The following is a 458,556-nucleotide window of genomic DNA, read 5'->3' on the forward strand; positions in this document are numbered from 1 at the left end:
TCTCCTGTCCGGATCAATGGGGCGGGATGATGATCGCGTGTTGATTGAGCGTGTTCGGTCGTTGTGGGCGGGTTTGACGCGGATTCCGGTGGAGTTTCCTCAACCTGGAGAGACCCGCGTGGTGGTCTCGCCCGAATCGCTGCTGTGCCCACCGGGCTGGATGGGCATCGTGCGACTCGGAGGGGCGACGCTCGCGACCGTCCCGGAGCCCGGGATGGTCGATCGGGTACGGCATGCCCTGCGGCAGCGGGACCCGGTTGCCGTGCTCAAGCCGGCGGGAACGCTTGGCCCGGCCTGGCTGTCCTATCTCGACCGCGCCGACTTCGTCCCGGTCGGCGGTGAGGTGGAGCGGTTACCGGTTGACCATCCGGCGGTCAGGAAGCTCATCGCCGAGGTGGACCGGGCGGAGGCGGACGAGGCCGGGCTGGACGAGATCACGTCGGATGCCTTCGTCGTCAGGGACGCGGCCGAGGTGATCTCCGGCTGCGGTTACCGGCCGTGGTCGGATACGGCGGCGCATCTGTCGGTGTTGACCGCTTCGCATCGGCGCGGCCAGGGGTACGCGCGGATGGCCGCCTCGGCGGCTGCCCTCGACGCGCTCGACCGTGGGCTGATGCCGCAGTGGCGAGCGCGAGTCGATCCGTCGCGACGGGTGGCTCGGGCTCTGGGGTTCCGTGAGCTGGGAACGCAGCTCAGCCTGCGGTTGCCCGCCGAATGAGAGGGAGATCCTCCAGCGGCTCACGATGAACCTCCGGGCGGGCCGTCTCGCAGGACGATGAGGGGGATGAGGATTGAGGCCGCCTGGGGCGGATCGCCGTCCGTGAGAGCCGGGGGCTGATGAGAGCGGGGTCTGGTGGGAGCAGGGCCTGGTGAGAGCGGGGTCTGGTGGGAGCAGGGCCTGGTGAGAGCGGGGTCTGGTGGGAGCAGGGCCTGGTGAGAGCGGGGTCTGATGAGAGCCGGGCCTTGTGAAAGCGGGGTCTGGTGAAAGCGTGACCTGCTGAGAGCGTGGCCTAGTGAGAGCGGGGTCTGATGAGAGCCGAGCCTGCTGAAAGCGTGGCCTCGTGCGAGAAAATGATGGGCGGAATATCACGAATTAAGGCCATTACGGCCTCAGGTGGTGACGCTCCTATCTCGCTCTCGTCGACTGAAAAATGTACGCCATGCCGTTGTGGGTCATCGGCTGGATTCATTGCCGAAGCCGAAATCGTGATCTCTTCCGAGATGTAACCCTCTGCTTTCTTTCTCCCTAATGATCCCGGACCAAGGCTTTGTTCTCTCTGGGGAGACCACTCATATGCCCCTCAACTAGCGTCTTTAGTAAGGACGCCGATTCGGCATATTTCCGGGAAACCGAGACGGTGCCCTGTAAGTCCAGGCGGTACGCCGGGATCAACCACCAGACACGGAGTGATTTTCATGTTGAAGCAGTTTCTCGCCGCCGGTACGTTGGCGGCCGCCGGCCTCGTCGTCGCCATGACGGTGTCGGCCCAGCCCGCCGGTGCGAGCGCGGTGACTCAGGAAGCCACTGTCACGTCGGTGCTCACGAGCGGTGGCAGTGCCTACCACGACCCCTACGACCCCACCTACCCCTGGGGCGGTGGCTACCTCCACCGCAATGCCTACGGCCCGGGTTACCACGTCCACCCGGGCAACCCCTGGGGTAATTACGGATACTACGGCCGCAATTACTAGAAATGGCCCGGTATCAGCAGTAAATAACGACCGGTCGGTGCGGTGATCGAATACGTCCACCGGGTTCGGAGAATCGCGACCTCGGATGGCGGCCTCGGCAAGGCGATGATCGACGAACGCGCCATGCCTCACGGTCACCGCACCGGTGAGCGGCGCCGGCCACGGCTGATCGCGTCCGGTTCCCGCTCGTCGTCCATGGCACCTCGGGTGGGCCCGCCCGAGGTGCCGGCCCGGCGGGGAGAACATGAACGCGACGGACCTCGGATCCGAACCGCTGTGCCCGTGATCTTGGGATCCATGACGGTCGCCGGCGACGCCGCTCCTTCTCGGCGGTGAATCCGCCGCTTCGCGCACATCGAGGAAGAACCGCGGAGGTGACGTGAGACGGAGGCCGGTCCGTGGACTCGAACACATGCGGCCTCGAACACATACGGCCTCGGAAACATGCTGCACTGTCCGGAACCGCGGTGGGATTCACCGCCGGGATTGGATTCGCAACCCTCACTCCGAAGGCGCTCTTCGTCTTTCATTTTCCGTGATGATCCCGGACCAAGCCTTTGTTCTCTCTGGGGAGACCACTCATATGCGCTCAACTAGCGTCTTCAGACAGGACGCCGATTCGGCATATTCCGCGAACTCGGTAGGCGCTAGGTAACTCCAGGCGGCACACCGGGATCAAACATCGGACACGGAGTGATTTTCATGTTGAAGCATGCTCTTGTCACCGGAACATTGGTGGCTTCCAGCCTCATCCTCGCTATGACGATGTCGGCCCAGCCCGCCGGTGCGAGCGGGATGACCCAGAAAACCGCCCCCGTATCTGGATTCCTGAATGATCCCCCTCCCGGCGGCCGCGATTACCACGGCCATCCCGGTGGCCATCCCGGTGGCCCGCCCGACTGGCGTCCCGGCGGTCGGCCTGATTGGCACCACGGGGGCTGGCCCGACTGGCACCACGACCATCACTGGCACGGCAGGCCCGACTGGTACCACGGTCACGGCCACGGTCACGGTCACGGCCACGGCCACGGCCACGGTCACGGCCACCGAGGCCCCTTCAACCAGTAGGGCCGTGGTGACAGGCGGCCCGGCGAGAGCGGTGACCGACCGGTGATTCAGGGCGCGAGCGGCGCCGGACGTGGCAGGCCACGTCCGGCGCCGCTCGTCGCCTCACGGGACCCCGGCGGACCCGCCGGATCTCCGGCCCGGGGCGAGAAGCGCTCCGCGGGCACGTGATCGTACGGGCACCCGCCGGCGTCAGTGCCCCGCATTCAGTGCCCGCATCCGGCGTACTCGTCGAGGCGCCAGAACATGACGGCCAGCATCAGCGGGAACATCGCCACGTGGGCGATGACCATCAGGCCCTCGCCGTCGATGAGGCCCAGCCACAGCAGCGGGAAGAGCGGCAGGACCGGGACGAACATGGAACCGCACATCTCCAGGGTGCGGGCCCAGCCGTGGCCGCGGTAACGCATCCAGACGGCCATGCCGACGGACATGTTGAACGCCATCAGCAGGTAGGCGAGCTCGGGGTCCCGCTCGTGGGAGAAGCCGAGCCCGGCGGCGGACAGAAGCATCCCGAGGACGGCCATCCCGGCGAACATCGCGATGATCATCTCGACGTAGTGCCAGGCGAATCGCCCCCATCGGCGTCGGGTGGCCGGTGCTGTCTGAGTCATGACCCAACTGTGTCGCCGTACCGGCCGCGCGCCCAGGGAGGCGATTGTGCGGGTCTGGAAACTTGGGCACCCTGTCCTTTCTGACATAGATTCGCCTCATGATCGAACGGCGCATCGTCGTCGTCGGGTACGACGCCGCAGAACTGCTCGACATCGCCTGCGTGACCACGAGCCTGGAGAGCGCGAACTGGCACGGCGCCACGCCCGTGTATCGCGTGCGCCTCGCCACCCCGGGGGGCCATCCCATCACCTGCGGCACCGGTCTGACGCTTCAGTCCCAGGAGGCGCTCGAACGGATCACCGGACCGCTCGACACGCTCGTCGTGTCGGGGGGATCGGACACGAGGCGGCGGCGGGCAACCAGCTGATCATCGGTCACGTCCGCCGTCTGGCACGGGAGAGCCGTCGTATCGCGTCGGTGTGCACGGGGGCAGCCGTCCTGGCCGCCGCCGGTCTGCTCGACGGCCGGCGCGCCACCACCCACTGGCAATCGGCGCCCGTCCTCGCCGCCCGCCATCCGAAGGTCGTCGTCGACTCCGACCCGATCTTCATTCGCGACGGGAACACCTACACGGCGGCCGGCGTCACCAGTTCCCTGGACCTCACCCTCGCCTTCGTCGAAGAGGACAACGGCGCCGAGCTGGCACGGCGAGTGGCCAGGCACCTGGTGACCTACCTGCAACGACCCGGCAACCAGGCGCAGATGAGCATGTTCACCGCCGCCAAGCCGTCTGCGAACAGCCTGGTCAAGCACAGCGTCGACCACATCACGGGCCACCTGGACGCCGACCTGACCACGGCCGCGCTGGCGGTCCGCGCGGGCGTGAGCGAACGGCATCTGACCCGGCTGTTCCTCAAACACCTCGGACGGACACCGGGCCGGTTCGTACGGCAGGCCCGCACGGAGGCCGCCGCGCACCTCCTGGTCTCCACCTCCCTGCCCATGGCCCGCGTGGCGGCCCGCTGCGGGTTCGGGACGGCCGAGACCATGCGCCAGGCGTTCGTCAGCCAGTACGGGGTCCCGCCCTCGCGATACCGATCCACGGCGACGTCCACGGTTGGTTCGTGACGCGGGCCGCGTGGCGTCACCGCGGATCCGCTCCCTGACGCCTCTCAGGGGGTGATCGTGTGAACGTGGACGGCGGAGGTGGAGGCGGAGGCGGTCACCGCCGAAGGGTGGGCGGCGCCCACTCCCCAGATCTTCTCCGGCGTCCTGGCCAGCGCGTTCAGGGACACGCGCCCGCCGAAAACAGCCGGGGTGGACACCGACGACGACCCGTCGGCGGCGAGCGACAGGATCGCGGTGGTGGGAGTGACCGCGTCGGGGTCGCCGTCGGCGGGCCGGACGATGACCTGGGCGCCGCCCCGCCCGTCGGACACGGCCTCGCGGAGCGACCACCGGGGAGGGACGGTCACCGCGCGCCACGAACGGCCGTCCCAATGCGCCGCCACGGGGAGGCTCCGCGATTCGCCCTCGCCGGATTCACCGGGACGCTCCGCGCGGGAGCCGAAGATCCAGACGTCGTCCTCGCCGCCGGTGACCAGGTTCTCCAGCCGCAGGTAGTGGCTCTCGTCGTCCGGCGGGAAGATCCCGTCGAGGGAGACGCGCGTCCAGCGGGTTCCGTCCGAGCGGAAGACTCCCGTGGTCTGTCGCGGGCCCTCCCCCGACAGCCCGACCGCCCACAGGGTGCCCGGCGCGGTCGCGCCGATCGCCAGGCCGAGCACCCCGCCGGGCAGGGGAGTCCTCCGCCAGCCGTCCCCGTCGAAGAACCAGGTCACGTTCGCGTCCTCGGCGGGAAGGGCCCAGACATGCGTGCGATCCAGCACCTCGATCTGCCGCATCGCGAGCGGGAACTCCTCGGAGAGCGTCCACCGGACGCCGTCCCAGTGGAAGGCGGACGAGGACCTCTCGGTGCCGGCGAGCATCCAGACGTCGTCCGGCGCGGCGGATCCGGCGTCGACGACCGACCCCTTGAGGCCGTCCGGCAGCGCGCTTCTCACCCACTGCCAGCCGTCCCACCTGAGCGCGAACGGAGCACCTTTCCAGGTCTCGGTCTGCCCGAACGCCCACGCGTCGTCCTCGGCGGGAGCCACCACGCGCGACAGCGAGTCGAAGACGCCGTAGTCCGCGAGGTGGGCGAGCCTCCACGGCTCGCCCACGAGCGGAACGGTCACCGGGTCCTTCCCCGTGGCCGGGCTGTCGGGATAGAGGTAGTCGAACGCGCCCGTCACGTACTTCTCGTCCTCGGAGGGCGAGGACGAGGGACTCGCCCCGGGTGTGCCCGTCGCGGTCGTCGCGGCGCTCGCCGGGCTCTGTCCCGCCGGCGACTGCCGGCCCGCCGAGCCGCAACCGGCGACCGACAGGCCGAAAACGGTGATCAGCACGACGGGTCCCTTGAGTTCACGGAGCATCTCGTGATGATAGGAGCCGATGCCCCGGCACGGTCGCCCGTTCACCGGATCGCCGTCACGCGCGCACGGCCCCCGGCGGGCGGTTCGACGCCGGGTGAGGGGGTCCCGGAAGGTCGTGATCGTGCGCCGTGTGGAATCGGGATGATTTTTTTCACGAGTGTCCGCCAGGATGTCGAGAAGGCGGAGGTGTGCTTCTACCTACGGGTGAGGGCGTCGACGAGGGCGCACGAACGTGAAGGGCAAGGACATGAAATACATGCTGTTGATGCAGTTCAGCGCGCAGAGCGACCTCCAGCCGATGGACACCTGGCCCGCGGAGGACGTCAAGGCCCACATCGAGTTCATGCACACCACGAACGACAGGTTCGTCGAATCCGGTGAGTTCGTGGACGCGCAGGGCCTGGCGAGTCCGGAGCAGGCCAGGATCGTGCGGGCGGCCGGTGAGGGCGTCGCCCCCGTCGTCACGGACGGCCCGTATCCGGAGACGAAGGAGTTCCTGGTCGGCTACTGGATCGTCGACTGCGAGAGCATGGAACGGGCGATCGAGCTCGCCGCGTACGTCTCGGCCGCGCCCGGGCCCGGCGGCAGGCCGTTCAACATGCCGATCGAGGTGCGCCAGGTGATGTCGGCCGCTCCCGAGGGGATGTGACCCGCTGAGCGGTCCGGCCGTGGACGACCTGCTGCGCGAACTCGCGCCGCGGGTCGTCGGCGTGATCACCCGGCGTTTCGGAGATTTCGCCGCCGCCGAGGACGCGGTCCAGGAGGCGCTGCTGGACGCCGCCGCCCAGTGGGCCGAGGAAGGCGTGCCCGGCAACCCGATGGGCTGGCTCGTCCAGGTCGCGTACCGCCGGATGATCGAGCAGGTGCGCAACGAGCAGGCGCGGCGACGCCGTGAGGAACGGGTGGTCACGCAGACGCCCTCGGACCGGCGGGTGGCGCCACCGGCGGACGACGTCCACGAAACGGATCGGGACGACACGCTGATCATGCTGTTCATGTGCTGTCATTCCGAGCTGACCCCGGCCTCGGCGATCGCCCTCACCCTGCGCTCCGTGGGCGGCCTGACCACGGCCGAGATCGCCAAGGCCTTCATGGTGCCCGAGCCGACCATGGCTCAGCGGATCAGCCGGGCCAAGCAGCGCATCAAGGCGTCCGGCGTCCCGTTCCGCCTGCCGGCCCCCGGCGAACGGGCGCGGCGGCTCGCCTCGGTGCTGCACGTGCTGTACCTCATCTTCAACGAGGGCTACGCCGGCAGCGCCGGCCCCGACCTGCACCGCGTGGAGCTGTCCCGCGAGGCGATCCGGCTGGCCAGGATGCTTCACGGCCTCCTCCCCGACGACTGCGAGGTGGCCGGACTGCTCGCGCTGATGCTGCTCACCGACGCCCGGCGTCCCGCGCGGACCGGCGCGGGCGGCGTCCCGATCCCGCTGGCGGAGCAGGACCGGAGCCTGTGGGACGGCGAGGCCGTCGCGGAGGGGGTCGCGCTCGTCACCGCGGCCCTGTCCAGGGGGTCGGTCGGCCCCTACCAGCTCCAGGCGGCGATAGCCGCGGTCCACGACGAGGCGGCGACGGCCGAGGAGACCGACTGGCCGCAGATCCTGGCGCTGTACGGCCTGCTGGAACGGATGTCCGACAATCCCATGGTCTCGCTCAACCGCGCGGTCGCCGCCGCCATGGCGCACGGCGTCGCGGTCGGCCTCGACATGCTCGGCACGCTCGACGACGAGGGACGGCTGGCGGGGCACCACCGCTTCTACGCGGCCAGGGCCCACCTTCTGGAGATGGCGGGCGACCCGCGGGCGGCCGTCGACGACTACCGGGCGGCGGCGAGCCGTACGACGAGCCTCCCGGAACGCGACTACCTCATCACCCGCGCCGCCCGGCTCGCCGCGGCGGATCAGCCGAAGTAGGGCGGTCCGCCGACGGTCCGTCCCGGCCGTGCCGTTCCGGGAGCACGGGGAGACCCGCCCGCGGTCACACGAACCGGCCGGAGCGTCAGCCGGTGACCAGACGCTGGAGCGCGGGCGCGTAGAGGTCGGCCAGGTGTTCGGGGGTGGCATGCGCTCCGGCGCCCGAGGGGTGGAGGCTGAGGGTGGCGCCCAGGCCGAGGAGCTGACCGGCGATCAGCTCGGCCCGCAGGACGGGCTCCGGGCCGGTGAGCAGGGTGGCCAGTCGCGAGGTGACCTGCTCGCGGAAGCGATCCCGCAGGAGGGAGCGCTCGTCGCTGTTGCCCAGGGAGAACACGACGCGCAGCAGCGGATCTCCCCGCTGCTCGCGCCGGCTGCGCACCACCGTCAGCACCAGGTGCCGGCCGAGCGTGCCGAGGGGCGCGGCGAGGAGTTCGTCGGCCGCCGGCTCGAAGTCGGCGACGGTGTTGAACAACTGCTCCTTGCTGCCGAAGTACTTGACGATGAGCGACGCGCTCACCCCCGCGTCGGCGGCGATGCCCCGCAGGGTCACCTCGGCGTACGGGCGCAGGGCGAACGCCCGCCGGGCCGCGCGCACGATGGCGTCGCGGCCCGTGCCGGCGTCCGTGCCGGTGGCGGCTCCGGTGTCCGCCGCCTCGTCGGTGGTATGCCCGGTCATGCGCGCTCCTGGGCGAGTGTCGTCGGCGGGCGCTCCACAGCGTCCGCAGTCCGGTCCTGTCCGACGGTACCCGGATCCCGGGCCGGTCGGCCCGGCAGACACAGCGTGACGACCAGGGCGAGGAGCGCCGCGCCGGCGGCGATGAGGAAGACCAGCAGGTAGGCGTGGAGGGTCGGGGCGGTACGGCCGCCGGCCTGGAAGGTGATGTTGGCCAGGACGGCGGCGACGACCGAGCTGCAGAAGGCCTGCCCGATCGATCGCATCAGCGTGTTGAGGCCGTTGGCCGCGCCGGTCTCGCTGACCGGCACCGCGCGCATCACGAGGGCGGGCAGCGCGGAGTAGGCGATGGCGGTGCCCGCGGCCACCACGGTGGCGCCGAGGATGATCGTCCACAGCTGGTGGCTGGTGAAGAAGCGCACCACGTAGCCCACGGCCATGAAGGCCGCGGCCAGCGCCAGGGTGACCTTGGGGCCGTAGCGCGCCGACAGCCTGGCGGACACCGGCGACAGCGCCACCATCGCGAGGCCGCCGGGCAGCAGGCACAGGCCGCTGACGACGATGGACGCGCCGAGGCCGTAGCCGGTGCTCGTGGGCTCCTGCACCATCTGCGCGGTGACCAGGGAGTTGGCGTAGAAGGCGAAGCCGATCAACAGGGCGGCGAGGTTCGCCAGCAGCACCGCGGGCCGGGCCGACACCCGCAGGTCGACGATGGGGGAGGGGACGCGCAGCTCGTAGACGCCCCAGAGCAGCCCGGTCACCACGGCCGCCGCGAACAGCCCGAGGGTGCGGACGGAGGTCCAGCCCCAGTCACCGCCCTGGGTGACCGCCACCAGCAGGCAGACCAGGGCGGCGGACAGGCCGATGGTGCCCAGGACGTCGAAGCGGCCGCGCGAGCGCAGCGGCGACTCGGGCACGCAGCACAGCACCAGCACGATGTCGAGCAGGCCGATGCCGGCCGACGCCCAGAACATGATGTGCCAGTCGGCGTTCTCGACGACGAGGGCGGCGACGGGCAGCCCGACGGCCGCGCCGATGCCCAGCGTCGCGCTCATCAGCGCGACCGAGGACAGCATCCGGTCGGGCGCGAGTTCGTCCCGCATGATGCTGATGCCCAGCGGCACGACGGCCAGCGCCGCGCCCTGCAGGGCGCGTCCCGCGATGAGCACCCCGATGTGCGAGCTGAGGGCGCACATCGCGGAGCCGACGACCAGCACGCCGAGGGAGACCAGGAGCACCCTGCGCTTGCCGTACATGTCGCCGACCCGTCCGAGGACGGGGGTGCAGACGGCGCCGGTGAGCAGGGTGATGGTGATCAGCCAGCTCGCGGCGGTGGGAGTGCTGCCGGTGAGCCGGGGGATGTGCGGCAGGAGCGGCACGACGAGCGTCTGCATGACGGCCACCACCACCCCGCAGAACGCCAGGACACCGACGAGAAAACGGGGGTGGGGGGCCTCGACGGGCTCGATCGTCGCTTCGGGCACGGTTCTCCGTAGGTCGTTGGACGGGGGTGCACAACTGTTCACCTCTAGGGTAAACGCCCGTACACCCCAGGTGGGACGCGGGTGGAGAAATCTGGACAGAAGACCGGCGGTACGAACCGGTCGCGCCCGCTCCTAAACTGACCTGCCGGATGCATCGCGAGCCGGCGGTACGAGCCGGGTGTGGTCGCTCCTGAGCCGACCTGCCGGATGCGCCGCAAGCAGACGTTACGAACCCGGTCGCGCCCGCTCCTCACCCGAGCCGCGCGAACATACGAGCCTCAGGGAGTCGCGTGGAGTTCCGATCGATCGAGCGCGCTCCCGGCGCGTTCCAGCAGCCGGTGACCGCCGGGCAGATCCACGCGATGTGCCGCCGGGCGTTCGGCGCGAGCGTGAGCGCCGTCTCGGCCGTCGAACTGGGCAACGGGATGTACAACAGCACCTACCGCGTCGACCTCGGCTCGGGCCTGCCCGTCATCCTGCGCGTCGCGCCCGAGCCGGCCCGGCAGTTCCGCATCGAGCGGGAGTTGATGCGCAACGAGCACGCGAGCGTGCCGTACCTCGCCCCGATCGCGCCGCTGATGCCGCGCACGCTCGCGATCGACTTCACACACGAGATCATCGGGCGGGACTACCTGTTCCAGACGATGCTCGACGGCGTACCCGCGCCGGACGGCCTCGGCGCCTACCCCCGCCCGGAGTGGGCGTCGTTCTTCCGCCGGATGGGGACGATCGCGCGCGACATCCACGCGGTACGCGGGAGGCGCTTCGGCCCGGTGAACGGCCCGGCGTTCACCACGTGGAGCGAGGCGGTGATCGCGTCCCTGGACGACACCGCGGCCGACCTCGACGACGTCGGTCTCGACGCGACCGACGTGCGGGAGCTCGCCGCGGCCGCGGACCGGCACCGGGCGGTCCTCGACGAGATCACCGAGCCACGGCTGCTCCACGGCGACCTGTGGACCGTCAACGTGATGATCGAGCCCGGCGCGCCGGAGCCCACGATCAGCGGTGTGTTCGACTGCGACCGGACCTCGTGGGGCGACCCGGAGTCCGACTGGACGATCTTCATGGCGGGCAGGCGCCCGGGCACGGAGCGAGACGCGTTCTGGGAGACGTACGGGTCGCGGTCATCCACACCCGGCGCGGCGTGGCGGGCGCTCCTCTACCGGGCCCGGCACCTCGCCGCGGTCCGGCTGGAGAGACACCGGCTGGGAAACTCCGAGGCCGTACCGGACACCTACGACGACCTGCGCGACGTGCTCGCACTCCTGACGGCCTGATCGGCACCGCGGGCCAGGGAGGTCGCCGCCGATCGCCCATGCGGCTCGAAACGAGATCTCCGGTGGGTTTTCAGGCGGGCGGGGCGAGCCGCTCTCCCCGGTCGCGGGCAGGTCGCCGAGCTCGGTCGACACGCGGTCCCGGCCGGCTCGGGCGGGCCGTCAGACGTCGTCGAGTGCGCTCAGCTCGTCGTCGGTGAACAGCCGGGAACGGACCAGGAAGCGCACGCCTTCGGGGGCCTCCACCGAGAAGCCGCTGCCCCGGCCGGGCACCACGTCGATGGTGAGGTGAGTATGCCTCCAGTACTCGAACTGAGACGCCGACATCCACACCGGGATCGGTTCGTCGATCCCGTCCACCCTGAGGTCGCCGAGGTGGACGTCGGCGTTGCCGGTGCGGAACTCTCCCAGCGGATAGCACATCGGGGAGCTGCCGTCGCAGCACCCCCCGGACTGGTGGAACATCAACGGCCCGTGCTGTCCGGTGAGCCGTCGCAGCAGGCCGGCCGCGGCGTCGGTGAGATCCACCCGCTGTCCCGAAGGGTGCTCCTGAACGGACATGATCAGAAGAAACCCTGGGCGTCCTGCGAGTACGACACCAGCAGGTTCTTCGTCTGCTGGTAGTGGTCGAGCATCATCTTGTGGTTCTCGCGGCCCATCCCGGACTGCTTGTACCCGCCGAACGCGGCGTGTGCCGGGTACACGTGGTAGCAGTTGGTCCAGACCCGGCCGGCCTGGATCTCACGGCCGGCGCGGTAGGCGGTGTTGCCGTCGCGCGACCACACCCCCGCGCCCAGCCCGTACAGGGTGTCGTTGGCGATCTTGATCGCGTCGGCGTAGTCGTCGAACCGGGTCACCGACACCACCGGGCCGAAGATCTCCTCCTGGAAGATCCGCATCTTGTTGTGGCCCTCGAACACCGTCGGCCGGATGTAGTACCCGCCGGACAGCTCGCCGCCGAGGTCGGCCCTCTCGCCGCCGGTGAGGATCTTCGCGCCCTCCTTCTGCCCGATGTCGAGGTAGGAGAGGATCTTCTCGAACTGGTCGTTGGAGGCCTGGGCCCCGACCATGGTGTCGGTGTCCAGGGGGTGGCCCTGCTTGATCTTCTCCACCCGGGCGACGGCGTCGGACATGAACGTCGAGTAGATGGACGACTGGACCAGCGCCCGCGACGGGCAGGTGCACACCTCGCCCTGGTTCAGCGCGAACATCGCGAAGCCCTCCTGCGCCTTGTCGTAGAAGGCGTCCCGGGAGTCCGCGACGTCGGCGAAGAAGATGTTGGGGCTCTTGCCGCCCAGTTCGAGGGTGACCGGGATGATGTTCTCGCTGGCGTACTGCATGATCAGCCGCCCGGTGGTGGTCTCCCCGGTGAACGCCACCTTGCGGACCCGGCTGTTCTGGGCCAGGGGCTTGCCGGCCTCCACCCCGAAGCCGTTGACCACGTTCAGCACGCCCGGCGGGACGAGGTCGGCGATCAGGTCCAGCAGCACGTGGATCGAGGCCGGGGTCTGTTCGGCGGGCTTGAGCACCACCGTGTCACCGGCGGCCAGGGCCGGGGCCAGCTTCCAGGTGGCCATCAGGATCGGGAAGTTCCACGGGATGATCTGCGCGACCACGCCGAGGGGCTCGTGGAAGTGGTAGGCCACGGTGTCGGCGTCGAGCTGCGAGATCGAGCCCTCCTGCGCCCGGATGGCACCGGCGAAGTAGCGGAAGTGGTCGACGGCCAGCGGGATGTCCGCGGCGAGGGTCTCCCGGACCGGCTTGCCGTTCTCCCAGGACTCGGCCACCGCGATGGCCTCCAGGTTCTGCTCGATCCTGTCGGCGATCTTGTTCAGCACCTGGGCGCGCTCGGCGGGCGAGGTACGGCCCCACGCGGCCGCGGCGCCCTCCGCGGCGTCCACCGCCCGGTCGACGTCCTCGGCGGTGCCCCGGGCGATCTCGGTGAACGTCCGGCCGGTCACCGGGGTGGGATTCTCGAAGTACTGTCCCTTCGCCGGAGGCACGTACTCGCCGCCGATGAAGTGGTCGTAGCGCGGTTGGAAGGTCACAACACTGCCCGGCTCGCCCGGCGCCGCATACCTTGCCATGTGCCTGCCCCCTATATCATGAATTGACGGTCATTTATCAACGTAGGAAGGCCGACGTTGCAGCATCGTTGCACGGGGGAGCGCCTGAGGGCAGGATCGGCTGTCCGCCTTCGCCGAGGCAGGCGTCGCGCGGCATGCTGAGGTAAGCCCGGTCACCGGCAGTGACGGCCACCCTGACGCGCCCCGTCAGGGCCGCCGCGGAGCGCATCATGGAAGTCCATCCCTCCGAAGCACCGACAGCGGCACCGACAGCGGCCTCGACGGCCCTGAGCCTGTCGTCGGACCCCGTGGCGCAGTTCCACGCGCTGCAACAGGTACACGAGGCCACGCTCGGTGGTGAGAAGGCGCCGGTGTCGCCCCGCTCGGTGATCTCCGAGTCCTGGCGGCGCTCGCTGGCCGCGCACGTGGATCCGGAGGGCTACCGGCCGCCGGTGGTGTACGGATCGGACGAGGTGGCCGACGTCCGATCGGCTCATCCGCTGCGCGCCGTACTGCCGCTGCTGCGCGACCTGCTGGTCGGCATCGCGGACGAGTCGCGGCACGTCATGATCGTCACCGACGCGGAGGGCACCATCCTCTGGCGCGAGGGGCCGCGTGACATCTGCCTGCGCGCCGACCCGGTCGGGTTGTGCGAGGGCGCCCGCTGGACCGAGGACGCCATCGGGACCAACGCGATGGGCACCGCCCTCGCGATCAACGCCCCGGTGCAGATCTACTCCGCCGAGCACCTCGTACGGACCTACCACACCTGGACCTGCGCGGCGGCGCCCATCCATGACCCCGACACCGGGGACCTGCTCGGCTCGGTCGACGTCAGCGGGCTGCTCCAGGCGCTGCATCCCGCGGTGGTCTGCCTGGTCAACGCCACCGCACAGCTCGCCGAGAGTCACCTGCGCGGGCAGATGGAGCTGAGCGACGAGCGGTTGCGGACCAGGAACATGCCGCACCTGGCCGGGCTGCGCGGTGAGACGGGCGCGCTGCTGACCCCGACCGGGCGGATCATCGCCGCCGAGCCGCACGGCCGGTGGCCCGAGCGGATCAGGATCCGGCCCGGCGATGATCGAGTCCTGCTCGACGACGGCCGTGAGGCGCTGGTCGAGCCGCTGGCCGAGGGATACCTGATCCGCCTTCCCCGCTCGGCGCGGACGGCCCCGCACCGGCCCAGGCTGTCGCTGTCGTTCCTCGGAGACCGGCCGGTGGCGGTGCTGGACGGCCGGGAGCTGCCGCTGACCCTGCGCTGGGCCGAGCTGCTCGCCCTGCTCGCCCTGAATCCCGCCGGGCTGACCGCCGAGCAGCTCGCGCTGCGGCTCTACGGGGACGACGGCAACCCCGCGACGGTGCGGGCCGAGATCCACCGGCTCCGGACCCAGCTCGGCGACGAGGGCCTGCGGGCCAAGCCCTACCGGTTGCGGGCCGAGGTCGAGGCCGACTTCCTCACCGCGCGGGCCGCGCTGAGCTCGGGTGACGTGCGCGCCGCGGCGGCGGCCTGCCACGCGCGGCTGCTCGCCGACTCGGAGGCGCCCGCCATCCGGGCGGAGCGCTACCACCTGGTCGCGGCCCTGCGATCGGCCGTCCTCGACCACCGCGACCTCGACGCCCTGTGGACGTTCGCACAGAGCGAGCCCGGCAACGACGATGTGGAGGTGTTCGAACGCCTCGTCGAGGAGCTGCCCGCGCACGACCCCCGGCGGCCGGTCGCCGCAGCCAGGCTCGCGTGGCTGCTCACCGAGGACGACGAATAGGCGCCGCACGTAAAAGCGATATGGGTGAATTGCAAAATTCACATTAAAAATGAGCGCTACGTTATTGCAACGTGACGTTTCTTAGCATTTACCGCATCTCGGCACCGCGATAACCGTTCGAGCGTCCGGCTCAAGGCGGTGGCGACTCCGGTGACACCGAGCCCGCAGGGCTCGTGATGGAGAAGGCAGGTGCAAGCCGATGAGCCCCTCAGAGCTGGATCCGCAGCGCGATTACCCGTTGGCGTCCCACCGTCCAGAGCTGCTTCGGACCCCGACCGGCAAGCGTCTCGACGAGATCACCATGGAGGCCGTCCTGGCCGGCGAGGTGGCGGCCGAGGACCTCCGCATCGCGCCGGAGACGCTGCGGCTGCAGGCGCAGATCGCGGACTCCGTCGGCAGGCCGCAACTCGGGCAGAACTTCCGCAGGGCCGCCGAGCTGACCGCGTTGCCGGACGAGAAGGTGCTGGGCTTCTACAACGCGCTGCGGCCCCGCGCCTCCACGAAACAGCAGCTGACCGCGATCGCGGACGAACTGGAGCGCGACTACTCCGCCACGCTGTGCGCGCGGCTGATCAGGGAGGCCGCCGACGTCTACGAGCGCCGGGGCATCCTCGCGAACTGAGCACGCCACGCATCCGCCGGTGACGTACGGGCCGAACCCGCCACGCGATCCGCCGGCACCAGAGGCATCAGGAAGGTGAGACCGGAGATGAGCATCAAGCGCGCGGCACGTCCCCAACCGCCGGCGGCCCCCCAGCGGGCCGGCCGTCGGACGCCGGTGACCCCCAAGCGGTCCAAGCGGACGGAGATCCTGGAGAACCGCCCGGTCAACCTCGACGGCTTCGTCGAGGAGTGGCCCGAGGTCGGCATGGTCGCGATGGACAGCCCGTACGACCCGCGGCCGAGCGTGCGGGTGGAGAACGGGACCATCGTGGAGATGGACGGCAGGGACCGGGCGGATTTCGACTTCCTCGACCAGTTCATCGCCGACCACGCGATCGACGCCGAGGCCACCGAGCGGGCGATGGCCCTCTCGGCGACCGAGATCGCGCACCTGCTGCTGGATCCGAGGGTGTCGCGCGCCGAGGTGCTGGCGGTGTCGTCCGGCCTGACGCCGGCCAAGCTGCTCGACGTCGTCAAGACCATGAACGTGGTCGAGATGATGATGGCGCTGCAGAAGATGCGGGCCCGGCGCACCCCGGCCAACCAGGGGCACTCCACGAGCGCGCGGGACAACCCGGTCCAGGTGGCCGCGGACGCCGCCGAGGCAGGGCTGCGCGGGTTCCGCGAGCTGGAGACCACCCTCGGCATCGTGCGATACGCCCCGCTGGTGGCCATCGCGCTGCAGGTCGGCGCCCAGGCGGGGAAGCCCGGCGTGCTCACCCAGTGCGCGCTGGAGGAGGCCACCGAGCTGGAACTGGGCATGCGCGGCATCACCGCCTACGCGGAGACGATCTCGGTCTACGGCACCGAGCAGGTCTTCTGTGACGGTGACGACACCCCGTGGTCGAAGGCGTTCCTCGCCTCCGCCTACGCGTCCCGGGGGATCAAGATGCGCTTCACCTCGGGCACCGGCTCCGAGGTGCAGATGGGCAACGCCGAGGGCAGGTCGATGCTGTATCTGGAGATCCGGTGCATCCTGGTCGCCAAGGGGGCCGGGGTCCAGGGTCTGCAGAACGGCTCGATCAGCTGCATCGGCGTGCCCGGCGCGGTGCCGGCCGGAATCCGCGCCGTGCTGGCCGAGAACCTCATCGCCAGCACCGTCGACCTGGAGTGCGCCTCCGGCAACGACCAGTCCTTCTCGCACTCCGACATGCGCCGCACCGCGCGGATGATGCCCCAGCTGCTGCCCGGCACCGACTTCATCTGCTCGGGCTACTCCGCCGTGCCGAACTACGACAACATGTTCGCCGGTTCCAACATGGATCCCGAGGACTACGACGACTGGAACACCCTCCAGCGGGACCTGCAGGTCGACGGCGCGCTCCGGCACGTCCCCGAGGCGGAGATCCTCGCCGCCCGCAACCGGGCCGCGCGGGCGCTGCAGGGCGTGTTCGCCCACCTCGACCTGGCGCCGATCACCGACAGGGAGATCGAGGCGGTCACCTACTCCCACGGGAGCAAGGAGCTGCCGCCCCGCGACGTGCTGGAGGACCTGAAGTCGGCGCAGGCGGTGATGGACCGGGGCGTCACCGGGCTCGACATCGTCAAGGGGCTGGAGGCCGGCGGCTTCCCGGACGTGGCCGAGGCGCTGCTGGGCGTGCTGAGGCAGCGCGTCTCCGGCGACCTGCTGCACACCTCGGCGATCCTGACCCCCGAGCTGACGACGCTCTCGGCCGTCAACGACGCCAACGACTACGCGGGCCCGGGAAGCGGATACCGCCCGAGCGGCGAGCGGTGGGAGGAGATGAAGCGGCTGCGGCACGTCGTCAGCGCCCGCAACCCGGAACAGGAGGTCGGCGGCGCCTCCCCGGCGGTCGTCGCCGAAGCGGCGGGTGCGACCGGCGGGCGCACGCTGCACCTGGGGGAGAAGGGCCCGGCCCGGCCGGGGCGCCGCTCCGACGAGGTGGTCATCGGCGTCTCGCCGGCGTTCGGCGACTTCTTCTCCAAGACCATCGTCGACGTCCCGCACGCCGAGGTGCTGCGCGAGCTGCTGGCCGGGGTGGAGGAGCAGGGCGTGCACGCCCGCGTCATCCGGCTCCGCTCCAGCGCCGACCTCGCGGTCATCGCCCACACCGCGGCCAGGCTCTCCGGATCGGGCATCGGGATCGGCATCCTCTCGCGCGGCACCACCATGATCCATCAGAAGGACCTGGTCCGCCTGTCCAACCTGGAGCTGTTCCCGCAGGCACCGCTGATGGACCTGGAGACCTTCCGCAAGATCGGCCGCAACGCGGCCCGGTACGCCAAGGGCGAGTCGCCGGAGCCCGTGCCCTCGCGCAACGACTACATGGCCCGCCCGCGCTGGCAGGCCAAGGCCGCGCTGCTGCACATCAAGGAGACCGAGTTCGTACGGTCCGGCGCCGAGCCGGTGGAGCTCGAAGTCCTGATCCGCATGGCAGACGCCGTCTGAGGCCGGGGAAGACCATGACCCTGGTGGCGGGGGTGGACATCGGCAACTCGACCACGGAGGCGTGCGTCACGGACGTCGGCGAGGACGGGAAGGTCACCTACCTTTCCGGTGCCCTGGGCAGGACCTCGGGTGTGAAGGGCACCACGGAGAACGTCTCGGGGGTCGTCGAGATCGTGCGCCTGGCCCTGGCCAGAGCCGGGCGTGATCCGGCCGAACTCCAGACGGTGCTGGTCAACGAGGCGACCCCCGTGATCAGCGGACTGGCCATGGAGACGATCACCGAGACGATCATCACGGAGTCCACGATGATCGGGCACAACCCGGACACCCCGGGCGGCGTCGGGCTGGGGGTCGGCACCACCGTGGCCTTCCCTGAGCTGCCGGGCTGCGCCGCCGGGAGCGCGGTGATCTGCGTGGTCGGCCCCGGGGTCGACTTCGAGGACGCCGCGGCGGGGATCAACGGCGCCACCGCGCGCGGGGTCCGGGTCGCCGGGGTGGTCGTGCACGCCGACGACGCCACCCTGATCGCCAACCGGCTGGGCGAGCCGGTGCCGGTGGTCGACGAGGTCACGCTGGTGGACAGGGTGCCGCTGGGCATGCAGGCCGCCGTCGAGGTCGCGGAGCAGGGCCGTACCATCCGGACCCTGTCCAACCCCTACGGGATCGCCACGGTGTTCGAGCTCGACCCCGAGCAGACCCGCATGATCGCACCGGTGGCGCGGGCGCTGGTGGGCAACCGTTCGGCCGTTGTGGTGCGCACCCCGGCCGGGGACATCACCGACCGCAGGATCCCCGCGGGCACCCTCACCCTGATCGGCGAGAAGAGCAAGCGGTCGGTCGAGATGGACGCCGGGGCCGAGGAGATCATGGAGACCCTGCAACGGGTGCGGCCCCTGGCCGACGCCACCGGCGAGCCCGGCACGCACGTCGGCGGGATGCTCGCCCGCGTCCGCGACACCATGTCCGAGCTGACCGCGATGCCGGTCGACACCGTGCGCATCCAGGATGTGCTCGCCGTGGACACCTTCGTGCCGCAGCGGATCACCGGCGGCCTGGCGGGAGAGTTCGCGCTGGAGAACGCGGTCGCGCTGGCCGCGATGGTCCGTACCAGCAGGGGACCGATGGAACTGCTCGCCGCCCGGCTGCGAACGGCCCTCGACGCGGAGGTGCTGATCGGCGGGGTCGAGGCCGACATGGCGCTGCTGGGCGCGCTCACCACCCCGGGCACCGACAGGCCCGTGACGATCCTCGACCTCGGAGGCGGATCCACCGACGCGGCGGTGTCCACCGAGGGCGCCGAGGTGCACTCGGTGCACCTGGCCGGTGCGGGCGACCTGGTCACCAACCTGATCGACTCCGAGCTCGGGCTGAAGAACCTGGAACTCGCCGAAGAGATCAAGAGGTTCCCGCTGGCGAAGGCGGAGAGCTTCTTCCACGTCCGCATGGAGGACGGCACCGTCCGCTTCTTCGACAGGCCCCTGCCCGCCGACGCCTTCGCCCGCGTCGTCGTGCTCACCGACGCCGGCATGCACCCGATCCCCACCCGGCACGGCGTGGAGAGGATCCGCGAGGTACGAAGATCCGCCAAGCGCCGGGTCTTCGTGGTCAACGCGCTCCGCGCGCTCGAACAGGTGGTCCCGGGAGGCAACATCCGGCGCACGGGTTTTGTGGTGGTCCTGGGCGGTTCCGCGCTGGACTTCGAGATCCCCGACATGATCGCGGAGGCCGTCGCGGAGTTCGGGATCGTCAGCGGGACCGGCAACGTGCGCGGCTCCGAGGGGCCGCGCAACGCCGTGGCCACCGGCCTGGTCGTCAACTACGCGTCGGCGCGGGCGGCCGGGGCCGCGACGGGAGGTTGATCATGCACCACGCGCCCGTCGACGACCGGCGCTCCGATCGCGCGGGGCGAGACCGGCCCGCCGTGACGGTGCTTCACCGCCCGGATCCCGGAACCCGGCGTCTCCTGCGTGAGATCACCGCCGGCATGGAGGAGGAGGGCGTGCCGTACCGGGTCGAGGAGGCGGCGGACGGCGGTGACGGTGCGCGGGAGCTGGCCCTGGCCGCGGCCCAGGCCTCCACCCTCGACGTCGGGATAGGGGTGGACGCCGCGGGGTACATCTGTGTGCACCACGCCAAGCTGCCGCCGGACGCGCCCGCGGCGGCGGGCCCGCCCTCAAGTGCCCGCACCATGGGACACAACGCGGCCCGGCTGGTCGTCGGCATCCCGTTCAAGCAGCAGGAGGGCCCTTCCCATGCCTGATCGCATCGCCACGACCCGATGGACCGGTGAGCTCGCCACCGGATCGGGAACGGTCACCCTCGTCTCCTCCGGGGCGGGCCGGTTCGCTTTCTCGCTGCCCTCCAGAGCCGGCGAACCGAACGGCCAGACCAGCCCGGAGGAACTGGTCGCCGCGGCACATTCCGCCTGCTACAGCATGCAGCTCTCGGCGCTGCTCACCGCGGCCGGTACGCCCCCGGAACGGATCGACACCACGGCGACGGTCTCCCAGAACCAGCGCGGCGAGGCCTATCTGATCACTGAGATCCGGCTGGTCGTACGGGCCGCCGTCCCGGGCGCCGACGAGGAGGGCTTCCGCCGGGCGGCCATGAGGGCCAAGGACACCTGCCCCGTCTCCGTGGCACTCAGCGCCACGGAGATCACTTTGGACGCCGAGCTGGAGGCGGCGCCCACCTAGGAACGTGACGGCACCCGCGATCTCGTCGATCGGTGGGGCGGACGTCGTCCGCGACCGTGTCGACCGGTGAGGGGAGACCTCGTCCGCGACCGTGTCGATCGACGGGAGGGGGCCCCGTCCGGGACCGTACCGATCATCGAAGGGAGACACCATCATGCCCGTACGATTCGGCCTCGCCGAGGCCCGCACCGTGCTGGACGCCGCGCTGGACAAGGCGGACGAGATCGGCCAGCCCATGAACGTCGCCGTGGTCGACGGCGGCGGGCACCTGCTGGCGTTCGCGCGCCAGGACGGGGCGATCCTCGCCAGCATCGACATCGCCACGCGCAAGGCCCGCACCGCCGTGCTGATGGCGATGACCACCGAACAGCTCGGGACCGCCGCGGCGCCCGGTGGCTCGCTCTACGGCATCGAGGTGACCAACGGGGGCCTGGTGATCTTCGGCGGAGGCATCCCGCTGGTCGAGGCGGACGGTGAGGTCGTCGGTGCGGTCGGGGTGAGCGCGGGGACGGTGGAGCAGGACATCACGGTCGCCCAGGCGGGGGTGGACGCCTTCGGCAAGCACGCCGGATAGCCGCCGCGCGACGGGCTTTCCGGGGCCGGGGAGCCGGGCTCTCCACGGCGCACCGGCGCGTCGCGGCGGTCGAGAACCTTCCGGTGGTCCGCGGTGTACGGAGGGTGGGTGGGATCGGGACGGATCCGCCGCGGACAGGGAGATCCCATGCGTGAACACGTTGTGCCGGCCTCCATCGCGCTCATGGCCGCCGTCGTCCTGGCCGCCTGCGGCACCGAGGCGGCCGTCCGGCCCGGCGGGCGCCCATCGTCGGACCCGGCCGTCGCGCCCCGCATCCCCTCGGCGCCGGAGCTGCCGGGCCAGGCCGCCTTCGTGTCCTTCGCCGACGAGCGCAACGGGTTCGTGATCATGGTCGACTGCACGGGTGAGGAGACGGGGGAGGGGCGCCGCTGCCGCCAGCGGGTGGCGGTCCTGGAAGGCGGAAGGTGGTGGCTCCGGCGATCGCCCCTGCCGGAGGTGACCGGTGGCGAGGGCATCACCGCGGACGTCTTCGCGCTGGGCCCCGGCCGGGCGTCGATCACCGAGGGCACGGGCGTCCGGCCGGACCGCACCTGGTACACCGATGACGGCGCCAGAACCTGGCGGCCCGGCACGACCGAGGTCTCCGGCACCGTACAGGCCATCCCGGAGGCGGCCCCGCTCTCCTCGGACTGCCTGCGGATCGCGGAGGGAGCGTGCGCCCGCACCCGGCTCGTCGTGACGATGCCGGACAGCGGGGAGCGCAGGGAGCTGGCCACGCAGCCGCCGCTGGAGGGGGTGGTGTCCCCGGCGGGCTCGTCGCGCGACGGCGGGCAGTGGGTCTCGGGCCTGGACCCGGGGAGCGGGACGCCGGCGGTCGCCGTCTCGCACGACCGGGGGCGCACGTGGCGGACGCACCGGCTGCCCGGCCCGAAACTGGAGAACACCTGGGGATTCCGGGTCGTCGACGGACGGGATGCCCTCTACGCGGCCGAGTTCGGACAGCTTCCCGCCGAGGAACAGGTCAAGAACGGCCTCGGGGCGATCCACCGGAGCACGGACGGAGGCCGCACCTGGGAGCGCGTCTGGGCGTTCCGCTCCGGGCACGAGCCCCGCTCGATGCTCGCCGACCCCGTGGCCGCCGCGGACGGCAGCCTGACGATCTACGGCGAGAGCGGTGTCCACCGCAGCGACGACGGCGGCCGCAGCTTCCGCGAGATCGCCGACGGCGGCCTGCTCGGGGCGGCGAGCCGGACGGAGATCGGCTATCTCTGGAGCCACGGCGGGGAGCAGGGCCGGTACGGGGTCTCCGCCGACGGTGTCCGCTGGCACACCTTCACCCTCGGGTCGTGACGGCCGGCGGCACCGTGATCAACGTGCCGTCCGGCCGGCGGTTCCGCGGCGGCCAGGCCGGCCCCGGCGGCCGTGACATCCACGGGCGCGGTGATCGCATCCAAGCGGTGATCGCTTCTAAGCGGTGATCGCGCCCATGCGGTGATCGGCGGCCGGTCGCCCAGGAGGCCGCGCCCGGGTTGGCACGACCCGAACGAGGCTTCTATGCTCATGCAATTAATGCATGAGCATGGGAGTGGTTTCGTGGATTTCCTTTTCCTGCTGGGCAGCACGCGCCGGAACGGCAACACCGAGGCACTGGCGCGGCAGGCCGCGGCGCATCTCCCCGCGGAGGTGAACCAGAGCTGGCTGCGGCTGAGCGATCTTCCACTGCCGGTGTTCGGCGACATCCGCCACCAGGGGGACGGAAGCTATCCACAGCCGGTGGACAACGAGCGTGTCCTGCTGGAGGCGACCCTCAGGGCGAGTGATCTGGTGATCGCGTCACCGCTCTACTGGTACAGCGTGTCGGCGAGTACCAAGACCTACCTCGACCACTGGTCGGCGTGGCTTCGGGTGCCGGGGGCCGACTTCAAGAACCGGATGCGGGGGAAGACCATGTGGGCGATCACCGCGCACACCTCGGAGGACGCCACCCGGGTGGAGCCCCTGCTCGGCACGCTGCGATTGACCGCCGACTACATGGGCATGCGATGGGGCGGAGAACTCCTCGGATACGGAAACCGTCCGGGACAGGTGCTCGAAGACGCCGATGCCCTGGCCCGCGCGCAGACCCTGTTCACATCCCGGTCAGTGCGGGCGTGACCCGGGAGATCCGCCTTCGAGGGTGGCGGCGCGTCCGATACCGCAGGTCGCCGCACATCCAGATGATCGCTGGCCCGAGTCCCTCCAGGACTTCTCCCATCGGGGGTCTTGCGGACCGAGGGTACGACAGACCCCCTTTCGGGCGGTGCCGCACCGCCGTCCCCGTCCTACCCTGGACACCGTGAACGCATCCTCATCCGGCGCCGAGGGCAACGCGGAGCTCCGTGAGTTCCTGCGCTCACGCCGGGCCCGCATCACCCCGGAGGAAGCCGGACTGCCGTCGCAGCCGGGTTCCCGCCGGGTGCCGGGCCTGCGCCGGGAGGAGGTCGCCCAGCTCGCCGGGGTGAGCATGGACTACTACGTCCGCCTGGAGCGAGGCCGCAACGGCAACGTCTCCGAGGCGGTGCTGGACGCCGTCGCCCGCGCCCTGCGGCTGAACGACACGGAGCGCGGCCACCTGTTCGCCCTGGCCAAGCCCGTCCGCACCAAGCCCCGGCCGATGCCGCCGCAGCGGGTGCGGCCCGGGCTCCGCCGCGTGCTGGAGACCCTGAGCGACACCCCGGCCCTGGTCATCGGCCATCGCCTGGACGTCCTGGCCACCAATCGCCTGGCCCGCGTCCTGTACACCGACTTCGACGCGCTGCCGCACCGCGAGCGCAACATGGCCCGCTATCTCTTCCTCGACGAGGCCGCCCGCGAGCTGTACGTCGACTGGGAGGGGGCCGCCCGCGGCACCGTCGCCTCCCTGCGCCTGTACGCCGGGCGTCACCCCCACGACCTCCGGCTCGCCGAGCTGGTCGGCGAGCTCTCCCTGCGCGACACGGACTTCCGCCGCTGGTGGGCCGACCACAACGTCCTCCGCCGCACCCACGGCACCAAGAGTTACCACCACCCCCTGGTCGGCGGCCTCGTCCTGGACTACGAGGCGTTCGCCCCCTCCGGCGACCCCGAACAGCTCCTCGGCATCTACACCGCCGAACCCGGCTCCCCGTCCGAGCACGCCCTGCGCCTGCTGGCCAGCTGGACCAGCGAACCCGCCACCGGGGTGGCGGCGCGCCCGGATCGAGGCTGACGCCGGACGTAACGGAAGATCGGGCTATTCGCCGGTGACGCCGTCGATCCGCTCGCGCAGCAGGTCGGCGTGGCCGTTGTGCCGGGCGTACTCCTCGATCATGTGGACGAGGATCCAGCGGTGGGAGCAGTCCTGCCCGTGGCGCTGCCGCTTTCCGACGGCGTCCAGCGGCACCTCGGCCGAGAGCCTGCGGGCGTGCTCGATCTCGGCCTGCCAGGTGGCGAAGGCCTCCTCGGCGGAGGCGGTGTCCACGTCGTTGAACTCGGCGTCGGGATCGTCGGTTTTGTAGAGGAGGGGAACGTCCTCGGCGTTGAGCACGCGGCGGAACCAGGCGCGCTCCACATGCGCCATGTGGCGGACCAGGCCGAGCAGCGACAGGGTCGACGGCGGCACGGGGCGTTCGCGGAGCTGCTTCTCCGAGAGCCCCGCGCACTTGACGGCCAGGGTCTCGCGGTGCCAGTCGAGCCAGTTGTTCAGCATGGCGCGCTCGTCACCGAGGAAGGGGGGAGGCACGCGGTTATCGGTCATAGGGCACGATCCTTCCACCCGCGAGGCGGCGTCCGGCCGCGGCCTCGGCGCGCCGGCTCCGCCTCGCGATCCCCGAGAGCGAACGGTTCGGTCGCGGCGAGCCCGCCGCGACCCGACCGGGTGATCCGGGCCGGTGAAAAACGGCTTTCCGGGTGGGCGGACGATGTGCCATGGTTTGCCGATGTCCGCATCCCGTGGTGACGTCCTGCGCTGGCAGTTCGACCTGACCTGGTCGCTGCTGGAACTCCATCTGCCGCGGCTCGAACAGGAGGACTTCCTGTGGGAGCCCGCGGCCCACTACTGGACGGTGCGTCCGGGCGACGGCGGGTGGGTGCCCGACTGGGAGGAGACCGAGCTCGATCCCATTCCGGTTCCCACGATCGGATGGGTCACCTGGCACATAGGCTGGTGGTGGAGTGTGACCATCGACCACGCGCAAGGACGGACGCCGCGGGAGCGGGAAGAGATCAGATGGCCCGGTGACGGGAAGGCGACCGTCGAGTGGTTGCGCGGCCTTCGCGTGGAGTGGCTGGAGGTGCTGGAACGGCTCACCGAGGCCGACCTGGACGCCACCGCGCCCTTCCCATGGCAGGACAGCCCCGAGCTGACCGTCGCCCACATGATCGGCTGGGTGAACGCCGAACTGATGAAGAACACCGCCGAGCTCGGCCAGCTCCGCTTGCTGCGCGCGGCCTCCGCCGGGTGAGACGGGATCGACGGGATCACAGCCGTGACCCCGTCGGAAGGTGAGCGGCGGGCAGGGGCTCCGAAACCCACGCCACCGGCGTCGACCAGGGCGCGGCACTCCCCGCCCCTGGTCGACGCCTCAGGTTCAGGAGCCCGGAACGCGGATGCCCGCGACGATCCTGTCCAGCTCACCGGCCAGTTCGGGACTGACCTTGACGTGAACGGCGACGCCCGGGGCCACCCAGAAGGCTCCCCGCCGGCCGTTCGGGTCGGTGGTCCATATCCCCACGGGCGCTCTTCCCACCGGGGCGGACTGCCGCTTCTCCCCCAGCAAGAACTCGTCGAGCCACTGGCTGGTGTGCAGGACCCCACCCCGGGCCACGGTGACCTCAACGTCGCCTCGACTGCTCGACCAGCGATCGATCGTCGCGCTCCATCCGCTGCCGAACCGCATGTTGCTCCCGGGCGTCGTTCGCTGAGAACCGGGGGGCAGGTAGGTGACGCCGACTCCGTCGACCGGTTCGCCGGGTACGGTCGCCGGTTCGGCGGGAACGATGCCGTCCACGATCCTGTCCAGTTCGGGGGCCAGGGGCCGGCTGACGGCCAGGAGGTACCCGAGCCCCTGCTTCTCCACCCACAGGCGCACGTGCGCCTGACGCTGGTCGGGGTCGTCCAGCGTGGCACTGTATCCAGGTTTCCCCCGGACCTTCTCCGGGGTGCCGCCGGACAGCCGCTGATGGGTTCCGGCCCAGGCGAGCAGCGTCTGCGAGTCCTCGGCGTCCGCTCCGCGCACGGCCAGCAGCCGCATCGAGACGTCGTTCCCGCTCCACCGCATCTGGGTCCAGGAACCGTTGGCGGAGGCGGGCCCGTCCAGGTGCAGGCCGGCGGGGAGGTAGGTGAGGAGCAGGCCCTCGAAGGCACCGCCGGTGCGGCCCTCGGGTTCGAGGCCGTCGGCGACGGCCCGGAGGTCGCTCCGGTGCCGGGTGCCCACGGTGACGCGCAGGACCAGGTCCGGCCGCTCCACCCAGACCAGGTCGTCGTCCGCGAGTGTGGTGAGCCCCGGGCGCCCGCGAACCAGGGCGCCTCCTCGCAGCGCGCCGGAGGACTCCTTGAGCCTGGCCAGCATGACCTCGGGATCTCCGAGCTCCAGGACCGGGGGACGGTAGACCGTGACGAGGACCTCGTCGTCTCCCGAGCCCCAGGTCGCCCTGGTCCCCGGAAGGCCCCCGTCGCGGACCTTCTCCTGTTCGGGCGTGCCGAGGCCGGAGGGGAGGTATCCGACCTGGACGCCGTCGACGACGGCCGGCGGGGTGGGAGCGGCCACATCGCTCGCCTGCCCTCCCAGATAGGCGGGTACGGCCACCGCCACGGCCGCGATCGCGGCGGCCACGGCCAGTGCCGTCAGGTGGGATCTCCTGCGCCGGCGCGCGCGCCGCGTCACCTGGTGGGCGAGGTCGGGCGGGGCGCCCAGGGCGGAGGTCTCCTCGATCATCGCCTGCCGGAGTTCGCTCTCAAGGTTCGACATGGGGCAACGCCTCCTCAAGGAGATCGGCGCCGATCAGGGCGCGCAGACGGGCCAGGGCCTTGGACGTCTGGCTTTTGACCGTTCCGACGGAGCAGCCCAGGATCCCGGCGGCCTGGGCCTCGGTCAGGTCCTCGAAGAAGCGCAGGACCAGGACCGCCCGCTGGCGAGGCGTCAGGGCGCGCAGACCGATCATCAGGATCTGGCGGAGTTCGACGCCGGCCAGGGTGTCGGGCGCCGGGGTGTCGGGTGGCGCGTGGGTGGAAAGGATCTGCAGGATCGCCTGGCGGCGGGCCCGGCTGATCGCGGTGTTGACGATGATGCGGCGGACGTAGGGCTCGGGGTCGCTGCCCTCGCGCAGGCGGCCCCAGTTGCGATAGGCCTTCTCCAGCGCGCTCTGCAGGACGTCCTCGGCCTCGTCGCGAGACCGGCACGTGAGGTGAGCGATCCGGAACAGGCTGGTTCCCCGTGCCGCGACGAATTCGGTGAACTCCTGATGGCTGCTCACGCGGCTGTCTCCGGTCTCATACCCGTCCATACGCCCGGCCCCGGCAAAGGGTTGCCGGTATCACGTCCCGCGCCCGGAAAGCGGACCGCCGGTATCGCGTCCCGCGCCCGGAAAGCGGACCGCCGGTATCGCGTCCCACGCCCGGAGAGCGGACCATCGGTATCGCGTCCCGCGCCCGGAGAGCGGGCCGCCGTGGCACCGCTCACCCACCGCGTCCGCCCCTTCGGGAGCGCCCGGTGAGGTGGCGAGGCCGCAGGTGGGTACGTAGGGGAAGAAGATCTCATACGTGCCTGACCGGGGGAGGGCCGATGCTGGGATTGCCTGACGGGGTTCGCGGGTGCCTGTTCGACATGGACGGGGTGCTCACCCGCACCGCGACGGTGCACGCCGCCGCGTGGAAGTCGGCGTTCGACGAGTTCCTGCGGGGATGGGCCGGCCGGACGGGAAACCCGTTCGTGCCGTTCGACGCGGTGGCCGACTACGACCGCTACGTCGACGGGAAGAAGCGGCTGGACGGGACGAGGAGCTTCCTGGCCGCGCGTGGCATCACCCTGCCCGAGGGGTCGCCGGACGATCCGCCCGACGCGCTGACCCTGCACGGGGTGAGCAACCGGAAGAACACGCTCGTACAGGCGATCCTGGACAGGGACGGCGTGGAGGTGTTCCCGGGCTCGGTCCGGTACGTCCAGGCCGTCCGGGACGCGGGGTTGCACAGGGCCGTCGTGTCGTCGAGCGCCAACACGGCGAAGGTCCTCGCCGCCGCGGGGCTCGCCGAGCTCTTCGAGGCGCGGGTCGACGGCGTGGTGGCCCAGCGGCGGGATCTCGCGGGCAAGCCCGCACCGGACATGTATCTCGCGGGGGCCGAGGCGCTCGGGCTCAAGCCCTCCGAGGCGGCGGTGTTCGAGGACGCGCTGGCGGGGGTGGCGGCCGGCCGCGCGGGGAGGTTCGCCTTTGTCGTCGGCGTCGACCGGGCCGGGCAGGCGGACGCGCTGCGCGAACACGGTGCGGACGTCGTGGTCAACGACCTCGCCGAGCTGCTGGAGCCTCGATGATCTTTAATCCGCCGGTCGTCGTCGACGACCTCGCCGAGCCGTTGGAGGCATGATGATCCGTCATCCCGCCTTCACCGTCGACCCCTGGGCCGTGCGGGAGCACAGCCTCAACCTGGACGTGCTGGCGCAGACCGAATCGGTGTTCGCGCTGTCCAACGGGCACATCGGCCTGCGCGGCAACCTCGACGAGGGCGAGCCGTACGGGCAGCCGGGAACCTACCTCAACTCGGTGTACGAACTGAGGCCGCTGCCGTACGCCGAGGCGGGCTACGGGTATCCCGAGTCAGGGCAGACGGTGGTCAACGTCACCAACGGCAAGCTGATCCGGTTGCTGGTCGACGACGAGCCGTTCGACGTGCGGTACGGCACGCTGCACGAGCACGAGCGGGTCCTCGACCTGCGCGCAGGGACCCTGACCCGCCGGGCGCACTGGAGCTCTCCGACCGGAGGCGAGGTGCGGGTCACCTCCACGCGGCTGGTGTCCTTCACCCACCGCGCGGTGGCCGCGATCCAGTACGAGGTCGAGGCCGTCGGCCGGCCGCGGGGCGTGGTCGTGCAGTCCGAACTCGTCGCCAACGAGACCATGGAGTACGCCGGCGACGACCCGCGCGCGGCCGCCGTTCTGGAGTCGCCGCTGGTTCTGGAGGAGAACGTCTCGACGAAGGACGGAATGGCGATCATGATCCATTCCACCCGGGCCAGCCACCTGCGGGTGGCTGCCGCCATGCGCCACGAGATCGACGGTCCCGAAGGGACGCGGGTCGTGACCGAAGGCTTCGGCGACGTCGGCCGGGTGACCATCGCCACGCGGCTGAAACCCGGCCAGAAGCTGCGGATGGTCAAGTTCTTCTCGTACGGCTGGTCGGCCAAGCGGTCCCGGCCCGCCATGCACGACCAGGTCGTCGCCGCGCTGGCGGCCGCCCAGCTGGTCGGCTGGGAGGGGCTCCGCGCCGACCAGCGGGAGTATCTCGACGAGTTCTGGGCCGGCGCCGACGTGGAGGTCGAGGGCGACGCCGAAGTACAGCAGGCCGTCCGCTTCGGACTGTTCCACGTGCTGCAGTCGGCCGCGCGGCTGGAGGATCGCCCCATTCCCGGTAAGGGGCTGACCGGGTCGGGCTACGACGGACACGCCTTCTGGGACACCGAGATCTTCGTGCTGCCGGTGCTCACCTACACCCACCCCAGGGCCGCCGCCGCCGCGCTGTCGTGGCGGAAGTCGATCCTTCCGATGGCGGAGGACCGGGCCGTCCAGCTCGGGCTGCGCGGGGCCGCCTTCCCCTGGCGGACCATCAACGGTGAGGAGTGCTCCGGCTACTGGCCCGCCGGAACCGCGGCGTTCCACGTCAACGCCGACATCGCCGACGCGGTCACCCGTTACGTCGACGCCACCGAGGACACCCGGTTCGAGTGCGAGATCGGCCTGCCGCTGCTCGTCGCGACGGCCAGGCTGTGGTGCGCTCTCGGCCACTACGACGCCGACGGACGGTATCGCATCGATGGGGTCACCGGCCCCGACGAGTACAGCGCCGTCGCCGACAACAACGTCTACACCAACCTGATGGCCCAGCAGAACCTTCGCGAGGCGGCCGAGGCCGTCACCCGCCACCTCGACCGGGCGGAGGGGCTCGAAGTGACCTTGGAAGAGGCCGCCACGTGGCGTAACGCGGCCACCGCGATGTTCGTCCCCTACGACGAGCGGCTCGGCGTGCATCCCCAGAGCGAGGGGTTCACCGAGCACGCGGTCTGGGACTTCGCCGCCACCAAGCCGGACCAGTACCCCCTGATGCTGCACTTCGCCTACTTCGACCTCTACCGCAGGCAGGTGGTCAAGCAGGCCGACCTCGTGCTGGCCATGCACCTGCGCGGTGACGCGTTCACGCCCGAGCAGAAGGCCCGCGACTTCGCCTACTACGAGGCGCTGACCGTCCGCGACTCGTCGCTGTCCGCGTGCACCCAGGCGGTGCTCGCCGCCGAGGTGGGGCAGCTCGACCTCGCCTACGCCTACCTCGGGGAGGCGGCGCTGATAGACCTGGACGACCTGGAGAAGAACACCGTCGACGGGGTCCACATGGCGTCGCTGGCCGGGACGTGGATCGCGCTGGTGGCCGGATTCGGTGGGATGCGCGCCGGTCGGGGGCAGATGTCCTTCTCCCCCAGACTGCCCTCGGGCCTCACGCGGCTGGCCTTCGGGATGCGGTACCACGGTCGCCTGCTACGGGTCGGCGTCACGCCACGCGCGGCGACCTACCGGCTCCTGGAGGGCTCGCCCCTCACGCTGACCCACTACGGCGAGGAGTTCACGATCGTCGAAAAACCGGTCACCCGCCGGATCCCCAAGGCGTCGGTGCCCACGTTGAGGATCCGCCAGCCACCCGGCCGCGAGATCACCCCTCGCCGCCCGAACCGATAGGGAAGACCACGGCGGGTCGCCGCGGACGGTCAGGGGCCGGTGAGGCGGCGGTCGCCGCGGGTGGTGACCACGAACACCTGCCAGTTGTAGTAGGCGTAGTAGTTCCTGATGTCCTGCTTGATCTGGCGGGCGTGGAGCAGCACCGCGTTGACGTAGGCCTGGGAGTGGTTGTAGGCGTACAGCGCGCGCCGGTAGTCGCGCGGCGCCCCCGAGGCGTGCAGGTAGTTGGCCGCGGCGAGCATGGCGTCGCGGGTGTCGTGGACGTCGCCGCCCATCCCGTAGGCGTCCCACGTTCCCGGCATGAACTGCATGGGCCCCTGGGCGCCGGTGTGGCTCGGTGACCTCACGCGGCCGAACTTGGTCTCGACGAACATCACCGCCGCCAGCACCTCCCACTCGACGCCGAACCGGCGTTCGGCATGCCGGAAGTGGCCGAGCAGGACGTCCGCGGGTTTGGGCGGCTGGACGCGGAACTTCGCCGACCCGCTGATGGGGTGGACGAGGGAGCGCAGATCCCGGGTGGCCGTCACGTTGTCCTTCGCCTGCCCGGCCAGGGCCTTGGGCAGCTTGGCGTAGGTGCGCGAGGCGACCTGCGGATTGCGGGCGAGGTAGCGGTAGATGCGCTGCTGGTGCAGGGCCAGCAGCACCACGGGCTCGGGGGGTTGCCCCTTGGCGGGGTTCCCGTCGCGGATCCAGGCGTCGGTGGCGCGCCGGAGCTCCGCGGTGGTGCCGATCAGGGAGCGGGCCAGCTGGGACGGATCCTTGGGGATCGCCGCGTCCGGGGCGGGCAGGGCGGGCTCCTGGCGGAGGGGCTCCTTCGCCGGCGACGTCGCCGACTGCTCCGGAGCCGATCGCGTCGCCGTCTGGCTGGGGGCGGCGGGTGAGGCGACGCCTTGTGGGGCGGCGCCCTGTGAGGCGGCGCCCTGTGAGGCGGCACAGCCGGAGATCGCGAGGGCCAGGCCGACGAGCGAGGCGGCCATCGGCCTCGCGCGCGACCGGTCCGTGCGCGGGCCCGGCGGCCCGCCACCCGGGGCGTCCTGCTGCGGAGGTGTCGCCGGACCGCTCGGCCGCCTGCCCCGCTCCGGCCGAGCGACCCCCGTGCGCTGATCCTTCATCGGCCCCAACGTACCCCGGACGGCCGCCTCCCCGGCGGTTTTCCCCGGGGACACGGCGGGTCCGCCGTACCGGTTCCGGAATCCGGCCGGCTCGTCCCAGTCGGGCCCGTGGAACACGCGGTCCTCGGACGTCGGCCGCGTTCGCCCGCACCGCCCACCCGGTGCCGCGTCGCCGCCGACGGCACGGACCCGGGCGAGGACCGTCGGGCGGGTGCCCGGACGTGGGCTCAGACCGTGATGACGACCTTTCCCGGGACGTGTCCCTCCTCCTGGTATCCGACGGCCGCCGGGATCTCCTCGAACGGGTAACAGCGGTCGATGATCGGGGTGATCTTTCCGTCCTCGATCAGCGCGGTCAGCGTCATCAGGTTCCGCTTGTTCTCCGTGCATCGGACCACGTCCGCCATGACCATTCTCTGGGACACGAACGGCGACACCGCGAGCGCCGAGAACGCGTGAGCGGCGGGTTGCAGCCATCGGCCGGCCGGCCCGCCGATGACGACGTAGGTCCCCTTGGGGGTCAGCACCCGACGGCACGCCGACGCCGAGTGGCCTCCCGCGTTGTCCAGCAGGAGGTCGTAGCGCCGTCCACTCCGGGTGAAGTCCTCCTTGGTGTAGTCGATGACCTCGTCCGCGCCGGCGGATCGGACCAGGTCCGTGTTCCGCGTGCTGCACACGCCGGTGACCTGCGCGCCGAACGCCCGGGCGAGCTGCACGGCGAACGTTCCCACGCCTCCCGAGGCGCCGTTGACGAGGACCTTCTGTCCCGGCTGAACTCGCCCCTGGTCGCGCAGAGCCAGCAGGGCGGTGTTGGCCGCCATCGGGACCGCCGCCGCCTGCTCGAACGACAGGTTCTTCGGTTTCGGCGCCAGTTCGCTTTCCCGGACGCATACGTACTGGGCGAAGCCGCCCCGCTTGGGCATCGCGAACACCTCGTCGCCGGGGCGGAACTCCGTCACGTCCTTCCCGACGGCCTCGACCTGTCCCGCCACGTCGGCGCCCAGGATGTCGATCTTCGGTTTGCGCAGCCCGACGCCGCCGCCCATCAGGCGCGCGATGTACGGCTCGCCTCTCATGTGGTGCCAGTCGTAGGGCTGGACGGAGGTCGCGCGCACCCGGACCAGCACCTCGTCGTCGCCGGGCACGGGCTTGTCGATGTCGGTGAGCTCCAAGACGTCGGGTGAACCGAACGAGCGCAGGACGAACGCCTTCATCGCACTCTCCTCATCCGTCCGAAGATCCGGTCAGTGGATACATGGGTCTCCCCGCTTCCTCGCGGAGCGCACTCCGCATTCGTACGTTGTAAGTCGTACCTTGTAAGGTAATCGTACGGCGTAAGGCGGTCAATAGAGTCGTTCGCGGTCACAGCCGGGCGACCTTCGCCGGAGCGTCGTCCACACCCGGCTCACCTCGGCGATCCCGGTGACCGGGCGATCGGGGAGTGTCACGCGGGGTTTCTTCAGCCGGTCGATTCCCACGCCGAACAGGGCCGTCGACCCTGGTGACGGCCGAGAGCGCGGGGGATCAGACGGTTTCGCGCATCCTGTCGAGACCGTCGAGGATCAGATCGAGCCCGAACTCGAACTCGGTCTGGTCGTCGCACCAGCCCAGTGTGGAGTCGGGATCGTCGTGGGCGACCTCCGCCAGCATGCCGACGAGATGGGGAAGCCGGTCGGCCATGCTCTCAAGCGCCGCGGGGTCCTGGTCACCGGTTCCGTCGCCCGGATCGAACAGCTCCTGGGTGAACCCCAGGGCCCGGCTCCCCAGGGCGTGCAGCGCGTGGTGGGCCAGGTCGTACGAAAAGCCGCCGTCTCTCATGAGCCCGACCAGGGCGTCGAAGTACTGCACGATGGCCGGACTCGTGGTGGCGCGGCTCGGCAGGACGCCGGGCGCCCAGGGGTGGCGAAGGAGGACCGCGCGGGCGGACAGGATCCTCTGACGCATGGCCTTTTTCCAGTCGGCGCCCTTGGAGGGCACGTCGATCCGGTCGACGACGTCGTTGATCTCCTCGGCGATGACATCGACGATGCCGTCCAGGACCTTGTCCTTGTTGGCCACGTGGTAGTAGAGCGACATCGCCTCGGCCCCGAGCACCTCCGCGAGACGACGCATCGTGAGCGACTCGATGCCGCCTTCGTCCGCGACGTCGACCGCGGCCCGCAGGACCCGCTCTCTGCTCAACGGGATTCGGGGCTCGGTCCTTGGTTCGTTCTGGGCGGCCACCTGTATCAACCCTCCTCCGTACGTGATCGTACAAGGTGAGCCTGTGTCCGGAACCGTCGGCGTGGCTGGGCCGCAACAGGTCTCACCTGCTGTCTCTCCTACCTCGGCCTTTCTCAGGTCAGATCTTCACGGGAGAGGGGGAGAGCCGAATCGCGGCGCTCGGCGGCGGTGTGCCGGATGGGATCGCGAACGTGTCTTGTTGCTCGTACGAGCAGTCGACGGTGCCGGGTCTGCGATACCAGCCTCATATTCGAGGGGGACAGGGGAACACAGGTGGGGACTTTTCAGGAAGCGACGGCGGTCGTCCGGCGTGGAGACGTCTATGAGGCCGACTTGGACCCGCAGTGGAGCGTGGGCGGGAAGTTGCACGGCGGCTATCTGCTCGCCGTGATGGGCCGCGCGGTCTGTCACGGCGGGACCAATGATCACCCGCATCCGAGCGTGGTGAGCGGGGCCTTCGTCACCGCGCCCGCGCCGGGCCCGGCCGAGATCCACGTCGAACCCCTGCGGACCGGGCGGAGCGCCACCCAGGTGCGGGCCCGCCTGACCCAGGGCGGTGCCGTCCGCATCGAGGCGTTGATCACGCTGGAGCGGCTGGACGAGGCCGATTCCTGGTGGTCCGGACTGGAGCCGGTCGACCTTCCCTCGGAGCGGGAATGCCCGCGCACCCCGCCCGAGGCGCCGGGCGGGGCCTTCCCGGTGCCGCTCATGGAGGTGATCGAGCAGCGGCTGGACCCCGGCCGCCTCGGTTTCATGTCCGGTTCGCCGTCTCGCGCAGGCGTCATCGCGGGCTGGCAGCGCCTCGCCGACGGCTCCGACTGGGACCCGCTCTCGCTGCTCGTCGCCCTCGATCCCGTCCCGTCGGTCAACTTCGACCTGGGCCTGACGGGCTGGGCTCCCACCATCCAGCTGAGCGCCTACATCCGCCGCGTCCCCGCCCCCGGACCGGTCCGCGTCCGCATGCACGCCGCCGATGTCACGAACGGGCGGATGGACGAGACCGCGTACGTCTGGGACAGCAAGGACCGCCTGGTCGCACAGGCCACTCAGCTGGCGGCGATCCGCACGCCGGGCTGAGCGGACACCGTCGACGGCGAGGTCACGGCGTCTCGGTCCTGCCGATCAGCATCCTCACACGGACGTGCTCGGTGTACGGCGCGTGCCGCTCGATCGCCTGGCGGATCAGTTCGGTGAAGCGCGGGCGTTCCTCCGGCGTGGGCAGCCTGTCGACGGAAAACGTCGAGTAGAGGCCGCCGACGATCCGGTCGAGGTCGAGGTCGCCGGTGTAGTCGAGGTCGGCCTCGACCGGCTCGAAACCGGCGGCGGCCAGGGCCGCGCCGTACCGCCGCCGGGTCGCGTCGTCGGTGCCGCAGGTCTGGGTGAGCCCGTGGCCGAGCCACTGCTCCAAGCAGCCGCGCAACGCCTGTGACCAGGCGGTGTCCTGCAACCACAACGGGGTTCCGTTGGCCACCACGGCCACGCCGCCGCCCGGCCGGACCAGCGGGACGAGCGTGCGGAACAGCCGGTCGTGATCCATCCAGTGCAGGGCCTGGCCGATGGTCACCGCGCCGACGGCCCGGTGGCCGAGCAGCGCGCCGAGCGCCGGCAGGTCGGTGTCCGTGCCGATCGTCCAGCTCGCGTTGGTGACGCCCTGCTCATCCGCGGCGCGGCGCGCCCGCCGGAGCATGTCCGGTTCCGGGTCGACGCCGGCGACCGCGCGTACCCGCCCGGCGATCGGCAGGGTCAACTGGCCGGTACCGCAGCCGAGATCGACCACCACGTCGTCCTTCGTCAGCCCGAACGCGTCCACCAGCGTGTCGATGACGGCCTCGGGATAACCCCGCCGGTACCGGTGGTAGAAGTCGGCGATCTCGCCGCGGAATCCCAGATCCATGATCGAATTCTGCTACGGAAAGCCTTACCGGGACAGCGATTCAGCCGTCGGCCTCCTGGAGGGTCTGGGTCAGGTTGACCATGTTTCCGTCAGGGTCGTGGATGTGGGCCACGCGTTCTCCCCACGGCATGTCGGTCGACGGGCCGAGCAGCCGGCCGCCGGCCGCCTCGACCAGGCCCAGCAGGCCGTCGACGTCGTCGACCCTCACGCTCAGCAGGATCCGCTGCGGTGCGGACAGGTCGGTCGTCGCCTCGTGGACCAGCCCGACCTCCGAGTCACCCAGCTTCAGGCCCACGAAGAAGGCGGGCCCGTCTTCCGGGAAGCGGCTCGCCTCCACCGCCCCGAGCAGGCGCTCGTAGAAGGCTCGCAGCCGGTCCAGGTCGGATGTGGTGATGATGGGCTGGACAGTCGTCATGCCCGCTCCTCCGGTTCGTTCGAATTGCCGTCCACGGTGATACGCCGTGGCGTCACGAAACTCATCGGTGTGAGGGAAACGGGTGCGGTGTCCGGGGGGAGTCAGCCGGAGCGCCGAACAGCGGGATCAGCCGGTCGGCGTCCAGGTAGGTGGTGATGCCACGGACCAGCCCCTCGAACACGTCGAGGAAGACCAGCCCGAAGGGGGCGTGGACCCCGTCCGGACCGGGTCTGGTCTGCCAGAACGCCGGCGAGCCGTTCGCCGCGACCGGGACGAGGCGCGCGCCCGCACAGGACGCGTCCGGATCCAGCAACGCCTGCCTGATCCGGTCGCGACCGCGAAGCCACCAGGCGAAGGGGGGCATCGACATCGTCGCGTCCTCGTGCAGCAGGGCGACGAGCGCGGTGATGTCGTGACGCTCGAACGCGGCGCAGTAGCGGGTGAGCAGTTCGCGCTGGGCGGGGTCGGACGGCCGGAACGGCTCGCCGGGCATGACGTCGACCGCTTTGAGCGTCGACCTCGCCCGCTGCAACGCGCTGGTCACCGACGCGACGGTGGTCTCCAGGAGGGTCGCGACCTCCCCGGCCTTCCATCGCAACACGTCGCGCAGGATCAGCACCACCCTCTGCCGGGGCGGCAGGTGCTGCAGCGCGGCGACGAACGCCAGGCGGATCGTCTCACGCCGCACGGCCACCTCCTCCGGATCGCCGTCCATCGGCAGCACGAGACCGTCGGGGACCGGCTGGATCCAGACCCGCTCCGGCACCGGCTCCCCGACGCTCGGTCCGGCGTCCGCCGCCCGGCTGAGATCCATGGCCAGGGCCCGGCGTTGCGTGCTGCGCAGCATGTCGAGGCAGATGTTGGTGGCGATGCTGTAGAGCCACGTACGCAGCGACGCCCGCTGCTCGTCGTAACGGTCGAACGACCGCCAGGCCCGCAGCAGCGTTTCCTGCACCGCGTCTTCGGCCTCGAAACCGGAGCCGAGCAACCGGTAGCAGTAACCGGTCAGTTCGGCCCGGAACGGCTCCAGCCGGGAGCCTTCGCCGGTCAGGGTCTCCGCCATCCCCTGACCATAGGCGCCGTCACCGACAGATCCGGGGGAGAGACCGATTCCCGGGGGAGAGACCGATGACTTTCCGGCCCCGCGCCCGTACCCATACGGGGATCACATCGTCGCCGGGCCGGCTCACGGGGGAGGGCGCGGCACGGTTCTCCCGATAGTCCCCGAAGCCGGGCGACCGGTCATGTCCCCGGACGCGCCCGCCCTCGTCCTGTCAGGACCTATCGGGTTTCCCGGTCCGGATCCACGCTGCCGATGATGTCGTGCGCGGGTGCTGTCGTCCCTGGGGAGGAAGCCGTCGGTGAAGGTGCGGGCTCGGCGAGATGGCGGACCCTCAACAGCGGGACGGCCGCGGCGAGCGTGCCCGCTACGCCCAACGCCAGGAGGGGCGGCGGTCCCCACCCCCGGATGAGTGGCCCGGCGAGGGCTCCCAGCAAATCGCCGGCCAATTCGGCCAGGCCGATGAGCAGGAGCAGCGTGCCGCCGGTACGGCCCAGCAGCCGGTCGGGCGTGATCACCTGGCGGTGACTGAGCAGGGCGACCGCGACGATCGCCCATCCGGCCCGCGGGACGATCATGCTGATCTCGTACCAGAGCGCACCCCACGCCGTGTCGGCCAGCGTGGACAGCAGCGCGAACGGCGGGGTCACCAGGGCGGTCAGCCAGGCCAGCCGGAGAACGCCGATCCGACGGTGCAGCAGCACGACCGGCAGGAGCACGGCGAGGGATGCCGCGAAGCCGGCGAGCGCCGGCCATCCCGGATCGATGCGATGGGCAAGGATCGCGGCCTGGGCCGTTTCGCGGATCGCCGCCTCGATCACTTCCTCGAACAGCGCCGGCAGCACCAGGCACAGGGCGATGGCCCGAAGCACCGGATGGGTCAGGGTGAAGCGCACGCCCTCGGCCAGTTCGCGCCGCAGACCCGACCGCGGCCCCGACGGCTCCTCCGGGGCGTCGATCCCGCGCAACAGCAACGCCGAGACCGCGAGCACCACGGCCGCGACGAGCAGGACCGGAGCCGGGGAGTCACCCATAAGGCGGTCGGACGCCAGCATGGCGCCGGGCAGGACGATCATTGGTGCGACGGTCAGCACGGTGTTCGCCGAGACCAGCCGGTCACGTCCGACGACGGTCGGCAGGTAGGCGTCATGGGCGATCGATGTCCCCTGCAGCATCCCGATGATCACTCCGACCAGGGCCACGTGCGGCCAGGTCGCCACACCCAGCCAGGTCGCGACCGGAACCGAGGCGAGCAGCACCGCCCCCAGCAGGCTCATCGCCACCAGCACCGACCGGCGCCTTACCCGGTCGATCAGCACACCGAGAGGCAGAGCCAGAAGTAGCGGCAGCAGATCCCCGCCCATGCTCGTCCAGCCGAACACGGACCCGACACTGCCGAACAGGAAGGGACCTTCGGTCAGTGCGAGGATCAGGAAGGCGTATACGGAACTCTGGACGTACACGGTGGCCCAGGAGCCCGCGCTGCCGCCGACGAAGAGCAGGAAGTGGCGCTGCCGGAACAGGCTGGGGGAGATCATCCCCGCATCCTTCACGTGACCGTCCATCACAACAAATCAGCTACAAGCTGCTGATTTCCTTGCGTCCTCGACGATCAGCGCGGGGATTCCGGTCCACCCCGGACATCAGGGGCCGGGTGGCATGTTGGTATGCCGGGTTACCGGTCGGTGACCGGGTCGTGGGAGGCCAGGCGGAGGTCGGGACGGTACCCGAGGCGGCGGGATCCCTCTTCGGCCGCCTCCATGACCGCGGGCGCGAGCCGGCTCGTGTCGGCGGGAGTCAGCCGTTGCGTCGGAGCGACGATGCCCAGGACCGCCACAAGCTCACCGGTGGCCCCGAAGACGGGCGCGCTGATCGAGGCCGCGCCGATGTCACGTTCTTCGAACGTCGCCGAATAGCCGCTTTCGCGGATCTCCTCCAGTTGCCGGTCCAACTCGTCGATGTCGACGACGGTGTGGGACGTGTGCCGGATGAGACCGTGGCTGACCGCCGCACGGCGCGCCATCGGATCGAAGGCCATGAAGATCTTGCCGGCCGACCCCGCGTGCAGGGGCATCACCATGCCCACCATGAACATCCGCATGATCACGTGGCGGGTCTCGGCCAGGCCCACCACCGTACGGAAGGGACCGTCCCGCACGTGCAGACAGGCCGATTCTCCCGTCTGATCACGCAGTCGCCGGAGCACCGGACGGGTGAGCCGCACGAGGTCCAGGCCGAAGGTTCCGGGAGCCGCCCACCGCACCAGAGCGAGACCGATGCGGTAGGTGTCCTCGTGGCGGTCCAGGAATCCCTCCCGCAGCAGGCTGTTCACCAGCCGCTGGCAGGTGCTGGAGGGCAGGCCCGTGGCCCGGGTGATCTGCTGAAGAGTCAGCTCGGGCCGCTCGACGGCGAAGCACTCCAGGATCTGGCGGATCTTGTGGAGAACCAGCACCGACGCCGTGCCCGCTTCGTCGCTCCTGCTGCTCATCACCCGTGTCTTTCTGACCGTACGGGCCGCCCGCGAAGGCGTGCCGTACGTCAATTCGAGGTGGTCGTACACAGCAAGGCTACCGGCGCGGCCGGCACGGCGGAGAGAGCGGAGTCGAGCCTGCGGCCCAGCAGCGACCGCAGGTCGTTCCGGAGAGCGACGAGTTTCCCGGTGTCGATCCCGGTGGCGACCCCCACGTGATGGAAAAGGTTGACCAGATCGTCGGTGGCGATGTTCCCGGCCGCGCCGGGGGCGAACGGGCAGCCGCCGACTCCGCCCAGCGAGGCGTCGAAGCGGCGGATGCCCAGCAGGAGCGCCTCCCAGGCGTTCGCCGAGGCCATTCCGTAGGTGTTGTGCAGGTGCAACCCGAGGGGCAGCCCCGGAAGCGCCGAGCGCACGGCGGAGACCGTTCGTCGGATGTGCCGGGGACTGGCCGCGCCGATCGTGTCGGCGAGGTGGAGCACCTCGATGCCGAACCCGGTCAGCTCCCGGGCCACGTTCACCACCGTGTCGGGGCTGGTCTCGCCGTCGAAAGGGCACACGAACGCCGTGGCGACGGTGGCTTCGATCCCTACCCGCGCCTGTGTCAGCAGCTCCGCGGCGGGGCGCAGCCGGGCGAGGGCCGCCTGCGTGGACACCCCGGCGTTGGCCTGGCTGTGGCCGTCGCTCGCCGAGACGACGAGCCGGACGTGACGGGCTCCGGCCGCCACCGCACGGCGCGCTCCCCGCTCGTTGAAGACCAGGGTGTGCAGCGCCACCGGCTCTCCGGGCCGCAACTCGCGGACCAGCCGATCGGTGTCCGCCATCTGCGGCACCCTTTCCGGGTGCACGAACGAGCCGATCTCCAGTGAGGTCAGCCCGGCGTCCACCAGCCCGTCGGCCAGCCGGATCTTGTCGTCGGTCGAGATGATCGTCGGCTCTATCTGAAAGCCGTCACGGAGCAGAACCTCGGTGATCAGGGCCTGATCGACCGTCTTCGCCACGTCACTCACTCAGATCACTCCCAGGTTCCGCAGTTTCCCGCGGTGTGCCTCGTCCGTCCCCACTTCGGCCAGTACCTCGTCGGTGTGCTCACCCAGCTCCGGCCCGAGCCACCGGACACGGCCGGGTTCCCGGGTGAACCTGGGCACGACGCCGGGGAAGACCACCTCCCGGTCCTGACCGGCGGCGATGGTCACCCGATGCCGCTCCAGCATGCCGCGAGCCGCGTAGTGCGGATCCTTGGCGATGTCGGCCGCGGTGAAGATGGGGGTGGAGGGAATCTGACCCTCCTCCAACCGCCGCAGCACCTCCTCGTGCGGCAGTTGGAGGGTCCAGGCCGAAACGGCGGCGTCCAGTCGCCCGGCGTGCCGTACCCGGCCGGCGTTGTCGGCGAGCCGTACGTCCTCGGCCAGTTCGGGACGGCCGATCACCCGCATCAGCCGTTTGAAGATGGAGTCCCCGTTGCCGCTGATCACGACGTGGCGCCCGTCGCCGCACAGGTAGGTGTTGGACGGCGCGATCCCCGGCAGCGAGCCGCCGGTCCGCTCCGGCTCGATCTGGAAGGCGCTGTAGTCAGGGGTCAGCGACTCCATCAGTGAGTAGATCGTCTCGTACAGGGCGACGTCCACCACCTCTCCCTGTCCCGTGACGTCACGGCGGTGCAGGGCGGCGAGGGCTCCGATGACGGCGTACAGGCCGGATACGGAGTCGGCGAGACTGATGCCGACCCGGGTGGGGGGCCGATCGGGATAGCCGGTGAGGTTTCTGAGCCCGCCGACGGCCTCCGCCACGCCGCCGAAGCCCGGGCGGTCGCGGTATGGACCGGACTGTCCGTATCCCGAGATGCGGACCAGGATCACGCCCGGGTTCACCTCGCGCATCCGCTCGATCCCGAGCCCCCAGCGTTCGAGGGTGCCGGGCCGGAAGTTCTCCAGCACCACATCCGAACGGCGGATCAGGTCGAGGGCGACCGTACGGCCCTCGGAGCGTTTCAGGTCCAGCGTGACGGACCGCTTGTTGCGGTTCATCACGCGGAACAGCAGGGAGGTCTCACCTTCGTGGAGCCGCCACCGGCGCAGCTCGTCTCCACCGGGAGGGCGTTCCACCTTGACGACATCCGCTCCGAAGTCCGCCATGAGGCGGCCGGCCGAGGGCGCGGCGATGAAGTTGCCCAGCTCAAGCACCCGCAGACCGCTCAGCGGCCCAGAGGCTTCCCGTCCGTTCGGACTCTGTTCGGTCATCACCGACCCCCAGCAACCCACATTGTGGTTTCTTATCCCATTATGAGGGTTGTCGACCGTATGGGTCAAATTAACAGTTGAGGGCAGATTTATGCACAAATCGGGCAAATTGCCCTTAGATTGGTCTGCAGAGGATCCTTGACCGGCCCACTGGTCACCCTCACGATGACTTGGCATCCCACGGTTTGGTTGCGGGCCGGTTCACAGCGGCGGCGACGAGCGATCACCTTCACCGCCGTCTCCATCGAAGGAACGAGATGTCAGATACCGCAGTCCTTGCCGGCACCGCGGTGGCGATCGTCGCCATCGTGGTGCTGATCGTTCGTTTCCGCGTGAACCCGGTGATCTCGCTGGTGCTCGGTTCGCTCTGCCTGGGACTGATGACCCCCCTCGGCCTGGGCAGGACCATCGAGACGATCACCAAGGGCTTCGGCGACATCATGGCCGAGGTCGGGCTTCTGATCGTCTTCGGCGTGCTGACGGGCGCGATACTGCAGGAGATGGGCGCCATCGAGCGGCTGGTCAACCGGCTGCTTCACGTCTTCGGCCCCAAACGGCTGCCGTACTCGATGTCGCTGGCCATCGGCACGCTGCTGCAGTCGATCTACCTGGACGTGCTGCTGGTGATCTCGGCCCCGTTGGCCAGATCCGCCGCGCGCCGGATCGGCCCGCTGGGCACGCCCCGGATGGCCGCCGCCATGGCCATCGGGCTCGAATGCGGCATCGTCCTCATGGTGCCGGGTGTCGGCACGCTGGCCCTGGCGGCGCTGCTGCACGTCCCGCTGGGCACGATGCTGCTCTGGGGGCTGGTACTGATCATCCCGACCGTCGTCATCTCGGTTTCGATCATGACCTTCCTGTTCCGCCGGGGATTCTGGAACAGCGCCACCGACGAGGTCGCCGCCGTCGCCGAGGAGGCCACGGCGGAGACCCTGACCACCGTGCCGGCCACCCAGGGCGCGGGAACGGTCACCCAGACCGCGGGGACGACTGCCCAGGCCGCGGGGGCGGTCACGCAGACCACGGGGACGGCTGTCCAGGGCGCGGGGACGGTCACGCGGGCTGTGGAGGCGGCCACGCAGGCCGCGGGGACGGCGTGCCGGGCGTCCGCATGGCCGGGTGCCGCGCCGGTGAGCGGCCCGGACGTCACCGAAGGACGCGACTCCGACGACACGGCAGGCGGCGAGGCGAGTGGCCCCGGCCTGCTCGTGTGCTTCGCCCCGCTCCTCGTCGCGTTGCTGATGATCGCCGTCGGCGCCGTCACCGAGGCCGTGGGCGACAAGAGCGCGGTGCTGAAGTTTATCTCGAACCCGGTGTTCGCCATGCTGATCGGGCTCATCGGCACCTTGATCGTCGGCCGCGTCGTCGTGGGCGGGAAGCGGGTGGAGACAGCCATCGCCCACGGTTTCAGGGAGAGCGGTCAGATCCTCGCCCTGACCGCGGTCGGCGGCTCCCTGGCGGCGGTGGTCGCGGCCGGCGGCCTGGGCGACATCCTCCGCGGATACTTCACCGCCCACACCTTCCTGCCGCTGCTGCTGGTCTGGCTGGTCGCCGCGGCCCTGCACATAGCGGTCGGCTCGGTCACCATCTCGGCCATCACGGCGGCAGGCATCCTCGCCCCGGTCGCGCCCGCGCTCGGCCTCGACCCGGTGCTGATCGCACTCGCCGCGGGGACCGGCTCGCTGTTCGCCGTCCACGTCACCAGCAACACCTTCTGGCTGCTGCAGTCACTGCTGGGCCAGACCACCCGTGGCACGCTCAAGACCTGCACCCTCGCCGTTTCCGTGGCCTCGATCGTGGGCATCCTCCTGCTCCTGCCGCTCAGCCTGCTGTTCTGAGGCAGGACGTGCGGCCTGTTGGCCGGACGTGGTCGGCGGGGCGCGCTCCGATTTCATAACCTGGGCGACGAGCGACCTCGGGATGGAGTTCTGGATGGCGGACCGTGGTGGAGTTTGATTCGAGCCGCCGGCTGACGGCGGCGGAGCGGCTGGTGTGCTGGACGGTGTCGCTGCTCGCCCCGGACCTGCGGAGTGTCGCGCAGGCGGAGCTACGGGCCGAGGGCCTCGATGTGATCGGACCGCCGGCCGTGACCGCGCCGACCGATGGACTCAGCGGGCGGTTGCGGTCCGCCGCCACGGTGCTCGACGGTGATGCCGTCCTGTCCGAGATGAGGAAGGCGGACTGGGCGGTGCTGGCCGCCGAGCATCGGCGGGAGCCCTTTGGCCGCGTGCAGCGCCGTGCCCTGATCGCGCGGCCCGACTGCCCCGACGCGCTGACCACCGCCCTGCTCACACCGTGGGACTCCTTCGTGGCCGGCCGGCTGGTGGCCCGGGGGCGAGGAGTTCCGCGGTGGACGTGGCAGGCTGCCCTGGCCCGGATCGGTGAGGTGCGCCCCTCTTTCCTGCGCCAGGTGCTCTCGGATGAGACGGTGGAGGAAATGATCCTCACCACGCCGCGTCTGGACCTGCTGGTCCGGGCCGTCGACGGCTACGACCACAACCATCACCGGGAAACGCGGGCATTCTGGGAGTGCGTGGGAGGGCTGCTGCGGCGCCGTCTCGGCGCCGATCGGTCGGGCTGGACGGCAGCCGCCGCGGCGTTGCCGTCCCACCCGGGGACGTTCGCGAACCTGCTCCGCCGGATCGGGAAGACGCCGACCCCGGTGCCGGCGGAGCAGGCGGATCTGCGGATCCTGGCCCAGGCGCCCGATGCGGTGCTGGCCGAGGTGGTCGCGCACCTTCCCGACGTGCTGCTGACCCACATGGAAAGGCGTGACCTGCACCCGCGACGGACCCGAGAGCACCTCATCTCCATGGTCCTGGACCGGTTCGTCGCGGCCGGAATACCCCCTCGCGGGCTCTTCGCCCGATGGGTCTACTACACCGTGTGGCGCACGCCTGCGGCACGGTCGTGGGCGCATGGGCTGGATCCCCTGCTGGATGAGGCCAACAAGCGTTCCGCCGCGTACGACGTGACACTGCGTCGGCTGCTCGCGGCCGGCTCACCGCCTTCAGGAGCGGCATCGGACCTGGTCGGCGCACTTCGGGCGTGCACCGATCCGATCGAGAGCGAAGCGTTGCTGACATCCGTACTCGGTGAGAACGGTTCGCCCCCCTGGCGCGAACTCATCGACACTCACCGCGATGCGGCATTGCCGCCGCATCTCCTGTGCACCCTGGCCGCCCGTGAGGGCTTCCCCGAAACACTCGCCCGGGCGCTACCCGCCGACCTGCTCCCCCTGCTGGCCGGTCAGAGCCCGGCGGCCGCGCGCGTCGCCGTGACCGCACCGCACCGCATCTACGACTCTCAGGGGCTTTTCCACCGAATCCGCGCCGCGCGAGTCGTCACCGACGAAGAACTGCCGGCGATGAGTCGCCCCGCCAGGGAAATCCTCCGGTACGCCTCCACGCTTCCCGCCCCCACGTCCTCGTCCTCGTCCGACGGCGAGCACGGCGATGACCTCATCGATCACTGCGCTCGGCTGTTCGACACGGCCGCGCGGTCGGCGCCTGCGGGGTTCTGGCCGGCACTGCTCAAGCTACTGCCGGCGTTCGAGGGCACGCTCCCGGAACTGCTCGACGCCGCTGCCGCACCTTCTCACCCGTCCCACGCGCAACGACCGGGCGACAACGCCGACGGCTGACGTACTTTCTGGACGTTCGGATACGCCGGTCTGAAATCACCTGGATCCGAACGTGCGGGCCATCGCGTCCCGGTCGTTCATGTTTGTCAGCGATCAGTCCCACCACGTTGCCGAGCTGTAGCACGTTGTTCAGGTCCCGTCCGCGCGCAGTCAAAGATCGCGGCCTAAGGTCCCCTGTTGGCCCTGCTGCGACACCAGGTCATAGCACGCCAGCGATCCATTTGGAGGTGCGGTCTTTGTCTGCGCCGCTTTTCCGGCGAGTCATCATCGCCGCTTTGACGCTGTCCACGGCAGGCGTCGCCTGCTCTTCATATGCCATTCCGGCGTCCGCCGACTCGACCGGGACCGGCCTGGTCATCAGCGAAGCGTACGTCAACGGAGGCTCGTCCGGCGCGAGCTACCTTAACAAATTCGTCGAACTCTACAACCCGACGCCGAACGCCATCTCCCTCACCGGCGACACCCTCCAGTACCGCGCGCCCACGAGCACCGGGGTCCCGGGCGGTTCGCAGGTGTTCGCGCTTTCGGGAACGGTCGCAGGCCATGGCCACCTCCTCATCCAGCTGCCGGGCAACAACGCGAGCACCAACCCCGGGGCACCGCTGCCGACACCCGATCTGAGCACCGGCGGGAGCGTCAACCCGGGCGCGGGGGGCGGCACGCTGTTCATCGCGGCCAGCACCTCGGGCGTGCTTCCCACCGACAGCACGGTGATCGACAAGATCGGCTGGGGAACCAGCAACTCTCCGGAGGCGAACGCTCCGACGGGCAACTCGCTGATTCTGAGCTACCAGCGCGACGCGGCCGGCGCGGACACGGATGACAACGCCGCCGACTTCCACGTCGCCGCTCCGACCCCCCAGAACGCTGCCTCCGACGCCGGCAACCCAGGCGACGGCACCGGGACGATCACGATCACGGACCCCGGCTCGCAGAGCGCCACGTCCGGCACGGCGATCACACCGCTCACCCTGCGCGCCTCCGGCGGCACCGCGCCGTACACCTGGACGGCGACCGGGCTGCCCGCCGGGCTGACGCTCTCCTCGGACGGTACCGTCTCGGGCACTCCCACCTCCGCCGGTACGGCGTCGGTGACGGTGACCGCCACCGACTCGACCGGCGCGACCGGCTCGGCGACCTTCAGGTTCCAGGTCGCCGGGGACGGTTCGACCATCGTCCCGATCGCGTCGATCCAGGGCACGAACACCGACACCTCGCCGTACAAGGGGCAGACGGTGACGACCGAGGGTGTCGTGACCGCGGTCTACGCGACCGGCGGCTTCAACGGCTTCTTCCTCGAAACCGGCGGCGCCGGGAAGCACGACAAGACGCCTGGCGCTTCCGACGCGGTGTTCGTCTTCGGCGCGGGATCGGCCGGCCAGGTCTCGATCGGCGAGAGCGTCCGGGTGACCGGCGAGGTCACGGAGTACCAGGGCGAGACCGAGATCCAGTCCCCGACGGTGACCAAGCTCGCCAAGGCGCTGCCGGCCGTCGTCTCGGGCCAGATTCCGTGGTCGGACCTGACGACCGACGCCGCGAAGGAGGCGCACGAGGGTGAGCTGATCGCGCCGCAGGGCACCTTCACGGTGTCGGACAACTACGACGCGAACTACTACGGCTCCTTCACGCTGGCCGCGGGCGAGAAGCCGCTGCGCCAGCCGACCGACGCCGGAACCGCGGGAAGCGCCGCGGCGAAGGCCGCCGCGGCCGACAACGCCGCCCGGATGGTGACGCTCGACGACGGCTCCAGCGCGAACTACAGCACCAGCGCCTCCCGCGACATTCCGCTGCCGTGGCTGACGACGACCAACCCGGTCACGGTGGGCTCGAAGGTGACCTTCCACGAGCCGGTGATCCTCGAATACCGGTTCTCGCTGTGGAACTTCCAGCCGAGGCAGCAGGTCACCGACAACGGTGCGAAGGTCGCCACCTTCAGCGACCTCCGCACCGGCAACCAGCAGCCGGCCTCCGTCGGCGGCGGCGTCCGTCTGGCCACGTTCAACGTCGAGAACTACTTCCCCATGACCGGCGAGGACTACGTCGCCAAGGGACTGGGCAAGTGCACGTACTACACGGACCGGCAGGGCAACCGGATCGCGGTCAACACGTGCACCGGCACGGACGGCGGCTCCGGCCCGCGCGGCGCGGCCGACCAGGCCAACTTCGCCCGCCAGCAGTCGAAGATCGTCACCGGTATCAACCGGCTCGGCGCGAGCGTCGTGTCGCTGGAGGAGATCGAGAACTCGGTCAAGTTCGGTGAGCCGCGCGACACCGCGCTGGCCGGCCTGGTCGACGCGCTCAACGCGGCCGCCGGCTCGAAGGTCTGGGCCTACGCGCCCTCGCCGTCCGCCGACAAGCTGCCGCCGCTGTCCCAGCAGGACGTCATCCGTACCGCCTTCATCTACAAGCCGGCCGACGTCGCCCTGGTCGGACCGTCGACCGTGCTGACCGGCAGCTCCGGCCCCGGCCAGCCGTTCTCGATCGCCCGTCAGCCGCTGTCCCAGGGGTTCAAGAAGGCCGGCGCCACCGACAAGGACGCGTTCCTCGTCGTGGCCAACCACCTGAAGTCGAAGGGCGCCGGCACCCCGCTCTACGACGGCGACGCCGAGGACACCTCGTCCCCGGACGTCAACCAGGGCGCGTTCAACGCGACCCGGGTCCGCCAGGCGCAGGCCGTCTCCGCGTTCGCGTCGCAGACGGCGGCCGGCCTCGGCACCGACCGGATCTTCCTGCTCGGCGACTTCAACGCCTACACGCACGAGGACCCGATGCAGGTCCTGTACACCGACGGCTACACCGACCTGGGCAGCGCGTTCGACCCGTCGGAGGCGACGTACTCCTTCAACGGCCTGCAGGGCTCGCTCGACCACGTGCTGGCCAACCCCGCCGCGAAGGCGATGGTGACCGGCGCGGACGTGTGGCAGATCAACGCGCAGGAGGCCGGGGCCTACAACTACAGCCGCTACAACTACAACGCCACCCAGCTGTTCAACGGCACCGACCCGTTCGCGGCCTCCGACCACGACCCGGTCATCGTCGGGCTGAACCTTCCGGCCACGCCGGTCACGCCCAGCGCGCCGGCCTGGAACGCCTCGAAGGTGTACAACACCGGTGACACGGTGACCTACCAGGGCTCGACCTGGCGGGCCATGTGGTGGACGCAGAACCAGAAGCCGGGCGACCCCAACGGCTCATGGGAGCAGATCGAGACCGCGGCCGACGGCACCGCCGTCTGGACCGCTTCCCGGGTCTTCAACACCGGCGACGTCGTCACGTACAAGAACAAGAAGTACAAGGCACAGTGGTGGACCCGTAACCAGGTCCCCGGCCAGCCCTTCGGCCCCTGGCAGCCCGTCGACTGACCAGAGACCGAATGAAGATGGGGCCGCCTTCGACACAGATCGAAGGCGGCCCCTTCGCGTACCGGACTGACCGTGAACACCTGCTGTGGAAATCAGGTCGCCCGGGCCAACTCCAGAGTTGGCCCGGGCGGTACCGGTGGACGCGCTTCGCTCAGGTCGTGGCGACGGCACGCGCGCCCTCGGTGGAGTGCGGCGCGGCCGCACCGCGGATATCCCGTCGAGCAACCGGGCGGTCCTTGCGGAAGTAGGCGCGGGCGGACGGGAGCAGGAGCAGGACGATGACCGCGATCGAGACCAGCGGCGTGAAGATGAGACGGCCGTCGGAGACGGCCGGCAGCCAGGCCGGGTAGGCGCGGTCGCCGGCGTCGAGGATGGCCTGGGCGTCGGCGCCGCTGCCGAGTATGGACTGGAGGTACGCCACCTTGGAGGTCTGGCTGATGAAGATGAAGACATCGAGGGCCAGGAAGATCGGCTGGATGATCAGGGTGAGGATCCGGCCGGAGCGCTTGCCCGCGAGGTTGCGCCAGGCCAGGATCGCGGCGATCACGGCGGTGCCGACGGGCAGCACCAGCGCGTAGCCGCCCTCGTCGAAGTGGAGGTTGTTCTCGGCCAGGAGAGAGGGCGACAGGCCCTGCCTGGCGAGCTCGGCCTCGGCCGCGGCTTGGACGTCGGCGCCGAAGATGAGCCCGGCGACCGGAGCGATCAGGAAGGCCAGGGCGAACAGCAGCTGGAGCATGCCGGCGACGGTGACGGTACGGGGGCGGGTCTTGGTGATTTCCATGCCACAGACGATCGCGCCCTCCGCTGACAGGGCGCTTCCACCGGGCTGATCCGGGCTGATCCGCGCTGACAGGGGCGGTGAGCCGTCAGCCGGGCGTCTGGGAAGCTGATCAGGTGCGAATTGTGGTGCTTGGTCCGGTCAAGGCATATTCGGGAGACGCCGAACCCGTCGAGATCAGCGGTACGCGGTTGCGTATGCTGCTGGCCAGGCTCGTCATGGATCCGGGCCGCCCCGTTTCGGCCGAGACCCTGATCGACGACCTTTGGGGCGAGCAGGCACCCGCGGGAGCGGCCAGTGCGCTGCAGGGACTGGTGTCCCGGTTGCGCAAGGTCCTGCGTACGGCGGCGACCTTGGACCTGGTGGCCGGCGGCTACCGGCTGTCGGTGAACGCCGAGGACGTGGACGCCTGCCAGTTCGAGGAGCTGGCCGCCCGAGGGCGGCGGGACCTGGCCGCGGGCAGGCACAAGGAGGCGGCCGCGACGCTCGGCGCGGCGCTCGGCCTGTGGCAGGGCGAGGCCCTGGCCGACGTGCTGGAAGCGCCGTTCGCCGACCACGTCGCCACCAGGCTGAACAACCTGCGCGCCGCGGCCGCCGAAGACCGCCTCGACGCCGAGCTGCACCTGGGCAGGCATGCCGAGGCGCTGACCGACCTGGAGTCGTCGGCCGCCCGCAATCCGCTGAGCGAGCGGCTGGCCGGGCTGCGGATGCGCGCCCTGGCCGCGGCCGGCCGCCAGGGGGACGCCCTGGCGGTGTACGAGGAGATCCGGGGCAGACTCGGCGACGAGCTCGGCGTCGATCCCGCGCCCGCGTTGCAGGAGATCCACCTCGCGCTGCTGCGCGGCGAGATGGAGCGGCCCATGACCCGGGCGGAGGCCGCGCCGAGCCGCCTGCCCGCCCAGCTCACCAGTTTCGTGGGCAGGGAGGCGGAGCTGGCGCGGCTGGCCGGACTGCTGTCCACCGGCCGCCTGGTCACCATCGTCGGCCCCGGCGGCGCGGGCAAGACCCGGCTGTCACTGGAGGCCGTGGCCAGGGATCCGGCCTACCGGCTCGGCCGCGTGTGGTTCGTCTCGCTGGCCGGCGTGAGCGTGCCCGACCAGCTCGCCGACGCGGTGCTGGGAGCACTCAAATCCTCCGACGGCCGCCTGTACGAGGCCGGCAGGTCCGCGCCGCTCGACCGGGTGAGCGAGCTGCTCGACGTCGGCGACGCCGTACTGCTGCTGGACAACTGCGAGCACCTGGTGGAGGCCGCCGCCGAGCTGGCCGACCAGTTGCTGGTACGGCTGCCGCAGCTCAGGGTCCTCGCCACCAGCCGGGAACCGCTGGCGATCACCGGTGAGGCGCTGTGTCACCTGGGTTCGCTGGAGGTGCCGAGAGACTCGGCGGAGGCGGCCGAGGCGGAGGCCGTACGCCTCTTCGTCGACAGGGCGGTGAGTGTCCGGCCGGGATTCGCTTTAGAGGAATCCACGGTCGAGGCCGTGGTGGAGATCTGCTGGCGGCTGGACGGCATGCCGCTGGCGCTGGAGCTGGCGGCGGCCAAGCTGCGCTCGATGAGCGTGGACCAGATCGTCCGCCGCCTGGATGACCGGTTCCGGCTGCTCACCTCGGGCAGCAGGTCCGCGCTGCCGCGCCAGCGCACCCTTCTCGCGATGGTCGAGTGGAGCTGGGACCTGCTGGAGGAGCCGGAACGAGCGCTGTCGAGGCGCCTGGCGGCCTTCCCCGGCGGGGCGACCCTGCCCGCGCTGGAAGCCGTCTGCCCTGATGCGTCGCTGCCGGCCGGCGACATCGTCTACGTGCTCGGTTCTCTGGTCGAGAAGTCCATCGTCCACCAGTCCGGCGACCGGTACCGGATGCTGGAGACGATCCGCGCCTACGCGTCGGGCAGGCTCGCCGAGTCCGATGACGACATCGGCGGGCCGTTCTCCGGCTACTTCCTCGCACTGGCCGAGGAGCACGAGCCGCTGCTGCGGACCAGGGACCAGCTGGCGGCGATCGCCGTCTTCGACGCCGAGTACGACAACCTGGTGCACGCGCTGCGCCAGGCGGTGGACGTCGGCGACGAGGCGACGGCCTCCCGGTTCGTCGGCGCGATGTTCTGGTACTGGGGCGTCAGCGGCATGAGCACCCAGTTCGAAACCTACCTCCGGTACGGCGGAGTGCTACCCGGGCAGGCCAGGGCGGCCTTCGGCGTGGTGAGGGCGAGCATGGACGCCGACTCGGCCGGCGCGCGGGAGTTCCATCCGGCCAGGCCGCTGATGCGGATGGCGCAGCTGGCCTTCCCCGCCGAGGAGTCCAGCCTGGAGGAGGCGCTGGCCTCGCCCGACCCCTGGGTGCGGGCCGGCGCGCACTGGGCCGAGGATTTCCTCCTGACCGAGCAGGGCGATCTGAGCTCCGGGGCCTCCTCCCGGGAGGCGGCACTGCGCGGCTTCGAGGAGGTAGGCGATCGCTGGGGCCTGGTGATCAGTCTGCTGCCGCTGGGCCGCGACCACTCCTTACGCGGCGAGTACGGCCAGGCCATCGCCACCTTCGAGCGTGCCGTGGCTCTCAGCTCCGAGCTGGGCGCCGAGGACTACCTCTACCTCAGCCGGGCCAGACTCGCCCGCGAACGCAGGCGCAGCGGCGACCTGGACGGCGCGCTGCGCGACATCCAGGCGGCGCACCGCCGGGCCAGGGAGCGTGGCCACCGCCGTATGGAGGTGAACATCCTGGTCGGCCTGGCCAACGTCCACCGCCTCTCCGGCGACCTGGTGCGGGCCGACCAGATCCTGGACGACCTGGAGGCCCTGGTCCAGCGCCGCGCCATCCCCGAAGAACTGGCCGGAGACCTGATCGTGAGCACCCGCCTGGAGAACCGGCTCATGGAGGGCGACGCCGTGCAGGCAAGGAAGCTGATGCCGGACGCCGTCGGCTCCCTGATCACCCAGGGCTACAGCGCCGGCCTGGCCTGGGCCGCCGAACTGCTGGCCGGGTTGCGGGCGCTGGAGGACGACCCGTCGGGCGCGGCCACCGCGCTCGGCATGAGCCAGGTGATCCGCGGCGAGTTCGACCACGGCGAGCCCGAGCTGCGCGCCCTGGTCGAGCGGCTCACCGCGCGACTGGGTGAAGACGGCTACGCCCAGGCGTATCACCTGGGCGCGGAGACGCCGCGTAAGGACGCGATCGACCGGCTGGCCGGTCACGTCCTGGCGGGCTAGGCGGCGTTCTTGCGGTAGGCCCGCATGGCCAGGGGGAAGAAGATCACGATCGCACCGGCCATCCAGGCCAGGCCGCCCAGCAGAGGCCCGGCGACCGCGCCGCCGTTCAGCAGACCGCGCATGGCGTCGGACATCAGGCTGACCGGGTTGACGTCGGACCAGACCCGCAGCCAGCCGGGCATGGTCTGGGTCGGGATGAACACATTGCTGGCGAAGGTGAGCGGCAGGATCAGGATGGTCGTCAGGCCGGTCACCGACCCGGGCGTCTTGACCAGCATGCCGATGTAGACCGACAGCCAGGAGAAGCTCAGCCCGAAGGCCAGCAGCAGCCCCACACCCGCCAGAGCGGCGACCGGGCCGGTCTGGATGCGATAGCCCATGACCACCGCCAGGCCCAGGAGGACGGCCAGCGACACCACGTAACGCACGAGGTCGGCCAGTACGGCGCCGATCAGCGGCGCGGAGCGCGCGACCGGCATGCTGCGGAAGCGGTCGAAGACCCCGGTGCTCGTGTCGGCGTTGAGCGAGACGCCGATGCCGACACTGGCCTGCAAGACCGTCATCACCATGATGCCGGGCACGATCGCCTGCACGTAGCCGTCGAGGTCGCCGCCCGCGATCGCGCCGCCGAACAGGTAGACGAACATCAGCAGGAACACCACCGGCGTCAGGATGACGTCCACGAGCTGCACGGGGGACTTGCGCAGCTTGGCGACACCGCGTCCGGCCAGGGCCAGGCTGTGTCGGACGGCCTGCGCAGGGCTCACCTGGATCGGGGCGAAACCGGTCGTGCTCATGCTGCGTTCCTCTCGGTGGCGGCGTTGTGTCCGGTGAGCGCCAGGAAGACCTCGTCCAGGCTGGGCAGGCGCAGGCCCAGCTCGTCGGTGGGGATGCCGGACAGGTCGAGTCTTCTGGCCAGGGCGGAGACCAGCAGGGGATCGGCGGCCGGCGCACTCAGCAGGCCGGTGTTCTCATCGCGGTTCGGTGTGCTGCCGGTGAGCTCGGCCAGGATGCGGCCGACCGCGTCCATGTCGGTGGCCAGGGTCGGGCGTACGTGCATGATCTGCCCGCCGATCTGGCGCTTCAGCTCGCCCGGCCGCCCTTCGGCGACCACCTTGCCGCGGTCGATCACGGTGATCCGGTCGGCGAGCTGGTCGGCCTCCTCCAGGTACTGCGTGGTGAGCAGGACCGTGGTGCCATCGGACACCAGGGCGCGCACCACGTCCCAGAGCCCGTTGCGGGTGTGCGGGTCCAGGCCGGTGGTCGGCTCGTCCAGGAACAGGATCCGTGGACGTCCGACCAGGCTCGCCGCCAGGTCCAGCCTGCGCCGCATGCCGCCGGAGAAGCTGCTGATCGGCCGGCCGGCGGCTTCGGTGAGCTCGAAGCGCTCCAGCAGTTCGGCGGCCCGCGCCTTGGCCTCACGCTTGGACAGGTTGAGCAGGCGGCCCAGCAGGATCAAATTCTCGAGGCCGGACAGGCCCTCGTCCACCGAGGCGTACTGCCCGGTGAGGCCGATGAGGCCGCGTACCCGCACCGGGTCCCGCACCACGTCGTGGCCGCCGACCACGGCCCGGCCGCCGTCGGGCCGCATCAGTGTCGCCAGGATCCGCACGGCGGTGGTCTTGCCGGCCCCGTTCGGTCCGAGCACCGCCACCACCCTGCCCGCCTGGACCTCCAGATCGACCCCGTCCAGCGCAACCATGTCGCCGTACCGTTTGACCAGCCCTTCGGCTCGAATCGCTTCCATAGCCTCTCCTCGTCGCCCTTGTCGCTCCCGATGGGGAAGACGATGCCGGAGGCCGCTGACACGTGGCTCACAGCGCGCTAACACCGGCTGACAGCCGCGCGCGGGTCGGACTCCGGAGCACATGCGCCATCCTGAGACACGCACATCCCATCGCCCGCTGGAGGAGTCACCGATGTCAGTACGTCGAATCGTCCCCAACATTGAGTCCGAAGCCCTGGAGGAGAGCGCGGAGTTCTACGGCCTCCTGGGCCTGGAGGAGGTCATGAACCACGGCTGGATCATGACCCTCGCCTCTCCGTCCGCTCCCACGGTGCAGGTCAGCGTCATGACCGGCGACAAGACGGCACCCGTCACCTCGGACATGAGCATCGAGGTGGATGATGTGGACGCCGCCTATGCGGCCATGTGCGACAGCGGTGCCGAGATCGTGCATCCGTTGCAGGACGAGGAGTGGGGCGTCCGCCGGTTCTTCGTCCGCGACCCGAACGGCCGTGTGGTCAACGTCCTGGGGCACCGCTGACCTCGGAGATTCGATGACGGCGGTAGCGGTCGATGTACGGCACGGACACCGAGAGGCTGTTCGTGCCGCACGAGCTCGGGCTCGGTGACCCCGGGTGAGCCCAGCCGGTTTCAGTCGCGAGGTGTTCGGGGTCGTCCCCGTACGCACGCTCAACGGCTGTCGGGCCCACGTGCCGCAGAAGGCCGAGCCGGGGATGAAGAGCCGCCGGCTCGGCAAGAACAAGCAGGCCGAAGATCAGTCCGCCTTGTGAGAATATGTGGTCATGGAGGCCGTTGACCGCCCAGGGCTGGAAATCATCTGGAAGGCCGATTCGCTCGTGCGCGTGCTCAGCCGCGACGGTGAGTCCACCGTCGCGCAGCTTGCCGAGGCCGTGAACGAGCCGTTGAGCTCCACCTACCGTTTGCTCGCCGACCTCAAGCAGATCGGCTGGGTGGAGCGGGGCTCCAAGCGCGGTCTCTACCGGCTCGGCCTCTTCTTCGTGCGTATCGGCGGGCTGGCGGAGGAGTTCGTCGACGTCCGCGAACGCGCCATCCCCCATCTTCGCGAGCTGCGCGCCGAGATAGGCGCGACGGCATACCTTTGCGTGCGCCGCGGCCTGACAGGGGTGTGTATAGAGCGACTCGAGGGTCCTGATGTCCGCGCCCTCAACTTCCGGGTCGGCGACTCCCTCATGCTCAACGTCGGGGGAGCACCGAAGGCGCTGCTGGCCCACCTGCCGCTTGAGGAGCGGCTTTTTGTCAAAGCCGGACTCGCGGCGTTTCCCGGCGGGCCGCGGGGACCGCTCGGCAGGGATCTCGAGGACGAGATCGAACAGATCCGGGCCCGCGGTTGGGCGGAGTCCGACGGCGACGTGACGGTCGGGATCGCCGCGATCGGCGCGCCGGTCTTCAACCACCGGGGCGAGATCGAGGCCGCGGTGTCCATCGGCGGGCTCCGCTCCCGGGTGCTCGATGTGCCAGAGAACGGGCCTCGCGTCGCCGCCTGTGCGGCAGCGGTCAGTCGATCGCTCGGCTTCGGCAGCGAGGAGGTCGTGTGAGCGGGGCCGCGCCGATGCGTGTGCTGGCGAACGCGACGGAGCTCATCGAGTTGCTGGCCAGCGAGGGCGCCCTCCCGCTCGTCGACGTCGCCACTCAAATCGGGGTGCCGCGATCGAGCATCTACCGCCTCTGCGAAGGGCTCGCCGCCGTCGGGATGGTCGAGCTGCTGCCCGACTCGAGGGTGCGGCTCTCGACGCGGTGGCTCGCCCTCGCCGACGCGGCCCGCGCCGGCATGTCGGAATGGCGTGGCGCACCGGAGGTGCTGGCGCACCTCGTCGAACGCACCGGCCAGACGGCCTTCCTCAGCGTCCCGTACGGCTCGAGCGCCCTGTGCGTCGACTGGTGTCAGGGCCGGGCGATCGACGTGCTCGCCTACCGGCCGGGAAGCACGATGCCGCTGCACGTCGGCGCGGCCGGCCGGACGTTCGCGGCATACGGGGTGTCGCTGCCCGAGGGCGAACGGCGGCGACGCACCGAAAAGACGATCATCGACTCCGACGAGCTCGCGGCCGACCGGGAGCGGATCCGGCGCGACGGCTACGCACTGTCCGAGGAGGACGTCACGGTCGGCATCGGCGCGGTCGGTGTGCCGATCCTGGCGCCCGACGGCACGCTGCGCGGCGCGCTGTCGCTCGGCGGACTCGTCGAGGACGTCCGGAAGCACCGCGACGAGTTCGTCGCGGAGCTGCGCACCGGTGTGGAGCGGCTGTCCGCAGTGTAGGGGGATTCCGGTAGCTGGGCGCAGAAATTCTTGCTTGGCGGACGCCATGTTCATCTGCTAAGACTGTGTCCCACAGCACAACCTTGCCGGAACACCGTGCGCACGTCGGTCGATTGGGGGCGTTCCGGCGGAGCCTCACGGACGAGGTCGGAGGAAGCCCTATGGCTACCGCTACACCAGCAAACACCACCGCAAAAACACGCCCCGGCGCGAAGCGCTCGACCGTCGCGGCCGTCTTCGGCAACTACATCGAGTACGTCGACTTCGGCTCGTACGGCTTCATGGCCGCGATCATCGGCGCGAACTTCTTCCCAGGAGACGCCTCGGCGCAGCTGCTGTCGTCGCTCGCCGTCTTCGGCGTCACCTTCTTCTTCCGGCCCGTCGGCGGCGTCCTCTGGGGCTACGTCGGAGACCGCTACGGCCGGAAGAACGCGCTCGTCTGGGCGATCGTCCTCATGAGCCTCTCGACAGCGCTCATCGGCGTGCTGCCGAACTACACCGCGATCGGCATCGCCGCCCCGATCCTGCTCGTCCTCCTCCGTTCGCTCCAGGGCATCTCGATCGGCGGCGAGTTCGCGGGCGCCGGCACGTTCATCACCGAGACCGCACCGCCCAACCGCCGGGGCGTCTGGTCGAGCTACATCTCGGTGAGCGCCGCCCTCGGCACGCTGACCGCGAGCACGCTTGTGCTCGCCCTCACCGTCACCCTGACGTCGGCGCAGATGTCGTCGTGGGGTTGGCGCATCCCGTTCCTGCTCGCCCTGCCGATCGGCGTCGTAGCGCTCGTCATGCGGGCGAAGGCCGTGGAGACCGAGGTCTTCGTCAAGCTACGTGAGAAGGAGAAGGCGCCGGTCAACCCCTTCAAGGGCTTCGGCAAGGAGGAAGTGAAGAGCATCCTCATCGTCGCCGTCTTCGCGAGTGCGGCCGGCCTCGGCATCTACTACTTCTTCACGTACTTCAACGTTTTTCTCAGCACGACGGTCGGCCTCGGCAGCTCCACGGCGATCGGCCTCACCGCGATCGGCCTGATCCTCTACTCGCTCATGTGCCCGTTCGCCGGCCTGATCGGCGACCTCTGGGGCCGCAAGAGGCCGTTCGTCATCTCGCTCATCGTCTTGGGCCTGGTCGCGGTGCCGGTCTTCATGCTCCTCAGAGCCGGCATCGTCGCGGCCATCGCCGGCCTGATCCTCTTCGGGCTGGCGCAGTCGGTCGTCAACGTGTCGACGTCCGTCGTGCTCGCCGAGATGTTCCGGGCGCGGTCCCGCATGAGCGGTGGCGCGATCGGCCACAACATCGGCCTCGCCCTCGTCGGTGGCACCGGACCGCTCGTCGCCGCCGCCCTCGTCTCGTCGACGGGCAACCCGCTGGCCCCCGGCTTCTACCTCGGCGCGGTGGCCCTCCTGGCCGGCGTGATCACGTGGATCTTCCTGCCCGAGACGGGTAAGCGGTCGATGTTCGCCGACGAGAGTGAGTCGCTCAAGGCGCAGGAGCTCAAGCTGGACGGCTCGACGACGCCGGCTCAGGCCTGAGGTGTTCGCACGCATGGTGCCGGCTCGCCTCTTCCGGCGGGACGGCACCATGCCGTTAGGAGTCAGGGGACGGTTCGTCCCACCGCCGACGACGAAGGACCCGGGAACATGAGTGAGACAACAGGCGGCAGTGCCTTCGAGCGCGGTGCGCGGATGCGCCGTCAGGTGCTCGGGGCGCGCCACGTCGACGCGAACGGAGGCTCCGACCCCGAGGCCATGACCCCGCTCCAGCGGATGGTCACCGAGTTCGGCTGGGGCACGGTGTGGACCCGCGAGGAGCTCGCCCCGCAGCAGCGCAGCCTTGTCACAGTGGCCATGCTCATCGCGCTCAACCGTCCGCACGAGCTGCGCCTCCACGTGAAAGGGGCGCTGCGCAACGGCCTGACGGAGGACGCCGTCCGCGAGATCGCGGTGCACGCGGTCGCGTACTGCGGGTTCCCGGCCGCGATCGACGCGAGCCGGGTGATCGAGGACGTCATCGAGCAGGTGCGCGCGGAAGCGGGCTCCGAACTCGGTGGCTCGGAACCGAGCTGAGACGGAAATCATGACGCGCCCGCATGCCGCACCGGTCGTCCTGCTGCACCCTGTCGCGCTCGACGCGCACGTCGCCGACTGGCTTGACGTGCCCGGTCTCCAGGCCCTCTCGCTCCCCGGCACCGGCGCCCCCGGTGCCGGCGCCGCCCGACCGCCCGGGTCCCTCGTCGAGCTTGCCGACTGGGTTGCCGGACGGCTGACCCAGCCTGTCCATCTCGCCGGCTGTTCGCTCGGCGGGATGGTCGCCATGCACGTCGCGCTGCGACACCCCGGCCTCGTGCTCTCCCTCCTGGCGGCGTTCACCACCGCTCGGACCGACCGGGACGCCGTCCTGGCGAGGGCCGGGCACACGGAGCGGGTCGGCGCGCCGGCGCTCGTGAGCGAGACGCTCGAGCGGTGGTTCACCCATGAGGCACTCACGGCGACGCCACGTCCCGCGCCGATCACGTATGCCGCCGAACGCCTCCGCGCGGCCGACACCGTGGCGCTCGCCGCGACGTGGCGGGCGATCGCGGACCACGACGTGCAGGACGACCTCGGGCGTGTCGGCGTGCCGACGACGTTCGTCGCAGGCCGGCGCGACCGGTCGGTGTCGATCGAGTCCGTGCGAGCGGCGTCCTCGCAGGTGCCGGGATCCCGGCTCGTCGAGACGGACGACGCGCACATGGGCCTGCTCGAACAGCCGGGCCGGTTCTCGTCACTCGTCGGGGCCCATGTCGACTGGGCAAATAATTCTCGCTAAATAGACGCTTGGTCCGGCACATGATAGAATTGTTTTATCGTCAGTGAGCTGCTTCAGTCACTCCCAAGGGAATCCACATGTTCAGCGAAGAACCCTCCGGCCTGGTGGCGGTGACCGGTGCCACCGGCGCCCTCGGATCGCGAGTTGCTGCCCGTCTGGCCCAGCGTGGGGTGCCGATGGCCCTCGTCGCGCGCGACCCGTCCCGCCTGCCGGCGCTCGTCGGCGCGGAGCACCGCGGGCCGGCCGGCTACGGCGACGACGCCGCGATGCGGGGTGCGTTGGAGGGCGTGCGGACCCTTTTCCTCGTGTCCGGCGGCCTCTCTCCACGCCGGTTCGAGGAGCACGCGTGCGCCATCGATGCCGCCGTGGCCTGCGGTGTGCAGTACATCGTGTACGTCTCCCTCGTCGGCGCCGCCGAGCACGCCACCTTCGCCCACTCGCACGACCACTGGCAGACCGAGCAGTACCTCGCCGCGAGCCCCGTGCGCTGGACGGTCCTGCGCCCCTCGATCTACGCGAGCATGCTCACGGCCCGGGCCGACGAGCAGGGCGTGATCCGAGGGCCGGCCGGCGACGGGCGGTTCGCCGCGGTCGACCACGACGACATCGCGGACGTCGCGGCGGAAGTGCTCGCGCCGGGACCGTCCGGCCCGCGCGACGTCGACGCCGCGATCCTCGAGATCACCGGGCCGGAGGCCGTCACCATGGGTGAGGCCGCCGAGCAGCTCACCCGGGCCACGGGGCGGCACTACGTGTACGAGCCCGAATCGGTCGAGGACGCCATCGCGTGGCGCAGCCGCACCGACGACCCGCACGAGGTGGAGCGCTGGATCTCGTGGTTCCAGGCGATCGCGAAGGGCGAGTTCGGCTCGCTCACCGACGTGGTCCCGGCCTTCACCGGCCACCGCGCGTCGACCGTCGCGGAGAGTGTGGCCCGCAGACAGGCACAGCGATGAGCGCGCCAGTGGTCGGGATCGTCGGCGCCGGGAGCATCGGCCTCGCCATGGCGGTCGTCTTCGCCAAGGCGGGGAGCCGCGTTCAGGTCCACGAACCGTCGAGCGAGATGGCCGCCGGCGTGCGGTCCCGGCTCGACGAACGCCTCCGGCTCCTGCTCGAGACCGGCCTCCTGACCGAGTCGCCCGCCGACGTCGCGGCGCGGGTCTCGGTGGGGGCCGACCTCGCGGCGGCGATCGGCGACGTCGACCTCGTCTTCGAGTGCACGCCGGAGGATCTCGAGACCAAGCGCGCGGTGTTCCGGGAGATCGCCGCCGCCGCGCCACCCCACGCGATCCTCGCGTCCACGTCCTCGGCGTTCGGGGCCGGCGAGTTCGCGGACGAGCTCGCCGGGCGCGAACGCTGTCTTGTGCTGCACCCGGCCAACCCGCCCTACCTCATCCGCGTCGTGGAGGTCGTGCCCGCGCCGTTCACGGCGGAGGACGTCGTGTCCCGCGCCACGGAGCTGTTGCGGGCGGCGCACCTCATGCCGGTGGTGCTCGGCGCGGAGGTGACGGGCTTCGTCTACAACCGTCTGCAGGGCGCCGTGCTCCGGGAGGCCTACTGCCTCGTCCGCGACGGCGTCGTCGACGTCGAGGGGCTCGACACGATCGTGCGCGAGGGCCTCGGGCTGCGCTGGACGGTCGTCGGCCCGTTCGAGACCGCCGACCTCAACACCCGCGGCGGCATCGCCGCCCACGCGGCCCGCCTCGGGCCGGCCTACGAGCGGATGGGGGCGGAGCGGGGGCAGCACGACCCGTGGACGCCCGAGCTCGTCGCGGAGGTGACCGCGCAACGCCGGGAAATCCTCCCGCTCGACGAGTGGGAGGCACGCACGATGTGGCGTGACCGGCACCTGGCCGGCTTGCGGCGCCATCTCGACCAACAGGACGAACGGCGCCTGGCGCCGGCGGAGTCGATCGGAAAGGAACTCCCATGAGTGAAGCCACCCTGGAGGCGTCGCCCGGCGTCGGCCGGCGGACGACGCCGATCCACGGGCACGAGGTGCCCACCGGCATACACATCGGGGGCAGGTGGATCGACCTCGACGCGACGTTCGACGTGACGGACCCGGCGACGGGCTCGGCCTTCGCGGCAGTGTCCGACGCGTCCGAGGCCGAAGCCCTTCAGGCGCTTGACGCCGCGGAGAAGGCACAGCGCGCCTGGGGGTCGCTGAACCCGCGCCGGCGGGCGCGTCTGCTGCGCCACGCGCACGACCTCGTGCGCGAGCGCGCCGATGCGTTCATCGACGTCATGGTCGTCGAGAGCGGCAAGCCGCGCGCCGAGGCGGCCGCCGAGTTCGAACTGTCGATGGGCTTCTTCGAGTGGTCGATCGAACAGATCGGCCACCTGCACGGCGACTTCGGGCCCGGCTCCAACCCCGGCTACCGCGTCGTGACGTCGCTGCAGCCCATCGGCCCCAGCCTGCTCATCACGCCCTGGAACTTCCCGATGCTCATGGGCGCCCGTAAGATGAGCGCGGCTCTCGCGGCAGGGTGCACGCTCGTCGTGAAGTCGGCGCAGCAGACCCCGTTCACCATCGCCCTGCTGGTGCAGGCGCTGCAGGACGCCGGGGTGCCGGACGGGGTCGTCAACCTCATCCACACGATGCGTTCGGAAGCCGCCTCCACGACCCTGCTCGCCGACCGGCGCCTCAAGAAGCTGAGCTTCACCGGCTCCACCGCGGTGGGGTCGCACCTGCTCACGCTCGCCGCACGGCACATCACGCACTCGTCGATGGAGCTCGGCGGCAACGCGCCGTTCATCGTGCTCGATGACGCGGACGTCGACCTCGCAGTGCGCGAGGCGGTCGTCTGCAAGTTCCGCAACGCAGGTCAGGCGTGCGTCGCGGCGAACCGCATCATCCTGCATCGCGACATCGCCGACGAGTTCACCGAGAAGTTCACCGCGGCGGCCGAGGCGCTCAAGATCGGCCCGGGCTTCGCCGACGGCGTGCAGATGGGACCGATGATCTCGGCCCAGCAGCGGCAGCGGATCGACCAGCTCGTGCGGGGTGCGGTCGCGGAAGGGGCGGAGCTCCTCACGGGCGGCAAGGCCGTACCCGGTGAGGGGTTCTTCTACGAGCCGACGGTGCTGCGTGGCGCCGGCCGGTCGTCGCGGCTCGCGTGCGACGAGCTGTTCGGCCCCGTCGCGATGCTCTACACGGTCGACTCGGTCGCCGAGGCGATCGACTTCGCCAACGACACCGAGTACGGCCTGTCCGCGTACCTGTTCACGCGCGACATCTCGCGTGCCATCCGCATCGGCGAAGAGCTCGAATGCGGCATGGTCGGGGTGAACCGCGGCATCATGGCGGACCCGGTGGCGCCTTTCGGCGGCACCAAGGCCTCCGGCCTGGGCCGCGAGGGCGGCGACCAGGGCGTCAAGGAATTCCTCGAAGCGCACTACATCGCGCTCACCATCGACGACGAGAGGGCGCAGTGGTGATGTCCCGCAACGTCAACCTCACCGGCTTCGGGGTCGTCCGACAGCCGAAGACGATCCTGTTCGGGCCCGGCGAGCGACGCTCGATCGCCGGAACCGTCGCCGCGATCGGCAGCCGGGCGCTCATCGTCACCGATCGGCGGATGGAGCAGAGCGCCGAGTTCGCCGAAATCCTCCGGTCGCTGGCCGAGCGAGGCGCCGACGTGTCGGTCTACGCCGACGTCGAGGCCGAACTGCCGCGCACCAACGTCGAGGACCTGCTCGCCACGCAGGACGGGCGCACGTTCGACGTCGTCGTCGGAGTCGGCGGCGGGAGCTGCCTCGACATGGCCAAGATCGCGGCGGTCATGCTCGCGCACGGCGGCTCCGTGTCCGACTACTACGGCGAGTTCAAAGTGCCCGGGCCGACCGTGCCGATCGTCACCGTGCCCACCACGGGTGGCACAGGCGCCGAGTCGACCTGCATCTCGGTCGTCTACGACCCCGACCTCGGGATGAAGGTGGGCATCGCGAGCCCGTACCTCGAGGCGACCGCCGCGGTGGTCGACCCCGTCTTCACCCTGACATGCCCGCCCGGCCTCACGGCGGCCACGGGAGCCGACGCCTTTTCGCACCTCGTCGAAGCCTTCACCGCTCGCTCGAAGAACCCCGAGCCCGGCACCCAGGACCGCTACGTCTACGTCGGCAAGAACGTCCTCACCGACGAGCACTGCCGGGTCGGCATCCGGCTGCTCGGCACCTCACTCGAGCGGGTCATGGCGGCTCCGGACGACCTTGAGGCGCGCAGCGACACCATGCGGGCCGCGCTGCACGCGGGGCTCGCCATCAACACAACCGGCACCGCGGCCGCGCACGCACTCCAGTCGCCCATCGGGGCACTCACCCACACTCCGCACGGGTTCGGCGTCGGCGCCCTGCTGCCGTACGTCATGCGGTTCAACCTGCCGGAGCGCATTCCGGAGTTCGCGGAGATCGGGCGGCTGCTCGGTGTGGCCGACGCCACCGCCGACGACCTCGACCAGGCCCACGCCGGCATCGAACGCGTCGACGAGATCCTGCTGGCCATCGGCGTGCCCGGCGACCTCGCGGAGCTCGGCCTCGACGCCGACGCCATTCCGAAGGTCGCAGCCCAGGCGATGCAGGCGACCCGCCTGACCGCGAACAACCCACGCGCGCTCACGACGGAGTCGATGCAGCTGATCCTCGACAAGGCCTTCAAGGGAGATCGGTCGTGGTGGTCATGACCGGGGCGTATGTCGACATCTTCTCCCTCGCGGGCAAGCGCGCGATCGTCACCGGCGCCAGCAGCGGCATCGGACGGGCGATCGCCGTCGGCATCGCCGCTGCGGGCGCGAACGTCGCACTCGTGTCGCGCAGCACGGCGCAGCTAGAGGAGACCCAGACGCTCATCGCCGAGGCCGGGGGAACCTCCCATGTCGTCGCGGCCGACCTCTCGTCGACCGAAGAGGTGGTCCGGCTGACCGACGCCGCGGAGGCAGCCCTCGGCGGGCCGATCGACATCGTCGTGCACTCGGCGGGCACCCAGCACCGCGAGGCGGCCCTTACCTTCCCGCTGGACGCCTGGGAACGGGTCCTCCAGGTCAACCTCACGGCGCCGTTCCTGCTCAGCCAGGAGATCGGCCGCCGGCAGATCGCCGCAAAACGCCCTGGGAACCACGTGTTCGTCGCCTCCCTGACGAGCATCCTCGGCCTGCCGAACCTCGTCGCCTACAACGCCGCCAAGTCGGGACTGATGGGCGTCGTGCGAGCACTCAGCCGCGAATGGGCCAGCCAGGGCATCCGGGTGAACGGCATCTCGCCCGGCTACGTCGAAACGGCGATGACAAAGGACCTCTTCGCCGACCCCGAGCGCCGGCAGAAGCTGCTCGACCGCATCCCGACGGGACGGTTCGGCACAACCGAGGAGCTCGTGGCGCCGACCGTCTTCCTGGCCTCGAACGCGTCGGCCTACATGACCGGTCAGCTGCTCATCATCGACGGGGGATGGGCCGGAGCATGAGCGAGGCCGGCGCGTATGCCTGTGGTGTGCCCATACGCGTCCACGACGGTTGACCTGCGGTTCGTCCTCGCTCCTGCTGTACCTGATCTTCGTCCGGGTTGTGGCAGGGCCGAAGCGTTCTCATGTTGTGAGACCGAGTAGCTGAAGGCCGTCCGTGGGGTGGCTGCGGTAGTGGTCGATGGCGGCGGCGATGTTGGTCCAGCCGATCAAGCGGGCCAGGCCGATGGCCAGGTTACGCAGGCTCGCCATGACCCGTGGGGCGGTGCCGGTCCGAACGCGTGAGGCGTCTTCGCGGTAGGTGACGTCGCGGATGTGGTGCAGGGCCTCGATACTCCAGTGGCCGCGGATCAGTGTGGCGAGGTGGGCGTGGGTGACGCGGCCGGGCGGCAGGCTGGTGATCGCGTAGATCGTGACGATGGTGGTTTTGCCGGTGCGGCGGTCGGTGCGGCGGCGTTTGACCTGGATGGCCTGGGCGGCGTGGGGGAAGGGCAGGCCGGGCCGGACGGTGCAGATCTTCAGGCGGCGGATCTCGCGGCGGCCGTGGCCGCGGGTATCGGTGCGGTCGTTGAGCAGGGCGTGGCGCCAGGGCAGAGCCTTGAGCCGGCGGTGCAAGGTGGGCTGGTTGCCTTTGACGATGAATAGGTAATGGCCGCCGGAGTCGATGATCTGGCGGGCATGGGCGTGCTGGGTATGCAGGGCGTCGGCGGTGACTACCACGTCGGACAGGTCCAGGCCGGACAGCAGGGGCGCAACTGCAGGGATCTCGTTGCTCTTGGCGGTGACCTGGCGTTGGGCGACGACGGTCTGGGTGTCGTGGCGCAAGGCGGCCAGCAGGTGCACCGTGCCGTTGGCGGTGCGACTGCCGCGTAGGGTCTTGCCGTCGATGGCCAGGCCGGTCAGCGGTGGTCGGCTTTCGGGGTGGTCGGTGGCGGGCGGGCCGTCGGCGGCGAGGGTGGCCAGGTAGGTGCCGGTCGCGGTGTCGAAGGCGTCGCCGTCCAGGCGGGCGAGTAGTCGCCGCAGGGTGCTGGCGGCCAGGCGAACGGTGCCGGGGAGCCCGGCACGAGACAGGATGTCCGGGTCGTATCCGTGGATGGATCTGTTGATCGCCGCTATGGAGGTGGCTCCGCTGAGTACGGCGAGCAGGGTTAGGGCCAGCAGTGGGCCGAGTCGGTAGCGACGTCCGCGGTGGCTGCGTGGGTCGGGCAGGGTGCCCAGTACCTCGGCCAGCGCGGGCAGATCGGTCGATGGGTCGAAAGCGGGGACGTGCTCCAAGTGGCGGGCGAGCACGTTGATCGGGAATGATGGCACGCGAACGCGGCCCCTGTTCTTGATCGACTGGCTAGACACCGACGATCATCAGGGGTCGCGTTTGTCATCTCCGCATCGGGGTGGCCTCTACTGCCAGCCCGCTGCAGGGCTGCGACCGTCTCAGCAGCCGAGAACGCCTCAGCCTTGATCGGACATGGCTCTACTCAGGTAATCATTTCAGGCAACATGTCGACGAAGGCGGAGTGCACTAATCCTCGTCGGAGGACGACAACTCGAGTGCCATGGCGGCCAGCGGTAGGTCGGCGGCGGCCGGTAGCAGCTTGGAACTGAAGTTGACCCGAACCGGTGAACAACTGCATCGGCAGGTCAAATCTGCCTGACGACGAAGTTGTCGAACTCCGCCTCCACCGAAGACGTCTGGTCACCAGTCGCGACCAGAAGGGCGACGGTGCCGATTGGGAGCGGGTCATCCCTGTCGGTCGCCTCGAACATCTGACCATTCACCCAGAGAATGAGGCGCACGGCCTGTTGGTCATCGCCGATGCACGCCGCTTGGAGCTTGATCGTTCCGGCCAGGGGCTTGGTGAGCTCACTTTCGGTGAGGACCTTCAGGGTCTTGTAGTAAGGGTCATGGTCAACAAGCTTGCCAATATGGACATATTTACCCCATATCGCGAATGCGTAGCCATTGCTGTTTTTCCGGTCCGCGTGGCACGCGATGCCATAACCGAAGTCGTGACCGCTCGCTGCGACAAAGCGCACATCGACATCGATCCTGAGGCTCGGCGGGGCGTGAGGATACACCTTGGTTTCCTTTACCGGCAAGCTGTATCCATGAGCGTTGGTTGCGTTCAGGGAAAGGCGGTACGCACCGTTCTTATATTCACCAACGCGTTGTCCGGCCTCGTTCTCCCATTCGTGCGCCGATGTCGTGAAGTCGTCTCGGAAGATGGTCTTCCCGGTTGGCGGGGGCGCCGTGACAGACGTTCCCGTCGACGGAGGCGTCGTGTCCCAGTCGGCGGGGAGGGCACTGATCAGGATCAGGATCAGTGCCACGCCGGATCCGATCCCGGTGAAGATCCATGTCCTGGCGGAGAGACGGCGGTCGCGCCGGCGCGGCGGTTCGCCCGGGTCCGGATCGGGTCGAGATCGCCCGGGTACCGATGAACCTCCCGGAGGGAGCCCCGGCGTACGAGGCGCGCCCATGCTCTCACGTCCTCCCTCTGCCTCAGGCGCCCTCATCGTGCGCGGGTCCGAGGTTTTCTCCGGTGGCCTAGTTTCGGAGTCCGTGATCGGCGTGGCGTCGACGGACGCGGACGGCTCCAGCCTGGGCGGCACCGGACCCGCCGGTCGCGCCTCGATGCCAAGCACCGCCCTGGCGGCGGCCGCGACGATGCGGCTGTCGTCGTCGGCGAGGCGTTGTAGGTTCAGTCGGGCAGACAGCGCCAACCCGGGGTGGTCGCCGGCCATCAGGCGCTGCAGCTCCTTGACCACCGCGCCTCGGATGCTGGCGAGCGGGTGGTCGATCGCCTGTCGCAGCTCGGGTGGCAGCTGCACGGGCGTGGTGACGGGACGGCCACGACGGGCGATCCTCAGATCCCCCTGCACGCCGAAGGTCCACTTCCCCGGTGTCTGGTGCGGGGTGGCCTCCCGTACCTTGTCGAAGATGTAGTCGTACAACTCGTCCAGAGTTACCCAGCCGTCCTGGTCACGGTCTGCCTCGCCGCTGGTCAGTCCCTCTACCAGGGCGCCGGTGAACACCGAGGGCGCCACGTCAAAGGCGCCAAGAGGCTGGTCTCCCTCGAAGGCGTACTCCATCGCGCTGGACGCGGTGATCACCGCTCGGCCCCGGCCACCGAACTGCTCCCCAATGCCCACTGTCGTGTCCGCCCGAGCCGTCATGCCACGTTCGAACGCCCCCGCGTAGCAGCAGTCCAGCAACAACACGATGCGCCGGGATCGGCTGCGGTTCATCAACCGATTGACGAAATCCGCCGCGACCGCGGTGGCACTCAGCCGACTCAGTTTGGTGTTGACGGTGGCGAAGTACAGGTCGCCGCTCTCGTCCTTGACCCCGTGACAGGAGAAGTGCACCAACAGCAGATCATTAGGACTACGGTCGGCGAAAAACTCCTCGACCGCCTCGCTGATCACGTATGCGGGCTCGTTGAGCATCGTCCGCACGTCGAACCCGCCGATCTGAGGATCGCGCAGCACTCCGGCGAGCGCCTCGGCATCGTGAGCCGGGGCTCGCAGCCGCCGCAGCCCCGGATCCTGGTAGTCGTAGCCGGCCACGATCAGGGCACTGCGCCGCCCGGTCGCCGGAGGTTCACCGCTGTGCACGGCGACGCAGCCACTCATCGATGAACCGCTGTTGCTGCCGCGACGACAGGCCGGTCAGTTCAAGAACATCGCCGTCGACCTCGACCTTGACCGCCCGCTGTCCACGACTCTCAAGCCAGGCGCCGACGGCGGCCACGACCGATGCGAGCAGCTCCGGCGTCGCGATCGTCGCCACGAGCGCGCCGAGCACCACCAGGTCAGCTCCTTTGGTGCCTGTTGGCGAGTTCCCGGTCCGCAAGGGCGTGACGGAGTCGACATCGAGACTGAGCAGCTCCCGGCGGAGCCCAGCGGTCAGCTCATCCAGCTCTTTCGGGTCGGCCCTCTCGTCACTGACTCGAAGCGTCAGCCGAATTGTCGCGTTTGTCATCAGCCGACCCCTTATCCGGATATGAGCGCTAAATAGCATGACGACGTCAAGAACATGCTAAGACCGCGTCCACATAACTGGAAGGGATTAAGCCCCAATGAGGTCTTCTCGTGCGCCCAGCAGAACTGGAGGTGAAGCCGTGACATAGCGGCTGATCTGCATGTTCGTAAGCTCGCCGTCGCTTGCCGGTGAAAGTCCGGTCCGGGTAGCTGCCAGGAGGCCCGGTAGCAGGCTGGCGGCTTCGTCTGGAAACGGGCGGGGTCGAAGCCCAGCGTCAAAAGCCCTTAAGGGGGAGCGACGATGCGGTCCGTAGCATGACGCGAAGCCTGCGGCGTCGTTACTCATCCGTCCCTCGGGGCGGGATAAGGGAGAGCCGAGCCCCTCGAGATCGGGGTGAAGGCCATGGAAGCGGCGAAGAGCCTGGAAATTGCAGCCGCGAAGAACTCCCCGGCGTATGGGGCGCGGAACGCATCGATAGTGACGGCGGGAACTGGGGAGGCCCTCCCCGGCCCGGTGACCTGCGGAAAGTGTTACCGGAGCGTGGCGTCCTATAACCGGTCAACGCCGGGAAGTGGATTGCTGGCCGGGTGGGCGTCGGAGGCGGCCGTAGTACTGCTTGAGCCGACCGGACAACACAACCGGCGGTGAGGGAAGGGCCGCTACTTCGTCGATGCACATTGAGGTGGAGGAGGGGCTCGGTGAGTGCCGTTTTGGCTATTCCCGCCGCCGTGGGGCCGCGTGTTTGTCCGTGGCCATGTAAAAGTCCCCACAGGTGGCCAGTTCGAGGTCACCACTGATGGCCGATTTAGGTCCCCGCTTCTCGTTCGCGTGTCGTCGGGAGGTGTGTGCCCTGAGCGGTGATCGTGACGGTGTCAGCCAGTCACGAGATCACCGCTCAGGGGGTCTGTTCGGCCATGAAATCTTCGGGGGAAGTCATGGACATCATCGCCGCCTACCGCGAGGTAGGCACCTATCGCGGGGCCGCGCAGATATGCGGCACCACGCACAAGACCGTCAGACGCATCATCGAGCGCTCCCTGACCGGCAACAAGCCGACCTGCCGCAAACGCCGTGAACACAACTTCGACGCGGTCACCGAACTGGTAGCCGGCAAGGTGCAGGCCACCGCGGGGAAGATCTCGGCCAAGCGGCTGCTGCCGCTGGCCCAGGCCGCCGGGTATACCGGATCGGCGCGTAACCTGCGGCGTCTGGTCGCATCAGCGAAGAAGACCTGGCGGCGCGATCACCATCGCGGGCGGCGTCCGGCGATCTGGACGCCGGGCGAGATGCTGGTCATCGACTGGGGGGACGCCGGCGGTGGGTTGCACGTGTTCTGCGCGGTGCTGGCCTGGTCCAGGATCCGGTTCGTGCGCTTCGCCGACAACCAGCGGGCCGCCACCACCCTGGCCATGCTGGCTGAATGCTTCGAAGAACTCGGCGGGGTGCCCAAAGCGGTGCTGGCCGATCGGATGGGCTGCCTGAAGGGCGGCGTGGTCGCCAACAAGGTCATCCCGACCGCCGATTACGTCCGCTTGGCGACGCACTACGCCTTTCGGCCGGACTGGTGCGAGGCCGCTGATCCCGAATCGAAGGGGATCGTGGAGAACCTGGTCGGCTATGCCAAGCGTGACCTGATTGCACCGCACGCCCCGTTCGATGATCTGACGGCGGCCAACGTCGCGGCGCGGCAGTGGTGCGCCGAGGTCAACGCGGTGCCGCACTCGGAGATCTGCGCGATCCCGGTCGAGCGACTGGCCGCTGAGCGCGAGTTGCTGAGCGCGCTGCCGTCGCTGCGGCCCGCGATCGGCAAGGCGCCGGCCACCCGCAAGGTCGACAAACTCTCATGCGTGCGCTTCGGCTCGGCCCGCTACTCGGTGCCGACCCGGCTGATCGGCGCCGCCGTCGCCGTCGTGGAGGCCGACGGGCGGCTGCTGGTCTCGGACCTGGCCACCGGTGAGATCGTCGCCGAGCACGTCCCGGTCGCTCCCGGCGAGGCAGCGGTCACCGACGCACACTACGGCGGTCCCCGGCCCGCACCACGCCGCCCCGCCCGGCCCAGGACCGAGGCGGAGAAGACCTTCCTGGGACTCGGCCCGGTCGCGGAGGCGTTCTTGGCAGCCTCGGCCGCCTCCGGCAACACCCGCCTGGCCGCTGACTTGGAGGAGCTGGCCGCACTGCGTGCCGCGCACGGCGAAGCGGCCCTGCTGTCGGCGCTGGAGCGCGCAGTCGCTTTTCGCCGCTGGCGGGCCGAGGACGTGCGCTCGATCTTGGCCGCTGGAGCCGGAACCGCGCAGCCCTGCCCGGCCGGAGAGGCCCTCGTTTTGGAGCTGCCGCAGGTGCCGACCCGGCCGCTGTCGGCCTATACCCTCGACAAGCTCAACCAGATCGGGCAGGTGTCATGACCGCGCCCGCTCTTCCGCCACTGGCCGCCGACCTCGATGGCGGGCTGCGCCGTCTGAAGCTGTCAACGATCCGGGCTCTGGCACCGGAGCTGCTCCTCACTGCCCGCACGCAACGGTGGAACCCCGAGGAGTTCCTGCGCACGCTCATCGATGCCGAGCTGGCTGCTCGGGATGCCTCCAACGCCCGAATGAGGATGAAGGCCGCCGCGTTCCCGGTCATCAAGACGATCGAGGAGTTCGACGTCGCCGCCTCCTCGATCCCCCGGGCAACGTTCGACTACCTGGCCTCGCTGGAGTGGGTTCGAGCGGCGGAGAACTACTGCGCGGTCGGGCCGGCCGGCACCGGCAAGTCCCACAGCCTCATCGCGTTCGGCGTCGCCGCTATCCAGGCCGGTTACAAGGTCCGTTATTTCACCGCCGCCGAGCTGGTCGAGACGCTCTATCGGGGTCTGGCCGACAACTCCGTCGGCCGCGTGATCGAGAATCTACTGCGCGCCGATCTGGTCGTCATCGACGAGGTGGGATTCGCTCCGCTGGACGATACCGGCACCCAGTTACTGTTTCGGTTCGTCGCCGCCGCCTATGAGCGCCGCGCGCTCGGGATCGGCTCGCACTGGCCTTTCGATCAGTGGGGGCGTTTCCTGCCCGAGCACACCACCGCGGTCAGCCTGCTGGATCGGCTCCTACACCACAGCATCGTCGTGGTCACCGAGGGCGAGTCCTTCCGCATGCGACAGGCCCGCATCCGAGGCCCAGGACGACCCACCATGAAGTAGTCAACTACGAAGAGCTGGGGACTTTTTCTTGGCCACCAGCGGCGACACGCACCTGGCCATTGACAGTGTTCCGCGTGAACCGGTCCGCGCCTTGCAGCATGTGCTCTACCGGGCGGCCAAGGCCGATCCCGGACGTCGGTTCCACGCGCTCATGGACAAGGTCTATCGCAGAGATGTTCTGGAGCGCGGGTGGACCATGGTGCGCAACAACAACGGCGCACCGGGCATCGACGCGACCACGTTGGCCGACATTGAGGAGTACGGGATCATCCGGCTCCTCGATGAGCTGGCCGCCGAACTGAGGGAGGGCCGGTATCGACCATTGCCCGCGCGCCGGGTGATGATCCCCAAGCCTGGGGCGAAGGGCGAATACCGGCCGTTGTCGATTCCCGCTGTTCGGGACCGGGTCGTGCAGGCCGCCGTGAAGATCGTGTTCGAACCGGTCTTCGAGGCGGACATGGCTGATTGCTCGTTCGGGTTTCGCCCGAAGCGCTCAGCGCACGACGCTCTGCAAGTGCTCATTGAGGAGCAGGCGCGGGGCCGCCGGTGGGTGGTCGAGACGGACATCGCCAACTGCTTTTCGGCGATTGGTCACGATGAGTTGATGCGTGCGATCGAGGAACGCGTCTGCGATCAGTCGCTCCTGAAGCTCCTGCGGGTGATCCTGCGCGCCGGGGTGATGGAGGACGGACAGATCCGGCGAGAGGTCACCGGCACGCCACAGGGCGGTGTGGTTTCACCCGTCTTGTGTAACGTCTACCTGCACCGATTGGATCGGGCGTGGGATGAGGCGGACGGCGTGTTGGCCCGCTATGCCGACGATGCGATCGTGATGTGCTGGTCCCGCGGTCAAGCCGAGCGGGCCCTGGCTCGCTTGACGGAGCTGCTGGCGGCACTCGGCTTGGAGCCGAAGGCCGCCAAGACCCGCATCGTGCATCTGGAGGTCGGTGGGGAAGGCCTGGACTTCCTGGGCTTTCACCACCGGCTGGTGCGCTCACGCGGGTTCAACGGGAAACGGCCGTTCGTTTTCCTCGCTCGCTGGCCCTCAGACAGGGCGATGCAACACGCCCGCGACCGGATTCGTGACCTCACGGACGGCCGCAGGCTGTTGCTTCGCACCGAAGCGATCATCGAGGAGGTCAACCTGTTCCTACGGGGGTGGGCTGGCTATTTTCGGTACGGGCATTCTGCCCGGCGCTTCAGCAAGATCAGAGATTTCGCGTGGATGCGTCTGACGCTGTTCCTCAGCCGAAAACACCGGCGCAGCCGGAGCTACGGCCGAGGCGTGCTGAAACGCGCTCCAGGTGATCTCGGCTTGATCAGCCTGTATGGAATCGTCGTCGCGCCCAGGGCGGGCAAGCCCTGGCGGGAGAGACCGAATGCCGGCGGTGAACGACGTCGGTGAGCCGTGTGCGGGAGAACCGCATGCACGGATCGAGGTGGCGGGGGTTGGAAACGGAGCGAAGAACCTGGTCACGGCCACTGGGGTGGCACACCCGTCCGGGAAACCGGCGGAAGGAAGGCCCCAGGTCCTACCGTCAGGAGAAGCCACCGCGCCAGCCCCCGACCCTACAACGACTTTTAAATGAGTCTGCCGTGCTCGAAATGGGTGAGGACAAGTGCGGCGCGGGCGATGTCACCGATCTTGCTGGGGCTGGCGGTGATGCGCTGCAGGGTGCGCCAGCGTTGCGTGAGGAGAGCGAAGCCGCGTTCGCCCAGGCAGCGCAGCGCGCGCAGCAGCATGTTGCGGGTGCGGGTGTCGACATCGAGGACGTTGCCGTCGGTGGGTTGCCGGACGGGGATGCACAAGCCGATGCCGGCGCCGTCGTAGCCAGGGTCGGCCAGGACGGACAGGCCACGGGCGCAGGAGGGATACAGGGTTGGCAGGACGTGGATGCGGGCGGCGGTGATGTCATGGATCGATCCGGGCTCGACGTCGGAGACCCACAACGGCATGCCATCGGGGGCGAACAGCGCTTGGATGTTGCCGCCGTGGTGGTGGGCCTTTCCCGAATACCACAGGTCGATGCTTTCGCCTTTGACGCTGGTGGTCTTCTCGCGGCATCGGTCGGTGGCGATGACGGTGCCGTCCAAGATCAGATGGGGTAGTTCGTGGGCATGGGCGTGGCGCAGGCACTGGTGCAGGTCGGGTGCCTGATCGGCCAGGATCTCGATGGCCTCGTCCAGGTAGCGGTAGGCGGTGGCCCGGGAGACGCGGTGATCGCGGCCGAGTTTGGGGATGTCGCGCTCGCCGCGAAACCAGCGCAGCACCATGACCGCCTGCCGGAACGGGGTCAACGCCCGGCTGCCAGTGGGGGTGTCGCGCAGTCGGCGTTCGTCGTGCAGGAGTCGGGCGAGGTAGCGAACGAGTGCGCGGGAGACGTCGAGCGTGGCACGATGAGCAATCACGTGGAGCCTTCCGGCGGTTGAGAATTCTTGTGGTGAGAGCTCTTCTACCGGGGGCTCCACGTCTGTTTCCGGCCTTCGGCGTCTCCTCCCGAAAGGTCCGGAACGTCGGCATCGGCGTCCAAAAAATCCCAATCGCCCGAACTATTTCGCTGAGATCACCTCAGTATCGTGGCCTGATCAAGAAAGGCGAGGTGGTCGGCGTCAACTACTACAGGATCACCACGAATCAGAACAGCCGCGATTTTACAACCCAACACCACGTGACCATTGTGTCTTCTGAGGGAACTCTGCAGGATGCCGAGGTCTCGGTGAGCACTGTAGTCCAGAATGCCGATGATCCTGATGTAACCAATTGCGTCGGCCTCCCGCCAAGCGGGGACCAAATAACTGGATTTCACCGGCTGAGCGAATGGAAGCAGGTAGCCGGCCGAGAATGGCATAACACCAAGCAGACGAGGAGCTCCAGAAAGGAGGGCGTGGACCAGGAGGGGTCATGCACGATGACCCCCAACGTATGGGTTTATTTCCCTTCCCCTAGCGGAGGGAAATACGCCCTCAGTGTGACGTCCAATCCCCGGACAGTGCGTTGTGACTCCTCGCCTCTCCTTAAATGGTACAAAAACGGCGGATGCGTGGTCATGCGCGGTGTTACAGCCCTCTCCATGGCCTATAGCGACGAGATAATAAATCCAGATACAGGCGTCCGGACGAGCTTCCCGGAAGTGAACGATCATATCTGGCTGGCCCTTGAGCATCCATATCTCACCAAGCCGGGAAGGAAATCCTATTACGACCTCGATCCCGATGCCAAAGACATTCCGGGGAACTGGGGAGACTGGCTGAGTAGAGCCAAGTATCGGCCTACTCCCGGGGGGAGCCGGGGACTCGCTAGCTCGGCGTGCAAAATTGAATACTCTGCCGCTCAGCGAGAGGGTAAGCAATGCGATGAGTTTCCCTTCGCCAGCCTGGAGCAGGGAGCGGATAACGCTAAACCAAAGAACAATTACTCCGTTATGCCGGTCATGCCGGCCCAGAATGAGGCTCATGGGATAGCGATTGCTGCGTGGTGCAAGAACAACCGGATAATTCGGAGCGATAAGTTCTGGATTCAGATGCTCGACTAGACTCACCCGTAATCTCTGGCGCGGGCCGGCGAACGGCCCGCGCCAGATCCGGCTCTTGTCCTGTTCACGGAAAGGCTCGACCGCTGTGGCAATCCTTCTCGCCAGCGCTCTCGACTCAATCACCATCCATATAGGTAATCGCTTCCTTGTGACGGAGGTGACGGATGGTGAACCCACCGGAACGCCCTCACCTGGTGACGTCCTGCCCAGGCAGCAACCGATGATCTCAGCTGGACCGAACGGCGTGGACATCACCAGCGACTCCCCGAGCGACGCTGTAATCCACGTCAGGTTCGAGCTCTGGGACGAGGCACCGGAGCGGTTTACCGCCTGGACCCAGATGTGGGAGGGGGAGCTCTATCTCGGTTCCGGAACCATCGGCCTTGTCCAACATTTTTCCGAAGACTGGGATGAGTACCTTCAGCTCGACACCGGCGTGAAAGAGAGCTCCTGGTCCACTCGCGTGCAGACTAGGAAATTGACAAACACCGAAGAGCCCGACTTCCCTCCCGACATCATCTACGTCGAGCTCTATCGGGTGCAACTGTGGCCGTCGGCAGCTAAAAGCCAGTGAAGCCATAGTGATTCAGTCACCTGGTTCACGCTGCGGACACGGTGGATCTCCTTGGCGATGATCGCCCGAGGGATGATGTCAACGACGTCTGAATCCTGACCCCCTATCGTCGTCTGAAAATTGACCCCTCTCGCGTATTTGATCGTTACTGGTCGTTGCTGGGATCGGCCGCGGGCACGCGGCCAAGGTCACGGTTTTTGAGACGGTAGCTGTCTCCCTTCAAACTGATGACTTCGGCGTGGTGAACCAGCCGGTCGATCATGGCGGCGGCCACAACATCGTCGCCGAACACCTCCCCCCAGCGATCTGGGGCTCGTACTTGTTCGGTTCCCGGGATCTCGGCTGGTTCCTGGGATCTTTCGTTCTTTCTCGTTTCACCGATTGTCAAGGCGTAGACACGTTATGTTAGGTGCTGCCTTAATCCTTTAGGTGCGAGGAAGGTGTGCCGGTGGTGCGGTCGCGATTACAGATCGTCCAGGGCGGTGGCGTCCCGCAGGAGCCGGTCACCACGGACCCGTGGCAGTTCCAGGCCGAGTGCGTCGAGGCGTTCGTGGCCTCGTGGACAGCCCGCGGGTTCAGCCCGGTGACGATCGACAACGACACCGGCCTACTGGAGCGGACCCTGACCGCCCTGGGGCGTCTGGCCTGGGAGGTGGCTCCTGAAGACATCGACCGAATCGTCGGGGACCTGGCGGTGGCGGGCCGGGCGACCTCCACCCGCCGCGATTACGTGCAGATCTTCAAAGGGTTCCATCGGTTCCTGCAGGCTCGTAAGGCGGCCCAGATCGAGGCGGCCTTCGGGGTCCGCTTGGTCTGCCCGGTTGATGAGTTCAACGCCTCCCGCCATGTCGGCGACGATTCCCCGGCCCAGCTGCCGCCGCCGACCCCGGAGCGGGTGACGGAGTTCTTCGACTTCCTCAAGGTTCGGATCGCCTCCGCCCGCAAGTACGCGCCCGCGGCGCGGGACTACGCGCTGTTTCGAACGCTGTATCACGCCGGTCTGCGCTCGGAGGAGTGCGCGCTGCTGGATCGAGCCGATGTGCATTTCGGCCGGGGTCCGTTCGGCAAGCTGCATGTCCGTTTCGGCAAGGGCGCCCGCACCTCTGGGCCCCGGCCTCGCTGGGTGCCGATGCTCGATCACCTGGACCTGGTGCTGCGCTGGTTCCTGGACGATGTGCGCGGCAAGTTTCCCGACTCGCCGGTGCTGTTCGCCGACGAGTCCGGCGGCAGTCTGCATCCGGGAACCATCCGTAACCGGCTGCGTTATCTGATGGAGCTGGAGGGCCGTCCGGCCGCCGAGCGGTTCAGTCCGCATGCGCTGCGGCGGGCGTGCGCGACGCACAACTACGAACGCGGCGTCGACCTGGTGGCCATCCAGCAGTTGCTCGGGCATTGGACGGTCAGCTCGACGATGCGCTATGTCCGGCCCTCGGTCACGTTCATCGAGGACGCCTATCGACGCGCGGTGGCCGGCACGCTGAGCGAACTGACCCGAGAGGACCCCTCGCCATGAAGATTCGCTGGAAGCTGCGGATGGCCGCGGCCCAGCGCGAGGTGTGGACCGGTGCCCAGCTGCGGCGGCTGCTGGCCGAAAAGGCCGGGTTGGAGCTGTCAGCGGCATCGGTATCAGTGTTGCTCACCAAGGAACCCGCCCAGATGAAGCTGTCCACCCTCGCGGCGTTGTGCACCGCGCTGGAGTGCACCCCCAACGACCTGTTCGAGGTGGACACCACACCCGTCGAGCGGCCCGCGCCGACGCCGCGGGTGACGGTCGACCAGCCGAAGAGCGCCTCCTTTGGTGGTCGGTCGATGCCGCCGGTGTGACCGGGGAAAGGCGAACGTGGGCGATGGGCAAACGACAACGAGATTGCATCGGCTGCGGTGGTCCGGTCGGCCTTCACGATCCCGATCGGCAGCACTGCAGCCGGTGCCGGCGCCGACTGACCGAGGAGGCGGCGAAGGACCCCTGCCCGGGATGCGGCAAACAGCGCATCTTGCAGGCCGACACCGGAGTGTGCATCCGCTGCTCACGAGCGTGCACCAGGTGCGGGCATCCGGTGCGGGCCCAAGAGGCGACTCTGTGTCGCGACTGCCGGCGCCGAGCCGATCGGCAGGCCGATCAGTGCCCGTGTCCGCGTTGCGGCCGGCCCGGCTATCTGCGCCAGGACACCGGCTGGTGCGGTCACTGCTCGCGCGTGCGGCAGTCCAAACAGCCGCCGCGCGCCTGCGCCGGATGCGGCCAGGTCCGCCCTCATGCCGGGCTGGGACTGTGTTCGCCCTGCTGGCAACGTCATCCCGACCGGCCCTTCATCGCCGGCGACAACCTCATCGCTCGCCTGACCGAGCCGCCGCCTTGGCTCGGCGACCTCATCGCGCAGCTGGCCGCCCGCTATAGCGTCGGACGTGCCTGCACCATGATCAGCGGCCTCGGTCGACTGCTGGAAGACGAGCACCCCAACTACCCGCAGGCCCTGCTGGAGCGCGCCCGCCGCCCTGGACGCTCCATGGGATCTCTCGCCCGCCTCCTGGAGAACTACTTCACCGAGCACGGGCTGGCGCTGCCAGTCGATCAGGCAGCAAGGCTGGCCGAGGGACGGCGCAGGCGCCGTATCGACGCAACTCCTGCGCCGCTGCGCCCGGCGGTGGAGTCCTTCGCCGCCTTCCTGCTGCGCTCACGCGAACGAGCCCGCAGGGCCGGGACTCTGCCCCGCAGCGACACCACCATCGACGCGGTGCTCTCGACCGTGCGTGATCTGGCCAGATTCCTGAACAACGAGCGGGGCAAGCAGGATTGGGCTCTGGCCGACGTGCACGACATCGACGCGTTCTTGGCCGTGCTGCCCAAAGGCCGGGCGCGACGGCTGACCATCGTCGGGCAGTTCTTCCGCTTCGCCAAAACCCACAAGATCGTGCTCGTCGACCCCGCTCGTGGCCTGTCGGCCAAGGCACCGAAGGGTTTCACCGGCCAGACCCTCACACTGGGCCGGCAGCGTATGCTGTTTCGCCGATGGACCACCGACCCGGCGGTCCACCCGCACGAGGCCCTGATGGGAATCCTCGCCCTACTGCACGGAGCCTCCAGCAACGAGGTCCGCCACCTGCAAATCGCCGCCATCGATTCCGCCGCCCGGACGATCCGCCTTGGACAGCGACCCCACCCGGTGCCGATGGACCCGCCAGCTGGACAATTCTGCAACGCTGCCTGACACACCGCGAGACTCAGCGCACCAATAACCCCCACGTGATGGTCACCAAGGGCACCAAGGCCGGGCGCGCCCCGGCGTCCACCGCCTATGTCAGCCACGTCCTGGACCTGTGCGGTGTCCCGCCCCGGATGCTCCGCAGCACTCGACTGGTCGACCTGGTCAACACGATGGACCCCAAACTCGTGGCGGCCGCCTTTGGCATGAACCCCGAAGGCGCCATGATCTACCTCGCAGATCACATCGACGACGGGAGACTGCCAACCAAGTTGTGGCCTGGGTGAAATCTGACGTCGCCGCTCAGGCTTCGATCGGCTCTCGTCGGCGTTGGTGGTCAGGTTTGTCACATGGCTGATGCGATGGACGAGCGGCGAAAACAGCGCATCCGCTTATCGTTTCTCCTCGGGGTGATAGCCCAGCAGGTCACCTGGTTGGCAGTTGAGGACTTTGCAGATCTTGGTCAGCGTGGTGAACCGGATGGCCTTGGCCCGGTCGTTCTTCAGGATGGACAAATTGACGACGGTCACCCCAACCCGGTTGGCCAGTTCGGTGAGAGTCATGCCGCGTTCTTCCAGGAGCCGGTCGAGGTGGACGGTGATGGCATGGGCGTCCATCTCAGCGGATGACATCAGACGGTTCCTGCCAGGTCCTCACGCATCCGCACTCCATCGCGCAGGATGCCCACCAGCGCCAGCAGCCCAAGCGCGACGAGCGGCACGACCAGCGGGATCTCCCTTATCTGGTAGCTGGCCACCCCCATGGCCATCGTGTCCAGCAGCCTCATCATCGCGAAGTTCTCAATCTGGGGAGCCAGGAGACCACCGACCAGCAGCCACCAGCCCAAGAAACGCACACGACGCGCGACCTGCGGCATGTAGACACCGCCGCGAGCGCGCCACATCAGCCGCCATATCAGGAAAAACGCGCCGACGGCCACCACGAAGCCCGGGAAGGTGGTCAGGGCCTGCCAGAGGTACTGGCCGGCGTCAGGGGAACCGTCGATGTATTCGAGGCCATTCGCCGAGGCCATGACGCCTGGCCGGGCCATCTGCGTGTACGCCGGGTGATCGAGACGGATCCCGTAGCCATTGGGCGACTGGGCCACCACGAGGTCGTAGGTCAAGCCGAAGAAACCGGCCCGGGAGTAGAGCACCATGCCGGTGATCACCCCGGTCACCAGGATGAGGACCGCGAGGACCGTGGGTTGGCGCGCCACTCGTCCGATCGTGCTGTGCTGCGTTGCCATCAGGCCACTCCAAGGCATATCGTTTTTCGATGGTATCGATAAACGTATCCATTGATAGTCGATATGGCAAGCGAGCCCCAGTCGACGGGACGTCCCAGCGAACCCGTGAGGTTTCGGCACTACCTGACGCAGGTTCACGCGAACATGTGCGCTTTCCCGAAAGGTTTGTTGCTGGTGACGATCAGGCTCGCCCGCTCATAGCGGCTGGAGACCAGCTGGAAGAACAGATTGGCCGCCTCCGGTTCGAAGGGGATGTAGCCGACCTCGTCCACGATCAGCACCGGGATCCGCGACAACTTGATGAGTTCGCCCTGCAGCGTGCCGGCGGCATGAGCATCGGCCAGCCGGGCCACCCACTGGGCAGCGGTGGCGAAAGCGACCCGGTGACCGGCCTGACACGCCCGGATCCCCAACCCGATGGACAGATGGGTCTTGCCGGTGCCGGGCGGGCCGAGAAAGACCACGTTGTCCTTGGCGGTGACGAAGTCCAGCGCGCCCAGATGCGCGATGACCTCACGCTTGAGAGAGCGCTGGTGGTCGTAGTCGAAGTCCTCCAACGCCTTGCGGGCCGGAAAGCGGGCGAAGCGGATCCGGGCCTCGCCGCCGTGTGATTCCCGGGCGGCGACCTCGCGTTGCAGGCAGGCGGCCAAGAACTCCTCATGCGTCCAGGACTCGGCCCTGGCCCGCTCGGCCAGCCGATCGATGGAGGCCGCCAGGGATGGGGCCTTGAGCACCCGGGTCAGATAGGCCAGCTCGGCCGCGACGTTGCGACCGCTGGTCGTGGTGGTGGTGTTCGTGCCGGTCGCGGCCATCACGCCACCCCCTCGATGCCGAGCAGCGCGTCGTAGTCACTCAGCCGGCGCTGCTCGACCTCAACCTCAGCCGGGGCCTCGGCTTTGGCCGGGGTCGTGGCGGTGCGCAGGCAGGTGCGGCGCATCGCGGCGGCCACCTGCGCATGTAGCGCATCGGTGATGGTCTGGTGCGGCGCCCAGCACCGCCGGTGGCGGGCCACCACCTGCCCGCCGCAGGTCACCGTGACCTCCTCCAAGTCGGCGACCACCTCCACCAGACGGCCGATCACCGAGGGGTGGACCGAGTAGTCACACGAGGCGATCCGCACATAGTGATCACGTGCCAGCCGGGTTGAGGTGCGCCAGCCCACGGTCGGCGCGATGGGCGGCAACGCCACCATCGCCGCCAGATCGGCGTGCAGCCGATCCAGCGGACGGCACTGGATACGCCGGTGATGGCGGCTGTTGGCCCGGGGCAGCCAGGCGGCCAGCTGGGCGTTGAAGTCCTGCGGCGAAGCAAAATCGCGGCCGGGCAGAAACGAGGTCTCCAGATAGCCGTTGGCCCGCTCGACCAGCCCCTTGGCCTCGGGATCACCCGGACGGCACTGCGCGATGCGCACCCCCAGCGCTCCGCGAAAAGCGTGGGCGTCCGCGGTGAGCTGCGGTTTGCCGCCCCGCCACTGGCCGATCGCGGACTCGTTGTCCCACACCAGCGTCTTGGGCACCGCGCCCAGCTCCGACAACAAAGCCCAGTGCCCGGCGAACAGATCTCCCGCGGTGCGCGAAGGCAGCATCCGGGCCATCATCCACCGTGAGTATCCGCTGACGATGACCAGCACCGGCGGGCTGGCCAGATGTCCGGCTCCCACCGGCACTTTCACCGGCGGGAACCACAGATCGCATTGGGCCAGCTCGCCGGCTTGATAGGTGGTCCGCGACGCCGGATCGACCGGCTGGAACTGCGGCCGCAGCATACGGATCCGGTCTTTGAGGACCGTGAGCGAGCGCTCCCAGCCGATCCGCTCGGCGATCACCGTCGCGGGCATGGTCGGGAACTCCGCCAGCAGAGCCCGGATCCGCGGTTCGGCCGCGTCCACGATCGATCCCTTGCCCACCCGCTCATATGCTGGCGGTGCATCGGCCGCCAGCGCCCGTTTCACGGTGTTCTTCGAGATGCCCATGCGCCGAGCGATCGCCTTGATCGGCATTGCCTCGGCTCGATGCAACCGGCGGATCTCCGCCCAGTCCTCCACCTTGATCACCCTCCAGAGTGACTACAAGGGGGGTCAATTTTCGGCCGTCGCCACGGGGTCAGTTTTCACCCGTCGTCGACAGATGAAGACCTCATAACCTCAGGCGTCTTCGCATTCGGCGATCAGGGCCGCGGCTTCGGTGCTGGAAAGCTCCGCATGAGCCCGCCCATAGTGGCCGACGAACACCGGCTCGTCGTCGGGCACCCGGAAGTCGACGGCGGTCAACGTACGCTGGCCGCTGCGCTTCAGCTCGCGGGCCCACTGGTGGGTGAGCTGGTAGGAGGGCAGGATGGGCAGGCAGAACAATCCCGGCAGGCCTTCATGGTTGCGGCTCTGTGTGCGGATGCCGGCTCGCCGCACCGAGCGGATGTTTTTCGCTGCCGTGAGATGAACGAACAAGGTCATGGGGCGCGACTTCCGGGGTATGACGCCTCGCCTGCCAGGAGCACCCGACCCCTTCCAGGAAGATCAGCCAGAGCGTAACCGGCAGCCTAACCCGGAAGATGAATACGACAAACAGCTTTTCCCAGCAGGAAAGATGCCTCGCTCGATGTGCGGCAGCGCCGTACCGGCTAGGGAGTGCCCAATCCGTAACCGCGTCGATCGATCCATCGGCAGCGAGTCGACCTCGTCACGGGGTAACCAGCAGACTTCGCGGAATTTCGTCGCTCGGTGTCGGCTCACCGCTGACAGGCCGACCACAGGGCACGATAGGGATTTCCTGGCGTGTACAGAGGATCAGACGCCGGGGGATCTCAGCCGGTCGATCACCAACGCGACCCCATGCATCACCGCGGCCGTGCGCACCGTACAAGCCGCGCTGGAACGGTAGGTCTTCCGGCGCGGCTGCGAATCCGGGCGCCGTCTACTTGCTCCCGTGGCGCTGTGCGTCCTTGCCGGCATCGGCAACCCCGGCGGTCATGGGGCAGAAGGATCGTCGTGGCTAGAGTGACCGGCGTGAAGATCGATGTCTGGTGGGACCTCATCGAGCAGGCCCGGGGTGCGGTCGGTGACCGTGCCGACGACCGGGACTCGCCGGACGACCCGTTGGTGGCGGTGCTGACCGACCTGCTGTCCGAGCTGGAGGCCGCCGAGATCATCGCGTTCGAGCAGCTCTTGATCCGGGTGTGTGACTCCGCCTACCTGCGGCCGCTGTGGAATGCGGCGCAGCTCATCGAGGGCGGGTGCGGCGACGATGGCTTCATGGACTTCCGCGGTGGGCTGGCGCTGCTGGGGCGTACGGCGTTCACCCGGGCCGTCGCCGATCCCGACTCGCTTGCCGAGTTGCCCGTCGTCGTGCGGATGGGCTGTGAGGGGAAGGGGTGGATCGGTTGTGAGGGCATGTCGTATGCGCCGCGGGAGGCGTACGAACGAGTGCAGGGGGAGACGGATTCCTTCGATGCGGTGATGGAGGCCACGGTGCCCGGGATGGAGCGGCCCGACCGCCCGACCGGTGAGAACTGGGACGTGGATGATGCGGAGGAGACCCGCCGTCGCCTTCCCCGCCTCGCCGCTCTTTTCCTCGGTCAGGGGAACTGAGGAAGCGGATATGCGGCGTGTGGCGGAATCATCCAGTGCGGTGATCACGTACGTCCGCCGGGTTCGGCGATTGGCGACTTCAGATGGCAACTGAGGCAGGGCAGCGACCGAAAAACCAGTCAAGGGGCAGTGGCTTGTTCTGGTCAGAGAGGGTTATGGCGACGATCGGCGCCATTCGGCTCACCGGGATTTCAGGAAAGGATCCAGCTCACCACCCGAACGGGAACAGGTGATGGCCGGATTCAACGAATGAATAGTCCCGAGATTCGCTGACCAGGCCATCTGGGTTGAATCGCAACATTGTGCAGCCGGAGATGGTCAGCGGGCCGCTGTCATAGCGCGACAGCGCCCAGTACTCGACCGCTGCCTGGCCACCCTCGACCACGGGCTCGGCGAAACGGGCCCGTGTCGGCTCAACCTCCGATGCGAACGCGTCCTGCAGGTATTTTCTGAGCCCGTCACGTCCCCGGTGAGGGGCGCCGAAGGGTGTCGACCAGTGAACGCCGTCTTCGGCCTGACAAGCAACGATGGCTTCGGTGTCCTGTTCTTCCCACGCTGCGGCCCACGTGTGTGCCCAACGTAGCGCGGCTTCGCGAACGTCCATCACAGTCCTCCGAGATTGGTGATCCCCTACGGTCCGATGCGGACATTACAACCCCGCTCGGACATTTCATGGAGGAAGTGGAGAACGTCGGATGCTCACATCCCCGAGATCAGGGCAAAGAAGATGGCGGCCATGGGTGTCGGCGACCTGGAAGTTATGGCTGCTGAAACCAACGACTTCTCGGGAGGGCACAATGACGTCGATTCAGGGCGAAAGCTAACCGATGTACGGCAGCGCCATGCCGTCGAGGACATGTCCGACCCGCAACCGCATCGATCGATCCATCGGTAGGGCGTGGGGCATCCACTGGACTTTCCGGGACTCATCGCTCGGCGTCGGTTCACCAAAGACGGCCTGGCCGGTGAGCACACTGGACTTTCCGGGACTCATCGCTCGGCGTCGGTTCACCAAAGACGGCCTGGCCGGTGAGCACGATGGAGAACTCTTGCCGGGCCTCGCCGTTGGAGGTGTAGAGGATCACGTGCTTGGGGTCGGTGTAGGTGCCGATCAGGCCGGTGATCTCGCACCGGATCCCGGTCTCCTCCAATGTCTCCCGGATCGCCGCCTGCGGCAGGGACTCGCCGGGGTCGATCGCGTCACCGGGGACGGCCCAGTTGTCGTTGTCGGAGCGGCGGATCATCAGGATGTCCCCGGCGTCGTTGGTGACCACGACGTTCACGGAAGGGACGAGGCTGTTGGGCGCGGGCGCCCTGGGGTCGTCGTAGAAGTCGAGCCGGCGGGCCATGGATCAGGACTCTACCGGCGTGGCTGCGGCCCGGACGCCGCTTTCAAGCAGGTCAGAACGTGTCATGGCTAAGTTGCTCTTCCAGAGTTTTGCTACTCATGACGACACCCTCTGGTTCCCACCGAGTATTCAGTGCCTCTTCGAAAAGTCATTCGCCGATGTCGCGCAAGATGTCCATGGCGCAGAGCACGTCGGTGACCACGTGATCCGCGGAGTGCTCATGATCGGGCCAGGTGCCGCGGTCGATCCAGACCGTTCGTAGACCGGCTGTCTGTCCTCCGCCGATGTCCGCAAAGAGGTGGTCGCCGATCATCCAGCCCCCGTCGGCGAGACTCGCGCCGCACTGCTTGGCGGCGATCTCGAACAGACCTGTCTCGGGCTTGCGGATGCCCTCGACCTCGGAGAGCGCATAGGCGTCCACCGCTTCAGCCAACCCCGTGCGCTGGATCGCCTCGCCTTGTCCCGCCCCGACGCGCTGTGACCTGTGGAATCACTCCAAGATCCATCCCACAGTCGCTGACATACGGCTGCATAAGGCTGAATGACAGCGGGACAGCCATGCCCAGGTCAGGGGCATATTGGCTGGTTAGAAGAGTGCCCCCGGCATGATTCGAACATGCGACACCCGCTTTAGGAGAGCGGTGCTCTATCCCCTGAGCTACGGAGGCAGGGACTCCCTGTAAGAGTAGCGAAAGTGAGGAGTAGATGCGCGCTCGGAGGGGCTCTGGGGGAGAACTGCGAGTTATCCGTTCGCTGAGCTGGGGTAAAAGGGGCGGCAAGTGGCCGGGGGCCGAGGATGGGCGTGGCTAACGTCACGCTTCGTGATCCAAAAGCAGCGGAAGCGGATTCGGGGGCGTCACGGTCTGCGGCCGTTGGTGCTGTGCGGGGCCATGCTGGCACCTGCGCTCCTGGCCGGGGGTCTCCTGGTGGCCGATCTTACCGGCTATGAGGCGGCTGTCCGGATGGCTGTCGCCGATGCGGGATCCGATGTGGAATCCTCTGGCGCGAGTTCGGGTGAGAACTCCGGTGTGGAATTCCCCACTGCGGGGCCTGGCGCGAAATCTGAGGTGAGATCTTCCGGCACGGGGCCGGGGACGAACCCCTCCGCTGCGAAGTCCTCCGGTGCGGAGTTCGGTGTGAGTTCTCGAGGGAATCCGGGGCCTCGGGGGAGTGTGGTGGTCATGCTGCCAGTCGTCGCCGAGCCTGCGCGGGGTGTCGTCTTCGAGCCGAGGGTGCTGCCGCCTCCGCCCCGCCCGTATCCGACGTATGAGGGTTGGATACTCCCGGTCGCGACGAATGCGCGTCACTCGACCTCCCGTGCCGTCCCTGTTGAGGGCCGTCCGGTGGTGCGGAAGGCGGTGCCTCGGACTCCCGTGAAACCTCCGGCACCCCCGGTCAGGCGAATGCCTCAGGCGGAGCGGGCCAAAGGCGAGGAGCGGGCGAAGGGTAAGGAGCGGTCGCAGGGCGAGGAACGGGCGAATGACGGGGAGCCGGTGAGGGACGAGGAGCCGTGTGCGGAGGAGTGGCGGGAGACGTGGCTCTGGGAAGTGTGTAAGGAGCATTTACGACAAGAGGCATGAGTCGCCCGTTGTCAAATTGGGGTGTTCGGTGCATACCGGTCGCGAGGAGTCTGGCCCGGACACTCGGAGAGCTGTAGTAGCGTGCGTGCCTGACCCAGGTCACGAGTTCGCAAACGGAGGGGTCGAACGTGCCACCTCGTCGATCAGCGGGTCTGATCGCCGTCGTCGCGACGATGACTTCCCTTTTGCCGGGAGCCGCTGCCGCGCAGCAGGCGCCGGCGAAGGCCCAGGCTGTCGCCGTTCTTGAGTCGGTGAATTTCACGGAGTCGCTCCGTGAGCCGGTGAACCTCACCGAGCTGCGCCGCGACGCGGAAAAGGCATCCAAGGAGCTTGAGTCCGCGACGAGGGCGCTGGAGCAGCGACGAGCCAAGATCGCGGCTTCGCAGAAGGAGCTCAAGGCCAAGCTGAGCCAGTTGCAGGCCGCGGAGAAGGCCTTCGCCCAGGTACGGCAGCCGCTCTCCGACCTGGTTGAGCTGCTCTACCAGCAGCCCGTCGGCGGGGACGTGTCCGGCTTCCTGTCCGGCACCTCCGACGAGGGCACCCTGCAGGCCATAGCCAGCACCACCCAGCTCGTGGCCCAGCGAAACCTGGTCCTTGAGGACAGCAGCCGGCTTCAGGCCGAGCAGGAGCGGCTGGCGGGCGAGGCGCAGGAACTGCGGGCGAACAGCCTCCTCTCGGAGGCGCAGATGGGCGCCGAGATCAAGACGCTCCAGGAGCGTTCTCAGAAGATCGTTAAGTCGCTGTCGCAGGCGCTGGTCAAGCTGGGCGTCAAGATTGACAAGTCGGGCAAGCCCGCGGCCGGGTGTGACCCGACCAGGGCGACGACGATGGAGGAGTTCGCCAACGGGCTGATCCCGAAGGCGTATCTCTGCCCGCTCCAGCAGCGGGGCGAGGAACTGAGGGGGGACGCGGCGCTCGCGTTCATCAGCCTCAACGAGGCTTACCGGAAGCGCTTCGGCAAGCCCATGTGCGTGACGGACAGTTATCGGAGCCTGGCCGAGCAGCAGTCGGTCTACTACACCCGCCCGGGTCTGGCCGCGGTGCCCGGCCGGAGCAATCACGGTCTGGGGCTTGCCGTCGACCTGTGTGGAGGCGTGGAGCGCTTTCGATCGGTCGAGTTCAACTGGCTGGAGGCCAACGGCAAGGCTTTTGGTTGGATTCACCCCGCCTGGGCCTACAGCAGTCCCTTCGAGCCCTGGCACTGGGAGTACGACGTCAAGCTCGGGTCTCTGCTGTAGAGGCGTCCTCAGGGCTGTGAGGGCGGCTCCCTCAGACGAGCGGCATCACCTGGGCGGTGCACTGGAAGCAGCGGGCGGCGGCCTTGGGGATCTCCGAGAGGCACTCCGGGCACTCCCGGTGGGTGATCTCCTCCTGCTTGACGAACCGGGCGGAGAGCTTTTCGTAGGGGGTGAGGACGAAGAAGTAGATGACGGCCGCCACCATCAGAAAAGCGATCACAGCATTGAGGAAGACGCCGTACCTGATCTCGCTGGCGCCGATCGTCAAAGTCAGAGCGGAGAAGTCGGGCTGCCCTCCGATCGCGGCGATCAGCGGGGTGAGGACGTCCTTGACGAACGAGCTCACGATGGCGGTGAACGCCGTGCCGACCACCACCGCGATGGCGAGCTCCAGCACGTTTCCGCGCATCAGAAACTTCTTGAATCCACTCAGCATGTCGGCTCCTTGGCGCATGTTTCCGGCCACCGTTCGGTGTCCGATACGGCGAAGATCTTAGAGCTCTCCGGTGGCCTGGAATCACCGTGCGCGCGACCCGATGGTGACGGAGAGCCGTCCACCGGCCTGGGCGGAGGCCAGTTCGATCGCCTGGTCCGAGGTGGTGGCCAGCACGACGAGCGCGCCCCGGTCCGACTCGTCGTCGGGGGTGGCCAGGACCGTGACGTCTTCGGCCACGATCTTCGCGGGGGCGGAGCCGTCCCAGGTGGAGGGGGCGGCGAGCACGTCCACGACGTCACCGGGGGACAGCAGGCGCGCGGTCTCGGGATCGGCGACACGGACGGGGGTGGCGACCGTTCCCCGGCCGTGGGTGGCGAGCAGGCTCGGACCGAGCAGGCGGACGTCGGTCAGGGGCTCTCCCCGGCGCATGGGACCCGCCAGGACCCTCCCGGCGATCGGCGCACCGGGTTTCAGGGCGCCGTCGGGGACCGTGTCGGGCCGCAGGGCCACCGGTTTCAGGTCCGCCGCGTTCAGCACGCCACCGGGGAGGTCTCTGGCGGCGGCCAGAACGGTCACCGACGCGGTGTCCGGCTGTAGTGCGATCACGGCGCACGCCATGGCCAGGGCGGCGACGGCCGTGGCGATGAGGCGGTGGCGGCGGCCGAGAAGGCGGCGTAGGGCGCGCATGGCTGACTCCAGGGAAGTGGGAGCCGGGCGGCGCGGGGCCCGTGGTGGGACGCCTGCCCTGTGGGGCCGGCGTGGAAGGCGGTGGAAGGCGAAGGCGGACAGAGCGGGCCTGGGGGAGGCACGGTGCAAGGCGCCCTCCGTGCGGGGGAGGGCCCGGCGGGTGCTATTCGGGCAGGTCGAAGGGGAGCGTGAGCCCGTCCAGGGCAGTGGCGCACAGGCAGGTGCGCTCCTGGGGAAGGGCGGTGACGACGTCGGTGACGAGGGAACGCATGCGGGCGACGTTGGTGGCGAAGAAGGCGAGGACCTCTTCGTGGGTGACCCCCTCGCCCGCCTCGACTCCGGCGTCGTGGTCGGTGACCAGGGAGAGCGAGGTGTAGCAGAGGGCGAGCTCGCGGGCGAGGATCGACTCGGGATAGCCCGTCATGCCGACGATCGACCAGCCGTTGGCGGTGAACCAGCGCGATTCGGCGCGAGTGGAGAAGCGAGGGCCCTCGATGACCACCAGGGTGCCGTCGTCGACCAGGTCCCAGCCGGCGGACCGGGCGGTCGAGATGGCCGCCGCGCGGCCGGAGGGGCAGTAGGGGTCGGCGAAGGAGACGTGGACGACCCCTCCGGCGTCGTAGTAGGTCTGCGCGCGGCTGGAGGTGCGGTCGACGATCTGGTCGGGGACGACCAGGGCGCCGGGGCCGATCTCGGGGCGCAGGGAGCCGACCGCGCTGGGGGCGAGGACCTGGCGTACGCCGAGGGAGCGCAGTGCCCACAGATTGGCCCGGTAGGGGATGCGGTGGGGCGGGAAGCGGTGGTCGCGACCGTGGCGGGGCACGAACGCCACCGAGCGCGAGCCGATCCGGCCCACGGTGATGACGTCGCTGGGCGGGCCGTACGGTGTGGTGACCTTGACTTCTTCGGCATCGTCGAGCAGGGAGTACAAGCCCGAGCCGCCGATGACCCCGATATCCGCGCGAGTGACCATGGCGCAGAGGCTATCGTCACGGGCGGGCTTGCCAGGAGTCCGGTGGGCGCCCTGTGGACGACGGGGCGGGCCCTGTGGATAACCGCGTTCCCGGATCCGGCCGTTCGATCCGCCGTACGGAGCCCCGTCGATCCGCCGTACCGAGCCGTGCCGATCCGCCGTACGGGACCGTGCCGATTCGCCGATCCGCCGTACGAAGACCTGTCGTAGGGCGGCCCGCCGTACGGAGATCTGTCGTGGGGGAATCCGGCGTAGGGCGGCCCGCCGTACACCGCTTGGGGTGCGGTCGTGAATGCCGGTACGGCCTTCTGGCCTCGGCCGTACCGTGGATGCCGGGCGCGGTCCCCTGGGGTCTCGACCACGGGGCAGGATCGCTGCCCTCTGAACCTTGCCCATCGGACCACCGAGCTCCCCGGGAATGCAGGCCTGGGCCGCGGAAGGGCCGGCGGTGACCCGTTCGGGGGGCTGGACTCAGGAGGCCGCGGCCGCCGAGCCGCTCGTGGCCTTCGTCTTCGCGGGGGCGGAGTCCTTCGACGACGAACCCGACGAGGACGACGACGAACTCGATGAGTCCGACGAACTCGAAGAGTTCGAGGAGTCCGAGGAACCCGACGTCGACGTCGACGCCGCGGAACTCACCGTGCTGGACGAGGAAGACCGGCTGTCGGTCCGGTAGAAACCCGATCCCTTGAAGACGATGCCGACCGCGGAGAACACCTTGCGCAGCTCGCCCGCACAGCTCGGGCACTCGGTGAGCGCGTCGTCGGAGAATTTCTGGACGATGTCGAACTGGTTACTGCATGCATTGCAGGCGTACTGGTAGGTGGGCACGCGCTCCTCCTCATATGGTTCGCGCCGATTGGCACTCTAGTGGCGCGACTGCTAATGGTACGCAGCCGACAAGCTTAAACGCGAGTCGGAGCCCGCGCATTCCGGATGCGAAGTCCGCACGTTCCGGGGCGGAAGGCGCGAGTTCCGATGCCGAAACCTACGCGTTCCTGGGGCGGAAGCCCGTATGTTCCGTGGAACTCGCGTGTTCCGGCGGCGAGGCCCGCGTGTTCCCGGGGGTGGAGGTTCGCGTGTTCCGGGGGTGAAGTCCGCGCGCTCCCGGGGCGGAATTCCTCCCGGGTGAAACGCGCGCGTTCGGGAGCGGAGCCCGTGCTTTCAGGGGTTCGCGTGCTCCAAGGGGCTCACGTGTTCCAGGGGGCCGCGTGTTCCAAGAGTCCGGACCTTCCAAAAATCCGGACCTTCCAAGGGGCCGAGCGTTCCAAGGGTCCGGGCGTCTCAAGGGCCTGCGTGTCCCAAGGTCCGGGCGTTCCAGGGGCCGGGGCTTTCAGGGGTCCGCGTGCCTCAGGAGTCCGCGTGCTCCAGGGGGTCACGCGTCCGACTCGAAGTCAGGCGCCGACCTCGCCGAACCAGCCCGCGAGCTTGCCCTTGCGGCTGATCGCGCGCATCCGTCGCTCGACGACCTCCCTGCAGGCGGCGGCGGTCACGATCAGGAGCTGGTCGTCGACCCTGATCCTCGTGGAGTCGGAGGGAACGAACGTCCGGCCGTCCCTGACGATCAATGTCACCTGCGCGTCCGCCGGAAGCCTCAGCTCGAAGATCTCCACGCCGTGCAGCTTGGAGGTCGGCGGCACCCTGACCTGCAGCAGGTCGGCGTTGAGCTCTTCCAGCGGGGCCGACTCCACCTCAAGGTCGCGAGCCTCGTCGGGCGTGGTGAGACCGAGTTTCTTCGCCACGAACGGCAGCGTCGGTCCCTGCACCAGGGTGTAGACGACGACGATCACGAAGACCTCGTTGAACACGAACTTGGCGGTGCCGTCGTCGACCGAGGTGGCGGCCCAGGGGATGGTGGCGAGCACGATCGGCACCGCGCCCCGCAGTCCGGCCCACGACAGGAAGGCCTGTTCGCGCCATTTCAGCCGATCGAGCCGCGCCAGCCGTACCAGAAGGGCGGAGATCATGATCGACAGCGGCCGGGCCACCACGACCAGGATCAGCCCGGCCACCAGGCCGGGGACGATCGCGGACGGCATCTCCGAAGGGCTGGCCAGCATCCCGAGCATGACGAACAGGCCGATCTGGGCCAGCCAGGCCACACCTTCGGCGAAGCCCCGGGAGGCCGCCCGGTGCGGCATCCGGGAGTTGCCCATGACCAGGGACGCCAGGTAGATCGCGAGGAAGCCGCTGCCGTGCAGGAGCACGGCTCCCGCGTAGGCGACGAACGCGAGCGCGAGCACGGCGATCGGGTACAGGCCGGAGATCGGCAGTGCGATACGGCGCAGCGCGTAGGCGCCGAGAGGCGCGACCGCCAGGCCGACGACGGTGCCCACGACCAGCTCGGAGAGCACCTCGAACAGCGCGCCTCCCAGACTGGGCGAGGCGCTGGCGCTCAGCAGCACGACGGCGATGACCGTCGGAGCGTCGTTGAGGCCGGACTCGGCCTCCAGGATGCCCGCGAGGCGCGAGGGAAGGGGCAATCGCCGCAGGACGGAGAAGACGGCGGCGGCGTCGGTGGAGGCGAGGACCGCGCCGAGCAGGAGCGAGGTGCGCATGTCCATGCCGAGGATCAGGTGCACCGGGATCGCGACGGCCGCGATGCTCACGCCGACACCGACGGTGGCCAGCACCAGCGCCGTGGGGATGGAGCCCTTGACATGACTCCAGGTGGTGGTCAGACCGCCTTCGGCCAGGATGATCGCCAGCGCGATCAGGCCCGCCTGCTGGGCGAGCTCCGGGTTCTCGAACTGCAGTCCGAGCCCGGACTCGCCGATGAGCACGCCGAGGCCCAGGAAGATCAGAAGGCTCGGAAGGCCGCTCCGATGGGCGACCCGCACCGCGACGATGGCCGCGATGACGACCCCCGCACCGAGAAGTAGCCAGACGTCCAACTTCATCTGGCCCCCCTCTCCGACTCCGGGGACCATTGTGTCGCACTCGGTTGAGCCTTCATGCACACCCGGTGGCGGTCCGGGCCCGGCCTTCCGGGCCGGATCGGCGACCGCTACACGCGCTTCGCGGCGATCTGGATGATCCCTCCGGGCGTGGCCGCGTAGCGGACCGGACGGTCGTGGGGCTCGGCGGGAACGTCGTCGAGCACCTCTCCCTCGTGCAGCAGGGCCACCGTCGGGACGTTCGGCCCGACCCTCGCGAGCGCCCGGTCGTAGGAACCGCCCCCGCGGCCGAGCCGTACCCCGGTGGACCTGTCGACGGCCAGGGCGGGCACGATCACCAGGGCGGCGGTCCTGATCGTGTCGACGCCGCGCCGGGTGTCCACCGGCTCCATGATCCCGTGACGGCCCGCGGCGAGGGTGTCCGGCCCGTCGTACACCGCCCAGTCGAGATCGTTGTCCTCTCTGAGCACCGGCAGGATGACGGTCGCGCCGTGCTTCCACAGGGCGAAGACCAGCCCGTGCGTCGCCGGCTCCGTCCCGATCGACCAGTAGCACGCGACCAGCCCGGCCATCTGGACCCACGGCTGGTCCAGCAGGGACTCCCTGATCCCGACGGAGGCCGCATGCCGTTCCTCCTCGGGGATCGAGGCGCGTGCCGCCTCGATGGCGGAGCGTAACTTCAGCTTGTCCACAGATCCCTCCACTATGGTTTTGGGCATGGCCGACTTCGATGCTGTGACGAAAGCAGTTGTTCCCGCGGCGGGTTTGGGCACCCGCTTTCTTCCGGCGACCAAGGCGACCCCCAAGGAGATGTTGCCGATCGTCGACAAGCCCGCCATCCAGTATGTCGTCGAGGAGGCGGTCTCCGCCGGGCTGCTCGACGTCCTCATGGTCACAGGCAAGAACAAGCGTTCCATAGAAGACCACTTCGACCGCGCGGTCGAGCTTGAGGAGGCCCTGGAGGCCAAGGGGGACGGCGACGGCCTCTCCCAGGTGCGCGAGCCCGCCGACCTGGCGACCCTCCACTACGTACGGCAGGGCGCGCCGCGGGGCCTCGGTCACGCCGTGCTCTGCGCCAAACAGCACGTGGGCGACCACGCGTTCGCCTGCCTGCTCGGCGACGACCTGATCGACCACCGCGACGAGCTCCTCAAGCGCATGATCGAGGTGCGCGGCGCCTACGGCGGCAGCGTGATCGCTCTCATGGAGGTGCCGAGGGAACAGGTCTCCCTGTACGGCTGCGCCGCCATCGAGCCCACCGCCGAGGACGACGTGGTCCGGGTGACCGACCTGGTGGAGAAGCCCTCGCCGGAGGAGGCCCCGTCCAACTGGGCCGTCATCGGCCGCTATGTCATCGACCCGGCCGTGTTCGAGGTCCTGGAGAACACCCCGCCGGGCCGCGGCAACGAGATCCAGCTCACCGACGCGCTGCGCACCCTGGCCGGGCGCGGCACCGACCAGGGCGGTCCCGTCCACGGGGTGCTGTTCCGCGGACGCCGCTACGACACCGGCAACAAGCTCGACTACCTGCGCACGGTGGTCCAGTTCGCTTCGGAGCGCCCCGACCTGGCGCCCGAGTTCATGCCTTGGCTGAAGGAGTTCCTGGCTTCCCGATGAGCCCGACAAGCCGGACGAACCCATTGAGATCGGTCGACGAGCACCTCGCCGGCATCCTGAGCACCGTGCGGGTGCTCGCCCCGCTCGAACTCGAGCTTGAGCAGGCGCTGGGCACCACGCTGGCCGAGGAGGTCCTCTCTCCCATCCCGCTGCCGCCGTTCGACAACTCGGCCATGGACGGCTACGCCGTACGGGCCGAGGACGTGAAGCAGGCCCCGGTGACGCTGCCGGTGATAGACGACGTCGCCGCCGGAGACGGCCGGATGCTCGTCATCGGCCCCGGCATGGTCACGCGGATCATGACCGGTGCCCCGCTGCCGGTGGGCGCCGACGCCGTGGTCCCGGTCGAGTGGACCGACGGAGGCACGGCGCGGGTCACGATCACGCGTCCGGTCGAGGAGGGGAACGCGATCCGCAGGGCGGGGGAGGACGTCCACGCCGGTGACGTCGTGCTGCCCGCCGGGACCTCCATCGGTCCCGCGCAGCTGGGCGTCCTGGCCGGGGTCGGCCGCCGCCGGGTGCTGGTACGGCCCCGGCCCCGGGTCGTGGTGATATCCACGGGGGCCGAGCTCGTCGAGCCCGGCACGCCTCTGGGCACGGGCCAGATCTGGGAGTCCAACAGCTACGCCCTGATCGCCGCCGTCCGTGAGGCCGGGGGCCAGGGATACCGGGCGGGGATCGTGGCCGACGACGCCACCCGGTTCCTCGACCAGCTCGACGCGCAGCTCCTGAGGGCCGACGTCGTGATCACCAGCGGCGGGGTCTCGATGGGGGCCTACGAGCCGGTCAAGGAGGCGCTCGGACCCCTGGGCACGGTCCGTTTCGACCGCGTCGCCATGCAGCCGGGCATGCCCCAGGGCTTCGGGGTGGTGGGCGAGGACCGGATTCCGCTCTTCGCGCTGCCGGGCAACCCCGTGTCGTCCTTCGTGTCGTTCATGGTCTTCGTCCGGCCCGCGCTGCGGAAGATGCGCGGTCTGCCCGCGGAACCCACGCCGACCATACGGGCGGTGACCACGGCCGCGCTCCGCTCGCCCCAGGGCAAGCGGTCGCACCTGCGCGGAGTGCTGTCCGCCGACGGCACCGTCGCCCCGGTGCAGAGGCAGGGCTCCCACCAGTTCGCCGCTCTGGCCGCGGCCAACGCCCTGGTCGTGGTCCCCGAGGAGGTCACCGAACTGCCCGAGGGGACGACCGTGGAGGTCATCCCGCTGTGAGCGAGGGAGATGAGGAAGGAGCCCGCGTGAGCGGATTCACACACATCGACGAGACCGGCGCGGCGCGCATGGTGGACGTCTCGGCCAAGGACGTCTCGGTCCGTACGGCGCGCGCCACCGGCAGGGTGCTGCTGTCCGCCGAGGCCGTGGCCCTGCTGCGGTCGGGGGACATCCCCAAGGGGGACGCGATCGGGACCGCGCGGATCGCCGGCATCATGGGCGCCAAGCGGACCCCCGACCTGATCCCGCTCTGTCACCCCATCGCGCTGCACGGGGTGAAGGTCGAGCTGGTCGTGGTCGACGAAGGCGTGGAGATCGCCGCCCTGGTCAGGACGGCCGATCGGACCGGGGTCGAGATGGAGGCGCTGACCTCCGTCTCGGTCGCCGCGCTCGCGTTGATCGACATGGTCAAGGCGGTGGATCCGGCGGCTGTGATCACTGACGTCAGGGTCGAGGAGAAGACCGGCGGCAAGACGGGGGTCTGGACCCGCCCGTAACCGCCGCAATCAGAAGGATGTCCGTATGAGAGCTTTGGTGATCACCGCGTCCAACCGGGCCTCCGCCGGTGTATACGAAGACAAATCCGGGAAACTGCTGGCCGAACTTCTGGCGAGCGCCGGATGCGAGGTGGAGGGTCCGCGGGTGGTCCCCGACGGGGATCCGGTGGAGACGGCGCTGTGGGCCGGGGTGGCCGAGGGGTACGACGTGATCGTCACCACCGGCGGCACCGGGCTGAGCCCGACGGACCTCACCCCGGAGATGACCGCGCGGGTGATCGACAAGGAGATCCCCGGCATCGCCGAGGCCATTCGCCAGGCGAACCGCGACAAGGTGCCCACCTCGATCCTGTCCCGCGGGCTCGCAGGTCAGACGGGCAACACGCTGATCGTCAACCTGCCGGGTTCCTCGGGAGGGGTACGCGACGGGATGGCCGTGCTCTCGCCCGTCCTCCGGCACGCCGTGGACCAGATCCGCGGGGGAGACCATCCCCGCTGAGACGCCTCGCCGATCCCGTCCCCGGCGAGACGCTGTGCCGGACTCGTCCGGGGGCGAGGACCGCTCCCGCCGATTCCGCCCGGTGCGAGAGGGGTAACACTCGCCGATACGCCTCGCCGACTCCGTGGCACACCGAGGCGACTTGGGGGGATGATGGAGGATGTGGATCGACTTCGTGGCTGGCCGGTGACCCTGACGGAAGGCCCGGTGGGACTTCGGCCGCTGCGGCTGCGAGACGTGCGCGTCTGGCGGGACTCGCGGCTGCGCAACGCAAACTGGCTCCGACCCTGGGAGCCGAGCAACCCCGAGACCCCCCTGTTCAGGACCGGGCTCGGCCCCTACATCTCGATGGCCGGAACCCTTCGCAGGGAGGCCAGGCAGGGGCTCGCGCTGCCCTGGGTCGTCACCTACGAGGGCGCCTTCGCCGGACAGCTCACCGTGGGCGCCATCGTCTGGGGCTCGGCCAGGTCGGCCCAGATCGGTTACTGGGTGGACGGCGCCCTGGCGGGGAGGGGGATCACCCCCACCGCGGTGGCCATGGCGGTCGACCACTGCTTCTTCACCACCGGGCTGCACCGCGTCGAGGCCAACATCCGGCCGGAGAACCACGCGAGCCGCAGAGTCGTCGAGAAACTCGGCTTCCGGGAGGAAGGCATCAGACGCCGGCAGCTGCACATCGACGGCGCCTGGCGCGATCACATCTGCTACGCGCTCACGGTCGAGGACGCCCCACGAGGGCTGCTGGTGCAGTGGCGGAGAGCCCGCGAAGCGGCCTCCCACGGCGGGGCTCCCCACGAAGAGGTTTGAAGATCTGGCGACACACCGCATCGAATGCTCGTCAAATAGTGACACGCGGTCTTACGGTGCGTGACATGAGCACATTGAGGACGCCGGGAGACCATGGGCGTCTTCATGCTGCCCGGAGGTGGCCGTGAGCGGCAGTGTTTTCCTATATCTGGCCATTGTCGTCATGTGGCTGTGCGTGCTCGTGCCCATGTGGCTGCGCCGGGACAAGGCCGTCATGGCCGACGCGCACGAGAGCGCCGAGCCGTACGGGCCCGATGAGCAGGCGGTCGACGACGAGTCCGCCGACGCTATGGCCGACACCGTGTCCGTACCCATGCCCTCCTCTGAGACGGCCCAGGCCGAGTTCCGGTCTGAGTCCTGGTCCGAGCCGGAATCCCGCCCCGAAGCCGAAGGTGAAGCCGAGGCCGGGTCCGACACCCGGTCCGAGCCGCTGCCCGGACGATCCCCGGGCGGGCAGCCTACAGCCAGAAAGTCCGTTGAGCGTCGTCGCGCCATGAACCGCCGCCGGGCGCTGCAGGTGGCCAAGCGCCGGCGGCTGACGTTCTGGTGCACGCTGCTGCTTCTCGCCTCCGTGGTGACGGCCGCTGTCCAGGTGATCCCCTGGTGGGGTGTGGCGCCCTCTGTGGTCCTTCTGGGCGCCTATCTCGCGGTCTTGCGGGTGTCGGTCCAGATCGATGCCGAACGGCGGAGAGCCGCCGCTGAGGCCCGTGCGAAGCAGGCCAAGCGCGCCCGCAGGCGGGCCGTCGAACTGGCCGAGCTGGAGGCCCGTCACCCCGTGGCGGAGATCATCGATCTGGCCGCCCACCGCGACGAGCTGTTCGATCAGTACGCCGAGATGCCCCGCCGCGCGGTCGGGGACTGACGGCAGGTGCCGGATGGCGCGAGCGCCTCCGGAAGTTTGCTAATCTAGTCCTCGTCTTGGGGATGTAGCGCAGTCCGGTAGCGCACTTCGTTCGCATCGAAGGGGTCAGGGGTTCGAATCCCCTCATCTCCACCAGGGGCCGTCCTTGAGTTAGCTCAAGAACGGTTGACGAGATCCCGTCCGATCGCTTGATCGGGCGGGATTTCATCGTTTCCGAGGTCCTGTGGCCGCTGGGCGGGCTGATTTCGGCTCGTGCGGGGCTACGGCGGAGGGCGCTGGTGGTGGTGGACCGCTGTGAGCGCGTGTGGGACCGGCCGGCGGGCGTGCGAAACCCAACGGTCGTCGTGGTGGTGTGCGGTTGGTGGCGGGACGGATCACTCGCGAGGCGACGGTCTGCTGTCGGCCTCGGGCGGGGCAGGGTCGTGCCCGTCAGGCGTTGTCGTGTCCTGGGATGCGGGCTCCTCGGTGTGATCGTGGGCTTGCCGTCAGCTGAGCAGGATGTGCTGGTTGGCCAGACAGACCATGAGCGCGGTCAGCAGCGTTTGGGCCACGCGGCCGTGCGCGAGCCGGTTCATGGGGTCGCCGACATCGATGTGGTGGCCTTTGACCCTGCCGTTGACGCCTTCGGTGTTGGCACGGACGGGCTTGTAGGTTCCGATTCAGGTGGGGCTGAGGTAGGGCATTCGACCACGCGGCCGGTCATCTGGTGAATCTTGACCTTGTGGCGTAGTTCCAGGAACGCAAAGAACGTCTTCACCGCCTGAGCCCGCGCCAGCCGGGTACCCCTCGCGGTGGAGCACAGCACCTTGCCGGAGTACGCATCGGCGTCGGCGGGCTCCATCTCCCACAGCGGCCGGCCGAACCAGGCCCGCGCCTGCTCCAGGTGCAGCACGTCGGAGGAGATCGTCCCGTCCGACAGCCCTGCCGCCGCCCGGGCCGGCACGTCGATCTCCAGCGCCTCCAGGTCCTCAGTGGTGGCCGGGGCACGCGCCACCCGAAGATCCTTCACCACCGCCAGCGCCAACTCAGGCCACCTCGCCTTCACCATCACAGCAAGACGAACGCCCAGGGCGACAGACCTTCAGAATCCCCGAAGTCTCATCAACATCCGAAGAAGCCGGAGTATCAGCAGATAAGCCCCAGATCCTGCGGCTAAGGAGACCTGAGAAGCCAGGAGGAACTCAAGGGTTGTTAGTTACTCATGCCACAACTTCCGCAACGAAGCCAGAGCCATGCCCGGGTTCACGCCCCAGCCGCCTTGCACCGGATCCCCACATCAACGACGCGCCCGGCACATACCGGCGGGCGAGTCAGCCGATCACCACGTCGTCGCCGGTGCCCACGCCGATCCCGGCCAGTCCGTCGCGCATCCATCGCGGGGTGATGTCGTCCTCGAAGCGGTGCCGGTCGACGATGCGTCCCGTGCGGGCGTCGAGCTTGACGAGCGTCGTCGCGTCCTCGGCGACGTAGGCGTCCACGCCGTCCGTCAGCACGGTGTGGTCCCTGGTGCCGCCCAGGGCGCGGCGCCAGGCGACCTGGCCGTCGGCGATACGGTAGGCGGCCACCGCGGTCTTCGAACGTACGGTCACCAGCTCGTCCGACACCCCCATCGCTTCCCCGTAGGAGCTGTCTTTGAGCCCCGCCGACGAGGCGCGCCAGAGGACCTTCCCGTCGTGAACTCTGCGGACGACCAGAGCACCGTTGTTGTCCACCGACGCCAGGCGATCGGCACCGAGCGCACGCGCGTCCCATAGCTCTCCACCGTCGAACCCCCACAGCCGCCTGCCGTCCGCGGCGCTGAGCGCGACGTTCGGCTCCTCGCCCGCGCAGTGCCGGAAGGCGAGCACGGTCTCGCCCGCGCTGCGGACATCGAGGCCGGATTTTTCTGTAGGGCAGGAAGCGGACGAGTCAGGCGGGTTGGACCAGCGGATCGCCCCCGTGCGGCCGTCCAGCACGTCGAGCCGGCCGTCGTGCAGGACCACCACGAGGGGAACGGAGCCGTCCATGGACACGGAGATCTCCCAGGCCGCCGCCCATTCCTCGTCGTAGGCCCGGTTGGCCTCGTGGGCCGGGCCTGGCGGCAGGTCGGCCTGCCAGACGATGCGGCCGTCCGGTACGTCGATGAGGCTGACCCGGCCATCGCGCCAGATGGCCGCGATCCGGCGATCGTCCACCCGGACGGGCTCCAACGAGTCGTCGGCCCAGCCGTTCTCGTACAGCCAGGCCGTGGATCCGTCCGTGATCCGCTCTGCGACCAGTCTCTCGGTACGCAGGCCCCGCCGCCGGTCCACCGCCACGTCACCGTAGACCTCGGCCGCGAAGGGAGCCCTACCGAGGACGTCGATCCCTGGCGTCCCCCACCCCGCCGGACGCCAGGGATAGGAGGAGTTCCCCATTCGCGTCATGGTCTCGCCGGGCCAGCCGACGAGGCCGAGCAGCAGCAGGATGCCGATGACGGCGCATGACATGATCTGGATCAACCGCATAAGGCCTAGCATGGCCCTTCAATGCGATGAATGCGGCAAAAGCGAAGTCCGTTCGAAAACCTGCTGACTTGCGGGAACCTCATTTACACCAAATTCCGTTCCGCATCCCTCTGCCCCCGGAGTCCCTGCTGTGGACCCGCGCCCCCACGGCCATCGGCGTCCTCGTCGGCCGCGGAACCGACGATCGAGCCTGCTGCGTCGAGACGAGCCCCCCATCCAACCTGGGCAACGATCATGTCGGTCTCGGGAAGCGATCTTCAGGCCCCTACTGCATCCCAGGTCACACCCACTCGTGAACATCACCACCAGGGGCCGTTCTTGAAACGGCCGGACTGAGGTTGACGGGATCCCGTCTGATCATCGTGATCGGGCGGGATCTTGTCGTTTCAGGGGTTTCCGAATCGGGTTCGTCCTGGTTTGGGGGCCGCGGAGCAGGTGTCCGGGAAGGCCCGGGTGATGTCAGGCGGGTCTGTCCAGTAAACGGCTCTGTCGCAGATTCGGTGGTGACGGAACGTCTCATTGCGCCACGCTGAGTCATGCATAGTGTCGAGGAACTCGTGAATGTGATGTTTTCGGGGTTATCGCCGCTGATCGTGGAGGACGTGGCGGATAAGGGCGAGCAGCTCCAGGTGCGGGCACGTACCCCGGAGGGACCGGTCTCCTGCTCGAAGTGCGGCGCCGAGACAGCACGGGCGCACGGCTATCACGACAGGACCGTTGCCGATGCCCCGGTCGACGCCCGCCACGTGCTCGTGGTGGTGCGAATTCGCCGCCTGGTCCGCCCGACACGCGGCTGCCGCCAGACCTTCCGCGAACAGCTGCCCGGCGTGCTGGAACGCTACCAACGCCGCACACCCCGCCTGGTCTGCCAGATCGGCGCTGTGGTCCGCGAACTGGCCGGACGTGCCGGCGAGCGGGTCTTATCCGCGCTGGCCGTTCGCCTGTCGCGGCATACCGCCCTGTGCCTCCTGCTGCGCCTGTCCCTGCCACCGCCACGCGTACCTCGGGTGTTGGGGGTGGATGACTTCGCCCTGCGCCGACGCCACCGCTAAGCCACCGTGCTGATCGACGCCGAGACCCGCCGGCGCATCGACGTCCTGCCCGACCGCACCGCCGACACGCTGGAAGCCTGGCTGCGCGCCCATCCCGGAGTGAAGATCGTGTGCCGAGACGGCTCGGGCGCCTACGCCGAAGCCATCCGCCGCGCGCTGCCACACGCCATCCAGGTTGGTGACCGCTGGCACCTATGGCACAACCTCGGCCAGGCCGTCGCCAAGGCGGTCGCCGCGCACAGTGCCTGCTGGGCCAAGGCCGGACCGCTGCTGCAGGACGGCCAGCGCGCGCAGACCATCCGCGAGCGCTGGCACCAGGTCCACGACCTGCTCGGCAAGAACGTCGGCCTGCTGGAATGCGCACGCCGGCGCTGCTCGTCCAGGTGATCGACCCGGCGGGCAAGCCGCTGCGGGCCGAGGCCGAGATCGAGCACGACCCGGCCGCGACCGGGCAGGGCAGTGGCCAGATCTGGGTCGGTGGCGCCGACAACGTCCCGGCCGGCACCCAGGCGAGCATCGCCGTCGCGGCGGACACGCTGACCGACGGCTGGAAGGTGCGCTGGCGGGCCCGCGCGGTCTCGGCCACCGCCGCCTCGGCCTGGTCGGACTGGCAGCAGGTCACCGTGGACGTCACCCAGCCGGGCGAGGAACCCCTGGCCCAAACCACCGGGCCGGTGATCCGCACCGACCAGAGCTTCACCGCCGCCGCCTGGCTGCGCTGGAGCGACAAGGATGGCGACTACACCGTCGTCGAGCAGAAGGGCACCCACCAGGCGCCCTTCCGCCTCGGCAACGAACCTCTGCACGGGTTGGTCTTCACCTTCACCGGCGCCGATGCCGCCGATGCTACGGTCGAGGGAGTGCTCTCCGACGTCGAACCGCCGGTCGGCGAGTGGTTCCACCTGGCCGGCGTTTACGACGCGGCGGCCAAGACCGCCTCGCTGTACCTGAATGGCAACCTGGTCAAGACCTCGCCGGTGAGCTTCGCGACGTGGCACGCGGACGGCGCGATGACGCTGGGCAGCAGGATGCGGGGCGACCTCGATGAGGTGAACCTGTTCCAGCAGCCGCTCGGCGCCGATGAGGTCGCCGCTCTCCTGACGAGCCCAGCGGCCGCGGCGAGCCGGCCGGCGGCGCCCTCCGCGGCGCCCTCGGCCGCGCTTGCCGACGGCGACTTCGATTATGAGCACCCGTCGTTGGAGGAATGCCACGCCACCCAGAGGGCGCCCAGATTCACCGATTCCTACTCGCGCATGCAGGAACGCCCCTACAACGCATGCTGGACCGCGTGGATCGGATACACGGGATGGGAAGAGGAGGATGACGGCGGCATCAAGAAGCGCAAGCCGGCCGCCTGGACCATGCTGTTCCCGCCGCAGCTCCGCATCCCGGCCATGCTGGTGAATCAGTTGCACCCCGGCGACGTGTTCTCCTTCCGTGCGACCTGGGTGGCGCACAGCTATCTGGGCAGCGCCAACGGAAGAGAGGTCTACGAAGGGGGTGACAGCACCAACGGTCTGCGCCCGCAGAACATGAAGTTCTGGCTCAAGTTCTCCGATTTCGGGATCTACAACACCGGCATACGTCGCTCCGCACTGGATGACGAACTGGAGGACATGCAGCTCCAGTTCGGTCTCAAGACGTCGCCATCCTGCAAGATCACACAGGGCACCGCGACTCAGAACAAGACGATCAAGGCCTGGCGCGGAACGTACCTCGAATACCTGATCGAGGCGTCCAAGCCGGAGACCGGCAAGAAGGACAACGTCGTCTGCTCCGTCATGCCGGCGATCACCGCGTACGAGGGCAAGAAAGGCAACCTGCCTCTGTGGGACCAGGAGCTCCTCAGCTCGAAGGGTAAACGGCTGAGCGTGGTTCGATGGGGGCACGGAGTCCCCGCGAACGACCTATACGCGCCCAGCTTCCGCTGCGACTGGCGCCAGCTCATCGGCCACAACTTCGGCGGCTGCATCTACATCAGAGCAGACCGGGTCTTCACGATGTCCAAGACCAAGAATCACAATTTCCGGGACGTCATCGCTCACATCGAGAAGGCTCTGGACCAAGACAGGAACGCGGACACCAATCCGCCGTACCGCCTGGGAGACACGACCGCCGACCGGGACGACGAATATCCGCCGGCGCGGGAGAAGACGGGCACTGAACGGTTCAAGTCCATTCCAGGGAATTACGCGGCGGCGCCGGGAACCACTGCGGGCCTTCCTCTATGGAGAGGGGCCGACGGGAACGAAGACGCCAACCGGAGAGTGTTCTCCGGGCACCGGTTCTGGGTGCACAAGGGCACGGATCGCGAGTTCTACATGGGCAACTCGTGGGGGTCCAACTACTGCAAGTATTACAACGAGGACATGTACGAGGAGCACGGGATCGGAGCGATGCGGTGTGACGAATACCCGTTCGCGTCCACGCAGGAAGGTGCGGCCAAGGACCGGTTGAATTATTCCGTGCAGGCGGTCTGGACCAGCCACAACAGTAGGCACGGAGAGGCGCTCCAAGACTTCTACAGCCAGTATCGTCTGCTCACCTACAACCCGGACCACAGCGTGTCCAGCGAAAGTCCGTTCTGGGTCAAGATCGTGGACTAAGAGTCAGACGGCCTAGATAGAGTTGGCTCAGGCGGGGTTGCCGAGGCGAAGGCCCGACAACCCCGCGCTGCGTCTGGAGGTAGGAGAGATGGCGGACCTGGCTCAGGAGTACCCGCTTGAGGATCAGTGGGGCCTGCTGGTCGAACACCGGATTGAGTATCTCTTTCACGGGCTCTGGGTGGAGAGCGGAAACGTGGACGAGGTAAGCGCGCTTCTTCGGGTTGACCCTGACTCGCGGCAGGAGTGCAGCCTCGAGACGGCGACGGAGGCGTTCCAGACCTCATCCGGGGAAATGGTCTGGATGGGCGCGCACTCGGCCGGATGGACGCACATTCTCGCCCGCGGGCTCTACCCGTACCACCCCGCCATACGGAACCTGGGAAAGCGACGCGTCCTTGAGATCCGCTACAACGACCATCTCAAGGAACTCGAACCGGTGAACCTCTACTACGACGGGGAACAGGTCGGGGACGTCACTCCGCCGTACGAGGAAGGCGGAGACATGGATCTTCCCGACTATCGGCCGTACGCGAGCGGGATCGCGCTCGGCGATTCGCTCGACCTCAGCCGGTGTGTGCACCTCATGTTGTGCATGGTCGGCCGGATCACCGGGCGCTTCCTCGACCGGGAGTGGGTCACTTCCATCAAGGCACTGTACCGAATCCCCGAAGGGACCTGGCAGGAGTCGTGGTGACGGCTCGGGGGCCGAGGACGGGAGTCGCGAAGGCTGGAATGTCGCGGCCCGGCCGGCGATCTCCTGCGTAGGCAAGGTCTCCGGCGACCCGCAGCATGTGCGGAGTCGCCCGGTCGCGCCATCCGCACCGGCAGATCAACGCCGAGGAACAGCTGGTCGTGACCGGGGGGCTCCGTGTCGAGTAGGTCGATCAGCACGTCGGCCGTCTCACCTCGGTCAACACTTGCGGCGGCACTTCTTGAAGATGCTCCGCAGGGTCAGCAGCAGTACGATCGCGACAATCTGGCCGCCGAGAGCCATCCGGTTGTAGTCGAGGGCGGGCCGCCACTGCGCGTCGCCGTCCTTCGGCACGAACACGCCGGCGGGCGTCGCGCCGAAACCGAAGCCGCCGCCGCTGCCTCCTCCCTCTTCGCCCTTGTCGCCCTTGCCCTGGCCTCCGCCACCGCCACCGCCCTGGGGGACTCTGGCCAACCCAGACACCGGCGGAGAGTGCGGCGTGCGGCTCATTGCATGGTGAAGCGCAGCGGATGATCGAACGCGTCCAGACAGGCGAACACATAAAGCGCGTAGCCGCGACTGATGACGATCTTCGTGGGCATGTTCGGTTTGGCCAGGGACTCGAACTCGCCGGTGGGGTGGTCGGGCTCCTCGACGGGACGCCAGCTCCCGCCGTACGGGCTCTCCCATTCGCCGCTGTCGATCGTGAGCAGCGGCTTCATGTCCCGGCCACACTCGCAGACCATCGGTTGCGGGCCGGAGAGGCTCCAGGAGGCGAAACCGCCGACCTTCCACCCGTCAGTGAGCGACAGTTCGCTCTGGTAGTCATGCCCGGTGGCCTGCTCCCAGTCCTCGATCCGCTTTCGCAGATCCTGGGGGAGCAGTTCAACATCTTGATATTCGGTGACCACTTCGGGATGGAGCAGGCACGGCTCCGGCACGTAATCGTCGTACTCCACGGCCGCCGGCTCTGGCTGGTCGGCCAGGACGTCGGTCACGTCGGACGCGCGACGCCAGCGCAGGTGCACGGCGGGCAGGTACAGATCGTGCTCGTCGTGATCGTGAGGACACCACAGGACCTGCAACAGGTCCATCCGCTCCGGACAGCTCAGCCCCGGGACATCGCGAGCGTAAAGCTGTGCCAGCGCCATCAACGGCATCGGATTGGCCTTCGCGTCATCCTCGCCCGTCGGCGTGGCGTCGGCGCGTTTCAGATCGGCTTGTTCCTGCTCGGTGAGCACCAGCTCCTCACCCCGTCTGGTACGGCCCCAAGCCTGCGCGAGGATGCGGCGCCTCAGCCGGACACCTTCGGTCGTCACCTCCCCTTTGTGAAGCGTCTCGCAGGTCGGCCAGGGCTCGTCCGCCGGCCACAGCAGAGGCCCGCCCACCGAACTGTCCCCAGGCTCCGGGTCTCCTGGCCGTGGATGCAGGCGCGTCGCCGTACGACGGTAGGCGGACAGTTCTGGGAACACCGCGGCGATGTCGACGTACCGAGGTGGTGTGGTCCGGGATGGTGTCATCCAGACAACGTACTGATGGCAAGTGACACAGCTCTGCACCGCCTGGGCGCCCGGACTGGGCCTACCCGCCCCGACACGTTCGGGAAACGATCACTTGCCATACGGGAAGCGATCTTCCAGGTCCCTGGTTCGCCCAGGTCACGCACACTCGTGAACACCCCACCAGGAGCCGTTCTTGAGTCAGCTCGAGAACGGCTGACGAGATCCCGTCCGATCGCTTGACCGGGCGGGATTTCATCGTTTCCGAGGCCCTGTGGCCGCCGGGCGGGCGATTTCGGCTCGTGTCCCGCCGATCTTCGCCTCCTGGCGGACGGTGCTCACCGTCAGGTGGGCTGTGTTGGCCGAGATGGCGTATCGGTCAGAAGGAACAGCTCTTCGCGGACGGTCGCGCGAATGTCCTGCGCCGTGAATCTGTGGGGATAGGTCGCCGTCTGCAACGTCAAACCGTCCATGAACACGTGGAGCCGCATGGCCTGCCGTTCCAGGTTGGCGTCCGTGAACTCCTGACCCACGTGTTCCGGAAGCGGTATGTCGTGGCAGGAGGCGACCGCGAGGCGGCAGATGTGACGTTCGCCCGTCCAGCCCGTGTTGCGCAGCTCCGCCAGCGACTCGTCGACATGCGAGCGCACCAGGCACGCCAGCCATACGTCCACCTCAACGCGGCGGTTCTCGTCAAGCGGGAGGAACTCTTCGAGCATGAGCTGGGCGCGCTGCGGGCCCGGCAGGTCGGCGTGCAGGTGACCGGCGATGCGCCTGGCGACGCTTCTCCCGATCGCCTGCGCCGCGAAGTCGAGCAGGCCACGCTGGTTGTCGAAGTAGTGACGCAGTCCGCCGACCGAGACGCCTGCCGCGTCGGCGACCTTGCGGACCGTGGCGCCTTCGATTCCTTCCCGGCTGATGACCGCCCACACGACGCGGACGAGCTCTTCTCGTCGCTGCTCATGGTCGACGATTTTCGGCATACCTCTATTACAGCACGCTTGTACGGTTTCCTATAAAGTACAAGTGTGCGAAATAAGACATTGCAGAGATCGTCGCGTCACCGGGCGCCGGCGCTGGGCGTGCTGGTCGCCGGGTTGGCCGTGATCGCTGGATCGGCGGTGTGGCTGGTGCTGAATGGCGGCATAGACGTCCGGTATTCAGCTGACCACGCCGGCACCGTGCCCATGTGGCACCGCTGGATCCCCGCCCTCGCCGGGCTGGTGCTCCTGCGGCTGGTGCCGCCGAGGGCTGCTCCCGTGGACGACGCGCCGACAGGACGAGGGGTCCACGTCCAAGCAGTCGTCCTCCTGGTGTCGGCCGTGCTCTTCGCTGTGACGCTACGGCTGGCAGGCGGTGGCGAACCTGCGCACACGCTGCTGAAACTCATCCTGCTGCTGGCCGTACCGGCACTGCTGTTCTGGCTGTCGCGCCGCAGCGCCACAGACCGCGAACCGGTACGCGAGCGGCATGCGGCTTGGCATCGCTATGGGCCGGTGGTGCCGGTGGCGGCCTGGCTCGCTCTCACCTACACGGGTCCGCTGGCCGTACCGCCCAGCGACTACGCGGCCGGCGTCGGCCTCGTCACGCTGCTGGTCACCGTCGGCGTGGTGTTCGTCGTCAACAGCCTGCTCGAAGAGGTCTTCTATCGGCGCTGGCTCCAGAGCCGATGGGAGGAAATCCTTGGTCTCTGGCCCGCCATCGTGCTGGCCTCCCTGCTCTGGGCGGCCTGGCATGTCGGCATCCAGGGCACGGGCCACCTCTCTGCGGATCTTTCCTCGGCCTTCGTCAACCAGGGGGTGCAGGGGTTGTTCCTCGGTTATCTGTGGAGCCGGTACCGGCTGATGTGGCCCATCCTCGTTGTCCACGGCGCGATGAACGCCGCCCCCATCCTGCTGGGCATGCTGTAACGCCTGGTGCTGAGGCGCGCCGGCGATTCGCCGTCTTGCCGACCCCGGGAAACGATCTTTCCCACTCCTGCTTCGCCCCGGGGCAGTCCTGTTCGTGAACGCCCCACCAGGAACCGTTCTTGAAACGGCTGGACCGAAGTTGACGGGATCCCGTCCGATCATCGCGATCGGGCGGGATCTTGTCGTTTCAGGGGCGCCTGGGCCAGGTTCCGCTGTGCGGGCTCTCGCCCGCTCGGCCATCGCAACGGGCTGGAACCATGGTCTGGGGAACGATCACGCGTAACCGGGGAAGCGGTCCTGACGTGGTCCCGCACATGCCTGACCGGGCCTACTGGTGAACACCCCTGTCTCGGCCTCGTGGTCAGGCCCGTGACGTGGCCGGCGTACCGTTCGGGTCAGCCTCTGACTGGAGCGGCTGTCCGTCTGACCGATCCTGCCCGCGGTTGTCCCGTCGAGGGCCTTCCGGCGTTCAATCGACATGTCGCGGATGTCGCGGCTGATGGAGCGTCAGGAAGGTACGGCAGATGACCGAGTTCGTGACTCTCGACGGCGGGCGGATCGCCTGCGATGTGATCGGTGATGGCCCATTGGTGGTGCTCTCGCATGGCATGGGTACCGGGCGGCACGACTATCGCCATCTCGTACCGTTGCTGGCCGACGCGGGCTACCGCGTGGTGAACGTGGACATGCGCGGGCACGGAGAGTCCAGCCTCGGCTGGCCGTCGGTGACCGGGAAGGCCGCCATCAGCCGCACCGATGTCGCCGGTGACCTGCTCGGGGTCATCCGGCACCTCGGCGGGCCCGCGGTGATCGTCGGGCACTCGCTGTCCGGCGGCGCCGCCACCGTCGCCGCGGCTCAGGCGCCGGAACTCGTCACCGCGATCGTGGAGATCAACCCGTTCACCAGGGCCCAGCGACTGGACGTCGGCGCGCTGTTCACCGTCCGGCGGTACCGCCGCGGTCTGGCGCGGCTGATGGGGACGACGCTGCTGAAGTCCCCGAGGGTGTGGCGCAGTTACCTCGATATCGCCTATCCCGGCAAGCCGGACGACTACCGCCGGCACGTGGACGGCATCATGGCGACGCTCCGGCAGCCCGGCCGATGGGAGGAGTTCATGAAGACCGGCAAGACCACTCCGGCCGACGCCGAGGCGCATCTGTCCGGGGTACGGTGTCCCGCGCTAGTGATCATGGGCTCCGAGGACCCGGACTTCTCTCTCCCGGTGGCCGAAGGCGAGACGATCGTCGCAGCCATGCCTCCCGGCATCGGCCGGGTCGCCGTCGTCGACGGCGGGCACTACCCGCACTCGCAGTCCGGCGATCAAGTCGCCGAACTGATCATTCCCTTCCTGCGGAATCATGCCGGCAAGCCGGTGCGGCAGGTCGGGTGATCGGCCCGGCCGACCGGTCTGGTGATTCACCGGGAGAGCTGTTCCGCCGCGATCACACGCGTGCGACCGTCATGCCGAATTACGGCAATGCCCTTGATAGCTGCCAAAATAGGGACATGCCGGCGCTTCGCACCGTTGTCCTCGTGGTCTACGACGGCATTCAGCTGATCGAGCTGGCTGGTCCGATGGACATCTTCGGTGCGGCGAACACGGCGACCGGAACCACGCTCTACCGTCTGGTGACGGCGTCGCCGCGTGCCGGCGTCATCACCGTCGACAACGGCCTGACGGTGCAGGTCGAGCACTCGCTGCGGGAGATGGCGTCCGGCGACGACGAGATCGACACGATGATCGTGATCGGCGGCAACGGGGTCTTCGACCCGACGGTGTCCGCCGAGGTGGTCCGGGAGCTTCCGGCACTCGCCCGGCGGTCGCGCCGCGTGGCCTCGGTATGCGCAGGCTCGCTGCTCCTGGCCGCGGCGGGGCTGCTCGACGGCTACCGTGCGACGACACATTGGTGGTCGACCCGGCTGCTCGCCGAGCGTTTCCCGCGCGTGCTCGTCGAACCGGACCGGATCTATGTGCGCGACCGGAACCGGTGGACCTCGGCCGGGGTGACCGCCGGCATCGATCTCGCCCTGGCCCTGGTCGAGGACGACCACGGCACCGAGGTGGCGCAGTTGATCGCCCGCTGGTTCGTCGTCTTCACCCGAAGGCCCGGGGGCCAGGCACAGTTCAGTACCCAACTGCGTGCGCAGCCCGCACGGACCCCGGCGATCCGGGCTGTACAGCAATGGCTGCCCGACCACCTGGGAGAAGATCTGAGCGTGGCCGTGCTGGCACGGCGGGCGGGGATGAGCGAGCGGAGCTTCGCCCGTGCCTTCCGCGCCGAAACCGGCAGCACCCCGGGCGCCTTCGTGGAAAGCCTGCGTGTCGAGGCGGCCCGCCGCCTGCTGGAGACGACGGGCCTGACCGTCGGCGCCATCGCCAGGACGGTCGGCTACAAACACGGCGAGACACTGCACCGGGTCTTCTCCCGGCACCTGACCACGACCCCGGAGCGATACCGGCAACACTTCTCGACCAGCGCCTCAACCTGAACCGCGCCGGGATCGCTGGAGGCTTTGGTGCATCCCGACGCGCCCGGCGCAGCCGTAACGCCTCCGCGGGGCGTTATGGCAAGGCGACTGTTCGCCGCCCGCTCGATTTTCTCAGGGGCCGTATCGAGCATGATCTAGGTCTTCGTCGCGATCTGGGCTGTATGGGGGGTGGACGATGGGGTGCGAGCCGGAGGTCGATCAGGTGTCGTTGACCGGTGCCGTACTGCGCATGCAAGAGCCGGTCGATCTGTTCGGGCAGCACACGGACGCGTTGCTGAAGTCGAAGGACGGTTCATCAAAGGAGCACGTCCCTACGACGCCGCGACGGAGAAATTCGGGGACTGTATGGACAACCCCCACTACCGTCCTTGACTTCTATCATCGGTGCATTGCGAACAGGGAAGCGATCTCCCCGGTGGCTCTTCCATCACAGGCCGGGCCCACTCGTGAACACCTCACCAGGAGCCGTTCCTGAGGTGGCTCAAGAACGGCTGAGGAGATCCCGTCCGATCGAGCGATCGGACGGGACATGGGCGCACCGCGCCGTCGGCGCTCACAGCCAGTCATGCTCACGCGCGTACCGCGCCGCTTCGTGCCGGGTCCGGGTCTGGGTCTTCTGCATCGCGTTCGAGAGATAGTTGCGCACCGTGCCTTCCGCCAGGTGGAGCCGGGTGGCGATGTCGGCGACCGAGTACCCTTCGCGGGTCGCTCGCAGCACGTCGATCTCGCGGTCGGTGAGCGGGCAGTCGTCGACGACGGCGAGGGCGGAGACATCGGGATCGATCCATCGCTTGCCCTCGTGCAGGGTCGCGATGACCGAGACGATGTGCGCCGGTTCCGCGGACTTGCTGACGAAACCCTGGACTCCGAGTTTCAGTGCCTTGCGCAGCACTCCGGGCCTGGCATGGCGGGTCAGCATGAGGATCACCTGCTCCGGCCGCGCACGGCGGATCTCCGCGACGGCATCGAGCCCGTCCATCCCGGGCATCTCCAGGTCGATGACGAGCACGTCGGGCTGGTGCCGCAGCGTGGCCTGGACGGCCGCCGCACCCTCTTGCGCCTCGGCGAGGACGGTGATCTCGCCTTCGAGGGGGAGCAGCGCCGCCAATGCTTTGCGCAGGAGCGCCTCGTCGTCGGCGAGTACCACGGTGGTCATCGGTTGTCCTTCCCGCTTTGGAGGGCGGTGTCCGAGCGGCCGTGCGGGAATGCCGCGGCCGTCAGGAAACGCCCGTCTTTCTGCTCCACCGTCAGTTCGCCTCCGTTGCCCGCGACTCGTTCCCTGAGTGTGGCGAGCCCCCGTAGTTCGGGCGGCGGAGCGTCCTGCGCGCCGTCGTTGACGATGGCGATGCCCGACTCCGACAGGGTGATGCGCACTTGCTCGGCTTGCGCGTGCCGCAGGATGTTGGTCGTCGTCTCCCGCAGGACCTGGCCGAGCAGTTCGCCCGCGTGCGCGTCGACCTCGGCCTCACGCTCGACGAGCACGCGGATGCCCGCGGCCTCGAAGAGGTTCTTCGCGTTCTCCAGCTCCGCGGACAGGTTGAGCCGCCGTTGGGCGTAGGCGAGCTCTTTGGTCTGGGTGATGGTGTCGCTGACCAGGGCATGCACCTCGCGCAGTTCCTGCTCCGCTCGTTCGGCGTCGCTGTGGATCAGCTTCTGGGCCAGCGCGATCTTCAGTTTCACCACGTGCAGCGTGTGGCCCTGGATGTCGTGCAGATCGCTGGCGAAACGCATGCGCTCTCGCATGACGGCCAGCTCGGCTTCGCGCTCTCGTGTCTCCTCCAGTTCCTCCACGAGGCCGTAGAACCTCTGGTTGGGGAACATGAGGCCGGTCAGCACCGCGGTGACACCCACGGGGACGATGACGTATGAGATCAGGGCGCCGGACAGGGGTGCCTGTGTCACCAGCAGCCTCGTCGCGCCTACCGCGGCGATGTAGGCGATCACCCCCAGGGCCACCCGGCCTCGGTGGCGCGGTAGCTGGGAGACGGCCAGGGAGCACACGATCGAGATGCCGTAGAACGCCGTTTCACGGCCCATCACCAGCGCTCCGAGGGCCCATACGGCCGCGGCGACGATCAGGCAGGGGAGGGCGACGCGGGAGATGTCGCGTGCCGCCCATTTCACGAAGGCCACCAGGGCCGCGACCACGCCCAGCCCCAGGACAACGGCCTGCCACCAGGTCTCGGCGTCCGTCGCCACCAGCAGCGCCCCTACGGCGGCGAGCAGCGGGAGGAACATGATGATATTGAGCCTGCTCAGCCGTCCCCGCGTCGTCCTGGCGTACTTGGGCATCAGGTGTGACTCGACCCAGGTCGATCTCACCGGTCCCCGCTCGGCCGCGGAGCCGTCGGGCTGAGCGGCGGGATCGCCGAAGCGCTCGCCACGCCGAGGGTCGCGGTCGTCCACGTCGGTCACCGGTCGTTCTCCGGCCGCGACGTCACACGGTCAGGCGAAAGGCCGACACCGAGGTGGCGGAGGAAGAACGCCGCGCAGGCCACGAGGAAGACGATCATGTTGATCGTCGGCGGAACGCGCGAGGCTTTGGAGTCCATGGGTGGCTCGCCGGGGTTGAATGGCACAGTACGTTCATCATTCTCCTGGCTTCATGGTGACACCAGTGACGCTGCGTCATACATTCGCCCGGGAAATGTCATGGCGAGGTCATGACGTGGTCGCACTGCCCGGCGAGTGCGGCGGCTGCTGAGATCGATGACATGTCCTCGACACCGGTCATCGACGTTGAACGTCTGAACCTCACCTACGGCGACTTCCATGCCGTGAAAGACCTGTCCTTCCAGGTGGAGCGCGGGGAACTCTACGCGCTGCTCGGCACGAACGGGGCGGGCAAGACCTCGACCCTGGAGATCATCGAAGGCCACCGCGCCGCCACCTCGGGCGCCGTGCGGGTCTTCGGGAAGAGCCCGCGCGACCGGCGCGCCGTGCGGCCCAGGATGGGCATCATGCTGCAGGAGAGCGGATTCTCGCCGGACCTGACGGTGAAGGAGTCGGTCCGGCTGATCGGACGACTCACCCGGCGCACGGACACGGTCGAACGCGTGCTCGGCGTTGTGGATCTCACTCGTAAGGCCGGCACCAAGGTGGCCCAGCTCTCCGGTGGCGAGAAACGGCGCCTGGACTTCGCCACCGCCGTGTACGGAACGCCTGAGCTGATCGTCCTGGACGAGCCCACCACCGGTTTGGACATCCAGTCCCGAGACGACCTGTGGGACGTCGTGGACAAGCTGCGCGAGGACGGCTCCACCGTCGTGCTCACCACGCACTACCTGGAAGAGGCGCAGCAGCGCGCCGACCGCATCGGCCTCATGCACAAGGGCGCCTTCTACCGGGAGGGGACCGTCTCCGAGCTGACGCGGACGCTGCCGGCCTCCATCCGCTTCTCCCTCGCGGCGTCCGTACCCGAGCTGCCGCTGCAGGCCACGCGCGAGAGCGACGGGAAGTTCGTCATCGAGACCTTCGGCCTGCAGAAGGACCTGCACACCTTGCTCCGCTGGGCGCAGGACCACGCGGTGGAACTGCGGGAACTCCAGGCCGGACCGACCCGGCTCGACGACGTCTTCCGAGCCCTCGGCAGCGACTAGACCCACTCCCGGAACACCTTCCAAGAAAAAGGCCTTCGCCATGCTCTCAATCGCTCTCAGCGAGCTGGTCCAGCTCTTCCGGAACCGGCTGGTCCTGGTCACCAGTCTCATCATGCCCGTGGCGGTCAGCGCGGTCTTCATCTACCAGCACGAAGGCTTCGCGGCCCTGGGCAGCCTCGGATACATCGCGGCGGTGGTCATGTTCACCGTCGGGGCGTTCGGGCTCTACACCACCGCGGTCACCACCCTGGCCTCACGCCGGCAGAACCTCTTCCTCAAGCGGCTGCGCTCCACCGCGGCGGGCGACAGCGCCATCCTCTGCGGGCTGCTCCTCCCGATCACCGTCATCTCGCTGGTCCAGGTGGCCGTGATCATGACCGTGCTGGCGGTGGTCACCGGCGAGCCGGACAACGTCTTTCTCCTGGCGGCGGCCGTCCTCTCAATGGTGACCATGATGCTCGGCCTGGGACTGGCCACCGCGGGAGTGACGGACTCCCCCGAACACGCCCAGGTGACCACGCTGCCCATCAGCCTCGGTACCATCGCCGTGGTCAGCTGGGTGGGGATCTCCGGCACTGAGGAGCTCACCCTGCTCAAACGGCTGCTTCCGGGCGGCTCGGCCACCGAACTGGTCCTCAACGCCTGGAACGGCGGCGCCTCTCTCGCGGACTCCCTGATTCTCCTGGCGCCCACCCTGAGCTGGGTCGTTGTCGCCGTCGCGCTGGCTTCCCGGATCTTTCGCTGGGAGCCGCGCCGATGACGGCTCCCGGTGCGCGTCATCCGCGGGCGCGAATGACGCGACCAAACGGGTGAGTGTTGTGGATCATGTGCCCCTCGATTCCGGTGTGCCGCGGCGGGGGCCAGCGCCCAGGCGTTGCCGAGTTCGAGCAGGATGACGATGGACAGCGGTACGTCGCGTAGCCGCTGCCGGCGCCCACCAGCGCCGATCCGCCGTGGTTGCCGGTGCCGGCCGAACTCGTCCGACTGCGCACGCCGGTCACCGCAGGTCGCGGAAGAACGTCCGTACGTCGTCGGCGAAGAGTCCGGGCACCTCCATCGCGGCGAAGTGGCCGCCGCGCTCGAACTCCGACCAGTGCCTGATGTCGTACAGCCGCTCGGCCAGCGGTCGCACCGACTGCGTGATGTCGTGCGCGAACACCGCCACCCCGAGCGGCACCCGGCACGGCTGCCGGCTCCCCCGCGGGGTGTCGTGGTGGAACCGGCCCGAGGAGGCCGCAGTCGCGGTCAGCCAGTACAGCGAGATGTCGGTGAGCATCCGATCGTCGCTGACCGGCGTGGCGGGGTCGGTCCACTGTGCGAATCGCTCGGCGATCCAGACCAGCTGGCCGACCGGCGAGTCGGTCAGCGCGTAGCCGATGGTCTGCGGGGTGAGCGCCTGCAGTGCCTGGTACGGCGGCCGGTTCGCCATCAGCTGCCTGATCTTGTCCAGTCGGGCCTCGTCCGCTTCGGACACCTCGACGTCGGGGTCCGGCCGGGTCGGCAGGTAGTTGACGTGCACTCCGACGACGTGCTCGGGCGCGACCGCGCCGAGCCCGATGGAGATGCCCGCGCCGAAGTCGCCACCCTGCGCGCCGTAGCGCTCGTACCCCAGGCGGCGCATCAGCTCGGCCCAGGCCCGGGCGACCCGGACGGTGTCCCAGCCGCGCTCGTGGGTCGGCCCGGAGAACCCGAAGCCGGGGATGGACGGAATCACCAGGTGGAAGTCGCGCGACAGCGGCTCGATCACGTCGAGGAACTCCAGGAACGAGCCGGGCCAGCCGTGGGTGAGGATCAGCGCGAGCGCGTCCGGTTTCGCGGACCGGACGTGGACGAAGTGGATGTTCTGGCCTTCGATCTCGGTGGTGAAGTGCGGAAGCTCGTTGAGCTTGGCCTCGTGCTCGCGCCAGTCGTACTTGGTCCGCCAGTGTTCGGCGAGCTCCTTGAGCCGTGCCAGCGGGAAGCCGTAATCCCACCCGGCGTCGGCGACCTCGTTGGGCCAGCGGGTGCGGGAGAGCCGGTCGGTCAGGTCGTCGAGGTCGGCCTGGGGGATGTCGATCCGGAAGGGCTTAATCATGATCATCTCTTTCGCTCTGAGGGCACCGACGGTAATACGCACCTTCTCAACCGTCAACTATCCAACTATCAGAGAGTTGCTATATCAACTTCCTGACCATAGGCTTGGCCAGGGAGGTGGGACCTGTGTCCGATCGGTGGGAAGGTCGCGTGGACGAGGAATCCGGGCCGTTGCACGCGACCCTCGGTCACCTGCTGCGCAGGGTCTTCACCGGCATCACGGCCGAGGCCGTGCAAGAGGGGGCGCAGTCCCGTGACTTCGTGGTGCTCGACATGCTGGCCGACGAGGACGCGCCCTCACAGCAGGACCTCGCGCACCGCCTCGGGATCAACCGGACGATCATGGTCAAGCTGCTCGACCGGCTCCAGCGGATCGGCTACGTCACCCGGACCCGCAACCCGGCCAACCGCCGCACCTACGTCCTGTCGGTGACCGACGAGGGCCGCGCCGCCCTGAAGGACATGCGCCAGGCCGCCGCCGACCGCGACGCCCGGCTCACCGCCCCGCTGACCCCTCCGGAACGGCATCGCCTCAACGAGCTGCTCGGCAGGCTGGTCGCCCACGACGAGCGATCCACCATCCCGAGCACCGAACACCTCATCGCCCAGGCTCACTACCGCCTGCGCCGGCTCGGTGACCACCGGCTGGAGGACTACGGCCTGCGCACCCGGCACTTCGGCCTGCTGCCCGCCCTGGAGCGGCTCGGTCCCTGCCCCCAGCAGCGACTCGCCCGGTACCTGCACCTCACCGAACCGGCCACCGCGTCGCTGATCGAGGAACTTGTCCAGGCCGGGATCGTGGTCCGCGGCCAGGACCCGCACGACCGGCGCCGCTACGCCCTGGAACTCACCGACCTCGGGCGCGCCCGCATCCCCGCGGTCCGCGACGCGATGCGCGGCGTCGAGCACGACATCGAGGAGATCCTCGGCCCCGACGGCACCCGGGACCTCCGCACCCTGCTCACCGCGCTCCTGCCGTAGGCCGGGCGGATGCCGGCTGTCCGGATACTCGCTCAGGCGGGGACGGGCTCATGGTCGGGATCGTCGAAGGGGGGATAGCTCTCGCCGGCCATGCGATCGGCCGCGTCGATGTAGCCGGCAAGAGCGTCGCGGGACTGAGCGAGCCGGTCCATCTGCTCGTCCAGTCGCCGCAGCCGTAATCGCATCGCGGCCAGCAACTCGGGACACCCGAGCAGCTCCGGGGCCTCTCCGACCGCGCAGGGCAGCAGATACGCGATGTCCTCAGAGGACAGGCCGGCACCGAGCAGGTGCCGGATCTGCTTCACCCGCAGCACGGCGTTCTCGTCGTACTCGCGGTAGCCGTTCGCGCCGCGGTCTGCCTCCAGCAGGCCCTGGGCCTCGTAGTAGCGCAACTGATGGGCGTTGACGCCCGTCCGGCGACTCAGTTCTCCGATCAGCATCGCAACCTCACTTGACCTTCACACCGGTATCAACGTTGACGATGTTGCCATGACCAACAAAACCGATACACCCGTGACGGTCATCGGACTCGGACTGATGGGCCAGGCACTCGCCGGCGCGTTCCTGAAAGCCGGGCATCCCACAACCGTGTGGAACCGCACCACCTCCAAGGCCGACCGGCTGGTGGCCGAGGGTGCACGACCGGCGCCAACGGTCGGCGACGCGCTCAGGGCGGGTTCCCTGACGATCATCTGCGTCACCGACTACCAGGCCGTGCACGAGCTGCTCGGCGCGAGCGATATCGAGCTGGACGGCACGACGCTGGTCAATCTGACCTCGGGTGACTCGGCCCAGGCCCGGGAAGCCGCCCGGTGGGCCGAGCGGCGCGGCGCCCGTTACCTGGACGGCGCCGTCATGGCCGTCCCGCCGGCGATCGGGACCGCCGAGGCGGTGATTCTGCACAGCGGGCCGCGGCCGGACTTCGAGGCGCACCGGTCAACGCTCGACGCGCTCGGCACCGTCACCTACCTTGGCGCGGACCATGGGCTGGCGTCCCTGTACGACGTGGCCGGCCTGGCCATGATGTGGAGCGTTCTGAACGCCTGGCTGCAGGGCACCGCCCTGCTCAGGACCGCCGGTGTCGACGCCGCCACGTACGCGCCGTTCGCGCGGCAGATCGCCGCCGGGGTGGCCGAGTGGCTGCCCGGCTATGCCGAGCAGATCGACAGCGGCTCCTTTCCGGCCGAGGTGTCGGCCCTGGAGACCGACGCGCGGGCGATGGCACACCTGATCAACGAGAGCGAGGCGGTGGGCGTCAACGCCGAACTACCGAGGTTGATCAAGGCGATGGCCGACCGCTCGATCGCCGCCGGACACGGTGGGGAGCAGTATCCCGTGCTGATCGAAGAGTTCGGCAAACCTCGCAACGACTGACGCGTCGACCCGCCGCGGCGGAACACGGCTGTGCCGTGTTCCGCCGTGGCGGAGAGCGTCGCACCAAAAACCGGACCTACTGCACCGACCACACCAGGACGAATGAGAAATCCTGTTTCGTCCTGCGGTTCAGCGGGATATCGATCTTCACTCTGTGAGTGATCTCCTTACGACTGATGCCCAGTCCATGAGCGATGAGCCGTTCGGGACGGACCGGCACGGGATCGTCGAAGGTGACCGTGATCTGAAGGGGCCACGGATCCTCGGGAACGGGAGGTGCGTGGAGTTCCCAGCACCCGTCCCAGGCGAGCGCGAACCGGTTGCGCCGGGCGATCAACGGGTCGAGAAGGGTGTCCACGACGAGGGAAGGAGAGTTGGCCGAGTACCCGGCCAGAAGGCCGGCGGGCAGCGAGCGGACCGGGACGCGATCGTGGACGGTGAGCTTGCCGGTCCGGTCACAGGAAACGCAGTTGACCAGGAGCCAGACATCGAGAAGTTTGCCGTTGGCGTTGACGCGGAACCTGCCGTCGCCGACGGTGGCGTGGCCGGAAGGGCAGACCACGCACTGGAGGGCGAGCAGGGGCAGGCGGGTGCGCCGTACGGCCCAGGGCAGCACGGTATGAGGATGTGAATACATGATCTCTCTGAAGACCTGACGAAGAGCACGGAAAACAGAGCCGACGGCGTCGTCGGCGACCGATGCGCAGGGAAGTGTCAGGTCTAAAGAGCAGGGGGCGTCATGCGCGCGAAGTCCTCACGTTGGGGTGAGAATCCACGCTAGGCGATCACCATCCACGGGATCCATCCGTTTTCGCGACCGCCGTCAGCGGGAGGGTTCGGAGAGCCCGTGTCGGGTGCCCCCCGCCCCCATCGCTTTCGCTGATAATGGGCCGATGTCAGGGTGGGAAGCATCCAAGCGTCGGATGTACGACGTGTTCGGACACGTTCCAAGGCCAGAGCGCATGGACGGCTGTCCGCACTGCGTCGAGCCGGACGAGGAACGGTGCCTTCTGGCCGGCCCGGTGGAATCGGTGCGGGCCGAGGCGCTGGCTCGTTACGCCGCCAAAGCCCTCACCACCTGGGGCGGCGTCGCCGAGCTGCGCTACTTCCTGCCGCGCCTGCTCGAATGCGCGGCAACGGACGCCTTCGGCTATCCCGATCCCGAAATCGTCCTCGGCAAACTCGCCGCTGCCGACTGGCTGGCCTGGCCGGTTGACGAGCGTGATGCCGTGACGGAGTTTCTGCGTGATTGGTGGCAGGAGACGCTGCTCCACTATCCGGCTCATCCCCCGCCCGACACCGTGCTGTGCGCCTTGGCCTCCACCGGCATGGATCTGACGCCCTGTCTCACCGCCTGGGGCAGGCTCGACACCGACGCCACGATCACCCACCTGTACGACTTCGTCCTGACCGGCATGTCGGACCGGCGTCTGACCAACGCCTTCTGGAACCGTGGCGATCCCGCCTACCGGCAGGTCCTCGCCTGGCTCACCGGCGGGCCGGCCGCCGCCGCCGTCGAGGCGGCTTTCGCCAGGCAGACGAGCGAGCCCATGCTCGAACTGCTCGCCGCCGTCCAACCGGCTCTGCTGCCGCCGGACCGAAGGTGACGGGATCCCGGCTGATCACTGCGATCGGGCGGGATCTCGTCGTTTTGAGAGTTTTCGAATCGGGTTCGTTCATGAGCTGGGCCGGAACACAGCTATGTCACTTTTGCGGAAAATATCTTGATGAAGTAGCGTGACCCTCGTGACTGCCGGGTCGGCCTTGGGCCACGCACCAGAGAGCAGCCCGGCTGACGTTTGATCGCCGGGCGGGCACGCGGTCCGCCGTCTTCTTCTCCATTCAGTACGGCACAACAGTGACCACCAATGGAGAAGAATGCATTTCGACAAGCAGATCATCGACGAGTTCCGCGCCAACAACGGCCACGTCGGTGGCCGTTTCGAGGGAGCGAGACCGCTCCTGCTCACGACTACGGGCGCCCGCTCGGGCGAGCCGCGCACGACCCCGCTCGCCTACCTGCCCGACGGCGCCGAGGGCATGCTGGTCGTCGCCTTCGCCGGGGGAGCACCGGACACCCGGGCCTGGTATGACGACCTGAGGGCCGACCCCCGCGCCACCGTGGAGACCGGCGTCCTCATCTTCGACGTCGCGGCGGAGGTCCTGGATGGCGCCGAGCGTGACGCGGCGTTCGCCCGCGCGGTGGAAGACGACCCCGGCTGGGCCGACCGTCAGGCCGAGACGATGCGCACCATCCCGGTCGTCGCACTTCGCGTGACCGGTCCGCCCCGGGACAGCGCGCCGTCGGGCGGTGCGTACCTCAAGCTGGTGCACGACGGCTTCCGCCGCGAACTCGCGCTGATCCGCAAGGAGCTGTCCGATTCAGGACGGCCAGGCCTGGGCGTGCAGCTGAGGATCAACTGCCTGACCGTCTGCCAGGGGCTGCACCATCACCACACGGGCGAGGACACCATGATGTTCCCCGGCCTGGCCGAACGGCATCCCTCACTCGCTCCGGCCTTGGAACGGCTGGCCAAGGAACACGAGCGCATCACCGTACTCCTGGAAGAGCTGAAACAGGCCCTTTCCGGTGAGGATCCGCTGAAGGTACGGGCCGAGGTCGAGCGGCTCGTCGACGAGCTCGAAGCGCATCTGACGTATGAGGAGGAGCAACTGATTCCGATTCTCGACCTCGCCTGACGTCCGAGGAATCGGGAACGATCCCAAACCGGCCGGGAATCGATCCTCTTCGCCCCTCCGAACACACAGCTCAGCCGTACTCGAGGACACCCCACCAGGTCAGAGGCCGTTTCCGGGTGATCGGGAACAGCCTCTCGCGTTGCCGGACGACCAGCCTCGCCACTGAGGGTCGCGTCCTGAGCTCGCCGTCACGGCGGCGCCGCGGATGCCCGTACGAGCGGGCAGGGCCGGTGTGGCGGGTGCCCGTACGAGGAGGAAGGGCCGGTGCGGCGGGACCGTGATCAGTGGCCGGAGAACGGTGTGAAAGCAAAACGCCCCATCGGTTGAGTAAGGGGTGTGACTGCCAATATGACGGCTCCGGATCTCACCGATCCAGCAGAGGGGATCAGCGATGCGGCTCTGCTGGAGCTGTCGCGCCGAAGACCCGAGCGGTTCGGGGACATCTATGACCGGTATGTGAGCGAGATCCATGCGTACCTGGGACGGCGGCTCGGCCGGGAGGCCGCCGACGATCTCACCGCGGAGGTTTTCCTCGCCGCGTTCAGGAAGCGCGAGACATTCGATCCCGAGCGCGGCGAGGTCCGTCCCTGGCTGTACGGCTTCGCCACCAACCTGATCTCGCTGTACCGGCGTACCGAGACCAGGCGGCTGGCCGCTCTGCGGCGCAGCGCCACCACGCACGACGGCGCGGAGCACGGCCACGAGGAAGGCGTGGTCACCCGCATCGACGCCGCGAGCGCACAGGGGCGGCTCGCGGCCGAACTGCACGCCCTGCCCGACGGCGACAGGGACGTGCTGATGCTGAGCGCGCTGGGCGAGCTGAGTCATGCGGAGGTGGCCAAGGCGCTGGACATCCCGTACGGCACCGTCGGATCCCGCCTGTCGCGGGTGCGCAAGAAGCTTCGTGCTGCCCTGGGCGGCGTCAACCCCTTGCTTGGAGGCTCTGATGGATGACTATCGGGCGGTGCGCGAGCTGCTGCCCGCGCCACCGCTGTCGTCCGAGGTCGAGCGGGCCGGGCGCGAGCGGCTGAACGCCGCGTTCGCCCGGGAACGGGTACGGCGGGGTCGCAGGACCGCCAGGTGGAGCGCGCTGGGGCTCGGCCTTGCGGGGGCCGCCGTCGCGGCGACCATCGTGATCGCGCCGACGACGCCCCCGACGGCGCCGGCGACCTCCGGCATCGTCGCCCAGGCGGACGGCAAGCGGTTCCTGCTGATCGCGGCGGCCTCGGTGGCTTCCATGCCCGACGAGGGCGCGTGGTGGGGCAGCACGGAGGTTCGCGGCTCGCAGTTCCACGAGCCCGGCGGCCGATACGTCCTGCGCGAGAGCGAGTCGATCGAGACCTGGATCCCCGCGAATCCCGAAGGACTCACCTGGTACCGCCAGACCCCTCAGGGAACCGGGCCCGCGACGCCCCAGGACGAGGCGGCCTGGCGCGCCGACGGCTCGCCGACGTCATGGACGTATGACAAGCCATCGGAAAAGGGACACGTCGGTGTCGTACAGGCGGAGCCTGACGAGCAGCGGACCTGGTCGACCGAGGACTGGGACTTCCGCATCCTCACGGCGGGCAAGCCGCTGACCAAGACGAGCGAGGTACCCGACACCCCCGAGGGGCTCAAGGCGCTCATCGACGCCGACGACGGCACGACCATCGACACCGCGGCGCGGCTGCTGTTCTTCGCGCCGGTGACGAGCGAGACCAGGGCCGCCGCGTACCGGTTGCTCGCCTCGATGCCCGAGGTCGCCGCCGTCGGGCAGGTGACCGACGCGCTGGGCCGTGCCGGGCAGGCGATCGAGTACAAGTCCGGGGAGTTCACCCCGCCGAACTACACGGGGGCGACCAGGACCCGGCTGGTGATCGACCCCGCCTCCGGCAGACCGCTTTCCATCGAGACCCGTTCCGTCGCGGACGGCCTGCTCCTGACGTACACCGCGATCCAGGACAGCCGCTGGGCGGACGACAACCCGCTGAAGGAGAAGAAATGAGATTCACCCTTGCCATCGCCGCTGGGCTGATCTTCGCTGGTACGACCGTCGTTCCCGCGTCCGCCGACGCGCCGGAGGGGGCGTACTGGAGGGTCGAGACGACCTTCACCACGACCCATCCCCACGCGGTCGGCAGCGGCTACCACCTGACCGAGCGCGAGGTCAGCACCGAGTGGCTGTCGCCCCAGGGCAAGAGCTGGAGCGGCTTCCGGGAGCTGGGCGCCAAGCCCGCGACCAAGAAGGACGAGGCGGCCTGGCGCGCCGACGGTTCGCCGACCGAGTGGGACTACCGCACGGAGGGCATGAAGATCCACCTGTCCACCAAACCGGGCAAGGGCTCCATCGCGGCGGACAAGGGAACGCCTGACGGGTTCCGCCTGGGCGAGAGATACATGACCTACCAGCAGCTCCAGTCGCTGCCCACGGACGCCGAAGCGCTCAGGAAGTATCTCGTCGCGGACGTCAACGCCTGGATCGACAAGGCCGTGGAGGATGCCAAGACCACCAGCCCGAATTCCAAGAAGGACGACTGGCTGTCCAACCTCGACCGTTACGTGGCCGAGCAGGCGAGCGAGCTGCTGTATGTGAACCCGGTGCCTGACAAGGTCAGGGCCGCCGCCTACCAGGTGCTGAAGACGACCAAGGGCGTCAGCGACCTCGGTCAGGCCAAGGATCCGCTGGGCCGCTCCGGCCGGAAGCTGGCCATGCCCGTCCCCTCCGGAGGAGGCTCGGTGCTCAAGCAGCAGTTCCTGGTGGACACCAAGGCCATGACGATGCTGGCCGAATACACCGACCTGAAGGCCGGTGGAAAGGCGGTGCTCGGCAAGTCCGGCGTGACGACGTTCAGGGCCGGTTGGACGAACGACAAGCCCGCCGTTCCGAGCGCGAGCTGACCTTTCGCCGCGGGCCTGACACCGGCGTCACGGTGCCCGCCGCCGAGGCCGCCACCGGCATCGCGGCCCCATCGTTGAGTCTGGCTAAATGTCCCTTCGCCGATCGCACGTTGATCCGGGTCGTTGCCACGCGGGATCGTTTACTTCCAGAAATGTAACGGGAGGCATCGCACGCCGACGATGTGGATCGCCGGCAGCGGTGAGTCACCGGAACAGGACCGGCCGGCGGCCCCGCTCATACAAAACCGTACGGGTGGGAGGCCGCGGCCCGACAGCCCACGATGAACGGAGACATACATGTCGTTCCAGGCGTACTTGGACAACATCGAGGACAAGACCGGCCTCACCCCGCGTGAGTTCATCGCGCTGGCGAAGGAACGCGGGTTCGACGACCCGTCCACGAAAGCGGGTGCGATCGTTGACTGGCTGAAGCAGGACCACGGCCTCGGGCGCGGGCACGCGATGGCGCTGGTGCATGTGATCAAGAACGGGCCGAAGATCGATGCCAAGCACGTCGGTGGCTCCGGTTCCCACCGCGACGAGTCCGACACGCTCTGGCTGGACGGAAAGAACAACCGGCCCTGACGCGGACGCCGGCCGCCGTGACCGGAGACGGTCGACCGTACGGATGCGGACGTCGCGCGGGACCCGCGTCGTCCGAGATCCCAGGTCAGGATGTTCCTCTCTGCGGCCAGGCGGCCCGCTGCAGGCGGGCGGTCAGTGTGCGAAGGTGCTCCACCAGTTCGGGCGGCTCGCGGACGTCGAACTCGAAGCCGAACGCGGCCACCCACACCGCGAGATGGTCGAGGCTGTCCGAACCGATGCGCAGGGTGCAGGTGTGGTCGTCGACGGGTTCCACCACGCCGAGCGTGGGCGGCACCTCCTCGGCCACCTCCGCGGCCGAGCCGTACATGGTGAGCACCGCCCGGTAGCGGTGGCCGCTCGCGGTCGTCCCCATGGCGAAGTGGTCGACCAGGTCCTCGGCGGGCAGTGGCCTCGGGCCGAACCGGGGGCCGCTGGGGACGCGCAACGACAACCTGTCGGCCCGGAACCTCCGCCAGTCCGACGCGCCGGGGTCCCAGGCGAAGAGGTACCAGCGCCGTCCGTTCTGGACCAGCTGGTACGGCTCCACGTCCCGTACGCTCGCGGAGCCGTCATACGAGACGTAGTCGAAGCGCAGTCGTTCGTGGTCGCGCACCGCCGAGGCGATCGCGATCAGCGTCGACGGATCGACCGTCGAACCGGGCATCGGCATGATCACCATGGCCGAGCCGAGCGTTTCGACCTGGTAGCGCAGCCGTGAGGGCAGCACCTGCTCCAGCTTGGCCAGAGCCCGCACCGAGGTCTCGGCGATGTCCGTGATCGCGCCGCCTGCCGCCGTGCGCAACCCGACCGCCACCGCGACCGCCTCCTCGTCGTCGAGCAGCAAGGGGGGCAGTGAGGCGCCGGCGCCCAGCTGGTAGCCGCCGCCGACGCCGCCGATCGCGTTGATCGGATACCCCAGGGCCCGCAGTTTGTCGACATCGCGGCGGACGGTCCGGGGACTCACGTCGAGACGTTCGGCCAGTTCCGGCCCCGACCAGTCGCGGTGGATCTGGAGCAGTGCGAGCAGCCGGAGCAGCCGGGCCGAGGTTTCCAACACACGATGATGCTGGCACCGATCGCGGTCAGTTTCCGACCGCGATCGCCGCCGGCCTCAGGTGAGATCTCCGGATGTCGCCGGCCTCACGTGAGGTTCTCGAAGAACCGCCGCACGTCCATGGCGAACGCCTCGGGCTCTTCCATGGCGAAGAAATGCCCGCCGTCGTCCTTCTGCGACCAGTGCACGATGGTGTGGTCGCGTTCCGCGTAGGGCCGGATGCCGTACTCGTGTGACCCGGCGAGCAGCACGCCCGTGGGCACGGTGCCGCGTGGCTTGGGCACCCACGCCATCGGGTCGTTCATCTGCTCGTAGTAGATCTGGGCCGAGGAGCCCGCGGTGCCCGTCAGCCAGTAGATGCTGACGTTGGTCAGGAACCGGTCCCGGTCGACGGGGGCGCCGGCCCACCGGTGGAAGATCTCGGCGATCCAGGCCAACTGCCCGGCAGGGGAGTCGGTCAGGCCGAACGCGAGCGTCTGCGGCGATCGCGACTGGACGGCGACGTAGCCGGCGGTGGCCTCCTCCAGCTCCGCCGAGCGCTGACGCTCCGTCTCGGACAGCCGCGCGTCCTCTTCCTCGTCCCCCGCCGGGAAGGACAGGATGCCGTTGAGGTGGATGCCGACGACGCGCTCGGGAGCGAGGTGGCCCATCTCCGGGGCGACGAACGCTCCGGTGTCGCCGCCCTGAACCCCGTATCTCTCGTAGCCGAGCACCGCCATGAGCTCGACGAACGCCCCGGCCATGCGGGTGGCCGTCCAGCCGGGTTCGGCCAGCGGGGTCGAGAACGCGAACCCGGGGAGCGACGGGATCACCAGGTGGAACTCCTTGGTCAACGGCTCGATCACGTCGAGGAACTCGACGAACGAGCCGGGCCAGCCGTGCAGGAGCAGCAGTGGCAGCGCGCCGGGATCGTCCGAGCGGATGTGGGCGAAGTGGATGGTCTGCCCGTCGATGACGGTGGTGAACTGCGGCAGCTCGTTCAGCCGGCGCTCCTGCGCCCGCCAGTCGAAGCCCGTGAGCCAGTGCTCGACCAGTTCCCTGGCGTGGGCCACCGGAGTGCCCCGGCTCCAGTCGTCGCCGGGCAGTTCCCCGGGCCAGCGCGTCTGGACCAGACGGTCCCGCAGGGCGTCGAGTTCGGCCTCCGGGATGTCGATGTGGAAGGGGACGACGGATGCGTTCTGTGTCATGGCCGCGACCGTAGGGTCGATCGCGGTCAGGTAGCGTCCGCCGGCGTGGGTGTCGCCGGGCGCCATGCCCCGAAAAGCCCCGGTTGTCGAAAGCCGAAAACGCCCCCTAAGATCCGCTACCAATGTCCGGAGCACCATCGAACCGCCGATCCAAGGACCGCACGTGACGATGCTCAGCAGGCGAAGGCTTCTCCAGGCGGGTACCGCGATGGTCCCCGCGGTCGTGCTGGGCGCGCCGCCCGCGCGGGCGAGCGGAGCCCCGGCGGTGGAGGTGTCCGGGGTCGTGCCCGCCGCGCTCGCCGGGTTCGACCGGGTCCTGAAGACCTACATCACCGAGCGCGACATCTCCTGCGCCCAGCTCGCCATCGCCAAGAACGGCAAGCTCGTCCTGGCGCGTGGTTACCGGTACTCCAGTGACGGCCGGACCGTCCCCGCGGTGTCGCCCACCTCGCTTTTCCGGGTCGCGAGCCTGAGCAAGCACATCACCGCCACCGCCGTCATGCGCCTGGTCCAGGACGGCAAGCTCACCCTGGGCGCCTCGGTGGCGAGCCTGCTCGGCCTGTCCACCGCCGCGGATCCCCGGCTGGCCGATGTCACGGTGTTGCGGCTGCTGCAGCACACCGGAGGCTGGGACCTCGCCCTCTCGCAGGACTACCTGTATCTGGACCACGTGATCGCGGGCAAGCTCGGCGTACCGCTGCCGATCACCCAGGACCACATCATCAAGTACGCGAGCGGCCGGCCGCTCGACTTCGCCCCCGGCAGCCGGTACGCCTACAGCAACTACGGCTACATGCTGCTCGGCCGGATCGTCGAGAAGGTCTCCGGCCAGAGCTACGAGTCCTATGTGAAGCAGAAGCTGCTGGCGCCCGTCGGCATCACCCGGCTGCGGCTCGGCCGTACGCTCCGCGCGGAGGCCGCGCCCGGCGAGGTGTTCTACGAGTCGCGCTTCACCGGTAAGACCGTCACGAACCCCACGAACGCCGTGGTGCCCACCCCGTACGGCGGCTTCAGCATGACCAACCGCGCCCCCGGCGGTGGCTGGCTGGCCTCCGCGGCGGACCTGGTCAGGTTCGCGAGGATCTTCGACGCGGCCGGTCCGGTGCTCAACGCGACCTCCATCGGCAGGATGTTCGCCAAGCCGGAGATCGGCGTCACCGCGAGCGGTTCGTGGTACGGCGCGGGCTGGTGGGTGCGCCAGGTGACCGGGCACCTCAACACCTGGCACGACGGCTCACTGCCCGGCACCTACACCTATCTGGCCCGGCTGCAGAACGGCTTCACCTACGCCGCGCTGTTCAACCGCCGGGAGGAGAGCGGCAGCCTCGACTTCGACGTGCTGAGCCCGCGGATCAACGCCGAGATCGGCAAGGTCACCGCCTGGCCCACCACCGACCTCGGTCCCCGTTACTTCTGAGCGCCTCCCCCTCCTGGCCCGGACGGCGCGCCGGGCGAGCCGTCGGCAGGAGGTCACATGGAGGCGGGGCGGTTCAGGTGTCAGGGGCGAGGCCGGTGGGGAGGCGGGGGTTCAGGCCCGCTCGTCGGTGCCGGGCACCTTGGCGGTGCTGATGGCGATCCGGTTCCAGGTGTTGATGGTGAAGATCAGGGCCAGCAGACGGGCCAGTTCCTGCTCGTCGAAGTGCCGGGCCGCCCGCCGGTAGACCTCGTCCGGCACGCCGTCCCGGGAGATGAGGGTCACGGCCTCGGTCAAAGCCAGTGCCGCCTGCTCCTTGTCGGTGAAGAAACGCGAGGCGTCCCGCCAGACGGCGACCATGTGCAGCCGCTCCTCGCTCTCGCCCGCCTTGCGGGCGTCGGTGGTGTGCATGTGCAGGCAGTAGGCGCACTTGTTGAGCTGCGAGGAGCGGATCTGCACCAGCTCCACCAGGGCCGGGTCCAGGCCCTCACGGGCGGCGGCGTCGAAGCCGATCAAAGCCTTGAAGACCTTCGGAGCGGCCTTGGCGAAGTTGACCCGAGATGCGTTGTCGGGTCGCCCAGCGTTCCCGGACGCAGAGCCCGTACGCGTGCCGGTGAAGGCTCCGGAGGGCCCGTCCGATCCCGAGCACAACCTGCGCCAGGGCCAGCCGGACGCCGCGTCCTTTCCCCGCGCCGCCTGGCTCGCCTCCGCCCGCCGCGCGCTGAACACCGCTCCGAACGAGGCGTTCGGGCCCGGCGATCCACGGGGCCGGCCCGAACTGCGCCGCGCCCTGGCCGACTATCTGGCGCGGGTGCGCGGGGTGCGCACCGACCCCGGCCACATCGTCGTCTGCTCGGGCTTCGCTCACGCCCTGCGGCTGCTGTTCGGCGGCAGGGTGTTGCGCGGCCCGTTGGCCGTGGAGTCCTACGGCCTGGCCTTCCACCGGTCCATCCTCGCCGCGGCCTCGGTCCGCACGCACCCGTTGACCGTCGACGAACACGGTGCCCGCACGGCGGAACTGCCCGCGGCCAGGGGCGTCCGTACCGTGCTGCTCACCCCCGCGCACCAGTTCCCGAGCGGCGGGCCGCTGCGCCCGGAACGGCGCGCGTCCGTCATCGACTGGGCCCGCACCGGCAACGGCCTGATCCTTGAGGACGACTACGACGGGGAGTTCCGTTACGACCGCCAGCCGGTGGGCGCGGTGCAGGGACTGGACCCCGACCGCGTCCTCTACATCGGCTCGGTCAGCAAGAGCCTGTCACCCGCCGTGCGCCTGGGCTGGATGGTCCTGCCCGGCCACCTCGTGGACGAGGTCCTGAGAGCCAAGGGCGAACGGGAGGCCTGGGCAGGCGTGCTGGACCAGCTCACCCTCGCCGACCTCATCGACACCGGCTCCTACGACCGCCACATCCGCCGGATGCGGCAACGTTACCGCCGGCGCCGCGACCAGCTCGTCACCACGCTCGCCGAACGCGCCCCGCACATCGCTCTCACCGGCATCGCGGCCGGTCTGCACGCGGTCCTGCGCCTTCCCGGCGGCGACGGGGCCGACGATCGTGTGGCGGGGCGATCAGGAGATCGCCCCGCCACATGACCTGCCGTCCGTTGGTTCGGTGAGGGGGGTCAGCCCACGCGACAGGAGACGGAGGGCCAGGTCAGGTTGCCGCCGTGCTGGATCGTGAGGCCGAAGGTGTTCCCGTTGCCGTTGGGCCTCATCGTCATGACGTTGCCACTGCTGTCCCAGCTCGGGGTGCCGTTCCAGGTGGCGATGATCCTCTGCGGGCTGCGCACGGTCAGCGTGACGATCCACGAGTTGCTGCCCGAGACCGCGACCGACAGGTTGAACCGGTCACTCCACTGCTGCCCCTGGGAGATCGTGGCCGTGCAGCTGCCGCCGCCGGGCGGGTTCGTCGGAGGGTTCGTGGGAGGGTTGGTGGGAGGGTTGCCGCCGTCGGTCGGTGCGACGGCCCTGCCGGTCGACGGCGAGATCATGCCGGCGCACAGGTTGCGGCTCCTCAGGTTCGCGGCGATCTGCGGAATCGCGGCGAGCGTCGTCGCGTACTGGTCGTGCATGAGGATGGTCTGACCGTTCTGCAGGGTGCCGGCGGCCTGCACGATCTGGGCGGTGCTCGCGCCGTTCCAGTCCTGGGAGTCGACGTCCCAGATGATCTCGGTGAGGCCGAGCTGCTGTGCGATCGACTTGAGCGTGGCGTTGGTCTCGCCGTACGGCGGGCGGAACAACCTCGGGGCGGTTCCCGTGATCTGCTGGAGCGCCTGCTGGGTCTGCTGGAGTTCCGACTGCATCTGTGCGCTGCTCAGCTGGGTCAGGTGGGGGTGGGACCAGCTGTGGTTGCCGATCCACATGCCGGCGCTCTGCTGGGCTCTGACCAGTGCCGCGTTGTTCTGGGCGTTCTGGCCGGTGTTGAACATGGTGGCCCGCAGCCCGTTCGAGGTGAGCGCGTTCAGCAGGGCGGTGGTGTTGCTGGGGTTGGGTCCGTCGTCGTAGGTCAGGCCGACGTATCCGGCGCCGCAGTTGCCGCCGCCGGGAGGATTCGTGGGCGGATTCGTGGGGGGAGTCGTGGTGCCGCTGTTGAGGGCGGTGAGCACCGCGTCGTAGGCCGGCTTCTTGGCATAGCTGCTGTTGAACAGCAGCGGGGTGCCGCCGCTGCGCCAGGAGTAGTGGTCGGGGATGCCCCACACGGTGATGCCCGTGCAGCGGGAGACCGCCAGGCAGGCGTTGACGACCGAGCGGTAGCTGTTGGCCTGGGCGGTGCCGGAGCCCTCGATGTCGAGCTCGGTGATCTGCACGTCGACGCCGAGGGCGGCGAACTGGGCGAGGTTCTGCTGGTAGTTGCCCGGCACCGGGGACTGGCCGTTGAAGTGCGACTGGAAGCCGACGCAGTCGATCGGCACGCCGCGGGCCTTGAAGTCCTGGACCATGGCGTAGACCGCCCGGGTTTTGGCGGCGTTGGCGTCGTCGGTGTTGTAGTCGTTGTAGCAGAGTTTCGCGCCCGGGTCGGCGGCCCTCGCGGCGCGGAACGCGGCCTCGATCCAGTCGTTGCCGGTGCGCTGCAGGTTGGAGTCGCGCCGGGCGCCGCTGCTGCCGTCGGCGAACGCCTCGTTGACCACGTCCCAGGAGTGGATCTTGCCTCTGTAGTAGGTGGCGACCTGCGTGACGTGGTTGAGCATGGCGCTGCGCAGGGTGGAGCCGGACAGGCTCTGCGCCCAGCCGGGCTGCTGGGAGTGCCAGGCGAGCGCGTGGCCGCGGACCTTCATGCCCTGGCTGATCGCGTGGTTGACGATCCGGTCGGCGTTGGCGTAGTTGAACGTGCCGCGAGACGGTTCGGTGGCGTCCCACTTCATCTCGTTCTCGGGCGTGACGGAGTTGAACTCGCGGTTCAGCACGGTGGCGTACTGCGATTCGCCGAGGTGGTTGGCGGCGACGGCGGCCCCGAAGTAGCGGCCCTTCTCGGCGGCCGATGCGCCCAGGGTGCTGGCGGCGCTGGCCGGAGCGGACAGAGCTACGGCGAAGGCCGCGCTGAGGACGCCGACGGTACCGACGACGAGCGCGGTTCGGAGGACCGAGCGGCCTTTCCGGCGTCCGCCGGGCGTGGCGGCATTGTCGATCATGTCTGTTCCTCCAGTGGAACATCGATCGCGAATGGGGGATGTGTACGGTGCCGCGGCTCGCCGTACATAGGTCGCAGAGTCGCCTTGAACCGGCGGTCTGTCGCTGGGCCACCCGGGTGCAGGTATGGAGAGCTCTATTCGGGACTCATTCTGTGAAGGCTCACGAAATGTGTCAATAGATTTCCGTAATGTTTCGAAGAAATGAATATTTCATTGGTCGGATCTATTGCTACACCTGGAAAGACCTCACCGAAAACTTTCGGAATTTGACGAGGCTGCTTCATGGCGAATGCGACTAATGCCCAGGTGGGCAGGGAGATCGGGCCGATGAATGGAGGGCGCCGGAACGGCGGGGCCCGTGGCCGCGGTCAGTCGCCGGGCGGCCGGGCGGAAAGCGCGAGGCCGCCGCCGGGCGAGGAGGGGCCGGACGGGGCCCGCCCGAAGAGCGGGCCCCGTCCGGGTGGTGGCTCAGAGCTCGCCGCTCTCGATCGCCTGCTTGAGGGCCGCCTGCGTCACCTCATGGGAGGAGACGCCGTTCGCGACGACAAAATCGATCAGTGAGGTGTCCGCGTCGAAGGTGAGGTGTTCGGTGACCTCGGTCTTCCCGCCGGACCGCTTCTCGAAGACGATTTTCTGGTGCGTGACGACGTTGGGCAGCGACCAGGTGTCCGTCTCGTAGAAGAACTTGTCGCGGTTGATGCGCTGCTGCGCGTGCGTCTTGTTGACGACGGTCGCGCCTTCGTACGGGATCTCCTCGATCGCGGTGAAGTTGACGGAGCGGGTGCGGCCCTTGGACCAGTCCTTGTGGGTGACGACCCGCTTCAGGAACGAGTGCATGCCGACGTGGTTGTTGATGTTCGAATATTTCGCGAACACGGCCTCGATGGGGGCGTTGATGGTGATCGAGATGCTGCTCTCGGCCCGGCTCTGCCCCGACCCCGGGTGGGGCGGGGGCGTGGAGTCGTAGAACCTGTAGGTGTCCCACGCGGTCTGCCATTCGAGGGCGAGCTGGGCGTCGCTCTCGGGGGTGTCGGCCTGGGCGGGGCTGGAGAGGGCGGAGAGAACGAACGTCGCGGCGAACAGCTGAATCGCGTGACGTCGAAGAATTTTCTTCACGTATACCTCGAGAAGAGACAGTAGATGCAAATGATCTTCTATCGCATATCGCTGTGATGGAGAACTCTTCGCGCCAAAAAGACGATAAATACATTTTCATTCTCTATGTCGTATTTATGCAATTGTGTCGCTTATTTTGACGTGGGGATCGCGCTGGAGTCATTCGTGGAGGGGAGGGGCGCCCGGAGGGGCCGGTCTCAGGGTTCGGTAGCGGGCGGGAGGCTGGCCGGTGACGCGTTTGAAAGCGTTGCTGAAGGCGCTTTCTGAGGCGTACCCCCACTCGGCGGCCACCGACGCGACCGTGCGCTCACCGGCACGCAACGCCTTGGCCGCCGATCGGATGCGCCAGTGCAGCAGGTAGTCCAGCGGCGGCAGCCCGACGAGGGTCCTGAAACGCAGGGCGAAGCCGGAGCGGGACATGCCCACCTCGGCGGCGAGGTCGGCGACGGTCCAGCGACGGACGGCCTGCTGGTGCATCAGCGTGAGCGCGGCGCCGATCTGCGGGTCGTTCAGCGCCCCCAGCCAGCCCGGGACGTCCTCCTCGCCGGCGAGATGGGCGCGAAGGGCCTGGATGAACAGGATCTGGGTCAGGTGCTCGATCATCACCGCCGACCCGAGAGGTTCGGCCGCGGTCTCGTCGGTCAACATGCGCAGCACCGGGCGGAGGAACTCGGCCCGGGGACTGTCGGCGGGGATGCGCGCGGCCGGGGGCAGGCAGTCGAGCAGCAGCTCCGCGGCCATGTCGTCGAGGGTGATGCTTCCGCCGACGATGACGACCTGTTCCGTGTCCGGGGTGGCGGTGCCGTACCGGACGTTCCTGAAGTCGGGGGCCCGGAGGTAGACGTCGTGGCCGTCCTCCGGTTCGAGGTCCGGGTCGCCGGCGACCTCGTACGGCCGGCCGCCCGTGAGCAGGTAGCAGTCACCCGCCGACAGCCGCAGCGAGGGCTCGCCGTCGACGGTGAGCCAGCAGACGCCGGACACGATCGCGCCGATCTTGATGTGCCGGTAGCTCCGGAAGCGCAGAGCCCAGCGGCCACCGGCTTCGAAGCGTGAGGAGGCGGCCTGGCCGATGTTCAGCAAGGTCAGGACATCGGACACGGGATCCACGGCACCTCCGGACGATCGCGCATACATGGTGGACGCTTTCTTATGGATTGTCCCGATTGGCGCTTATAGCGTTCCAACGCCCCCCCTTATTCGGAAGGTGTTGAAGATGAAATACGAGCAGCTCGGGGCCACCGGCGTCTTCGTCTCCCGGATCTCGCTGGGGGCGATGAGCTTCGGCGGGCGCGACTCCCAGCTCTGGGATGCGGTCGGCGCGCTGGACGTCAAGGAGACGGACCGCATGGTGGGCACCGCGCTCGATCACGGGGTGAACCTCATCGACACCGCGAACGTGTACGCCGAGGGCGAGTCGGAGGAACTCCTCGGCGAGGTGCTCGGGGCGCGCCGCCGCGACGTGATACTGGCGACCAAGATGACCGCGCGTACAGCGCCGGGGCCCAACGACGTCGGGCAGTCACGGCTGCACATCATGCGGTCGCTGGAGGACAGCCTGCGGAGGCTCCGCACCGACCACATCGACCTCTACCAGATCCACAACCTGGATCCGCTGACCCCCTTCGAGGAGTCCCTGGCCGCCCTCGACGACGCCGTACACCAGGGCAAGATCCGCTACATCGGCGCCTCGAACCTGGCGGCCTGGGAGATGATGAAGGCCCTGGGCGTCTCCGAGCGGCGGGGATGGGCGCGGTTCAGCTCCCTGCAGTCCTACTACTCGCTCGCGGGGCGCGACATCGAACGGGAAATCCTCCCCGTGGTCCGCGACCAGAGGCTCGGACTGCTGGTCTGGAGTCCGCTGGCCGCCGGTCTGCTGTCCGGCAAGTTCGACCGCACCGGCACGAGCGACGACGGCGCCCGCCGTGCCCGGTTCGCGTTCCCGCCGGTGAACCTGGAGCGCGCCTACGACATCATCGACGTCCTGCGCCAGGTCGCTGCTCGCCACGAGGTCGGCGTGTCTCGCGTCGCGCTCGCCTGGGTGCTCGCGCAACCCGGCGTGACCAGCGCCATCGTCGGTGCCAAGCGTCCGGAGCAGCTTGTCGAGAACCTCGCCGCCGTCGAGCTGGAACTCACCGCCCAGGACCTCGCCGAGCTGGACGCGGTCAGCGCGCTTCCCGCCGAGTATCCCGGCTGGATCATCGAGGGCTTCCGTACCGACGCCCGCCTCCCCCAGACGGCCTGACGGCCGGAGGCATCCGGTGGCGAACGAGTCCGAGCGCCGCTCGGGCTCGTTTCGGGTGCTCCCGTTCCGGCGGAGGTCTCCGGCGGCGGGTCAGGGCAGGTACGGCGGGGCGATGCCCCAGCCCCAGCGGGGGACGGGGGCCTGCTGGATCGGGTCGGCGTCGGGCTGGGAGTTCTGCACCGCCAGACGGGTGCCCCACTCGATGTAGCCGGCGAAGGCCGCGCGGAACTCCGGGTCCCCGGGGAGGCCGACCTCGTCGGCCGCGTCCATCAGCAGGCTCACCCAGCGGCGGCGCTGGGGCTCGCCGATCGCCCTGCCGAGGTGCTGGGAGAGCATGTGCGGGTAACCGCCGCGCTCGTCGGTGTAGCGGGAAGGCCCGCCGAAGACCTCCGACAGCCACATGGCCACGTAGCGCGGGTGGCCGGGATGCATGTGGCCGAAGAGCGCCTTGAGCAGGTCGTCCGTCACGACGCGCTCGTAGAACCGCTCGGTCAGCCGCTCGAAGGCCTCGGCGCCGCCGGCCCATTCGTAGAGCGTCGGGATCGAGCCGCCCTGGCCGTGGACGGCGGTGGGGCGGTAGTGGCGCATCTCCTCGATGTACGGCACGTACGGCCGGATCTCGGCGAAGAAGGCGGTGAAGTTCTCGCTCTTGCGGAACCCCTCCAGGTGGTCGTGCACGGAGGTCCAGGTGATCCGCAGGATGTGGCAGGAGGGCTCCTCCTCGCATCGGGCGAGCTCGTAGTCCACGCACTGCGGGGCGGCGCGAAGACAGGCGGCGGCTCGGGCGTAGGCTGCCTCGAACTCGTCGCACCGGTCTTCGGGAATGCGGTAGCGGATGTATTCGACGGTCACGTGGATCTCCGGCTTCTGGGGCGGCCCAGCCTTCTGGGCTCGATGACGCTCCAATGTAATCTTGTAATCAATGATGGGTAAAGCACGGTTCTCTGGGAAAATCCACGCCGGCGCGGCCTGATCGGGGAGTGACCTGTGCCGATCCCCGGGTGGTGGACGCCGGGGCGAATGCCGGTCGGCCCGATCAGGACCACGTGCTTACGGCCGTGCCGGCCGGCCGCCCGGCCGGAAGGCGGCGGACCGTCGCACGGTGCCGCTACCGGGGCAGGTGCGGGTACTCCGGCGAGCGGTGTTGAAAGGACAGGATGGCGGGGTTCTGGACGACACCCTCGCGGATCTCGATGGCTCGCCGGATGGTGGCGTCCCCGTCCCACGCCTCGGGGCCGGTGAGCACCGTCCGCAGGTGCGGCAGCAGGGCCTCGCTGATCTCCCAGGTGGCGGAGTTCCACAGGTGCGACGGACTGTGGTCGACGCCGTAGTAGTGGACGTTGTCCCCCACGTCGAACATCGGCTCCGCGAACGACGTGGGCCGGGCCCAGCTGAAGCCCATCCCCTCGTCGCAGGACACGTCGACGATGAGGGTGCCCGAGGCGAAGGCGGCGAGGTCGTCGTCGGTGACGAACATCAGCGGATCGTCGGTGTTCTGCAGCACGCAGTTGACGATGATGTCGTGGTCGGCGATGAAGGCCGCCAGCGGTACCCGGCCGTTGTCGGTGAGCGCGTAACTGCGGTTGGGGTCGTCGGCCTCGTGCTCGAAGCGCACGATGCGCGCCGAGTGGATCGGTGAGGCGACGGCGGTGACGTCACGGAACGTAAGAAGATCGATGTTGTTGACACCGTGGGCGTTGAGGGCCGTCACCGCGCCCCGGCCGGTCGCCCCGAAGCTGATGACGACCGCCCGCAGCCGCCGGCCGTAGTCGCCCGTCGTCCCGATGAGCTGCAGGGCGTGCAGCACCGAGCTGTAGCCCGCCAGTTCGTTGTTCTTGTGAAAGACGTGCAGGTTGAACGTGCCCTCGCTGGTCCAGTGGTTCATCGCCTCGAAGGCGATGAGGGTCAGCCGCCGGTCGATCGCGAGCTGGGTCACCTTCTCGTCCTGGACGCAGTGCGGCCAGCCCCAGAGGGTCTGTCCCTCGCGCAACTCCGCGAGGTCCTCGGCCAGCGGTTTGGGGAGCACGATGACATCGCACTCCGCGAGAAGCCGTTCCCGGGGGAGCAACCCGGCGACGTGCGGCTCCAGTTGCTTGTCGGAGAGACCGAAGCGCTCGCCGTAGCCGCGTTCGAGGTAGACACGACCCCGCAGATCGGGATCGATCCGATCGAGGTGCAGCGGGTGGATCGCCAGCCGGCGCTCGTTCTCCTTGCGGGACCGTGAGATGACTCCGAGACTGAGCTGATCCATACGGCTCCCTTGATTGACCTCCTGTCTAGCACAGGCCCTGTCGCCTGCCGTTCCGGCACATGCCCGCGTACGGAGGGCCCGCGCACGCCGCGGGCGACCGTGCCGAGGGGGTCTAAACCGTAGGCCACGTCCCCTTTGCGGGTGGACCTCCGTCCGCGCGGCTCGCACCCGGACGAGGGGATCCCGGTCTCGGCTCCCGAGGTCGATCGTGTCGCTTTTGTGATGAATATTCATTTTTGTGGCGAATATTCATCGGTGATCGCGCCCGCTGTGGTCCTTCGCCGGAGCCAGGGGAGCCGATGGACGCTCAGGGACGGGAGAACCCCGTACCCGCGACGATCAGGCCCGTTCCTGACGGGGGAAGACCACCTCCCGGAGGATGAGCAGGATGGCCGCGACCAGCGGGATGCCCAACAGCGCGCCCAGCACTCCGAGCAGCGCCCCGCCGAGCAGGGCGCCGACGATCGTGGCGAGGGGAGGAACGTCCACCGAGCTCTTCATCACGCTCGGCGCGATCCAGTAGTTCTCGATCTGCTGGTAGATGGTGAAGAAGATGAGGCAGACGACGCCGACGGTGGGCGAGACGAAAAAACCGACCAGGGAGGCGACTCCCGCCCCGATGAAGGCGCCGACCAGCGGGATGAGGTCGGTCAGGGCCACGAGAAGGGCGAGGGCCAGGGCGTAGGGCACCTCCATGAAGGTCAGGAAGAAGAAGGTCGTCACGCCTGCGATCAGCGAGATGATCAGGTTTCCCGCGACGTAGCCGCCGATGCTGTCGATGATCTGGTCGCCCAGCAGGCTGGCGCGGGTCCGGCGGGATCGGGGGACCAGTCGGTAGGCCAGCTTCTTGAGCGAGTTCAGCGAGCCCAGGAAGTAGAGCGTCAGGACCAGGACCGTCAGCGAGTTGAAGACCGCTCCGATGACGACCGAACCGATGCCGAGCACGCCGCCGAACATCTGGGTGCCGAAGTCGCCGCTCGTCACGTACTGCTGGAGCTTGGTCAGCAGCTGGAAACGCTGGTCGAGGTCGCGGATCGTCGGGTTGTTCTGCAACTCCTGGACGTACTGCGGGAGCTTGTCCACGAACTCGGTGGACTGCGTGGTGAGGGGAGGCACCACGGCCAGGCCGAAGGCGACGAAGACCAGGATGACGCAGAGGAAGACGATGATGATCGCGACCACGCGCGGGAGGTGGCGTTTCTGAAGGGCCTCGACGGCGGGGTTCAGGCCGATGGCGAGGAAGAGCGAGACGATGATGAGGATCAGCACCGAACTCGCGCTCATCACGGCCTGCACCAGCCACCAGGCGGTGAGCACGCCGAGGGCGGCGGTGAAGCCGAACATGAAGGGGTTGCCGCTCATCGAGCGCCCGGGGCGGCCGAAGGGGAGCTCGGGCGTGGGCGTGGAGGCGGACGCCGCCGGGGCGGTCAGCGGGAGCACGGGCCCGGCGGAGGTGAGAAGCGGTTCGGGCCCGGCGGGCCCGGTGTCGAGATCGTCGGCGGGGGGCGCCGGTCGGGGTGGTGAGGAAACCCCGGCGGACGACGAGGCGCCGGTCGGAGCCGGCCCGGATGATGAGGCGGTGGAGGCGCCCGTGCCGGCCGATGACGCACCGGTGGAAGGCGGGGACGCTGCCGGAACTCTGGGACGGTCAGCGGATGTGGGCTCGGACACGCTCGATCACTGCCCCCCATGAAACGGAATAGTCGGCCGCACGTCGGCCGTGAGGATTGCCTCGGCCCGCAATTGTACGGCCGCACGGGAAATCGTCTCGGTCCGTGATCGCGTGGCCACACAGGGGCTCCCTGCGGTCCGTGATCACGCGGTCGCACGGGGGATCGGCTCGGCTCGGCTCGCGGGCGCATGACCGCGCGGGAACCGTTCGGGGCCGGGATCGCGCGGGCGCTCGCCCTGCGGATACCCTCCGGAGGAGACGGCGGGACGTGATCGCGCGGGCGAGCGCCTCGGCCCGCGACCGTACGGCCGCGCCGGGCGCTCCTCGTGCGGCACCGCGGTGCCGGACCCGCCGGAGAACGGGGAAGATCCGGAGAGGATCGGGCCTTCAGGCGATGTTGATGTACTGACGTGGCCGCAGGGCGTGGTTTCGCAGCGCGGCCAGGGCGGCCGACCGGCCCGCGGGGGTGAGTTTGCCCGCCACCCGGAGGCCGAAGGCGTCCAGGCGCCTGCCTAACTCGGCCAGCGAGGCGTCGACCTCCAGGGTCTGCCACTCCGCACAGTCGATCACCGCGGTGACGCGGTCGCGGTCGAGGGGGGAGTCGTCGGCGAGGAGCATCAGCGCCACCTCCCTGGCCGACGCCCTGAACCCGTTCTCCCCCGATGCCGGGGCCAGCAGCGCGGCGGCCGCGGCCTCCCAGAGCAGGTCGGGGTCGTCGAGCAGGCGTTTGCCCGCGGGGGTGGTCACCAGCCGTCTCCCGACCTGGGAGAGCGCGTTCAGCTGTCCCTGGGCCACCTCGCGGGCCGCCGCCAGCTCCGTGCCGCTCCAGGTGCTCTCGGCGAGCACGGAGCGGGCGAGGTTGTGCCGCTGGGTCAGCGTGATCCCTCCGGGGCGGCAGCCCATGGCCAGCAGCCAGCGCAGCGCCTCCAGGTGGTCCTCGGCCGGAGCCGGGATGGGGGCGTGCAGGCGCACCTCGAAGGGCTGGGCGAGCTCGCGCCAGGCGGTGCCCCGGCCGAGGACCCAGCGGTTCAGCCGTTCGCCCTGGACCCGGTGGAGCCAGTTGTCACCGCCCAGCTCGGTGCGGGGCGTGGTCAGCCAGTGGCGGGTGAGGGTCTCCCGCTCGGGCGAGTTCGGGGTGAGCTCCCCGGAGACGATGGCCAGCTCCAGAGCGGCCGAGCAGGCGCCGTGGGCGCCCAGCTCCTCGGGGCCCATGATCGAGCTCCACCGCAGCTCCGGCACGTCGGGAGGGAACACCCCCGTGGCGTCGAGGGCGCTCTGGTAGGCGGACATCCCGGCGCTCTCGCCGAGGCGGCCGTAGGTACGGAGGATCTGCGCGGTGGTGGGCGAGGAACAGAGGGCGGCGTAGCGCTCAAGCCCTCCCAGCCGCAGTAGCCGGCCGAGCGCGTGGGCGATCGCGGTGCGGTCACCGCTGATCTTGGTGGGCAGGGTGTACCAGAGGAACTCGCACATGTTGAGCTCGGTGATCGTCTCCAGTGGCTCGCCACCGGTCAGCCAGTCGATCGCGCTTCGGGCGTGCTCAGCGTAGTCGGGCTCGGAACGCTCCAGCTCGGAGAGGAGCGCGGCCACGTCCGGTGCAGGCATATTGCGAAGTCTGCCGTATGCGGGCCTGCCCTGACGATGAACGTGACGTAATGGATCGTGCACGCTGCCTACCCTAAGGAATTTGCTCTAAGTGGCTCATAGGCGGACGGTTAGATCCAACCCTTGAAAAACATGCGCGCGCTCCACTCCGCATAGGGGAGGACCTCCGCGGTGAGCACCGGGTAGAGCCACCAGAAGTTGAGAAGCGCGAGCAGGGTGAAGACTCCCACGGCCGAGGCGCCGACCATCCGCCGGACCGGTGCGGCGTTCGAGGGGCCGATGATCAATCCTGCCGCGAGCACGATCGCCAGGATCATGAACGGGACCATGGGGATCGCGTAGAACAGGAACATCGTCCGGTCGTCGGCGATCGCCCAGTAGAACCAGGGCAGCCAGCCGACGGCGTAACCCATCAGCACCGCTCCGGCCCGCCAGTCGCGGGTGGCCACGTACCAGGCGATCATCGCGATCAGCGCGGCCAGCCCGCCGTACCAGATGACCGGGGTGCCGACCCCGAGCACGGCCTGGGAGCAGCTCTGGCCGGTGCCGCAGCCGGTCGGGGGGCTCTCGTAGAAGAAAGCCACCGGGCGCAGGAGCAGCGGCCAGCTCCACGGTTCCGACTGGTAGTTGTGCGGGGTCGCCAGGCCGGTGTGGAAGCTGAGGACCTGCAGGTGGTAGCTCACCCACGAGCGGATCGAGTCGAAGACGAAATAGGCGGGGCCCTGCGAGGTGGCCTGCGCCCAGTTGCGTCCCCAGCCCATGGGGGAGGCGAACCAGCCGGCCCAGGAGGCCACGTAGGTGAGGGCGGGCAGGAGGCCCATAGCCAGCAGGGCGGGGCTCAAATCCCTGGCCACGGCTCCGCTGTACGGCTTGCGCAGTCCGACGGCTCTGCGGGCTCCGGCGTCCCAGAGCAGGGACATCACCGCGAACCCGATCAGGAAGAAGATGCCCGACCACTTGACCGCGCAGGCCGCGCCCAGGCACAACCCGGCGGCGAGCCGCCAGGGGCGCAGCCCCAGCCCGGGACCCTGGTCGTTCAGCGGTGAGGACTCATACCAGTCGACGAGCCGGCTGCGCGCCCGGTCGCGGTCGACCACCAGGCAGGCGAACCCGGCCAGCACCCAGAACATCAGGAAGATGTCCAGCAGCGCCGTCCGTGACAGCACCAGGTGCAGTCCCTCGATCGACAGCAGCAGACCGGCCAGGCAGCCCAGCAGTGTGGAGCGGGTCATCCGGCGTGCCACCCGGGCCAGGATCAGGATCGACAGCACGCCCACCAGGGCCCCGGCGAAACGCCAGCCGTAGGGGTTCATCCCGAAGATCTGCTCACCGGCGGCGATCATCCACTTGCCCAGCGGCGGGTGGACGACGTAGGCGGCGCACTTCTCCACCTCGGTGGGGGCGCACTGCTGCCAGATGTCGGTGCCGCCCTGCATCAGGATCTTGTCGGCGTCCTTGACCACGTTGTGCTCGGCGCCGAAGTTGAGCAGCGCCCACGCGTCCTTGGCGTAGTACGTCTCGTCGAACATGACCGCGCGCGGCCAGCCCAGGTTCGTGAAGCGCAGGATCGCGCCGAACGCCGTCACCAGCAGCGGGCCGAGCCACCCCCACCAGAAGCTGCCGGGCATCGGAGGCACCAGCCGGTCACGCACGGAACGCACCGGTTTGGTGCTCGGCTGAGACTCCGGCTGCTCGAATGCCTGGTTGGTGAAGTCGGTCACGGCCACCCGGACATCGTACGGGCCTCTCAACCGTGGGAACCCAAGAAACACCACCTACATGCCCAATTAGGGAACTTCGCCCCAGGCTGGGGGGCCCTCCGTAATGAGGGAAGATGGAACGGTGATTGACAACGGCAGGCTGGTGCTGGCAGGGGCTCCGATCGGGCAGACGGGCGACGTTTCCCCCCGGCTGCGGGAGGCGCTGGAGACCGCCGACGTGGTCGCGGCGGAGGACACTCGCCGCCTGCGCCGTCTGGTCAGTGACCTGGGCGCTGAGATCAGGGGCCGGGTGGTCTCCTACTACGACGCCAACGAGATCGCCAGGGCCGCGGAGCTCCTCCAGGTGCTCCAAGAGGGCAAGACCGTTCTGATCATCACCGATGCGGGCATGCCCGGCGTCTCCGACCCCGGATACCGCCTGACCCACCTGGCCGTCGAGGCCGGGATCAAGGTCACCTCGCTGCCGGGGCCGTCCGCGGTCACCACCGCGCTGGCCGTCTCCGGTCTGCCCAGCGACCGGTTCTGTTTCGAGGGCTTCGCGCCGCGCAAGTCCGGCGAGCGGGCCCGCAGACTGTCCGCCCTCGCCGAGGAGGAGCGGACGATGGTGTTCTTCGAGGCGCCGCATCGGCTGCGGGTCGCGCTGTCGGCGATGGCCGAGGCGTTCGGCGAGGACCGCCGGGCGGCGGTCTGCAGGGAGCTCACCAAGACCTACGAGGAAGTACGGCGAGGCGGCCTGGGGGAGCTGGCCGAATGGGCGGCCGACGGGGTCAAGGGCGAGATCACCATCGTCATCGCCGGATACGTCCCGCAGGCCCTGCCGCCGGTCGTCGAGGACCTGGTCGCGGAGGTCGCCCGGCGTGAGGAGACGGGCGTTCCGCGGAAGCAGGCGATCGTGGATGTCGCGAAGGCGGCGGGAATCCCGAAACGCGATCTCTATGACGCTGTCCATCGAGGCTGATTTATCACCATACTTTCCTGAATGGGATCAACACGGGACCGTCTCTTACCGCCCATGCCGGGAAATGTCCTATGGGGCTGGCTGGGACCGCTGCTGGTGGCGGTCTTCGGAGGGATCCTGCGGTTCACCGATCTCGGACGGCCCCATGCGGTCGTGTTCGACGAGACGTACTACATCAAGGACGCGTGGGCGCTGATCCACCACGGCGTGGAGCGGGCCTCGCTCGGGACGAGGGACGACCCGGTCGCCGACCGGATGCTCCTCTCCGGGAACACCGACTTCCTGGTCACGTGCACCCCGCCGGACGCCGATCCCTGCCCGCTGTACGTGGCCCATCCGCCGCTGGGCAAGTGGATGATCGGTATCGGTGAGCAGATCTTCGGGATGAACCCCTACGGCTGGCGTTTCGCCGGGGCCCTGGTGGGCGTGCTGTCGATCCTGATCCTGGCCCGGGTGGCGCGCCGGATGACCCGCTCCACGCTGCTGGGCTGCCTGGCCGGTCTGCTGCTGTCGATCGAGGGACTGCACCTGGTGCTGTCACGGACGGCGCTGCTGGACATCTTCCTGATGTTCTGGGTGCTGGCCGGGTTCGCCTGCCTGGTCGTTGACCGCGACCGGGCGCGCAGCCGGCTCGTCGACTGGTATGAGTCCTCACCGCTGAACGACCAGGGTCCCGGGCTGGGGCTGCGCCCCTGGCGGCTCGCCGCCGGGTTGTGCCTGGGCGCGGCCTGCGCGGTCAAGTGGTCGGGCATCTTCTTCCTGATCGGGTTCGCGGTGATGTCCCTGCTCTGGGACGCCGGAGCCCGCAGAGCCGTCGGATTACGGGAGCCCTACCGGGGGGCGCTCGGCAAGGACCTGACCCCCGTGCTGCTGGCGATGGGTCTTCTCCCGGCGCTGACCTACATGGTCTCGTGGGCCGGCTGGTTCGCCTCCCCGCTGGGCTGGGGGCGCAACTGGGCGCAGGCCACCTCGCAGGGCCCCGCCTATTTCGTCTTCGACTCGATCCGCTCGTGGGTGAGCTACCACCTGCAGGTCCTCGGCTTCCACACCGGCCTGGCGGATCCGCACCCCTACCAGTCGGAGCCGTGGAGCTGGCCGCTGCTCCTGCGCCCGGTGGCGTTCTTCTACGAGACGCCCACCACCACGTGCGGTACGGACAGCTGCGCGCAGGCGGTGCTCGGGGTCGGCACCCCGGTCATCTGGTACGGCGGGCTGGCCGCCCTCCTGGCGATGATCGTCTGGTACGTGGCCACCCGCGACTGGCGGGCCGGGGCGGTGGTGGCGAGCTACGTCATCGGCTGGCTGCCCTGGTTCTACTACGCCGTCTCCGACAACCGGACGATGTATCTGTTCTACGCGATCACCATGACCCCGTTCATGATCCTCGCGCTGACCCTGGCCGCCGGGCTGATCATCGGGCGGGCGGACGCCGCGCCCAACCGCAGGGCGCTCGGCGCCTCGGTGGTCGGGGCCTTCACGCTTCTCGCGCTGATCAACTTCGGCTGGCTCTACCCGGTGCTCGTCGCCGAGGTCATTCCACATTCGCAGTGGTGGATGCGAATGCTGTTTCGGAGCTGGGCCTAGCCGATTCGGGGCCGGGCCCGGCCGAGGGGCCCGGCTTGGAGGGGCCCGGCTTGGCGGACGAACCAGGCGCGGTCACGGAGCCTGCCCCGGTCACGGAGCCCGGCACGGGCAGGAAGCCGGGAGCGGCCACGGAGCCGGGCACGGACGAGAAGCCGGGAGCGGTCATCGAGCCGGTCGTGGGCGCAGGCCCCGTACCGGTCACGGAGCCCGGTGCCGGCAGGGGCTCGGGGGCGGTCACGGAACCGGGTGCCGGGAGGGGCTCGGGAGCGGCGGTCGCGGAGCTGGGCACGGGCAGGGGGCTGTGCACGGGGAGAGGGCTGGGCGCGGGAAAGGAACCGGTGTCGGGCAGGGGGTCGACGCCGACCACGGTGCCGGGGGTGGGCAGGGAGCCGGGGGCGGCCATGGAACGGGATCTGGTGAACCCGCGGTGCAACGTGATCGCGGCGGCCATGCACGCCAGGGGCACGGCGGGCAGCAGGTAGCGGTAGTCGAACTCGGCGGTCGCGGCGGGGGCCAGAATCAGGCCGAAGGAGCCCAGCCACGGCAGGAGCAACGGCCCGCCCAGCTTGCGCCAGCGCACGACCACCCCGGCGAGGCCGATCAGCAGCAGGGCGCCGAGCACGATGCCGGGCAGCCGGATGGCGCGCTGGTAGCCCTGCATGAAGGCGCCCCACGGGTCGTGGACCTCGGTGCCGATCACACTCGACTTGTCCCGGATCAGAGTGGTGCGCAGGCTCGGATCGTATTTGAGCGCGTCGGTGTCGGTGCTGCCCTTGTTTGACGCCCAGGCGGGGAGGATCTTGTTCTCGGGCAGGAACTCGTACTGCCGGTAGGTGTTGGCGTCGGGGAAACGCGGCCTGCCCCAGTGGAAGGCACGGAAGAAGTCACCGGCGACGATGCTGAGATAGTCGAGCGGCTGGGAGAGGATGGCCCGCTTGGCGAACGTCCCGGCCGCCTGGTTCATCTCGGGGGTGAACGTGGTGCCCACCCCGAAGGCGTGGAACCGCTGGCCGTTCTGAGCCCACCAGAGGTATTTCTGGCCGGAGAAGTCACGCTCGCTCGGCGGGGCGCTGATGCACAGCAGCGCGAGTTCGAGCTCCTTGCGGGGGTCGACCCCCATCTTCGTGCAGTCGGCGAACAGTGCGGTCCGCATGTAGAGGATCGCGCCGTCGCTGTTGGTCATCGCGAAGTTCCCGTACGCCGAGGCGAACCAGGCCATGTAGCCGAGCACGGGGAGCGCGCACGCGGTCACCATGGCCGTGATCGTCTTCCAGCCGGTGCGTTTGACCAGCATGTAGACCACGACCAGGGCCAGGATCGGCAGGCCGATCGACCGGGTCAGCGCGGTGAGGGCCAGAAGCAGGCCGACGACCGTGCCGAGCCGCCACGACATCTTCCTGTGCCACAGGACCAGCGTGATCACGCCCACGACCAGCAGCATGAACATCGTGTCGGACATGATCAGGTGTTCGAGCTGGATCTGGTAGGCGTCGAACAGCACCGGCACCGCGGCCAGTGTCGCCCCCCACCCCGGCAGCCCGAACTTCTTGCGGAGCAGGGCGTAGACCAGGACCGCGATGCCCAGGCCCATCAGATGCTGGAGGAAGGCCACCAGGCCGAAACTGTGCAGGGGCCTCAGCAGCAGGAGCCAGAAGGAGTAGCCGTTCGGGCGCAGGGCGCTGGGCCTGTCGGGGTTCACCGCGCCGGAGACGTACTCGTACGAGTCGTTGAACCACAGCGCCGGGCCGTATCCGAGCATGGTGACCACGCGCAGCGCGAACGCCAGCGCGAGGGCGGCCACGAACAGGCGGTGCCTGCGCAGGAACGCCCACAGGCGGGTGATCCTGGCGGTTGAGGGCTCGTCCAGACTCGGAAGTTCGGCGGCGGTCACCATGAATACAGGATGCCAGCCGTTTCATGGAGTTGACCCGGGCAGTAGGCCGTAGAGGGCATCATGGTGGGATTGGCGGGTGCTGTGACTGTGTGCTGTAACTGAAGGGTTGAGATGTGGAACTGACCGTGGTCATGCCTTGTCTAGACGAGGCGGAAACCGTGGAGACCTGCGTGCGCAAGGCCCTGGCCTGCATGCGGGAACACGGGATCGACGGGGAAGTCCTGATCGCCGACAACGGCAGCACGGACGGCTCGCAGCAGCTCGCGAGGGAGGCCGGAGCCCGGGTCGTGCACGTCGACGCCAAGGGATACGGCAATGCGTTGATGGGCGGAATTCGGGCCGCTCGCGGAAAATACGTCATCATGGGTGACGCCGATGATTCTTATGATTTCACCGGCTTGTTGCCATTTGTTGAGCAACTCCGTGACGGTGCCGATCTGGTGATGGGCAACCGGTTCAAGGGCGGCATCGCGCCGGGCGCCATGCCCCCGCTCCACCGCTATCTGGGCAACCCGGTGCTCTCCTTCATCGGCCGCCTGTTCTTCCCCAGCGCGATCGGCGACTTCCACTGCGGCCTGCGCGGCTTCAGGCGTGACTCCATCCTCAAGCTCGGCCTGCAGACCGGCGGCATGGAGTTCGCCAGCGAGATGGTGGTGCGCTCGACGCTGTCCGGGCTGGACGTGCGCGAGGTGCCCACCACGCTGTCGCCCGACGGCCGGTCCCGCCCGCCGCACCTGCGCTCCTGGCGCGACGGCTGGCGCCACCTGCGCTTCCTGATGCTCTACAGCCCGCGCTGGCTGTTCCTGATCCCCGGCATGATCCTGATGACCGTCGGCCTGGTCGCGGGGTGCGTCCTCACCTTCGGCCCCGTGTACATCGGCAAGCTCGCCTTCGACGTCGACACCCTGGTCGGCGCCTCGGCCATGGTGGTGATCGGCTTCCAGGCGGTGCTGTTCGCCGTGTTCGCCAAGGTGTACGCGGCCGAGGAGGGCTTCCTGCCCGAAGACAGACGGGTGCGCAAGCTCGTCGACATCGTGACCCTGGAGAAGGGGCTGATCGTCGGTGGGCTGCTGGCCCTGGGCGGTCTGGGCGGCCTGGTCGCCTCGCTGGTCCACTGGCAGACGCGCAGCTTCGGCCCGTTGATCCCGTCGGAGTCGCTCCGCCTGGTCGTGCCCTCGGCCACCGCGCTGATCGTGAGCTTCCAGACCATCTTCGCCGCGCTGTTCGTCAGCATCCTCGGCATCCGCCGTACGAAGGAGACCTCCATCGACGTGGCCGCCTCCGCCGCGGAGGAGGCCGCCGAGGTCGTCAGCCGCGAAGCCGCCACCGTCTCCGTCGCCACCGCCGGTGACGGAGAGACGAGCATGGACGACGGCGCCGGCAGCGACAGCGGCACCGGCACCGGTAGTCGCGAGAGCACCAAGGCCTGAGCCCGCGTCCCTTAGGCTTGGCATCATGTCCCAGCACATCCTGACCGCGGTCGCCTGGCCCTACGCCAACGGCCCTCGCCATATCGGGCACGTCTCCGGATTCGGCGTGCCATCCGACGTCTTCAGCCGGTACCACCGAATGGCGGGCAACAAGGTCCTGATGGTGAGCGGGACCGACGAGCACGGCACCCCGATCCAGGTGCAGGCCGACAGGGAGGGCGTGAGCGCCCGCGAGCTCGCCGACCGCTACAACAGGGTGATCGTCGAGGACCTCCAGGCCCTCGGGCTCTCCTACGACCTGTTCACCCGGACCACGACGGACAACCACTACGCGGTGGCACAGGAGATCTTCAAGGGTCTCCACGCCAACGGCTACATCTTCCCGCACACCACGATGGGCGCGATCTCACCGTCCAACGGACGCACTCTGCCCGACCGCTACATCGAGGGCACCTGCCCGATCTGCGGCTACGACAGCGCCCGCGGCGACCAGTGCGACAACTGCGGCAACCAGCTCGACCCGGTCCAGCTCATCAACCCGGTCAGCAAGGTCAACGGCGAGACGCCGATCTTCGTGGAGACCGAGCACTTCATGCTCGACCTGCCCTCCTTCGCCGAGGCGCTGGCGTCCTGGCTGCAGTCCAAGGAGGGCGACTGGCGGCCGAACGTGCTGAAGTTCGCGCTCAACATGCTCGGCGACATGCAGCCCCGCGCGATCAGCCGCGACCTCGACTGGGGCGTGCCGATCCCGCTGGAGGGCTGGAGCGACCAGGCCAACAAGCGGCTCTACGTCTGGTTCGACGCGGTCATCGGCTACCTCAGCGCCTCCATCGAATGGGCGCGCCGCTCCGGTGACCCGGAGGCGTGGCGGCAGTGGTGGCAGAACCCCGATGCCCAGGGCTACTACTTCATGGGCAAGGACAACATCGTCTTCCACGCGGAGATCTGGCCGGCGATGCTGCTCGGTTACAACGGCCAGGGCGCCCGGGGCGGCGAGCCGGGTTCGCTCGGCGCGCTGAACCTGCCGTCGGAGGTCGTCTCCAGCGAGTTCCTGACCATGGAAGGGCGCAAGTTCTCCTCCTCGCGCCAGGTCGTGATCTACGTGCGTGACTTCCTGGCCCGCTACGACGCCGACGCGCTGCGCTACTACATCGCGGTGGCGGGCCCCGAGAACCAGGACACCGACTTCACCTGGTCGGAGTTCCTCAACCGCAACAACGGCGAGCTGGTGGCCGCCTGGGGCAACCTGGTGAACCGCTCGATCTCGATGGCCGCCAAGAACTTCGGCGTCATCCCCGAGGCGGGCGAGCTCACCGACGCAGACCGCGCGATGCTGGAGCGGAGCCGTGCCGCCTTCCCGAAGGTCGCCGCCGAGTTCGAGCGCTCCCGCTTCAAGAACGCGACGACCGAGGCGTTCGAGGTCATCCGCGAGGCCAACAAATACCTGGCCGAGCAGGAACCATGGAAGATCAAGGACGACCCCGCCCGGGTGAAGACCATTCTTCACGTGGCGCTGCAGGTCGTGGACGACGCCAAGACTCTGCTGACCCCGGTCCTGCCCAACTCCTCCAACAAGATCTACGCGATGTTCGGCGGCACCGGCGTGTGGTCGGGCATGCCGGAGATCCAGGAGGTCACCGACGAGGACGGCCGGGCCTACCCGATCATCACGGGGTCCTACGAGGGCGAGGCCCGCTGGGAGTCCACCCCGATCCGGGTGGGCACGCCCCTCGCCCCGCCGGTCCCGCTGTTCACCAAGCTCGACCCGAAGATCGTCGATGAGGAGCTCGCCCGCTTGGCCGAGTGAGACTCTCTCGCGGCTGTGCGGCTGTGCGGCTGTGCGGCTGTGCGGCTGTGCGGCTGTGCGGGTTTGTCGGGGGTTCGCGGTGGGGCGGTCGAGTGACTTGTCGTGACTCGTGCCCACCTGACCAGGTGTTTCGCGGCTCGCGCCCGGTGACGGGCGCGAGCCGTACCGGCTCCTCGATAGGTTGGGAGCCGTGAGCACGACGAAGCTTCCCGCAGCCCCCGAGCCCCTGGCCGCCGAGGTGTTCGACAGCCACTGTCACCTGGACATCATGGTGGGCAACCGCCAGGCGTCCTCGGGAGACCCCGTCGCGCAGGCGGCACAGGCGGCTCAGGCGAGCGTCGAGGGGATCCTTCGGGAGGCCCGCGCGGTCGGCGTGACGCGGCTCGTCACGATCGGCTACGACCTGCCGTCCTCGCGCTGGAACGCCGAGACGGCCGGGCTCCACGCCGACGTCTACGCCGGGGTGGCGATCCACCCCAACGAGGCGCACGCCTCGACGCCGGAGGTCCTCGCCGAGATCGAGGAGCTGGCCCGGTCGCCGCACGTCAGGGCGGTGGGAGAGACCGGTCTCGACTACTACCGCGACTGGGCGTCCAAGGACGACCAGCACGCCAGCTTCCGCGCGCACATCGAGATCGCCAAGCGGACGGGCAAGGCCCTGGTGATTCACGATCGGGAGGCGCACGACGACGTGCTCCGTGTGCTGGCCGAACAGGGCGCACCGGATATCGTGGTTTTTCATAGTTTTTCCGGTGATGCTGAGATGGCGAAAAAGTGTGTCGAGGCCGGATATTTCATGTCCTTCTCTGGTCCGGTCACCTACAAGAACGCCGCCTACCTCCGCGAGGCCGCGAGGATCGCGCCCCAAGAGCTGATGCTCGTCGAGACCGACGCGCCCTACCTCCCGCCGACGCCCCATCGCGGCAAGCCCAACGCGCCCTACCTGATCCCCCTCACGCTGCGATGCCTCGCCGAGGTCAAGAAGATCGACGTGGTCGACCTCGCCGCCGCCATCGGCACGAACGGGGAGACCGTCTTCGGCTCCTGGTGAGCCGGTCCGGCTCCCGCCGGGCGTGCCCCGAAGCGGACGGCGAGCGCCGTACACCGTGACCGGTTCCCGCCGGGCGTGCCCCGAAGCGGACGGCGAGCGCCGCACACCGTGACCGGTTCCCGCCCGGTGTGGCGCCCCGTGTCCCGCGGGCTCAGTTCGCCGCGCCGAAGTCGACCGAGGCGCCGCCGGTGAGGGCGGGCACCTTCCCGGTTCCCGGCGAGAGCGCGATGCCCTCGGTGTCGTTACGGCCCAGCAGCGTGACCGCCCCCGAAGCCCCCCGGTCGGGCGAGCCGATCACCAGCCGGTTGCCGCTGAACGCCACCGCCCAGCCGAAGTGATCGCCGGGCCCGCTCTGGTTGATCATCCGGGTCTGCGACACGTCACCCATCGGCACCAGTTGCACGCCGCCCCGCTGGTCCGGTCCGTCGAAGGGAACCCCCACGGCCATCCGGGCCCCGCCCTCTCCGGTGAAGGCCAGCGAGAAGCCGTACCCGTCGCCCATGCGGCCTTCCGTGCCCCGATCGAAGGTGTCCGTGGGAGTCATCGCGGTGGTGCCGGAGGACGTGAAGAGCCGAACAAGACCGGAGTCCTTCACCGGCCCGACGTCGCCGAGCGGCGCGCTCACCGCCAGGTAGCCCGTGCCACCCTCCTCCGCGTAGGCCATCGCGTAGCCGAACCGGTCACCCGCCTGGGAGCTGGCGACCTGGTTGAAATCCCACTTCTTGCTCGCGTAGGTCTCTTCGGGCCCGCGCACATCGAAGACCATGGTGATCGATCCCGTGTCGAGCCTGCCCGCCTCGACCTGCTGTCCCGCCCCGTCGTCGTTCTCGTACGGCACGCCGACCGCGAGGTCGGGTTCGGCGCCGGGGCCGTTCAGCCTGCCGATCGCCAGGGACCAGCCGAACATGTCGCCGGCCTCGCTGTTGCCCGACACGCCCCCGCTGCCCTGGGAGATCCTCTTGGGGGTGTCGAGCGCGCCGGACTCGAAGAGGTAGACCGCGCCCGCGTCGGACACCCCGTCGGCGTTCTCGTGCGGCGCCCCGACCGCCACCAGGGTCTCGCCCGAGGTCAGGGACCAGCCGAAGTGGGCGTCGGACTCCGGCTCGGGGGCGGCCACGCGGACCGTCCTCTGCCGCGGTCCGCCGTACACGGCGTAGACCGCGCCGGCGTCCTGCAGACCCGCCACGTCGGTGTACGGCGCGCCGATCAGCAGGTCCGCGCAGCGGTCGGCGTCGAGGTGGGTCATCCGTACCGACCACCCGAAGCCGTCGCCCGCCTTGACCTCGGCGGCGGTCACGACCGTCCCGCTCTCCCCCCGTCCGAACAGCACGTGCACGGCCCCGGCGCCGCTGAGCCCGCCGGAGTTCGCGAACGGGTCGCCGACCACGGTGTCGTCCACGCCGTCGCCGTCGAAGTCGCTCCCGCTCGCCGCACCACAGTCGGCGGGAGCGGCCCCGGTGGCGGCGGAGGCGGCGGAGACGACGGGAGCGGTGGCGGCGGCGGCGGTGACGACCGGAGTGGTGGTGACAGCGGAGGCGGCGGAGACGACGGGAGCGGAGACGGAGACGGAGACGGAGACGGAGGCGGCGGCGGTGACGGTGACGGTGACGGAAAGCATCGGAATCGCGGCCACGACCAGTAGCGGGAGCGGGACTCTCATGACAGCCTCACTGTGATCTCCTTGCCCCCCTCGATCACGCTGCCGGTCAGCTTCAGCGGCTTGCGCGCCGGGGGAAGGTCGTAGACGAGGACGCCGTCCACCTTGCCGCCGGGAGGCAGGGCGGCGGGCAGGCCCACCGAGCTCGGCTCGGGGATGTGGGTGGCGCCGCGGTCGTCCGTCAGGACGAGCGGGGTACGGCTGAGCAGGGCCGGCTTTCCGCCGGCGTTGAAGAGGATCCACTGGACCGTGCAGAACCGGCCGCGCGACGGGACGTTGCCCCGGTAGGCGGTCAGGTCGCACCGCGGGGTCTGCGTGATGATCAGCTGCGGGTCCTCGATGTAGGAGCCTGTCGCGATCCTCCTGTTCACGTCGGTGGTGCCGGCCTGCTGCTGCCCGCCCGTGTTCCCTGCGCCTCCGGCGTTCACCGCGCCTCCGCCGCCTCCGCCGCCTCCGATGGTGACCAGGACGACGACCGTGACGGCCAGCGCCGCCAGCACGGCCAGTCCGGCGACCCACCAGCCCCGGCGCGACGGCCTTTCCCCAGTGGGGGCCGTACCGGCTCCGAGCGGAGCCGGGGAGTCGGCCTGGCCGGAGGGCGGGATCGAGCGGGACGGCTGGGTCGAGGCCGGGTACGGACGGGGCGTCGGGGCCGAGGCCGGGGGCGGAGGGAGCGTGGGCGTCGAGCCCGGGTGCGGCGCGGAGGAGGAGGCCGAGGCGGGGGGCGTGGTCGGGAGACCACTCGTGTACGGGTACGGAGGCGGGGTCGGGGCAGGGGTCGGCGACTCGGCCGAGAGCGCCTGCGGCGCCTTCAGGTTCAGTCCGCTGAGAGTCTGGGTGGAGTCCGGCTCCACGTTGGCCGGGGGCTGCCACGACTCGTTGAGCAGGTCGGTGGCGATCAGGGTGGGCGGGTCCACCCGGGTGGGCGCGGGCATGGCCGGCGCGGCGATCGCGCCGCCGACCAGGGCGATCAGCAGGTCCTGGGCGCTGGGCCGCTGGTAGGGGTCCATCGCGGTGGCCCGGCGGACCAGCTCGTTGAGCGGGTCGGGCAGCTCGCCCAGGTCGGGCGGGATGGTGAGCAGCCGGGAGGCCATGGTCATCATGTCGCCCCGGCCGTAGGGGTGGCGGCCGTTGCCCGCGTAGGCGACCATGCAGCCCCACGCGAAGATGTCGGCCGCCGGGGTGATGTCCAGGCCCCGCACCTGCTCGGGAGCCCACCAGCCGGGGCTGCCGAGCACCTCGCCCGACCGGGTGAAGCTGTGCGTGGAGTCCAGCGCCCTGGCGATACCGAAGTCGATCACTCGGGGGCCGGACATGGAAAGGATCACGTTGGCGGGCTTGAGGTCACGGTGGACCAGCCCGGCGACGTGGATCGCGGCCAGCGCGGCGGCCACACCGAGGGCCACGCCGTGCAGCGTCCCGGCCTCCAGCGAGCCGTGCTCGGTGATCTGGCGGGACAGGGGCGTGCCCGCGATGTATTCGGTGACCATGTACGGCCGGCCGTTGCCGTCGTCGCCGTTGTCGAGCACCTGGGCGGTGCAGAACGACGCCACCCGCCGGGCGTTCTCCACCTCCGCGTGGAACCTCGCGGCGAACCCGTCCTCGATCGCGAACTCGGCTTTGACCACTTTGACCGCCACCGGCCGGCCGGTCGGTGCGAGCGCGAGGTAGACGGTTCCCATGCCGCCCTCGCCAAGGCGTCCGAGGAGCCTGTAACTCCCGATCTGCTCGGGATCGTTGGGGCGCAGTCCCTCGACACCAGGCCGGTTCACGTCCGCATCACTGGAGTGGTTCCCTTCCCGGCCGATGACCGCCCGTATGGCAACGTTATCCACAACGGAACCTCCCATGTCTATCTCGAGTCTTCGCGGGGGGTTCGATGCGGGAAACTTGTCGGATGGCATTGGACTACAACCTTGGGTGAGCGCGGCGAACGAGTGAATATCAACAACCGTCCGGCGGGTGCCGGATTCGATCAGCCGTTTGAGGAACCAGCATGAGCCTTCTGGGGCCGGTAGAAATACGTAATTTGGCAGAGAAGCTCGACATTCGTCCCACAAAAAAACTTGGTCAAAACTTTGTGATTGACGGGGGAACCGTCCGCAAGATCGTGAGAGTCGCCGGGCTGAGCCCCGACGACGTGGTCATCGAGGTCGGCCCCGGCCTGGGGTCGCTCACCCTGGCGCTGCTTCCCGAGGTGCGCGGCGTGGTCGCGGTGGAGATCGACCCGGTTCTGGCGGCCCAGTTGCCCCTGACCGTCGCCGAGCACGCGCCGGAGCTCGCCGACCGCCTCACCGTGGTGCTCGGCGACGCCATGCGGATCCTTCCCGACGACCTGCCGAGGGAGAAGCCGACCGCGCTGGTCGCCAACCTGCCCTACAACGTGTCCGTTCCGGTGGTGCTGCACCTGCTGGAGACCCTGCCCTCGCTGCGCAGCATCCTGATCATGGTCCAGGCCGAGGTCGCCGATCGGCTGGCCGCCGCCCCCGGCTCCAAGATCTACGGCATTCCCTCGGTCAAGGCCGCCTGGTACGCGGACGTCCGCCGGGCGGGTCCCGTCGGCCGTACGGTCTTCTGGCCGGCCCCCAACGTCGACTCCGGCCTGGTGGCGATGACCCGCCGCGAGCCTCCCTCGACCAGGGCCACCCGCGAGGAGGTCTTCGCCGTCGTGGACGCCGCCTTCGCCCAGCGCCGCAAGACCCTCCGCGCGGCCCTGGCCTCGTGGGCCGGTACGGCCGCCGCCGCCGAGCGGGCGCTGCGGGCCGCCGGGATCGACCCCTCCGAGCGCGGCGAACAGCTCACCGTCGAAGATTTCTCGCGAATCGCCGAGAACCGTGCATAGGGCGATTTGCTGCTGTGTTTGTGTGAGGAAGAACCGGATCCCGTTACGATCGGAGTCCATGACCAGTCAGCGAGCGCCTATGAGGGACGCATGAACTCCGTGACCGTCCGTGTGCCCGCCAAGGTCAACCTGCAGCTGGCCGTGGGGCCGCTGCGTGACGACGGCTACCACGACCTGGTGAACGTCTTCCACGCCGTCTCCATCTTCGACGAGGTCACGGCCACCGCGGAGACCGGGATGAGCGTCCGGGTCGAGGGCGAGTCCGCCGACCAGGTGCCCGAGGGCGACGACAACCTCGCGATCCAGGCCGCCCTCGCGCTGGCCAGGCACGCGGGCCGTTCCTACGGCGTGAACCTGATCATCCGCAAGTCGATCCCGGTGGCGGGCGGCATGGCGGGCGGCAGCGCGGACGCCGCCGCCGCGCTGGTCGCCTGCAACGAGCTGTGGGGCCTCGGCCTGCCGATGGACGACCTGCTGGAGATCGCCGCCGACCTCGGCAGCGACGTCCCGTTCGCGCTGATCGGCGGCACCGCCGTCGGCACCGGCAGGGGCGAGCGGCTCACCCCGCTGGAGGTCTCGGGCAGGTTCCACTGGGTGTTCGCGCTGGCGGACGGCGGCCTGTCCACGGCCACGGTCTACGCCGAGTGCGACCGCATGCGCGAGGCGATCGGCGAGAAGGTCGCCTGGCCCCGGGCCGGTGAGCCTCTTCTGGCCGCGCTTCGCGACGGGGACGCCAAGGTCCTCGGCGCCGAGCTGACCAACGACCTGCAGCCCGCCGCCGTGATGCTCCGCCGTTCCCTGGCCCGCACCCTGGACGCCGGCCGTGAGTACGGCGCCCTCGGCTCCCTCGTCTCCGGCTCCGGCCCCACCTGTGCCTTCCTCGCCGAGTCGGAGGCCCACGCCGGAGAGCTGGCCGCCTCCCTCAAGAGCGCCGGGGTGGCTCGCGACCTCATCACCGCCTACGGCCCCGTTCCCGGCCCGACGGTGGTGTAGGCCGGACCGGATACGCTTGTGTGGCGATGAATCTGGTCAATCTTGAGTCGGTCTCCCACTCCTACGGTCCCAAGCCTCTGCTCAGCGATGTCTCCCTCGGCATCGAGACAGGCGACCGCATCGGCGTGGTCGGTCGCAACGGCGGCGGCAAGACAACCCTTATCTCAGTGATCGCCGGTGATCTCAAGCCCAACAACGGCGGGCGGGTCACGCACAACCGCGGACTCCAGGTGGGGGCGCTGTCGCAGGGCGACGACCTCGACCCGGCGCGGTCGGTGCAGGACATCGTCCTCGGCGGCAGGCCGGAGCACGAATGGGCGGGTGACGCGGGCGTCCGCGAGATCCTCGCGAGCCTGCTCGGCGACATCGACCTGGCCGCGCTCGCCGGGAGCCTGTCGGGTGGCGAGCGGCGCCGTACGGCCCTCGCCAAGCTGCTCATCGACGAGCACGACCTGATCATTCTGGACGAGCCCACCAACCATCTCGACATCGAGGCCATCGACTGGCTGGCCAGGCACCTGGCGGGCCGCAGGACGGCGCTGGTGGTCGTCACCCACGACCGGTGGTTCCTGGACGCGGTGTCCACCCGGACCTGGGAGGTCGTGGACGGCTCGGTCGAACGCTACGAGGGCGGATACGCCGCCTACGTGCTGGCCAAGGCCGAGCGCGCCCGGATCGCGGCCTCCACCGAGGCCCGCCGCCAGAACCTGATGCGCAAGGAGATCGCCTGGCTCCGCCGGGGGCCGCCCGCGCGCACCTCCAAGCCCAAGTTCCGCATCGACGCCGCCCAGGCGCTGATCGCCGACGAGCCTCCCGCCCGGGAGAGCGTCGAGCTGGTCAAGTTCGCCGCCGCCAGGCTGGGCCGGACGGTCTACGACCTTGAGGACGTCACCCTGCACGCCGGCGGCCCCGGCCAGGGCCCGAAGGTCCTCGACCGCTCCACCTGGCAGTTCGGCCCGGGTGACCGGGTCGGCCTGATCGGCGTGAACGGCTCCGGCAAGTCCTCGCTGCTCCGCCTGCTCGCCGACACGGTCCAGCCCGATTCGGGCAAGGTCGTGCGCGGCAAGACGGTCCGTCTGGCGCACCTGTCGCAGGAGCTGAGCGAGCTCGACCCCACGCGGCGGGTGCTGGAGACCGTCGAGGAGATTCGCAAGTTCATCCAGGTCGGCAAGAAGGAGTGGACGGCCTCCCAGCTGCTGGAGCGCCTCGGCTTCAAGGGCGACGCCCAGTGGAAGGTGGTCGGAGACCTGTCCGGCGGCGAGCGGCGCCGCCTCCAGCTGCTCCGCCTGCTGATGGACGACCCGAACGTGCTGCTGCTCGATGAGCCGACCAACGACCTCGACATCGAGACGCTCAACGAGCTGGAGGACCTGCTCGACGGCTGGCCGGGCACGCTGATCCTGGTCAGCCACGACCGCTACTTCCTGGAGCGGGTCTCCGACAAGACCGTCGCACTGCTCGGCGACGGCAAGCTGTCGATGCTCCCCGGCGGCGTGGACGAATACCTGGCGCGGCGCTCCTCGGGCGCGGCGCTGTCCGCGCGCGCGGCCTCGGGGGCGACGTCCGGTACGGCTTCCGTGGCCGCGGCCTCGGCTCCGCAGGCGGCCGATTCCGGACTGTCCGCGAAGGACGAGCGCGAGCTCCGCAAGGAGCTCTCCCGCCTGGAGCGCCAGCTCGGCAAGCTGGACGGTCGCCAGGCCAAGCTCCACGCCTCCATGGCCGATGCCGCCGCCGACTACGGTCGTCTGGCCTCCCTCGACGCCGAGCTCAAGGAGATCCTCGCGGAGAAGGACACGATCGAGGGCGCGTGGCTGGAGCTGGCCGACCGTCTGGGCGAGTGACGCCCGCCGCCTCCCGATCGTGAGCGGGCCGGTGCCCACGATCGGGAGGCGGCGGCCGGTCGCGGTCCTGGGCCCGCTCGTGATCGGGAACGGTCGCCGGTCGCCGGTCGTGAGCCCGCTCGTGATCGGAGGCGCCGGCCGGTCGCGGTCCTGGGCCCGTTCACGGTCGGGAACGCTCGCCGGCCGTGGGCGCCCGTCCGCTCTCGATGGAAATGCCCGCCGTCTCCCGATGGTGAGTCCCGATCGGGTTTAGCTCCCTCCGATGGGGCAGAGAGCTCAGCGCGCTCCTGTGTCGGTGGCGTCAAAAGGGACGAGTAACGTGCGCAGCAGGCCCGAAAGGGCCTGCTGTTCATGTTTTCCGAGGTTCGCCAGCAGCTCGTGCTCGCGGCGGAGCAGATCGGCGAAGGCGCTGTCGACCCGTTCTCGCCCGGCCGCGGTCAGGGAGACCAGGACCCCTCGCCTGTCCTCGGTGTCGGGACGGCGCCTGACCAGACCGGCCGCGGTGAGCCGGTCGATGCGGTTGGTCATCGTCCCGGACGTCACCAGGGTCGCGCGGAGCAGGGCTCCCGGACTCATCTCGTACGGCTCGCCGGCCCGGCGCAGGGCCGTGAGCACGTCGAACTCCCAGGACTCCAGGCCGTGTTCGGCGAAGGAGGCGCGGCGGGCACGGTCGAGGTGGCGGGCCAGCCGGGATACCCGGCTGAGCACCTGGAGCGGTTCCACGTCCAGGTCGGGACGCTCCTGGCGCCAGGCGGCGACCAGCCGGTCGACCTCGTCCTCCGAGCGCTCGGCGTCGTGGTCCACGTGGGGCAGGGTCATGTCGCGAGTGTATCTGTCTTGACATCGAGATACTTGGCCGGATATCAATCATCTTGATGTCAAGAGATATGTGGGACCCTGAAATCTACAACCGCTACGCCGACGAGCGCTCGCGGCCTTTCTTCGATCTTGTCGCCAGGATAGCCGCAGAGCGGCCCGGCCAGGTGGTCGACGCGGGATGCGGCACCGGCGAACTCACCGCGGCGCTGGCCAGGCGCTGGCCGGACGCCGACGTCCACGGCTTCGACTCCTCTCCCGCGATGATCGAGAAGGCCCCCGCGGGCGGGCGGCTGAGTTTCTCGGTCGACGACGTCACGCGGTGGCGGCCGGAGCGCCCGGTGGACGTGATCGTGTCCAACGCGGTCCTGCAGTGGGTGCCCGAGCATCGCGAACTGCTGGGGCGGTGGGTGGACGCGCTCGTGCCGGGGGGCTGGCTCGCCTTCCAGGTTCCGGGTAACTTCGAGGCTCCCAGCCACGTGCTGATCCGTGAGCTGTGCCGTACCACCTGGCGCGATCGGCTGGACGGCGTGGCGAGGCCGGGCCCTGTCGACGACCCGGCCGACTACCTCGACCTGCTCGCCGGCCTGGGCTGCCGGGTGGACGCGTGGGAGACCACCTACCTCCACGTGCTCCCGGGGGAGGACGCGGTGCTCAGATGGGTCACCGGCACCGCCCTGCGTCCCATGCTCGACCGGCTGACGCCCGACGAGGCGGAGGCGTTCCTCGGCGACTGCGCCGCGCTGCTGAGGGAGGCCTACCCCCGCGGCCCCCACGGCACGATCTTCCCCTTCCGCCGGATCTTCGTCGTCGCCCAGAAGTGATCGCCGGCCCCGGACGGGTGTTCCGCCACTTCGGCGATCTCGAAAGTAATCGGATGGGGTTTCTGGACGGATAACCGGGCATCAATAAATACTGCTAGTAAGCGGTTGATATGGGCAGACCAGGGGACGACCTGTGGCGATAGAGATCGAAGACAAGTTCGACGTTCCGCTGGATTACGAGGTTCCGGAACCGTCGAACCTTCCAAGCGGTACGGAGATCGTGGGTCCGAAGACCCACCAGCTCGTGGCGCTCTACTTCGACACCCCCGATCTGAGGCTCGCCGCGCGTGGCATCACCCTGCGCCGCCGCAGAGGCGGCACCGACCCCGGCTGGCATCTCAAACTTCCACAGGCCAAGGGCGTCCGGCAGGAGATCACCCGCCCGCTGACCAGGAGCGCCAAGATCGTCCCCCCCGAGCTGGTGGACCTCGTGCTCGCCTACACCCGGGGAACCCCCCTCGCGCCGGTCGCCGAACTCGACACCCGCCGTACCACCACCACGCTGGTCAACGCAGCGGGCGTGCGGCTGGTGGAGATCGCGGACGACCGGGTCAAGGGCACCGTGTTCAACGAGGGCAAGCACGTCGAGCGCTGGCGCGAGGTCGAGGCCGAGCTGATCGAGGGCGAGGAGAAGCTGCTCAAGAAGATCGGCAAGCAGCTGACCAAGGCCGGCGCCACCCCCGCCGACTCGGCCAACAAGCTCTCGCGCCTGCTGAACGCCGCGGGTCCCGTCCCCGAGCAGCCGCGCGCGGAGACCGAACGGGGATCCGCGGGCGAGGTCGTCGTCGACTACATCTCCTCCCAGGTCTCCGCGCTGCTCGCGCAGGACCCCCGGGTCCGCCGCGCGGAGGAGGACGCCGTACACCAGATGCGCGTCGCCTGCCGGCGGCTCCGCAGCGTGCTGAAGTCGTTCAAGACGATCGTCGAGGGGACCGAGAACCTTCAGGACGAGCTCAGGTGGCTGGGCGAGGTCCTCGGTGAGGCGCGCGACCTGGAGGTCATCCGGGAGCGGTTCGCCCACAGGCTCGACAACCTGGACGACGCCCTGATCGTGGGCCCGATCAGGGCCCGCCTCAGCTCCGACCTGCTGGACGAGGAGCACGAGGCCTACGACCGGATCAGGGAGACGCTCGGCGGCGAACGGTACTTCGCCCTGCTCGACGCCCTCGACGACCTGGTCGGCACCCCCGTGCTGACCAAGGCCGCCGGCAAGCCCGCCGACGCCCTGGACGCCGTCGCCGCCAAGAGCTGGCGCCGGGTGGTCAGGGCCTACGACGCCGCCCAGGCCATCGAGGACTCCGCCGAGCGCGAGGTCGCGATGCACGAGGTGCGCAAGGCGGCCAAACGGGCCCGCTACACCGCCGAGACGCTCGGGAAGAGGAAACTGGCCAAGCGGGCGGAGGCCGTACAGGAGGTGCTGGGCACCTACCGGGACGGCATCGTCGCGCAGGAGCGGCTGACGGCCGAGGCCGAGACCGCCCGGCTGGCGGGGGAGGACACCTTCACCTACGGCGTGCTGACCGGCGTGGAACGGGCCGCGGCCGAGCGCGCCCACGAGGGGTTCCCCGCGCTCTGGGCCGAGACCACGGCCGCCGTCGCGAAGCTCGTCTGACGCGGCGCGGAGGCCGCGGGCTCGACCGGTCCTTCGCCGCACGGAGAAGCTCGTCTGACGCGGCGCGGCGACTACGGGCTCGACCGTCCTTCGCCAGGCGGGGACGACCGGAGAAGTCCACGAAGGGTCCGTCTGGCGATCCTCCGCGGCCGGGCCTCGGCGCCGTACGCTCCGCCGCCGGACAGAACCGGCTAGACGAGGTAGTGGTCGACGCCGACGATCCGGCCGTCGGCGTGGTGCAGCACCATGAACGCGCCCTTGCGCAGGCGCGCGTCCTCCACCTGGTCACAGACCTTCGAGATCAGGTCGGGCAGGACCTTCCCGTGGCTGCAGAACGCCGCGTTCCGCCCGGAGGCCAGGGCGTCGGTGACCAGGCGCAGGGAGGTCTGGGGGTCGTAGCGGGTCTCCGACAGCGAGGGCTCGAACTCGATCTCCAGTCCTGACCGCTCGGCGTACGGCTCCAGGGTCTGCACGCATCGCTTGCTGGGCGAGCTGACCAGCTTCGCGGGGCGGTAGCCGGACAGCACGTCGGCGAGCACCTCGGCCTGCCTCCTGCCCCTGGCGTCGAGCGGCCGTTCGTCGTCGTCGCCGTTCCAGTCCTTGCGCGCTCCGGCCAGGGCGTGCCGTACGAAGATGAGCGGCGTGGTCGCCGGCGGGGCCGCGCGGAAGGCGCGGAGCACCTCGACGTCCAGCTCGTAGGTGAGCCGCCGCGCGGCCTCCTCCACCGGCAGCCAGACCACCTCGTCGACCTCGTCGTCGGCGGGACGGGGGCTCTCGGAGATCATCCGAGCCACCCAGTAGTCGACGCGCTTGAGGCGCTCGCCCTTCGGGTAGTGGACCGGCGGCAGCGACCGGCCGAGCTCGACGGTGATCCCCGTCTCCTCGCCCACCTCGCGCAGCGCCCCGGCGATGACGTGCTCGCCGGATTTCAGCTTCCCCTTGGGAAAGGACCAGTCGTCGTACCTCGGCCGGTGAACGAGCACGACCTCAGGCGAGGACTCCGCACCCCGCCACACCACCGCCCCGGCGGCGCGGATCACGTTCGTCGGGTGCGCCTGAGGTTCAGTCATCGATCGTCCTCCACCGCCGGGTGCTGATCAGGTGGGTGTGCAGGTCGTCCCCCCGATGCTTGGTCCAGGTCCCGTCCGAGTTCAGCCACCAGGTCAGGGTGTCGTCCGACATTCCCCGGTCGAGAAGCTCGCTGAGATAGACCCGCTGCTGCTGGCTGGCGACCTTGACCAGCGCCTCCACCCTGCGTTCCAGGTTACGGCGCATCACGTCGCCGCTGCCGATCCAGATCTCCGGCCTGCGTCCGTGTCCGAACTCGTAGATGCGCGAGTGTTCGAGGAACCGGCCCAGCACGCTCCTCACCCGGATGTTCTCCGACAGTCCGGGGACGCCCGGCCGCAGGGTGCACACCCCGCGCACCCACAGGTCCACCGGGACGCCCGCCTGCGAGGCCCGGTAGAGCGCGTCGATGATCGGCTCGTCCACCAGGGAGTTCGTCTTCATCCTGATCCTGGCGGGACGGCCGGCCTCCTGATGGGAGATCTCCCGCTCGATCCTGGCCAGCAGCCCGCCGCGCAGGGAGTGCGGCGCGACCAGCAGCCGCCGGTAGGCGGAGTGGTTGGAGTAGCCGGTCAGGTGGATGAACAGGTCCGTGACGTCCTCGCCGACCAGCCGGTCGGCGGTGAGCAGGCCCAGGTCCTCGTAGTGCCTGGCGGTCTTGGGGTTGTAGTTCCCCGTGCCGATGTGGCAGTAGCTGCGCAGTTCGCCGGAGGGCTCCTGCCGTACGACGAGGGCCAGCTTGCAGTGGGTCTTCAGCCCCACGACGCCGTAGACCACGTGGCACCCGGCCCGCTCCAGCTTGCGGGCCCAGGTGATGTTGGCGTGCTCGTCGAAACGGGCCTTGATCTCCACGACCACGACGACCTGCTTGCCCGCCTCGGCGGCGTCGACCAGCGCGTCCACGATCGGCGAGTCGCCGCTGGTCCGGTAGAGCGTCTGCTTGATGGCCAGCACGCTCGGGTCGGCGGCGGCCTGTTCGATGAAGCGCTGAACGCTCGTGGAGAACGAGTCGTACGGGTGGTGCAGCAGCACGTCCCGCTCGCGGAGCACGGCGAAGATGTCGTCGTCGACGTGGACGACCTCGGCGGGCACGAAGGGACGAAAGCTCAGCTCGCCCCGTTCCAGGTCGGAGATCGCGTGCAGCCCGGTCAGGTCCAGCGGGCCGGGCAGCCGGTAGATCTCGTGATCGGCCACCCCCAGCTCCTCCACGAGAAGGTCGAGCACCTCGGGCGTGATGGTGTCCTCGACCTCCAGCCGGACGGGCGGGCCGAAGCGGCGCTTGAGCAGTTCGCGCTCCAGCGCCTGCATGAGGTTCTCGGTGACGTCCTCGTCCACGTCCAGGTCCTCGTTGCGGGTCACCCGGAAGACGTGGTGCTCGACGATCTCCATGCCCTTGAAGAGCTGGCCGAGGTGAGCGGCGATCACGTCTTCGAGGGGGACGAAGCGAGCCTTGGACGCCGTGACGAAGCGGGGCAGCTGGCTCGGCACCTTCACCCGGGCGAACACGGTGTGACCGGTCGAGGGGTTGCGGACGGTGACGGCCAGGTTGAGGGACAGGCCAGAGATGTATGGAAAAGGGTGCGCGGGGTCGACGGCCAGCGGGGTCAGCACCGGCCGGACTCTTTCCCGGAACAGCTTGCGCATCTCGCTGCGCTCGTCACGGCCCAGGTCGTCCCAGCGCACGATCTCGATGCCCTCGGCGGCCAGTTGCGGAAGCACCCGCTCCTGGAAGCAGGTCGAGTGCCGCTGCGCGAGGTCGTCGGCGATCGCGGCGATCCTGGCCAGCTCCTCGCGGGGTTTCAGCCCGCTTTTCGTCCGCAGCAGCAGGCCGGTGGCCATCCGCCGCTTCAGCCCGGCCACTCGCACCCGGAAGAACTCGTCCAGGTTGCTGGCGAAGATCGCCAGGAACCTGACCCGTTCGAGCAGGGGGAGAGAGGGATCCTCCGCCATCTCCAGAACCCGCTGGTTGAACTGGAGCCAGCTCTCCTCGCGGTTGAGAAAACGTTCTTGCGGAAGGGGCAACCCTTCGACGGCGGGGTGGGTGGGTTCAGCGGACATATGACCAGAATGCCCGATTTAATCAAATAGAGCGTTAATTTCGGCTCAACGACCGCTGTTGCTTACTCGGTTGGCTCAAGTTTTTCCTGCTCCATACCAGCGTGCCCGGCCGCCTCGGCCTGCCTGGCGGCCTCCCGCTCGGCGGTCTTCGCCTCCCGCACCCGGATCTTCTCCTGCTCCTTGAGCTCTCGCTCGCGGGCCTTCTCCTGGTCCCTGAGCAGCCGTTCCCGCTCACGGAACTCCCGCTCGTTCGACTTCTCCAGCTCGCGTTGCTCCCGGAGCCGCAGCTTCTCCCGCTCCCTCTCAAGCTTCGCGGCCTCGCGCACCTCGCGCTCGCGGAGCTTCTCCTGCTCCTTGAGCTCCCGCTCGCGGGCCTTCTCCATCTCCCGCAGTTCCTTGTCGGTGGGACGCGGCGGCAGCGGCGTCCGCCGCTGCTCCAGGCCCCTGGAGGAGGCGGTCAAGCGTGGTTGCGGGTTCAGTCCCGTGAGGCCGTTCCAGGCGAGGTTGACCAGATGGGCGGCCACTTCCTCGCGAGGGGGCCTGCGCACGTCCAGCCACCACTGGCCGGTCAGCGCCACCATGCCGACCAGCATCTGCGCGTACATCGGGGCCAGCTTCGGGTCGTAGTCGCGTTCGACGAACTCGTCGACCATGACGTCCTCGACCTGACTGGCGATGTCGTTGATCAGACTGGCGAACGTGCCGGTCCCCGAGGCGGCGTGCGAGTCCCGGACCAGGATCCGGAAGCCCTCGCTGTTCTCCTCCACGTAGGCCAGCAGCGCCAGGGCGGCCCGTTCCAGCTTGATCAGGGAGTGCGAGGCCGACAGGGCCTCGGTCACCATGCCGAGCAGTTTTTGCATCTCCCGGTCGACGACGACCGCGTAAACCCCCTCCTTGCCACCGAAGTGCTCGTAGACCACCGGTTTGGAGACGTTGGCGGTCGCCGCGATCTCCTCGACCGATGTGCCGTCGAACCCCTTTTCCGCGAACAGGGTCCGGCTGATTTGAATCAGCTGTTCCCGGCGTTCCTTGCCTGACATACGTCGTCGAGGTTCGCTCACGGTTCTAATAATGGTGCCCCCTGGCTGGGAAGCGGGACCTATGTCACGGACCGCTTCATTCGCGACAGTTGGGTTGAGCGTTGTCGCAAGGTCGGAAGGCATCGTTGGTACGCCGGCTCCTGGTAGGTGTGCGGGCCTGGATGTGTCGGGTTTTCTGCCATGACGGGGCCGCCGCTCGGGGCGGCCCTGGTGGAACCGTCGGGTGACGATGCGCGGTGGAACCGTCGGGCGGCGATGCGCGGTGCGCGGTGCGCGGTGCGCGGTGCGCGGTGCGCGGTGCGCGGTGCGCGGTGCGAGCCGTCAGGCGGCGATGCGCTTCGCGGCCAGTCGCTCGGGCGTCGGCCAGCGGACGTCGTAGGCCCAGCCGGCCTTCTCGAACCAGCGGATCACGCCCGCGCTGAGGTCGATCTGGCCCTTGAGCGCGCCGTGCCGGGCGCAGGTCGGGTCGGAGTGGTGCAGGTTGTGCCAGGACTCGCCGAACGACGGGATGGCCAGCCACCACACGTTGCGTGACTTGTCCCGCGACTCGAAAGCCTCCTCGCCGAAGACGTGGCAGATGGAGTTGATCGACCAGGTCACGTGGTGCAGCAGGCCGATCCGGACCAGGGTGCCCCAGAAGAAGCCGGTCGCCATGCCCCACCACGACCAGGTCAGCAGGCCGCCGAGCAGGGCGGGGAGCACCATCGTGGTGATCGCCAGCACGGGGAAGAACTTGTGCAGCTTGATGATGTCCGGGTCCCTGACCAGGTCGGGTGCGTACTTCTCGCGGTTGGCCCGGTCGGTCTCGAACAGCCAGCCCATGTGCGCCCAGAGCAGACCCTTGGTCACGGCCACGAAGCCGGGTCCGAAGCGCCACGGAGAGTGCGGGTCGCCGTCCTTGTCGGAGAACTTGTGGTGCTTGCGGTGGGTGGCCACCCAGTCCAGCACCGACATCTCCATCGAGAGGCTGCCCGCGATGCCCAGCGCGATCTTCAGCGGACGCTTGACCTTGAACGACCCGTGTGTGAAGTGGCGGTGCAGGCCGACGGTGACCCCCAGCCCGGTGACCACGTAGAACACGCCGGCGATCACGATGTCGGACCAGCCGAGGCCCCATCCCCAGGCGAGGGGAACGGCCGCGATCAAGGCGATCAGCGGCGCGGCCACGATCACCCCGAAAACGATGAGCTCGGGAAGGGTCTTCTTCTCAGGGTCGGCGTCTGGTTTGGGCCCGGGTCTCGGGCCCGGAACAGGGCTTTCTGCGATGACGGTCATGCGATACCTCGCGAAGGCTCGGAAGTGGGGGGGATGGACTTTTGTCTGGCTACGCCAACGTAACCTACGGAATCGTAAGTTAGGAGCCCCTGGCCGTTTAATATGGGGAAAATGACTATCGAGGACTCGTCCACAGCGGGTTCATGTCTTGTCTACCACCAGCCTGACCTGCTAAACGGTTGGTCCCGGGCGGCTCGCGCCGGGCTTCCCCGAGGGTCGTCCGGCCTCGTGGTCGAGGAGGACTCAAAAGGAGGCGCGTTCGACGTCAAGGGCTCGGTATCGTAGGGGGGTGCCGGGCGCGCGGACGTAGTCTGGGTCGCACGGCCGATCCGGCATTGGGTAATTGGCAGCCCGCAAGGTTTTGGTCCTTGTTGTCCAGGTTCGAGTCCTGGTGCCGGAGCCATCCTTGCTGTCCGATTAGTTGGTGCGGCTAGTCGGCTGGGTGGGTTTCCGAAGGGGAAGGTATCCTCACGTTGTCGAGCAGGTGACAGCGCGGTGCCCTGGCGGTAGCCGTATGTCGTCGTGCTTCGTCATGTCTCAGCCGCGACGCCGAGGGAGCCTCGTCCGTGAGTGTGCCGCGCCCGGCCGCCGTCATCGTCCTCGCCGCAGGTGAGGGTACCCGGATGAAGTCGAAAACACCGAAGATCCTGCATGAGGTGTCCGGCCGTACCCTGGTCGACCACATGCTCACCGCCGCTCGGGGCCTGGAGCCCGAGCGACTTATCGTCGTCGTCGGTCACGCGCGAGATCGGGTTCAGGCGCATCTGGCGCAGACCAGTCCCGACGCGCAGACCGTCGTCCAATTCGAGCAGAAGGGGACCGGTCACGCCGTTCGGGTCGTCCTGGAATCGGTCGGCACCATCGGCGGCACGGTCCTGGTGACCTACGGTGACACGCCGCTCCTGCGCGCCGAGACCCTCGCCGCGCTCCTGGAACGGCACGGTGAGGACGGCAACGCCGTCACCGTGCTGACCGCCGAGGTCCCCGACCCCCACGGCTACGGCCGGATCGTCCGCGACGCCACCGGAGCGGTGCTGGAGATCGTCGAGGAGAAGGACGCGGGCCCGGAACAGCGGGCGATCAAGGAGATGAACTCCGGCGTCTACGCCTTCGACGGACTGCTCCTGGCCGACGCGGTCAAGCGGGTGTCCACCTCCAACGCCCAGGGGGAGGAGTACCTCACCGACGTCCTGTCGATCCTGAGGCAGGACGGCCACCGGGTCGGCGCGCACGTCGCGGCCGACTACGTCGAGGTGGAGGGCGTCAACGACCGCGTGCAGCTCGCCTTCGCCCGGAAGGTGCTCAACTCCCGGCTGCTGGAGGCCCACATGCGGGCAGGGGTCACGGTGATCGACCCCGAGAGCACGTGGGTGGACGTGGACGTGACGCTGGAGCCGGACGTGGTGATCCACCCCAATACCCAGTTGCACGGCCGCACGACCGTCGGGGAAGGCGCGGAGGTCGGCCCGGCCACCACGCTGACCGACACGGTCGTCGGCGAGGGGGCGCTGGTCCGCAACGCCGTCTGCGTCGAGGCCGAGATCGGCCCCGAGGCCCTGGTCGGGCCGTACGCCTACCTGAGGCCGGGCACCGTGCTCGCGCGCAAGGCCAAGGCCGGCACCTACGTCGAGATGAAGAACGCCCAGGTGGGCGAGGGGGCCAAGGTGCCCCACCTGACCTACGTGGGCGATGCCACGATCGGCGTGGGGGCCAACATCGGAGCCTCGACGATCTTCGTGAACTATGACGGGGTGAACAAGCACCGCTCGACGGTGGGTGATCATGCCTTCGTCGGATGCGACACCATGCTCGTCGCGCCGGTGAACGTCGGTGACGGTGCCTACACCGCCGCGGGCTCGGTCATCGACAGCGACGTCCCTCCGGGGGCGATCGGGGTCGCCCGAGGGCGGCAGCGCAACATTGAAGGGTGGGTCGCGCGCAAGCGCGCGGGCACCAAATCGGCACAGGCCGCGCAGCGGGCGGCCGAGGCCGGGAATGAGCAGGGGAGCAAGACGTGAGCGAGCGGGCCAGCGGACACAGCGGCATCGCGAGGGCGACGACGAGCCGTCAGGCTAGGAGGACGGCATGAGCGGCATCAAGCAGCCGGGTGAGAAGAAACTGATGTTCTTCTCCGGGCGGGCGTACCCGGAACTGGCCGAGGAGGTGGCCGACCACCTCGGGGTCGACACCACCCCCACCACACTGCGCGACTTCGCCAACGGCGAGATCTACGCCCGCTACCCGGAGTCGGTCCGGGGCTGCGACGCGTTCGTCATCCAGAGCCACACCGGGCCCATCAACCAGTGGATCATGGAGCAGCTGATCATGGTGGACGCGCTCAAGCGCGCCTCCGCCAAGCGGATCACCGTGATCATGCCGTTCTACGGCTACGCCCGCCAGGACAAGAAGAGCCGGGGCCGCGAGCCCATCACCGCCCGGTTGATGGCCGACCTGCTCAAGACCGCCGGCGCCGACCGGCTGATGTCGATCGACCTGCACACCTCCCAGATCCAGGGCTTCTTCGACGGCCCGGTGGACCACCTGTTCGCCATGCCGGTCCTGGTCAACTACCTCAAGGACAAGCTCGACCTGGAGACGACCACCGTCGTCTCCCCCGACACCGGCCGAGTACGGCTGTCGGAGCGCTGGGCCGACACGCTGGGCACCCCGCTGGCCTTCATCCACAAGCGCCGCGATCTCGAAGTGGCCAACCAGGTGAAGGTGAACGAGGTCGTCGGCAAGGTGCGGGGCCGCACCTGTGTGCTGATCGACGACATGATCGACACCGCGGGCACGATCTGCAAGGCGGCCGACGCGCTGTACGAGCAGGGCGCCACCAACGTGGTCGTGGCCGCGACGCACGCGGTGTTCTCCGACCCCGCGGTGGACCGGCTGAAGAACTCCAAGGTCTCCGAAGTGATCGTCACCAACACGCTGCCGATCCCCGAGGACAAGAGGTTCGACAAGCTCACCGTGCTGTCGATCGCCCCGCTGATCGCCCGCGCGATCACCGAGGTGTTCAGCGACGGTTCGGTGACGAGCCTGTTCGAGGGCGACAGCTGACCCGAGGGGAGCGTCCGAGCCGTCCGGGCGAAGCCCGGCGCCGGGCCCTGTAGGGTAGTGAGATTGCGTGCGCTCGTAACGCCTTCCGCTAGGGCGGGTGAGGGGGAGCGCACCTTTCAACTTTCAAAGATCCCTAGGAGATCTGCCATGTCTAACGAGGTCGTCATCGCCGCCGAGTCGCGCTCGGAGTTCGGCAAGGGTGCCGCACGCAAGGTCCGCCGCCAGGACAAGGTGCCCGTCGTCCTGTACGGGCACGGCACCGACCCGCAGCACCTGACCCTCCCCGGCCACGAGCTCCTGCTCGCGCTGCGCACGCCGAACGTGCTGATCCGCCTCCAGGGCGCCTCCAGCGAGCTGGCGCTGCCCAAGGGCGTCCAGCGTGACCCGATCAAGGGCTTCCTGGAGCACGTCGACCTTCTGCTCGTCAAGAGCGGCGAGAAGGTCACCATCGACATCCCCGTCACCGTCGTGGGCGAGGTGGCCGACGGCATCCTCGACCAGCAGCTGGTCTCCATCTCGGTCGAGTCCGAGGCCACCCACATTCCGACCGGCGTCGAGGTCGACGTCGAGGGCATGGAGGTCGGCACCCAGGTCACCGCCGGCGACCTGAAGCTGCCCGAGGGCACCACCCTGGTCGCCGACCCGGAGACCCTGGTCCTGCACGTCACCGGCGCCCCGGTCGGCGAGCCCGAGCCCGAGGCCGCCGAGTCGGCCGAGGCCGCGGAGCCGGCCAACGAGTCCGCCGAGTAGTCCTCTCCGCTACAAAGCGGGTTTTCTCTGCTAGACCTGTCAGGGCAGTCCGAGACCGGACTGCCCTGACGCGCTTATGAAGGGATGCCGACGGTGGACCGCTGGTTGGTCGTGGGACTGGGAAACCCCGGGCCGGAATACGCCGCGAACCGGCACAACGCGGGGTTCATGGTGCTGGACGAACTCGCCGCACGGGCCGGTGGGCGGTTCAAGACGCACAGGTCGCGGGCCGAGGTCCTGGAGGGCCGCCTGGCGGGCGTCTCCGCGGTGCTGGCCAAGCCGATGTCCTTCATGAACCTCTCGGGCGGGCCGGTCAAGGCCCTGACCGACTTCTACAAGATCGACCCGGCCCACGTGATCGCGGTCCACGACGAGCTGGACATCCCGTACGGCGCGCTCAGGGCCAAGCTGGGCGGTGGCGACAACGGCCACAACGGGCTGAGGTCGATCACCAAGTCCCTGGCGACCAAGGACTATCTGCGGGTGCGGTTCGGCATCGGCCGCCCGCCCGGCCGGATGGACACCGCGGCCTACGTGCTGAGGGACTTCGCCACCGTCGAGCGCAAAGATCTGCCGTTCCTGGTCGACCGCGCCGCCGACGTGGTGGAGTCCCTGATCAAGGTGGGCCTTGAGCCGACCCAGAACGCCTTCCACGCGGGCGACCTGAACGTCTCGGGACCGCCGAGGTAGCCTCCCGGCGCCCGGGGCGGTACGGGTGCGGCGGCGCGCGGCCGGGCGGTTTCCGCCGTGCCCGGTTCGCCGCGGGCCCGCGGGCTCAGCCGAAGGCCATCAGGTTCTGCAGCAGCTCCGCCTGCTCGATCGCGTCGTCAAGCGCGTTGTGGGTGTGCGGCCGCGTGGAGTGCAGATGCCCGGGCATCTGCCGCTTGGTGGCCCAGCCGATGGGCACCCCCGCCTTGGCGGCGTAGAGCGTCTTGATGTCGAGGCAGCGCGAGTGCCCGAACGGCGAGGCGCCGGCGAAGCGCATGAAGTACCAGTAGATCCACATCCAGTCGTAGGAGAGCGGATAGGCGGCCATCACCGGCGTGCTGTTCCCGCACACCTCGCCGATCCACGCGGCGGCGGCCCGCATGGCCTCGGCCGGGTCCCGGCCCTCCCGGATCAGCGCCTGCCGGTCCAGCCCGCTGACGGCGAGCGCCTCGGGCACGTGGTCGTCGCTGATCGGCCTCAGCTCGACATAAAGGGTGTGGGTCTCGGCGTCCACCGGTTCGAAGACCTTTCCGGTCATCCGCCCGGCCACGGCCATCCCGAAGCTGACCATTGAATACGGCCCGGGAATCGGGCCATCGGCTTCAATGTCCACAGAGATATACGTTTCGGTTTTCAACCCTCGGGCCTCTCCTGCCGCCGCTACCATGCGGTGACTGTCCGTTCGTCAATGGTTACGCAGGGGGAGCGCGTGCGTGACGTGACCGTCGTTCAGGCCGCACCGAGATCGAGGGCGGCACCTCTGCGGCATATGCCGGGGTGGGTGCGAAGACACCGGCGGAGGGCTGTCGTCGGCGATCTCGGCTCCGCCTCTCTGGCCGGAGCCGTCGCGCTGTTCGTTCGCTTCGGTGAGGTTACTCCCTACGTCGTCCCGTACGTCGTGCTGAGCGCGGCACTTCCCGTCGTCTGGGTCTGTGTGGTCGCGCTGAACCGCGCCTACGAGCCCCGCCTCATCGGCCTGGGCTCCGAGGAGTTCCAGCGGGTCTTCCAGTGCGGGTTCATGCTCACCGCGGCCCTCGCCGTCGGCGCTTACCTGACCAAGACCGAGGTGGCCCGCGGCTACGTGGTCATGGCGATCCCGCTGGCGACGCTGCTGACCCTCCTCACGCGATACGGCCTGCGCCGCTCCCTGCACCGGATGCGAGCGAACGGCAGGTGCATGCGGCGGGTCGTGGCGGTGGGCCACCGGGCGGCGGTCGCCGAGCTGGTGCGCCGGTTCCGCCTGGAGCGCTATCACGGCATGGAGGTCGTCGGCGCCTGCCTGCCGCACGACGGCATGGGCGACGTGGAGGGCGTCCCGGTCCTGGGAGACTTCTCCGACGTCCCACTCGTGGTCGGGCAGATCGCGGCGGACACCGTGGCCGTGCTCGCCTGCCCCGACATGGACGGGGTGGCCCTGCGGCGATTGGCCTGGCGCCTGGAGAAGACCGGCACCGACCTGATCGTGGCCCCGGCGCTGATGGAGGTGGCCGGGCCGCGCATCAGCATCCGCCCGGCCGCCGGCCTGCCGTTGCTGCACGTGGACCACCCCGAGATCTCGGGGCTGCGCCGGCTGGTCAAGAACCTCTTCGACCGGATCGGGGCGGGACTGCTGCTGCTGGCGCTGCTGCCGCTCTTCGTCGGCATGACGGCGGCCATCCGGTCGTCGAGCCCGGGGCCGGCCTTCTTCCGGCAGACACGAGTGGGACGGGACGGCGCCGAGTTCACCATCTACAAGTTCCGGACGATGGGTGCCGACGCCGAGCGCCTGAAGATCGACCTGTCCAGCGACGAGCGGGGCGTGCTCTTCAAGATCCGGAACGACCCCCGCGTGACCCCGCTGGGCGCCTGGTTGCGCCGTCACTCCCTGGACGAGCTGCCCCAGCTGATCAACGTCGTGCTCGGTCACATGTCGCTGGTGGGCCCCCGGCCGCCGCTGCCCGAGGAGGTGGCCCGGTACGGGGACGACGTCAGGCGCAGGCTGCTGGTCAAGCCGGGGATGACCGGTCTGTGGCAGGTGAACGGACGGTCCGATCTGTCGTGGGAGGAATCGGTGCGGCTGGACCTGCGTTACGTGGAGAGTTGGTCCCTCACGCTGGACCTGCAGATTCTGTGGAAGACTTGGTCGGCTGTCGCGCGAGGGGCTGGAGCATACTGATGACGATTGGCGACGATCACGCCCTCGCCGGGGAGCTGGCGACGGCGGCCGGCGAGAAACTGCTGGCCCTGCGTGAGCGGGAGGGCTTCGGCGATCCCTCCGCGCTCCGCAAGGAGGGTGACAGGGCGGCGCACCTGTTCCTGATGGAGGCTCTGGCGCGGTCGCGGCCCGATGACAGCGTGCTGTCCGAGGAGGCGACCAGTGAGGAGCGTCTCGACCCTCGCCGCCTCAGGGCCGAGCGGGTGTGGATCGTCGACCCCCTGGACGGCACCCGTGAGTTCTCCGAGGAGGGGCGCAAGGACTGGGCGGTCCACGTGGCGCTCTGGGAGCGCGGCACGCTGACGGCCGGAGCGGTGGCGCTGCCCGCGCAGGGCCGGACGCTGTCCACCCTCGAACCGCCCGTGCTGCCCGAGCTCGGGCCGGAGGCCAGGCCGCGGATCGCGGTCAGCCGCACCCGTCCGCCGGAGTTCGTCCAGAAACTGGCCGACCTCGTCGGCGCCGATCTGGTGCCCATCGGATCGGCGGGCGCGAAGATCTCCGCGGTGCTCACCGGGGAGGTCGAGGCCTACGTGCACGCCGGCGGTCAGTACGAATGGGACTCCGCCGCGCCCGTGGCCGTGGCCCTCGCCTGCGGAGCCCACGCTAGCCGCATCGACGGCTCGCCCCTGGTCTACAACCAAGGCGACCCCTCGTTGCCGGATATTCTTGTATCCCTACCGGGACTGGCGCCAACGTTGCTCGCTGGAATCCGGGATCTACACCGATAAATCCCCGCTAGGAGAGTCTGATGCTCCAGAGCGACTACACAACGTCGCAGCTCGACGTCCTCGAGGCAGAGGCGATCCACATCATGCGTGAGGTGGCGGCCGAATTCGAGCGTCCCTGTCTTCTCTTCTCCGGTGGTAAAGATTCCATTGTCATGCTCCGCATCGCGGAGAAGGCGTTCTGGCCCGCACCGATCCCCTTTCCGCTGATGCACGTGGACACCGGGCACAACTTCCCGGAGGTCATCGAGTTCCGCGACCGCCGGTCGGAGGAGCTCGGCGCGCGGCTGGTCGTGGCCAGTGTCCAGGACTCCATCGACGCCGGACGGGTGGCCGAGGAGACCGGGCGCAGGGCGTCACGCAACCGGCTGCAGACCACCACGTTGCTGGACGCGATCGAGGACAACGAGTACGACGCGGTGTTCGGCGGCGCCCGCCGTGACGAGGAGAAGGCCCGCGCCAAGGAGCGGGTGTTCTCCTTCCGCGACGAGTTCGGCCAGTGGGACCCGAAGAGCCAGCGCCCCGAGCTGTGGAACCTCTACAACGCCAAGATCCGCAAGGGTGAGCACATCCGGGTGTTCCCGCTGTCCAACTGGACCGAGCTCGACATCTGGGACTACATCCGGCGCGAGGGCATCGAGATCCCCTCGATCTACTACGCGCACACCCGCAAGGTGTTCGAGCGCGACGGCATGCTGCTGGCCGACAGCGAGTTCATCATCCGCGACGAGGACGAGCAGCTCTTCGAGATGGTGGTCCGTTACCGCACGGTCGGCGATGTGACCTGCACCGGTGCGGTGCAGTCGGCCGCGGCGACGGTCGAGGAGATCATCGAAGAGATCGCCGCCACCCGCATCACCGAGCGCGGCGCCACCCGCGCCGACGACCGCGCCTCCGAGGCCTCCATGGAAGACCGTAAAAGGGAAGGTTACTTCTGATGGACATCCTTCGCTTTGCCACGGCGGGAAGCGTCGACGACGGAAAGTCGACCCTGATCGGCCGGCTGCTCTTCGACTCCAAGGCGATCTTCGAGGACCAGCTTGAGGCGGTCGAGCGCACCTCTCGCGACCGCGGTACCGAGTACACCGACCTGTCGCTGCTCACCGACGGGCTGCGGGCCGAGCGTGAGCAGGGCATCACGATCGACGTGGCCTACCGCTACTTCGCGACGCCCAAGCGCAAGTTCATCATCGCCGACACTCCCGGGCACATCCAGTACACCCGGAACATGGTCACCGGGGCCTCCACCGCCGACCTGGCGATCGTCCTGATCGACGCGCGCAAGGGCGTGCTGGAGCAGTCGCGGCGGCACGCGTTCCTGACCACGCTGCTGCGGGTGCCGCACCTGGTCCTGGCCGTCAACAAGATGGACCTGGTCGACTACTCCCAGGAGCGGTTCGAGGAGATCCGTGAGGAGTTCTCCTCCTTCGCCTCCAAGCTGAACGCGCCCGACCTGACGTTCATCCCGATCTCGGCGCTGCACGGCGACAACGTGGTGTCCCGCTCGGAGAACATGCCCTGGTACAACGGCTCCTCCCTGCTGCACCACCTGGAGCACGTGCACATCGCCTCCGACCGCAACCTGGTCGACGTGCGCTTCCCCGTCCAGTACGTCATCCGCCCGCAGCGGGCCACCGATCCGGCCCTGCACGACTACCGCGGTTACGCGGGCCAGGTCGCCGGTGGCGTGCTGAAGCCGGGCGACGAGGTCGTGCACCTGCCCTCGGGCCTGACCACGCGCATCGCCTCGATCGACACCTTCGACGGGCCGCTGGACGAGGCGTTCGCGCCGATGTCGGTGACCCTCAGGCTTGAGGACGACATCGACATCTCGCGCGGCGACATGATCTGCCGTCCGAACAACCAGCCGCACGTCGCTCAGGAGCTTGAGGCGATGGTGTGCTGGATGGCCGACGTGGCCAAGCTGGGCCCGCGCACCAAGCTGACCATCAAGCACACCACCCGTACGGCCCGCGCGGTGGTCCGGGACCTGCACTACCGGCTGGACGTCAACACCCTGCACAGGGACGAGTCGGCCCAGTCGCTCGGCCTGAACGAGATCGGGCGCGTCTCGCTCCGTGTCACCCAGCCGCTGTTCGTGGACGACTACGCGAGAAACCGCCTCACGGGCGGCTTCATCCTCGTGGACGACGCCACCAACAACACCGTCGGCGCGGGGATGATCGTCGAGGCCAGGTAGGAGCCGCGACGCCGGAATCCGCGGCGGGCGGGTGGGCGACGGCAGGCGCGAAACGGCCCGGGCCCGGTTCGCCGGTGCGACACCGCACCCGGGCCGGGCTCCGGTAGCGACCCGTCCGGGGCGAGCACGCACCGGACGGGTCATCCATGATGGGTCACCCGGGACGGGTCATCCATGATGGGTCACCCGGGACGGGTCATCCATGATGGGTCACCCGGGACGGACCATCCGGGATGGGTCACCCGGGACGGACCATCCAGGACGGGCCATCCAGGACGGACCATCCGGGACGGGTCGCCCGGGATGGGTCACCCAGGGCGGGTCGCCGGGACAAAGGGGCCCCTGACGAACGAGACCGAGAGGCTCGTTCGCCTGACCGCCGCCCTTCGGCCGGGCGTGCCCGGAGCCGGAAGCCCGGCTCGCGGCCGGATGAGTGGCTCCCACCGCGCCGTTTCCCGCCTCGCCCCGTCGGGCGGTGCGCACCCCGGTCCCCTCCGCCGCGGATGAGGACGCGTCCGCACCGGGAAGGCGGGCCTGAGAGTCCCGGCCGGGAAGAAGCTGTCGGGAAGAGGCTTCTGTCTATCTGAGCTGGGAAGACGTTCCCATCGCTCCGAGGAGACGCGCGTTACAACCTTCTCGGTAGATCCTTTGTCTGTTCACTGACCTCGCGATTACTCTGCGCGCTAATCTCGGCACGTTCCGTATCCACCGGGTAAGGATTCGTGCCTGTGTCTGATCGTCCGTCCCCTGCTCGGGTGGTTTTCCTGGGTGGCCTTGGCCGTAGTGGGACCACTCTGCTGGAGCGCCTCCTCGGGGAGGTCCCCGGCATCGCGCCGCTCGGTGAGGTCGTCCACCTCTGGGCAAGGAGCGTCCTGGCGGACGAGGCGTGCGGGTGTCGCGAGTCGTTCGCCGCGTGCCCCTTCTGGTGCAAGGTCGGTGAGCGTGCGTTCGGCGGCTGGTCCGAGGAGCGGGCCCGGCGGATGCTCGCCCTCAGGTCCCGGGTGGACCGCACCCGGCGCATACCCGTCCTGGCCCGGCTCCTCGCGGAGAAGCAGACGGGGGCCGGCTGGTGGCCGGCGCTCGACACCGCCGAGCTGGACGAATACGTCGCCGCCTATCGCGGCCTGTACAACGCGGCGGGAGAGATCGCCGACTGTCCGGTCGTGGTCGACTCCAGCAAGCACGCCTCTCTGGCCTTCTGCCTCGCGGTGGCCGGCGTCGACGTCCAGGTCGTCCACGTGGTCCGTGATCCCCGGGCGGTCGCGCACTCCTGGCACAGGCGGGTGGAGCGCCCAGAGGACGGGCACCCGATGACCCGCTGGTCTCCGGCGCGCACCTCGCTGCACTGGATGACGGAGAATCTCGGCTTCGAGCTCCTGGCCCGCAGCGGCGTCCCGGTCACCCGGGTCCGCTACGAGGACTTGATCGAAGCCCCCGCCGACACGCTCAGGCGACTGAGCGCGAGGATCGGCCTCCCGCCCCGCCTGGACTTCCTCACGGACGACGGGGCTCGGCTCTCGACGGCCCACACGGCCTCAGGCAACCCCATGCGTTTCACGGTCGGCCGAATCCGGCTGGCCAGGGACGACGGCTGGCGCACCGCCGCACCGTCCCAGCACCGGCGCCTGGTCACCGCACTGACCTGGCCGCTCATGATCAAGTACGGCTATCGCCGTGCCCTCCAAGGAGAGACTCGTGTCTGACCGTTCCGCGTTCCCCTCCAACCCCGAAGGACGGGGCGTTCACGCCGGAGGTGTCCGGTGAATCCATCCGTGGGCGTGGTGATTCCCACCCGAGGGCATCGGCCTGACACGCTGCGCTCGGCCGCGCTCTCCGCACTCGGTCAGGACTACCCCGGCACCGTCGAGATCGTCATCGTCGTGGACCGGGGTGACCCGGTCCGGGTCACCGACCAGCTGGCCGCACTTTTGGACGACCGGTCACTGACGGCGGGGTGGGAGGATCCGCCCTCGCGCAGGGTGTGGGTGATGGCCAACAGGCTCAGCCCCGGCCTGCCCGGCACGCGCAACACGGGCATCGCGGCTCTCGGCACCGATCTGGTGGCCTTCTGCGACGACGACGACCAGTGGCTGCCCGGCAAGGTCAGCGCCCAGGTCGCCGCACTGGAGGCGGAGCCGGACGCGGAGTTCTCCAGTTGCGCCATCGAGGTCCAGTACGGCTCGCGCCGTGTTCCCCGCCTGGCCGGCACCGGTCTGGTCACCCGCAGACATCTGGTGCGCTCGCGCATGGCGATGGTGCACTCCTCGACCTTCCTGTTCCGGCGCGGCACGCTCTGGGTGGACGAGAGCGCCCCCAACGGCCAGAACGAAGACTGGGATCTGGCCCTGCGCGCCGCCGCCCGCCACCCGATCGTGCATGTGGACCGCCCCCTGGTGCGGGTGCGCTGGGGCGGCTCCGCGTACGTGACCCGTTGGGCCGATCGAATCGCCGGGCTGCAGTGGATGCTGGCCCGGCACCCTGATCTGGCCGTGGATCCGCGCGGCGCGGCGCGGATCTACGGTCAGCTTGCCTTCCACCACGCGGCCCTCGGCCAGCGGCGGGAGGCAGGCCGCTGGGCCTGGCGAGCCTTCGCGGCTCGTCACAGCGAACCTCGCGCGCCCATCGCGCTCGCCGTGGCGACGGGCCTGGTTCCGGCCCAGGCCATGCTCGGCCTCCTGCACCATCGGGGGCACGGTATCTGATGCCGCCCTCCATGGGTCACAGGCCCGTCGCCGCCGGATACGACGCGGTGTCGTCCACAGACGACTCCGCGTCGTTCGGTCAGGACGCGATGTTGTCCGGACACGGCGAGAGAGCCGCCGGCCAGCATCCTCAGATACCCGGTCTGTCCACCGTCGCTGGACAGACCGGGGCACCGATCGGGAAGCAGGGGGCGGCGCCCGCCGTTCCCCGTCAGCGACCGCGACCGGACAAGGCCACTCGCAAGCGACTGCGCAAGCGCGTGCACGTGGCGGGCGTCGCGATCGATCCGATGACCGAGAGCGAGGTGGTCGACCACGTCATCGCCGCGTTGAAGCGCGGCGAGGGCGGCCACATCGTCACACCGAACGTGGACATCAGCCGGATCGTCGCCCGCGATCCGGAGGCACGCCGGCTCGTCGAGGGCGCCGATCTGGCGGTGGCGGACGGTATGCCGCTGGTGTGGGCGGCGAAGCTGCTCGGCACCCCGCTTCCAGGCAGGATCACCGGCGCCGACCTGATCTGGTCCCTGTCGGAGGCCGCCGCCTTCTACCGTCACCCCGTCTACCTGCTGGGCGGTCCGCCGGGGGTGGCCACCCAGGCGGCGCGCAATCTGACCGGCCGTTACCCGGGGCTGATCGTCGCGGGGGTCGATGCCCCGACGTTCGGGTTCGAGGACGTCCCCGAGAGCTATGCCAGGGTGAGAGACGACGTGATCGCGACGGGGCCGCGGCTGGTCTTCGTCGGGCTCGGCTTCCCCAAGCAGGACCGGCTCATCGCGGCACTCCGCGATGACCTGCCCGGCACCTGGTTCGTCGGCTGCGGCTCGGCGATAGCCTTCGCCGCGGGCACCGTCCAGCGGGCCCCGGGCTGGGCCCAGCACAGCGGCCTGGAATGGGTCTTCCGCCTGCTCCGCGAGCCCGGCAGGCTGGCTCGCCGCTACCTGGTGGACGACCTGCCGTACGCCCTTCGCCTGCTCACCGTCTCCCTGTTTCGGGGACTCTTTTCCTGAGGGGCCTCCCGTCGGGGCCCGTTCTTTTCGAAAGCATTCGTGCTGTCGGCTTTTGTCGTCTCAGTGGGCTGATCGTCGGCGGCGAGGCCTTGAAATCGCACCGGGCCGTCGGCCTCCGTCGCTCCAGGGCGGAGGCCGGTTCCCTGACAGAGCCGCCCTCCCTCCGAAGCGGGAGCGGTCGGTCCTTCGACCGGGTCTTCCCTCGTCTCAAGCCGTGGACCGGCCCTTGCCCTTCTTCGCGGGGCCGGCCCACGGGGCGGGTCCTTCATCGTTCGAGGTGGGAGCGGTCCTTCGACCGGGACCTTCCGTCATTCTGGGACGGAGGCCAGTTCCCTGACCCTGCGGACCTCCTCCGGGCTCAGCCGGGCGGCGGCCGTGGCGAGGGCATGGCGGGAGTCCATCGGCCGGTATGCCGTGCGGGACAGGCCGCTCCAGGCGAAGCCGCCCGTGCGGCCGGTGGTGGCCGTACACGCGCGCAGGACACGCTCCTCGGCCCGGGCGGACCATGTCAGGCTCGACCATTCGTACAGACGGCGGAAGCCCGCCCGCGGGTCGGCGGCCAGGTGCTCGTAGTCGGCCAGCAGGACCCCGGGACACCGGGCCGCCAGGTCGGTGGCGGTGGTTCTGGCCGCCCGCCAGAGGGCCACGGTCTTGGCGAGGCGGTCCTGCGAGCCCACCAGGGGGCGTAGCGCGGAAAGGTGCGGTTGATCGCGGACCAGGAGGGGCTGTTCGAGCAGTTCCTGGAAGTGGACCGTCCAGCCGAGCCGCTGCCAGCTGCCGGCGAACGACACGGGATCGCGCAGCAGGATGATCACTCGGCAGCCCAGCCGTTCGGCGAACCACCCGGCGGAGAACAGCGCGAACGGGTCGTCCAGCAGCGCCCGGCGTCCGCCCAGCCGTCCGAGCGTGAACGAGGTGCCGTACTTGACCATCCTCGCGAGGTCGTACGGCGAGCGGTTGCGGCGCAGCTCGGCCAGGAACCCGTAGCGCAGCGCGACGGTGGAGGCGAAGGCGGGCAGCCAGGACTCCTCGTTGTCCGGGCAGATGTACTGGAAACGGTGGGTGACGGCGGCGTTGAGAACCCCGGGGGAACGGCCCGGCGGGTGCTGGGGGTTGAGCGGCTCGTTGACGTAGACCAGCTCACCGCTCGCCGCGAGCATCTTGCCCGTCCAGCTCGTCCCGCTCCTGGGCAGTCCGGTCACCAGCACGGGGGTCACGACGCCCGCCACGGTTTCAGCGCGGCCAGGCTGTGGACGCCGAAGGGGCGCAGGCCGTACAGGCGGTGGATCCGCCAGAGCGGGAGCAGGTTCTTGACCACCATGCCCCCGGCCCAGCCGAGGGCGGCGCCGAGCGCGCCGAAACCGGGGATCAGCAGCAGATCCAGTGCCACGGTCACCGCGATGGCGGCGACCAGGTTGGCCAGGCTGGAGCCGGTGCGCCCCGCGGAGGTCAGCACCACGTCGGCCATGCCGCAGGCGGTGGCGAGCATCATCGTCGCGGCCAGTACGAGCGCCACCGGGACCCCGGAGGCGTAGCCGTCGCCGAAGACGGCGCCGAGCAACCACGGCGCGAGGACGGCGTAGCCCAGCCAGATCGGCCAGGTCAGCAGGACGAGCCACATGGCGGCGGACTGGTACAGCTCGCGGGCGCGCGGCAGGTCGCCCTCGGACAGGGCTCGCACCAGCCTTGGCTGCGTGGCCTGGGCCAGAGCCTGGCCGGCGAGCTGGCCCACGACCTTGAACCGGGTGGCGGCGGTGTAGACGGCGGCCTCGACCGGCCCGGCGAGCATCGCCACGATCACGATGTCGAGCCGCTGGAACACCGCCTGGATGGCGGCGGCCAGCGACCGGGGCCAGGTGTGGCGCCACAGGTCGTGGGCGGTTCCCGGCAGATACGGCGCGTACGGCAGCCGCCGGTGCAGCCAGAGCGAGGCCAGCAGCAGGACCGGCAGGGAGGGCAGCGCCCAGGCCGCGGCGAGCAACGGCACCGATCCCGGGTTCGTCAGCGACGCGGCCCCGACCAGGACGAGCTGAGCCACCGGCTGGAACACGCCGTCCAGCAGCACGGTCGGCCGCATCGTGCCGAACCCGCGGGTCGCGCTCACCACGAGGTCCGAGCACACCATCACCGGCAGGGCGGCGGACAGCACCCGCAGCGCGGGGTCGGAGGTGTTGACGAAGACCGCCGCACCGACGGCCAGCGAGAGCGCCGCGACCGGGACGAGGGCCGCGCGTACGTAGCCGGAGGTGCAGCGGTAGCCGAACGGCCGCGATCGGGCGATGAAGTAGATCAGCCCGTTGCCGGCGTCCATCCGCAGGATCGCGGCGACCATCATGCACAGGGCGGTCACGGCGAAGAAGGTGCCCGCCGTCTCCTGGCCCGCCTCCCGGGTGACCAGCACGACCGTCAGGAACTGTGAGGCGGCGCCGACCCCGGCCCCCGCCAGCCCGGCCAGCCCACTCCGCGCCGTCGCGTTCAGCCTGGACAGGCCGGGCAGCCCCGTGGAGATCAGCGCCGCCACGACGGCACCGTGCCGAGCCACGAGGTCAGCAGGGAGTCCTGCTCCTCGAAGTGGTCGGTCAGCTCGCGGCGGAGCGAGGCGGGCATCGGAGCGGGCCGGGACCTGGCGTTGTGCGGTTCGAAGACCGGGTCACCGATGTGCGGTAGTCCGAGGAACGCCAGCACCCGGTCGTAGACGACCTCCGGCTCGGCGAAGAACCGCCCGCTGTCCAGGACGAGCAGCCGTTGGCGGCCGACCAGCGGTTCGAGCCGGGCGAGCTGTTCGGCGTAGCGGCCTCTGGCGAGGTAGGCGAGGTGGCGGTGGGCGTGGTTCGTCGAGTAGGGGGAGACGCACAGGTCGTCCGCGGCCCCGGCCAGCCGCTCCTCCTCCAGCTCCACGGCTCTGGCGAAGGACGTCTCGGTCTCGAAGCCCCTGGCCAGCTCGTGGGCGTGGGCCGAGAAGGCGCGCTCGACCGGGTCGCGGGTCAGCACGATCAGTTTCACGCCGGGCAGGTCCCAGGCGATCCGGGCGCCGGCCAGCGGGTGGAACAGGTAGTAGGGAGAGGACTCGAACGCCTGGGGGCGGTAGCCGTACCTGTACGACAGCCGGGAGACCCGGGGCCGCAGCGGGAAGTGCGCCCGGTACCACGACAGGCCCTGGTCGTAGGCCATGTCGAAGTAGTGCACGCCCTTGTGGAGCACGGGCTTGAGCATCAGGGGGTGCTGCGACAGAGCCCGGTAGAGGGAGGTGGTGCCGCAGCGCTGCGCCCCGACGATGAGGAAGGAGGGCAGGATCCGGCTCCTGGCGGTGAGGCGCCCGGCGGCCCGCGACATGGTGTGGACGGAACACTTCAAAGCGGGCATCACACCAGGACCTCCTGATAGTCGACGACGGGATTGAGCCAGCGGGCGGGTGGGCCGAGGGGTTCGTGGCCATCGGCCGCGTGCCGGTCCGCGAGCGTGATCAGGTAGCGGATCGCGGTCAGCCGGGCCTCCGCGGCGGACGCACCGAACGGGGCCAGGATCGGCAGGGCCTGCGCCAGGCAGGCCATGGCCGCGGCGGCCGGATCGGTACGGCGCAGGGCCCGCTGGAAGAAGTGGTGGACGGCGTCGAAGCCGAGCGGCACCCCGGTGCCGAACCGCTCCCAGTCCCAGACCAGCAGTCGCTCGTCGGCTCCGCGCGCGATGTTCCAGGGCGCGAAGTCCCCGTGCCAGGCGAACAGGCGGCCCTGCGGCAGGAGCCCCGGGGGCCGGGAGGCGAGGGGCGGGGGGCAGGGAGAGCGGAGCCCCGGAATCCGGGCGATCTCGTCGATCGCGTCGGCGAGCAGACTCCCGGGGACCGGGCCCCGCCGTACGGGAAGCGGGGTCAGCGCGAGCACGGACAGGCCACGCCAGGACCCGTAGTGCAGCACGGCCGGCGGGACGACGGTCTTCAACGGCATGCCGGCCAGCAGGTCGAGCGTCCGCGCCTCGTGCGCGATGAGCGCGCGGGTCAGGTCGGTATCCCCGATCTTCACGAAGGCGACCGGCCCGTCGGGGGCGTGGACCTCCAGGAGCGGCTTGCGGTTGACGCGCCTGGCCGGGCGGACGTGCAGCGCGACACGGACGGGGGTGCCGAGCACCTCGCGCAGGTAGGTCTCGATGCCGGCCTCCCCCGAGGGGACCATGACCTTTCCGCCGACATGCCACCACGCGCGGGGGACCAGTCTGCGGGGAAGCAGGCGATGGGGAAGCAGGGTGTACGGCCGGGCCTCGCCGGGACCGGGGAACAGCAGGCCGATCGTCTGGTCGAGATAGCGCAGGCGTACGCGGGCGTCGTTCATCCTTCTCCCCGGCCGTGGATCCGCCGCTCAGGCGGAGGGGGGAACGCGGGAGGGTCCGGGGCCCGGCTCTCCTCCCGTCCTTGTCGCACGGCGGATACCGCGTCACGGGGTCCGTGAGCCGTTTCCTCCCGGCTCGTCATCGAATTCCTCCAGAGCAGCGCGAACGAGATGAGATACAGGCTGAGCGGCGTGAACAGCCCGTCGTAGACGAACATGTAGAGGAGGGTGAGGATCATCACGAGGACCCCGGCCATGCCGATCGGGCTCCGGTCGGGCCAGTGGCGGCGGATGGCCCCGGCGAAGAACGCCACGTAGAGGGCGGCTCCGGTGAATCCCTGCGTGATCATCAGGTGCCAGAGCTGACCGTCGCCGCCCAGCGGCGGGTGGCCGCAGGTGGGGCACCAGCCGGTCTTGCCGGTGGTGATCGTCCGGTGGTTGCCCATCGCGTTGCGGGTGTTGCCGTAGCCGATGAGCGGTGAGGTGCGGGCGGCGGCGATGGTCGCTGACACGGTGAAGGCACGGATGTCGTTGCTGTGCGGGTTGTCGAGCCGCTGGGCCACCATCGCCTGAAGAGGGCTGAGGAAGAACACCAGCGCTCCGGCGGCGACGGCGGAGCCGACCGCGACACGGGCCCGCGTGCCCAGGCGGAGGAACAGGTAGGCGCACGCGATGCCCAGGCCGATCCAGAGGCCGCGGTTGAGGGAGTAGACGACGGGGACGGCGGCCAGCGCGATCAGCGGGACCACGGCCAGGCGTCTGCGCGGCCCGCCGTACACCCACCAGCCGACCACGAACCAGATGAGCAGCACCGAGAGGTTGCTTCCCCAGGCGTTGGCCCATTCGAACGGCGCCTCGGGGCGGGGGGAGGCGTGACCGAGGACCTTCTGCATCTGGGCCGCGGTGGGGTGGATCAGGTTCTGCACGAAGGAGTTGCCGCCGATCCACCCGGGCAGGATCCGCTCGACCGGCGACGTGAACTCCACGTGTGGCGCGAACACGCCCAGCAGGCCGCCCGCGACGGTCGCGATGAACATCGTGCCGAGCATGCGCACCAGGGTGAGCTGCGGCAGCTCGGCTTCGGTCAGGTTGCCCAGGTACAGAACCATGATCATCAATGAGACGTAGAGGATCAGGCGCATGAGGTAGCCGAGCACCCGTCCGGCGCCGAACTCGCCGTAGGTGTCCGGCGGCATCTCGTCGAGCATGAGCGCGCTGATCAGATATCCCGCCAGGAGCAGCAGCCAGAGTCCGAACCCGCGCGGCGCCCTGATCGGCCGTCTTCTCAGGAGGATCAGGGCCATCCACGGGGCCAGTGCGATCACCGCCAGGCCGCCGAAACCCAGGGCCCACCACAGCGGATACGCCACCAGGAGTGCGGCGATCGGCCAGGCCGCCCGGTGCGGGCCCCTCACGGCCGGTGGATCGTCCGCGCGACCGCCTGAGGCGGTGCTTGCGGCGGTGTCTGCGGGGGTATCTGCGGAGGCATCGTGTAGGGGCCGGGCGCGGACCGGCTGTCACGGCGTTTCCGGCCGGTCCGCGGCCGCTCGGCCCCGGGAACCGCCGCGCCCGGATCCTGCCTGCCGGCGAGGTCGCGGCCCGTCGGGCGCTTGGTGCCGGCGCTCCCGCGCGATCCGGTGCCGAGGCGGTCGCGGAGCCAGGCGGCCCCGACGCCGGAGAGCAGACCGGCCATGAGGCCGCCGCCGAGGTGGAGGGAAGGGCTGGGAGCGCTGGGCTCGGTAGGTGCGACCGCGTCGCTGATCACCGAGCCGGGGACGATGGCGACGGTCCTGAACGCGTCGTACTTGAGGGTGAGGGCGGAGCTCTGGCGGCTCAGGACGCTCTGCCGCTGCAGGGCGAGGGTCCGCTCGGCCGTGCCGTTCCCCAGCCCCGGCAGCGTGGCGATCACCTCGGCCAGGCTCTCGTTGACCTGCTTCAACGTGGCCAGCAGCACCTTGAGCTGGGCTGTCCGGGCAGAGGCGGCGGACTCGCTCCGGTAGGCCAGGTAGGCGCGGGCGTAGGCGCTCGCCCCGGCGGCCGCGGCGGCCGGATCGGCGGCGGTGTAGGAGATCAGCAGGACCGAGGTGTTGGGGGGCACGGAGACCTCGACGGGCCCCGGGGTGCTCTTGAGCGTCTTCGCGGCCTTCTTGGCGACCGTCGTGGACCTGACGATCTGGGCCTCGGTGTCGAGGTTGAGCGGTTCCCGCTGCCGGTTGGTGACCTGGTTGGTCTGCTCCTGCGGGCCCGTCGCGGTGACCAGGACCTGCGCGGAAGCCGTGTAGGCGGGTGGTGTGACATGCAGCGAGGCGACGCCGCCGCCGATCCCGGCCAGGAGCAGGAGCGAGGCGATCAGCCACCGGCGGCGGAGGAGGGACGCGTAGTCCGCCAGGTCTCCGCCGGAGCGGTGGACGAGGACGTCCGGCGACGGGCTCATACGCAGGGAATCCCTCTCGGGCTGAATCGGTGTCGGGAATCCTAAGAACTATAGGTTGGCTTTCCATTTCCCTGGCCTGATCCACAAGATTTTCTTCATGGTGGCGCCGCCAATCACGGCGCAATAACGATCGTTTGTACGACATTTCATATCTATTTCGATGAGGCCCGGGAACGGACCGGCAAAGTCTGTGACATCGCACGTCCTGGGGGTGGGAAGGTGTGGTCCCGAAGAACCGGCAAATGTGCGTGTTGAGCCCCTGCGAGGAACCGTTGTATCGGACAAATGCTGATTTAAGGTCTATTTCGCGGAGGGGCGGAATTGCCGGATCGCGAGCTGTTCTGGCGCTGGGACTGAGCGCACTCCTATTGGGCGGGGCGGGGGCGAGCGGGTGCGGCGGTCCCACGGCCGGCACACCCGTCTCGGAGAAGCCGACCTTTCACGTGGGGGCGGGGACGCCGGTGGAGCCGAGGCTGCCGGGGCGGACGCCGACGCGCGCCCCCACCGAGATCGGCGGCCTGCCGGACGCCTACCCGACGGCGTCCGCCTGCGAGGTCACCGCCAAACTCATCCCCTCGTGCGGCGCCTGGTGGGGGGTCGCGCCGGAGGTCTTCACCGGGAGGAGTCCGGGGCCGGCGCTGAAGCGCGCCGAGAGACGTATGGGCCGCCCGGCCGACATCGTCCACGTCTACCACCGGGAGCACGATCTCTTCCCGACCGCGGAGGAGCGGGCGATCGCCCGCGACCGGGCCGGCAACAGGCTTCTGCTGATCAACTGGAAGCCGTCCTTCGACCGCACCTGGGCGGAGATCGCCCGGGGTGACCTGGACGAGCGGATCGACCGGCTGGCCCGTCACATCGTGAAGAACTTCCCCCAGAGGTTCTTCCTGACCGTCCACCACGAGCCGGAGAACGACGTACGGGAGCGGCCCGGCTCGGGGATGACCGCCGACGACTACTCGGCGATGTTCCGGCACGTGGTGCTGCGCCTGCGCGAGAAGGGCGTGACCAACGCGGTCACGGTGATGACCTACATGGGCGCGCCCAACTGGGCGGCCATGCCCTGGTTCGAGAGGCTCTACCCCGGCGACGACGTGGTCGACTGGGTGGCCATGGACCCCTACGTCGACGACAAGGTCCACTCCTTCGACGGGCTGGTCAACAAGGCCCGCGAGGAGTTCGCGGAGTGGCCCGGCTTCTATCGCTGGATGCAGGCGCGCTTCCCCGGCAAGCCCGTCATGATCGCCGAGTGGGGCGTGTTCGAGCGCTACGACCAGCCCCGGTTCAAGGAGACCTTCTTCACGTCGGTGCGTCAGGAGATCCGGGATTATCCGCAGATCAAGGCGCTGGTCTACTTCGACTCACCGCACGCTCCCCGGGGGGACACCCGGTTCGACACCACTCCCGGGGGGCTCAGCGCCTTCGGCGACCTCGCCGCCGACCCCTACCTTCGCGCCACCACGGTTCCGCAGAAGTGACCAGCCGGCGACTCCGGCGGCCACCGCGACGCCCAGGATCCAGAACATGACCGTGTTGCTCACGTCGAGGAGCTTGAGCGCCGAGGCCAGCAGCACCACCGCGAGCAGCGCCCGGATGATCCCGCCGGGCGCCCGGGCGGAGACACGTGCTCCCAGGTAGACGCCGGGAATCGAGCCGACCAGCAGCGACGTGGTGACGTCCAGCTTGAAGTCGCCGAACAGCAGGTGGCCGAGGGCGGCCGAGGCGACCAGCGGGACGGCCTGCACCAGGTCGGTCCCGACGAGTTGGTTGGCCTTCAGCGCCGGGTAGAGCATGAGCAACGCCACGATGATCAGCGATCCCGAGCCCACGGACGAGATTCCGACGACCAGGCCGCCAACCATACCGACCAGTAAGGTCGGAATTGGGCGCACGACGATCTGCCCCACGTCCTCCGAGACCGCTCCTTCGCGCCGCGCCAGGAGGGCCTTGGCGACCAGCCCGGCGACGGCCAGCAGAAGCGCGCACCCCAGGGCGTACTTGATCGTCTGCTGGACCTGCGCGCCGTCCCCGAAGGCCCTCGCCACGAGCACCCCGCAGAAGGCCGCCGGCACCGACCCGGCGCACAGCCAGCCGACCAGCCGCAGGTTGACCGTGCCCCGCCGCAGGTGGACGGCCCCGCCCACCGGTTTCATGATGGCCGAGGCGACCAGGTCGCTGGAGACGGCCGCCAGGGGCGGCACGTTGAAGAACAACATCATCATCGGCGTCATGAGCGCGCCGCCGCCCATACCGGTCAGGCCGATGACGATCGCCACGAGGAACGACCCGACGGCGAGAGGGATGTCGATGCCCATCGGTCTTCAGCACTCCTCGTTCGTCCGGCAGGGCGTCCGCTCAACGGATCCAGCCGCCCTGGATCAATGGATTCAGCACCTGATGAACTGCCTGGTCCACGCTGATGGAGGTGGTGTCGATCTCCAGATCGGCGTCCTCGGGCTCCTCGTACGGATCGGAGATCCCGGTGAATTCGGGGATCAGCCCGGCGCGGGCCTTGGCGTAGAGGCCCTTGCGGTCGCGGCGCTCGCACTCCTGCAGCGGGGTGGACACGTGGACCAGCAGGAAGTCGGCGCCGACGCCCTCCACCATCGCGCGGACCTCGTCACGCGTGGCGGCGTAGGGGGCGATGGGGGCGCAGATCGCCAGCCCGCCGTGCCTGGCGGCCTCGGCGGCGACGAATCCGATCCGGCGGATGTTGAGGTCGCGGTCTTCCTTGGAGAAGGTCAGCCCCGCCGACAGCAGGTGGCGGACCACGTCGCCGTCGAGGTAGGTCACCGTACGGCTCCCGCGCTCCAGCAGGGCGTCGCGCAGCCCCCGGGCGACGGTGGACTTGCCGGAGCCGGACAGCCCGGTGAAGAAGACCACCAGCCCTCGCCGGTGCGGAGGCCCGGGAAGCGTGACGGGCTCGGGCCCGGCCAGGTGCTCGGTCGCGCCGTAGGCCTCGGCCACGTGCTCGCGCAGTTCCAGGTCGATGGAGGCCTCCTCGCGCGGGGCCAGCGGCACCACCGCCACGAGCGTGTCCTCGCCCAGGCGGTCGCGGGCCTTGAGCGCGGCCCGGACCACGGCGGGCCCGGCCTCGCCGAACGCCAGGGGGAGCAGCAGGATCGCCGCGTCCAGCTCCTCCGCGATCGCGGTGACCTCGTCCAGGTTGTCCAGCGGGCCGCGCATGGTGACCGCCAGGACGTCTCGCTCGCCCAGCTCCTTGCGGATCTCGGCCGGGCTGCGGCGGAGCCGCGCGAACGGCCCGTGCTCGGGCGTGTCGAGTGCCTCCACCGGGCCGGCGACGAAGCCGTCCTGCCGTCCGGTGACGGTCAGCACGGCGAGTGCGGCGCCCTCCGGGTCGCGAAGGGTGATCCGGTCACCGGGGGCGGCCGGATGGTCGTCGGGAAGGGCGAACGTGACGGGCGCGGGCCACGGCGTGCCGTCGGTCAGCGTGCCGTGCTCGTCCACCGAGTGCGCGTCGGCCGAGCTCAGAAAGCCCTCCAGCGGATGGAAGGCGCCGGAGAGCAAGAGCTCCAGGTCGGCGAGCTCGCGGGCGTCGGGGGTCCACTCGAAAGGCGCCGTCATCTGCTCCACAATCCCGATCGACTTAGTCGGATTCCCTCACTGTACCCACTCCGGTTGTCCCGCCTCGACCGGGTGACTCTCAGATCAGCCGCGCGAAGTGGTTCTGGGGTTTGCGGATCACCATGGTCACCTCGTCGTGCGAGGCGGGCCGTCGTCCCCCGGAGAGGATCTCCACCACCGAACAGGCGGCACGGACCAGCTTACCGAGAGGCCCGCTCAGCGCCGGCCCGCTGGTCGCGAACACGTCGTCCGTCACCATCAGCCCGCGCATCAGGCAGAAGGAGTGCATCCCCTCGCGCGAGGCGACGTGGTCGTAGACGGCGGGCAGCGGGCCCACCGTGTTCGGCGGGACGAACCTGCGCCAGAGCGCCTGCCGCAGCAGGGAGGGCATCAGCCGGTCGCATGTCCCGTAGGCCGACATGCGGTCGCGCATCCGGATCAGCAGCAGCCCGCCCGGCCGCAGGCCGGTGAGCAGCCGGTCGAGCACCAGCTCGGGATGCTCGATCCGCTCCAGCAGGAACGACACGCAGACGACGTCGAACGACCGCGGGGACAGCGGCACCGACCGCAGGTCGCCCAGGATCCAGGAGTCCAGGTCTTCCCGGGTGGACATGCGCGCCCGCAGCGCCGGCAGGTCCTCGTCGATCCCGATGACCCGGCTCTCCGTCCGCGCGGACTCCATCGGGCCGGGCCAGCCGCACCCGGCGATCAGGACATCGAGCCGCCGGCCGAGCCGGCCGATCCGCTGTTCCCGGATCCGCCGACCGAACAGGTCGTCTCGCGCGACGACCGACCTCACCTCAGACATGCCACTGACAGTAGTCAATCACACACGATTAGTAGTGCATTTCCGGCTCCTTACGGGTGGGAGCGCCAGTGCAAGTAACCTTGGCCGGTACCCCCGTTCCTCTCCCGGCCGGGGGCCTGTCGTGTTGCCGTCGTGGGGCTGTGGGCGAATCTGATGAGCCTTTCCGGACTGCTGGACCTCGTCACCGGGGAATCGAAGCTGGCTTCCGTCCTTGCGGATGTGCGCGGGGGTGACTCCTCCGACGTGTCGCTGATCGCGCCACCCGCGCTGCGTCCCTTCACCGTGGCCGCGCTGGCCAGGGAGGGCGCCAAGGGGACGGCGCGGACCGTGCTCGCGGTGACCGCCACCGGGCGCGAGGCCGAGGATCTCGCCTCGGCGCTCACCAGCCTCCTGAACGAGCACACGGTCGCCGTCTTCCCCGCCTGGGAGACGCTGCCGCACGAGCGCCTGTCGCCGCGCAGCGACACCGTCGGCCAGCGCCTCGCCGTCCTGCGCAGGCTGGCCCACCCGATCGAGGGCGACCCCGCGGCGGGGCCGCTGCACGTGATCGTCGCGCCGGTCAGGGCACTGCTCCAGCCGATCGTGCGCGGTCTGGGCGATCTCCCGCCGGTACGGCTGCACGTCGGCGACGACATCGACCTCGAAAGCGTCGTCCACAGGCTCGTGGAGAACGGCTACCACCGGGTCGACATGGTGGAGAAGCGCGGAGAGGTGGCCGTCAGGGGCGGTCTGCTGGACGTCTTCCCGCCGACCGAGGAGCACCCGCTGCGGCTGGAGTTCTGGGGCGACACCGTCGAGGAGATCCGCTGGTTCAAGGTCGCCGACCAGCGGTCGCTGGAGGTCGCGGAGGACGGCCTGTTCGCCGCTCCCTGCAGGGAGATGCTGCTGACGGACGACGTGAGGCGGCGGGCGCGGGAGCTCGCCGAGGAGCACCCCTCGCTGGCCGAGACCCTGGAGCAACTGGCCGAGGGCGTTCCGGTCGAGGGCATGGAGGCGTTCGCGCCGGTGCTCGCCGGCGAGATGGACCTGCTGATCGATCATCTGCCGGGACAGTCGGCGGTGTTCGTGTGCGACCCGGAACGCATCCGCGGCCGCGCGGACGAGCTCGTGCGGACCAGTCAGGAGTTCCTGGAGGCGTCCTGGATCAACGCCGCGTCCGGGGGAGAGGCCCCGATCGATCTGGGGGCGGCGGCGTTCCGCACGCTGGAGGACATCCGCGACCACGCGCGCGAGCTCGGCCAGCCCTGGTGGTCGATCGCGCCGTTCGGCGGCGACGACCTGGGCGGCGGGCTGCTCCTGGGGGCACACGAGTCGGAGACCTACCGGGGCGACACCGAGCGGGCGCTGCTCGACATCAAGGGCTGGCTGGAGGAGGACAAGGTCGTCGTCCTGCTCAGCGAGGGCCACGGTCCCGCGGAGCGGATGGTCGAGCTGCTCAAGGGCGCGGACCTGCCCGCGCGGCTGGAGCGCGACCTCGACCGGGCCCCGGAGCCCAAGGTCGTCCATGTCACCACCGGTCTGGTCGAGCACGGCTTCGTCACCCCGCGGCTGGCCGTGCTGACCCATCTCGACCTGGTCGGGCAGAAGGCGTCCACCAAGGACATGCGGCGGCTGCCGTCGCGGCGCCGCAACATGGTCGACCCGCTCCAGCTCAAGATCGGCGACCACGTCGTGCACGAGCAGCACGGCGTGGGCCGCTACATCGAGATGGTGCAGCGGACCGTGCAGGGCGCCACCCGCGAATACCTCGTGATCGAGTACGCCAAGGGCGACCGGCTCTACGTGCCGACCGACCAGCTCGACGAGGTCACCCGCTACGTCGGCGGCGAGTCGCCCACGCTCAACCGGATGGGCGGCGGCGACTGGACCAAGGCCAAGACCAAGGCGAAGAAGGCGGTCAAGGAGATCGCCGGCGAGCTGATCCGCCTCTACTCCGCGCGGATGGCCTCGCCGGGACACGCGTTCGCGCCGGACACGCCGTGGCAGCGGGAGATGGAGGACGCCTTCCCCTACGCCGAGACCGGCGACCAGCTGGAGGCCATCGACGAGGTCAAGCGTGACATGGAACGCGCGATCCCGATGGACCGGCTGATCTGCGGCGACGTCGGCTACGGCAAGACCGAGATCGCGGTGCGGGCGGCGTTCAAGGCCGTGCAGGACGGCAAGCAGGTGGCCGTGCTGGTGCCCACCACGCTGCTGGTCCAGCAGCACATGTCCACCTTCGCCGAACGGTTCTCCGGGTTCCCGCTGAACGTCAGGCCGATGTCGCGGTTCCAGAGCGACGGCGAGGTCAAGGAGACCATGCTGGGCCTCACCGAGGGCTCGGTGGACGTGGTGATCGGCACGCACCGGCTGTTCTCGCCGGAGATCAGGTTCAAACAGCTCGGCCTGATCATCATCGACGAGGAGCAGCGGTTCGGCGTCGAGCACAAGGAGGCCATGAAGCACCTGCGGACGCAGGTCGACGTGCTGGCCATGTCGGCGACGCCGATCCCCCGCACGCTGGAGATGGGCCTCACCGGCATCCGGGAGATGTCCACGATCCTCACCCCGCCGGAAGAACGGCACCCGATCCTCACCTTCGTCGGTCCCTACGACGACAAGCAGATCGCCGCCGCGATCCGGCGCGAGCTGATGCGCGACGGCCAGACGTTCTTCGTCCACAACCGCGTCGCGAGCATCAACAAGGTCGCGTCCATGCTGCACGAGCTCGTGCCCGAGGCCAGGATCGCCGTCGCGCACGGTCAGATGCAGGAGCATCAGCTTGAGAAGATCATGGTGGGCTTCTGGGAGCGCGACTTCGACGTGCTCGTCTGCACCACGATCGTCGAGTCCGGGCTGGACGTGCCCAACGCCAACACCCTGATCGTGGATCGGGCCGACAACTACGGCCTGTCCCAGCTCCACCAGCTCCGCGGCCGGGTCGGCCGGGGCCGTGAGCGCGGCTACGCCTACTTCCTGTACCCGCCGGAGAAGCCGCTCACCGAGACCGCCCACGAGCGCCTGGCCACCATCTCGCAGCACACCGAGATGGGCGCGGGCATGTACGTGGCGATGAAGGACCTGGAGATCCGCGGCGCGGGCAACATCCTGGGCGCCGAGCAGTCGGGCTTCATCGCGGGCGTCGGCTTCGACCTCTACGTGCGCATGATGGCGGAGGCCGTACAGGAGCAGAAGGCCAAGCTGTCGGGCGAGGATCTCCAGGAGGAGCGGCCGGACGTCAAGGTCGAGCTGCCGATCAACGCCCACATCCCGCACGGATACGTGACCTCCGAGCGACTGCGCCTGGAGGCCTACCGGCGGATCGCCGAGATCGGCTCCGACGCCGACGTCGCCGCGGTGCGCGAGGAGCTCGTCGACCGGTACGGCCGGCCTCCGCAGGAGGTGGAGAACCTCCTGGAGGTCGCCCGCTTCCGGATCCGCGCCCGCAGGGCCGGGCTCACCGATGTCACCCTGCAGGGCCAGCACGTCAAGTTCGGGCCGGTGGCGCTCAAGGACTCCCAGCAGGTCAGACTCGAACGGCTGTACCCGAAGGCGTTGCTGAAGCAGGCGGCAGGTACCTTGCTGGTACCCGTACCCAAGACCAGACCGCTCGGCGGTCAGCCGCTACGCGACCTGGAACTGCTCAAGTGGTGTGGCGATCTGGTCGAGGCGATGTTCCTTGAGAGCATGCCGGTAAAGTAAGCGGCGTTTGTCGTGAAGGGAACGCATGTGAAGTCGACTCGAGTTCGTGTCATCGTGGCGGTCGCCGCCGCGGGTATCGCGTTGACGGCCTGCTCTCCGCCGCAGGCCGGCGCCGCCGCCATCGTGGGTAAGGACCGGATCAGCGCCGGCGAGCTGGACAAGAACGTGCAGGAGTACGAGGCCGCGCTGGCCAAGGCCAACGTCTCCGCCTCCCAGCTGCAGTTCCCGGGCAGCGTTCCGCAGGTCGTGCTCTTCCAGCTCGCCAACTCCGCGCAGCGCGTGCAGGTGGCCGAGAGCAAGGGCATCACGGTCACCGAGGCCGAGATCGACCAGGTGATCTCGAGCGGCGAGGGCGGGGCGGCCGGGTACGAGCAGCAGATGCTCGGACAGGCGGTGCCGCCGTCGAAGATGCGCGATTACACCAAGGCCACCCTGATGATCACCAAGCTCATGGCCAAGTACGGCGGCGGCACCGACGAGGCCGCCATCCAGAAGGGCCAGGCGCAGGTGATCAAGGATCTGCAGGCCATGCCGATCACCTGGAACCCGCGCTACGGCACGATCAACGAGCAGCGGAGCGAGCAGCAGCCGAACCTCTTCACGGAGAGCACCCGCTTCGGGGCGCCTCCCGCCGCTCCTCCCGCCGCTCCTGTGCAGCAGTAGCCTCCGGACATGCCGCTGATCGTCGTCACCACCTCGCCCCGGGTCGCCCCGGGGCTGCTCAGCCGTCACGCGTGGCAGGTCCTGCAGGACGGTCCCGTGCGCACCGGGACCGCCGACCATCCGCTTCTGCCCTACCTCGCGGAGGCCGGAGTGAGCGTGGAGGTCGTGACGCCGGATCCGGCCGCCCTGGTCCGTGAGGCCCAGGTGGGGACCGTCGTGTGGCTGGAGGCCGACGAGGCGACGATGCGCTCCATCGGCTACGCCGCGGTGGCGCTCGACGAGCCGCCGGTGATCGAGGTCGTGCCCGGCTCCTACGATCTGCCGGGGGCGCGGCTGCTCGACCTGGTCTCGGTGATGGACCGGCTCAGGGTGAACTGCCCGTGGGACGCCCAGCAGACCCACGAGTCGCTGGCCCCGTACCTCCTCGAAGAGGCCTACGAGGTGCTGGAGACCATCGAGGAGGGTGATCACGCCGCCCTGCGCGAGGAACTGGGCGACCTGCTCCTCCAGGTGGCCTTCCACGCGCGGGTCGCCCAGGAGCGTCCCGACGGCTTCGACGTCGACGACGTGGCCGACGCGATCGTCTCCAAACTCGTCCGCCGCCACCCGCACGTGTTCGCCGACACCGTGGTCGACGGCGCGGGGGAGGTCAGCGACAACTGGGAGACCATCAAGGCGGCCGAGCGCGCGGCCAAGAACGGCGGCGACTCGGGCTCGGTCGTGGACGGCGTCCCGATGGGGCAGCCCGCCCTCTCCCTCACCGCCCAGTTGCTCCGGCGCGCCGAGCGCGTGGGAGCCCCCGCCGAGCTGCCGGCCGGACTGTCCGCCGAGGGCGTCGGGGCACGGCTTTTCGAGCTCGTACGGCAGGCGCACGTGGCGGGCCTCGACCCGGAGGCCGAGCTGCGCGCCGTCGCCCGCGTCTACCGGGACAGGGTCCGCGACCGGGAGTCGTGACAGAAGACCGCGCCCGGGTCGTCGCGCTCGTCTACGGGACCGGACCGATCTCGCCGGGCGGACGGCCCCGCGCCGGGTGACGGCCCCGGCCCCTGAGCATCAGCGCCACGCTCGCGACATACGCCACCGCCGCGAGGGAGGTCTGGGTGACGAGCGCGGGCAGGTACCAGGGCGGTCCGTCTCCGATCGCCAAGGGGACGGGCTCGCCGGTGGCCCCGCTGAGCCAGAAGGGCATGCCCATCGTCACCATCAGCAACAGGAGAAAGAAGGGAATCCCGAAGACCCCCAGCCCGGCCAGCAGGGGAGCGGTGACCCCGTGACGACGGGCGGTCCAGGTCAGCACCAGAGTGATCGCTCCGGCGACGGCGAGAAGCGCGGCGTACGTCCACGCGGTTTCGGTGGCCTGGTCCAGGTAGAACAGGTAGAACTCGCCTACGCCCCCGAACTCGTTCTCACCGCCCGCCCGCATCTCCTCCGCGGCGAGCCGGCGCGCCTGGTCGAGCGCGACGACGTTGAGCACCGTGACGTTCACGCCGGTCAGCGGCAGGTGGCCCAGGAGTAGCAGCGCCGTCCTGGGCGCGGGGCGCGCCCGTCTCCTCGTGGTACCCGTGCCGATGGACATGATCGGACGATGGCCCACCGCCGGTAAGGCTCCTGTAAAGGACGCGCCGCGGAGCAGGTGTGCCGTTCCGCTTCCGTCGCCGTCCCCTCGGGGCCGCCGTACACCCGGGGTTCGCCCGCCGCCCCGACGGCGGCCACCGTACCGGTAAGTAGGCCTCGGTAAGCTTCTGAGGCAAACTGTCCTGCGACTTTAGGAGCGCTTCGTGGCTTCCATCGAGGGCGTCACCGCCCGCGAGATCCTTGACTCCCGGGGCAACCCGACGGTCGAGGTCGACATCCTCCTGGACGACGGCAGCCAGGGGCGTGCCGCGGTTCCGAGTGGTGCGTCCACCGGTCAGTTCGAGGCCGTCGAGTTGCGTGACGGCGATGAGCGCTACGGCGGCAAGGGGGTCGAGAAGGCCGTCCTCGGCGTGACCGACGAGATCGCCGACGAGATCCTCGGATTCGACGCGACCGAGCAGCGCAGCATCGACCAGGTCATGATCGACCTGGACGGCACGCCGAACAAGGCCAAGCTGGGCGCCAACGCCATCCTGGGCGTCTCCCTGGCGGTGGCCAAGGCCGCCGCCGACAGCGCCGAGCTGCCGCTGTTCCGTTACCTCGGCGGGCCGAACGCGCACGTGCTGCCCGTCCCGATGATGAACATCCTCAACGGCGGCGCGCACGCCGACAGCAACGTCGACATCCAGGAGTTCATGATCGCCCCGATCGGGGCCGAGTCGTTCCGCGAGGCGGTGCGGATGGGGACCGAGGTCTACCACGCGCTCAAGGCCGTGCTGAAGGAGAAGGGCTACGCCACGGGGCTGGGCGACGAGGGCGGCTTCGCCCCGAGCCTGCCCTCCAACCGTGACGCCCTGGACCTGATCCTGGTCGCCATCGAGAAGGCCGGCTACGTGGCCGGAGAGGACATCGGGCTGGCGCTCGACGTGGCCGCCTCCGAGTTCCACTCGGACGGCGTCTACACCATCGACGGCAAGGGCCTGTCCTCCGCCGAACTGATCGCCTTCTACGAGGACCTGGTCGCGAACTACCCGCTGGTCTCCATCGAGGACCCGCTGGACGAGAGCGACTGGGAGGGCTGGAACGCCATGACCAAGGCGCTCGGCGACAAGGTCCAGCTGGTCGGCGACGACCTGTTCGTCACCAACCCCGAGCGCCTGGCCCGCGGCATCGCCGAGGGCACCGCCAACGCGCTGCTGGTCAAGGTCAACCAGATCGGCACCCTGACCGAGACCCTCGACGCGGTGGACCTGGCTCACCGCAGCGGCTACCGCTGCATGATGAGCCACCGTTCCGGCGAGACCGAGGACACCACGATCGCCGACCTCGCCGTGGCCACCAACTGCGGCCAGATCAAGACCGGTGCGCCGGCCCGCTCCGACCGCGTGGCCAAGTACAACCAGTTGCTCCGTATCGAGGAACTCCTCGACGACGCCGCCCGTTACGCGGGTCGCGCGGCGTTCCCGCGTTTTCAGCGGTAGCTTCGTCCTGCGGTTTGCGCCCGGATCGGGGCGCAAACCGCGGGGCGGGGGCACCGGTGACCGGTGCCCGGGCCGTCGCGCCGGGTACGGCGGCGCGAGAGAGCACGGACGAGAGAGGGGCGCATGGCGAAACGACCGCAGCTGACGGGACGGGCCGCGGTGCTCGCGATCGTGGTGTGCGCGATCGCCATGAGCCTCGCCTATCCGATCAGGGAGTACGTCGCCCAGCGCCGCGCCATCGCTCAGCTCCAGCAGGAGCAGGCCAGGGAGCTCGCCGCGATCAAGGATCTGGACGACCGCAGGAAGCAGCTCCAGGACCCCGGTTACATCAAGCGGCAGGCCAGGGAGCGGCTGTTCTACTGCGACCCCGGGCAGAAGTGCTATGTCGTCATGGGCGAGCAGCCCTCGCCGGGCAAGGGCACGGCGGGGGAGAAGAAGGCCGTCAAGCCACCGTGGTACCAGACGCTCTGGGAGTCGGTCGAGGCGGCCGACACGGGGAAGGGCACGAAGGCGGCCAAGGCCGCGGGGTGACGCGGATAACCTGGATGTCGTCTTTTCAGGGGGTGTCACGAATGATCGATGAACGCGATGTGGTGGCGGTGGAGCGGCAGCTCGGCCGGGCGCCGCGCGGACTGCGGGCGGTGGCGCACCGCTGCCCGTGCGGGCTGCCGGACGTGGTGGAGACCGCGCCGCGGCTGCCCGACGGATCGCCGTTCCCGACGCTTTTCTACCTGACCTGCCCCCGGGCCGCGTCGGCCATCGGAACGCTCGAAACCTCCGGGATGATGCGGAGCATGCAGGCCAGGCTCGCCGACGACCCCGCCCTGGCCGCCGCCTACCAGGCCGCCCACCTCGACTACGTCGCGCGCCGCGACGAGGCCGCGGCCGAGGACGGGCTGGAGCCGCTGCCCAGGGACATGCAGAGCACCGGGGGCATGCCCACCCGGGTCAAGTGCCTCCATGCCCTGGTCGGTCACGAGCTCGCGGTGCCGGGGAGCAATCCCTTCGGCAGGGAGGCCCTCGACGCGCTCGGCGAGTGGTGGGCGAGCGGGCCGTGCTGCCTCGTGGAGGAGGAGGCGGGGGCGGAGGACGGAAGCGGTGGCGCGAGTGCCGATCAGCTCCGGCCGGCGAGGGCCGGAACCGAGCGCTGAGGCCGAGACCGGGCGCCGGCAGCGACAGTGGCACCGAGGCCGGGCACCGGCGCCGAGACCGAGGGCCGGGGAGATCCGGAAGCGAGTCCGAAGCCGAGACCGAGTACCGAAGACGAACGGAACCGAGCACGACCGTGAACACCCAAGCCCAAGAGGAGAGCAAGTGACCCGTGTCGCCGCGATCGACTGTGGCACCAACTCCGTCCGCCTGCTCATCGCGGACATCGGCGGAGACACCCTGACCGACGTCGAACGGCGCATGGAGATCGTCCGGCTGGGGCAGGGGGTGGACAAGACCGGCAGGCTGGCGCCGGAGGCTCTGGATCGCACGTTCGCCGCGATGCGCGGCTACGCGAAGCTCATCGCCCAGCACGAGGTCTCCTCGGTTCGGGTGGTGGCCACCAGCGCGACCCGGGACGCCGCCAACCGGCAGGACTTCGTGGACGGCGTGCGCGAGATCTTCGGGGTGGACCCCGAGGTGATCACGGGCGCGGAGGAGGCGGAGCTGTCGTTCGCCGGTGCCACCCGCGGCCTGGTGCGGCTCTCACCCGAGACCGGCCTGCCCGTCCCCGACGGCACCCGCCCGCCGTACCTCGTGGTGGACATCGGCGGCGGTTCGACGGAGTTCGTGGTCGGCTCGACGCATGTGGAGGCCGCGCTGTCGGTGGACATCGGGTGTGTCCGGCTGACCGAGCGGCATCTGCGCGAAGCGGGCGACCCGCCGAGCGCCGAGGCGGTGGAGGCCGTGGTCGCGGACATCGACGACGCGCTCGACCGGGTGGCGGCGGAGATTCCGGTGGAGCGGGCGCTGACACTGGTCGGGCTCGCGGGTTCCGTTACCACGGTGGCGGGAATCGCACTTGACCTGCCCGAATACGACCCGGAGAAAATCCATCATTCGCGAATTACCGCAAATCAGACACATGGGATTTCTGGGCATTTGTTGGCGGTGACCACCCAGGAACGGGCCGCCATTCCCGTCATGCATCCCGGCCGGGTGGACGTGATCGGGGTGGGGGCGCTCATCCTGGATCGGATCGTCGAGCGTTACGGTTTCGCCGAGGTGGTTGTTAGCGAACACGACATTCTGGACGGAATCGCCTGGTCTGTCGTCGAATCTTAGCGGGATTTGGACAATTCGCTTATTTGGGGAGCATTGAGGACCGCTTCTGTTTTATGGTTAGCTAAACATGCTTTAGTAAGACTTTGCCGTGGGACCCGGGCACAGATGGTGCCGGGGCGGCAACCGTCTTCGAAGCGCGTTTTGCTTCCAAACGAAACGGAGCATCCCCTCATGAATTCCGGACTAGCACGCAAGCTAGCCGCAGCAGGAGCCGGCGCGGCCATGCTGGCGACGATGGCAACCGGCCTGCTGGCCACGCCCGCAGCGGCGGCCAGTGGGTCGACCCAGGCGACGACGGCGGGCGCCTCGTCTGCCACCACGGCGAGGCCCGCGGTTTGGGCCAACACCCCCAGTGCCTCCACCACGAGGTACGAGGGCGCCTGTCCCGCCAAGGTGACCTTCTCCACCAAGATCAAGGTGAAGGCCGTCGACAGCACGACCAAGGTCTCCTACCGCTGGCTGCACGGCGACGGGTCCAAGAGCAGTGTCAAGTCCTTCACCCTGAAGGGCAAGGGCACCAAGACCGTCACCGTCAAGGAGACCGCCGCCTTCAAGCGTGACACCAAGGGCTGGCAGGCCATCCAGGTCCTGTCGCCGCGTGGCGTTACCTCAGGCAAGAAGTACTTCTCGGTCTCCTGCGGCAACGACTGGACCGTCCTCAACCCGCCTCGTAAGACCAGCGCTCAGTCGTGGGTCAGCGAGAGCAACTGCAAGGCGACCCTGACCGGTCGCATCAGCACCTCCGGCTCCCGCTGGGTGCGCTACCAGTGGGTCGTCAACGGGCGCGTCGTCGACGGCGACACCGTCCGCGTCAACGGTTCACGCACGGTCAGCCACGTGATCAAGACGCACGACGACTTCAGGGGCTGGGCCAGCCTGCACATCGTGGGCGGGCCCTCGTCCAGCCGCGACTACTTCAAGGTCTCGTGCAAGGACTGGAACCCGGCCCCGCACCCGCGGGTCTCGGTCTCCGTCAGCGCTCCGGGAAGCTACTACGGCTCCTGCCCGACCACCCGTTCCTTCACCGGCACGATCAGCGCCTCGCACGTCCGCGGTGACGTGAAGTACCGCTGGGTCCGTGACGGCGTCGCGGGTGCGTGGGAGAGCGTCTACTTCAGTGGTTACGGCTCGCAGAGCCGTACCGTGAGCGACCGCTGGAGCACCTCGAAGTCCGACTACGGCAAGCGCTCCATCGAGGTCTACAACGGTCCGAACAGTGGCACCGCGGTGGCCAAGGTCGTCTGCAAGGACGAGAACGGGACCAAGAAGCCCCACCCCCGTCCGGTCACGACCCCGGAGCCGGCTGCCAAGCTCGAGCTCGGCAACAAGTGGTAGTGAGTTCTCAGCTGTAGTGAGTTCGCATCTGTAGTGAGAAAAGGCGGCGCCCGCATCCAGCGGGCGCCGCCTGTTCGCTTCTCCGGCCCTGGCCGCCCCGCGCCGGGCCTGTTCCTGTTCGCTTCTCCGGCCCTGGCCGCCCCGCGCCGGGCCTGTTCCTGTTCGCTTCTCCGGCCCGGCCTTGCGTGGCCCTGCCTGCCCTGCCCGGCTGCTTGGCCCTGCCCGGCCCGCTTCGGCCGCCCGCGCCGGGCCTGTTCCCCGCCTCCCGGGAAGGACGCCCGTCGGCGGCCCCTTCCCCGGCGCGCGGGCCGTGAACCGGAGGGTCCCCGGGCTCGCGGTCTCCCGGATCGGGCACCATCAAGGGCATGACCCACGTTCCTCCCGGATCCGGCTGGCCCGACGACCCCGCCCGGCCGGACACTCCCGTCGCCCACGATCCCGCCGAGGTGCGGGAGCTCGCGAGTGCGAGCCGTACCCTCGCGGAGCTCACGGCCGCGCAGTCCGTCTGCCGGGCCTGCCCGCGCCTGGTGGAGTGGCGCGAGGAGGTCGCGACGGTCAAGAGACGGGCGTTCGCCGGGGAGACCTACTGGGGGCGGCCCATCGCGGGATGGGGCGAGGAGCGGCCCGAGGTGCTCATCGTCGGGCTGGCCCCGGCCGCGCACGGGGGCAACCGCACCGGGCGGATCTTCACCGGGGATCGCAGCGGGGACTGGTTGTTCGCCTCGCTCCACCGCACGGGCCTGGCCGCGCAGGAGACCAGTGTCCGCGCCGGTGACGGGCAGAGGCTCGTCGGAGCGCGCATGGTGGCCGCGGTCCGATGCGCTCCGCCGGCCAACAAACCCGAGCCGTCGGAACGGGCCGCCTGCTTCCCCTGGCTGGCCCGGGAGCTCGCGCTGGTCGCCGGAAGCGTACGGGTGGTGGTCGCGCTGGGGGGCTTCGCCTGGCAGGCGGTCTGGCCGGCCTTGAAGGACGCCGGATACGTCCTGCCGCGCCCGAGGCCGGCCTTCGGGCACGGAGCGGAGGTGGAGATCTCCCATGGCGGGCGTCCGGCGCATCTTCTCGGCTGTTACCACCCGAGCCAGCAGAACACCTTCACGGGCAGGGTGACCGCCGAGATGCTCGACCGGCTCTTTGCCAGGGCGAACGTCCTCCGCGGCTCGTGAACGCTGATCATAAAGAGAAAATCGACTGAAATTTCCCAGCAAGAAGGGGTTTTTGTTCCAGTTCGGGGAAACGGTGAGCACGTTGACCGACCAGGACATGGCGCGAACGGCGAGGGAGACGTATGCTTGTGAAAGGTTTCACAAGCCTCAAACCTAAGGATGGCGTCGTAGTGAACCCCAACTCGAAGCACATCGTGGTCGTCGGCGGAGGATACGTCGGCCTCTACACCGTGCTGCGCCTGCAGCACACGCTCCGCAAGGAGCTGCGCGAGGGCAGCGTGCGGATCACTGTCCTCACCCCCGAATCCCACATGACCTACCAGCCCTTCCTCCCCGAGGCCGCGGGTGGAAACCTCTCGCCCCGCCACGTGGTGGTCCCGCTCCGCCGGGTGCTGTCCGCCGCGACGATCCTCAACGGCAAGGTCTCCAAGGTCAACCACGCGGCCAAGTCCGTCACCTTCGAGCCCAACGTCGGCACTCCGCACGACATCGACTACGACATCGTGGTCATGGCCGCCGGTTCGATCTCCCGCACGCTTCCCATTCCCGGCCTCGCCGACGCCGCGATCGGCTTCAAGACGGTCGGCGAGGCGATCGCGCTGCGCAACCGGGTGCTGGCCCTCCTCGACCGGGCCGAGAGCGACGATGACGAGGCCCTGCGGCGGCGGGCGCTGACGTTCGTCGTGGTCGGTGGCGGTTTCGCGGGTATCGAGGCGCTCGCCGAGCTGGAGGACATGGCGGTCGACGCCGTCCGTTACTACCGCAACGTCTCGCGCGAGGACATGCGCTGGGTCCTCGTCGAGGCCACCGACCGCATTCTCCCCGAGGTCGGCCCGGAGATGGGCAAGTGGACCGCCGAGCAGCTCCGCGAGCGCGGTATCGAGGTCAAGATGAACACCCGCCTGGACTCGTGCGTGGGCGGCCTGGTCAAGCTCTCCGACGGCGACGAGTTCCCGTCGGCCACCATCGTGTGGACCGCCGGGGTGAAGCCCAGCCCCGTCGTCAACGCCGGAGACCTTCCGCTGGACGAGCGCGGCCGGATCAAGGCGACCCCCAGCCTGACGGTGGTCGGGGTCAAGGACGCCTTCTCCGCCGGAGACGTGGCCGGCGTGCCCGACGTGACCAACCCCGGTCAGTACTGCGCGCCCAACGCCCAGCACGCCGTACGGCAGGCCAAGGTCCTGGCCGACAACATCACCCGGCAGCTGCACGGCCGGCCACTGGTCGACTACCGGCACAAGTATGTCGGGTCGGTCGCCGGTCTCGGTCTCCACAAGGGGGTCGCCAACGTCTACGGGATCAAGCTCCGCGGGCTCGCCGCCTGGTTCATGCACCGCACCTACCACCTGTCGCGGGTTCCCACCTTCAATCGCAAGGTCCGCGTCATGGCCGACTGGACCCTGGCGCTTTTCTTCAAGCGGGAGACCGTGTCGCTCGGAGAGATCGAGGCGCCGCACGACGAGTTCCGCGCCGCGACGACGAGCTGAGGTCCCGGTGCCCGGGGTGGACGGTCGCCGGATCGCCGTCCGGGTACGGTGCTGATCCTCGCGTTCGCACCCGGATCCCGGTTCCGGCCGGGAAGGGCCGTGGACACCCGCTCGCGGGGATCGGCCGGCGACGGCCCCCGCGGTCACCGGGGCCGGTCGTCGTCGTGGCCCGGGGGCGGCACGGGCGACGACTCCGGTGTGGGCCCGGCGCCCCCGGGCCCGTCCCGGCCACGCCCTTTCGGCCGGTTCCGCTCGCCCCGAGGCGGCCAGGCTCCGGTCGCCCCGGGTCGCTCGGCCACGCGATCATCCGGTCGGCCCGCCGACGCCTTCGTGAAGGCACCCCGGATCCAACCTCGGCTGGATCGGCTTGACAGTGTGCTATTCCTGGACCCAGTACCAGGAGCTCGGACGATCCATCGTTTAGAGCAGGGAGTCGTGTGACGGATGGCCTGAACAGTTACGCATGAGTGGTCCGTTCCGTATGATTACGGCGCCCCCGTAGCCCAAAGGCAGAGGCAAACCCCTTAAAAGGGTTCGAGTGAGGGTTCGAGTCCCTCCGGGGGCACTTGCTGTGACGCGCGAGATTAGATCGCTGACCTGCGGAAACGTCGTTCGACGATCTAATCTCTCTCTCCGGTTGTCCATCGCGCCCGATGACGGCAGCCGACCGGCGGGAAGGGCCTCGCGCCGAATATGGACTCAGCTTTATCACAAGCGGCTAACAGTCTGTGCGGCCCCGGCCGGACCGGCCCTCGGCTCCCCTTCTCGAAGGGTTTAGCGGAGACCCCGACGCGAGGTTCCAAGAACGTTATGCGTCCGCGTAAAGATACTCCGAGTGTAAGAAACGGGCGGTCGGGCGCGACGGGTCCGCCGTTCCGGGATTTCGCATTGCATTCTTTATGAATGCACCGCCTGGTCGGTGAGAGTATGTTCACCGGACAGGTTTCCCGCCGGACCTGGGATTCAACGGATCTTCGGTATAAAATAGTAACCATGAGGGAAGAGGCGAACCCCGGGCCGGTGCTCGGGGTCGGCACGCTCGATCGGTGGATGACCGGTCATATTCCGGCGACCGGCCGCCACCGATGATCGCCGCTCCGGGGCACGGGACCCGGCGGTTCTCCCGGCCTGGGAGGGGTTCTGTCGCCGCCCGCGCGTGTCGCGACGTGCGGCGGGCCGCTCCGGAGACTTTTCCGCGGGCGGCCGGGCGAAGTCGCCGCGAAACCGGGAACCAGACCTGTGGGTCGTTCGTTGAGCACATCGGCGATAGCCGTACGGCAAATTGAACACCATGGATATCAGCACGATACGGCCATGTGACAACCGATCTAATACGCTGATCGCGTAGGTCGCAGCGTGGAGGCAACCGATGGAGAGTAAGAACCCCATTTTCAGTCGGCAGTCCAAGGGCGGTCAGGCCTGGGGGACGCCGACTCCGACAGCTGAACAGCTTCAGGGCATGTACAACTCGCCGTCGTACGCGCCCCCCGCGCAGCGGACGATGACGATCGACGACGTGGTCGTGCGTGGCTTCATCACACTGGGCACGCTGGCCGTCTCGGCGGCGGCGGCCTGGGTCCTCAACCTCGGCACGGTCGCGCTGTTGATCGGTGTGGTCGTCGGCCTGGTGCTCGGGCTGATCGTCTCGTTCAAGCAGAGCACGAACCCGGTGCTCATCCTCGGCTACGCGGTCGCCTATGGCGTTGCCATCGGCGTGATCAGCCACATGTACAACAACCTGTACAACGGCATCGTCTTCCAGGCGGTGGTCGGCACGGCTCTCGCCTTCGCCGCCATGCTGACCGTGTACGCACTGCGCATCATCCGCGTCACGCCGAAGTTCACCAAGTTCGTCGTGGCCGCGGGTCTGGGCCTCATGGGCCTCATGCTCGTCAACCTGGTCGCCGGATACTTCATCGAGGACGGCATCGGCATCCGGTCGGGTGGCGCGCTGTCCTACGTGTTCAGCATCGCCGTGATCCTGATCGGCTGCTTCTTCCTGCTGCTCGACTTCGACGAGGTGGAGCGCGGGGTGAAGTCCGGCGCCCCGGAGAAGTATTCCTGGCTGATGGCCTTCGGCCTGACGGTCACCCTGGTCTGGATTTACCTGGAGATCCTGCGTCTGCTGAGCTACCTCCGCGAGTAGCGGCCAAGGACAAGCAGAAGAGCCCCGCCGGAGCGGTTCCGGCGGGGTTTTTCTTTTGTCCGGCGGGCGCCCAGGTGAACGCAGAGCAACCGATGATCGACGAACTGACATCGAAGGCCAGGTGTAAGGGCTTGCCATCTGGGGATTCGTGATGCACTGTCGAGCAAAGGAGCCTATCCGTGGAGGTGCCCATGTCGTTGAACCACTCACTGGAGACGCAGAGCAAGTTGATCGCAAGGGTCTCTGTCATCACAGGACGCGCACTCCCAGAGTGGTTTCAAGCTATCGACAACGGCCCGGCTTTCCTTCGTTGTGACGAGCGCGCCAACTGGCTCGCCGATGAGCACGGGCTGACCCACGGCTATGCCGCCGCGATCGTGCAGGAGCACGAGCGGCGTCGCCGTACCCGCTGACCGCCTACTCTACGAAGCCCGCGTCTCCGCCCAGGCGGCGCGGGCTTTCCTGTGCGCGGGTGGAATCGAGCATGATGGGGTCATGGATCCCAATGAGGCACGTGATTTCATTCGTGACAACCACCGGGCGGTGATGCTGACCTCGCACGCCGACGGGCGACCACAGATGTCGCCGGTCACCGTAGGGCTGGACGCCGAGGGGAACGCGATCGTCAGCACCAGGGAGACCGCCGCGAAGGTCCGCAACCTCCGGGCCGACCCCCGGGTGGCGCTCTGCGTGACGAGCGACGCCTTCTTCGGGCCGTGGATCCAGATCGAGGGCACCGCGGAGATCGTTTCACTGCCCGAGGCGATGGACCTCCTGGTGAACTACTACCGCGACATCTCCGGCGAGCATCCGGACTGGGACGACTACCGGGCGGCCATGGAGCGGGAACGGCGGGTGATCCTGAGGATCGGGATCACCCGCGCGGGCCCTGATGTTCACGGCTGATCAGCTGAGGCGCTCCAGGACCATGGCCATGCCCTGGCCGCCGCCCACGCACATGGTCTCCAGGCCGATCGACTTGTCGCGGAAGGCGAGGCTGTTGATCAGCGTGGAGGTGATCCGGGCGCCGGTCATGCCGAAGGGGTGGCCCACCGCGATGGCCCCGCCGTTGACGTTGAGCCGGTCGAGGTCGATGCCGAGGTCCTGGTAGGACGGGATGACCTGGGCGGCGAAGGCCTCGTTGATCTCAACGAGGTCCACGTCGCCGATGGACATGCCCGCCCGGGCCAGGGCCTGCTTGGAGGCCTCGACCGGGCCCAGGCCCATGATCTCGGGGGACAGCCCGGTCACGCCGGTGGAGACGATCCGGGCGAGCGGGGTGATGCCGAGTTCGGCGGCCCTGGTGTCGCTCATCACGATCACCGCGGCGGCGCCGTCGTTCAGCGGGCAGCAGTTGCCGGCGGTGACCGTGCCGTCCGGGCGGAAGACCGGCTTGAGCTGGGAGACCGCCTCGTAGGTGGTGCCGGCCCGGGGGCCGTCGTCCTTGCTGACCACGGTCCCGTCGGGCAGGGTCACCGGGGTGATGTCCTTCTCCCAGAAGCCGTTGGCGATGGCCTTCTCCGCCAGGTTCTGGGAACGGACGCCGAACTCGTCCTGCTCCTGGCGGGACACGCCCTTCAACCCGGCGAGGTTCTCGGCCGTCTGGCCCATCGCGATGTAGACGTCGGGCAGCTCGCCGTCCTCGCGCGGGTCGTGCCAGACCCCGCCGCCGCCCGCGGCGGTCCTGGCCGAACGGTCGTGCGCGTCGTGGAACAGCCCGTTCTGGGTGTCCGGCATCGAATCCGAGCTTCCCTTGGCGAACCGGGAGACGCACTCCACGCCCGCCGAGACGAACACGTCGCCCTCGCCCGCCTTGATCGCGTGCAGGGCCATCCGGGTGGTCTGCAGGGATGACGAGCAGTAGCGGGTCACGGTCGTTCCGGGAACGGTGTCCAGGCCGAGCAGGGTGGCGACCACGCGGCCCATGTTGAAGCCCTGCTCGCCGCCCGGCAGGCCGCAGCCCAGCATCAGGTCGTCGATGGTGCTCGGGTCAAGCTGGGGAACCTTGGCCAGCGCGGCCTGGATCATCTGTACGGTCAGGTCGTCGGGGCGGATGTCCTTGAGGGACCCCTTGAAGGCGCGTCCGATCGGCGAGCGCGCGGTTGCGACGATGACTGCCTCGGGCATGTGGCTCTCCTGGGTTCGTTGCTCACTCCTCCTGCGGAGCGTACCGCGCGGTATGCCGAAAGCCATGCCTCGGGGGTCGATGAAACAGAACTTTGTACGGGACGCACAGGGGCCCCGCCCGAAGGCGGGGCCCCTGCCACGAGGACGCGTCGTGAACCGGGCCGAAGGGGCGCCGCGTGAGCGCTTCCGGCGGTGACCGGCCCAGGGAGCCGCGGGCGGGGCTCAGCCGTACATGCCGGGAGTGTCGCCGGAGCCGTCCCTGATCGCGCGCAGGCCGCCCTTCTCGTCACGCCATGTCCGCCAGCCGTTCTGGCTGCCGGTGAACCAGACGGGCGGGACGCCCGAGCCGGCCACCCGCGTGCCGTCGGCCAGTTTGAACTCGCACAGCGAGGCCACCGAGTAGAAGCCCGGGTTCTGGTTCTTGAGCGGCAGAGGCTTGGGGTCGGTGGCGCAGAAGGACCAGCCGCGCTCGTCCTTGACCTCGACGGCCTGGCCGGTGGGCATGTCGAAGGCGTTGCCCGGCTTGCCGTGCCGCAGGAAACCGAGTTTCTCCATCCGGGTCGGGAAGGACAGCCACCACCCCGAGCTGGGAACCTGGGCCACCGGGATCTGGCCGAGGACCCGGCCGTTCCCGGCGTCCAGCCGGGCGAATCCGCCGTACTGGCCCTGCTGGTCGACCGGGCGGACCACCGGCGCGAAGCCAGGGCTGCCGCTGGGATAGACGCGCACCACCGAGGGACGGATCCAGTTGACCGTGCCGTCGGAGAGCTTGGCGGAGAACATGCCGAAGGCGGAGACCTTCTTCGTCTTGGGGTTGGTATAAGGGGCGACGTAGCCGACGAGGTTGCCGGTCGTCGCGCCGAACGACCAGCCGCCCGACATGTCCACCCCCATGCCGAGTGCCCGCTCGATGGGGAGCTGCCAGCCGACCTTCCCCGTCTTCAGGTCGTACGACTCCAGGACGGGGTGCTGGGCGAGCCGGAGGAGCACCACCCGGGAGGCATCGGACCACTCGACCTCGGCGATCCCGGGTAGTTTCCACATCACCTTGCCGGTGACCGGATTGAGCACGACGACCCGGGCCGTGGCGAGCGCGGTGTTCTCCGACACGCACACGAACGACCCGCACCTTTGGGGGCCGAACGTGGAGTGCACCGGGCGGGTCCACCTGCGGGTCCCCGTCTTGGCGTCGAGGCCGACGAGCGTGGCCTTCCAGCGGCCCTGTTTCGCGGGGCCGACCGCCACCGTGACGGCCTGGCCCGCGCCGGTCTCGACGATCGCCGGAGCGGGCACCCCCATCCCCGGCAGACGGCCCGCCATGGTCGCGGGATGGGCCCACAGTTTCCTGCCCGAGGCGAGGTCGACGGCCACCGTCTCCAGGGTGCCGTCGGGTTTCATTGAGGTCGTCGTGGCGACACCACCGGCGGAGGTGGTGCGGCTGACGACGTTCATCTCGGTGTTGTGCCAGGTGGGATGGGCGACCGGGGTGGCCGCTTCACTGCCGGAACAGCCGGCCAGGGTCAGGACTCCGGCGAGCACCAGAGCCGGTTTCGCGTGGGGCCGGATCACGGGTATTCCACTCCAATGGGGCGAGGGTAACGGCTTCGCCGCGGAGGGTGACCGTGCTCAGGCGTCGTCAGGCATCACCACAGGCCTCCGGCGAAGCAGGGTCGCCCATCGTCCATGGGCGCCGGTTGCTCGACCGGCGACGCGGGTTGCGGAGACCTCGGCCCCGGGTTCCTCCGCGGCCATGGCTGCCGCGAGGTAGATCGACTCACTGCGCCGAGGCTGGGGCTCGGGCCACAGTTCCAGCGCAGTGCATACAGAAGGTAGCACTGCGTAAGCAACCTGTTGATAGCCTTTGGCAGATGGGTGGAAACGATCAAGTCCAAACATCTCGGTGGGGTTTGTGTCGAATTCCGGGCCCAGCAGGTCCGCGAAGGCCACCGTCCGCCCACCCGCCTCGACCACGGCGACGGTCTGCGCCGCGGCCAGCTGGCGGCTCCAGCGCCGGGTCACCCAGCGCAGCGGCTGCGCGATCGGCCGGACCGTGCCCAGGTCGGGACAGGTCCCCACGATCACCTCGGCCCCCGCCTCCCGCAGTCGCCACACCGCCTTCTGCAGGTGCCGTACGGCCCGCGCGGGCATCGTCTGCGTGGTGACGTCGTTGGCGCCGATGAAGACGACCGCGATCTCGGGCCGGCCCTTGAGCGCCTGATCCACCTGGTCGCCGAGCTCGGCGGAGATCGCCCCCGACTTGCCGGCCACGGTCAGCAGTACCGGCCGCTCGGCGATGATCGCCAGGCCGGAGGCGATCAGCACGCCCGGGGTCTCGGCCGGCTCCGTGGTGCCCAGCCCCACGGAGAGGGAGTCGCCGAGCATGACCATCCGGATCGGCTCGCCGTCGAAACTCCCGTAGACCCCGTCCGACGGGGGTCCCTCCATGCCGTGTGGCCGGCCGACGATGCGACGGGCCAGCACGCCCTCGGCGAACAGCAACCCATAGGTGGCCGCGCTCAGTGCGGTGAGTCCGCCGCCGCCCACGGCCGCGGCGGCGGCGATGCGCCGTGCCGCGCGCGCAACCCCGGGAGTCCAGATCACGTGGCGTTGCCTCCCTCACACGGTGCGGCGGTAGCGTTGCCTTAGAAAGCTAGCCGAGTACCCGCCACCCCAATGGGATCACGGCGTTCCACACAACAAGCTGACAAGCTTTGGTATTTCGAGGTGATCATCGCGGTGCGCGTATATGACTCGCTGGTCGAGCTGATGGGCAACACCCCTCTTGTTCGACTTCAGAAGGTTACGGCAGGGGTGCCGGCCCAGGTGCTGGCCAAGGTCGAGTACTTCAATCCGGGCGGTTCGGTGAAGGACCGGATCGCGGTGCGCATGATCGATGCGGCAGAGAAGTCGGGCGCGCTGCGTCCGGGGGGCACCATCGTGGAGCCCACCTCGGGAAACACCGGCGTGGGCCTGGCGATCGTGGCTCAGCAGCGCGGTTACAAATGCCTGTTCGTGGTGCCGGACAAGGTGGCCCAGGACAAGGTCGCGGTGCTCCGGGCCTACGGGGCCGAGGTCGTGGTCTGCCCGACGGCCGTCTCGCCCGACCACCCTGACTCCTATTACTCCGTCTCCGACCGGCTGGCCAGGGAGACGCCGAACGCCTGGAAGCCTGACCAGTACTCCAACCCGAACAACCCGGACAGCCACTACCACTCCACCGGTCCGGAGATCTGGGAGCAGACCGAGGGGCGGATCACCCACTTCGTGGCGGGTGTCGGCACCGGCGGCACGATCAGCGGCGTCGGACGCTACCTCAAGGAGGTCTCCGGCGGCCGGGTGAAGATCATCGGGGCCGACCCGGAGGGCTCGGTCTACTCCGGCGGCACCGGCCGGCCGTACCTGGTGGAGGGCGTCGGCGAGGACATCTGGCCGGCCACGTACGACACCACGATCTGCGATGAGATCATCGCGGTCTCCGACAAGGACTCCTTCGGGATGACCCGCCGCCTGGCCCGCGAGGAGGCCCTGCTCGTGGGCGGTTCCTGCGGCATGGCCACGGTCGCGGCACTGCGCGTGGCCAAGCAGGCCGGTCCCGACGCCGTGGTGGTCGTGCTGCTGCCGGACGGCGGCCGGGGATACCTGTCGAAGATCTTCAATGACGAGTGGATGGCCGACTACGGCTTCCTGACCACGTCCACCGACGAGGGACTGGTCAAGGACGTGCTGAGCCGCAAGGGTTCCGGACTGCCGGAGTTCGTGCACACCCACCCGCACGAGTCGGTGGAGGTGGCGATCTCCATCATGCGTGAGTACGGCGTGTCGCAGCTTCCGGTGATGAAGGAGGAGCCGCCGGTGATGGCCGCCGAGGTGGTCGGCTCGATCCTGGAGCGCGACCTGCTCGACGCCCTCTACCGCGGCCGGGTGCGGCCGACCGATCCGCTGGCCGAGCACATGTCCCAGCCGTTGCCGACGATCGGCGCGGGCGAGCCGGTCGCCACCGCGGTCGAGGCGCTGGAGAAGGCCGACGCCGCGGTCGTTCTCGACGACGGCAAGCCCGTCGGCCTGGTCACCCGCCAGGACCTGCTGGCCTTCCTGGTCAACCACTAGGGGTCCTTGAGCGGGAACTCCGCCGTCACCTCCCAGGCTCCCGGGGGGATGGGGCCGGCGATGAGGCGGCCGCCGAGCGCTTCCACGCGCTCGGCCATGCCCACCAGGCCGAAACCGCCCCCCAGGCGCGAGACCCTGATGTCGGACGCCGACCCGTGGTTGCGCACCCGCAGCCGCACCGTGCCCGTGATCGCCGGGGAGCCTCGCTGGCCACGTGACTCCTGCTTGTCGTTCACCCGCACGCTTTCGGCCCAGGCCCGCATGTCCGAGCCGTCCGTCAGCCTCAGGTCCGCCTCGACCCAGTCGGTGCCGGGGGCGTGCCGGCGGACATTGGTGAGCGACTCCTGCAGGACCCGGTGGATGGTGGTCATCACCTCCGGAGGCAGGGTGTCGTCGGCGAGGCCCGAGCCGATGTCGAAGGCGACCTTGGGGCCGTCCGCGGAGAAGCGCTCCACCATCGTGCGCATGTCCATGAACGTGCTGCCGGGGGAGCGGGCGGCCTCGTCCTCCGCTCGCAGCACGCTGACCAGGCGGCGCATGGAGGTGAGCGCCTCGGATCCGGCGTTGGCGATCGCCTCCAGGGAGGGGACCACGGCCTCCGGTCTCTGCTCGGCGACGACCTTGGCCGCCTGGGCCTGGACCACGATCCCGGTGATGTGGTGGGCGACCAGGTCGTGCAGCTCCCTGGCGAGCTCCAGGCGTTCGGCGCGCCGTACCGAGTGCACGGCCTCCTTACGGCGCTCCAGCTGGAAGCGGAGGTAGGCGCCGATCCCGGCGGCGACGGACCAGACGACGAAGATGAAAAAACCGAAGGCCAGGGACTGGCCGCCCGAGAGCAGGCGTCCCGCGGAGGCCTCCAGCGCGACCACCGACGCCAGGGAGAACAGCGCGCCCCGCCTGATCGGTTCGATCCAGTGCAGCCCGCCGACGGTGAGGATCAGCAGCGACCCCGTCTCGGCCAGGCCCGGCGTGGAGGCGACGCCGACGGTCCCGACGATCGCGGTGGAGGTGAAGGAGAACACGAGCAGGACGGCGAACCCCTGGACCCTCCGGGTCCGGCGGGTCATCACGGCCAGAACGCCGACGACGCCGCACACCAGGTTCAGCCATGTCATTTCGGAGCCGCTCACCGCCGACAGCAGGTCGATCAGGAGCAGCAGCAGGAGCCAGCCGATCATCGCGATCTCGCTGAGCCTCTGGACCCAGCGGACGAGCCGATGCGTTTTCCCCACGACCACTGAGCGTAGGCCGAATGGCCGGCATGTCGTATCAACCGTTCGGCGGAGATACCCGCATTTGGGGCGAGTCTTCGCCCGCGCGTGTCGCGACGTGCGGCGGGTCGCCCCGGAGACTTTTCCGCGGGCGGCCGGGCGAAGTCGCCGTGAAACCGGGAACCAGCCCTGTGGCCGGCGGAGACCCCACCGCTCGAACCGGGCCCCGGACCCGGTCGTGAACCCGGTCGTGGTCCGGCCCCCGAGCCGGGCCCCGATCGGGCCTGGCGGAAGGTGGAAGGCAGGGCGGTGGCCGGGGTGGATCGGCTTTTTCGGGGCCGGGCCACGGTACGGCGGGGCCGGATGGTGCGGCCGGTTTGCGAGTAGCGTGGACCTCATGAGTGAAGGATTCGAGACATTGGCCATTCACGCAGGTCAGGAGCCTGACCCCCACACCGGGGCCGTCGTTCCTCCGATCTACGCGGTCTCCACATACAAGCAGGACGGCGTAGGCGGACTGCGCTCCGGATATGAGTACAGCCGGTCGGCCAACCCGACCAGGACCGGGCTGGAGGAGGCCCTCGCCGCCGTCGAGGGCGGCAGCCGCGGATTGGCCTTCGCCTCGGGGCTGGCGGCCGAGGACGCCGTGCTTCGCACGATCTGCAAGCCCGGCGACCACGCCATCATCCCGAATGACGCCTACGGGGGCACCTACCGGTTGTTCTCCAAGGTCCACGAGCGCTGGGGCCTGCACTACGACCCGGCCCCGCTCGGCGACCTGCGCGCGGTGGCGGCTGCCATGACCCAGAAGACCAGGGTCGTGTGGGTGGAGACCCCCACGAATCCGCTGCTCGGCATCGCCGACATCGCGGCGCTGGCCGAGCTCGCGCACGACAACGGCGCGCTGCTGGTGGTGGACAACACGTTCGCCTCGCCGTACCTCCAGCAGCCTCTGGCCCTGGGTGCGGACATCGTGGTGCACTCCACCACCAAATATGTGGGCGGTCACTCCGACGTGGTCGGCGGGGCGCTCGTCGTCCGCGACGCCGGTCTCGGCCAGGAGCTCGCCTTCCACCAGAACGCGATGGGCGCGGTGGCCGGGCCGTTCGACGCCTGGCTGACGCTGCGGGGTCTCAAGACGCTCGGGGTGCGGATGGACCGCCACTGTGACAACGCCGAGCGGGTCGTGGACCTGTTGCTCGCCCACCCCAGGGTGACCTCGGTGCTCTACCCGGGACTGGCCGAGCACCCCGGACACGAAGTGGCCGCCAAGCAGATGAGGCGCTTCGGCGGCATGGTCTCCTTCCGGGTCGCGGGCGGAGAGGCGGAGGCGGTCGAGCTCTGCAACCGGACCAGGCTGTTCACGCTGGCCGAGTCGCTCGGCGGGGTGGAGTCGCTGATCGAGCACCCCGGCCGGATGACCCACGCGTCCGCGGCGGGCTCGCCGCTGGAGGTGCCCGGCGATCTGGTCCGCCTGTCGGTCGGCATCGAGACGATCGACGATCTGCTCGCCGACCTCAGCCAGGCGCTGGGCTAGCACCGATCCCGGCCGGGACCGGCCGGGGCACCGCTTCGGCTCGGCACGGCACCCTGACGCTCCGGGACCGGGCCGGCCGCCGTGACGATCCGGGAGCCGGGCACGGGCGTCGCCCCCCGGCGGATCGGGCGCGGGGCCTCAGCTCGGGGTTCCCCAGACCATCAGAACCAGAATGATCAGCCAGATCAGCGTGACGATGCTGGAGAGCGTGGCGATCCGTGCGGTCTGGACCTTGGCGTCGTCATCCGGGTTCTCGTTGCCGAGAGCCCGGATGGCGCTGCTCTGGTCCCGGTCCACGATGACCAGGAGCCCCGCGGCGACGACGAAGAGCGTCATCGAGACCGACAGGTAGGGCTTGCCGAGGTACTCGCGGCCCAGCAGCACTCCGAACACCAATACGCCGACGGCCGCGATGGCGTATATCCGCGTGGTCTTGTGCAGATAACGCAGGACGTTCAGGTCCTTGGCGCGGATGAATCTGGGCGTGGACATGGTGGCGGCGGTGACCGGCCCGAGCGCGAAGATCGCAAAACCGAGATGCAGCCAGAGCAGCAGGTTTGTCATGCGCCAGACATTAGTCTGCGGTGATCTCTCTTGGGTACGGCTCGCGCAAGCGTCATTGGCCGGCGGTGTCCTCCTGAATGATCTTTTGAAGACCGCGGCGGCACAGCGGGCACGCATGCTCAGGATTCGTTACTTTCCGGCAGGTGCTGTGGTCGACTTTCAATCCCAGTATCCGGCGCGTTCGCGCAGCGGCGGCCCCCGGTGCGCGACTGGTGATCGTCGCGCGGCCGTCCTCGACATGAATGCTGATCACGACGACCACGAGGGCGATCAGAAAGCAGACGACGATGATTGCGCCCGTTACCGCGACCGCTATCCACATGCTGCTCCTCCGGAGCGACGTGAATAAGCATTTCCCGGATATCGCCCTGTTTCAAGACAGTGCTGGGTTACTCCTCCTCGGCGACCTTCCGCTCGTCGCGACCATGGGGGGCCATGCATAACTCGAAACCGACACAGGTGATGAGCATCAACGCCACGAGAATCCCCGCGACCACCGGACTCACTTCCTCCCGTTCCGCAATGGCGAATGCCATTACAGGAAAGACGGCGCCGATGGCGGAGAAGTTGTCGGGGCAGGGTCACGATTCGGCCAACAAACGCCGTTGGGCGGCAGGAGACGGGCGGTGCGAACGGAGAAGAGCGGACAGGATGGAAAGCGATCTTCGCATTCGCCCTGAGCACACCGGCGAGGTGAGTAGGATCAACAACGCGTGTTCCCATGAAGGGACCGTCGGCGGTGATGCCACGGTCGTGCCGGGCGCGCGTCCGTCAAATTCGACCGATCGTGCTCGAAGGCACAAGGGAGTGCCCACTGTGGCTGTGAGACATGTGGAGCCGTACACCGAGGAGTGGCGACAGCAGCCGGCCTTCTACGTGAGCCGCGTCGTCGAGGCGCTGGGCGACGAGGTCCGCGACTGGTGGCAGGGCCCCTGTGACCCGCGCACCGTCACGATCCTGCTGGCCGGCGACGACGCGCTGGTGTGGGACGAGGAGAGCGGCTGGCGCCGTGGCCGCTACGTGGCCGGCGACCGTGACACCCTCACGGTCCTCGCCGACGCCCGTTACCTCGGAGGCGGTCTGCTGCTCCGGCCCGAGCGCCTCCCCTCCGCCGTCGTCGACGCCCGCGCGGGTGTCGGCAACAGCACGGCGTGGCGGCCCTGCTACCGGTCGTACCGGCACTACCGCGACGGCTTCGACCTCGCACTCAACGGCTACGTCGCCTACGCCGGCGCCTGAGACGAGGTCCCTTGGGGCGTTTCCCGAGAGACCCCGCCCCATCGTCCGGAGGGCGTTGCCACGGGGCCTCGGTCAACGCGTCCGGCGAGTCCGCAGGAAGTCGCTGACGACGTACTCGCCCAGGCGGTCGGCGCCCGGGGAGAAGACCCGGCCGCCGTTGCGGCGGCCCACCTCGTTCACGAACTCCTTCAGGCGCTCGTCGTCGGCGAGCATGAACACGTTGAGCGTCGCCCGGCGCCTGGTCATCTTGTCCACCTCGGCGAGTGTCAGCTCCAGCGTCTCCTGAGTGGGCGGCCACTCGAAGGCGGCCGAGCCGTTGCGTCGCAGGTGGGCGGTGGGCTCACCGTCGGTGACCACGAGCACGACCGGCTCGAAGTCGGGATGGCGGTCGAGGTGGCGGCCCGCGATCAGCAGGGCGTGGTGCAGGTTCGTCCCCTGGACCATGTCCCACTCCAGCCCGGCCAGCTCGTCGGGCGAGAGGACCCGGGCGTAGTTGGAGAAGCCGATGATCTGCACGGAGTCCTGGGGGAACTTCGAGGCGACCAGCGCCTGCAGGGCCATCGCGGTCTGCTTGGCGGCGGCCCAGGTGCCTCGCAGGGCCATCGAGTAGGACAGGTCCACCAGCAGGCACACCGCGGCGGCCGTACGGCTCTCGGTCTCGGCCACCTCGAAGTCGTCGACCGACAGGGTCACCGTTCCGTTGTTCCCGCCGCGCCGTACGCCGTTGACCACCGTGCGGACCACGTCGATGGGCTGCTCGTCGCCGAACCGCCAGGGCCGGGAGGACCCGGTGAGCTCGCCGGCGGAGCCCGCGTCGACCTGATCGTGGTCTCCGCGGCGGCCCGCGTCGAGGGAGGCGAAGACGCGGCGCAGCGCCGTCTCCCCGAGGCGGCGGACGGCTTTGGGAGTGAGCTCCAGCTTGCCGCGCTGGCGGCGGAGGTATCCCTGCTGCTCCAGCTCACGCTCGATCTGCTTGAGCGCCTCCAGGTCGTCGACGGCCGAGCGGCCCAGGGCACGACGGATCGCGTCCTCGTCGATGTCGTCCATCCGGGCGCCGGGGTAGTCCTGGCGGAGCGCGGCCTCCAGCTGGGTGAGGTCGGCGAGCTCGTCCAGGGCGGTCACCGCGTCGCCCATCCCCATCGGCTCCTCGCCCCCCATCCGCTCCGGGGTGTTCCAGGCGAGGTCGGGACGGCGGGAGTACAGGGACTCTCCGAGGCGGCGCATCTGCTCGGCCAGCCCGGCGTCCTCCAGCGTCTGGTCGATCAGCTGGTTGAGCTCCTCGCGCTGGGCGGGGGTCAGCGAGGCCAGCAGGCGCTGGGTGGCCGCGGCCCGGCGGGCGAGGGCGTCGACCAGTTCCTCCAGATTCCGCGGCGACTCCGGGAACATGTCTCCATATTTGGACATGAACTGATTGAAGTCATCCTGAGTGTGTTCGCCACGCGCGTCCCGGTCGAGCATGTCGTTCAGGTCGGACATCATCTCCCTGACCCGCTCCATCGCGGCCGGGTCGGGATTGGCCATCGACTGCTTCATGCCGCGGAACTGGCTGTCGAGCACCTCCCTGCGCAGCAGGTCGCGCAGCTCCTCGAAGGTCTTCCGGGCGGCGGCCGAGCGCCACTGGTAATTGTTCAGCTCCTGGATCGCGCTCGCGGTGTCGTCGGGAAGACCGTCCAGCTCCGACTCACGCAGCCGGGCGTCGTCGGAGGGGTCGGGGAACAGCTCCGCCCGCTCCTGGCCGATCGCCTTGTCCAGCAGCGCCCTGGCCCGCTCCAGGGTCCCGTCGAGGCGGCCACGCTCGCGCAGCTCGCACCGGCGTCGCCGTACCTCGCGGAGCAGGTCGTCCAGGCCACGCCGGTCCTGCGCGCCGGGCAGGCCGTCCCTGAGCAGGTCACGCAGGGCGTGACCGGGGTTGGAGCCCGACAGGATGGCGTCGCCCATCTTGTCGAGCGCCGAACGCACGTCGTACGGCGGGGCGAGCGGGTCGGGCCCGTCCCGGTATTGGCCATAGCGGTAGCTCATCGTGACACCTCAGGTGCGGTAGACCGCCGTGCCGTCCACCTCGTCCTTGGACAGCCGGCGCAGGAGGTAGAGCCCCTCCAGGGCGAACTCCAGAGCGGCGGCGGCGTGTCCGGGGGACTCGTCGCCGATGCCGAGCTGCGACATGATCTTGGCCAGGCCCTGCACCGGGCCGATCCTGCGGAGCAGTTCCGCGGCGGGGATCATGGCGCCCGACTCGACCTGGACACCCTCGGAGAACCTGTCCAGCAGCGCGGTCAGATCCACGCCGCCGAGCGTGCCCCGGAACGTCTCGGCCACGGCCCGGCGGAGCAGGTGGGCGAGGACCTCGGTCTCCCGGCCCTCCTCGCTGACCTCGAACTCCACCTTGCCGCGCAGCGTGTGCACGATTCCCGGCAGGTCGGCCACCCGGGCCACCGGGCGCTCCTCGCCGGTCAGGGCCGCACGCCGTACGGCGGAGGCGGCCGCGGTCTCGGCGGCCGCGATGGAGAAGCGGGCCGACACGCCGGACCGCGCGTCGACCGCCGTGGACTCGCGGACGAGCCGGGTGAAGCGGGCGATCACCTCGATCAGGTGGTCGGGGACGTCGGCGCCCATCTCGTCGAGGGCGGCCTCCTGGCGGATGAGGACGAGCTCGTTCTCGATCGAGAGCGGGTAGTGGGTGCGGATCTCGGCGCCGAAGCGGTCCTTCAGGGGGGTGATGATCCGGCCGCGGTTGGTGTAGTCCTCGGGGTTGGCGCTGGCGATCAGCAGGATGTCCAGCGGCAGGCGCAGGTTGTATCCCCTGACCTGGATGTCGCGCTCCTCCAGCACGTTGAGCAGCGACACCTGGATCCGCTCGGCCAGGTCGGGCAGCTCGTTGACGGAGAACACGCCCCGGTTGCTTCTCGGAACCAGGCCGTAGTGGACCGTCTCCGGGTCGCCGAGCGTGCGTCCTTCGGCGATCTTGATGGGGTCGATGTCGCCGATCAGGTCGCCGACGGAGGTGTCGGGCGTGGCGAGCTTCTCGCCGTACCGCTCGTCCCTGTGCCTCCAGGAGATCGGCAGCTCCTCGCCGGTCTCCTCGGCCAGGCGGCGGCAGCGGACGCACGAGGGCTCGTAGGGGTGGTCGTTGATCTCGCAGCCGGAGACGACCGGCGTCCACTCGTCCAGGAGGGTCGTGATGGTGCGGATGAGGCGGGTCTTGCCCTGGCCGCGCTCGCCGAGCAGGACCAGGTCGTGCCCGGCCAGCAGTGCTCGTTCGAGATAGGGCAGGACGGTGTCGTCGAAGCCGATGATGCCGGGGAACCGCGGCTCCCCGGCCCGCAGACGGGCCAGGAGGTTCTCGCGGATCTCGGCCTTTACCGTACGGTGAATATGGCCGCTCGCGCGAAGCTCGCGCAGAGTACGTGGCTCTGGAATGTGAGGCACGGGATCGAGCCTACGTCCCCAACGCCCGATCCGGCACTCTCCTCCCGCTTTCGGATCTTGACTATCGCGTGACGGTCGGCGCGCGTGCTTGTCCCCGCAGTGGGGAGAATCGTTCCAAGGCGAGGCTTCGAGGAGACCCCCGGGCCCGCGTTCCGGGTAGGTCTCGGTAGGTGAGATCGGGGCAGAAATTCAGGACAAACTTCAGGTAAGGCTTCGTTCGAGGGCTTTGACACCACCCCGGGCGAAACCTCGGACAGCAGGGGGAGGCGAGACGAGTGGCGTTGTTGACAAGCCGTTTCGCCGATGGTCTCGCGGTGGGGTCCGACCTGGTCGCCACGGCCGAGACCGCGGTGCGTCAGGCCCTGGACGGCCTGTCCGGGCCGGCTGACCTGCTCTGTTTCTTCATCTGCGGAGATGATCCCGACGACGTCTCCCGCGCGGGACTGCGGGCGATGCGGATGGCGCCCAAGGCCGCGGTCCTCGGCTGCAGCGCCACGGGAGTGATCGGTGACGGGCAGGGGATCGAGGTCACCCCTTCGGTGAGCGCCTGGGCCGCCACCCTGGACGGCGCCCGGCTGACGACCTTCGTGCTGGACACCTTCCGGGCCGATGATCGTTTTGTCGTGGTCGGCCTGCCCGAACGCCATCCCGACGACCACGCGGCCATCCTGCTCGCCGATCCCTACAGCTTCCCCACCGACGGCTTCGTCGAGCGCTCCGAGGAGGTGCTGGGCGACCTGCCTCTGATCGGAGGCATGGCCAACGCGATTCAGGGCCGGGGCGCGGTCCGGCTGTTCGCCGACGGGGAGATCTACAGCGAGGGCGCCGTCGGGGTGCTGCTCAGCGGTCCCGTCAACGTGAGCACCGTGGTGAGCCAGGGCTGCCGCCCGATCGGCCCGTCGATGGCCGTCACCGAGGTCGAGGACAACCTGCTCCTGGAGCTCGCGGGCCAGCCGGCCCTGGCACGGCTTGAGGAGATCGTCAGCGCGCTGGACGAGGACGACCGTGACCTGGTCGCCTCGGGGCTGCAGATCGGCATCGCCATGAACGAGTACGCCGAGCGGCACGAGCGCGGAGACTTCCTGATCCGGGGCGTGATCGGGATCGATCCCGAGCGGGAGGCCGTGGCCATCGGCGACGTCGTCGAGGTCGGCCGTACCGTCCGTTTCCAGGTCCGCGACGCCGCCACCGCCGACGAGGACCTGTACGAGCTGCTTGAGGCGCACCGCGAGGAGTTCGGCCGGGTGGACGGCGCGCTGCTGTTCTCCTGCAACGGCCGGGGCTCGGCCATGTTCGGCAGCGCCGACCATGACGCCGTCGCCGTCCGCGACACGCTCGGCCCCGTCGGCGTGGCGGGGTTCTTCGCCGCCGGGGAGGTGGGTCCCGTGGGCGGCCACAACCACGTGCACGGCTTCACCGCCTCCGTGCTGGTCTTCTCCTCCGGCACCCCCGCCGACAGCCCCTGACCCCGCTGAGGGCCCACGTGGTGACGACCGCGTTCAGCTGACCTTGAGCTGCTCGTCGCCAAAGTCAGCGATGAGCGTGAGGGTGCCGCCGAGCGCAGCCACATAGCGATCCAGGACCTCGCGAGTTGACACGTCGCCCTTCTCGATCTGTGACACTCTGCCAACAGAGATGCCCATGCTCTCCGCCACCTGGTTCTGAGTGAGTCCGCGCCGTTTGCGCATCTCGGCGAGACGCCACGCTTGATGCTCATCTCGCAGATGTCGGATCTCCGCCTCGAACTGCTCCGGCCCGCCTGCGGTCTCGATCGCGCGCTCCAGATGGCCGCTCTCACGCCACCTGCGATGGCTGCTCACTGCGTTATCTCCTTCTGCCGATCTACCAAGTAGATCTCGTACAGTCGCTGAGCTCTCGGGATCGCCTCTCGATACCAGCGTTCCCAGTTACCCGCCTTGTCTCCCGCAACCAGCAGGATCGCCGCTCGCCACGGGTCGAAGACGAAGAGAATCCGGATCTCGCTTCGGCCTGCGGATCCAGGCCGAAGCTCCTTCATATTAGAGATCTTGGATCCCGCGACGGTGTCCACCAATGGCCGCCCTTCAGCGGGCCCGTTACGCTCCAGCATCAGGATTGCCTGGTTGACCAGCTTGTGCGACCCCCGATCGATCTCATGGAGTGCGTCAAGGAACTCTTCTACCTCCTCGGTGAAAAAGATCTCCCATTCGCTCACGATTCTCCTCACTCTAACTAATATTTAGAATATTCTAAACTTCTACGTCATGATCAATTTGAGAAATGACCAAGTCGCTGCGGACCGGAAGGAGAACGACGTCCGCTGTGCAGACTGCCTACTAGGCCACTGCTTGGTCCGCCTTTATTAACGAAGGCGAGGTATGAGAACGAAGGTGAGATGCACGGACGGCGGCCCGGTTCAACGCAGGGCGTCGGCGGGTTCCATGCGGGCTGCGCGGAGGGCCGGGTAGAGGCCCGCGAGAAGGCCTACCAGGGCACCGGCGACGGGAGCCGCCAGGGCCAGGCCGACGTCGAGGACGGGAGTCCACTCCTTCGTGGCGGAGATGACCACGACGGAGACCAGGCCGAGACTGGCGCCGATCACGCCGCCGGTCATACCGATCAACGTGGACTCCAGCAGGAACTGGGCGGCTATGTGGCGGCGGGCGGCGCCCAGGGAGCGGCGCAGGCCGATCTCGGCGATGCGTTCCATCACGGTGACCAGGGTGACGTTGGCGATGCCCACCGCGCCGACCACCAGGGATACCAGGCCGAGGATCAGGAACAGGCCGTTGACGTCGTCCTGGACGCCGTCGCGGGCGCGTTTGGGGCTGGGCGGGGCGATGACCTGGAGTTCGCTGGGGTGATTGGGACTCAGCGCGACGGGGGCCTGGCCGGCGATCAGTTCGGCGGCGCCAAGGGTGGTGGTGACCAGGACACGGGTGACGTTCTTCAGACCGAAGTCGGCGCCGATCGTGGGTGGCACGATCACGGCGGTGGACAGGATCTGCTCGCGGCGCAGATCGCCGAGGATGCCGATCACGGTGTAGGCGCGGTCGCCGATGAACACGGCGGGGGCGTTCGCGAGGCGGGTGACGCCGAGCATCCTGGCGGCCTGCTCGCCGAGGACCACCACGCGGTCGCGGCGCCCGATGTGACCTTCGTCGAAGAAACGGCCCCCGGTCATCCGGCCGTGGACCGCCCGTGGGAGTTCGGGCCCGGCGGCCACCACGGCCAGGGTCTGGCCGGTGACCCTGGTGGGGTCCACCAGGGCGTTGGAGGTGACCTGGAGGTTGGAGCTCGTGTCGGTCTGGGCGAGCGCGACGGCCGAGGTCACTCCGCGCAGCCGGGTGAGGGAGGCGGGGGCGTCCCAGGTGACCAGCGGGTCGGGTTTGTCGGGCACCTCGACGGTGATCGCGGTGGCGGTGAGCTCGTCGAACCGCCCGACGATCTGGTTTCCGGCGGTGGCGGCGATGCCCAGGGTGATGACCAGGGTGGCGATGCCGAGGACGGTGCCGAGCGTGGTCAGGGCGGAGCGGACGGGGCGGGCGAGCATGCCCGCCAGGGCCTCGGACCAGAGGTCGCGGATGTCCACGGTCACATCCCTTCGGGAGAACGGGCGGCGTGATTCGCCCTGCGGGTGAGAGAGCGGGTGGACGCGTACCGAGGGGGAGCGGCGTGCATGGTCACTCCTCGGTGAGGACGCCGTCGCTGATGCGGACCCGGCGGCTCGCGCGGGCGCTCACCGCGTCCTCGTGGGTGATGACCAGGAGCGTGAGGCCCTGATCGCGCAGGCCGTCGAACAGGTCGAGCACCGCTTCGGTGTTCCTGCTGTCGAGGTTGCCGGTGGGCTCGTCGCACAGCAGCAGAGACGGCCCGCCCATCAGGGCGCGGGCGATGGCGACACGCTGGCGCTCGCCGCCGGACAGGCGGCCGGGCAGGAAGTCGACCCGATGGCTCATGCCGACCTTCTCCAGCATCTCCTCGGCACGCCTGCGACGGCCCCGCCTGCCATACCCGCCGGCGGTCGCGCGCGCCCGCGGGTTCGCCCGCTCACCCCCGGCTTCGCCGCGCGGGTTGATGGTCGCGCTCGCTCGAGGGTTCGCCTGCTCGTTCCTCGCTCGCTCACCCCCGGCTCCGCCGCTCCGGCCGTACACCTCGGCGAGCATGACGTTCTCCGCCACGGTCCGGTGGTCGAGCAGGTGGAAGGACTGGTAGACGAAACCGATCCGGTGTCCCCGCAGCCTGGTCCTGGCGCCGTCCTTCAGCGTGGTCGTCTCGATCCCGTCCAGCAGGTAGGAGCCCGAGGTGGGCCGGTCGAGCAGGCCTAACGTGTTGAGCAGGGTGGACTTCCCGGACCCCGAGGGGCCCACGATGGCCAAATAGTCACCCTGCTCAACACGTAGGCGGATCTTGGAGAGCGCGTGCACGGGCGGATCCGCGGGGAACACCCGGCTGACGTCGTCCAGGTGGATGACGAGGTTCACAGTTCACTACCGCTCATAGCCGCTTATCGTTCCCGGCGTACCGTGCGGATGGGTTTCGCCGCTCGGAGGAACCGTTTCCTCAGACACCGCTCACCACCACCCGATCGCCCTCTTTCAGCGCGCCCGGCTTCACGGGCGTCACCTCCACGGTGCCGTCGGCGGTGAGGCCGGTCCTGACCTCCACGTCGCCGGCTTTGTCTCCGCCGCCGGGCAGTTCCACCTGGACGCGGGGCCGGCCGTCGGCCGAGGTGACGACCGCGGCCACCGGAACGGTGAGTACGGCGTTCTCGGTGGCTCCGACAGAGATCTTCACGGTGACCGGCATGCCGATCAGCTCCTGCAGGCCCTTGGTGACCGTCGGGGTGAGCAGCACCGGCACCGAGCCCAGCCTCTCGTCGGAGGCCCCTGCGGCACCGGCGCCTTCGGCCTTTTCGTCGGCCTCGGCGGGCCTGGCCGCGTCGCCGGTCGCGCTCAGCACCGCGGGGAACCGCGTCTCGTCGTCGATCTCCAGCGTGGCCTTCATGCCCTTGCGCAGCAGCTTGGCCTCCCTGCTCTCCACCGAACCGGTCACCGCGAAGGCCGAGCTGGTCACCGTGGCGACCCTTCCCTCGACGGCGTCGCCGGGCTTCACCTCCGCCTTGTCCAGCCGGGCGGGCAACGAGGGAAGGAAGACGATCTCGCCGGGCGGGACGCCGACGCCGTACGTCTTCAGGTATTCGGCCAGGATCGATCTGGCGCTCGCCACGTTCTTGCCGCCGTTGGCGACCTTCAGCTGGAGCGGGGAGTTCTGGCGGGCCTGGCGCAGCGCCTGCTCGGCGGTGGCCACGGACTCCCGGCCCAGCCGTACGGTCCTGCGCAGTTCCTCAAGGCGTTTCTCCTTACCCGCGCTCGCCTGGTCCCCGAAAGAGGCAAGGGCGGTGCGCGCGGATTCCAGGTTCTGCCGGGCGTTGGAGGCCCTCAGCTCCAGCAGCCGCCTGTCCTCCTCGGGCTCCGCCGTGGGGAGGGCCGAGGAGGGTCTGGGCGTGGGAAGGGCCGTCTCAGGTGCGGCCGTGGGGAGGGGCCGCGGGGACCTGGCCGCGGTGAGGGCCTGCTCGGCGGCCAGGGCCTCCTCCTCGCCGGCCCGTACGGCCCGGCGCAGGTCCTCCACCTGGCGTGTCTCCTCGGGGGTGAGGTCCGCGGAGTCCTCTTCCTCCAGCGTGTCCTCGGCGGCTCGCAGGTCCTTACGGGCGTTGTCGAGCTTGAGTTTCAGCGGCAGGACGTCACGTCCGGCCTCGAGGGCCTTGCGGTCGGTGAGCAGGGCCTCCTCGGCGACCTGTACGGCCTGGCGAAGCTGCTCCCTGGTCTGTTTGGCGGTGAGGTCGGGTTCCTGGGCCGTGTATCCCCGCTTGGCGTACCAGCGCCGGACGGCGGCCGTGGTCGCGGAGTCGAAGACGCCGGTGTTCGGCGCGCCGAACCCGAGGCGGCGCAGCGCCGTCTGGAGTTGCCTGACGTCGGCGCCGGTGGCGCCGGGGGTCATGGTCCTGTGCATGGGGACCTTGCCGCGCAGGGCGAACACCGGGCGGCCGTTGACCTCCATCAGCACCGAGCCCTCGGCGATCTTTCCGGGGCGCGGAGCCCGGGTGACCCGCTGGGCCTCCGCGGTGCCGCCCACCACCCCGGCGAGGGTGACGGGAAGCGGCGAGCCGTACGCCAGGGTGCCGCTGACGGCGACCGTGCTGGTGAGCTTCCGCCGTACGACGGGAGAGGTGATCAGCGACGGCTTGGGCGGCTGCCGGAGCGCGGCCTCGTCGGCGGGGGAACGCAGCCGCGTGCCGACCGCCCACCCGCCTCCGGCGATCAGGACGACCCCGGCCAGCACAGCCCCCAGCACCCGCCGGGGTGATCTCATAGCCCGAACTCCTGGTATGCCCGCTGCTGGAGCTCGATCTGCTTGGGGGTGAAGACGGGGTAAAAGTCCTTGCCGCACTCCAGGTCGTCGAGCGCGTCCTTGGTCTCTCTGGCGAGGTACGGTCTGGCCTGGTCGGCCGTCAGGTTGGGCTCCCAGCGCGCGCCCTCCGACACGTCCATCTTCTTCAGCATGGACTCGGGGATCCGTTCGCCCAGGGGCTTCTTCTCGGTGTCGAACTTCAGCCGGCCGCGGTCGGCGAGCGCGGACGGCTTGGTCGAGCCGATGGGGTAACCCTTGTCCTTGAGACAGTTCCCCATGGAGGCGGCGAGTTCGACGAGCCGGGGATCGCCGTCGAGTTCGCGGGTTATCAGCTGTTCGCTCCTGGCGTTGGCCTGCTCGTAGTGGTCGGTGATCGAGTCGACCTTCTTGCCGGTGGCCTCCTTCACCGCCCGCTGGTAACAGGTGCGGTCCGCGTCGTTGTACGCCGCGCGCTGGGTTTCGGAGAGCGACATCTGGATCTTGTTGTTCGGATTGATGTTCTTCGGGGCGTCGCCCTCCGGCTCTACCATGGGGTTCGCGAACTCCTGGGGATAGACGTAGAAGGCGAAGACGCCGTATCCGTTTTTCTCTCGCCATTTCTTCATCGCCGCGTAGTCGCCGGAGTCCTGTTTGCGCTCTTCCTCGCCAATCTGGCGAGGGGCGGAGACGTTCGCGATGTAGGTGAAGCCCTTCTGCTTCATGCAGTCGGCGCGGACCGACGCGATCTGACGGCTTTTGGCCTGCGAATCGGCGGTCGCGGAGGTTTTTTCGGTGGCGGGCGCCCCGGGCGCCGGATTCCCACCGCAACCGGACAGTACGGCCAGGGCCAGGATGGCCGTGGGCATGACTGTGAGAACGCGTGGCATGGGGTGACCTCGTTTCGCCGTGCGGGCGTGTGCGAGAGGCGGTAGCACCGCTCGCGGTGGGCAGGGGTTCTCAACGGGAGGGTGGAGGCGAACGTGCTGTTTCGCGCGGTGCGGCGCGACCTTCGGCGGAATGCTTCCGGCCTGGGGCGTCCTGATCCGCTGCGGATTCTCACTCCGCCCGCCTCAATACGGCAGCAACCCGTCTTTCTCGCCGTACTCGTTCAAGGTCTCTTCCAGGAGCTTCCCGTCCCTGGGAAGGAACGCGGCGTAGAAATCCTTGCCGCATTCCAGGTCGTCGAGCGAGGCCTTGATCTCTTTGGGCAGGTGCAGCCTCGCCTCGTCGGGCGACATTCGCATGGCTTCGAAGGTCTGCGCCTCGCCCGATTTCGTGCGCTTGGTCAGGTAGGCGGTGCGTTCTTTCTCGAAGATGTCCCAGGTGTTGAATGTCATCGCGGTGGGCTTGAGCGAGGCCACCGGGTAGCCCTTGCTCTTGAGGCAGTCGCCGAAGTCCCCGGCCAGTTCGACCAGTTGGGGATCGCCATCGAGCAGGCGCTCCTTGGTCTTTATGTAGAGGGTGTCCGCCTGCGTGGAGACGTCGTCCATGGAGGAGACCTTCTTGCCGGTGAGTGCGGTGAACGCCGCCGCGTAGCAGGCGTTGTCGGCGGCGTTCCGGGCGTTGTACTGGGTCTTGGAGAGCGACTGTGCCAGCTCCATGTTGGGGTCGGAAATGGGATCAGGGATGCCCTCCTCGGGGTCGTCCGGGTAGGCGAGGGCGAAGTAGACCCCGAAGCCGTGCTTCTCGCGATATTTGAGCATCGCCGGGTAGTCGCCGGCCAGTTCAAGGCGGCGCTCCTCGCTTACCGTCTTCGGCGGGGCGGGGACGTTCGGGATGTACTTGAAGCCCTTCTGTTTCATGCAGTCGGCGCGCATCGCCTCCATCTGGCGGCGTTTGCCGTGCGGATCGGTGGTTGGGGACGTCTTCCCCGAGGCGGGCGCGGCGGACGGCGCCGTCTCCGCGCCGCATCCGGTCAGGAGGGCCAGGGCCAGGGTGGCGGCGGGCATGGTTGTGAGAACGCGGGACATGGGGTGACTCCGTTTCGGCCTGCGGGCATGGTCACGGGGGCGGTGGCCGCCGCCCGTGATTCGATCTGGAGAATCAGAGAAGGATGTGACGCTTCGCGCGGTACGGCACGATCACGGCCAGCGCCGTCAGGAAGACGAGCAGGGCCAGGTGTGCCACGTCCTGGCTGGATTGGGCGCCGAGATTTTCGGCGTGGACGGCGCAGACCGGGATGAGATAGATCCCGGCGGCCATCGCCCAGCGCGGGTCGCGGGCCACGTGGCCGGCCCAGATCGCGAGGACGAGGATCCCGATCTCCATGGTGACCCTGGCCACCGCGAGGGGGCCGGGCCCACCTGTGAAGTCGAGCCCGGCAGGGTCGGCACCGGCGAGTGCCGGGATCGCCGCCCACCACAGCCACGACCGAGCCCCGATGGACCGGGGCTCCCGGGCGGCCAGCGCCAGCAGGCCCAGCACGACCAGTGTGTAGCCGACCATCGGCGCCACCGGGCCGCCGCCCCCGTAGAGTGACCCGCCGCCCCAGAGCGGGTCGGGAAAGACCGGCAGCAGTGTCAGGTCCAGCCAGGTGCGGCCGAGCGTGATCGAGCAGATCTTGACCGCGACCAGCGCCGTCACCGGCAGCGCCGTACGCACCCACCCGCGCATGATCAGGACGACGGCGAGCGCCGACAGCCCGACCCAGAGCGGGACGGCGGTCGCGTACGGCACCAGCATCGCCAGCTGGGCGACCGACAACGCCAGGACTCCGAGGTGAACCCCGTCGACCCAGGCGGGCCGTTCCGTCGCATGGATCACTCTCGTCCGTAGCCCGCCGGCGACCAGCGCGAAGGACTCGCGGGCCGAGGGCACGGTGCGTCCCGGCTCTGCGGTGTCGAGCAGGGTGGCGATCAGCTCGCCGCCGTATCCGGACCGGTAGTCGCGGGGATATCCCCGCAGCAGCCGCCGGTACCGTCGCTCCAGGACCCCCGCGCCCGCCCCCGTGGCGGTGCGCGGGTCCGCGGTGGCGTCGTTCGGTTTCGCGATGAGGCCTGCTCCCGTGGTGGCGTTCGGGCCGGTTCTGATGTTCGTCCCCCCGGAGAAGTCCGGGTCCGTGGTGGCGCCCGACCCTGCGGGGGCGGACGGGTCCGTGGCGACGGTCACGAGAACGCCGATCCGAGACGGAGGATCCGGCTGGTCACGACCGATGACGCCTGCTGCATGCGCAGGGCCTCGGCGGCGACCAGGTTCTGTCCCTGGTCGGTGAGGACGAAGTATCTCCTCGGCCGCCCCTCGACGATCTCCTCGCGGTCGACGGCGATCAGCCCGCCCGCCGCGAGCCGGTCGAGCGCGCCGTAAAGCGTGCCGACCGGAAGCCTGACCCGCTCCTCGGAGAGCTTCAGGGTCTGCTTGATGATGCCGTGTCCGTGCAGGGGGCCGTCGAGCAGCGAGGCGAGGATGAAATAGGTCGGCTCACTGACCGTGGTTGATCCTTTAGCCATGCGGAAGACCATACTTCGCCCGGCGAAGTATGGTCAACTCGGGCCCCTTGGGAAACCTGTCCGCGTCGGCTGAGGACTCTCCGGGGTGGCCGTCCGCGTGCCGTACGGGCCCCGGCGCCCGCGTGCCACACCGGCTCCGGCGTCCGCCCGCCGTACCTACGGGGTGGGAGGATGGCCCGTATGGCAGACGCTCAGGTGACCTACGACGACGTGGTCGCCGCCCGCGAGACCCTCGCCGGCGTGGCCCTGCGGACCCCGCTGCTGCACTCGCACGCCCTGTCCGACGGCCTCGGCGGGCCCGTCCATCTCAAGTGCGAGAACCTGCAGCGTTCGGGGTCGTTCAAGGTGCGCGGCGCCTACGTCAGGATCGCCGGGCTGAACGCGGAGGAGCGCGGCCGGGGGGTGGTGGCGGCCAGCGCGGGCAACCACGCCCAGGGGGTCGCCCTCAGCTCGGGCCTGGTCGGCATCAAGTCGACGGTCTACATGCCGGAGGGGGCGCCGCTGCCCAAGGTGGCCGCGGCCCGCTCCTACGGCGCCGATGTGATCTTCGCGGGTGACACCGTGGACATCGCGCTGGCCCGTGCCAGGGAACACGCCGAGCAGACGGGGGCGGTGTTCATCCACCCCTTCGACCATCCGGACGTCATCGCGGGGCAGGGCACGATCGGGCTGGAGATCCTGGAGCAGTTTCCCGAGGTCGGCACGATCGTGATGTCGGTGGGCGGCGGAGGGCTGGCCGCCGGCGTCGCGCTCGCGGCCAAGTCGCTGAGGCCGGGCGTGCGCATCGTCGGGGTGCAGGCCGAGAGGGCCGCCGCCTACCCGGCCTCACTTGCGGCCGGGCACCCGGTCATGGTCAGGCCCGCCTCGACGATGGCCGACGGCATCGCGGTCGGCCTCCCGGGAGAGCTGCCCTTCGAGCTGATCCACTACCTGGTCGACAGCGTCGTCACGGTCACCGAGAGCGAGATCTCCCAGGCGCTGGTGCTCTGCCTGGAGCGCGCCAAGCAGGTCGTCGAGCCCGCGGGGGTCGCCGCGGTGGCGGCGATCCTGGCCCATCCGCAGGTCTTCGAACCGCCGGTGGTGGCCGTGCTCTCCGGCGGGAACATCGACCCGCTGCTGCTGTCCAAGGTCCTCCGGCACGGACTGGCCGCCGCCGGGCGCTACCTGACGCTGCGGGTGCAGCTGCCCGACAGGCCGGGTGCGCTGGCGTCGCTGGTGACCAAGCTGGCGGAGCTCGGCGCGAACGTGCTGGACATCGTGCACGAACGGCTGAACATGCGGGTGGGCGAGGTCGAGGTGCAGCTCCAGCTGGAGACCAGGGGGCCGGTGCACTCCGACGAGGTGCTCGGATCCCTCCGCAGGGACGGATACAGGCTCACCATCGGATGATCCGCGTTTTCCCGGATCGTGCCCCCTGATCGACGTTTCCCGGACCGTGCCTGTCCGGCCTGTCGCCCGGAGGCGGTCTCCGGCGGCGCCCGCTCGCGGTGAGGGGCGGGGACTACCAGGTCGTCGGCTTGCTGGGGGTGAACAGCCAGGCGTCGAACAGCTTGTCGAGGTCCTTGCCGGAGATCTTCTCCGCCAGGGCTATGAACTCATCGGTCGTGACATATCCGTACTTGTGATCGGCGGTCCAGGTCTTCAGCAGTTTGAAGAACGTCGGGTCGCCGATCCGCTGCCTGAGCGCGTGGAGCGTCATGCCGCCGCGGGTGTAGACCGAGCTGTTGAAGAGGTCGTCGGGCCGGGCGTGACCCGCCGGGTACTTCCAGATGGGGGCGTCCGCGGAAACCGCGTACTCCTTCTGGAAGAGCTGCTCGGTGGTGGCGTCACCGTTGCGCTCGGACCAGAGCCACTCGGCGTAGGTCGCGAAGCCCTCGTTGAGCCAGAGATCCCTCCACCGCTTGATGGTCAGGCTGTCGCCGAACCACTGGTGGGCCAGTTCGTGGGCGATGATCGCGGTGTCCGGGGTGAACCCGCCGTAGAGGGGCTTGGTCTGGTTCTCCAGGGCGTAGCCCGCGGCGAAGTCGTCGATCACGCCGCCGGTGGAGGAGAACGGGTAGGGGCCGAACACCGTGCTCCAGTAGTCGGTGACCTTTCCCGAGGTGGTGTACAGATTGTCCAGTGCGCTCTGGTATTTCGGGTCCACGGCGGCCAGGTTCTTGATTCCCGAGGCCGTCTTGCCCTGGCGCAGCTCGAACGCGCCCAGCGTCATCGTGGCCAGGTAGCTCGCCATCGGGTTCTTCTCCTTCCAGAGGAAGGTCGTCTTGCCGTCGGCGGTCTTCGGCTCCGAGGTGAGCTCGCCGTTGGCCAGCGCGGTGGTCCCCTTGGGAACGGTGATCTCGAAGTCGTAGAGCGCCTTGTCCGCCGGGTGGTCGTTGCCGGGGAACCACGTCCTGGCGCCGTTGGGCTCGCACGCGACGAAGGCGCCGTCCTTGGTCGGGATGAAGCCGTAGGTGCCCAGGTTGGTGGAGTTCTCGACCGGTTTGGGCACTCCGGAGTAGGAGACCTCGACGGTGAACGGGGTCTTGTCGGGGATGAACGCGGCCGGGGTCACGGTCAGTTCCTGCTTGTCCCGCTGGAACGTCGCGGGCTTGCCGTCCACCGTGATCCGGCTGACGTCGAAACCGGAGAGGTCCAGGTTGAAGCTGGACAGGTCCTGGGTGGACGTGGCCTCGATGCCGGCGACGCCGGAAAGGCGCTTGGTGGGTGGGTCGTAGGCGATTTTGAGCCGGTAGTGGGCGACGTCGTAGCCGCCGTTTCCGTCGTTCGGGAAGTCGGGATCGCCGATTCCGGGGGCGCCCGCCCTGCCCGCGTGCCGCGAGACGGGGTGCGTGCCGTCGGGGGGCAGCGGGTTGTCGACGGCTGGGGCGGGGGCGCTCGCCCCGCTCGACGGCGAGCAGGCAACCGCTCCGAATGTGCCGAGAAGCGTAGCGGTTACCACGATAAGCCGACTGGACGTCATGCCCGGAAGCCCCCTTTTTTCTGGCCCGGGTCTTACCGGGCCGCATCGACGGCAGACTACGCGAACGGCCTCTGACCATCAGGTATCTACGACAAGCGTCTTGGCGACTATGTCGTGGAGGGCTTGCTTTCGCTGGTTGAAAAGGATGAATGCCAGGTCAATCCACCCCAGGCAGCAGGTGGCGTACATCACCCAGGCCGCCCCCTCGCGGAGGGCGGCCTGTCCGATTCCGACCTTCTGCCCGCTGACGTCGGTCACCCGTAGGTGAAGGAGCTTCTTGCCGAGGGTCTGACCGTTCCAGAAGGCGGTCAGCAGCCAGTAGTAGAGGAAGCCGACGACGGCCGCCAGGAGGGTGTTCTGGACGGGCACTCGGATGAAAACACCCGATTCGATGTCGAAGATGGTGCCGTATGTCTTGTAGGTGAACGGCGAGGAGATCAGGCTGACGATGACGATGTCGAGGATGCCCGCGAACAGGCGGCGCCGGCGCCCGCCCAGCCTGGGGGGAATCGGGCCGGGCAGGCCGAAGCAGGGGCCCGGCCCGATCGTGCCGGGGACGGAGGCGCCGGGGTCGCGCTCAAACGCGCCGCGGCCGGGCATGCCGTAGCCGGACGCGCCATGACCGGGCCCCTGGGGCCCCAGGCCGGAGGGGGGATCGGGCGGGGGATCGGGCCAGGGGTCCGGTCGCGGCTCGTCCGGCGGTGGTGATGATGCCATGTGACCTTGATCGCCATGTACGGGCCATCTCAAAGTCACACGTCGTTAAAGGTTGCCCCTGAGATCTTGGTCAGAGGTTGCCCCGGAGGTCCTGCTCGCGCTCGATCGCCTCGAAGAGCGCCTTGAAGTTGCCCTTGCCGAAGCCGAGCGAGCCGTGCCGTTCGATGAGCTCGAAGAACACCGTCGGGCGATCCTGCACGGGCTTGGTGAAGATCTGCAGCAGGTAGCCGTCCTCGTCGCGGTCGACGAGGATCCTGCGCTTCTTCAGCTCCTCGATCGGGGCGCGGACGTTGCCGATCCGGGTGCGCAGCTCCGGGTCGTCGTAGTAGGAGTCGGGCGTGTCCAGGAACTGCACCCCGGCGGCGCGCATGTGGTCGACGGTGCTCAGGATGTCGTTCGTGGCCAGCGCGATGTGCTGCACGCCGGGGCCGCCGTAGAACTCCAGGTACTCGTCGATCTGCGACTTCTTCTTGGAGACCGCCGGCTCGTTGAGCGGGAACTTCACCTTGCGGCTGCCGTCCGCGACCACCTTGGACATCAGCGCCGAGTACTCGGTGGCGATGTCGTCGCCGATGAACTCCGCCATGTTGGTGAAGCCCATGACCCGCTTGTAGAACTCCACCCACTCGTCCATCTTGCCGAGTTCCACGTTGCCGACGCAGTGGTCGATGGCCTGGAAGAGGCGGCCGTTGCGCACGTCGGGGGCCGAGACGATGGGCTCCGCCGCGACATAACCGGGCAGGTAGGGGCCGCTGTAGGCGGAGCGGTCGATCAGGGTGTGCCGGGTCTCGCCGTAGGTCGCGATCGCCGCGGACATCACCTTGCCGTGGTCGTCCTCCAGCAGGTGCGGCTCCTTGAGCCCCTTGGCGCCCTGGGCGAGCGCGTGGGCGTAGGCGGCCTCGACGTCGGGGACCTCGATGGCCAGGTCGATCACACCGTCGCCGTGCTCGGTCACGTGGTGGGCGATCTCCGTGCCGGGCCGTACCGAACCACGGAACTCGAACCTGGCGCTGCCGGAGGTGAGGACGTACGCCACCTCGTCACGGCTGCCGTTCTCCGGGCCCCGGTAGGCCACGAGTCGCATGCCGAACGCGCTGGAGTAGTAGTGGGCGGCCTGCTTGGCGTTGCCCACGGCGAAGACCACGGCGTCCATACCGTTCACAGGAAAGGTGTCATTCATACGGACACTGTCGGTTTTAGTAGGCGCTTTGTGCAACAGCCACTTAAATTGATGAACAATATGTACAGCCGTTCGCGCTTACAACCGGGAAGCCTGTACACCATGACGATTGATCGACTCGACGCCCGGATCATCGCCCTTCTGGCGGCGGAGCCCAAACTCGGCGTGCTGGAGTGCTCGCGGCGGCTCGGCGTGGCCAGGGGAACCGTGCAGGCGCGTCTCGATCGGCTGACCACACGGGGAGTGATCACCGGATTCGGTCCCGACGTCGCCCCGGCCGCGCTCGGCTACGACGTGACCGCGTTCGTGACCCTGCAGATCCGCCAGCTCAGCGGGCACGATCCGGTCGCCGACCAGCTCGCGGCCATTCCCGAGATCCTGGAGGTGCACACGATCACCGGCGGTGACGACATGCACTGCCGGGTGGTGGCGCGCAGCAATGCCGATCTGCAGCGGGTCATTGACCTGATCGTTGACGTTCACGGTGTCGTCAGGACCTCAACGGTGATAGCGCTGGACACTCCCGTGCCATACCGGGTTCTGCCTTTGGTGGCCGATGTCCCACGCCAGGTGAGCGCGTAGCCGTACCATCCCAAGGAGGGTCCAGACACCGTTATCCATCGTTTAACCTTAACGATCCGCACAACCGACGGGGGTCTGGTGCGGACCTGATCGGGGGCACGCGTGCGAATGGGCGGCGGGAAGGGCAGACCCGGGAGGCGACTCCTGCGGATCACACTCATCGTCTTCGGTATCGGCCTCATCTCGGTCATCGGCCTGCTCGGAGTGGTCTGGGCCGTAACCCCTATCCCGGACAGCACGCAGCCCAAGGCCACCGCGCAGGGCTCGGTGATCTACTACCGTGACGGCAAGACCGTGCTCGCCAAGCAGGGCGTGAACCGCAAGAGCGTGCCCCTGCAGAAGGTGCCGGAGAACCTCAGGAACGCGGTCATCGCCGCGGAGAACCGCTCGTTCTACGACGACAAGGGCGTGTCCCTGTCGGGGACCTTCCGTGCCATGTGGTCCACGGTCAGCGGCCAGCAGCTCCAGGGCGGTTCGACGATCACCCAGCAGATGGTCCGCAACTACTACAGCGGCCTCAGCCAGGAACGCTCCATCGTCCGCAAGCTCAAGGAGGTCATGATCTCCTTGAAGGTGGACCAGTCGAAGTCCAAGGACTGGGTGCTGGAACAGTACCTCAACACGATCTACTTCGGCCGGGGCGCCGACGGCGTCCAGGCCGCGGCCAACGCCTACTTCCGCAAGGACGTCAGCAAGCTGACCCTCGCCGAGAGCGCCTACCTCGCCTCGGTGATCCAGCAGCCGTCCCGGTTCGCCGACCCCAAGGGCGCCGACCTCGACGCGGCCAAGGCCCGCTGGCGTTCGGTGATCGACGGAATGGTGGAGACCCGGGCGATCACCGCCGAACAGGCCGCCGCGGTCAAGTTCCCCACCCTCAAGGCGCCCAAGGCGATCTTCGAGCCCAAGGGCCAGGAGGGTTACATGCTCGACCAGGTGTCGGCCGAGCTCAAGCGCAGGGGATACACCGACGAGGTCATCAACCAGGGCGGTTTGAAGATCGTCTCGACCTTCGACAAGAACCTGATGGCCGCCGCCGAGCGGGCCGTCACCTCGGTGCTGCCGGAGGACACCTCGAAGAAGGTCCGCGCCGGACTGGCCGCGGTGGATCCCGCGACCGGCGAGGTCGTCGCCTTCTACGGCGGCCGCAGCTACACCGCGAACAAGTTCGACAACTCCTTCTCCGCCAAGGTGCAGGCCGGCTCCACGTTCAAGGCGTACACCCTGGCCGCCGCCCTGGACGACGGTCTCGGCCTCGACACCCGCGTGAACGGCAACTCGCCGATGCACGTCGCCTCGGACCCCGAGCATCCGATCCCCAACTCGGAGGGTGAGTCCTACGGCGAGATCAACCTGGTCACCGCGACCCAGGACTCGGTGAACACCGCTTTCGTCGACCTCGGGCAGCGGGTCGGCCTGAACAAGGTGGTCAAGCTCGCCGAGGCCGCGGGCATCCCCGCCGCGCAGCTCACCCCGCACAAGTCCGCGGCCGTGCTCCCGCTGGGCGTGGCGTCCGTGAGCGCCGTGCAGAACGCCTCCGGCTTCGCCACGTTCGCCGCGGAGGGCGTCCACCGCGAGGCTCACGTGATCCGCTCGATCACCGACGCGGAGGGCAAGGTCACCAAGAGCGCGGTCAAGGGCGAGCGGGCCTTCAGCGAGCAGACCGCCACCGACGCCACCTACGCGCTCACCCAGGTCGTCAACGCGGGCACCGGCTCGGCGGCCCGCCTCTACGATCGCCCGGTGGCCGGTAAGACCGGCACCACCGACGAGTCGGCGGCCGCGTGGTTCGCCGGGTTCACCCCGCAGCTGGCGGCCGCCGTGGACCTGTTCCGCGACGACAACAAGCCGGTGGTGGTGGGCGGCAGCACCCAGTACGGCGGGAACTACCCGGCTCAGATCTGGCGCGCCTTCATGACCGAGGCGATGGCGGGCAAGCCGGTCAAGGACTTCCCCGAGCCGTCCAACTACGGCTACTCCACCCCGTACGGCGACTATCCCTCGGACGGCCCGTCCGACGGCCAGGACTACGGCCAGGACTACGGCGACGGTCTCGACCAGAACGGGGAGAACCCCGTCACGCCCGACCCGCAGCAGACGGCCGACCCGAACCTCGAACAGCCCTCCTCTCCCGACCAGAACCCGGACCTTGGCGGCACGGGAGACGAGACGGGCAACGGGCCCGATGACGGCGGTTCCATCGGCAACGACCGGGGCCAGGGCCAGGACCCGGGCCCGAACCAGGAATGGGACCAAGGCCCTGATCAGGGATGGGGCCAGAACTGAGGGACGGCCGCGAGGCCGGAAGCACGTCTCACCGCCGCCCCCCGAGAAGGCCGAGCCCCTCGCCTACTCCTCGTCGCTCCCACTCCCCAGCTCGGCCAGGAGCCCGGCGGGGGTCGTGACGGGCAGCTTGCAGACGAAGCGGCGGCACACGTAGGCCGCCGGCTCGCCGCCCAGCAGGCCGCGGCCGGAGAGCAGCGGAACCTCCTCGGAGCCGGGCTCGCCGAGCGCCACGACCAGTCCGGGCAGGGACGAGAGCAGGGCGGTCCTGTGCAGCGCCGCCGTCGCCGGATCCTCCGGCGGGCCGATGATCGCGACCTCGACCGGGCCGGAGACGGCCGCCTGGGCCGTCGCGAGCCCCCATCCGGCGAACCGCGCGTGCTTGTCCGCCAGTACGGTCACCGTGCCGAGAGCCGCCTCGGCCGCCTCCCTGTGCCTGGCCGAACCGCTCAGGGCGGCGTAGGAGAGCAGGGCCCCGGCGGCGGCGAACTGCCCGGAGGGGGTGGCGTTGTCGGTGGGGTCCTGCGGGCGCTGGAAGAGCCGTTCGGCGTCGTCGGCGGTGTCGAAGAACCCTCCCGCGCCGTCGGAGAAGCGGTCGAGCACGGTCTCCAGCAGCGCTCCGGCCCGATGGAACCAGCGCACCTCCCCGGTCACGCCGTACAGGGCGAGCAGCCCCTCCGCGAGGTCCGCGTAATCTTCCAGGACTCCGGCGTTGGCGCCCGCCCGGCCGTCGCGCGACGTGCGCAGCAGCCGCTCGCCGTCCACGTGGAGCTCGTCGAGCAGCACGGCCGCGGTCCGCGCCGCCTCGATGAGGTCAGGACGGTCGAACAGCGCCCCGGTCTCGGCGAGGGCGGCGATGGCCAGCCCGTTCCAGGCGGCCACCACCTTGTCGTCGCGGCCCGGCCGCACCCGGCGGGCCCGCGCGTCCAGCAGCGCGGAGCGAACCCGGGCGAACCGCTCGGCGTCATCGGGATCGGACAGGAGCTGGAGCACCGAGGTGCCGTGCTCGAACGTCCCGGTCACCTCGAACAGGGCGACCGCCCAGGCGCCGTCGTCCTCGCCGAGGACCTTGTGAAGCTCCTCGGGGGTCCAGGCGTAGAACTTGCCCTCCACGCCCTCGCTGTCCGCGTCCAGGGCGGAGGCGAACCCTCCCTCGGGGGTGCGCATCTCGGCCAGCAGCCAGTCGGCCGTCTCCAGCGCGATCCGCCTGCCCAGGACCGAGCCGGTCGAGCGCCACCAGTGCGCGTAGACCCGCAGGAGCAGCGCGTTGTCGTAGAGCATCTTCTCGAAGTGCGGCACCACCCAGCCGGCGTCCACGCTGTAGCGGGCGAATCCGCCGGCGAGCTGGTCGTAGATCCCGCCCCTGGCCATCGCCTCCAGCGTCCGGTCGGCCATCAACCTCGCCGCGCTCACGGTGGCCCGCGGTTCCTGCGACTCCGGGCCCCCCTGCCCGAGCTCGGGTACGGGGGCCCCGCGGTACCTCAGCAGGAACTCCAGCACCATCGACGGCGGAAACTTGGGCGCCCCGCCGAACCCGCCGCGCACCTGGTCGAAGGACTCGGCCAGGCCGTGCACGGCCCGCGCCAGCGTGCTCGGCGCGGGCAGCGGCCCCGACGGCAGGGCCGACCGCTCGTTCAGCGCCTCCACGATCTTCGATCCCTGGTCCAGCACCGCGGCCCGGTCGCCGGTCCAGGCGTTCGACACCCCGGTCAGCAGTCGCTGGAACTGCGCTCTGGGGAAGTAGGTGCCGGTATAGAAGGGATGTCCCTCCGGGGTGGCGAAGACCGTCATCGGCCACCCGCCCTGACCGGTCATGGCCTGGGTGGCCGCCATGTAAACGGCGTCCACATCCGGACGCTCCTCACGATCCACCTTCACGTTGACGAAGCGCTCGTTCATCAGCGCGGCCGTTCCGCCGTCCTCGAACGACTCGTGCGCCATCACGTGGCACCAGTGACACGCCGAATATCCAACGCTGATCAACAGCGGCACATCCCGCCGCCTGGCCTCCTCGAAGGCCTCATCTCCCCAGGCGAACCAGTCCACCGGGTTGTCAGCGTGCTGTCGCAGATAGGGACTGGTGGCGTCCTTCAACCTGTTCATCGAGACCCTCCTGCGTAAGTGGTGCGTGCGTTCTCGTAGCGCGAGACGTGCTCGGGTCGCGCGTACTCGTTCTACCTCCACGGCCTCACCTCACACTAAACCGAGAGGGGGGCGACGCCGTGAACGTGAGGGCCGGTACTCGACGCGGCTCGCGCTCAACTGAGCTGGGGAGATGTGCTCGTGCGGCTTCGGGCGTAGGCTCTCTGGGCGTGGATCTCGACTTCGTCTGTGTGCACGCCGGCAGGACAGCCTCCGAGCTGACCCGGCGTGATGTGGCTCGCGCGCTGCTCGCCGTACCTTCAGGGGTGGCGCTGGTGGCCATCCCCGATCTGCGGAGGGCGCTGATGGCGGCGGGCAACCCGCTGTCCCTGCCTTTCTGGGATTCCGCCAAGGCGACGCTCAGCGCGATCGAGTCCGGTGGGGCGACGGTGGGGGACGTGCAGCGGTGGCTGGAGTCCACGGGCACCGAGCCGCTCCTGCTCACCCGCAGCTTCTTCGTCTGGCCCGAGGAGGACGAACGGGGGCCGATCGGCGCGGAGATGTTCCGGGGGCTGGTCGCCTACCTGGAAGAACGGGTCGCCGCCGGGGAGATCGACCCGGACGCGCTCGCCCAGGGCGACGAGAGCGCCAGGGAGGTCTACGCGGACCTGCAGGAGCGCTGGCTCACCAGCCCGCTGCCCGACGGGCGGGTGCCGGGGGTCGCGGTGAGCGACGAGCAGGACGAGGAGCTGTTCGCCGCCTGGGACGAGGAGGAGGCGTTCGCCCTCAGCGAGCTGCGCCGCATCCTGGCGGAGCTGCCCGCCCCCGAACGGCCCGCCAAGGAGCTGAAGGCCGCCGCCACGCGGCTGCGCGAGGTGCTGGCCGAGCCTGGCTACCCCGGCAACGTGCTGCGGGCGTGCGCCGGATACGAGGGGCAGCCGCTGCCCGCCGATGACGAGGATCTCTGGCTGACCGTCACGGCCGGCATCGCCGGGCCGATCTCGGACCTGCCCGAGGAGGACGACGACCTGGAGGAGTTCTCCGACCTGGACAACGAGCTCAGCCACGAGGACTCCGTGCTTGCCGCGCTGTGCGCGATCCACCACGCCGACTGGCTGGCCGTGGTCGCCGCCCTGGCCAGGCGCGGTCCGGGGGTCCTGGCCTCACCCGAGCGGATCGCCCGGCTCATCGCCGAGTCCGAGGACATCGACGTCACGCTGGACGAGCCCGAGGACCTGGACGCGGCGGAGACGCTCTTCAGCTCGGTCACACCGCTGTGGGCGTGTCTCGGGATCGTCGACAGAACCGAGGTGCTCACCCCGCTGGGCCGCTGGGGCCTGCCCAAGGCCCTGGAGCGGGCCTGGTCGTCGACGGACGTGCTCGGCGACTGAGAAGGGACGGCGGGCGACGGCGACCGTACGGACTCCGGGCGCCGCCGTGCCGTCACGCCTGGTCTTCGACCAGGTCGAGGTAGTCCTCGTGCACCAGATCCTTGTATTCAGGGTGGCGCCGGATATATCTGGCGATGAAGGGGCAGAGCGGCACGACCGGTAGCGCCGACGCGCGGCTCTGGTCCAGGGCTCCGGCGGCCAGACGGCTCCCCAGACCCATTCCCTCGAACTCGGGACGGACCTCGGTGTGCGTGAAAAAGATCTTATGGGGGCGTCGCCGGTACTGGGCGAACCCGGCTACCTCGCCGTCGACCAGGATCTCGAAGCGAGAGGAGCCCGGGTTGTCGGACACCTCGATGTTTTCAGCCATGCCGTCCTCAATGGTTCTACTGCCGGCTCGACCAGGAGAGCTCGGCTAGGGGGAGCTGGGGGTGGGGGAGCCGGGGTGGGTGCCGTTCTGCTTCCTCAGCTCCGCCTCGGACGGGACCTCGATCCTGTCGACGTGTTTCCTCATCGACTTGATGAGGAAGAACAGGGCGAAGCCCAGTGCCGCGACCACGAGGAATCCCACGAGGCCGGGACCGATCTCACCTTTGATGGCGGTGTCCAATGCAATCACGTCTCAAGTCTGCCACCGCCACCCCACGGTCGCGTCAGTGGCAGGCGGGCGAGACGGTGTCCGCGTGGATGCCGGTGAACAGGTCGTCCTCGGGAAGCTCGACGTCCACGAGCGAGCGGGCCAGGTGGTAGTCCTCGGTCGGCCAGATCTCGCGCTGCAGGTCACGCGGGCAGACGAAGAAGAAGCCGTCGGGGTCGACCTGGGTGGCGTGCGCGAGCAGCGCCTCGTCGCGGGCCTCGAAGTAGTCGCCGCAGGGGACCCGGGTGGTCACCGCCCACTTCTGCGGGCGGTCCTCCCACCGGGAGATCCAGTCCTCGTAGGGGGAGCCGATCCCGCGGGAGGTCATCGCCTCGTGCAGCGCCTCGAACCGGTCCTTGGTGAAACCCATGTGGTAGTAGAGCTTCAGGGGCTGCCAGGGCTCCCCGGCCTCCGGGTAGCGGTCGGGGTCGCCGGCGGCCTCGAAGGCCTCCACCGAGACGCGGTTGGTCATGATGTGGTCGGGGTGCGGGTAACCGCCGTCGTCGTCGTAGGTGATGATGACGTGCGGCCTGAACTCGCGCACGGCGGCGACCAGCGGCGCGGAGGCGACCTCGAGCGGCTGGACGGCGAAGCAGCCCTCGGGCAGCGGCTCGCTCTCGTCCTCCGGCAGACCGGAGTCGACGAACCCCATGAAGCGCTGCTGCACGCCGAGGATCTCGCGGGCGCGCTCCATCTCCAGCCGCCGGACCTCGGCGATGTTCTCAAGGATGTCGGGGCGGTCCATCTTGGGATTCAGGATCGAACCGCGCTCACCCCCGGTGAGGGTACAGACCAGCACGTCCATGCCCTCCGCGACATAACGCGCCATGGTGGCGGCGCCCTTGCTCGACTCGTCGTCGGGATGCGCGTGAACGGCCAGCAGCCTCAGCGGTGCACTCACGGGGCTCGATGTCTCCTCTATGTCGGTTGCGCTCGGGTCCTTGCTTGCCCCACGGACGGGGCATGCCTCGGCATGCCGTCCGCTTCGCTCGCTCGTGCCGCACCGCTCCCTAGGCTTAAGTCACTCTAGAGAGAGGTTAGTTTCTCTTAGGCGGTCGCGAGGGCGAGGCCCCCGCGAGGGACAATTGTCTCGGACAACGCCGAGGTAGTGCAGGGAGATTCCGTCATGGCCACCAGCGAGGCCGAGAAGGGCCGTCATGACGGCCCGATCCTCGGCACACCGGGCGACTTCCCCGAACGCCCGGAGCGTAAGGGGCGCCTCGTCGTGCACGTCGTGATCGCGATCCTCTGCGCCGTGTGCGCAGGTGGATGGGGCTACGTGATGTGGGCGGCGGGGGGTGACACCGAGGTCAACAACCAGGTCATCGCTTTTGATGCCAGTCGCGGTGATTCTGTGCAGATCACCTTCGAAGTGAACAAACCGGCCGACCGTGCCGTGCTCTGCCAGCTCCAGGCGACAGATGTCAACCATGTGGAGGTGGGGAGCCGCGAGGTCAATATTCCCCCTGGTGAGGAATATGTTCGGCTTACCGAACAGCTAGAGACCAGTGCCCAGGCGACTTCCGGCGCCGTCCACTACTGCTATCTCGTATAGTGAGACATTTGGGGAAGCGTTTGAGCGGTTAACTTGTTAGCCTTTCGAAATTCCACCGCCCGCTACCCAGATCGTCCGCTACACCAGAACGAAGCCCCCAAGAGGAAGCAAGGAGAACCCGTGGCCGACTCCCACAACGAGAGCGTCACCTGGCTCACTCAGGAGGCGTACGACCGCCTGAAGGCGGAGTTCGAACACCTCTCGGGGCCCGGGCGCATCGACATCGCCAAGAAGATTGAAGCCGCCCGCGAAGAGGGTGACCTGAAGGAGAACGGCGGCTACCACGCGGCCAAGGACGAACAGGGCAAGATGGAGGCCCGGATCTTCCACCTTCATCAGATCATCGAAAACGCCCGGGTGGGCGAGGCGCCCCGCACCGAAGGTGTCGTGGGCCCCGGAATGACCGTCACCGTCAGCTTCGAGGGCGACGACGAAGAGGTAACCTTCCTGCTCGCCTCACGGGAGGAGAGCGGCGCACCGATCGACGTCTACTCGCCCAAGTCGCCGCTCGGCGCGGCGATCAACGGCAAGAAGATCGGAGAGAAGGCCTCCTACACGATGCCGAACGGCCGTTCCAACACGGTCGAGATTCTTGAGGCCGTGCCGTACATCGGTAACTGACCTCATCCGAATCCGCTGATCCGCCGGGGCCCCGTCCCGGCGGATCGTCGTGTGTCCAAGGGCTTTCGTTCAGCGCGCGTTGGTGTCGGAGATAAGACACTTTTCGCCAGATTCGCGTGCATTATGGCCCGGTATACGGCAGCCTCGTATGGCTGACTCCGGCGGCTGGTCCGGACGGGAAGGGGAGATGTCGTGTTCGATCGGCGGACGCGTGTCTCCAACCTGATCCATGAGACCCGCCAGGACTTCGCGTACCGCCCCCGGATGAGATACGACCATCGCACCGTCCGTCTCATGAGACGGGCCGTTCCCGTCATCGCGGTCCTCGTCGTCACCGTGCTGACCGTCGACCTCATGATCCTGGTGCGACTGCCGGAGCGGAGTTCGGAGGCGGTCGCCCTGCAGAGGTCCGTCGCCACCCGGTCCGCCCAGCCCGTCCAGGACACGCGTGGCGGCCTCGTCGAGGCCCGGCCCACGCAGGCCGCGGCTCCGCCACCGGTGGCCCCGCTGACCTCGATCCGGCAGCCGCATCTGTTCATCGTCGCGAACAAGCCCCTCAGTTCCTCCGTGGTGGCGAAGATCACTCAGACCAAGGGGGTGCGGTCGGTGGAGCGCGCCGACGCCGCCGAGGTGACGCTGGACGGCAAACGGGTGCAGACGCTCGGCGTGAACCCCTCGACCTTCCGCGCCTACACCCCCAAGCCGACCGCGAAGTCCGACAGGCTCTGGCGCAACGTCTCCGCGGGGGAGGTCGTGGTGTCCTTCGTCCTCGGCAACGACGGCGGCATGCCGTTGGGCAAGACCTTCACCACCGCCAGGCAGAAGCTGCGGGTGGGGGCCTACGCCACGATGGGCATGGGCTCCATCGACGCCGTGGTCTCCAAGACCACCGCGCGTGCGCTGGGCATCCCGCAGAACAACGCGCTGGTGGTGAGCGCCCCGCAGGTCGATTCCGTCGCGTTGCGCCGCACCCTGCTGCGGGTCCTGCCCAAGGGCGGCCAGATCGCGGTGATCAATCCCGTGCTGAAGGCTCCCGAGCCCCCCGATCGCCCCGCGAACCCCGGCCGCACGGTGTGGCCGGCGGACGCCTTCCTGGCCGCGCCGCAGATCAGGACCGTCCTCACCGCCGCGATCAGCAAGCTCGGCAGGCCGTACGTGTGGGGCGCCGAGGGACCCGACTCCTTCGACTGCTCCGGGCTGGTCCAGTGGGCCTACGCCCAGGCGGGCATCGCGGTGCCCCGGGTGACGCACCAGCAGTTCGTCTCGGGCCCGCAGATCCCGCTCGACCAGGCCCAGCCGGGAGACCTGCTGTTCTGGCGGAACGACCCCACCAACCCCGGCTACGTCTCGCATGTGGCGATCTACTGGGGCGACGGCAAGATGCTGCACGCCCCGAGGACCGGGGACGTGGTCAAGCTCGCCCCCATCAGCACCCGCAACTTCGCCGGCGTCGTGCGGATCAGTCCCGGGGTCGCGGCCCAGGTCCGTTAGGGGCGCCTAGAGCGGCAGACCGGCCGCGAGCCGGGCGAGGGCCGTGTCCACGAGCTCGGGCAGATTCTGCGACGGGTCCCCGGCCCAGCGGACGATCGCGGGGATCATGACGCCGACCACCGCCGCCGCGAAGGTCTGGACCGCGGGGTCGCCGGCGTCGCGGCCGGTGCGGGAGGCGACCTCCGCGCAGATCGTCCCGTGTGTGCCGACGGCACTCCGGAATTGCCCGGCGTGCAGGGCGGGCACCGAGAGGACGAGCCGTGCCCGGATGGAGACCTTCTCGAACTCGGCGGGGGCGAACCCGTCGAACGCCGTCCGCACGGCCTGTCTGAAGGCGTCGATCAGTGGCGTGCCCGGAGGGACCTCCCGGAACAGGGCGGCGAGCAGCGAACCGTACTCGTCCCGCGTGACCACGTCCTCCTTGGCCGGGAAGTACCGGAAGAACGTGCTCGGCGACACCTCCGCAGCCTCGGCGATCTGCTCGACGGTCGTGGCCTCGTAGCCCTGCCGGACGAACAGGAGCAACGCGTGCTCCTGGATCGCCCCGCGGGTCTTCGCCTTCTTGCGTTCGCGCAGTCCCTCGGCGCGGGGGGGTGAGCTCATGTGCCGATTCTCGCGCCTGGAGATCTTCATGAACACCGCCCCGAGCGCCGTGTCCTCCCCGGGTGAGCGCCCAGTCGGCCGCCGGCGGCGGAGGGGGCCGGTGCGGTCACGTCGTCGCACGTGGGCGAGGCTGGCCCCTTAACATAAAGCGATGTAATCTAAATTACATGGAAAATGATGAAGCAGCGGCGCAGCTGCGAGGCTGGTTCCTGGGGCGGCTGCCCGAGGAGTGGTTCGAAGGTCAGCCGGAGATCGTGCTGGACCGCGAGGAGATCACGGTGGTCGGCAGGCTCCGGCCGCCCGCGCTCGGCGGCGACGCCTCCGAGGTGGAGCGGGCCGCCGCCGTGGAGGGGGGCATCCAGCGTTTCCGGGAGGAGACCAGGGAGCGCCGCATAGAGATCGCGCTGGAGGCGGAGCACCGCTTCCGCAGGAAGGTTTCCTGGGGCGTCGCCGTCGGCGACGAGACCGTGATGTTCACCACATTGTCGATCCCCGTTATGACCAGGTTGCGTCAGTCCGAGCGCCGGGTTCTGGACACGCTCGTCGCCGCGGGGGTGGCGCGCAGCCGCAGTGACGCGCTCGCCTGGTGCGTGCGTCTGGTGGGCAACCACACCGACACCTGGCTGGCCGATCTGAGAGACGCGCTTCAGCACGTGGACCGCGTCCGGGCCGCGGGCCCCGACGTGAATTCCTGAGTCTGGGCAGGGGGAATGGCCGATAAATTGGTCTGAACCTGTCGGGCGATTGGTTTAGACCTTTGTGATTGGCCTATACCACTGCCGGAACGGCTTTCTTTAATCGCACTTCTTTTGGGTAGGTCTCCCAAACATCGCGTTCGCCGCCAGCCTGTATGCCCGACGGGACCGCAGGACTGGACGTGTCGCGACACTGATCCTGCGAATTCACTGGTCTATGCCAATTGGATTACGTGCGGTTTGGTGGTCAATGATGTTTTGGCCCTGAGAAATGCAAAGGAGCCCTGGCAGTGTCTCTTACTATGGACGTGACCGCCCTCAGCCCGACCACCCACGCCGAGCTGGTGGCGTGGGTCGCGGAGGTCGCCGAGCTGACCCGGCCGGAGCGGATCGAGTGGTGCGACGGCTCTGAGGCCGAGTGGACCCGTCTGACGAATCTGCTGGTCGAGCAGGGAACCTTCAAACGTCTGGCCAAACGGCAGAACAGCTTCTACGCGGCCTCCGACCCCAGCGACGTCGCCCGGGTCGAGGACCGGACCTACATCTGCTCCGAGCGCGAGGAGGACGCGGGGCCGACCAACAACTGGATCGCCCCGGCCGAGATGCGCCGGACCTTCGGCAAGATTTTCCAGGGCAGCATGCGCGGCCGGACGATGTACGTCGTGCCGTTCTGCATGGGCCCGCTGGGCGGGGAGATCTCCCAGCTCGGCGTTGAGATCACCGACTCGCCCTACGTGGCCGTCTCGATGCGCGTCATGACCCGTATGGGCGAGGAAGCCCTGCGGCTCATCGAGGAGCGCGGCGACTACGTGAAGGCCGTGCACTCGGTCGGCGCCCCGCTCGAACCCGGCCAGGACGACGTGCCGTGGCCGTGCAACTCCACCAAATACATCAGCCACTTCCCCGAGACCCGCGAGATCTGGTCCTACGGCTCGGGCTACGGAGGCAACGCCCTCCTCGGGAAGAAGTGCTACGCGCTGCGCATCGCCAGCACGATGGCCCGCGACGAGGGCTGGCTCGCCGAGCACATGCTCGTCCTCAAGCTCACCCCGCCCTCGGGGGAGACGCGCTACGTCGCGGCGGCGTTCCCGAGTGCGTGCGGCAAGACGAACCTGGCCATGCTCCAGCCGACCATCCCGGGCTGGAAGGTCGAGACGATCGGCGACGACATCGCCTGGATGCGCTTCGGCGACGACGGCCGCCTGTACGCGATCAACCCCGAGGCGGGTTTCTTCGGGGTCGCGCCCGGCACCGGCCAGTCCACCAACGCCAACGCGGTCAAGACGCTCTGGGGCAACAGCATCTTCACCAACGTCGCCCTCACCGACGACGGCGACGTGTGGTGGGAGGGCCTCACGGACGAGCCCCCGGCGCACCTGACCGACTGGAAGGGCCGGGACTGGACCCCGGACAGCGACGAGCCCGCCGCCCACCCCAACTCCCGGTTCACCACTCCCGCGGGCCAGTGCCCGATCATCGCCCCCGAGTGGCAGGACCCCAAGGGCGTGCCGATCTCGGCGATCCTGTTCGGCGGGCGCCGCGCCAGCGCGGTCCCGCTGGTGAGCGAGTCGCTGAGCTGGCAGCACGGCGTCTTCACCGGAGCCAACGTCGCCTCCGAGAAGACCGCCGCGGCCGAGGGCAAGGTCGGCGAACTGCGTCGCGACCCGTTCGCGATGCTGCCGTTCTGCGGATACAACATGGGCGACTACTTCGCCCACTGGATCGGGATGGGCCGGCGGGAGAACGTACAGCTGCCGCGCATCTACTACGTGAACTGGTTCCGCAAGAACGACGAGGGCGCGTTCATCTGGCCGGGCTTCGGCGAGAACAGCCGCGTGCTCAAGTGGATCGTCGAGCGTCTCAACGGTGAGGCCGAGGCCGTGAGCACGCCGATCGGCCTGCTCCCCGTCAAGCTCGACACCGAGGGCCTCGACATCTCCGACGAGGACATGCGGACCCTGCTGAGCGTCGATGAGGAGATCTGGAAGGAGGAGGCGTCGCTGATCCCCGCCTTCTTCGAGACCTTCGGCGACCACCTGCCCAAGGAACTCTGGGACGAGTACAACGCGCTCGTCGACCGGCTGGGCTGACCTCCCGGCGCCGCCGCGTCCCGTGGGAACAGGACGCGGCCGCCGGCCGGGGCTCTCCCGAGGAGGACGACCTCCTCACGGTGTCTCCGAGCAGGAAGGCGACCGCTTCGCGAGGTTCCCCGAGCCGGTGGACGATCGCGCGACCGGTTCCTGACCGGGAGGAAAGCGGTGATCGACCGGGTTCGGCAGGGGGACCCGCCGACCGGCCGTCGCGGAGTTCCGGCGGGCGATCCCTGTTCGCCGCGGACGGTCCGCCAAGTTGTGGCGGCGAAAGGGAAACTTCCCGGGGTCGGTGAGCGTCTATCAGGACAAGATGGGCGCAGGCCCTTCTTTCCCCCTGGGAGACGGCCATGCAGGTGGTCCTGTACGTCGTAGTGATCGCTCTCATTCTGATCGTCGGCTCCGCGAGGGCGGCGCTGCGCCGCGAGCATCGCCGGGTGCGCTCGGCTGTGACCCACCACCGTGGCGAGATGACCCCGTACGAGCTCGCCTACCTGGCGGGCGGGCCGCGCCGCGTGATCAACACCGCGCTCGGCATGCTGGCCAGGGCCGGTGCCATCCGGGTCTCGCGGGGCGGCCAGATCAGCCTGGTCGCCGGAACCCGCGGATCGCCCGACCCGGTCGAGCACGCCATCCTGGAGGCCCTCCGGGCCCGCGGCGGCTCCGGCCCGGCCGGGGAGCTCCGCCGTACGGTGGCCGACGGCGAGACCATGAGCGGGCTGCGCTACCGCCTGCTGGGCATGGGCCTGATCGTGCCCGACGAGGCGTTCGGCCACGCGTGGAAGCTGTTGAACCGGCTGTTGATCCTCTCGGTGCTCGCCCTGGCGGTCGAAGTGGGCATGCTGGTGGCCGGCATCGCCACGGACGGCCTCGGGATGATCGTGCTGCTGCTCGGCGCCCTCGTGGCGTTCGGCGGCCTGATCACTTATTTTCGCGAGAGGAGGGCGCTGCGCGGGGTTCTGAGCCGGGCGGGGAACGACGCGCTCGACTCCGCCCGCCGGCGTCACGTGCGCGGTGCCCGTCCGATGGCACCCGACCTGGCCTTGGCGGTCGGCATCCCGGTCGCCCTGTACGGCCTGAGCGAGCTCGGAGACCCCAATCTGGAGGAGGAGCTCAAACACGACAGCGGATACGCCGCGACGACCGGATGCGCCACCGGTGCCTGCGGAGGCGGCTCCTTCGGCTCTGGAGGCTGGGGTGACTCCGGGAGTTCGGGCGGCGGCGACTCGGGAGGCGGGTCCAGCTGCGGTGGTGGCGGGTCCGGTTGCGGCGGTGGCGGCGGATGCGGCGGTGGCGGCGGTGGTTGAGCCGGGTACAACCACCGCAACCACCACGGCCGCCACGGCGTCCGGCGGGCTCGTCCGGGTGATCGGGACGGGGGCGTGACGGTGACCGGATCCGGATCGCTGGGCGTCGGCATCGGCTGGCGGCCGGAGATCGACCTGACCGTGGAGCGGCTGCCCGGGGTGGACTTCGTCGAGGTCGTCGCGGAGAACGTGCGTCCCGACCGGCTCCCGGAGTCCCTGCGCGTGCTCCGCGCCCGCGGGACACCGGTGATCCCGCACGGCGTCGGGCTGGGTGTGGGCGGGGCCGAACCGCCCGATCCGGCACGGCTGGCGCACCTGGCGGCCTGCGCGAGGGCCCTGGACGCGCCTTTGGTCAGCGAGCATCTGGCCTTCGTGCGCTCCGGCGGCATGGAGGCCGGTCACCTGCTCCCGGTCCCGCGCACCAGGGCCGCGCTCTCCGTCGTCGCGGACAACGTACGGCGGGCACAGGCGGCGCTCCCCGTCCCGCTGGCCCTGGAGAACGTGGCGGCCCTGTTCGGCTGGCCCGAGGACGAGATGACCGAGGCGCAGTTCCTCGGCGAACTGGTGGAGACGACCGGCGTCCTCCTCCTGATCGACGTGGCCAATCTCTACACCAACCAGGTCAACCTGGGACTGTCGGCCGTCGGGGCACTGGACGGCCTGCCCCTGTCGGAGCTCGCGTACGTCCACGTCGCCGGCGGTCACTCCCACAACGGCGTCTGGCACGACACCCACACGGCGCACGTTCCCGCCGACGTGCTGGACATCCTGTCCGAGCTCTGTGCCCGGGTCGATCCGCCGGGCGTGCTGCTCGAATGGGACGACGACTATCCCAGCGACGCCGCACTCGAGGCGGAGCTCGGCCGGGTCCGCGGCGCGATGGCCCGTGCCTGACGAGCCCGCCCGCGAAGCACCGCCCGGCGAAGGAGTCCCGGACCCGTACGGGGAGGCGCTCCCGGCTCCGGACGCGGCCGGGGGAGCCCTTCCCGAGGCCGAGGCCCGCGCCGCGCTGGCCAGGGCGCAGACCGGGCTGCTGGCCGCCCTGGTGGCCGGTGGGCGGCCGCCTTCCGGATTCGACGAGGAACGGCTGCGCATCCAGGAGTTCAGCCTGATCGCCAAGCGGAGGAGGACGGTGGCCAGGCTCCGCCCCGATCTGGTCGCCCTGCTCGGCGACGGCTTCGCAGGGGAGTTCGAGACCTACGCCCGGGGCCGCCCCAAGCTGTCCGGCGGCTCCCACGCCGACGCGCGGGACTTCGCCGGCGCGCTTGAGGCGACGGGGCGCCTGCCTGGCCGGTCCGAGGACCCCGAGCCGCCTCCCCCGCCCCGCTGGTGGCGTTTCGCGCGGCGCCCGTGACGTCTGGAGTCGCCGGCGTTTCGCGCGGCGCCCGTGACCTCCGGTGACGGTGGTGTTCCGGTGGTGGCCGTGACCTCCGGTGCCGGTGGTGTCCCGCGCGACGGTCGCGGCTTCTCCGGCCACTGATATGCGCCGGACCGGGTAAAGGAGTCATGTAGGAGAACATGCCTCTTGCAAAGGTCGTCGTGGTCGCCGTTCTGATCGTCGTGACCGTCGCGCTGCTGGTGGTGGCGGGGTTGATCGCCTTGCGGCTGGCCATGCGCTCGCCGAAGGGCTACAGGGGCCCCGATCTGGAGCCGTACGAGCTGGCCCAGCTCGCGGCGGGGCGATTCCGGGTGCTGAACACCGTCCTGGCGTCCCTGGCCGCCGAGGGGAGGGTCCGCATCCCGTCCACCGGCCACCTGACCCTGACGGGCACCACGTCCGCGGGGCCCGTGCGTCCGTTGGAGGCCGAGGTCCTCTCGCTGCTCGAAGGCCGGCCCGACGGCCTGCCGGTCTGGGAGATCAAGGCGGCGCTGGTCCGGGGGGCCGCCGTCACCGCGCTGATCGCTCGGCTGGAGAAGCTGGGGCTGCTCGTCGCCGGCGACTCCGGGCAGGTCGTCCCCACCCGCGCGGGGCAGGCCGCGGTGGCCCACTACCGCCTGCGCCACCGCGAGGGCAGATCGCTGCCGCCCCGTCCCCGGGACCACGTCGTCCTGGGCGATCCGGGCGTCTTCGGCGTCGCCCTGTACGGCCTGGGCCAGGTGGCGGACCGCGAACTGGCCGCGGTGCTCTCCATGAGCGGCGCGTCGCCGCCGTCCGGCCCGGCCAGGGCGGGCAGGCTCTGAGGTCTGTCCGCGCGCGGCACGGTCGGCTACGTTGAACCGGTATCTAACCAAGCGCTTGTATGGGAGTGACCGTGGTGAAAATCGTGGATCACGGAACGTGGCCGCTGCGGGAAGAGGACGAGGGGACGCACCCGGTCGGCGTGGAGCCCCTGTGGAGCGAGTCCGTCTATCTCGACTTCACGACCCAGGACGGTTCGATCGCCGGATACGTCCGGCTGGGCCTGTACCCCAACTGGAACCGCGCCTGGTACTGGGCCTGCCTGGTCGGCAGGGACCGGCCGACGGTGCTGGTGGTGGACAACCACGCGCCGCTCCCCGGACCCGACCTCGCCGTGAAGGGCGAGGGATACCGGGCCACCCACGAGGTGACGCGTCCGATGAGCTCCTTCAAGCTGACCCTGGACGCCCAGGCGGCGGTCGTGCTGGACGATCCGGCGCAGGCGTACACGGACACCGGCGGGGCGCGGACGACCTCGCTGGAGTTCGACCTGGAGTGGAAGACCGTCGGCGGGGTCTACCCCTACAGCTTCATCCCGCGCTACGAGATCCCCTGTGAGGTCGCGGGGGTGATCAGGGTCGGCGGTGAGGAGATCCCCTTCTCCGGGCACGGTGAGCGCGACCACAGCTGGGGTGAGCGCGACTGGTGGCAGGTCTCGTGGCTGTGGAGCTCCGGACGTCTCGACGACGGGACGTTCTTCCACGGGATGCGGGCCAACGCCGGCTTCGAGATGCCCTGGCCGTGTTTCACGGTCTCGCCCGGCGAGGAGCTGGGTCACCGCGAGGGCTTCACCGTGACCAGCGAGTTCGGCGAGGACGGCTTCCCCGTCCGGTCGCGGCTGGCCGTGCCGGGAGCCCCGCTGACGGCCGTGCCCGTCAGCTTCGCCCCGGTCGCGATGACCTCCCCTGACGGTGCGATCGCGCACTTCCCCCGTGCCCTGTGCCGGTTCGAGGCCGAGGACGGCCGTTCGGGTCACGGCTGGACGGAATGGCACCAGCCGCCTGGGTGGCGGGGGCATGGGTGGAGTTGATCGCGTTTTGGCGGCCTGCGCCGGGGATACCCTCTCTGAGGTGGGGGGACTGCGTTGCCTTGACGGTTCGTATCTGACGGTCACGCCGGTGGCGTGCCGGGACGGTGCGGGCTCGCCGTACGAGATCACGCTCGAACTCCATCGCGACGGCGCACTGTACGGAACGGTGGGGGAGCGGTGCGGCCGCTTCCTCACCCGGCTGGCCAGAGGGGTCGCCGAGGCCCGCGCCGGCCACGCGGCGCACTGGCCCGATCCCGACGACCGCTTCCCCGACGACGAAGAACTGTTCGCCTTTCGTTACCGGGCGAGGAACGAGGTCGTCGGCGGGGGCGAACTCCGGTGCCGGCTGCGGACGATCCCGACCTGGGTCCCCGGGCGGCGAGGTCCTGACGGGGAATGGCGACTCGCCCGAAGAGCCTTTGTGGAGGCCGGGGGCGGCGACGGAGCGGGCCTGCGCGCGGTCCTGACCTCGGCGGAGCTGGGGGTCTTCGTGGAGACTCTGGTCGCGGAGGCCGGGGAGTGCCTGGGGCCACAGAAGTCCGACAACTCAACCAGAACCCTGTAGAGGGGGCAGAGGGGTCCGCAGGGCGGTGATAATTGCCTGTCAGCGCCCTTCGACGGCGGGCGTTGAGGGGGAGGACTCCAGATGGGCGTGCGCGATCTCGTCTACCGGCTGTACGAACGACGGCTGGAAGCGAAGCTGTCCCGGCAGAAGGAGACCGCTCCCCGGCACGTCGGCGTCATCGTCGACGGTAACCGGCGCTGGGCGCGTTCGATGGGCATCGACGATGTGAGCCGAGGCCACAGGAAAGGCGCCGACAAGATCTCCGAATTGCTCGGCTGGTGCCGGGAGGCCGGTGTCGAGGTCGTCACAGTCTGGTTGCTGTCCAGTGAGAACATCAACCGCTCCAAGAACGAGCTGGACCTCCTGATGAAGATCATTGAGGACGTGGTCCAGGAACTCGTTGCGGACGGATGGCACATCAAGCCCATGGGAGCGCTTGATCTTCTGCCCGATCACACGGCTCGTGTCCTGAAAAATGCAAAAGAAGCAACATCGCATCGTCCTGGTTTGATTGTGAACGTTGCCGTTGGGTATGGAGGAAGGCGTGAGATCGCTGATGCGGTGCGCTCCCTTCTTCAGGAGCATGCGAGCAAGGGCGCGAGCATCGAAGACCTGGTCGAGGTCCTCGATGTCGAGCACATCGCGGAGCATCTTTACACGCGCGGCCAGCCCGACCCGGATCTGGTCATCCGGACCTCGGGAGAGCAGCGGCTCTCCGGCTTCCTGCTCTGGCAGAGCGCCCACTCCGAGTTCTACTTCTGCGAGGCCTACTGGCCTGACTTCCGCAGGGTCGACTTCTTGCGGGCTCTCCGCTCCTACGCCGCGCGAAACCGGCGGTACGGCTCCTGAAACACCACATGAACGCCATCTTTCGGTCAAGCTTGGGCTATTGGAAGACGGGCATTCAGGACGTACCGTAAGAAGTAGGAGAGCACAGCTCACCTACGCCGGAAGAAGGCCCGCCTTTGCGTCACGACCTGCCAAGGAGGGCCGGTCAACGGTGCCTCCTCGACAGTCGCGAGCGTGGGCCCGAGGCCGGTCCGCATCCCAGCTCATGGCAGGGTGCCTCCCAAGGCGCCCGGGGGAGAACGCGTGGCAAACCCTTCGTCCTCACCCACGTCGCCGGTTAGCAATCGGCGTACGTACGTCCTGGACACCTCGGTCCTCTTGGCGGATCCAGCGGCGATGTGCCGCTTCGCCGAGCACGAGGTCGTCCTCCCGATCGTCGTCATCACCGAGTTGGAGGGCAAACGCCATCATCCAGAGCTCGGATACTTCGCGCGCAAGGCGCTGAGGTACCTCGACGACCTCCGGGTGACACACGGGCGGTTGGACGAGCCCATGCCGATCGGCGAGGGCACCATACGGGTCGAGCTCAATCACAGCGACCCGTCGATCCTGCCCGTCGGCTTTCGGCTCGGTGACAACGACACCCGCATCCTGACAGTGGCCCGCACCCTCGCCGCAGAGGGACATGACGTGGTGCTGGTCTCCAAAGATCTGCCCATGCGCGTCAAGGCGGCCTCCATCGGGCTCACCGCGGACGAATACCGCGCCGAGCTCGCCGTGGAGTCCGGCTGGACCGGCATGGCGGAGCTACAGGTGACCACGGAGGACGTCGAGACGCTCTTCGAGCACGGCACCGCCGACCTGGTGGACGCCCGTGACCTGCCGACCCACACCGGCCTGCGACTGCTGTCCAGCAAGGGCTCGGCGCTGGCCCGGGTGCTGCCGGACAAGTCGGTGCGGCTGGTGCGCGGCGACCGTGAGGTGTTCGGACTGCACGGTCGTTCCGCCGAGCAGCGGATCGCGCTCGACCTGCTGATGGACCCCGAGGTCGGCATCGTCTCGATGGGAGGACGGGCGGGCACAGGCAAGTCCGCGCTGGCCCTCTGCGCGGGCCTGGAGGCGGTCCTGGAGCGCCGCCAGCATCGCAAGGTCATCGTCTTCCGCCCCCTGTACGCCGTGGGTGGTCAGGAGCTGGGATACCTGCCCGGTTCGGAGAACGAGAAGATGGGCCCGTGGGGACAGGCCGTCTACGACACCCTCGGCGCGGTCACCACGCCGGAGGTGATCGAGGAGGTCATGGACCGGGGCATGCTGGAGGTGCTTCCCCTCACCCACATCCGGGGTCGCTCCCTGCACGACGCCTTCGTCATCGTGGACGAGGCGCAGTCGCTGGAACGCGGGGTGCTGCTCACGGTCCTGAGCCGGATCGGCGCCAACTCCAGGGTCGTGCTCACCCACGACATCGCCCAGCGGGACAACCTGCGGGTGGGACGGCATGACGGTGTGGTCGCGGTGGTGGAGAAGCTCAAGGGCCATCCGCTGTTCGCGCACGTCACGCTGACCCGTTCGGAGCGCTCGCCGATCGCCGCGCTGGTCACCGAGATGCTGGAGGACATCACGATGTGAGCCGTCGACGGCCGGCCCGGCGGACGGGAGTTCGCCGGGTACGGCCCTCCGGCGGCGACGCGGATCGACTCCTGACCGCCGGCCGCCGACCGAGAGCCGGCGGCCGGCGGTTCTCCGTTTTCACGGGGGTCCTCACGGGGGAAGGCGCACTCCGGCGGCGGCCAGCCCGCGGTATTCGAAACAGGTGTGCTCCCCCATCGAGTCGGGGTTTCCCGGCAGCAGCCGGGTCACCTCGACGCTCCAGATGCTCTCCTGTTTGTTCTGCCGGATGGTGCAGGCGATCTGGGCGAGCCCCGCCGTGGAGATCTTGCCCTCGCCCGTGATGATCACGTTCAGCCGGTAGCCCAGGTTCTCCGCGAAATCGTTTCCCCGGTTCCGGACGTCGTCGGAGTATCTGGTGGTCTGGGTGTCGTAGGGGGTGAAATCGTTGAGCGCGCTGGTCAGGCCCGGTTTCGGCGGTCGTTTCCCGGCCTGGAACAGGGCGTCGACGATGTTCTGGACGGAGTCGGAGGTCACCGGGATCCTGACGGGCTCCAGCCGGCCGTCGCGGAGCAGGTAGACCGTCACCCAGGTGGGACTGTAACTGATCACCGGCGGGCTGCCCCGGTCCTGGACCTCGCTGGGGGGGACGCCGCATCCCGCGAGGGCCAGCAGGACGGCGAGCAGGCAGGTGAGCCGCCTCATGCCGGGGGCAGCCAGACCGTGAAGAGGGTGTCGGACCTCCGCGAGCGGACCGAGATCGTGCCGCCGTGCAGGTGGGCGTTCGCCCGTGCGATGGACAGGCCGAGTCCGCTGCCGTCGCCTCGCGCGCCCGCCTTGTAGAAACGGTTGAACACGTGGGGCAGATCCGCCGGTGGGATTCCCTTGCCGTGGTCGCGCACCTTCACCTCCAGTCCGTTCGGGGTGCTCCTCGCGGTCACCACCACGGGTGGCTCGCCGTGGCGCAGGGCGTTGCCCACGAGGTTCGCCAGGATCACGTCGAAGCGCCGGGGATCGACGGAGAAGGTCAGCCCCTGCGGGACGTTCACCTGTACGAGCTCCGACCAGCCTCGCACCTCCAGGCAGTCGCAGATCGCGTCGGCGATGCCCACGGTGTCCACGTTCAGCGTCGCCGTACCCGAGTCGAACCGGCTCGCCTCGATGAGCTGTTCCACCAGGGTCCGCAGCCGTTTGATCTCCCGCAGCACCAGCCGCACGGCCGCCGCGGGTTCGCGGGGCAGCCGGTCGGCCTCCTCGGAGAGCATGTCGGTGACCGCGGTCATCGCGGTCAGCGGGGTCCTGAGCTCGTGGGAGACGTCGGCCACGAACCGGCGGGACATCGCCTCCAGCGAGCGCAGCTCGGACACGCTCCGCTCCAGGGCCGCCGCGGTGTCGTTGAACGTGGCGGTGAGTTCGGCGAGCTCGTCCTGGCCGTTCACGGGCAGCCGGGTGTCCAGGTGGCCGGCGCCGAGCGCGCGGGCCGCGGAGCCGAGCCGCCTGACCGGCAGCAGGACCTGCCGGGCCGACACCAGCGCCAGGGCGAGGGCGATGATCAGCACGACGCCTCCGGCGGCCGCCAGCGGCTGCCGGAGCCCGGTCAGGAGATGCTCCTCCTCGGAGAGGGGGACGAACACGAAGACGCTCATCCCGGTGGGCTGGGCTGTGTGGACGGGTTCGATCCGCCAGACGGGCGTGCCGATGATCAGCCAGATGTTCCCCTTGACCAGCTGGCGTTTGGTCGCCATCCGCTGGGCGGACCGGATCGCGAGATCGCTGGGGACGTCGCTCATGGTGAAGTCGCCGTCGGCGTAGAGATGGTCCTCGTAGCGGACCACCACCTTGCGGCCCTGCGCGCGCAGGCTCTTCTGCAACGTGCTGATCTCGGCGTTGGTCGGAGGGCCGTCGCCCGGCCAGAGCGCGCCGATGGGCACGCTGATGCCTCCGAGCGTGTCGCGCACGTCGCTCACGGCCACCTGCTCCGCGTGCTCGATCACCCGGCGTTTGACGATCTCGTAGCCGATGCCCGCGACCAGCGCGGACGACGTGATGGCGATCAAGATGAAGATGATGATCAGGCGTCCGCGCAGTCCGACGTACATCCGCTTCACGGCGGGCTGAAACGGTAGCCGAATCCGCGGACCGTGTGGATGAACTCGGGCTCTGCGGGCACCGCCTCGATCTTGGCCCGGATCCGCTGGACGCAGGCGTCCACCAGCCGAGAGTCGGCGACGTGGGTGTGGTCCCAGACGGCCCGCAACAGGTATCTGCGGTTGAGGACCTGGCCGGGGTGGCGGACCAGTTCGAGCAGGAGCCGCAGCTCCGTGGGGGTCAGGTGGACCTCCCGGCCGTCCAGCGACACCTTGAGCGCCCCCCGGTCGACGACCAGCGCGCCGAAGGTGATGCGGTCGGAGGCGACCGACTCCACCCGGCGCAGGACGGCGCGGATCCGGGCGTCCAGCACGCGGGGCTCGACCGGCTTGACCACGTAGTCGTCGGCTCCCGCCTCCAGCCCCACGACCACGTCGAGGTCGTCGCCCCTGGCCGTGAGCAGGATCACCGGCAGCTGGTCCAGCTTGCGGATGCGGCGGCACACCTCGACGCCGTCGATGCCCGGCAGCATCACGTCCAGGACGGCGATCTCGGGACGGCGCGAGCGGATGTGCTCCAGCGCCTCCTCGCCGCTGCCGTAGGAGGTCACGGTGTGGCCCTGACGGGTCAGCGCGAGCTCCAGTCCGGTGCGGACGGAAGGGTCGTCTTCAACAAGGAGGATGCCAGCCACCTGGACATTATTCTGCCTATGTCCGTTAATGGCCGCTTCGTCACAAAACCGTGACGTGATGCGGGTGGGGTCTCGTGAGGCGCCAGACGTCTCTTGATGTCGTCTTTTTGCCATAGAGACGGGTAAAGCCAGCCTTGCCCTGAAATTGTGACCAAATTCACATTGGTATAGTAAATGCCATGAAAGTGCATGTGGTCTGGGGTGTAAGTCGCGAAAAGGTAGGGAAACCTCCTAGGGAAGACCAACCAACTCTCCGGTTTCGGTTGCGGACCACCCCCCTGTGCACGGCAAGCTCGTAGGTCGTGAGTCCAGGATCACCGAACGATCGCCCAGCTTCCCGCACCCGCCGTTCGACCAGAAGGTCGGCCAAGGCCAAGACGCCGGGCTGGCTGACCCCCAAGCGCGTCACGATCTCCGGCGCCCTGGTCGTGATCTTCGTGGGCGGCGGAAGCTTCACCGCCTACACCGCGATCCAGAACGCGAACGCCCCGAAGGGGCCACCCGTCTCCCTGGACGAGATGGCGCAGATGTTCGGCGGAGACCCGTTCGGCCCCGACCCGCAGGCCGACATGCTCAAGGAGCAGGCCGCCCAGGCGCTCAAGGCCGACACACTGGCGGCCCAGAGAGAGCACCGCAAGGTGCTCAACCCGATCAAGATCGTCGATGAGGCGCCCGGCGGCGACGGGTTCCGTCCGCAGAAGCTTCCTCCCGGCACGGCCAACCCGAGTGGCAACAAGGCGCTGGGCAAGCAGATGCTCGCCGCGCGCGGCTGGTCCGACCAGTGGGGCTGCCTGGAGTCGCTGTGGATGAAGGAGAGCGGCTGGAACGAGCGTGCGATGAACACCTCCAGCGGCGCCTACGGCATCCCCCAGTCGCTTCCCGGATCCAAGATGGCCAGCGCCGGCAATGACTGGCAGACCAATGCGGCCACCCAGATCGAGTGGGGTCTCAGCTATATCAAGGGCCGCTATGGCACGCCCTGTGGTGCCTGGAGCCATTCGCAGGCCAAGGGCTGGTACTGAGAGACCAGAAGTCGGCAAGTCTTACCGCGTCCCGGGCGCGGGCGTCGCACCCTTGGCCGCATGGATGTGAAGGTCAGCGTGGTGGTGCCGGTGCACAACCCCGGTGATAGCGCCGACGCCTGTATCCGGTCCGTACTGGAACAGTCGATGGCCTCGGACGAATACGAGGTCATCTTCGCCGACGACGGGTCGGACGACGGTATCCAGCAGCGGCTCGACGCCGTCGCCGCGGTGCGCTCGAACGTGAGAGTGCTCCACATGACGCCGACGGGGTCGCCGATGCGCGGCCGGAACGTCGCACTGGTGGTCGCCAGGGGCGAGTACGTGTACCTGATGGGGCAGACCGACCGCCTGGAGCGGACGGCCCTGGAGAAGATGTACGAACGCGCCGTCGAGACCGAGGCCGACATCCTCATCGGGCGGCTGGTCAACGACCAGGGGCCGCCCTCCACGGTCTTCGACGCCAACCGCGAGCGCGCCGACATCGTCAAGGACCGGCTGCTGTCGCTGCTCACACCGCACAAACTCTTTCGCAGGACGTTCCTGGACGCCGAGGCGCTGAACTTCGCGGATCCCGGCGGACGCCTGGCCGAGCAGGCGTTCGTGATCCGCGCCTACCTGCGGGCCAAGGTCGTCACCATCCTGGCCGACCAGGTCTGCTGCCACGTCGAGGAGCGGCCCGAGCCGCCCGAGGACCCCTACGTCTGGGTCGCCGAACTGCGCGAACTCCTCGACATCATCGACGCGGAGGTTCCCGAGGGGCGCCAGCGGGACCGGATGTACGCGCACTGGTTTCGCACCGCGGTGCTGCGCCGGCTCGGAGGAAGTGAGTTCACCTCGTCCGCCCGAACGAGGGCGGCCACCTTCACGACCCTGCGCGAGGTGGTCGTCCAGCGCTTTCCCCCGCGGCTGGACCACTACGTGCCCGTGCACCTGCGGGCCCGGGCCGCGCTGCTCCGCGCGGGCAGGCTCGACCAGCTCCTCGTGCTGCTCAAAGCCATGCGCGGCACCCACCTGCGGGCCGACCTCCAGGAGGTCCTCTGGAACGACGGCGTGTTCACCATGGGGCTCACCGTGGAGATCGTGCAGGCCGACGGCGTCCCGATCCGGTTCACCCCGTACGGCGAGGAGGGCCTGCTCTGGGAGCCGCCGGTGTTCCTCGACGGGCTCCGCCTCCCGCCCGAGCTGGCCGACGTCGGCCAGGCCGCCGCCCGGACCCGGCTGGAGGTCTACGTCAGGCACTCCGGCACCGGGGTCGTCTACTTCCTGCCCGTGGAGTGCTCGATCGTCCGCGTCCGGCAGCGCGACGGGGTCAAGATCAGACTCCAGGCCACGGGGACGGCCCGGCTGGACGTGAACTCCGCGGCCCTCGGCCGTCCGCTGCGGCCGGGACTCTGGGAGATCCACGTGCGCATGTACAGCGGGACCCACAAAGCGCGCACCCGCGTGACCGGATCGCCGCTGAACTGCACCGGGACGCTGGCCCACTACTCCAAGCGGCTGGTCATTCCCTGGTGGTCGGATCAGGGCGAACTGGGCATCTGCGTGGAGCCCCGCTCGTTCTCCGAGTCGATCGTCCTGGTCTCACCGGGGGCGACGATCACCCGGCAGCGCGGGCACGTCTTTGTCGTCGTGCCCGTGCCGTACGTGCCGCCCAGCGGGGGACCGCCCGCGGAGCTGATACTGCGCCGGCCCACGGGCAAGGAGCGCGAGGTCTGCGTGCCCGCCCTCGTCGAGCCGGGCGTCCCGGGGGAACTCGCCGGGCGGCTGATCGCCAAGGTCCCGATCCGGCGGGTGCGCGGGGAGGGCTTTCTCACCCCGGGAGACTGGGTGCCGTTCCTGCGGGTGGAGGACCAGGAGGTCGGGCTCCGCTTCAAGATGGGGATGAGGCGGGGCGGACGGGTGGAGATCCGCGAGTCCGCCGCCGCCCGGCCCTCAGGGCCCTGGTACCCGGTGCTGAAGCGCCTCGCGCGGCGGATTCCCGGGGCCCGCGGCACGGCCCGGATGATCCGGACCGTGCAGCGGCGTTACGCGCCCAGCTGACACTCGTTGACGAGGTCCCCGCTCGACGGCCGCGGCAGGGTCGCGCTCGGCGGCGGGCTCTTCTTCCGCTCCACCCAGTTCTCCAGGGACTCGAACGCGCTGCGGAAGCACGGCAGCATCGGCCGGAGCTTGTCGGGGTAGGTGGCGTAGAGGCCGTCCACGTGGTTGCCGTCGGTGATCCGGTAGTAGCGGAACGGCCTGCGGTCGCCCACCATGTCCGCGTAGACGTCGCTGGAACGGGAGATCGGCAGCAGCGTGTCCAGCGTGCCGTGGATCGTGATCAGCGGCTTGCCGATCTTGCCGGTGAGGCCGATCCGCTTCATCGCCTTGTACGGCTTGCGCGCGTCGTAGTCGTAGTCGGCGTCGCACGCCGGGGTGCCCGAGACGCAGAACGGGGTGCCCGCCACGGTGTCACCGTCGAAGGAGGGGTCGAGCTCCTCGCGGTAGACGCGCTGGGTGAGGTCCCAGTAGTACTGGTAGTGGTAGGGCCACAGGAACTCCGACCCCTTGGCGAATCCGGCGTCGTACATCCCCTGGGTGTCGCCCTTGGGGTAGGCCCGCATCGCCGGGGGCAGGTAGTTGAGCAGGTTGTCGCCCTCGGTCCGCCAGAGCGTGCCCTCCCAGTCGATCCCGCCGTCGTAGAGCTTGGCCTGGTTCTCCAACTGCCAGCGGACCAGGTAGCCGCCGTTGGAGATGCCCGCGGCGTAGGTCCGCTGGGGAGCCCTGCCGTACCGCTGCGCGACGACCGCCTTGGCCGCGACCGCGATCTGTGTGACCCGGTCGTTCCACTCGGCGACGGCGTCGCCGGGCTTGCGGCCGTCGAGGTAGAAGGTGGCGCCGACGTTGCCCTTGTCCGTCACGGCGTACGCGTAGCCCTTGGCCAGCGCCCAGTCGGAGACGGTGAAGTCGTTGGCGTACTGCTCCCGGTTGCCCGGGGTGCCCGTCACGACCAGCCCGCCGTTCCAGCGGTCGGGCAGCCGGAGCACGAACTGGGAGTCGTGGTTCCAGCCGTGGGTCGTGTTGAAGGTCGAGGTGTCGGGGAAGTAGCCGTCGATCTGGATTCCGGGGACGCCCGTGGGGTTGACCGCGCCCGCGGGGTGCAGCCCCGCCCAGTCGGTGGGGTCGGTGTGCCCCGAGACGACGGTGCCCGCCGTGGTGAGATCGTCCAGACAGGCCTTCACCTGGAGCTCGGCCCCCGGGACCTTCACCCGGTCCACCCGCGCGCAGTGCCCGTCGGACGACGCGACCGCGGCCGGTGCGCCCGCCAGCAGGGTGGCGGCGGTGAGGACGGTGAGCCCGGCGGCCAGTACGGCTCCGCGCGGTCGTGCCCGCCCCGTCGCGTCCGGAGTGGTCTGGGGGGAACGCAGGCTTGAGAGGATACGCATCGGTCAGCTCCGCTTCAGGTGGTCGGAGAGAGCGGCGCGGAACTCTCCGGGTCGTTCGATGTGAGGGCTGTGGCCGCAGTCCAGGACGACCTCGGTGTGGTTGCCGTACCGTTCGAGCACGGCCCGGGTCTGGGCGATCATCGGCTGCGCAGGGATGCCGGGGGAGCCGGGGATGGCGCCGAGGGCGCCCAGGTGGGCCAGGTCGAACAGCGAGGTGTCGGAGACGATCACGTCCGCGTCGCCCCTGATCCACAGGATCGGCGGCTTGGGGTCGATCGTGTGCAGGTCGTCGAGCCGGAAGTGCGTCGGCGCGAACGAGTTGAGCACGCCCCGCGTGCCGGGGGCGACCCCGGGCCAGACGTCGGAGGAGACCGCGTCGCCCGGGTAGTGGTCCTCGCCGATCCTGGTGGAGAGCATCGAGGCGACGAAGGCGTCCTCGTCCTTCTCGTCGATCACCGCTCCGGGCTTGACGTACGTCGTCCTGAACACGTTCCTCGGTGACACCGGGGAGTCTGCGGAGGTGTCTCCGGCCGCGAGCAGCTTCACGAAGTCGAGGTTCGCGCCCCCGGCCCCGCCGCCGATCCCGTCGGGGTGGTTCAGCGCGCCGTCCGCCCCGTGCGTGCCGCCGAAGCCGTACGGCGAGATCGGATTGACCAGCGTCACGCTCCGCACGACGGACGGCCGGTCGCGCAGCATCTGCAGGACCACGCCGCCGCCCATGCTCCAGCCCACCAGGTGCACGCTGGAAAGGGCGAGGGCGTCGATCAGCGCGAGGACGTCGTCGGAGTAGTCCCGCAGGCCGCGGGTGGCGTCGATCGGCGCGGGATCGGTGTCGCCGAATCCCCGCAGGTCGACGGCGAGCGGGCGGTAGTCGTCCGCCAGGGCGAGCAGCGTGTCCCGCCAGAAGGCGGCGCTTGAAACGTTCCCGTGGACGAACAGCACCGCCTCGCCCTCGGCCTTGCCGGTTGACAGGACGTTCTGCGTGATCCGGGCGGTGGAGACCGGCCGGTTCTGGAGGTCCATCAGATATCTCCGTACGACTTAGCGAATGGTCGATGTTTCTTGGGGGGTTCCGAGGGTGGCGAGGTCGCGGTCCTTGGTCTCGCGCGAGACGTACACGGTGATCAGGGTGACCACGGCGGCGCCCGCCACGTAGAGCATGATCGGGAACGCCGAGTCGTAGGCGCTCAGCAGGGCGACCGCGATCAGCGGCGCCAGGGCGCCCGCGACGATCGAGGCGAGCTGGGCGCCGATGGACACGCCCGAGTAACGCATCCTCGTCGCGAACAGCTCCGAGAAGAACGCGGCCTGCGGGCCGTACATCGCGCCGTGCAGGATCAGCCCGACCGTCACCGCCAGGGTGATCGCGCCGAAGTTCTTGGTGTCGATCAGGGGGAAGAACGCGAAGGCCCACAGCCCCACCCCGGCCGCGCCGAGCAGGTAGACCGGCCGGCGGCCGATCCGGTCGGAGAGCGCGCCCCACAGGGGGATCGTGAAGAAGTGGATGGCGGATCCGATCAGCACCGCGTTGAGCACGAACCCCTTGTCCAGCTTGGCCGCCTCCGTCGCGTAGACCAGGACGAAGGCGGTGATCACGTAGTAGGAGACGTTCTCCGCGAAGCGGGCGCCGATCGCGGTCAGCACGTCCCGCCAGTGGTACTTGAACACGTCCACGATCGGCATGCTCTTGGAGGGCTCGGCGTTCGCGACCGCCTGCTGGAAGATCGGCGACTCGCTGATGGACAGCCGGATCCACAGGCCGAGCAGCACCAGCAGGCCGGAGAGCAGGAACGGGATGCGCCAGCCCCAGGTGGTGAAGGCCTCGTCGCTCTGGACCGCGGCCAGCACCGCGAGCACCGCGGTGGCCAGCAGGTTGCCGCCGGGGGCGCCCGCCTGCGGCCAGGAGGCCCAGAAGCCGCGGCGCTTCGGGTCGCCGTGCTCGGAGACGATGAGCACCGCGCCGCCCCATTCGCCGCCGAGGGCGAAGCCCTGGACGAGCCGGAGCAGGGTCAGCAGCAGCGGGGCCAGCATGCCGATCGACGCGTGGGTGGGCAGGCAGCCGATCAGGAAGGTCGCGCCGCCCATCATCAGCAGGCTGATGACCAGGAGCTTCTTACGGCCGAGCCGGTCGCCGTAGTGGCCGAAGACCAGCGCGCCCAGCGGGCGGGCGACGAAGCCCACCGCGTAGGTGAGGAACGCCAGCAGGGTGCCGGTGAGCGGGTCCGACGCGGGGAAGAACAGGGCGGGGAAGACCAGGGCGGCGGCCGAGCCGTACAGGAAGAAGTCGTACCACTCGATCGTCGTGCCGACGAGGCTGGCGGCGACGATCCTTCCGATGGGGGTGCGGGTTTTTTCTGCCGTTGGATCCGATGAGGGATCCGTGGAGTTTACCCGCCGGGGGATGCGCTTCATCGATAACGTTCTTTCGTTCGAAACGGGCAGGGCTTGTCCGTCGCCTACCTCGACTGAGGAAAGCGAGAAGCCACTCCTCCCGGGAGTGGAGGAGTCACCTCACTCACCGATGGGTTGAGCTGTTGGGGGATGTCGGCTCACGGTACGTAGTGACCGACGTCACTCCTATGGGTCCAGTAGCCATAGCAGGCGGCTGGGTTATGTGGGCATATGCGATAACGGCGGAAAGTGATCGGGTCGGCGCGTGGTGAAGTTGTGATCGCGCTGCGGACGCGGACTACCTGCTGAGGCGGTGGAGGCGGAGGGCGAGCTGGATCTCCAGGGCGCGCTCCGGCTCCTGCCAGCCCACGCCGAGGAGCTGGGCGATCCGCTCCAGCCGCTGGGTGACGGTGTTGACGTGGATGTGCAGGGCGTCGGCCGTACGGGAGAGCGAGCCGCCCGCGGCGAAGTAGGCGGTGAGCGTGCGGATCAGCGCGGTGTTCCTGCGGGCGTCGTAGTCGATCACCGGGCCGATCACCGAGCCGAGGAACGACTCGATGTCGTGCCCGTCGCCGACGAGAAGGCCGACGAAGCCCAGCTCGGTGGGGCTCGCCCCCTCCCCGGCCCGGCCCAGGGCCAGCAGGGCGTCGGCGCAGCGCTGCGCCTCGTGGTGGGCCGCGGCGACCTGGCCGGGGCCGTGCACCGGGCCGGAGGCGCCCGCCGTGGCCGGGTGGCCGAGCGAGGCGCTCAGCTCGGCCGCCACCCGTTTGGCGAGGTGGCCCGGCCGGTCGCCGGGCAGCAGCAGCACCACCTCGTCCCCGCGCTGGGCGGCGAGGCCGTGATGCAGGGTGGCCTGCGAGGAGGCCCAGAAGGCGGCGCGCTCACGCTGGCCGCCGTGACGAACCACGACCACGACGTGGCCGGCGCCCAGATCCACCCCGACCCGCCTGGCGCGCTCGGCCAGGCCGTCGAGGGCGGGACGGGAGATCAGGTCGTCGAGCAGTTCGCCCCTGACCCGGCCCTCCGCCTCGGCCACCGTACGGCGGAACAGCAGCAGCAGCGCGGTGACCAGGGCGGCCCGTTCGAGGATGCGCTGGTCGGTGTCCGCCACGTGGCCGTTCGCCCGCAGCACGAGCGTGCACAGCGGCTCGGCCCCCACGTCCACCGAGGCGACCAGCAGGTTTCCCCTCTTCACCGTGCGGCCCAGCGCCCGCGACGACTGGGCGGCGTCGAACACCCCGGCGTCCAGCTCGCCCGCGTCCCCGGTGATCGGCCGCCCGGCGTCGTCCAGTACGGCCAGCGAGCCGCCCAGCACCTCCGTCACCACCGCGGCCACGTCCTCGACCCCGCCGCCGCGCAGCACCAGCCCGGTCATCCGATCGTGCGCGAGCGCGGCGCGCTCCACGGCCTGGCTGTGCGCGTTCACCTGCCGGTTGGCCTCGCTGAGCTCCTCCAGCGCGTTCCTGGTCTCCTGCAGCAGCCGGGCGTTGTCGATCGCCACCGCCGCGTGCGCGGCCAGCGAGCCGAGCAGGACCACCTCGTCCTGGGTGAACGGCCGCACGCTCCGGTTGGCCGCGAACAGCACCCCGATCACCCGCGTGCCGAGCTTGAGCGGCACACCCAGGATGGCGACCAGGCCCTCCTCGAGCACGGCGTCGTCGATGTGGCTCTTGTGGCGGAAACGTTCGTCGGCGAAGTAGTCGGCCGTCGAGTACGGCGTGGCGGTCTGGGCCACCAGCCCGCCGAGACCGACGCCCATGGCCAGGCGCAGCGCGCGGAACTTGGCCGACACCGAGCCGTCGGTCACCCGCATCCAGGTGTCGCCCCGCTCGGAGTCGTGCAGCGTCATGTAGGCGGCGTCGGTGCCGAGCAACTGCCTGGCCCGGTGCACGATGGCCTCCAGGACGGCGTTCAGGTCCCGTAGCCCCGCGAGGTCGCCGGCGGTGTCGAACAGCGCCGACAGCTCCGCCTCCCGCTTGGCCCTGCGCCGCAGCAGCGCCCGCACCTTCAGCGCGGTGAGCTTGGCCTCCTCCAGCTCGGCCAGCGTCACCGCGTCGGCTCCACCGGTCCTGGCGGCGAGAATGGGCCCTTCGAACTCGACCGCCGACGCTTCTCTGGCCAGTAATTCGAGGAAGACCCGTGCGCTCATGCCGCCTATTCTCATGGCGACGCTGCGCGTCGCGGCTTCGGGGCTGTCAACCGGTGCCTTCCATCGAGGGTTCAGCGCGCGGTCCAGCCGCCGTCCACGGGCAGGGAGGTCCCGGTGATGAACGAGCCGTGCGGTCCGCACAGGTAGGCGACCAGCTCGGCCACCTCCTCCGGCTCGATCAGCCGTTTGATCGCGGCGGGGGCCAGCATGATCTGTTCGATCACCTCGTCCCTGCCGATGCCGTGCGTCTCGGCCTGGGCGTTGATCTGGTTCTCCACCAGGGGCGTGCGGACGTAGGCGGGGCTCACGCAGTTGGAGGTGACGCCGTGCGAGGCGCCTTCGAGGGCGATGACCTTGGACAACCCCTCGATGGCATGCTTCGCGGTTACGTACGCCGATTTGTACGGCGAGGCGCGGAGCCCGTGAACCGACGAGATGTTGACGACACGGCCCCATCCTCGCTCGTACATCCCCGGCAGAACCGCCCGGACCAGCAGGAACGGCGCCTCCACCATGACCTTCACGATCTTGGAGAACACCTCCGGGGGAAACTCCTCAATCGGGGCCACGTGCTGGAATCCGGCGTTGTTCACCACGATGTCCACGTCGGCGGGGAGCGCGTCCACGAACCCGGGAACCGACAGGTCCGCGACCACCGGTGTCCCCGAGACCTCCGCGGCCACCTTCGCCGTGGTCTCGGGATCCATGTCGACTACCACCACATGTGCTCCGGCGGCGGCCAGCCGCTGGGCACAGGCACGCCCGATCCCGCTGCCCGCCCCGGTCACCACGGCCCGTCGCCCCGCTAGGTCAATCATGGTGCCGAATCTAGGCAATGACGTGAATCCCGGCCCATGTAGCCGGTCGACACACTCATCTGATCGCTTATGTGGGGAGCCCCCGCCTGGCCGTCCGCTTCCGGGAGACGGGCCGCCCTTCCCGCTTCCGCCGTCGTGGCGGGGCCGCTTTCCCCGGCGCCGCTTTTCCTCGGCGCCGCAGGCCCCTCCGGCGCCGGGATTCGGTCCGCCATATCGAGCGTCGCTCACGGTGCGTGGCGGTCAGAGCGTGACCGGGTAGGTGAGCGCCAGCCGGTCGCCCGAAAGGCCGCGGATGCCCCAGTTGACCATGGGCGCCTCCAGGATCACGATCTCCAGATCCTCCGCCGGGAGGTCGAGGTTCTCCCGGACCCGGGTGAACAGCGTGCGGATGAGGTCACGCTTGGCCTGGTCCGTCCGGCCGAGGAAGCAGATGATCTCCACGATGAGATACCGCTCGCTCCGCTGCGGACAGACCAGGTCCTCGGCGTCCATCAGCAGGAACCGGTGGAACCGCTTGTCCTCGGGGAGCTGCCACGCCTCGACCAGGCAGCCGTGCACGGTGTCGGAGATCTCCTCTCGCAGGCCGGACCAGACGTCGCGGCGGCCGTAGAACTTGATCTGGGTCATGTCTCGAAGCCTTCCCGTATTCGATCTACGAAGGCGGGCGGGTCATGGACAGCACGTCGAGGAGGGCGTCGAGCTGCTCCTCCGTGAGGGTGCCGTTGGCGACGTGCCCGCGTTCGATGACGACCTCGCGGATGGTCTTGCGCTCCGCCAGAGCCTGTTTGGCGATCTTAGCGGCCTCCTCGTAGCCGACGTGGGTGTTGAGCGGGGTGACGATCGAGGGTGAGGACTCGGCGTACTCACGCATGTGGTCGGCGTTGGCGGTGATGCCGTGCACGCACCGGTCGGCCAGCAGCCGGGAGACGTTGGCCAGCAGCCGGATGGACTCCAGGACGTTGCGCGCGATGACCGGGAGCATCACGTTGAGCTCGAAGGTGCCCGAGGCTCCGGAGAAGGCGATGGTCGCGTCGTTCCCGATGACCTGGGCGGCGACCATGCACACGGCCTCGGGGACGACCGGGTTGACCTTGCCGGGCATGATCGAGGACCCCGGCTGGAGGTCGGGCAGGTTGATCTCGCCCAGCCCCGTGCGGGGTCCGGACCCCATCCAGCGAAGGTCGTTGGCGATCTTGTTGAGTGAGATCGCGGTCGTACGGAGATGGCCGGAGAGCTCCACCACGGCGTCCCGGGCGCCCTGGGCCTCGAAGTGATCGGGAGCCTCGGAGAACGGCAGCCCGGTGGCCTCTCGAAGCCTTTCGATGACCTTGGGGGCGAAGCCGGGGGGGGTGTTGATGCCGGTGCCGACCGCCGTGCCTCCCAGCGGGAGCTGGGAGAGGTGGGGGAGCGAGCTCCGCACCCGGGAGACCGCGTTCTCGATCTGAGTGGCGTAGCCGCCGAACTCCTGGCCCAGGGTGACCGGGGTGGCGTCCATCAGATGGGTACGGCCCGCCTTGACCACCCCCTCGAACTGGAGCGACTTCTCCCGCAGCGCGGTGGCCAGGTGCCGCAGCGACGGGATGAGGTGGTAGGTCACCTCGGTCGCGGCGGCGACGTGGATGGAGGTGGGGAAGACGTCGTTGGAGGACTGCGAGGCGTTGACGTGGTCGTTGGGATGGACGGGACGGCCCAGCCGCTCCTCGGCGAGGGTGGCGATCACCTCGTTGGCGTTCATGTTGGAGGAGGTGCCCGACCCGGTCTGGAAGACGTCGATGGGGAATTCGCCGTCCCACTCGTTCTCCGCGACGTCGGTGGCGGCCTCGGCGATCGCCTGGGCCAGCTCCTTGTCGAGCACCCCCAGCTCGGCGTTGACCTCGGCGGCGATCGCCTTGATCAGGCCGAGGGCGGAGATGTGCGGACTTTCCAGCCCGCGCCCGGAGACCGGGAAGTTCTCCACCGCCCTCTGGGTCTGCGCTCGCCACTTCGCGTCCGCCGGGACTCGTACCTCGCCCATCGAGTCGTGCTCGATCCGATACTCGCTCATGAATCCAGTCTGCGTCCTGCGGGAGGAAACAAACCGGCATCCGGTCATCGGGTCGCCGCCACGATCACACGCCCAGGGTGAAACCGTCGCCACGATCACGCGCGCCGGGTGAAGAGCGCCGCCACGATCACGTGCGCCGGGTGAAGGCGGTTGCCGCGATCACGGGTCGCCCTCGCGACCACGATCGCTACGTGAAGGTGGCCATGACCAGAATCATGATCACGAACAGGGCGACCACCGCCACGCCCATGAGGACGAACACGCCGGTCCGGTTCTTCTGCGAGGAGGGATTCGGCTCCCCTTGACCGCGATTGTCCGGCGGACCTCCGTGACTCGCGATCGCGAACAGGTCGGTTCCCAGCCCGGGGTGTGGCGGAAGGTTCCCGCCGGGCGCGCCCGGCGGCGTCCCAGGCCCCTGAGGTCCCGGGGCGTGAGGCATCTGTCCCGGCGCGGTCGGGAACCCGTGCGGGGGTGTGTTCGTCAGGTCCGGCCTCCCCGCCGGGGGGAATCCATGCGGCCCGGCGGCCGGCGGCCACTGCCCCGAGCCCTCCGGAGGCCGCTGAGGATAGGCGTCGGGTGGTCCCGGCCGCCTGGCGACGGGCGTGCCGAGCCCGGAGGGGCCGGCCGGGCCCTGCCGCCCCGCGACGGGCGCGCCGGCTGAGGGGGCGGGCGGACTCTGCGGCCCCGACGGCGGTCTTTCCTGCCCCGGGGGAAGCGGTCTCTCCGGCCATCCGGTCGCCGGAGGGCCGGTCGGCGGGGGCGGCGCGGCGGCAGGGGGGACGGGAGGCTCGGCGGGGGCCGGGGTGCTGCCGGGGATGCGGAGGCCGCCCTTGGGACGGATGACCAGCATGGTGCGGTCGGCGTCGTACTCGTCGTCCGCCGAGGTCGTCGTCCTGGGAGCCGGAGCCGGAGCCGGAGGCGGGGCGGGGGACGGGGTGGCCGGCGTCGAATCCGCCAGGTGCGAGGGGGTGTCGGCCACGGCCCGGAGGATCGCACTCGCCTGGGCGGCTGTCAGCCGCGTCTTGTAGTCCCTGTTCAGGAGCTGCTCCAGCACTGGTCGGAGCGGTCCAGCCTGGGTCGGGGTGTCGACCTGCTCGCTCATCAGCGCGGCCAGGGTCTCGGACACCGAGGAGCGTTCGTAGGCCGGGCGGCCCTCCACCGCGAAGTACAGGGTGGCTCCCAGCGACCAGAGGTCCGACTCGGGCCCGGTGTGCTCGCCGCGAGCCCGCTCGGGCGCCGTGTATCCGGGGGAGCCGATCACCATGCCGGTCCTGGTGAGACTCGTGTCGCCCACGGCCTTGGCGATGCCGAAGTCGGTGAGCACCACCCGGCCGCTCTCGGTGATCAGCACGTTGCCGGGTTTGACGTCGCGGTGGAGTACGCCCTGGGCGTGGGCCGCCCGCAGCGCCCCCAGAAGATCTACCCCGATTTCGGCGACCAGCCGGGGCGGCAGCGGCCCTTCCTCCTCGATCACGCGTTCGAGGGAGCGCGCCTGAACCAGCTCCATGATGATCCAGGGGCTGCCGTCCTCGACGATCGCGTCGTGGATCGTGGCCACGGAGGGATGACTGATGCGGGCGGCCATCCGACCCTCACGGATCATGCGTTCCCGGAGTTCGGTGCGCTGAGCCTCGCTGAGACCGGGCTCCTGGCGGATTTCCTTGATCGCGACCTCGCGCCCCAGGGAACGATCGTGAGCACGCCAAACAGTGCCCATCGTGCCCCGACCGAGCGGCGAGATCAACTCGTATCGGTCTGCGAGTACGCGCATCTGCTGTTCCGGCATGAGAAGAAGATAGCCATTTCTCCTTGAAAAGCGCTTTACCCCCGCTTGCGAAGCTCTCTGGGCCACAGAAGACGAGGCAGCGCCAACCTGATAAAGGATGCCACAAAACGGATGAACGGCCTCTTGATGGGAGGTTCTTGCATCGTCTTGCGGTGTACGCCCTCGCCCGGGCGGCGTTGCCCCCGTGGATGGACCGGGGTTGGGCCGGATCGCGAATGCGGTAACGGAGCCGGTATCGGCGGGGAGCCGACCCGGTGCAGCCCGCGGTGCTGCGAGCGTCGGCCGAACGAGGGCACGGTGATCGTCGAAGCGTTCCGGACGGTCCTGCTCACGGGCGCGGTGAGCTGCTCCTCGACCGTTCCACCCGCCGCCACCCGGGCGAGCATCAGGGAGGCGCGCACCGCGTCGAGCCGGGTCTCCGGGTCGATCCTGAGAAGACCCTGCAGCACCGGGGTCAGGGGTCCCGCCTTCTCCATCGGAATCGGCTCGCCGCTGGTCAGCGCGGCCAGCGCGGCGGCAGCCGTACGGCGTCCGTGCAGGCCCCGGCCCTCGACGGCGCTGTAGAGGGTCGCGCCGAGCGACCACAGGTCGGCGGCGGAGTTGGCCTTGGCGCCGAGCACGCGCTCGGGGGCGATGTATCCGGCGGAGCCGAGCACGATGCCCGCCTGGGTGATCGACACGTCGCCCTCAAGGGCGGCGAGGCCGAAGTCGGTGAGCACCGTCCGGTCGTCGGTCACCAGGACGTTGCTGGGCTTCACGTCGCGATGCAGGATCCCCTTGGCGTGCACGGCGCGCAGCGCGCCCAGGACGTGCCATCCGATCTCCGCCACCCGGCGCGGCGGCAACGGGCCCTCGTCCTGAAGGAGTTGCTCCAGGGATCGGGCACGGAGCAGCTCCATCACGATCCAGGGGCGCTCGTCCTCGGTGACGACATCGAAGACGGTGATGACCGAGGGGTGGGCGACCATCGCGGTGGCCCGGCCCTCACGCTCGGTCCTGGCGCACAGCTCGGCACGCAGATCCTCGTCGAGGATCAAGGGCAGTCGTACCTCCTTGACCGCCACCTCGCGGTCGAGCAGCTCGTCGTGTGCTCGCCACACGGTGCCCATGCCGCCGCGCCCAACCGGCTCTGACAGCCGATAGCGCGCTGCTAGGAGGTATCCGGGCGGCGCACGCATGTGGTGCAGCTTACCGATTTGCGTAATGAGACCAGTAGAGACCGGGCCGAATATTCTTGCCAACTTCGGTCAGATTCTCATGCTCGTAACTGTTGAGACACGCTGAGTGACATTCGTCGGGTTGGTCAGACCCTACAGCCCTTTCGCGTGGCCGGGGCGGGCATCGCGATACAGGCGGTTATGTACGCCTTTCGGCTGTCGAGGACGGCCGTGCGCCCCGCGCGGGAGGCGTGCCACCCCGGCTCAGGCCGGGATCCGGGGCGGACGCGGGGTGGCTCGACATCGCTCGGACGGGTGGCGGACAATATTGGATAACGCTGGAAGGACTGCCGGCCGAAATGACTCTGTTCCCGGATGGCGAGGGGACGGGAGGATTATGGGAAACGGCGACCGGTCTTCTCTGCACGTCACCCTTCTGGGGGGTTTCCGGCTGTTCGCCGGAAGCGACCAGATGACACTCTCCGGCGGATCCGAGCGCCTCCTGGCCTTCACCGCCCTCTGCGGCCAGGCCGTTCCCCGGAACCTGATAGCCGGAACCCTCTGGCCCGACACATCCGAGCAGCGTGCGTATTCGAGCCTGCGGTCGGCGCTGGCGCGACTCGACGGCGTCGGGCGGAAGATCCTCGACGTCGGCGCCACCGAGATACGGCTGTCGCCCGAGGTGCGCGTGGATCTCCACGGAGCCCGGGCGCTGGCCCGCCGGGTCCTCGATCCCGCCGTGATGACCGAGGAGGAGGATCTCAGCGCGAAGGCCGTCGAGGCGCTGTCGGGCGGCCTGTTGCCCGGCTGGTACGACGGCTGGGTCCTCGCCGAGGCGGAAGAGTGGCAGCAACTGCGCCTGCACGCCCTGGAGGCGCTGACCGCCGACTTCATCATGGCGGGCCGGTTCGCCGACGCGGTCTCCGCCGCCGGCGTCGCCGTACGGGCCGAGCCGCTGCGCGAGAGCGCCTGCGCCGCGCTCATCAGGGCCCATCTCGCCGAGGGAAACCAGGCCGAGGCGTTGCGGCACTTCAAGCGTTACGAGCGGCACCTGCACGAGGAGCTCGCTCTTCGGCCGACGCCTCAACTGCGCGAACTTCTCGCCGAACTTCACGGGGCCCTGGGCCGGTGACGGCCCGGTCCCGGCGGGACCGGGAACCCGGGGTCACGCCCGTGTCACGCCGGCATCGCGGCGGGGTGACACGGGGCTGGTCACGATGGCCTTAGCGCGGGGTGCCCACCCGGACGGCGGACGACCGCCGCAGGCAGTCCTCGCTGAAGGATCTGGAAGGAGACGGGAATGTACAACAAGAAACGCCTGATGCTGGTCGGTCCGGCGCTCCTGACCGCCTTCGCGTTCGGGCCGGTCGCGGCCGCGGAGGCCGTGACCGCTCCCGGACCCGCGAGAACGACGGCGGCCAGCGTGATGGAGAACGCGACGGCGGTCATCGCGACCTCGGAGAAACCTCCGAGAAAGAGAAGAGAGTACAACAGGGGTTACCAGACGGGATTCCCCGAGGGCAGGGCCGACTGCAGGGCGAACAGGTCCTACGACCTCTCCCAGAGCGGTGGCGGGCGCTTCAACAACGGGTACCGGGACGGCTACACCCGGGGCTTCCACAGCTGTACGCCGGTCAAGATGGAGAAGCCGGCCGAGAAGCCCGCGGAGAAGCCGGCCGAGAAGCCGGCCGAGAAGCCGGCAGGCGGAGGAGCCGGAGGCTGAGAAGACCGGAGAGCGGGGCCGAGCCGCGGAGGCGAACGCCCCGAGCCACGGGCATCCGCGGTGGACGGATGCCGTGGCGGCCGAAAGGCCGGCCGGATCGCCCTCTCATCGGATCCGGCCCCATCTCCCCATCGCAGCGGCACCGGCCGTACGGCGGGGAGATGGACCTGCCGGGGAGCGCCGGGAAGGCGGCCTGGGGTTACCTGCGGCCGATGGACAGGACGGGGCCGGTTTTGTCGGTGAAGAAGTCTTCGCCCTTGTCGTCGACCACGATGAAGGCGGGGAAGTCCTCGACCTCGATCTTCCAGACGGCCTCCATGCCGAGTTCCGGGTATTCCAGGACCTCGACCTTCCTGATGCAGTCTTGGGCGAGGCGGGCGGCGGGTCCGCCGATGGAGCCGAGGTAGAAGCCGCCGTGGGCCTGGCAGGCGTCGGTGACCTGCTTGGAACGGTTGCCCTTGGCGAGCATGATCTTGGAACCGCCGGCGGCCTGGAAGCGCTCGACGTAGGAGTCCATGCGTCCGGCGGTGGTCGGGCCGAAGGAACCGGAGGCGTAGCCCTCGGGGGTCTTGGCGGGACCCGCGTAGTAGACCGCGTGGTCCTTGAGGTACTGCGGCATCTCGCCGCCGGCGTCCAGGAGCTCGCCGATCTTGGCGTGGGCGATGTCGCGGGCGACCACGAGCGGTCCTGTCAGTGACAGGCGAGTCTTGACCGGGTACTTGGTGAGTTCGGAGAGGATCTCCTGCATCGGACGGTTGAGGTCGATCTTCACGACGTCGTCCGACAGGTGCTCGTCCGTGGTCTCCGGAAGGAACTTCGCCGGGTCGGTCTCCAGCTGCTCCAGGAAGATCCCCTCTGGGGTGATCTTGGCCAGGGCCTGGCGGTCGGCGCTGCAGGAGACCGCGATGGCGACGGGGCACGAGGCGCCGTGGCGGGGCAGGCGGATGACGCGGACGTCGTGGCAGAAGTACTTGCCGCCGAACTGCGCGCCGATGCCGAGCTTCTGGGTGAGCTCGAAGACCTTGGCCTCCAGGTCGCGGTCCCGGAAGCCGTGGCCGGAGGCGGAGCCCTCGGTGGGGATGGTGTCCAGGTAGCGGGCGCTGGCGTACTTGGCCGTCTTCAGGGCGAACTCGGCGGAGGTGCCGCCGACGACGATCGCCAGGTGGTACGGCGGGCAGGCGGCGGTGCCGAGGGAGCGGATCTTCTCCTCCAGGAACTGGAGCATCCGCTTCTCGTTGAGGACCGCCTTGGTCTCCTGGTACAGGAACGACTTGTTGGCGCTGCCGCCGCCCTTGGCCATGAACAGCATCTTGTACTCGTCGGGGTGGCCCGACGGGTCCTCGGCGTAGAGCTCGATCTGGGCGGGAAGGTTGGAGCCGGTGTTCTTCTCCTCCCACATGGTGATCGGGGCCATCTGGGAGTAACGCAGATTCAGCCTGGTGTAGGCGTCGTAGACCCCGCGTGAGATGTGCTCGGCGTCGGCGCCGTCGGTGAGCACGTGGCGGCCGCGCTTGCCCATGACGATCGCGGTGCCGGTGTCCTGGCACATCGGGAGCACGCCGCCCGCCGAGATCGAGGCGTTCTTCAGCAGGTCGAGGGCGACGAAGCGGTCGTTTCCGCTCGACTCGGGGTCATCGATGATCTTGCGGAGCTGGGCGAGGTGGGACGACCTCAGATAATGGGAAATATCGTGAATCGCGGTCTCGGTCAGCAGCCGCAGAGCCTCGGGCTCGACCTCCAGGAACCGGCGTCCCGCAGCCTCGACCACACGCACCCCCTCTGCGCTGATCAGACGGTATTCCGTCTCATCCGGTCCCAGGGGAAGCAGGTCGGTGTAGTCGAACTCGGGCATCGTCTTCGATCCTCCGTGCGGGGCGCCATCTCCGGTCCTCCAAGAGGGTACGGCCTCCCGCCGGGCTCATCCGTCGGACCCTCCCGCCGGGGTCTCCGCCGGGTCCGCCCGCGAGCGTGCCCCCGGCCCGCTCGCCGTGGTCGCGCGCGGGGGAGCCGTGACTCCCGGCCGGGTCCGCCCGCGGGTGCGTCATCCGGCCCGCTCGCCGTGACCGTGTACGGAAGACCCCACGGCCTCACCTGCCCCAGGGGCGTGGGGTGAGATGAGGTGGCAAATCCGTATTTAGTACAAGTGTGGCTCGTTCATGGCGTCCGCTCGCCACATGTGGCCGAAAACACAGAGGAAGCTGAGAGGGAGAGCGGGGTTGAACGCCCGGGGTCGGAGAGCATCATGAACACCGGAAATGCCGTAATGACAAACAATGTCGTCATGTTGGCGATCATCGCGCTCATCGTGGTCGCGGGGCTCGCGGCGTCGCTGATCGCGATCGCGCTCCAGAGCATCAAGAGTGTCGACGGAAAGTGCCCCCATTCACCGGCGAGCTGGCCGGATTCACCGGCGGACCGGCTTCAGGAACGGGCGCGACCGTCGGAGTCGTCGCTGGACGAGCCGCAGGGGAGTGCGAGGCCGCTCGAACCGTCGGAGGACGGGTCGCAGCGGCAGGTGAGCTCGCCGGAGCCGTCGGTGAGCATGCCTCAGCAGCGCGTGAGTTCACCGGAGTCGCCGGTGGACGTGCCCCGGCAGCGGGCGATCCGGTCGCGGTCGCTGCTGAGGGGGAGGCCGCCGCGCTGAGGCCGATGACGATTCCGGTGACCACCAGCGCGGCTCCGGCCAGGTCGGGGACCGAGGGGGCGCCGAGGCCGAGGATCAGCCCGGTGACGATGGCGCCCACCGGGATCAACCCCGCGAACAACCCCGCGGTCTCCGTGCCGAGCCGGGGCAGGGCGTCGTACCAGAGGAAGAACGCCACGGTGGTGACGATCACCGACTGGTAGGCGAGGCCCAGCGCCTCGGACGAGCTCGGCACGCGGAGCATCGCGGTGCCGTCCACGAGCAGGCCGATGACGACCAGCAGCGGTACGGCCAGCGCCGCGGAGTAGGCCGAGACGCGGACCGCGCCCAGCTTGGGCAGGAGCGGGATGGCCAGCAGCGAGAAACAGATCTCGCAGACCAGCGCGACCAGCGACCACAGCAGTCCGGGCAGATCGCCGCTGCCCAGTCCGGTGGCGAGCGTCGCACCGGCCACGACCACCGTCGCGGCCCCGACGATCCGCGGGGTGGGGCGGCCGCCGAGCAGGGCCAGCGCCAGCGGGACGGTGCCGAGCACGGTGCCGACCAGGGCGGGGCCGCTGTGCCGGGTGGCCTCGATCACGGCCACATTGAAGATCACCAGTCCGGTCAGCGACAGCGCGACCAGCAGCGCCGTTTCGCGGGGCGTGAGCCGGACGAACCCGAGCCCCGCGATCCGGGCGACGGCGAACAGGGTGGCGGCGGCGAGGAGATAGCGGAGGGCCTGGCCGCCGTAGACCGGGTAGTCCCCGATGACGCCGGAGACCCCCGCCAGGGTGCCCACCAGAAACATCGCCCCCGCCGCCTGGCTCAGACCGCGGATCTCCACGCGAGGGGTGATTGTGCTGACATTCGTGTTCATGTGGGGAATGCTAGGGAGGTAATGGTTCCCTTATCGGGTCCAATGGAGCGGCGAAACAGAGGACCAATTGGCCGACCTGCACCTCACCGTCGACCGCGCGGCGGGCGGCATCGCCGGCCAGATCGCCCGCGAGCTCCGGCAGGCCGTACGGCGGGGCCGCCTGGCCGCCGGCGTCCGGTTGCCCGCCAGCCGTGAGCTGGCCAGGGATCTCGGGCTGTCTCGCGGAGTGATCGTGGAGGCCTACGAACAGCTCGTCGCCGAGGGGTTCCTGATCTCGCGGATCGGCGCGGGCACCACCGTGGCCCCGGCGGCGGACCGGCTTCCGGGCGACTCCGATGACGGCTCCGCACCGTGCGAGCCGCCCTGCGGCGACCCCGTGCCGTCCGAGCGCAGGCCGCCCCACGGTGATCCGGTGTCACCGGGCGGGCCGTACCCCGGGCGCGGTCCCGCGGGGACCACCCACGAGCCGGACTACACGCATCGTTCCACCTCCCCGGACCTGAGCGCCTTTCCCCGCGAGCGGTGGCTGGCCTCGATGAGGAAGGCGATCACCACTCTGCCCGCCGACGCGCTGGACTACGGCGACCCCGGCGGGATCCGGGAGCTGCGCGAGGAACTGGCGGCCTATCTGAGAAGGGTCCGCGCGGCCGACGTCACCCCGGACAACCTGGTGATCGTGGGCGGGGTGGCCCAGGGGCTGAGCCTGACGGTCCAGGCGCTCGCCGGGCGGCTTCCCCGGGGCCGGACGGGCCACGACCTCGCCTGGTTCGTCGACCCGGCCACGCCACAGGTGCCGTCTCCCGGCCGGATCCGGCTGGCGGTCGAGGACCCCGTCAGCTCGCGCCAGCTTCCGATCCTCCGCGCCGCGGGCGCCGAGTTGGTCGCGGTCCCCGTGGACGGGGAGGGCATCGACGTCGAGGCCCTCGCGAAGACCGGGGCGCAGGCGGTGCTCCTCACCCCCGCGCACCAGTACCCCACGGGGGTCGTGCTCTCTCCCTGCCGCCGTGCCGAGCTGATCGAGTGGGCCACCGAGACCGGTGCGACGATCCTGGAGGACGACTACGACGCGGAGTTCCGCTTCGACCGAGACCCGGTGGGCTGCCTGCAGGGGCTCGCCCCCGACCGGGTGACGCTGGCCGGGAGCGTCAGCAAGTCCCTGGCTCCGGGGCTCCGGCTGGGGTGGGTGGTCGCTCCGCTCGGGGTCGCGGAGTCGGTACGGCAGGCCCGCGGTGAGCTGGATCTCGGCTCGCCGGTCCTGGAGCAGTACGCCCTGGCGGACTTCATCAGGACCGGCGGCTACGACCGGAACCTGAGGAGGATGCGCCGGGAGTACCGCATTCGGCGTGACGGCCTCGTGAAGGCCCTTGCCGATCACCTTCCCGAGATCACGGTGCACGGTGTCTCCGCCGGGCTGAGCCTGTTCGCGGAGCTGCCGGACGACTGGGACGAGCCGTCCGCCGTCCAGGCGGCCAAGGACTGCGGTCTCGCCGCCGAGCCGGTGGCCCCGATGCGGCACGCCTGGGGGCCACCCGCTCTGGTGATGGGCTTCGCCCGCCTCCCCGTCCACCACACCGACGAGGTCATCCGGAACTTCGCGAACAATCTGCCACGTCGAGCGCATTGATAGATCGTCCGAATGTCCTGACAAATTCTTGACGACTCCAGTCGATTCGCTTAGAACTGAAGACCAGCCGCTTTCTCCCGCGGAGGCATCATGCGCATTGGTCTGCTGGGGCTCGGCCGGATCGAGGCGTTCCACGCCGCGCATCCCTGGGTAGGTGAGCTCTTCCGGCACGAAGGACGTCCGATTCGCGTGGAGGAGGGGTTTCGTTGAAGACGGCCGGTGCACCGATTTCCTGGGGGGTGTGCGAGGTTCCCGACTGGGGCCCGCAGCTCGATCGTTCCCGCGTGCTGGCGGAGATGGCGGAGCTGGGCCTGACGGCCACCGAGCTGGGTCCGGAGGGGTTTCTGCCGCCCTCGCCGACGCGCTGCCGCTCCCTGCTGGAGAAGTACGGCCTGCGCGCGGTCGGGGGATTCGTACCCGTGGTGTTGCACGAGCCGGGATGGGACCCGCTGCCGGTGGTCCGGGCGGCCATGCGCGCCTTCAGGGACGGCGACGTGGAGGTGGTCGTGCTGGCCGCGTCCACCGGGGGCGAGAACTACGACGACAAACCGGCCCTGGACGCGCGCGGCTGGAAGACCCTGCTGGGAAACCTGCGCCTGATCCTCAAGGACGTCAGGGAGTTCGGCCGCACCGTCACCCTGCACCCGCACGTCGGGACCATGGTGGAGAGCCGCGACGAGGTGCACCGGGTGCTCGACGGCAGCGCGATGCCGCTCTGCCTGGACACCGGTCACCTGCTCATCGGCGGCACCGACCCCGGTGAGCTGGTCACCCGAGCCGCCAAGCGGATCGCGCACGTTCACCTCAAGGACGTGGACACCGCACTCGCCGAGCGGGTCGGAAGGGGCGAGCTGACCTACACCGAGGCGGTCAGGGCGGGGGTCTACCGTCCGCTCGGCCGGGGCGACGTGGACATCGCGGGGATCGTCGCGGGCCTGACGGAGGCCGGATACCAGGGGTGGTACGTCATGGAGCAGGACGTCATCCTCGGTTCGGAGGACGCCGACCCGAAGGAGCACGTCCGCGAGAGCCTGGCCTACCTGCGAGGGCTCGCGCCGGGCGGCCGATCGGCCCCCGGGTTCCGATGACGAAGGGTTCGCCATGAGACTCACGGTGGCACAGGCGCTCATACGCTTCCTCGGCAACCAGTGGTCGGAGCGTGACGGTGTCGAACAGCGGCTGGTGGCGGGGTGCCTCGGCATCTTCGGCCACGGCAACGTGGCCGGGATCGGGCAGGCCCTGGCCGAGCAGGGAGCCGGCACCCAGGCGGCGCTGCCGTACTATCTGGCCCGCAACGAGCAGGCCATGGTCCACACCGCGGTCGGCTACGCGCGGGCACTGAACAGGATGTCCACCTTCGCCTGCACCACCTCGATCGGCCCCGGCGCCACCAACCTGGTCACCGGCGCGGCACTGGCCACGATCAACCGGATTCCGGTGCTGCTGCTCCCCGGAGACGTCTTCGCCACCCGGGTCGCCAACCCGGTGCTGCAGGAGCTGGAGGATCCGCGTTCCTACGACGTGAGCGTCAACGACTGCCTGCGCCCGGTCTCCCGGTTCTTCGACCGGATCAACCGTCCCGAGCAGCTTCCCTCGGCGCTGCTGGCGGCGATGCGGGTGCTGACCGATCCCGCCGAGACCGGGGCGGTCACCCTGGCGTTGCCCCAGGACGTGCAGGCGGAGGCGTGGGACTGGCCCGAGGAGCTGTTCGCCCGCAGGGTGTGGCACGTGGCCCGGCCGGTGCCCGAACCGGCCGCGCTGGCACGGGCGCTGGAGCTCGTCGGACGGTCGCGGCGGCCGCTGATCGTGGCCGGGGGCGGGGTGGTCTACAGCGAGGCGTGGGAGGCGCTGGCCGCCTTCTCCGCCAGGCACGGCGTTCCGGTCGCGGAGACCCAGGCGGGCAAGGGGACCGTGCCGTACGACCACCCCTGTGCGGTCGGCGCGATCGGGCACACCGGCACCGCCGCCGCCAACGACCTGGCCCGCGACGCCGACCTGGTCATCGGTGTCGGCACCCGCTACAGCGACTTCACCACCGCCTCCCGGACCCTCTTCGGCGGCGCGCGGTTCCTCAACGTCAACATCACGGCCTTCGACGCGGCCAAGCACTCCGCCGAGATGCTCGTCGCCGACGCCCGCGAGGCACTGCGCGTCCTGGACCCCGGCGACTGGACCGCCGAGCCCGACTGGACCGACAGGGCCGCGCGGCTGACCCACGCCTGGCAGGAGCAGGTCTCCCTGGTGACCACGGGAGACGCGCTGACGCAGCCGGTGGTGCTCGGCATGCTCAACGAGGTGGCCAGGCCGACGGACGTGGTGGTCAACGCGGCCGGGTCGATGCCCGGCGACCTGCACAAGCTGTGGCGGGCCATCGACCCCAGGTCCTACCACGTGGAGTACGGCTACTCCTGCATGGGCTACGAGATCGCCGGGGGGCTCGGCGTGAAGCTCGCCCGGCCCGAGCACGAGGTGTTCGTGCTGGTCGGCGACGGGTCCTACCTGATGATGGCCCAGGAGATCGCCACCGCCGTGCAGGAGAGCGTCAAGCTCGTCGTGGTGCTGGTCGACAACCACGGCTTCGCCTCCATCGGCGGCCTGTCGGAGTCGGTCGGCGCCCGGCGCCTCGGTACGGCCTACCGGATGCGCGGGGCGGGAGGCGAGCTGGACGGCGCCTTCCTCCCGGTGGACCTGGCCGCCAACGCGGCCAGCCTGGGCGCCGACGTGCTCCACGCCGACGGTCCCGAGTCACTGCGGGTGGCGCTGACCAAGGCCCGCGAGTCCGCCAGGATCACCGTCGTCCACGTCGAGACCGTCGCCGGTCCGGGGCCGGACACCACGGCCTGGTGGGACGTCCCCGTGGCCGAGGTGTCGGACCTGCCCGAGGCGAGGCAGGCCCGTCTCGCCTACGACCAGGCCAAACGGGCCCAGCGCCCCTATCTCTGAGGGCTCTGGGCGACGAGCCCGCCCCTGGGCTCGAAGCCCTTGGCCAGCACCACGATCAGGGCCACCAGGACCACGGCGGGCACGAACGCCACCCGCGCGCCCACGGTGTCGTTGAGGGTGCCCACCACGGCGGCGCCGACGAGGAAACCGACGTAGTTGAACAGGTTGACCCGCGCGATCGCCGTCTCCGCCCCGGAGCCGAGGCGGCCCGCGGCCGAGAACGACTGCGGGGCGATGACGGACAGGCCGATGCCGATCAGGCCGAACGACACGACGGCCACGAGGATGCCGGGGGCGACGACGACGCCGAGCGTGCCGACGGCCGCGACCACCGCGCCCACGCGGACGACGGGCGCCGGGCCGTACCTGCGCACCGCGAAGTCACCGGGGACCCGCGCGACGAGCATGGCCGCCTGGTAGACGAGGTAGGCGAAGGGCAGCAGCCAGCCGCTCGCCGACAGGGCCTTCTCCATGTAGACGGTGCTGTAGTTGGAGACCGCCGCGTCGCCGACGTAGAGGAACGCCATCGCCAGGCAGAGAGGGATGATCGGCCGCCACGGCACCCTGGCCGTCGTCTGTACGGCCTGCTCGGTCGCCCGCTCCTCCTCCCGGCTGTAGAGCCGGGGAAGCATGATCACTGAGATCACCACGCCGATCGCCACCGGCACGGAGAACGACCAGGCCAGATCCACCCCGAGCGCGCTGAAAGCGGAGTTGAACCCGGCGCCCAGCATCGAGCCGACGCTCCACACCGCGTGGAAACCGGTCAGCACGCTCATGCCGTACCGGCGCTCGACCGCGACCGCCTGCATGTTCATCGCCGCGTCCACCGCTCCGACGAACAGGCCGAACGCGGCGCTGAGCGCGTACAGCCCGGCGAGCTGGCCGTTCCAGCCCGAGAGGATCACCGTGACGCAGACGCCCACCTGGGAGATCCGCAGGATCGGGCGGCTGCCGTACCTCCCCGCCAGCAGACCGGCGACGGCGCTCCCGACGCCGGCGATCACCGGTACGAGCAGCAGGACCAGGGTGAGGTCGCCGTCGCTCAGTCCGAACCTGTGCTGCAGGTCGATCACATGGGTGAGCAGAGTGGCGAAGCAGAGGCCCTGGACGAAGAACACCGCCCAGGTCGCCACCCGGGCTTGCGTGTCACGTGGGGTCGGCACCACGACCTCCAAGAACATGAGGGGGGTTCAAGTTCTCGTCAGGGTATGGGCGTGGTCTTCGAGGGTCAATGATCGGTTACCTGGTGGTTTCGCCGGAGACCGTCCGTGGAGCCGGAGCAGGCTCATGGGGCCGTCGCCTTGCGTGAACAGGCGGACATGTCGGCGACCTCACGGCACCTCTGAGGCTGGGGCAGGGATTATCGTCAAAGGGTGGACAGTCACTGGCCCCCGGTCGTTCGTAACCACGCCTCCCAGCCCCGTCCCGGCGATCTGCGGGCAGGGGACACCGACCGTGAGCGGGTGGCCGTGGTGCTGGGCGACGCCCTCGCCGACGGGCGGCTGAACCACGAGGAGCACGAGGAACGGCTCGCGGCGCTCTACCGCGCCCGCACCCTGGGAGAGCTCACCGCCTTCACCGCCGACCTGCTCCCGCCCGAGGCCCAGCCGTTGCAGATCGACGTCCAGCCGGTGATGGCGTTCTTCGGCTCGGAGAAGCGCTCGGGACGATGGGTGGTGCCCACCCGGTTCTCCGCCACCGCGATCTGTGCCAACGTCACGCTCGATCTGCGCGAGGCACTGCTCCAGACCAGCCATGTGACCCTCCAGGTCACCGTGATGGCCGGAACCCTCACGCTGATCGTCCCGGAGGGCGTCCGGATCGAGATGCACACCTCCGGCTTCATGGCGGGCAAGACGAACCAGGCCCTGCCCGCCCCCGAGGGGCCGGTCATCGAGGTCACAGGACTCATCACGATGGGCAGCGTCGTCGCCAAGAATCCCAAGCGCCCCCGCCGCTCCTGGTTCCGCCGCTGACCGGCGCCGTCTCGGGCGGTGCCGTCTCAGCTGGCGCTGTCGAAGTTGATCGCGCTGTAGGCGCGCAGCTTCCAGAGCTGGTGCTCGCTCTCGATCTTGCGGATCGTCCCGGAACGGCCCCGCATGACCAGCGAGCTGGTGACGGCGCGTCCACCGCGGTAGCGGACGCCCTGCATGAGCTCACCGTCGGTGATCCCGGTGGCCGCGAAGAACACGTCGTCGGACCTGACCAGGTCGTCGGTGCTCAGCGTGGCGTCGAGGTCGAGGCCCGCGTCCAGCGCCCGGCGGCGTTCGGCGTCGTCCTGAGGCCACAACCTGCCCTGGATGACGCCGCCCAGGCACTTGAGCGCGCAGGCCGCGATGATGCCCTCGGGGGTGCCGCCGACGCCGAGCATCAGGTCCACACCGGTGCCCATGCGGGCCGCCATGATCGCACCGGCCACGTCGCCGTCGGTGATGAGCCTGATCCGCGCGCCGGTCTCCCGGATCTCCCTGATGATCTTCTCGTGACGGGGGCGGTCCAGAACGACCACGGTCACGTCCGAGGGCGCGCCTCCCTTGGCTCGCGCCACCGCGGAGATGTTGTCGGCCACCGGCGCGTTGATGTCCACCGACGAGGCGGCCTCGGGGCCGGTGACCAGCTTGTCCATGTAGAAAACGGCCGACGGGTCGTACATCGAGCCACGCTCGCTGACCGCGATGACCGAGATGCCGTTGGGCATGCCGAGCGCGGTGAGCCGGGTGCCGTCGATCGGGTCCACCGCCACGTCGCACTGGGCGCCGCTGCCGTCACCGACCTGCTCGCCGTTGTAGAGCATCGGCGCGTTGTCCTTCTCGCCCTCGCCGATCACCACCACGCCGTTCATCGACACCGTGTTGATCAATTGGCGCATCGCGTTCACCGCGGCGCCGTCCGCGCCGTTCTTGTCACCGCGCCCTACCCAGCGAGCCCCGGCCATCGCGGCCGCCTCGGTGACGCGGACCAGTTCGAGGGCAAGGTTGCGATCAGGCGCGAGGTCACCCGTTGCGAGCTCGGCGGGAACGGACGTCTGGTCGGAAGTCTGATCGGACATGGTGAGGAACCCCTCTCATGGATTACTCCAACGATCGTAGTTGCCCCCCTCTTACCGGCTGCCGGGGGATAATGTGCCCACCATGAGCAGCGACACCGAACGGCTGGTGACGGGCGTGACTGCACGGATCTCCGAGCGGGGCGCCGCCACACGCGTCGCACTTCTCACGGCGGCCAGGGAGGTCTTCGTCACGAACGGCTTCGCGGAGGCCGGAGTGACCGACGTGGTCTCCCGCGCCGGAGCGAGCGTCGGCAGCCTGTACCACCACTTCTCCGGCAAGGCCGATCTCTACCTGACGCTGTTCGACGAATTCCAGATCCGGCAGACCCAGCGGACCAAGCAGGCGGTCCAGGCGGTCCGGGCCGAGGGCGAGACCGACCCGATGCGGCTGTTCGTCGCCGGGGCCCGCGCCTACCTGGAGGGTTGCCTGGCCGAGCGGGAGATCTCCGCGCTGTTCCTGCGCGGTGACGGGCCGCCGGGGTTCGAGGTCATCATGCGCGACCGGCTGCGCCAGTGGGCCAAGCGCAACGCCGCCCTGTTCGAGGGCGACGAGGGCGCTCTGGTCGTGGTCCTCACCGGTGCGCTCGCCGCGGCCGTCTCCGAGGTCGCCCTGTCCGAAGACGAGGACGCCTCGCGGGTTCTGGTCGAAGACGTGCTGGTCATCATCGGACAGATCCGCCGCCCCTGAGGGCGCTCCCGGTGGTCAGCCCGTGGACGCGCCGGTCGCCAACGGGAAGATCGGCAACCCCTGGGGCCGGCCCGCGCCCCCGTATCGATAGGCTTGACAGTCGTGCAAAAGTTCACTCAGGGTTTCTACGGCTATGTGGTCGCGGTGCTGGTCTGCCTGGGCGGCGTCGGCCTCTTCCTGCTGATCACGCCGCAGAGCAAGACCGAGCACATACCCAGCGTCAACTTCTCGATCGACGTGGCCAACATGCGCCACATGGCGCCCTACCAGGTCTGGTCACCCGAGCCGGTGCCCGCCGGATGGATCCCGACCAGTTCGCAGGCCACGAACCAGAAGGGCGTGGTGACCTGGAGGCTCGGTTTCGCCACCGCCAAGCGCGCCGACGCCGAGCGCTCGCACGTGATGCTCGCCCAGAGCGACGAGAAGCCCGCGGCCGAGTACGCCAACCGGATGGCCAACACCAGCGAGGTCACCGGCAACGTCCAGATCAGCGGTGTGACCTGGCAGCAACGCTTCCGTAAGGACAAGAACCAGCGTTCTCTCGTACGGCTCCTGCCCGGCGTCACGATCGTCGTCACCGGAACCGGCCAGTGGGACGAGTTGTCCGCCCTGGCCGGATCTCTCAAGGAGCGGTCGAAGCTCACTTCTTGATCGGCTCTCCGGCGTCCTCTCGTAGGTGACCCGTCGCCTTCGCGTGGAGCGAACCGGCACCTTCGCCCCGCCCGGCCGGGACTCCGGCGCCGTCCGCGACCCGTTCGGCCCCGACACCGCGAGGAGGACCGGTACGGGAATCAGGGGTGAGCCGGTCGCGTCGTGTCGCCGGCCGCTCGGACGAACTCGCGCAGGCGTCCGCTGGTGTTGGTGGTGAGCCAGATGGGGCCCCAGCGGATGGGTGTGGCGTCGTGGAGGGGAATGTAGGCGATGTCGGGGCGGGGGTAGAAGCGGGCGGCGTGTTCGCCGACGGGGAAGACGCCCTGGCCGGCGGCGATGAGGGCGAGGGCCTCGCCGAAACTCGCCGCGCGGGGGCCCTGGGGGACGGGTGTGCCGTCGGCGGCGCGCGACGGGGTGCGGTCGGTCTGGAACCTGTGCGGGATGTCGGAGGGCACCTGGATGAGGGGATGGTCGGCGAGCGCCGTCACTGATATCGCGTCCTTTCCGGCCAGGACGTGACCGGCCGGGACCGCCAGGAGACGAGGCTCGGACGCCAGCACCGGGCCCGCGGTCAGGCCGGGCTGAGCGGCGAACAGGACGTCGGTGATCTGGACGTCGATGTCGCCGTCGAGCAGCCGGGAGACGGTGTCGTGCCACTGCGTCTCGTGGATGTGCACCTCGCAGTCGGGGTGGCGGGCGGCGAACACCGCGACGGCCTTGAGCAGGAGCTGGCCGGCGAGCGCGCCGAGGAACCCCACTCGCAGCACCCCGGTGACGCCCTTGCCCGCGTCGACCGCCCGCTGGAAGGCGTCCTGAATGCCTTCCACATGCGGCCGCAGGTCGTCGGCCAGCCGGGCGCCCAGCGGGGTCAGCCGGACCTGGCGGCTGGTCCGCTCGAACAGCGGTGCGCCGACCAGCCGCTCCATCTTCTTGATCGTCTGGCTGACCCGTCCCGGGGTGAGCCCCAGGCGCTCGGCCGTGCGGCCGAAGTGCAGTTCGCCGGAGAGCGTGAGGAAGGTCTGGATCTCCTGCTGTTCCAGCACCGCGTCCCCGATCGTTGAGTCCCGCTAATCGCCGCTTCACCGATCACGCGTTGATGCAGGTCAGTCTGCCGCGCCATCGTTGACGACCAGCGACGCATGATAACGAAAGAGGCCGAATGACCGCGAAACGGAAGATCGTGTCCGGGCTGTTCATCTCGCTGGACGGGGTCGTGGGGGCACCGGAAACCTGGCATTTCCCATACCTGAACGAGGAGATGGACGCGGCGGTGGGCACGATGCACGCCGAGGCCGACACCCTGCTCCTGGGCCGGGTGACCTACGAGGCGTTCGCCGCGGTCTGGCCGCACCAGACCGGCGCGCTCGCCGATCGGATCAACGGCCTGCCGAAGGTGGTCGTCTCGACCACCTTGAACAAGGCGGACTGGGCGAACTCGACCCTGCTGGACGGCGACGTCGTCACCGCTCTCACGGAGGCCAAGCGGTGGCCCGGCGGGACCATCAACCTGTCCGGCAGCATCACCTTGACCCGCGCGCTGCTGGAGGCCGGGCTCATCGACGAGCTTCGCCTCCTGGTCCACCCGGTCGTGCTCGGCACCGGACAGCGACTCTTCCCCGAGGGCACCGGCCGGGTGCCGCTCAAGCTCGTCCGGTCCGACACGTTCTCCACCGGCGTCATGGACCTGACCTACCGGCCGGTCTGAACCTCACCCGCATCACCGATCACCATGAACGGAAGACCATGCACGACGTCACCACCCGCAACCTCCCGCTCCCCGGGGCGAATCTGCACTACGAGGTCAGCGGCTCCGGGCCGCTGCTGCTCATGATCCCGGGCGCGCCCGCCGACGCCGGGGCACTGGCCGGACTCGCCGCCGTGCTGTCCGACCGGTACACCGTCGTCGCCTATGACCAGCGCGGCCTGTCCCGCAGTACGCTGACCGGCCCCGCCGCCGACCAGGACGTCGCCGTCTTCGCCGAGGACGCGCACCTGCTGCTCGCCGCGCTCGGCGCAGGACCCGCCTACGTCCTGGGCAACAGCGGCGGCGCGCTCACCGCCCTGGACCTCGCCGCCCGCCACCCCGAGCAGGTCCGGGCCCTGATCGTGCACGAGCCGCCGATCCCCGAGCTCCTGCCCGACCGCGACCACTGGCGGGCCGTGTTCCAGGACGTCCGCGACACCTACGGTGCCGAAGGGCCGGACGCCGCGATGCGGAAGTTCCTCGTCACCGTCGAGGGCGAGGCCGGCGGCCCTCCGCAGATGCCCGACTTCTCCCAAATGCCGCCCGAGATGCTGGCGATGATGGGCCGCATCCAGCAGAACATCGGCTTCTTCCTCGCCCACGTCCTGCTACCCGTGCTGCGTTTCACCCCGGACCTCACCGCGTTCCGCACGGCCGCCACGCGGATCGCCGTCGGTGTCGGGGCCGCCTCACCCGACGGTGTCCCCCTCCGCTGCGCCCACGAGCTCGCCAAGCACCTCGACGTCAAGCCGATCGAGTTCCCCGGCGACCACCAGGGTCTCGCCCTCGACCCCGCCACCAGCGCCGCGATCATCCACGACACCTTCACCCGCATCGCCGGGGAGACGCGACCGTAAGGGTGTAAGGGTCTTCGAGGCGGCGAAGGCCGGCCCTGACGACAGCCACGAGCCTGCTCGCCCCGCGCGTGTCCGACCTGGAAGGCTCGATCACTTTCTCCTCCGAGCTGTTCGGCGCCGAGCCGGCCAGGTGCCGGCTCGGCCACGCCGAGGCCGGCGCCATCGCCGGGCCCTCGCCCAAGCTCGCCCCTGGAAAATTCGGCGCTTCCCCCTTATGGCGATGTTTCCCCTTTTTTTAAGGGTGCTGAGTAAGTAGTTTCTGATGAGGGTCAGAAGAGGGGAGAGCACCATGAAAGCCATCGCTGCCGGTGTGCCGGCGGTGCTGCTTGTCGTGTCACTCGCCGCGGGATGCGGCGGATCCCCGTCGGAGCACGCGCACCACCCGCCGGCGCCGAGCGGCCAGAGCGCCGCGTCCCCGTCCGCGCCCGTGTCCTCGCCCGCGTCGACGAGCATGCCGTCCGGGACCTTCAACGCCACCGACGTCGCCTGGATGCAGCTCATGATCCCGATGGACGAGCAGCTGCTGACCATGCTGGAGCTGGCCCCGAAGCGGACCTCGAACCCCGAGGTCACGCGACTGGCCGAGCGGTTCGCCGCCGATCATCGCGCCGAACTCCTGCGACTGCGCGAGCTGCTGGACCGGTCGGGCGCGCCCACGACCAACGTGCACGAGGGGCACGACATGCCGGGCATGGTCACCGCCGAGGACCTTCGCGTCATCGACCGGACGACGGGCGCGGCGTTCGACCGGCTCTTCGCCAAGAACATGCGCGAGCACCTGGAGCAGGGAGTCCTGCTGTCCCGCGGGGTGCGGGGATCGGGGGCCGATCAAGGCACCAGGGAACTCGCGGGGAGCATCGAGAAGACCCGGGCCGCCCAGCTCGACCGGCTCGACGGGTGAGGGGTCAGGGCGGTCGCCCGCCCTGACCGGCTGGAACTCGATGATCCGAACCTCCCCGGCCGGAACCCGTCCGCCTAGAGAGAAGCGCCTTCCCGGCCGGAAGACAACCCCCTAGAAGGGAGCGTCTCCCAAGGGGTCGGGTTGCCGGCGCTGGGCCATGGCCGCCGCGAGCTTCACCCGGGCACCCTGGAGCCACTCCTCGCAGAGCGCGGCCAGCTTCTCGCCGCGCTCCCAGAGCTCGATCGACTCTTCCAGGGTGAGCCCTCCCGCCTCAAGACGGCGGACCACCTCGGCCAGCTCCTCGCGCGCCTGCTCATATGACGGTGTCTTCTCGGACTTCTCATCGGCCACATCCCCACCCTAGGGTCATAGGCCGACAGGCGCTCCCGTTCGACGGCCTGCGAAACTGCGTGGATGAGTGTTCGTGGCGCGACCCTCCAGGACATCCCCGAGTTGGTCCGCCTCCGTGAGATCCTGGCCGATCGCATGGCCCAGGACGGCAGCTACCCGATCGAGAGCCAGTGGCAGGAGGCGTACGCCGAAAGCCTCAAGGACCGGCTGGACAGCCTCGACACGGCCGTTTACGTGGTGGACGCCTCCGGAGACGGGCTGGCCGCCTGCGGGATGGGCCTCATCTTCGAGCGGTTCCCCGGCCGGGATCTCCCCGACGGCCGCTACGGCTACATCCAGGGCATGACCACCGACCCTCGCCATCGGCGCCGGGGACACAGCCGGTCCATCATGGCCTCGCTCCTGCAGTGGTACCGCGACAGCGGGATCCGCAAGGTGGACCTGCACGCGACGTCCGACGGGGAGCCGCTGTACCGGGAGTTCGGCTTCGTCGACGACGACTACCCCTCCCTCACGTGGCGGGACCTCTCCTGACCGTCAATCCGCATGGCGGGATCGCCGCCGGTCGTCATCCACGTCGCGGAGAGCTCCTGACCGCCGTCCGCGCGGCGGAGCCCTCCTGACCGTCCTCCGCGCGGCGGGTTCGCCGGCGGCCCCGGCTCACGGGGTGGGATCGCTTCTCACCGTCACCCGGTCGTCGGCGAACCGCACCGTCAGCTCCTTGCCGGGGACGACCTCCCGCGCGAGCCGTACGACGTCGCCCGACGAGTGCTGCACGATCGCGTAGCCGCGCTCCAGGGTGGCGGCGGGTGACAGGGTGATCAGGCGGGCACGCAGGTGCTGCAGGGAGTCCTGGGCGCGGTCGAGGGAGCCGGTGAGGGAACGCCTCGCCCGGTCCCTGAGCTGCTCGGCCTGCTCGGCCCTGCGTTCGATCTCGCGCACCGGGTCGGCGAGGGAGGGCCGGGAGCGGACCGCGGCCAGCCAGGCCGTCTCACGCTCCAGCCACCCACCGGCCACCCTGCGCCCCCGGTCGCGGAGCTGGCGGATCAGCGCGAGCTGTTCCCCGACATCCGGCACGACCTTCTTCGCCGCGTCCGTGGGGGTGGACGCCCGCACGTCGGCGACGAGGTCGAGCAGCGGATTGTCCTGCTCGTGGCCGATCGCGCTGACCACCGGTGTACGGCACGCGGCCACAGCCCTGACCAGCGCCTCGTCGGAGAAGGGCAGCAGGTCCTCCATCGACCCGCCGCCCCGCGCGATCACGATGACGTCGATGTCGCCGTCCGCGTCGAACTTGCGCAGCGCCTCGATGACCTCACCGGCCGCGTACGGTCCCTGCACGGCCACCGGCTCGACCTGGAACCGCACCGCCGGCCAGCGGCGCCGCGCGTTCTCCAGCACGTCGCGCTCGGCGGCCGAGTCACGGCCGCAGATCAGCCCGATCGTGCCGGGAAGGAACGGTGGTCGCCGCTTTCTGTCGACCCCGAAGAGTCCCTCGGAGGCGAGCACCTGGCGCAGCCGCTCCAGCCGCGCCAGCAACTCCCCGACGCCGACCGGGCGCATCTCCAGAGCGGTGAACGCGAAGGAGCCCTTGTTGACCCAGAAATCCGGCTTCAGATGCATGACGACCCGGGCGCCGTCCACCGGCCGGGGAACGGTCGCCTCGTACACGCCACGAGGGCAGGTGACCCGGGCGGACACATTGGCCACCGGGTCACGCAACGTCAGGAACACCGTGCCGCCTCGGGCGGTCAGCTCGGTGATCTGGCCCTCGGCCCAGATGGTGCCGAGCTTGCCGATCCAGCCGCCGACCATCTGCAACACCGTGCGGACCGGGAGGGGCTGCTCAGGGGTGGTCTTCGAACTCATGGCCGGGAGCCTACGCGCCGGATGCGGCTATTCTGCGGCTTCCAGCTTGGCGAGGCGGTTCTCGTACATCCGCACGACGGCGTCGCGGGCGGAGGTGGCCCGCTCGTAGGCGAGGAGCTCCTGGATCTGGACGGCGGTCTTGCCGCGCATCCGGGCGCGCAGGGAGGCGACCGTCAGCTCCGCGTAGCCGGGCATCGGCTCGGCCGGGACGGTGACCGCCTCGGTGAGCGGCTGATCCACGGCCGGCTTCGCGGCCTCGGTCTCCGTGACCTCGGCCGCCTTGTCGTCCGCGGCCTTCGTCTTCGTGGCCTTGGCCCTTGAGGCCCTCGGCTTCGCCTTCCCCGCCGCGGGTGCGGCGACCTCGGTCCCGGCCTCCGGCGCGGTTGCCTCGGCGCCGCCCGCCTCCGGGGTGGTGGACGCGGGAACCGCGGCTTCGGCGACCTCGGCCTCGGCGGGCTTGGGCGTCTCGGTTTCGACGGCCTTGGGCGCGGAGACCTCCGGCTCAGCCGGCTTGGTCGCGGCGGAATCAGGCGCGGAGACCTCGGCTTCGGCGACCTTGGCCTCGGCGGGAGCCTCGGCTTCGACCGGCTCGGGCTTGGCAGGCTTGGCGGGCTTGGCCTCGGAAACGGGAGCCGCGGCTTCGACCGTTTCGGCCTTGGGGGCGGGAGCCTCGGCGGTCTCGGTCACGGCGGGCTTGGCGGGCTTGGCCGGGGTGAAGATGACCGGCTCGGGCGCCTTCGCGCCGTTGCTCCCGGCACCGGGGGCCTGGGGGGCGGCCTTCTCCGGGCGGGGGGCGAAGATGACCGGCTCGCGGCGGGCCGGCTTCTCCCCGCCCCTCTCCTCAAGATCGACCGACGGGGCGGTGGCCTTGTCGCGGGACTTGTCGAGGTCCTCGTCCTGGCCGGCGAGACCCTTGATCCTGGTCCGCACGCGGTCGCCGAGCAGAAGGGCCTGGCCGACACCGCTCAGCGCCGTCTGCAGCATGTGGAGCGGCAGGTCCTTCGCCTTCTCAGCGAATCTGGTCATGTTGCGGATCATGTCGGGGACTGACATGTCGTCTCCCTGGGAGGTCTGTATGGGAAAGCTGATCTGGCAGGACTGTGCCGTATGAGCTCAAGGGACGGGGTGGGCAGCCTCGGTGGGCGTTCCACGTAGCATAAGAACATGACTTCAAAGACCCCCGCGACCCGACGCGTACTTGTGGCGAAGCCCCGTGGTTACTGCGCGGGGGTCGATCGTGCGGTCCAAGCTGTGGAGAAAGCCCTTGAACAGTACGGGGCTCCGATATATGTCCGTAAGCAGATCGTTCACAACACTCACGTGGTCAAGTCGCTGGAGGAGCGCGGAGCGGTCTTCGTTGAGGAGACCGAGGAGGCGCCCGAGGGAGCCATTGTGGTCTTCTCCGCCCACGGGGTGTCCCCGGCAGTCCACGAGGAGGCCGCCCGTCGACGTCTGAAGACGATCGACGCCACCTGCCCGCTGGTGACCAAGGTTCATAACGAGGCCAAGCGCTTCGCCTCTCAAGACTACGACATCCTGCTCATCGGTCACGAAGGCCACGAGGAGGTCGAAGGTACCGCAGGTGAGGCGCCCGATCACATTCAGCTCGTCGACGGCCTCAACTCGGTCGGCGCCATTCAGGTGAAGGACCCCCGGCGGCTGGTCTGGTTGTCGCAGACCACGTTGTCGGTGGACGAGACGATCGAGACGGTCGCCCGGCTCAGGGAGCGTTTCCCCGACCTGATCGACCCGCCGAGCGACGACATCTGCTACGCCACCCAGAACCGCCAGGTCGCGGTGAAGGAGATCGCGGCCCTGGCCCAGCTGGTCATCGTCGTCGGCTCCGAGAACTCCTCCAACTCCAAGCGGCTGGTCGAGGTCGCGCTCGACCACGGCGCCGACGCCTCCTACCTGGTCGACGACGCCTCGTTCATCAAGGACGAATGGCTCGACGGCGTCACCACGGTCGGCGTGACGAGCGGCGCCTCGGTTCCCGAGGACCTTGTCGCCGACGTCCTGGGCCACCTGGCCCTGCACGGTTTCAACGATGTCGAAGAGGTCGAGTCCATCGAGGAGAGCGTCCGTTTCGCGCTCCCGCACGAGCTCCGCAAGGACCTGCGCGCCGTCAACGTCTGATCCGCTCTCCGTACGGCGGCCACCCGTCGCCGCCGTACGGCGGGCGCCGCCCGTACCCGGTCTCTACTGGCCTTCGCGCGGCGTGCCGTACACCTTGGGCTCGAAGTAGCCCTCCGGCTCGGGGGCGAACCCGGTTCCGTCGCCGCTCCTCGGGCGGGGAACCTTGGGGCCGGCGACCCGGAGCTCGTCGCGCAGCTCGCGGACGCACCGGGTGAGGCCCCGGCGCCAGGCGATGACCAGGACCAGGAGCGAGCCTCCGAACAGCCACGGGGCACCGCCGGACAGCGCGCTGAACACGCCCAGCCCGAAGGACTGGATCGGTGAAGGCGTGGTCAGGGCCCGGACCATCTCGGTGATCAGGGTGGCCACGAAGAAGGTCAGGGGTGGGGAGACCACCAGCGAGAGCAGATCCCGCCGGTTCACCAGCGACACCGCGACCACGCAGCCCACCACGAACGCGGGTCCGACCACCGGCCACCCGGACAGCACCTGCACGACGCTGCCGACCAGCGTGAACACCAATACGAAGGCCACCGCGCCCCGGGCCGTCAGCCGGACGCCGGAACTCCGGCCCCGCTCACTCATGAGATCACCCCGTCAGGTGGCCGCCCGTAGCCTCGCTCGTCCATCAGTCGCCCCCTCGGCCCCCTCATCGTCAACCCTCTCCGCCTCCAGTGTCCGGCCGTCAGCGTTTTCAGGGAACAGCTCTAGGGCAGGTCGTTGGCCAACTTACCGTTCAGCCGGGAGATGAGAGGCGAGCTTGACTCCTCTTCTCCCAGCAGTTCAGGAGAGGTCAGCGGACGCGGCAGATCCTCGATCGTCTGCGGTTTGTCCAGATCCGCCTCGACGAGTCCCAGGTCGTTCAGCTTTCGCGCGCTCACCAGCACCCGGGTCTCCAGGGAACCGACGGTCCTGTTGTAGGACTCCACCGTCCGGCTCAGCGACCGGCCCAGCGACTCCATGTTCCGTCCCATGGTGCTCAGCCGTTCGTAGAGTTCCTTGCCGACCTGGAAGACGGCCAGCGCGTTCTCGCTGAGCGCGGCCTGCTGCCAGGCGTACTGCGCGGTGCGGAGCATGGTGATCAGCGTGGTGGGCGTGGCGATGTGGATCCGCCGCCGCATGGCGTACTCCAGCAGGGCGGGGTCGCGCTCCAGCGCCGGGGCGAGGAAGGCCTCGCCGGGGATGAACAGCACGACGAACTCCGGCGCCGAGCTGAACGCCTGCCAGTAGGACTTGGCGGCGAGCCGGTCCACGTGCTCGCGCACGTGCCGGGCGTGGGAGTCGAGCCGGGCCGACTGGTGGTCGGGGTCGGTGGACTCCGCGGCCTCCAGGTAGGCGGCCAGGGAGACCTTGGAGTCGATCACGATGGACTTGCCGCCGGCCAGCCGTACGATCATGTCGGGCCGGAGCACGCCGTCGGCGGTGGTGACGCTCGCCTGCTCGTCGAAGTCGCAGAACCGCTGCATCCCGGCGATCTCGGCCACCCTGCGAAGCTGGAGCTCTCCCCATCGGCCCCGGGCCTCCGGCCGTTGCAGGGCCCGCACCAGCGAGGTCGTCTGGATGCGGAGCTGGTCGTTGCTCTCACGGACGACGTCGATGTGCTTGGCCAGTTCCGCGTGGGCGGCCCGCTGTCCGGTCTGCGTGTCGCGCAGCTGTGTCTCGACGCGGGACAGGGTGTCCTTCAGCGGCGCGATCAGGTGCTCGACGGCCTGCTTGCGCTGCTCGAGCTCGCCGGCGGCCTCGGCGTGGTTGGCGGCCAGGCGGGTCTCGGCCAACTCCAGGAAGCGCAGGTTGTTGACGTCGAGCGCCCGGCTCGACAGGGCCTGGAACCGGTCGGCGAGCTGTCCCTCGACATAGGCGACCTTCTCCTCGGCGATCTTCGCGCGGGCCTCGGCGTCCGCCAGGCGGACGGTGATGTCCGTGGCTCCGGAGGAGGCACGCGCCCGGCCCAGCAGGAAACCGATCGCGAGTCCTGCGGCGAGTCCCACGGCGAGCTGGAAAACGAGTGCCATGACGTCCACCCCGGAATGATGGCAGGCCCGATGGCTCCTGGCTCGCCGACACGCTTTCGGGGCCAGCCCGCGCATTCCGCTTGTGCGAACACATTTCGTCACTCAGAGTATTCATGCGAACACGGAGGTGGCTTGGTGGGCGAACACGGCTCACGCGGGAAAGCGGTGTCGGCGCTGGTCATCACGATCGTCGCCGCCGTGGTCGCGCTCGCCGCGGCGAGCGCGTTCATCGGGGGAGAGGGCGGCCCCGGCCCCATCGCGGCGGAGACGGCGGGCGCGGCGTCGACCGTGATGGCCTGGCGGAAGGGGGCCTGCGTGAGCCGGGAGGGGGCAAGATTCGACCTGGTCTCCTGCGCGGAGGCCGACGGGCGGGTGATCTCGGTGGTGGGCGTCTCGGCGTCGGACTGCCCCGCCGACACCGACGAGCTCGTCAGGATCGGGACGGCTCCCCCCGCCGGGATCGGGACCGCTGTGACGCCCACCGGGAACGAGACCGTTGCGACGCCCCCGCACGCCTCGCCCCCCTCCGCCGAGGCGGCCCCCCGCGCGCCGGTCTCGTCGGCTCCCGCCGCGAGGGGCACGGCCACCGGCGTGCCACCGGCCGGCAAGGGGAGGAGCCGTACGGCGTGCGTCCGGAATCTGGGCCCTCCGCACTCCGGTGCCCCCGGCGCGGGCGGCGGGGTGTTGCGGGCGGGCGACTGCGTGGCGCTGCGCGGCGGGGAGCGGCCGTGCGCCGGGGGCGGCTGGTACGGGAAGGCGGTGGCCGTGGTGGGCCGGACCGCGGACTGCCCGGAGCGCACCCTCGACGCGCTCGCCGTCGGCGCCCGGACCGTCGCCTGTCTGGGCGGGGGCGGCCGGGTTCTCGCCGCGGGAGACTGCGTGGCGAAGCCGGACGGCCGCCTGGTGAGCCGCGAGAGGCTCGGCGGGATCTCCTGCGGATCGGCCTCGGCCTGGGCGAAGGTGACCGCCAGAGCCCGGTCCGGGGACGGCTGTCCCGACGGCTCCGACCGCTACCTGCGGGCGCGTGAGCCCAATGTCTACCGGCCTGTGATCTGCCTGCGGCAGGTAGCACGGGGTGATTCCACGTAAACTCATCTCACGTGAGCCTGAGCATCGGCATCGTCGGATTGCCCAACGTCGGTAAGTCAACGCTTTTCAACGCGCTGACGAAGACCGCCAACGCCCTGGCGGCGAACTACCCGTTCGCCACCATCGAGCCCAACGTGGGCATCGTCGGTGTTCCCGACCCGCGTCTGGAGAAACTGGCCGAGATCTTCGGCTCCGCGAAGATCCTGCCGGCGAAGGTCGAGTTCGTCGACATCGCCGGGCTGGTCCGTGGCGCCTCGGAAGGACAGGGGCGGGGCAACCAGTTCCTCGCCAACATCCGCGAGACCGACGCCATCTGCCAGGTCATCCGGGTCTTCACCGATCCCGACGTGACCCACGTGGACGGCGACGTCGCCCCCGAGCGCGACATCGAGACGATCAACACCGAGCTGATCCTCGCCGACCTGCAGACGCTGGAGAAGGCGATTCCCCGACTCCAGAAGGAGTCCAGGACCAACAAGGACCGCAAGGCGACGCTCGACGCGGCGGAGGCGGCGGTCAAGCTCCTCGACGGCGGTACGACGCTGTACGCGGGGGCCAAGGGCGCCGGGATCGACCCGAAGGACCTGCGCGAGCTGCACCTGCTGACCGCCAAGCCGTTCCTCTACGTGTTCAACCTCGACGCCGACGAGCTGGTGGAGGAGGAGTTGCGGGCTCAGCTTTCCGCGCTCGTCGCGCCCGCCGACGCCGTCTTCCTGGACGCCAAGATCGAGTCCGAGCTCGTCGAGCTTCCCGACGACGAGGCGCTCGAACTCCTGCAGTCCGTCGGCCAGGAGGAGTCGGGGCTGGCCCAGCTGGCCCGGATCGGGTTCGAGACCCTCGGGCTGCAGACCTACCTGACCGCCGGTCCCAAGGAGACGAGGGCCTGGACGATCCGCAAGGGCGCCACGGCCCCCGAGGCGGCAGGGGTGATCCACACCGACTTCCAGCGCGGTTTCATCAAGGCTGAGATCGTCTCCTTCGACGAGCTGGTGGAGGTCGGGTCCATCGCCGCGGCCCGTCAGGTGGGCAAGGCCCGCATCGAGGGCAAGGAATACGTGATGCGCGACGGCGACGTCGTGGAGTTCCGCTTCAACGTGTAGAAGACCCCGCGGAAAGGGCCCTGACCGGCGTCGGGGCCCTTCACCTTGCCACCTCGGTCCGCACGGGGGCCACCTGATCCTGAAACGCCGCGCCTGGATGTGCCGCGTCTGAATGTTCCGCGGAGGCGTGCGTGCGCGCGTTGTCGCGCCCGATCGATTCGGTCCGGAACCGCGCGAGTATGCGGGCCATGACCGGCTGGCCGAGGAGGATGCCGAGGAGGACCAGTGCCAGGCCGCCGATCTGCTGCGCGGTGAGTGCCTCTCCGGCGATCATCGTGCCGAGCAGGACGCCGGTGACCGGGTTCAGCAACCCGATGAGTCCTACCGTTCCGGCGCTCAGATGACCCAGTCCCGCGAACCACGCGGCGAAGGCGAGAGCTGTAGCGATGACGACGACGTAGCCGAAACCGAAGATCGCGGGTCCGTTCAGGACGGGTGGCCGACCCTCCACCGCGACGGCGAAGGGGAGGAGAACGACGCCTCCGGCGATGAGCTGCCATGAGGTCGACGACAGGACATCGATTTCGGTGCTCCATCGTTTGGCGAGGACAAAACCGAGTGATGACATCACCATGGCCGCGATGGAGGCGAGCACGCCGAGTCCGTCGACGGTCGTCGCTCCGCTGAACAGCATGAGATACACGCCCGCGATCCCGACGCCGGCTCCGGCAAGGTGCGGAATCCGCGGACGCTCGGAGAGCAGGACCCAGGCGAGCAGCAGCATCATGACGGGCGAGGTCGCCATGATCGTCGAGGCGACGCTCGTCGGAAGCAGCTGGGCCGCCAGGTACACCAAGGCGAAGAACGCCCCCATATTGAGGGTTCCGAGGACCAGTGATTTCCACCACCACGACCCGTGGGGACGCTCCCTGCGTACGGCGAGGAGCAGGAGACCCGCGGGCAGCGCTCTGATCGCCGCACCGTACAGCGGGTAGTCGGCGGGGAGGAACCGGTGGGTGACGAAGTAGTTCGTCCCCCAGGCGATGGGCGCGATCGCGGTGACCAGGCCCCAGCGAAGATTAACTTCCATGGAAGTTAATATAGCTTCCATGGAAGCTATGCTGTTGTCATGAGCGAATCCCTCGATCACGTCGCCCGCATCCAGAGGGAATGGGCTCGCGAACGCCCAGACGTGGATGTGAGCCCGCAGGGGGTGATCGGGCGGCTCCATCGCCTCGCCGGCCACCTGACCGAACAGCTCACCGTCGTGTACCGGCGACACGGCCTGGGGGAGGGGGAGTTCGACGTCCTGGCCGCCCTCCGGCGAGCGGGGGAGCCGTTCGAGCGTGCTCCCGGAGAGCTCGCGGCGTTCACCATGGTGACGACGGGCGCGATGACCAAGCGCATTGACCGGCTCGAACGCGATGGACTGGTTACACGTCGCCTCAACACGACCGACGGGCGCGGACGCGTGGTGGCGCTCACCGCTGCCGGCCGGAAACTGATCGACCAGGCGTTCACCGAGCACATGCGTAACGAGCGCCGCCTCCTCGATGAGCTGACACCGGAAGAGGTCAGGCAGTTCGAGTCGCTCCTCATCGTCTGGTTGGGGCGTTTCGAGGCGCCGCTCCAGCCAGAGGCTTGAGCCGCACGACCGGCCTGCAAGCGGATCTGTTCTCCGGCTGAACCCACCGCTGACCGGCGCACCCGCGCCGCCGACGTTCTCGGTGGGGACGCAACCGGGTGGGCGACGGCGCTCATGGGCGTCTGCCGTCGCGTATCGAAGTCGCGTATCAAAAACGCGCTCACCCGGTACTCGGCCGGTGGTCCGGATGTCTCGTCGGGCTCCCCTGCGGCGTCGAGATCGCCGACCGAGAGAACGCCGTCGTCACCCTGGCGCACCAGTCGGGGAGTCGCCGTCGGCTCCTGTCCGTGCCCGTTTTCTACGACTCGGACACGAAGAGGTCCGTGGTCTCCGGGCACCCTGCCCGCGCCGGGGCACTTTTTCATGGACGGGTTTCCGCAGGTGGCGTCGAGGCGCGCGGATGCCGGGGCGAGCCGCGCGCGGTCCCCGATCACGACCTCGCCCGGCGCACCGCGTGCGCGGTGTTCTCCCTGCTCGGGGCAGGGGTATACATGATCACGCCGTTCCGGCGCATGATCCACGCCGTTCAAGAGGAGAGCCGGTCGGCGGATTGATCGACATCCCAGATCAGGCGGACACGCCCGGATGCTGCCAAGCTTGGTAACGATCACTTTGAGTAGTCACATGGATCCCACAGTGACGTAGGGTGCCCCGCGGCAGGTGGGGCGCCCCCGCTCAAAGGAGAGAACCGCACATGAACCGCACCATGATCGTCGCCGGGCTGATCGCCTTCGGCGCCGTCCTGGCCGCTGCCTCGGCCCACGCGGCAGTGCGCCCATCCGACCCGTTCCCCGGAGGCTTCGGCTTCGGTGGCGGCGGCTTCGGCGGCAACAGCTTCATCAACGACAGCAACCTCAGCGCAGGCAGCGGGTTCGGCCACGGCGTCGCCTCGAACGAGGGCCTTCTCGGCGTCAACCTTCTCAACAACGTGGGCCTCGGTCTCCTCAGCAGCGCGAACGGCTTCTAAGGGCGGTTGAAGGCGGGCAGGGCGGCGATGGGCGACGCGGTGAACGCCCGCGTCGCCCCGATCCACGTCTCGCCCGAAGGACACGGCGACGCCCCACCTCCACGAACGGGTAGGGGCGTCGGCCGTACCGCCGCTTCCGGGCGAGGGTGAGATCCGAGCGTCCCGGCCGCCCCCTCGACGAAAGGACCGTGCCTTATTGCTGGATACAGCCTTGACATTCCCATTTGAGGGGGATCGCCCGGTCATCGGCCGCGTGCCCTCAGGCCACCCCCGGGCGCCGGGAGCTGGAGTCGCCCCACCGGCCTCATTCCGCCAAGTTGTGACGCTATGTGATGGCCTTCGCGTTAAATGTGCAGGTCGCGACATTGCGGGTGCTGTTTGGATAGCAATGGGTGGCGTTTCGGTAACCGGTCCCGGCGCTGGCCAGGGGTAACGCCCGATTGGGCCACGTGTCGGTGTGATAGCAGGTCCGGATGGATTCCAGACTCAGTTTGCTCAGTCACGACGATCCCTGCAGCATAGGCGTGGCTTTCCTGGAAGAATCAGCGGGGCGGCTAGAGTAAGTGCTTCACCATGGCTAACGGGATCGGCGGTAATACGACACCGCGTCGGCCGGGGGATTGGCGCGAGCGGAGGCGTGATGGCTCGAAGGTCGACGGTCCAGCGTGATCCTCGGATCGCTGGCGACCCTGAGCTTTCGGCATACCCGGGTGCGCCCCACGACCCCGATTTCGACGGCGCTCCGGCGCGTGGGAGAGGTGCGTCGCCCCGGGGCCGATGGTCGGGCGGAGGCGGACGCTGGCTGGTGTGGACCGGCCGCGCAGTGCTTTGGGCCCTAATAGTGGTTATTGTCGTAAATGGGGTCCGTGCACCTTTTGAGCGATTTACTCAGCAGGGCACGCCCACCGGATCGGTGGCCGCTTCCACGAGCGGATTCCCCGTCACCCAGGGCACCTCTTTCGCGAGCCAGTTCGCCGCCGTCTATCTGAATTTCGAGGCCGTCCGCTCGCAGGAGAGGGAGGCGAGACTCGCCCCATTCCTGCCCGAGGGCGCGGAGCCCCAGTTCGGCTGGGACGGATTCGGCCATATGGCCGCGGGAGCTCTGCAACCGTACGGTATCGAGGTCACCGACGGGCAGAACGCCGTCGTCACCCTGACCTACCAGTCGGGAAGCCGCCGCCAGCTTTTGTCCGTGCCCGTCTTCTACGACACGGACACGAAGAAGTTCGTGGTCTCCGGGCGTCCGGGCATCCTGCCCGCGCCGAAGCCGGCGGACCTGCCTCCCCAGGGCGGGCCCGACCGTGACGAGGCCGCGGAGCTTGAGCTTCGCACCCCCCTCGCCGACTTCTTCAAGGCCTACGCGGCGAGCGACACCGCCTCCCTGCAGCGTTATGCCGACGCCGGGGTCACCCTGGAGGGGTTCGGGGGGGCCTTCACCTTCGTGGAACTCAAGGATCTCGTCGTGCCGCTTCCCGGTGGCGCCACCCGGGAGGTGACCGCCACGGTCGTGTGGGGCGTTCCCGCGGGCGCGGCCCCGTCCGCCGATCCGACCTCGGACCCCGGAGACATGGGGGGGAAGCTGGAGCAGGCCTACCTGCTCACTGTGGTCAAGCAGGGCGACAAGTGGTTCGTCAAGGGCATCCGCGGCGCCGAACGGTCCGTGGGGTGACCATGATCGAACGATGCCGGTCCACAGTGAACACACCCCCCCTGATCGATGAGCCGCCAGTGGGGAAGCCGTGCGCGCGTGTGTCACGTTCCCATCACCGTCCGGCGGGCACGATCATGAGTACGGAGGACGACAAGTGATTCTGAAAACCATGCTGCTGGGCGTGCTCGAACTCGCTCAGCCAACCGCTCCTCCGGCAGGCGTGAACACCGAGGGCCTCGCCGACTTCCTCCGCAGCTTCTTCGCCCCGCTCTTCCTGGTCATCGTCTCGGTGGTGGCCCTCTTCTTCCTCTTCACCCGTGAGATCACCAGGTTCGTGCAGTTCATCATTCTGGCGATCGCCATCGGAGTGATCTTCTACGTGCCCAACATCATTGAGGTGACGGCCAAGGCGATCGCGAGCGCGCTGGGCATCCGAGGGGATTGAGACCGCCTCCAAGCGGTCAAACAAGGAGAGGCGGAAAAGGAGGAGCGCGTGGACCTGCCCACGTATACCAATATCTGGCGGATCGAGAAGCGGCTCTACAAGCTGTACGACCTACGGCTGCCGATGCCGCTTCCGATTGTCTGGATCGGTGGGTTCGTGGGTGTGCTGGCGCCGTGGTCGCTGCTGCTCTACCTGGTCGGCCTGCCCTTCGCCGCGCCCTGGCACGTGGTGTATCTGGTGCCGCCGGGCATCGTCACCTGGCTCTCCACCAGGCCGGTCATCGAGAGCAAGCGGCTCACCGAACTGCTCCAGTCGCAGATGCGTTACGTGGGCGAACCGCGCACCTGGTGCCGGATGGCCCCCGCCCACGAGCCCTCCGAGATCACGTTGACCGGCCGGGTGTGGCAGGCCGCGCCGCAGCAGGCGGCCTCGGTTCGGGCCAAGGTCTCTCGCAAGGCCCGTCACGCCCAGTCCAAGTGGGCCGCCGTCGCCTCCGCCCGCCAGGTTCGTCCCGCCGTGGCAGCCGCCGCGGCGGCTGCCACGGCCGCTCCGGTCACCGGCGAACGCATCGCCTGGGGTACGGTGGCCCGTCCCCGGAAGGGCACCGCCCCGGCTCTCGGCCAGGCCGTCGCCCCCGAGAGGTCCCCGCTGGTCGTGCCGGTCGGCTCCGCCCTCTCCGCGTCCCCCCTCACCCCCGCGTCCCCTCCACCTGTGACGGTGGTTCCGCCTTCCGCGTCCGTTCCCGGGGCGCCCGCAGGGAGGGGTTCCCTCACCCCGGCCGTACGGACTCCCGTCGCGCGGTTGAAGGCTCCGGCCGATCCGGCTCCCGCCGAACCCCCTTCCACGGGTGGGCAGACTCCCGCCGAACCCGCTTCCACGGGTGGGCAGGCTCCCGCCGCACCGGCCGAACCCCTCTCTCCGGGTGGGGCGGATCCGGCCGCCTCGACGGCCTCGGACGCGCCGGTCGCTCCGATCGGCACCGAGGCGTTGAAGCGGCTGCGCCGGCTCGCGGCCTCCGCCGAAGCCGAGCGTGGCGTTCCGTCCGTGCCCGACCGGCCCTCGCCGCACGCCACGTCTGCCGCGCCCGCTGCACCGGCCGCGTCCGCCGGGCCTTCCGCGCCCGCCGCACCCGCCGCGTCTTCCGCGTTCGCCGAGCCCGCTGCACCCGCTGCACCCGCCGGGCCTTCCGCGCCCGCCGGGCCTTCCGTTCCGGCCGTGCCGGCGGCTCAGCAGGCTCAGGTCCCCGACCCGCGTCCGAGCAGGACCTCGAGCCGCGACCCGGTGGAGACACCGGCCGCGGCCCTGACCCCGGACCCGGCCGAGACACCGGCTCAGACCCAGGTCCCCGCCCCGGCGGAGAGCCAGGATCAGGCCCAGGCCCAACTCCGGGCACCGGGCAAGGCCCAGACCCAACCCCAGTCCCCGACTCAGCCCCAGAGCCAGTCCCAGGCGCGACCCCGGGGCCGGGACGCGACTCCGGCGCGGGCTCCCCGGCGTCCCGATCCCGCCGAGCGGCCCGCGATCGTGCCCGACCCCGTCGAGCGGCCCTCCACCCCGGCCGCCCCCTCCATCGTGCCGAGGTTCGTCGGGCCCATTCCGATCGGACTGCGCGCCTCCGAGCAGGGGAGTGCTCCCGCGGAGACGGACGAGAGCGCGTGGGCTCAGCATCGCAAGGGGCAGCCGGTGGGCAAGCCCGCCGAGCCGCCGAAGACGTGGCCGTCCGAACGGTCCGCGGGGATGCCGGCGAACATGTCGATCCGCGCGGTCCCCTCGGCGTCCGCGGCCAAGGCCGATCCCGTGACGCCCTCGGTGCCGGTGCCCAGGCCCGGCCACGAGGAGACCAGGGTCCGCCGGGTGGAGTCGGTCGTCGGCCGCGACTCCTCCGGCGGGTGGCGGAGGCTCGCCCAGGTCGTCATCGGACCCGGCGGCGGAGGCCGTACGGACGGGTCGGAGGTCGACGAGGCGCGCGCCAGGGCGGTGTTCAGCGGCAGCCGGCGGGTGGTCGTGCTGGGCTGCACCGGCGGTGCGGGGCAGACCACGACCGCGCTCATGCTCGCCCACACCTTCGCCCGGTACCGCGAGGACCGGGTGCTCGCGGTCGACGCCAACATCGGCGCCCACGCCCTGTCCGGCCGGATCCAGGTCGAGTCCCCCGAGACCCTGAGCTCCCTGCTGTCCGGACTGGACAACGTCCACGGCTATCTGGGCATGCGCGCCTACACCAGCCGTTGCGCCTCCGGTCTCGAAGTCCTCGCCGGAGACGCCGACGCCGGTGCCGAGCAGCGGCTCTCCGACCGCTCGCTCTTCTCCGACCGGCGGCTCGGCCAGACCATGGACATGCTGGACCGGCACTACAAGCTGATGGTCGTCGACCCGGCGGCGGCACTGGCCGCGCGGGTGCTCCCCTACGCCGACCAGCTCGTCCTGGTCGTTCCGGCCAGCGAGGACGGGCCGGACGCGGTGGCCATGACCTACGAATGGCTTGACGGACACGGCTGCGCGGACCTCCGGCAACGGGCGATCATGGTCGTCAACGGGGTGAGTCGTCGAAGCATGGGCGACGTGGAACAGGCGGAGGCGGTCGCGCGGGGCAGGTGCCGGGCGATCGTACGGGTGCCCTGGGAGGACGAGCTGGCCCCCGGCAGATCCAACAGGGTGGAGCCGTCCCATCTGCGGACACCGGGCCGCCGGGCGTATCTCGCCCTGGCCGGGGTCGTGGTGGCGGGTTTCGGAGCGGTGCAGGTGGCTCGACCCAGCGAGGAGGAATTGGCTCAGTGATCCCCCGGGCACGAGGAGATGTGGTGGACGGGCGTGACGAGATTCAGGTGAGTGAGCGAACCGGCAGGCGCGAAGGTCTGGCCGTACGGTCGACCGAGGAGGCCGGGTGAGCCGTGCGTCGCGGGCGAGCAATCGCCTCGCCGTCCGATACTTCGACGACCGGATCCTGCTTACCGAATCGTCGGTGTGGGCCTACTTCCGGCTGCCCACGGTGAGCTATGAGTTCGTCACGCCCGAGGAGCGGGAGGCGCTGGCCACCAACATCACGATCGCGCTGGCCACGATCAGGATGCCGGACGCGGAGGTTCACCTGCGTGTGGCGCACCGCACCTATCCTGCGGCCGAGTGGGCGATGGCGCTGAACGCCACCTCCGACGAGGGCGCCGGCTGGCGCGACTACCTGGAGGAGATGTACCGGCACGTCTGGGCCAAGGACTTCTGGAGCAAGGAGGTCTATCTCGGCGTACGGCTCGGCGCCCGCGGGCGGCAACTGGGCGAGGGGGTGCTCTCCCAGCTCCTGGGCTTCTACCAGCGCAGCGAGAAGGCCCTGGGCATCGAGGACGACCACGTCCCGACGGCCGAGATCGCCCGGTGGACCGAGCAGGCGGAGCGGCTCGGCAGGGCGTTGTCGTCCAGCGCCCTGTACGCCAGGCACGCCACCTCGGCCGAGATCGCCTGGCTGTTCCAGCACGCCGCGACCGGTTCCCTGGGTGACCCGCCGGCCTCGGCCAGTCCCAAGCGGCGGTGGGGCAGGGGCGAGATCGAGTCCCTGGTCGAGGGGCAGATCCACAACGGCAGGTCGCTGCTGCGGATCGAGCAGACATACGGCGACTCCTACGTCGCGCACCTGTCCTTCGCCCGGTTCCCCGACCTCATGCCGTTCCCCGACGGCGAGCCGTGGATGCACTTCGCCGACCAGATGCCCTTCCCCGTGGAGGTCAGCTCAAGGATGCGGCTGATCCCGCCGGTGAAGGCCAGCAAGGACGTGGCGCGCAAGCTCGCCCACGCCCGTGACATGGACATCCACATCCGGGAGGCGGGAGCGGAGGCGCCGCTGGCGCTGGCCGAGCAGATCGACGCGGCCAGGATGCTGGAACACGGCATCACCAAGGAGCGCCTGCCCTTCGTGTACGGCTGGCACCGGCTGATCGTGTCCGCCCCGACCGAGGAGATCTGCGTGCAGCGGGTCGAGGCGGTCGTGGAGCACTACCGCGACATGGGCATCGATATCGTCAGCTCCACGGGCGACCAGTTCTCGCTGTTCTGCGAGACCCTGCCGGGCGAGAAGGTCCGCGTCAACGCCTACGCCCAGCGGCAGCCGCTGCGCACCATCGCGGGCGGCATGGCGACCGCCACCGTGGACCTGGGCGACCGGGTCGACGAGAGCAACGCCGGCTGGATGGGACCGTACATCGGGGAGAGCCTGGGCCGTGCCCGGAGCATCGTGCACTTCGACCCGCTGGTGGCGGCCACGCGTAACCGGCCGACGGCCATCGCGATCACCGGTGAGCCGGGCGGAGGCAAGACCACGCTGGCGCTGCTGATGATCTATCAGATGGCGCTGCGCGGTGTGACGATCGCGGTCATCGACCCCAAGGGCGACGCCGACTCCCTGGTGCAGTTGCTGCAGAGCCGGGGCAGGAAGGCGCGGATCATTCCTCTCGGTTCGGCCGCGCCGGGCCTGCTCGACCCGTTCTCGTTCGGCGACGACCTCGCGGCCAAGAAGACGATGGCCACCGAGACCCTGCGCCTGCTGCTGCCGCGCATGTCGGAGGAGCGCGAGTCGGCCATGATCCAGGCGGTCGCGGCGGTCTCGAACGCCGAGGATCCCTCCCTGGGCAAGGTCGTCGACTTCCTGGAGCACACCGAGGACGCCGCCTCGAAGAACCTGGGCGCCGTGCTCCGCTCGATGTCGGAGATGCACCTCGCCCGGCTCTGCTTCGACCCCTCCGGCGGCGACCAGATCGACACCGAGGGCTGGACCACGGTCTTCACCCTCGGGGGCCTGACCCTCCCCGACGCCTCCACCGGACGTGACGACTACTCCTACGAGCAGCGGCTGTCGGTGGCGCTGCTCTATCTGGTCGCGCAGTTCGCGCGGGGCCTGATGAACGGCCTGGACCGGCGGACCCCCAAGGCGATCTTCCTGGACGAGGCGTGGGCGATCACCTCCACCCCCGAGGGCGCCAAGCTGGTGCCCGAGGTGAGCCGGATGGGCCGTTCCCGCAACACCGCGCTGGTCCTGGTCTCGCAGAACGCCGGCGACCTGCTGAGCGAGCAGGTGACGAACTGCCTTTCCTCGGTGTTCGCGTTCCGGTCCACCGAGCGGGTCGAGGTGGAGCACGTGATGGCGTTGCTCGGGGTCGAACCCTCCGAGGAGCACAAGGCGGTGCTGCGCTCGCTGGGCAACGGCGAGTGCGTCTTCCGGGATCTGGACGGCCGCGCGGGCCGGATCGGGGTGGACCTGATCTCCGATGACCTGCTGCGCTGGCTCGATACGAATCCGACCCACGACAAACCCGATGAGAACGTGCATGATCTGCTCGGGGGCGACAGAGTCAGTAGGCCGGGGGCTGCGGCGCTGGAGGTGCGGTCATGATGGGCTCCCGCAAAGGGCTGAAGAGTTCGGGCGCAGGGCCGAAAGGCTCCGGCAAGGAGAAGAAGGGCTCCCGCAGGAGGCGGCTGGGCAGGCGGATCGCCATCGGGCTGGTGGTCCTGTCCGCCTTTCTCGCGCTGCCGCTGGTGTTCCCGGCGGAGACGTCCACCGCCGTCGCCGCCGCGCCCTGCGACCTCTCGCCGGACCTGGCTCCCGAGATCGTCGGCGGAGGCGTGGACGGACTGCTCCAGCCGCCGCCTCCGGACGCGCCCGCAGCGGGTGCCCCGGCCGCCGCCCCGGCGGCGCCCGACCCCGCCGCGCAGGGCAACTACGCCAGGTACGGCATGAGCGGCCAGTTCTGGCACACCCACCTGCTCGGCTGTGACGACGTCGCCGCGGTGATGGGCAACGCCATGGCCAACACCGTCTTCTCCTGGGCCAAGGCCCTGGACCGGCTGACCATCACCACCTACCAGGCCGCGGCCACCGAGGGCCCGCTGGACTCGATCAAAAACGTCGTCGACGACATCGTGACCCGCCTGTCCGACGCGCTGTACTGGCCCTACCTGCGGCCGATCGTGATCCTCGGGGCCATCTGGCTGGCCTGGTACGGCCTGATCCGCAAGCGTGCGACCACGACCGCCGAGGGCGTCATCTGGATGGTCCTCGCGGTGACCGTGGCGGTCTGGTTCTTCAGCCGCCCCGGTGACTTCACCGGGCTCGGCAAGACCGTGACCGACGCGACCGGAGAGGTCGTCAACTCCGCCTTCTCCGGGCTGCCCGGTGCCGGCGGGGCGACGTGCATACCGGGCAAGGACGATGCCAACCCCCAGGCCAAGGCCGGCGGATACGGGCAGCAGGGCGTTCCCGGCGTCGACCAGAACGCCGACGCGCTCTGGTCCATCCTGGTCTGCAAGCCGTGGCTGATGGGCGAGTTCGGCACGGCCGACCCTAACGCCCCCGTGGTGAAGACGATGGCGCCCAGGCTGCTGGACATCCAGGCGCTCGACGCGACCGAGCAGCAGGCCACCGAGACCATCGGCACCAGTGCCCACCAGGCGCGGTACACAACGGAGGTCGCGGACAAGCTGCAGAACACCCCGATCTTCTTCCTCTTCCAGGGCAAGGACTGGACGAACCGGCTGGGGGTCGCGATCGGCGCGCTGATGGCAGCGCTGATCGCCGGGTTGCTGATCTTCCTGGTGGCGATCTCGCTGCTGGCGCTCAAGGTCGGATTCCTGCTGTTACTGATACTCGCGCCGGTCTTCCTGCTGATCGGCGTCCATCCGGGGTCCGGCCGCATCATCGCCATGCGCTGGGTGGAGATGGTGATCGGCACCCTGCTCAGGCAGGCGGTGCTCGCCCTCGTCCTGGGCGTGCTGATCTACGGATACGCGTTGATCATCTCCATGGCGATGCCATGGGGCATGCAGGTCATGTTCATGGCGCTGCTGACGATCGCGGTGTTCTTCTACCGGCGGCCGTTCCAGCACCTGTTCTCGTCCATGGACGGGCACACGCTCACCACCCGGATGCTGGGCGAGGCGGCCAGCGCTCCGACCCTGCAGAGGGCGGCGGGCGCGCTGCCACCGGTCGCGGCGGCCAGGGCGGGCCGCTGGGGCATGCGGAAGGCGGAGCCCGTGCTGCAGGCGGCGGCGATCGCCGGCGGCGCCTCCGTCGCCACGGCGGCCGCGACGGTCGCGCAGGGCAAGGTACGCGGCGAGGAGGGCGGCGGCTCGGCGACGGGCACCCCCTCGGGCGCCCGCGTCCCGGCCGGCGCGCAACCGGCGCCGCTGGACACCGACGCGCAGGCGGGCGGCCGGCGCAAGAACACGGGCCGTCCGGTGACCGCGGCGCGTCCGGGCGCGGCGCCGCCGCTCAACCTCTCCGGTGCGGGTAAGGCGGGCAGCACGACTCCGACCAGGTCCGGAGGTTCTCCCGCACGCGGCGGGGGCGGCTGGTTCAGCGGTCGCTCCGGCGGCTGGGCTCCCCAGGGCGGTTCGGGGTCGGGCGGCGGATCCTCCGCGGCTCCCTCCTCGGGCGGCAGGTCCTCCATCCCCTCCTCCGGCGGCGGGAGATCCTCGGCGCCCTCGGGCGGCGGGTCCTCCGCGCCTTCCCTGGGCGGCAGGTCCTCCGCGCCCTCCTCTGGAGGCGGCCGGTCGGGCGGGAGCATCTTCGGAGGCGGCGGTTCGCGTCGTTCGGAGTCCGGTTCGTCGCGAGGCGGCTCCGGCTCGGGATCGCAGAACGGCGGCTCCCGGAACCCCTCTCGGTCCGGCGGCAGCATCTTCGGAGGCGGCTCGGGTTCCTCGCGGTCCGGTGGCAGCGTGTTCGGCGGCGGTTCCGGCGGCTCCGGTGGTTCTTCGAGGTCCGGAGGCTCTTCGCGGTCCGGCGGTTCCTCGCGGTCCGGCAGCAGCGTGTTCGGCGGCGGCTCCGGTGGCTCTTCGAGAAACGACGGGGCGGGGCGCCAGGACAGGTCCGAGGCGCCTCCGCTCTGGGTGCCCAAACGGTCGGAGCGAGGCAGGGAGGCCGATGAGGCGGCCGCGCCGTTCTGGCTCCGCCCACGTAGCAAGGATTGACGATGAACGAAGGCGGCAACCGGCGAGGACTCGTCTTCGCGGTGCTGGTGGCGATGCTCGCCGCGGTCGGGATCTATCTGACCATGGGCTCGGGTTCCGGCGGCGAGCAGCAGGAGTCGGCCGAGCCGGTGGGCGTGAGCCGTACCGTGCCCGGATCGCCGGAGCCGGTGGGCGCCGAGTCGCCGCGTCCGTCGGCGACGGCCAGCGACGCGCCCTTCGACGTCTACTCCTACCTGCCGATGAACAAGCAGGAGCTGGCCGCCGCCGCCGACTTCGCCCAGCGGTTCACAGCCGAGTACGGCACGTTCAGCTACGACGAGGACCCGGCGGCCTACGGCAGCCGGCTGGAGGGATACACCACGGCCGAGTTCGCCGACGTGCTGCTGCGCACGGTCACCTCACCGGGCATCGTCGAGGCGAACAAGGCCGACCAGGTCGTCTCGGTCGGGGCGGCGCGGGTGAAGTCGATCCGGCAGGTGAACAGCGCCTCGGTGGTCTTCGTGGTCGTCGGCACCCAGAACGTCACGGCCAAGAGCGGGGTGAAGGAACGGGTCGAGGAGTACGCCGTCACACTCATCGAGGTCGGCACCGACTGGCGGGTCCACGACCTACAGCCGGCGGACTCCGGCCAGGAGGGAGACGACCAGCCCGTGGAGACCGGCGGAACGGAATGAACGGCGGAACCGTATGACGGACAACAAGAAGGTCCGCCTCGCGCTCATCTTCGCCGTGGCGCTGCTCTGCCTGGTCACACTGGTCATGGCGCCGATGTTGATGATGAGCGGCTTCCCGTCCCTCACCGGGCAGCAGGCGGCCGACTGCGAGGAGAACGCCCAGGCTTCGGGCGACGAGTCCGAGACGGCGGCGTCCGACATCCCCGAGGAGTATCTGAAGCTTTACCGTGAGCACGGCGAGAAGGTCGGCGTGCAGTGGAACGTGCTCGCCGGGGTCGGCAAGCGCGAGACCAACCACGGCCGCTCCACGCTGCCCGGCGTGCAGAGCGGCACCAACTACGCCGGGGCCGCCGGTCCGATGCAGTTTCTGATCAGCACGTGGGGCGGCAAGGCGAAGATTAAAATTCCGTCCCAGTTCAACGGTTACGCCTCCGACGGCGACGGAGACGGCTGGGCCGATGTGTACAACCCGGCGGACGCCATTCTAGGCGCGGCGAAGATGCTCAAGCGGAACGGCGCGCCGGAGGATGTGCGGCGCTCGCTGTTCGTCTACAACCGGGCCTGGTGGTACGTGGACCAGGTCATGGAGATCGCCGGGAAGTACGCCAAGGACGGCGAGGTCAGCGTTCCGCCGCAGGCGCAGGGGGTCTGTGACGGCACCCTCCTGGAGGCGGCGCCGAGCGGCACGGTCGCCGGGATCATGCAATACGCACTGGCCCAGCGTGGCAAACCCTATATCTGGGGTGGCACGGGGCCTGCGGGCTACGATTGCTCGGGGATCATCTACATGGCCTACCGGAGCGTCGGCCTGACCATTCCCCGCACCACATTCGGTCAGTGGCCGTTCGGGGTGGACGTTCCAGCGGGGCAGGAACAGGCCGGGGACCTGGTCTTTTTCAACTCCGGTCCGGGTACGGGCCCCAACAATCCCGGGCACGTGGGCATGGTGGTCTCACCCGGCAAGATGGTCGAGGCCAGGTGCACCCTGTGCGGGCCGATCAAGGTCACGTCCTACAGGGAACGGACCGGCATCATGGGGTTCACCCGGCCGCTGCAGAATCCTCAGGTCCTCGCCCAGCTCAAACTGAAGGAGCAAGGTTGACACCATCGGATCCCAAGATCGTTGTGGGGGCCGCGATCGTCGACGCCGCCGGGAGGCTGCTCGCCGCCCAGCGTGCGGAGCCGCCCGAGCTGGCCGGCGGGTGGGAGTTCCCCGGCGGGAAGGTCGACCCGGGAGAAGACGATCACACGGCGCTGGTCCGGGAGTGCCAGGAGGAGCTCGGGGTCCTGGTCAAGATCGGCGAGCAGATCGGCGGCGACTGGTCGCTGGCGGGCGGTCACGTTCTCAGGGTCTGGCTGGCGGAGATCGCGGAGGGGGAGCCGGAGGCCAGGGAGCACCTGGCTCTGCGTTGGCTCAGCGTTGACGAGTTCTATGACGTGCCGTGGTTGCCGGCAGACCTTCCGATCGTGCGGGCCTTTCAGGAGTACCTCAACGAGCATTGAGGGGAAACTCTGCGCCACACATCGATTACTGTAAGTGTCGATGTTGCATGTCCGTATCGGGGGATCGGAGAAGTGCAGTGACCGAATGGTGGCGAGGTGCCCGGTTCATATCAGCGGTGGGAACGGGGGTGCTCCTCCTGGGCGGCCCGTCGGCGGTATACGCCGACGGACCGCCGGGATCCGGCTCGTTTCCTCTCGACCTGACGACCGGCTCCAGCGCGGGGGCGCGATGGCAGCCCTCCGGCGACATGGTCCGGTTCCGGGTGCGCGTGGAGGGGCCGGGGACCGACGCGCGGCTGGCGGTCGTCACGACGCCCGCCGGCGCGCTCAGGGGCATCGAGTGCCCCGACGCGACAGGCAGCCGGGTGCCTCTCCCGGAAGGCCTGCAGGTGTGCAGGGTGGGTGACGTCGGCCAGGGCAAGTCCGTGGACGTACTGCTCGACATGCCGGAGAACACGCAAGACGTCACGCTGACCGCCGTGACCCGGATGCGGGCGCCCGGCGGCGAGATGGTGACCAGGAAAGCGGAGAGCACGGTCCGGAGCCAGGCCGCCGTCCCCGAGACGGAGGCAGGTGAGCAGGCCGGGGAAGAGGCCCGCTCCGACATGCTCAACCCCGGGCCCGGCGTGGTTCCCAGGCTCCCGGGGGTCTTCGACGCCCCGAACGGCTTGGGAGCCTTCGGGATGCGCGAGACGGCGCCCAAGATGCCTGAGCTCTCCGAGGCCGAGACGGCCGACATCCTCAAGGCGCCCGAGAGCTCCACCGAAGGACTCGTCACCGCGGACGGCACGAGCGCCGCGGACGGCACGGGTGCCGAGGGCGGTGCGGGTGTCGCGGACGATACGAGCGCCGCGGACGCGGAGAAGGCGGCCCTGGCCGCCATCGTGGAGGTCCTCGACAGGTCGTTCCCGCCGGCGAACGCTCCGGTGGAGGCCGGGGCGCCGGCGGCCGAGAGCCGGACGCCTTCGGCTCCGGCGGAGGCGGTCGCGCCGTTGGGCACGCCGGCGGACGAGACCGCGGGAGTCCCGGTGGGCCCGCGGGCGCAGACCGTGCCATCGGACCCGCGGGCGGAGGCCGCTCAGGGCGGCCCCCAGGCGGGCGAGAGCGCGCCGGTGCTTGGGCCCCCCGCACCTCAGGGAACGGCCCCGCGTCCCGAAGGGGGGCCGGGAGTCCTTCCGCGCCCCGAGGCGGCGCCGGGAGCCGGGCAACTCGCGCCGAAGCCTCCGGTCTCGGCGGACTTCGGAAGCATGGCGCCGGGCGCCGCGCCGGACCCGAAGGCGGGCCTGCCCGGCGGTGCGGGGCAGGGCGGCTCGGGAGGAGCCAAGGGGCACCCTCCCATGCTCCGCAAGCCGGGGATGACGGGTGGAGGGGTCAAGGGCCCGGCGGCCGGGCGGCAGATGCCCATGCCGCAGATGCCCCAGATGCCCATGCCCCAGATGCCGATGCCTCCGATGGCCGGGCCGCAGATGGCTCCACCACAGATGATCGTGCCGCAGATGGTCGGACCGCAGATGGCGCCCCCGGCGGGGCTGATGGGACCGATGGGACCGATGCCGCCGGCCGGGCAGGGAATGGCGCCCAACCCGATGAACGGCTCCGCCATGCAACTGCCGCCGGCGATGCCGTCACCGGCGTCGGTCATGTCGCAGCCGCTGGGAACCACGGCCGACGCGCAGCTCCAGGGAGCGCCGCTTCCCCGGGACGTGGACGGTCCGAACACGGACATCACGCCGGCCGCCCAGTCGAGTTCGCTGCTCACAGGGATGCGGGGCCTTCCGGCGGTGGGGATCGCGATGGCGGCACTGCTGGGGCTGCTCTGGCTGCAGATGAAGATAAGGCGTCGCCGCGCAGCGCGACCCGTTTTGTAAAAGGCGCTTTGCTGTTACTTTTGCCCAACTAGTATCTCCTTGGCATGTTTGTATGGGGATTTCTCGGAGGGCACCGGTGACGCGAGCACGGCGTACGGCAGCTGTCACCGCCGTTGTCATGTCCCTGGGACTGAGCGGAGCAGTACTGCTCGCAGTCGCTCCGCTCGTCGGTCCCCTTCGGGCGGACGCGGCCGTCAGGATGGTCGCGGCGGAGCCGTCGCCGATTCCCTCGTCGATCCCGGGATGCGACGCCGATCCGGCGGGTCCGTGTGATGAGGAGCCCACCCCGGTCGTCACCGTCACGACCACCCTCCCGGAGGAACCCCCCGCCACCTCCCCGGTGCCGCAGAAGACCGTGACCACCACGATCACGGTCCCGGGGACGACGCCTCCCGCGACCACGGCCCCGCCGGCGACGAACCTTCCGGTCGAGCCGCCGCCCACGGCGGCGCCCGTCGTCCCGCCTCCGGCCAACACGCCGCCGCCGAGCGAGGAGCCGGAGGTCGAGTTCCCTCCTTCTTCCGAGGAACCGACCATCCCCGCCGTCACGCCGCCGCCGAGCGACACCCCCACGGCGGCGGTGGAGACCGCACCGCCGACCTCCGAGCTCTATGAGATCCGCAACGCGGGCTCCGAGTTCGACGGCGCCGGGCTGAGTCGCCAACTCGGCATCCCGGCGCTGATCCTGGTCCTGATGGTGCTGTTCGCCGTACTGATCTTCGAGGGCAGGCTGCGCCGTTTGACCCACGCCGCCGCCATCCGCCGGGCCGGTCCCCGAGGGCTGTCCCGCGATCCCATGGGATATCCCGCGGGTCCCGGCTACGGATCAGCACCGGGCTACCCGCACGGGGCCTACCAGGGCGGTACGGCCTACGCTCCGATCATCAGCTTCGTTCCGATGCAGATGTACGCCCCCGTCTACCCCGAGGGCTACTCGCCGGAGCAGTACGACCAGTCGTACGCCCAGACCCCGGAGCAGTACCAGCAGCAGTACGGGCAGGTACCCGAGCAGTACCAGCAGTACGGCCAGCAGACGGCCCACATGCCGGCACCGGGTCACGAGCAGACGGCCCGCGGCCCGGAGGGCCACGACGCCCCGCCGTCCGCCTCGCCTGACCAGGGCGTTCCGCCGTACGGCGGCCCCGGCCTCCAGGGAGATCGTTTCCTGCGGGAGCCGCGTGAGATCCAGGGAGCACCGTTCCCCCACGAGCCCGGAGAGTTCCCCGGGGCACCGGAGCCGGTGTGGCCCGGTGACGAACGGCCCTCCGATCGCCTCCCTGATGATCTGCCCGGTTCGGAGCCTCAGGGCGGCCGGCCCTCGCAGAGATCCGGCGAGCCCTCCGCGTTCGACGCCGCGCCTCAGGGAGACCGTTCCCCGCAGGGGCCGACGGGTCAGGACGGCCCCGGCCAGGAGCCGTTCGCGGGTCCGAAGCCTCCCGCCGACCCCACCGGCACGGCGGTCTACCCGCTTCCCGGCCAGGACGTGGACAAGAAGAAGCGCGGTCTGTTCCGCCGTTCCAAGTAACCCTGTCCGACGATCGGCCGGGGTCTCCGATCAGATGAACGGTGCCGGCCCGTCCGCCGCCCCGGCCGGGGAAGGCGCTCCCCCTCGGTGAGGACGCGGGAGGGTTTCGGGCATGGCCGCGCGGATACGGCGTCGCGCCATCTCGAGTCCTGCCTGAGCGGGGGTGACACCGAGATCATCCGCGGTCTTCAGGAGGTCGGCGACGGTGCCCTCGATGGCGTTGACCCGGGCGAGGGCCTGGTCGACGCCGAGGCCGTGCAGTTCGGTGGTCATCGCGTTGATGACACCGCCCGCGCTCGCGATGTAGTCCGGGATCCAGACGATGCCCCGCTGGTGCAACAGCTCGGAGACCTCGGGGGTGTCGAGCTGGTTGTTCGCCGGTCCGGCCACGGCACGGCAGCGCAGATCCCGTACGGCCCGCGTGGTGAGCACGCCGCCGAGGGCGGCGGGGATCAGAATGTCGACGTCCGCGGAGACGATCTCTTCGGGGCTCCGCCAGGCCGCGCCGAGTTCCTCGGCGAGCTCCCTCTTGGCGGTGTCGATGTCGGTGACGGTCAGCTCGACTCCCTCGGCGGCCAGCAGGCGGGCGAGGTGTTCCCCCACGTGGCCCAGGCCGATCAGAGCCATGCGACGGCCTTCGAGGTCACCGTCGCCGTACAGGCGTCGGCCGACGGCACGCAGCGCGGCGAGCGTCCCCCGCGCGGTGTGCGGGGACGAGTCGCCGCTTCCGCCCAGGTCCTCCGGTTTGCAGAACACATGTGGGGTGACCTCCCCGATCACCGCCATGTCGGCAGGAGCGGTCCCCACGTCCGGGCCGACCGCGTACACCCCGCCCATCGAGTCGATCACGTCGGCGACGTCGTACAGGACGTCGCGGCGCCGGGCCGGATCCAGCCGCGTGCCTTGCGGCAGGGCCACGACGGTCTTTCCGCCGCCACCGGCCAGCCCGGCCGCCGCGAACTTGAGTGTCATCGCGGCTGACAGGCGAAGAGCGTCGGCAAGGCCGTCGCGCCAATCGGGGTATCTCCAGAGCCGGAGCCCGCCCGCGGCCGGGCCCAGTGCCGTGGAGTGAAGAGCGAGGATGACCGGCAGGCCGGAGCGCGGGCCCCGCCGGATGAGGATCTGTTCGTGGTCCAGCATGAGCATGCCTTTCTTGCGGATTCAGCCGAAGATAACCGAACCCGCCGGACGTTTGCCGTGCTCATAGGGCTTCTACCGAACGATTGGTTGAAAAAAGCAGTAATATGCCGGTCGTGGATGAACTTGATTCGGAGATTGTGCGGCTTCTCCAAACGGATGCGCGGCAGTCCAACCGTGAGCTCGCCCGCAAGCTCGGCGTGGCCCCCTCCACCTGCCTGGAACGCGTCCGCGCGCTCACCCGCCGGGGCGTCATCCGTGGCTACCACGCGGACATCGACCCCGCAGCACTCAACCGCCGGGTCCAGGCCCTGGTGTCGGTTCAGGTCCGCCCGCTCAGCCGCAGCGTCATCGACGCCTTCAAGGACTTCGCCGGAGGGCTTCCCGACGTCCTCAGCGTCTTTGTGCTCTCCGGCGGTGACGACTTCGTCCTCCACGTCGCCGTCCAAGACCTCGACAGCCTGCACGCCTTTCTCACCGACCGGCTCAGCAAGCGCCGGGAGGTCACCGGATTCCGCACATCGATGATCTTCCAGCAGGTCGGCAACACCGCCCCCGCCCGCCTCCCCGATCCCTCGTAGGTCCCGTTCCCCGCCGCGACGCGGGCCTTCGACGCCGGCGGAAAACGCGGCAGCGCCGGTCGCGAACCTCCGCGACCGGCGCTGCCGGAGATGTCAGCTGTTCGAGCCGGAACGCTTGAAGATCTTGTTGCCCAGCCAGACCAGTGGGTCGTACCTGCGGTCGACGACGCGCTCCTTCATGGGGATCAGCGCGTTGTCGGTGATCTTGATGTGCTCGGGGCAGACCTCGGTGCAGCACTTGGTGATGTTGCAGTAGCCGAGGCCGTGCTCCTCCTGCGCGGAGTCCTTGCGGTCGGCCACGTCGTAGGGGTGCATGTCCAGCTCGGCGATCCGCATGAGGAAACGCGGACCGGCGAAGTTGGTCTTGTTCTCCTCGTGGTCACGGATGACGTGGCAGACGTTGTTGCACATGAAGCACTCGATGCACTTGCGGAACTCCTGGGACCGCTCGACGTCGATCTGCTCCATGCGGAACTCGCCCGGCTTCACCTCCGCCGGAGGGGTGAAGGACGGGATCTCCCGCGCCTTCTTGTAGTTGAACGACACATCCGTGACCAGGTCCTTGATCACCGGGAACGTCCGCATGGGCGTCACCGTGACCGTCTCGTCCTCCGTGAAGGTGGACATCCGGGTCATGCAACCGAGCTTGGGCCTGCCGTTGATCTCCATGGAACAGGAGCCGCACTTGCCCGCCTTGCAGTTCCAGCGGACCGCGAGGTCGGGGGCCTGGGTGGCCTGGAGCCTGTGGATGATGTCGAGGACGACCTCACCCTCGTTCACCTCGACGGTGAAGTCTTCGAGCTTGCCTTCGCCGCCCTCGCCCCGCCACACGCGGAACTTCGCCTTGTAACTCATGGTTACTCCTTGGCCAGCGCGTCGAAGGCGGCCAGCTCTTTCTCGGTGATGTACTTCTTCAGCTCGTCGCGGTCGAACAGCTTGATCAGGTCATCGCGCATCGGGGGCTGAACCTTCTCCTCGACGGTCACCTCCGAGCCGTCCGGGGTGAGCGCGCAGAGCAGGATCTTGGTTCGCCACTCGGGCGACATGCCCGGGAAGTCGTCACGGGTGTGACCGCCGCGGCTCTCCTGACGGAGCAGAGCCGCCTTGGCCACGCACTCGGAGACGAGGAGCATGTTGCGCAGGTCGAGCGCGAGGTGCCAGCCGGGGTTGTAGATCCGGCTGCCGGCCGCGCCGACGCCCTGGGCCCGCTCCTTGAGCTTCTCCACCGACTCCAGCGCCTCGGAGACCTCTTCCTCCTTGCGGATGATGCCCACCAGCTCGTTCATCGTGCGCTGCAGCTCGTGGTGGACCTCATAGGGGTTCTCGCCGGCACGCTGCAGGGGGGCCAGCGCCTCCGCCTTCGCGTCGCTCACCGCCTCCTCGGAGACCTTCGGACGGCCTTCGAGCCCGTTCACGTACGAGGCGGCGCCGGCGCCCGCGCGGCGGCCGAACACCAGGAGGTCGGACAGCGAGTTGCCGCCGAGCCGGTTGGAGCCGTGCATGCCGCCGGAGACCTCGCCGGCCGCGAACAGGCCGGGGACGGCCGCCGCCGCGGTGTCGGCGTCGACCTCGACGCCACCCATGACGTAGTGGCAGGTCGGGCCGACCTGCATGGCCTCCTTGGTGATGTCGACGTCGGCCAGCTCCTTGAACTGGTGGTGCATCGACGGCAGTCGCCTGATGATCTCCGCGGAGGGGAGCCGGGTGGAGACGTCGAGGTAGACGCCGCCCTGGGGTGATCCGCGACCCGCCTTCACCTCGGAGTTGATGGCTCGCGCCACCTCGTCGCGAGGGAGCAGCTCCGGAGGACGGCGGTTGTTGGCCTGGTCGGTGTACCAGCGGTCGCCCTCCTCCTCGGTGGTGGCGTACTGGGCCTTGAACACCTCGGGGATGTAGTCGAACATGAAGCGCTTGCCCTCGGAGTTTCTCAGCACCCCGCCGTCGCCGCGGACGGACTCGGTGACGAGGATGCCGCGGACCGAGGGGGGCCAGACCATCCCGGTGGGATGGAACTGGATGAACTCCATGTTGATCAGGTTCGCCCCAGCCAGCAGCGCCAGCGCGTGACCGTCCCCGGTGTACTCCCACGAGTTGGACGTGACCACGTAGGACTTGCCGATGCCGCCGGTGGCCAGCACGATCGCGGGGGCGTCGAACAGGATGAGCTTGCCGTTCTCACGCCAGTAGCCGAAGGCGCCGGAGATCGCGCCGTTCGGGCCGTGCGCCGGGTTCATGTCCTTCAGCAGGCGGGTGACCGTACATTCCTGGAAGACCTTGATGTACGCCTCGGGGTCGCCGTGCAGCTTCTCGTCCTCCTGCTGGAGCGCGACCACGCGCTGCTGCAGGGTACGGATCAGCTCCAGGCCGGTACGGTCGCCGACGTGTGCCAGCCGCGGGTATTCGTGCCCGCCGAAGTTACGCTGGCTGATCTTGCCGTCCTTGGTGCGGTCGAACAGCGCGCCCCAGGACTCCAGCTCCCAGACCCGGTCCGGGGCCTCCTTGGCGTGCAGCTCGGCCATCCGCCAGTTGTTGAGGAACTTGCCTCCGCGCATGGTGTCGCGGAAGTGCACCATCCAGTTGTCTTTGCTGTTGACGTTGCCCATGGCGGCGGCGGCGCCGCCCTCGGCCATGACCGTGTGCGCCTTGCCGAACAGCGACTTGCAGACGATCGCCGTTCGCTTGCCCTGCTGGCGGGCCTCGATGGCCGCCCGCAGGCCGGCACCACCGGCGCCGATGACGACGACGTCGTATTCGTGACGCTCGATTTCCACTGGTGATCCTTATGCGAACGGGAAGGCGATGATGCCCTTGGCGACCAGGCGGACGTAGAGGTCGGCGCCCATGACGGAGAACATGGAGACCAGCGCGAGCTCCTGGTGCTTGGCGTTGAGCTTGGAGACCACGTTCCAGGCCCTGTACCGGACGGGGTGCTTGGAGAAGTGGTTCAGGCGTCCGGCCGTGATGTGGCGGCAGGAGTGGCACGACAGCGTGTACAGGTTGATGAGGATCGCGTTGACGATCAGGATCCAGGTGCCCAGGCCGTCGGGCTTCTCGATCAGGGCCTTCACCGCGTCGTAGGCGAGGATGAGGCCGACGACGATCGCCGCGTAGAAGAAGTAGCGGTGGACGTTCTGCAGGATCAGCGGGAAGCGCGACTCACCGGTGTACTTCTTGTGGGGCTCGTTCACCGCGCACGCCGGCGGGGACAGCCAGAAGCCCCGGTAGTAGGCCTTGCGGTAGTAGTAGCAGGTGAACCGGAACCCGGCGGGAAGGCCGAGGATCAGCAGCCCCGGGGGTAGCGTGTACCAGTCGCCGAAGGGCGCGAAACCGAAGATCCGTGCCCCTTCCGGGCAGCTCGTCGCAAGACAGGGCGATGCGAACGGCGCGTGGTACGGGGCCGTGAAGTAGCTTGTATCGAAGATCGCCCACGTGGCGTAGACGAGGAATGCCATGAAGATGATGAAGGTGATCAGTGGATAGCGCCACCACGGATCAGTTCTTAACGTGCGCTCCTTGATCTGTGCGCGCTGTCGTCTGGCCGGGCTGTCGGCCGTTGTCTGGGTCATCAAGACCTCTCCACCTCCCGCGGACCTCGCTCGCCAAAGAGGTCCGGGTCGTTTCAGTTGTGCCGCTCATTTGTGCCGCGCGCTAGGCCATCGTCGCGCCGGCTCACACGTGCGCGCGCATATTGGTGGGGATACGTTACGACGCAGCCCGGGTATTAGGTGAGCAAGGTCACTCACATTTTCACTACTCCGGTGTGATTCCTGTCACGTTGACCACGAAGCAGCTGTGCAGTTGTCAGTGTCTCACAGTATGGACATCGTCGAGGAGTTCCTCGACCGCCAGGTCAGCGGACCTGCCGACCCCGTGCTCGCCGGGTCGGGGATGCTCACCGGTCAGTAGTGCTGGCCGGAATTGGGCAGCTTGACCACTGTCACGAAGAAGTCGTCGATCCGCCGGACCACGCTGATGAACTGCTCGAAGTCCACCGGCTTGGAGACGTACGCATTAGCATACAAATTGTAACTGCGCAGGATGTCTTCTTCGGACTCCGACGTCGTCAGCACGACAACCGGGATCCCGCGGAGCTTCTCGTCCGCCTTGATGTCCTGGAGCACCTCCCTGCCGTCCTTACGGGGCAGGTTGAGGTCCAGCAGGATCAGGTCAGGCCGGGGCGCGTCGGCGTAGGCGCCCTCCTTGCGGAGAAAGGCCATGGCCTGTTCGCCGTCGTTGACCACGTGAAGCTTGTTCCTGACCTTGTTGAGCTCGAATGCCTCCCGCGTCAGCAGGACGTCGCCCGGGTCGTCCTCGACCAGGAGTACATCGATCCAGCGCAGGTCATTCATCGGTTTCTCCAGGAGGAAGCGTCCAGCGGAAAGTCGTTCCGGCCTTGCCGGGTTCATCATCGTCCACCCAGATGCGGCCACCGTGGTACTCGACGATTTTCTTACACAGTGCCAAACCGATGCCGGTTCCCGCGTACGCGTCACGTCCGTGCAGGCGCTGGAAGATCAGGAAGATCCGGTCGGTGTACTTGCTCTCGATGCCTATCCCGTTGTCCGTGCAGGAGAACTCCCACATGGCGCCGTCGCGCCGTACCCCGATGTGGATCTTCGGTGGCTCCTGGGAACGGAACTTGATCGCGTTGCCGATGAGGTTCTGGAAGAGCTGGGTGAGCTGCGCCCGGTTGCCGTGCACCACGGGCAGATCGTCGGAGGTCACCGTCGCGCCCGTGTCCTCGATCGGCGCGCCGAGGTTGTTCAGCGCGGCCTTCAGCGGCACGTTGGCGTCGATCCTGGTCTGCTCGCCGCCGATCCTGCCGACCCGTGAGAAGTCGAGCAGGTCGTTGATCAGGAGCTGCATGCGCTTGGCGCCGTCGACGGAGAAGGCGATGTACTGCTTGGCCCGGTCGTCGAGCTGGTCCCCGTAGCGCTGCTCCAGCATCTGCGTGAAGCTGGCCACCTTGCGCAGCGGTTCCTGCAGGTCGTGGCTGGCCACGTAGGCGAACTGCTCCAGCTCGCCGTTGGAGCGACGCAGCTCCGTCGCCTGTTCCTCCAGCTTGGCCTGTGTCTCGGACGCCCGGCGCCACTCGCTGAGGATGCGGCGGCGCATCGCGTCCACGTGGCCGGAGAGCTCGGCGAGCTCGGCCGGATGCTCGACCTTGAGCTTGTGGTCGAAGTCTCCCTGGGCGACCGCGCGAACCTGCCCGTTCAGCTCGGCCAGCGGGCGGAGCACGGTGTGGCGCACGATGAACACGGCGGCGATCCCGGCCAGGAGCAGCGCCGCCGCCACCCCGCCGAGCGCGACGTAGAGAGCCTGCCAGCCCCGTTCGAGCCGGGCACTGCCCATCGTGTGCAGCCGGTTCATGTGGGCCTGGAGCACCGCGAGCGAATGGCGGACCTCGTTGAACCGTGCGGCGTTGACCGGCGCGTTCTGCCGGTTGGAGGCCTCGGTCTTCATGGTCGGCACGGAGGCGATGACCTGCTCCGCGTAGTCGCGCCGCCAGGCGTCGCCCGCCGCCTTCAGCCGGGCCACCTCGGCGCCCACGACGGACTTCTCCGGCATCCGGGGCATCAGCTCGCCGAGCACGGCCAGCGCGGAGACCTCCACGGCGATCGCCCTCCTGTAGTCCTGGAGAGCCGTCTCCTCGTTGGTCCTGCCGTACGCCCGCACCGCGCTCTCCTGCGAGGTCAGCGCGTTGGAGATCTCCAGGACCCGCAGCGCCGCGGGGTCGACGACGTCGACGACGTCGACCCTGGCCGCGCGTGTCCTCATGAGCGAGGTGATCGTGATGGCGGCCGCGAGCGTGAAGACCAGCGCGACGACCGCTCCGGAGAACAGGAACCAGCGGCCCAGGGGCAGCTTTCCGAAACCCGTCGCGGGGGTGGGCGTGGGCAGGGGGTGCGGACGGGTGAGGTCGGTCATCGTCGCTCGCTCCGTGAGATGAGCACGGTCGCCAGGTCGTCGCTGAGCGCGTCGCGGTTCAGCTCGATGACCCGCTCGATGAGACGGTCGAGCTGGATGCCCCCCTGCTCGCGGACCAGGTTGAGCAGGCCCTCGGTGCCGAGCAGATCGGGCCCGCCGCCCACGGTGGCCTCGATCAGGCCGTCGGTGTAGAGGAGTATCGACCATTCGCCGCCGAGCGGCACCTCAAGCTCCAGCCACTCCACGTCCTGGAAGATCCCCAGGGGCGGTCCCGAGGGGGTGCCGGGCACCACCTCGATCACGCCGTCGCGGATCAGCAGCGGCGGAGGATGACCGACCACGTGCATCCGCACGTGGTCGAGCGCGGGGTCGATGGTGGCGATGCAGAGCGTGGTGAAGATCTCCGCCGACTTGCGCTCCAGGCGGAGCACCGAGTCGAGGGTGCGCAGCAGGTCGTTTCCGGTGTGCCCGGACAGGACGAGGGTCCGCCAGGCGATCCTGAGCGCGACCCCCAGCGCGGCCTCGTCCGGGCCGTGCCCGCAGACGTCGCCGACCACCACGTGCACGGCGCCGTCGGCGGTCTGCACGGTGTCCCAGAAGTCACCGGCGAGCAGGGCGCGCCGCCGGCCCGGCAGGTAGCGGGCCTGGTGATCCAGGGATCCGGGGGCCAGCACCGGGATCGGCAGGAGCCCGCGCTCCAGACGGGAGTTCTCCTTGGTCAGCAGCTCCGCCTCGACCAGCCTGCGCTGGGCCAGGTCGGCGCGCTTGCGCTCGATGGAGTAGCGGATCGCCCGCGCCAGCAGCCGGGCCTCCACATCCTGCTTGACCAGGAAATCCTGGGCGCCCGCGGCCACGGCCGCCGCGCCCACGTGGGTGTCGTTCAGCCCGGTCAGCACGAGCACGGCGGCGTGCGGCGCCATCGAGAGCACCTGCTCCAGCGCCTCAAGGCCGGTCGCGTCGGGCAGCGAGAGGTCGACGAGCACGCAGTGCACGTCCTCGGTCAGCCGGACCCGGCTCTCCGCCAGGCTGCGTACCCAGATGATTTTGGGTGGGTCGTCCGCCTCGCCGAGCAACTCCTCCACAAGGAAGGCATCGCCCGCGTCGTCCTCGATGAGGAGCAGTGTGAGCGTGTCATTGGCAGGGGCGGTCACGGACGCCTCTTCGTGAGATCGGGGACACCTATTAACGGTACGCAGAATAGTGTGACACCGGCACTTACAGGGTGTTGATCAATCCCTCGATTTCGCGCGGCGGCCTGCGAGTCTTCGGACGGACCGGCGAGCTCCGGACGTTCCGGGGAGAGGACGTCGCGATCGATGGAGAGAACCCTCCCGGAGGAGTGACGGAAATGAGGCGTCCAGGTCGCGTCGGCGTCGAATCCGTGTGAGCCGACGCTCTCTCCGGCCGGTGCTCCAGGTCACGGCCCGTCCGGCCTCGGGCGGAGACGCACGGGGAAGGCGCGGTGAGGCGGGAGCCGTGCGGATCACGTCGTGGTGATCAGGTCGAGTCCCTGGGGGAGGCTTCCTTCGCGGGCGGCCTCGGCGAGGAAGAAGAGCAGGGTCGAGCGGAAGGCCTGGGCCGCGCGGGTGGGCTCGACGTCCTTGCGGTGGGCGATGGCGATGGTACGGCGCAGCCCGGGAGGCGCCAACGGGATTCCGGTCAGGCCCGGACGGCCGTCCAGGACCATCGAGGGGACCAGCGCGATCCCCAGCCCGGCCTCCACGAAGCGCAGCACGGCGTCCATCTCGCCGCCCTCCACCGCGAACCTGGGCTCGAACCCGGCCTGGCGGCAGGCGCTGATCGTGGCCTCCCGCAGGTCGTAGCCCCGGCGGAACATCACCATCGGCCGCCCGCGCAGCTCCTCTATCCGCACGTACGGCTTGCGCACATGGGGTGAGGAGGGGGAGACGACGACCAGGTTCTCCCGCAGGATCTCCTCGGTGACCAGCGCGGGGTCGTCGTTCTGCAACGGCATGATGATCAGCGCCAGGTCGAGCTGGCCCCGGGCGAGGGTGCGGACCAGGTCGCGGGAGCCGCCCTCCTCCACGAACAGCTCGATGCCGGGATAGGCGTCGTGGAACCTGGCCAGTGCGTCGGCCAGCAGCCCCGCGCAGACCGAGGGGGTGGCGCCCAGCCTGACCCGGCCACGGCGCAGCCCGGCCAGTTCGCCGACCTCGCTCCGCGCGGTCTCGGCGTCGGCCAGCATCCGGCGGGCCAGCGGCAGCAGCGCCTCCCCGGCGGGGGTGAGGGTGACGTTCCCCCGGGCACGACTGAACAGCGGCGCGCCGAGTTCGGCCTCCAGGGCCTTGATCTGCTTGCTCAGCGACGGCTGGGCGACGCGCATCCGCTCGGCGGCCTGGGTGAAATGGCGTGTCTCGGCGACCGCCACGAAGTAGGCCAATTGCTGGAGCTGCACGTTCCCCTAGCGTACGGACCGCTCGGCCGCGGATCCGGGGCGCCCCCGGCCTGGGAGAGAATGTGAGATTGCTCGCACAGCCCGGCGACGCCCGAGGACGGAAGCGGCACGGACGCACAGGTAATAGCCAGAGGCTATGGAAACCACATCCATGATGACTTGGACGCGATAAAGACGCCTACCTAGCGTCACATGTGTGACTGCCACGATTGAGCGCGGATCCGCCACCGCGCCGGTTAATCCCCGGGGAAACACCCCTGCCAAGACCACAGCGCCCAGGAAGTCCGGTCGGTTCCTGGCCTCCACCAACGGGAAAAAGGCCGTGATGGCGGTCACCGGCGCCATCCTGGTGCTCTTCCTCATCGGCCACATGGCCGGCAACCTCAAGAGCTTCTTCGGTGCCGAGACCTTCAACGCCTACGCGGAGTTCCTGCGGACCATGGGCGAGCCGATCCTTCCCCGCCGGGTCCTGCTGACCGTGGTCGAGGTCGTCCTGACCGTGGCGATCGTCCTGCACATGTGGTCGGCGATCTCCCTGGCCCGCCGGGCGAGCAAGGCCCGCCCGGTCAAGTACGCGGCCAAGCGCAAGTCCCGGGCGAGCGGCTACGCCGTGCACACCATGCGCTACGGCGGCGTGGTCATCGTCCTGTTCGTGATCTGGCACCTGCTGGACCTCACGTTCGGCACGGTCAACCCGGCGGGCTGGGACGGCACGCCGTACGAGCGGCTGGTTCAGGGCTTCGCCCCCTCGCGCTGGCCGGTCACCCTCTTCTACGCGCTCGCCGTGATCATGGTCGGCCTGCACCTGCGGCACGGACTGTGGAGCGCCTTCCAGACGCTCGGCCTGGCGGGCGGGCGCAGCTACCGGGCGCTGAAGGGCACCGCCGCCGCGATCTCCGTGGTGATGGTCCTCGGCTTCCTCGCGGTGCCCGTCGCGATCCTGGCCGGAGTGATCAAGTGAGTGAACGGCGGAACACGGGCGAACCCGGCGCAGTGAACGAATCCGGCGCGATGAGCGCAGCGGCGATCGCCGCGAGGCGGGCCTTCCGTGCAGCGAACGAGGAGTGTTGAGCGAAAAATGATCACGCAGTACACCGAGGGCGAGCCGATCCGCGACACCAAGGCTCCCGACGGGCCGATCGAGGACCGCTGGGAGAAGCGCAAGTTCAGCGCCAAGCTGGTCAACCCCGCCAACAAGCGCAAGCTCAACGTCATCGTCATCGGCACCGGCCTGGCGGGCGGCTCGGCCGCCGCGACCCTCGGCGAGCTCGGCTACAACGTCAAGTCGTTCTGCTACCAGGACTCGCCCCGCCGCGCCCACTCCATCGCGGCCCAGGGCGGCATCAACGCGGCCAAGAACTACCGCGGTGACGGCGACTCGATCTACCGGCTGTTCTACGACACCGTCAAGGGCGGCGACTTCCGCGCCCGGGAGTCCAACGTCTACCGGCTCGCCCAGGTCAGCGTGAACATCATCGACCAGGCCGTGGCCCAGGGCGTGCCGTTCGCCCGCGAGTACGGCGGCCTGCTCGACACGCGCTCCTTCGGCGGCGCGCAGGTCTCCAGGACCTTCTACGCCCGGGGCCAGACGGGGCAGCAACTGCTGCTCGGCGCCTACCAGGCGCTGGAGCGGCAGATCGCGGCCGGGACCGTGGAGATGCACACCCGCCACGAGATGCTCGATCTGATCGTCTCCGACGGCCGGGCGCGCGGCGTCATCGTCCGCGACATGGTCACGGGTGAGATCGAGCGGCACCTGGCCGACGCGGTCGTGATGGCCAGCGGCGGTTACGGCAACGTGTTCTTCCTGTCCACCAACGCCAAGGGCTGCAACACCACGGCGATCTGGCGGGCGCACCGGCGCGGCGCGATGTTCGCCAACCCCTGCTACACCCAGATCCACCCGACCTGCATCCCCGTCAGCGGCGACTACCAGTCGAAGCTGACCCTGATGTCGGAGTCGCTGCGCAACGACGGCCGGGTGTGGGTGCCGGTCGAGAGGGGCGACACCCGGCCCTCCTCGGAGATCCCCGAGGAGGAGCGCGACTACTACCTGGAGCGCATCTACCCGGCGTTCGGCAACCTGGTCCCGCGTGACATCGCCTCCCGCGCCGCCAAGAACGTCTGCGACGAGGGGCGCGGCGTCGGGCCCGGCGGTCTGGGCGTCTACCTCGACTTCGCCGACGCCATCAAGCGCCTGGGCCGCGACGCGGTGGAGGCGAAGTACGGCAACCTCTTCGAGATGTACGAGCGCATCACCGGCGAGGACCCCTACACCCAGCCGATGCGCATCTACCCGGCCGTGCACTACACGATGGGCGGCCTGTGGGTGGACTACGACCTGCAGTCCACGATCCCCGGCCTGTTCGTGATCGGCGAGGCCAACTTCTCCGACCACGGCGCCAACCGCCTCGGCGCGTCCGCGCTGATGCAGGGACTCGCCGACGGCTACTTCGTGCTCCCGACCACGATCGGGGACTACCTCGCGAACGGTCCCTACGGGGAGGTCGACGAGGAGGCCGTGGCCGAGGCGGAGGTCGCGGTCCGCGACAAGATCAACAGGTTGCTGTCGAACAACGGCGACCGTACCGCCGACTCCTACCACCGTGAGCTGGGCAAGCTCATGTGGGACTACTGCGGCATGGAGCGCACCGAGGAGTCGCTGCGCAAGGCGCTGGAGCGGATTCCGGAGCTGCGCGAGGAGTTCTGGAAGAACGTGAAGGTGTCCGGCGAGGCCGACGAGCTGAACCAGGCGCTGGAGCGGGCCGGCCGGGTGGCCGACTTCTTCGACCTGGCCGAGCTCATGTGCATCGACGCGCTGCACCGCACCGAGTCGTGCGGCGGCCACTTCCGCGCCGAGTCGCAGGACGCCGACGGCGAGGCCCTGCGCGACGACGAGCACTTCGCCTACGTCGCGGCCTGGGAGTACGGCGAGCAGGGCCCGATCCTGCACAAGGAAGACCTCGACTACGAATACGTCAAGATGAGCCAGCGGAGCTACAAGTGAATCTCACCCTCAAGGTCTGGCGTCAGAGCGGACCCCAGGACAAGGGCCGGATGGTCACCTACGGGGTCGAGAACGTGTCCCCGGACATGTCCTTCCTGGAGATGCTCGACGTGCTCAACGAGCGGCTCATCCTGGAGGGCGACGACCCGGTCGCGTTCGACCACGACTGCCGCGAGGGCATCTGCGGCATGTGCGGCATGGTCATCAACGGCGTCGCCCACGGCGAGCAGGTGGCCACCACCACCTGCCAGCTCCACATGCGGCACTTCGAGGACAACGCGGTCATCACCATCGAGCCGTGGCGCGCGGCGCCCTTCCCGGTGGTGAAGGACCTGGTCGTGGACCGCTCCGCGTTCGACCGGATCATCCAGGCGGGCGGCTTCGTCTCCGTCCCGGCCGGATCGGCTCCCGACGCGCACAGCGTCCCGGTGAAGAAGGTCGACGCCGACTCGGCGTTCGACGCGGCCACCTGCATCGGCTGCGGCGCCTGTGTCGCCGCGTGCCCGAACGGCTCGGCCTCCCTCTTCACCGCCGCGAAGATCACCCACCTCAGCCTGCTGCCGCAGGGCCAGCCCGAGCGTGCCTCGCGCGCCAAGGCCATGGTCGAGCAGATGGACGCCGAGGGCTTCGGCGGCTGCACCAACACCGGGGAGTGCACCGCGGTCTGCCCCAAGGGCATCTCGCTGGACACCATCGCCCAGATGAACCGCGACTACCTCAAGGCCTCCAAATAGCCTTCGGGTGACACCGTCGCGCGGGCCGTACTTTCTTGCGAGAAGGTACGGCCCGCGGTCTTTCGGGTTACCGTCGCCGTCGCTTGAGTACGGCCCCTTCCCGGTTTGTGAATCTTCTGGAATCAGAATCACCGCGCCGATATAGTGCGTTTGGCATAGAAGATCATTAAATGTCGCAGGGGGCAGAATGAATCACCCGATGCCAGGTCCCGGGTCGCAGGAGCAGTTCGACCCCGTGGCGCCGGCCAAGCGCCCGACGAGCGTCGTACTCGGGGTCGTCCTCATGGTGCCGGTCTTTCTCGCCTGGCTGGCCGCCGGACCCGCCTGGATGGTCGTCACATCCAACATGGAGGGTGACGGCATGATCCTTTTCTGGATCCTCGGGGTCGCGATCCTGGCCCTCTGTCTGCTCCTGGCGTTCATGGCCGGCGCGGGAATGCTTCAGGCGTGGCGGGGGCAGTCGATGAAAATCTCCATTCCCGCCGGCTTCACGCTTTTCCTGTTCTTCATCTCGGTACTCAACATGATAATCAACGGCAAGATCGACTTTGCTCCGTCGCAGCTCGTTCCCCTTGTCCTCGGTGCTTGCGCCGGTGCCGCGCTCTTCCTGCTCAACGGGGCGAGCGCAAGCGCCTGGTTCGCCCGTTCCGGCCGGCGCTGAGGCGTTCCGGCCGGCGCTGAGGCGTTCCGGTCGGCGCTGAGGCGTTCCGGGCCGCTGTCGCGGCGGAGGCGCGATTCCCGCCGCGGGGGTTCTCCGGTGTTCGAGCCCTTTTTGATATGGCCGTAGCCCGGGGACGCGGGCGGGACGTCTTCTCCGCGAGGAGGGGTCATGGAAACAACCGGCGCCCTGGTGGACGAGCACTTCCTGCTGGAGCTGGTCCTCGTCGAGGCACTGCACGCGGAGGCCGAGGCTCTGGCCGGCGGCTGACGGGCCGGCCCCGGCTCCGGCGGGCGGAGCCGGGATCAGCCGAGTTCGGTGACGATCTCCCGCCGCAGGGCCGCGGAGTCGATGCCCGCGTCGGCGATGACGCGGGAGGCCAGGCCCTCGCCCTCGCGGAGGACGCCGAGCAGGAGGTGGCCGTCGGCGATGTGCCGGTGCTTGAGGTGCACCGCCTCGCGAAGGGACAGCTCCAGGGTCTTCTTGGCCCGCGGGCTGAAGGGGATGTGGTGTCCGACGAGCAGGTGACCCCGCCGGTCGGTCCTGGGCTTGCGGTCCAGGGCGCCGGGGCCGAAGGCGGCCTCGACCTTCTCCCGGATCGCCGACAGGTCGATGCCGATCGACTTCAGGGCGTCGGCGTCGAGGGCGTCTCCCGGTTTCCGGGGGATGAGGCGGAGGACGCTCTGGCGGGCACGGTCGTGGTCGAGGCCGTGCCGGCCCAGCACGCGCGCCGAGACGGTGTCCGGCTGTTCGAGCAGGCCGAGGAGGATGTGCTCGGTGCCGATGCGGTCGTGGTGCAGTCGCTGGGCGTTCCCCTGGGCGAGGACCACCGCCTGGCGGGCGTTCTTGTGGAACCGTTCGAACATGGCTATCTCTCCCGTCGTAGCAGGCCCCGGCCGCCCGCGTACTTCTTGTGCACCGCTTGCCGGGTGACTTCCAGACAGTGGGCGATCTCCTGCCAGGACCAGCCCTGTTCCCTGGCGTTGTCCACCTGAAGGGCCTCCAGTCGGTCGACCAGCATCCGCAACGCCCGTACGGCCCGGAGACCGACGGCCGGATCGCGGCTGCCGGCGTCGGAGGCCAGCTGCGCCGTATCGCTCATATGTGTCAACATAGGTTGACGTCGCGCGGCTGTCAATCCCGCCCTCACCAGAGAAAACAGTTTGCTTGATCAGGGTAAAGTTGCCAGCCTGGTGGGGCTATGCGCTCTTTACCTGCCGCGGATCCCGGCATTCCAGACGCCCGAAGTCCGTTCCGGTACCTGCGGTGGATGGCCCGCAAGCAGGCGGGTCCCCTGTTCCTCGGTATCACCTACGCCGTCGTGTGGTGGCTCGCGATGGCACTCGTGCCGGCGACCATGGGCAAGGGCATCGACGCCATCACCGCCAAGGACATGTCGGCCCTGACCACCTGGGGCGCGGCGCTGCTCGGCCTGGGGATCGTCCAGGCCGTCACCGGCACCCTCCGCCACCGGATGGCGGTCTACAACTGGTTGACCGCCGCCTACCGGACCGTCCAGGTCACGGTCAGGCAGTCGACCAGGCTGGGCGCGACCCTGCCCAAGCGCATGTCCACCGGCGAGGTCGTCAGCATCGGCAACTCCGACATCGCCCACATCGGCAACGCGATGGACATCATGCTCCGGGGCATCGGCGCGATCGTCGCCATCGCCACGGTGACCATCATCATGATCAGCACCTCCCTGCCGCTGGGCCTGACGGTGCTGATCGGCGTGCCGGTCATGGCCGCCGCCGTCGCGCCCCTGATCAAGCCGCTGAACAGGCGCCAGCACGCCTATCGCGACCTGCAGGGCGATCTCTCCACCCGCGCCGCCGACATCGTCGCGGGCCTGCGCGTGCTGCGCGGCATCGGCGGCGAGCAGGTCTTCGCCGACCGCTACACGGAGGAATCGCAGAAGGTGCGGCACGCGGGGGTGCGGGTGGCCTCGGCCGAGTCGATGCTGGAGGGCGCGCAGATCCTGCTGCCGGGCCTGCTGATCGCCGGGGTGACCTGGCTCGCCGCGAGCTTCGCGGTGCAGGGCCAGATCACCACCGGCCAGCTCGTCTCCTTCTACGGTTACGCGGCCTTCCTGATCGCTCCCCTGCGGACGCTCACCGAGGCGGCCGACAAGCTGACCAAGGGACATGTCGCCGCCCGCCGGGTGATCCGGATCCTCAGCCTCGAACCCGAGATGCGGGGCGGCTCGGGAGACTCCGCCGGCGGCCTGCTGCGCGACGTGGCCTCCGGGGTCGCGATACGCCCCGGCGTGTTCACCGCCGTCGTGGCGGCGGTGCCCGAGGAGGCCATCGCGATCGCCGACCGGCTCGGCCGCTACAGCGACGGCGACGTGGACTTCGGCGACGTGCCGCTGAACACCCTGCCGATCGCCGAGGTCCGCCGCCGGATCCTGGTGGCCGACAACGACGCCAAGCTGTTCGCCGGCGTGCTCAGGGACGAACTGGACATCACCGGCGAGGCCTCCGCCCAGGACATCGCCGACGCGCTGTACAGCGCGTGCGCGGAGGACATCGTCGAGGCGCTGCCCGACGGCCTCGACGGCCACGTCGCGGAGGCGGGCCGGGAGTTCTCCGGTGGCCAGCAGCAGCGGCTCCGGCTCGCCAGGGCGCTGACCGCCGACCCGGAGGTGCTCATCCTCATCGAGCCCACCAGCGCCGTCGACGCGCACAGCGAGGCGCGCATCGCCGACCGGCTGGGCAAGGCCCGTGCGGGCAGGACCACGCTGGTCTGCACGACCAGTCCGCTGGTGCTCGATCGGACCGACTGCGTGATCTTCGTCAAGGACGGTGTCGTGCACGCTCAGGGTGCGCACAGGGAACTGCTGGACACCGAGCCCGCCTACACCGCCGTCGTCACCCGCGGGGCCGACGGGTGAGCGGGCGGAGCACATCAGCCAACACGCCGGAAACCACATCGCCAGGAGAGGTGATCGCATGAGCAAGCAGATTCTGCCGGTCGCCGACCAGGCGCAGGTCCGGGCCTACGCCCGCAGGCTCACCCTGAAGTATCCCCGGGAGCTGTCGGTCGCGCTGGGCCTGCACGGCCTGGCCGCCGTCGCGGGCCTGGCGGTTCCGTGGCTGCTGGGCGGGCTCGTCGAGGGGGTCCAGGAAGGCACCGGGGCCGACGTCACCGGGGTGTCGCTGGGCATCGGCGGCTTCCTGGCCGCCCAGGCGGTGCTGGTCAGGTTCGCCGTCTACGCCTCCTCCAGGCTGGGGGAGAAGGTTCTCGCCGAGCTGCGCCAGGAGTTCGTCGGCCGGGTGCTCGGCCTGCCGCTGTCCACGGTCGAGCGCGCCGGATCGGGCGACCTGATCACCCGGACCTCGCGGGACGTGGACTCGCTGTCGCGCACCGTACGGCACGCCGTCCCCGAGACGCTGATCGCGATGGTCACCTGCGTGATCACCGTCGGTGCCCTGCTGCTCGTGGGACCGCTCCTCGCGCTGCCCTCGCTGCTGGCCGTCCCGATCCTGTGGGTCTCCACCCGGTGGTACCTCAAGCGGGCCAGGGACGGATACCTGCGGGAGAGCGCCGCCTACGCGGACATGACCGACGGACTGGCCGAGACGGTCAGCGGCGCTCGCGCCGTGGAGGCCATGGGCCTGCAGGAGCGGCGGCACCGCCGTACCGACACCGACATCTCCCGGTCCTGGGCGGCCGAGCGCTACACCCTCGGGCTGCGCACGGTCTGGTTCCCGACGGTCGAGCTGGGCTACGTGATCCCGATCGTGGCGACGCTGGTCATCGGCGGCATGTTCTACATCGAGGACTGGGTCTCGCTGGCCCAGGTCACCGCGGCCACGCTGTACGTGCAGCAGCTCATCGACCCGCTCGACCGGCTGCTCATGTGGATCGACGAGCTCCAGGTCGGCGGGGCCTCCATGGCGCGCCTGCTGGGCGTCGCCGAGGTGCCCGACGACCGCGAGCCCGGGCCCGGCGTCCCCGACGGCGAGGAGCTGGAGGCCGACGACGTCCGCTACGCCTACCGGGAGGGCCACGACGTGCTGCACGGCATCGACCTGGTGGTCGAGCCGGGGGAGCGACTGGCCATGGTGGGGCCGTCCGGCGCGGGCAAGTCCACGCTGGGCCGCCTGCTCGCGGGCATCCACGGCCCGCGCACCGGTGCGGTCACGGTCGGCGGCACCTCACTGGTCGAGCTTCCCCTGGACGACCTGCGCGGCCACGTCGCCCTGGTGACCCAGGAGCACCACATCTTCCGGGGCACCCTGCGGGAGAACGTGCTGATCGCCCGTCCCGAGGCGGACGAGGCCCAGGTCCGCGCGGCGCTGGAGGCCGTGGACGCCTGGGGGTGGGTCGACGCGCTGCCCGAGGGGCTGGACACGGTCGTCGGTTCCGGCGGTGAGTCGATCTCCGCCGCCCAGGCGCAGCAGACCGCTCTGGCCCGGCTGGTCCTGGCCGACCCGCACACCCTGGTCCTCGACGAGGCCACCTCGCTGATCGACCCCCGGGCCGCCCGCCATCTGGAACGATCCCTGGCGGCCGTCCTCGAAGGCCGTACGGTGATCGCCATCGCCCACCGTCTCTACACGGCGCACGACGCCGACCGGGTCGCGGTGGTCGAGAACGGCCGGATCAGCGAGCTCGGCTCCCATGACGAACTCGTCGCGGCCGGAGGTTCCTACGCCGCCCTGTGGAGTAGCTGGCACGGCGCGGCCAAGTGAGACGGCGTCCCAGGCGGCGGCGCGCCCGGTTCGCGCGCCGCCTGTGACGATGGCGCCCTTGCGGTTCGAAACGGGCTTCGACGGCTACAGTGACAATTGCTGACAGTAGTCAGTCAAATGCATGTAGTCACGAGGCTGAACTGAGAGGGGTGTCACTTCGTGTCACCTGAATTGATCAAATCCGTCGCGGGCGGCGGGGGCTTCCGCCGGCGTGCGGCGCTGGGCAAGCTTCTGATGGGTGCTTTCGTCGTCGTCCCCGTCGTCGTCTCCTACGGGGGCGTCGCCGTGGCCTCCACCGCCGGGCCGTCGGCTCACACGACCTCCGGCGTGGCCTGCTCGTGCTCGGTGACCGCGGCGGACACGTCGCCCTCCGCCGTCATGTCGTACAGCGGCACGGCCTTCTCCGCCGTCACGGCGGCCCCCGGCCCCGGAGGGGCGCGTCGGGACGATCCGGATGACGACGATCGTCAGGGTCGTCACGATGACCAGGACGATCGGGACGAGAAGCCAGGAAACGTGGGTGCGGCGGGCAAGGACGCGGCCGACAAGAAGAAAGGCGCGAATCCGGCAGGCGCGGGAGGAAACGCGGGCAAGCCGGGGGAGAACGCCGCAGGCGGGAACGCAGACCCGGGTCCGGCGGGCGAGGGCGCGGCGGGCAAGAAGGAGAACGCCGGTCCGGGCGACGCGGACGCGGCGGGCAAGAAGAACGCGGGTCCGGACGGCACCCCCGCGACGGGCAGGAGAAACCCCGGTCCGGCCGGTGCGCACGCGGCGGGCGGGAGGAATCACCCGGGTCCGAACGGCGCTCACGCGGAGGGCAGGAGGCACCATCCCGGTCCGAACGGCGCTCACGCGGAGGGCAGGAGGCACCACCCGGGTCCGAACGGCGCGCACGCGGCGGGCAGGAGGAACCACCCCGGCCCGGGTGGCGCTCACGCGGAGGGCAGGAGGCACCACCCGGGTCCGAACGGCGCTCACGCGGCGGGCAGGAGACACCACTCAGGTCCGAACGGCGCGCACGCGGCGGGTGACAGGAACCACCAGCGTCCCAACGGCGCGCACGCGGCGGGCAGGAAGCACCACGCGGGTCAGGCGGGCGGCGGAAGGCACGGAGCCAAGGGGCCGAACCGTAACGACAGGTTCCAGCGCCATCTGATGAAGCGGCTGCGGTCGGGCGCGGGATGGTGAGGTAAGGCGATCACGCGGAAAGACGCCCCGTACCGGCCGAGGACGTCGAGGCGGGACGGGACCGCCGCGCCGAGGGGGACGGCACCGGGACTCCGGTGCCGTCCCCCTCCGGTTCCGGGTCGAGGACGCCGTCCCCCGCCGGCTCAGATCAGGGACTTCTTGAGGAAGTCGACCTGGAGCAGGAGCAGGTTCTCGGCCACGACCTCCTGCGGGGTCATGTGGGTGACGCCGGACAGGGGCAGGACGTTGTGCGGGCGGCCCGCCGCCAGCAGGGTCGAGGACAGGCGGAGGGTGTGCGCGGCGACCACGTTGTCGTCGGCCAGGCCGTGGATCAGCAGGAGGGGACGGTCCAGCTTCTCCGCGTCGGCGAACAGGGACGAGCCGTCGTAATGGCCCTCGCTGGGCTGGCCGAGGTAGCGCTCGGTGTAGCAGGTGTCGTAAAGGCGCCAGTCGGTCACCGGGGCTCCGGCGACGGCCGCGTGGAACACGTCGGGACGGCGCATGACGGCCAGGGCGGCCAGGAACCCGCCGAAGGACCAGCCCCGGATGCCGACCCGGGACAGGTCCAGGTCGTCGGGGAACTGCGCGGCGGCGCCGTGGAGGGCGTCCACCTGGTCCTCCAGGATCGGGGTGGCCAGGTCGTGCAGGACGGCCCGCTCGAACTCCGGCCCGCGGCCCGGGGTGCCGCGGCCGTCGGCCACGATCACCGCGAACCCCTGGTCGGCGAACCACTGGCTGGTCAGGTACGCGCCCGACGCGGCGAGGACGCGCTGGGCGTGCGGTCCGCCGTACGGGTCCATGAGGACCGGCAGTTTCGCGGAGCCGGGCACGTGTCCCGAGGGGAAGATCACGGCGGTGGACAGGTCGCGCTCGCCCGCGCGGATCAGGGAGACCCTCAGGTCCAGGCCGGGCCGTTCGGCGTGGGAGACGATGTGGCCCCGCGGCGTGCCGTTGTGGGAGACCTGCGCGGACGGGCCCTCGCTGTGGAGGGTCTGGCCGATGACCACGAGGGTGCCGCCCGCCGTGTGGCCGTTGTAGACGCCGCCCTCGGTCGGGCTGACCAGCGTGATCCGGCCGTTCCTGTAGGCCCACAGGGCGATTTCGGTGGGCTCGCCGCTGGCGCGGAAGAGCACGGCGTCGCCGTCGACGTCGAGCACCTCCCTGACCTGGAGGGTGGGCGGCGTGACGGGCCGGTCGCCGATGATCAGGCGGTGGCCGCCGTCGACGGAGGCCACCCAGACCAGGGTGCCGTCGGACAGGTGGCCGGGCACGCCGGTGGCGATGTCGACCCACGCGGCGTCGGTGTCCTCACGGACGACCGTGGACTCGCCGGTGGCCGGGTCGACGTCGAGCAGGCGCATTCTCCTCTGGTCGCGCGACATGGTGACGATCGACAGGCCGTGGGCGTCCCAGGTGGCGTTGACCAGGTATTCGTCCTCGAAGGGAACGGGGATGCGGGCGCCGCCCAGGGTCAGGACGAACAGCTCGACCTCGGCGTTCGCCGTGCCCGCGGAGGGGTAGCGCTGTTCGACGGCGGGGCGGGAGGGGTTGGCCGGGTCGGCGATGTGCCATTTCTGGACCGGGGAGTCGTCGGCCCGCTCGACCAGGATCGCGTCGCCGGACGGAGACCACCAGTAGCCCCGCATGCGGTCCATCTCCTCGGCCGCGACGAACTCCGCCAGGCCGTAGGTGACCCCGGGGGCCTCGGGGCGGGCCAGCGCGTGGTCCACCTCGTCCTCGAGGTCCTGGATGTGGAACGCTCCGCCGGTCACGTAGCCGACGTGGACGCCGGTGGGGGACATCCGCGGGTCGATCACCGACCCCGGCGTCTTCAGCTGCCGCAGATACCTGGTCTTCAGGTCGACGACGTAGAGCCCGCCGGAGAGCGCGAACACCGCCGTGGTCACCCCGGCGTCGGTGCTGTAGCCGACGATGCCACCGGCCTGCTCCCGGCTGCGCTCGCGGCGCGCCCGCTCCTCGGGCGGCAGGTCCTCCTCGTCCACCGACAGGACGCGCGGATCGACGATCAGCCGCTCCTTGCCGCTGAGAACGTCGAACTCCCAGAGGCAGGTGACCGGGTCCGAGCCGCCCTTCGTCCGGAGGAAGACGATGCGGTCGCCGCTGGGGGAGATGGTGAAACCACGCGGTACTCCCAGCGTGAACCGGCGGGTCCTGGCGTGCAGACGAGGAAAGCTGTCACTCATACCCGCCATCTTGCCAGCCCCGGCCCGCGCATCGAATTCACCGGGATGACCCTCGGCGGAAGAATCGATGGGGAAAGCTTTGGCAAGTGATCCTTATTGCCCGGATAGCCCGTTCCCCGGGGATGCTCGCCGTACTGGCGTTCGTGATCGTTCTCTGGAGGATCGGAGTCCCGTCCTTCTGGCGGGACGAGTCGGTGAGCGTGATGGCGGCGACCATGTCGTTCGACGAGCTGTGGGCGCTGTTCGGCGAGATCGACACGGTGCACGCGCTGTACTACCTGCTGCTGCGGCCGTTCGCCTCCTTCGGAGGGGAGCTCGCGGTCCGGCTGCCCTCGGCGCTCGCGGTCGCCGGGACGACGTTCGGGATCGTGGCCCTCGGGAGGAGGGTGGCCACGCCGTGGGCGGGTCTGTTCGCCGGGCTGGTCTACACGGTGCTGCCCATGGTCAGCCGCTACGGCCAGGAGGCGCGGAGCTACGCTCTGATCAGCGCGGTGGCGGTCGCGGCGACCTGGGTCCTGCTCGGCGAGCGGCGGTCGCGGTATCTCGGGTACGGCCTGCTGATCGCGCTGCTCGGCTGGTTCCACCTCTACGCGCTGCTCCTGTTGCCCGCCCACGCCGTCACCGTCGTCCTGCGGCGGCGCTCGGAGACGGTCCTGTGGCTGACCGCGGTGGCAGGGGCGGGGCTGCTGATCGCGCCGCTCGTGGCCGTCGCGGCGGGACAGCGCGATGACCAGCTCTTCTGGCTCAAGGTCCCCGGCCCGGCCGAGCTGAGGGAGCTCGGCCAGGAACTCGCGGGCGGCTGGAGGGCCTGGGACGCCACCCCCCTTCCGGCGCTGTTCCTCGGCCTGCTGCTCGTGCTCGTCCTGCTCGGAATCCTGTGGGCGATGCGGCCCGGCTCGCCGGCGGGTCCCGGCGCGGGCGCGCCGCCGGGGGAGAGCCCGGACGCCGGGCCGAGCGGGTCGTGGAGGCAGGAGACGGGAAGGCCGCTCCTGGCCTCGGTGGCGCTCCCGTGGATGATCCTCCCGGTGGTGCTGTCGTTCGCGATCTCCCAGGTCTACCCGATCTACAACGCGCGTTACGTCTTCTTCGTGGTTCCCGCCCTCGCCCTGCTGGCCGGAGCGGGCCTGGCGGCGCCGCGCCGCACTCCGGTGGGCCTGGCCGTCTTCGCGGTCCTGGCCGCGCTCTCGGTGAACGCCCACCTGGCCGTCCGCGAGCCCGACTCCCGCCCCGACGACCTGCGCACCCTGGCGGCGGTGCTGGGCGCCGAGCAGCGGCCGGGGGACGCGGTGCTCTACGTTCCGGCGAACCACCGGCTGTTCGTCGCCGCGTACGGCGAGCCGTACCGCAGGCTGGTGGAGCCCGGCCCCCGCTCCACCCGGGTCTGGCTGCTCTCGCCCCGCCTGCGCGGCACCGAATGGGAGAACGACCCGAGGCTTGAGGAGCTGAGCGGGGAGTTCCGCAGGGGACCGGCACGGGCGTTCGGGTCGATCCGTCTCACGCTGTACACCAGGCCGCCGATACCCTCGACCCCATGACTGAACGGCGCCTGATGCTCGTGCACGCGCACCCCGACGACGAGACGATCGGCAGCGGAGCCACCATGGCCAAATACGCCGCGGAGGGGGCTCACGTCGTGCTCGTCACCTGCACGCTCGGCGAGGAGGGCGAGGTCATCCCTCCCGAGCTGGCCCACCTGGCCGCCGACCGGGACGACGCGCTGGGCGAGCACCGCGTCGAGGAGCTCGCCGCCGCGTGCAAGGCACTCGGCGTCACCGACCATCGTTTCCTGGGCGGTCCCGGCCGCTGGCGTGACTCCGGGATGATGGGCGCCGCCTCCAACCACCGCGACACCGCCTTCTGGCAGGCCGACCTGGACGAGGCCGCGGGGGAGCTGGTGAAGATCATCCGTGAGGTGCGGCCCCAGGTTCTCGTCACCTATGACGAGAACGGCTTCTACGGCCATCCCGACCACATCCAGGCCCACCGCGTCTCCCGGCGGGCCTTCGAGCTGGCCGCGGACCCGGCGTTCGGCGAGGGCGAACCGTGGCGGATCGCCAAGTTCTACCTCACGGCCATGCCCACGTCGGTGATGCGCAGGGCCGAGGAGACGATGCGCGAGAGCGACGTCCCGTTCCTCGTCGAGGCGGTCGACGACCTGCCGTACGGCTGCGCGGACCGGGACGTCACCACCGAGATCGACGGCCGTGCCCACGTCGGCGACAAACTCGACGCGATGCGGGCGCACGCCACCCAGATCAGTGTGAGCGCGCCCTGGTTCGCCCTGTCCAACAACGTCGGCCAGGAGGCGTTCGGGGTGGAGCACTTCATCCTCCACGCCGGGGCGCCGGGTCCCGCCGGTCAGGGAGCGCCGTTCGAGACGGGCGGGCTCGGCGAGCCCCACGACCGCGAAGACGACCTCTTCGCCGGTATCGACTAGCCTCAATGCTGTGACGGAGCAGGTCCCAGAAGTGGAGAAACCCTCAGCGACGGCGGTCACCGTCGCGGCGTACGCGGTGCTCGTCATGCTCGGGCTCCTGATGGGCGTTCTCGGCGGGTTCCAGCACTCGTGGTACATCCGGCCGGTCCCGGTCTCGGCCGTCGCCTGGGTCGCCGTGCTGTTCGCGGTCTGTTACGGCGCGGGCCGGATGATGGGCGGGAAGCTGGCCGCCCTGGCGCCCGCGGCGGGCTGGATGGTGATCACGGTGATCTGGCTCACCAGCCGCCCGGAGGGCGACCTGATCATCGCCAATGACCTGTCCGGCTACGTCTACCTCTACGGCGGCCTTGCCGCGATCCTGACGGGCGTGCTGCTCTCGCCCTCGGCGAGCAGGTCGTGGCTGCTCACCCCGCACTCGTACGGCCCCCGCCCGGCCGAACCGCGTTCGCTCTAGTCGCGGAGGAGCGTCCCGGCCGGGTGAGGGCGGAGCGGACAGGCGGGGGCGTTGGCGCGGAGCGACCGGTGAGCGCACAATCTGCGGTATGCAGCGGGCGCATCGAGTACGGCGGACCCTCAACTACGCGAACCTGTCCACGCCGCTGGGGCTGCTGGTGGCGCGCCTCGGCCGCGCCCGGGTGACGGCGGGGCCCGACGGGTTGATCCTGGCGTACGGCTACCGCATCCGGTTCCCGATCGCCGGGGCGTTCACCGTGGGCAACGTGGTGCTGACCAAGCACGGGGAGGGCTACCTCACCGGGTGTCTGCTCGATCACGAGGCTCGGCACGCCTCCCAGTACATGCTCTGCGTGGGCCTGCCGATGCTGCCGCTCTATCTCCTCGCGGCGGCCGCCTCCGTGCTGATCTGCGGGAACCCGGGCTCGTGGAATGTCTTCGAGCGGCTGGCGAACCTGGAGGACGGGAACTACTCCCGCCGGTCGCCGTGGTGGCGCCGGGCGAGAACTCCCCGGTAGGGACGGGCTGATCGGCCGCCGGCCGCGCGAACCCGTGGGTCTCCACGAAAGAGCCCCGTCCTCTCGGGGTGTGAGGGGACGGGGCTCTCGCTCGTCGTGCCGTCAGCGGCCGGCCGGAGCCCTCACGGCGTGAGGGTCAGGGTGTGGGTGGCCGCCTTTTTGATCGACTCCTCGCGGGCGAGCATCGGGGTGGTCTTCCCACTCGCCCACAGCGGCGCCTGGTCCCAGTAGTTGTCGTGGAAGGCGTGACCGGAGGCTCCGGTCAGGTTGATCCACTGGGACCTGTCCGGGTTCGCGAGGTCCACGATCATCCGCATGGACGGCAGCGAGGTCGCCGTGTAGTCCTGCTGGACGTTCCAGCTCGTGGCGTTGACCGCGTCCTTGCCGCCGCCCACCGGGAACGGGCCCCGGTTGAACAGCCACTCGACCGGGGCGATCCCCGAGGTGCCGAAACTCTGGTTGACGAGCTTCAGCGTGTGCAGGTCGCCCCAGCGCCAGGCCTTGACGTCCGGGCCGAGGCGGGCGCTCAGCTCGTCGTAGGCCGCGGCCATGGCCCGCCGCAGCATGTCGTCGCGGGTCTCCTTGCCCGAGGTCCGCGTGTCGTCCCAGAACGCGTCGTCGGAGCTGTCCAGCATCGTGCGGACCACCTCGAACCAGCGGTCGCCGCCGGTGGGCCGGGCGCCCTCCGGAAGGTCGTCGTTGAACGTCTCGATGAGCAGGTGCCGCCAGACGGCGTTGAAGTACGCCGCGGGGCCCGACTCCGTGCCCTGAGAGCCGTCCCAGTCGCGCAGAAGCTCGCGGGCGTCCTCGGTGGGCCCGGCGACCTTGACGTCCATCAGCTTGGACACCAGGACGGGGGCGAAGTCGTTCCGGGTGTCCTGCTGCATCGCGCTCATCGTCGCGGCGTTCACCTTGCCCTTCTTCAGCTCGTCCTGGAGACGGTCCAGGATGCGCTGGGACCGGTAACCGTGCGACCAGTCCTTGGTGAGCATGTGTGGGTAGCGCCTGGGGTCGATGACCGCGTTGTTGGCGGTCACGATGTAGCCCTCCGGAGGGTTGTAGACGCTGGGCAGCTCGTCGAAGGGGATCGTGTCCTGCCAGGAGTACTCGCCGGTCCAGCCCGGCACCGGCCAGGTGCCGTCGCCCCGGCTCCGCACCGGGATTCTGCCGGGGGCCTGGTAGCCGATGTTGCCCTCGGTGTCGGCGTAGATCAGGTTCTGCGCGGGGACGTCGAATCTGCTCGCCGCCGCCCGGAACTGGGGCCAGTCCTGCGCGGTGTTGAGCGCGAAGATCGCGTCAGCGGTTCTGCCCGGTTCCAGCGCCGTCCACTTGAGCGCGACCGCGTCGGCCTCCTCGCCGAAGATCTTGGCCGCGCCCGGAAGCGTGTCCTTCACGTCCGCCATGACGTCGGAGATGATCGGCCCGTGCATGGTCTCGCTGACCTTGAGCTCGACCGGTTCGCTCCCGGCCACCTTGATGGACTCGATCCTGGTGACGAGCGGCTTCCAGTTGCCCATGAACAGGTAGGAGTCGTCCCTCAGCCGTTCCAGGTACAGGTCGGTGACGTCGGGGGCGAGGTTGGTGAAGCCCCAGGAGATCTTGTCGTTGTGGCCGATGACCACGCCTGGCACGCCGGAGAAGGTGAATCCGGTGACGTCGAACGGGCACTTGGCGCTCTTGGCGCGGCAGTGCAGTCCGGTCTGGTACCAGACCGAGGGCATGCCGGCCGACAGGTGAGGGTCGTTGGCGAGCAGCGGTTTGCCCGACTCGGTGTACTTGCCGCCGACCACCCACGAGTTCGAGCCGATGCCGCTGCCGTCCTCGGGGTCGCCCATCAGGCTCGGCACCGCGCGCAGGGCCTCGGCCGCCCTGGTCAGCGCGCCCACGTCCGCGCCCGTATCCGCGCTCGCGTTCGTACCGGTGCCCGTGCCGGTGGTACCTGCGCCCGTGCCCGTGCCCGCATCTGTGCCGGTGCCGGTGCCGGTGCCGGTGCCGGTGCCGGTGCCCGTGCCCGTGTTCGCGTTTCCGTTCGCGTTCGCGTTGCCTCTTTCGGGCTGCGCGGTCTGGTCGAATCCGCGGTCGGTGACCGCGCCTCGGGTGACGATCGGCTGGTGGGTGTCGAAGGGATAGCCGGGCCAGAGCTGCTCCACCCGTTCGCGCGGCAGCTTGCTCGCCGCGAGCGCCCGGCCGATCTCGTCCGCCATGTTGGAGCGCAGGTCCCATGCCATGGCCTTGAGCCAGGCGATCGAGTCGACGGGGGTCCACGGCTCGGGCTCGTAGCCGGAGCTGGTGAACTGCAGGATCGTGTATTCAAGGCCCTTGCTCGCGAAGCCCTCGTTCTGCCCCATCCACGCGTTGACGCCCTTGGCATAGGCGTCCAGGTAGAGCCGGGTCTGCTCGCCGAGCATGGGCAGTTCTTCCTCGGCGATCTTCCGCCAGCCCATGGTGCGGATGACCTTGTCCTCGGCCAGCGTCGCCGAGCCGAACATCTCCGACAACCGACCGGCCGTCACGTGGCGCCGGAAGTCCATCTCAAAGAACCGGTCCTGAGCGTGCACATAACCTTGGGCGAGGAACAAGTCGTTGGGGGAGTCCGCATAGATATGCGGAATTCCTGTTTTGTCACGATATACAGTTACTTTTCCGGTAAGGCCGTTCACCTTGAGTTCGCCCCCGAGCTGGGGAAAAGACGCTCGCACGGTCCACACGCCGACCCCCGCGAGGATCAGTCCGAACACCACCACAACGGTGAGCACTCGTGAGAGCCATTTGAGTGGTCGGGGCATCCAGGCATACGGCCGAAACCTCACAAAAACCTCCTACGCGATATGTCCCAGCAAGTTTGGCAGCACCCTCGGGCCCCGACACCGTACTCGCATTCGGCGAAAACGTGATGTACGGGGCTCCCGTACGCTGACCTGCTCGACGCCCGCGGCACCGTGTCAGTGCGTTGTCCGGCCGCCGTGCCGGGACCCCGCAGCAGTGATCTTCGGGCTGCGGGGAGCGGCAACCGGCGGGGTCTCCGTCACGGTCATTCGAGAACGGCCTACCGTCGAATCAGGCAGACCTGGAAACGCAGACCTGGAAACGGGGCGTCGTCCATCGCGACGGCGATGCCCGAGGGGCCATTGACGAAGGAAAACCCATGAGCAACCTGCACGAACTTCCCGCCGACCTGCCCGTGCCCGAGAACGACGGGGCGGCGGACCACCTGCCGGGCCGCCGTGCGCCCCACGTCGAACTGCCGGGCACGGGGGGTGAGACGGTCGTCCTCGACGCGCTGGGCCCGGGTCGTTCAGTGATCTACGTCTATCCGCTGACCGGCCGCCCGGACGCCGACCTGCCGCGGGGATGGAACGCCATCCCCGGAGCGCGCGGCTGCACCGCCGAGGCGTGCGACTTCCGTGACCATCACAGGGAGTTGACGGCCGCCGGTGCGGCCCGGGTGTTCGGCCTGTCCAGCCAGGACGGCGAATACCAGCGTGAGGTCGTCGAGCGGCTCCATCTGCCGTTCTCGATGCTCGCCGACCCCAGGTTGCGCCTGGCCGGCGAGCTGGACCTGCCGACGTTCGAGGCGGACGGGATGACGCTGTACAAACGGCTCACGCTGATCATCCGTGACGGTGTGATCGAGCACGTCTTCTACCCGATCTTCCCGCCGAACGAGCACGCTCAGCAGGTCCTGACCTGGCTACGGGAGAACGCCGCCGACCGCTGACCGCGAGCGAGGCGGCCGATGCCCTTCCGGCCCCCCACCGGCCGGCGCCGTGATCACAACGACGTCTCCAGGACCACGGACCGCATGGAGAAGCCGTTGCGCTCGTAGAAGCGCACGGCCGCCTCGTTGCCGGCGTACGCCGTCACCCCGGCGTACTGCGCTCCGTGGTGGCGGGCCCATGCCCTGAACTCCTCCACCAGGTTGACGCCGACCTTCCGGCCGCGATACGTGGGCCGCACGTAGATGCTGCCCAGCGTCGCCACCACGACCGGACGCATCGTGGTGGGCCCGAACAGCGTGCCGGTCAGGTGGCCCACGATCCGGCCGCCGTCGTCGGCGACCAGCATCAGGCGGTCCGGGTCGCTCAGAGCCTTCGAGAACCGGGTCAGGCCGTGCTCCGCGGGCCAGTTCAGATTCAAGGTGAGGTCGTGGGTTCCGGCGTCCTCCGCGAACAGCGCGGAGGAGCAGGCCACGATCCCATTGAGGTCCGCAACGGTGGCAGGCCGGACGACAACGCCGTTCTCGCTCATGATCAGGACGCTATCGGCCGCCACCGACATTAGACGCGATCTGCTACCACGGCCTGCGGAAACATGACCATTCCATGCTGGATCGACAAGGTCACCGCCAGGTCTAGTCCCAGACGTCGGACCAGGTCTGGCCCTCGGGGGTGTCGGCGACCTTCACGCCGAGGGCGGCCAGATCGCCGCGGAGACGGTCGGCGGTGGGCCAGTCTCCGGCCTCGCGCGCCCGCCCGCGCTGCTCCAGCAGTTCGGCGGCGCCCGCGGGAAGGCTCCTCGATCTGCCGATGTCGAGGGAGAGGTCCAGACCGAGGATCTGGTCGAGGTGAAGGAAGGACTCAAGCCGGGATCCGGGGGCGACCGAGTCGTCGCGTTCCAGCTCGCGGAGGAGGCGCAGGGCGAGGGGGGTGTCGAGGTCGTCGTCGAAGGCGGCCTCGATCCCGGAGATCCGGTCGGCGGGCATCGGGCGGCTCGGGAACTCCGACCACTCGGCGACGCGGGAACGCCAGCGCCGCAGGGTCTTGTCGGCGGCCCGGAGGGTGTCCCAGGTGAGGTTCATCTGCTGGCGGTAGCGATGTTCCATGAACGCCAGCCGTACGGCCAGCGGATCCAGGCCCGCGTCGGTCACGTCCCGGAGCAGGACCACGTTGCCGGTGGACTTGGACATCTTGCGCCCGTCGAAGAGCAGGTGCTCGCCGTGGACCCAGTGCCTCACCACCTCGTGCCCGGTGACGGCGTCGGACTGGGCGCGCTCGTCCTCGTGGTGCGGGAAGCGCAGGTCGATCCCGCCGGTGTGCAGGTCGATGTGCTCACCGAGGAACCGCAGCGCCATCGCCGAGCACTCGATGTGCCAGCCGGGGAAGCCCCGGCCCCACGGGGTGTCCCAGGTCAGCTCCCGGTCCGAGGGCTTCCACAGGGCCCAGTCGGCGTGGAACCGCTTGCGGGGGTCGACGCCTTCGACGCGGTGGCCGGGCTTCAGCCGGTCGAGCCGGTTGCCCGAGATCTCGCCGTAGGTCGGGAAGGAGGCCGCGTCGAAGAAGACCGACCCGTCGGGGACCGTGTAGGCGTGTCCCTTCTGGATCAGCCTGGCGATCAGCGCGATCGTCGAGTCCATCGTCTCGCTGGCCCTGGGGGAGTGCTCGGGCGGGCGCATGTTGAGCGCGGCCGCGTCCGCGAGGAAGGCGTCCTCGTAGAACCGGGCGATCTCCAGCGCGGTCCGGCCCTCAGCCCGCGCCTGGGCCAGGACCTTGTCCTCGCCGGCCGGGTCGATCTCGTTGTCGTCCACCAGGTGACCGACGTCGGTGATGTTGCGGCAGACGACCACCCGGACCCGTTGCCGCTCGCTGACCCGTCTGATCAGGTCCGACAGCAGGTACGAGCGGAGGTTGCCCACGTGGGCGTACCTGTAGACGGTCGGGCCGCAGGTGTACATCCGCAGTGACCGGGTCCCCTCGGGGACGATCTGTCGAACCTGGCGATTCCGCGTGTCATACAGGCGCAGCATGTCCCGAGCCTATTCTCCTCGGGCGGTCCTTTTCGGGTGCCGCCCTCCGGTTCTCCTCAGGTGGTTCTCCGCGCGGGTGCCTTCCCTCGTCAGGCGGGTCCCTCCAGGAAGACCAGGATCTCCCGGTCGCCGCGATCGCGAAGGCGGGTGATGACCTCCTCGCGGGTGCAGCCGTCGGACAGGCCGATGCGGGCGCCGATCAGGCGGATGCCCTCGGCCTCCGAGGCGACCGGGGCGGTGTAGCCGATCAGGTGCAGGGCCCGGTTCAGGGCGGGAAGGGCGGGGGACGCGGCGGGAAGGTAGCGGGTCAGCAGCTCGCCGCCGTCGGACACCGTCAGGAAGACGTGGTCGCCCTCCGCGGCGTTGGCGGCGATCAGGACCGGGCGGATGGAACCCATGGTCGGCTGGTTGTGCCAGCTGATCACCACGTCCCCGGAGGGGGTGGAGGCGGTCAGCTGCCCGCCGGGGGCCATGCCGAGGTGCGCCGCGAAGCCGGTCGGCAGGGGAGAGCCCGAGCCGCGCAGGTGCTCGGCGTTGACGTCCACCCGGTGCCACCAGCGCCCGTCGCGGCTGCGGAAGCAGCGGCGGGTCGAGGAGACGTCGCGGCGCGGGTGGTAGTCGGCCTGTTCGGCGCCGGCCACCCGGATCCACCCGCGCTGGGTGCGTTCGAAGCCGGGCCCGCCCGCGTAGGCGCGGACCGAGCTCTCGCTCACGTCGTAGCGGGCGGTCAGGTTTGTGACGATCGTGTTGACCGACGCCTCGCCGCTGGACCGCTCGATCTCCCGGACGATCATCTCCCGGATGCCCAGATACTGCTCGCCGCCCCAGCGGGACAGCCCGTACTTGTTCCGGTCGACCCGCAGGAACCGGTCGTCGGCGGTGAGCTGGTTGCGGATGCCGACGAGGCTGTAGTCCTCGCCGATGCGCTCCTGGATCTCCTCGGGCGTCAGCGGGTTCCCGGCCACCGCGAGCACGGCCTGGGCCTTGTCGTTGACGCTGCGCGGCCACGGCACCACGTGGTCCTCCAGCACCCTCAGCTGGGGTACGGCGATCAGCCACCGCTCGGCCACGTCCTCGCGGATGCCGAGCTGGCTGACCATCGTGACGGCCTCGTCCAGGGGGCGCGGCCCGTCGGTGAACAACTGCCGGGTCTTCTCCCTGAGCTCGTCGGCGCCGCCGGCGACCAGCCAGCCGTCCACCTGGTCGTAGCCGCTCAGCAGGGTCCGCACGAACCGCCAGGAGGGGATGCCCAGGGTGGCCAGCTCGGCGCGGTGCCACGGCACCGCGGCGGCCAGGTCGTCGGCCGGTACGGCGGAGCCCAACCGGCCCCGCAGCCAGGAGACGTGGGCGATCAGCGGTGCCGCGTCCTCACTGCCCAGCCAGACCTCGACGTGGTCGCGCAGGTCGCGCTCGATCTGCCGGATGCGTTCCCTGGTCACCGAGAACCGCTGGGCCAGGTCGTCGAGTGTGGCCCGCTGGGAGGCGTAGAGCCGGTCCCTGGCGATGGCCCGCTGCCGTTCGTCCAACGTGGCGAAGAGCTCGTCGATCAGCTCGGGCAACGGCCGGTCGGGACGGGAGGGACGCACCGTGGCGACGCTCTCCTCGGTGACCGGTTCAAGGAGTCGTTCCAGCACGTCGGTGAACAGTTTGTGCACCGTCTCGCGGCCGAGCCCCTCGGGCGTGCGGACGCTCGAAGCGGGGTCGGCGAACCTGAGTACGGGCAGGACGTCACCGAGCATCAGATATCCCCAGCACGTCAGGGCAAGGTCTGTCAGGCGTCCGGCGACCTCGGAGGTCCCGATGGTGGTGCAGGCCCGGTCGAGTGGAAGCGCCTGCCACCACGCCTCGGGGAGACGGGGGTCGGTTGCGATCGGCGCTACCTGGCCGGGAGAGGTCCAGCGCAGGGGTGGCGCGATGTCGCTCAGGCTGAGGTTCATTGAGGTCCAACCGGCAAAGGGGAATATATCCGCAGTTCAGAGTATGTGATCAGGTGGGAAGGAAGGGACTGGCTCGCCCGGAGTGGGACACGTAAAGCAGTTCTCTGGCCCGGGTGCAGGCCACGTAGAGCAGGCCGCGCTCGCGCTGGAGGTCGTGTGCCCTGGCCGCCGGGTCCTCCCGGACGGGGGTGAGCGCGTCGGGGTCGGGCACGATCCCGTCGGTCACGCCGATCACGGCGACACGCCGGAACTCCAGCCCCTTCATACCGTGCAACGTCGTCACCCGTACTCCCAGCTCGCGAAGAGCGGCTCGGGCATTGCGCACGAGGCCGGCCGTCCTGGCGGCGACCGCGATCTCCTGGGGCGGTACGCCTTCCCGCACCCACTGTCCCACTTGTGTGATCAGACCTGTCAGCTCGCCCTCCGGTGAGTCGTAGGCGCGGACCATCGGACGAGGCCCGTGCCGTGTGGCGCGCAAACCGTACAGCTCCTGCACTCCGCTCACGAGCCCGTCGGCGGGCCCGCCTCCGCGTAGTCGTACCCCCCAGGACAGGATCTCCTGCGGAAGCCGGTATGACACTTGAAGTCGTTGCTGAATCGCGTCGATCCCGACCGCGCCCAGGGAGACCCGCGTGTCGAAGATGCGCTGGTGCGGGTCGCCCACGATGAACAGGTCGTCGCGGGCGTGCGGCACCGCCGCGCGGAGCAGCCGCCACTGCGCGGGGTGCAGGTCCTGCGCCTCGTCCACCACGATGTGCCGGTACGGCTCCCGCTTCGGCTCCGTCTCCTCAAGGAGGTCCCCGGTCGTCTGACCGAGCAGCACGGACGCCTCCGAGGCCAGCTGGAGCAGGGTCCGCTTGCCGCGCTCCCGCAACTGCTCGGTGACGTGATCGATGGCTCGCCAGACGGCGGTCCGCTCCTCGTCCGTGAGCCCGACGCTGCGACCGGGGCGGGGCGCGCTCAGATACTCCTCCAGGGTCTGGAGGTTCTGCGCCAGCACCACCTGTTCCCACTCCCGCAGCAGGAACGCCGGGCTGTGGCCGGTCCCGGTCTCCTCCCAGAGCGCGACCAGTTCCGTGGCGCCGACCAGGGAGGGCGGCCGTCCCTCGGCCTCCGAGACGATGCGGTGGGCCAGCCGGTCCACGTTGCCGACCTCGACCCGTTTGCGTGTCACCTCGTCCTCGATCAGCAGGTCGAGCCTGGCGGCGAGTTCGGCGCTCAGCTTCTGGGAGAAGGTGACCAGCAGGATCTGCCCGGTGCCGCGCCTGGCGAGGTGGGCGGACCTGTGCAGGGCGACGAGCGTCTTGCCGGTGCCCGCGCCGCCGGTGACCAGGGTCGGCTGCCGGTAGGACTCCCAGTAGGCCATCCGGTGCTGCGGCGGGTGCAGGAACACGCACCAGTCCGGCGCGTCGAGCACCCGGTTCAGCTCGCGAGGGGAGTCGGTGAAGACGGCGCGATCCGGGCTGCGCCGCAGAGCGGCGCCGAAGTCCTCAAGGTTGATCGGCTCCGGGTCCGGGGCGAGGGCGCGGCAGTTCTCCAGCTCCCGCCAGGCCCCGGTCATCGACTCGCCCCTGGCCAGCGCGGCCAGCGGTTCGTACTGCGTCGGAGGCAGCAACGGCTCCAGAGCCTCCAGGGTGAGCTGGTCGGTGATCTGTCTCACCAGCGGCAGGAACCTGTTGTCGACGCCGAGCTCGGCCAGGTCGGTGTCGCAGATGTCCGCGAACAGGCGCGTCGGGGAGGCCTCGGCCGACCTGCGGATCGCGGGCCGTACCCGGTCCAGCGCCACGGCGTCCCACATCTCGACCACGCCCAGCGCGGTGTTGACCCCGAACCGGTGGCGCTGGGCGTAGGCCCACGCCTCGGCGTCGGGAAGCACGGTCAGCAGCCAGTAGACGTCTCGCTGCTTGACCACGACGCCCCGGTGGCGGTCGGCCAGCCTCAGCGTGGCGACCCGGGGGTCCCTGGCCCCTCTGACCCGCTCCGGGTACGGCGCGCCCGCCACGTTCTGCAGGAAACGCCGCGCCGCGACCACGACGTCCCGGCGCACGGGCTGGGCCAGGGCGCTGAGCTCTACGGGGAACTCCGGGGAGATCGCGAGACGGGGCATGGGCTAGGCCAGCAGGGACAGTAGATCGCGGTCCCCGCGTTCTCGTAGCCGGACGAGAAGATCGGGCATTCCCACGGGGCCCGTCATGCCGACCCGGGTGGCGATGACCCGGCAGGCCTGCTCGCGGGTGCCGCCCGCCGCGGTGTAGCCGACCAGCCGCAACGCGTGCGCGATCGGGTCCGCGTCCTTGGCCGCGGCCGGCAGGTGCCTGGCCCGCAGGACCCCCTCGTCGGACAGCGTCAGGAACAGGTGGCTTCCCTCCTTGGCGCCCACATCCGCGAGGAGCGTCTTGAGCGATTCCAGGACGGGCCTGTCCTGCCAGTTCAGGGTGAGCTCGCCCACCGTGCTGTTGACCGTGTGGCCGACGCCGGGCGTCATCCCGAGATAGGCGGCGAATCCGCTGGGCAGCGGGTATTCGGCGCCGTGGAGATGCTCGGGCGTGACGTCGATCCTGAGCCACCACCGGCCGTCCGGCTGCCGGAAGCAGAGCCGGGTCAGCGAGACGTCCTTGAGCGGGCGAAACGGCTCCTTGGCCGGCCGCTTCTCCGTCTCCCCGGGGCCGGGCTCCTCAGGCGGTCCGGGCGGGGGCTGCTCGGCCGCTCCGCCCGGGGGACGCCCGGCCTGGCCGTTGCCGTTCACCGGGCGCCTGGCCGCCTTGGCCGGGGGCCGTTCGGCCGGCTGGTCCGCCGCGGGGCCGTCCGGCCCGGCCGCGGGCTTTCCCGAGGCCGTGGCCGGAGCGGACGCGCCGTTCTGACGCTGCGGCGGCCGCTCGCCGGCGCCGAGGATCCGGAGCTGGGGGACGTTCTCCAGCCACTCCTTGGACACCTCGGGGTGAATGCCCAGGGAGGAGACCATGTCGAGGGCCTTGTTGATGGTCAGCGGGGACTTGGCGCTACTGATCATGCTGCGGGTGCGGTGGCGCAGCTCCGCGATGTCACCCTCCACGAGCCACTCGTCGACCAGGTGGTAGTCCGGGAGGGTGGCCAGGACGAACTGCCAGGCCGGTACGTCGAGGGAGTGGAGATCACGGCCGTGCCAGTCGGCCGCGTTGATCAGCCGCTCCCTGGGGGCGGCCTTGCCGATGATCTTCTTGACCGCGTCCAGATGGTCCCGGTAGGGCGCGGCCTCGTCCGAGGCGAGCCACTCCTTGAGCTGCCTGCGCAGGTCGATCTCCAGGTCCTGGATGACCTCGACCGGCACGGCGAAGAGATTGGCCAGCGCCTCCGGGGCCGCCGGGGCATCGCTGAACAGCCGGTTCTGCGCGACGGCCCAGCGCTTGTCCTCGACGTTCGCGAAGACGCCGTCCAGCAGCGCGTGAAGATTCTCCTCGGACCGGCTCTCGGCGGGCCACCGGGCCTTCGGCACATCCCCCGCCGAGACCGCGTCCGGCTTGGGCTCCCGCTCTCGCGACGGCTGGGAGGCGTCGGCCGGTTCCGGCTCCGGCGCGTCGAAGGACTCGGCCTCCGGCTCGGGTTCGGCGGTGGCCGGGGCGGGGTCGGCCTCGGGCGCCGAGGCGGCTTCAAGAACGGGCGAGGCTTCGAGGGCGGGCGGGGCCTCGAGAGCCGGCGCGGGCACGGCCTCGGGCTCCGGGGCGGCTTCGGGTTCGGGCTCGGGCACGGCGGGGCTCGCCGTGGTCGCGGGGACCGGCGCGAGCTCGGCCACGTCTCCGGCGACGAGCGCGGGGGCGACCTCCGGCGGGGCGATCTCGCGGTGCTCCGCGACGGCCTCCACCGGCGCGGGACCGGCGTCGGCGTCCGGCGTCTCCGGCTCTCGCGCGGGCGCGCTCTCGTGGAGTTCCGCGCCGGTCTCCGGCGTCACGTCGCGGGCCGCACGGGCTTCGAAGAACGACCCCTCCGGCTCCGGGATCTCGAGGTCCCGGCCGGAGGTGACGGCGGGCACCGGCGACGCGGGGGCAGGGGTGACCAGGCGGGCGAAGGCCGCCGTGAACAGGGCGTTCAGGAGGGGGATCGGCTGGATGAAGGGCTGGTCGCGCAGGTCGTGGCCGGTCAGGGCGAGCAGGCCCGGCCAGGAGCCGGTGCGGTCGAGGGCGATGGCCGTGCAGGGCTCGTCGGCCTCTTCGGGGTCCAGGACGTGCAGGGCGGGAAGGACGTCGCCCACCGCGGCCGCCGGCCAGTGTCGCAGGGCGATCCCGGCGAGGATCTCGGCAAGCCTCTCGGGGCCCAGCACGTCGAGCACCCGGGACATCGGCAGGCTCCGCCACCAGGCGTCCGGGAGATCCGGCTGGTCACGTAGAAGTGGGATCGTGGCCGCGTCGCTCCAGCGTAGCGGCGGCACGAGGTCACTCAGACTGAAGTTCATCCGTTCCCTTCACCAGCCCCTCAAGCCGCCCGAGTCACTCCACATCGTCGAGGAACGAGACTCATGGAACAGACCATAGTCTGGCAAATCGCCCCGGCGCATCGGGTCCGCTCAGCGGCGCACGGCCGCGAACCGGAGCCGTACGTAGTCAGCCATCCAACCGGTCTCCCGCCGCAGGGCGGGGGCGGCCAGTTCGTTCACCCGGCGAAGGAGCGGTTCGACCAGGTCGGCGGGCACATCACGCAGCAGCGACCCGGCGAACATCCGCACCCAGTCCGCCGCTCCGTTGGGGCACTCGTCGAGCGGGGTCGGCCGGTCGAAGTACTCCAGCAGCCGGACGGTGAACCCGCCCTTCTCCAGCCGCGTGGCGTACTCGGCGGGGGTGGGGAAGTACCAGGGCAGGCCGGGCTCGCGGAGCCCGTGTTCCCGCCACGCGGTGAACAGCGCCGCCATCAGCGCCGCGCAGTTGCCCGCGCCGCCCATCTCGGCCACGAACCGCCCGCCGGGGGTCAGCGCGTCGCGTACGCTGGCGATCACCGCGTCCGGCTCCCGGCCCATCCAGTGCAGGGCCGCGTTGGAGAAGACCGCGTCGTACGGCTGGGCGACCGTGAAGTCGCTGCCGTCGCCGACGATGAAGTCCAGGCCCGGATACTGCGACAGGGCTTTTTCGATCATCGCCTGGGATCCGTCGATCCCCAGGACGCGAGCGCCCCGGGAGGTGATCTCGGCCGTCAGTACCCCGGTACCGCAGCCGAGATCCACGATGCGCTCCCCGGGCTGGGGGTCGAGCAGTTCGACCAGGGGAGCGCCATGCGCTGAAACATAACCAAAGCTGCTGTCATAGGCGCGAGCGTTCCACCTCATCGTGCTCGGGGTGTCGTATCGCAAGACGATCAGCTCACATTCTGAGACAACAGGGCCTCTTATCGTTACTCTCCAGACACTTTAGAGCCTCAGAGAAGTCGCGACATATCAGTCCCTTCAGCCACAGGCTTATCCGACCTTTTTCGCCCACTCGCGCTGGACGTACGCCTTGGCGGTGTCGGTCTCGGGAATGGTGAGGATCACGGGCTTGGCGGACGTGGCGGGAAGCTTGGCCGCGAGCTCGGAGTCCAGGGTGCCGCGCATCTGGAGGGCCTCCATCCTGGCGGGACGGGCATAGCCCTTGAGGAAAAGGTTCTGGCCCCTGTCGGAGAAGAGGAACTCCTGCCACAGCCGGGCGGCGGCCGGGTGCGGGGCCTTCTTGTTGATGGCCTGGACGTAGTACGAACCGAGCACGGCGTCGCCCGGGATCGTGACCTTCCACTCGCCGTTCTCGGCGGCCCGCTCGGAGTTCTGGTAGTCCCAGTCGATGACGGACGTGGCCGTCCGCCCCTTGCCGGCGAGGTTCCCGGCGCTCTTCAGGCGGCCGAAGAACTCCACGCCCCGCTCCGCCCTGGCCTCGCCGCCCTTGAGCGAGACCGCCATCACCGCGTTGAAGGCCGCGGCCGTCTGCCGGGGGTCGCCGGGCAGCGAGACGCTGTGGCCGGGCTTGAGCAGGTCGGCGAAGGAGGCGGGGGCGGGGATCTTGCGGGGGTCGTAGCCGATGGACATGTAGCCGCCGTACCCGGCGTACCAGTTCCCCTTGTAGTCCTTGAGGGTGTCGGGGATGTCCTGCCAGGTCTGAACCTTGTAGGGCGCGAACATGGCGGCGTTGTCCACGGCGACGTCCATGCTCAGGTCGAACACGTCGGGCTTGAGCGAGGCCGCGGCCTCGATCTCCCGCCGGCTGTTCGCCCCGGGCTCAAGCTGGTTGACCTTGATTCCGTATTCGTCGGTGAAGGCGTCGATGATCTCCCCGTAGTTCACCCAGTCGCGTGGCAGCGCGATCACGGTGAGCGAGCCCTCTTTCTTGGCCGTGTCGACGAGGCGGTCCATCGTCGAGAAGCCCGCCTTGAGGGAGGCGGCCTGGGGGTTGACCGGCGGAAGCTTGACGGCGTTGTTCTCGGTGGCCGGGGCGCTACATCCGGCAATCGTGGCGGTAAGTATCGCGGCGGCGGCGGTTGCGCTGGTGCGTACGGTCACCGGTCGAATACTCCAGGTGACCACGGGGCAGGTCGAGGAGGCGCGGCCTTTTTTGGTGAATGGCTTACGTGCGGGATGGTTGGGTACGGCGTCGCGGCGGGTTACGCGCGGCGTCGCGGAGGGTCCGGGACGACCTTCGCCGCCACGAGCGTGTCCTCGGCGATCTCGACCAGGGTGCCGTCACGCTTGCGCACGCCCAGCACGCCGTCCCGCCAGAATTCGAGCTCGCCCACCGCGTCGCGGAACCCTTCGGGAACCCGTCGCCGCGTGGTAACTCGTTTGCCCATGTCGGAAGGGGTTAGGGTGATATTCAGGCGTGCGCCGAAGCCATGGGTCACCGCCTTTTGCCCCCTCCCGTTTCCGACAGCCAGCGGGCACGGCAATACTAGGGCGTAGCAACCCGCGGTTGAAGTCGTGCCTAGGTGCGTAAAGAAGAAGGAGCCCGAGGTGACCTACGTCATCGCGCAGCCTTGCGTGGACGTCCTGGACAAGGCGTGCATCGAGGAGTGCCCCGTCGATTGCATCTACGAGGGCGAACGCATGCTCTACATCCACCCCGACGAGTGTGTGGACTGCGGCGCGTGCGAACCTGTATGTCCCGTCGAGGCGATCTTCTATGAAGATGACCTTCCCGAGCAGTGGAAGGACTTCTACAAGGCCAACGTGGACTTCTTCGAAGACCTGGGGTCGCCCGGTGGCGCCTCCAAGGTCGGCAAGATCGAGAAGGACCACCCGGTCGTCGCGGCGCTGCCCCCGCAGGCCGAGGGCAACTAGGAGCCTCCGCGAGCAGGGGCGGCGCACGACGGCCGCCCCTGCTCGCCGGTTCCTGGAGGATCCCGGCCCACCCATGGGCCCGGCCTCCATGAAGAAGCCTCTTCCCCGCCCTGATCCGGACGGGGACACGCACTACTGGGGAGAGCTGTGATCGGGCTGCCGGACTTTCCGTGGGATCGACTGACGCCGCTGAAGGAACTGGCGCAGGAGCATCCCGACGGCATCGTCGACCTGTCGGTGGGCACTCCCGTCGACCCGGTTCCGGCCGTCGTACGGCAGGCGCTGTCGGACGCCTCCGACAGCCCCGGATACCCGCTGACCTACGGCACCGAGCGGCTTCGGGCCGCGGCCGCGGGCTGGCTGGGGCGCAGGCACGGGGTGGTCCTCGACCCGTCGAACGTGCTGCCGCTGATCGGCTCCAAAGAGCTGGTGGCCTGGCTGCCGACGCTGCTCGGCATCGGCCCGGGGCAGCGAGTGATCCTTCCCGAGCTGGCCTATCCCACCTACGACGTGGGAGCCCGTCTCGCGGGCGCCGAGCCGTACGCCACGGACGGGCTGCTCACGCTCGGCCCCGAGGCGGTGCCGCTGGTCTGGGTGAACTCCCCGTCCAACCCGACGGGCAAGGTCCTGCCCGTCGACCACCTGCGCAAGGTCGTCTCGTGGGCGCGCGAGCGCGGTGCGGTCGTGGCCTCCGACGAGTGCTACATCGAGCTCGGCTGGGAAGAGCAGCCGGTCTCGATCCTGCACCCGGACGTGTGCGGTGACTCGCACGAGGGTCTGCTCGCGGTGCACTCGCTGTCCAAGCGCTCCAACCTGGCGGGCTACCGCGCCGGATTCGTCGCGGGCGACCCCGCGCTGATCCAGCGGTTGCTGGAGGTCCGCAAGCACGCGGGCATGATCATGCCCGAGCCGGTCCAGGCGGCGATGGCCGCGGCGCTGGACGACGACGAGCACGCGGGGGAGCAGCGGGCTCGTTACGCCGCCCGCCGCGCGATGCTCCGCCCCGCTCTGGAGGCGGCCGGCTGGAAGATCGAGCACTCCACCGCGGGCCTGTATCTCTGGGCGTCCAACGGCACGGACTGCTGGGAGCAGGTGCGCGTGCTGGCAGGTAAGGGGATTCTGGTCGCGCCGGGTGAGTTCTACGGAAAAGCCGGCGACGCGCATATCCGAATCGCCATGACGGCCAGTGACGAAAGGATCAGTGCGGCGGTGCGCCGCCTCCAGTAGGATCGCGCGACATGACGCCCGTGGTCGCCGTGATACTCGGATTGAGCGCGGTCACGCTTGTTCTGTTGCTTGGCGCGTTCCTCGCGACCACGCGTCAGGACAAAAAGTCTCGCGAACCCGAGCCTCCCGGCGAGAGCCCCCTCCAAACGGCCGACGTCGCGCAGCCGCCTCAACCGAGCGCGGGCCAGGTCGGCATCGACTACCCCGACCCCCGCATGATCAAGGTCGGCGACACGATCGACTGCCAGGGGGTGCGCAGCCGCGTCCTCGGCGCCATGTACCTGTCATGGCAGGGCAACCAGTGGACCGAATACCTCCTCGACGACGGCACCCGCCGTTACCAGTGGCTGTCGATCGAGACGCGCCCCGCCCTGGAGGCCGGAGACCTGCCCCACCTTGAGGTGCTGTTGTGGACCTCGGTGCCCACCCAGGGCATGGTCCCCGCCAAGACCACGCTGAGCGTCGAGGGCGTCGACTTCTTTCCCGCGGCCCGGGGCACCGCGGCCTTCCGCGCGGAGGGCGTCACCTCGATGCCCGAGCGGGGCCTGCTCGACTTCGCCGACTACCGGGCGGCCGACGGCCGCCTGCTCAGCTTCGAACGGCTCCAGGGCCAGCGCTGGAGCTCCTCCTACGCGCAAGCCCTGCCCCCGGGCACCATCAGGATCGAGAAGAAGGGCTGACGGCATCCGCCGAGCCTCCGGCGGGGTCGCCGGGCAAGGCCGGTCGGCGGTGCCGCGTTCACGGTACGGAGACCATGCGGACGGCGTCGCGCCTCCGGGGCGGCCGTTCGGCGGCGCCGCGTTCACGGTGCGGAAAACCGGGCGGACGGCGTCGCGTCCCCGGGACGGGGGACGGGGGACGGGGGACGGCCGTCCGGCGGTGCCGTCAGGAGATCTCGACCCGGCCGGTGGAGGCCGCCGCGTCGGCCTTCCAGCCCTCGCGGCCCGTCGTGGAGGTCCAGGCCTGGCCGTCGTAACGGATCAGGCGCAGCCCGAACTTCTGGGCGTGGGCGACCGACCAGCTGGCCATCAGCCAGCCGCGCTCCGAGGAGGAGGTCTTGAGCGTGGTTCCCGGGCCGAGGGTCTCGACGAGTTTGCGCCGGGCCTTCTCCGCGGCGGGAGGCGATGTCGCGTCCGTGGCCGGGCGGGCCGACGCCTCGTCAGTGGGGTCCGAGAACCAGCAGTGCACGGCCTTGGGGACCCGTCCGGTGAACGCCGCGGCCAGGATCTTCCCCTCGTCCTCGTGCTGCGCGTAGGCCGATCCGTCGGCCGAGCGCTGCACCTCCTGCGCCGCCTCGTGGAGCGGTAGCTTCCGGTAGTTCTTCACCTTCACCAGCGCGGAGAAGAACTTGCCCGAGGCGTAGATCGGGTCGATCAGTTGCGAGGGCTTGCCCCAGCCCTGCGAGGGCCGCTGCTGGAACACCCCGACCGAGTCACGGTCGCCGTCGCCGGACTCCAGGTTGAGCAGTTTGGACTCCTGGATGGCGGTGGCGTAGGCGATCACGACGGCCCTTTCGGGCAGTTTCCTGCGGGCCGCCACGGTCGCGATGGTCGCGGCCACCTGAGCCTGCTCGATATCCAGGTCCAGCGAGCCGATGGGAGTGGTGACCGCGCATCCCTCAACGGGCCCGGCCAGCGGCGTGACCCGGTTGAGCAGCTTGAGAAGGCCCACGGTGATGGCCACCGCGAGCACGATCACGATCGCGATGATCGCGATGACCCCTTTGGAGAAGCGTCGGCGCACCCTGAAGAACCTATCGCTCCGCGGCGAACGCGCGGCGTGGCGGAGGGGCGCGAGCACCGCGTCCTCGCCCGGTGACGTAGGAGCGAGGCCGGTCGGCGGCGGGTCTCCCGCGACACCCCCCGGGTGGAACCGGCGGGCACCGCCGCCGGGAGGAACGCCTCTCCCGGCGAGGTCCCCGGGCACAGATAGGGTCGCGAGCATGAGTACGCGTCTGGATCTCACACAGGACGTCGGGGCGCTCACCGCGCGGATCGTGGACGTCGAGTCGGTGAGCGGCAACGAGAAAGCACTGGCCGATGCGGTCGAGGAGGCGCTTCGGACGCTTCCGCATCTGAGCGTCGACCGCGACGGCGAGTCGATCGTGGCCCGCACCCGTCTCGGGCGCGGGGAGCGGGTGGTGATCGCCGGACACCTCGACACCGTCCCGGTCGCCGGCAACCTGCCCAGCCGGGTCGAGGGCGACCTGCTGTACGGCTGCGGCACCTCGGACATGAAGGCCGGCGTCGCGGTCGCGCTGAAGCTGGCCGCCGCGCTCCAGGCGCCCAGCCGGGACGTGACCTACGTCTTCTACGACTGCGAGGAGATCGAGGCCGAGCGCAACGGCCTGCTCCGGCTCAGCCGCAGCCGTCCCGACTGGCTCGCCGGGGACTTCGCGGTGCTCATGGAGCCCACCGACGGCATGATCGAGGGCGGTTGCCAGGGCACGCTCCGGGCCCAGATCACCGTCCGGGGCAAGCGCGCGCACAGCGCCAGGTCCTGGTTCGGGGTCAACGCCGTCCACGCCGCCCAGCCGGTGCTGGAGATCCTCAACGCCTACGAGGCCAGGCTCCCGATCGTGGACGGGCTGGAGTATCACGAGGGCCTGAACGCGGTGGCGATCACCGGCGGCGTCGCGGGCAACGTGATCCCCGATGAGTGCGTGGTGACCGTGAACTACCGCTTCGCCCCCGACCTGTCGCTGGAGGACGCGCAGGCGCACGTCAACGAGGTGTTCAAGGGCTTCGAGGTCCGCTTCACCGACGGCGCCCCCGCCGCGCGGCCCGGCCTGACCCATCCGGTGGCGGCGGCCTTCGTGAGCGCCGTCGGAGGTGAGCCGAGGGCCAAACTGGGCTGGACCGACGTCTCGCTCTTCTCGAGCCTCGGCGTTCCCGCGGTCAACTACGGTCCGGGCGACCCGAATCTGGCGCACCAGCGGGGCGAGTTCGTGTCACTCGAAAAGATCGCCGACTGCGAGCGCGGAATGCTCGACTGGCTGGCCTGACGAGCACGCGATCTCGGTGGCCCATAGGGGAGGGGCTCAGGGCGCGAGGACGACGCGTGGTCTCTGACCTGCGGATCCCCGCCCCAGGCGGCCGGACACAAATGAAAGTGGCTTTCCTCGCCGGCCATTTGGCGGGGAAAGCCACTTTCAGTCCCGAGCAGCACCCTCGGCAATTAGACGCGGCTTCCTCGAAATCCGGTTCCGTGTTCCCGGGGAGATTTTTCAAGATTTTTCTATAGACGGCGCTAGCGTGACCGCATGAAGAAAACACGTCCGGAGCGCCGTCAGGGGGGCGCCGTGGTCCGCGGTGATCTCGTCTCCGATTCGACTCACGACCAGCGACTTCTCGACAAAAGAGGACCGGCCGACTGGCTGCACATGGATCCGTGGCGGGGTGATGCGCATCCAGTCGGAGTTCGTGGAGGGCTTCGGCCAGCTCGCGGAACTGCCCGAGGCGGTCACCGTCTTCGGGTCCGCGCGCACCCCCGAGGACTCGCTGGAGTACAAGATGGGGGTGGAGCTCGGCCAGAAGCTGTCCAGGGCGGGCTACGCCGTGATCACCGGCGGCGGCCCCGGCTGCATGGAGGCGGCCAACAAGGGCGCCAGGGAGGCGGGCGGCGTCTCCGTCGGCCTGGGCATCGAACTCCCCTTCGAGCAGAGCATGAACGAGTACGTGGACCTAGGCATCGAGTTCCGTTACTTCTTCGTCCGCAAGACCATGTTCGTGAAGTACTCCTGCGGCTTCGTCACGCTGCCGGGCGGGTTCGGCACGATGGACGAGCTGTTCGAGGCGCTGACCCTGGTCCAGACGCGCAAGGTCACCTCCTTCCCCGTCGTGCTGATGGGAACGGAGTTCTGGGGAGGGCTCCTCGACTGGATCAGGTCGACCCTCGTGGGGACCGGCAAGATCTCCCCGGCGGACGTGGACCTCATCCATGTCACCGACGACGTGGACGAGGCCGTCCGGATCATCAGCGAAGCCGACCAGAACCGGGGGGCACGCCTCAAGGAGGAGCAGAGGGCCGTGCGGAACACCATCGGAGACGCCCAATAAGGTTTGACCGTGTTCATATGCGTATTCCTGGCGTCAAGTCAGAAGATCGATCAAAAGTATCTGGCGTTGGCCGAAGAGGTGGGCACCGAGCTTGCCAGGCGAGGGCACACCCTGGTCAGCGGCGGCGCGAAGGTCTCGTGCATGGGCGCGGTGGCCCGGGCCACCCGCGCGGGCGGCGGCCGGACCGTGGGAGTGATCCCGCAGGCCCTCGTGGACATCGAAGTCGCGGACCGCGACTCCGACGAGCTGGTGGTGACCACCGACATGCGCGAGCGCAAGGGCATCATGGATGCCCGGTCCGACGCCTTCCTGGTGCTGCCGGGCGGTATCGGGACCCTGGAGGAACTGTTCGAGATCTGGACCACCAGGACACTCGGCCTGCATGACAAGCCGCTGGTGCTGCTGGACCCGTGGGGCCTCTACGCGCCGTTGAAGGAACTCGTCGAGGGGATGCACGAGGCGGGATTCACCCGTCCGAACGTCTTCGACGCCATTTCCTGGACCACCACGGTCGAGGAGGCGTTCCAGCTGCTGGAGAAGACGACCGGACACCTGGCGCCGAGTCCGGAGGAGCTAGGCGAGGCCACGGCGGGTTAACGCGGGAGGGCGCCGCCCCGCCAGGGAATCGGTCATCTCGACCGCGAGCCGTACCTGGTCGGGGCGGTCGGTCCGGAAGACCCGGGCGCCCGTCCAGGCGCAGATCGAGGCCACGGTGAGTTCCGAGGCCTCGTCTCCGTCTCCGGCCAGGGCGGAGGGCGTGACGGAGACGGTGTGCCCGGCCCGGGCGAGCTCCTCGACCTCGGCGATCGAGCGGGCCTCGACCCAGTCGGGTTCACCCTGGTCATCGGGCCCGAGTACCACAAGAGCAGCCATGACACGATCCTAGATCAGAGGACTTGTGGCACGATTCATATGTGCTGGTCGTACTCGTTCTCGCTGCCGTAGTCGTCATCGCCGGGGTGACGGTGGTCGCCATGGGCCGGGGAGGCGAGCTGACCGAGTTCGCCCCGGACATCCCGCCGCTCGACCTGCCCGTCGCCGGGCAGCTCAGCGCCGTCGACTTCATGGCCCTCCAGCTCCCGGTAAGTCTTGTCGGCTATCACACGCAGAGCGTGGACGAGACGCTGAACCGGGTCGCCAACGCCCTGAGCGAGCGTGACACCAGGATCGCCGTACTGGAGCAGCGGGTGTCGGAGCTGCTGTCCAGCAGGCTCCAGGCCCGTCAGGAGATCCAGGCGAGCCCCCTGGCCGGCCCGCGCACCGATCACGAGCCCGAGGAGCCCAAGGAGCTTTCCGAGCTGAAGGAGCTCAAGGAGCTTTCCGGACCGTCCGATTCGCCGTCCGGGTCGTCGTACGGATCCGTGTCCGGGCCGCTGTCCGAGGACTCGTACGACTCCTCGACCGAGCCCGAGCCCGAGCCCGCATCCGAGCCCGAGCCCGCGTCCGTGCCCTCCTCCGAGTCGTCGTCTGGCTCCTTCGGCGCGTGGCCGGCAGGCGAGCGCCTCGGAAAGGAGGAGTCGCGATGAGCGAGCCGACCCTCGCCGAGCCGATCTCGCCCGAGCCGATCTCGCCCGAGCCGGTCCTTTCCGAGCCGGTCCTTTCCGAGCGGGTCCGCTGCTGGCCGACCACCGCGCCCGACTACATCGCCTACCACGACGAGGAGTGGGGCCGTCCGGTCAGGGGCGACGACCGGGTGTTCGAGCGGCTCACCCTGGAGGCCTTCCAGTCGGGCCTCTCGTGGATCACAATCCTGCGCAAGCGGGAGAACTTCCGGGCGGCCTTCGCGGGCTTCTCCATCCCGGCCGTCGCCGCGTTCGGCCAGGCCGACGTGGACCGGCTGCTCGGCGACGCGGGCATCGTCCGCAACCGCGCCAAGATCGAGGCCGCGGTGGCCAACGCGAGGGCCGCTCTCGACGTCGAGCTGTCCGACCTCGTCTGGCGCTACGCCGACCCGGACTCCCCCGCGCCCGCGACCCTCGCGGACACGCCCGCGCAGACCCCGGCCTCCAAGGCGCTCGCCAAGGAGCTCAGGTCCCACGGCTTCCGTTTCGTCGGCCCGACCACCGCGTACTCACTGATGCAGGCCATCGGCCTGGTCAACGATCACCTGGCCGGCTGCTGGACGCGCGAGATCCCCTGACGGCCGACGCCCGGCCGCGCGTCCGACTCCGGCCGGCGCCTGTCTCCGGGGCGCGGCCGTCGCTTTCGGAAGCCGCCGTGAGTCCGTGAGCGGGGCCTGTCAGTGGCCCTCGAAGACGGGCCGTTCCTTGTTGAGGAAGGAGCGGGTGGCGTTCAGATGGTCGTCGGTCTTGACGCAGGCGTCCTGGAGCTCCGCCTCCAGGGCCAGGGCGTCGGCCAGAGAGCTGCTCGCGGCGTGCTCCAGGGCCCGCTTGGTCGCCGCGTAGGCGCTTGTCGGACCCTGTGCCAGCCGTACGGCCAGCCGGTGCGCCGTGGCGCTCAGCTCGTCGGCGGGGACGACCTGGGAGACGATCCCGAGTTCCAGTGCGCGGGCCGCGTCGAGGGGCTCGCCGAGCAGCAGGAGTTCGGTCGCGCGGGGCAGGCCGACCAGGCGCTGGAGGGTCCAGGACGTGCCGGAGTCGGGGGCCAGCCCGATGCCGCCGAAGGCCATCGCGAACTTGGCCTTCTCCGAGGCGATCCGCAGGTCGCAGGCGAAGGCCAGGCCGGCGCCCGCACCCGCGGCGACGCCGTTCACCGCCGCGACGACCGGTTTGCCCATCTCGGCGATCGTGCGGACGATCGGGTTGTAGTGCGTGCGCACGGTGTCGTTCAGGCCGCGGCCCGCCTCCAGGTTGGCCGCGTGCTCGTTCAGGTCCTGGCCGGCGCAGAACGCCCGCCCCGATCCGGTCAGCAGCACCGCACGCACGGCGTGGTCCTGTGAGGCCATGGTCAGCGCCTCCAGCAGGTCCGCCTTGGTCCGCGTGGTCAGCGCGTTCATCGCCTCGGGCCGGTCGATGGTGACGGTGGCGACGGCGTCGTCGACCGAGTAGAGAACGTCGTTCAACGGAAACTCCTTCTACGGCTTCTGGGCTACGGCTCGGTCAGATTGCGGTCGACGAACGCGGTGGCGGCGGGGAGCAGGCGGGTGGCCTCCTGCTCGAAGTAGATCCTGGCCTTCTCTCCCGGCCAGCCCGGCGGCAGGAGCTCGGCGGGAAGGCCGGGGTCGCGGAACAGGAAGTTGCGCCAGCCGTGCAGCAGCCTGCTCCGGGTGGCGAACGCCTGGTCGGCGGTGGCGTCCTGGGGCAGACCGGCGATCAGGTCCACCGCCTGGACCAGCCACCCCTCGTAGGCCGATCCGATGCCGTCCAGGTCCCAGGTTCTGGCGACGAGCGTCCTGGGGTCGCCGTCGAGCACCGCGTCGAACCGGTCGGCGCGGATGCTCTCGCCGTTGAGGATCGAGTCGAGCTCGGGGGACGGGCGTGGGCCGATCCACGTCGTCTCCGAGAGCGGGGCGTATCCGAGAAACGACAGATCGGCCTTGAGCCGCTCCCGCCTGGATCGCTCACGCACAGGTTCCACCACGAGCATGTGCCACCGGCCGGTCCAGGTGATCGTCCCAACTCGGTAAATTCTCAACGCCGCCTCGTCGAGACGGCGTACGCACTTGGACGTCGCCTCGTAACCGGGCCCCTGGGACAGCCGGGCCGGCGCCAGCCAGCCCTGCCGCACCATCCGCGAGACTGCGGTGCGGACGGCGGGGGCGGCGATACCCAACGGTGCGAGCAGACGGACGAGGGCGGCCACGGACGCGCGGCCGCCTCGGGACCGTAGGTGGTCCCCATACAGATCGAATAGAGCGGCGCGGGCGTTCACGAAGACAAGTTTGGTCGTCTGAGGGGTCTCGGACAACGGTCTTGATTGCCGGATGAGCCGATGCTGAGGCTGATCGTTCCCATTCTCCGTGCGGAGGCGGGATAATAGGACATCACAGAAGACGTGAATGCGTCGGCCACCCTCGGGTCAGTCGGAGATCCGGAGCCCGATGCAGGAAGGGATACACGCATGGCGGCTATGAAGCCGAGGACCGGTGACGGTCCGCTGGAGGTCGTCAAAGAAGGCAGGGGAATCGTCATGCGGGTTCCTCTGGAGGGTGGCGGCCGCCTTGTCGTCGAGCTCTCGGCGGACGAGGCCAATGCCCTTGGTGAGGAATTGAAGAAGATCGTCGGCTGATCCTGATCTGAGAACAAGCGGTGAAGCCGGGTCCTATTTGAGCTGCTCGGGGAGCATGACACCTGCGACGGCCCGCGCGACCGCACCCGATGATCAATACGGCCCTGGCCGTCGGACTGCCTCACGGTGGCTCGCGCCAGGGCCGCGGCGTTTCCCCGGCCCACGGGCCGATGACTGGAGTGACCCATGCCCCTCTCGCCCTATCAGCTACTACCCCACACGATGTACGGACACGGACTGTCCGTCGTGACCCCCGCGGAAGGCGCCGATCCGGCCCCCTCTCCGGACGGAGCGGCCACGGAGACCTCGATCGCCAAGGACGCCGAGCTGCTCGCGGTCCCCTTCGCGGCGGATCGGGCCCCTGAGATCGAGCTGCCGATGCCCGCGGCGGCGTTGCTGGACCACTATCAGGCCAAGGGCGAGGCCGGAGAGATCATCGAGGTTCCCGTCGCCAACGGCGACGTCGTGGGCCGGGTGCTGCTCTACGGGGTCGGGGACGGCTCGTCCGCCGACCTGCGCAAGGCCGGTGCGGCGGTCGCCCGGCGCGGCAGGGGCAAGGACACGATCAGGATCGTGCTGCCCGAGGGGCCGGTCGCCGCGTTCGTGGAGGGCGCGCTGCTGGCCACCTACGCCTTCCGGATGGGCGAGAAGAAGTCCACGTCGGTGGCGATGATCGAGTTCGTCGGCGAGGGAGCCGAGGCGGAGGTGGCCAAGGGCAAGGTGGTCGCCGAGGCCGTCGCGCTCGCCAGGGACCTGGCCAACACGCCCTCCTCGGTGAAGAACCCCGCCTGGCTCGCCGAGCGGGCCCTGGAGCAGGGCGTCACCGCGAGGGTGTGGGACGAGAAGGAGCTGCGGTCCGGTGGGTTCGGCGGCATCGCCGCCGTCGGCCAGGGCTCGCAGAGCCCGCCGCGGCTGATCCAGCTCTCCTACGAGCCGGAGGGCGCGACCGAGCACGTGGTCCTGGTCGGCAAGGGCATCACCTACGACTCCGGCGGCCTGTCGCTCAAGCCGACCGCGGGCATGAAGTTCATGAAGACCGACATGGCCGGTGGCGCGGTCGTCATCGCGGTCCTGGGCGCGCTGGCCTCCCTCGGGGTGCGGGTCCGGGTCACCGGTCTCATCGCCGCCGCCGAGAACTCCTTCTCCGGCACGGCCCAGCGCCCCTCCGACGTGATCACGCAGTACGGCGGGCGGACCGTCGAGGTGCTCAACACCGACGCCGAGGGGCGCCTGGTGATGGCCGACGCGCTGGCCTACGCCGACGCGGAGCTGGACCCCGACATCATGGTGGACGTCGCCACGCTGACCGGAGCGATCAGCATCGCCCTGGGCCAGGGCCTGGGTGCGATCTTCGCCTCGGACGACGACCTGGCCTCGGCGCTGATCGACGCGGGCGAGACCAGCGGTGAGCGGCTCTGGCGGATGCCGCTGATCGACGACTACGTCCCGGGCCTCGACTCCAGCGTGGCCGACCTGGCCAACATCGAGGTCGGATCGAACTACGGCGCGGGCTCCATCACCGCGGCGCTGTTCCTGCGCGAGTTCACCGGCAAGCGGCCGTGGGCGCACCTGGACATCGCCGGCGTCGGCCGCAGCGGTGCCGACGAGGGCTTCCTCAGCAAGGGCGCCACCGGGTACGGCGTGCGCCTGCTGCTCGAATGGCTGTCCGCGCGGTAGATCACGAATTCCGGACCCCGATCACGGGGCTCCGCGGTTCGCGGAAGGCGGACCGTGGCCGGAGCCCCGTGATCGGTGTTCCGCGGTTCGCGGCCGGAGCTCCCGGGCCTTTCTCCGCGGCAGGGCTCCGGAGATCCCCGCTTCCCGCCGGGAGTCTCCGGAGCGCTAGTCCGAGAGCTTGACGGCGGCCAGGATGCCGTCGCCGAGGGGCATCATCAGAGGGCGGAGCCGTTCGTCCGAACGGACCAGCTTGCCCAGCTCCCGCACGGTGACGGTGTCAGGGTCGCGCTGGGTGGGATCGGCGACCCTGTTGTGCCACAGGGCGTTGTCGAAGACCACGATGCCGCCGACGCGCAGCAGCCGGATCGACTCGGCGAGATAGTCGGCGTACTCCTGCATGGCGCCGTCGCAGAAGACCAGGTCGTAGCCCCCGTCGGACAGGCGGGGGAGCACGTCGAGGGCGCGGCCGGTGATCAGCCGGATCCGGCCGCCGGAGAAACCGGCCTGGGCGAAGCTCTGCCGGGCCAGTCGCTGGTGCTCGGGCTCCACGTCCACGCTGGTGAGCGTGCCATCCTGGCGCATGCCGCGGAGCAGCCACAGGCCGGACACGCCGCAGCCGGTGCCGATCTCCACGACGGCACGGGCGTTGATCGCGGTGGCGAGGAAGCAGAGGGCGGCGCCGCCTCCGGGCAGGATCGGGCGCGCACCCACCTCCACACCGCGCTGCCGCGCGGCATGAAGGATCTCGTCTTCCGTGTGGAACTCCTCCGCATAGGCCAGAGTGGCCTCCAACGGACTTGTCGGCGTCTCAGCCATCGGCCTCTCCTCCCGCTTTCTCCGTACACAGTCATATAGGCACTGGGTCGCAGCCTAAGGGAGGCAGGCCCGATCGGGAACTCATGTCGCGCCCAGTGCGTTGCACGGTTTAAGCGGCCTTTGCCGGTCCTGAAGGTAGTGAGTGCGCACGAAGGGACGAAACCAGGCACTATGGCGATAGCGGTGGTCCCGGAGAGAGGAGTGCTGGTGGACGAGTCCGACCACCAGGCCGATGCTCCCGTGTCTGACTGGACACCCCCCACGTGGGAAGAGGTGGTCCGGACGCATTCCGCGCGCGTGTACCGGCTGGCCTATCGGCTGACCGGCAACGTGCACGATGCCGAGGATCTCACTCAGGAAGTCTTCGTACGGGTCTTCAGGTCTTTGTCGAACTACACGCCAGGCACTTTCGAGGGCTGGCTGCATCGCATCACCACCAACCTGTTCCTCGACATGGCGCGGCGCAAGCAGCGCATCAGGTTCGAGGGGCTCGCCGACGACGCCGCCGAGCGGCTGCGCGGGCGCGAGCCGTCCCCGGCTCAGGTATACGACGACACTCACCTGGAGTCCGACATCCAGGCGGCGCTCGACGCGCTCGCGCCCGAGTTCCGCGCGGCCGTCGTTCTGTGTGACATCGAGGGACTGTCCTACGAGGAGATCGCGGCCACGCTGGGTGTGAAGCTCGGCACCGTCCGCAGCCGCATCCATCGCGGCCGGGCGCAGTTGCGTGAGGCGCTGGATCACCGCGCGCCACGAAGCGACCGGTTCCCCCCGAACGTCACCCACGGGGAGGAGTTCGCATGAGAAACCACAGTCATGACGAATGTCACGACGAGCCACTTGGCAAGGAGTGAACATGAGTCATCTTGGAGAGCGTGTCTCGGCGCTGGTCGACGGTGAGCTGAATCACCACGAGCGCGACCGTGCCCTGTCACATCTGACCTTCTGCGGCGACTGCCGGGCCGAGGTCGACGCCGTGCGGGCGCTGAAGAGCCGGCTGCGGTCCCTCGACGGGCCCGCCATGCCGACCGACCTGACCATGTCGCTGCTGCGGATGTCCGAGCCCGGAGGGCCGCTGCCGCCGCGTGAGCGGCCCTTTCCGACCGCGCGGACCTTCGGCGGGGCCCCGATTCCGAGCATGTACAGCGTCGCGCCCCCGGACAACCGGCCTCGCGGCCGTGCCGGAGGCCCCCGCCGGTCGAGAAGGGCCGGTTACGTCGCGGTGGGCGTCGCCTCCGCGGCCGTGGCGATCGGCACGTTGTTCGTCGTGGGCGGTGCCCACCCCAACCCGCGCGTCGTGCCACCGGTCGACATGTTCGCCAACCAGCACGGGCACACCGCGCCCTTCGGCGGCACGGCGAAGCCGAGCTTCTCACCCACTCCGTGATCCGGCTGTCCGTCACCGTGTTCCTGGCGGCGGTCATGCTGCTGGGGCCGGTCGCGGGCATTCCCGCGTATGCCGCTCCGCCGGACGAGGCCGAAAGCGAGGACACCGGCCTTCATCTGCTCCGTGAGGCGGCGGTCGCGGGCAGGGCGCGTGGATACTCCGGGACGCAGTACGTCACCACCTGGGGCCGCTCCGGCGCCGTCTCCTCGGTGCTTGAGGTCCGGAACGTTCCGGGGGTCGGGCTGATGACGCGGACCGGCCCGTCAGGCCCCGTCCAGATGGCGGATCCCGGCACCCCCGCGGGGGGCATGATCAGCCCCTCCGCGTTCATGCTCGACGTCCTGGCCCGGAACTACCGGGTCGTGGACGTCGGTGCGGGCCACGCCTGTGGCCGTCCGGCCCGCCTCACGAACGTCCTGCGCCCGGACGGCACGGTCGCCGCCCGCTACTGGCTCGACGAGGCCGGAGGGCTGATACTCCGCAGCGAGCTCCTCGACGACGGAGGCCAGGTCGTCCACGCCGGGGCCTTCGTCGATCTGACCCTCGACCCGGCCGGCAAGGGCGCCGTTCCGGCGACGGCCGGCGGCTTCGCCCTCCTTGAGGTCCCCCGGCTGCTCGCCGACGGCTGGAGCTTTCCTCGCACCCTGCCCGGCCGGCTGGAACTGTTCGCCGCCCACAACACTTCTCCTGGGTACTTATATCTGGGATATTCGGATGGATTGTCCGTTGTATCGGTTTTCATCCAATCTGGTGTGCTTGATGAAGAACGTCTCCAGGGGTGGCATGCGGAGCAGCGCAGTGGGCATACGATCTGGATCCGGGACTCAGCTGGGCAGGAGACGATTTGGGCGAGTGGGGGTCATGTCTACACCGTCTTCGCGGACGCTCCGGCCGACATGGTCGACGCCGCCGTCGCGGCATTGCCCCACGAGCCCGTGCCCGATCTCTGGACACGGCTCGGCCGGGGTGCGAACCGTCTGCTTTCCTGGGTCAATCCCTTCGGATAAAGCGCGCTTTACATCTCTCGTATGTCGCTCAGGGGAAGATTGCCGGGTTGACTCGGTGAGCGGCCTCATACGGGGCAAGGAGTAGTGAGTATTCGATGACCGACGACGCTGGTACCCACAAGGCGCATGGTGCTGAGGGGCGTACGCCGTCGGACTTCACCGACGGCGGAGACGCGACCCCGGAGTTCTCCCGGCCGGAGTTCCTGCCCGCGGGTGAGGCGCCCTTCCAGGGCGAGCAGCCCCGCGACGACGGCTGGAGCCAGCTGGGCGGCCCGCCGGGCTACGCCCAGCGGAGCCAGGCCGGGCAGCAGGGCTACGCCGAGCAGCTCCGATACGACGACCGGGGCTCGCTGTTCGGCGAAGGCGGCCAGAGCGCACAGGGCGACCAGATCGGCCAGGGGGGCCGCCCCGTCGAGGACGGCTGGGGCGATCCGTCCGGCAGGGCCCGGCAGGATACGGCGATCTTCGCCTCCCCCGGAGCCCCGCCTCCGCCGTCCCAGGCGTTCGGCATGGGGCCCGGCTGGGCGCCGCCTCCCGGCGCCGGCGGCCCCGGTGGTCCCGGCGGTTTCGGGGGCGTCGCGCCTCCTGCCCGCCGCGGGCCGCGCACCGGCACGATGGTCGTCCTCGCCCTGGTGATCGCGCTGCTGGCCTCGACGCTGGGAAGCTTCGGGACCTACTTCCTCACCCGTCCGGCGAGTTCGAGCCACGATCCCTCCTTCGACCTGGGGAAGGCGCCGAGCGGTTCCAACGTCCGGCCTCCCGAGTCGGTCGCGGGCGTGGCCTCGAAGGTCCTGCCCAGCGTGGTCTCCCTGACCGTCGAGGGCGGGACCAGCGCGGCCACCGGCTCCGGCTTCCTGATCAAGGGTGGCTACGTGGTGACCAACAACCACGTGGTCGCCGCCGCCGCCGGACCGGGTGGCCAGACCCAGATCCAGATCCAGTTCAACAACCGCAAGTCCACTCCCGGCAGGGTCGTCGGCCTCGACCCCGAGTCCGACCTGGCCGTGGTCAAGCCCGAGGAGACCTTCGGCGCTCCGGAGATCGTCCTCGGCAACTCCGACAACGTGGTCGTGGGCGATCCGGTCATCGCCATCGGGTCCCCGCTCGGCCTGACCGGCACCGTCACCTCCGGCATCGTCAGCTCGCTCAACCGCCCCGTCCAGGCGGGCGAGGAGAACAGCTCCGACACCACGTGGCTCAGCGCCGTCCAGACCGACGCGGCCATCAACCCGGGTAACTCCGGGGGCCCGCTGGTCAACACCAACGGCGAGGTCATCGGCGTCAACTCGGCGATCGCCACGCTCGGCAGGTCGGTGGGCAGCCAGAGCGGCAGCATCGGCCTCGGGTTCGCCATCCCGGTGAACCACGCGCGCCGGGTGGCCCAAGAGCTGATCGCCACCGGTTCGGCCAAGAAGTCGCGGATCGGTGTCACCATCGACTCGACCTTCGAGGGTTCCGGAGTGAAGATCGCGGCCGAGCCCAGGCAGGGCATCCAGCCGATCGAGCCGAACGGCCCCGCCGCCCAGGCGGGCCTCAAGCCCGGTGACGTCATCCTGGAGATCGACGGAGTCGTGCTGCAGGACGGCAACGAGCTGATCGCGCTGGTCCGGAACAAGGCCCCGGGTGAGAAGCTGACGGTCAAGTATCAGCGTGGAGGCCAGGAGAAGGTCGCCACCGTGACCGTCGGCGCCGCTCCCGCCGTGCCCACGCCGCAACCTTCTTGACGGGCGTCGCGCCCGCGTGTCCCACCTCGGAGCCCTCCGATGTGGGCGGCACGCGGGCGCGTGCTTAGGCTTGAGGGTATTAGTCTGAAAACTCTCTGGTGTATGCCAGGAGAAGACGCCCCCGGCACTGTCCTGGTAGGAGATCACCGTGTTCGGACTCGGCTGGCTTGAGATCGTGGCGCTGGTGGTCATCGCCCTGCTCGTCTTCGGCCCGGAGAAACTACCCCAAGCCGCCTCGCAGGCGGGCAAGACGCTGCGCAACCTGCGCCGGATGGCCAACAACGCGAGAGACGACCTGCAGGCGGGTCTGGGGCCGGAGTTCTCCAACTTCGACCCGGCGGATCTCAACCCGAAGAACTTCGTCCGCAAGCACCTGCTCGGTGACCTTGAGGACGACTGGAACGCCACCTCGACCGCGACGGCCGCCCCCGCGCCCGACTACGCCGACACGTCCGGCGGACTGGACTACGGGCAGATCCCCCCGTACGACTCCGAGGCGACGTAGGCCGGCGAGACGCCCACTTCCGAGGCGACGTAGGCCGGCGAGCCGCCCGCCCGAGATCCGGCCGTCTCGGGTGTGATCTGGGAGTGAGCCTCTGTACGCCCCTGTAGGGGCTTCAGGTGTACCCTGCCGTACCTTTTGTCCTTATGTGCTCCGTGGCCCCTGTGCGTGCCCTGTGCGCCTCGCAGGCCCCATGTGAGAAGCGACGACGGGGCGCCCCCCGGAAAAGGGGGCGCCCCGTCGTCGCTTTTTTGTACCGCCCGAAGGCAGGCGGTCTAACGGCCCCTGGTGGGGGAGATGCCGAGCTGAAGCCCCTTGAGGCTGCCCGACCTCTTGCCGAGACCGGCGGCGATACGGCTCAGTTCGAGCGCGGCCGGGGCGTCCGGGTCGGTGATGACGAGCGGCTTGCCCTCGTCGCCGCCCTCGCGCAGGCGCATGTCGATCGGCACCTGGCCCAGGAGCGGCACGCGGGCGCCGAGGGTGCGGGTGAGCGCGTCGGCCACGGTCTGGCCGCCGCCCTCCCCGAAGACCGAGATCCGCTCGTCGCAGTGCGGGCAGGGCAGCCACGACATGTTCTCGATGACGCCGGCGATCTGCTGGTGGGTCTGCACGGCGATCGACCCCGCGCGCTCGGCCACCTCGGCGGCGGCCTGCTGCGGGGTGGTCACCACGAGGATCTCCGCCGACGGCATCCGCTGGGCCACGGAGATCGCGATGTCGCCGGTGCCCGGGGGAAGGTCCATCAGCAGGACGTCGAGGTCGCCCCAGTAGACGTCGGCGAGGAACTGGTGCAGGGCCCGGTCCAGCATGGGACCGCGCCACACGACCGGGGTGTTGCCCTCCGGCTTGAACATGCCGACCGAGATGACCTTGATGTCATGCGCCACCGGCGGCATGATCATGTCTTCGACCTTGATGGGACGCTCGGAGACGCCGAGCATGCGGGGAATGCTGTGGCCGTAGATGTCGGCGTCGACAACGCCGACCTTGAGCCCGCTCGCGGCCATCGAGGCGGCCAGGTTGACGGTGACGGACGACTTGCCGACACCGCCCTTGCCGGACGCCACCGCGAAGACGCGGGTCAGCGAGCCGGCCTGGGAGAAGGGGATCTCCTTCTCGGGGCCCCTGTTGCCGCGCAGCTTCGTCTGGAGCGTCTTGCGCTGCTCCTGACTCATGACGTCCATCTCCACCGAGACGCCGGTGACTCCGTCGATCTTGGAGACCGCGCCGGTGACGTCGCGGGTGATGGTGTCCTTCATGGGGCAGCCGGACACGGTAAGGAAGATCGCGACGCGCACCGCCCCCTCTGGGGAGATGTCGACGCTCTTGACCATGTCGAGTTCGGTGATCGGCCGACGGATCTCAGGGTCGTTGACGGTCGCGAGAGCGGCCATCACCAGTTCTGGGGTAGGTGCCATCGAAGTGTCGGCAATGCACCGTCACCTTGAGGCGACGGGGATGCCGTCCCTCCTTGTCTTTTATCGTTCAGACGGTCTACGGGCAGGGCTTGTCCGTCATGACGCTCATATGGCTTGACGAGAGACCGCCCCCCAGGGGAGCGGAGAAATCATGACCCCTCGGTGTCAACCCAGGGGCACCGGTAGGAATTCCAGGATCCGGCTGCGAGCGTCGGATCCGGACAATTCCCTGTGTAGATGCGCGTACAACGTTCTAAGGTTACTCCGTGACCCTCACAGCAGGCGAGTCAAGAGAGACCATCAGCTCGGAGGAGCTGATGGTCTGGCGCATGCTTCAGAGAGCCCAGGTTCGCATCACCCGAGCTCTGGAGGCCGATCTGCTGGTCGAGCACGATCTGGCCCTCGCTTCCTACGACGTGCTCCTGCAGCTGTCGGAGGCTCCCGGCCGGCGATTACGGATGAACGACCTGGCCGACCGGGTGCTCCTGTCGCGCAGCGGCCTGACCCGGCTCATCGACCGCCTCCAGCGTGACGGTCTGGTCGAGCGAGAGGCGTGCACCAGTGACGCGCGGGGCCTGTTCGCGGTTCTCACCGACGGCGGCGCCGCCCGGCTGGCCGAGGCCGCTCCCACCTATCTGCGCGGTATCCGCGCCCAGTTCCTGGATGTGCTCGACGGCGACGAGCTGCGCCAGTGCGCGGCCATGCTGAACAAGCTCTTTCCCGACCCCTGCACCGGCCAGGAATCCTGCTGATCACCGGCAGAAGGACGCAAGGCCGAGGTCAGCGGGGCTCTCCGCGCCCGGGCGCCGCCTGACCCTGTTCCTGAAGCTCTTCCTGCAGGCGCTGCAGTTCCGAGCGGATGTAGTCGCGGGTGGCCACCTCGCCGAGCGCCATGCGCAGCGCGGCGATCTCCCGGGTCAGATAGTCGACGTCGGCCTGGTTCCGTTCGGCGGCCTGGCGGTCGTACTCGCCCTGGATCCGGTCCCGGTCGTCCTGCCGGTTCTGAGCGAGCAGGATCAGCGGCGCGGCGTAGGACGCCTGGAGCGACAGCATCAGGGTGAGGAAGATGAACGGGTAGGAGTCGAACCGCCAGGACGCCGGCGCGAAGATGTTCCACAGGACCCAGACGGAGACGAAGCCGGTCATGTAGACCAGGAACCGGGCGGTGCCGAGGAAGCGGGCGATCCGCTCCGAGAGCCGCCCGAAGGTCTCCGGGTCGTAGTGCGGACGCAGGCGCAGCCCCGGCTGCCGGGGCTCGTCGAGCCGGTCAGTCATGCTCGGCCCCCGGCACGCCGTCCTGCTCCCGCCAGTCTTCGGGCAGCAGGTGGTCGAGCACGTCGTCCACGGTCACGGCGCCGACCAGGCGGCCGGCCTCGTCCACCACGGGCACCGCCACCAGGTTGTAGGTGGCCAGGTAGAAGGTCACCTGGTTCAGGGTGAACTCGGGTCTGATCGGGTCGAGGGAGGTGTCCAGGATGCTGCCGAGCAGGGTGGAGGGGGGTTCGCGCAGCATCCGCTGGAAGTGGGCCAGGCCGAGGAAACGGCCGGTGGGCGTCTCGACGGGCGGGCGGGCCACGTAGACCTGCGCGGCCACCGCGGGGGTGATGCCCTGCTGGCGGATGTGGGCCAGCGCCTCGGCGACGGTGGAGTTCGGGGGGAGCACCACGGGTTCGTTCGTCATCATGCCGCCCGCGGTGTTCTCGGGGTAGATCAGCAGCCGCCGGATCGGCGCGGCCTCCTCGGGCTCCATCAGCGCCATCAGGGCCTCGGCCTGCTCGGGAGGGAGGTCCTGCAACAGGTCGGCCGCGTCGTCGGGGTCCATCTCCTCCAGCACGTCCGCGGCCCGCTCGGGGGCGAGCCGGCTCAGGATGCCGATCTGGTCGCGCTCGGGGAGCTCCTCCAGCACGTCGGCGAGCCGTACGTCGTCGAGGGCCGCGGCCACCTCGGCTCTCCGCTTGTCCGGCAACGCGTGCAGGGCGCCGGCCAGGTCGGCGGCGCGCATCGCCTCGAAGGTGACCAGCAGGTTCGCGGCGCCCTGGTCCTTCTGCACGGCGCCGAAGCCGCGGACCTCGGCCCAGTCGACGATCCTGGGCGCGGGGCGTCGCCGCAGCCCTATGCCGGACGTGCCCTTGACCAGCGCCACCTTGGTGATCACCCACTCGGCGCGGCCTGTCTCCTTCATGGCGAGGTCCAGAACCGTCATCGGCTTGCCGTCGAGCTCCACGTGGAGGTCCAGCATCTCGCCGATGGCCAGGGTCTCCGTGGTCCGCTGCTCGAACCGGCGCATGTTGATCCGGCCGCTGAAGACGACCGAGCCCGCCTCGATCGCCCGCACCCGGGTGATGGGCAGGAAGACCCGCCGCCGGGGCTGCACCTCGACGACCAGGCCGTGCACGCGCGGCGGAGCGGTGCCGGCGATGGACACCACGACGTCACGTATCCGGCCGATCTGATCGCCGGCCGGATCGAATACCGGGGTGCCGGCGAGACGGGCGATGAATACCTGCACATCCGAAGCGTAGGCCGCATGTCCGATGCTTCGGCTTAAGCCACGCTTCCACGCCCATATTTCGGATGCCCCTTGCTCCCGTATATATCGGCATGACAGCATCAAATCCGCTTAACGGTAATTACACGGATGGTGGCTGATGAGACGTGCCGGACTGCTGATCGCATTGGCGTCAGCCGGGTGCTTCGCCTTCTCCGGACCCATGGCCAAATACCTGGCCGCCGCGGGGCTGGCCCCGCTGGAGTCCGTCTGGGTCCGGATGGCCGGTGCCGGGCTGCTGCTCGTCGGCGTCCTCGCGTTCTTCAGGCCCCGGGCACTGCGCATCCCGCGCTCGCGGCTGCCGTTCTTCGCGGCCTACGCGGTGATCGCGGTGGCCGGGGTGCAGGCGCTGTACTTCGCGGCGCTCACCCGGCTGCCGGTGGGGGTCACCCTGCTGATCGAGTACACCTCGCCGGTGCTGGTCGTGCTCTGGGTGCGCTTCGTCCGGCGGGTACGGCTGCCGCGCGCGGCCTTCGTCGGCGCCGTGGTCGCGGTGATCGGGCTCGGCATCGTGGTGGAGATCTGGTCGGGGTTGAGCCTGGACCCGGTGGGCCTGCTGCTGGCCGTCTGCGCCGCGGTGTGCTGTGCCGGATACTTCCTGCTCAGCGACGGCTTCGGCGACGACGTCGATCCGCTCGGCCTGATCGGCTGGGGCCTGCTGGGCTCGGCCCTGGTGCTCCTGCCCATCTCCCAGCCGTGGAACATCCCCTGGGAGGCGTTCACCCGGACCGTGGCACCGGGGAGCGGCTACGCGCTGCCCGCGTCGGCGGCCGTGATCCTGCTGATCGTGGTCGGCACGGTCGCCGCCTACATCCTCGGCGTCACCGCGGTCCGCCGCCTGTCGGCCGCCATCGGCTCGACGGTCGCCTCGATCGAGGTCGTCGCAGGAGCGGTGATCGCCTGGATCATGATCGGAGAGGCCCTCGGGCCCTTCCAGATCGTGGGCGGCGTCATCGTCCTGTTCGGCGCCTACCTCGCCCAGCGGGTGACGGCGGCCCTGCCCGTGGCCGTACCCGAGGGCAGGGAACCGGCTCGCGCGGTGTGAGCCGGTGTGAGCCGTGCCCGGCTCCAAAAGGCGTGGGCCCCGTACGTGAGGTCAGGAAGCCGGCTCGCGTGGCGTGAGCCGTACGACCTGGGAGCGGGCGGCCCAGCGCTCCGTCAGCCTCGCGCCGTCGACGGCGTTGAGCCGCTCCTTGGCGAGCGCGGCCACCGCCTCGGCGGCCTCCGCCTGGTTCACCACCTCCACGGAGGCGTCGAAGGCCACCAGCCGCCCCCCGTTGTCCTTGCTGCGCAACGTCACCTGGACCTGGCCCGCCTCGGCCAGCCCCGGCAGTGACTGCTCGCCACCCCCGGTGACCAGGTAGATCGCGCCGTCGTGCCACGTGTGCCAGGCCAGCCGGGGCCGGTCCAGTGAGAGCCAAAGGACGCTCGACTTCTTGGCACCCTCTTCGATCACACCCATAAGACGAATGTACGGCCTGCGCCTCCCGATCCACGGTGGGCAGGCCGTATCGCCGAGTTCTTCCGGCGGCGGCCCGGCGGGCGCCGTAGGCCGCCCCGGCCTGTCGTCGACGCCGGATCGGCCGCTAGCGTGTGTTCATGCGCTCCCGACGTTCGTGTCTCGCGGTACCCGGCAGCAATCCCCGCTTCCTGGAGAAGGCCCAGGGGATCGGGGCCGACGAGGTTTTCCTCGACCTGGAGGACTCCGTCGCGCCGCTCGCCAAGGAGGGCGCGCGCAAGAACATCGTGGCCGCCCTGCGCGAGGGCGACTGGTCGGGCAAGACCCGGGTCGTGCGGGTGAACGACCTGGGCACCCAGTGGACCTACCGGGACGTCATCGAGGTCGTGGAGGGCGCGGGGGAGTTCGTCGACTGCCTGATGCTGCCCAAGGTGGAGGACCCGAACCAGGTGGTCTGGCTCGACACGCTGCTCACCCAGATCGAGAGGGCGAACGGGCTCGAGGTGGGCCGGATCGGCATCGAGGCCCAGATCGAGAGCGCCAGGGGCCTGGTCAACGTGGACGCCATCGGCGGCTCGTCCAGGCGCCTGGAGACGCTGGTCTTCGGTCCCGCCGACTTCATGGCCTCGATCAACATGCGGACCCTGGTGGTCGGCGAGCAGCCGCCGGGTTACACCGAGGGCGACGCCTACCACTACATCCTGATGCGCATTCTGATGGCCGCCCGCACGCACGACCTGCAGGCCATCGACGGCCCGTATCTGGCGATCAAGGATCTGGACGGCTACCGGCGGGTGGCCGGGCGGGCCGCGGCGCTGGGATTCGACGGCAAGTGGGTGCTCCACCCGAGCCAGGTCGAGGCGGCCAACGAGGTGTTCTCGCCGTCCCAGGAAGACTACGACCACGCCGAGCTGATCCTCGACGCGTACGAGTACTACACGACGGTGGAAAGGCGCGGCGCGGTCATGCTCGGAGACGAGATGATCGATGAGGCGTCCCGGAAGATGGCCCTGGTGGTGGCGGCCAAGGGCAGGGCGGCGGGTCTGGGACGGACCGGCACCTTCACGCCCCCTACAGCTTGACGCCGATCGCGATGAAGAACCAGAACGACGAGGTCAGCCAGAGCCCGGTCAGCGCGGTGAACGTCAGCCCGCCGAGGACGGGAAGGGTCCAGCCGGGCAGTCCCCGTTTGGGGAGCGCCAGCATCTTCGCGACGAACACGCCGTAGAAGAAGCAGCCCAGCAGCGAGTGGACCATCACCCGCGGCGCGTCGAACTGGGTGCCCAGCGCGTACAGGCAGTGGAACGCCACCGGGAGCGTCAGCAGGAACGCCACCCGGCCCGACCAGCGGTGCAGGGTGCCGATCCAGGGGACGTCCAGCTCGATCCGGCCCCACATCACCAGGGCGGAGAGGAGCTGGACCAGCACCAGCACGAACGCGCCGGTGGTGAGCCAGGCCTTCATGGCCAGCGCCCCGGAGAATCCGGCCAGGCCGACCGCGTACCCGGTGGGGGTGTGGACGCGCCCGTAGAGGCCCAGGCCGACCGCGATCAACCCGCCGATCACGAGTGGCACGAGGAGCGGGACGAGGTTCTGCCTCGGCTCCGGCACCCGCATGGCCTGCGTGCTGTCTCCCGTGTCGTCCGGCACCCGCACCGGGTTCGGCACCCGCATGGCCTGAGTGCTGTCCTGTGTGTCGTCCGGCATGCCATTCATCACATTCCTCCGATGAACTCGTCGACGTCCTGGGGGTCGACCTCGACGCCGTCGACGGTCGCGTTCCGGCCGGGCTCCGGGATCGCCACGTCGGCCGGCTTGTCGTCGACGAGGGTCAGGCCGACCCGGCTGCCGTCGTCCAGGTAGATCCAGCCGGCGCGGACCTTCGCGCCGCGGACGACCGCGCTCGCCCGGTAGAGCCCGGAGGGCTTCTTCACGGTGGGAGCCTTGAAGTTCCACCGCCTGCCGCCGAACTCGAGGGCTCCTCCGGCCCTGCCGCCGCCGATCCGGGCGACGAGCGAGGCGTCGTTCGCCCCGGTCAGGGTGACCTCGCCATCGGCGGCCCTGCCCTTGAGCCAGGCCTCGATCCTGCCGTCGCAGAAGTAGCCGACCGCCTTGCCGTTCCTGATGGATATGGCGATCAATCCTCCGTTGCCCGCCACCCGCCCGGCGTAGTCGGCCTTGACGGGGGTGGGCCTGGCGGTCTTGGAGGGTTCCGGGGCCGGGGTGGCCTCGGTGACGGCCGCGGTCACCTCGGGAGCCGCCGGGGTGGCCGCGTCTGCCTGCACGTCTGCTTGCGTGTCGGCCTGCGCGTTCACGTTCTGTGTTGTTACCGGTGAAGTGGTGACGGTGAGCGCGCCGATGGCGACGACCATCGCCGCCCCGGCCGCCAGCGTGTGGACAGGCCCCAGCCGTGTCATCGTTCGCTCCCTGGTCGTGGTGGTTTCCTGACACAGGTGTACTCCGTCCGGGGTGCGGAGTCTGTGAACTAATCCATACAAGAGAAGGAAAAACGGGCCTCTGCCGGAACGGAGAACGCGGGAGGTCTCTTCACGCCCGAGGGTTTCCGAACTATGTGCTTAAAGTGTGACAATTCCGGCGCTGAGCCAAGAAATATGACTAGAGAGGTCTCGTCATCCCGCCTCGGACGTGTTGATCTGGAGTATGTGTGCCCCTTTTGGGGGCTCGTGGAGAATCCTTGGTTCCCGGCGGATAGAGGTGATCGTTTCGACGGAACGGGGTAAGAGTAGGGTCGCCGTACGATTCGCCGCTTCCGCAGGGGTTGCGGCCTAGCATCACGGAGACGACTGGAACGGTCCGGGCGGTGGTCCCGGGCTGAAACGGGCTTCCTGCGAGGAGGTGCTGAGCGTGGCCTCGGGCCCCCACGACCCGCGCTCGCAAGAGTGGCCGGCGGACGACGACGCCGTTTACGACGACGCGACACACGAAGGTGAGTCACAGGAGCCCCACACGTCCCCGCCGACGATCCAGCACTCCCCTCCGGGGCCCTCCGACGACAGCACCAGAGGGCTCCCCCTGTCCTCGCCCTGGATGCTCCCTCCGTTCGCCGCGCCGACCCCGGACGACAGCGAACCCCCGCAGGCGCGCCCCGAGGGACTGGGCGGCGAGCGCCGCCGTCCCCACACCCAGCCCTACGCCTCCGCCTCCCGGCCGCCGTCCCCGCAGACTCCTCCCGATCCTCACCGGTCCGCGGACGAGGGGTCCTCCGAGCCGGAACCCCGGGATCCCCTGGGGCAGGGGCGCCCGCGTCTGGTGGACCGCCCGGACCTCCTCGTCGCCTCCGGCCCTCCCCGCGAGCGCGGGACCGGCCGGAGAGCGGACAGGCCCGACCTCCTGGTGGCCTCGGGCCCTCCCCGCGAGCGCGGGCGGAGCGAGCGGGCGGAGCCCCCGCCGGACGAACCCGAGGACCGGATCAGGCTGAGGCCGGACATCACGGCCGTTCCCGAACCGGCGCCCGAACCGGCCCCGAGACGGGCCCCGAGACGGGCCCCGGCTCCGGAACCCGAATGGACCCCGGACCCGGAGCCCGAATGGACCCCGGACCCGGAGCCCGAATGGACCCCGGACCCGGAGCCCGCATGGACCCCGGAACCCGGACCGGCCCCGAGACGGACCCCGGACCCGGAACCCGAATGGACCCAGGAACCCGGATGGACCCCGGAGCCCGAGCGGGCCTCCGGACCGTCGCCCGAGCGGCTCGCCGTACCGGATCAGGACGACTTCGAGCCGGTCCGCCGCGTGGGACGCCCTCCCGGCGGCAGGCCGGCCAGGCCTGACCTGCTGGTCGCCCAGGGCTCGCCCAGCAGGAGGGGGCCGAACGGCGGGCGCCACCATCGTCCGTCCACCGCGCCCTCCGCCGTGCGCCGTTCCAGCCCGGTCAGGCGCAGGCGTGGCCGTGGCCTGGTCATGCCGTTCATCATGGTCCTCGTCGTGACCGTCGCGGTCGGCGGCGGACTGGTGCTGTGGGGGTGGGTGAGCAGCCCGTTCGCCACCGGCCTCCGGCTGGTCGGCGACGAGGTGCGCTCGGGAGACGCCAACTTCGTGCCGCAGGCGGGCCTCGGCGGCGACGGCTCCAACCAGGTGCTCAACGCCGTGGCCTCGGTGGGTTCCGTCATGGTCGCGGTCGGCAGCGACACCACCAGCCCCGTCCCGAGGCCGTTGTTCCTGTTCTCGCCGGACGCCGGCACGACGTGGCGGCTGGGCAAGGTGACCGGACCCGCGGGGTACGAGACGGGTCCGACCACGGTGGGCCGGGTGGCGGGCGGCGACGGGCGCTGGCTGGCCGCGGGCAACGACACCCTCGGTGCGGAGCGCGGTCTGTGGACCAGCGCCGACGGCTACAACTGGAGCGCGGTCGACCCCGGCGCCCTGGGCGCCTTCGGGGCCGGAGACAAGATCATGGACCTGGCCAGGACCTCCTCGGGGTTCGTCGCGGTGGGCACCGTCATGCTGGCCGACGGCACGAACGGAGCCGTCGCCTGGGTCTCGCCCGACGGCCGGGAGTGGACACGGGTGGAGACCTCGGAGATCGGCATGCCGGACAAGGTCCGGGGCATCAAGGCGGTCGTCGCCAAGGGCGACGCCGTGGTCGCGCTGGCCGATCCGGCCCAGGGCCAGTCCACCTCGGTCATCCTGCGCTCGCCCGACGGGGGCAAGAGCTGGCTGCGGACCGGCGCGGCGCTGAGCGACGTCATCCCGGAGCCGGGGGCGCTGGCCGTGGCCGCCGACGGGTTCGTGCTCGTCCCGACCCAGCAGCGCAGCGACAAGGGCGAGGTCCGCGTCTACTGCTCGGCGGAGGGCGTCGACTGGGCCGGATGCGGCACCATCACCGGCCTGGCCCGCGACGGCTCGGGCGTCAAGCGCCTGGCCTCCTCCTCGGCGGGGGTGGCCGCGGTCGCCGAGTCGGGCTTCGAGCACTACGCCGTCTACACCAGCGAGGACGGCCGCGACTGGAACAAGAGCACCGACCTCGGCGAGGTGCCCGGCTCCCTCCGGGCGCTCGCCCTGTCCGACACCGGCACGCTCGTCGTCGGCGGCGACGAACGCGCCGCCGACGTGGACAATCGCGTGGTCCTCATCACCGCGCCCAAGGGCGGCGAGGCGAGACCGGTCTCCCTCGGCGGGATCGAGGGGCTGGCGAGGGCCGCCCGCGAGACGGCCAGGGTGGCGGCGGGCGACGGCACGTTCGTCGCCGTGGGCGCGGCCTCCGGCGACGCCGGGATCTGGACCAGCACGAACGGCGAGAACTGGAAGGCCGGAGGCCCGGCCGCGCTGCTCGGCGGCCCGCTGCGGCAGGCGCTGGGCGACGTCGCGCACGGCAGGCGGGGCTGGCTGGCCGCGGGCAGCACGATGACCGACGCCTCCTCCACCGAACCCCTGCTCGTCACCTCCGCAGACGGCGAGAACTGGCGCAGGGTCCCGGTCCTGGGCCCTCTCGCCCCGGCCGCCGACCACGACTTCCTCGCCCCGCACGCGGTGGCCGCGGGCCCCTCCGGCTACGTCATGGCGGGGGAGGACCGCGGCCCGGCCAGCGTCGTCCCCGTCCTGTGGTTCTCCTCCGACCTCAAGCGCTACAGCAGGGCGGCCAAGCTCCCCGCGGGCGGCACCGGGGTGCGGCTGCACGATGTCTCGGCGACCTCGTCCGGATACGTGGCCGTCGGCGGCGCCGGTACGGCGGAGCGCGAGACGGGCGTGGTCTGGGTGTCGGCGGACGGGGTCAACTGGACCGGCAGGAAACCGGTCCTGCCCCCCGGCGCGACGTCGGCCGGACTCCGGCACGTGGTCCTGTACGGCGGGCACATCGTCGCCGCGGGCACCGCCCTGACCGACGACGGGCGCAGAGCCTTCGGCGCGGTGTCGGCCGACAACGGGTCGACCTGGGAGTTCTCCTGGCTCCCCGCGGACCGGTCGTCGGCCGTCCAGGACCTCGCGGCGACGGCCGAGGGCGTGGTGGCGGTCGGCTGGCACGGCGTCCCCGGCGCGGGCGACAGCGTGGCGTGGACCTCAGAGAACGGGTTGAACTGGCAGCGTCACGCTCCCAGCCAGGGCAGCCTGGACGGCGACGGCGCCCAGTGGCTCGGCGCGGTGGCGGTCTCCGGCGGCCAGGTCGTGGCCCTGGGCCGCTCCACCACCTACAGCGCCGACCACCTCACCCTGTGGCGCTCGACCCTCACATCCTCCCGATGACCGCCCATTCGAGGAGGGCGTCCAGAAGGCCGGCGGTGAGCGGGAGCCGTACGAGCTCGTCATAGGTGAACCAGCGGGCGTCGGCGGCGTCGTCTCCGGCGGAGAGCGTGCCGCCGGAGCCGTCGGGTCCGGCGGGGAGCGCGGCCAGGTAGTCGCGGATCTCGTAGACGACGCCGCCGGGTCCGGGACGGTCGACGGTGCCGGCCAGACGGCCGGGGACGACCGTCAGCCCGGTCTCCTCCAGGACCTCGCGGGTCACCGCCTCGACGTCGGATTCGCCGGGTTCGACCCGGCCGCCGGGAACGGACCAGAGGCCCTCGCCGGGTGGGCGGCCACGGCGGACGAGGAGGATCCGCCCGGAGTCGTCGACGACGACGGCCCCGACACAATTTACGCGCACGTGAATAAGATTACGTCTGGATAACGGAGAACACTCTTGACGGATGGGCCGTGAACACAGCAGCGTGAGTAGTCGTGAAAGCCACGCCTATCTGCCCCCGGTGTTTCGGTGAGCTTCGTCCGCCGGGCGTTTGGTCAAGCGCCTGGAGATGTGGCACGCACGGTGACGTTCTGCCCTTGCAGCCCCCGAGACATCCGTCCTCCGCCGCCGTAGAGATCATCAGCCGTGGTGCCCGCGTTCCCGTCTGGCTGCCGTGGCCCCTGCCCACGGGCTGGCTGGTCACCGGGTTCGCCGAGGCGGGTGACGACCGCAGCGGCATCAGAGCCACCGTGGTCGCGCTCTCCGGCCCCTCGCTGACCCAGGGCCCCGCCGACCTGCTGCTCATCGCCGAGGAGCCCGGAGTGGGGCTCGGCGCGGCCTTCGCCGGGCTGGACGCCACGGATCCGGGCACCGGGTTCGACGAGGGCCCGCCGCACGCCAAGATCGAGGTCAAGGGCCATCCGGCCGCGCTGTGGTGCGTGGGCGCCGCCCCGGATCGGGCGGTCTACGCGGGTGAGGCGCTGGGAAACTGGCTGTGGGCGGTCGTCTGGCCCCCGGACGCGGGCTACATCATCACCCTGGCCGAGCTCTCCCTGAGGGATCTGCGCGACAACGACCAAGCGCTTGACCTGCCGTTCGGCGCGTTCTCCCCGCGACTGGCCGCCGCGGGTCCCTGAACCGTCGCCGACACGCCCGCCCGCACCGGCGAACGGCGCGGGCGGGCGTGACGTCGCCGCGGGTTTCTCCGGCGCCTTTGATCCCGGCGTCATCCGTTACCTCCGCTCGAACCGCAGGGCCGGGAGGAGGCAGTAAAGTTCAGAAGCGTGACAGCGCGTATCGAGCGAGTAGTGACCGAGGGCGTCGTCGACGTAGACGGCGTCGAGCACAAGGTCGAGAACAATACCTGGATCGTGGGCGACGACGAGGATGTCATCGTCGTCGACCCCGCGCGCGACGCGGAGAAGATCCTGGAGAAGGTCGGCGAGCGTGAGGTGCTGGCGGTTATCTGCACCCACGGCCTGCCCGACCACGTGGGCGCGGCCATCGAGGTGGCGGCCAGAGACGAGGCCGTCGTCGCCCTCCACCCCAAGGACCGGCCGCTGTGGCGGCTGACCTGGCCCGACACCTGGCCGGACATCGACATGGAGGACGAAGGCCTGTTCGAGGTCGGCGGCGTCCAGCTTGAGGTCCTGTCCACTCCCGGCATCTCCCCGGGCGGAGTCTCGCTGTACTGCGAGGCGCTGGGCGCGGTCTTCACCGGCAAGACCCTGCAGGCCGACGGTCCCGGCAAGATCGGCGGGGAGTATCCCGCCCTGGCCGACCAGCTCACCGCGATCGGGGGTGCGCTGTTCACCTTGAAGCACAAGACCCGCGTGCTGCCCGCGCACGGCGAGGAGACGACCATCGGCGACCTGGAGTCCCAGTTCGACGCCTGGCTCTCCGGCTCGCTGACCCGCGGCACGGCGACCCAGGAAGACGAGGGCCCGCTGACCGACGGGACCCGCGCGGCAGGGATCCGGCTGAACCTCCCGGGCGAATAGGCCTTCATGGACCAGCTCCCCTTGGAGGGCATGCCGCGGCGGCTGTACGCGTGCACGCCGTCGCGGCTGAACAACTGGCTCGACTGCCCCCGGCGATACCGGTTCACCTACATGGACCGGCCGTCGCCGCAGAAGGGGCCGCCCTGGGCGCACAACAGCGTGGGCGCCAGCGTGCACAACGCGCTGGCCGCGTGGTGGCGCGAGCCGTACGAACGGCGGACGCCGGTGATGGCGGGCATCCTGGTCACCAACGGGTGGATCGGCGAGGGCTTCCGCGACGTCGAGCAGTCGACGGCCTGGCGTGATCGTGCCCGCGAGATGGTCTCCGGATACGTGGCGAGCCTCGACCCGTCCGACGAACCGGTCGGTGTCGAGCGGACGGTGGCCACCCGCACCTCCGGCATGGCCCTGTCCGGTCGCATCGACCGGCTCGACCGGCGGGGGGAGGAGCTGGTCGTGGTCGACTACAAGACCGGCCGCCGTCCCCTGACCTCCGACGACGCCCGGTCCTCGCTCGCGCTGGCCGTCTACGCCGTCGCCTCCTCCCGGGTCATGCACCGCCCGTGCCGCAAGGTCGAGCTCCACCACCTGCCGACCGGTGCGATCGTGGGGTGGGAGCACACCGACGAATCCCTGGCCCGTCACCTGGGACGGGCCGAGGAGATCGCGATCGAGGCCTCGGAGGCCGACGAGCGTTACAAGGCCTGGGCCGGCACGGTGCGGGTCAAGAACGTCGACCGCACCCCGCCGCGGGTTCCCGAGAAGATCGACGAGCTCTTCCCGCCCAGGACCGGCCCGCTCTGCTCCTGGTGCGACTTCCGCCGTCACTGCCCCGAGGGGCAGGCCGCCGCGGGTGACCGCCTGCCCTGGGACGGCCTCGCCGACTGACGGCCACGCCACGGCGGAGGGTGAGCTCACGACGACTCCCTCCGCCGGGTCGTGCTCAGGTGAGGCCCGGACTCCCGTCCGGCCGGCGGCGGGGGTCGGTCAGACCCTTCAGCCCCTTGCTCACGTCGTAGCCCGCGGCGCCCAGACGCGCCCGCGAGGCGGCGAGCATCTCGCGGGTGCCCGGCATGAAGGCGTGGTCGTGAACCCGCTCGGGAATCGTGTTCATCACGGTCCGGAACGTCTTCAGCGCGGCGGTCACGGCGCTCGGCGGCACCTCGGGCAGGACGCCGTACATCCGCCTGGCCCAGGCGGGCAGCGAGTAGTAGCACAGCGCGCCGAACGGGAAATAGACCGGCTTGCCCGGGGCGAGCCCGCGCAGCCCGGCGGGCAGGCGCGGCCACAGCAGGAAGCGCACCGTGGAGGCGGATTCGGGGATGACCCTCAGCCGGGGCCGCATCGCGGCGAAGTAGTCGTCCATCTCCGCCCGCGAGCCGGGCACGTCCTCGGCGTGCAGGCCCACGTAGGTGGCGCTGCGGCGCTGCTCGGCCAGATACCGGTCGGCCTGGCGGTCGCTGAGCCGGAGACCCGCCCGCCGTGCCACCGACAGGTAGGAGGAGACCTCCGCGCAGTGGACCCAGAGCAGCAACTCCGGGTCGTCCACGCGGTGGACCTTTCCGGTGCCGGGGTCGTCGATGCGCAGCGCCCGGTGGATCCCCCGGACCCGGCGGCCGATCGCGTCGGCCTCCGCCGGGCTGCCGAAGGTGACCCGGCCCACGAAGTCCGCCGTACGGCGGAGCCGCCCGAAGGGATCCTCCTGAAAGTCGGAGTTCTGCCAGACCCCGCGCATCGCGAGGGGGTGCAGGGCCTGAAGCATGAGGCCCCGGACCCCGCCGATCCACATGGAGCGGTCGAGGTGCACCAGCCAGGTCGCGGTGTGCGGGGGCTGGACGACGATGTCTTCGATACCGGTCATGGTAGGTAAAGAACCTATGCGGCCATCGCCCGGGGTGACCGGCGGGGGTCTCAGCCCGGCAGCCGGGTCTCGGCCGCGTTCCAGAACCGGGTGAGGGCGGCGGCGGTCGTCTCCGGAGCCTCCACCGCGGGGGAGTGGGCCGAGCCGGGGACGACGACGCACTCGGCGTTCAGGCGGCGGGCCATCTCGGACTGCGTCTTCGGCGGCCAGCCGTCGTCGTGCTCGCCGTACAGGACCAGAGTGGGGACCTCGACCTGGGTGAGCTCCTCCGACCGGTCGGGCGCGGAGAGCACCTCCCCGGTCATGGCGAACATGCCGGTCTGGGAGTTGGCGAACAGCCGCTTGCGCAGGAACGCGATGATCTCGTCCGGCACCCCGGCGGCCAGGGCCTCCGGCTCCATCCTGGTGTGCCAGATGCTTTCGAGGCCGAACTCGGGCAGCTCCTTCATCATGATCCGGCCCGCACGCTCGCGAGGCCCGACGATCGAGGAGGGACCCGAGCTCATCAGGGTGAAGGACGCGAACCTGGTCCGGCCGTCGATGACCGCCTCACGGGTCACCAGCCCGCCGAAGGAGTGCCCGACCAGGTGGACGGGACCGCCGTGGCCGATCACGTGCGCCAGCACGTCGACGTCGTTGCCGAGCGCGGCGCAGGTGTAGGCCCCGGGATCGTCGGGGCCGCTGGTCTCGAACTGCCCTCGCATGTCGACGGCGACGACCTGGCGGCCGGACTGGGCGAGCGTCTGGAGGACCGCGATGAAGTCTTCCTTGCTGCCGGTGAGACCGGGAACCAGCAGCGCCGGCCAGCGCTCGGGGACGCCGCTGACGGGCAGGGCCTCAAGCGCGGCGAACGTGCCCACCGCCGTTTCGAGATAGCGGGAGCGGACGCCAGGCGGCAGGGTCAGAAAACGTGGCGTACTCACGTGGCCCCACGATACCTCTCCTGGCGACATGACTCTGTGCGTCTCCCGATGCGAAAGGGGCGCCACCGGTATGGTTGCGCCCCTTTTCATGCTGGTAGTGCTAGTTCGACCGACGCGGGCCTCGCTGCTGGCCCTGCCCCCTGGCGGGGGGCCGGCGGCGGCTCTGCACGCGCTCCGAGGCCGCCGACGGGGCGATCTCGTCGTCGTCTCCCGCCAGATCCGGCGACTGGAAGATCACAGCGAAAGGACTGGCCGGAATGATCTTCTCGGGCTGCGGCCGGGGCGCGGGGGCCTCGACCACATGCTCGTTCTCCCAGCGATCACTCACGGGTTCGTCCTCCCAACGCTCGGTCACCGGCTCCTCTTCCCACCGCGGAGTCTCGGCCACAGGCTGACGCCTGCGGGTCTTCTCCGCCACGGGCTCCGTACGAGCCGGGGCCTCGGTCTCCTCGATGAGACTCACCTCGGGATTCAGCCCCGCCTTGCGGGTCCGGCTCCGGCGGGGTGCGGTCTCGGCGGGCTGATCGTCACGGATGTCCTTGCGAGGTGCCACGTCCGCCTCCACCTCGGCGAGCTCGACGACAGGACTCTGGATCTCCTCGGCCGCCACCGCCGCGGTCTCCCCGGCGATTCGGCCGCGGGAACGGCGGCGCTTGGGCTCCTCGACCGGGGGTGCCTCGGCGACGATCGCCTCCGGGGCCTCCACGACCTCCTCACCGGTCCGCCCGCCGCGGGTACGGCGACGCTCCCTGGGGGCGCGGGCGGGGCGCTCACGGCGCTCCTCACGCTCCTCCTCGGGTCCCCTGCGGGACGTCGTGCGGGAGCGGACGCGCCCGGTCTCGCCCAGATCCTCGACCTCTTCGGCGGCCAGGCCGGCCCGGGAACGGTTGGCGCGCGGCAGCACGCCCTTGGTTCCCGCGGGGATGCCCAGATCGCTGAAGACGTGCGGGGAGGTCGAGTACGTCTCGACCGGCTCGGGGAAGTCGAGCGAGAGCGCGTTGTTGATGACCTTCCAGCGAGTGAGGTCCTCCCACTCGACGAAGGTCACCGCGATGCCGGTCTTGCCCGCCCGGCCGGTGCGGCCGATCCGGTGCACGTAGGCCTTCTCGTCCTGAGGGCAGTCGTAGTTGACGACGTGGGTGACATCGTCGACGTCGATGCCCCGCGCCGCGACGTCGGTCGCGACCAGGACGTCGATCTTGCCGTTGCGGAAGGCCCGCAGGGCCTGCTCGCGCTGGCCCTGACCCAGGTCTCCGTGGACGGCCGCGGCGGCGAAGCCACGCTCCTTGAGCTGCTCGACGACCATGTCGCAGGCACGCTTGGTCTCGCAGAAGACCATCGTGAGCCCGCGTCCCTCGCACTGGAGCAGACGACCCACGATCTCGATCTTGTCCATCCGGTGCACGCGCCAGACGAACTGCGTCGTCTTCGTCGTCTCGGTCTCGACGTCGTTGTTCTCGGCCCGCACATGGGTGGGGCGGGTGAGATAACGCCGGGACAGGGCGACGATCTCGCCCGGGAGGGTCGCCGAGAACAGCATCGTCTGCCGCTCGGCGGGAATGAGCTTGATGATCCGCTCGATGTCGGGCAGGAAGCCCAGATCGAGCATGCGGTCAGCCTCGTCGAGGACGAGCACGTCGATCTGGCTGAGATCGAGGTGCTTCTGCTTGACCAGGTCGAGCAGTCGGCCCGGGGTGCCGACGATCACGTCGACTCCCTGTTTGAGGGCCTCGACCTGGGGTTCGTAGGCACGTCCGCCATACACGGTGAGGATCCGCGAGCCGAGCTTTCCGGCGGCCGTCACGAGGTCCTCGGTGACCTGGACGGCCAGCTCGCGGGTCGGCACGACGACCAGCCCGCGGGGCTTCTTACGGTTTTTCCTCGGCTTGCCGACACGCTGCAGCATGGCCACGCCGAAGGCGTAGGTCTTGCCGGTGCCGGTTCGTGCCTGGCCGATGATGTCCTGGCCGTTGAGGGCCAGGGGAAGTGCCATCTCCTGAATGGGGAACGGCGCGATGATGCCCTCGGTCTCGAGGGCGTCGGCGATCTCTGGTGTGACTCCGAGGTCTCGGAACGTCGTCAGCTTGGCCTGCCTAAATCTCCGTTGAAGGCAGTCCTGCCGGGACCACGGGCTGAAAAAAGTTTCCCCGTGCCGGGTCCTCGCGGAAGGGCCAGCCCTCTCATGTCATCAGCGACCGCTGCGGCGTCACGCCGACTTTTGGGGGCGTCCAGAAGCAGATGTCCTGGATTAACACAGTGCGGTCGCACTTTCACAGAGCAGTGTACTCGATACCACAACGAGGAACCGATTTCTTAGTATTCCCGCTGAATTGCGGGGTGGGTCAGCTCGTAGGCTGCGTGCATGATGGATTCCCCTCCCGGTGTCGCCGACCTGCTCGGTGTGCTCGCCTACGCCGAGCTGACCGCGTTCCTCCGGTTCGCCGAAGACGCCACGCGGCACGCCCCCTCACTGGCCGATCAGGCCGCTCTCGGCGGTCTCGCGGCTGCGGAGTACGCGCATTTCCAGTTGCTCCGTGACCGCATCGCCTCCCTGGGGGTGGATCCGGAGGAGGCGATGGCGCCGTTCGTCGGGCCGCTGGACGCGTGGCACGCCCAGACCGCGCCGGGAGACTGGCTGGAGACCCTGGTGAAGGCGTACGCCGGTACGGGGATCGCGCTCGACTTCTACCGCGAGGCGGCCACCCGGGTGGACGACGAGACGCGGGATCTCGTCGAGGAGGTGCTCGCGGACGAGGGACGGTCGCAGTTCGCGGTCGAGCGGGTCGGCGCGGCGATCAAGGAGGACCCCAGGCAGAGCGGACGGCTGGCGCTGTGGGCCAGGCGGCTGGTGGGGGAGGCGCTGAGCCAGGGGCAGCAGGTGGCCCTGGCCAGGCCCGAACTCGCGCTGCTGCTGGTGTCGGAGGGGGACGACATCACCCGGATGTTCGCCCGGCTGACCGAGGCTCACGGCCGGCGGATGGCCGCACTCGGCCTGCCCTCCACCCCGTAGGCGTACGGCGGGCCCGGGGCCGTGAGGATCGTGATCTCCGGATTCGTGGAAATCGGTCTGCCGATCGAGCCGTGCGAAGCGGCGATCGACGGTAACGTGCCAGGCATGAGGGCCTCGCGCCGCTACGGCAGTTCCTTGACGAGATGTGGGCCGAATCCCTGGACTTCGCGTCCGGTGTTGCGCAGAAGGAGCGCCGACTGCCCGGCGGTCGGCCTGACGCGGGACCACCTCCACCTGATCCGCCGGCCGCGCGGCTGCGGGCTGGGGGGGCGAGAGGAGTGTCCCGGCGGCTGAGACGGCCGTCCGGGACGATCCACGGACCGCGCCAGGGCCGGCAAGGGGATGACGACCTGGCGCGAGCCCTAGGGGATCTGGTTAGAGCGTGCCGCCGAAGCCGACGGGACGGGCCTCCTCTTCGCCGATCTCGATGAAGCCGAGCGAGGCGGTCGGAACGAGGACCTTTCGGCCGTTGACGTCGGTCACGCTGAAAACGCCGCCGCCGTTTTCGGTGGCGAGGGCCTTGCTGAGCTCGTTCTCGATCTGGTCGGCCGAGAGGTCGGTCTCCACTACGAGCTCACGGTGTACGGAACGCACGCCGATCTTGATCTCCATCATGCTCCCTTTCGACGAGGGTTGCTCGCTCCATGGTCGCCCCATCGAGGGCATGCCGCGTCGATTGATCGCGCCAAGCGAACAGACGTCTCAGGGGAGACCGTCTCAATGATCGGCGTTGGTGCGGGGGAAACCGGAGATGCCGCGCCACGACAGGCGGGCTATGAGCTGGGTGGCGGCGTCCTTGGGAATGGAGCCGTTGCTGCTGATCCAGTATCGGGCACTGACCTCGGCCATGCCGACCATCCCGACCCCGAGCAGGCGCGCCTCGTCGCTGGAGCAGCCGGTGTCCTCCTGGATGACCTGGCTGATCATCTCGGCGCTCTCGCGGAGGTTGCGCTCCATGCGCTGGCGGACCGGGGCGACGTTGCGCAGGTCGGACTCGAAGACGAGCTTGAACGCCTCGCCCTGGCTGGAGACGAAGTCGAAGAACGCGCCGATCGCGGCCTGGACGCGCTGCTTGTTGTCCGTGGTCGAGGCCAGGGCGTCGCGGCACCGGGTGATCATGTCGTCCATGTGCAGGTCGAGCAGAGCCAGGTAGAGCTCCTGCTTGCCGGGGAAGTGCTGGTAGAGCACCGGCTTGCTGACCCCGGCCCGCTCGGCGATCTCGTCCATCGCGGCCGCGTGGTAACCGTTCTCCACGAAGACTTCCTGTGCCGCGCTGAGCAGCTGGCGGCGGCGGGCCGTCCGGGGCAGCCGGGTGCCCCGGGGCTTGGCGTCCGGGGTAGCGGTCACGGCGGTCTCCTTGAGGGAAGCTCCTGCTGTCTTGGTGCTTATCCTACGCGTGGGTAACTCCGGTCAGCGATAATCATCCTCATCGATGTCGACCGCGCGATTCTGCTCGACGGCGTCGGCGGGATTCACTTCCAGAGGAATGTCGTGAGGCCAGTCCGGACCGTTTTCGCGCACCGTACGGCTCTGCTCGACGGCGTCGGCCTCGGGTGTCTCGGTAGAGATCTCCCTGGCGAGTTCGTCGATTGTTTCCTCTTCTTGGCTTTCGTCGCGTACATCCATCTCGGACATCTTTCGGCCTCCCCCGGCTTGAGTGAACGCCTGACATCGCCCAGCGTACGACCTTGGGTCCCGCTTGCCGAGAAAGACGGGGCATCGGATTCCTCATGGCGGGTATCTGCCCGGTTGGTGAGGGTTTTCATTCAGCCGGCGGCATTTCCGAACATTTGTGCGAAGCTCGATGAGAGGCTCCACGTTAAGGAGACGCCATGCGGAGCATCTGGAAAGGCACGGTCGCGTTCGGACTGGTAACGATTCCGGTCAAACTGCACGTCGCGACCGAACAGCGCAACGTCACCTTCCACACGGTGCATCGGGAGGACGGCGGCCGCGTCAGGTTCCGCCGGTTCTGCACGGTCTGCGAGGAGGAGGTCCCCTACGTCGACGTGGCCAAGGGGTACGAACTTCCGGCGGGCGAGATGGTGGTGCTCGACGACGACGACTTCGAAGACCTGCCGCTGTCCACCTCGCGGAGGATCGAGGTGCTCCAGTTCAGCCCGGCCGACCAGATCGACCCGATCCTGCTGAACAAGCCCTACTACCTGGAGCCGGACCCCGTCGGTGTGCGGCCGTACGTGCTGCTCCGTGACGCGCTGGAGCGGTCCGGGCGGGTGGCGATCGTCAAGGTGGCGCTGCGGCGGCGCGAGTCGCTCGCGGTGCTGAGGGCGCGGGACGGGGTGTTCGTGCTGGAGACGATGCTCTGGCCCGACGAGGTGCGCCCGGTGGAATTCGCCTTCCAGGAGGAGGGCGTCGACGTCCGGTCCCAGGAGGTGAGGATGACGGAGTCGCTCGTCGAGACGATGGTCGCGGACTTCGACCCCTCGAAGTACAGGGACGCCTACCGGGAGGCCCTCCAGGAGGTCATCGAGGCCAAGATCGCGGGCAAGGAGATCATCCATGCCGAGGCCCCGGCCGAGGAGAAGCCCACGGCCGATCTGATGGCCGCGCTGCGTGCCAGTGTCGAAGCAGCCAAGAAGCGGTCGGCGGGCAGGGCTCCGGCCAGAGGGAGGGTTCCCGCCGGGAGCGGGGAGAAGGAGACCGCCGAACAGGAGAAGGTCCTCCGGAAGCGAAAGGCACGCCGTACGGCCTGACGGACCGTGATGCCGGGTCTTCCGGTCGAAGTCTTCCGGTCGAGGCGGTGAGGTCCCGGCCGTCGTCTTTTCTCGCGAAGGCAGGTGGGAAACCGCTCTTTCGCAGGACGGGAAAGCCGCGAGCGCCGGGAGTTCAGGTCGGCGCGCGGCGGGGGCTCGGGCATTTCATGTCGAGTGCCCGTGCTCTCCGGGTGATCGCGGTTCTTGCGAAGAGCGATGATCTCGGTGAGCACGGGCACTCTCCCTCCGCCGTGGATCCGGGTTTTCCGCAGTCCCGGATTATTCGCGTGTGGTCAGTAGGTTTCGGCTACACGCTGTGTCCACGTCGGAGGCTGGTTGTTATTCGGCGCCTAATTCAGTGATCTCAGACGTTGTTGTTGTTGTTGGTGTTGTTGACTTCGTCGTCCGCGTGGTTGGTGTTGTTGTTGTTGATGTTGACGTTGAGCTTGAACCTGTGGTGGCTACGGTGGTGGCAGCTGCGGTGGTGGCAGCTGCGGTGGTGGCAGCCGCAGCCGCGGCGCCAGCCGCAACCGCCGCCGCAGCCGCCGCCCCAGGTCGTGAAGCCCGCGCCTGCGGTGACCGTACCGGCGGTGGCGTTTGCGGCGGTGGTCGCCGCACCCAGGCTCACGACGCCGCCGGCCAGGGCCGTGCTGAGCGCGAGACCTGCGATGACACTTTTGACGTTGGGCATTGCATTTCCCCCTCGAAAGGATCGGTCGCCCCGATTTCGGCGTATTCCAGAATTCCGCGAAAGTTTTAGAATTCCCCGGAATGCCTGGGGTGGCCGCTGATGGGTCGTCCCTTGTTGTCATAGTTTCCTCGGATGTCATGCGACAAACGGAGATTAGAGGGTTTTGCTATCTCCTTATCTCTTTATTGATGATGTTGGGCTCTTATTGTTGATTTTGATGCTAAATGTCTTCAATGTCTCATTTATCGCATTAGTCGCTCCGGCTGGACCGTGGCAAATGAAGGATTTCATGCATATAAATATGTAATGCAATAAAAAGCCATATTAAAGAATGTTATTGAGTGAAAAGCGGCTTTTGTGCTTTTTGTGATACCGGGTGGGGCCGTGCACGGAGGGCCGCTGATGGAGTGCCGCGGATGAGGGGTCGCGTGCCGTACGCATGACGTGGCGCGACGGTGGGATCGGCCTCATGGACGAGGGTCCGGCGGCACAGGGCGAGAGACGGTACGGCGAGCCTGGATCAGGGGTCGCCGGGGGAAAGGGGTGGCCCGGCCGGTGAGACGCCGCCGTTCGGCCGTGGGGCGTCCACATGGCCCGGGGGGACATCCGTTCGGGACCTCATCGGATACGCGGCCGGTGCGAACGGCGTCCGCTTCCTCCGTTCACGGCGCCGGGGCGTTCTCTCGCATGGGTGCCTGAGGGACACGGGTGCCTGAGGGACACGGGCGTCCGAGGCTCATGGGTGTCCGAGGCTCACGAGCGTCCGAGGCTCACGAGCGTCCGAGGGGCACAGGTGTCTGAGGCTCGCGGACGTCCGAGGGGGCGGGTTCGCCTCCGGGGCCGTGCTCGCGGCCGGCCGTCGTCGGAGAGCGCGCGGCTGTGCGGGGTTCGAGATCAAGGGCGCGGCGAGGGCGGGCGAGAACGGATCCGCAGAAAGAGGGGGCGGGAGGAGTCGTGCGTGTCAGGTCGCTCATCGACGTGCGCGGCGGGTTTTCGGGATTTCATGCTGAATGCCCGTGCTCTCTGGGTGATCACAACTCTTGTGTGAAGAGCGATGATCTCAGTGAGCACGGGCATCCTTCCTCCGCCGTGGATCCGGGTTTTCCGCAGTCCCGGATTATTCGCGGGTGACCGATGGATTTCGGCTACACGCCGTACCCACGTCGGAGGCTAGTAGTTGTTCTGCGCCTAATTCAGTGATCTCAGACGTTGTTGTTGTTGTTGGTGTTGTTAACGTCGTCGTCCGCGTCATTGACGTTGTTGTTGTTGAGGTTGGCGTTGAGCTTGAACCTGTGGTGGCTACGGCTGTGGCAGCTGTGGTGGTGGCAGCGGTGGTGATGGCGGCAGCAGCAGCCACGACGCCAGCCGCCACCGCCCCCACCGCAGTTGGTGACCATCGCGCCCGCGGTGACCGTGGCGGTGCCGGCGGTGGCCGCGGTGGTCGCCGCACCCAGGCTCACGAGTCCGCCGGCCAGGGCCGTGCTGATCGCGAGTCCTGCGATGACACTTTTGACGTTGGGCATTGCATTTCCCCCTAGAAAGGATCGGTTGCCCCGATTTCGACATCCTCCACCTGGCCTGGAAATCCCCAGAGCGCTTTGGAAGGTGTCGGGGATGACCACCGATAGGTCATCCCTGGTTGTCATAGTTTCCGGGGATGTCATGCAACAAACAGAGAATAACGGCTTTTGCTATCTTCTTATCTCTCTATTGATGGCGTTAGACTCTTATCGATCGCTTTCATATGAAATACCTTTAATGTCGGATTTGTCGCGCGAGTCGCGGGCCGGAGGCGTCGCCGGAGCGGGCGGCAAGAAGAAATGGATGAACGAAAATGAGGGAGCTGGAGTAAGGGGTGAGCCTCTCCGCCCGGTTTTCCGTACTGCGCAATGTGCCCGGCGCCCGGCGGCCATGCGGAGGAGAGCGCTGCTGGGTCGTGGACGCGACGAACGGGGCCGCGGCGCGTGGCCGGCGCGAGCGCGCCGCTTTCGCGGCGAGGGTGACTTTCCGGGCACACCCGGGCGAGGAAATCGATTCCTCGTTGTGAGGCCGGAGGGGGGCCGTGTGAAAAGCCGTGGGTTTCCCGTCGGAAGGATCAAGGCTTGGGCGTCGGCCGTCGTCGGCGGAGGCGAGCTTTCTTCGGGTCGGGAGGAGTCGCGTGCGTCAGATCGCACGCCGGTACGGGCGGTGGGGTTTCAGGGATCTTCATGCTGAGTGCCCGTGCTCTCCGGATGATCGCGGTTCTTGCGAAGAGCGATGATCTCGGTGAGCACGGGCACTCTCCCTCCGCCGTGGATCCGGGTTTTCCGCAGTCCCGGATTATTCGCGGGTGGCCGATGGATTTCGGCTACACGCCGTACCCGCGTCGGAGGCTAGTAGTTATTCGGCGATTAATTCAGTGATCTCAGACGTTGTTGTTGTTGTTGGTGTTGTTAACGTCGTCTTCTGCACCGTTGACATTGTTGTTGTTGATGTTGACGTTGAGCTTGAACCTGTGGTTGCGGTGGTGGAACCGGTGGTGACGGTGGCAGCAGCGGTGGTGGTGGCGGCAGCCGCAGCCGCGGCGCCAGCCGCAGCCGCCGCCGCAGCCGCCGCCCCAGGTCGTGAAGCCCGCGCCCGCGGTGACCGTACCGGCGGTGGCGTTTGCGGCGGTGGTCGCCGCGCCCAGGCTCACGACGCCGCCGGCCAGGGCCGTGCTGAGCGCGAGACCTGCGATGACACTTTTGACGTTGGGCATTGCATTTCCCCCTCGAAAGGATCGGTTGCCCCTATTTCGACATTTTCCAGACTTCTGTGGAAATTCCAGAATCCCCCGGAATGCCTGGGACGGCCGCTGACAGGCCGTCCCTGTTGTCATAGTTTCCGGGGATGTCATGCGACAAACGGAGATCAACGGCTTTTACTATCTTCTTGTCTATTTATTGACGGCGTTGAACTCTTATCATTTGTTTTGTTATGAAATGTCTTCAATGTCGGATTTGTCTCACGGGGGCGTGAAGGGAGGGGTGGGCGGAGAGGGGGTGCGTGGAAGTGCGAGAGAGTGAGGTTGGATTTAACCCGTTTCGCACCTTTTGTTCTGCGTCGGTGGGGCGATGCCTGTTGATCACCAAGGGGGAGGAGGTGGCGTGAAGGGGTGCGATGAATGGGGGTCGCGTCTCGTCGCCATCCCGGATGGTGCGGCCATCGCGTCGAGAAAAGGGCGCCATACGCGCAACTTCACTATTTAAATCGCATTAAGGGGCATTGTTGGCTGAAAAATGATGTTTGTATTTTGTGAAGCCGGAAGGCGCCGCGCCGGTGGGTCTCGGGCCGAGCCTTGGGCCGAGCCTTGGGCCGGGTCTCGCGCCGGATTTTCGGCTGGATCCCGGGCGGATTCCGGGGAAGGCGCGCACTCCGTGCGGCGGATCCGTCGTGGGCGCGACGGCGGAGAGGGCGAAGGGGACGGAGGGGGCGGATTCGATCGCGTACCGGACGGACGGTGGAGAGGGCTGAGCGGATCTGATCACGTACTGGACGACGGTGGAGAGGGCGGAGCGGATCGCGTACCGGACGACGGGGATCACCCACACCGAACTGGCGCATCAAAGGCATCGAACTATCGTGGAAATGGAGCAAGAACAGAGGAGGACGCGTGGTGAACAACCCGATTCCAAGCTGGCCCGGCGAGCTGGTCGATCTTGGGGAGCAGATCGTCCACGTGAGATCGACTCCGGGTGGTCCCGCCGAGAAGGCCGTCTACGTGCACGGCCTGGGGGGTTCGGCGACCAACTGGACCGACCTGATGGATGAGCTGTCCGACGTGGTCACCGGCCACGCCGTCGACCTGCCGGGGGCCGGGCACTCTCCCGAGCCGCCCGGCGGCGACTACTCCATCGCCGCCCACGCCCGGACCGTCGTCGCGCTGATCGAACGCGTCGCGGACCGGCCCGTCCATCTGTTCGGCAACTCCCTGGGCGGCGCCGTCTCGGTGCGGGTGGCCGCCGCCAGGCCCGATCTGGTCCGCTCGCTCACGCTCGTCTCGCCGGCCCTGCCCGACCTGCTCCCCAGGTCCGGGCCGGCGCGGGTGGCCCTGTCCACGGTGCCCCGGCTGGGTGAGTGGGCGGCGAACCGGCTGAGCGTCCTGCCCGCGGAGCGCAGGCTCAACGCCACGATCGCCCTGTGTTACGCCGACTCCGGCCGGATCCACCCGGAGCGGCTCAGGGAGGCGGCCGAGGAACTGCGCCGCAGGGACGGCCTGCCGTACGCCGCGGTCGCGCTGGTCGGCTCGGCGCGCGGCCTCGTCGCGGAGTACTTCAGGCGTGGCGAGGAGAACCTGTGGCAGCAGGCGGCCCGGGTGAGCGCGCCCACGCTGATCGTCCACGGCCGCCGCGACAAGCTCGTCAATCCGCGTACGGCCGCCCGCGCGGGCCGGACGTTCCCGAACGTGAGGCTGGTGCTGCTGCCCGACACGGGGCACGTGGCCCAGATGGAGGTCCCCGAGCGGGTGGCCCGCGAGGCGCGGCTTCTGATAGGTGAGACTGCCCCGATGGCAATCGGGGAATGACCGGGGTACCGCATTGGTTTGTGAGTGGTACGTGCTGTGCTAGCCGTACCGCCAAGACCCCCGAAACGGGAGCTGAACTGTGTCGTTGCCACCGCTGGTAGAGCCGGCAGCCGAGTTGACCGTCGAAGAGGTGCGTCGCTATTCGCGCCATCTGATCATCCCCGACGTGGGCATGGCCGGCCAGAAGCGTCTCAAGAATGCGAAGGTGCTCTGTGTGGGCGCCGGTGGGCTGGGATCCCCCGCACTGCTGTATCTCGCGGCCGCGGGTGTGGGCACGCTCGGCGTCATCGACTTCGATGTCGTGGACGAGTCCAACCTCCAGCGCCAGATCATCCACGGCCAGTCCGACGTCGGCCGGCCCAAGGCCGAGAGCGCCGCCGACAGCGTCAAGGAGATCAACCCGCTGGTCGAGGTGATCATCCACAACACGGCGCTCACCACCGACAACGTCATGGAGATCTTCTCCGGCTACGACCTGATCGTGGACGGCACCGACAACTTCGCCACCCGCTACATGGTGAACGACGCGGCCGTCCTCCTCGGCAAGCCGTACGTCTGGGGTTCGATCTACCGGTTCGACGGTCAGGCCAGCGTGTTCTGGGCCGAGCACGGTCCTTGCTACCGCTGCCTCTACCCCGAGCCCCCGCCCCCCGGCATGGTTCCCTCGTGCGCCGAGGGCGGCGTGCTCGGCGTGCTGTGCGCGTCCATCGGTTCGATCCAGGTCAACGAGGCCATCAAGCTCCTGGCCGGCATCGGGGAGCCGCTGGTCGGCCGTCTGATGATCTACGACGCCCTGGAGATGAACTACCGCTCGGTCAAGGTCCGCAAGGACCCCGAGTGCGTGCTCTGCGGCAAGAACCCGACGGTCACCCAGCTCCTGGACGACTACGAGGCGTTCTGCGGTGCGGTCTCGGAGGAAGCCCAGGAGGCCGCCTCGGGCTCCACCATCACCGCGAGGGACCTCAAGTCCCTGCAGGACGCCGGCGAGAACATCTACCTGATCGACGTCCGCGAGCCGAACGAGTACGAGATCGTCTCCATCCCGGGCGCCGTGCTCATCCCCAAGGGCGAGTTCCTCAACGGCTCCGCGCTGGAGAAGCTCCCGCAGGACAAGCGCATCATCCTGCACTGCAAGTCAGGTGCCCGATCCGCCGAGGTCCTGGCGATCGTCAAGAACGCCGGCTTCTCCGACGCGGTCCACGTGGGCGGCGGCGTGCTGAGCTGGATCAAGACGGTCGACCCGAGTCTGCCGGCCTACTGACCCCTGCCACCGACGCCCCGCGGAGCCCGGCTCCGCGGGGCGTTCGTCGTTTCGGAGCGGTGACGCCGCCCGCGTAACCCCTGTGGATCTCGGCGTATCCGTCCGGAATGGCGGATGGCACCCTCCTTACCGCATTAGGGTCGATGACGTGAATGAAGCCCCAGGCCGGCGGCGACGTGCGTGGCCGGCGCTGGTCATGGTGTCGGCGCTGACGTTGGGCTGCGCCGTCGTCGCCGGGGTGGCCTCCAGTGCCGCCGGTGCCGAGTTCACCCGAGGCCCGAGCCCGGCGGAGCTGGACAGGGCCGCCGTCAGCGAGGTGGCCCTGCGCTGGCAGGTGTGGCCCGCCGGGCGGATCTTCCCCGCGACCGTCGGGTACGCCGCCGAGCAGGGCGGTGAGGAGAAGGCCCGGCGCGTGGGCATCTCGCCGGAGACCGGCTGCGACGCGGCCGTGGACGCCAAGCTGAGAAAGGCACTGCGGCAGGCGGGCTGCCGGGGCATCCTGCGTGCCACCTATCTCGACGCGCTCCAGGGGGTCGTCCTCACCGTCGGCGTCGCGGCCTTCGCGGACGAGGTGGGCGCGGCGCGGGCCAAGTCGTCGCTGCCCCGGGCGGGTCGTCCCTCCCCGGGCCTGCGGACGCTGGCCTTCCCCGGTACGGTCACCGACCGGTTCACCTCGGCGGGGCGGCAGACCAGCCTGGTACGGCAGGCCGGGCCGTACGTGGTGATGGCCACGGTCGGTCAGGTCGACGGCCGCCCCGCCAAGGCGGTCGGGGAGCAGCGGCCGACCATGTTCGCCTTCACCGGTGACATCGCCGATCGGATCCTCGCGAACATCTCCACGCCCGTGCGCCCCGACTGCGACTCCGCGGAGTGGCGATGCTGAGGCGGGTGGGCGTCGCGGGGCGGGTGGGCGTCGCGGGGCTGCTGGCCGTGATCGCGCTGGGGCTCGCCCCGGTGACGGCGCGAGCCGACGACGTCCGGGACAGCCAGGGGCAGGTGATACGGACCCTGGACCTGCCCGGCGCCTGGAAGGTCTCCGAGGGGCAGGGCGTGACGGTGGCCGTGCTGGACTCGGGGGTCGATTCGGGCCACCGTGACCTGGTGGGCTCGGTGACCGTGGGCAAGGACTTCACCGCGGGATCCAACCCGCCGGGTGTGGAGCCCCTGCGGTTGCACGGCACCTACATGGCGTCGCTCATCGCCGGGCACGGCCACGGCCCGGGCGGCGGCGACGGGGTGATCGGCGTCGCGCCCAAGGCGAAGGTGCTGTCGGTGCGGGTGATCCTGGAGGACGAGGAGCCCGGTTTCCGGAGGTTCAACACCGCGGCACGTTACGAGAACGTGGTGGCGAAGGGGATCAGATACGCGGTGGACCGCGGCGCCGACGTGATCAACATGTCGATCTCCAAGGAACTCGCGACCAAGGAGGAGCGGGCGGCGATCCGCTACGCGATCTCCAAGGGAGTCGTGCTCGTCGCGGCGGCGGGCAACGAGGGCACGAAGAAATCCGGCTCCACCGGCTTCGCTCCCTACTCCTATCCCGCGGCCTTCCCCGGGGTGGTCTCGGTCGCCGCGGCGGACGAGGGGCTGCGCCGGGCCTCCTTCTCCAACCGGAACCCCTCGGTCCTGGTGGCCGCGCCGGGGGTGGACATCCTCGGCGCGGGCCCCGGTGACGAGTACTGGGTCGGTCGCGGCACCTCGCAGGCGACCGCGCTGGTGTCGGGGGTCGCCGCCCTCATTAAGGCGAAATATCCGAAAATGTCACCAGCGTTGGTCGCGCAGGCGCTCGCGGCGGGGGCGACCCGGCGGCCCAGCGGCGGCTACGACACCGGCACGGGCTTCGGCATCGTCAACGCCCCCAGGGCGCTCGCCGCGGCGACGAAGATCTTCCGGCACACCCTCACGGCCAAGGGGCGGAGCAGTCAGGACCCCGCCCGCCCGATGGGCAGGGCGGCACAGCCGGTGCAGGTGATCCACCGGGACCACGACAAGATCACCCTGTACGGGGGAGTCGCCGTGGCCGCCGGGCTCGGCGCCGTCGCGTCCCTCGTGGCGATGGCCGTGTTCGTCGGCCGGACGCGGTCGGCGAAGGGATTCGCGGAGCCCGCACGTGCTCCGGTGTCCACCCACTGACCGCCGGGCCGGGCGGGCGAAAGCCCGAAACGGGATATGCCACGCGTGGCGAGTGATCAGGTAAACACACTCCGAAGATAGGGCGGCGGAGCTTGGCAACGTAGCATCGAAGTATGTCGCAGCCAGGGAGGTCGCAGGAGCCGGATCGGCCCCTGGAAGCCTCGGTCTCCCGTGCCCGCGGAGGCTGGCCGCCGTCCGGTTCCCGGACGTCTGGCGCGAGGAGCAGCCGGGTGCGGGGGGTGCGGGCGCCGGACGCCGGAGGCAGACGCGTCCGGGTGCGCTCCTGGCCGGGCGCGAGCCGTGACCGCGCGGCGATCGAACGCGCCGAGCTGGCGACGCTGGAGCAGGGGATCCGCTTTCGAACGATCTTCCTGATCCTGATGGGCACGATCCTGGCGATCGCCGCCATCAACGTGCTGACCGGCACGGTCGGGCTGGTGCGCGAGACCAGGTCCCGTCCGATGACCGCCGCCGAGCAGGCCCGCTACGTCCAGGAGGACATCGCGCGCCGCTGGCACACCTGGCCCGCGGACCTGGTCTTCCCCGTGGAATTGCAGTACATCGGCCTCGGCAGGGTGCAACAGTACGCCCGGCGGGTCGGACTCGCCCCCGAGGTCGCCTGCGCGGCCGGCGTGGACGCCCCGGTGGGATCGGTGCTCACCGAGTACGGCTGCCGCACGCTGCTGCGGGCCACCTACGTCGACCAGACCTCCACCTTCGCCTTCACGGTGGGCATCGCGGTGCTCGCCGACGAGGAGAAACGGATCGCCGCGTCAGGTCAGCTGGCGGTCGACGACCGGGTGGGGGTGCGGCCGGTGGCGTTCCCCGGCACGGCGACCGAGCTGTTCGGCGCCGCCCAGCGGCAGCGCAACTCCTGGATCGGGGTCGGCCCCTACATCATCTTCGCCACCGGCGGATACACCGACGGCCGTACCCGCGAGTCGATCCCTCCGGAGGAGATCCTGCACAGCGAGCTCTGGCCGACGGCCCAGGCGGTCGCCGGTCGCATCGCCCACGCCCTCGGAGACGAGCCCAGCGCGGTCCCCCAGTGCACGCAGGGGAACGTGTGCTGAGGCGGAGGCGGCGGCTCTGGGCCGCGGGAGCGCTGGTCGCGGTCTCCCTGACGGTTCCGGCGACGGTCGCCGCGCCGGTGGCCGCCGCGGACGTGCGTGACGACCAGCGCTGGGTGCTGGAGAAGATGAACGTCGAGGAGGCCTGGAAGGTCACGAGGGGCGCGGGGGTCACCGTGGCCCTCGTGGACAGCGGGGTGGACGGCGACGTCGCCGAACTGCGCGGCCGGGTGATCTCCGGGCCCAACATGGGGTCGGTGGAGTTCGACAGGACGGATCCGGGTGCGGGTCTGCACGGCACCGCGATGGCCTCGCTCATCGCGGGGGCGGGCAACGGCGAGGGCGGACTTCTCGGGATGGCGCCCGAGGCCCGGATCCTCTCGCTGCCGATGATCATCGAACAGGACGCGGGGGAGGGGTCGTACCTGCCCGAGGAGAACCTGCGCTCGCAGAGGGACAGCCCCCTGGCCCGCGCGATCCGCTACGCGGCCAACAACGGGGCCGAGGTCGTCAGCATGTCGCTGGGAGCCTACGGGGCGCAGAAGAGCGAGCGGGAGGCGGTCTCCTACGCGCTGTCCAGGGGAGTGGTGCTGATCGCGGCCGTGGGCAACGAGGGCGACTCCGAACACTCGATGCAGAACGGCACCTCCTTCTGGAACTTCCCGGCCGGATACTCCGGGGTCATCGGGGTCGGCGCGGTGGACGCGCAGAGCAAGCCGGCGCTGTTCAGCAGTGACAACCTGTCGGTTCTGGTCTCCGCGCCGGGCGTGGAGGTGCCCGTGGTGATGCCGGGCGGCGACTACGGGGTGTCGGAGGGGACCAGTTCGGCGACCGCGCTGGTGTCGGGGGTCGCCGCCCTCATAAAAGCTAAATATCCAGATATTTCGCCGCAGATGGTTTCGCAGGCCCTGACCTCCACGGCCACGTCCACCCCCACCGTCGGATATGACGACCACGTCGGGTTCGGCGTCGTCAACGCGAGCGCGGCGCTCACCAAGGCGGGAGAGCTGATGGCCGGCGCGGCGGAGGTCCCCGTGGCCGACGACCAGCACTTCGGCAAGGGCCCCCTGCCGCAGGAACCGCCCAGACCAGGTCCCTTGCCCATCCGGCTCTGGCTGTACGGCGGGGGCCTCCTCGGAGGGCTGCTGGCGTTCGCGGGGGCGGTGGTCATGCTCACCCGCCGCCCGGAGCCGGTCGATCCGGCGAGGGAGGCGCCGCCGGCGAACCGGCGGGGGAGCGGGCGGGCGTGGCCATAGTCGCGACGGCGGGGAAGCGTGGCCGAGATACCCGCCGGCAATCCGGGAGAGCGAGAGGGTTATGAATTGCTTGTCATGCGATTAACCTTCCTCGTGTCTTCCGTGTGTTTCTCTGTGGTATCCGTGAACCGCCATTTCCTTTTACGGTGCGTAGCGATGCGATTACCACAGGCTCGCGGGTGTGAGGGTGAAGACGAAGAGGGGGAGGTCAGGCCCCGGCCCGGTCGCCCTCGCGTGCGTGTCACCCCGGAGCCTCCTCCGGGAAGGCGTGAGACGCTCGCGGAGACCGGATGGGTCGGTTGGCCGATCACCGGCGCCGGTCGGCGCGGCGGAGCGAAAAAGGAAATCGCCGGGATTCTCCGGACTGATGAACGTCGCACCCCCGGGATGAAGCGATACGAATAAGCGGTTTTGAATTCGATTGGAATGCGTTTTGGACACTGTTCGGACGCAGTCTGACGGATGTCGGCCTTCCCGCTCGGGAAACCATCGAAGGTTCGCTAAGGTCGCGGATCATGGGGTACGAGTTGCGCGTGGAGCGCCCTGCGCCTCTCGCCTTCGCGGAACTCGCGACTGTGCTGGGGCAGGCGGGGTTCGAGTTCCGAGGTTCGCAGGAAGTGGGCGAGGTCCTGGCCCGGCACGGCGACGAGGTTCACGCCGTCGCCGACTGGAACGGCCGTCTGTCGGGCACGCCCGGATCAGACTGGCAGGTGGCCCAGATGGCGCGGGTGTCCGCCCTGCTGGGCGCACGCCTGGTCGGTGAGGACGGCGAGTCCTACGCGATCCGCGACGGCCTCGTCGAGCAGTTGAACGGCTCCGCGGCATACGAATTCGGCAAACTCGGCGAGATTCTCTCCGCCGGTCCGGCTCTGTGGAGTCGGTAGGCCACCCCACCCCGTACGCGGAGCGTGTGCTCGACCTGGTCGAACGCATTCCGCCGGGCATGGTCATGTCCTACGGCGACATCGCCGAATATCTCGGCGAGGGAGGTCCTCGTCAGGTCGGCCGTGTCATGTCCGTCTGGGGTGGAGGCGTGCCCTGGTGGCGTGTCGTACACGCCGACGGCAGCCCCCCACCCGGCCATGAGCAGCGATGTCTCGCCGGATGGCGTCAGGAGGGGACTCCGTTGAGGGGAACCCGGGTGGACATGCGCGCGGCGAGGTGGGACGGACAGCCGGAAAGCACGGCGTAACCGGGCCTGTCGTAGCCCACTACCATGGCCATGGACAGCGCTCTGTCGAAAGGCGGTGCTTTCTCCATGGCCACCGGCGCCACACCTGCACGAGCCAGCGGCGACCCCGTCGTTGACCGTCTGCGGGCTGTCCAAGACCTCTGCGACCGGGGAGAACCACTTGAGTTGATCATGGCGGCGGTGCTGGCCGAGGGGCTGGACCCGGGACAGCGTCGGAGGTTCGACGCCGACGCGCTGGCAGGTCCGCTCGGTTCGAGGCTGGATCTGGCGACCAAGCGCGGTGCCGCTCGTCGTCGCGAGTTCGTCACACTCTTCAAGCCGTACCTCGCCGGGGTGGACGCACGCGTCAAGCGTGATCTTCCGGTGGCGCGCAGGATCGCCTTCCACCTGCTGGAACACCGGGAAGTGGCCGAGCTCGCCGACGGCGACGCGCTGCAGAAGGTCGCGACGGCCGCCGCGGAGCCGTCCAAACGGGTTCGCACCAGTATGCGCTGGTACGCGGACCTGCCGCTGCGGGACGAGCTCCCCGACTCCCTGTTCCGGCTGCGCGCCGCCGACCTCATCCCGATGACCCAGGTCGAGGACATCTCCTGGTCGGGCGGGCGGCTGCGCGTCAGCGGACACGCCTACCTGGCCGGGCTCTCCATGCGAAGCCGCCGCTTCAACCGGGCGACCGTGGTGCTGCGCGGCCCGCGCTGGCTGCCGCCGATCCGGCTGCGCACCCGCCGGGTCTTCCACCCCGAGGCGACCCATGGCGCCGAGGAGGCCGGCTGCAACTACGACTGGTCCGGCTTCACCGCCGAACTGCACCCGTGGGCGCTGCGCTGGCGTGCCGGCGTGCGGGCCGTCGTGCGCGGCGCCAAGCGGCTGCTCCGCCGCCGGGCGACCGTACAGGACACCACCACCTGGCGCGCCGAGATCGTGATCTGGAGCCGGGGCGCCCGCGCCACCGGCCTGCTCCGAGGTCCCTCCATCGGCCGCACCGAGCGTCCTTCGGGTCTGGAGGTCCGGCCGAGCAAGTGGGTCCGCCCGGTCTGGACCTCCGATCGGGCACTCCAGATCGTGCTGCAGCCCACCCGGGCGGAGCTGACCGGGGTGCGGCTCGACGGCGAGAAGCTGGAAGTGTCGGTGTTCCTGCCGGGCAAGGGCACGGGCAAGGGCCACGCGCGCCTGGACGGCCACCGGATCTCCGCGGACTTCACCCCCGTCGAGGGGGGCACCGCCGTCGTGGTGCCGCTCGCCGTGTCGTCCCTGTTACAGGAGCGCGACGGAGGCAGGCTCTGGGTCGAGCCCAAGGGCGATCCGGCCGCCTCGGTCATGCTCGGCAAGGCGCAGGAGAGCCGTTCGATCGTCGGTGAGCGGGAGATCACCGTGCTGCGCGACCGGCGCGACCGGGTGATCGTCTCCGCGCACCGGATCCGCCCGATCGTCTCCGGTGTCACCTGGGACGAGAACGGCACGCTCACCCTTGAGGGCTCCTACCCGGGTGAGGGTTCCGCCGAGCTGTCGCTCAAGCACAGGACCGGTTTGATCTACACCGTGCCGCTGGAGCGCGACGGCTCCCGTTTCTCGGTGCGGTTCGCGCCCGCCGCGATGCCCCGGTTCGGAGACACCGTGCCGCTGGCCAGCGGCAGCTGGAGCATGGCGGTTCGCGACGCCGGGGAGATGGTCCCGGTCCGCGTCGACCACTCCATCCTCGACACGCTGGACGAGGCCCCGAGGATCCGCGACGGGCGGGAGTACCGCCTGATCTCCACCCGGTTCGACGTGCCGGTGCTGGCCGTCGCCGAGCACCTGCCCGACGACGAGAAGGGCGCCGGCGGCCTGTACTCCCTGCGGCGCGCCTTCTACCCGGCCGAGCGGGCCCGTGAGCTGACCGACGCGACCGTGTACGTCGCCTCCGACGGACGGCAGTACGAGGGCAACGTCCGCGCGATCTACGAGGAGCGGGTGCGCCGCGGCGACGATCGCGAGCACATCTGGGTGGTCAAGGACGGCGCGTTCGTGCCTCCCGGATCGCGGGAGCTCGGGTTCGGCCCGGACGTCACGCCGACCGTGGTCCGCGCGGGCAGCCGCGAGCACTACGCGGTGCTCGCCCGCTCACGATACGTGGTGACCAACGGCTTCCTCCCGCCGTGGTTCCGGGCGCGTGAGGACCAGGTCGTCGTGCAGACCTGGCACGGCACCCCGGTCAAGCGCCTCGGCAACGACCTTCCGCACATGTCCCGCGACCCCAAACCGCCGGTGTGGTACCGGCAGGCCGCGGAGGTGCGCGGCTGGGACCTGCTGGTCTCGCAGAGCCCCTGGGCGACCCCGGTGCTGCGCAAGGCGTTCGGCTACCAGGGCAAGGTCCTGGAGAGCGGTTACCCGCGCAACGACGTCTTCCTGGCTCCCGAGCGGGAGGAGACGGCCGCGGCGATGCGCAGGAAACTCGGCATCGCCGAGGGCGTCAAGGTGGTCCTCTACGCGCCGACCTGGCGTGACTACGACCGTAAGAGCGCCACGCTCCGGCTGAATCTGGCCGAGGCCCGGCGGGTGCTCGGCCCCGGTCACGAGTTCCTGATCAGGGCCCACGCGATGCAGGCGGCACCGAAAATGCCCGCCGGCCTCGGACTCGACGTCACGACGTATCCGGATATAGCCGACCTGCTGCTGATCGCCGACGTGCTGATCACGGATTACTCGTCCGTCATGTTCGACTTCGCCGTGACCGGACGGCCCATCCTCTTCTTCACCCACGATCTGCAGCGCTACTCGGCCAAGCGGGGTCTCTACTTCGACCTGGCCGCCGAGGCCCCCGGCCCGCTGCTGGCCACGAGTGCGGAAGTGGTCGAGGCCCTGCGGACGATCGACGAGGTGGCGGCGGCGCACGCCGAGCGCTACGAACGGTTCCAGCGCACCTACACGCCCCGTGACGACGGGAAGGCGACCGCGAGGATCGTCGACCACGTCTTCGTCTCCTGAGCGCCCGGGCCGGAGTTCTTCTCTGAGGACCTCCGGCCCAGGTCCTCGCACCGGAAAGCGCCCTGACAAACTGATCATCCGGCTCGCCGGATCAGGACTCCGCCGTGCCGTACCCGCCGACTCGGCACGATCATCGTCCGAGATCTGGTGGAATGGCGAGTTGTGAGTGGTCAGGGCTGGCGGCTGGTGCGTCGTGAGGACGCGGGGAGAGTTGTTGCCCCTGTGCTGGACGAGCACCAGCGGGCGGTGGTGGCCCACGAGGGCGGCCCGCTGCTCGTGCTCGCCGGGCCGGGCACCGGCAAGACCACCACGATCGTGGAGACCGTGGTGGACAGGATCGAGCGCCGCGGCGTCGACCCCGAGCGCGTGCTCGTGCTCACCTTCAGCCGCAAGGCCGCCGAGGAGCTGCGCGAACGCGTCACCGGCCGGATGCGCCGCACCACCCGTACCCCGCTCGCCCTCACCTTCCACAGTTACGCCTACGCGCTGCTCCGCCGCGAGGCCGTGCTCGCGGGAGGGGTGCCGCCCCGCCTGCTGACCGGTCCCGAGCAGCTCCTGGAGATCCGTCGCCTGCTCCACGGCGAGCTGGAGGACGGCGCCGCGCACTGGCCGGACGACATGCACGAGGCGCTCAAGACCCGCGGTTTCGCCCAGGAACTCCGTGACTTCCTGGCCCGCGCCGCGGAGCGCGGTCTGGACGGCGACGAGCTGGTCGAGCTGGGCCGCCGCCACGGCCGTGCCGACTGGGTGGCCGCCGGGCGGTTCGCCGACCGCTACCAGGCCAGGTTCGACCTCGACCTGGAGCCGGTGCTCGACTACTCCGAGCTGATCCGCGCCGCGGCCGCCCTGCTCAACGATCCCGAGGTACGGCAGCGCGAGCGGTCCGCCTACGACGCCGTTTTCGTGGACGAGTACCAGGACACCGACCCGGCGCAGGAGTTCCTGCTCCAGCAGCTGGCGGGGGAGGGACGCGACCTCATCGCGGTCGGCGACCCCGACCAGTCGATCTACGGCTTCCGCGGCGCCGATGTCCGCGGAATCATGAAATTTCCAGATAGGTTTCGTGATGCGAGCGGGGAGAAGGCGCCCGTCATCGCGCTGCGCGTCTGCCGCCGTAGCGGCTCCGAGCTCCTGAAGGCCTCCCGCCGCGTCACCTCCCGCCTGCCCGCCACGCCGGGCGGCGCGGCGCACCGCGACCTGCGGCCCCTTCAGGACGCCGATCCCGGCGACGTCCGGGTGCTGGTGACCGACGGCGCCACGCAGGAGGCCGCGGTCGTCGCCGACACGCTCCGCCGGGCACACCTGCTGGACGGCGTCCCGTGGTCGCGGATGGCGGTGCTGGTGCGGTCGGCGACCCGTCAGGTGCCGCTGCTGCGCCGGGCGCTGGTCTCGGCCGGGGTGCCGGTCGTGGTCGGCGGCGGTGAGGTGCCGCTGTTCCAGGAGCCGGGCGTGCGACCGCTGATCAGGCTCATCCAGGTCGCGCTCCATCCGGAGATCCTCGACGAGGGGCTGGCGGAGGAGCTGCTGACCGGCGCGCTCGGCGGCACCGACATGATCGGGGTGCGCCGCCTGCGCCGTACCCTGCGGATCGCCGAGCACGAGGCGCTGACGCACCCCGACGAGCGCGACCTGGTGGACAACTCCGCCGAGCGCGACGCCGCCGAGCCGCGTTCGTCGGGAGAGCTGCTGGTCGCGGCCCTGAAGGACGCGCGGGAGCTGGTCAGGGTGGATCCGCACGTGGCGCTGCCCGCCGAGCGGCTGGCGCGGCTCATCTCCGGCGCGGCCGAGGCCGTACGGCGGGGCGGCACCGCCGAAGACGTGCTCTGGACCGTCTGGCAGGCCACCGACCTGGCCGCGAAATGGACCGAGACGAGCGTCAAGGGCGGGTTCAGGGGGACCATGGCCGACCGCGACCTCGACGCGGTGGTGGCGCTGTTCGACCACGCGGCCAGGTTCGTGGACCGCCTGCCGCACGCCGGGGTCGACGTGTTCGTGGAGGACCTGGTCTCCCAGGAGATCCCCGGCGACTCCCTCGCCGAGCGGGCCCCCGACGGCGACAAGGTCCGCATCCTGACCGCCCACCGCTCCAAGGGCCTGGAATGGGACGTCGTGGTCGTGGCGGGGGTCCAGGAGGGCGCCTGGCCGGATCTGCGGCTGCGCGGCTCCATCCTGAGCACCGACGACATGGTCGCCAGGGCCGAGGGCTCCGAGCACGAGAACCCGGCGGCCGTCTCCGCCGCCCTGGCCTCCCAGCTGCTGGCCGAGGAGCGCCGCCTGTTCTACGTGGCCGCGACCAGGGCCAGAAAGCGGCTCATCGTCACCGCCGTGGGCGGAGAGGACACCGAGGAGCGGCCCTCCCGGTTCCTCACCGAGCTGGTGCCCGGGTCGACCGACGAAACGGGCATCGACGAGCGTTCCCGCTGGCTGAGCATGTCCGCCCTGGTGGCGGACCTGCGCTCGGCGGTCTCCGACCCGACCAGACCCGACTCGCTCCGCGGGGCGGCGGCCGAACACCTGGCCAGGCTCGCCACCGCAGGGGTGCCCGGAGCCCACCCCAACGACTGGTACGCCCTCACCCCGATCTCCGACGACCGCCCGCTGAGCTGGCCCGACGACACCGTGCGGATCTCGCCCTCGGCGGTGGAGAGCTTCAGCAAATGCGGCCTGCGCTGGCTGCTGGAGACCTCCGTGGGCGCGAGCGGCACCGACGCGGCCCGGGGCCTGGGCACGGTCATCCACGCGCTGGCGGTGCTCGCGGCGACCGGAATGCCCACCGAGGACACGCTCGGCAAGCGTCTGGACGAGGTCTGGCACGAACTGGACTTCGGCGGCGTCTGGTACAACCGCAAGCAGCGCAAGGTGGCCGAGGAGATGATCTCCAAATTCGTCCGCTGGCACCAGGAGAACCCCCGGGAGCTGGTCGGCCTGGAGGAGGCGTTCACGGCCATGGTCTCCGAGGGGGTGCAGATCAAGGGCCGGGTGGACCGGGTGGAGCGCGACGGCGAGGGCCGAGCCGTGATCATCGACATCAAGACCGGCAAGAACGGCCCCAAGGACACCGAGCTCGAACGCCATCCCCAGCTCGGGGTCTACCAGCTCGCCGCGCTGCTGGGCGCCTTCCAGCGGCACGGGATGACCGAGCCGGGAGGCGCGGCCCTGGTCCAGGTGGGCGACGCGGCGGGAAAGAAGGGCGCCAAAGAGCAGGCGCAGCGGCCCCTGTCGGAGGACGATGATCCTGGCTGGGCGCGCGACATGGTCGACACCGTGGCGCTCGGCATGTCCGGGCCGTTCTTCCAGGCCAAGGTCAACGATGGATGCCGCACCTGCGCTGTGCGGGCGAGCTGCCCGGTCAGCAAGAACGGAGATCAGGTGTGCTGAGCCGTACCACCGGCCGTGAGGCCGCCCCCGTGCTGAGCCGTGCCGTTTCCGGGCCGGGTCGTGCTGTTCGCGGTGCGGGTGACGCCCGTGCTCTGGCTGTGCGCGGTGGTGACGCCCGTGCTCTGGGCCGTGCCGTCCACGGCGGGGTCGCCGCGTGCTGAACCCGATCCAGCTCGCGGCCAAGCTGGGGATCCTGCCGCCCACCCCCGAGCAGGCCGCCGTGATCGAGGCCGGTCTCGAACCGATGGTCGTGGTGGCCGGGGCGGGGTCGGGCAAGAGCGAGACCATGGCCGGGCGGGTCGTCTGGCTGGTCGCCAACGGCCTGGTCCGTCCGGAGCAGGTGCTCGGCCTGACCTTCACCAGGAAGGCCGCCGCGGAGCTGTCCATCCGCGTCCGCGAGCGGCTCAACGGCCTCGTCGCGGCGGAGCAGGTCCCCGCCGAGCTGATGGAGGGCGAGCCGACCATCTCGACCTACCACGCCTACGCGGCCCGGCTGGTCACCGACCACGCCCTGCGCGAGGCGCTGGAGCCGACCATGCGCCTGGTCACCCCGGCCGTCTCCTGGCAGCTCGCCGGGCGGGTGGTCAGCGCCTACGACGGGCCGATGGAACAGATCGAGTGGAGCCCGTCCACCGTCACCAAGGCGGTGCTGGAGCTGGCCGGGGAACTGGCGGAGCACCTGCGCTCCCCGCAGGACGTCAGGGAGGTCGGCGCCTGGCTCGCCCAGCGGTACGGCGAGCTGCCCGGCAGGCCCGTCAAGGAGCAGACGCGGCCACTGGCCACCCAGCGGACCAGGGAGCAGCTGCTGCCGCTGGTCGAGGCCTACAACCGGCTCAAGCGCGGCCGGGAGGTCGTGGACCACGGAGACCAGATGGCGCTGGCCGCCCGGATCGCGGTCAAGCACGCCGAGGTCGGTGAGATCGAGCGAGGGCGGTTCGCCGTCGTCCTCCTGGACGAATACCAGGACACCAGCCACGCCCAGCTCGTGCTGCTTCGCGCGTTGTTCGGCGGCGGCCACCCGGTGACCGCCGTGGGCGACCCCTGCCAGTCCATCTACGGCTGGCGCGGCGCCTCGGCCGGCAACCTCACCCGCTTCCCCCGCGACTTCAGGACCGCCGCCGGGGAGCTCGCTCCGGTCCGCCGCCTCTCGGTCAGCTTCCGCAACGGCGACGCCGTACTGGACGTCGCCGCCCGGCTGCAGATCCCGCTCCGCATGGAGGCCAGGGAGGTGCCGGTGCTCGTGCCCGGCGGCAATCGGATCGAGCGCGGCCGGGTGGTGTGCGCCTTCCACGAGACCGCCGACGACGAGGCGGAGTGGATCGCCGATGGGATCGCCAAGGTGCTGGGCAGCGAGACCGCACCCGACGGCATGCCGTGGGGCGAGGGCGAGCGCAAGAAGGCCAAGCAGAGCGTCTGGGGCGGTCCGCAGTGCGTGCAGCCCCACGACGTGGCGATCCTGGCCAGGAAGCGCTCGCAGTTTCCCGCGCTGCGCAAGGCACTGGAGAGCCGGGGCATTCCGGTCGAGGTGGTCGGGCTGGGCGGTCTGCTCGCCGTGCCCGAGGTGGCCGACATCGTCTCCACCCTGCGCGTGCTCTACGACCCGAGCGCGGGGGACGCCCTGGTCCGGCTGCTCTCCGGGCCCCGGTGGCGGATCGGCCCCGCCGACCTCAAGGAGCTGGGTGAGCGGGCGCGCGAGCTGAACCGGGAGACCAGGGACGGCTCGTCCCTGGTGGCCGATCCGCTGGACCAGGTCGTGGCGGACATGGCGGAGGAACGCGGCAGCCTGATCGACGCCCTCGACGAGCTGCCCGACCGCCCCGAGTGGCAGGACCTGTTCTCACCCCTGGCACGGGTGCGGCTGGTCGCCATGGCCCAGGAGTTGCGGACTCTGCGTGCCCACACCGGCCAGCCCCTCCCCGACCTGATCCTTGAGATCGAGCGCAGGCTCAACCTCGACATCGAGGTGGCGGCGCGAGGGACGGCCATCGGCGCCTTCGCCGCCCGCGCGGACCTGGACGCCTTCCTGGACGCCGCAGCCCGGTTCGCGGGCGACTCCGAGGATCCCACGCTGGGCGCCTTCCTGGCGTTCCTGAAAGCGGCGGACGAGGAGGAGAACGGCCTGGACGCCGGGCGGGTGGGAGAGAGCAACAGCGTGAAGCTGATGACCATCCACGCCTCCAAGGGACTGGAGTGGCCGGTGGTCGTGGTGCCCGGCATGTCGCAGGCACTGTCGAAGGCCGGGACGCTCACGGTCGGCACGGTGTTCCCCGCCCGTGCGGCGTCCAGCCCCAAATGGACGGAAAACCCGCGCAAGCTGCCCTACCAGATCCGCGGAGACGCCTCCGACCTGCCCAAGCTGACCGGGCTGACCAGGGAGGAGCTGGCCGATTTCGACGAGCGCTGCCGTGACCGCGACCTGATGGAGGAGCGCCGTCTCGCCTACGTGGCCGTCACCCGCGCCCACTACCTCCTGATCGCCTCCGGTTACCGGTGGGGCAGCGCGGCCAAGCCGCTGGACCCCTCCGACTTCCTGGTGGAGACCCGCGAGGCCTGCGGTCGCGTGGCCGTCTGGGCCCCCGAGACACAGGAGGGCGCCACCAACCCCCTCCTGGTCGATCCCGCCGAGTCCACCTGGCCCGTCACCCCGGGCGGCCTCCGGTACGACGCCGTCCAGGACGGCGCCACCCTGGTCAGATCCGCTCTCGCCGTTCTCGCCGGTGCCGTGCCGGCCTCCCCCGCCGGACGGGGCGCGCCGGATTCCCCCCCGGACGCCGAGGACGTCCCCCTCCCCGAGGTTCCCGACGACGAGGACGTGCCTTTCCCCGACCTCCCCGAGGTCTCGTACGGCGAGGACGTCCCCTTCCCCGAGGTCCCCTACGGCGAGGACGCTCCTTTCCCCGAGGATCCTCAGGACCTCGAAGATTCCCGGGAGGCCGGGGGCGCCCGGGGCTTTGGGGACCCCGGCGATTCGGACTCCGTCTCCTCCGCCCGGCAGGATGACCAGGCCGGGTTCGAGCGCGCGCCGGAGGGGGAGCCCGAGGCCGGACGCGTCGCGGCCCTCACGGAACTGCGGGGAGCGGCCCTCACGGAGCTGCGGGGATGGGACAGGGAACGGGCCAAGGCGTGGGAGCGCGACACCGAGCTCCTGCTGAGGGAACGGGAGCTGAACCGGCGGCGCGGTAGCGGGCGGGTGGAGCTTCCCACGCACCTGACCGTCTCCTCCCTCGTCACCCTGGCCTCCGACCCCAAGGCCCTGGCCAGGCAGATCCGTCGTCCCGTGCCCAAGAAGCCCACCCCTCTGGCCCGGCGGGGGACCTCCTTCCACCGCTGGCTGGAGTCCCGCTGGGGACAGCAGCGGCTGATGGACGAGTTCGAGCTGCCCGGCGCGTCCGACGACTTCGAGGAGGCCGACGCGCATCTCGACGAGTTGCGCGACCGGTTCGAGGAGAGCGAGTGGGCGGGCAGGGAACCGCTGGACGTCGAGGTCCCGTTCGAGACGATGATCGCCGATCGGCTGATCCGGGGCCGGATGGACGCGGTGTTCCAGGTCTCGGAAGGCCGCTACGAGGTGGTCGACTGGAAGACCGGCCGGCGTCCCAAAGGCAGGAAGGCGGAGGCGGACGCCTCCGTCCAGCTCGCCGCCTACCGTCTGGCCTGGTCCCATCTGGCCGCCATTCCCCTGGATCAGGTGAGTGCGGCCTTCCACTATGTTCGCCTCAACGAGACGATTCGCCCGGTGAACCTTCTCGACGAGCGCGGCCTGATCGCGCTCCTCGAGTCGGTTCCCACGCTCGGCTGAACCGGCGGCCGTCGCCTCCGTGGTCGTGGCACGGGCTGTCCGCATGAAACCGGATGCGACTTCGTCCGGGCTTCCCGTTCGGACAGGGCAGGCTTCAGGGTCTATAACGCTTGGTGTTAAATGGCAGCGTTCCATCTTCCCCGGCTCACTTTGGGAGATGGCGGTATTGGATGCGAGTAGATTAGTGGGGCAGCTGGAACCAGCCGTCACTGTTGTGCGAGGGCACCGGGCCACTCTCTGCCCGCATGGAATTGCAATGACAGAGGGAGTGCCTCAGGGAGAGTAAGCCCCTTTGGCCCGAAGCACCTGGCGGAACCGCTAAGGTATCGCCATCACCTAAACATCATTTGGAGAACGATCATGGCCAAGCGGATCGTGGAGTCTTTTGTAGACGACCTTGACGGTAGCGAGGCAGAGGGAACCATTGCCTTTGCCATCGAAGGCTCGTCCTACGAGATCGATCTCTCAGGCCCGAACGCGGACAAGCTGCGTGCGGCGCTCGCACCGTTCATCAACGCTGCTCGTCCGGTCCGCCAGGAGCGACCGGGGCGTGGTCGCAAGCTCAGCGTCTCCGGTCGCGCACTCGACCGCGAGAAGAGCAGCGCGATTCGCGCGTGGGCGAAGGAGCAGGGTCTGAACGTCAGCGAGCGCGGCCGGATTGCGGCGAAGATCGTCGAGCAGTACGAAGCGGCCAACTAGGTAAGCCTCCTTACCGGCTCGGCTGTAAAAGTCCCCTCCTCCGGAGAGATCCAGAGGGGGGGACTTTCTGTATTTCCGGGGAAATGGCAGGACGACGGCTCTGTTTTTCTTTCTCTCCGTGCGGGCGCGTCATCGCCACGGCGAATACGAGTGTGAAAACGGAAAGGCGCACGAGGGGGAGGGGCTCTGGAAGAAAGAGGTCCCGATGCCGGTCGGGCCGTCACATCAATGACGGAAAAGCGTGTGCTGTCAACGATCGGAGCCATCTCGGTCATGACGAATGCATGAAATATCCACATAAAGTCATATATGGGGATATTTCATGGAGTGTCGTGGAAGTGGGGCGGCCAAAAACGGCGCCGTGTTCCCCGGGGATCTCCGTTTTCCTTCCGGAGGCGAAAAGGGCGAGGTGCCGTCGCGAGAGCCGTTCCGGCGGAGCGCTTTCTGCCGGAGGCGGAGGGAAACGATTCTCCGGCCGCCCTCTCCGCGAACCGGCCGGGCGAATCCGTGAAAGAACCGTCGGCGCCGGGGTTCGGAGTTACTCGCGGACCGTGGCCGGGCCGAGAAGTCGCCGTCGTGGTTCGCCCAGCGCCCCGCCCCGGAACATCAAGATCGTTCGGGCGGGCCGGAAAGGAGACGGCTGCGGCGACAATCGCCACGGGAAGACAGGAAAGCGCAGATAAACCGGCAAGGACCGTCCACTGCCATGGCTTCTGTTCCTCCGGCGTCCGCGGACAGTCGTATCGGGCATTCTCGATCGCCGAAACCCCGGTCCGATTTCGCCGTCGCCCGACCCCGGGATGAGTCGCCACTTCTGGCGCCTGCCGTTCGGAATAGGGGACCGGATTCGTCACGGCCGCCCGAACCGATCCGGGCCCGCTCGGGCGATCGGGGGCATGGCGATCAGTGTGGAAACAAGGGCGCCCCGGCAGGGAAAGCGGCACCGGCATGCCCTGGCATCAGGCTTAACGACGCGTTTCGTCTCATCGCCGGGAAAGGCGCCGGCTGATTCCAGAGAAAACCGTCAAAGAAGACATTCGCCGATGCCGCTTGCCGCCGATGGAATTCCCATCTGTCATCCGGGTTTCGGCCGTTCATGTATTGCCTCCGCGGTCCGCCGCCGGGAGAGGACCTCCGTGCCGGAGGGTCTCTTCGCCGCCTTCGTGACCCCGGTCCAGGCTCGCCTCCGTGTCGTGGGTGTCCGGCGACGTCTCGCGGGTCCGGCCGGAGGTCCCGCCCCGTGGGCGTTCACCGTCCGTCCGGGATGACGACGGCATCGCCCCTGCTCACGTCGCGGCCTACCGCCCTCGGGAGTGGTCGTCGCCAACGGTCGGTGAATCGGCGATGAACTTCTCCTCGGCCGCCTTCAAAATCGGGCATCGGGGCGTTTTGGTGACTTATGCTCCCGAAGGTCGCTTTTGTCTTATCCGATGGGAGTTTCCCGGTGACACGTCTCGCTTGGCCGCCTGCCGTCCGCCGGGCGCTCATCGCCACGATCGTCATCCTCCCCCTGGCCGGCTGCGCGAGTGATCCCGTCCCGGCCACGCCGTCCGCCGCGGCGCGGGCCGTATCGCCCGCGGCGGACGGCGTGATGAACGTCACGCGGAGCGGGTGCGGCACCGGCTGGACCGGTCACGGTGGGGATCGGACGTTCCTGGTCAAGAACACGGACACCGTCACCGCCGACGTCGAGCTCGTCGACCCGGACACCGGGGCGGTCTACGCGGAGGTGGAGTCGCTGGCTCCGGGCACCACCAGACCCCTGCGCGTCCGGCTGGGGCACGGCGCCTACGCCCTCCGCTGTCTGCCGGAGGGGGTGAACATGCTGACCGGCCCGACCACGCGCGTCACCGACGGACCGCAGGACGGCACCCCGGCCGTCCTGCCGGTGGACGACCAGGATCTGACCGGCGCGGTGAGCCGGTACCGGAAAGGCGTGACCGCAGGGCTGGCCGTCCTGGCCGATGACGCCGGCGCCCTGCGCCGGGCGTTGCGCCGCGGAGACCGGGCCGATGCCCGGGCCGCGTGGTTGACCGCTCATCTGGCCTACGAACGGCTGGGCGCCGCGTACGGGACCTTCGACGAGTTCGCCGACAGGATCGACGGTCTGCCCGACAGCCTGCCCGGCGGTGTGCACGACAAGGACTTCTCGGGCCTGTACCGCATCGAGTACGGACTCTGGCACGGGGAGTCGATGTCGTCGCTGGCTCCGGTGGGCGACCGGCTCGTCTCCGACGTCGCGAAATTGCGGCGCGACTTCCCGGAGCAGCGGACCGAGCCCATGGACCTGCCGCTGCGCGCTCACGAGATCCTGGAGGACACCCTCCAGAGCCAGTTGACCGGCGACGCCGACCAGGGCAGCGGGACCGGCCTGGCCACGGCCGAGGCGAACCTCGACGGAACGCAGGCCGTACTGGACGCGATCGCGCCGGTCATGCGGAGCCGGTACACGGGGTGGGAACAGATAGGCGTCTGGATGGGACGCGCCCGGCGGTCGCTGAAGGAGGCACGCCGCCCCGGCGGAGGGTGGACCCCCGTCGCCTCGCTGAAGACGACCGATCGCCAACGGCTGGACGGCACGATCGGCGAGCTGCTGGAGGAACTGGCTCCGATCGCGGCGATCGGTGAGACCCGGAGGACATCATGACGGACCGGCGGACGTTCATGCGCGGAGCGCTGGGGGTGGGCGTGGCGGGTGCCGCGCTCGCCGGGGCGTCGCCCGCCCGCGCGACCCCGGCTCCGGCGGCCCCGGTCGCCGATCCGGTGGTGGCCTTCCACGGTGCGCACCAGGCCGGTGTCACCACCCCTCAGCAGCGAAACGCCTCGATGGTGGCCTTCGACGTGCTCGCCGCCGACCGGCGAGAGCTGACCGACCTGTTGCGGGTCCTGACCGAGCGGGCCAGGTTTCTCACCTCGGGCGGCACCCCGCCCGAGGCGGGAATCGGCTCACCGCCGATGGACTCCGGAGTGCTCGGTCCCACCGTGCCGGCGGACCGGCTGACCGTGACCGTCGGGGTGGGCGCGTCTCTCTTCGACGACCGGTACGGCCTGGCCGACCGCAAGCCGGCCGGGCTGACCCCCATGCGGGCCTTTCCCAACGACCACCTCGACGAGGCGCGATGCCACGGGGACCTGAGCCTGCAGTTGTGCGCCGACAACTGGGACACGGTGTCGCACGCCCTGCGGGACATCGCCAAGCACACCAGGGGCGCGATGCAGGTGCGCTGGCGGATCGACGGCTTCGTCTCGCCACCCCGGCCCTCCGGCACTCCGCGCAACCTGATGGGCTTCAAGGACGGCACGTCCAACCTCGACGTCTCCGACACCGCGTTGATGGACCAGCTCGTCTGGCTGCCCGAGGGCGGCAGCTACCAGGTGATCCGGATCATCCGGATACTGGCCGAGTTCTGGGACAGGGTCTCCCTCCTGGAGCAGGAGAACATGATCGGCAGGCGCCGGGACACCGGGGCGCCGCTGGACGGCGACCACGAGTTCGACACGCCGCGCTACGCATCCGATCCGATCGGCACCTCGATCCCGCTGACCAGTCACATCCGCCGGGCGAATCCGCGCGTCCCCCAGACGGACGGCAGTCGCATCCTGCGCAGGCCGTACAACTACGACCTCGGCGTCGACTCGGTCGGCGACCTCGACCTGGGACTCGTCTTCGTCTGCTACCAGCGGGACCTCGCGGCACAGTTCGAAGCGGTGCAGACCAGGCTGGCCGACGAGCCACTGGTCGACTACATCCAGCCCGTCGGCGGAGGCTACTTCCTCGTCCTGCCCGGGGTTCGCGATGCCGGCGACTATTTCGGCCGGGCAATGGTGGGCTGATATGGCCGGACTGTTAACGCAGTGTTGGGCCTGACGTCACGGTTCTGTGGTGGCTGTGTGTCTGTCGCTCCGAAATATTGACGATTGCACTAAAACAACTCATTTAGGGAAGAAGGCGACATGGGTGTGAAGTCCCATAGCCGGACCAGAAGGACCCAGGTACTCGCGGCGGCGGCGACGATCGCGGCCCTGGCGATGGCCACATTGTCGGCAAGCCCGGGATGGGCCGACCACGGAGCGGCGTCCAAGCCCGCCGACCACTCCGGCCGCACGACGACACCGATCAAGCACCTCGTTGTCCTCTTCGATGAGAACGTCTCGTTTGACCACTACTTCGGCACGTACCCCAATGCCGCCAACACCGACGGCACGACGTTCAAGGCCGCGAAGGGGACCCCCAAGGTCGACGGCCTGAGCAAGAAGCTCCTCACGAAGAACCCGAACCAGTTCAACCCCAAGCGTCTGACCCCCTCGCAGGCCCTGACCTGCGACATGGACCACGACTACGGCCACGAGCAGCTCGCCTACGACGGCGGCAAGGCCGACAAGTTCGTCGAGAACACCGGGCGCGACAAGTGCACGGGCCAGCCGGTCATCTTCGGTGAGCCCGGCCTGGTCATGGACTACTACGACGGCAACACCGTCACCGGCCTGTGGAACTACGCCCAGAACTACGCGATGAGCGACAACTCCTTCAACACGGTGTTCGGGCCGTCCACCCCGGGAGCGCTCAACCTGATCTCCGGGCAGACCCACGGCGTGTACGCGGTGAACCCGGTCACGCACGAGAAGGTCACCGACGCCTACACGGTCGCCTCGCCCAACGCCAAGGGCGTCGGAACGGTCATCAACGACCCCGACCCCGCGTTCGACGACTGCTCGGACACCAACCACACCGCCACCAACGCGCTCGCCGTGATGAAGGGCAAGAACATCGGTGACCTGCTCAACGAGCAGAAGGTGACCTGGGGCTGGTTCCAGGGCGGCTTCAAGCCGACCGGCGCCGCGGGCGGCTACGCGGTCTGCGGCGCCACCCACCAGAACGTCGGCGGCAACTCCGTGGTCGACTACAGCCCGCACCACAACCCGTTCGCCTACTACGAGTCCACCAGCAACCCCAAGCACCTGCCGCCGACCTCGGTCGCCAAGATCGGCCAGACCGACCAGGCCAACCACCAGTACGACCTGACCGACTTCGACAAGGCGGTCAAGGCGGGCAACCTGCCCGCGGTCAGCTTCCTCAAGGCGGGCGAGTACCAGGACGGCCACGCCGGCTACTCCGACCCGCTCGACGAGCAGCACTTCCTGGTCGACACCATCAACGAGCTGCAGCGGTCGAAGGACTGGAGCTCCACGGCGGTCGTCATCGCCTATGACGACTCCGACGGTTGGTACGACCACGCCAAGCCGCCCATCGTCAACGGCTCCGCCGACCCCGCCCACGACGCGGCGGCGCTGTGCGGCACCGCCTCGGCGGCCGGTGGCTACGCCGACCGCTGTGGCATGGGTCCCCGCCTCCCGATGCTGGTCATCAGCCCGTACAGCAAGACCAACTATGTCGACCACACCCGGACCGACCAGACCTCGATCCTCAAGTTCGTCGAGGACAACTGGGAGACCGGCCGTATCGGCGACTCCTCCTTCGACGCCAAGGCCAAGCCGCTGACCGGAATGCTCGACTTCCGGCACGGCCCCACCAAGAAGCCGGTGATCCTCAACCCGACCACGGGTGCGGTCACGCGCGGCTGACCGACATGACCACGGGTCCGGCTGCCCGCGGCCGGACCCGGCCGCCGCGCCCGCCGTCCGATCGGACGGCGGGCGCGGCGGGCTAGCGGCGGGTGAAGGTGGGCTGCCAGGGGAAATCTGCGGAGCCGGTGAGCCGGATCGGCGATCCCCCGTGGAGGGGGATCAGCGCCAGGTGATCGATCACCGGGCAGGCCGGTGTGCCGGTGGGGACGCAGGCCCAGGCGATCACATGACCGGCGTCGGCCCAGGCGGCCATCGACACGGCATGATGGTCCTTGGACGAGGGGATCGGGATCACCTTGCCGTCGGCGAGGTTCCTGACGACGAGAGGGTCGGGGTAGGCCGATCTCTCGATGGCGAGCAGGCGCCCGTCCGGAGACAGCATGGTCCGCGTGTCGGGCAGTCCCTCCTCATGAGCGGGGGCCGGGGCCGGCCTCCCCTCCAGGTCGAGGAACCGCCTGCTGTGGACACCGTCCTCGCCGGTCTCCCAGATCAGCGACCCGTCGGAGCTCCAGCCGAGGTCGGAGACGACGGTGCCGGAGAGAGCACCGCCGCCGCCGGGGAGCGCGTGGAAGGCGGCCCGTTCCTGGCCGGGGGTGACGACGTAGAAACCGGTCCTGCCGGGTGGGAGCTGGTCCGCGTCGGCGCCGGAGAACACGCTGGGATCGGTACCGTAGGCGGTGACCAGCAGTTTCGTGCCGTCGGGCGACCAGTTGACGGCGCCGGCCGGCTGATCCAGGGCCGTCCAGCGGACCTCGCCCCCCGTGGTGGACATCACCCCGACCCTGCGGGCCGGGTAGCTCTCAAGCACCGCCGCGTACTTGCCACCGGCCGCGACGTCGACTCGCGCCCACGGCGTTTTCACGTACTTCTTCCTGACGGGGTCGTACAGGTACCAGACCCTCCGCATCAGGGTGCGCCCTCCGGCGAGCGAACGGTCGACACTTATGGTCGCGTAGGTGTAGACGGCCACATCGCCCGCCGCGACCAGCGTTTTCGGTATCGGCGAGCCCGGGTCGGCACGCACCTCCAGTGCGGGTTGCGGTTCGGTCACCACAGGGGGCGGCCTGTCCTCCGCCCGGTTCAGAGACGGAACCGTCAGGATCAGAGCCGTGACGGCCGCGGTCACCCCCGCGAGCGCCACGACCCCTCGCGCCCTCGCGCGCCGGCGACGGCCGATCGCCCTCGACGCCAGGTCAGGTGGCACGCCGGCCTCTTCGGACCACTCGGAGAGCGTCTCCTCGACGAGCCGGTCGATGGTCATGCCTGCGCCTCCTTGAAGATCGTGTACGGCTCGCGCAACTCGGGGGCGATCACCCTGAGCTTGGCGAGCGAGCGGTGGGCGGTGCTGCGGACCGTGCCGACCGAGCAGCCCAGAGCGGCCGCGACCTCCGCCTCCGGCAGGTCCTCGAAGTAGCGGAGCACCAGTACGGCACGTTGCTTGGCGGTCAGCCTGGCCAGCGCCTGCCTGACCAGCATCCTCAGCTCCACGTCCGCGTCCTCGGCGCCCCGTTCGGGGAGCGCGGCGACGACCGCCTCGTTCCTGCGGAAGCCCAGCCGCCACCAGGACACCTGCTGGCGGTACATCACCCGCCGGACGTAGGCCTCGGGCTCCTCGACCGTGCTCCACCTGGACAGGGTTCTGGCCAGCGCGGTCTGGAGGAGATCCTCCGCCGCGTGCTGATCACCGCCGGTCAGCAGGTAGGCCAGACGCATCAGCGCGGGCGAGCGCGCCGACACGAAGTCGCGGAAACGTCGCTCTGTTGCGGCGTCCACGATCACCTCCGTTCTGTGGTTACGCGTCCTAGACGCTCCGGCGGGGATCCGGCTATGCGTGTGAGGTGACATCGGAGGCCCCCTTTCCGCCCTGCGTGTTCTCTCTGCTTGATCCGCCGGTCTCCGGGAGGCCGGATCCGCTTCGAACTCACCGAGATCAGGGCGCGCCGGCCGCCGCGGCGCCGCCGCCGGAGCTCCGGCGGGTCACGGGAGGAGCGAACCGGTCGCCCAGGAGCGAACCGGTCGTCTTGGAACGAGCCGGCCGCCCGCTGGAAGGCGACACCGATCCGAGCGACGGGCAGCGGGAAAATCATCGGCGTCCGCCGGCCTGCGACTGCTACCTTGACCTCATGAACGCGTCCGCACGTCAGGTGACGATGCCCCGCTCACGGGGCCGCTGACGCTGCACGGACGATCTTATCCGAGGCCCCGCGACGGGGCCTCGACGCGTCTCACGGGTCGGAGCCCCGGTTTTCCTGGAGGTTCCGATGACCACACCGCACATCTACGTCACCACCACGATCCCTTACGTCAACGCCCGTCCCCACCTGGGATTCGCGCTGGAGTTCGTGCAGGCCGACGTGCTCGCCCGGTTCCATCGCCGGCGGGGTGACCGGGTCCGGTTCCAGACCGGTACCGACGACAACTCGCTGAAGAACGTGCTGGCCGCCGAGGCCGCCGGTGTTCCCGTGCGGGAATTCGTCGACCGCAACGCCGAGGCGTTCGTCGCGCTCCGCGAACCTCTGGCGCTGGAGGTCGACGACGTCATCCGTACCAGCCGCGACCCCCGCCACCGGGCCGGAGTGGAGCGGCTCTGGCGAGCCTGCGCCGACGCCGGTGACCTCTACCGCAGGCACTACGAAGGCCTCTACTGCGTCGGATGCGAGCAGTTCTACACGCCTGCCGAGCTCACCGGCGGCCGCTGCCCCGAGCACGGTACGGAGCCTCAGCGGGTCGCCGAGGAGAACTGGTTCTTTCGTCTTTCCCGCTACGCCGACCGGCTCCACGAGCTCATCTCCGGCGGGAGACTGCGGATCGAACCCGCCGAACGCCGCAACGAGGTCCTCGGGTTCATCGCCGGGGGTCTGCAGGATCTCTCCGTCTCCCGATCGACCGCCCGCGCCCGTGGCTGGGGAATCCCCGTCCCCGACGATCCCGGCCAGGTCGTCTACGTGTGGTGGGACGCGCTCGGCAACTACATCACCGCCCTGGACTACGGCACCGACGGGGAGAACCACCGGCGCTGGTGGACCGGCTCTGACCGTCGCATCCATCTGGTCGGGAAAGGGGTGCTGCGCTTCCACGCCGTCTACTGGCCGGCGATGCTGCTATCGGCAGGGCAGCCTCTGCCCACCGACATAGTGGTGCACGACTACCTCACCGCCAACGGCCGCAAGATCAGTAAATCCAGCGGGGTCACGGTCGACCCGGCCGTCCTGGCCGGAGAGTACGGTACCGACGTCGTCCGCTGGTGGCTGCTTCGCGAAGTGCCCCGCGTCGGGGACACCGACTTCACCGTCGACCGGCTCATCGCCCGCGGCAACGACGAACTCGCCAATGGCCTGGGCAACCTCGTCAACCGAGTCGTCGCCATGGTCCACCGTTACCGCGACGGGCACGTCCCCGCAGCCGGGAGCGAGACCGGAACGGAGACGGAAGCCGGAACCGCGACTGGAACCGGGATCGGGGCGGAGACAGAGCCCGGGACCGAGGTGAAGACCGGAATCGGGATCGAGGCCGACGCGCCCGGGTCGGAAGGCCTTCAGGTCGCCTGCCGTCAGGCACCCGGTCTCATCCACGCGGCCCTGACCGACTTCGAATTCCGCAGGGCCACCGCGGCGGTCTGGGCCATCGTGGACGAGGCCAACCGTTACATCAACCACATCCGGCCCTGGGAACTGGCCAAGGCCGAACGGGACGGTGATTTCGGCGCCACGGCCCAGCTCGACGCCGTCCTCGTCCTACTCATCCGGGCATGCAGGGTGCTGGGCGATCAGCTGACGCCCTTCCTGCCCGACACCGCCACCCGCATCGCCCAGCAGTGCGCGGTCCGGGACGGCGAACTTCCCGACCCTCGTCCGCTCTTCCGGAGGATTACCGTCCCGGAGCCCGGATCCACGCCCCCGCCGCAACACGACGACATTGAATCCAACAGGTGACCTTCCGCCTACTACGTGTCCTGGTCCGGTCACTTCAGGTGACTCTCCATTGTGGACGATAGGAGTATGACTCAATATCCTCATGAGTATGACTAAGCGGATCACGATCTCCCTGCCGGACGATCTCGCCGACGAAGCGCAGGAGTCCGGCAATGCCTCGGGCTATATCGCCGAGGCTCTGCGGGAGCAGCGCCGCATCAAGGACGGCATGGCGGCTCTGGAGCAACTGTGGGGCCCGGACTGGCAGGAGGGCATCACCGACGCGGACAGGGAGCGCGCGAACCGCCTGTTCGGCTCCTCCCGGGATGTCGCATGACATCAGAGGCCGAAGGACTGACCGGTCATGTCCTCGATCTTGACGCGATTTACCACCTGCTCGACGCGAGGAGTAATTACGGCCGTGAGATCGTCCGCCAGTCGGTGCTGCGCAACACCACGCTTCTTCTTCCGGCGGTAGCCGCGCAGTGCGTGGCCGGCTTCCGGCCCCACCAGGCCGAGGCACTGTTCTCGGTGCCGGTGGTGACGATCGGGGGTCTATCGGCCGCCGAGGTGACGAACGCTGCCCGGTTCGGCCCGAAGATGGCGGCGAACCTGGAGCAGTACACGCCAGGCCTGGCGATGAAGTCCGAGATTGTGACGATCCTCGCCGCCGCCCATGCCATGCTCCTGGCCGAAGCGCGCGGAGGATGGCGGATCATCACCTCTGTGCCACACCTGTATGACGACATCTCCGATGTCCGGCTGGAGATCCTGCCCTGAGCCTTTTTCTTTCGCCAGGCGGTTGAGAAGCGCCGCCCGGGACGCGGCAGGGCGGTGGCGCGACGCCGTTCGGCATGGATCCGGAGGGGATCGCCGCGTGCGTGGCCATGCTGGAAGGCCAGGACACGGTACGGCTGCGCGGGATCCACGCGCATCTGGCCAGCGACCTCGACGCCGCGCGGTTGCTGGTGCTGGCGGAGGCCGTCCTGACCTATGCCTGAGGGCTGGGCGTCACCGAGATCAACCTCGGCGGGGGCATGGCCGTGTCCTACGCCGACCCTGACGACCGGTTCGACTGGCGCTCGTACGGTGAGGGCCTGGCGAGGTTGCGCCGCCCCGGCGAGGTGCTGCGCATCGAGCCGGGACGTTCGCTGACGGTCTACTGCGGGCGGTACGTGACGCAGGTGATCGACGTGAAGTGCATGCACGGCGAGCTGTTCGCGGTGGTCGCCGGAGGCACCCACCACCTCCGGACCCCCGCCACGAAGGGGCACGACCAGCCACTGGTCATGGGGCCTCCGGGCGAGCCGGTCACGAACGGGCGGACGGTCCGTCCGGGATCAGGAGAGCACCGCCAGGGGATTGGCCACCAGTACATATCCGGCCGAACGGTCGGCCGAGCGCGCCCACCGGACCGACAGGTTGGCCTTGGCGGGCAGCGGCACCCCGGCGAGCAGGTCGGACAGCGGACGCGGCCATTGTCTGGACTCCGCGTATCCGGCCAGCACCTCCCCGGCCACCGCCCACAGCTCCCGCGTCGGCTCCGGCCCCGCGAGAGAGGCCGCGATCTCGGCGAGGTGGTTGACCATCAGGCAGTAGACCACCCGGTTCCAGCCGGCGGCGGGGTCGTAGGTGAGCGCCTCGGCGACCCGGTCCGGCAGCCCGGACAGATCGTGGCGGCCGGCGACGAGTTTGGTGCCCTCCATGTCGCGGAAGACGGCGCCCACGGGCAGCCCTGACGCGTCCACGCCGATCAGGACGTTCTGCAGGTGGGGCTCCAGCACCACCCCGTGGCGGAGGTAGGCGTCGAGCACCGGCAGCGCGACGTGCTCGACATAGGCCCGCCACCAGCGCACCGGCTCGGCCGGAGGCTCGGCGGCGACGGCCAGCGCACCGCTCAGCAGGGGGGTCACGCCCGGACGGCAGACCGACCACGGGCTGGCACGGATGATCACACTCAGCCCCTCCAGGAGCCGGGTTCCCAGGTCGGCGGAGCGGTAGCCGGGTTCGGGGAGCCAGCGGGTGCCGGGGAACCGGGTGGCCAGATCCTCGAACACCGGCCCGAGGCGCCGGGTCAGCTCGACCGCGCCCGCCAGTTCGTACCAGGAGTTCTTCCGGACGCAGTTGGTGATCCGCACGTCCAGGCTGAACTTCAGGCACCGGTCGATCCGCGGCTCGTAGACCGTCCTGACCGAGGAGGTGGGGATCGCCATCCGGTCGCCGTCGCCCAGATCGACCAGCCGCCCGTCGGCCAGCGGTTCGGCCAGCTCCGCCGCGAGCAGGCTGAGCTGCCACGGATGCGCGGGGAGCAGCGAGTAGCCGCGGGGCGCCCGGCCGAGAGCGTCGAGCGGGCCGGTGTCTCCCGCCTGAGCCAGCACGTCTTCCCGCACCCCGAGCAGTCGCAGCGGGAAGCCGGCGTGCGCCTCGGGGGCGTAGCGCAGCCAGTCCGCGCCGCCGCGCGCCTTCGGGCTGGGATGGAACGGGTGCCCGAAGACCAGCTCCTGCTCGGAGGCCAGCCACGGATCGGCCGGAGGGCGGGTGTCCCGCCGGACCGCCAGCAACGTCGCCATGACGTCCCTGCTCGCGGCCACCTGCGCCGCGAACTCGTCGTTGCCCTCGTCGAGCCCGGCCTCGCCGAACCTGGCCCCGGTGAGTTCGCCCCCGCCGGATCCCGTTCTCGCGCGCCCGCTCCCGCCGTACCAGGGCTCCCCGTACCCGGGCGCGGCGGGTACGGCCCCGCCGAGCTCGCGTTCCACGAGCCGGACGAGCAGGTCGGCGGAGAGCGGCTGCCACACTCCGTGTTCCAGCCATTCGGCCGGTCCCTCGAAGCGCAGCGCGAGCCCGCCGTGCGTGCGGACCCGGAGCAGGGTGTCCGCGACGCGCAGCAGCACGTACGGCTCGGCGTGCCAGACCTGTCCGCGGGGCCCGGACACCTCCCTCACGCAGCAGCGCAACAGTGCCGCCAGTGACGCCTCCTCGGCGACGGCGGCGGGGGAGTCGAGCGCGAGGCTGGTCATGTCGTCCTCTGCAGGGTCACGGCCTGGACGGTCTGGGGCGGTTGGCGGAGGTAGTTGGGACCGCTGGTGCCGTAGAACTTGTTCACGTCGCGCGCACCGGTGCGCGCCTTGTCCACCAGGGTCCCCGCGGTGATCATCGATTTGCCGACGAGCCGGGCGGCGTCGAGGGTCCTGGCCCGCAGCAGCCTGGCCATCGGGTCCTCCCCGTACTCGTCCAGCGCTTCGGCGAGCGCGTCGCGGACCAGCCGGGCGGCCTGGGAGGGAGGCAGCGCGCCGAATGTCACCGCGGCCGCGGCCAGGTGCAGGGTGATGGTCACGAACACGTCGGCGAGGGCGTGCGGATCGTCGGTCAGCATCCGGCGGTCTGCGAAGTCCGGCACCGTGACACCCGCGTCCCTCAGCCGGTCCGGCGAGGTCAGCAGCCCGTCGTTGTCCTTGAGCAGCAGTTTGGCGGTACCGTCTCCGAACAGCAGCGAGAGGTTCTGCTGGTGGGCCTCCAGCGCCGTGCCGTACCGGACGAAGAGCCGCACGTTGAACCCGAACAGCAGCCGCAGGTACTCCCCGAGCAGCCGCGGCACGTCCCCGCCGTACCACCGCCCGGCGAGCTCCTCCACGACCAGCCCGCCGCCGGGCAGGGGGGCGAGCAGCGCGGCCACCGAGACGGTCTCGCCCGCGGGCTGGCGGCGCAGGAGCCAGCCCAAATATTCGTGTCCCGCGTGTCCGTAGGTCTGCTCGTCGGCGAGGATCACCCCCGGATCGGGCATCTCGCGCAGCAGCAGCTCGGCTCGTGCCCCGTCGGCGAGGGCGCCGGGCTTGATCGACCTCCGGTTGCGCCGCCCGAGCGTGCTGGTGGTCAGCGGCAGTTTCAGGTGCGTGCCGGGGGCGATCTCGACCGTGCGCATCGACAACGTGGGCCTGACCCGCACCCGCGGCCCGGGCCCCATGATCGCCCACGGGACCTCCTCGACCGCGGGGACCGTCAGCGGATGCACGGGGAACAGCGTGTGCGTCCCCGCCAGCCCCTCGTCCAGTCCGACCGCGGCGAACCCCGGGGCCTCGGGCATCTCCACCCCCGCCTGCCGCTCCCGGGGCACCGCGGCCCAGCGCAGCTCGAACGCGGGCGCGAACTCCGGCGCGTAGGCCGTCAGCTCGTCGTCGGAGAGCCCGATCCGGCACCGGGCCGTCGGGTACACCGGGTGATCGACGAAGGCGGCCAGCGTCTCGTACCGCAGGGTGCCGCCTCCCGAGCCCGCCGCCGGCCGCCGGCCGCCGGGCCTTCCCCCGCCGGGCCTTCCCCGGGGCCGGGGGACGGGGAGGACGTCGTCCAGCCGGGCGAGTACCTCCTCACGGTGGGCGTCGTGGAGGTCGAGGGCGCGTAGCGCCTCCCGGCACTCCTGGACGAAGTCCTCGACGCCGGGGGCGTCGGCCGGGGCTGAGACCTCCCGCAGCGTGTGCAGGACCTCCTCCAGGCGAAGCGTCTCCTCCGAGGCGACCACGAAGTCCTGGAACAGCGAGCCCGGCGTCAGCCGCACCCGCCGTCCACGGGGCAGGAGCAGCGCGACGCCGTCCTTGCTCCGGGTCACCCGCCCGGCCAGGCCGCCGTAGTCCTCACGCAGGAGCGCGTTCAGGACACGGGCCGCGAGGTACGGCTCCCGCCCGCTCATGACGCCTTTCCCGATCATGCGATCACCCATGGATTCTCGGCGTTGAAAGCGGTGAGGGCGGCGTCCACGCTTGCCCGGTCGGGTCCGATCGCGCGGACGATGCCCAGGTAATCCCGATTAGTGTTGCTCTGATCGATCCGGTCGCCCACGGCGCGCAACGGCCGGTGCCACAGCCGGATCCGGTCCCCGGCGGGGGGAACGACGGCCCCCGGGGCCTTCGCCACCGTCCCCGAGCAGTCGGCGATCAGGCTCAGCACGGTCCCGTGCCCTCCGCCCGGTCTCGTGTCCGCCGTTCCGGCGCCGTTCGCCCTCGCGCCGAGGTGGACGCCGAGGATGCGCTCGAACAGGGGGACGCCCAGCAGGTCCGCGACGAGGAAGTCGCAGTGGTCGCCGATCACCCGGTAGTTGACCTCGATGATCCGCGGCCCGGCCGGGGTCATCGCATACTCGGTGTGGCAGGCCCCGAACCCCACCCCCAGCGCGTCCAGCGCCCGCAGCACGTGGTCGCTCCCGGCGGGGGGCTCCCAGTCGAGCCGCTCCTCCACGAAGTACGGCGGTGGCCCGAGCCTGGTCCGGAAGCCGCCGAGGACCTGAACCCCCTCGCCGTCGCCGAGCGTCTCCAGCGTGTGCAGGGGACCGTCGAGGTATTCCTCCACGACCAGCGCCTCGCCGGGGCGCCGGTCCCGGATCGCCCGTACGGCCGCCACGAACTCGCCCGCGTCGCGCACCAGCACGACGTCCTCGCTGGCCACGCCCTCGCGCGGCTTCACCACCGCAGGGAAGGGCAGGTCCGGCGGCGGAGGGTCGCCGGGCGCCAGCCGTACGGCGCGCACGACCTCGACCCCGGCCGCCGCCAGCCGCCGCCGGGTGAGCGCCTTGTTCTTGGCGGCGACGCAGGCCCGCCAGTCCTTGCCGGGCAGGCCGAAGTACTCGGCGGCCAGGGCGGTCTCGGCCTGGATGTGGTCGGAGTTGGAGAAGATCGCGTCCGGTGCGTGGTGGTGCGCGATGACGTCGATCACCGCGCGGGCGTCACGCACGTCGCAGCCGAGCACCTCGATCCCGGGGTGCCGGTGGTGCTCCGGCCGGTCGGTGAGGATCGTGACGTCACAGCCCAGCGCGCGTGCCGCCGGGAGGAATCCGTCCGTGACCGAGTCGGTCGGTTTGAGCGCTGTGAGGTACAGCCGCAATGCAGGGACCCCCGATATCAGGTAAGGCTAACCTAACTCTGCGTATCCTAGTCGTAGGAGATCATCGGGTGTGGGTGATTGCGCATCCACGGTACATGTCTGATCGCCGGCGAAGATGAGAGTCTTCTCATCCCCGTCTCACCGTGATCTCCCGGAACGACGCCTAGCGTGGACGCCATGAGCCGTAGGACATCCGTCGCCGCCATTCTGAGCGTGATGATCGCCGCAGTGGTGGCGATGGTCGGGGTGGTGTGGGTGGTCCGGGGAAGTTCCTCCCCCCTCGGGCCCGCCGTCATCGTCAACGGTGATCGGCGTGGAAGCGCGACCGAGAGCACCGCGCCGTCTCCTTCCACGTCCCCGGGGTCGTCCAGCGGTCCAAGCCGGTCGAGCGGCCCGAAGCAATCGGGCGATCCGAAGCAGTCGAGCGGCCCGAAGCGGTCGAGCGATCCGACCCCGCTTCCCACGGCGAGCAGGAAAGAGCGGGCGGAGCCGGTGAAGCCTCCCCCGCCACCGCGAGGCGGAGGCGACGATGACGATGACGGTGGCGATGACGACGACGACATCGGCGATGACGGCGATGACTGATCGGTGAGCGCCCGGGCACGGATCGTGGGCTGGATGCTCGCCGTCGTCGGCCTGGCCCTGTCCGTCTCGGTCTTCGCCGCCTGGACCGTCCTGCTGGCCAGGCTGGACAGCAGGGTGGACGCGGAACTGGCCAACGAGATGGAGAAACTCCGCTGGTACGCGAGGACGTCGTCGGCGGACCCCGAGACGTTGCTCAAGGAGTACCTGGCGGTCAACGCACCCGATCGGCACGAGACCTTCTTCATGATCGTGGACGGCGCGGTCCCGTGGCGCACCTACGCCGAACCGCCGGCCGCGCTGGACACCAACCAGGCGCTGGTGGCACGGATGGCCGCCGCGACCACGCCCGAGCGGGACTGGGCCGACAGCGCGGCCGGGCAGGTCCGCTGGGCGGTCATCCCGGTGATCGCCGGAGGCAAGGTCGAGGCGTCCTTCGTGGCCGTGGTCTTCTACGACATCGAACGCCGCGAGGTCGTCGAGGCGGTGCGTGTGCTGGCCCTCACCGGTCTGATCGCGCTGGCCCTGGCCGGAGGCGCCGGGTGGTTCGTGGCCGGGCGGGTCCTAGCCCCGGTCCGGCTGGTCCGCCAGACCGCGGAGAACATCAGCGATTCCAGCGACCTGAGCCGCCGCCTCACCGTCTCCGGCGACGACGACGTGTCGGCCCTGGCCGCCACGTTCAACCACATGCTCGACCGGCTGGAACGGGCCTTCGCGGTGCAACGCGAATTCCTCGACGACGCCGGGCACGAACTGCGCACCCCCATCACGGTCATCCGCGGCCACCTGGAGCTGATGGGCGACGACCCCCGGGACCGGTCCGAGACGCTCGCCCTGGTCGCCGACGAGCTCGAACGGATGAAGCGGATCGTGGACGACCTGCTGGTCCTCGCCAGGTCCGAGCAGCCGGGCTTCCTCACCCCCGACGAGGTCGAGCTCGCCGACCTCGCGATGAGCGTCGTGGCCAAGGCCCGCGCCCTCGGAGAGCGCCGATGGCGGGTGGACGAGGTGGCCGCGGAACGCGTCACGGCCGATCGGCAGCGCCTCACCCAGGCGCTCATGCAACTCGTGGCCAACGCCGTACGGCACACCCGGCCCGGAGACCTCATCGCGGTCGGCTCCGCCGTACGGGAGGGGTCCGTCGAGCTGTGGGTGCGTGACAGCGGTCCGGGCGTGCCGCTCCAGGATCGCGAGCGGATCTTCGTCCGCTCCGTCCGGGGGGCCGGCCGCACCGGAGCGCACGACGGCGCCGGGATCGGTCTGGCCATCGTGCGGTCCATCGCCAAGGCCCACGGCGGCACCGTACGGGTCGGCGAGGCCGACGGCGGCGGAGCCCGCTTCGTAATCACCTTTCCCTTTGAAGAGGCGTTGTGAGCCGTGTCCTGTTCTCTCATGAGGAGGCGCCGTGAGTTCTTCCGCGAGGGGCGTCGTGAGCCGCGTCCTGTCCTTCCACGAGGAGGCGCCGTGAGCCGCATCCCGTCTCCCGGGAGGAAGGCGTCGTGAACCGTATCCTGATCGCCGAGGACGAGGCCCGGATCGCCTCCTTCCTGGAGAAGGGGCTGCGCGGCAACGGGTTCACCACCACGGTCGTCGGGGACGGCGTGACGGCCTACGACCACGCCCGCACCGGCCGGTTCGATCTGCTGATCCTGGACATCGGCCTGCCTCTGAGCGACGGCTTCACCGTCCTGCGGCGGCTCCGGGAGGAACTGGTGACGATTCCCGTCATCATCCTGACCGCCCGCGACAGCATCGCCGACACCGTCGCGGGCCTGGAGGGCGGGGCCGACGACTACCTCGCCAAGCCCTTCGCCTTCGAGGAACTGCTGGCCCGGGTACGGCTGCGGCTGCGTCCCGAGAGGGTTCCCGAGGCCACCGTCCTGCGGGTCGGCGACCTGGGCCTGGACCTGCGGACCCGGCGTGCGAACGTGGGCGACCGGTCCATCGATCTGTCCACCCGGGAGTTCGCGCTCGCGGAGGTGTTCTGCCGGCATCCCGACCAGGTTCTGACCCGCGAACAGCTGCTCAGCCACGTATGGGGGTTCGACTTCGACCCGGGCTCGAACGTGGTGGACGTCTATGTCCGCTACCTGCGCCGCAAACTGGGGACCGAGCGGATCGAGACCGTACGCGGCTCCGGATACCGGCTGCGGCCAGGTTAGAGCTCTGTCATTTCTCGCTCATGATGGGCTCACCGCCCGCCTGAAAACTGGAGTCATCCGCGGAAAGGCCGCGGAACGTTCTCCAGGAGGGCCACATGGGCCTGCTACTACGGCGGATCCTGCTCGCCATCGCGGTCACCATCGGACTCGGCGCCACCGGCGTGCTCGCCGGGATGTCGACCGCCCACGCCTCCTCGCTGCCCGGGGCGGCCGCCTACGTCGCCGACGATGACGACGACGGCAAGGGAGGTGACGACGACGATCGTCCTCGGGGTGGGGTGGACGCCGGTCAGGGGGGTCTGGCCCGTGACGACGATGACGATGATGACGACCGTCCGCAGGGTGGGGTGGACACCGGTCAGGGGGGTCTGGCCCGTGACGACGATGACGATGATCGTCCGCAGGGCGGGGTGGACACCGGGTTCGGCGGAACGGCGAAGGACGACGTTCCGCTCTGGGCGCCGGCGGGACTGATCGGGTTCGCGGCCCTGGCCGGCGGGAGTTTCTGGTTCAGCCGCCGACTCACCTCCGGGAGCTGACCGTGCGCCTTCCCGCCCTCGGAATCGCCTTCTGCGCCCTCACCGTCGTCACCGCCGTGACCGCGTGCTCCACCGAGGTCGCCGCGCACAGCGCCCCGGTGTCCGCCCAGGTCGTACGGCCTCCGGCCAAAGGCGACGTCGCCGATCCCGTACGGCTCCGCGTCCCCGCGATCGGAGTCTCCACCCGGGTGATCGCGTTGAGGCTCGACGCGAGGAACCGGCTGATCGCCCCCACCCACTTCGACCGGGTGGGCTGGAACAAGGCGGGTCCCGAGCCCGGCGAGGCCGGAGCCTCTGTCATCGCCGGGCACGTCGACTCCACGTCGGGACCCGCGGTCTTCCACCGGCTCGGGAACCTGCGCCCCGGACACCGGATCCACGTCGACAGGGCCGACGGGAGCGTGGTGACGTTCACCGTCCGCCGCCTGGCCCGTTTCCCCAAGGACCGCGTCCCGGGTAAGGAGGTGTACGGCTCGACCGGGGGAGCCGAACTCAGGCTCATCACCTGCGGCGGGACCTTCGACCGTGAGCGGCGCAGTTACCGCGACAACGTCGTCGTGTTCGCGAGCTGATCGTCACGACGCCGAGGAACGGCCGGAAACAGCGGAAAACGGCGCGGCCACCGGGATACCTCCCCGGTGGCCGCGCCTTTCCCGACCGGGGGGAGAGCCGGCGAGATGGGAGGACGTGAGAAAACGCCTCCGTCACGCGGCATAAACTGTTCACCGGTTTGGGGAGGCGAGACGGCGTGGAGATCACGACGCAAGAAGAACTGCTGGGACCGCTGCTGCTCGCGCGCAGCACCATCGATCGGTCCGCGTTGTTTCGCGGTGACGCCGAGTGGCTCAAGCGGGCATGGGAGGACGGCGCGACCCGGGTCCTGGTCGTCGACGACGGCAAGGCACTGGTCCGGCGGAGCGGGGAGGACGTCTCGCTGGTGTTGCTGCCCACGGCCGAGGCACCCGACGGGGAGCGCTACCTGCTCGGCGTGGACGCCGAGGGCATCGCCTACTTCGCCGTGTCGGCCTCGCTGCCGGGTGTCGTCCACACCTCCGCTCCCCCCAGGCGGATGGTCGCCCCGATCGCCTTCTCCTCCTTGGGAGAGGAGGAGGTCCTCGCCGTAGGACTGCGCGAGGTGGGCTCGCTGCTGGGAGATCGGGACGCGGGGCTGATGGTCTACGCGGTCGCCCTGGAGGCGTGGCACTCCACCCACGAGTTCTGCCCGCGCTGCGGGAACCGTACGGAGGTCCGGTCGGGCGGGCACGTCCGCGTCTGTTCCAAGGACGGCAGCCAGCACTTCCCCCGGGTCGATCCGGCGGTGATCATGCTGATTCACGACGATCAGGACCGGTGTCTGCTGGCCAGGGGGCCGCAGTGGCCTGAGGGGCGGCTGTCGGTGCTGGCCGGGTTCGTGGAGCCGGGCGAGTCGCTGGAGCACGCCGTGGCGCGCGAGGTGGCCGAGGAGGTCGGCGTGCGGATCGCCGAGCCCCGCTACCTGGGCAGCCAGCCCTGGCCGTTCCCCCGCAGCCTGATGCTCGGGTTCTTCGCGCGGGCCACGTCGACCGAGTTCGTGCTCGACCCCGAGGAGATCGCCGAGGCGCGCTGGTTCAGCCGCGCCGAACTGCTGGCCGCGATGGAGAGCGGAGAGGTGCGCCTGCCGTCCGAGCTCTCGATCGCCCGCAGGCTGATCGAGACCTGGTACGGCAAGCCGCTGGTCGGCGACTGGTAGCCGGCGAGACCGGTGAACGGGTGCCGTCGACCGGCGCCGGAAGTGAGGGCGAACCGGTGACCGGCGAGGCTCGCCTCAGCCGTCGATGACCGCGACGGGCACGCGCTGGACGAGGTTGCTGGCGAAGCCGCCGCGGTTCCACGGCTGCTCCAGGGGCTGGGTGCGGCCGTCGGCGTCGGTCGCCCGGACGGACAGCTCGTACCGGCCGGGTGTGGCGTCCCAGGTCCAGCTCCAGCCGCGCCAGGCCCACGGGGAGGCCTGGGCGTCCTCCAGCCGGGCCGCGCTCCAGTGCTCGCCGCCGTCGGTGCTCACCTCGACCCCGGTGACGGGAGCCCAGCCTGACCAGGCGCGGCCCTCCAGAACCACCTGGCCCGCCTTCACGAACCGCGCGCGGGACATGAAGTCGGGGAAGCCGGGAGGGATGAGCAGCGCTCGCGGCTCGATCCGGGTCACCGGATCACCGGGCCCGTCCGGGGTGTTGCCCAGCCGGTAGGCCACCACCTGCTGGTATCCGTCGAACGGACGGTCGATGACGGTGATCTCCCGCAACCACTTCACGTGCGCCATGCCGTACCAGCCGGGAACGACCAGCCGCACCGGGGCACCGTGCTGGACGGGCAGCGGCGCGCCGTTCATCTCGTAGGCGAGCAGCACGTCGGCGCGCAGCGCCTCGGCCAGCGGCAGGCTGCGCTGGTAGTCCTGTTCGACGCCTCGCTCGATGCCGTGGTCGCTCCCGGTGAACACGACCTCCACGGCGTCGTCGGTGAGGCCGGCCTCCCTGAGCAGGGGGGCCAGGGGCGTGCCGGTCCACTCGGCGGTGCCGACCGCCTCCACGAGCCACGGCTGGCTGACCGGGCGCGGGAGAAGATGGGCGCGTCCGTTGCCCGCGCACTCCATGGTCACCCGGGTCGTGACGCGGGGCCGTTCACGGAGGCCGTCCAGATCCAGCGTCAGCGGCCGGGCGACGCGGCCGGTGAGGGGCAGCCGCCAGGTGACGGGATCGACGGCGGGCATGTCGAAGTGGGTGAGCAGGTAGTGCAGTCCGGGCGGGGTCACCTCGTAGCGCAGGGCCTCCAGCGGGATGCCGTGGTTGCGGGCCGCGAGTTGCAGTTCCTCGATGGAGATCGCTTCCTGGGGATCCGCGAGACGGCTGGGAGCGCTCAGGGCGTGGACGGCGGAATCCATCGGTTTCTCCGGCTTCTTCAGCGACGGCGGAAGTGGCACGAGTCTAACCACTGGATCTCACGCCGGATTTCGCCCGGTTCGATACCCGGCGGGGACGACCTCGGCGCGGCGGTGCACCGGTGCGCCGAGGCTCCGGTACGGCGGGACGCCGGCACGAGAGGCCCTGATCCGACCGCCTGAGGGGGTGCGGTCGCGGTGGCCTGGCCGGACCACGGGGAGCCCTGGCGTGACGGAGCCCCGCGTCCGGCAGGACCGGGGCTCGCACGCATGGGGGATTTCGGTTACGCGTTGACCCCCGCCAGGATGCGCTTGACCTCGATCACTGAGGGGTTGGTCCTGACGACCTGACCGGTCGGAGAGTCCATCACGACGGTGGGCACGGTCTGATTGCCGTTGTTGACACTCATGACGAACTTGGCCGCGTCGGGATTCCGTTCGATGTCGATCTCCTCGTAGGAGATGCCCTCGCGGGTGAGCTGGCTCTTCAGTCGCTTGCAAGGGCCGCACCAGGTTGTGGTGTAAACAGTCAGCGCCATTTCGTTGGATGTCCCCTCAGGTGATGTCCGGCGCTCATTGGCAACAAAGTGAAAGCCGTTCATCTTCCCGCGGGCGCAAGAACCTTGTCGGCGATCCACTGCTGGACCTTCTCCGCCAGGCCGGGCATGCGGTAGAGGGGGGAGCTGTGCCCGGTGCCGGGTTCGGTCAGCACCGTCATGTCCACGCCGACCTGGCGCAGGCGCGTCTTGAGCAGGAGGCTGTGCTCCACCGACACGAACTCGTCCTCCGAGTGCGCGGTCAGCACGGGCGCGTCGCCGCGGCTCGCGTGCATGGGCACCTCCATGCTGGCCCAGATCTTGGAGCACTTGCCGATGGGCCCGCAGCCCCCGGCGAGCTTGATGGCCGCCGTGCGCAGCTTGCGCTTGTTCGCGTCCGGGTTCCCGGAGCCCTCGGTGTAGGCCGTCATCGGCGAGACCACCGGGGAGATGCCGACCACGCCGCGCAGGCCGGGTATGCCGTCCTTGTAGGTTCCCACGGCGGTGGCCAGGTGGCCTCCCGCAGAGAAGCCGATGACCACGTAGTCGTTGGGGTCGAAGGACCACAGGGCGGCGTGCCTGCGCGCGGTGGCGATGGCGTCGAGCGTGTCGGTGCGCTGGGCGGGCCAGGGGGCGTCGGTGGAGAGACGGTAGTTGATGTTGAAGACCGTGTAGCCCTGCTCGGCGTAGCTCCGGCTCACCTCGGTCATGAGCTTCTTGTCGCCCGAGGACCACCAGCCACCGTGGATCACGAAGACACCGGGCCGCTTCAGATCGTCGGTCTGATGCCAGACGTCCATCCGCTGGCGGGCGTGCGGGCCGTACGCGACGGTGTCGATGACGGTGCCGTGGGCGAGCGGCTGGGGAGACTCGTTGGCCGGTTCCGGTGCCGGCGGGGGCGTCGGGGTCGGCGTCGCCGCGAGTGTGGGTGTGGGTGTGGGATCGCCCTTGACCGGCTTCTTCGCCGTTGGCGTGCCGCTGGAGTGCGAAGCCGTCGAGGCCGCGTGCGCTGCCCCGGACGTGTGCACCGTCGCGGTTCCGATCACCAATGTCGCCAGAGCAAGTGCACTCACGGTCACCGCAGTTCGCACAGGCTTCTTCCTTCCCCGGGCCAATTCGTTCCCCATTGTGGGGGAAACAGGCATGGTTGTGCATCTTGGCGAACCACATCGATTAACGGCGGCATGATGCCAGAATGAGCGATGCTCTGCCAGTGGCTGGGAGGATGTTTCCGCCCGACCTGTTCGACAGCGTGTTAAGGAGTCTCCGTGGAGCCCTACGACGTCCTGGCGGAGCTGGATCCCGAGCAGCGTGACGTGGCGGAAGCCGTCCGGGGCCCGGTCTGCGTGCTCGCGGGAGCGGGCACGGGCAAGACGCGCGCCATCACCCATCGCATCGCGCACGCCGTGCACAGCGGGGTGGTCGACGCGCAGGGGGTGCTGGCGGTGACGTTCACGACCCGTGCCGCCGGGGAGCTCAGGCAGCGGCTGCGCCGGCTCGGCACGCCGGGGGTCCAGGCCCGCACCTTCCACGCCGCCGCGCTGCGTCAGCTCACCTACTTCTGGCCGCGCGTCATCGGCGGAGACCCGCCCAGGGTGATCGAGTCGAAGATGCCCCTGCTGATCGACGCCTGCCGTTCCATCCGCAAGAACCCCGACCGGTCCGAGCTGAGGGACATCGCCTCCGAGATCGAGTGGGCCAAGGTCACCCAGATCGCCCCGGAGGATTACGCCGAGGCCGCGAAGAAGGCCGGCCGGACCCCGCCGGTCGCGGCCGAGGAGGTCTTCCGGCTCTACGAGGCCTACGAGGCGCTCCGCCGCGAGAGGCACCTGGTCGACTTCGAGACCATCCTGGAACTCACCGCCGCCGTGATGACCGAGCACCGCGAGGTGGCCACCCAGATCCGCCAGCAGTATCGCTACTTCGTGGTGGACGAGTACCAGGACGTCAACCCGCTGCAGAAACTGCTGCTCGACACCTGGCTCGGCGGCCGCGACGACCTGTGCGTGGTCGGTGACCCCAACCAGACGATCTACTCCTTCACCGGCGCGACCCCTCGTTACCTGACCGGTTTCTCGGTCGAGCACCCCAACGCCACCGTGATCAAGCTGGTTCGCGACTACCGGTCCACCCCCCAGGTCGTCTCCCTGGCGAACCGGGTGCTGGAGAAGGCGCGGACCCCGCACAAGCTCGCCCTGATCGCCCAGCGCCCGGACGGGCCGGAGCCCGTCTTCGCCGAGTACGACGACGAGGTCGCCGAGGCCGAGGGCGTGGCCCGGGCGGTGAGGAAGCTCGCCGACGGCGGCGTGCCGACCCGGGAGATCGCCGTACTGTTCCGGGTCAACGCCCAGTCCGAGGCGTACGAGCAGGCTCTCGGCAAGGCCGGTGTCCCCTACGTGCTGCGCGGCGCCGACCGGTTCTTCGAGCGTCCGGAGGTTCGCCAGGCGGTCGTGCTGCTGCGCGGCGCCGCCCGCTCCGTCGAGCCCGACGACACGCTGGTCTCGACCGTCCACCACATCCTCGCCGGGATCGGCCTCACCCCTGTGCCCCCCGGCGGCGGCAAGGCCCGCGAGAAGTGGGAGTCGCTCAAGGCGCTGGCCGACCTCGCCGAGGACCTCGCCGCGGAGGGGGCGGACCTGCCCGTCTTCGTGACCGAGTTGGAGCGCCGGGCCGGCGAACAGCACGCGCCGCCGGTCGAGGGCGTGACGCTGGCCTCGCTGCACGCGGCCAAGGGACTGGAGTGGGACGCGGTCTTCCTCGTCGGCGTCACCGAGGGCATGCTGCCGATCATCTACGCCGAGACACCCGACCAGATCGAGGAGGAGCGCCGCCTCCTCTACGTCGGAGTCACCCGTGCCCGAGCCCATCTGGGGCTGTCGTGGGCGCTGGCGCGTTCACCGGGCGGGCGTCGTTCCCGACGTCCCTCCCGTTTCCTTGACGGCCTCACGGGCCGTTCCGGGGCGCAGAGCCGTACGTCCGCGCCCGTCCCCAGGGAACGGCGCGAGGTCGCCGCGCCGGTGAGCTGCCGGATCTGCGCCAAAACCCTGACCACGGCCGCCGCGCAGAAGCTCGGCAGGTGCTCCACCTGCCCGGTCGACTACGACGAGGCACTGCTGGAGGCCCTCAAGTCCTGGCGCGCGAGCGTCGGGAAGAAGGACAAGATTCCGCAGTGGGCGGTCTTCACGGATGTCACCCTCCAGGCCATCGCCGAGCGGGCGCCCCGCTCCGAACAGGACCTGCTGGCGATCGCCGGTATAGGACGCGTCAAACTGGACCGTTACGGTGAGGCGGTGCTCGATCTGTGCCGCATGGCCGCAAACCAGACGGAGGACGTGTGAACGAGGCGCTCAAGGAGTTACTGGATCTGCTCGACCTGGAGCAGATCGAGCTCGACATCTTCAGGGGGCGCAGCCCTGAGGAGCGCATACAGCGCGTGTTCGGCGGTCAGGTGGCGGCCCAGGCGCTGTTCGCCGCCGGCCGGACGGTGCCCGGAGACCGCTACGTCCACTCGCTGCACGCCTACTTCATCCGGCCCGGCGATCCGTCGATCCCGATCGTCTACAACGTCGAGCGGGTCCGCGACGGCCGGTCCTTCACCACGCGGAGGGTGGTGGGCATCCAGCACGGTAAGGCGATATTCACCATGTCGGCCTCCTTCCACGTCGTGGAGACCAGCGTGGAACACCAGGCCGTGGTGATGCCCGAGGTGGTCGCGCCCGAGAGCCTGCCCCTGTTCCAGGACCGGATGCGGGAGGTCATGGGGGAAGACTCGCCGATGCGGGAGTGGCTGGCCAAACCGCGCCCGGTGGACGCCCGCTATGTGACCCCCCTCACCTGGGAGGCCTACCGAGACCCCGCGCTGCGCAGTTCCAAGACGGACGTGTGGTTCCGCTACGACGCGGAACTGCCCGACGACCCGCTGCTCCACGTGGTGCTCGCCGCCTACGCCTCGGATTTCACCCTGGTCGACACCGTGCTGCTGACCCACGGTCTGGCGTGGGGAGCCTCCAACATCTCCGGTGCCTCGCTGGATCACGCGATGTGGTTCCACCGGCCCTTCCGGGTGGACGAGTGGATGCTCTACGCCCAGGAGTCGCCGTGGTCGGGCGGGGCACGCGGGCTGGCCAAGGGTGAGATGTTCACCCGCTCGGGAGAACTCGCGGTATCGGTGGTGCAGGAAGCGATGATCCGCGTGAGCTAGTGATAAAACTGCAGGTAGAAAATATGTTGCCCGGCCCCGCGAGCGGGGTTTAGGGTCATGTTCAAGCAAGTCGGGCACTCAGTGCCCGGCGATCCACGAATGGAGGTGAGTCCGCTGTGAAAAGAAGTCTGATGTCGTCCCGGTTCGGGCTCGCTTCCGTGCGGCGTAACACGGTCATGCCCTGTGGCAGCCGATCCATCATCACGGGTGGCGTGGCAGCTCAGCTTCAGGTGGAGCGGTCTGCCCAGTTCCTGGTTCAGGCAGTCCGCCAGTCCGCTCCGGTCGCCTTCCCGGCGATGAACGTCCCGGCTATCCCCGCCCTTGAGGGCGGCAGCTATGCACCGACCAAGCACATCGGAAACGGTGGACTGCGTGGTCCGCACCCCTGGAGGCACCCTCCGGTCATAACCTGACCGAGAGAAAGAGCCTTCAGGCCGCGGATCCGCATCCAGGATCCGCGGCCTTCTTGTTTGTCCGCGTCATTCCTGACCCCCACCCACGAGGTAATCAAAGATCAACACCTAACTGAGAGGTGAAGCAGATGGGGGCCCAGACGGTCATGGACCTGATCGACGAAGCCACAATCCCCTGTCGTACCGACCCCGACCTGTGGTTCGCAGAGTCTCCGGAAGACGTGGAGTTCGCCAAGGCGCTCTGCGGAGGCTGCCCGATCCGTGAGGCCTGCCTGGCCCGCGCGCTCGAGCGCGAGGAGCCATGGGGTGTCTGGGGCGGCGAGCTCGTCCTGCGAGGCGCGGTCGTTCCGCGGAAGCGTCCGCGTGGGCGTCCTCGCAAGTCCCCGGTCGCCGCCTGATCAAGCAAGAACCCGAACGTTTCCGAAAGGACGATTTCCGATGACCTTCCCCACCACCGCCTGGAGCCTGGACATGCACTCTATGGATCAAGAACTGGTCAAAGACCGAATACGGACGCTCCACCGCGAGGCGGAGCAACATCGGCTTGTGGCCGGTATCCAGCGCCTTCGGCGCGCTCAGCGCGACGCGGAACGCGCGTCCGCCCGCGTCCGTAGCGCGCTTCTGCGCCTGGTCTGATCTCCGGAGATCGACTCTCTGGAGATCGGCGAAAAATAAGGGGTGGCCCGTTCGAACGGGCCACCCCTTAGCTGTTTCTTCAGGCGTTTTCGCTGGATCCGCCCCGATCGAGGTGCGAATCCAGCTCTGAGCCGATCAACCGGCCCAGGTCAGACCCCCTGCGGTCGTGGTCGGCTCACAGTGGTGGTGACCAAGCTCAGGACGGCCGCGGCCGGCTCAGGACGGCCGCGATCGGCTTCCGGCGATTGTGGTCAAGCTCACAATGGTCCGGGGTCGGCTCACGACGGCCGGGGTCGGCTCGCGTCGGTCGTGGACTCTCCGGGGCCCTCGTCGGCGAACCCGGGGACCCAGCGGATGACCTCGTCGCGAAAGCGGGTGGTGGCGCCGAGCTGGCAGAGCACGCCCGTCCCCGCCGCGTGCACGCGGTGAATGAGGACGTAGGACGAGGGCAGGTTGAGCTGGCGCACCACGTTGCCGGGGCGCAGATCGGTGACCGTGGCCGCCTGCTGTTGCAGCCATTCCCTGCTGAACGTGAACTCCTCCACCGCGGTCGGCTCCACATAGGGGGCGAGGAAAGCCCGCAGGGCCTCGGTGTCCACCTCGATGTGCGGGCGGATGAAACCCTCGTCGCGCAGCCCCTGCACCACGGTCGCCATGTCGCCGTTGTTGAAGATGCGGGTCAGCTTCCCGAAGAGCGGGGGATAACCGTCGGGCAGCCGGTTGACCGCGCCGAAGTCGAGCACGCACATCCGCCCGTCCTCGGCCACCCGGAAGTTGCCCGGATGCGGGTCCGCGTGGAGCATGCCCACCCTCGCCGGAGAGGAGAACACGAACCGGACGAGCTGGAGACCGGCGCGATCACGCTCCTCCTTGGTGCCGTCGGTGATGATCCGTGACAGCGGGATGCCGTCCACCCATTCGGAGACGAGCACCTGCTCGTTGGCGGCGATGACGTCCGGGATCAGGAAGTCGGGATCGTCCTTGAACTCCAGGGCGAAGGCATGCTGGGCCTCGGCCTCCCGCAGGTAGTCGAGCTCCTCCACCACCCGCTCGCGAAGCTCGCTGAGAACGGCCTTGATGTCGAGCCCGGGCAGCAGCACCCCGAAGAGCTTGCCGAGCCTGGCCAGCTGGGTGAAGTCGGAGAGCAGCGCCTTGCCGGCACCCGGATACTGGATCTTGACCGCGACCGTCCGGCCGTCGTGCCAGACGGCCTTGTGCACCTGGCCGATCGAGGCGGCGGCGGTCGGCTTGTCCTCGAAGGACTGGAAGTTCTCCCGCCAGTCGTCTCCCAGCTGCTCGACGAGAACCTTGTGAACGGTCCTGGCCGGGAGCGGCGGGGCCGCGTCCTGAAGCTTGGTCAGGGTCGCGCGATAGGGGCCGACGACCTCCGGGGGCAGCGCGGCCTCGAAGATGGACAGGGCCTGGCCGAGCTTCATCGCCCCGCCCTTGAGCTCCCCCAGAACCTTGAAGATCTGCTCAGCGGTGCGTTCCTGGATTTCCTGGGCGACGATCTCGGCGGACTTGCCGCCGATGCGCTTCCCGAATCCGAGGGCGGTGCGACCGGCCAACCCGATGGGGAGAGCCGCCAGCTTGGCAGAGCGCTCAACGGCGCGACGCGGAAGGTCACTCACCTTGGTTTGCGGCGTGCCCCCCGTACAGCGAGACGCCGCTCCCTCCCTTCGCTGTGGTGTCCGTCAGCGGCATGGAGCCGACGCGACCATTGTTAGCGAACCTAACTCGTTTCGGAAGCAACGACATTGAGGATGAACACTCCAGGATCGTCTTTTCCATCTCCAATCGGGCAAGACATCCATTGTGCCGTTGGTCACAGCGACCTCCCTGCCGTCGATCAAAGCGAGTGCGTGACCCGCTGCGGCCGCGGCGACCAGCGTTGACAGCACTGTGCCACATGCGATCTCGCCCGCGGGGAAGCCCCCCAGGCGCGCGCTGACGATCGGCCAGCCGGGGTCGCGGTCTCGCCGGGTCAAATCTAGGCACTGCAGGCAAGTGCTCCGACCGGGTAGCACCAGCGGGCCGACCGACCCGAAACCTTCGAAAGCGGTCACCAGCAGGTGAGGGATCTCCCAGGCAAGGAGCTCTCTGATCAGCAGGCCGTCCAGCGGCACCACCGGCGCGAGCACCACCAGGTCGGGTCGCCTGGCCCCGTCGGCCAGCTGGGCGGCGCCGTCGCCGGTCCAGGCGATGAGGCCGGGCGCCAGGCTCCTGGCCACCGCGACCGCGCCGTCCTGCCTGCTCATGCCCACCTCCGTCCAGCCGAGACCGCCGGGAACGACGTCCTGGTTGCGGGCCGTCCCGGGGTCGACGACGCAGATTCGGCCGACCCCCGAGGCGGCGAGCAGGGCGACGATCTGGGCGCCCACCCGGCCGGCGCCGTACACCCGCACCTGGGCGTCGCGCCTGCGCTCCAGCACGGCGAGCCCGCCGTCGATCGTGCCGGGAGAGAGCGAGAGCCCGTCCAGATCGGGCTGGAGCCGGTCGCGCTCGGCCATCGTGAGCGTGCGCAGCGGGCCGGGCGCCACTCCGGCGTCGTCGACCACGCCCCGGCTGACCAGCAGATCGAGCAGGGTCCGGCCGAGATCTTCCCCGATCCCCGCCTCGGCCGCGCCGGCCAGCACCCCGGCGAGATCCCGTACGCCGTCCAGGCTCTCGACCCAGCGGCGGACCTCGGGTTCGAGATCGGTGAGCACCACCGCGTGCCGGGGGTGCAGGCCGAACTGCAGGGTGCGCGCGTCACGCGTGATCCGGCGCAGCGCGGGCTTGAGACGTGGCCTCATCAAGGTGCCTTCCTTCGGGGGCGGCCAGAGTGCCACGTCCCGGCAAGATCCCGAACAGCTTTCCCCTCCGCCTGTGGATAACTCCCCGTGCACTACGCTCCCGGCATGAACGAGCTCTTGCTTGACCGGCGGGACGACGGCGTCGTCCTGCTCACCCTGAACCACCCCGACCGGCGCAACGCGATGACCGACGGGATGACCGGCGAATGGCGGCGGACCGTCGCCGAGCTGGCCGCGGACAGGGACGTCCGCTGCGTGGTGGTCACCGGCGCGGGCAACGCCTTCTGCTCGGGGGGAGATCTTTCCTGGCTCGCGGAGCGCGGCGCCGAGAGCGTGCCCGACCTGCGTGACCGGATGCTGGGCTTCTACCGCACCTGGCTGGCGATCGCCGACCTGGAGGTGCCGACCATCGCCGCCGTCAACGGTGCCGCCGTGGGGGCCGGGCTCTGCCTCGCCCTTGCCTGCGACCTGGTCTACGCGGCCGAGGAGGCCAAGCTGCTCGCCCCCTTCACCTCCCTCGGCCTGCACCCCGGCATGGCGGCCACCTACCTGCTGCCCCGGGTCGCGGGGGTGGGAGTGGCGAGGGAGATGTTGCTGACGGGGCGGACGATGCTGGGTGCCGAGGCGGCTCAGAAGGGGCTGGTGACCAGGGCTTTCCCCCGCGAATCCCTGATGGGCGAGGTCATGGGGATCGCCTCGGCGGTCGCGGCCAACGGGCCGATCGCCACCCGGCTCACCAAGGTCGCCCTCGCCGCCGGCCACACGGATCTCGACGCCGCGCTGCGCTGGGAATCCCTCGCCCAGCCGATCACCATGGCCTCTGACGACATGCTCGAAGGGTTGTCAGCTCAGAGAGAACAGAGGGTCCCGCGATTCGGCAACTCATGAGACAGGCGATATCCAGGTTAATCAGATAGGTCGTCCGCATGGCCGGCAGGTATCGCAGAACATTCAACGAACGGGGATTGACCAGCGGGAACGCGTTCTACCCTCTGGTGTGAATTCGTCATTCTCGGCTACCGTTCATATGTGCCCCCCGAGACAGTCGAGGTCCGCCGAAGTTCTCGTCGCCGGCGGACGGTCTCTGCGTACCGCGACGGCGAGAAAACGATCGTGCTCCTGCCTGCCGGACTGAGCAGCACCGATGAAGAGCAATGGGTGCGCCGGATGCTCGACCGGCTGGCGGCCAAGGAGCAACGAAGACGGCCCTCGGACGATGATCTGCTCGACCGGGCGGTCGAGCTCTCCGCGCGCTATCTCGGCGGCAGGGCGATTCCGTCGAGCGTGCGGTGGGTGGAGAACCAGCAGCACCGTTGGGGCTCGTGCACCCCTGATCACGGCACCATCAGGATCTCCACACGGCTACGGGGCATGCCGTCGTGGGTGGTCGACTACGTGATCATGCACGAGCTCGTCCACCTGCTGGTGCCGAGCCATGGTCCGCAGTTCTGGGCGTTGGTGGAACACTATCCCAAGGCCGAGCGGGCACGAGGGTTCCTCGAAGGATTCTCCACGGCGGCCAGTGGTTCTGCGGAGGAATATTGACGGAAGATCGACTGGTAGCGGTTCTCGTCACGCCCTCGATCGCGAAGGCGGCCCCGCCGGGGATCGACGCCGCCGAGTTCCTGATGGCCGTGGCCGAGGACACCTACGAGCTCGTCGCCGGGCTCGACTTCGTCTCGCCGGTCCTGGTGACGAGCGTGCCGGGAATGGAGGAGATCGTCTGGCCCGGGACCCCGGTCGTCGAGATCCCCGACCTGTCGGGAACCGCCCTGGTCGAGGCGGCTTTCGCGGCCCTGCCGTACGGCGGGCAGGCGGTCCTGCTGAGCGGCGACGCGCCCGACCTGCCCCCACTGCTCATCGGCAAGCTCTTCCGCGAGCTCGGCCGCGCCCGGATCGCCGTCTGCCCGGCGGCGGAGGGCGGAGCGGTGGCGATAGCGGCCCATCTGCCCTACCCCGGATGGGCGAGCGCGGACTTCGACGATCCCGACCCGATCAAGACCCTCCGCGCCTCCGCGCCCGGCAGCCGGATGGTCGCCAGAGGGCCGGGCTGGCACCGCCTGCGTGCGCCTGACGACATCCGCCTGCTGGACCCAGGTCTTGAGGGCTGGGACAACACCCGGGCGCTGCTGTCGTGACGTAGGGGCCGCGCAGGCCGTGTCAGGGCGGGGGCAGGCGCAGATCGGCGAAGACGGCGCGATGATCGGTTCCCGGGACGGTGTGGACGCTGACCGCGTTCACGTTCACCCGCCGGTCCACCACGACGTGGTCGATGGTGATGATCGGAGGCAGGCGTCTGCCGGCGGGCCAGGTGGGGACGAGTCCCTGCCCGGCGCTGTCGGCCGCGTCCACGTAACCCCGGCTCAGGAAACGGCGCATGACCGCGTGGTCGAGGCTGGCGTTGAAGTCGCCCGCGAGGATGCGGATCGTGTCGGGGGAGGCGGAGGGAAAGGCGCCTATGGCCGCCGTCCAGTCGTGCACCTGGCCGCCCAGCGGGGGGAGGGGATGCACGGCGGCGATCTCGACCGGCTTGGCGCCGGGAAGGATCATCCTGGCGGCGGGCATGTTGTGCCCGATCACCTCGAACATGTTCTTCAGCGGGGTCAGCGGATACCTGGCGTACAGGCCGGTGCCGCCGGAGCTCCACTCGGCCTCCAGGGTCCTGTACGGCAGAAGATCCTTCAGCCCGGACCGGTCCAGCTCCTCGACCAGCCCCGGGGTCAGCTCCTGGATGCTCAGCACGTCCGGCCTGAGATGCCGGATGAGGCCCATCACGAACTCGGGCTCTGCGCCGCCGAAAAACGTGTTGAGGGTCAGCACCCGCAGCGGGGTCCCGGTCGCGCTCCCCGTGGAGCCGAGGGCGCGGGGGAGCACGCTGAGACCGAGCGCCGCGGTGGTGACCAGCGCGACCGCGGCGGCCGCGCGGTTACGGATCAGCACGGCGATGAGCACGGGGACGAGCGAGCCCGCCGCCGCGTACGGCGTGGCGGTCATGAGCTGGGTGGCCAGCGACCCGCGCTCCAGCCCGGCGCCCCTGGCCAGGGCCCAGACGGCGAAGGGGGTGACCGCGGCCCAGGCGAGGGCTTTGGGGATCCGCCGGCGTCGTCGCGACGGCATCATGATCACACCTCCCACGCCGGTGTCGGTCACGATGTCCATGCTCACACTGCCTTGATCCGCTCGTACAGCTTGATCAACATGAAGGTATCCGGAGCCACGTGAGACGAGCATAAAACGGTCCAGCGGCGTTGACCGGCATTACGGGCCACGTCGCGTCACATCCAGTCACTCAGCCTGCGCGCTGTGTGTCAGGATTTTTCTGGACCGGAGACCTTTTGGGGCGGTGTTTTCTGGATCAAGGTTTGGACGGCGGGTGCCCCGGACCCCGTGGGACGGGTCAGGAAATCCCCCCGGACTCTCAGCGCCTTTCCGGTTGCCGGACGTGTTCCTCGGCGCGCATGACCTCCCGGGCGCGGCGCGCCAGGCGGCGGGTGGCCTCGTCGGAGAGCTCGGGAATCCCCTCCACGGGGAACCACCGCAGATCGAGCGACTCGTCGCTGATCACGGCCTCGACGTCCAGCGGGGCGACCGCGCCGTACTCCACGTCCAGATGGTGACTGTGCGGCGGGTGACACCAGACCCGGTGCCGGTCGAGCGCCAGAGGACCGGGCAGCAGCCGCAGGCCGGGGATGCCGGACTCCTCGGTGGCCTCCCTCAGCGCCGCCGCCTCGATCGAGACGTCGTCGCGCTCGCAGTG

The 458,556-nt window shown here is 69.5% G+C and carries 407 protein-coding genes, 4 tRNA genes and 4 pseudogenes (1 of these 415 running past the window's edge); 229 read left to right on the forward strand and 186 right to left on the reverse strand.

What is annotated here, in order from left to right; genetic code table 11:
- Positions 1-40: 40 nt before the first annotated feature.
- Positions 41-718 (forward strand): GNAT family N-acetyltransferase, encoded by a 678-nt coding sequence (locus J2853_RS39000; RefSeq protein WP_307566226.1) that lies wholly within the window; start codon positions 41-43, stop codon positions 716-718.
- 698 nt (positions 719-1,416) lie between these two features.
- Positions 1,417-1,692, forward strand: coding sequence for a hypothetical protein (locus tag J2853_RS39005; protein ID WP_307566228.1), 276 nt, complete (start codon positions 1,417-1,419; stop codon positions 1,690-1,692).
- A gap of 1,271 nt (positions 1,693-2,963) precedes the next feature.
- Here J2853_RS39005 and J2853_RS39010 read toward each other — a convergent pair.
- On the reverse strand, positions 2,964-3,371 hold the full coding sequence (locus J2853_RS39010) for a hypothetical protein (RefSeq protein WP_307566230.1): 408 nt from the start codon (positions 3,369-3,371) through the stop codon (positions 2,964-2,966).
- 98 nt (positions 3,372-3,469) lie between these two features.
- On the opposite strand from J2853_RS39010, the gene J2853_RS39015 reads away from it, so the two are divergent.
- Both J2853_RS39015 and J2853_RS39020 read left to right on the forward strand, forming a co-directional pair.
- Positions 3,470-3,739 (forward strand): type 1 glutamine amidotransferase family protein, encoded by a 270-nt coding sequence (locus J2853_RS39015; protein ID WP_307569057.1) that lies wholly within the window; start codon positions 3,470-3,472, stop codon positions 3,737-3,739.
- A 2-nt stretch (positions 3,740-3,741) separates the two neighbouring features.
- On the forward strand, positions 3,742-4,440 hold the full coding sequence (locus J2853_RS39020; RefSeq protein WP_307568963.1) for a GlxA family transcriptional regulator: 699 nt from the start codon (positions 3,742-3,744) through the stop codon (positions 4,438-4,440).
- A gap of 44 nt (positions 4,441-4,484) precedes the next feature.
- Here J2853_RS39020 and J2853_RS39025 read toward each other — a convergent pair whose 3' ends face one another.
- Complete coding sequence (locus J2853_RS39025; protein ID WP_307566232.1) at positions 4,485-5,783, reverse strand: hypothetical protein; 1,299 nt, start codon at positions 5,781-5,783, stop codon at positions 4,485-4,487.
- 247 nt (positions 5,784-6,030) lie between these two features.
- Between J2853_RS39025 and J2853_RS39030 the strand changes: the two genes are divergently transcribed.
- Together J2853_RS39030 and J2853_RS39035 are read left to right on the forward strand one after the other, a co-directional pair.
- Positions 6,031-6,432, forward strand: a complete 402-nt coding sequence (locus J2853_RS39030) for a YciI family protein (protein WP_307566233.1) — start codon at positions 6,031-6,033, stop codon at positions 6,430-6,432.
- A gap of 19 nt (positions 6,433-6,451) precedes the next feature.
- Positions 6,452-7,693 carry an RNA polymerase sigma factor gene (locus tag J2853_RS39035; protein ID WP_307566235.1) on the forward strand — a complete coding sequence of 414 codons (1,242 nt, stop codon included), beginning with the start codon at positions 6,452-6,454 and terminating at the stop codon, positions 7,691-7,693.
- 85 nt (positions 7,694-7,778) lie between these two features.
- Here J2853_RS39035 and J2853_RS39040 read toward each other — a convergent pair whose 3' ends face one another.
- Both J2853_RS39040 and J2853_RS39045 read right to left on the reverse strand, forming a co-directional pair.
- On the reverse strand, positions 7,779-8,369 hold the full coding sequence (locus tag J2853_RS39040; protein ID WP_307566236.1) for a TetR/AcrR family transcriptional regulator: 591 nt from the start codon (positions 8,367-8,369) through the stop codon (positions 7,779-7,781).
- Positions 8,366-9,850 carry an MFS transporter gene (locus tag J2853_RS39045; RefSeq protein WP_307566237.1) on the reverse strand — a complete coding sequence of 495 codons (1,485 nt, stop codon included), beginning with the start codon at positions 9,848-9,850 and terminating at the stop codon, positions 8,366-8,368. Before J2853_RS39045 ends, J2853_RS39040 begins: the two co-directional genes overlap by 4 nt.
- Positions 9,851-10,140: 290 nt before the next feature.
- Here J2853_RS39045 and J2853_RS39050 point away from each other — a divergent pair, with 290 nt between their 5' ends.
- Positions 10,141-11,130: a phosphotransferase family protein gene (locus tag J2853_RS39050; protein ID WP_307566238.1), complete on the forward strand. Its 990-nt coding sequence runs from the start codon at positions 10,141-10,143 to the stop codon at positions 11,128-11,130.
- 159 nt (positions 11,131-11,289) lie between these two features.
- Here J2853_RS39050 and J2853_RS39055 read toward each other — a convergent pair whose 3' ends face one another.
- Both J2853_RS39055 and exaC read right to left on the reverse strand, forming a co-directional pair.
- Entirely contained in the window at positions 11,290-11,688 is a 399-nt protein-coding gene (locus tag J2853_RS39055; RefSeq protein WP_307566239.1) for a DUF779 domain-containing protein, read from the reverse strand.
- Between the two features lie 2 nt (positions 11,689-11,690).
- On the reverse strand, positions 11,691-13,214 hold the full coding sequence (exaC, locus tag J2853_RS39060) for an acetaldehyde dehydrogenase ExaC (protein ID WP_307566240.1): 1,524 nt from the start codon (positions 13,212-13,214) through the stop codon (positions 11,691-11,693).
- A gap of 209 nt (positions 13,215-13,423) precedes the next feature.
- Between exaC and J2853_RS39065 the strand changes: the two genes are divergently transcribed.
- The 10 genes from J2853_RS39065 to J2853_RS39110 all read left to right on the forward strand — a co-directional run bounded on the left by J2853_RS39065 (position 13,424) and on the right by J2853_RS39110 (position 24,486).
- A complete protein-coding gene (locus J2853_RS39065; RefSeq protein WP_307566241.1) occupies positions 13,424-14,956 on the forward strand; it encodes a sigma-54-dependent transcriptional regulator family protein in 1,533 nt (510 codons plus the stop codon).
- 199 nt (positions 14,957-15,155) lie between these two features.
- Entirely contained in the window at positions 15,156-15,578 is a 423-nt protein-coding gene (locus tag J2853_RS39070; protein ID WP_307566242.1) for a diol dehydratase small subunit, read from the forward strand.
- Between the two features lie 87 nt (positions 15,579-15,665).
- On the forward strand, positions 15,666-18,029 hold the full coding sequence (locus J2853_RS39075; protein ID WP_307566243.1) for a propanediol/glycerol family dehydratase large subunit: 2,364 nt from the start codon (positions 15,666-15,668) through the stop codon (positions 18,027-18,029).
- 14 nt (positions 18,030-18,043) lie between these two features.
- Complete coding sequence (locus J2853_RS39080) at positions 18,044-19,888, forward strand: diol dehydratase reactivase subunit alpha (RefSeq protein ID WP_307566244.1); 1,845 nt, start codon at positions 18,044-18,046, stop codon at positions 19,886-19,888.
- Between the two features lie 2 nt (positions 19,889-19,890).
- A complete protein-coding gene (locus J2853_RS39085; protein WP_307566245.1) occupies positions 19,891-20,289 on the forward strand; it encodes a glycerol dehydratase reactivase beta/small subunit family protein in 399 nt (132 codons plus the stop codon).
- Positions 20,282-20,725 carry an OsmC family peroxiredoxin gene (locus J2853_RS39090; protein WP_307566246.1) on the forward strand — a complete coding sequence of 148 codons (444 nt, stop codon included), beginning with the start codon at positions 20,282-20,284 and terminating at the stop codon, positions 20,723-20,725. The genes J2853_RS39085 and J2853_RS39090 overlap by 8 nt, the downstream gene beginning before the upstream one ends.
- Before the next feature lie 154 nt (positions 20,726-20,879).
- On the forward strand, positions 20,880-21,299 hold the full coding sequence (locus J2853_RS39095) for a GlcG/HbpS family heme-binding protein (protein WP_307566247.1): 420 nt from the start codon (positions 20,880-20,882) through the stop codon (positions 21,297-21,299).
- Between the two features lie 147 nt (positions 21,300-21,446).
- A complete protein-coding gene (locus tag J2853_RS39100; protein WP_307566248.1) occupies positions 21,447-22,610 on the forward strand; it encodes a WD40/YVTN/BNR-like repeat-containing protein in 1,164 nt (387 codons plus the stop codon).
- Between the two features lie 243 nt (positions 22,611-22,853).
- Positions 22,854-23,414, forward strand: a complete 561-nt coding sequence (locus J2853_RS39105; protein WP_307566249.1) for a flavodoxin family protein — start codon at positions 22,854-22,856, stop codon at positions 23,412-23,414.
- A 181-nt stretch (positions 23,415-23,595) separates the two neighbouring features.
- Positions 23,596-24,486, forward strand: a complete 891-nt coding sequence (locus J2853_RS39110; protein ID WP_307566250.1) for a helix-turn-helix transcriptional regulator — start codon at positions 23,596-23,598, stop codon at positions 24,484-24,486.
- Between the two features lie 24 nt (positions 24,487-24,510).
- On the opposite strand, the gene J2853_RS39115 is transcribed toward J2853_RS39110, so the two are convergent.
- Positions 24,511-25,014, reverse strand: a complete 504-nt coding sequence (locus J2853_RS39115) for a DinB family protein (RefSeq protein WP_307566251.1) — start codon at positions 25,012-25,014, stop codon at positions 24,511-24,513.
- Positions 25,015-25,195: 181 nt separating this feature from the next.
- Here J2853_RS39115 and J2853_RS39120 point away from each other — a divergent pair, with 181 nt between their 5' ends.
- Positions 25,196-25,720 carry a DinB family protein gene (locus J2853_RS39120; RefSeq protein ID WP_307566252.1) on the forward strand — a complete coding sequence of 175 codons (525 nt, stop codon included), beginning with the start codon at positions 25,196-25,198 and terminating at the stop codon, positions 25,718-25,720.
- 126 nt (positions 25,721-25,846) lie between these two features.
- Here J2853_RS39120 and J2853_RS39125 read toward each other — a convergent pair whose 3' ends face one another.
- Entirely contained in the window at positions 25,847-27,226 is a 1,380-nt protein-coding gene (locus J2853_RS39125; protein ID WP_307566253.1) for a hypothetical protein, read from the reverse strand.
- Positions 27,213-27,731, reverse strand: coding sequence for a SigE family RNA polymerase sigma factor (locus J2853_RS39130; protein ID WP_307566254.1), 519 nt, complete (start codon positions 27,729-27,731; stop codon positions 27,213-27,215). Before J2853_RS39130 ends, J2853_RS39125 begins: the two co-directional genes overlap by 14 nt.
- A 308-nt stretch (positions 27,732-28,039) precedes the next feature.
- On the opposite strand from J2853_RS39130, the gene J2853_RS39135 reads away from it, so the two are divergent.
- Positions 28,040-28,783, forward strand: a complete 744-nt coding sequence (locus J2853_RS39135) for an HAD family hydrolase (RefSeq protein ID WP_307566256.1) — start codon at positions 28,040-28,042, stop codon at positions 28,781-28,783.
- A 52-nt stretch (positions 28,784-28,835) separates the two neighbouring features.
- On the forward strand, positions 28,836-31,193 hold the full coding sequence (locus tag J2853_RS39140; protein WP_307566257.1) for a glycoside hydrolase family 65 protein: 2,358 nt from the start codon (positions 28,836-28,838) through the stop codon (positions 31,191-31,193).
- A 29-nt stretch (positions 31,194-31,222) separates the two neighbouring features.
- Here the strand turns inward: J2853_RS39140 and J2853_RS39145 are convergent, their stop codons facing one another.
- From J2853_RS39145 to J2853_RS39155, 3 genes are all read right to left on the reverse strand, one after another.
- On the reverse strand, positions 31,223-32,308 hold the full coding sequence (locus J2853_RS39145; protein WP_307566258.1) for a lytic transglycosylase domain-containing protein: 1,086 nt from the start codon (positions 32,306-32,308) through the stop codon (positions 31,223-31,225).
- 227 nt (positions 32,309-32,535) lie between these two features.
- The gene (locus J2853_RS39150) at positions 32,536-33,522 is read right to left on the reverse strand and encodes an NAD(P)-dependent alcohol dehydrogenase (protein WP_307566259.1); all 987 of its coding nucleotides are present in this window, start codon (positions 33,520-33,522) and stop codon (positions 32,536-32,538) included.
- 310 nt (positions 33,523-33,832) lie between these two features.
- Positions 33,833-34,531: a TetR/AcrR family transcriptional regulator C-terminal domain-containing protein gene (locus J2853_RS39155; RefSeq protein ID WP_307566261.1), complete on the reverse strand. Its 699-nt coding sequence runs from the start codon at positions 34,529-34,531 to the stop codon at positions 33,833-33,835.
- Between the two features lie 273 nt (positions 34,532-34,804).
- Between J2853_RS39155 and J2853_RS39160 the strand changes: the two genes are divergently transcribed.
- Complete coding sequence (locus J2853_RS39160) at positions 34,805-35,608, forward strand: thioesterase family protein (RefSeq protein WP_307566262.1); 804 nt, start codon at positions 34,805-34,807, stop codon at positions 35,606-35,608.
- A gap of 22 nt (positions 35,609-35,630) precedes the next feature.
- On the opposite strand, the gene J2853_RS39165 is transcribed toward J2853_RS39160, so the two are convergent.
- The 7 genes from J2853_RS39165 to J2853_RS39195 form a co-directional block, all read right to left on the reverse strand.
- Positions 35,631-36,425 carry a class I SAM-dependent methyltransferase gene (locus tag J2853_RS39165; protein WP_307566263.1) on the reverse strand — a complete coding sequence of 265 codons (795 nt, stop codon included), beginning with the start codon at positions 36,423-36,425 and terminating at the stop codon, positions 35,631-35,633.
- Between the two features lie 40 nt (positions 36,426-36,465).
- Positions 36,466-36,840 (reverse strand): VOC family protein, encoded by a 375-nt coding sequence (locus J2853_RS39170; protein ID WP_307566264.1) that lies wholly within the window; start codon positions 36,838-36,840, stop codon positions 36,466-36,468.
- Between the two features lie 61 nt (positions 36,841-36,901).
- The gene (locus J2853_RS39175) at positions 36,902-37,903 is read right to left on the reverse strand and encodes a sigma-70 family RNA polymerase sigma factor (protein WP_307566265.1); all 1,002 of its coding nucleotides are present in this window, start codon (positions 37,901-37,903) and stop codon (positions 36,902-36,904) included.
- Positions 37,904-38,121: 218 nt separating this feature from the next.
- Positions 38,122-39,438 carry an MFS transporter gene (locus J2853_RS39180; RefSeq protein ID WP_307566266.1) on the reverse strand — a complete coding sequence of 439 codons (1,317 nt, stop codon included), beginning with the start codon at positions 39,436-39,438 and terminating at the stop codon, positions 38,122-38,124.
- Positions 39,439-39,575: 137 nt separating this feature from the next.
- Entirely contained in the window at positions 39,576-40,388 is an 813-nt protein-coding gene (locus J2853_RS39185) for an IclR family transcriptional regulator (protein ID WP_307566267.1), read from the reverse strand.
- A 50-nt stretch (positions 40,389-40,438) separates the two neighbouring features.
- The gene (locus tag J2853_RS39190) at positions 40,439-41,380 is read right to left on the reverse strand and encodes a hydroxymethylglutaryl-CoA lyase (RefSeq protein ID WP_307566269.1); all 942 of its coding nucleotides are present in this window, start codon (positions 41,378-41,380) and stop codon (positions 40,439-40,441) included.
- The gene (locus J2853_RS39195; RefSeq protein WP_307566271.1) at positions 41,381-42,610 is read right to left on the reverse strand and encodes a CaiB/BaiF CoA transferase family protein; all 1,230 of its coding nucleotides are present in this window, start codon (positions 42,608-42,610) and stop codon (positions 41,381-41,383) included. It abuts the gene before it with no gap.
- A gap of 257 nt (positions 42,611-42,867) precedes the next feature.
- On the opposite strand from J2853_RS39195, the gene J2853_RS39200 reads away from it, so the two are divergent.
- The 3 genes from J2853_RS39200 to J2853_RS39210 all read left to right on the forward strand — a co-directional run bounded on the left by J2853_RS39200 (position 42,868) and on the right by J2853_RS39210 (position 49,615).
- Entirely contained in the window at positions 42,868-44,448 is a 1,581-nt protein-coding gene (locus J2853_RS39200; protein WP_307566273.1) for a GntP family permease, read from the forward strand.
- 107 nt (positions 44,449-44,555) lie between these two features.
- Entirely contained in the window at positions 44,556-46,253 is a 1,698-nt protein-coding gene (locus tag J2853_RS39205) for a hypothetical protein (protein ID WP_307566275.1), read from the forward strand.
- A gap of 275 nt (positions 46,254-46,528) precedes the next feature.
- Positions 46,529-49,615: an ExeM/NucH family extracellular endonuclease gene (locus J2853_RS39210; protein WP_307566277.1), complete on the forward strand. Its 3,087-nt coding sequence runs from the start codon at positions 46,529-46,531 to the stop codon at positions 49,613-49,615.
- A 151-nt stretch (positions 49,616-49,766) separates the two neighbouring features.
- Here J2853_RS39210 and J2853_RS39215 read toward each other — a convergent pair whose 3' ends face one another.
- Positions 49,767-50,396 (reverse strand): hypothetical protein, encoded by a 630-nt coding sequence (locus J2853_RS39215; protein WP_307566279.1) that lies wholly within the window; start codon positions 50,394-50,396, stop codon positions 49,767-49,769.
- A gap of 113 nt (positions 50,397-50,509) precedes the next feature.
- On the opposite strand from J2853_RS39215, the gene J2853_RS39220 reads away from it, so the two are divergent.
- The gene (locus J2853_RS39220; RefSeq protein ID WP_307566281.1) at positions 50,510-53,587 is read left to right on the forward strand and encodes an AfsR/SARP family transcriptional regulator; all 3,078 of its coding nucleotides are present in this window, start codon (positions 50,510-50,512) and stop codon (positions 53,585-53,587) included.
- Here J2853_RS39220 and J2853_RS39225 read toward each other — a convergent pair.
- Entirely contained in the window at positions 53,584-54,384 is an 801-nt protein-coding gene (locus J2853_RS39225) for an ABC transporter permease (protein WP_307566282.1), read from the reverse strand. The two genes, J2853_RS39220 and J2853_RS39225, sit on opposite strands and share 4 nt — an antisense overlap.
- Positions 54,381-55,334: an ATP-binding cassette domain-containing protein gene (locus J2853_RS39230; protein WP_307566283.1), complete on the reverse strand. Its 954-nt coding sequence runs from the start codon at positions 55,332-55,334 to the stop codon at positions 54,381-54,383. Before J2853_RS39230 ends, J2853_RS39225 begins: the two co-directional genes overlap by 4 nt.
- A 172-nt stretch (positions 55,335-55,506) precedes the next feature.
- Here J2853_RS39230 and J2853_RS39235 point away from each other — a divergent pair, with 172 nt between their 5' ends.
- The 12 genes from J2853_RS39235 (at position 55,507) to J2853_RS39290 (ending at position 65,875) form a co-directional block, all read left to right on the forward strand.
- Positions 55,507-55,854: a VOC family protein gene (locus J2853_RS39235; protein WP_307566284.1), complete on the forward strand. Its 348-nt coding sequence runs from the start codon at positions 55,507-55,509 to the stop codon at positions 55,852-55,854.
- Positions 55,855-55,975: 121 nt separating this feature from the next.
- A complete protein-coding gene (locus tag J2853_RS39240) occupies positions 55,976-56,104 on the forward strand; it encodes a hypothetical protein (protein ID WP_307566286.1) in 129 nt (42 codons plus the stop codon).
- A 12-nt stretch (positions 56,105-56,116) separates the two neighbouring features.
- Entirely contained in the window at positions 56,117-56,890 is a 774-nt protein-coding gene (locus J2853_RS39245; protein WP_307568964.1) for an IclR family transcriptional regulator, read from the forward strand.
- Positions 56,887-57,612, forward strand: a complete 726-nt coding sequence (locus tag J2853_RS39250) for an IclR family transcriptional regulator (protein ID WP_307566288.1) — start codon at positions 56,887-56,889, stop codon at positions 57,610-57,612. The genes J2853_RS39245 and J2853_RS39250 overlap by 4 nt, the downstream gene beginning before the upstream one ends.
- 161 nt (positions 57,613-57,773) lie before the next feature.
- Positions 57,774-59,141 (forward strand): MFS transporter, encoded by a 1,368-nt coding sequence (locus tag J2853_RS39255; RefSeq protein WP_307566291.1) that lies wholly within the window; start codon positions 57,774-57,776, stop codon positions 59,139-59,141.
- Positions 59,142-59,249: 108 nt separating this feature from the next.
- On the forward strand, positions 59,250-59,675 hold the full coding sequence (locus tag J2853_RS39260; RefSeq protein WP_307566293.1) for a carboxymuconolactone decarboxylase family protein: 426 nt from the start codon (positions 59,250-59,252) through the stop codon (positions 59,673-59,675).
- 10 nt (positions 59,676-59,685) lie between these two features.
- Positions 59,686-60,417 carry an alpha/beta fold hydrolase gene (locus J2853_RS39265; RefSeq protein WP_307566295.1) on the forward strand — a complete coding sequence of 244 codons (732 nt, stop codon included), beginning with the start codon at positions 59,686-59,688 and terminating at the stop codon, positions 60,415-60,417.
- A 77-nt stretch (positions 60,418-60,494) separates the two neighbouring features.
- Complete coding sequence (locus J2853_RS39270; RefSeq protein ID WP_307566297.1) at positions 60,495-61,373, forward strand: NAD(P)H-binding protein; 879 nt, start codon at positions 60,495-60,497, stop codon at positions 61,371-61,373.
- Complete coding sequence (locus J2853_RS39275) at positions 61,370-62,350, forward strand: 3-hydroxyacyl-CoA dehydrogenase (RefSeq protein ID WP_307566298.1); 981 nt, start codon at positions 61,370-61,372, stop codon at positions 62,348-62,350. Before J2853_RS39270 ends, J2853_RS39275 begins: the two co-directional genes overlap by 4 nt.
- Complete coding sequence (locus J2853_RS39280; protein WP_307566300.1) at positions 62,347-63,858, forward strand: NAD-dependent succinate-semialdehyde dehydrogenase; 1,512 nt, start codon at positions 62,347-62,349, stop codon at positions 63,856-63,858. Before J2853_RS39275 ends, J2853_RS39280 begins: the two co-directional genes overlap by 4 nt.
- Positions 63,858-65,099, forward strand: a complete 1,242-nt coding sequence (locus tag J2853_RS39285) for an iron-containing alcohol dehydrogenase (protein ID WP_307566301.1) — start codon at positions 63,858-63,860, stop codon at positions 65,097-65,099. Before J2853_RS39280 ends, J2853_RS39285 begins: the two co-directional genes overlap by 1 nt.
- Complete coding sequence (locus tag J2853_RS39290) at positions 65,096-65,875, forward strand: SDR family NAD(P)-dependent oxidoreductase (RefSeq protein WP_307568966.1); 780 nt, start codon at positions 65,096-65,098, stop codon at positions 65,873-65,875. Before J2853_RS39285 ends, J2853_RS39290 begins: the two co-directional genes overlap by 4 nt.
- Positions 65,876-65,995: 120 nt before the next feature.
- Here the strand turns inward: J2853_RS39290 and J2853_RS39295 are convergent, their stop codons facing one another.
- The 3 genes from J2853_RS39295 to J2853_RS39305 all read right to left on the reverse strand — a co-directional run bounded on the left by J2853_RS39295 (position 65,996) and on the right by J2853_RS39305 (position 69,854).
- On the reverse strand, positions 65,996-67,183 hold the full coding sequence (locus J2853_RS39295; RefSeq protein ID WP_307557808.1) for an ISAs1 family transposase: 1,188 nt from the start codon (positions 67,181-67,183) through the stop codon (positions 65,996-65,998).
- 327 nt (positions 67,184-67,510) lie between these two features.
- Positions 67,511-69,505 carry a caspase family protein gene (locus J2853_RS39300; RefSeq protein WP_307566303.1) on the reverse strand — a complete coding sequence of 665 codons (1,995 nt, stop codon included), beginning with the start codon at positions 69,503-69,505 and terminating at the stop codon, positions 67,511-67,513.
- Positions 69,474-69,854: a hypothetical protein gene (locus J2853_RS39305; RefSeq protein WP_307566305.1), complete on the reverse strand. Its 381-nt coding sequence runs from the start codon at positions 69,852-69,854 to the stop codon at positions 69,474-69,476. The genes J2853_RS39300 and J2853_RS39305 overlap by 32 nt, the downstream gene beginning before the upstream one ends.
- Before the next feature lie 914 nt (positions 69,855-70,768).
- On the opposite strand from J2853_RS39305, the gene istA (J2853_RS39310) reads away from it, so the two are divergent.
- The 3 genes from istA (J2853_RS39310) to ltrA are packed head-to-tail and all read left to right on the forward strand — an operon-like array spanning position 70,769 to position 74,437.
- A complete protein-coding gene (gene istA, locus J2853_RS39310) occupies positions 70,769-72,256 on the forward strand; it encodes an IS21 family transposase (RefSeq protein WP_307558417.1) in 1,488 nt (495 codons plus the stop codon).
- The gene (gene istB / locus J2853_RS39315) at positions 72,253-73,032 is read left to right on the forward strand and encodes an IS21-like element helper ATPase IstB (RefSeq protein WP_307558420.1); all 780 of its coding nucleotides are present in this window, start codon (positions 72,253-72,255) and stop codon (positions 73,030-73,032) included. The genes istA (J2853_RS39310) and istB (J2853_RS39315) overlap by 4 nt, the downstream gene beginning before the upstream one ends.
- 28 nt (positions 73,033-73,060) lie before the next feature.
- Entirely contained in the window at positions 73,061-74,437 is a 1,377-nt protein-coding gene (ltrA, locus tag J2853_RS39320) for a group II intron reverse transcriptase/maturase (protein ID WP_307566306.1), read from the forward strand.
- 176 nt (positions 74,438-74,613) lie between these two features.
- Here the strand turns inward: ltrA and J2853_RS39325 are convergent, their stop codons facing one another.
- Positions 74,614-75,441: a transposase family protein gene (locus J2853_RS39325; RefSeq protein WP_307566308.1), complete on the reverse strand. Its 828-nt coding sequence runs from the start codon at positions 75,439-75,441 to the stop codon at positions 74,614-74,616.
- A gap of 17 nt (positions 75,442-75,458) precedes the next feature.
- Here J2853_RS39325 and J2853_RS39330 point away from each other — a divergent pair, with 17 nt between their 5' ends.
- Positions 75,459-76,565, forward strand: coding sequence for a NucA/NucB deoxyribonuclease domain-containing protein (locus tag J2853_RS39330; RefSeq protein ID WP_307566309.1), 1,107 nt, complete (start codon positions 75,459-75,461; stop codon positions 76,563-76,565).
- Positions 76,566-76,650: 85 nt separating this feature from the next.
- A complete protein-coding gene (locus tag J2853_RS39335) occupies positions 76,651-77,139 on the forward strand; it encodes a hypothetical protein (RefSeq protein WP_307566311.1) in 489 nt (162 codons plus the stop codon).
- Positions 77,140-77,284: 145 nt separating this feature from the next.
- Here J2853_RS39335 and J2853_RS39340 read toward each other — a convergent pair.
- Positions 77,285-77,443 (reverse strand): annotated as a pseudogene (locus J2853_RS39340) (ATP-binding protein); the annotation flags it as partial.
- 147 nt (positions 77,444-77,590) lie between these two features.
- Here J2853_RS39340 and J2853_RS39345 point away from each other — a divergent pair.
- From J2853_RS39345 to J2853_RS39360, 4 genes are all read left to right on the forward strand, one after another.
- A complete protein-coding gene (locus J2853_RS39345) occupies positions 77,591-78,652 on the forward strand; it encodes a tyrosine-type recombinase/integrase (RefSeq protein WP_307564719.1) in 1,062 nt (353 codons plus the stop codon).
- Complete coding sequence (locus J2853_RS39350) at positions 78,649-78,963, forward strand: helix-turn-helix domain-containing protein (RefSeq protein ID WP_307564718.1); 315 nt, start codon at positions 78,649-78,651, stop codon at positions 78,961-78,963. The genes J2853_RS39345 and J2853_RS39350 overlap by 4 nt, the downstream gene beginning before the upstream one ends.
- Before the next feature lie 371 nt (positions 78,964-79,334).
- Entirely contained in the window at positions 79,335-80,345 is a 1,011-nt protein-coding gene (locus tag J2853_RS39355) for a site-specific integrase (RefSeq protein ID WP_307564717.1), read from the forward strand.
- Positions 80,346-80,380: 35 nt separating this feature from the next.
- Positions 80,381-80,626, forward strand: a complete 246-nt coding sequence (locus J2853_RS39360; RefSeq protein WP_307564716.1) for a hypothetical protein — start codon at positions 80,381-80,383, stop codon at positions 80,624-80,626.
- Between the two features lie 105 nt (positions 80,627-80,731).
- Here the strand turns inward: J2853_RS39360 and J2853_RS39365 are convergent, their stop codons facing one another.
- From J2853_RS39365 to J2853_RS39385, 5 genes are all read right to left on the reverse strand, one after another.
- Positions 80,732-80,971: a helix-turn-helix domain-containing protein gene (locus J2853_RS39365; RefSeq protein WP_307564715.1), complete on the reverse strand. Its 240-nt coding sequence runs from the start codon at positions 80,969-80,971 to the stop codon at positions 80,732-80,734.
- Positions 80,971-81,558: a hypothetical protein gene (locus tag J2853_RS39370; RefSeq protein WP_307564714.1), complete on the reverse strand. Its 588-nt coding sequence runs from the start codon at positions 81,556-81,558 to the stop codon at positions 80,971-80,973. Before J2853_RS39370 ends, J2853_RS39365 begins: the two co-directional genes overlap by 1 nt.
- A gap of 164 nt (positions 81,559-81,722) precedes the next feature.
- Complete coding sequence (gene istB, locus J2853_RS39375; RefSeq protein WP_307566313.1) at positions 81,723-82,400, reverse strand: IS21-like element helper ATPase IstB; 678 nt, start codon at positions 82,398-82,400, stop codon at positions 81,723-81,725.
- On the reverse strand, positions 82,400-83,641 hold the full coding sequence (gene istA / locus J2853_RS39380; RefSeq protein ID WP_307566315.1) for an IS21 family transposase: 1,242 nt from the start codon (positions 83,639-83,641) through the stop codon (positions 82,400-82,402). Before istA (J2853_RS39380) ends, istB (J2853_RS39375) begins: the two co-directional genes overlap by 1 nt.
- Before the next feature lie 90 nt (positions 83,642-83,731).
- The gene (locus J2853_RS39385) at positions 83,732-84,037 is read right to left on the reverse strand and encodes a hypothetical protein (protein ID WP_307566316.1); all 306 of its coding nucleotides are present in this window, start codon (positions 84,035-84,037) and stop codon (positions 83,732-83,734) included.
- 552 nt (positions 84,038-84,589) lie between these two features.
- Here J2853_RS39385 and J2853_RS39390 point away from each other — a divergent pair.
- On the forward strand, positions 84,590-85,171 hold the full coding sequence (locus J2853_RS39390; protein ID WP_307566318.1) for a DUF4240 domain-containing protein: 582 nt from the start codon (positions 84,590-84,592) through the stop codon (positions 85,169-85,171).
- A gap of 208 nt (positions 85,172-85,379) precedes the next feature.
- On the opposite strand, the gene J2853_RS39395 is transcribed toward J2853_RS39390, so the two are convergent.
- The 4 genes from J2853_RS39395 to J2853_RS39410 all read right to left on the reverse strand — a co-directional run bounded on the left by J2853_RS39395 (position 85,380) and on the right by J2853_RS39410 (position 87,188).
- The gene (locus J2853_RS39395) at positions 85,380-85,775 is read right to left on the reverse strand and encodes a nuclear transport factor 2 family protein (protein ID WP_307566320.1); all 396 of its coding nucleotides are present in this window, start codon (positions 85,773-85,775) and stop codon (positions 85,380-85,382) included.
- Positions 85,776-86,115: 340 nt separating this feature from the next.
- Positions 86,116-86,520 carry an NUDIX domain-containing protein gene (locus tag J2853_RS39400; protein WP_307566322.1) on the reverse strand — a complete coding sequence of 135 codons (405 nt, stop codon included), beginning with the start codon at positions 86,518-86,520 and terminating at the stop codon, positions 86,116-86,118.
- Between the two features lie 148 nt (positions 86,521-86,668).
- Entirely contained in the window at positions 86,669-86,941 is a 273-nt protein-coding gene (locus tag J2853_RS39405; protein WP_307566323.1) for an HAD family hydrolase, read from the reverse strand.
- Positions 86,942-87,115: 174 nt separating this feature from the next.
- Positions 87,116-87,188, reverse strand: a tRNA-Arg gene (locus J2853_RS39410).
- Between the two features lie 1,085 nt (positions 87,189-88,273).
- Here J2853_RS39410 and J2853_RS39415 point away from each other — a divergent pair.
- Positions 88,274-89,338, forward strand: coding sequence for a D-alanyl-D-alanine carboxypeptidase family protein (locus J2853_RS39415; protein ID WP_307566324.1), 1,065 nt, complete (start codon positions 88,274-88,276; stop codon positions 89,336-89,338).
- Positions 89,339-89,369: 31 nt separating this feature from the next.
- On the opposite strand, the gene mscL is transcribed toward J2853_RS39415, so the two are convergent.
- The 3 genes from mscL to J2853_RS39430 all read right to left on the reverse strand — a co-directional run bounded on the left by mscL (position 89,370) and on the right by J2853_RS39430 (position 91,434).
- Positions 89,370-89,774: a large conductance mechanosensitive channel protein MscL gene (mscL, locus tag J2853_RS39420; RefSeq protein ID WP_307566326.1), complete on the reverse strand. Its 405-nt coding sequence runs from the start codon at positions 89,772-89,774 to the stop codon at positions 89,370-89,372.
- Positions 89,775-89,855: 81 nt separating this feature from the next.
- On the reverse strand, positions 89,856-90,461 hold the full coding sequence (locus J2853_RS39425; RefSeq protein ID WP_307566328.1) for an RcpC/CpaB family pilus assembly protein: 606 nt from the start codon (positions 90,459-90,461) through the stop codon (positions 89,856-89,858).
- A gap of 163 nt (positions 90,462-90,624) precedes the next feature.
- The gene (locus J2853_RS39430; RefSeq protein WP_307566330.1) at positions 90,625-91,434 is read right to left on the reverse strand and encodes an S-methyl-5'-thioadenosine phosphorylase; all 810 of its coding nucleotides are present in this window, start codon (positions 91,432-91,434) and stop codon (positions 90,625-90,627) included.
- Between the two features lie 448 nt (positions 91,435-91,882).
- On the opposite strand from J2853_RS39430, the gene J2853_RS39435 reads away from it, so the two are divergent.
- Positions 91,883-92,110 (forward strand): hypothetical protein, encoded by a 228-nt coding sequence (locus J2853_RS39435; protein ID WP_307569058.1) that lies wholly within the window; start codon positions 91,883-91,885, stop codon positions 92,108-92,110.
- 14 nt (positions 92,111-92,124) lie between these two features.
- Here J2853_RS39435 and J2853_RS39440 read toward each other — a convergent pair.
- From J2853_RS39440 to J2853_RS39450, 3 genes and pseudogenes are all read right to left on the reverse strand, one after another.
- Positions 92,125-92,265: pseudogene (locus J2853_RS39440) on the reverse strand (FmdB family zinc ribbon protein); the annotation flags it as partial.
- A gap of 563 nt (positions 92,266-92,828) precedes the next feature.
- Positions 92,829-94,334, reverse strand: a complete 1,506-nt coding sequence (locus J2853_RS39445; RefSeq protein ID WP_307566332.1) for a potassium/proton antiporter — start codon at positions 94,332-94,334, stop codon at positions 92,829-92,831.
- Between the two features lie 107 nt (positions 94,335-94,441).
- Complete coding sequence (locus J2853_RS39450) at positions 94,442-95,023, reverse strand: 5-formyltetrahydrofolate cyclo-ligase (protein WP_307566334.1); 582 nt, start codon at positions 95,021-95,023, stop codon at positions 94,442-94,444.
- Between the two features lie 25 nt (positions 95,024-95,048).
- Between J2853_RS39450 and galU the strand changes: the two genes are divergently transcribed.
- From galU to J2853_RS39485, 7 genes are all read left to right on the forward strand, one after another.
- Positions 95,049-95,948: a UTP--glucose-1-phosphate uridylyltransferase GalU gene (gene galU / locus J2853_RS39455; protein ID WP_307566336.1), complete on the forward strand. Its 900-nt coding sequence runs from the start codon at positions 95,049-95,051 to the stop codon at positions 95,946-95,948.
- 23 nt (positions 95,949-95,971) lie between these two features.
- Positions 95,972-97,159, forward strand: coding sequence for a molybdotransferase-like divisome protein Glp (gene glp / locus J2853_RS39460; RefSeq protein WP_307568967.1), 1,188 nt, complete (start codon positions 95,972-95,974; stop codon positions 97,157-97,159).
- A 26-nt stretch (positions 97,160-97,185) separates the two neighbouring features.
- The gene (moaC, locus tag J2853_RS39465; protein WP_307566338.1) at positions 97,186-97,656 is read left to right on the forward strand and encodes a cyclic pyranopterin monophosphate synthase MoaC; all 471 of its coding nucleotides are present in this window, start codon (positions 97,186-97,188) and stop codon (positions 97,654-97,656) included.
- A gap of 25 nt (positions 97,657-97,681) precedes the next feature.
- On the forward strand, positions 97,682-98,155 hold the full coding sequence (locus J2853_RS39470; protein ID WP_307566340.1) for a MogA/MoaB family molybdenum cofactor biosynthesis protein: 474 nt from the start codon (positions 97,682-97,684) through the stop codon (positions 98,153-98,155).
- A 153-nt stretch (positions 98,156-98,308) separates the two neighbouring features.
- On the forward strand, positions 98,309-98,962 hold the full coding sequence (locus J2853_RS39475; protein WP_307568968.1) for a GNAT family N-acetyltransferase: 654 nt from the start codon (positions 98,309-98,311) through the stop codon (positions 98,960-98,962).
- Between the two features lie 124 nt (positions 98,963-99,086).
- The gene (gene sepX, locus J2853_RS39480; protein ID WP_307566342.1) at positions 99,087-99,824 is read left to right on the forward strand and encodes a divisome protein SepX/GlpR; all 738 of its coding nucleotides are present in this window, start codon (positions 99,087-99,089) and stop codon (positions 99,822-99,824) included.
- 58 nt (positions 99,825-99,882) lie between these two features.
- Positions 99,883-99,959, forward strand: a tRNA-Ala gene (locus tag J2853_RS39485).
- 436 nt (positions 99,960-100,395) lie between these two features.
- On the opposite strand, the gene J2853_RS39490 is transcribed toward J2853_RS39485, so the two are convergent.
- Positions 100,396-100,848 carry a hypothetical protein gene (locus J2853_RS39490; RefSeq protein ID WP_307566344.1) on the reverse strand — a complete coding sequence of 151 codons (453 nt, stop codon included), beginning with the start codon at positions 100,846-100,848 and terminating at the stop codon, positions 100,396-100,398.
- A 286-nt stretch (positions 100,849-101,134) separates the two neighbouring features.
- Positions 101,135-102,310 carry a PQQ-binding-like beta-propeller repeat protein gene (locus tag J2853_RS39495; RefSeq protein WP_307566345.1) on the reverse strand — a complete coding sequence of 392 codons (1,176 nt, stop codon included), beginning with the start codon at positions 102,308-102,310 and terminating at the stop codon, positions 101,135-101,137.
- A 536-nt stretch (positions 102,311-102,846) separates the two neighbouring features.
- Here J2853_RS39495 and J2853_RS39500 point away from each other — a divergent pair.
- The 3 genes and pseudogenes from J2853_RS39500 to J2853_RS39510 form a co-directional block, all read left to right on the forward strand.
- A pseudogene (locus tag J2853_RS39500) lies at positions 102,847-103,731 on the forward strand (ISL3 family transposase); the annotation flags it as partial.
- Entirely contained in the window at positions 103,719-105,968 is a 2,250-nt protein-coding gene (locus J2853_RS39505) for a LamG-like jellyroll fold domain-containing protein (RefSeq protein WP_307566347.1), read from the forward strand. The pseudogene J2853_RS39500 and the gene J2853_RS39505, both read left to right, overlap by 13 nt.
- Before the next feature lie 88 nt (positions 105,969-106,056).
- Entirely contained in the window at positions 106,057-106,662 is a 606-nt protein-coding gene (locus tag J2853_RS39510) for a hypothetical protein (RefSeq protein WP_307566349.1), read from the forward strand.
- A 216-nt stretch (positions 106,663-106,878) separates the two neighbouring features.
- On the opposite strand, the gene J2853_RS39515 is transcribed toward J2853_RS39510, so the two are convergent.
- The 3 genes from J2853_RS39515 to J2853_RS39525 all read right to left on the reverse strand — a co-directional run bounded on the left by J2853_RS39515 (position 106,879) and on the right by J2853_RS39525 (position 109,141).
- Positions 106,879-107,142, reverse strand: coding sequence for a hypothetical protein (locus J2853_RS39515; RefSeq protein WP_307566351.1), 264 nt, complete (start codon positions 107,140-107,142; stop codon positions 106,879-106,881).
- Between the two features lie 23 nt (positions 107,143-107,165).
- Positions 107,166-107,900 carry a hypothetical protein gene (locus J2853_RS39520; RefSeq protein ID WP_307566353.1) on the reverse strand — a complete coding sequence of 245 codons (735 nt, stop codon included), beginning with the start codon at positions 107,898-107,900 and terminating at the stop codon, positions 107,166-107,168.
- Between the two features lie 602 nt (positions 107,901-108,502).
- Complete coding sequence (locus J2853_RS39525) at positions 108,503-109,141, reverse strand: TetR/AcrR family transcriptional regulator (protein ID WP_307566354.1); 639 nt, start codon at positions 109,139-109,141, stop codon at positions 108,503-108,505.
- 45 nt (positions 109,142-109,186) lie between these two features.
- Here J2853_RS39525 and J2853_RS39530 point away from each other — a divergent pair, with 45 nt between their 5' ends.
- The 3 genes from J2853_RS39530 to J2853_RS39540 all read left to right on the forward strand — a co-directional run bounded on the left by J2853_RS39530 (position 109,187) and on the right by J2853_RS39540 (position 112,559).
- The gene (locus J2853_RS39530) at positions 109,187-110,068 is read left to right on the forward strand and encodes a CPBP family intramembrane glutamic endopeptidase (RefSeq protein ID WP_307566356.1); all 882 of its coding nucleotides are present in this window, start codon (positions 109,187-109,189) and stop codon (positions 110,066-110,068) included.
- Positions 110,069-110,592: 524 nt separating this feature from the next.
- A complete protein-coding gene (locus J2853_RS39535; RefSeq protein ID WP_307566358.1) occupies positions 110,593-111,459 on the forward strand; it encodes an alpha/beta fold hydrolase in 867 nt (288 codons plus the stop codon).
- Between the two features lie 116 nt (positions 111,460-111,575).
- Positions 111,576-112,559: a GlxA family transcriptional regulator gene (locus tag J2853_RS39540; protein WP_307566360.1), complete on the forward strand. Its 984-nt coding sequence runs from the start codon at positions 111,576-111,578 to the stop codon at positions 112,557-112,559.
- A 553-nt stretch (positions 112,560-113,112) separates the two neighbouring features.
- Here the strand turns inward: J2853_RS39540 and J2853_RS39545 are convergent.
- The 3 genes from J2853_RS39545 to J2853_RS39555 form a co-directional block, all read right to left on the reverse strand.
- Positions 113,113-113,715, reverse strand: coding sequence for a response regulator transcription factor (locus J2853_RS39545; RefSeq protein WP_307566362.1), 603 nt, complete (start codon positions 113,713-113,715; stop codon positions 113,113-113,115).
- Positions 113,712-114,851, reverse strand: coding sequence for a sensor histidine kinase (locus J2853_RS39550; protein WP_370879556.1), 1,140 nt, complete (start codon positions 114,849-114,851; stop codon positions 113,712-113,714). The genes J2853_RS39545 and J2853_RS39550 overlap by 4 nt, the downstream gene beginning before the upstream one ends.
- A 119-nt stretch (positions 114,852-114,970) precedes the next feature.
- Positions 114,971-115,138: a hypothetical protein gene (locus tag J2853_RS39555; protein WP_307566364.1), complete on the reverse strand. Its 168-nt coding sequence runs from the start codon at positions 115,136-115,138 to the stop codon at positions 114,971-114,973.
- A 135-nt stretch (positions 115,139-115,273) separates the two neighbouring features.
- Here J2853_RS39555 and J2853_RS39560 point away from each other — a divergent pair, with 135 nt between their 5' ends.
- Positions 115,274-116,158, forward strand: coding sequence for an ABC transporter ATP-binding protein (locus tag J2853_RS39560; RefSeq protein ID WP_307566366.1), 885 nt, complete (start codon positions 115,274-115,276; stop codon positions 116,156-116,158).
- Positions 116,159-116,198: 40 nt separating this feature from the next.
- The gene (locus tag J2853_RS39565; RefSeq protein ID WP_307566368.1) at positions 116,199-116,918 is read left to right on the forward strand and encodes an ABC transporter permease; all 720 of its coding nucleotides are present in this window, start codon (positions 116,199-116,201) and stop codon (positions 116,916-116,918) included.
- Between the two features lie 237 nt (positions 116,919-117,155).
- On the opposite strand, the gene J2853_RS39570 is transcribed toward J2853_RS39565, so the two are convergent.
- On the reverse strand, positions 117,156-118,232 hold the full coding sequence (locus tag J2853_RS39570; RefSeq protein ID WP_307566370.1) for an epoxide hydrolase family protein: 1,077 nt from the start codon (positions 118,230-118,232) through the stop codon (positions 117,156-117,158).
- 149 nt (positions 118,233-118,381) lie between these two features.
- On the opposite strand from J2853_RS39570, the gene J2853_RS39575 reads away from it, so the two are divergent.
- Entirely contained in the window at positions 118,382-119,212 is an 831-nt protein-coding gene (locus J2853_RS39575; RefSeq protein WP_307566372.1) for a MarR family winged helix-turn-helix transcriptional regulator, read from the forward strand.
- A 32-nt stretch (positions 119,213-119,244) separates the two neighbouring features.
- On the opposite strand, the gene J2853_RS39580 is transcribed toward J2853_RS39575, so the two are convergent.
- Positions 119,245-119,652 carry a MerR family transcriptional regulator gene (locus tag J2853_RS39580; RefSeq protein WP_307566373.1) on the reverse strand — a complete coding sequence of 136 codons (408 nt, stop codon included), beginning with the start codon at positions 119,650-119,652 and terminating at the stop codon, positions 119,245-119,247.
- A gap of 49 nt (positions 119,653-119,701) precedes the next feature.
- Here J2853_RS39580 and J2853_RS39585 point away from each other — a divergent pair, with 49 nt between their 5' ends.
- Positions 119,702-120,586, forward strand: coding sequence for an NAD(P)-dependent oxidoreductase (locus tag J2853_RS39585; RefSeq protein ID WP_307566375.1), 885 nt, complete (start codon positions 119,702-119,704; stop codon positions 120,584-120,586).
- 76 nt (positions 120,587-120,662) lie between these two features.
- Here the strand turns inward: J2853_RS39585 and J2853_RS39590 are convergent, their stop codons facing one another.
- Positions 120,663-121,202 (reverse strand): DUF1062 domain-containing protein, encoded by a 540-nt coding sequence (locus tag J2853_RS39590; protein ID WP_307566377.1) that lies wholly within the window; start codon positions 121,200-121,202, stop codon positions 120,663-120,665.
- A 277-nt stretch (positions 121,203-121,479) separates the two neighbouring features.
- Between J2853_RS39590 and J2853_RS39595 the strand changes: the two genes are divergently transcribed.
- The 6 genes from J2853_RS39595 to J2853_RS39620 all read left to right on the forward strand — a co-directional run bounded on the left by J2853_RS39595 (position 121,480) and on the right by J2853_RS39620 (position 126,751).
- On the forward strand, positions 121,480-122,193 hold the full coding sequence (locus J2853_RS39595) for a hypothetical protein (protein WP_307566378.1): 714 nt from the start codon (positions 121,480-121,482) through the stop codon (positions 122,191-122,193).
- 271 nt (positions 122,194-122,464) lie between these two features.
- Positions 122,465-123,286, forward strand: coding sequence for a nitroreductase/quinone reductase family protein (locus J2853_RS39600; protein ID WP_307566380.1), 822 nt, complete (start codon positions 122,465-122,467; stop codon positions 123,284-123,286).
- 336 nt (positions 123,287-123,622) lie between these two features.
- Complete coding sequence (locus J2853_RS39605) at positions 123,623-124,240, forward strand: RNA polymerase sigma factor (protein ID WP_307566382.1); 618 nt, start codon at positions 123,623-123,625, stop codon at positions 124,238-124,240.
- Positions 124,233-125,273, forward strand: coding sequence for a CU044_5270 family protein (locus J2853_RS39610; RefSeq protein ID WP_307566384.1), 1,041 nt, complete (start codon positions 124,233-124,235; stop codon positions 125,271-125,273). Before J2853_RS39605 ends, J2853_RS39610 begins: the two co-directional genes overlap by 8 nt.
- Positions 125,270-126,166 (forward strand): hypothetical protein, encoded by an 897-nt coding sequence (locus J2853_RS39615; protein ID WP_307566385.1) that lies wholly within the window; start codon positions 125,270-125,272, stop codon positions 126,164-126,166. The genes J2853_RS39610 and J2853_RS39615 overlap by 4 nt, the downstream gene beginning before the upstream one ends.
- A 297-nt stretch (positions 126,167-126,463) precedes the next feature.
- Positions 126,464-126,751, forward strand: a complete 288-nt coding sequence (locus tag J2853_RS39620) for a DUF4287 domain-containing protein (protein ID WP_307566387.1) — start codon at positions 126,464-126,466, stop codon at positions 126,749-126,751.
- Between the two features lie 85 nt (positions 126,752-126,836).
- On the opposite strand, the gene J2853_RS39625 is transcribed toward J2853_RS39620, so the two are convergent.
- Positions 126,837-127,808 (reverse strand): helix-turn-helix transcriptional regulator, encoded by a 972-nt coding sequence (locus J2853_RS39625; RefSeq protein ID WP_307566389.1) that lies wholly within the window; start codon positions 127,806-127,808, stop codon positions 126,837-126,839.
- A gap of 83 nt (positions 127,809-127,891) precedes the next feature.
- Positions 127,892-128,992 (reverse strand): epoxide hydrolase family protein, encoded by a 1,101-nt coding sequence (locus tag J2853_RS39630; RefSeq protein WP_307566391.1) that lies wholly within the window; start codon positions 128,990-128,992, stop codon positions 127,892-127,894.
- A 169-nt stretch (positions 128,993-129,161) separates the two neighbouring features.
- On the opposite strand from J2853_RS39630, the gene J2853_RS39635 reads away from it, so the two are divergent.
- Entirely contained in the window at positions 129,162-130,409 is a 1,248-nt protein-coding gene (locus J2853_RS39635; protein WP_307568970.1) for a serine hydrolase domain-containing protein, read from the forward strand.
- 111 nt (positions 130,410-130,520) lie between these two features.
- On the opposite strand, the gene J2853_RS39640 is transcribed toward J2853_RS39635, so the two are convergent.
- Positions 130,521-130,922, reverse strand: coding sequence for a carboxymuconolactone decarboxylase family protein (locus J2853_RS39640; protein WP_370879487.1), 402 nt, complete (start codon positions 130,920-130,922; stop codon positions 130,521-130,523).
- A 91-nt stretch (positions 130,923-131,013) separates the two neighbouring features.
- On the opposite strand from J2853_RS39640, the gene J2853_RS39645 reads away from it, so the two are divergent.
- Complete coding sequence (locus J2853_RS39645) at positions 131,014-132,000, forward strand: aminotransferase-like domain-containing protein (protein WP_370879488.1); 987 nt, start codon at positions 131,014-131,016, stop codon at positions 131,998-132,000.
- 29 nt (positions 132,001-132,029) lie between these two features.
- On the opposite strand, the gene J2853_RS39650 is transcribed toward J2853_RS39645, so the two are convergent.
- The 3 genes from J2853_RS39650 to J2853_RS39660 form a co-directional block, all read right to left on the reverse strand.
- Positions 132,030-134,036 (reverse strand): endo-1,4-beta-xylanase, encoded by a 2,007-nt coding sequence (locus J2853_RS39650; protein WP_307566396.1) that lies wholly within the window; start codon positions 134,034-134,036, stop codon positions 132,030-132,032.
- A gap of 468 nt (positions 134,037-134,504) precedes the next feature.
- On the reverse strand, positions 134,505-135,152 hold the full coding sequence (locus J2853_RS39655) for an SRPBCC family protein (protein ID WP_307566398.1): 648 nt from the start codon (positions 135,150-135,152) through the stop codon (positions 134,505-134,507).
- A gap of 159 nt (positions 135,153-135,311) precedes the next feature.
- Entirely contained in the window at positions 135,312-136,250 is a 939-nt protein-coding gene (locus J2853_RS39660) for an AraC family transcriptional regulator (RefSeq protein ID WP_307566399.1), read from the reverse strand.
- 115 nt (positions 136,251-136,365) lie between these two features.
- Here J2853_RS39660 and J2853_RS39665 point away from each other — a divergent pair, with 115 nt between their 5' ends.
- Positions 136,366-137,394: an aldo/keto reductase gene (locus J2853_RS39665; RefSeq protein WP_307566401.1), complete on the forward strand. Its 1,029-nt coding sequence runs from the start codon at positions 136,366-136,368 to the stop codon at positions 137,392-137,394.
- Between the two features lie 90 nt (positions 137,395-137,484).
- On the opposite strand, the gene J2853_RS39670 is transcribed toward J2853_RS39665, so the two are convergent.
- The 5 genes from J2853_RS39670 to J2853_RS39690 form a co-directional block, all read right to left on the reverse strand.
- A complete protein-coding gene (locus J2853_RS39670; protein ID WP_307566402.1) occupies positions 137,485-138,300 on the reverse strand; it encodes a group II truncated hemoglobin in 816 nt (271 codons plus the stop codon).
- A gap of 202 nt (positions 138,301-138,502) precedes the next feature.
- Positions 138,503-139,645 (reverse strand): N(5)-(carboxyethyl)ornithine synthase, encoded by a 1,143-nt coding sequence (locus J2853_RS39675; RefSeq protein ID WP_307566404.1) that lies wholly within the window; start codon positions 139,643-139,645, stop codon positions 138,503-138,505.
- Positions 139,646-139,984: 339 nt separating this feature from the next.
- Positions 139,985-141,085, reverse strand: a complete 1,101-nt coding sequence (locus tag J2853_RS39680) for an AI-2E family transporter (RefSeq protein WP_307566405.1) — start codon at positions 141,083-141,085, stop codon at positions 139,985-139,987.
- A gap of 619 nt (positions 141,086-141,704) precedes the next feature.
- The gene (locus tag J2853_RS39685; RefSeq protein ID WP_307566407.1) at positions 141,705-142,919 is read right to left on the reverse strand and encodes a hypothetical protein; all 1,215 of its coding nucleotides are present in this window, start codon (positions 142,917-142,919) and stop codon (positions 141,705-141,707) included.
- A gap of 110 nt (positions 142,920-143,029) precedes the next feature.
- Positions 143,030-144,547, reverse strand: coding sequence for a dolichyl-phosphate-mannose--protein mannosyltransferase (locus J2853_RS39690; protein ID WP_307568972.1), 1,518 nt, complete (start codon positions 144,545-144,547; stop codon positions 143,030-143,032).
- Between the two features lie 196 nt (positions 144,548-144,743).
- On the opposite strand from J2853_RS39690, the gene rsmI reads away from it, so the two are divergent.
- Complete coding sequence (gene rsmI, locus J2853_RS39695) at positions 144,744-145,598, forward strand: 16S rRNA (cytidine(1402)-2'-O)-methyltransferase (RefSeq protein WP_307566408.1); 855 nt, start codon at positions 144,744-144,746, stop codon at positions 145,596-145,598.
- 54 nt (positions 145,599-145,652) lie between these two features.
- Positions 145,653-147,182 carry a dolichyl-phosphate-mannose--protein mannosyltransferase gene (locus J2853_RS39700; RefSeq protein ID WP_307566410.1) on the forward strand — a complete coding sequence of 510 codons (1,530 nt, stop codon included), beginning with the start codon at positions 145,653-145,655 and terminating at the stop codon, positions 147,180-147,182.
- Here J2853_RS39700 and J2853_RS39705 read toward each other — a convergent pair.
- A complete protein-coding gene (locus J2853_RS39705; RefSeq protein WP_307566411.1) occupies positions 147,130-149,076 on the reverse strand; it encodes a hypothetical protein in 1,947 nt (648 codons plus the stop codon). The two genes, J2853_RS39700 and J2853_RS39705, sit on opposite strands and share 53 nt — an antisense overlap.
- Positions 149,077-149,189: 113 nt before the next feature.
- Here J2853_RS39705 and J2853_RS39710 point away from each other — a divergent pair, with 113 nt between their 5' ends.
- The 3 genes from J2853_RS39710 to J2853_RS39720 all read left to right on the forward strand — a co-directional run bounded on the left by J2853_RS39710 (position 149,190) and on the right by J2853_RS39720 (position 153,364).
- Positions 149,190-150,506 (forward strand): glycosyltransferase family 2 protein, encoded by a 1,317-nt coding sequence (locus J2853_RS39710; RefSeq protein ID WP_307566414.1) that lies wholly within the window; start codon positions 149,190-149,192, stop codon positions 150,504-150,506.
- A 25-nt stretch (positions 150,507-150,531) separates the two neighbouring features.
- Entirely contained in the window at positions 150,532-152,313 is a 1,782-nt protein-coding gene (gene metG, locus J2853_RS39715; RefSeq protein ID WP_307566416.1) for a methionine--tRNA ligase, read from the forward strand.
- A 190-nt stretch (positions 152,314-152,503) separates the two neighbouring features.
- Positions 152,504-153,364, forward strand: a complete 861-nt coding sequence (locus tag J2853_RS39720) for a TatD family hydrolase (protein ID WP_307566418.1) — start codon at positions 152,504-152,506, stop codon at positions 153,362-153,364.
- A gap of 151 nt (positions 153,365-153,515) precedes the next feature.
- Here the strand turns inward: J2853_RS39720 and J2853_RS39725 are convergent, their stop codons facing one another.
- Complete coding sequence (locus tag J2853_RS39725; protein ID WP_307566420.1) at positions 153,516-155,024, reverse strand: integrin alpha; 1,509 nt, start codon at positions 155,022-155,024, stop codon at positions 153,516-153,518.
- Positions 155,021-156,793: a serine/threonine-protein kinase gene (locus tag J2853_RS39730; protein WP_307566421.1), complete on the reverse strand. Its 1,773-nt coding sequence runs from the start codon at positions 156,791-156,793 to the stop codon at positions 155,021-155,023. Before J2853_RS39730 ends, J2853_RS39725 begins: the two co-directional genes overlap by 4 nt.
- Before the next feature lie 224 nt (positions 156,794-157,017).
- On the opposite strand from J2853_RS39730, the gene rsmA reads away from it, so the two are divergent.
- The 3 genes from rsmA to J2853_RS39745 all read left to right on the forward strand — a co-directional run bounded on the left by rsmA (position 157,018) and on the right by J2853_RS39745 (position 160,697).
- Positions 157,018-157,863, forward strand: coding sequence for a 16S rRNA (adenine(1518)-N(6)/adenine(1519)-N(6))-dimethyltransferase RsmA (rsmA, locus tag J2853_RS39735; RefSeq protein WP_307566423.1), 846 nt, complete (start codon positions 157,018-157,020; stop codon positions 157,861-157,863).
- A 90-nt stretch (positions 157,864-157,953) separates the two neighbouring features.
- On the forward strand, positions 157,954-158,856 hold the full coding sequence (locus J2853_RS39740; protein WP_307566425.1) for a 4-(cytidine 5'-diphospho)-2-C-methyl-D-erythritol kinase: 903 nt from the start codon (positions 157,954-157,956) through the stop codon (positions 158,854-158,856).
- 26 nt (positions 158,857-158,882) lie between these two features.
- A complete protein-coding gene (locus J2853_RS39745; RefSeq protein ID WP_307566426.1) occupies positions 158,883-160,697 on the forward strand; it encodes an ABC-F family ATP-binding cassette domain-containing protein in 1,815 nt (604 codons plus the stop codon).
- Between the two features lie 276 nt (positions 160,698-160,973).
- Here J2853_RS39745 and J2853_RS39750 read toward each other — a convergent pair whose 3' ends face one another.
- On the reverse strand, positions 160,974-161,516 hold the full coding sequence (locus J2853_RS39750; protein WP_307566427.1) for a MarR family winged helix-turn-helix transcriptional regulator: 543 nt from the start codon (positions 161,514-161,516) through the stop codon (positions 160,974-160,976).
- Between the two features lie 56 nt (positions 161,517-161,572).
- Between J2853_RS39750 and J2853_RS39755 the strand changes: the two genes are divergently transcribed.
- The gene (locus J2853_RS39755; RefSeq protein ID WP_307566429.1) at positions 161,573-162,337 is read left to right on the forward strand and encodes a trans-aconitate 2-methyltransferase; all 765 of its coding nucleotides are present in this window, start codon (positions 161,573-161,575) and stop codon (positions 162,335-162,337) included.
- 133 nt (positions 162,338-162,470) lie between these two features.
- Positions 162,471-163,949 carry a CYTH and CHAD domain-containing protein gene (locus J2853_RS39760; protein WP_307566431.1) on the forward strand — a complete coding sequence of 493 codons (1,479 nt, stop codon included), beginning with the start codon at positions 162,471-162,473 and terminating at the stop codon, positions 163,947-163,949.
- Positions 163,950-164,140: 191 nt separating this feature from the next.
- Here J2853_RS39760 and J2853_RS39765 read toward each other — a convergent pair whose 3' ends face one another.
- The 4 genes from J2853_RS39765 to J2853_RS39780 form a co-directional block, all read right to left on the reverse strand.
- A complete protein-coding gene (locus tag J2853_RS39765) occupies positions 164,141-165,019 on the reverse strand; it encodes an NUDIX hydrolase (RefSeq protein WP_307566433.1) in 879 nt (292 codons plus the stop codon).
- Complete coding sequence (locus tag J2853_RS39770) at positions 165,012-167,075, reverse strand: RNA degradosome polyphosphate kinase (RefSeq protein WP_307566435.1); 2,064 nt, start codon at positions 167,073-167,075, stop codon at positions 165,012-165,014. The genes J2853_RS39765 and J2853_RS39770 overlap by 8 nt, the downstream gene beginning before the upstream one ends.
- Before the next feature lie 62 nt (positions 167,076-167,137).
- Positions 167,138-168,136 (reverse strand): TetR/AcrR family transcriptional regulator, encoded by a 999-nt coding sequence (locus J2853_RS39775; protein ID WP_307566437.1) that lies wholly within the window; start codon positions 168,134-168,136, stop codon positions 167,138-167,140.
- 300 nt (positions 168,137-168,436) lie between these two features.
- On the reverse strand, positions 168,437-169,390 hold the full coding sequence (locus J2853_RS39780) for an acyl-CoA desaturase (RefSeq protein ID WP_307566439.1): 954 nt from the start codon (positions 169,388-169,390) through the stop codon (positions 168,437-168,439).
- Between the two features lie 328 nt (positions 169,391-169,718).
- On the opposite strand from J2853_RS39780, the gene J2853_RS39785 reads away from it, so the two are divergent.
- The 5 genes from J2853_RS39785 (at position 169,719) to pth (ending at position 173,893) form a co-directional block, all read left to right on the forward strand.
- Positions 169,719-169,793: transfer RNA gene (locus J2853_RS39785), tRNA-Gln, on the forward strand.
- Between the two features lie 163 nt (positions 169,794-169,956).
- Positions 169,957-171,408, forward strand: a complete 1,452-nt coding sequence (gene glmU, locus J2853_RS39790) for a bifunctional UDP-N-acetylglucosamine diphosphorylase/glucosamine-1-phosphate N-acetyltransferase GlmU (protein WP_307566440.1) — start codon at positions 169,957-169,959, stop codon at positions 171,406-171,408.
- Between the two features lie 67 nt (positions 171,409-171,475).
- Positions 171,476-172,453, forward strand: a complete 978-nt coding sequence (locus tag J2853_RS39795; RefSeq protein ID WP_307566441.1) for a ribose-phosphate diphosphokinase — start codon at positions 171,476-171,478, stop codon at positions 172,451-172,453.
- Between the two features lie 147 nt (positions 172,454-172,600).
- Positions 172,601-173,203 (forward strand): 50S ribosomal protein L25/general stress protein Ctc, encoded by a 603-nt coding sequence (locus J2853_RS39800; protein WP_307566442.1) that lies wholly within the window; start codon positions 172,601-172,603, stop codon positions 173,201-173,203.
- 84 nt (positions 173,204-173,287) lie between these two features.
- Positions 173,288-173,893: an aminoacyl-tRNA hydrolase gene (gene pth / locus J2853_RS39805; RefSeq protein ID WP_307566444.1), complete on the forward strand. Its 606-nt coding sequence runs from the start codon at positions 173,288-173,290 to the stop codon at positions 173,891-173,893.
- Between the two features lie 85 nt (positions 173,894-173,978).
- On the opposite strand, the gene J2853_RS39810 is transcribed toward pth, so the two are convergent.
- Entirely contained in the window at positions 173,979-174,482 is a 504-nt protein-coding gene (locus tag J2853_RS39810) for an exonuclease (protein ID WP_307566446.1), read from the reverse strand.
- A 117-nt stretch (positions 174,483-174,599) separates the two neighbouring features.
- Between J2853_RS39810 and J2853_RS39815 the strand changes: the two genes are divergently transcribed.
- The 7 genes from J2853_RS39815 to J2853_RS39845 all read left to right on the forward strand — a co-directional run bounded on the left by J2853_RS39815 (position 174,600) and on the right by J2853_RS39845 (position 182,742).
- Positions 174,600-176,066, forward strand: a complete 1,467-nt coding sequence (locus J2853_RS39815) for a sugar transferase (RefSeq protein ID WP_307566449.1) — start codon at positions 174,600-174,602, stop codon at positions 176,064-176,066.
- A complete protein-coding gene (locus J2853_RS39820) occupies positions 176,066-176,833 on the forward strand; it encodes a 3'(2'),5'-bisphosphate nucleotidase CysQ (RefSeq protein WP_307566450.1) in 768 nt (255 codons plus the stop codon). Before J2853_RS39815 ends, J2853_RS39820 begins: the two co-directional genes overlap by 1 nt.
- A gap of 20 nt (positions 176,834-176,853) precedes the next feature.
- Complete coding sequence (gene cysD, locus J2853_RS39825) at positions 176,854-177,768, forward strand: sulfate adenylyltransferase subunit CysD (protein ID WP_307566451.1); 915 nt, start codon at positions 176,854-176,856, stop codon at positions 177,766-177,768.
- Positions 177,768-179,030, forward strand: a complete 1,263-nt coding sequence (gene cysN, locus J2853_RS39830) for a sulfate adenylyltransferase subunit CysN (protein WP_307566453.1) — start codon at positions 177,768-177,770, stop codon at positions 179,028-179,030. The genes cysD and cysN overlap by 1 nt, the downstream gene beginning before the upstream one ends.
- Before the next feature lie 755 nt (positions 179,031-179,785).
- Positions 179,786-180,733, forward strand: a complete 948-nt coding sequence (locus J2853_RS39835; protein WP_307566455.1) for a sulfotransferase — start codon at positions 179,786-179,788, stop codon at positions 180,731-180,733.
- A 57-nt stretch (positions 180,734-180,790) separates the two neighbouring features.
- Positions 180,791-181,732: a glycosyltransferase family 2 protein gene (locus J2853_RS39840; protein ID WP_307566457.1), complete on the forward strand. Its 942-nt coding sequence runs from the start codon at positions 180,791-180,793 to the stop codon at positions 181,730-181,732.
- A gap of 11 nt (positions 181,733-181,743) precedes the next feature.
- The gene (locus J2853_RS39845; RefSeq protein WP_307566459.1) at positions 181,744-182,742 is read left to right on the forward strand and encodes a WecB/TagA/CpsF family glycosyltransferase; all 999 of its coding nucleotides are present in this window, start codon (positions 181,744-181,746) and stop codon (positions 182,740-182,742) included.
- A gap of 308 nt (positions 182,743-183,050) precedes the next feature.
- On the opposite strand, the gene J2853_RS39850 is transcribed toward J2853_RS39845, so the two are convergent.
- The 6 genes from J2853_RS39850 to J2853_RS39875 are packed head-to-tail and all read right to left on the reverse strand — an operon-like array spanning position 183,051 to position 189,495.
- The gene (locus J2853_RS39850) at positions 183,051-183,971 is read right to left on the reverse strand and encodes a sulfotransferase (protein WP_307566460.1); all 921 of its coding nucleotides are present in this window, start codon (positions 183,969-183,971) and stop codon (positions 183,051-183,053) included.
- On the reverse strand, positions 183,956-185,263 hold the full coding sequence (locus J2853_RS39855) for an oligosaccharide flippase family protein (protein ID WP_307566462.1): 1,308 nt from the start codon (positions 185,261-185,263) through the stop codon (positions 183,956-183,958). Before J2853_RS39855 ends, J2853_RS39850 begins: the two co-directional genes overlap by 16 nt.
- Positions 185,251-186,105, reverse strand: coding sequence for a sulfotransferase (locus J2853_RS39860; RefSeq protein ID WP_307566464.1), 855 nt, complete (start codon positions 186,103-186,105; stop codon positions 185,251-185,253). Before J2853_RS39860 ends, J2853_RS39855 begins: the two co-directional genes overlap by 13 nt.
- Positions 186,105-187,064 carry a hypothetical protein gene (locus tag J2853_RS39865; protein ID WP_307566466.1) on the reverse strand — a complete coding sequence of 320 codons (960 nt, stop codon included), beginning with the start codon at positions 187,062-187,064 and terminating at the stop codon, positions 186,105-186,107. The genes J2853_RS39860 and J2853_RS39865 overlap by 1 nt, the downstream gene beginning before the upstream one ends.
- Positions 187,061-188,476, reverse strand: coding sequence for an O-antigen ligase family protein (locus tag J2853_RS39870; RefSeq protein WP_307566468.1), 1,416 nt, complete (start codon positions 188,474-188,476; stop codon positions 187,061-187,063). Before J2853_RS39870 ends, J2853_RS39865 begins: the two co-directional genes overlap by 4 nt.
- Positions 188,473-189,495: a Wzz/FepE/Etk N-terminal domain-containing protein gene (locus J2853_RS39875; protein WP_307566470.1), complete on the reverse strand. Its 1,023-nt coding sequence runs from the start codon at positions 189,493-189,495 to the stop codon at positions 188,473-188,475. Before J2853_RS39875 ends, J2853_RS39870 begins: the two co-directional genes overlap by 4 nt.
- Positions 189,496-189,956: 461 nt before the next feature.
- Between J2853_RS39875 and J2853_RS39880 the strand changes: the two genes are divergently transcribed.
- Positions 189,957-190,973: a glycoside hydrolase family 26 protein gene (locus tag J2853_RS39880; RefSeq protein ID WP_307566472.1), complete on the forward strand. Its 1,017-nt coding sequence runs from the start codon at positions 189,957-189,959 to the stop codon at positions 190,971-190,973.
- Here the strand turns inward: J2853_RS39880 and J2853_RS39885 are convergent.
- The 3 genes from J2853_RS39885 to J2853_RS39895 form a co-directional block, all read right to left on the reverse strand.
- A complete protein-coding gene (locus J2853_RS39885) occupies positions 190,857-191,810 on the reverse strand; it encodes a sulfite exporter TauE/SafE family protein (RefSeq protein WP_307566474.1) in 954 nt (317 codons plus the stop codon). The genes J2853_RS39880 and J2853_RS39885 overlap by 117 nt on opposite strands.
- A 40-nt stretch (positions 191,811-191,850) precedes the next feature.
- On the reverse strand, positions 191,851-193,080 hold the full coding sequence (gene cysC, locus J2853_RS39890) for an adenylyl-sulfate kinase (RefSeq protein WP_307566476.1): 1,230 nt from the start codon (positions 193,078-193,080) through the stop codon (positions 191,851-191,853).
- A gap of 79 nt (positions 193,081-193,159) precedes the next feature.
- Complete coding sequence (locus J2853_RS39895) at positions 193,160-193,888, reverse strand: class I SAM-dependent methyltransferase (RefSeq protein WP_307566478.1); 729 nt, start codon at positions 193,886-193,888, stop codon at positions 193,160-193,162.
- A gap of 153 nt (positions 193,889-194,041) precedes the next feature.
- Between J2853_RS39895 and mfd the strand changes: the two genes are divergently transcribed.
- Genes mfd through J2853_RS39910 form a run of 3 tightly spaced genes read left to right on the forward strand, consistent with a single transcriptional unit; the run spans position 194,042 to position 199,189 of the window.
- On the forward strand, positions 194,042-197,572 hold the full coding sequence (gene mfd / locus J2853_RS39900; RefSeq protein WP_307566479.1) for a transcription-repair coupling factor: 3,531 nt from the start codon (positions 194,042-194,044) through the stop codon (positions 197,570-197,572).
- Positions 197,573-197,599: 27 nt separating this feature from the next.
- Positions 197,600-198,235: a SurA N-terminal domain-containing protein gene (locus J2853_RS39905; protein WP_307566480.1), complete on the forward strand. Its 636-nt coding sequence runs from the start codon at positions 197,600-197,602 to the stop codon at positions 198,233-198,235.
- Positions 198,236-198,244: 9 nt separating this feature from the next.
- Complete coding sequence (locus J2853_RS39910) at positions 198,245-199,189, forward strand: nucleoside triphosphate pyrophosphohydrolase (protein WP_307566481.1); 945 nt, start codon at positions 198,245-198,247, stop codon at positions 199,187-199,189.
- Positions 199,190-199,220: 31 nt separating this feature from the next.
- Here the strand turns inward: J2853_RS39910 and J2853_RS39915 are convergent, their stop codons facing one another.
- A complete protein-coding gene (locus J2853_RS39915) occupies positions 199,221-199,811 on the reverse strand; it encodes a hypothetical protein (RefSeq protein WP_307566483.1) in 591 nt (196 codons plus the stop codon).
- Positions 199,812-200,013: 202 nt separating this feature from the next.
- Here J2853_RS39915 and eno point away from each other — a divergent pair, with 202 nt between their 5' ends.
- The 11 genes from eno (at position 200,014) to J2853_RS39970 (ending at position 210,602) form a co-directional block, all read left to right on the forward strand.
- On the forward strand, positions 200,014-201,291 hold the full coding sequence (eno, locus tag J2853_RS39920) for a phosphopyruvate hydratase (RefSeq protein ID WP_307566485.1): 1,278 nt from the start codon (positions 200,014-200,016) through the stop codon (positions 201,289-201,291).
- Between the two features lie 123 nt (positions 201,292-201,414).
- Positions 201,415-201,822 carry an FtsB family cell division protein gene (locus J2853_RS39925; RefSeq protein ID WP_307566487.1) on the forward strand — a complete coding sequence of 136 codons (408 nt, stop codon included), beginning with the start codon at positions 201,415-201,417 and terminating at the stop codon, positions 201,820-201,822.
- A gap of 41 nt (positions 201,823-201,863) precedes the next feature.
- Complete coding sequence (locus tag J2853_RS39930; RefSeq protein ID WP_307566489.1) at positions 201,864-202,442, forward strand: DUF501 domain-containing protein; 579 nt, start codon at positions 201,864-201,866, stop codon at positions 202,440-202,442.
- A gap of 163 nt (positions 202,443-202,605) precedes the next feature.
- Positions 202,606-203,565 (forward strand): Ppx/GppA phosphatase family protein, encoded by a 960-nt coding sequence (locus J2853_RS39935; RefSeq protein ID WP_307566490.1) that lies wholly within the window; start codon positions 202,606-202,608, stop codon positions 203,563-203,565.
- A 171-nt stretch (positions 203,566-203,736) separates the two neighbouring features.
- Positions 203,737-204,900, forward strand: a complete 1,164-nt coding sequence (locus J2853_RS39940) for a hypothetical protein (RefSeq protein WP_307566492.1) — start codon at positions 203,737-203,739, stop codon at positions 204,898-204,900.
- A 365-nt stretch (positions 204,901-205,265) separates the two neighbouring features.
- Positions 205,266-206,063: a uracil-DNA glycosylase gene (locus tag J2853_RS39945; protein ID WP_307566494.1), complete on the forward strand. Its 798-nt coding sequence runs from the start codon at positions 205,266-205,268 to the stop codon at positions 206,061-206,063.
- Between the two features lie 170 nt (positions 206,064-206,233).
- The gene (locus J2853_RS39950; protein WP_307566495.1) at positions 206,234-207,550 is read left to right on the forward strand and encodes an NAD(P)/FAD-dependent oxidoreductase; all 1,317 of its coding nucleotides are present in this window, start codon (positions 206,234-206,236) and stop codon (positions 207,548-207,550) included.
- A gap of 492 nt (positions 207,551-208,042) precedes the next feature.
- Positions 208,043-208,115 (forward strand) — tRNA-Leu (locus tag J2853_RS39955).
- Between the two features lie 804 nt (positions 208,116-208,919).
- A complete protein-coding gene (locus tag J2853_RS39960; protein ID WP_307566497.1) occupies positions 208,920-209,696 on the forward strand; it encodes a Bax inhibitor-1/YccA family protein in 777 nt (258 codons plus the stop codon).
- Between the two features lie 191 nt (positions 209,697-209,887).
- Complete coding sequence (locus J2853_RS39965) at positions 209,888-210,109, forward strand: DUF4287 domain-containing protein (RefSeq protein WP_307568974.1); 222 nt, start codon at positions 209,888-209,890, stop codon at positions 210,107-210,109.
- Between the two features lie 82 nt (positions 210,110-210,191).
- Positions 210,192-210,602 carry a PPOX class F420-dependent oxidoreductase gene (locus J2853_RS39970; RefSeq protein ID WP_307566498.1) on the forward strand — a complete coding sequence of 137 codons (411 nt, stop codon included), beginning with the start codon at positions 210,192-210,194 and terminating at the stop codon, positions 210,600-210,602.
- Here the strand turns inward: J2853_RS39970 and J2853_RS39975 are convergent, their stop codons facing one another.
- The 3 genes from J2853_RS39975 to J2853_RS39985 form a co-directional block, all read right to left on the reverse strand.
- On the reverse strand, positions 210,603-211,823 hold the full coding sequence (locus J2853_RS39975) for an acetyl-CoA C-acetyltransferase (protein WP_307566499.1): 1,221 nt from the start codon (positions 211,821-211,823) through the stop codon (positions 210,603-210,605).
- A 222-nt stretch (positions 211,824-212,045) separates the two neighbouring features.
- On the reverse strand, positions 212,046-213,392 hold the full coding sequence (locus J2853_RS39980; RefSeq protein ID WP_307566500.1) for an outer membrane protein assembly factor BamB family protein: 1,347 nt from the start codon (positions 213,390-213,392) through the stop codon (positions 212,046-212,048).
- 57 nt (positions 213,393-213,449) lie between these two features.
- A complete protein-coding gene (locus tag J2853_RS39985; RefSeq protein WP_307566501.1) occupies positions 213,450-214,424 on the reverse strand; it encodes an SGNH/GDSL hydrolase family protein in 975 nt (324 codons plus the stop codon).
- 135 nt (positions 214,425-214,559) lie between these two features.
- On the opposite strand from J2853_RS39985, the gene J2853_RS39990 reads away from it, so the two are divergent.
- Complete coding sequence (locus J2853_RS39990) at positions 214,560-215,930, forward strand: cystathionine beta-synthase (protein ID WP_307566502.1); 1,371 nt, start codon at positions 214,560-214,562, stop codon at positions 215,928-215,930.
- Here J2853_RS39990 and J2853_RS39995 read toward each other — a convergent pair.
- Positions 215,927-217,162, reverse strand: coding sequence for a sensor histidine kinase (locus tag J2853_RS39995; RefSeq protein ID WP_307566503.1), 1,236 nt, complete (start codon positions 217,160-217,162; stop codon positions 215,927-215,929). The genes J2853_RS39990 and J2853_RS39995 overlap by 4 nt on opposite strands.
- A 376-nt stretch (positions 217,163-217,538) precedes the next feature.
- Between J2853_RS39995 and J2853_RS40000 the strand changes: the two genes are divergently transcribed.
- Entirely contained in the window at positions 217,539-218,678 is a 1,140-nt protein-coding gene (locus tag J2853_RS40000) for a cystathionine gamma-synthase (protein ID WP_307566505.1), read from the forward strand.
- Positions 218,679-218,816: 138 nt separating this feature from the next.
- Here the strand turns inward: J2853_RS40000 and J2853_RS40005 are convergent, their stop codons facing one another.
- From J2853_RS40005 to J2853_RS40015, 3 genes are all read right to left on the reverse strand, one after another.
- Positions 218,817-219,242 carry a hypothetical protein gene (locus tag J2853_RS40005; protein WP_307566507.1) on the reverse strand — a complete coding sequence of 142 codons (426 nt, stop codon included), beginning with the start codon at positions 219,240-219,242 and terminating at the stop codon, positions 218,817-218,819.
- Between the two features lie 52 nt (positions 219,243-219,294).
- Positions 219,295-219,564, reverse strand: a complete 270-nt coding sequence (locus J2853_RS40010) for a hypothetical protein (protein ID WP_307566509.1) — start codon at positions 219,562-219,564, stop codon at positions 219,295-219,297.
- A 67-nt stretch (positions 219,565-219,631) separates the two neighbouring features.
- Complete coding sequence (locus J2853_RS40015) at positions 219,632-219,778, reverse strand: hypothetical protein (RefSeq protein ID WP_307566511.1); 147 nt, start codon at positions 219,776-219,778, stop codon at positions 219,632-219,634.
- A gap of 280 nt (positions 219,779-220,058) precedes the next feature.
- Between J2853_RS40015 and J2853_RS40020 the strand changes: the two genes are divergently transcribed.
- Positions 220,059-220,481, forward strand: a complete 423-nt coding sequence (locus tag J2853_RS40020; RefSeq protein WP_307566513.1) for a DUF6292 family protein — start codon at positions 220,059-220,061, stop codon at positions 220,479-220,481.
- Positions 220,482-220,553: 72 nt separating this feature from the next.
- Here the strand turns inward: J2853_RS40020 and J2853_RS40025 are convergent, their stop codons facing one another.
- Positions 220,554-222,500 carry a vWA domain-containing protein gene (locus tag J2853_RS40025; RefSeq protein ID WP_307566514.1) on the reverse strand — a complete coding sequence of 649 codons (1,947 nt, stop codon included), beginning with the start codon at positions 222,498-222,500 and terminating at the stop codon, positions 220,554-220,556.
- 9 nt (positions 222,501-222,509) lie between these two features.
- A complete protein-coding gene (locus J2853_RS40030; RefSeq protein ID WP_307566516.1) occupies positions 222,510-223,907 on the reverse strand; it encodes a sigma 54-interacting transcriptional regulator in 1,398 nt (465 codons plus the stop codon).
- Positions 223,908-224,182: 275 nt separating this feature from the next.
- Between J2853_RS40030 and J2853_RS40035 the strand changes: the two genes are divergently transcribed.
- Positions 224,183-225,373, forward strand: a complete 1,191-nt coding sequence (locus J2853_RS40035) for an FIST signal transduction protein (RefSeq protein WP_307566517.1) — start codon at positions 224,183-224,185, stop codon at positions 225,371-225,373.
- 33 nt (positions 225,374-225,406) lie between these two features.
- Here J2853_RS40035 and J2853_RS40040 read toward each other — a convergent pair whose 3' ends face one another.
- The 9 genes from J2853_RS40040 to J2853_RS40080 all read right to left on the reverse strand — a co-directional run bounded on the left by J2853_RS40040 (position 225,407) and on the right by J2853_RS40080 (position 233,722).
- The gene (locus J2853_RS40040) at positions 225,407-225,727 is read right to left on the reverse strand and encodes a helix-turn-helix domain-containing protein (RefSeq protein WP_307566518.1); all 321 of its coding nucleotides are present in this window, start codon (positions 225,725-225,727) and stop codon (positions 225,407-225,409) included.
- A complete protein-coding gene (locus J2853_RS40045) occupies positions 225,724-226,101 on the reverse strand; it encodes a type II toxin-antitoxin system RelE/ParE family toxin (protein ID WP_307566520.1) in 378 nt (125 codons plus the stop codon). The genes J2853_RS40040 and J2853_RS40045 overlap by 4 nt, the downstream gene beginning before the upstream one ends.
- A 201-nt stretch (positions 226,102-226,302) precedes the next feature.
- A complete protein-coding gene (locus J2853_RS40050) occupies positions 226,303-227,478 on the reverse strand; it encodes an ABC transporter permease (protein ID WP_307566522.1) in 1,176 nt (391 codons plus the stop codon).
- Between the two features lie 91 nt (positions 227,479-227,569).
- Positions 227,570-228,370, reverse strand: coding sequence for an ABC transporter ATP-binding protein (locus tag J2853_RS40055; RefSeq protein WP_307566524.1), 801 nt, complete (start codon positions 228,368-228,370; stop codon positions 227,570-227,572).
- 79 nt (positions 228,371-228,449) lie between these two features.
- On the reverse strand, positions 228,450-230,258 hold the full coding sequence (locus tag J2853_RS40060; protein WP_307566526.1) for a peptidoglycan-binding protein: 1,809 nt from the start codon (positions 230,256-230,258) through the stop codon (positions 228,450-228,452).
- Entirely contained in the window at positions 230,255-231,142 is an 888-nt protein-coding gene (locus J2853_RS40065) for a hypothetical protein (protein WP_307566527.1), read from the reverse strand. Before J2853_RS40065 ends, J2853_RS40060 begins: the two co-directional genes overlap by 4 nt.
- Before the next feature lie 204 nt (positions 231,143-231,346).
- A complete protein-coding gene (locus J2853_RS40070) occupies positions 231,347-232,246 on the reverse strand; it encodes a hypothetical protein (protein WP_307566528.1) in 900 nt (299 codons plus the stop codon).
- A gap of 73 nt (positions 232,247-232,319) precedes the next feature.
- Positions 232,320-233,384, reverse strand: a complete 1,065-nt coding sequence (locus J2853_RS40075) for a hypothetical protein (protein ID WP_307566529.1) — start codon at positions 233,382-233,384, stop codon at positions 232,320-232,322.
- Positions 233,381-233,722, reverse strand: coding sequence for a PadR family transcriptional regulator (locus J2853_RS40080; RefSeq protein ID WP_307566531.1), 342 nt, complete (start codon positions 233,720-233,722; stop codon positions 233,381-233,383). The genes J2853_RS40075 and J2853_RS40080 overlap by 4 nt, the downstream gene beginning before the upstream one ends.
- A 180-nt stretch (positions 233,723-233,902) precedes the next feature.
- Between J2853_RS40080 and ilvA the strand changes: the two genes are divergently transcribed.
- Positions 233,903-235,111 carry a threonine ammonia-lyase gene (ilvA, locus tag J2853_RS40085; RefSeq protein WP_307566532.1) on the forward strand — a complete coding sequence of 403 codons (1,209 nt, stop codon included), beginning with the start codon at positions 233,903-233,905 and terminating at the stop codon, positions 235,109-235,111.
- Between the two features lie 112 nt (positions 235,112-235,223).
- Here ilvA and J2853_RS40090 read toward each other — a convergent pair whose 3' ends face one another.
- From J2853_RS40090 to hppD, 3 genes are all read right to left on the reverse strand, one after another.
- Complete coding sequence (locus J2853_RS40090) at positions 235,224-236,663, reverse strand: M1 family metallopeptidase (protein ID WP_307566533.1); 1,440 nt, start codon at positions 236,661-236,663, stop codon at positions 235,224-235,226.
- Between the two features lie 99 nt (positions 236,664-236,762).
- Positions 236,763-237,401, reverse strand: a complete 639-nt coding sequence (locus tag J2853_RS40095) for an RDD family protein (protein WP_307566535.1) — start codon at positions 237,399-237,401, stop codon at positions 236,763-236,765.
- Between the two features lie 70 nt (positions 237,402-237,471).
- Positions 237,472-238,581, reverse strand: a complete 1,110-nt coding sequence (gene hppD, locus J2853_RS40100; protein ID WP_307566537.1) for a 4-hydroxyphenylpyruvate dioxygenase — start codon at positions 238,579-238,581, stop codon at positions 237,472-237,474.
- A 102-nt stretch (positions 238,582-238,683) separates the two neighbouring features.
- On the opposite strand from hppD, the gene J2853_RS40105 reads away from it, so the two are divergent.
- Together J2853_RS40105 and J2853_RS40110 are read left to right on the forward strand one after the other, a co-directional pair.
- Positions 238,684-239,163 (forward strand): Lrp/AsnC family transcriptional regulator, encoded by a 480-nt coding sequence (locus J2853_RS40105; RefSeq protein WP_307566538.1) that lies wholly within the window; start codon positions 238,684-238,686, stop codon positions 239,161-239,163.
- A 108-nt stretch (positions 239,164-239,271) separates the two neighbouring features.
- Positions 239,272-241,446, forward strand: coding sequence for a transglycosylase domain-containing protein (locus J2853_RS40110; RefSeq protein WP_307568976.1), 2,175 nt, complete (start codon positions 239,272-239,274; stop codon positions 241,444-241,446).
- Positions 241,447-241,509: 63 nt separating this feature from the next.
- Here J2853_RS40110 and J2853_RS40115 read toward each other — a convergent pair whose 3' ends face one another.
- Positions 241,510-243,546, reverse strand: a complete 2,037-nt coding sequence (locus J2853_RS40115) for a thioredoxin domain-containing protein (RefSeq protein ID WP_307566539.1) — start codon at positions 243,544-243,546, stop codon at positions 241,510-241,512.
- 209 nt (positions 243,547-243,755) lie between these two features.
- On the opposite strand from J2853_RS40115, the gene J2853_RS40120 reads away from it, so the two are divergent.
- Positions 243,756-244,916, forward strand: coding sequence for a hypothetical protein (locus J2853_RS40120; RefSeq protein WP_307566541.1), 1,161 nt, complete (start codon positions 243,756-243,758; stop codon positions 244,914-244,916).
- Positions 244,917-244,968: 52 nt separating this feature from the next.
- On the opposite strand, the gene J2853_RS40125 is transcribed toward J2853_RS40120, so the two are convergent.
- The 3 genes from J2853_RS40125 to mca are packed head-to-tail and all read right to left on the reverse strand — an operon-like array spanning position 244,969 to position 246,454.
- Positions 244,969-245,286: a GNAT family N-acetyltransferase gene (locus tag J2853_RS40125; protein WP_307566543.1), complete on the reverse strand. Its 318-nt coding sequence runs from the start codon at positions 245,284-245,286 to the stop codon at positions 244,969-244,971.
- A gap of 45 nt (positions 245,287-245,331) precedes the next feature.
- Positions 245,332-245,535, reverse strand: a complete 204-nt coding sequence (locus J2853_RS40130) for a hypothetical protein (protein WP_307566545.1) — start codon at positions 245,533-245,535, stop codon at positions 245,332-245,334.
- Between the two features lie 34 nt (positions 245,536-245,569).
- The gene (gene mca / locus J2853_RS40135; RefSeq protein WP_307566547.1) at positions 245,570-246,454 is read right to left on the reverse strand and encodes a mycothiol conjugate amidase Mca; all 885 of its coding nucleotides are present in this window, start codon (positions 246,452-246,454) and stop codon (positions 245,570-245,572) included.
- Positions 246,455-246,679: 225 nt separating this feature from the next.
- Here mca and J2853_RS40140 point away from each other — a divergent pair, with 225 nt between their 5' ends.
- From J2853_RS40140 to J2853_RS40150, 3 genes are all read left to right on the forward strand, one after another.
- Positions 246,680-247,108: a DUF4307 domain-containing protein gene (locus tag J2853_RS40140; protein ID WP_307566549.1), complete on the forward strand. Its 429-nt coding sequence runs from the start codon at positions 246,680-246,682 to the stop codon at positions 247,106-247,108.
- Between the two features lie 120 nt (positions 247,109-247,228).
- Complete coding sequence (gene greA, locus J2853_RS40145) at positions 247,229-247,729, forward strand: transcription elongation factor GreA (protein ID WP_307566551.1); 501 nt, start codon at positions 247,229-247,231, stop codon at positions 247,727-247,729.
- Between the two features lie 192 nt (positions 247,730-247,921).
- On the forward strand, positions 247,922-249,220 hold the full coding sequence (locus J2853_RS40150) for a C40 family peptidase (protein ID WP_307566552.1): 1,299 nt from the start codon (positions 247,922-247,924) through the stop codon (positions 249,218-249,220).
- A 6-nt stretch (positions 249,221-249,226) separates the two neighbouring features.
- Here J2853_RS40150 and J2853_RS40155 read toward each other — a convergent pair whose 3' ends face one another.
- Entirely contained in the window at positions 249,227-249,823 is a 597-nt protein-coding gene (locus J2853_RS40155) for an acyl-CoA-like ligand-binding transcription factor (protein ID WP_307566553.1), read from the reverse strand.
- Between the two features lie 167 nt (positions 249,824-249,990).
- Here J2853_RS40155 and abmR point away from each other — a divergent pair, with 167 nt between their 5' ends.
- The 10 genes from abmR to phoH2 all read left to right on the forward strand — a co-directional run bounded on the left by abmR (position 249,991) and on the right by phoH2 (position 260,104).
- Entirely contained in the window at positions 249,991-250,518 is a 528-nt protein-coding gene (gene abmR, locus J2853_RS40160; RefSeq protein ID WP_307566555.1) for an ATP-binding transcription factor AbmR, read from the forward strand.
- A gap of 302 nt (positions 250,519-250,820) precedes the next feature.
- The gene (locus J2853_RS40165) at positions 250,821-252,608 is read left to right on the forward strand and encodes a phosphoenolpyruvate carboxykinase (GTP) (RefSeq protein ID WP_307568977.1); all 1,788 of its coding nucleotides are present in this window, start codon (positions 250,821-250,823) and stop codon (positions 252,606-252,608) included.
- Positions 252,609-252,958: 350 nt separating this feature from the next.
- Positions 252,959-253,915 (forward strand): TIGR04222 domain-containing membrane protein, encoded by a 957-nt coding sequence (locus J2853_RS40170; RefSeq protein ID WP_307566556.1) that lies wholly within the window; start codon positions 252,959-252,961, stop codon positions 253,913-253,915.
- A gap of 75 nt (positions 253,916-253,990) precedes the next feature.
- The gene (locus J2853_RS40175; protein WP_307566558.1) at positions 253,991-254,809 is read left to right on the forward strand and encodes an MbnB/TglH/ChrH family RiPP precursor modification enzyme; all 819 of its coding nucleotides are present in this window, start codon (positions 253,991-253,993) and stop codon (positions 254,807-254,809) included.
- A complete protein-coding gene (locus J2853_RS40180) occupies positions 254,802-255,269 on the forward strand; it encodes an SCO6045 C-terminal-like domain-containing protein (RefSeq protein ID WP_307566559.1) in 468 nt (155 codons plus the stop codon). The genes J2853_RS40175 and J2853_RS40180 overlap by 8 nt, the downstream gene beginning before the upstream one ends.
- 164 nt (positions 255,270-255,433) lie before the next feature.
- Positions 255,434-256,096: a TIGR04222 domain-containing membrane protein gene (locus tag J2853_RS40185; RefSeq protein WP_307566561.1), complete on the forward strand. Its 663-nt coding sequence runs from the start codon at positions 255,434-255,436 to the stop codon at positions 256,094-256,096.
- Between the two features lie 83 nt (positions 256,097-256,179).
- Positions 256,180-257,124 carry a DUF7064 domain-containing protein gene (locus J2853_RS40190; RefSeq protein WP_307566562.1) on the forward strand — a complete coding sequence of 315 codons (945 nt, stop codon included), beginning with the start codon at positions 256,180-256,182 and terminating at the stop codon, positions 257,122-257,124.
- 40 nt (positions 257,125-257,164) lie between these two features.
- Positions 257,165-257,689 carry a hypothetical protein gene (locus tag J2853_RS40195; protein ID WP_307566564.1) on the forward strand — a complete coding sequence of 175 codons (525 nt, stop codon included), beginning with the start codon at positions 257,165-257,167 and terminating at the stop codon, positions 257,687-257,689.
- 81 nt (positions 257,690-257,770) lie between these two features.
- Complete coding sequence (locus tag J2853_RS40200; RefSeq protein ID WP_307566566.1) at positions 257,771-258,538, forward strand: isoprenyl transferase; 768 nt, start codon at positions 257,771-257,773, stop codon at positions 258,536-258,538.
- A gap of 243 nt (positions 258,539-258,781) precedes the next feature.
- Positions 258,782-260,104, forward strand: a complete 1,323-nt coding sequence (gene phoH2 / locus J2853_RS40205; RefSeq protein WP_307566568.1) for an RNA 5'-3' helicase PhoH2 — start codon at positions 258,782-258,784, stop codon at positions 260,102-260,104.
- 132 nt (positions 260,105-260,236) lie between these two features.
- On the opposite strand, the gene J2853_RS40210 is transcribed toward phoH2, so the two are convergent.
- From J2853_RS40210 to J2853_RS40220, 3 genes are read right to left on the reverse strand one after another with little or no spacing between them, the layout of a single operon-like run.
- A complete protein-coding gene (locus tag J2853_RS40210) occupies positions 260,237-260,788 on the reverse strand; it encodes a hypothetical protein (protein ID WP_307566569.1) in 552 nt (183 codons plus the stop codon).
- Positions 260,785-262,140 carry an ATP-binding protein gene (locus J2853_RS40215; RefSeq protein WP_307566571.1) on the reverse strand — a complete coding sequence of 452 codons (1,356 nt, stop codon included), beginning with the start codon at positions 262,138-262,140 and terminating at the stop codon, positions 260,785-260,787. The genes J2853_RS40210 and J2853_RS40215 overlap by 4 nt, the downstream gene beginning before the upstream one ends.
- Positions 262,141-262,187: 47 nt before the next feature.
- Positions 262,188-262,862, reverse strand: coding sequence for a response regulator (locus J2853_RS40220; protein WP_307566573.1), 675 nt, complete (start codon positions 262,860-262,862; stop codon positions 262,188-262,190).
- A 302-nt stretch (positions 262,863-263,164) separates the two neighbouring features.
- On the opposite strand from J2853_RS40220, the gene J2853_RS40225 reads away from it, so the two are divergent.
- Entirely contained in the window at positions 263,165-263,884 is a 720-nt protein-coding gene (locus tag J2853_RS40225) for an aggregation-promoting factor C-terminal-like domain-containing protein (RefSeq protein WP_307566574.1), read from the forward strand.
- 60 nt (positions 263,885-263,944) lie between these two features.
- On the forward strand, positions 263,945-265,927 hold the full coding sequence (locus J2853_RS40230) for a glycosyltransferase family 2 protein (protein ID WP_307566575.1): 1,983 nt from the start codon (positions 263,945-263,947) through the stop codon (positions 265,925-265,927).
- Here the strand turns inward: J2853_RS40230 and J2853_RS40235 are convergent.
- The 9 genes from J2853_RS40235 to J2853_RS40275 form a co-directional block, all read right to left on the reverse strand.
- Positions 265,912-267,312 (reverse strand): tannase/feruloyl esterase family alpha/beta hydrolase, encoded by a 1,401-nt coding sequence (locus tag J2853_RS40235; protein WP_307566576.1) that lies wholly within the window; start codon positions 267,310-267,312, stop codon positions 265,912-265,914. The genes J2853_RS40230 and J2853_RS40235 overlap by 16 nt on opposite strands.
- Before the next feature lie 3 nt (positions 267,313-267,315).
- Entirely contained in the window at positions 267,316-268,335 is a 1,020-nt protein-coding gene (locus J2853_RS40240) for an alpha/beta fold hydrolase (RefSeq protein WP_307566578.1), read from the reverse strand.
- Positions 268,336-268,353: 18 nt separating this feature from the next.
- A complete protein-coding gene (locus J2853_RS40245; RefSeq protein ID WP_307566580.1) occupies positions 268,354-269,724 on the reverse strand; it encodes an MFS transporter in 1,371 nt (456 codons plus the stop codon).
- A gap of 277 nt (positions 269,725-270,001) precedes the next feature.
- A complete protein-coding gene (locus tag J2853_RS40250; RefSeq protein ID WP_307566581.1) occupies positions 270,002-271,852 on the reverse strand; it encodes a helix-turn-helix domain-containing protein in 1,851 nt (616 codons plus the stop codon).
- 71 nt (positions 271,853-271,923) lie between these two features.
- Positions 271,924-272,670 carry a 3-hydroxybutyrate dehydrogenase gene (locus J2853_RS40255; protein WP_307566582.1) on the reverse strand — a complete coding sequence of 249 codons (747 nt, stop codon included), beginning with the start codon at positions 272,668-272,670 and terminating at the stop codon, positions 271,924-271,926.
- A 240-nt stretch (positions 272,671-272,910) separates the two neighbouring features.
- The gene (locus J2853_RS40260; RefSeq protein ID WP_307566584.1) at positions 272,911-273,297 is read right to left on the reverse strand and encodes a tautomerase family protein; all 387 of its coding nucleotides are present in this window, start codon (positions 273,295-273,297) and stop codon (positions 272,911-272,913) included.
- A gap of 25 nt (positions 273,298-273,322) precedes the next feature.
- On the reverse strand, positions 273,323-274,714 hold the full coding sequence (locus J2853_RS40265; protein WP_307566585.1) for a class II fumarate hydratase: 1,392 nt from the start codon (positions 274,712-274,714) through the stop codon (positions 273,323-273,325).
- A 187-nt stretch (positions 274,715-274,901) separates the two neighbouring features.
- A complete protein-coding gene (locus J2853_RS40270) occupies positions 274,902-276,500 on the reverse strand; it encodes a serine/threonine-protein kinase (protein ID WP_307566586.1) in 1,599 nt (532 codons plus the stop codon).
- A gap of 35 nt (positions 276,501-276,535) precedes the next feature.
- Positions 276,536-277,678 carry a serine/threonine-protein kinase gene (locus J2853_RS40275; RefSeq protein WP_307566588.1) on the reverse strand — a complete coding sequence of 381 codons (1,143 nt, stop codon included), beginning with the start codon at positions 277,676-277,678 and terminating at the stop codon, positions 276,536-276,538.
- A 376-nt stretch (positions 277,679-278,054) separates the two neighbouring features.
- Between J2853_RS40275 and J2853_RS40280 the strand changes: the two genes are divergently transcribed.
- Both J2853_RS40280 and J2853_RS40285 read left to right on the forward strand, forming a co-directional pair.
- Entirely contained in the window at positions 278,055-278,789 is a 735-nt protein-coding gene (locus J2853_RS40280) for an AfsR/SARP family transcriptional regulator (protein ID WP_307566589.1), read from the forward strand.
- A gap of 168 nt (positions 278,790-278,957) precedes the next feature.
- On the forward strand, positions 278,958-279,380 hold the full coding sequence (locus J2853_RS40285; RefSeq protein ID WP_307566590.1) for a hypothetical protein: 423 nt from the start codon (positions 278,958-278,960) through the stop codon (positions 279,378-279,380).
- Between the two features lie 199 nt (positions 279,381-279,579).
- Here J2853_RS40285 and J2853_RS40290 read toward each other — a convergent pair whose 3' ends face one another.
- Together J2853_RS40290 and J2853_RS40295 are read right to left on the reverse strand one after the other, a co-directional pair.
- Complete coding sequence (locus tag J2853_RS40290) at positions 279,580-281,232, reverse strand: fumarate hydratase (protein WP_307566594.1); 1,653 nt, start codon at positions 281,230-281,232, stop codon at positions 279,580-279,582.
- A gap of 502 nt (positions 281,233-281,734) precedes the next feature.
- Positions 281,735-282,883 (reverse strand): DMT family transporter, encoded by a 1,149-nt coding sequence (locus tag J2853_RS40295; RefSeq protein WP_307566595.1) that lies wholly within the window; start codon positions 282,881-282,883, stop codon positions 281,735-281,737.
- A gap of 67 nt (positions 282,884-282,950) precedes the next feature.
- Here J2853_RS40295 and pdxR point away from each other — a divergent pair, with 67 nt between their 5' ends.
- The 3 genes from pdxR to iolD all read left to right on the forward strand — a co-directional run bounded on the left by pdxR (position 282,951) and on the right by iolD (position 287,450).
- A complete protein-coding gene (gene pdxR / locus J2853_RS40300; RefSeq protein WP_307566597.1) occupies positions 282,951-284,507 on the forward strand; it encodes a MocR-like pyridoxine biosynthesis transcription factor PdxR in 1,557 nt (518 codons plus the stop codon).
- Between the two features lie 206 nt (positions 284,508-284,713).
- Complete coding sequence (locus tag J2853_RS40305; RefSeq protein WP_307566599.1) at positions 284,714-285,595, forward strand: TIM barrel protein; 882 nt, start codon at positions 284,714-284,716, stop codon at positions 285,593-285,595.
- A gap of 13 nt (positions 285,596-285,608) precedes the next feature.
- Positions 285,609-287,450 (forward strand): 3D-(3,5/4)-trihydroxycyclohexane-1,2-dione acylhydrolase (decyclizing), encoded by a 1,842-nt coding sequence (gene iolD, locus J2853_RS40310; protein ID WP_307566602.1) that lies wholly within the window; start codon positions 285,609-285,611, stop codon positions 287,448-287,450.
- Here the strand turns inward: iolD and J2853_RS40315 are convergent.
- On the reverse strand, positions 287,441-288,616 hold the full coding sequence (locus tag J2853_RS40315; protein WP_307566604.1) for an MFS transporter: 1,176 nt from the start codon (positions 288,614-288,616) through the stop codon (positions 287,441-287,443). The genes iolD and J2853_RS40315 overlap by 10 nt on opposite strands.
- 210 nt (positions 288,617-288,826) lie before the next feature.
- Here J2853_RS40315 and J2853_RS40320 point away from each other — a divergent pair, with 210 nt between their 5' ends.
- Positions 288,827-289,429, forward strand: a complete 603-nt coding sequence (locus J2853_RS40320; protein ID WP_307566606.1) for a DUF1707 SHOCT-like domain-containing protein — start codon at positions 288,827-288,829, stop codon at positions 289,427-289,429.
- 26 nt (positions 289,430-289,455) lie between these two features.
- On the opposite strand, the gene glpX is transcribed toward J2853_RS40320, so the two are convergent.
- Positions 289,456-290,502 (reverse strand): class II fructose-bisphosphatase, encoded by a 1,047-nt coding sequence (glpX, locus tag J2853_RS40325; protein WP_307566608.1) that lies wholly within the window; start codon positions 290,500-290,502, stop codon positions 289,456-289,458.
- Positions 290,503-290,584: 82 nt separating this feature from the next.
- On the opposite strand from glpX, the gene J2853_RS40330 reads away from it, so the two are divergent.
- Positions 290,585-291,190 (forward strand): TetR/AcrR family transcriptional regulator, encoded by a 606-nt coding sequence (locus J2853_RS40330; RefSeq protein ID WP_307566609.1) that lies wholly within the window; start codon positions 290,585-290,587, stop codon positions 291,188-291,190.
- Positions 291,191-291,292: 102 nt separating this feature from the next.
- The gene (locus J2853_RS40335) at positions 291,293-291,841 is read left to right on the forward strand and encodes a DUF4245 domain-containing protein (RefSeq protein WP_307566610.1); all 549 of its coding nucleotides are present in this window, start codon (positions 291,293-291,295) and stop codon (positions 291,839-291,841) included.
- A gap of 140 nt (positions 291,842-291,981) precedes the next feature.
- On the opposite strand, the gene J2853_RS40340 is transcribed toward J2853_RS40335, so the two are convergent.
- Entirely contained in the window at positions 291,982-292,884 is a 903-nt protein-coding gene (locus J2853_RS40340) for a LysR family transcriptional regulator (protein ID WP_307566612.1), read from the reverse strand.
- Positions 292,885-293,000: 116 nt separating this feature from the next.
- On the opposite strand from J2853_RS40340, the gene J2853_RS40345 reads away from it, so the two are divergent.
- From J2853_RS40345 to J2853_RS40355, 3 genes are all read left to right on the forward strand, one after another.
- Complete coding sequence (locus J2853_RS40345; protein WP_307566613.1) at positions 293,001-293,546, forward strand: dihydrofolate reductase family protein; 546 nt, start codon at positions 293,001-293,003, stop codon at positions 293,544-293,546.
- Between the two features lie 38 nt (positions 293,547-293,584).
- A complete protein-coding gene (locus tag J2853_RS40350) occupies positions 293,585-294,442 on the forward strand; it encodes an alpha/beta fold hydrolase (protein WP_307566616.1) in 858 nt (285 codons plus the stop codon).
- Positions 294,443-294,731: 289 nt separating this feature from the next.
- Positions 294,732-295,343: a DUF305 domain-containing protein gene (locus J2853_RS40355; RefSeq protein WP_307566617.1), complete on the forward strand. Its 612-nt coding sequence runs from the start codon at positions 294,732-294,734 to the stop codon at positions 295,341-295,343.
- A 111-nt stretch (positions 295,344-295,454) separates the two neighbouring features.
- On the opposite strand, the gene J2853_RS40360 is transcribed toward J2853_RS40355, so the two are convergent.
- Positions 295,455-295,694 (reverse strand): exodeoxyribonuclease VII small subunit, encoded by a 240-nt coding sequence (locus J2853_RS40360; protein ID WP_307566619.1) that lies wholly within the window; start codon positions 295,692-295,694, stop codon positions 295,455-295,457.
- 63 nt (positions 295,695-295,757) lie between these two features.
- On the opposite strand from J2853_RS40360, the gene J2853_RS40365 reads away from it, so the two are divergent.
- On the forward strand, positions 295,758-296,228 hold the full coding sequence (locus J2853_RS40365) for a GNAT family N-acetyltransferase (RefSeq protein ID WP_307566620.1): 471 nt from the start codon (positions 295,758-295,760) through the stop codon (positions 296,226-296,228).
- 126 nt (positions 296,229-296,354) lie between these two features.
- Here the strand turns inward: J2853_RS40365 and xseA are convergent, their stop codons facing one another.
- Positions 296,355-297,563, reverse strand: coding sequence for an exodeoxyribonuclease VII large subunit (gene xseA / locus J2853_RS40370; protein WP_307566622.1), 1,209 nt, complete (start codon positions 297,561-297,563; stop codon positions 296,355-296,357).
- A 27-nt stretch (positions 297,564-297,590) separates the two neighbouring features.
- The gene (locus J2853_RS40375; RefSeq protein ID WP_307566624.1) at positions 297,591-298,589 is read right to left on the reverse strand and encodes a hypothetical protein; all 999 of its coding nucleotides are present in this window, start codon (positions 298,587-298,589) and stop codon (positions 297,591-297,593) included.
- Between the two features lie 138 nt (positions 298,590-298,727).
- Between J2853_RS40375 and J2853_RS40380 the strand changes: the two genes are divergently transcribed.
- Positions 298,728-299,699 carry a 4-hydroxy-3-methylbut-2-enyl diphosphate reductase gene (locus tag J2853_RS40380; RefSeq protein ID WP_307566626.1) on the forward strand — a complete coding sequence of 324 codons (972 nt, stop codon included), beginning with the start codon at positions 298,728-298,730 and terminating at the stop codon, positions 299,697-299,699.
- Between the two features lie 63 nt (positions 299,700-299,762).
- On the opposite strand, the gene J2853_RS40385 is transcribed toward J2853_RS40380, so the two are convergent.
- Both J2853_RS40385 and J2853_RS40390 read right to left on the reverse strand, forming a co-directional pair.
- A complete protein-coding gene (locus J2853_RS40385) occupies positions 299,763-300,284 on the reverse strand; it encodes a DUF6542 domain-containing protein (protein WP_307566628.1) in 522 nt (173 codons plus the stop codon).
- 122 nt (positions 300,285-300,406) lie between these two features.
- Positions 300,407-301,711, reverse strand: coding sequence for a DNA recombination protein RmuC (locus J2853_RS40390; protein ID WP_307566630.1), 1,305 nt, complete (start codon positions 301,709-301,711; stop codon positions 300,407-300,409).
- Between the two features lie 135 nt (positions 301,712-301,846).
- Here J2853_RS40390 and J2853_RS40395 point away from each other — a divergent pair, with 135 nt between their 5' ends.
- Positions 301,847-302,800, forward strand: a complete 954-nt coding sequence (locus J2853_RS40395) for a hypothetical protein (RefSeq protein ID WP_307566631.1) — start codon at positions 301,847-301,849, stop codon at positions 302,798-302,800.
- Between the two features lie 11 nt (positions 302,801-302,811).
- Positions 302,812-303,900 carry a redox-regulated ATPase YchF gene (gene ychF / locus J2853_RS40400; protein WP_307566633.1) on the forward strand — a complete coding sequence of 363 codons (1,089 nt, stop codon included), beginning with the start codon at positions 302,812-302,814 and terminating at the stop codon, positions 303,898-303,900.
- Between the two features lie 40 nt (positions 303,901-303,940).
- Here ychF and J2853_RS40405 read toward each other — a convergent pair whose 3' ends face one another.
- A complete protein-coding gene (locus tag J2853_RS40405; RefSeq protein ID WP_307566635.1) occupies positions 303,941-304,930 on the reverse strand; it encodes an EamA family transporter in 990 nt (329 codons plus the stop codon).
- A gap of 39 nt (positions 304,931-304,969) precedes the next feature.
- Between J2853_RS40405 and J2853_RS40410 the strand changes: the two genes are divergently transcribed.
- The 12 genes from J2853_RS40410 (at position 304,970) to J2853_RS40465 (ending at position 322,068) form a co-directional block, all read left to right on the forward strand.
- Positions 304,970-305,485, forward strand: a complete 516-nt coding sequence (locus tag J2853_RS40410; protein ID WP_307566637.1) for a MarR family winged helix-turn-helix transcriptional regulator — start codon at positions 304,970-304,972, stop codon at positions 305,483-305,485.
- 694 nt (positions 305,486-306,179) lie between these two features.
- On the forward strand, positions 306,180-306,452 hold the full coding sequence (locus J2853_RS40415) for a hypothetical protein (protein WP_307566638.1): 273 nt from the start codon (positions 306,180-306,182) through the stop codon (positions 306,450-306,452).
- A gap of 913 nt (positions 306,453-307,365) precedes the next feature.
- Positions 307,366-308,121 carry a conjugal transfer protein gene (locus J2853_RS40420; RefSeq protein ID WP_307566640.1) on the forward strand — a complete coding sequence of 252 codons (756 nt, stop codon included), beginning with the start codon at positions 307,366-307,368 and terminating at the stop codon, positions 308,119-308,121.
- Between the two features lie 151 nt (positions 308,122-308,272).
- Complete coding sequence (locus J2853_RS40425; RefSeq protein WP_307568979.1) at positions 308,273-308,548, forward strand: hypothetical protein; 276 nt, start codon at positions 308,273-308,275, stop codon at positions 308,546-308,548.
- 48 nt (positions 308,549-308,596) lie between these two features.
- A complete protein-coding gene (locus tag J2853_RS40430) occupies positions 308,597-311,326 on the forward strand; it encodes a TcpE family conjugal transfer membrane protein (RefSeq protein ID WP_307566642.1) in 2,730 nt (909 codons plus the stop codon).
- Between the two features lie 106 nt (positions 311,327-311,432).
- Complete coding sequence (locus J2853_RS40435) at positions 311,433-313,925, forward strand: ATP-binding protein (RefSeq protein ID WP_307566644.1); 2,493 nt, start codon at positions 311,433-311,435, stop codon at positions 313,923-313,925.
- On the forward strand, positions 313,922-316,498 hold the full coding sequence (locus tag J2853_RS40440) for a type IV secretion system protein (protein ID WP_307566646.1): 2,577 nt from the start codon (positions 313,922-313,924) through the stop codon (positions 316,496-316,498). The genes J2853_RS40435 and J2853_RS40440 overlap by 4 nt, the downstream gene beginning before the upstream one ends.
- A gap of 2 nt (positions 316,499-316,500) precedes the next feature.
- Positions 316,501-317,172: a hypothetical protein gene (locus J2853_RS40445; protein WP_307566648.1), complete on the forward strand. Its 672-nt coding sequence runs from the start codon at positions 316,501-316,503 to the stop codon at positions 317,170-317,172.
- A gap of 13 nt (positions 317,173-317,185) precedes the next feature.
- The gene (locus J2853_RS40450; RefSeq protein ID WP_307566650.1) at positions 317,186-318,274 is read left to right on the forward strand and encodes a C40 family peptidase; all 1,089 of its coding nucleotides are present in this window, start codon (positions 317,186-317,188) and stop codon (positions 318,272-318,274) included.
- Positions 318,271-318,675, forward strand: coding sequence for a (deoxy)nucleoside triphosphate pyrophosphohydrolase (locus J2853_RS40455; RefSeq protein WP_307566651.1), 405 nt, complete (start codon positions 318,271-318,273; stop codon positions 318,673-318,675). Before J2853_RS40450 ends, J2853_RS40455 begins: the two co-directional genes overlap by 4 nt.
- Positions 318,676-318,791: 116 nt before the next feature.
- Positions 318,792-320,543 (forward strand): hypothetical protein, encoded by a 1,752-nt coding sequence (locus J2853_RS40460; RefSeq protein WP_307566653.1) that lies wholly within the window; start codon positions 318,792-318,794, stop codon positions 320,541-320,543.
- 118 nt (positions 320,544-320,661) lie between these two features.
- Complete coding sequence (locus tag J2853_RS40465; RefSeq protein ID WP_307566654.1) at positions 320,662-322,068, forward strand: ICP22 family protein; 1,407 nt, start codon at positions 320,662-320,664, stop codon at positions 322,066-322,068.
- A gap of 30 nt (positions 322,069-322,098) precedes the next feature.
- Here the strand turns inward: J2853_RS40465 and J2853_RS40470 are convergent, their stop codons facing one another.
- A complete protein-coding gene (locus J2853_RS40470) occupies positions 322,099-323,208 on the reverse strand; it encodes a Glu/Leu/Phe/Val dehydrogenase family protein (RefSeq protein WP_307566656.1) in 1,110 nt (369 codons plus the stop codon).
- Positions 323,209-323,321: 113 nt separating this feature from the next.
- Here J2853_RS40470 and J2853_RS40475 point away from each other — a divergent pair, with 113 nt between their 5' ends.
- Positions 323,322-323,786, forward strand: coding sequence for an Lrp/AsnC family transcriptional regulator (locus J2853_RS40475; RefSeq protein WP_370879489.1), 465 nt, complete (start codon positions 323,322-323,324; stop codon positions 323,784-323,786).
- 93 nt (positions 323,787-323,879) lie between these two features.
- Here J2853_RS40475 and J2853_RS40480 read toward each other — a convergent pair whose 3' ends face one another.
- The 7 genes from J2853_RS40480 to J2853_RS40510 all read right to left on the reverse strand — a co-directional run bounded on the left by J2853_RS40480 (position 323,880) and on the right by J2853_RS40510 (position 332,130).
- Positions 323,880-324,641: a succinate dehydrogenase/fumarate reductase iron-sulfur subunit gene (locus J2853_RS40480; RefSeq protein ID WP_307566660.1), complete on the reverse strand. Its 762-nt coding sequence runs from the start codon at positions 324,639-324,641 to the stop codon at positions 323,880-323,882.
- 2 nt (positions 324,642-324,643) lie between these two features.
- The gene (locus tag J2853_RS40485; RefSeq protein WP_307566662.1) at positions 324,644-326,557 is read right to left on the reverse strand and encodes a fumarate reductase/succinate dehydrogenase flavoprotein subunit; all 1,914 of its coding nucleotides are present in this window, start codon (positions 326,555-326,557) and stop codon (positions 324,644-324,646) included.
- A 9-nt stretch (positions 326,558-326,566) separates the two neighbouring features.
- A complete protein-coding gene (sdhC, locus tag J2853_RS40490; protein ID WP_307566664.1) occupies positions 326,567-327,352 on the reverse strand; it encodes a succinate dehydrogenase subunit SdhC in 786 nt (261 codons plus the stop codon).
- Positions 327,353-327,685: 333 nt separating this feature from the next.
- Positions 327,686-328,135 carry a response regulator gene (locus J2853_RS40495; RefSeq protein WP_307566666.1) on the reverse strand — a complete coding sequence of 150 codons (450 nt, stop codon included), beginning with the start codon at positions 328,133-328,135 and terminating at the stop codon, positions 327,686-327,688.
- Complete coding sequence (locus J2853_RS40500) at positions 328,128-329,714, reverse strand: sensor histidine kinase (protein WP_307566667.1); 1,587 nt, start codon at positions 329,712-329,714, stop codon at positions 328,128-328,130. Before J2853_RS40500 ends, J2853_RS40495 begins: the two co-directional genes overlap by 8 nt.
- Entirely contained in the window at positions 329,711-330,865 is a 1,155-nt protein-coding gene (locus J2853_RS40505; RefSeq protein ID WP_307566668.1) for a PP2C family protein-serine/threonine phosphatase, read from the reverse strand. The genes J2853_RS40500 and J2853_RS40505 overlap by 4 nt, the downstream gene beginning before the upstream one ends.
- 332 nt (positions 330,866-331,197) lie before the next feature.
- Complete coding sequence (locus tag J2853_RS40510; protein ID WP_307566670.1) at positions 331,198-332,130, reverse strand: LysR family transcriptional regulator; 933 nt, start codon at positions 332,128-332,130, stop codon at positions 331,198-331,200.
- 196 nt (positions 332,131-332,326) lie between these two features.
- Between J2853_RS40510 and J2853_RS40515 the strand changes: the two genes are divergently transcribed.
- From J2853_RS40515 to J2853_RS40530, 4 genes are all read left to right on the forward strand, one after another.
- Positions 332,327-333,091, forward strand: a complete 765-nt coding sequence (locus J2853_RS40515) for a succinate dehydrogenase cytochrome b subunit (RefSeq protein ID WP_307566672.1) — start codon at positions 332,327-332,329, stop codon at positions 333,089-333,091.
- A gap of 117 nt (positions 333,092-333,208) precedes the next feature.
- Positions 333,209-335,137 (forward strand): fumarate reductase/succinate dehydrogenase flavoprotein subunit, encoded by a 1,929-nt coding sequence (locus J2853_RS40520; protein ID WP_307566674.1) that lies wholly within the window; start codon positions 333,209-333,211, stop codon positions 335,135-335,137.
- Positions 335,134-335,871, forward strand: coding sequence for a succinate dehydrogenase/fumarate reductase iron-sulfur subunit (locus J2853_RS40525; protein WP_307566676.1), 738 nt, complete (start codon positions 335,134-335,136; stop codon positions 335,869-335,871). Before J2853_RS40520 ends, J2853_RS40525 begins: the two co-directional genes overlap by 4 nt.
- 235 nt (positions 335,872-336,106) lie before the next feature.
- Positions 336,107-336,532, forward strand: coding sequence for a hypothetical protein (locus J2853_RS40530; protein ID WP_307566677.1), 426 nt, complete (start codon positions 336,107-336,109; stop codon positions 336,530-336,532).
- 302 nt (positions 336,533-336,834) lie between these two features.
- Here J2853_RS40530 and J2853_RS40535 read toward each other — a convergent pair whose 3' ends face one another.
- Both J2853_RS40535 and J2853_RS40540 read right to left on the reverse strand, forming a co-directional pair.
- Positions 336,835-337,395 carry a Clp protease N-terminal domain-containing protein gene (locus J2853_RS40535; protein ID WP_307566679.1) on the reverse strand — a complete coding sequence of 187 codons (561 nt, stop codon included), beginning with the start codon at positions 337,393-337,395 and terminating at the stop codon, positions 336,835-336,837.
- A 2-nt stretch (positions 337,396-337,397) separates the two neighbouring features.
- Positions 337,398-337,631 carry an RNA polymerase subunit sigma-70 gene (locus J2853_RS40540; RefSeq protein ID WP_307566681.1) on the reverse strand — a complete coding sequence of 78 codons (234 nt, stop codon included), beginning with the start codon at positions 337,629-337,631 and terminating at the stop codon, positions 337,398-337,400.
- Positions 337,632-337,799: 168 nt separating this feature from the next.
- Here J2853_RS40540 and J2853_RS40545 point away from each other — a divergent pair, with 168 nt between their 5' ends.
- The 3 genes from J2853_RS40545 (at position 337,800) to J2853_RS40555 (ending at position 342,414) form a co-directional block, all read left to right on the forward strand.
- Positions 337,800-339,422 carry an ABC transporter ATP-binding protein gene (locus J2853_RS40545; RefSeq protein WP_307566683.1) on the forward strand — a complete coding sequence of 541 codons (1,623 nt, stop codon included), beginning with the start codon at positions 337,800-337,802 and terminating at the stop codon, positions 339,420-339,422.
- 58 nt (positions 339,423-339,480) lie between these two features.
- Complete coding sequence (locus tag J2853_RS40550; RefSeq protein ID WP_307566684.1) at positions 339,481-341,226, forward strand: ABC transporter ATP-binding protein; 1,746 nt, start codon at positions 339,481-339,483, stop codon at positions 341,224-341,226.
- A gap of 159 nt (positions 341,227-341,385) precedes the next feature.
- Positions 341,386-342,414: a hypothetical protein gene (locus J2853_RS40555; protein WP_307566685.1), complete on the forward strand. Its 1,029-nt coding sequence runs from the start codon at positions 341,386-341,388 to the stop codon at positions 342,412-342,414.
- Positions 342,415-342,557: 143 nt separating this feature from the next.
- On the opposite strand, the gene J2853_RS40560 is transcribed toward J2853_RS40555, so the two are convergent.
- The gene (locus tag J2853_RS40560; RefSeq protein ID WP_307566687.1) at positions 342,558-344,618 is read right to left on the reverse strand and encodes a prolyl oligopeptidase family serine peptidase; all 2,061 of its coding nucleotides are present in this window, start codon (positions 344,616-344,618) and stop codon (positions 342,558-342,560) included.
- Positions 344,619-344,704: 86 nt separating this feature from the next.
- On the opposite strand from J2853_RS40560, the gene J2853_RS40565 reads away from it, so the two are divergent.
- The 4 genes from J2853_RS40565 (at position 344,705) to J2853_RS40580 (ending at position 348,026) form a co-directional block, all read left to right on the forward strand.
- Entirely contained in the window at positions 344,705-346,153 is a 1,449-nt protein-coding gene (locus J2853_RS40565; protein WP_307566688.1) for a glycosyltransferase family 39 protein, read from the forward strand.
- Positions 346,150-347,055: an N-acetyl-1-D-myo-inositol-2-amino-2-deoxy-alpha-D-glucopyranoside deacetylase gene (gene mshB / locus J2853_RS40570; RefSeq protein WP_307566690.1), complete on the forward strand. Its 906-nt coding sequence runs from the start codon at positions 346,150-346,152 to the stop codon at positions 347,053-347,055. The genes J2853_RS40565 and mshB overlap by 4 nt, the downstream gene beginning before the upstream one ends.
- Positions 347,056-347,065: 10 nt before the next feature.
- Entirely contained in the window at positions 347,066-347,509 is a 444-nt protein-coding gene (locus J2853_RS40575; protein ID WP_307566692.1) for a DUF6113 family protein, read from the forward strand.
- A gap of 88 nt (positions 347,510-347,597) precedes the next feature.
- On the forward strand, positions 347,598-348,026 hold the full coding sequence (locus J2853_RS40580; protein ID WP_307566694.1) for a hypothetical protein: 429 nt from the start codon (positions 347,598-347,600) through the stop codon (positions 348,024-348,026).
- Positions 348,027-348,148: 122 nt separating this feature from the next.
- On the opposite strand, the gene J2853_RS40585 is transcribed toward J2853_RS40580, so the two are convergent.
- On the reverse strand, positions 348,149-350,812 hold the full coding sequence (locus J2853_RS40585; RefSeq protein WP_307566696.1) for a penicillin acylase family protein: 2,664 nt from the start codon (positions 350,810-350,812) through the stop codon (positions 348,149-348,151).
- 359 nt (positions 350,813-351,171) lie between these two features.
- Here J2853_RS40585 and J2853_RS40590 point away from each other — a divergent pair, with 359 nt between their 5' ends.
- Complete coding sequence (locus tag J2853_RS40590; protein WP_307566698.1) at positions 351,172-351,744, forward strand: peroxiredoxin; 573 nt, start codon at positions 351,172-351,174, stop codon at positions 351,742-351,744.
- 53 nt (positions 351,745-351,797) lie between these two features.
- Here the strand turns inward: J2853_RS40590 and J2853_RS40595 are convergent, their stop codons facing one another.
- From J2853_RS40595 to J2853_RS40630, 8 genes are all read right to left on the reverse strand, one after another.
- Positions 351,798-352,274 (reverse strand): GNAT family N-acetyltransferase, encoded by a 477-nt coding sequence (locus J2853_RS40595; RefSeq protein ID WP_307566700.1) that lies wholly within the window; start codon positions 352,272-352,274, stop codon positions 351,798-351,800.
- A gap of 103 nt (positions 352,275-352,377) precedes the next feature.
- The gene (cysS, locus tag J2853_RS40600) at positions 352,378-353,769 is read right to left on the reverse strand and encodes a cysteine--tRNA ligase (protein WP_307566702.1); all 1,392 of its coding nucleotides are present in this window, start codon (positions 353,767-353,769) and stop codon (positions 352,378-352,380) included.
- A gap of 89 nt (positions 353,770-353,858) precedes the next feature.
- Complete coding sequence (locus J2853_RS40605; protein ID WP_307566704.1) at positions 353,859-355,706, reverse strand: sigma factor-like helix-turn-helix DNA-binding protein; 1,848 nt, start codon at positions 355,704-355,706, stop codon at positions 353,859-353,861.
- Positions 355,707-355,755: 49 nt separating this feature from the next.
- Complete coding sequence (locus tag J2853_RS40610) at positions 355,756-357,813, reverse strand: UvrD-helicase domain-containing protein (protein WP_307566706.1); 2,058 nt, start codon at positions 357,811-357,813, stop codon at positions 355,756-355,758.
- A gap of 3 nt (positions 357,814-357,816) precedes the next feature.
- Positions 357,817-360,132 (reverse strand): hypothetical protein, encoded by a 2,316-nt coding sequence (locus J2853_RS40615; protein ID WP_307566708.1) that lies wholly within the window; start codon positions 360,130-360,132, stop codon positions 357,817-357,819.
- Positions 360,133-360,243: 111 nt separating this feature from the next.
- The gene (locus J2853_RS40620) at positions 360,244-361,020 is read right to left on the reverse strand and encodes a class I SAM-dependent methyltransferase (protein ID WP_307566709.1); all 777 of its coding nucleotides are present in this window, start codon (positions 361,018-361,020) and stop codon (positions 360,244-360,246) included.
- A 105-nt stretch (positions 361,021-361,125) separates the two neighbouring features.
- On the reverse strand, positions 361,126-362,196 hold the full coding sequence (locus J2853_RS40625; RefSeq protein ID WP_307566710.1) for an ABC transporter substrate-binding protein: 1,071 nt from the start codon (positions 362,194-362,196) through the stop codon (positions 361,126-361,128).
- A gap of 101 nt (positions 362,197-362,297) precedes the next feature.
- A complete protein-coding gene (locus J2853_RS40630) occupies positions 362,298-362,483 on the reverse strand; it encodes a putative acetyltransferase (protein WP_307566711.1) in 186 nt (61 codons plus the stop codon).
- Between the two features lie 160 nt (positions 362,484-362,643).
- Between J2853_RS40630 and fdxA the strand changes: the two genes are divergently transcribed.
- The 3 genes from fdxA (at position 362,644) to J2853_RS40645 (ending at position 364,877) form a co-directional block, all read left to right on the forward strand.
- Positions 362,644-362,970 carry a ferredoxin gene (fdxA, locus tag J2853_RS40635; RefSeq protein ID WP_089211832.1) on the forward strand — a complete coding sequence of 109 codons (327 nt, stop codon included), beginning with the start codon at positions 362,644-362,646 and terminating at the stop codon, positions 362,968-362,970.
- Between the two features lie 147 nt (positions 362,971-363,117).
- Positions 363,118-364,197: a succinyldiaminopimelate transaminase gene (dapC, locus tag J2853_RS40640; RefSeq protein WP_307566712.1), complete on the forward strand. Its 1,080-nt coding sequence runs from the start codon at positions 363,118-363,120 to the stop codon at positions 364,195-364,197.
- Between the two features lie 11 nt (positions 364,198-364,208).
- Positions 364,209-364,877 (forward strand): DUF4178 domain-containing protein, encoded by a 669-nt coding sequence (locus tag J2853_RS40645; protein ID WP_307566714.1) that lies wholly within the window; start codon positions 364,209-364,211, stop codon positions 364,875-364,877.
- A gap of 205 nt (positions 364,878-365,082) precedes the next feature.
- Here J2853_RS40645 and J2853_RS40650 read toward each other — a convergent pair whose 3' ends face one another.
- The gene (locus J2853_RS40650; RefSeq protein WP_307566716.1) at positions 365,083-365,940 is read right to left on the reverse strand and encodes a hypothetical protein; all 858 of its coding nucleotides are present in this window, start codon (positions 365,938-365,940) and stop codon (positions 365,083-365,085) included.
- A 199-nt stretch (positions 365,941-366,139) separates the two neighbouring features.
- On the opposite strand from J2853_RS40650, the gene dapE reads away from it, so the two are divergent.
- The 3 genes and pseudogenes from dapE to J2853_RS40665 all read left to right on the forward strand — a co-directional run bounded on the left by dapE (position 366,140) and on the right by J2853_RS40665 (position 368,852).
- Complete coding sequence (gene dapE / locus J2853_RS40655) at positions 366,140-367,201, forward strand: succinyl-diaminopimelate desuccinylase (protein WP_307566718.1); 1,062 nt, start codon at positions 366,140-366,142, stop codon at positions 367,199-367,201.
- Positions 367,202-367,459: 258 nt separating this feature from the next.
- Positions 367,460-368,255: pseudogene (locus tag J2853_RS40660) on the forward strand (LOG family protein).
- A 9-nt stretch (positions 368,256-368,264) separates the two neighbouring features.
- The gene (locus J2853_RS40665; protein WP_307566720.1) at positions 368,265-368,852 is read left to right on the forward strand and encodes an LOG family protein; all 588 of its coding nucleotides are present in this window, start codon (positions 368,265-368,267) and stop codon (positions 368,850-368,852) included.
- Here J2853_RS40665 and J2853_RS40670 read toward each other — a convergent pair.
- Positions 368,829-369,128, reverse strand: a complete 300-nt coding sequence (locus tag J2853_RS40670) for a hypothetical protein (protein WP_307566722.1) — start codon at positions 369,126-369,128, stop codon at positions 368,829-368,831. The genes J2853_RS40665 and J2853_RS40670 overlap by 24 nt on opposite strands.
- 41 nt (positions 369,129-369,169) lie before the next feature.
- On the opposite strand from J2853_RS40670, the gene J2853_RS40675 reads away from it, so the two are divergent.
- Together J2853_RS40675 and J2853_RS40680 are read left to right on the forward strand one after the other, a co-directional pair.
- Positions 369,170-369,781: a hypothetical protein gene (locus J2853_RS40675; protein WP_307566723.1), complete on the forward strand. Its 612-nt coding sequence runs from the start codon at positions 369,170-369,172 to the stop codon at positions 369,779-369,781.
- Entirely contained in the window at positions 369,778-370,395 is a 618-nt protein-coding gene (locus J2853_RS40680; RefSeq protein WP_307566724.1) for a DNA-3-methyladenine glycosylase I, read from the forward strand. Before J2853_RS40675 ends, J2853_RS40680 begins: the two co-directional genes overlap by 4 nt.
- Before the next feature lie 99 nt (positions 370,396-370,494).
- Here the strand turns inward: J2853_RS40680 and J2853_RS40685 are convergent, their stop codons facing one another.
- Together J2853_RS40685 and J2853_RS40690 are read right to left on the reverse strand one after the other, a co-directional pair.
- A complete protein-coding gene (locus tag J2853_RS40685; protein WP_307566726.1) occupies positions 370,495-371,277 on the reverse strand; it encodes an enoyl-CoA hydratase-related protein in 783 nt (260 codons plus the stop codon).
- 26 nt (positions 371,278-371,303) lie between these two features.
- On the reverse strand, positions 371,304-372,086 hold the full coding sequence (locus tag J2853_RS40690) for a PaaX family transcriptional regulator (protein ID WP_307566728.1): 783 nt from the start codon (positions 372,084-372,086) through the stop codon (positions 371,304-371,306).
- A gap of 189 nt (positions 372,087-372,275) precedes the next feature.
- Here J2853_RS40690 and J2853_RS40695 point away from each other — a divergent pair, with 189 nt between their 5' ends.
- Together J2853_RS40695 and J2853_RS40700 are read left to right on the forward strand one after the other, a co-directional pair.
- Complete coding sequence (locus tag J2853_RS40695; protein WP_089211841.1) at positions 372,276-372,443, forward strand: DUF3117 domain-containing protein; 168 nt, start codon at positions 372,276-372,278, stop codon at positions 372,441-372,443.
- A gap of 186 nt (positions 372,444-372,629) precedes the next feature.
- Positions 372,630-374,120, forward strand: coding sequence for a leucyl aminopeptidase (locus J2853_RS40700; protein WP_307566731.1), 1,491 nt, complete (start codon positions 372,630-372,632; stop codon positions 374,118-374,120).
- 165 nt (positions 374,121-374,285) lie between these two features.
- Here J2853_RS40700 and J2853_RS40705 read toward each other — a convergent pair whose 3' ends face one another.
- Positions 374,286-374,936 carry an O-methyltransferase gene (locus J2853_RS40705; RefSeq protein ID WP_307566733.1) on the reverse strand — a complete coding sequence of 217 codons (651 nt, stop codon included), beginning with the start codon at positions 374,934-374,936 and terminating at the stop codon, positions 374,286-374,288.
- Positions 374,937-375,107: 171 nt separating this feature from the next.
- Between J2853_RS40705 and sigE the strand changes: the two genes are divergently transcribed.
- From sigE to J2853_RS40730, 5 genes are all read left to right on the forward strand, one after another.
- Positions 375,108-375,740 carry an RNA polymerase sigma factor SigE gene (gene sigE, locus J2853_RS40710; protein WP_307566735.1) on the forward strand — a complete coding sequence of 211 codons (633 nt, stop codon included), beginning with the start codon at positions 375,108-375,110 and terminating at the stop codon, positions 375,738-375,740.
- A gap of 52 nt (positions 375,741-375,792) precedes the next feature.
- On the forward strand, positions 375,793-376,323 hold the full coding sequence (locus tag J2853_RS40715; protein ID WP_307566737.1) for an anti-sigma factor family protein: 531 nt from the start codon (positions 375,793-375,795) through the stop codon (positions 376,321-376,323).
- On the forward strand, positions 376,320-377,330 hold the full coding sequence (locus J2853_RS40720) for a sigma-E factor regulatory protein RseB domain-containing protein (protein WP_307566738.1): 1,011 nt from the start codon (positions 376,320-376,322) through the stop codon (positions 377,328-377,330). The genes J2853_RS40715 and J2853_RS40720 overlap by 4 nt, the downstream gene beginning before the upstream one ends.
- A gap of 95 nt (positions 377,331-377,425) precedes the next feature.
- Positions 377,426-379,054: a S1C family serine protease gene (locus J2853_RS40725; RefSeq protein ID WP_307566739.1), complete on the forward strand. Its 1,629-nt coding sequence runs from the start codon at positions 377,426-377,428 to the stop codon at positions 379,052-379,054.
- 148 nt (positions 379,055-379,202) lie between these two features.
- Positions 379,203-379,559 (forward strand): sec-independent translocase, encoded by a 357-nt coding sequence (locus J2853_RS40730; protein WP_307566741.1) that lies wholly within the window; start codon positions 379,203-379,205, stop codon positions 379,557-379,559.
- A 272-nt stretch (positions 379,560-379,831) separates the two neighbouring features.
- Here the strand turns inward: J2853_RS40730 and J2853_RS40735 are convergent, their stop codons facing one another.
- Positions 379,832-380,974 (reverse strand): Mrp/NBP35 family ATP-binding protein, encoded by a 1,143-nt coding sequence (locus J2853_RS40735; protein WP_307566744.1) that lies wholly within the window; start codon positions 380,972-380,974, stop codon positions 379,832-379,834.
- Positions 380,975-381,240: 266 nt separating this feature from the next.
- On the opposite strand from J2853_RS40735, the gene J2853_RS40740 reads away from it, so the two are divergent.
- Positions 381,241-381,726: a MarR family winged helix-turn-helix transcriptional regulator gene (locus tag J2853_RS40740; RefSeq protein ID WP_307566746.1), complete on the forward strand. Its 486-nt coding sequence runs from the start codon at positions 381,241-381,243 to the stop codon at positions 381,724-381,726.
- Positions 381,727-381,754: 28 nt separating this feature from the next.
- Here J2853_RS40740 and J2853_RS40745 read toward each other — a convergent pair whose 3' ends face one another.
- Together J2853_RS40745 and J2853_RS40750 are read right to left on the reverse strand one after the other, a co-directional pair.
- Positions 381,755-382,249, reverse strand: coding sequence for a DUF1003 domain-containing protein (locus tag J2853_RS40745; protein WP_307566748.1), 495 nt, complete (start codon positions 382,247-382,249; stop codon positions 381,755-381,757).
- Entirely contained in the window at positions 382,242-383,483 is a 1,242-nt protein-coding gene (locus J2853_RS40750) for a magnesium transporter MgtE N-terminal domain-containing protein (RefSeq protein ID WP_307566750.1), read from the reverse strand. Before J2853_RS40750 ends, J2853_RS40745 begins: the two co-directional genes overlap by 8 nt.
- 139 nt (positions 383,484-383,622) lie before the next feature.
- On the opposite strand from J2853_RS40750, the gene J2853_RS40755 reads away from it, so the two are divergent.
- Complete coding sequence (locus J2853_RS40755) at positions 383,623-384,567, forward strand: EamA family transporter (protein WP_307566752.1); 945 nt, start codon at positions 383,623-383,625, stop codon at positions 384,565-384,567.
- A 51-nt stretch (positions 384,568-384,618) separates the two neighbouring features.
- Here the strand turns inward: J2853_RS40755 and J2853_RS40760 are convergent, their stop codons facing one another.
- Complete coding sequence (locus J2853_RS40760; protein ID WP_307566754.1) at positions 384,619-384,984, reverse strand: hypothetical protein; 366 nt, start codon at positions 384,982-384,984, stop codon at positions 384,619-384,621.
- A 137-nt stretch (positions 384,985-385,121) separates the two neighbouring features.
- Here J2853_RS40760 and J2853_RS40765 point away from each other — a divergent pair, with 137 nt between their 5' ends.
- On the forward strand, positions 385,122-386,063 hold the full coding sequence (locus tag J2853_RS40765; protein ID WP_307566756.1) for an HpcH/HpaI aldolase/citrate lyase family protein: 942 nt from the start codon (positions 385,122-385,124) through the stop codon (positions 386,061-386,063).
- Here J2853_RS40765 and J2853_RS40770 read toward each other — a convergent pair.
- Entirely contained in the window at positions 386,053-386,688 is a 636-nt protein-coding gene (locus tag J2853_RS40770; protein ID WP_307566758.1) for a DUF6529 family protein, read from the reverse strand. The two genes, J2853_RS40765 and J2853_RS40770, sit on opposite strands and share 11 nt — an antisense overlap.
- An 8-nt stretch (positions 386,689-386,696) precedes the next feature.
- The gene (locus tag J2853_RS40775) at positions 386,697-387,398 is read right to left on the reverse strand and encodes a superantigen-like protein SSL4 (protein ID WP_307566760.1); all 702 of its coding nucleotides are present in this window, start codon (positions 387,396-387,398) and stop codon (positions 386,697-386,699) included.
- Between the two features lie 448 nt (positions 387,399-387,846).
- Between J2853_RS40775 and J2853_RS40780 the strand changes: the two genes are divergently transcribed.
- Complete coding sequence (locus J2853_RS40780; protein WP_307566761.1) at positions 387,847-391,185, forward strand: hypothetical protein; 3,339 nt, start codon at positions 387,847-387,849, stop codon at positions 391,183-391,185.
- Here J2853_RS40780 and J2853_RS40785 read toward each other — a convergent pair.
- Entirely contained in the window at positions 391,169-391,585 is a 417-nt protein-coding gene (locus J2853_RS40785) for an NUDIX hydrolase (protein ID WP_307566763.1), read from the reverse strand. The genes J2853_RS40780 and J2853_RS40785 overlap by 17 nt on opposite strands.
- A 74-nt stretch (positions 391,586-391,659) precedes the next feature.
- Here J2853_RS40785 and J2853_RS40790 point away from each other — a divergent pair, with 74 nt between their 5' ends.
- From J2853_RS40790 to J2853_RS40800, 3 genes are all read left to right on the forward strand, one after another.
- A complete protein-coding gene (locus J2853_RS40790; RefSeq protein ID WP_307566765.1) occupies positions 391,660-392,301 on the forward strand; it encodes a DUF6758 family protein in 642 nt (213 codons plus the stop codon).
- A gap of 147 nt (positions 392,302-392,448) precedes the next feature.
- A complete protein-coding gene (locus tag J2853_RS40795; RefSeq protein WP_307566766.1) occupies positions 392,449-393,165 on the forward strand; it encodes an MBL fold metallo-hydrolase in 717 nt (238 codons plus the stop codon).
- Positions 393,166-393,171: 6 nt separating this feature from the next.
- The gene (locus J2853_RS40800) at positions 393,172-394,053 is read left to right on the forward strand and encodes a RecB family exonuclease (protein WP_307566767.1); all 882 of its coding nucleotides are present in this window, start codon (positions 393,172-393,174) and stop codon (positions 394,051-394,053) included.
- A 55-nt stretch (positions 394,054-394,108) separates the two neighbouring features.
- Here J2853_RS40800 and J2853_RS40805 read toward each other — a convergent pair whose 3' ends face one another.
- The 3 genes from J2853_RS40805 to J2853_RS40815 form a co-directional block, all read right to left on the reverse strand.
- Positions 394,109-395,026 carry an oxygenase MpaB family protein gene (locus J2853_RS40805; RefSeq protein ID WP_307566768.1) on the reverse strand — a complete coding sequence of 306 codons (918 nt, stop codon included), beginning with the start codon at positions 395,024-395,026 and terminating at the stop codon, positions 394,109-394,111.
- A 50-nt stretch (positions 395,027-395,076) separates the two neighbouring features.
- Complete coding sequence (locus J2853_RS40810) at positions 395,077-395,949, reverse strand: alpha/beta fold hydrolase (protein WP_307566769.1); 873 nt, start codon at positions 395,947-395,949, stop codon at positions 395,077-395,079.
- Between the two features lie 100 nt (positions 395,950-396,049).
- Positions 396,050-397,942 carry a DEAD/DEAH box helicase gene (locus tag J2853_RS40815; protein WP_307566771.1) on the reverse strand — a complete coding sequence of 631 codons (1,893 nt, stop codon included), beginning with the start codon at positions 397,940-397,942 and terminating at the stop codon, positions 396,050-396,052.
- Positions 397,943-398,311: 369 nt separating this feature from the next.
- Between J2853_RS40815 and J2853_RS40820 the strand changes: the two genes are divergently transcribed.
- Positions 398,312-398,959: a ferritin-like fold-containing protein gene (locus J2853_RS40820; RefSeq protein ID WP_307566773.1), complete on the forward strand. Its 648-nt coding sequence runs from the start codon at positions 398,312-398,314 to the stop codon at positions 398,957-398,959.
- 375 nt (positions 398,960-399,334) lie between these two features.
- Here the strand turns inward: J2853_RS40820 and J2853_RS40825 are convergent, their stop codons facing one another.
- The 3 genes from J2853_RS40825 to J2853_RS40835 all read right to left on the reverse strand — a co-directional run bounded on the left by J2853_RS40825 (position 399,335) and on the right by J2853_RS40835 (position 400,594).
- The gene (locus tag J2853_RS40825) at positions 399,335-399,574 is read right to left on the reverse strand and encodes a DUF3107 domain-containing protein (protein ID WP_307566775.1); all 240 of its coding nucleotides are present in this window, start codon (positions 399,572-399,574) and stop codon (positions 399,335-399,337) included.
- A gap of 102 nt (positions 399,575-399,676) precedes the next feature.
- Entirely contained in the window at positions 399,677-400,306 is a 630-nt protein-coding gene (locus J2853_RS40830) for a TetR/AcrR family transcriptional regulator (RefSeq protein ID WP_307566777.1), read from the reverse strand.
- Positions 400,307-400,369: 63 nt separating this feature from the next.
- Entirely contained in the window at positions 400,370-400,594 is a 225-nt protein-coding gene (locus J2853_RS40835; RefSeq protein ID WP_307566779.1) for a hypothetical protein, read from the reverse strand.
- Positions 400,595-400,791: 197 nt separating this feature from the next.
- On the opposite strand from J2853_RS40835, the gene ku reads away from it, so the two are divergent.
- Positions 400,792-401,673 carry a non-homologous end joining protein Ku gene (gene ku / locus J2853_RS40840; RefSeq protein WP_307566781.1) on the forward strand — a complete coding sequence of 294 codons (882 nt, stop codon included), beginning with the start codon at positions 400,792-400,794 and terminating at the stop codon, positions 401,671-401,673.
- A 364-nt stretch (positions 401,674-402,037) separates the two neighbouring features.
- Here the strand turns inward: ku and J2853_RS40845 are convergent, their stop codons facing one another.
- From J2853_RS40845 to J2853_RS40855, 3 genes are all read right to left on the reverse strand, one after another.
- Positions 402,038-402,364, reverse strand: a complete 327-nt coding sequence (locus J2853_RS40845; protein ID WP_307566782.1) for a hypothetical protein — start codon at positions 402,362-402,364, stop codon at positions 402,038-402,040.
- A gap of 1,202 nt (positions 402,365-403,566) precedes the next feature.
- A complete protein-coding gene (locus tag J2853_RS40850; protein ID WP_307566784.1) occupies positions 403,567-403,887 on the reverse strand; it encodes a hypothetical protein in 321 nt (106 codons plus the stop codon).
- Between the two features lie 881 nt (positions 403,888-404,768).
- Positions 404,769-405,101, reverse strand: a complete 333-nt coding sequence (locus tag J2853_RS40855; RefSeq protein WP_307566785.1) for a hypothetical protein — start codon at positions 405,099-405,101, stop codon at positions 404,769-404,771.
- Between the two features lie 894 nt (positions 405,102-405,995).
- On the opposite strand from J2853_RS40855, the gene J2853_RS40860 reads away from it, so the two are divergent.
- The 10 genes from J2853_RS40860 to J2853_RS40905 all read left to right on the forward strand — a co-directional run bounded on the left by J2853_RS40860 (position 405,996) and on the right by J2853_RS40905 (position 420,161).
- Entirely contained in the window at positions 405,996-406,907 is a 912-nt protein-coding gene (locus J2853_RS40860) for an alpha/beta fold hydrolase (protein ID WP_307566786.1), read from the forward strand.
- A gap of 79 nt (positions 406,908-406,986) precedes the next feature.
- Positions 406,987-408,168, forward strand: a complete 1,182-nt coding sequence (gene moeZ / locus J2853_RS40865) for an adenylyltransferase/sulfurtransferase MoeZ (protein WP_307566787.1) — start codon at positions 406,987-406,989, stop codon at positions 408,166-408,168.
- A gap of 148 nt (positions 408,169-408,316) precedes the next feature.
- Positions 408,317-409,051 carry a hypothetical protein gene (locus tag J2853_RS40870; RefSeq protein ID WP_307566788.1) on the forward strand — a complete coding sequence of 245 codons (735 nt, stop codon included), beginning with the start codon at positions 408,317-408,319 and terminating at the stop codon, positions 409,049-409,051.
- On the forward strand, positions 409,045-410,301 hold the full coding sequence (locus J2853_RS40875) for a S8 family serine peptidase (protein ID WP_307566790.1): 1,257 nt from the start codon (positions 409,045-409,047) through the stop codon (positions 410,299-410,301). The genes J2853_RS40870 and J2853_RS40875 overlap by 7 nt, the downstream gene beginning before the upstream one ends.
- 230 nt (positions 410,302-410,531) lie before the next feature.
- On the forward strand, positions 410,532-411,374 hold the full coding sequence (locus J2853_RS40880; protein ID WP_307566791.1) for a hypothetical protein: 843 nt from the start codon (positions 410,532-410,534) through the stop codon (positions 411,372-411,374).
- Entirely contained in the window at positions 411,368-412,627 is a 1,260-nt protein-coding gene (locus J2853_RS40885) for a S8 family peptidase (RefSeq protein WP_307566793.1), read from the forward strand. The genes J2853_RS40880 and J2853_RS40885 overlap by 7 nt, the downstream gene beginning before the upstream one ends.
- 515 nt (positions 412,628-413,142) lie before the next feature.
- Positions 413,143-413,511 (forward strand): hypothetical protein, encoded by a 369-nt coding sequence (locus tag J2853_RS40890; RefSeq protein WP_307566795.1) that lies wholly within the window; start codon positions 413,143-413,145, stop codon positions 413,509-413,511.
- Positions 413,499-413,819, forward strand: coding sequence for an MGMT family protein (locus J2853_RS40895; RefSeq protein ID WP_307566796.1), 321 nt, complete (start codon positions 413,499-413,501; stop codon positions 413,817-413,819). Before J2853_RS40890 ends, J2853_RS40895 begins: the two co-directional genes overlap by 13 nt.
- Positions 413,820-413,849: 30 nt before the next feature.
- Positions 413,850-416,783: a CDP-glycerol glycerophosphotransferase family protein gene (locus J2853_RS40900; protein ID WP_307566798.1), complete on the forward strand. Its 2,934-nt coding sequence runs from the start codon at positions 413,850-413,852 to the stop codon at positions 416,781-416,783.
- Positions 416,784-417,005: 222 nt separating this feature from the next.
- Positions 417,006-420,161: an ATP-dependent helicase gene (locus J2853_RS40905; protein WP_307568981.1), complete on the forward strand. Its 3,156-nt coding sequence runs from the start codon at positions 417,006-417,008 to the stop codon at positions 420,159-420,161.
- On the opposite strand, the gene J2853_RS40910 is transcribed toward J2853_RS40905, so the two are convergent.
- Positions 420,149-420,301 carry a hypothetical protein gene (locus J2853_RS40910; protein WP_307566799.1) on the reverse strand — a complete coding sequence of 51 codons (153 nt, stop codon included), beginning with the start codon at positions 420,299-420,301 and terminating at the stop codon, positions 420,149-420,151. The genes J2853_RS40905 and J2853_RS40910 overlap by 13 nt on opposite strands.
- Before the next feature lie 14 nt (positions 420,302-420,315).
- On the opposite strand from J2853_RS40910, the gene J2853_RS40915 reads away from it, so the two are divergent.
- The 5 genes from J2853_RS40915 to J2853_RS40935 all read left to right on the forward strand — a co-directional run bounded on the left by J2853_RS40915 (position 420,316) and on the right by J2853_RS40935 (position 430,242).
- Entirely contained in the window at positions 420,316-423,960 is a 3,645-nt protein-coding gene (locus tag J2853_RS40915; RefSeq protein ID WP_307566801.1) for an ATP-dependent DNA helicase, read from the forward strand.
- A gap of 360 nt (positions 423,961-424,320) precedes the next feature.
- Entirely contained in the window at positions 424,321-424,659 is a 339-nt protein-coding gene (locus tag J2853_RS40920; RefSeq protein ID WP_307566803.1) for a histone-like nucleoid-structuring protein Lsr2, read from the forward strand.
- Positions 424,660-426,103: 1,444 nt separating this feature from the next.
- A complete protein-coding gene (locus tag J2853_RS40925; RefSeq protein WP_307566804.1) occupies positions 426,104-427,306 on the forward strand; it encodes an EfeM/EfeO family lipoprotein in 1,203 nt (400 codons plus the stop codon).
- Positions 427,303-428,493: an iron uptake transporter deferrochelatase/peroxidase subunit gene (gene efeB, locus J2853_RS40930; RefSeq protein ID WP_307566806.1), complete on the forward strand. Its 1,191-nt coding sequence runs from the start codon at positions 427,303-427,305 to the stop codon at positions 428,491-428,493. The genes J2853_RS40925 and efeB overlap by 4 nt, the downstream gene beginning before the upstream one ends.
- 126 nt (positions 428,494-428,619) lie before the next feature.
- A complete protein-coding gene (locus J2853_RS40935; RefSeq protein ID WP_307566808.1) occupies positions 428,620-430,242 on the forward strand; it encodes a phospholipase C in 1,623 nt (540 codons plus the stop codon).
- An 82-nt stretch (positions 430,243-430,324) separates the two neighbouring features.
- Here the strand turns inward: J2853_RS40935 and J2853_RS40940 are convergent, their stop codons facing one another.
- Together J2853_RS40940 and J2853_RS40945 are read right to left on the reverse strand one after the other, a co-directional pair.
- Positions 430,325-431,506 carry a hypothetical protein gene (locus J2853_RS40940; RefSeq protein WP_307566809.1) on the reverse strand — a complete coding sequence of 394 codons (1,182 nt, stop codon included), beginning with the start codon at positions 431,504-431,506 and terminating at the stop codon, positions 430,325-430,327.
- A complete protein-coding gene (locus J2853_RS40945; protein ID WP_307566811.1) occupies positions 431,503-432,018 on the reverse strand; it encodes a SigE family RNA polymerase sigma factor in 516 nt (171 codons plus the stop codon). The genes J2853_RS40940 and J2853_RS40945 overlap by 4 nt, the downstream gene beginning before the upstream one ends.
- Before the next feature lie 488 nt (positions 432,019-432,506).
- Here J2853_RS40945 and metG (J2853_RS40950) point away from each other — a divergent pair, with 488 nt between their 5' ends.
- The 4 genes from metG (J2853_RS40950) (at position 432,507) to J2853_RS40965 (ending at position 435,157) form a co-directional block, all read left to right on the forward strand.
- Entirely contained in the window at positions 432,507-434,177 is a 1,671-nt protein-coding gene (gene metG, locus J2853_RS40950) for a methionine--tRNA ligase (protein ID WP_307566812.1), read from the forward strand.
- An 88-nt stretch (positions 434,178-434,265) separates the two neighbouring features.
- Complete coding sequence (locus tag J2853_RS40955) at positions 434,266-434,493, forward strand: hypothetical protein (RefSeq protein ID WP_307566814.1); 228 nt, start codon at positions 434,266-434,268, stop codon at positions 434,491-434,493.
- Complete coding sequence (locus J2853_RS40960; RefSeq protein WP_307566816.1) at positions 434,490-434,936, forward strand: hypothetical protein; 447 nt, start codon at positions 434,490-434,492, stop codon at positions 434,934-434,936. The genes J2853_RS40955 and J2853_RS40960 overlap by 4 nt, the downstream gene beginning before the upstream one ends.
- A gap of 74 nt (positions 434,937-435,010) precedes the next feature.
- A complete protein-coding gene (locus J2853_RS40965; RefSeq protein ID WP_307566818.1) occupies positions 435,011-435,157 on the forward strand; it encodes a hypothetical protein in 147 nt (48 codons plus the stop codon).
- A 339-nt stretch (positions 435,158-435,496) separates the two neighbouring features.
- On the opposite strand, the gene J2853_RS40970 is transcribed toward J2853_RS40965, so the two are convergent.
- Genes J2853_RS40970 through J2853_RS40980 form a run of 3 tightly spaced genes read right to left on the reverse strand, consistent with a single transcriptional unit; the run spans position 435,497 to position 440,024 of the window.
- Positions 435,497-437,173, reverse strand: a complete 1,677-nt coding sequence (locus J2853_RS40970) for an IucA/IucC family protein (protein WP_307566820.1) — start codon at positions 437,171-437,173, stop codon at positions 435,497-435,499.
- A complete protein-coding gene (locus J2853_RS40975) occupies positions 437,170-438,855 on the reverse strand; it encodes an IucA/IucC family protein (RefSeq protein WP_307566822.1) in 1,686 nt (561 codons plus the stop codon). The genes J2853_RS40970 and J2853_RS40975 overlap by 4 nt, the downstream gene beginning before the upstream one ends.
- Positions 438,852-440,024, reverse strand: coding sequence for an ATP-grasp domain-containing protein (locus J2853_RS40980; protein ID WP_307566824.1), 1,173 nt, complete (start codon positions 440,022-440,024; stop codon positions 438,852-438,854). Before J2853_RS40980 ends, J2853_RS40975 begins: the two co-directional genes overlap by 4 nt.
- Before the next feature lie 588 nt (positions 440,025-440,612).
- On the opposite strand from J2853_RS40980, the gene J2853_RS40985 reads away from it, so the two are divergent.
- From J2853_RS40985 to nudC, 5 genes are all read left to right on the forward strand, one after another.
- Positions 440,613-441,980, forward strand: a complete 1,368-nt coding sequence (locus tag J2853_RS40985) for a sensor histidine kinase (RefSeq protein ID WP_307566827.1) — start codon at positions 440,613-440,615, stop codon at positions 441,978-441,980.
- Between the two features lie 125 nt (positions 441,981-442,105).
- Positions 442,106-442,768: a response regulator transcription factor gene (locus J2853_RS40990; protein WP_307566829.1), complete on the forward strand. Its 663-nt coding sequence runs from the start codon at positions 442,106-442,108 to the stop codon at positions 442,766-442,768.
- Positions 442,769-442,863: 95 nt separating this feature from the next.
- Positions 442,864-443,307 (forward strand): GVDTG sorting domain-containing protein, encoded by a 444-nt coding sequence (locus J2853_RS40995; RefSeq protein ID WP_307566831.1) that lies wholly within the window; start codon positions 442,864-442,866, stop codon positions 443,305-443,307.
- Positions 443,308-443,309: 2 nt separating this feature from the next.
- Positions 443,310-443,879 (forward strand): class F sortase, encoded by a 570-nt coding sequence (locus tag J2853_RS41000; RefSeq protein WP_307566832.1) that lies wholly within the window; start codon positions 443,310-443,312, stop codon positions 443,877-443,879.
- Positions 443,880-444,055: 176 nt separating this feature from the next.
- Positions 444,056-445,036: an NAD(+) diphosphatase gene (gene nudC / locus J2853_RS41005; RefSeq protein WP_307566834.1), complete on the forward strand. Its 981-nt coding sequence runs from the start codon at positions 444,056-444,058 to the stop codon at positions 445,034-445,036.
- Between the two features lie 75 nt (positions 445,037-445,111).
- On the opposite strand, the gene J2853_RS41010 is transcribed toward nudC, so the two are convergent.
- From J2853_RS41010 to J2853_RS41020, 3 genes are all read right to left on the reverse strand, one after another.
- Positions 445,112-446,221, reverse strand: a complete 1,110-nt coding sequence (locus J2853_RS41010) for a sulfite oxidase (protein WP_307566835.1) — start codon at positions 446,219-446,221, stop codon at positions 445,112-445,114.
- A 281-nt stretch (positions 446,222-446,502) separates the two neighbouring features.
- The gene (locus J2853_RS41015; protein ID WP_307566836.1) at positions 446,503-446,757 is read right to left on the reverse strand and encodes a mycoredoxin; all 255 of its coding nucleotides are present in this window, start codon (positions 446,755-446,757) and stop codon (positions 446,503-446,505) included.
- A 59-nt stretch (positions 446,758-446,816) separates the two neighbouring features.
- Positions 446,817-447,827: an alpha/beta hydrolase gene (locus tag J2853_RS41020; protein ID WP_307566837.1), complete on the reverse strand. Its 1,011-nt coding sequence runs from the start codon at positions 447,825-447,827 to the stop codon at positions 446,817-446,819.
- A 195-nt stretch (positions 447,828-448,022) separates the two neighbouring features.
- Here J2853_RS41020 and J2853_RS41025 point away from each other — a divergent pair, with 195 nt between their 5' ends.
- The 3 genes from J2853_RS41025 to J2853_RS41035 all read left to right on the forward strand — a co-directional run bounded on the left by J2853_RS41025 (position 448,023) and on the right by J2853_RS41035 (position 451,766).
- Positions 448,023-450,092, forward strand: a complete 2,070-nt coding sequence (locus tag J2853_RS41025) for an ATP-dependent DNA helicase UvrD2 (RefSeq protein WP_307566839.1) — start codon at positions 448,023-448,025, stop codon at positions 450,090-450,092.
- A complete protein-coding gene (locus J2853_RS41030) occupies positions 450,089-450,955 on the forward strand; it encodes an acyl-CoA thioesterase (protein WP_307566841.1) in 867 nt (288 codons plus the stop codon). The genes J2853_RS41025 and J2853_RS41030 overlap by 4 nt, the downstream gene beginning before the upstream one ends.
- A gap of 541 nt (positions 450,956-451,496) precedes the next feature.
- Entirely contained in the window at positions 451,497-451,766 is a 270-nt protein-coding gene (locus J2853_RS41035) for a WhiB family transcriptional regulator (protein WP_089212182.1), read from the forward strand.
- Between the two features lie 516 nt (positions 451,767-452,282).
- Here J2853_RS41035 and J2853_RS41040 read toward each other — a convergent pair.
- Both J2853_RS41040 and J2853_RS41045 read right to left on the reverse strand, forming a co-directional pair.
- A complete protein-coding gene (locus J2853_RS41040; protein ID WP_307566845.1) occupies positions 452,283-453,635 on the reverse strand; it encodes an ABC1 kinase family protein in 1,353 nt (450 codons plus the stop codon).
- A gap of 63 nt (positions 453,636-453,698) precedes the next feature.
- Positions 453,699-454,799: a ThiF family adenylyltransferase gene (locus J2853_RS41045; protein WP_307566847.1), complete on the reverse strand. Its 1,101-nt coding sequence runs from the start codon at positions 454,797-454,799 to the stop codon at positions 453,699-453,701.
- Between the two features lie 105 nt (positions 454,800-454,904).
- Between J2853_RS41045 and J2853_RS41050 the strand changes: the two genes are divergently transcribed.
- The 3 genes from J2853_RS41050 (at position 454,905) to J2853_RS41060 (ending at position 456,937) form a co-directional block, all read left to right on the forward strand.
- Positions 454,905-455,687 carry an enoyl-CoA hydratase/isomerase family protein gene (locus J2853_RS41050; protein WP_307566848.1) on the forward strand — a complete coding sequence of 261 codons (783 nt, stop codon included), beginning with the start codon at positions 454,905-454,907 and terminating at the stop codon, positions 455,685-455,687.
- A gap of 141 nt (positions 455,688-455,828) precedes the next feature.
- Positions 455,829-456,344, forward strand: coding sequence for a M48 metallopeptidase family protein (locus tag J2853_RS41055; protein WP_307566849.1), 516 nt, complete (start codon positions 455,829-455,831; stop codon positions 456,342-456,344).
- Positions 456,341-456,937, forward strand: a complete 597-nt coding sequence (locus J2853_RS41060; protein ID WP_307566850.1) for a hypothetical protein — start codon at positions 456,341-456,343, stop codon at positions 456,935-456,937. The genes J2853_RS41055 and J2853_RS41060 overlap by 4 nt, the downstream gene beginning before the upstream one ends.
- Before the next feature lie 22 nt (positions 456,938-456,959).
- Here the strand turns inward: J2853_RS41060 and J2853_RS41065 are convergent, their stop codons facing one another.
- A complete protein-coding gene (locus tag J2853_RS41065) occupies positions 456,960-457,958 on the reverse strand; it encodes an endonuclease/exonuclease/phosphatase family protein (protein WP_307568983.1) in 999 nt (332 codons plus the stop codon).
- A 259-nt stretch (positions 457,959-458,217) separates the two neighbouring features.
- Positions 458,218-458,556, reverse strand: the 3' portion of a protein-coding gene (locus J2853_RS41070; protein WP_307566851.1) for an NUDIX hydrolase. It continues 234 nt past the right edge of the window; 339 of the gene's 573 nt are visible here — the last part of the coding sequence; the start codon falls outside the window, past its right edge — the gene reads right to left on this strand; it ends in the stop codon at positions 458,218-458,220.

It is taken from the genome of Streptosporangium lutulentum, assembly GCF_030811455.1.
GTDB classification, from domain to species: Bacteria; Actinomycetota; Actinomycetes; order Streptosporangiales; family Streptosporangiaceae; genus Streptosporangium; species Streptosporangium lutulentum.

Bases quoted from the DNA above. Each gene is read 5' to 3' on its own strand.
- J2853_RS39960 (WP_307566497.1), top strand. From the start codon at position 208,920: ATGGAGAGTAAGAACCCCATTTTCAGTCGGCAGTCCAAGGGCGGTCAG.
- J2853_RS40255 (WP_307566582.1), bottom strand. From the start codon at position 272,670: ATGATTGACCTAGCGGGGCGACGGGCCGTGGTGACCGGGGCGGGCAGC.
- istA (WP_307558417.1), top strand. From the start codon at position 70,769: ATGAAATCTTCGGGGGAAGTCATGGACATCATCGCCGCCTACCGCGAG.
- dapE (WP_307566718.1), top strand. From the start codon at position 366,140: ATGAGTACGCGTCTGGATCTCACACAGGACGTCGGGGCGCTCACCGCG.
- J2853_RS40230 (WP_307566575.1), top strand. From the start codon at position 263,945: ATGGATGTGAAGGTCAGCGTGGTGGTGCCGGTGCACAACCCCGGTGAT.
- J2853_RS39170 (WP_307566264.1), bottom strand. From the start codon at position 36,840: ATGACGACTGTCCAGCCCATCATCACCACATCCGACCTGGACCGGCTG.
- J2853_RS40610 (WP_307566706.1), bottom strand. From the start codon at position 357,813: ATGCCCCGTCTCGCGATCTCCCCGGAGTTCCCCGTAGAGCTCAGCGCC.
- J2853_RS40425 (WP_307568979.1), top strand. From the start codon at position 308,273: ATGCTGCTGGGCGTGCTCGAACTCGCTCAGCCAACCGCTCCTCCGGCA.
- J2853_RS40890 (WP_307566795.1), top strand. From the start codon at position 413,143: ATGGGGTACGAGTTGCGCGTGGAGCGCCCTGCGCCTCTCGCCTTCGCG.
- hppD (WP_307566537.1), bottom strand. From the start codon at position 238,581: ATGAATGACACCTTTCCTGTGAACGGTATGGACGCCGTGGTCTTCGCC.
- J2853_RS39945 (WP_307566494.1), top strand. From the start codon at position 205,266: ATGACCCACGTTCCTCCCGGATCCGGCTGGCCCGACGACCCCGCCCGG.
- J2853_RS40210 (WP_307566569.1), bottom strand. From the start codon at position 260,788: ATGAGGCGGCTCACCTGCCTGCTCGCCGTCCTGCTGGCCCTCGCGGGA.
- J2853_RS40960 (WP_307566816.1), top strand. From the start codon at position 434,490: ATGACATCAGAGGCCGAAGGACTGACCGGTCATGTCCTCGATCTTGAC.
- J2853_RS39615 (WP_307566385.1), top strand. From the start codon at position 125,270: ATGAGATTCACCCTTGCCATCGCCGCTGGGCTGATCTTCGCTGGTACG.
- J2853_RS39925 (WP_307566487.1), top strand. From the start codon at position 201,415: ATGGCGAAACGACCGCAGCTGACGGGACGGGCCGCGGTGCTCGCGATC.
- J2853_RS40520 (WP_307566674.1), top strand. From the start codon at position 333,209: ATGATCACGCAGTACACCGAGGGCGAGCCGATCCGCGACACCAAGGCT.
- J2853_RS39885 (WP_307566474.1), bottom strand. From the start codon at position 191,810: ATGGGCATCGACATCCCTCTCGCCGTCGGGTCGTTCCTCGTGGCGATC.
- J2853_RS39005 (WP_307566228.1), top strand. From the start codon at position 1,417: ATGTTGAAGCAGTTTCTCGCCGCCGGTACGTTGGCGGCCGCCGGCCTC.
- J2853_RS39470 (WP_307566340.1), top strand. From the start codon at position 97,682: ATGAGAGCTTTGGTGATCACCGCGTCCAACCGGGCCTCCGCCGGTGTA.
- J2853_RS39290 (WP_307568966.1), top strand. From the start codon at position 65,096: ATGACCGGGGCGTATGTCGACATCTTCTCCCTCGCGGGCAAGCGCGCG.
- J2853_RS39040 (WP_307566236.1), bottom strand. From the start codon at position 8,369: ATGACCGGGCATACCACCGACGAGGCGGCGGACACCGGAGCCGCCACC.
- J2853_RS40365 (WP_307566620.1), top strand. From the start codon at position 295,758: ATGAGTGTTCGTGGCGCGACCCTCCAGGACATCCCCGAGTTGGTCCGC.
- J2853_RS39815 (WP_307566449.1), top strand. From the start codon at position 174,600: ATGGTTACGCAGGGGGAGCGCGTGCGTGACGTGACCGTCGTTCAGGCC.
- J2853_RS40725 (WP_307566739.1), top strand. From the start codon at position 377,426: ATGACCGACGACGCTGGTACCCACAAGGCGCATGGTGCTGAGGGGCGT.
- J2853_RS40275 (WP_307566588.1), bottom strand. From the start codon at position 277,678: ATGCGTGCGCCGCCCGGATACCTCCTAGCAGCGCGCTATCGGCTGTCA.
- J2853_RS41010 (WP_307566835.1), bottom strand. From the start codon at position 446,221: ATGGATTCCGCCGTCCACGCCCTGAGCGCTCCCAGCCGTCTCGCGGAT.
- J2853_RS39010 (WP_307566230.1), bottom strand. From the start codon at position 3,371: ATGACTCAGACAGCACCGGCCACCCGACGCCGATGGGGGCGATTCGCC.
- cysC (WP_307566476.1), bottom strand. From the start codon at position 193,080: ATGACGGCGCCTTTCGAGTGGACCCCCGACGCCCGCGAGCTCGCCGAC.
- J2853_RS40920 (WP_307566803.1), top strand. From the start codon at position 424,321: ATGGCCAAGCGGATCGTGGAGTCTTTTGTAGACGACCTTGACGGTAGC.
- J2853_RS40280 (WP_307566589.1), top strand. From the start codon at position 278,055: ATGGGAAACGGCGACCGGTCTTCTCTGCACGTCACCCTTCTGGGGGGT.
- J2853_RS40070 (WP_307566528.1), bottom strand. From the start codon at position 232,246: ATGTCCCGCGTTCTCACAACCATGCCCGCCGCCACCCTGGCCCTGGCC.
- J2853_RS39125 (WP_307566253.1), bottom strand. From the start codon at position 27,226: ATGTCGAACCTTGAGAGCGAACTCCGGCAGGCGATGATCGAGGAGACC.
- J2853_RS39445 (WP_307566332.1), bottom strand. From the start codon at position 94,334: ATGAAGTTGGACGTCTGGCTACTTCTCGGTGCGGGGGTCGTCATCGCG.
- J2853_RS41015 (WP_307566836.1), bottom strand. From the start codon at position 446,757: ATGGCGCTGACTGTTTACACCACAACCTGGTGCGGCCCTTGCAAGCGA.
- J2853_RS39635 (WP_307568970.1), top strand. From the start codon at position 129,162: ATGCTCAGCAGGCGAAGGCTTCTCCAGGCGGGTACCGCGATGGTCCCC.
- J2853_RS40095 (WP_307566535.1), bottom strand. From the start codon at position 237,401: ATGGCATCATCACCACCGCCGGACGAGCCGCGACCGGACCCCTGGCCC.
- J2853_RS39745 (WP_307566426.1), top strand. From the start codon at position 158,883: ATGAATCTGGTCAATCTTGAGTCGGTCTCCCACTCCTACGGTCCCAAG.
- J2853_RS39255 (WP_307566291.1), top strand. From the start codon at position 57,774: ATGGCTACCGCTACACCAGCAAACACCACCGCAAAAACACGCCCCGGC.
- J2853_RS39675 (WP_307566404.1), bottom strand. From the start codon at position 139,645: ATGGATCAGCTCAGTCTCGGAGTCATCTCACGGTCCCGCAAGGAGAAC.
- J2853_RS39430 (WP_307566330.1), bottom strand. From the start codon at position 91,434: ATGGTCACTCGCGCGGATATCGGGGTCATCGGCGGCTCGGGCTTGTAC.
- J2853_RS40115 (WP_307566539.1), bottom strand. From the start codon at position 243,546: ATGAACAGGTTGAAGGACGCCACCAGTCCCTATCTGCGACAGCACGCT.
- J2853_RS39495 (WP_307566345.1), bottom strand. From the start codon at position 102,310: ATGCGGTTGATCCAGATCATGTCATGCGCCGTCATCGGCATCCTGCTG.
- J2853_RS40550 (WP_307566684.1), top strand. From the start codon at position 339,481: ATGAGCAAGCAGATTCTGCCGGTCGCCGACCAGGCGCAGGTCCGGGCC.
- J2853_RS40705 (WP_307566733.1), bottom strand. From the start codon at position 374,936: ATGGCTGAGACGCCGACAAGTCCGTTGGAGGCCACTCTGGCCTATGCG.
- J2853_RS40560 (WP_307566687.1), bottom strand. From the start codon at position 344,618: ATGAGTGACAGCTTTCCTCGTCTGCACGCCAGGACCCGCCGGTTCACG.
- J2853_RS39305 (WP_307566305.1), bottom strand. From the start codon at position 69,854: ATGACAAACGCGACAATTCGGCTGACGCTTCGAGTCAGTGACGAGAGG.
- J2853_RS40770 (WP_307566758.1), bottom strand. From the start codon at position 386,688: ATGCCGGACGACACACAGGACAGCACTCAGGCCATGCGGGTGCCGAAC.
- J2853_RS40245 (WP_307566580.1), bottom strand. From the start codon at position 269,724: ATGAAGCGCATCCCCCGGCGGGTAAACTCCACGGATCCCTCATCGGAT.
- J2853_RS40165 (WP_307568977.1), top strand. From the start codon at position 250,821: ATGGACGTGACCGCCCTCAGCCCGACCACCCACGCCGAGCTGGTGGCG.
- J2853_RS39750 (WP_307566427.1), bottom strand. From the start codon at position 161,516: ATGACCCTGCCCCACGTGGACCACGACGCCGAGCGCTCGGAGGACGAG.
- J2853_RS39820 (WP_307566450.1), top strand. From the start codon at position 176,066: ATGACGATTGGCGACGATCACGCCCTCGCCGGGGAGCTGGCGACGGCG.
- ilvA (WP_307566532.1), top strand. From the start codon at position 233,903: ATGGCAGACGCTCAGGTGACCTACGACGACGTGGTCGCCGCCCGCGAG.
- J2853_RS40015 (WP_307566511.1), bottom strand. From the start codon at position 219,778: ATGGCATTCGCCATTGCGGAACGGGAGGAAGTGAGTCCGGTGGTCGCG.
- abmR (WP_307566555.1), top strand. From the start codon at position 249,991: ATGGAAAATGATGAAGCAGCGGCGCAGCTGCGAGGCTGGTTCCTGGGG.
- J2853_RS39100 (WP_307566248.1), top strand. From the start codon at position 21,447: ATGCGTGAACACGTTGTGCCGGCCTCCATCGCGCTCATGGCCGCCGTC.
- J2853_RS40970 (WP_307566820.1), bottom strand. From the start codon at position 437,173: ATGACCAGCCTCGCGCTCGACTCCCCCGCCGCCGTCGCCGAGGAGGCG.
- J2853_RS40200 (WP_307566566.1), top strand. From the start codon at position 257,771: ATGGGCGTGCGCGATCTCGTCTACCGGCTGTACGAACGACGGCTGGAA.
- sdhC (WP_307566664.1), bottom strand. From the start codon at position 327,352: ATGACCCAGACAACGGCCGACAGCCCGGCCAGACGACAGCGCGCACAG.
- J2853_RS40855 (WP_307566785.1), bottom strand. From the start codon at position 405,101: ATGCCCAACGTCAAAAGTGTCATCGCAGGTCTCGCGCTCAGCACGGCC.
- J2853_RS40390 (WP_307566630.1), bottom strand. From the start codon at position 301,711: ATGGCACTCGTTTTCCAGCTCGCCGTGGGACTCGCCGCAGGACTCGCG.
- J2853_RS39860 (WP_307566464.1), bottom strand. From the start codon at position 186,105: ATGCCCGCTTTGAAGTGTTCCGTCCACACCATGTCGCGGGCCGCCGGG.
- J2853_RS39365 (WP_307564715.1), bottom strand. From the start codon at position 80,971: ATGTCATCCGCTGAGATGGACGCCCATGCCATCACCGTCCACCTCGAC.
- J2853_RS40385 (WP_307566628.1), bottom strand. From the start codon at position 300,284: ATGAGTGAGCGGGGCCGGAGTTCCGGCGTCCGGCTGACGGCCCGGGGC.
- J2853_RS39070 (WP_307566242.1), top strand. From the start codon at position 15,156: ATGAGCCCCTCAGAGCTGGATCCGCAGCGCGATTACCCGTTGGCGTCC.
- J2853_RS39535 (WP_307566358.1), top strand. From the start codon at position 110,593: ATGACCGAGTTCGTGACTCTCGACGGCGGGCGGATCGCCTGCGATGTG.
- J2853_RS40285 (WP_307566590.1), top strand. From the start codon at position 278,958: ATGTACAACAAGAAACGCCTGATGCTGGTCGGTCCGGCGCTCCTGACC.
- J2853_RS40580 (WP_307566694.1), top strand. From the start codon at position 347,598: ATGCAGCGGGCGCATCGAGTACGGCGGACCCTCAACTACGCGAACCTG.
- J2853_RS40440 (WP_307566646.1), top strand. From the start codon at position 313,922: ATGATGGGCTCCCGCAAAGGGCTGAAGAGTTCGGGCGCAGGGCCGAAA.
- mfd (WP_307566479.1), top strand. From the start codon at position 194,042: ATGAGCCTTTCCGGACTGCTGGACCTCGTCACCGGGGAATCGAAGCTG.
- J2853_RS39875 (WP_307566470.1), bottom strand. From the start codon at position 189,495: ATGAGCCCGTCGCCGGACGTCCTCGTCCACCGCTCCGGCGGAGACCTG.
- J2853_RS40850 (WP_307566784.1), bottom strand. From the start codon at position 403,887: ATGCCCAACGTCAAAAGTGTCATCGCAGGACTCGCGATCAGCACGGCC.
- J2853_RS39770 (WP_307566435.1), bottom strand. From the start codon at position 167,075: ATGTCCGCTGAACCCACCCACCCCGCCGTCGAAGGGTTGCCCCTTCCG.
- J2853_RS40760 (WP_307566754.1), bottom strand. From the start codon at position 384,984: ATGGGTGTGATCGAAGAGGGTGCCAAGAAGTCGAGCGTCCTTTGGCTC.
- J2853_RS40415 (WP_307566638.1), top strand. From the start codon at position 306,180: ATGAACCGCACCATGATCGTCGCCGGGCTGATCGCCTTCGGCGCCGTC.
- J2853_RS39725 (WP_307566420.1), bottom strand. From the start codon at position 155,024: ATGAGAGTCCCGCTCCCGCTACTGGTCGTGGCCGCGATTCCGATGCTT.
- J2853_RS40330 (WP_307566609.1), top strand. From the start codon at position 290,585: ATGAGCAGCGACACCGAACGGCTGGTGACGGGCGTGACTGCACGGATC.
- J2853_RS39115 (WP_307566251.1), bottom strand. From the start codon at position 25,014: ATGACCGATAACCGCGTGCCTCCCCCCTTCCTCGGTGACGAGCGCGCC.
- J2853_RS40755 (WP_307566752.1), top strand. From the start codon at position 383,623: ATGAGACGTGCCGGACTGCTGATCGCATTGGCGTCAGCCGGGTGCTTC.
- J2853_RS40270 (WP_307566586.1), bottom strand. From the start codon at position 276,500: ATGCCGGAACAGCAGATGCGCGTACTCGCAGACCGATACGAGTTGATC.
- J2853_RS40140 (WP_307566549.1), top strand. From the start codon at position 246,680: ATGGCCACCAGCGAGGCCGAGAAGGGCCGTCATGACGGCCCGATCCTC.
- xseA (WP_307566622.1), bottom strand. From the start codon at position 297,563: ATGAGTTCGAAGACCACCCCTGAGCAGCCCCTCCCGGTCCGCACGGTG.
- J2853_RS39275 (WP_307566298.1), top strand. From the start codon at position 61,370: ATGAGCGCGCCAGTGGTCGGGATCGTCGGCGCCGGGAGCATCGGCCTC.
- J2853_RS40805 (WP_307566768.1), bottom strand. From the start codon at position 395,026: ATGACCGGTATCGAAGACATCGTCGTCCAGCCCCCGCACACCGCGACC.
- J2853_RS40345 (WP_307566613.1), top strand. From the start codon at position 293,001: ATGACCGCGAAACGGAAGATCGTGTCCGGGCTGTTCATCTCGCTGGAC.
- J2853_RS39525 (WP_307566354.1), bottom strand. From the start codon at position 109,141: ATGCCGAAAATCGTCGACCATGAGCAGCGACGAGAAGAGCTCGTCCGC.
- J2853_RS41035 (WP_089212182.1), top strand. From the start codon at position 451,497: ATGGGGGCCCAGACGGTCATGGACCTGATCGACGAAGCCACAATCCCC.
- J2853_RS39385 (WP_307566316.1), bottom strand. From the start codon at position 84,037: ATGACCTTGTTCGTTCATCTCACGGCAGCGAAAAACATCCGCTCGGTG.
- J2853_RS39610 (WP_307566384.1), top strand. From the start codon at position 124,233: ATGGATGACTATCGGGCGGTGCGCGAGCTGCTGCCCGCGCCACCGCTG.
- J2853_RS39145 (WP_307566258.1), bottom strand. From the start codon at position 32,308: ATGAAGGATCAGCGCACGGGGGTCGCTCGGCCGGAGCGGGGCAGGCGG.
- J2853_RS39015 (WP_307569057.1), top strand. From the start codon at position 3,470: ATGATCGAACGGCGCATCGTCGTCGTCGGGTACGACGCCGCAGAACTG.
- ku (WP_307566781.1), top strand. From the start codon at position 400,792: ATGCGGAGCATCTGGAAAGGCACGGTCGCGTTCGGACTGGTAACGATT.
- J2853_RS39135 (WP_307566256.1), top strand. From the start codon at position 28,040: ATGCTGGGATTGCCTGACGGGGTTCGCGGGTGCCTGTTCGACATGGAC.
- efeB (WP_307566806.1), top strand. From the start codon at position 427,303: ATGACGGACCGGCGGACGTTCATGCGCGGAGCGCTGGGGGTGGGCGTG.
- J2853_RS40630 (WP_307566711.1), bottom strand. From the start codon at position 362,483: ATGGGCAAACGAGTTACCACGCGGCGACGGGTTCCCGAAGGGTTCCGC.
- J2853_RS39810 (WP_307566446.1), bottom strand. From the start codon at position 174,482: ATGGTCAGCTTCGGGATGGCCGTGGCCGGGCGGATGACCGGAAAGGTC.
- J2853_RS40025 (WP_307566514.1), bottom strand. From the start codon at position 222,500: ATGAGCTACCGCTATGGCCAATACCGGGACGGGCCCGACCCGCTCGCC.
- J2853_RS39975 (WP_307566499.1), bottom strand. From the start codon at position 211,823: ATGCCCGAGGCAGTCATCGTCGCAACCGCGCGCTCGCCGATCGGACGC.
- rsmA (WP_307566423.1), top strand. From the start codon at position 157,018: ATGAGCCTTCTGGGGCCGGTAGAAATACGTAATTTGGCAGAGAAGCTC.
- J2853_RS40465 (WP_307566654.1), top strand. From the start codon at position 320,662: ATGTCCCTGGGACTGAGCGGAGCAGTACTGCTCGCAGTCGCTCCGCTC.
- J2853_RS39845 (WP_307566459.1), top strand. From the start codon at position 181,744: ATGGGTCACAGGCCCGTCGCCGCCGGATACGACGCGGTGTCGTCCACA.
- J2853_RS40680 (WP_307566724.1), top strand. From the start codon at position 369,778: ATGAGCGAGCCGACCCTCGCCGAGCCGATCTCGCCCGAGCCGATCTCG.
- J2853_RS39650 (WP_307566396.1), bottom strand. From the start codon at position 134,036: ATGATCGACAATGCCGCCACGCCCGGCGGACGCCGGAAAGGCCGCTCG.
- J2853_RS40155 (WP_307566553.1), bottom strand. From the start codon at position 249,823: ATGAGCTCACCCCCCCGCGCCGAGGGACTGCGCGAACGCAAGAAGGCG.
- iolD (WP_307566602.1), top strand. From the start codon at position 285,609: ATGAGACTCACGGTGGCACAGGCGCTCATACGCTTCCTCGGCAACCAG.
- J2853_RS40060 (WP_307566526.1), bottom strand. From the start codon at position 230,258: ATGAGATCACCCCGGCGGGTGCTGGGGGCTGTGCTGGCCGGGGTCGTC.
- J2853_RS40940 (WP_307566809.1), bottom strand. From the start codon at position 431,506: ATGACCATCGACCGGCTCGTCGAGGAGACGCTCTCCGAGTGGTCCGAA.
- J2853_RS40735 (WP_307566744.1), bottom strand. From the start codon at position 380,974: ATGGCACCTACCCCAGAACTGGTGATGGCCGCTCTCGCGACCGTCAAC.
- J2853_RS40695 (WP_089211841.1), top strand. From the start codon at position 372,276: ATGGCGGCTATGAAGCCGAGGACCGGTGACGGTCCGCTGGAGGTCGTC.
- J2853_RS41050 (WP_307566848.1), top strand. From the start codon at position 454,905: ATGAACGAGCTCTTGCTTGACCGGCGGGACGACGGCGTCGTCCTGCTC.
- J2853_RS39260 (WP_307566293.1), top strand. From the start codon at position 59,250: ATGAGTGAGACAACAGGCGGCAGTGCCTTCGAGCGCGGTGCGCGGATG.
- J2853_RS39230 (WP_307566283.1), bottom strand. From the start codon at position 55,334: ATGGAAGCGATTCGAGCCGAAGGGCTGGTCAAACGGTACGGCGACATG.
- J2853_RS40125 (WP_307566543.1), bottom strand. From the start codon at position 245,286: ATGGCTGAAAACATCGAGGTGTCCGACAACCCGGGCTCCTCTCGCTTC.
- J2853_RS39510 (WP_307566349.1), top strand. From the start codon at position 106,057: ATGGCGGACCTGGCTCAGGAGTACCCGCTTGAGGATCAGTGGGGCCTG.
- J2853_RS39180 (WP_307566266.1), bottom strand. From the start codon at position 39,438: ATGATCTCCCCCAGCCTGTTCCGGCAGCGCCACTTCCTGCTCTTCGTC.
- J2853_RS40250 (WP_307566581.1), bottom strand. From the start codon at position 271,852: ATGAGCGCACGGGTCTTCCTCGAATTACTGGCCAGAGAAGCGTCGGCG.
- J2853_RS40545 (WP_307566683.1), top strand. From the start codon at position 337,800: ATGGCCCGCAAGCAGGCGGGTCCCCTGTTCCTCGGTATCACCTACGCC.
- J2853_RS39630 (WP_307566391.1), bottom strand. From the start codon at position 128,992: ATGACACAGAACGCATCCGTCGTCCCCTTCCACATCGACATCCCGGAG.
- metG (WP_307566416.1), top strand. From the start codon at position 150,532: ATGTCCCAGCACATCCTGACCGCGGTCGCCTGGCCCTACGCCAACGGC.
- J2853_RS39685 (WP_307566407.1), bottom strand. From the start codon at position 142,919: ATGCCTGCACCGGACGTGGCCGCGCTCCTCTCCGAGCTGGAGCGTTCC.
- J2853_RS41045 (WP_307566847.1), bottom strand. From the start codon at position 454,799: ATGAGGCCACGTCTCAAGCCCGCGCTGCGCCGGATCACGCGTGACGCG.
- J2853_RS39580 (WP_307566373.1), bottom strand. From the start codon at position 119,652: ATGCTGATCGGAGAACTGAGTCGCCGGACGGGCGTCAACGCCCATCAG.
- J2853_RS40010 (WP_307566509.1), bottom strand. From the start codon at position 219,564: ATGTGGATAGCGGTCGCGGTAACGGGCGCAATCATCGTCGTCTGCTTT.
- J2853_RS39915 (WP_307566483.1), bottom strand. From the start codon at position 199,811: ATGTCCATCGGCACGGGTACCACGAGGAGACGGGCGCGCCCCGCGCCC.
- J2853_RS40005 (WP_307566507.1), bottom strand. From the start codon at position 219,242: ATGACAAACCTGCTGCTCTGGCTGCATCTCGGTTTTGCGATCTTCGCG.
- J2853_RS39550 (WP_370879556.1), bottom strand. From the start codon at position 114,851: ATGCCCAAGTACGCCAGGACGACGCGGGGACGGCTGAGCAGGCTCAAT.
- sigE (WP_307566735.1), top strand. From the start codon at position 375,108: ATGGCGATAGCGGTGGTCCCGGAGAGAGGAGTGCTGGTGGACGAGTCC.
- J2853_RS39665 (WP_307566401.1), top strand. From the start codon at position 136,366: ATGAAATACGAGCAGCTCGGGGCCACCGGCGTCTTCGTCTCCCGGATC.
- J2853_RS39895 (WP_307566478.1), bottom strand. From the start codon at position 193,888: ATGTCTGAGGTGAGGTCGGTCGTCGCGCGAGACGACCTGTTCGGTCGG.
- J2853_RS39270 (WP_307566297.1), top strand. From the start codon at position 60,495: ATGTTCAGCGAAGAACCCTCCGGCCTGGTGGCGGTGACCGGTGCCACC.
- J2853_RS39865 (WP_307566466.1), bottom strand. From the start codon at position 187,064: ATGAACGACGCCCGCGTACGCCTGCGCTATCTCGACCAGACGATCGGC.
- J2853_RS40975 (WP_307566822.1), bottom strand. From the start codon at position 438,855: ATGATCGGGAAAGGCGTCATGAGCGGGCGGGAGCCGTACCTCGCGGCC.
- J2853_RS40375 (WP_307566624.1), bottom strand. From the start codon at position 298,589: ATGACCAGATTCGCTGAGAAGGCGAAGGACCTGCCGCTCCACATGCTG.
- J2853_RS40480 (WP_307566660.1), bottom strand. From the start codon at position 324,641: ATGAGTTACAAGGCGAAGTTCCGCGTGTGGCGGGGCGAGGGCGGCGAA.
- mshB (WP_307566690.1), top strand. From the start codon at position 346,150: ATGACTGAACGGCGCCTGATGCTCGTGCACGCGCACCCCGACGACGAG.
- J2853_RS40820 (WP_307566773.1), top strand. From the start codon at position 398,312: ATGATGGATTCCCCTCCCGGTGTCGCCGACCTGCTCGGTGTGCTCGCC.
- J2853_RS39280 (WP_307566300.1), top strand. From the start codon at position 62,347: ATGAGTGAAGCCACCCTGGAGGCGTCGCCCGGCGTCGGCCGGCGGACG.
- J2853_RS40765 (WP_307566756.1), top strand. From the start codon at position 385,122: ATGCGCTCCCGACGTTCGTGTCTCGCGGTACCCGGCAGCAATCCCCGC.
- J2853_RS40615 (WP_307566708.1), bottom strand. From the start codon at position 360,132: ATGAACTTCAGTCTGAGTGACCTCGTGCCGCCGCTACGCTGGAGCGAC.
- J2853_RS40955 (WP_307566814.1), top strand. From the start codon at position 434,266: ATGACTAAGCGGATCACGATCTCCCTGCCGGACGATCTCGCCGACGAA.
- J2853_RS39200 (WP_307566273.1), top strand. From the start codon at position 42,868: ATGTCAGATACCGCAGTCCTTGCCGGCACCGCGGTGGCGATCGTCGCC.
- J2853_RS39620 (WP_307566387.1), top strand. From the start codon at position 126,464: ATGTCGTTCCAGGCGTACTTGGACAACATCGAGGACAAGACCGGCCTC.
- J2853_RS40170 (WP_307566556.1), top strand. From the start codon at position 252,959: ATGCAGGTGGTCCTGTACGTCGTAGTGATCGCTCTCATTCTGATCGTC.
- cysD (WP_307566451.1), top strand. From the start codon at position 176,854: ATGCTCCAGAGCGACTACACAACGTCGCAGCTCGACGTCCTCGAGGCA.
- J2853_RS39140 (WP_307566257.1), top strand. From the start codon at position 28,836: ATGATCCGTCATCCCGCCTTCACCGTCGACCCCTGGGCCGTGCGGGAG.
- J2853_RS40540 (WP_307566681.1), bottom strand. From the start codon at position 337,631: ATGAGCGATACGGCGCAGCTGGCCTCCGACGCCGGCAGCCGCGATCCG.
- J2853_RS40110 (WP_307568976.1), top strand. From the start codon at position 239,272: ATGGGCGGCGGGAAGGGCAGACCCGGGAGGCGACTCCTGCGGATCACA.
- J2853_RS39475 (WP_307568968.1), top strand. From the start codon at position 98,309: ATGGAGGATGTGGATCGACTTCGTGGCTGGCCGGTGACCCTGACGGAA.
- J2853_RS39265 (WP_307566295.1), top strand. From the start codon at position 59,686: ATGACGCGCCCGCATGCCGCACCGGTCGTCCTGCTGCACCCTGTCGCG.
- J2853_RS39700 (WP_307566410.1), top strand. From the start codon at position 145,653: ATGCCGGGAAATGTCCTATGGGGCTGGCTGGGACCGCTGCTGGTGGCG.
- J2853_RS39595 (WP_307566378.1), top strand. From the start codon at position 121,480: ATGTCAGGGTGGGAAGCATCCAAGCGTCGGATGTACGACGTGTTCGGA.
- J2853_RS39505 (WP_307566347.1), top strand. From the start codon at position 103,719: ATGCGCACGCCGGCGCTGCTCGTCCAGGTGATCGACCCGGCGGGCAAG.
- J2853_RS40595 (WP_307566700.1), bottom strand. From the start codon at position 352,274: ATGAGCGAGAACGGCGTTGTCGTCCGGCCTGCCACCGTTGCGGACCTC.
- J2853_RS39940 (WP_307566492.1), top strand. From the start codon at position 203,737: ATGAATTCCGGACTAGCACGCAAGCTAGCCGCAGCAGGAGCCGGCGCG.
- J2853_RS40825 (WP_307566775.1), bottom strand. From the start codon at position 399,574: ATGATGGAGATCAAGATCGGCGTGCGTTCCGTACACCGTGAGCTCGTA.
- J2853_RS39185 (WP_307566267.1), bottom strand. From the start codon at position 40,388: ATGAGCAGCAGGAGCGACGAAGCGGGCACGGCGTCGGTGCTGGTTCTC.
- J2853_RS40235 (WP_307566576.1), bottom strand. From the start codon at position 267,312: ATGCGTATCCTCTCAAGCCTGCGTTCCCCCCAGACCACTCCGGACGCG.
- J2853_RS40000 (WP_307566505.1), top strand. From the start codon at position 217,539: ATGAGTGAAGGATTCGAGACATTGGCCATTCACGCAGGTCAGGAGCCT.
- J2853_RS40240 (WP_307566578.1), bottom strand. From the start codon at position 268,335: ATGGACCTCCAGAACCGGCCGGTCTCCACCGCCCGGATCACGCAGAAC.
- J2853_RS39740 (WP_307566425.1), top strand. From the start codon at position 157,954: ATGAACTCCGTGACCGTCCGTGTGCCCGCCAAGGTCAACCTGCAGCTG.
- J2853_RS39585 (WP_307566375.1), top strand. From the start codon at position 119,702: ATGACCAACAAAACCGATACACCCGTGACGGTCATCGGACTCGGACTG.
- J2853_RS39400 (WP_307566322.1), bottom strand. From the start codon at position 86,520: ATGGCCCGCCGGCTCGACTTCTACGACGACCCCAGGGCGCCCGCGCCC.
- J2853_RS40835 (WP_307566779.1), bottom strand. From the start codon at position 400,594: ATGTCCGAGATGGATGTACGCGACGAAAGCCAAGAAGAGGAAACAATC.
- J2853_RS40105 (WP_307566538.1), top strand. From the start codon at position 238,684: ATGACGATTGATCGACTCGACGCCCGGATCATCGCCCTTCTGGCGGCG.
- J2853_RS40080 (WP_307566531.1), bottom strand. From the start codon at position 233,722: ATGGCTAAAGGATCAACCACGGTCAGTGAGCCGACCTATTTCATCCTC.
- J2853_RS40815 (WP_307566771.1), bottom strand. From the start codon at position 397,942: ATGGCACTTCCCCTGGCCCTCAACGGCCAGGACATCATCGGCCAGGCA.
- istB (WP_307566313.1), bottom strand. From the start codon at position 82,400: ATGGCCGCGACCGGCACGAACACCACCACCACGACCAGCGGTCGCAAC.
- J2853_RS39225 (WP_307566282.1), bottom strand. From the start codon at position 54,384: ATGAGCACGACCGGTTTCGCCCCGATCCAGGTGAGCCCTGCGCAGGCC.
- J2853_RS39970 (WP_307566498.1), top strand. From the start codon at position 210,192: ATGGATCCCAATGAGGCACGTGATTTCATTCGTGACAACCACCGGGCG.
- J2853_RS40670 (WP_307566722.1), bottom strand. From the start codon at position 369,128: ATGGCTGCTCTTGTGGTACTCGGGCCCGATGACCAGGGTGAACCCGAC.
- J2853_RS39285 (WP_307566301.1), top strand. From the start codon at position 63,858: ATGTCCCGCAACGTCAACCTCACCGGCTTCGGGGTCGTCCGACAGCCG.
- J2853_RS39065 (WP_307566241.1), top strand. From the start codon at position 13,424: ATGGAAGTCCATCCCTCCGAAGCACCGACAGCGGCACCGACAGCGGCC.
- J2853_RS39570 (WP_307566370.1), bottom strand. From the start codon at position 118,232: ATGATTAAGCCCTTCCGGATCGACATCCCCCAGGCCGACCTCGACGAC.
- J2853_RS39705 (WP_307566411.1), bottom strand. From the start codon at position 149,076: ATGGTGACCGCCGCCGAACTTCCGAGTCTGGACGAGCCCTCAACCGCC.
- mscL (WP_307566326.1), bottom strand. From the start codon at position 89,774: ATGCTGAGTGGATTCAAGAAGTTTCTGATGCGCGGAAACGTGCTGGAG.
- J2853_RS39425 (WP_307566328.1), bottom strand. From the start codon at position 90,461: ATGCGCGCCCTACGCCGCCTTCTCGGCCGCCGCCACCGCCTCATCGCC.
- J2853_RS39415 (WP_307566324.1), top strand. From the start codon at position 88,274: ATGACTTCCCTTTTGCCGGGAGCCGCTGCCGCGCAGCAGGCGCCGGCG.
- metG (WP_307566812.1), top strand. From the start codon at position 432,507: ATGACCACACCGCACATCTACGTCACCACCACGATCCCTTACGTCAAC.
- J2853_RS41065 (WP_307568983.1), bottom strand. From the start codon at position 457,958: ATGGACATCGTGACCGACACCGGCGTGGGAGGTGTGATCATGATGCCG.
- J2853_RS40800 (WP_307566767.1), top strand. From the start codon at position 393,172: ATGGACCAGCTCCCCTTGGAGGGCATGCCGCGGCGGCTGTACGCGTGC.
- J2853_RS39075 (WP_307566243.1), top strand. From the start codon at position 15,666: ATGAGCATCAAGCGCGCGGCACGTCCCCAACCGCCGGCGGCCCCCCAG.
- J2853_RS40380 (WP_307566626.1), top strand. From the start codon at position 298,728: ATGACTTCAAAGACCCCCGCGACCCGACGCGTACTTGTGGCGAAGCCC.
- J2853_RS40605 (WP_307566704.1), bottom strand. From the start codon at position 355,706: ATGAACCTCAGCCTGAGCGACATCGCGCCACCCCTGCGCTGGACCTCT.
- J2853_RS39930 (WP_307566489.1), top strand. From the start codon at position 201,864: ATGATCGATGAACGCGATGTGGTGGCGGTGGAGCGGCAGCTCGGCCGG.
- J2853_RS40410 (WP_307566637.1), top strand. From the start codon at position 304,970: ATGAGCGAATCCCTCGATCACGTCGCCCGCATCCAGAGGGAATGGGCT.
- J2853_RS40445 (WP_307566648.1), top strand. From the start codon at position 316,501: ATGAACGAAGGCGGCAACCGGCGAGGACTCGTCTTCGCGGTGCTGGTG.
- J2853_RS40295 (WP_307566595.1), bottom strand. From the start codon at position 282,883: ATGAACACGAATGTCAGCACAATCACCCCTCGCGTGGAGATCCGCGGT.
- J2853_RS39080 (WP_307566244.1), top strand. From the start codon at position 18,044: ATGACCCTGGTGGCGGGGGTGGACATCGGCAACTCGACCACGGAGGCG.
- J2853_RS40745 (WP_307566748.1), bottom strand. From the start codon at position 382,249: ATGACTGACCGGCTCGACGAGCCCCGGCAGCCGGGGCTGCGCCTGCGT.
- J2853_RS40645 (WP_307566714.1), top strand. From the start codon at position 364,209: ATGACGCCCGTGGTCGCCGTGATACTCGGATTGAGCGCGGTCACGCTT.
- J2853_RS39780 (WP_307566439.1), bottom strand. From the start codon at position 169,390: ATGACCGTCATCGCAGAAAGCCCTGTTCCGGGCCCGAGACCCGGGCCC.
- J2853_RS39085 (WP_307566245.1), top strand. From the start codon at position 19,891: ATGCACCACGCGCCCGTCGACGACCGGCGCTCCGATCGCGCGGGGCGA.
- istB (WP_307558420.1), top strand. From the start codon at position 72,253: ATGACCGCGCCCGCTCTTCCGCCACTGGCCGCCGACCTCGATGGCGGG.
- galU (WP_307566336.1), top strand. From the start codon at position 95,049: ATGGCCGACTTCGATGCTGTGACGAAAGCAGTTGTTCCCGCGGCGGGT.
- J2853_RS40290 (WP_307566594.1), bottom strand. From the start codon at position 281,232: ATGCCCGAGTTCGACTACACCGACCTGCTTCCCCTGGGACCGGATGAG.
- J2853_RS39025 (WP_307566232.1), bottom strand. From the start codon at position 5,783: ATGCTCCGTGAACTCAAGGGACCCGTCGTGCTGATCACCGTTTTCGGC.
- J2853_RS39165 (WP_307566263.1), bottom strand. From the start codon at position 36,425: ATGGATCTGGGATTCCGCGGCGAGATCGCCGACTTCTACCACCGGTAC.
- J2853_RS39235 (WP_307566284.1), top strand. From the start codon at position 55,507: ATGTCAGTACGTCGAATCGTCCCCAACATTGAGTCCGAAGCCCTGGAG.
- J2853_RS40535 (WP_307566679.1), bottom strand. From the start codon at position 337,395: ATGTTCGAACGGTTCCACAAGAACGCCCGCCAGGCGGTGGTCCTCGCC.
- pth (WP_307566444.1), top strand. From the start codon at position 173,288: ATGCCGACGGTGGACCGCTGGTTGGTCGTGGGACTGGGAAACCCCGGG.
- cysS (WP_307566702.1), bottom strand. From the start codon at position 353,769: ATGCTGCGCCTGTATGACACGCGGAATCGCCAGGTTCGACAGATCGTC.
- J2853_RS40065 (WP_307566527.1), bottom strand. From the start codon at position 231,142: ATGCCCACGGCCATCCTGGCCCTGGCCGTACTGTCCGGTTGCGGTGGG.
- J2853_RS40495 (WP_307566666.1), bottom strand. From the start codon at position 328,135: ATGAATGACCTGCGCTGGATCGATGTACTCCTGGTCGAGGACGACCCG.
- J2853_RS39545 (WP_307566362.1), bottom strand. From the start codon at position 113,715: ATGACCACCGTGGTACTCGCCGACGACGAGGCGCTCCTGCGCAAAGCA.
- J2853_RS40265 (WP_307566585.1), bottom strand. From the start codon at position 274,714: ATGAGCGAGTATCGGATCGAGCACGACTCGATGGGCGAGGTACGAGTC.
- J2853_RS40775 (WP_307566760.1), bottom strand. From the start codon at position 387,398: ATGACACGGCTGGGGCCTGTCCACACGCTGGCGGCCGGGGCGGCGATG.
- J2853_RS40845 (WP_307566782.1), bottom strand. From the start codon at position 402,364: ATGCCCAACGTCAAAAGTGTCATCGCAGGTCTCGCGCTCAGCACGGCC.
- J2853_RS39795 (WP_307566441.1), top strand. From the start codon at position 171,476: ATGAGCGGCATCAAGCAGCCGGGTGAGAAGAAACTGATGTTCTTCTCC.
- cysN (WP_307566453.1), top strand. From the start codon at position 177,768: ATGGACATCCTTCGCTTTGCCACGGCGGGAAGCGTCGACGACGGAAAG.
- J2853_RS40995 (WP_307566831.1), top strand. From the start codon at position 442,864: ATGGGCCTGCTACTACGGCGGATCCTGCTCGCCATCGCGGTCACCATC.
- J2853_RS39565 (WP_307566368.1), top strand. From the start codon at position 116,199: ATGCTCTCAATCGCTCTCAGCGAGCTGGTCCAGCTCTTCCGGAACCGG.
- J2853_RS40875 (WP_307566790.1), top strand. From the start codon at position 409,045: ATGCTGAGGCGGGTGGGCGTCGCGGGGCGGGTGGGCGTCGCGGGGCTG.
- J2853_RS40355 (WP_307566617.1), top strand. From the start codon at position 294,732: ATGAAAGCCATCGCTGCCGGTGTGCCGGCGGTGCTGCTTGTCGTGTCA.
- J2853_RS40500 (WP_307566667.1), bottom strand. From the start codon at position 329,714: ATGACCGACCTCACCCGTCCGCACCCCCTGCCCACGCCCACCCCCGCG.
- J2853_RS40585 (WP_307566696.1), bottom strand. From the start codon at position 350,812: ATGCCCCGACCACTCAAATGGCTCTCACGAGTGCTCACCGTTGTGGTG.
- J2853_RS39030 (WP_307566233.1), top strand. From the start codon at position 6,031: ATGAAATACATGCTGTTGATGCAGTTCAGCGCGCAGAGCGACCTCCAG.
- J2853_RS39690 (WP_307568972.1), bottom strand. From the start codon at position 144,547: ATGCCCGGCAGCTTCTGGTGGGGGTGGCTCGGCCCGCTGCTGGTGACG.
- J2853_RS39215 (WP_307566279.1), bottom strand. From the start codon at position 50,396: ATGGAAATCACCAAGACCCGCCCCCGTACCGTCACCGTCGCCGGCATG.
- J2853_RS40715 (WP_307566737.1), top strand. From the start codon at position 375,793: ATGAGTCATCTTGGAGAGCGTGTCTCGGCGCTGGTCGACGGTGAGCTG.
- J2853_RS40450 (WP_307566650.1), top strand. From the start codon at position 317,186: ATGACGGACAACAAGAAGGTCCGCCTCGCGCTCATCTTCGCCGTGGCG.
- J2853_RS39090 (WP_307566246.1), top strand. From the start codon at position 20,282: ATGCCTGATCGCATCGCCACGACCCGATGGACCGGTGAGCTCGCCACC.
- J2853_RS39300 (WP_307566303.1), bottom strand. From the start codon at position 69,505: ATGAGTGGCTGCGTCGCCGTGCACAGCGGTGAACCTCCGGCGACCGGG.
- J2853_RS39560 (WP_307566366.1), top strand. From the start codon at position 115,274: ATGTCCTCGACACCGGTCATCGACGTTGAACGTCTGAACCTCACCTAC.
- J2853_RS40700 (WP_307566731.1), top strand. From the start codon at position 372,630: ATGCCCCTCTCGCCCTATCAGCTACTACCCCACACGATGTACGGACAC.
- J2853_RS40965 (WP_307566818.1), top strand. From the start codon at position 435,011: ATGGATCCGGAGGGGATCGCCGCGTGCGTGGCCATGCTGGAAGGCCAG.
- J2853_RS39150 (WP_307566259.1), bottom strand. From the start codon at position 33,522: ATGAAGGCGTTCGTCCTGCGCTCGTTCGGTTCACCCGACGTCTTGGAG.
- J2853_RS39120 (WP_307566252.1), top strand. From the start codon at position 25,196: ATGTCCGCATCCCGTGGTGACGTCCTGCGCTGGCAGTTCGACCTGACC.
- J2853_RS39965 (WP_307568974.1), top strand. From the start codon at position 209,888: ATGTCGTTGAACCACTCACTGGAGACGCAGAGCAAGTTGATCGCAAGG.
- J2853_RS39910 (WP_307566481.1), top strand. From the start codon at position 198,245: ATGCCGCTGATCGTCGTCACCACCTCGCCCCGGGTCGCCCCGGGGCTG.
- J2853_RS40185 (WP_307566561.1), top strand. From the start codon at position 255,434: ATGCCTCTTGCAAAGGTCGTCGTGGTCGCCGTTCTGATCGTCGTGACC.
- J2853_RS39600 (WP_307566380.1), top strand. From the start codon at position 122,465: ATGCATTTCGACAAGCAGATCATCGACGAGTTCCGCGCCAACAACGGC.
- J2853_RS39395 (WP_307566320.1), bottom strand. From the start codon at position 85,775: ATGGACGTTCGCGAAGCCGCGCTACGTTGGGCACACACGTGGGCCGCA.
- J2853_RS39095 (WP_307566247.1), top strand. From the start codon at position 20,880: ATGCCCGTACGATTCGGCCTCGCCGAGGCCCGCACCGTGCTGGACGCC.
- rsmI (WP_307566408.1), top strand. From the start codon at position 144,744: ATGAGGGAAGATGGAACGGTGATTGACAACGGCAGGCTGGTGCTGGCA.
- glpX (WP_307566608.1), bottom strand. From the start codon at position 290,502: ATGTCCGATCAGACTTCCGACCAGACGTCCGTTCCCGCCGAGCTCGCA.
- J2853_RS39175 (WP_307566265.1), bottom strand. From the start codon at position 37,903: ATGGCGGAGACCCTGACCGGCGAAGGCTCCCGGCTGGAGCCGTTCCGG.
- J2853_RS39055 (WP_307566239.1), bottom strand. From the start codon at position 11,688: ATGTCCGTTCAGGAGCACCCTTCGGGACAGCGGGTGGATCTCACCGAC.
- J2853_RS40900 (WP_307566798.1), top strand. From the start codon at position 413,850: ATGGACAGCGCTCTGTCGAAAGGCGGTGCTTTCTCCATGGCCACCGGC.
- exaC (WP_307566240.1), bottom strand. From the start codon at position 13,214: ATGGCAAGGTATGCGGCGCCGGGCGAGCCGGGCAGTGTTGTGACCTTC.
- J2853_RS39755 (WP_307566429.1), top strand. From the start codon at position 161,573: ATGTCAAGAGATATGTGGGACCCTGAAATCTACAACCGCTACGCCGAC.
- J2853_RS39245 (WP_307568964.1), top strand. From the start codon at position 56,117: ATGGAGGCCGTTGACCGCCCAGGGCTGGAAATCATCTGGAAGGCCGAT.
- J2853_RS39540 (WP_307566360.1), top strand. From the start codon at position 111,576: ATGCCGGCGCTTCGCACCGTTGTCCTCGTGGTCTACGACGGCATTCAG.
- J2853_RS39800 (WP_307566442.1), top strand. From the start codon at position 172,601: ATGTCTAACGAGGTCGTCATCGCCGCCGAGTCGCGCTCGGAGTTCGGC.
- J2853_RS40260 (WP_307566584.1), bottom strand. From the start codon at position 273,297: ATGACCCAGATCAAGTTCTACGGCCGCCGCGACGTCTGGTCCGGCCTG.
- J2853_RS40350 (WP_307566616.1), top strand. From the start codon at position 293,585: ATGCACGACGTCACCACCCGCAACCTCCCGCTCCCCGGGGCGAATCTG.
- J2853_RS40470 (WP_307566656.1), bottom strand. From the start codon at position 323,208: ATGCTGGACCACGAACAGATCCTCATCCGGCGGGGCCCGCGCTCCGGC.
- J2853_RS39765 (WP_307566433.1), bottom strand. From the start codon at position 165,019: ATGACTGAACCTCAGGCGCACCCGACGAACGTGATCCGCGCCGCCGGG.
- J2853_RS40590 (WP_307566698.1), top strand. From the start codon at position 351,172: ATGAGCAACCTGCACGAACTTCCCGCCGACCTGCCCGTGCCCGAGAAC.
- J2853_RS40405 (WP_307566635.1), bottom strand. From the start codon at position 304,930: ATGGAAGTTAATCTTCGCTGGGGCCTGGTCACCGCGATCGCGCCCATC.
- J2853_RS39350 (WP_307564718.1), top strand. From the start codon at position 78,649: ATGAAGATTCGCTGGAAGCTGCGGATGGCCGCGGCCCAGCGCGAGGTG.
- J2853_RS39195 (WP_307566271.1), bottom strand. From the start codon at position 42,610: ATGACCGAACAGAGTCCGAACGGACGGGAAGCCTCTGGGCCGCTGAGC.